This is a genomic window from Mucilaginibacter mali (genome assembly GCF_013283875.1).
GTDB classification, from domain to species: Bacteria; Bacteroidota; Bacteroidia; order Sphingobacteriales; family Sphingobacteriaceae; genus Mucilaginibacter; species Mucilaginibacter mali.
Window position 1 is genome coordinate 4,317,619 of record NZ_CP054139.1, and the last position, 461,373, is coordinate 4,778,991.

The following is a 461,373-nucleotide window of genomic DNA, read 5'->3' on the forward strand; positions in this document are numbered from 1 at the left end:
CGAATGCTGGATCACTTCGCCATCTTCGATACCCATGCGCACCATCAGGCTGGCGATACGCTCCGAGCCGAATAAACGCATCAGGTTATCCTCTAACGATACGAAAAATTGTGAAGAACCCGGATCGCCCTGGCGGCCTGAACGACCACGCAACTGGCGATCGACACGGCGGCTTTCGTGGCGCTCGGTACCTACAATGGCTAAACCACCGGCCTCTTTTACGCCTGGGCCTAATTTAATATCCGTACCACGACCAGCCATGTTGGTGGCGATGGTTACGGTGCCTGCCTTACCAGCTTCAGCAACTATCTCCGCCTCCTTTTGGTGCATTTTGGCGTTCAGTACATTATGCTTGATGCCACGCAGCTTAAGCATGCGGCTCAATAATTCAGATATATCAACCGATGTAGTACCAACCAGTACCGGGCGGCCTTCCTGGGTTAGTTTAGTAATTTCATCCGCAACGGCGTTGAATTTTTCGCGCACGGTGCGGTATACCAGATCCTGGCGGTCATCGCGTTGAATATTGCTGTTGGTTGGGATCTCTACCACGTCCAGCTTATAAATTTCCCAAAACTCACCTGCTTCGGTTACGGCAGTACCCGTCATACCGCAAAGCTTGTGGTACATACGGAAGTAGTTTTGCAGGGTGATGGTAGCGAAGGTTTGGGTAGCATCCTCTACCTTTACATTCTCTTTAGCTTCGATAGCCTGGTGCAAGCCATCGCTGTAGCGGCGGCCATCCAGTACACGGCCGGTTTGCTCGTCTACAATTTTAACCTTGCCTTCATCAAGAATATATTCGGTATCCTTTTCAAACAAAGTATAGGCTTTCAGTAACTGGTTAACCGAGTGGATCCGCTCTGATTTGATAGAGAAATCGCGCATCAACTCATCCTTCTTAGCTACCTTTTCATCAGCAGTCAGGGTCGATTTTTCGATCTCGGCAATTTCGGTACCTACATCAGGCATCACAAAAAAGTGCGGGTCCTCGCCCGATGTGGTGATCAGTTCGATACCTTTTTCAGTTAGTTCAACCTGGTTGTTCTTCTCGTCAATCACAAAGAACAGGTCGCTATCCACTTTAGGCATTTCCTTCCCCTGGTCCTGCATGTAGTGGTTCTCTGTTTTTTGCAGCACGGTACGGTTGCCGCCCTCGCTCAGGAACTTAATTAATGCTTTGCTTTTTGGCAAACCGCGGTGGGCGCGTAATAAAGCCAAACCGCCGGTATCGGCATCAGTTTTGCCATCGTTAATTTGCTTCTTGGCTTCGTTCAGTACGCCGTTAATGTAGTTCTTCTGGGCATTCACCAAACGCTCGATGCGTGGTTTCAACTCGTAAAATTCGTGCTCATCACCACGCGGGATAGGGCCTGATATAATTAATGGGGTACGGGCGTCGTCAATCAGTACCGAGTCAACCTCATCCACCATGGCGTAGTGCGATTTACGCTGAACCAGTTCTTCGGGACTGCGTGTCATATTGTCACGCAGGTAATCGAAACCAAATTCATTATTGGTACCGAAGGTGATATCGGCCAGGTAGGCGTTGCGGCGTTCCTCGCTATTGGGTTCGTGTTTATCTATACAATCAACCGAAAGGCCGTGGAATTCGTACAGCGGCCCCATCCACTCCGAGTCACGACGGGCCAGGTAATCATTCACCGTTACAATATGCACACCCTGACCAGCTAAGGCGTTCAGGTAAGCAGGCAGCGTAGCTACCAGTGTTTTACCTTCACCTGTGGCCATCTCGGCAATTTTACCCTGGTGCAAAACGGTACCGCCTATCAGCTGCACATCGTAGTGTACCATATCCCAGGTTACCTCGTTACCGGCAGCCATCCATTTATTATGGTGGGTGGCTTTGTCGCCGTTGATAACAACGTTTGTCTTTTTGGCAGCCAGGTCGCGGTCAAATTGGGTAGCGGTAACCTCTATGGTAGCATTTTCTTTAAAGCGCTTAGCCGTTTCCTTAACCACGGCAAAGCCTTGCGGCAGGATATCCATCAGGATAACTTCCAGCGCCTTGTTGCGGTCTTTTTCCAGTTTATCCTGCTCGGTATACAGGGCAACTTTCTCATCAACCGGCATATCCAATTCGTTGGCTATGCGGTCTTTTATAGCCTGTAACTCGCTGTCTATCTGTGCAAGCCCGTTTTTGATGGTTTCTTTAAAGTTGATGGTTTGCTGACGCAACTCGTCGTTGCTCAGGTTCTCCAGCTTGGCGTAGGCGGCCTTTATTTTTTCAACTATCGGCTGTATAGCTTTAACGTCCCTGTCTGATTTGCTTCCAAAAAGCTTGCTTATAAAATTTAGCATGATCGTTATCTCTCGGTAATATAATGCTGTTATGCCTTCAACAATTGCGCCATTGCAATTTAAAAGTCATAATGGCAGGCGAAGTTAAGGTTTTATGGGGAAAAGGTGAAAGGTAAAAGGCGAAAGGATAAAGGTTTGGACGCATTAATGGCAATTTAACCATAAAGGGCACAGAGATATCTTATGCTGAAGATAAGGGTAACAGGGATACTAAGGTATAGTGTTTCCCCCTTTTGTAAACTTTAGTTCTTTGTTGTTGAACTCTCAGATATTTAAATTGCCGCCATATTTGAAACATGAAAAACATCGACCTGCAATTAACCGCTAATGAAAAGGCCATTCTGCGTACGAAGGGTATCACCCGGAAAGTATTATTGGGTTATGCTACGGATGAGATAATAACCGCGCTGGAAGCGCATGGCAACCGGGCCCGGCAATTGCAAGCTCTGATAGAATTTCAACGCATTCCATCTATCGGCATTATGTTCGCCCGGGATTTGATGCGGGCAGGGTATTACAGCCTTGATTCCCTGAAGCACCGCCCCGGCGCCGAGTTATTTGATGAGTTTGAAAAAATGAATGGCTACCATACCGACCCCTGCGTAGAAGACCAGTTTAGGCTGGTGGTGCATTACGCCAACAATCCTGGCAGCAATAAAAAGTGGTGGGATTTTACTGAGGAGCGGAAAGCGTATAGGGAGTTACACCCGTATAAATTATCGTAATTTAAGGTGTCTTATAACAACGAACGATATAAAATATATTCTTCCTGTATCATTCCACCTGTAACAAACTTATCTAATGAGGCAGAATAATTACTCACTGAAAAATCTAATGCACCACCAACCGAATCGAAAGAATTACTAAAATATAGTTCATCCGGATCTAACGATGAAAACTCGTAAATGTCAATAAAATCGTCGTCTCCATCGTCATAACACTCAATATAATTTACGCTATACGTCTGATCCCTTTCTTTATAGATTCGAAGCCATTTTAAGATAGTGTAGTCTTCTTTGCTTTCATGAGACAACCATTGTTCAACTGGTTTACCCAACGATATATTTGTTCTAAGCTGCTCTATTGTTAAATATTTTGCCATTGATGCGCTCTGTGTCCTCTGTGAAAAACCTTTGTGCCCTTTGTGGTTAAATTGCCCCTCAACTACACCTACTTATCATCCAGATCATCTTCTCCCCCATCATCCCCTTCCCCAAAGTCATCCTCATCAAAATCATCAAAAAAGCGGTCCTCATCAAACATCAGTTCTTCCATTTTTTCCTGTTCGGGGGTACTGGTATCAAAGCGGATGGCCCAGTTATCGGGGATATCGTAAGTTTTATCAAAACCCCGGATCCAGGCCACAAACTCAACGCGAAATTCTTCTACCTTATCGCGCATTAGTTGCACGTAGTCTTCCTCGTTTATTTTTACCATGCTGGCAAAGGATACGGCATTGAACATATCCTGCACGGCCAGTTTAATTAGCACGGCATTTTGCATTCGCAGCGAATACAACCCGCCACCTTCTGCACCGGCAATTTTGGCCTGTATCAGCGCGGCGTTGCTGCACATTTGCACCTGTAGCGATTCTTTCATATCGTCTTCCTTCAGGGCTTCGGATATGATATCCACCAGGTCAAACAATTCCTGCGATTTCTGATATACAGGCAGCGATTCGTATTTGCGTAAACTTCGGGACATGTTTTTGAATGTGCAAATGTGCGTATATGCAAATGTGCAAATTATTCCATTTCAAAACATATTCACATCCGCACATTTGCATATACGCACATTAATCCTGCATCTGCACATTCGCACACTTGCACATCTGCACATTCGCACTATCTTTGCCCTCACTATGAATATCCTGATCCTCGGTTCGGGCGGAAGGGAAAGCGCCTTCGCCTGGAAAATCGCCCAAAGCCCCAAATGCAGCCAGTTGTTTATTGCGCCCGGTAATGCCGGCACATCGCAATATGGCACTACCATTAATGTTAAGGTGACCGATTTTGCGGGGATCAAGCAAATATGCCTTGATCATGCTATCGACCTGGTGCTGGTTGGCCCCGAAGAGCCGCTGGTAAAAGGCGTGCACGATTATTTTTTGGCCGATGATGCCATTAAACATATCCCCGTAGTTGGTCCGCAGGCCGAGGGCGCGCAGTTAGAGGGCAGTAAGGATTTCAGCAAGCAGTTTATGCAGCGCCATAATATCCCTACCGCAGCATCGCAAACATTTACTAAAGACACACTGAATGAAGGCATTGCTTACCTGGCCACCGCCGGTTTACCCATCGTGTTAAAAGCCGATGGTTTAGCCGCCGGAAAAGGTGTACTGATCTGCAGCACTCTTGAAGAAGCCGAGCACGAACTGAAAGAAATGCTGACCGAAGCCAAATTTGGCGATGCCAGCAGCAAGGTGGTGATTGAGCAATTTTTACAGGGTATCGAACTTTCGGTATTTGTGATGACCGACGGCAACAGTTATAAGATATTACCTGAAGCAAAGGATTATAAACGCATTGGCGAAGGCGATACCGGCCTGAACACCGGTGGCATGGGTTCGGTTTCTCCCGTTCCGTTTGCGGATGCTGATTTTATAAAAAAGGTAGAAGACCGCATTGTGATCCCAACCGTTGAAGGTTTGAAGAAAGAAGGCATCCCTTACAAAGGCTTCATCTTCATCGGCCTGATGAATTGTGCTGGCGATCCATACACCATTGAATACAACGCCCGCATGGGCGACCCCGAGACCGAAAGCGTAATGATGCGTATCGATAGCGACTTTGTAGACTTGCTGCAAGGCGTAGCCGAAGGTAACCTGCACGAAAAGGCGTTCAGTATATCGCCAAAAACTGCGGCTACCGTAGTTTGTGTGGCCGGCGGCTACCCTGGCGATTATATGAAGGGCCAGGTAATTACCGGGCTTGACAACATGCGCGGTTCGCAGGTTTTCCAGGCGGGGACTGCGTTGCAGGGTGAAGATGTGGTTACCTCGGGCGGGCGTGTGTTGATGGTAACCTCGTTGCAGGATACCATGTTTGAAGCGCTGCAACAGGCTACAGCCGATGCCAGCCGCATTTATTACGATGGCAAAACATTCAGAAAAGATATTGGGTTTGATTTGATATAAGCCCCCTAACCCCCTGAAGCGGGAATAAAAAATAAAACGATGGAACATAAAGCCAAATCACTTCGACCATTCATCGGTAGTAAGGATTTTGAAACATCCCGCAGGTTTTACCGCGACCTTGGTTTTGAGGAAGTAGTGCTGGCCCATAATTTATCGGTGTTTAAAACGGGCAACCAGGCGTTTTACCTGCAGGATTATTACGCGAAGGATTGGGTGGATAATACCATGCTGTTTTTAGAGGTAGATGATGTGGACCGTTACTGGAAGGAACTGCTGGCTCTTGATCTGCCTGCCAAATATCCGGGTGCAAGGGTAAGTCCGCCGCGGGTTGAAGCGTGGGGGAAGGAATGTTTTCTGCACGATCCGGCGGGAATACTTTGGCATATCGGGGAGTTTTTTGGGTAGGTCGTTCGGGCATTCGTTACGCTGTCATTGAGTCATTTGGGTTAATGGTAATGCATAGCTGGTAGGCTCACCCGGTCGTTGCTTCGCCCGACCACCCTCTCTGCTGCGCAAAGAGGGAATAACGATCTATAAGAACTTCCTGCCCTCTTTCCGCGCAGCGAAGAGAGGGCCGACCAGCGAAGCGTCGTAGGGGTGAGTATACACATTTGCACATCCTCCTCCCATCTCCCCAAAAAAATCCCTATTTTTGCATTTTTAAATAATACGCTTAATACTATCATATGAGTATTGCCCTATCCGAACAGGAAATTTTCCGCCGCAAATCGTTACAGGATCTGCGCGACTTAGGCATTAACCCTTACCCGGCCGAAGCTTATAAAGTCACCGCGCATGCGAAAGATATTACCGAAAACTTTAACAGCCAGCCCGATAACTATAAAGAAGTAACCATTGCCGGTCGGATCATGACCCGCCGCATTATGGGCAGCGCGTCGTTCTTCGAGTTGCAGGACAGCACCGGCCGTATACAGGTATATATCAAACGTGATGATATTTGCCCCGATGAGGATAAAACCCTGTACAATACCGTATTTAAAAAACTATTGGATATCGGCGATTACGTAGGCGTACGCGGGTTCGCGTTCATTACGCAAACCGGTGAACTATCGGTACATACACAGGAACTAACCATCCTTTCAAAATCGCTTAAACCACTTCCGGTGGTAAAACGCGATGACGCGGGCAATATCTTCGACGGGTTTACCGATCCGGAAATGCGTTACCGTCAGCGTTATGTTGACCTAACCGTTAACCCCGATTTTAAAAATATCTTCATCGCCCGTTCTAAAGTGATCAGCACTATGCGCGGTTATTTTAATGATCAGGGTTGGATGGAAGTCGAAACGCCGATACTGCAAGCCGTTCACGGCGGTGCGGCTGCCCGCCCGTTCATGACGCATCACAACACGCTGGATATGCCTTTATACCTGCGCATAGCTAACGAGTTGTACCTGAAAAGATTGATCGTAGCCGGCTTTGACGGCGTATATGAGTTTGGTAAAATGTTCCGTAACGAGGGCATGGACCGCACCCACAACCCCGAGTTCACCGCAATGGAGATCTATGTAGCCTATAAAGATTATATCTGGATGATGGCCATGGTTGAGGAATGTTTGGCCAAAGTGGCGATGGCTGTGCATGGCAAAACCTTAATTAAAGTAGGCAGCAACGAAATTGAATTTGGCGGCGAATACGAAAAGCTATCGATGTACGATTCTATTTTGAAATACACCGGCATCGACGTTTCGGCTATGGACGAGGCCGCCCTGCGCCAAACCTGCCGCGACCTGGCTATCGAGGTGGACAGCACCATGGGCAAAGGCAAACTGGTTGACGAAATCTTCTCGGCAAAAGTTGAAGCTAACCTGATCCAGCCGACCTATATTACCGATTACCCTATCGAAATGACCCCGCTGGCTAAAAAGCACCGCAGCAAAGATGGTTTGGTTGAGCGTTTCGAACTATTTGTTAACGGTAAAGAGATAGCCAACGCGTACTCGGAGTTGAACGACCCTATCGATCAGCGCGAGCGTTTTGAAGATCAGCTGTTACTGGCCGGCAGGGGTGATGAAGAAGCTATGGCGATGGACGACGACTTTTTACGCGCGCTGGAATACGGTATGCCGCCAACATCGGGCCTGGGTATCGGTATCGACCGCCTGGTGATGCTAATGACCAACCAAAGCACCATTCAGGAAGTATTGTTCTTCCCGCAGATGCGCCCCGAAAAGAAGGCTAAAGTGGCTACTGCCGATGACTTTATAGCCGCCGGTGTACCTGCTGAATGGGTACCTGTGCTTAATAAAATGGGCTTCAATACCGTTGAAGAACTGAAAGCCGGTAACCCGAATAAAGTATTTAACGATTTGGGCGGTATGCGCAAAAAACTGAAACTGGATATACCTATGCCGACTAAGGACGAGGTGATGAAGTGGTTTGAGTAGACCCCTCCCAACCCTCCCCGAAGGGGAGGACTTAAGAAATATTGTCATTGCGAGCGATAGCGTGGACAACCGACCAACGGGAGTTCATTAATACCTTAAAGAAACAATTAAGTACATTAATAATCCCATAGGACATGCAACAAGGACCTGCCTATGAGATTGCCGCGTCGCCCCAAGGCACAGCCCCCCGCCGCTCCTTGCAATGACATTGGGGTCACACCATCAACACCATCAAAGCATCCAAAACCCTGCCCTCAACCAGCAGGGTTTTTGCTTTTAGCTGCAATTGCAATTCGCGGGTATGGCTATCGCCAATGGTAGCATCCAGTATTTCTTTTATTTCGGGGGTTTGGGCAAATGTGTTAACAGCCTCGTCATCGGGCAAAGCGGTCAGGTTGCCCAGTTGGCCAAGGTCGTTGCCGGTTAATACCGATGAATTACGGATGTTATAAGGCAGTGCATCGATCCCGATACCTATATGTCGGTTAGGTTTTTCTACCATAAACAGGTTATCAGGCGTAACGCGGCAGTACCAATCGCCGCCCAGGCGGGCCACATGATCCATTTTGGTTTGATCGATCTTACCATCGGCGCCCAAAACGGCTTCGTTAATATGCATCAGTTTGATCTCGGCAAGGATCAAATTTCCGGCGCCGGGGCCATCGCCCAAAGCGATGATGTCGTTCACCACACATTCAAACTGCACGAATGATTCGGCTACACGCGGCGGCTTCACCAGTTCAGATGGCACCCGTGTAAAGCCTGCCTTTTCAAACTCGCAGACACCTTTGGCATACTCCACACTGCTTAACGATGTTTGCTGCACCATGTGATAGTTCACGATGTTAATGACGCACTCCTTTACCTCTAACAAATTTTCGAGGCTGTGCTTGGTAGTATTATCGCGAACCCTGCGCGCCGGCGAGAAAATACACACCGGCGGATTAGTGCTGAACATATTAAAAAAACTGAACGGGCTGAGATTGGTTTTACCCTCGCTATCGATGGTGCTTACCAGTGCAATTGGTCGCGGGGCTATGGCATATTGCAGGTAATTCTGCAATTCCATAGGGGTTAGGTCGGCTACATTCAGGCTTAACATATTGGCGATAAAGGTATAAATTTAACGGTAATAGTATCATAGCCACATTAGGGCGTAACATTTTTTAAAGCCTGCGTAAAAATAAACTTAACATAAAATTAACATAAACATGATAGCTTTGTTACAAGTCATAAATCATCCGCATGCAACAACGCCTCTACCGCTCGGCATTCCCAAATGCAAACGATCTGTTCTATAACCATTTTAACCATGTGGCAGAAAATGCCGTGGAAATGGCTAAACTACTTCACGAGGCTATCACCTCCGACGATGAACAGAAGCCGCAATATAACGCCATCAACCGCCTGCGGGCCAAAAGCCAGGAGTTGACACACCGTGCATCAAGCGATTCGGGCAAGTCGTTTATCTCTCCGTTCGACAGGGGCGATATGTACAGCCTGGTGAGGGCAATAGATACCGTAGCTGGCTTTATCAATATATCATCGCGCCGTATTAATCTTTACCAGCCGGCCAGCATCACTCCCCCGCTTAAAGAATTAGCCGGCTTGATTGTTGAATGCTGCGTGGAACTGGAGAAATGTGTACACGCGATAAGCGATATTAAGAACACAAAAGCCATTACCGACTGCATTAACAGTGTAAAGGCGTTGGAACACTATGCCGATAAGGTATACAACAAAGCCGTGGCCGACTTACTGACCGGCGAACCAAACGCTATCGAACTGATCAAATACAACGAAATTTTGCACGCGCTGGAAACCACTACCGATAAATGCGAGCAGGTAACTACGGTGATAGAAAGCATTGTGGTAAAGAATAGCTAATATACAAATGTGCGTATTAGCAGATGTGCAAATGATTTGATTTTGAAAAATAGCTGCATATTTGTGTATCTGCACATCTGCTATGCGTCTAAAAAAAACATCACTTTTATTCCTGCTTGCCGGGCTATTCCTGCAATTAACGGTTTTCGCCCAGGTAAGTCCTAAATATCAGTTAAAGGCCCAAAACTATGTATTGGCTAAAAACTATTACCTGCTTAACCTGGTACAACTTTCGCCGCAGGTAAAACGCCTGCTGATCAATGACCCCGAATTAACTAAAGTAGCTTCGGATAAAGTTGAAGCGATAAAAGCATCGCTCGATTGCAAGGATGCCGCCTGCTACACCAGCCAGCTAAAATTCACCAATGAAGAGATAAAGATAGTTGGTAACAGGCTGGCACAACTATATAAATCCAACAATGCGCTGGGCCTGCTGGTAAAAAACGACCTGATCCCATCGGGCGCTTATATCCTTAACAAAAACCTGTCGCCGCAGCAACAATTGGTAAAAGCCTGGGAGCAGGATGCAGAGGGCGTTAACTACGCCATCAGCGTTTATGCCGATGGGAAAAAGCCCCTTTATGCCGATATCGATTCCATCAGCTTTAATGTAAAGGCAAAGGCGTATCCGGCAGTTTTGTTCGATGCGGCCTCGGTAGCGCTGAGCGAGTGCAAAGGCAGCAAACTTTTTTTTGAACCGGTGCTTACCTACGCCCTGCAAGCTATGGAAATAAACGGCCGCCACGATGCCGCCAACTTCGAACCACTTAGTGCCGGATTGAACAAGGTTGCGTTGCAAAATATTAAACAAACCAACTGGAGTAAATACAAATACTCGGCTATATTGATATTAGGTGCAGGCCCGGGCGATCTGCTGACTTCCATCAGCGCTACCGGAATGCTGCGTTGCCGTATGGGTGCCGCGCGGTATTTCGCCGGCCTTGCCCCTTTCATCATCGTTTCGGGCGGGATGGCGCATCCCTATAAAACTAAATACTGCGAAGCGGTGGAAATGAAAAAGTTTTTGGTTGAGAACCTGCACGTACCTGCTAAGGCTGTAATTGTTGAAACCCAGGCCCGCCATACCACCACCAACGTACGTAACGCTGTCCGGTTAATTTATCATTACGGGATGCCGTTTAACAAGGCATTCGCCACGGTAAGCAGCAAAAGCCATGTAGAATCAGTTGCTGCCAGCATGGCCGAACGTTGCATTAAGGAGTTGAAATATGTACCTTATAAAGTAGGCAATCGTATAGATGATAACGCGCTTGAATTATACCCTCTGGTTGATGCCCTGCAAATTAACCCGATAGAGCCGCTGGATCCGCGGTAGTTGACTCCCTTTATTAACCAATTTGTCATTTCGAACGAACTATGTGGTGGGAGGTGTGGTTGCGTAAGGAGAGATCTTATACATGCGACCGGCTGCGCATATAAGATTTCTCACCCTTGCCTCACTTTTGCCCCTCCCACTAAGGGTTCGAAATGACAAATCATATTTAAAAAGAGGGACCAACACGATAACCTCAAGAGGGGAAATAAAAAATCCGCCTAATTATAAAACGTCCACGATACGCCAAGCTTTAGCGCCCTGTCCTGCATGGGGTAGCGCACCACGGTATAAAAACCATTGCTTTGCAGGCCCTGGTTGGCATAATCGTACTGGATGAACAGGTTGGTGCGCTGCAAGGTAGCCTTTAAGTATACGCTGGCGTATGGATACGAATTATAGGTAACATTGGCCCCGTTATAAAACTGCCCGATACCAATGGCATAAGATGGCGCAACATAAGGTGTATTATAACGTACGCTAAGGCCGCCCACCATGTCGATAGCATCAAATAAACGCTTACCATAGTACAGATTGCTGTACAGGTAAACCTCGGGCGTGCGCAGGGTAGATTGATAATCGGTTTTTTGATATACCAGGTAATTATCAAAATGGATGCGGCGCCAGGTGAGTTTCTTTTCAACGCTTAGTTTCAACAGGTTGATGGGTGCTGTAATTTGCTGTGGCGTGGCATCAATACCCCCGGGCTGCGCGCCAAAGTAGATATAATCGTTTATCATGAAGTACTCGGCCTTCAGATCAAGCTGCAGGGCATCGTTAATATAGTTGAACGATACGTTCTCTGTCTTCTGGTTCTTCAGATCGGGGTGGAAGATGTAATGATTGGAGATCCAGCTGGATGCTACCAGTGGCGGCGCGTTGTTTTGCGCATAGGCGCCTAATATAATACGCCCAGTTTTGTTGTTCCCGGCCAGGGTAAACTTTACATCGTACAAATAGTCGCCAAAGTTGCGCCCCTGCGCCACCTGGTGAAAATCGGCATCAAGCAATACCCGGTTGCTAAATTTATAGCCCAGTTTAGCCCTTAAGGTGATGTTTTGAAAAGTGGCAGCCTGCTTCTGCGTTTCCTGGCTTAACTTACCAAATACGGTCAGCACCGAATCGCTTACGTATTGCTTGTAATTATACAGATCATGGATCAGACCAAGGTCGAGCTTTAACTCGTTCTTCACAAAGCTTACCGATTTTGGCCGCAGGTAAAAACTATACGAAAACTCGTTATGGATATCCTGAACATAGAGCGAATCGTTAGATAGCACCGAGTTGAAATAATAATCGGGGAAAACTTTGTAGGTATCGGCCCCGCTTTGGAAATAGCCATACGTTTGCTTGTTATACATAAACGTATGCATTACCCGTTGTGTAGGCTGTATATTGGCCAGTTCGTTACCCCGGGCGGCGCTATCAATATGGCCGATATAGTAAAACTGCTTCAAATAAAAGCCATTGTTGGTGATACGGGCTTTTGCATTTGGCAATCGTACAGCCTCGGTGGTTTTATCAAACGATCCTTTTGTGAATACGCTATCGTTCAATATACCGCCGCTTTCGGGCGCTTTTAGATTATTGAAAAAGATATTGGTAAGCAAATTATACCGCTTCCCCTTCGATTCGTACCAACTGAAGATGGCCGCGTTCAGCTCGCTTACATTCTGCCGGTTATAATACCCGGTCGAACCGATGATGTCGAACTTAGCGCCAATATTTAGTTGCGGGTTGATATTTTCGCTCACCACTGCCTTAAATACCTGTTCCTTTCTGCCCGCCGTGTATAGCTGCAGGTTACTGTAGGGTACCCTTGCCCGGTAATAGGTCATATCCTGCGGGTACATCATGTAAGCATCCAGGTAATGCAGACCTACATCAAAACCCACCTTTTTTTGCGGCTCAAAAAGCAGCGGGCGCGATGCTAAACCTAAACTACCCAGGCCAATGGTAGGGTGTTTGGGCTGATAAAGCGGACTGTAGTTCTCAAAATTAACAATGCCTGTATCCAACTGCAATACCTGGGTGCTGTCGCTCAGCAGGCGCTCGTTGGTTATGCGGATAAATTTGGCCGAAAACACCACCGAATCGTGCTTGTTCTCTTCCTTTTTACGCAGGCTGTCCATCATTTCGGCCTCGGTCATGGGTTTAACCTGGCGCCGGGTGGTGGTATCGGGAAACATGGAGCTTTGCTGTTGCTGCTGCGTTTGGTTGGGATTGGTAAACTGCGCGAACGCGGGCTTCACAAAAAAGCACACCATCAGCAATAACAGGTATTTAATTTTTTTGAACATTAAAGGCCGGCAATCAGTTCTTTTAAAATCAATGTCATATTTGGTTCGGCATCCTGGGCCACCTTTATAATTTCCTCAACCGATACCGGTTTCAGCGTATCAGGGAAACCTTCGTCGGTTAATACCGATATGGCAAATACTGGCAATCCCATGTGGTTAGCTACAATTACTTCGGGTACGGTGCTCATGCCTACCGCGTCGCCACCAATAATGCGCAAAAACTTGTACTCGGCACGGGTTTCCAGGTTAGGGCCGCTCACGGCTACATAAACGCCCTTGTGGCAGGTAATATTATTGGCTGCTGCAATATCCAGCGCTTTATCAATCAGTTCAAGGCGGTAAGGTTCGCTCATATCGGGGAAACGCGGGCCTAACTCCTCCTCGTTGCGGCCAACCAAAGGGTTATGCGGTTGCAGGTTAATATGGTCTGATATTACCATCAGATCGCCTTTTTTAAAGGTTTTATTGAGCGCGCCGCTTGCGTTTGATACCAGCAGGGTTTTAATGCCCAACATTTTCATCACCCGCACCGGGAAAGTGATCTGCTGCATGTTATAGCCTTCGTAATAGTGCAGGCGGCCCTGCATGGCCACCACCTTTTTACCGGCCAGCGTGCCAAATATCAGCTTACCCGAGTGGAACTCTAAGGTAGAGATGGGAAAATCAGGAATGTTCGAATACATCAGTTGCTTTTCAACTGTAATTTCGTTTACCAAACCGCCAAGGCCGGTACCTAATATAATGCCTACTTCGGGCTCAAAATCGCCAATGCGGTTTTTAATGTAAGCCGCGGTGTGCTGTATGCTTTCTAACATAATCGTTAATTAGTGTATCAAATTGTTGTTTGCCATTATTTAAAAATTCCGTGCCGATGGGCAGGGTATAAAATGGCAATTGCCGCGTTAAAGGGAGCAGTTCCTGTTCTCCTAAACGCTGCATATCTTTTTCTGTTGTGATAATTATTTTTTTATCTGATGGGCATGTCTCAACATCAGCAGCAAGTTTAGCAATATTTTTTAAGCTAAAGCGATGATGATCGGGGTAATTGTGATGGATGACCTGGGCGCCCCATTGTTTAATGTAGTTGAGCATGGGTTGGGGCTTAGCAATACCGGTCAATAAAAACACGGTGGTATTATCATCAACCTGTACATCAGCAGCCTTACCATCCTTATCCTGCAAGGGCAAATAATTTATCGTGGTGAAAAATAGTTGCTGATGTGCGTAAGGTTTTACAATTCCCTTTAAACGCTTTCGCTCATCAACGGAAATATCCGCAGGGCATTTACTGATGACGATCACATCCGCCCGCTTTCGCCCGCCAAAAAATTCGCGGCGGTTACCGGCCGGCAGCATCAGGTTAAGACCCTGTAGTTGCTGATAATCGAATAATAAAATGCTGAAGCCCGGTTTAATGGCGCGGTGCTGATAGGCATCATCTAAAATAATTACATCGTTACCTGCAAGCAGTTGCTGCGCGCCAGCCACTCTATTTTCGCATACGGTTACATTTACATCCGGGAATTTATGCTTAAACTGCGCTGGTTCATCACCAATTTCGGCTGCTGTAGATGTTATATCCGCTTTTATAAAACCGGTGGTTTGGCGCCCATAACCCCTACTTAAGCTAGCCAGTTGATATTGGTTTTTGAGCAGCCGGATGAGGTATTCGGTCATAGGCGTTTTGCCCGAACCGCCCACATCTAAATTACCGACGGAAATAATGGGGATACCGAAGCCCGTGCTTTTAAAAACGCCCGCATCATAACACCAGTTGCGGATGGCGGTAACCAGGCCGTACAGTAGCGAAAAGGGTAATAAAAGCAGGCGTAAATACTTCATTTTGGCGGGTAAAGATACGAAACTACGGTCAACAGCGGTTTAGTCATCGTATAATCTCGCATAACCCGCTACAGCTACACTACCAAAACTCCACCCACCGCCTGCCATTTTTTTGAACACATCTTTTTAATCTGATATAGGCTTTCGCTGTTACACAGGATATTTGCTCACCGTATTCAGGTCGATAACCCGGATTTGGCTTGGGCATGCGTAAAAACCTGAGAAAAATATCGATAATAACTGTTATAAATGGTGGCGAAAGCTTGTCAGTATCCCTAAAAACCACGGCAGTGGTGAGAAAGCGAAAATCTGAACAAACACATGCATTGCATTATAAATCAGCATGTTGCGTGTTCAATTTTTGTTCAAAAAAAGCACTTTTTTGTTCAATTATTTCTTCGCGTGAAACAGATATGCCTTTCCCGAACTATGAACTTGCAATTTCAAAAGATGCGCCCTTACGATAGTACACGAAAAAGCGTCTTAATACCTGATCTTCAGTTTCAGCAAAATAAAATGCAGCAGCCAGATAGGGCCGATCAGAAGGAACTTGACGTCATCTAAAAACGAGGGCTTCTTCCCCTCTATTTTATGCCCGATAAACTGCCCGATCCACGATAGCACAAACACCACCAGGCACGATTGCCATAGCGCCGGTCCGCCGGTGGTATGCCATTGCTCCAGCACTGTGATGCCGTAGCAAAAGCCCATTACAATAATGAGCATCAGATACGATAGCACAGGCGACAATTTATAGTAATAAAATATAGCAAAGGCGATAAGGAACGATGCCCAGTTGAACATCCCATTATACTTACCCAAAAAACCGATATGCGGAAACGGGATAGCCCACACCAGGCCCAGCAGGCTGAATACAATCAGCGGCACGCAGATCCAGTGGATCAGTTCGTTGGTCGAGTTCTGATGGCTTTCGGCATATTTATCGAAATAAATATCAACTTGCTTTTTAGGTTCGGATGGTGCTTTCTTCTCTTTCATCGCGGAGGAATTGGAATGTGTAAAGTTGGCGTTTTTTTGGGGTTGCGGCAAGTAGAGCCACATATTATATCTATTGTCATTGCTGTAAGTAATATAATCCCGGCGGCCTCTAATGGTTTTTATGACATGCCGATGAAAGCCCCCTCTAAATCTCCCCCAAAGGGGGAGACTTTGGAACCCTCTCCTTTGGAGAGGGCAGGGTGAGGCTTCAGCGGTAAAACAAACATGTCATTGAGGAGCGACAGCGACGTGGCAATCCCATAGGCAGGTCCACGTTGCATGTCCTATGGGATTGCCGCGCTATCGCTCGCAATGACAGAGGGGCGTAAAACTGAGAGCGCCCACCTTACGGCCGGGCGCTCTCAGTTTATAAAAAAATCAGTGAAATCCTCCTAAAATCGATGAAATCACCAAAATATTTTAGATGTGGATAGGACGTTTATCCGTCGCCGCCAAGCAAGCCTCACGCATGGCCTCGGTATAGGTTGGGTGGGCGTGGCTGGCGCGGGTAACATCCTCGGCACTGGCGCGGAACTCCATGGCGATCACACCTTCGGCAATCATATCAGCCGCGCGCGGACCGATCATGTGTACGCCCAGTATCTCGTCGGTAGCGGCATCGGCCAGTACTTTTACAAAGCCATCCAGATCGCCGCTGGCACGCGCACGGCCGCTGGCCTTGAATGGGAACTGGCCTGTTTTATAAGCCACACCGGCAGCTTTCAACTGTTCTTCGGTTTGGCCAACGCTGGCAACTTCAGGCCAGGTATAAACTACGCCCGGTATCAGGTTGTAGTTGATGTGTGGTTTCTGGCCGGCTAATTGCTCGGCAACCAGCGTACCCTCATCTTCGGCTTTGTGGGCCAGCATGGCGCCGGTAATCACGTCGCCAATGGCGTAAACACCTTTAACGCTGGTTTCCAGGTGTTCGTTCACCGGGATCTTACGGCCACGTTCTTCAACGGTGATGCCAATATTCTCTAAACCTAAACCATCGGTATAAGCAACACGGCCAACGGCTACCAGGCAGTAATCGCCCTTCAGTTCGCCTTTTTCGCCTTTAGGGGTATCAAAGGTAACCGTCACCTCTTTACCCTTTACGGCAGCGCCGGTAACCTTGTGGCCCAGGTAAAAATCCATGCCCAGTTTAGTTAATACCTTTTGCAGTTCTTTACCCAATGCCTTATCCATAGTTGGGATAATGCCATCCATGTATTCAATAACCGATACTTTGGCGCCCAAACGGGCATAAACCGAACCCAGTTCCAGGCCGATAACGCCACCGCCTATCAGTACCAAATGTTTAGGCACTTCGCTCAGTGTTAAAGCTTCGGTTGAAGTAATGATGCGTTTCTTATCGATCTTCAAAAATGGCAGGCTTGATGGTTTTGAACCGGTAGCGATGATCACGTTGGTGGCGGTGATCTCGGCTACAGTGCCATCAGCTTTGGTTACCTTAATGGTATTTTTATCTTTAAACGAACCTACACCGGTGTGTACCTCAATTTTATTTTTCTTCATCAGGTAGGTGATACCGCTGGTATTGGCATCAACCACTTCCTGCTTGCGTTTGATCATGCGGCCAAAATCGAATTTCAGGTCTTTTAACTGGATACCGTGATCGGTAAAAGCATGCGCGGCGTTATGGTAATGTTCAGACGAATCTAACAGCGCCTTGCTGGGGATACAGCCCACGTTAAGGCAGGTGCCGCCCAGGGTGTTATATTTTTCAACAATAGCGGTTTTTAAACCTAACTGGGCGCAACGTATAGCAGCCACGTAGCCACCCGGACCAGAACCTATAACGATAACATCATATTGCATAGCAGAAAGTATTTTTAATTGGGCAAAGGTAACATTCTAATAAATAAAGCGGTACACCATATCATGGTTTAACGGTAAAATTTCTATTTTAGATGAGTCACAATTAGATACCTACGCATCATGACAACCAATAACACCCTGGCCCAACCGTGGAGCATCAGCCAAAAAATACTGTTCCGGTTCGCATTCTTGTTTTTCGCGCTGTTCATATTTTTCTTCCCCAATGCCGGTGCGCCCGGTTTGAACCAATTGTACGACCTTTACATTATCCCCATGCACAACCTGATGGTTTGGATGGCCGCGCATGTGTTCCATTTGACCAGGCCCCTAACCGTATTCACCAACGGCAGCGGCGATACCACTTACGATTGGTTAGTGCTATTCATGGTAGCCATCTGCTCGGTAATTGGCGCGGCTATATGGACGGCATTGAGCAAAGGGCAAATGAGTTACGACCGGTTATACTACTGGATGATCATCGTATTGCGCTATTATGTAGGCATCACTATGCTGGCCTATGGGTCGGTAAAAGTGGTTCAATTACAGTTTCCTGCCCCTACACCGTGGCGACTGATAGAACCTTATGGCAATTCATCGCCGTTTACACTGGCCTGGACCTTTATGGGATACTCGCGCGGGTATAATTATTTTACAGGTATAGCCGAAGTTAGTTGCGGTATATTGCTGCTGTTTAAACGTACATCATTGTTTGGCGCGGTTATCGCCTTTACTGTGGCGGCAAACATTACAGCCATTAACTTCTGTTTTGATGTGCCGGTAAAAATTGTTGCCAGCGCGCTGCTGTTAATGGTAACCGTTATCCTACTGAAAGATATGCAGCGCTTTATCGACTTTTTCTTCCTTAATAAAACCACCGGCCCGGCAAACCTTACCCCACGCCGCTTTCAAAAAAAATGGAAGAACATTACCCTGATCGTAGTTAAATACGTACTGATCGTATATGTAACATTATCCAATGTAGACAATATGATCAGCGGCTATCATAATTACGGAATGGGTGTAAAACACCCGGTACTTTACGGCGTGTTCAATACCAAAAGTTTTGTGCTCAACAAAGATACCATCGCGCCGCTCACTACCGATACTACCCGCTGGCGGCTTTTGCAGATCACCAGCTTTGGCAGGGCGGCTGTTGTAATGATGAACGACAGCGCCAAAAACTACAGCTACAAAGCCGATACCGCCAAAAAAACGATCACCCTGGGCGATATGAAGGACACGACCTGCAAATACGTTTTTAATTACACTTTAAGCAAGGATAGCGTGTTGCGGATGGATGGCATTGGCCCGGCCGGACAACTAAGCGCCGAATTTAAGCGCTTTAATGAGCAGAAATCTGTACTGATTAAACGCGGGTTTCATTTTGTGAACGAGTATCCGTTTGCGAAATAGGGCAAATACCGAAGGCTAAAAAAGCTGAATTAACATCATTTTTAGCAATTTTAACTGATTTGTTTTTCATTCGTGTTCCGTTATATTTGGTTATGATCAGACAATTAAACGCAGCAGACGCCGCGGCATATCGCGCGCTTCGGTTAACAGCTTTACAAACGGAACCCGACGCGTTCTGCTCAGATTACGAGATTGAAAATAAAAAGCCCGAACTGTTTCTTGAAAAATGCCTGAGAGAAAATTCGGAGGTGCCGTTTGCTTACGGCGCTTTTGAAGATGACCACCTGGTAGGCATTGCCGGCTTTGCAGGCGATGAGTTGATACAGCTTTACGTAGCCCCCGATCATCGCCGCCGCGGCTTAGCCCGCGAACTTGCTTTGGCCGTAGCTTCGCACGCTTTTAGGGAAGTAAAGTTGCTGCTGTATATTAATGTGGCCGTGGTACTGCACGATAAAAATGCGCAGAAGTTTTACGAAACCATTGGCTTTGAAACCACCCGTATGGATAATTACAAGCACAATGGTTATGGCATACAATTGTTAGCGCTTAGCAGAAGCAGGCATAGGTAAGAGGCGGTCGGGTACAACTATTTATTGTAAGTGTTGGTTTGGGATGATATACCTTGTGTGTAAACTCATCTTCGCATCCCCACCCTCAACATTGTTACATCAAATAAATTTCAATACCTTAACTTCGTAGTACCAAAAACTTTAACTGATCTGATCATGAAAAAAATTTCTACCCTGTTAATGGGTTTGCTGCTTTGTTGCGGAGCGGTAATGGCCCAGGGCTTTAACAACGCGCAGGCCCAGGCCGATGCGCAGTACATTAAAGACCATTATACCAAGATGGAGAAGCTGATCCCCATGCGCGACGGAAAAAAGCTGTTCACCTCCATTTATGTCCCTAAAGATCAAAGCCAGAAATACGGCATCGTAATGACCCGTACGCCCTATACCGTTTCGCCTTATGGCGAGGCTATGCGCGGCACATTGGGTCAAAACATGCTGTTCGCCCGCGAGGGTTATATTTTTGTTTACCAGGATGTGCGCGGCCGCTACATGAGCGAAGGCGACTTTGTAAACATCCGTCCGCAACTTGGCCCTAACCATGGCCCTAAGGATATTGACGAAAGCACCGACACCTACGATACCATCGACTGGCTGGTGAAAAACGTACCGGGCAACAACGGCAGGGTGGGTATACTGGGTATTTCGTACCCTGGCTTCTACTCTACCGCATCGCTGCCAAACGCGCACCCGGCACTGAAGGCTGTATCGCCGCAAGCACCGGTTACCGAGTGGTTCAAGGGTGATGATTTTCACCACAAAGGCGTGTTCTTTGAGATGGATGCCTTCGCGTTTTTGACCGGTTTCGGTGTTCCTCGTCCTAAGCCAATTTTACCACAGGATATCAAAAACCAGATCCGCACCAACGTAAAGGATAACTACAAATTCTATTTAGAGCAGGGCGCCTTGCCTAACCTGAAAAAGAACTTCCTGGGCGACTCGGTTAAGTTTTGGGATGATATGATGAACCACCCCAACTACGATGAGTTTTGGAAAGCCCGCAACATATTGCCACACTTAACCAATATTAAGCCAGCGGTAATGACCGTAGGCGGTTTCTTTGATGCCGAGGATGCTTACGGCGCACAACAGGTGTATAAAACCATCGAAAAGCAAAACCCGCAAACTGTTAAAAACATGCTGGTATTAGGCCCATGGTTCCACGGCGGCTGGGAGCGCGGCGATGGCGATATTTTTGGCGATATCAACTTCGGCCAAAAAACCAGCGAGTACTTCCGTGCCAATATCGAGTTGCCCTTTTTTAACTATTACCTGAAAGATAAAGGCACCATGGACCTGCCCGAAGCCAACATCTTCATCACCGGCAGCAACGAGTGGAAGAAGTTTGCCAAATGGCCACCGCAAAACACGGTTGAAAAAACCATATACCTGCAGCCAAACGGCAAACTGAGCTTCAGCAAACCAAATGTAGTTAACAGCTTCGATCAGTATATGATCGATCCATCTGCGCCAACTCCTTACCAGGATGGCATACAGGCCCGCCGCACCCGCGAGTACATGATAGACGATCAGCGCTTCGCCTCGCGCCGCCCGGATGTACGTACTTTCCAAAGCGATGTATTGACAGACGATATCACGCTTACTGGTCCGGTTATGGCCGACCTGTTCGCATCTACCACAGGTACCGATGCCGACTTTGTAGTTAAACTGATAGACGTTTACCCTGACGACGCGCCAAACCCATCGCCAAACCCAAAAGGGGTGATCATGGCCGGTTACCAGATGCTGGTGCGCGGCGAGATCTTCCGCGGCAAATTCCGCAACTCTTTCGAGAAGCCGGAGCCGTTTGTACCGGGTAAAGTAACCGAAGTAAAATACGACCTGCCCGATGTTGGCCACACTTTCAAGAAAGGCCATCGTATGATGATCCAGGTGCAGCACTACTGGTTCCCGCTGGGCGACCGTAACCCGAATAAGTTTGTAGATATCAACAAGGCTAAAGATTCGGATTTCCAATCGGCTACCATGCGTTTGTATCATGATAGAACCGCGCCATCGAATGTGAAGGTGACGGTGCTGGAGAATTAAAGAAACACAACCCGTCATGCCGAACTTGTTTCGGCATCCCATCTGACTGGTCATCGGGCTGCATAGTTCACCTTGCATGTGGGATGCCAAAACAAGTTCGGCATGACAATAAGATATTTTTACCGCGATGTAATCGCCCCGATAAATCAACAATGAAAAAAACAACGTTACTCCTTAGCCTGCTATGCACACTGGCTATTTCGGCCACAAAAGCCCAGCTACTTACCCCCCGCGATAAATTTACCCGGGCCGACAGTTTGCATGGCAACCAGAACGCGCCATTGCGCACCTGTTACGATATTAATTACTATCACCTGGATGTGAAGTTTGATATCGATAAGAAATTTATCAGCGGCAGCAACCTGTTTAAGTTTACCGCCACGCGCGATTTTAATAAACTACAGTTCGATCTGTTCGCTAACCTCACTATCGAGAAGGTGGTTTATAAAGGTAAGGAGCTGACTTACAAACGCGAGTTTAATGCCGTGTTCCTTGATTTTCCTGCAACCATAAAAGCCGGCAGTAAGGATGAGTTTACCGTTTACTATTCGGGTAACCCAACCATTGCTAAAAATGCCCCATGGGATGGCGGCGTAGTGTTCACTACCGATTCGCTGAAAAAACCATGGGTAGCCACCGCCTGCGAGGGTGTTGGCGCAAGCATCTGGTGGCCTAATAAAGATCAGCTGACCGACGAGGTGGATAGTATCCTGATCAGTATCAGCTGCCCTACCGGCTTAAAGGATGTATCAAACGGCCGTCTGCGCAAAGTAACCGACCTGAAGAACGGCTATACCCGCTTCGATTGGTTTGTATCAAACCCCATCAACAATTACGATGTGGAAGCTAACATTGCCGATTACGCACACTATAGCGAAACCTACGCCGGCGAAAAAGGCAAGCTGACGATGGATTTCTGGCCACTATCATACAATTTGGATAAAGCCAAAAAACAATGGGGCGCCAATGTAACACCGATGCTTAAAGCTTTCGAATATTGGTTTGGCCCGTATCCGTTTTATGAGGATGGTTACAAACTGGTAGAAACTCCGCACCTGGGTATGGAGCACCAAAGCGGTGTGGCCTATGGTAACAAATATCGCAATGGCTACCTGGGCCGCGACCTTTCGGGTACCGGCAAGGGCCTTACCTGGGATTTTATAGTAGTGCACGAAAGCGGGCACGAATGGTTTGGCAACAACATTACCGATAAGGATAATGCCGATATGTGGGTACACGAGGGTTTCACCAATTACTCGGAATCGCTATTTATTGAGCACTCAACCGGCAGTAAGGAAGCCGGACAGGAGTATGTGCATGGCACCCGCCGCGCCATTGCCAACGACAGGCCGATCATTGGTTTTTACGGTGTAAATAAAGAGGGCAGTGGCGACATGTACTACAAAGGCGGCAACCTGCTGAACATGGTGCGCACCATTATTAACGATGATGCCAAATGGCGCGAAATATTGCGCGGCCTGAACAAAACCTTCTACCATCAAACCGTAACTACCGAGCAGGTGGTTGGCTATATTAACGAGCAGGCTAAAATGAACCTGACCTCAATTTTCGACCAGTACCTGCGCTATAAAAACATCCCTACACTGGAGTTTAGGGTAGAGAACGGCCGTGCCGTGGCCCGCTGGATAGCCGATGTAAATGGCTTTAACATGCCGGTGCGCGTACGCGTTAAGGGCGGCGAGTATAAGTTCATTACCCCCTCAACCCGCTTTGCACCTGTCGATCTGCCTGGGGTAACAAGGGATAATATCGAGGTAGATACTTTTAACTATTATATCGGGGTGTTGGTTGATTAAGCCCGCCCCAACACCGTCATCCTGAGCGATAGCGAAGGATCCCCGAATTGCAGAACGGTCATGCATAGTTTGGGATCCTTCGCTATCGCTCAGGATGACGTAATTGTTGCATTACCCCAGCTTCGCCCTTATCCCCTTCGGCAATTTCGCCTTCACTAACTCATACGCTTGCCTGATATAATGCTCCCATTCATCCTGCGTAAAGCGGTCAGCGGCGCTGATGTGCACCCATTTGTAGCGGCCGACATAAGCCGCCACACTGATATCGCGCGATGTGCTCAATTCCTCAAACTCATCATCCCTTACCTTTAACGTTACCCCGAACGGGCCGTTAAGCCCGGTAACGCAAAACATTTTTTCGCCGATGCAAAAGCACAGGTCTTGCTCCCATTTTACATCTTCGGTAGCTGATGGCAGCGACAGGCAAAAGGCGCGGAGTTGTTCGATATTCATGATAAATTTGTCTTGAGTTTTATACTAAATATCATTTCGAACGAGCGGGGCTGACCTGTGTGTTAGCGCGAGGAGAAATCTTATACAACATGTATTATCAATGTGCTTAAACTAAACGTATAAGATTTCTCCTCATCCCCCTACACATTCCCTGCACTGATTCGTCGAAATGACAATTTGTTGAACATCTTTAACGACTTACACCCCCACCAAATCATCCGGAAAGGTCAGCTCAAAAGTACTGCCCACATTTTCCTCGGAGGTGATATTGATATGCACGTGGTGAAAGTCGGCGATGGATTTCACTATCGGCAAACCCAGCCCAAAACTATCCTGCGCCATAGATTGGCGGAATTTTTTAAAGCGGTTAAAAATATGCGGCAGCTGTTCGGGGCTTATCCCTATACCTGTATCAGCCACCCTTAACATAAAGCCACCCTTAACCGGCTGCCCGCTGATAGTAATGGTGCCGCCCTCCTTGTTGTACTTAATGGCATTATTCACCAGGTTAAAAAACAGGTTAAACAGCAGGAACTTGTTTACGCTCTTCAACCTTACATTAGCCGGCAGCTGTATCTCGCAAGTGATATCTTTTTGCTGCAGGCGGATGGAGATCTCATCGTAAACATCCTGCAAAAGTTCATCGGCGCCAATTGTATCCTCCTTTAAAAACTGCTCGTTCTCTATTTGCGATATCAGCAGCAACGTTTTGGTAATGGTTTTCAAACGGTTCAGGATGCGTTGCATCTCCAGCAGACTGATCTTCAATTCATCCGACACATCCTCCTGCTCAAAAAGGTTTTCTATCTTCGATTGCAGGATGGATATCGGCGTCATCAACTCATGCGATGCATTCGAGATAAACTCCCGCTCCTTTTGAAACGTGCGCTCAATGGTTTCTATCATTTCGTGGATACTCATGTCCAGGTACTCAAAGTCGGTAGTACTGGTCTGTACCTTTTTATAGGCTGCAAAATTGGGGAACTTCTGTCCCCGCAGCTTGGTTTTAATAATCAGGCTCAGCGGGCGCAATACATAGTTAGAGTAAAACAGGTCGGCCAGGATGGTGAGGATCACCATGCTCAGCAGCACCTCAAACGCTATATTTTGCAGGGGCGTGCTTGTTTCGCCAATGGTATTTACGCTTTTGGCTACCTCCAGCAGGTAATTAACTTTATCAATTTTAAAGGTATGGCTTAAAATGCGGTAGCGGATGGTATCGCCCTCAACTGCCCGGCGTTCGTTACGGATGGTATCCAGCAATTCGTTGGGCGGGGCAAACTCAATACTCACATACTCTTCCTTTAGCGGGGTGTAGCTGGCATAAGCTTCGTTATCTTCAATAAAAAACTTGATGCCCTTGTTGTGCACCACCTGCAGCACTTTGTCCTTTTGCTTGCGCAGGCGGGTATCGGTATAATTTTGGTTAATGGTTTTGATAAGCGAAGGCAGCAGCGCCACAAAAAGCAGCACAATTACCAGTTTGGATACGGTATTGAATAAAGTAAGCTTAGTTTGAAGTTTCAATACTTACAGCGTTATCCTGTAGCCCAAACCGCGCACGGTTTCCAGCCAGTCAGGCGATTCGTATACGTTTAATTTCTTGCGAATGTTCTTAATATGCGCATCGATATAGTTACTGTCATAATCATCATTAACCACACTGCCCCAAATATGTTCGCTTAATTGCGGGCGGGTAAGTGTACGGTTTTTGTGCAGGATGAGGTAAGCGATCAGATCGAACTCCTTTTTGGTGATGGCACTGATCATGACGCCATTATGTGAAATGGTACGGTCGGTTAGGTCGATGCTGAAGCTGCCCAATTTTACCGTATTGTTTTTAATGCCAAATTTGCGGCGCATAATAGCCTGCATGCGGCTTTGCAGTTCAAGCAGCGAGAATGGCTTGGGCAGGTAATCGTCAGCCCCCATATCCAGGCCTTTGATCCGGTCGTACACCTCGGCACGGGCGGTAAGGATCAGGCAGGCGGCCTCGGCATTGCTTTGTTTGGCTTCCTTTAGCAGGTCAAGTCCATCGTAGTCGGGCAAACCAAGATCTATCAGTATAAAATCGTATTTATTTACCGCTATCTTTTCCGATGCGGTTGTACCGTTAAAGCAGGTTTCGCACAGGTAATTATTCCCTGTCAGGAAAATTTCCAGTTCGCTGGCCAGTGCCTTTTCGTCTTCAACAATTAAAACATTCATAATGCTTTATTAATAAAAAAGGTAATAAAAGGTTAGGTAAAAAAACACTTCCTTATGATTTTTCAGCTGCCCCTCCACGTTTACCGGGATGGAGTAGCGTGTATTAGCCTCGATGGTATAATGCGGCCTGTTGTAAGCAATAGGCAGTTTAAAACTATAGTTCATCGGCTTAAACTGGCGGTTATAATGCGCGGTGCGCAAATCGTCGGTATCGTGCCCGAAGCCGATCTCGGGATCCGGGTCGCTACGCTCATTGTTCGAAAACTTCTCCACAAAATTTTGTGTGCCCCATATCATACTGATGCCCGGCGTAAACGACAGGTAGTCCTTATCATCAAAAATACCAAACTTGGTTTCGATATACTTATTAATGGATGGCGTCACAAAAATATCGTTGGCCTTACCCCATAGGTAATCGAAACTTACGCTGGTTTTAAAAAGCTTCCAGTCGTAGGTGTTCTTCATGTTCAGGTCATTGGTCGATAGCGATTTGATGATCTGCGTATTGCGGTTGAAAAAGAAGTGGGTGTAGCTGGTGGTACCGCTTAGTTTAGGGGTGATATGATACAGGTAGCCCACGCCAGCGTCAACCTCATCGATAGTAGGGTATGATCCCGATACCTTCCAAAGCGTGCCATAAGCAAATAAGCCCGATTTAAAGTTATACACCGCATCGGCTGTATAGTAGCGGTAGCGTTTGGGGCTGGTTCGGCCAAAAAAGCTGGCATCACTACCACCAGTGATCCCCAATGAAAGCGATTGCTTATGGATAATAGTATCTGTATCGGCACGGCCGGGGCCATATCCGTCGTTAATAACGTACAGCCTTTTAGTTGCCGCCCCGGCATTAAAGCAAAGTATAGTTAAGGTAAGGGCACAAATGTATCTCATTGGTTGCGGCTTTTATTATTCATCCTTAATTATCTATTCTGCGGGGTATTTCTGGCGGGCGTTCCATACCATCCGGACGGCGCTGTCTTTTGGGTTTATCCTTTTTAGCGTCGGCTCCTTCATCAACCTTTTCAGGTTTTGGCTGCTTCTTAGCTTTGGCCACCTCCTTCACCTTAGTATCTGGCTTGGCGGATGATTTTAGTGTTTTAACGGTATCTGCAACCATGCTCACCATAGGCCCGGTGAGCATGCCCTGCGGCAAGGCAATGCCATGCTGATTACCCTTTTGCCTTATATCGGCAAGTAATAAACATGGCACGGATACCAATAAAAAAACAATATACAAAAACCGTCTTACCATATAAAATCAGGTCCCCACAAATTCATGCTCAAATTAATACAAATACTAATTGCCTGAGTAGCTTTTTTTTCGATCTTTTATCCCAACCCTTCCGCAAAGCCTGTAAGCCAAAACCGTTTTTTAATTAAAACAGCGCCTTAAAACAGGCGCTGTTTTATTATAATTAACAGGGAGAGAGGGAATCTTCACCGGCCCGCATTACGGGCCTGCTATGTTAATTGGTTAATTAAGGGCATTCATAAATTTAGATGTAAACATCTGGTTGTATTCGTCAACAAACACACAGGCCAGTTGCTGCAGGCGGTTCACCAGTTCGGTACCTACCTTTATACCCAGCATAATTACCGGCGTGGTCATGGCGCCGGCCAGTTCGGCGCTGGTGCTCATTACGCATACACTTTTCGCATCAACGGCGGTATCCTCATCGCGCTTTACCGATGTAGCCACGGCCATATTGCTGATGTTAAAATCGGCATAAGGTTTCATATTTTGCTCCGGATCGGCATCGCCGATGGTCCACTGGCGGCCATCAGGTTGCAGGCCCCAGGTAATCAGGTCGCCGGCGGCATTAATTACGCCACTGCTTACACCTTCCATTTGCAAAATATACTTAGCGCGATCAGCCGCGTAGCCTTTAGCAATGCCGCCAAAGTAAATGCGCATGCTTTTTTCCGTTAAAAAAATAGTGTTTTCGGCAGCGTTCAGTTCTACTTTCAGGTAGCTTAAATTGGTGCCGTAGGTGATATCAAATGCGCCCTGGGTAAGTTCGGCTATTTTAAGCGACCGGTCTATCAGCTTATATAATTCGCCGCTTACCTTTACCGGGGCAATGCCGGCGTTATGGTTGATCAGGTTGGCCTGGCTATCCTTACTTAAGGTGGTCAGGAGTTTATCTACACGTTTTATCTCGGCAATGGCGCTGTTTACACGTTCCTGCGCCCAAACCGCATCGGTTGCCACCACACTGATCTCAAAAGGGGTACCCATCAAACTCACGTTCTTTTTATGAACGAAGCTGCTAACAATACTTTTAACGACTTGCATATCAAAAATTCAAATTAATACCTACAACCCTGTTACCCCTTTGCCAATGCCACAACAAGGTGTAGCATTAACAATATCTAAAGTAGGCGTGTATTATGAAATTGAGATGAAAACCAAAGGATTATGAATTTTTAACATCAATTTAACATTTGAATATTCATAGCGCAAATATTAAAGCATGCAATAAAGCCGTAATAGAATTAATATATTATTTTCTAACAGCACGTTTATACTTCTATAAATGTTTCACTATCTAAATTGAATATTGACCGAAGATGGGGTAGTTGATCGTGAAACGCGTAAAATATCTCTAATTCAACCGGAGTAATAAATTGCTTGATATGTATTATTTCAAACTCTCTGTCAAATTCATAAACTCTTAAATTGTTAAGATTATAAAAGTTTATGGTAAAATACTGATAATTCCCAACCTTATGATATTTTATAAAAAACAGCAATTTATCGTCTTCTTTATAAACAAAATTTTCCAGTACACAATCGCCCAGAATAGTTACATTATTAACAGTCACAATCCCGGTGAATGGGCCCCCCATACGAAGTCTTTCTTCCGGATCAGTTATACTGAGTTCTAAACCGGCAATTGAAATTTTGTACATCTATATCTAAGATATAAAAAAGCCCGGCTTGCAAACGCAGCCGGGCCTGATATATGTTTTAGTTTTTGGTTTCTTTTTAAACTTTACTGATCTTCAGCGTCATGCCGGGTTGCAGGCTGTTCTTCTTCAGGCCGTTCAACTCTTTTATGCTGTCTACGCTGGCTTCAAATTTTTCGGCGAGGCCGCTTAGGGTATCGCCTTTTTTAACGGTGTAGGTAAGGTATTTTTTGGTGGGCTTAGCCGGGGCGTCATCGTTGCCGGTATTTTCACTCAGGCGCAGTTTTTTACCAATAACAGCCTTGTTGCTGTGCAGGTTATTCCAGGCTTTCAAGTCCTGTACCTCTACGCCTGCGTCGTCGGCAATATCGGCCAGGGTTTCTCCCTTTTTAATGATATGATAAGCTGGGCGCTTCGCGGCAATGCGGGCAGGCTTCTCGGTATCGGTGTTAAGTACCGGTGGCAGGGCTATCGGCGCATCGCTGTTCAAGGCATCGTATAAAGCGCTGAACTTACCCGGATGCACCTGCGGGATGATCAGCCTGCGCGGCGCTGTGGCCGAAGCGCTGATGACACCACGCTTGTACGATGGGTTCAGCAGGAAGATATCCCTGGAATCCACCTCCAGCAGTCGGGCGATATTGCTTAATGATACCGCACGGTTAATGATCACCGTATCTGTTTTACCAATAATATTCCCCTGCGGGATGATGGCGTGCTTGCTGAAATAATTCATTACATACGATACCGCTATATAAGCCGGTACATAACCACGGGTTTCGGCGGGTAGATACTGGCGGATAGCCCAAAAATCGGTAGCGCCGGCTTTATCAATAGCCCGCTCCACACTGCTTGTACCACAATTATAGGATGCAATAGCCAAAAGCCAATCACCAAACTCAAGATATGCTTCTTTTAAATAAGCCGCAGCCGCGTAGCTGGCTTTAATGGGGTCGCAACGCTCATCAACATCGCTGTTAATATTTAAACCGTAGGCTTTGCCTGTATTAGCCATAAACTGCCACGGCCCTGTAGCACCTACGCGCGAAACGGCGGTAGGGTTCAGCGCCGACTCTACTATCGACAGGAATTTAATTTCTTCGGGGATACCGGCTTCGCGGAAGGCCTTTTCGTAAATTGGGAAATAATATTTAGCCAGACCCAGCATGCGGCCAATGTCGCTTTTTCGGCCGGGAGCGGTGTAAATATCTATATAGCTTTGTACAAATTCATTATAATTCAGGGGCACCTCATGCTGTATCGAATCTAAGCGGCGTTTAAACATGGCCTGGTATGGGCTGTAAACCACAGGGGCTACAACGGGCATAAACAAGGTGTCGCGCTTTTTGGGCAGATTGTCAGAGTCGGCTTTTAGTGTCAGATTTTTACCTGATGCCAGGGCGAGGTGTGATAATGTAAGGCAGATTACAAACGTAAATAGTCTCTTCATTACTTAGGGTTTATATCAACTCAAACTGTAACTCGGCTTTTTAGGAAAACGCTAAGTTATTAATTTTGAGTTAAATTCAAAAAATATTCCGAAAATTCCAGCAGTTCCTTCTCCGCGTACTGTTTTGTTAACAGCTGTAACCCTAACGGTAAACCTTTTGAATTATTGCCCGCCGGCAAAGAAATTGCAGGAACACCCGACAACGAAGCCTGCACCGTAAAGATATCGTGCAGGTAACTTACCACCGGGTCCTTCTCCTCCAGCCCTATTTCAAAAGCAGGTTCGGGCGCGGTGGGCACCATAATAAAATCGTATTCGCTTAATATTTCAGCTGTTTTTTGCTGAATAAGGCGGCGCACCTTTTGGGCCTTGGCATAATAAGCATCGTAATAGCCGGCGCTCAGCACAAAGGTGCCCAGCATAATGCGGCGCTTCACCTCCTTGCCAAACCCCTCCGAGCGGGAGCGCTTATAGGTGCTGGTCAAATCGGTAGCATTGGGGCTGCGGTAACCGTAGTGCACGCCATCATACCGCGCCAAATTGCTCGATGCCTCGGCAGTGGCCAGCACGTAATAGGTGGGTACCAGGTAATCCAGGTATTCAAAACCTACCGGCTCAACGGTGTGGCCTTCGGCTTTTAGTTTTTCAATATTGGCGGTCAGCATGGCTTTGACTTCGGCATCTGTGCCATCGCTTTCCAATGCTTCCTTTAAATAGGCTATTTTTTTTGTGCCCGATGCCGGCTTCACCTCACCCTGTGCCGTGTAAGGGGTTTGTATGGTGGTACTATCGTAATCATCCGGACCGGCCATTACGTCAAGCAATAGCGCCGCATCCGCAACGGATTTAGTGATTGGCCCCACCTGGTCGAACGATGAAGCGTACGCGATGATACCATGCCTTGATATGCGCCCGTAAGTTGGCTTTAAGCCTACCGCCCCGCAAAAGGCCGCGGGCTGCCTTACCGAACCACCGGTATCGGTACCGATGGCCGCATGGCATAAACCAGCCTGCACCGCCACCGCCGAGCCGCCCGATGAGCCGCCTGAAACGCGGTTATTATCAGCATAATTCCGTACAGGGCCAAAATATGAATTTTCGTTAGCCCCACCCATGGCAAACTCATCGCAATTGCAGCGGCCAATGATGATGGCATCTTCGGCCAGCATGCGCTCTACAATGGTTGAGGAGAAGATGGAGGTAAAGCCATCCAGTATTTTTGACGAGGCTGATACCTTATGCCCCTTGTAACAGATATTATCTTTTATGGCGATCACCATACCGGCCAGCTTACCGGCACTACCCGCCTTGATGCGCGCATCAAGTTCTTTAGCCTTTGCCAAAGCCTCATCGCCAAACACCTCGTTAAAGGCATTCAGGTGTTTATTTTCTTCAATGCGCCGTAAATAGCCTGCAACTAACGCTTCAACGGTAGTAAGGCCGCCTTGTATATCAGCCCTAATCTCGACTAAAGTGGTATAGTTTTTTGACATGGGCGCTAAAATAAAAAAACTTATCGGTTGACGAATTAAAATATCGACAGAATAAGTTTAAAAAGTGCTTTGCTTTAATGAGGATCGCCGGCAACTAAAAGCCAGAACGTCATGCCGAACTTGTTTCGGCACCCCACTTGCATAGTTACACTTTACTTGCCGGACCTGTGTGATGGGGTGCTGAAACAAGTTCAGCATGACATGTTTGTTTTTCCGCTGAAGCCTCGCCCTGCCCTCTCCAGAGGAAAGGGTTCCAAAGTCTCCCCCTTGGGGGGAGATTTAGAGGGGGCTTTCATCGGCATGTCATAAAACCCATTAGAGGCCGCCGGGATTATATTACTCAGCATGACATCCTATTTGGTTTGATCTACACAGCATATTCTTAGAGAGACCGTGCGGGAATTAAACGCAAAAAGAGAAATCCTACACGTGCAACTAATCACATCGTATAAGATCTCTCTATCGTTCGAAAGGGCAAACAATGCCGTTCCGATTATATCAGTAGCGAAATTATTTCTTCTCGTCGGCTGATGGTTCGCCGTTTTGAGCGTCTTTAAATTCCTTAACGCCTTTGCCAAGGCCCTTCATTAATTCAGGAATTTTCTTTCCTCCAAATAGTATTAAAACAACAACGATGATCAGAATAATTTCTGGTGCGCCTAAACCCATGATTTCTATTTTTTAATGTATTGTGTATATTCTCTTGTTTATTAATGGTCTGTTTTAACCGGCTCATCGGCCTTGGTTAAGTTAATACCCGAACCGCTTTTAGGTTCTTCGGTATGCTCCGCTGTTTGATAACCGCCCACCGGGGTTGTACCGGCAACAGGCGTAGTATCTATCAGTGGTTTGGTCTCGTCGGCCGCCGGTTCGTGATGAGCTACCTGCGCCTCATCGTGATGTACCTCCTCATCATGATGCGCCACTTCCTCTTCGGGCTGTGTTGTTTTTTTCTCTTCGTAGCTATTGATCTGATTATTGATCTCGCGCTTTACGCCTTCTGAAGCATCCTTAAAATCGCGGATGCCTTTACCCAGGCCACGGGCAATACCCGGAAGCTTCTCGCCTCCAAACAATAGCAGCGCTACAAACATAATCAATATCAACTCCGGTGTGCCAATGTTCAGGAATAAAAGAACTGAGCTAAACATAATTATCAATTTAATTTACAAATATATACAATTTAAAAGGCACAAGGCCAAAAAATTAATTAGGGGTTAGCCATGCCGCCGGATTTACCGCGTCGGACCCCTTCCACAATTCAAAGTGAGCAATAGACATGCCCGAATCGCTATCGGTGGCTACCGTGCCCAGTATTTGCTTGGTGCTTACCTTTTGCCCCTTGCTAACAGCTACGGTACGTAAATTACTGTAAACAGTAAAGTACTCGCCATGCTTAACCAGCACAAAATAGGTGCCACCAATGTTGGTAACGCCGTTTACTTCGCCGTTAAATACCGCCCTTACGCTGGCGCCCTCGTTGGTGCGGATATCCACCCCTTTATTATCGTTACGGATCCCGCCGGATGTGTACATGCCGAAACCCTGCGTAATACCGCCGTTAGTTACCGGCCATGGCAGGCGGCCCTTGTTGCCCAAAAAATCGTTAGACAGTTTGGCGGCTTCGGGCGTCGCGTTCAGGATCTCGCTGGTGGTCGATGTTTTGGTGATCCGCTTCACTGTCGATGGTTCCACTGCGCGGCCCTCGGCTTTTGCCTTTGCAGCCTCGGCAGCTTCACGCTTGCGGGCTTCCTCCTCGGCCTTGCGCCGGGCTTCCTCTACTTCGCGACGAATGGCGGCGTTAATAGCCCTGTTCATGTCGCTTATTTTATTTTGCTTATCGCGTTGCTGTTGCTTTAGTTGTCCCTGCTGGCGCGATAATTCGGATAATACATCGTCTTCGTCCTTTTTGGCCTTGCCCAAATTGGCTTTTTCTTTTTCCTGGTCGGCTAACAGGTCGTTTTTGTTCTTCTTGGTTTTATCCAGTTCGTCTATCTTGTTATGCAGTTCGTTCTGCGTGCCGCGTATACTTTCGGCCTGCCTTTCGCGGTACGAACCAAATTGCTGCAGGTACTTCATCCGCTTGTAGGCCTGGTTAAAATCTTCCGAAGCGAATACAAACATCAGCTGATTGTAAGAGCTACGATTGTGATAGGCAAACAACACCATCGCCGCATACTCCTTCTTCAACTGATCTAACTGCCCCTGTAGGGTATGCACGGTATTATTGCTCTCCTGGATCTGGTTGTTCAGCAACCCGATCTCGGAGTTGATGGTAGCTATCTTCGATGTCCGCAAACTGATCTGCGCCTTTAGCAGGTTCAGTTGCTTCAGGTTCATCTTCTTATTGTTCTGGTTGGCCTCCAGTTCGTGGTTTAGCTGATCCAGCTCTTCGTTCAATTTATCGCGGCGGCGCTTTAGTTCGGCGCTGCTTTGCCCAAACGCGTGGGCGGCTGACAAAAACAGGGCGGCAAAAAAAACTATCTTATAAAATTTCATCGATCAAGTTTATCAGTTAGCAGGCGTATACCTGTCGGGTATGCTGAACGGGTACTCCAATGTTTTATCAAACTCGGCACTGTTATAGTGCAGGTTGATATTTATTTTTTTATTCCCCGCCGAAGATACGATATCTATTTGCGATGGCATAACCCGGTTATCGGCCTGTATAAACTGGCTGTTGCTTACCTGTAGTGTAAGTGCCGCTAACTGGTTGCTTAAATTGGTTTGGCTCACCTTCATATCCGGACCGATGATGAGTTTATACATCAAATCCTGCAAGTGGCCGGCTAAAATGGTATTGCCATTATCAGTGCCTGTATCGGCATTATCGTTCAGCAATTCGGGCATGGCATTACCCAACAACAGCGCCTGCAAGCTTTTAAAGGTTACCTGATTGCCGGCATACTGGTAAACGTAGCTAAACGGCTTTTTCAAGTACACACCCTGTAGTTTGTTAATCACAACGATGCTATCGGGGGTGATCTGCGCCCGGGCCACTTCCAAACCCAGCAGGGCTGTTATGGATACCCAGATCTTCTGATCGCGCTGTATGCGGATGTTCAGCGTAACATCGTTCCCGCTGCCATCAATATCCAGTTTGGTTTTTGCCTTGCCGCTAAAGGTATTAAAAGCCAACTGTTTTTCCCTTATGGCCGCCACCTGCTTATTTGCCGATGGCGCAGCCTGCGCGGGCGATGAGATGACCGGCTGGCCTGCCGCTGGTGTACGGTTTACCACCAATTGCTTATGCGCCTTGCAGCCTGCTAAAGTGGCCGCTAAACCAATTACAATTATTATCCTGCTATTCAATGTACTTCCTCTCGTTAATCTTGCGCTCTAACACAGGCGATGCACCGCCATACTCCTTGGCCTTCTTCCAGTTGGCTACCGCGGCATTGGTATCGCCCAGGTAAAACATAATGTCGCCATAATGCTCTTCCTTTACCGCGCTATGGTCCTTATCGCTCACCAAAGCCTTTTCTATCCAAACACGGGCCTCGGCATAGTTTTTTTGCCTGAACAGGATCCAGGCATAAGTATCCTGGAACGAAGCCGTGTTGGGCTGTATGTCGTTAGAATGCTTCGACATGCGTGCCGCTTTTTCCAACTGATCGCCCCGTACCGATAGGTAGTAGGCATAGTTGTTTAGCGTATAAGCATTGTCGGGGTTGTAGGTAAGCGAACGGTCGTAAGCCTCGTCAGACTTCACGTTGTCCTTTTGCTCGTGGTATACATCGCCCAGCGCCGAAAAACATTGCGAAAGTAATTCCTTATCCTGAAGTTCTAATGAAGTTGTGTTTTTCAGGTAGCTGAGCGATTTGGTATAATTCTTTTTTTGCAGATAGGCCACGCCCACCAAATAATTCATCCAGGCCTGGTTAGGGAACAGCGAGAGGGCGTTCTGGCCGTCCTTAATAGCGCCATCGATATCGTTATCGCCCAGATCCAGGCGCACCAATTGCTCGTGCACAGCATAAACCTGTTCATCCAGTTCAATAGAGCGTTTATACGCTGGTTTGGCTTCCTTAAACTTAGCGCTCTGCATCAGCATATCGCCATAAAGGGCAAAAGCCTTCGCGTTTGTTGGGTGGGCGGTGGTCAATATCCGACTTAGTTCCAGCGCGCTGGCCTTGGCATTGGGTTCAGGAAATTTGGGGATATACCCCATAATTATCCTGATCTTTTGGTCGATATCCAGGTCGGGGACGGCGAAGGCCAGTTCCAGTTCGCTAAAGCAGGCTTCGGCATCTTTTTTCTCGCGATAGATATCGGCCAGGGCCAAATGCACCAGTCCGTTATTCGGATCCAACCTGGCGGCCTTTTGCAAAACCGGCAGGGCTTTGGCATTTTGCCCGTTTGAGTTATAAATTTCGGCCAACAACAGGTAATAACGCACCTGCCCGGGGTTGGCGGCCATCATGCTCTCCAGTTCGGCGGCGGCCTGGTCTACCTTGTTTTGCTTCAGGTATATTTTTTGGCGCTGGGCCACAATATCGTCGGTAAGGCCTGTAATTCCCTCTATCTGTTTATAAACCGCCAGCGCTTCGTCATACCGCTTTTGCAGGTAGTAGGCATTAGCTTTATCAAAATAATAGTCGGGTTTATCAGGCGCCAGCCTTATCAGTTGGTTAAACACATTCTCCAGCTTGGCCAGGTCGTTGGTTTTCTCGTAGCAATCGGCCAGCGATATCCAGTACCACTCGTTATTGGCGTTTATAGTAACGGCACGCTCCAGTAGCTGGCGTGCGCCATCGTTATCCTTTTGCAGCTTCTTCATGCCGGCCAGCTCGTACATGGCGGCATCGTTGTTGGCATCGGTTTGCAGTACACGGTTAAACAGGTCGGCCGCCAGCGGGAAGTTCTCGATGGTCTTCTCGTGCAGGGCCGAAAAAAAATACTGCTTCACCATCACGCTGTCGATAGAGGTCATGGGCTTGCCCGGCGCACGTTCTGTGGATGCGCCCGGCTTCTTCACCTGTGCCAACACACAAGCCGGAGCCGCCATCATACCTAATATCAACAATCGTTTCAGCATTTTATGTCTTATCGTCTTGATCCTATATTCCTGATTTTAACCTAATCTCCAATCACTAAACACCTGTATGTCCATAACCGCCGGCGCCCCTAACTGTTTCGCTTAGCACCTCAACCGGTTCCCAATTAATACGCTCGTAACGGGCAATTACCATTTGGGCGATGCGGTCGCCGGGAGCAATATCAAAATCCTTGTCGCCCAGGTTGATCAGCAACGCGCCGATCTCGCCCCGGTAATCGGCATCGATGGTACCCGGCGCATTCACAATGCTGATGCCATGCTTATAAGCCAGGCCGCTGCGCGGACGGATCTGCGCTTCGAAGCCCTCAGGCAGTTCGATGTATAGTCCCGTCGGGACCAGCTTACGCTCCATGGGTTTCAGCTGGATGGCAGTCTCGATATCGGCACGCAGGTCCATACCGGCCGAGTGCAGCGTACCGTACTCAGGCAGGTCGTTCTTTGATTTATTGATGATGCGTACCGTGGTCATTTTTTAATAAAGATAGCTTTTAGTTCCTTGCCTTCCATCAGCAACGCGCCACCTGCAAACAGCAACAGCAGGGCGTTACCTACAAATATATTACGTTTAAATACATAGAATGATAAATAAACGAGTAATATTGATATTATGATATACGAAAGATTCTTTTTTAAGTTATAAGGGATAGGGTAATTTTTTTGCCCCCAGATGTAGGAAAGGATCATCATGACCGTATAGGCCGTGAACGACACCCAGGCCGATGCCATGTAGCTGTATTTAGGGATAAAGATCACATTCAATAAAATGGTGATGATGGCACCTATGCCTGATATATAAAGGCCGTATTTTGTTTGATCGGACAGTTTATACCAGACCGAAAGGTTCATGTAAATACCCAGGCTAACATAGCCAAAAACAAGAGGCGGCACTGCGGTCAATCCAACCCAAAGTTTTTCGTCCCTTACAAAATATTTCAGCAGTTGTATATTGGCTACAAGAGCGACAAATATAATGGCCACCACAATCACAAAGTAATCCATAATGCGCGCGTAGGTGGTACCAGCATTTTTATTTTTGGCATGATTAAAAAAGAATGGCTCGGCACCCAGCCTGAACGCCTGTACAAATATGCTGAGGAACAGCGCTATTTTGGCACAACCGCCATAAATAGCTACCTGCTGTACACTAATGCTATCCGGCAGCATCTGACTAAGCAACAGCTTATCCAGGTTTTCGTTAACCAAAAAGGATAGGTTGGCTATCAGCACCGGCCAGCTGTAAGCAAACATATGCCATAACATCTTCTTATCAAGACTGGCCGTTAGCTTAAATAATTCGGGCAGCAGAAGCAATAGGGTAATTACACTGGCAATTAGGTTCGACAAAAAAACGTACCCCACCCAGCCCTTTACAAACCAAGGCGTAATTAAGCTTGTTCCGGGCAAATGATGCGCTACCCAAAACGGCAGGCCCCAAATAAAGGTAAGGTTAAGGGCAATGAAGATGATTACGTTTACAAACTTGATTAGGCCGTACCTGCCCGGCCTGCCATCGGCACGCAGCTTAGCAAAGGGCATTACGCACCATGCATCAATAACCAATATGGCCACAAAATATTTAATATAGCGCTCAAACTCAGACGCGGGTATTTTGCCGGCCTGTATCCATACCGCTATATGATGCGTAAACGGCAGGGTTAGCAATAAAAACAAAATGGACACCCCAAATATGGCAGAAAACGAGTTATTGTAAACCTCCTGCTTTTTATCGGCATGTTTATTCAGGTACCGGAAATAGGTGGTTTCCATACCAAATGCCATTACTGCATTCAGGATGGAAACATAGCTGAACATAATGGTAAGGATACCATACGAACCTCCCTGCTTGTAGGCTTCGGTATAAATTGGCGTAAGGAAAAAACTAAGCATCCTCGACGCGATGGTACTTAATCCATAAACAGCCGTTTGTCCGGCAAATTTTTTAGCTGTAGACAATTGGTGGTATTTTTAAATATAAAAAAGCCCTCTCCTTTGGGGAGGGTTTGGGTGGGGTATTAAAACAAACCCCGTTTTAACACTTCAAAATTACGATAGTTTTTCAATTCGCCCTCATGCTGTTGCAGCGATGTTACTTCGGCGCCCTCGGGGCCTTCATGGCAAAAATCAAGGAACAGGTCCAGCAGTGCCTCGTCAGCCTCGGCTTCGATGCTTACGCTGCCATCCTTTTCGTTCTTCACCGTTCCGCGCACCCCCAACTGATCGGCCGTGGCCTTGGTGGCATACCTGAAGCCTACGCCTTGTACCTTGCCCTGTACGTTAATATCCAAATGTTTTATCATGACCCCTCCTAACCTCCCCGAGGGGGAGGAATTGTTATTTTTTTAAGTTCCCTCTCCTGGGAGGGGTGCGATGGACTGTGCGGTTGCAGGGAGGGGTTTAGCCACGATGCATATCGAATAAACCCCTCCCTACACCCTCCCTGTGGGCAAAGTCATTAAGTTAAGCTTTTAAGCCCCACCTAAACGGCGAAGCCCTCATGAAATAATCCTCCCCAAAGGGGAGGACTTTAAGAATTTTGCGCTTGTGCAGCCTAAGTCTCCCCTACCGGGGGAGATTTAGAGGGGGCTTTATTCGGCTATCATCATTAACTTAAGGACATTGCCCTATGGGAGGGAATCGCACACGGCTCCCGCTTTTAATTAATAAAGGGCACAGTTGCCGGATACTCCAACCTCTGTGCCCTCTGTGAAAAATCTTTGTGTCCTCTGTGGTTAAATTATTTTATTGATTTCACCGATTTTAGGATAGATTACACCGATTACATCTTTATGGTTAATCTAAACTTAAGCCACCGGATGGTTCCAGCCAAATGCATCTTCGGCATTGCCGTAACGGATGGCATCCAGCGTTTTCAACACCTTTTGCGAAAACTCGCGGGTTGACGGGTCGCTCAGCGTGTAGTCAACGCCATCGTAATGGAACGCACCAACAGGAGCAATAGTAGCGGCGGTACCGGCACCAAAAGCATCGGTTAGCTTGCTGGTTTTTGCACCCTCAACAATTTCAGCTATGGATACACGACGCTCTTCAACCTCCACACCCCAGTGGCGGGCCAGGGCCAGCACGGTATCGCGGGTAACACCATCAAGGATGGTATCGCGGGTTGATGGGGTGATCAGTTTGCCATCCAGCACAAACATTACGTTGGCAGCGCCCATTTCTTCGGCATACAGGTGTTCTTTGGCGTCGGTCCAGATGATCTGGTCGAAGCCCTCTTCGGCGGCTTTTTTAAACGGCAGCATGCTACCTCCATAGTTACCGGCTGCTTTGGCATAACCAAAACCACCTTCGGCAGCGCGGGTATAATGTGTTTCGAATTTCACACGCAGTGGCTTGGTGAAATACGGACCAACCGGGCAGGTTAGCACCACAAATTTATATGTTTTTGACGGGCTTACACCTAAAAACGGATCAGCAGCGAACATCACCGGGCGGATATACAACGAGTGGCCCGGACTTGTCGGGATCCAGTCGCGTTCCATATCAACCAGCGCATCGATGCTGCTGATGAACATTTCAACAGGCAACTCCGGCATGCAAAGGCGTTCGGCCGATTTGTTAAACCTCGCGCCATTCTTTTCGGGTCGGAAAACGGTCACTTTGCCATCGGCATGTTTATAAGCTTTCAGGCCTTCAAAAAAGGCTTGCCCGTAATGCAGCGACGAAATAGCCGGGCTAAGGCCAATTTCGCCATAAGGGACGATCTCAAAATTCTTCCATTCGCCATCGGCATAATCGGCCACCAGCATGTGGTCGGTAAAAATGCGGCCGAATGGTAAGTTACTAAAGTCGGTCTGCGCCAAACGCGAATTTTGCGTTTTGGTTATCTTAATGTCCAGTGTATCGGTCATGGCAGTAGATATATTAATTGGAAATGGCGCAAGGTAGGAAATTTGGGGGATAGTTCATAGTTGATGGTTCATAGAACCTTGTAAAAGATGCTTTTGGCACAGGGGGTTAAGGAAAATTTATTGTGGATATTGCATTGGGTTAACATAGTCCTTGTATTAAAATAACCACATTGCCTATTGTTGTCCTGTTTGTCTTGTTGTGAGGAGACCAGGACAAACAAGACAACAATAGGACAGGCTTTTTACTTGTCGCCCGGTCAAGCGTCCACGCTTGACTGAAAAATTGAGTGAGCGTCCACGCTCGCGTTTTTAAATTAAGCGTGGACGCTCAATTAGGAATTGCAGCAAGCGCAGACGCTTGCCGCGGCGTAGTGAAAAGATGTTTGGCTATGATCTATGAACCATCAACTATGAACCACTCAACGCCAGTTCCACCCAGGCCTTGCCCCATTCCTCCAACTCCTGCGCGCTCCACAATTGCGGGTAAAAAATGCGCTTCTGGAAACGCGGAGGCAGATATTTTTGCCAGTTGGTGCCGCCTGTGGCCTTAATTTCTTCAGGCTCGCGGTTAAGGTAACGCACAGCCGATTTATAATGCGACAGCGGCCAGTTTACGTTCACGTTCACATCCAGGTGGCGCAGTTCCTGCTCCAGTTGCGGCGTGGCTTGTCCGGCTGCTTTTAGCTTAGTATACAGGGCACCAAAATTGGTGGTAGCGGTAGCCTGCGCCAACTCCGTGAAAGTTTTGGTATACTTTTTTTCGAACTGCTTCAGCGTAAGCGTTTTCTTGCCGGTAGAAAGTTCAGTAGCGCCAAATTTCCAGTAGATGTACTCAAACTGCTCGGCTATGGATGCGGTGTTTAACTCCTCGCGCTTATCCTTAGCTACCAGGTTAATAAAATCGGTAGCATAGATCTCTATCATGCGGTACTGCCCCGATTGGAAACCGCTGGCCGGTAGCAGCGACATGCGGAACTTCAGGAACTGGTCTTTCTCCATCCCATCCACCATGATCTCGAACGAATGGGTCAAAGCCTCAAAGTAGCGGTTGATACGTTTCAATCTTGCCGTAAAAAACTCGGCGGCCAAAGGTTGGGCTTCGGCAATTTGTTTGCACTCGTGCAGGGCCAGTTTAAAGTACAGTTCGGTGATCTGGTGATACATGATAAATATCTCCTCATCAGGGAACGGCGTTTTTGGGCTTTGCAGGCTCAGCAGCGTATCCAGGTGAATGTAATCCCAGTAGGTCAGGAAATCGGCATACAGTAAACCATCCAGGTACGATGACATATCCTGGCCCATGGCTTCGTATTTTTCCTGAAGATCGGCTATTCGTTTTTCTATTTCAGGGTTAATTGGCATGGTGTAAAGGTAGAGAATTTCGGGAAGTCCGAAAGACTGGAAGTCCGAAAGTCGGGAAGTAAGCATGTGAGGTATTGTAGTTCTGTTCGCCGTTAGACTCACCCGCCCGTTGCTTCGCTCGGGCAGCCTCTCTCCGCTTCGCGGAAAGAGGGAAGAAGTTGTATCGGGAAGCAATATGAAATATCCTATTTCCCCTCTTTCCGCGCAGCGGAGAGAGGGTGATCAGGTGTAGCCACGACCGGGTGAGTCTATGCGCTCACCCAGCAAAACTAAACTTCCCCATCAGCACCGCGGGATTCCCGCCAATATGCATCGGCTCGCCAACCAATGCTTCATTGCCCAATAAGGCAAACAGTATCGCTTCCTTAGCATCGGGGTTAACGCCCAAATAATTAGTATCGCTAATCATAGCCGGAGCCAGTTCGGCAGTCAATCCGTCAACCACAAACTTATTTTTAGCGCCACCGCCGCTTATCAGTATGCGTTTAACCGATTGCATCCCATTATCCTGAATAAAACCGGAAATACTTTTTACCGTAAATGCGCTTAATGTAGCTACAATATCCCGCAGAGATAAACCGGTAGTATTTGATACTTGCTGCGCCTTCTCTACATAAGCTATACTAAACAATTCCGGTCCGGTTGTTTTTGGTGCAGGCGCTTTAAAATAAGGGTTATCCAGTAAAGCATCCAGCAGCGCTTCGCTTACTTTACCAGAGAGGGCTATTCGCGAATCCTCGTCATAAGGCATATCAAAATACTTGCGGCAGGCGGCGTCTATCAGCGTATTGCCAGGGCCGGTATCGCAACAAATAATTTCGGCACCGTTGCCATTACCGGGCAGCCAGGTAAGGTTGGCAATGCCGCCAATGTTCAATAAAATACGGTCTTCGCCGGTTTGGCTACCCATGATCACATCGCCGTATAGTGCTAAGGGTGCGCCCTCGCCACCGGCGGCTATATGTTTCTGGCGCATATCACTAATGGTGAGGATGCCGGTCTTTACGGCAATATGGTCGCCATCGCCAATTTGCAGGGTGGCGTTAGGATAGGCGGCTTGCCCGTGCAGGCGTTTGGGCGCATGGTATATGGTTTGCCCGTGGCTGGCTATCATATCAACATCGGCCGGTGATACGCCCCATTGTTTTAAAGCAGCTAATATTAATTCGGCGTGGAAGCTGCCTACATAGGCGTTCATCAGCGTCAGTTTTTCCAGGCCGATGATTTTTTTGGCGAACAATTGCTGTATCTCTGCTTTAAAATCGGCAGCATAAGGCGTAGTAGTAAACTCCAGCAGTTCGAACTTTGTAGCCATCCCATGCCCGCTAAAACGACACAGAGCGATATCCAAACCATCAAGCGAGGTACCCGACATAAGGCCGACCACCAGGCGCTGGGGTTTTTGCGCGATGTTAAACAGGTGTTGCAGGTTACGGTTCAAAACAGCCATTTTTTTGCTAAAGATACAATGTGGCAGGTTAAACTATAAAATTAACATGGTGGTTTGATAGCTAACTGATATATTTGCCGCTCCGTCATCTATTTATTACCAAATTCATCAGCCCCAACCCACATGGCCAGATTAAATTTATTAGAAGAGACGCGGTACGAGAAATTAGCAGTTACCGTATATCCCGATCAGCAAACCGCATCAAAACAGGTAGCAAAGCGTATTGCCGATGTGATCCGCAAAAAACAGGAATCGCACGAGAAAGCCGTATTAGGCCTTGCCACCGGCGTAACCCCAATTGGTGTTTACAACGAACTGGTGCGCATGCACAAAGAGGACGGATTAAGTTTTAAGAACGTGATCACCTTTAACCTTGACGAGTACTACCCCATGAAGCCCGACGCGGCCCAAAGCTACGTTACCTTTATGTACGAGAATTTATTCAGCCATATCGATATCGAAAAGCAGAACGTCCACATTCCCGATGGTACTTTAGCTATTGATGACGTGGCCGCCTGGTGTTTGGAATATGAAAAGCAGATAGAAGCTTTAGGGGGATTAGACCTGCAGATACTGGGTATCGGCCGTACCGGCCACATCGGTTTTAACGAACCTGGCTCGGCGCCCAACTCGGGTACAAGGCTGGTTACTTTAGATGACCTGACCCGCCTGGATGCCGCCCGCGATTTTGGTGGTAAGGCCAACGTGCCTGCCAAAGCCATTACTATGGGCGTAGGCACCATCTTCCGCGCCCGCGAAATTATCCTGATGGCCTGGAGCAAAAAGAAAGCCCCGATCATTAAAAAAGCCATCGAAGGCGATATCTCGGGCGATGTACCTGCCACCTACCTGCAATTATCGGATAACGTGGAGTTTGTGCTCGACCAGGATGCCGCCAGCGATCTGACCCGCTTTGATACCCCATGGCTGGTAAAGGATTGCGTGTGGAATAACACACTGAAGAAGAAGGCGGTGATATGGCTGGCTACCGAGCTAAAAAAACCGGTACTGAAACTAACGGAAGAAGATTATAACAGCCATGGGATGGCGCAACTGGCCACCGAACAAGGCCCGGTTTATAACATCAACATTGATATTTTTAACCAGATACAGCATACCATTACCGGCTGGCCGGGCGGCAAACCCGATTCGGACGATAGCCAGCGCCCCGAGCGCGCCAATCCGGCGAAGAAACGTTCCATCATCTTCTCGCCACACCCGGATGATGATGTGATATCGATGGGCGGCACCTTTATCCGTTTGGTTGATCAGGGGCACGATGTGCATGTAGCTTACCAAACATCGGGCAACACAGCCGTTTGGGACGATGATGTGCTGCGCTATATGGAATTCGCCATCGATTTTAATACCAGCATTAAGGCCGATCAAAAAGAAACCGACAGGCTGAAGGGCATATACGATGATATGCGCAAATTCATCGACACCAAACAGCCTAATCAGATCGATACGCCCGAGATACGCGATGTAAAAGGCTTTATCCGTAAAAGCGAAGCCATCAGCGGCGCGCGCTACGCCGGTTTGCAGGACGATCATATCCACTTTATGGCCCTGCCTTTTTACGAGACCGGCAAAACCAAAAAGAATTCGGTTGGCGAGGAGGATATTAAACTGACCATGGATCTGCTGCAGCAGGTAAAGCCCCAGCAAGTATTTGCCGCCGGCGATTTTGCCGATCCGCATGGTACGCACATCGTTTGTTTCAAGATCATTTTAGAAGCCCTAACCCGCCTGAAGAAAACCGAAGACTGGGTGAAGGATTGCTGGCTATGGTTGTACCGCGGCGCATGGCACGAATTCCCGACCTACGAAATTGAGATGGCCGTTCCGCTTTCGCCGCAGGAAGTAGTACGCAAGCGCAACGCGATATTCAAACACCAGTCGCAAAAAGACAGGCCGGTATTCCCGGGCGATGACGCGCGTGAGTTTTGGGTACGTGCCGAAGACCGAAACCGCGAAACCGCCAAACGCTACGATGACCTTGGCCTTGCCGAGTATGAAGCGATGGAGGCTTTTGTGAGGTATCATTATTAGAACTTAGCATAACCGCATAGACTCACCCCGACGGTGCTACGCTGGTCGGCCCTCTCTTCGCTGCGCGGAAAGAGGGCAAGAGCAGTATCGGATAAACCCATTCCCTCTTTTTCCAAAGGAAAGAGAGGGTAGTCGGGCGAAGCAACGACCGGGTGAGTTTAATGGGCGCGCACATCTTAAAGTATAACATAACAATGAACCTGCATCCCTGGATACAGCTTTTTACCGAGCAGATACAACAAACCACTTTTTGGGAATGGGCCGCAGTGATATTAAGTGTAGCCGAAGTGCTGCTGGCCAAAAAAAATAATATCCTGCTTTATCCCACCGGTATTGCAAGTACGTTGCTGGGTATTTATGTGCTGCTGATAGCCGGTTTGTATGCCGAATCGGCGTTGAATGGATACTACCTGGTGATGAGCATTTACGGTTGGTACCATTGGGTTAAGAAGCGCGATGAGCCACCGGTAAAGGTAAGCTGGTGCACCCGGCGCGAATGGGTGATCACCCTGCTCATCAGTTTTGCAGGCTGGGCGATCTTATACGTGTTGCTGAAAAACTTCACCACATCCAACGTCCCCCTTTGGGACTCGTGGGTATCGTCAACCGCCTGGGCGGGCATGTGGCTGCTGGCCCGTCGTAAAATAGAGAACTGGCTATTACTCAATTTATCAAACCTGTTTGCTATCCCGCTGTTGTTCTATAAAAAATTGCCCTTGTTTGGGCTGCTCACAATTTTCCTGTTTATCATCGCCATTGCCGGTTTTTACGAGTGGTGGCAGATCTGGAAAAAAGATAAGGCTGATAGAGAAGCCTCCCCCCTCGGGGGAGATTTAGAGGGGGTGAACCAATGAACGCTCCGCACCCGTCTACCTTTATTAATGCTAACGATGTAACCATGATCCGCGATAACGCCGCGGCTGCCGAAACTTTAGGTCATTTACACCCGGCACAACTGGAACTGGTTTATCGCCTGCAATGGTTTAAACTGTTGGTACCCGGAGCGTATGGCGGCCTGGAGCTCTCTCTGCCTAATTTAGTGCGCCTGCAGGAAGCCATCAGTTGGGCCGATGGCAGCGTAGGCTGGGTAATGACGCTTTGTTGTGGCGCGGGATGGTTCGGGGGCTTTATGCAGCCCAAGACCGCTAAAACTATTTTTGGCGATCCGCAGGTTTGCCTGGCCGGCAGCGGCGCGGTAACCGGCGATGCCGAACTGACCGAAAGCGGATATCATCTAACCGGCACATGGAACTACGCCAGCGGCGCCGATCATGCCACTTATTTTACCGCCAACTGCGCTATCAAAAAAAATGGCGAAGCTGTAATTGGCGATGATGGCCAGCCATTGGTACTGCCCTTTGTTATCCCCAAAAAAGATGTAGCCCTGTTACCTACCTGGAAATATGTAGGGATGGTAGCTACCGGCAGTCATTCGTTCCGGATAGATCAGGCTTTGCTGCCTGCCGATAACAGCTTCCGCATCGACCCTGCCCATGCAATGGTAGATGGCGCTTTATATCAATATCCCTTCCTGCAACTGGCCGAGGCTACGCTGGCGGTGAACCTATCGGGCATGGCTATTCATTTTACCGATCTGTGCCGCGATATTTTTGATAAGAAAGTTAAGCAGCCTAAAATAACACCAGCCCATGCGGCGCAGATGAATACCGAACTGGCATCGGGAGTAGCCGGTCTGCAATCGGCCCGTGAAGAATTATTCAGCGCCGTTGATGCATCGTGGGAACAACCCGGCGAAGCCCAGCTAAAAGCAGTAAGCAAAACCAGCCGGGCTTTAGCTATCCTATCGCGCAAGGTGGTTGATAACCTGTTTATTTATTGCGGATTGATGGCCGCTGCCCCCGATACCGAAATTAACCGCGTTTGGCGCGATATCCATACGGCGGGGCAACATGCTTTGCTGACGTTTGCGGAGTAGAAACTTTAACCACAGAGAGCACAGAGGTTTGCACAGAGAACACAGAGATTTTCTAACTGTATATAATCATTTTTAAGGCTTTGTTTAATAGGAAAATAGTTTGAACAAGCAAGGCTCCGTGTCCTCTGTGCAAACCTCTGTGCTCTCTGTGGTTAATACATTCATTACTCTCCCTCCATTACCACATATCACTAAATTGATAATACAATTGAATAAACCGCTACTCAGCATAATCGCTTTATCCCATTTTTTCATTTGTTTTGAATTTAGTTTACATCCCTACAGATCAAAATAATCAAATGGAAGAATTCTCTTTAAAAGATAAAGTAATTGTAGTTACCGGCGGTACCGGCATTTTGGGCGAAGCTTTTATCAACGGCATTGTTAAGGCTGGTGGCGCGGTTGGTATTTTGGGCCGTAACGCGCAAAAGGCGCAGGAGCGAGCCGATGCCATTAATGCAGCCGGTGGCAAAGCCATCGCTTTAGTTGCCGATGTATTGAACGAAGAACAGGTTATTGCCGCTAAAGATAAAATGCTGGCCGAATTTGGTCGCATTGATGGTTTGGTGAACGGCGCCGGTGGTAATATGCCGGGCGGTATCGTTCAGCCGGATGCGGATGTGTTTAAGCTGGACATGAACGGCCTGCGCCAGGTAATGGACCTTAACCTTTGGGGTACCCTGATCCCTACCCAGGTATTTGGCGAGGCGATGGTACAGAGCGGCAAAGGTAGTATTGTAAATATCTCCAGCATGGCATCGCAAAGGGTAATTACCAAAGTGCTGGGCTATACCATGGCCAAAACAGCTATCGATTCGTATACCAAATGGTTTTCGGTAGAGATGGCCAACCGCCACGGCGATAAGCTGCGCATGAACGCCATCGCTCCCGGCTTTTTCCTTACCGAGCAAAACCGTACCCTGCTTACCCAGCCCGATGGTAGCTATACCGATCGCGGCAACCTGGTGTTAAAACATACGCCATTTAAACGCTTCGGCGAGCCGGATGAACTGATCGGCGCGCTGCTGTGGCTATTAAGTGATGCCTCTAAGTTTGTAACCGGCACGGTTGTGAATGTTGATGGCGGCTTCGCCGTTTGCAGCGGCGTTTAACGCTTAATCGTCATTGGAGCGTAGCGAAGGATCCTCGATTTGCAGGCCAGTCATGCATAGCCGGGGATGCTTCACTCCGTTCAGCATGACGGATATTTTATACAAAAGGAGCGCTTTACATCAACTGATGTGAAGCGCTCCTTTTGTATTTTATCATTTTAAAACTTATTCTTCCACATCATACTCTCTACTGGCCGCGTGGTAGGGTTATTGTACTTGGCGTTGTCTTTAGTGTTGTACAGGGTTTCGATATCGCCGTCCACCACAAAATAGATCAGCTGGCCAATGGGCATGCCGGCATAAATGCGCACGGGCTGCGCGCAGGAGATCTCCAGAGTCCAGGTATTGCAAAAGCCTACATCACCTTTACCGGCTGTTGCGTGGATATCGATACCCAAACGCCCCGTGCTCGATTTACCCTCCAAAAAGGGGATATGCTTATGGGTTTCGGTATATTCAACAGTTACGCCAAGGTACAGGGTGCCGGGTTGCAGCACAAAACCTTCTTTGGGGATCTCGAAGGCATCAACCTCGTTATGCACCTTGGCATCCAGCACACGGTTACGGTAGGTGGCCAGGTGTTTGCCCAAATGTACATCGTACGAATTGCTGCCCAGGCACTCGCGTTTAAAAGGTTCAATAACGATAGTACCTTTGTCTATCTCTTCTAAAATGCGCTTGTCTGACAGTATCATATTCCTTTACTTGGGCCGACTAAATTAAAATTATTTGAAGTATTTTTGTGCTGCTTTTCTAATTAAAATTATGGCCGTAGCATACAGCAGGCAAATAGATGCCGATACCGAATTTGCCCTCTGGAAGATAGAGGAAAATACCGATGAGTTGTATGCGCGCCTGCAGTTAGATAACGACGAAAAAGCCTTTGTTGAACAGCTTCGGCACGGCAAGCGCTTCCTGCACTGGCTGGCCACAAGGGTGTTGCTGCGTACGATGCTGCGCACCGACGAATTTATCGACTGCAAGATAGACGCCCATGGCAAACCCTATCTGGTTAATTTGCCCTACCATATTTCGCTTAGTCACTCGTTTGATTATGCTGCGGTAATGATCAGCAAGCGCGGGCCGGTTGGTATCGATATTGAGCAGATGCAGCAAAAGGTAGAGCGCATTGCCCCCCGATTCCTGAATAAGACCGAACTGGCATCTATACCAAAGGATAAGAATTACGTGAATAGCTTGTATGCGTGCTGGTGCGCCAAGGAGGCCATTTATAAATGCAACGGTGAAAAGGAAGTGTCATTCAGGGATAACATCAGCCTGCAACCCTTTGCTTACGGACAGGAGGGCAACATACAAGCACAGTTAAGCAAGGGCGATAAGAATTTAAACTATACCGTGCAATATTTGCAATACCAGGATTATATGGTGGGTTACGTAAAGGGTGAATGAATAATATGAAGAACAAACAAGTATTTTTCCAGGATTGGGGTTTGATAGATTACCAGGACGGCTGGAACCGGCAGGAAGCCCTTTTTGCCGATACCGTGAAGCAAAAGATAGAGCTGCGCCAAAAGCAGGTAGCCATGGCTGATGCCAGCGCCGGCCATACTTACGAGCATTGTGTTGCCGAAGAAATCCCTAACTACCTTGTCTTCTGTGAGCATCCGCATGTATACACTTTAGGCAAAAGCGGTCGCCCCGAAAATTTATTGTTGGATGAGCAGGGCTTGAAGGAAAAAAAGGCCACCTATTACCATATTAACCGCGGCGGCGATATCACCTATCATGGTCCGGGGCAAATAGTCGGCTACCCGATACTGGATCTGGAGAATTTTTTTACCGATATACACCTGTACCTGCGCACGCTGGAGGAAGCTGTGATATTAACCCTTGCCGATTATGGTTTGCAAGCCGGCCGCTATCCGGGCTATACCGGTGTTTGGTTTGATGCCGATAATGCCCGTGCCCGCAAAATTTGCGCATTGGGTGTGCGTTGCAGTCGCTGGGTAACCATGCACGGCTTTGCCTTTAATGTTAATGCAGACCTCGACTACTTTAAAAACATCGTGCCCTGCGGCATCGACGATAAAGCGGTAACATCACTGCAGGCCGAACTGGGTCGCGAGGTTGATATGGAAGAAGTTAAACAAATCCTTAGGCACCATATTTCCGTACTTTTCGGTATGGAGATGGTAGAATGAAGACGTTAACACTATTTTTATTGGGGATAGGCAGCCTGTTTGCCTGTTCAAAAACGGTATCGCCTGTAACGGCCGATGCCACGGTAACCACAAGCACACCAAGCACTATGCCTGCCACCACACCAAAAGCTATCAGCTACCTTGCCCTGGGCGATTCGTACACCATCGGTCAATCGGTAGAACAAAAGGATTCGTTCCCTTACCAGTTGAGCACGCGCCTCAATATCCAGTCGCCAAGCATTATTGCCCAAACCGGGTGGACGGCCGATAACCTGATTGCCGCTATTGATGGTAGCAGCGTTAAAAGCAATACTTACGATATGGTAACCCTGCTCATTGGCGTGAACGACCAATACCAGGGCCTGAGCCAAACCAACTACCGCACCAAATTTGTGCAGTTATTAAATACCGCCATTGCCTTTGCCAAAGGCAACAAAGCCCATGTAATTGTAGTATCCATCCCCGATTACGGCGTTACCCCATTCGCCAACGGCGCCGGTGCTACCATCGGCCCGCTGATTGATCAGTTTAACGCTATTAATAAAGAAGAGACTGACAAACAGGGAATAAGCTATGTGAATATCACCCCCATATCTAAACAGGCAGCTACCGACAAATCGTTGATCGCAGTAGATGGCTTGCATCCATCAGGTAGTATGTATGCCCTTTGGGTGAATATGATTGCGCCGGTAGCGGTTAAGCAGTTGGAGTTATAGGGGCGCGATAATAACCCATTGTCATTGCGAGCGATAGCGCGGCAATCCCATAGGACAAGCAACGAGGACCTGCCTATGGGATTGCCACGTCGCTATCGCTCCTCGCAATGACAAGTTTTACTAAAAGCCTACCCCTTCGCCCCGGCCGCAATCTCCGTTATCGCCTTCACCAACTTATCCATATCGGCAATAGTAGTATACACATGCGGCGTAATGCGCACGCATTTAATATTCTCGATAACGATAGATGTGGTATGAATCTTATACTTGCCAAATAGCGCATTGTCAACCTCCTGTGGTGTCATGCCATCAATAGAAACCCCGCAAATTGCGCAGGAATATTCGGGTTTTAGCGAGGTGTGCAGGCGCACTTTGGGAACCTTTTGTACACGGCTGGCCCAGTAGTTCTTCAGGTAACGGATGCGTTCTTCCTTTCGTTTGCTGCCAATGGCATTATGGAAATTGACGGCTTCGCCAATACCCTGCTCTATCGGGAAACTTCGGGTACCGATGTTTTCGAACTTACGGATGTCGGCGCTTTGCGGGTTATCATCGCACAGCAAGGTCCACACCTTGGCTATCTTCTCCTTTTTTATCCACATCATCCCGCTGCCGATGGGCGCTGAAAGGAACTTATGCAAACTGGTGCCAAAGTAATCGCAATTGAGATCGGGGATCTTAAAATCAAGCAGACCGAACGAATGCGCGCCATCCACAATAACCTCTATGCCTCGAACATGCGCCATATCGCAGATCTTGCGCACCGGCATAATTTGCCCCACCCAGTTGATGACATGGGTAACGTGGATCAGTTTGGTTTTTGGGGTGATGGCATCGGCATAAGCCTTTACAATTTGCTCGTCGTTTTCTATAGGGAAATCGAAGCTTAATTGTTTGTATACAATGCCCTCGCGTGCCTGGCGTTGCAGGTAGGCTTGCCGCATGTGCGGGTAATCCTGCCGGGTGCCGATCACCTCGTCGCCCTTTTTCAGGTCGAGGCCGTAGATAATGGTATTTAACGCCTCGGTGGCGTTGCGGTTAACGGCAATCTCTTCGGGCGATGAACCGGCCAGCAGGGCCAGCTTTTCGCGCAGGGGTTCGCGGCCCTGATCGAGGATGCGCCACATGTAGTAGGATGGGCCCTGGTTTGATAGTTGATTGTAACGCTCAACCGCCTCCTGTACCACAATGGGCGATGGCGACACCCCGCCATTGTTCAATATCATGATATTAGTGCTGGCGCTGTAGGCCCGCTGAATAATGGCCCAATAATCCTCATCTTGTGCTATTTGTTGTGGCGTAAGATTGCTTATGCGGGCCTCGGCCTTGCGCCACTCTTCGGCATGCGCCTGGTTAAACAAACTGGTGGCCGAAAACGCGCCGGTAAGCACGGCGGCCTGTTTCAGGAACGATCGTCGGTTATTGGTCATAAACGAATTTAGGGGAATGTTTTGAGGGATGCAAGTGTTTTAGACTCACCCCGGCTACCACAACTGGCTTCAGTTTGTAACTGAAGCCTATGGATAAGAGAAAGTCTGCGACTTTCGTTATACAGCCAAGTTATAAACTTGCCCTCATCCGTAAGCTTCAGTTACAAACTGAAGCCTGTGCGGGGATCGGGTGAGTATAAACTTCTTTAATCAAAAACCGCGCAACCCGATGTGCCAAAATCACATTTATGTTAAATGGTTATTAAATGGCATAAATAACTAATAAATTAGGCTCAGGAATTAAAACTATAGCAACATGACCCTAAAACTTACTAAACAATTAATGCTGTGCGCCTTTGTGCTTTTAAGTGCGCTGAGCGTTTCGGCGCAGACCCAGCCGCGGCTGCAACCCGGCTATTTTTGGAAAAAACTTCCCAACGGACTGGAAGTTGTGGTGATAGAAAACCATAAAGTGCCCCTTGCAACCATTGAAATTGCCGTGAAGAACGGCGCCTATACCGAGGGCCCGGAATACAGCGGCCTCTCGCACCTGTTCGAGCACATGTTCTTTAAAGCTAATAAGGATTTCCCTACGCAGGAGAAGTTGCTGCACCGTATACAGGAACTTGGCGCTATTTTTAATGGCACTACCGATGTGGAGCGGGTGAACTATTTCTTCACTTTTAATGCAGATAGCTTAAAAGGTGGCCTTAACTTTCTAAACTCCTGTATCCGTTTCCCGATATACCGTGCTGAAGATATGGCTAAGGAACGCCCGGTGGTTGACGGCGAGTTTCAGCGCGCGGAGAGCGACCCGGGCTTTTTGTTAAGCTACGAAACCAGCAAATACCTGTGGGGCGACCAGATCACCCGTAAAAATGCCATCGGTATTCACGAGATCATCAACACGGCTACGCCCGAAAAGATGATGATCATTAAAGATAAATACTACTATCCAAACAACAGCCTGCTAACTATCTGCGGCGATGTGGAGCATGAAAAAGCCTTTAAACTGGCCGAATCTATCTTTGGCAGCTGGCAGAGCAGCGGTTTCGATCCGCATGTAAAATATCCTATCCCTCCATTCGAGCCGGTGAAGAAGAGCGTGGCCTTTGTAAAGGAATCATCCATAGCGCAAACGCCTTACATGAATTTTTCGTGGCAGGGGCCATCTTATGCCAAAGATTCGGCTGCTACTTTAGCTGCCGATGTGTTTAACCGTATAATGGCGCTTAACTCGTCAAAGTTCCGCCAGGCACTGGTTGATAAAAGATTGGCAGTGAGCGCTGGTGTAAGCTACGGCACTACCCACTATACCGGCGAGATCAGCATGTTTGTGGTACCAAACCCCGAAAAAATGAAGGAATGCTTTGATGAGGTGAACAATCAAATAGCCCAGTGGACCAGCGCCGATTATTTTACCGACGAACAACTAAGCGACGCCATTGCCGCCCTGGTGCGTGCCCAAAGCCGCGCTAAGGAAAAACCGTCGAGCCTGAACAGTCAGCTGAGTTATGCCTGGTGCAGCGAATCGTTTGCTTATGATACCGACCTGGCCGATAATTACAAAAAGGTAACCCGTGCCGATATTAAACGGTATGTGGATACCTACATAGCGGGCAAACCCCTGGTATCGGGCATTATCCTGAAGCCTGAAGTGAACAAGCAATATAATGTGGCATCGTTTTTTGTAGCCAAGTAAAACCTGATCAAAATTAAAAAAAATGAAGAAACGTATGTTCATGCTGTTAATAACAGCATCACTATTCAGCATAAACGAGGTTAACGCGCAACAACAGCAACCGTATGAAATGACCGTAAGCGGCGTAAAGGTAATTGTGCAGCCCAGCGGTAACGATATTGTAGAGATCCAAACTATCCTGAAGGGCGGCGTACAGAACTACCCGGCCAATAAGGCAGGTATAGAAGCTTTAGCAATGACCGGCCTGAGCGAATGCGGAACCCAGAAGCAGGATAAAAACAGCTTTAAAAATAAAATGGATAAGCTAAGCGCGCAGGTAGGCGCCGGCGCTGGTAAGGATTATGCCGTTATCCGGATGAACTGTATTAAAAGCGATTTTGAGAATGTGTGGCCGCTATACGTAGAGGCCATGACCATGCCTAAATACGATGAAAAAGAGTTTGCCCGTATCAAGCAAAACCAGCTGACCGGTATTAAAGCCCAGGAAGCGCAGCCGGATGCCGCTATTGATAACTTTGCCAATAAAATGGCTTTCGAGGGCCGCGATTACGCCGTTAACCCATCGGGCACTGCCGAATCGGTTACGCCGCTGACTGCTGCTGATGTGAAGGCTTACTATGCTAATTTGCTCACCAAATCGCGCATGTATATTATAGTTGTGGCCGATCTGGACCGCATGGATATCGAGAACAAGGTTAAGGGTTTATTGAGCGGCATTAAGCAAGGTTCGCCATTCACGCTGAAGAAATCGTTCTTCAGGGCTTATAAAAACACCTTTTCTACCGATACCCGCGAATTGGCTACCAACTATATTGAGGGGGTAAGCAGCGGCCCGCAACCAGGCGCGCCCGATTTTGACGCGTTCAACATCGCTATGCGTATTTTTTACGATCGCCATTTCCTTGATGTGCGTACCAACAACGGCTTATCTTATGCTCCGCAGGTGCGTTTTGCCGTGGGTGCTACCTCGGTTACCAAGATCAACGTATCAACCACCCAACCCGATAAATATATTGCCGTATTTGATAAACTGGTTGACAAAACCAAATCGGGCGGTTTTACCGAAGATGAGGTGAAGAATATGAAAGCCAGCTACCTGACCGGCGTATACTATCGTAACGAGACCAATACGGCCCAGGCATCGGCCCTGGCCAGCAACGAGTTGCTGTTTAACGATTGGAAACGTACCAATAACCTGGTAGATCATATCAAAAAGTTAACCCCGGCGCAAATCAGCGACGCGTTCCGTAAATACATTGGTAACATTATGTGGGTATACCAGGGCGATCCGAAAAAGGTAACGCCAACCCTGTTCACCAACGGTACCCTGCACAAAGGTGATAACCCTGTGATGCAGTAGTTTCAGTTTGGAGTCTTAAGATTTAAGTCAGAAGTCCCTGGGTTTTTAAAACTCAGGGGCTTTCTTTTTAATGATGTGTTGGTAACGAGAAACCTAATTCGGTGCCCTGGCCAAGCGTGCTTTTAGCCCAGATGTGCCCGCTATGTTTTTCAACCAGGTCCTTACAAAAGAATAGGCCCATACCTGTTCCAACCTCATTTTCGGTACCCGGGAAGCTGTTTACCTTGCTTTTAAAGAGGCTGCTTAGCTGCTCAGAACTCATACCGATGCCTTTATCCTTAATGGTTAAAACCGTAGTGCCATCATCATTCATCTGCCCGGCAATCTCTATAACCGTATCCCTGCCCGAAAACTTAACAGCATTGGTTAAAATATTATGGATAACAATACGGATGGAGTTCGGATCGGCATAAGCCATAACATCGGGAGCGATATTAACCCGCGTGCCGATGTTTTTTTGTTTTAACTGGTCGCCCATGTAAAGTAATTCGGTATTTACCACATCGGGCAAATTAAAAACTTTGATATTATCAGTGGATTGCGATACCTGGCTGTTTACCCAATGCAGCAGGGTATCCAAAAAATCCGAAGTATGATCGAGTTTGTTGACCACATGGGGCACCATTTCCACCAGTTCCTCATGCGTGATGGCATTATCACTCATCAACGCGAACAGTCCCCGTAAAGTGCTGATAGGCGCGCGCAGATCATGCGCTAAAAGCGCTATCAGGCGGTCTTTCAGCGTGTTTAATTCATTTAGGTTTTCGGCCTGTTTATCCAGATCGGTCTTTTGCAGCAGCACGGCCCGGTTACTTTCGGCCAGTAGTTTGTTTATACGCTGTTGCTTACGCCTGCCGCGGTAATAAATAACCACCATGATCAACAAAGCCGCTATAACAAGGGTGCCAATTAAGTTGGTTTGATTTTGTTCGGCTATTTGTTGTTTGTACAGGGCCTCCTTTTTGCGTTGCTGTATAGCGATACCGGCCTGCTTCTTTTTAAAATCAACCTCAAGATTGTAGGATATCAGTTCCTGTACATTTTCATCGTTTTTAAGGCTATCGCTTAGTTGATGATAGGATACCCTCTGATGGTAAGCTTCCTCAAACCGCCCCAGGCCGGCTAAGGCGATACTTAGTTGCAGCGCCGCTTCGGCCTTTAAATTTAACGTGCCGATGCTGTTAGCCACATTTTGGCAAAGCAGGGCATAAATATGCGCGTTCCCGAAATCTTTTTCCTGGTTGTAAACCTGCGCGAAACCCAGGTAGGCATTGGCTTTGTTATATTTTAATTTATGGCGCGATGCCAGCTGCAATGATTGCCTGAGGTAATAAAGCGCCGAATCGGGCTGCCGCTGGTGATATTTGTAAAGCCCCAGGTCGTAATACAAAAGGCTGATGCCCTCCTGGTCCTTCATCCGGTAAAAAATGGCGGCTGCCTTATCAAAATACAGCTTTGCCTTTTCGTAGTTCTTTTGTGCCATTAAGGCTTCCCCTATATTTAACCAGGCAGTGCTGATGCCTTGCGTATCGTTAAGGCGCAGCCAGATGTTTAAAGCGGTATTGGCGTAGCTTAAGGCTTTGGGATAAAGCTCCAGGTGTTGCATCACTACGCCAATGTTGCAATAATTGTCGGCGGCAGACAGTTCGTCTTTATGCTTAATAGAGATAGACAGCGCCTTAAAATAACAATCGAGGGCTTTGGAGTACTCGCCCATATTATCGTAAGTAACGCCGATGATATTATAGCATTCGGCCAGTTTACGCTCGCTGCCTGTTTGCTGGCGGATAGTAAGCGCCGAATCGTAATAGAGGATGGCCTGCTTATAATCGCCCAGGTAATCGCGTACGCTGCCCAGCCCTATGTAGGCTTCGCTACAGCCATACAGATCATGCGTTTGCCTGTACAGGCGCAGGGCCGTATTAAAATTGATGGCAGCGGTTTGATAATCACCCCGGAAACTGTATACATCGGCAATTTGCGAATAGCCATCGGCAAGCCCTTTTTTATAGCCCAGCTGTTTTGACAAACGGATAGCCAGGCCCGAATAATAGAAGGTGCTATCGGGCGATTCTTCGTAATAATCGTTGGCAATATGGTTTAGCCGGTTAATGATAACAGTATCTGCCTTTTGCGATGGGTTATTTAAAAAAGGGGCCACCAGCTTTTTTAAACTGTCGGTTGTATGGTCTGTTTGAAAAGCGAACAGGCTATAACAGATCAAATTGAAAAAAAGGAAAATAAGTAAAACAGGTTTCAATTTGATGGACTAAGTGATGGTTTAACTAAGGTATAATTTATCCGGTATACAAAAAAGTAATAATGAATATCTGTTTGTTTATACGCAGGTATATGCTAAATGGTTTGCCATGGGGGCCAAATACAGGCATTTTGGGTTATTGATCGCTTTGTGGAACCCCGGGCGCCAGTACCGCTTTTTTCCTGTTCTTATTGCCCCAGCGTTGGCCGATGCGGCGGGTAGGTTGGCTATCGCCTAATAGTTTGCCCCAGGGTTTCAGCTCGTCTATCCTGTCGAAGATGATCTTGAGTACCGCTACAAATGGTATCGACAAAAACATACCCGATACACCCCACAACTGGTTGCCCAGTAGCACTACCACAATAGATACCAGCGCATTGATCTGTACTTTTGATGATACGATGCGCGGCACCAAAATATTATTATCGATAAACTGGATAATGGCATAAGCTGCTATTACACCCAGTTGGGTAGTATAGCCATCCTTGGTTACGGTAGCCATCAGCACCGGCAGGGCTATGGCTATAATGCCACCCAGGTAGGGGATAAGGTTAAGGATAGCGCCGATACAACCGATGAGTATGCCATATTTGATGCCCAGCAGCAGCAAAGCCGCCGAGTTCATAGCCGCTACGATCAGCATTTCTATCAGCAGGCCCACAATATAGCTTTGTATGGCGCTTTTGGTTTCGCTTAATACCTCGCCTACTTTGCTCGAGTTTTCTTCGGCAAAAACCTCGTACAGGAAATTAAGGATCAGTGTTTTATAAAACAGCATCAAAAAGATATATACCGGCAACAGGAAGATAATACTGAGTGTGCCCAGTACCGTGCCTACGGTTTTGCCCACCAGCGCTTTGCTGCCGTTTAGCGCTTCTTTAATCATTTGGTCTTGTTTGGCAACTGCCAGGCCAAAAGTGCTCTGCACCCAATTTTTAAGGTCGGTAAACATGGCGGTAAGTTTATCCGTAAGCATAGGGGCCGATTGGCCAAACTGTATCATCTGTGTAGCCAGGAAGTAAAATACCGCGGCAGTAACAACAATAGCGATGAGCATGGAGATAATGATGGCGTAGATCTTTTTGATCTTCAGCTTCTCCAGCCGGCTGCACAACGGGTTAAGTAATATGGCTAAAAAAGCCGCAAAAGCCAGGGGGATCAACACGTCGGCCAGGGTTGAAAATATGAATACGATTAATATCAATCCTAAAAGCACAACCGTACTTTGGACGTAAAAGGGCTGGTCTTTAATTTTTACAGGCATAAGTTTTAGTTAAGGCTACACACAGAAAGAAATAAATTTAATAATTGTTTTGGCGGGGATGTTTTTTGGGCTTGGTGGCAATTTAACCACAAAGTGCACAGAGGGAGAAACACAGAGGGCACAAAGATCTGTCTGGATCCGAATTTATAGAATTTCATAAGTTCTGGTTCAGACACAAAAAAGCCCCGGCATAACCGGGGCTCACTCTATTTTTATATCATTTGCACATCTGCATATACGCACATTTGCACATTAACTCCCCCTTTAGGGGGGCGGGGGGCTAAAGCACATTCCTCCAGCTCACCAGATCGCCGATGATTCGATCCAGCTGATCGGCGGCTACGCGTTCCTGGGCCATACTATCGCGGTGGCGGATGGTTACGGTATTGTCTTCCAGCGTTTGGTGATCAACCGTGATGCAGAACGGTGTGCCGATAGCATCCTGACGGCGGTAGCGCTTGCCAATGGCGTCTTTCTCTTCGTATTGTATGTTGAAGTCAAGCTTCAGTTTATCCATTATCTCGCGGGCCTTTTCGGGCAGACCGTCTTTTTTGGTCAGCGGGAAGATGGCGGCTTTTACCGGGGCCAGGCAAGGGTGCAGGCGCAGCACGGTACGGCTGTCCTGTTTCTCGTCGGTGCTCAGATCTTCCTCTTCGTAAGCATTGATCATAGTCAGCAGGAACATGCGGTCCAAACCTATCGAAGTCTCGATCACGTAAGGCACGTAGTTACCATAAGGTTTGTTGGTGTCAGGATCAACCTCCGGGTCAAAGTATTGCATCTTTTTGCCCGAGAACTGCTGGTGCTGGCTCAGATCGTAATCGGTACGGCTGTGGATACCTTCCACTTCCTTAAAACCAAATGGGAACTCGAACTCGATATCGTAAGCGGCGTCCGCGTAAAAAGCCAGCTTGGTATGCTCGTGGTAGCGGTATTTGGCGGCATCGGTACCCAGGGCCAGGTGCCATTTAAGGCGGGTTTCTTTCCAGGTGTTAAACCATTCCTTTTGCGTGCCGGGGCGCACGAAAAACTGCATCTCCATTTGCTCAAACTCGCGCATGCGGATAATAAACTGGCGGGCAATCACTTCGTTACGGAAGGCTTTACCAATTTGGGCGATACCAAAAGGGATCTTCATACGGCCCGATTTCTGCACGTTCAAAAAGTTAACAAAGATACCCTGGGCCGTTTCCGGGCGCAGGTATATCGTATCCGACTCCTCGGCCACGGCACCAACCTGCGTGCTGAACATCAGGTTAAACTGGCGCACTTCGGTCCAGTTGCCGGTTTTGCTCAGCGGACATTTAATATCGTGCTCGATGATCAGTTCGCGCAGGCGGGGCAGGTTCTCAGCTTTAAGGGCATTGTCCATTTCGGTTTGCAGCAGCTCGGCCTGGTCGGTTTGACCAGCCTCATCGTAAGCGGCTATCTTATCTTCCAGCAGCTGATCGGCGCGGTAGCGTTTTTTGCTGTCTTTGTTATCGATCATCGGGTCGCTAAAGCCATCCACGTGGCCACTGGCTTTCCATATTTTGGGGTGCATAAATATGGCCGAATCTATCCCGACGATATTATCGTGCATTTGCACCATGGCCTTCCACCAGTAAGTTTTGATGTTGTTCTTTAGTTCGGCCCCATTTTGCCCGTAATCGTAAACGGCGCTCAGGCCGTCGTAAATTTCGCTCGATGGAAAAACAAAGCCATACTCCTTGGCATGGGCGATAACATTTTTAAACAGTTCGTCGGTATTTGTACTCATAACGTTGCAAAGATAGTTTTTAGTCCGGAAGTCCGAAAGACCGTAAGTGGTTAATGTCGATTATTTTAGTAGGATTTTTTAGAATGCGCGGATGAATGTCTGAAACAGAATTAAAGAATGAACAGAATTCTGGAAATTCTAAAATTCGGTGAATTCGGGTTCAGACAAAATGACCCAATGACAGCGAAGCGAATGACTAATGACCGAACCTCACGATCTGGAAAAACAAGATCATGCGGTAAAACTGTATGAACGAGAAAAAGCTGCCTGCTATCAGCAAGGCTACAACAATGCTCCAGATAAGATGTGGCTTGTAAAAGCGATTAATGGCAACAGCGGCGTATATACCAACACAAGCCGTGGTTAGCAAGCTGGAAATATTATCAAAATCGGCCGAGTAGCTTATGCGGGTAATGGCATAAAACGGTAGGGTAACAAAATAAAAACTGGCCAGCGCCAATAATAGTATAAAGGCGCAAAAGTGAGTGGCAAAGGTTAAATGTTCCACAAAATATTGCTTCTTCTTAAAAAAGAAAAGGGCAAATATTCCCCCGTATAAAGGGATAAACAGGAAGATCATTTCCTTTGACAATACTTTTATCTTCTCGTTAAAAAGCTGAGTGTATTCGGCTAAAGTGAGATGTTTTTCGGCAAGTAACCCGCCGATTATTTGTTTGGTGTTGTAATTGGTAAAAGGAGTGAAAGTAATATAGTTATAAAGGCTAAGGCTGTACATATTGTGAAAGGCCAATACAAAAAACAGCAAATTCACCACCAAAAAAAACTGGATGGGGCGCATAAAATACACTCGTCGCCCATGGGTGTATTCTAAACTTAGCTGGCCCGGTTTAGTAATAAGCATTTTTACCGTACGGAAAAACTTATTATCAAAGTGCATAAAGCCCTCAAACAATTCTTCGGCAAATTCTTTAAGCGATAATTGCTTCGGATCGAACGATTTTTCGCCGCAGCTTGGGCAAAATTTTTCGGGGTGGCTGTTACCACAGGTTTTACACTCCATTATTTAATGCTGATCAGTTTTAGTTGCTGCAATATAATTAATTGCGGTGAAAAATGCGATGATGGCAATTTAACCACAGAGGTCACAGAGGAAGAAACCACAGAGGACACGGAGCTTTTATAGTTCAATAAACTTGCTCTTTGTGTCAATTTGTGAAAGGTCTCTGTGTTCTCTGTGCAAACCTCCGTGTCCTCTGTGGTTAGATCTTCACAACACCTCTTAACTTTCTCACATCTCATATCTCATATCTCGCATCTAACATCTAAATTTGAGGCCATGAGCATCAGCGTACAGGGATTAACCAAAGTATACGGCAGCCAGAAGGCGGTTGATAACATCAGCTTTACGGCGCAGCCTGGCGTATTGGGCTTTTTGGGGCCTAACGGCGCGGGCAAATCCACCACCATGAAAATGCTGACGGGCTTTGTACCGCAAACGTCGGGTACGGCTACGGTTGCGGGGTTTGATATCAATACCCAGTCGCTGGAGGTGCGCAGCCGCATCGGGTACCTGCCCGAGAACAATCCGCTGTACCTGGATATGTACGTAAAGGAATCGCTGGCATTTATTGCCGGCATCCATGGCATGAAGGAACCTGCCCTACGCATTGCCGAAGTAATTGAACTGACCGGCCTGCAGCCCGAGCAGCATAAAAAGATAGGGCAGCTATCGCGCGGGTACCGCCAAAGGGTAGGCCTGGCGCAGGCCATCCTGCATAATCCCGAAGTACTGATACTGGATGAACCTACATCCGGTCTCGACCCGAACCAGTTGATCGGCATCCGCCAGCTGATCCGTGATTTGGGTAAAACTAAAACCATCATCCTGAGCACCCACATTATGCAGGAGGTAGAAGCGGTTTGTAACCAGGTGATCATTATTAACAAAGGCAAAATAGTAGCCGATGATACGCTTAAAGGATTAACCGATGTGCACAAGGGCCAATCGTTAGAGCAGATTTTTATCAGCCTTACTAATAATTAAGGGATAATAAAATGTTACTTTTAGGGTTGTATTTATTCACAACCGCCTACAATGAAAAAAAGCCTTACCCTGTTTTTATTACTGGCCGCATTGGCTATTACCGCTAACGCCCAAAAAAAGCCGGCTGGCAATTTTTTTAACCTTGCCATACAAGGCGCTATGCCTGTTAGTAACAACGAGTACAATTTTGGTATCGGTATATCCGGTCAGTTCGAGATCCCGGTATCAACAGATGTCCATTTTACAGCTGGGGCAGGATATATCAGTTTGCAAATAAAAGATAGTTTTAAAAAAATACTCTCCGCCGCGGGCGATAACTCCTCGTCGCATGGTTTTATCCCGGTGCAAATCGGTATCAAATATTTTTTATCACAGCAATTTTATGCCGCGGCACAAACCGGCGCGGTACTTGGCAGTAAAAGCGGTACGGGCACGGCCTTTATCTATAGCCCCGGCCTTGGCTGCGTGATACCTGTACAAAACGGCAATGCCTTTGATATTGGTGTACGGTACGAGGGCTGGGCTCAAAGCAATAGCCTTAACTTTATTGGGGTGCATGCCGCTTTTAAATTCGGTTTGTAATATTTTAATTGAAAGAAGACTTTTAAACGGAATAGGGTTTGGAGGCCACCTCTTGTTTATGCAATAAACTGTATTTTTAACCTCATCAATTATCAATACCCGTATATGAAAAAAATAATACTCTCGTTAATGCTGCTGGCGGGCGTTGGCCTAACGGTAAAAGCCCAGGAGTTCCCGCGTACCGCTTTCAGCATAGGCCCCGAACTGGGTTTCCCGTCTAATAGCGTTTACAATATTGGTTACGGCGCATCGGCTAAAATTGAATTTCCGGTTGTGGGCAAGCTTGGCCTTTCATTAACCGGCGGATATAGCCGTTTTCACTATAAAAGCTCGCTTACCGGTGCTTTCGGCGCGCAGGCGCCAAGTTCGTTTATCCCGCTAAAGGCAGGTGTGCGCTATGGCGTTAGCACTGGTCTTTACCTGGAGGCTGAGGGAGGTAATGTCATCGAAACCACCAGCAATTTCACCAACAATAGCCGCAATATGTTCGCGTTTTCTATTGGCCCGGGCTTCCTTTTCCGGATCAGCGAGAAACAAAATATCGATTTGGGTATCCGGTACGAGCAGTGGTCTAAAAACGTGCTGAAACAAACCGCGCTAAGGGTAGCCTACCGCATAGGCTGGTAGATATAAATATATTTAACCAGGCCATGTTGCATCAAATTTTAAAGCAAGCGCTATTTATATCCGGTATTACGCTGCCCTTGTGGCTCGTTTTCAGGATTGTAGTGAACAGCTATAAAAAGCGGCAGGGCACCGGGCTTTTGTGGGGACAGGAGTTAAAGCAATTTGTGCTTTACGTGTATATCATCTGCGTTTTAATGATCACCGTGATGCCCCTGCCAATGACCAGGCACCACGGGCCTAAGCGCGGCCATATCAATATTTTACCAATAGCAAATACGGCCAAACAATTTAACGCGGTGTTAGCCCGCGGCACCCACGGAATGATGGTACACGCGCTGGAGAACATTGTAGGGAACGTGATCTTATTTTTGCCCTTAGGCATTTGCCTGCCTATGTTGTGGCCGCAGTATTTTAACTTTAAAAGGGTTTTGCTTACCGCCTTCCTGTTCTCGCTGACTATCGAACTAACGCAACTGTTTTCGCGGCAATTTGGGATATACCGATCGGTTGATGTAGATGATGTGATATTAAATACCTGCGGCGCCATTTTAGGTTTTGCTACCATCGGGCGGCTGTTCAGGCAAAAGCGCGTGCTTAACCAAGTTTAGATAAATAACAGATAATGTCAGCCAAAGATCACATTCAGGCCGATCATTAGTTAGCAGGCATCCGGGCAATCATTTTTTGCGTTTGTAAGGATATACAGGTAAAAACGTCTAACAAAAAACACAATACATTTTATAAGGACTATATGAAGAAGAACATTTTTTATTTGATACTGCTGTTCACCATCAGTTGCGCCACAGTCTTCGCACAGGATCACGACATCAGCGGCAGCAAAAGTTTTAAGGAGATGAATAGCCATAAGGCCACGGCATCTAAAACAAAAAAGCTGGATACAGCTACCTTTGCCACCGGCTGCTTCTGGTGTACTGAAGCCAAGTTTCAGCAATTGAAGGGCGTTAAAACAGTAACCTCGGGCTTTACCGGCGGGCATGTTAAAAACCCTACCTACGAACAGGTTTGCACCGGCGAGACCGGCCATGCCGAAGCTTGTAACATTGTTTATGATCCGGCGGTGATCAGTTATGATGAACTGCTGGCCGCCTTTTTTACCGCGCACGACCCAACCCAGCTTAACCGCCAGGGCAATGATGAAGGCACGCAATACCGCTCGGATATATTTTACCACAATGCCGATCAGAAAAGCAAAGCTCAATATTATATTGCCAAGCTGAACGAAGAAAAGGTGTACAAGGATAAGATAGTTACCCGTGTTGATCCCTACACCGCGTTTTACAAAGCCGAGGGCTATCACCAGGATTATTTTAACCGCAACCCTAACCAGGCCTATTGTAAATATGTGATACAGCCCGCGCTGGAAAAATTTAAGGCCGTATTTAAAGACAAAATGAAAAAATGAAAAGGATAGTAGTTTTAATAGCATTGTTTTGCGCCGTGAGTGGCGCTTATGCGCAAAATATTAAAAACGATAAGGCGCACGCCAACAACCCTTATTACAGTAACACGGACACAAAAAAGCTGCACGTAAGTAATGCCGAGTGGAAGAAGATCCTCCCGCCCGCGTTGTATGCTACAGCCCGCGAAGCCGATACCGAGCGCCCCTTTACCGGTAAGTACTGGAACGCCAATGCAAAGGGTACCTACTATTGCGCGGTGTGCGGTAACCTTTTGTTCCGTAGCACGGCTAAGTTTGCCAGCGATTGCGGCTGGCCCAGCTTTTTTGAAACGCAAAATAAAAACGCGGTGATCTATCGCGAAGATCATTCGGTGGGAATGGATCGTACCGAGGTGCTTTGCGCCCGCTGCGAATCGCACCTGGGGCATATTTTTGACGACGGCCCGCCACCTACCGGCAAGCGCTTCTGCATGAACTCGGTTTCGCTTGATTTTTTGCCGGATGAGTTGAAGAAGAAGTAGTAACACGCACTTTCAATAGCTATATAAGGACTTACGAAGTTTTTAAAACTTCGTAAGTCTTTTTTGTTTATAACGATGTCATTGCGAGGAGCGGCGCGGGTATGTGAAGCGGGGCGACGCGGCAATCTCGTCGCTTTGCTCTGCTTACTACGAGATTGCCGCGCTATCGCTCGCAATGACAAGTTGTGTAATTATTCTGTTCAAGCACACTTTCATCACATTTTTCAACCCTTTAGTCACATTTATTTTCCTGCCGGCTACAGCTGCCGTATGCTTGTATCATAATTAAAAAACGAGATATGAAATACAGCAGAATAGAGTTTGGCATCGCTACCTTTTTGTTCGTAATGTTCCTTTTTGCCAGCATTGGCGGAGGCAGGTTTCCCGGGGGCTGGGGATTTGGCTATATGTTAATGACAACCTCGGCCTACGTGGGCTTCCTGTTACTTAATTATTATGTAGTGCCAACGTTTTGGTTCAAAAAGCGCTACTTCGAGGCAGTGGGCTTAACGCTGTCGGTATACACCATGGTCGGGTTGTGCAACACGGTGCTCTTTAGTTATACCCGCTCGTGGATGTACGATAGGGTCTCGCTTTTCCAGGCTAATCTTTCTTTTTTAAGTTATGGTTTTTCTGTAGCGGGCTTGTTTATGCTTATTTACGCTTTATATGTGCTCGTCAGGGAAATTATCTTTTACCAGTATAAACTGGCACAGGTAAAGCAAAGCCTGCCGTCGCGTATCACCCGCGAGATTGTACTCGTTTTTAGCATATGGTTGGCTATACTGTTACCTATGCTGGTGCTTCGGGGAACTGGGCTGATGCGTGATATTGGTCCTTTCTACTTTTTTACATTCCCTTATTGCTGCATCATTTATTTCCTCAATTTATACTGGCTTATCCCCGGTTATAAAAATAACCCAGAAAACACTGGCCTGAAATACTTCTTTAGTATACTGGGAATAGCAATAGCGGTGGGTCTTATACAAGTCGCCTTGCTATTGCAAATGCGTTACTCGTTAACAGGCATAATTATATTATTCTGGCTGATACCTACGGCTATCTCTGTTGCCGCATCATGGTGGATATACTGGCGCAACCAGGAAACGTTCAGGCAGTTAACTACATTGCAAACAGCTTTGGGCAATACCAGCGCCAACCTGCAATACCTGCGCTCGCAGATCAACCCGCACTTTTTGTTTAACGCGCTGAATACCCTTTATGGCACCGCCCTGATGGAAAAGGCTGATAAAACCGGCGAGGGCATCCAGAAGCTGGGCGATATGATGCGCTTTATGCTGCACGAAAATCACCAGGATAAAATTGCCCTTAATCGGGAGCTGGAGTACCTGCACAACTATATCGACCTGCAAAATATGCGGCTGGCGCTATCGCCCGATATGGAGATCGATATCCAGATAGATGAAATGGATGGTTATTACGAAATAGCCCCCATGCTGCTGATCCCTTTTATAGAGAACGCCTACAAACATGGCATTAGCCTGCAAAGCAAATCGTGGATAAACGCCAGCCTTTACAAGCAGGGTGATGTACTACACCTGGATGTGCACAACAGCATCCACCCTGTTTATATGAACGACCCCGAGCGCGATCAATCGGGCACCGGCTTAGCTAATGTGCGCCAACGGCTGGAACTCGTTTATCCCCGCCGGCACGAACTGGTGGTACGACAAAACGCCAAAGAGTTCTTCGTTCACCTATCCATCACTTTAAATACTATAAAACCATAATAAAATGAAAAATCTTTATGTAACCCTTTTATTGGCGCTGGTTTTTTCCGGCAGCCACGGGCAAAGCTTTACCCTTAAAGGCCACGTTACCATGGCCGATAGCCTCATTATTATATTCACCAATGGCATTGGTAAAATAGATACAATACAGCCTAAGGCGGGCTATTTTGAAGCGCACGGTACTATCGAACACCCTGATATGTACACCATGTTATTCCAAAACAAACACAACATGCGCCAGTATGTAAAAGAGGATATGTTTATAGAGGGCGGAAACATTACCGTTGAGTGCGATTTTAAAAAGAAGATGCTGAACTATAAATTGGAAAATGATAAAACCGATAAGGCATACATTGAATATTGGAAGCGTTTTAGTCCGCTGGTGCGGGTGGCGCGTATGACGATCGACTCATCGTACCTGCCCGGCAAAACAGCCGACGAAAAGAAGACTTACGCTGCCGTTTACAAGCGTGTTTGCGAAGTAGAAAATGATGTAGCCCGGCAATTTGTAAAAGAGAATACCAATAACATATTAGGTGCCTTTGTTTGCAGTAGCAGTTTGCGCAGCCTGCCGGTTGATGAACTGGAAGCCATTTATAACCGCTTCGATCCGCTGATGAAAAACACCCGGTTCCTTAAAGCTGTCGCCGATAAAATTAAAGGTACCCGCGCGGCTGTTACGGGTAACCAGGCCCCGCTGTTCACGCAAAACGGCGTTGATGGTAAGCCGCTTTCACTGGCCAATTATAAAGGTAAATATGTACTGGTTGATTTCTGGGCATCATGGTGCGGCCCCTGCCGTGCCGAGAACCCTAACCTGGTAGCTGCTTACGCGCAGTATAAAAATAAAAACTTCAGCATCCTTGGCGTATCGCTTGACGAGGATAAGAAGGCATGGATGAAAGCTATTAAAGATGATAAACTAACCTGGGACCATGTAAGCGACCTGAAGGGCTGGCAAAATGAGGCGGTAAAAATGTATGCCGTAGGCGCCGTACCCCAAAACTTTTTGATAGATCCACAAGGCAAGATCATCGCCCAAAACCTGCGCGGCGAAGAGTTAAAGGCCACTTTGGAGAAATTGGTAAAGTAACAGATCATAAATACGATGTCATTGCGAGGAGCAGTATGGGCTTTTTGTGTAGGGGGCGACGTGGCAATCTCGTCGTTCTGCCCTGCGGGCGACGGGATTGCCGCAATGACAAATTGACTATCATCACATGAAAAAAATAATCATCATCCTAACCATCATCATCACCGCGCTGCAAAGTTTCGCCCAGTTTAAAATAAGCGGGCGGGTAATGCATCCCACCAAAGGCGATAGCCTAACCCTGAACCTGCCATTTGTATACGGCTTTTACCACGAGGATAATATTAGTATCCCGGTAGATAAAAGCGGTCGCTTCAGCATCAACATCCCGGTAAAAGGGCAAAAATTTGGTACAATTAGCTGGCAGGGTGCAAGCAGCACAGTATTGCTTACCCCTGGGAGGCAGTTAACCTTATTGCTGGATACCGGAGGGAAATTCAAAACTTTTGGTGGGACGGCAGGCGGGGAGAACCGGCTGCTTAACGCGACCAAACTGGCCGAAGTTTCATTCATTACCAAGGGTTCACGACAAACCAGTCCGTATGCTAAGCTAAGCAATGTCGAAATAAAAGAGCAGGTGGTAAAACCATGGCTGGCCCTGCGCGATGAGCATTTGCAAATGGTGCAGGCAGCTAAACTATCGGCGCATGATAAAGCGTTGATCGCATCGGAAATAAAATACCACACCCTGGTTGAGCTGGATTACTTTGCCCGCGGCATTATGAACACGCCAAAGCAGCAGGTGGCCGATCTGTTGCTGGATATTTTTGATGGCGTTAAGCCCGAACCGGAAGTGTTCCCCGCGGGGCCGCAATATTACCTGTATGCCGGGGCTTATTTAAGCTATATGGAAACTAAGGTGTTCAGCCAGCATTCGCCAAATGATGAACAGGGTAAGCGGGCTTTTTTAGATCTGTACAAGATCAGCCTCGACAGCGCCACCGCGCTGGTGAAGCAGAACGGCAAGCCCTACATTAAATGGTATCTGCTGAAGGAATATTTTAGCCGCAAGGTGGCCGAACAGTATTTGGCGCAGGCCATCTACACCCAATGGCACGATAAGGACCTGAGCCATGTGGAACCCATGATGCGCGACATGCAGGCTTATTTTCCTGCCAGCAAATACCTGCCGGTATTACATAAAAAGGTAGATGCGCTTAACATCGCCCTAAAGCAAAACGAACTGAATAAGCAGATACAGGTATTTGCCGGCTATGAAAAGGTGAACTCTGTTTATGATGTGATCAGCACGTTGAAAGGTAAGGTGGTTTACCTTGATATTTGGGGTACCTGGTGCCCGGCCTGTAAGGATGACCTGAAGTATGTACCGAAGCTGAAGGCGCGTTTTAAGGATAAGAATGTGGTGTTTGTTTATTTAGATATGGACGATGACGTTAAGGATGCACAGTGGAAGACGTTTATTAAGGTAAATGGCCTTACCGGCATCCACCTGCGTAAGAATAAAGAGGACATCCAAAAGTTTTGGGACGAGTTGATCATTGATAAAAAGAAACAGAGTTTGTATCCCACCTGCTTTATCTTTGATAAAAATGGTAAGTTAGTGCAGCCCGAGGCATTGCGCCCGCCCGATGAGGCGGCCCTGTACGCCCAAATAGAAAAGTACCTGTAAGCCATGATAAAAGCCATAGCTGTTGACGATGAACCCTTAGCGCTGGAGGTGATCCGCTCGCATGCGGCGAGGGTGCCCTTTTTACAGGTAGACGCCTATTTTACCAACGCTTTCGAGGCCATCGACTACATGGCGAAGCATACCGCCGACCTATTGTTCCTGGACATCAAAATGCCCGATATCTCCGGCCTGGAACTGGCCGAGGGCCTGCAGCATAAGCCGCTTATCATCTTCACAACAGCCTATGCCGAGCATGCGGTAACCAGTTACGAGTTAAATGCCATCGACTATCTGCTAAAACCATTCTCGTACCCCCGGTTCCTGAAAGCCTGCCACAAGGCGCACGAGCAGTTACTGTTACGACAGGGAGGTAAGCTGCCGGTAGCTGATAGCATTTTTATTAAATCGGGCTATGAGCAAATTAAGATAGCCTTTGCCGATTTGCTTTACCTGGAGGGCGGCGGCAATTACATGAGTTTTATAATGACCGATGGGCGCAGCATCCTCTCGCGACTTACCATGGCCGATGCGCTGACTTTATTGCCTGCGGAGATCTTCGCGCGGGTGCACCGGTCGTATATTGTAAACAAAACCAAGATAGACCGCGTGGAGCGGCACCAGTTGCACATAGCAGGGCAGATGGTACCTATCGGCAGCGCTTTTGATAGTGGGGCGATATTGAAGTAGGTTGCCTTAGGCATTCCCAGTGCATGTGCCTTCACAAGCACCTTGCGGAGGGCGGCTTGTAAGGACACATGCCACAAAGATATCCGCTGTCGGTAGTCTCAGACTTCAGATATATATGTCCGTAGCCTGAGGCTACGGACAGTGGGGATAAAATCATGTAACACAATGTAACATAATTTTAATGAAAAAAATACTCAATTAATTGATTATCAATTTGTTAACTTTTAAAACGAGCAAAAACATGTTAACCTTTTTTTGCGCTTAATTTTATAGCTAATATTATTAATATCTTTAGGCATGAACCTTAAATGCCTTGTCGTTTTCTTTTCGCTTTTCAGCATAACGGCGCATGCGCAGCATTTACAAGGCAATGTTATTGATGGGCAAACCAACCAAACTATTCCCGGTGCTACAATCAGTATCGCAAGTAAAAATTTCTTTTACCCCGCAGATAACGATGGCAAGTTTGATATAAGCGACAGTCGTATACAATCTACCGATACCATCAGCATATCTTGTGTAGGCTATATCACGCAAAAAATGGTTGTGAGGGATTTTGGGCAGGAAACAGTAGTTAAGCTGCAGCCTTTTACAACCCAGCTTAAGGAAGTAAAAGTAGGCTATACAAAATCGCAAATTATAAACGTAGGCAGCAAGGTGAAATCATATTTCGGTACAGCTTCAATTTTGCCGGGTATGGAGATTGCCATGTTTATGCCGGGATCGGCAGGGGTAAAAGGCATCATACAAACCGCTGAATTTTACCTGCGTGAGGGGAATTTGTTTACTGGTGCTAAGGGAGATGTTACAGCGCCCTTCAGGGTGCGGTTATATAGTGTGGGGGCCGATGGTAAACCGGGTAAGGAATTGATCAGCGATGTGATCATTGTATCGGCTAAAAAGAAGAACGACTGGTTTGTGGTGGATATTTCCCGCTACCAGGTTGAAAATCCGGGTAGCGGGTTCTTTGTATCTTTTGGTTTGCTGGATGCCCGGTATTACCAGGTAAACAGCAAATACAGGGGCATATTTAGCAGTAGTGCGGATATTAAAACTCCACGGCTTAGTTTTACCGAAAAGGAGTTTAAAGAGGTGTTATCCTATCACGGCAGCAGCAACGGGTCATGGCATCCCACAAGTGCCAATTACCTGATCAGGGCTACCATAGCCGCCGATGCGTATTAGTTAATAGCAGTCAGGTCTACCGTAAATACCAGTACCGAATTGGCCGGGATAGAGCCGGTAACGTTGTTGGCATAACCCAGGCCCGATGGAATGATCAGCAGGATGCGGCCGCCAACGTTAATATGCGGGATACCCAGCGTCCAGCCGCGAATTACCGCGCCCAGGGATGTTTTAAAGCCGTTTGAGGCATCAAACTGGTTACCATTTAATAATTTACCTACATAGTTAACAGTAACGGTAGAGGTTGTGGTAGGATAATTGCCTGTGCCGGGAGTGATTACTTGGTAGTATAAGCCCGATGGGTCTTTTACCACGTTGGTAAGGCCGCCTGCTTTTACATAAGCCTGTATATCCGAATCATCTTTGGCGGCTTGTGCCGAGGCATCAAAATCGTCGCTTTTTTTGCATGATGACAGACCGGCTACCACCACTAAAAGAATCATTAAGTATTTTTTCATCAATGTATAAACTGTTATTTGGGATAAAAATTATATGTCCTTTTAACTAATCTCCAATCACTAATTCACTGTTCTTATCTTCAGCTCCGCCATTTGCGCTTCGGCAATGGTTGATGGCGAATCGATCATCACATCGCGGCCCGAGTTGTTTTTTGGGAAGGCGATCACATCGCGGATAGAATCCAACCCGGCGAAGATCGATGCAAGCCTGTCGAACCCGAAGGCGATACCACCATGCGGCGGCGCGCCAAATTCAAAGGCATCCATCAAAAAGCCAAATTGCTTTTGCGCCTCCTCTGGCGAGAAACCCAGGTGCTTAAACATCAGCGATTGCAGTTTGCGGTCGTGGATACGGATAGATCCGCCGCCAATTTCGGTACCGTTGATCACCAAATCGTAAGCGTTGGCACGCACAGCGCCCGGGTTGCTATCCAGCAGGTCGATATCTTCAGGCTTTGGCGATGTGAATGGGTGGTGCATGGCATGGTAGCGGCTGGTTTCTTCGTCCCACTCCAGCAGCGGGAAATCAACCACCCACAGCGGCGCGAATTTGTTTTTATCGCGCAGGCCAAGGCGACTGCCCATTTCCAAACGTAGTTCGTTCATTTGCTTGCGCACCTTATCGGTGCCGCCGGCCAACATCAGTATCAAATCGCCCGGCTCAGCGTTAAAGGCGGCTGCCCAGTTAGTTAGGTCATCCTCGCCATAAAACTTATCAACCGATGATTTCAACGTGCCATCGGGCTGGTAGCGGCAGTAGATCAAACCGGTAGCGCCAATTTGCGGGCGCTTCAGCCATTCGGTCAATTCGTCCAGTTGCTTGCGGGTATATTCGGCACAACCTTTGGCATTGATACCCAACACCAGTTCGGCATTGTCGAAAACGCCAAAGTTTTTGCCCTTCACCAGGCCGTTCATCTCTACAAATTCCATCCCAAAGCGCAGGTCGGGTTTATCCGATCCGTACAGGCGCATGGCATCAGCATAATCCATCCTTGGGAAATCATCCAGTTGGATGCCCTTAACATGGTTAAACAGGTGGCGGGTCATGCCCTCAAAAATATTCAGGATATCTTCCTGCTCAATGAATGACATCTCACAGTCTATCTGTGTAAACTCCGGCTGGCGGTCGGCGCGCAAATCCTCATCGCGGAAGCATTTAACGATCTGGAAGTAACGATCAAAACCGCTCACCATCAGCAATTGCTTAAAAGTTTGTGGCGATTGTGGCAGGGCGTAAAATTCGCCCGGATTCATGCGGCTTGGCACCACAAAGTCGCGCGCACCTTCCGGGGTCGATTTGATCAGCACCGGGGTCTCTACCTCAATAAAGTCAAGATCGCTCAGGTAGCGGCGCACCTCTTGCGCCATTTTATGGCGCAGCACCAGGTTGTTGCGTATCGGGTTACGGCGCAGGTCTAAGTAGCGGTATTTAGCGCGCAGTTCTTCACCGCCGTCGGTTTCGTCTTCTATCAAAAACGGCGGGATCTTCGATTCGTTCAGGATGTCGATATCTGTAACAGCGATCTCAATATCGCCGGTAGCCATTTTAGGGTTCTTGCTGGTACGCTCTAACACGGTACCACTTACGCGAATCACAAATTCGCGGCCCAGGCTGCGGCTTTTATCGCGCAGGGTAGCTTCGGTATCGGTATTTAAAACCAACTGGGTTAAACCATAACGGTCGCGCACGTCTATAAACGTGGTACCGCCCAAATCGCGCGATTTTTGCACCCATCCGCATAAAGTTACAGACTGGCCTAAGTTGCTGATATTTAATTGGCCGCAATTGTGTGTACGTAGCATAGCTATTTCAAGTAAAACGGCAAAAGTAGCTTTTTTGAACTTAAGTGCGAAAGGTTATTTAAGGTAAAAGGCAGGGGGTAAAGCTAAAAGGTGCCCGAAGTGTAGAATATCTATAGAATTTACAGACTTTGGCAGCTTCAGTGGGCGTAGTTTAGCTAAAGCCCAATTAGTTATCGATTTATTCCGTCCCTTAAAAGGAATGGCAATGAATTTGGTGAATGTGCTTCTTTCATTTTGCGGTTGGCTTTAGCCAACGGATAAGCATTGTATAATTAAGCGGCTTTGGCCCAAACATCATGCTAAATATCAGTCAAATGCTCGCCCACTTGCACCAAATACTCAATGTACATTGCTGTTCCCCGGTAATCAGCCCATCTTAGTTGTAACAAACCTTATAGCTATGGAAAAGAAAACACTGCTGCTTTTGGCTTTTTTACTCGCGCTGTTCCTTGCGCTGAAAAGCATGGCGCAAAAATTACCCAACCGGCAGGAAACAAGCCTGCCCGCACCTGCCGGCATTAAAATAGATGGCAACGCCACCGAATGGGCTGGCCAATACCAGGCTTACAACAAGGGCGCACAGATTTTTTATACCATAGCTAATGATAATGCCAACCTGTACCTGGTAATACACGCTGATAGGTCGCGCGTTATTGAGAAGATAATGGAGGGCGGGGTGAGTTTTACCATCAGCACATCGGGTAAATTAAACGGCGATAAAAACGCGGTTGTGTTGTTTCCCTGCCTGATGATAGGCGAATGTAAATCGATACTAAGCGCCGCCGGAAAAAAATTAAGTGCCGGGAGAGTCGCGTTGCCAACTGATGAGGTATATAATATCCCCAAAAATCCCGATTATGTTAAGCCTAATAAGGACCTGGCAGAAAAATCGAAGGTGATAAAAATAACAGGCTTTGCCGCAATTGCCGATACCATTACCGGCACCGCCGGACCTAAAAACGCCTATTACAGGGCATTGCCCTTAAGGGCGCATAATTTCAGGTACCTGCCGGTAGCTAATGCCGATAATATACAGGCGGCTACGCAGTTTGACGCTAAGGGCGAGTACACTTACGAACTTTCCATTCCGCTAAAGTTATTGAATATGAGTGCCGAAAAACAGGATAAGTTTAGTTACAACATCACACTTAATGCCCGTGGCGAAGACAGCAGGCCCGGCAACACCTGGTATTATTCGATGATAGATCGTGAATCGTTGAACATGGACCTGGAAAACCCTACCGACCTGTCGGGGACGTATGTTTTGACAAAACCATAATACTTATAAACCTAAACCTTATCATTGTTAAAACCTTAACCCGGCATATATGAGAAACATCGCCTTAATCCTATTAATTATTACCTGCACTATGTACCCTGGCAAGGCGCAAAAATTGCCCAATATTCAGGAAGCCAACTTACGCGCACCCATCGGTATAAAAATTGACGGCCGGGCAAAAGAATGGAAAGATAGTTTGCACGCGTACAACAAAGCAACGCAAGTGTACTATACCATAAGTAACGACGATGAAAATCTGTACCTGACTGTTAAGGCAGACAAGCCACGTGTCATTACCAAAATTATTGATGTGGGTATCACTTTTATTGTTAATAAAGGCGGCAAAAAGGGTAGTGAAGCTAAGGAAGATATGTCGGTTACCTACCCCATGCTCGATTTTGCGCCGGGCCAGCAAATATTATGGTACGCCGGCTCGCGGGTACGGTCGGAGGTGGCTGTGCCTGCTTTTTTGCAGGAGCATGATACTACCAGGTATTCAAACCAGCACGTCGATTCGCTGATTGCCATTGCTAATACTTTATTGGGTAATCATGCCAAAAATATTGATGTACGAGGGATGCCCGGTATAAAAGACACCCTGCTATCGGTTTATAACGAAGAGCGCATCCGTACCGTAGCCCGGTTCGGCAATGATGGTGTATACACTTACGAATTGGCCATCCCGCTGAAATATCTTGGGTTGGATGTAAATGTCCCGCAAAAATTCAGCTATAGTGTTCATCTTGAAAACAGGTTGACGCACCCTAAACGCGGAATGCGGTCTACCTATATTTATCCTAACGGCATAGTTACCGATATAGATCAGGACTTGGATTCGACCACCGATTTTTGGGCATATTATACACTTGCCGGCAAGTAGTTTATTAAATTCAGCACATCACAATTATGCGTAAGGTTATTTTACTTGTTGGTTTACTGGTGTTATATCTGCAAAGCCGGTCTCAAAATCCCGGCACAACATTCCCTGCCCAGCAGTACAGGCACAGCAGCAGGGCCGATTCGGCAATTGAAGCAAAAAAAAGCGCGCATGAAGCTGCATACAAAGCAATACACAGCGGGCAGCCTGTGCCTTTCGGTAATAAGATAGCGGTAGTTGGGGAGTATTATGCAGACCAGGCAAAAGAATGGAGTGCCGGCAACGTTTTTCAAATACAGGATAATAACTTTTATCTTTTCGATAAGTGGCTGGCTATACAAAACCCACGGACAAAGGATTCCCTTAGGAAATTAAGCCCCAATAATTACGCGTTGCGGCCCCTGCGCAGTAAGATATTATTGGGTGTAAAGCTAAACCCCATGCTTACCAATTATAACGGTGGCAGCGTTCAATCAATGAGTAAGGGGTTTCCTTACTTTACAATCCGCGACAGTTCGGCCGCTGTAGTTTATGCCATGGGGGTCAATCCGGGCAATGTTAAGCAATACCGTTATCACGCAGTGCTTAATGACAGTACCGAAATTGTCCCCTGGTCGGTGCCGCAGCTGGTAAAACCGGATGGGGCTACGCAGCAATACGGGTTTATAGGCCGCTTCGCGCAGCCCGGGAAACAAGTGATAGTTGAGGTGGTAAACACCAACGATTATAACGACCGCGCCGGAATACTGTTAGACTGGCATACTAACCACGATCCGGAGATCATCGATTTTTCAGGGCATGCGTATAATATGTCGTTCAGTTTGAATGATACCAAACGGGGATATTCAACCAAAATGGATAAGCACACCAATCTGCCGCTCGACCTGAAATTCCCGGCAAAAGCCATGGAAAGTTTCTCGTTCAGGTTTAAAGGGCACCTGGAGCAGCCGTATAATTTTATTTTACTACGGCTGGATAGTAATACGCATGAGGCCATTGTACCTGTAAAAATAGTAGGGAACGAATATGAATTCAGGAGCGATATATTTAAGGAACCCGGCCGGTACGAGATCTTGATAACGGTATCTCTGCATAACCCCTGGCTGGGTAGCGTACGTATACCCTTCACCGTATTGCCGCCTTTGCCCGAAGAACGGCAGTATACAGCTGCCCAGTTAAAAACCTACGCGTTTTGGGTAGTAGTTGCCGTGATCATTATTTTAGCGGGTGTTTATGTATACAGTAAGCAAAAAGTAAACAAGGCCAATCGACAAAAAGCCATGGCAGGGATGCGGCTAAATTCCATACAATCGCAACTGAACCCGCATTTTATGTTCAACGCGCTTACATCTATCCAAAACCTGGTGAACCAGCACGATATGGAAGGTGCAAACAATTATCTCAGTAAATTTGCAGGGCTTACCCGGCAGGTGCTCAACACCGGCGGGAAGGAGTTGATCAGCCTGGAAGATGAGTTGCATATTATTGAAGACTACCTTCAAATAGAGCAACTGCGTTTTGGTTTTGCGTATACAATTACAATTGGCAACGACATTAACCGCGCCAATACCGAAATACCGGCCATGTTGCTGCAGCCCTTTATTGAAAATGCCGCTAAGCATGGGGTAAGCGCGCTGAAAGCAAATGGTAAGATCAGCATCAGCATAAAAAAAGACTGGCAACACCTGCTGATCACTATTGCTGATAATGGCCCCGGTTTTGGCAATACCACCCATATCGGCAACGGCATAGGTTTGCAGCTTACCGATGAACGCATTGACCTGTTAAACCAGATATATAAAGACCAACCTATTGATTATAAAATTAGCAGTAAAGATAACGGCGCAACTATTACAATTACCTTAACAAATTGGGCTTGATATCGCTATTTTTAACCAATGGATATTACCTGTGTAATTATTGACGATGAGCCAAACAACATCAGTAACCTGCAAGCCATTTTACAGGCGCATTGCAATGGCATCAACGTAGCAGCCACCGCTATGGATGCCGATGAGGGTATAGCCGCTATTATTCGCCATCAACCTGGCTTGGTTTTTTTGGATATCCAGATGCCGGGCAAATCGGGCTTCGAGGTGTTAAAGACATTCCATCAGCCCGCGTTCGAGGTGATCTTCATCACCGCTTATGATCAGTATGGTATACAGGCCATCAAATTTTCGGCATTGGATTATTTGTTGAAGCCCATCAATATTACCGAACTGAAGTTGGCCATTGAAAAAGCCCGGCAACGCATCATAGCTAAAGATAAAGACCGCAAACTGGAAAACCTGTTGGCCTACATGCAACGGGGACAAAGGGAGGTACCCAAAATTGCCCTACCCACGCTGCAGGAGATCCGCTATGTTAAGGTTGATGAAATAACCCGCTGCGAGGCATCAGACAATTATACCACATTTTGTACCGCCGCGGGCGAACGCATACTGGTTTGCAAAACCCTGAAAGAATTTGCCGAACTGCTGCAGCCGCACGGATTTGTCCGCGCGCACCAATCGCACCTGGTAAACATGCAGTTTGTAAAAAGCCTTTTAAAGGAAGATGGCGGCACGTTGCTGATGAAGGATGGCGTTAAGGTACCCATATCCCGCCAAAACAGGGATATGGTGAAGGCGGCTTTGAGCGGGATGTTGTGAGAAAGTTGGAAAGTCCGGAAGTCGGGAAAGTCCGAAAGATATGGCGTATAGTTTTTGTCTTTCGGACTTTTCGGACTTTCCCGACTTCCGGACTAAAATAAAATTCCTACCTTTGCCCCTGTAATTCTCATAGGGGTGCCTTGCTTTGAGCAATCAAACTGAAAGACAGGCTGAGATCATACCCGTGAGCCCCCCAGCCCCCTAAAGGGGGAGTTAGGTAGTAAAAGTGACGTCCTTTACTATTTATACTCCCCCTTCAGGGGGGGCGGGGGGCTCTGCACCTGATCCGGATAATGCCGGCGTAGGGAAATAGGTAATAAGTTATTGTACCGTGTGCTGTACCCTGGCACAAGGTTATTTTAACAGTTTTTATTTTTTATCATTTTGAAAAAGTTATTAGTGGCGTTAACCGCCTTGCTGCTGCCTGTCCTGGCCGTAGCGCAGCTTTCCTTATCGGGAAAGATCACCGATCAGCAAACTGGCACTGCCTTGCCCGGTGCCACCATCAGCCTTAGTAACGGGCGCAATACCGTAACCAACACACAGGGCGCTTACCTGTTCAGCAATTTAAAAAGTGGCAGCTACACGCTTAACGTAAGCTATATTGGTTACAAACCTCAACAAGTTTCCATCTCACTTACTACCACTACCACACACGATATCAGCCTGAAAGCGGGCAGCACCATTACCGAAGAGGTGACCGTAACCGGTACCCGCGCATCGGACAAGTCGCCCACGGCATTTACCAACCTGAGTAAAAAAGATATCGAGAAGAATAATACCGGCCGTGGTTTCGAGTACCTGCTGGAGCAAACACCATCAACTGTGGTAACATCTAATGCGGGCGCTGGTGTGGGCTATACCAGTATCCGTATCCGCGGATCGGACCCGACCCGCATTAACGTAACCCTGAACGGCATCCCCATGAACGATGCGGAAGACCAGGGTGTTTACTTTGTGGATCTGCCCGACCTGGCCTCATCTACAGATAACATACAGGTGCAGCGTGGTGTAGGTACATCAACCAACGGCGCGGGTGCATTTGGGGCCAGCATCAATATCCAAACCACCACCCGCCGCGATTCGGCCTATGCCGAACTGAACAACTCGGCAGGATCGTACGGTACCATTAAGAACAGCGTTAGCGTAGGTACCGGCTTGCTGAACAATCATTTTACTTTTGATGGCCGCATTGCCCGCATCAACTCGGATGGGTATATCGACAGGGCTTTCTCTAAGCTGAAATCGTACTTTTTGAGTGGTGCTTATTATGGTAAAAGCAGTGTGTTGCGTTTGAATGTGTTCTCGGGCTACGAACAAACCTACCAGGCCTGGAATGGTGTACCCGAAGATATTTTGAACAATGGCAACCGCCGTTATAATGAGGTAGGTTACATTAATAGCAGTAACAGTTATTATAAGAATCAGACCGATAACTATACCCAAAACTATTACCAATTATTGTACGATCAGCAGCTGAGCACTAAATTGTCTTTCAGCGGGGCGTTGCATTATACGCAGGGTTCGGGTTATTACGAGGAGTATAAGAACGATCAGGATGTTACAGCTTACGGTCTGAAACCCGTAACTATTGGCGGGGTGCCCATCACCAATACCGACCTGGTTCGCCGCCTGTGGCTGGATAACGATTTTTATGGGATGACCTATAACTTCAACTACCAGGCATCAAATAAACTGAACCTGAAGCTGGGTGGTGCTTATAACGAATACAAAGGCCGCCACTATGATAACATTGAGTGGACGCAGCAAAGCACCAATATCCCTCCCGATTACGAATACTCGCGTAATGGCGCTAAAAAAACCGACTTTAATAGCTTCCTGCGTGCCGAGTTTCGCCCGGCGGATAACCTGTTGCTGTATGGCGATGTGCAGTACCGGCACATTTACTATTCGTTCCTGGGTTTCGACCGTAACCTGAACAATGTGCAGCAGCAGGCTACCATGAACTTTTTTAACCCGAAGGCGGGTATCACCTATACGCTGAACGGTAACAGCGATGTATACGCGTCGGTAGCGGTGGGTAACCACGAGCCAAACCGTAACGATTTTACTAATTCATCACCGGCCAGTCGCCCCAAAGCCGAGCACCTGACCGATTTTGAAGCCGGTTACCGCATCAAGGCTGATAATTTTACCGGGGGGATCAATGGCTTTTACATGCTATATAAAAATCAGCTGGTATTAACCGGTTCGTTAAATGATGTGGGCGAAGCTATCCGCACCAATATCGATAATAGCTACCGCGCGGGTGTGGAGCTAAGCGGCCGTTACCAATTTGTGCCCTCGCTGGTATGGTCGGTAAATGCTACCATTAGCACCAATAAGGTGAAAAACTTTAAGCAGTACCTGTACAATTACGATACCGATACCAACGATCTTACCCAGTACAACAAAACAGATATCGCTTACTCGCCAAACCTGACCGGGTCGAGCACCATCAGCTGGCAGCCGGTGAAGAATACAGATATCGCTTTCATTAGTAAATATGTTGGCCGCCAGTACCTGGATAACACATCTGCCAAAAGCCGATCGATCGATGCCTTTTTTGTGAACGATGTGCGCCTGAACTATAATTTCAGCTTTAAAGGAGTTAAAAATGTAGGCGTGGGCCTGCTGGTGAACAACGTATTCAGCAAAAAGTACGTGTCCGACGGGGCTACCTATCCGGATATTGAGGGAGGCAAGGTGGTTAACTATAACTACTTCTTCCCGCAGGCACCTGTTAACTTTTTGGCGAGTTTAAATGTGAGGTTTTAGTAACCCACCGGGTCATTACTATGACGCGAGTACCCACCCCGACTACGCTTCGCGTAAAGAGGGATTTGGGATATCCGAAATAGCATTTTCCCCTCTCTTGCCTTCGGCAAGAGAGGGTGGCCCAGCGAAGCGAGGACCGGGTGAGTCCCCTCGTGCCGCAGCCGCGATCGTATGAATGACCGTCCTCAAACCGCCAAACATCTTTCGGTCTTCCCCACTTGCAGACTTCCCGACTTTTCTACATCTTTGCAACACAAGGTGATGGTGTTCCACCTAATTGAACCGCTGCAAAGCTGATGACGCCTACCCAAATAAGTTTTATTTATTTGCTTGTAGGCTATGCTTAAAAAAATCTTTTCAAAATCTATTGTTCGTCCTGTATTGGTTGCTGTGCCTGTTGCTATCGTTATTGGCAGCATGGTAGCCCTGTTTTTATGGCTGCTAAACTGGGCTATACAATTCCGCTTTCATCATACCTGGTTGCTGTACTTGCTGCCACTGGCGGGTATTGGGATACACCTGCTGTATAAATGGTACGGCGCATCGGCCGAGAAGGGAAATAACCTGATCATCGACGAGATCCATCAGCCGGGCGCTGGGGTGCCTAAGCGCATGGCCCCACTTATTTTAGTTACTACGGTTATCACCCACTTGTTCGGCGGCTCGGCCGGGCGCGAGGGTACGGCGGTGCAAATTGGCGGTAGTTTGGCCAACCTCTTTGCAGGGATATTTAAGCTTGATGCTGCCGATAAGCAAATAATACTGACCGCAGGCATAGCTGCCGGGTTTGGAGCTGTGTTCGGCACGCCGTTAACGGGCACCATCTTCGCGCTGGAGGTACTGACTGTTGGTCGCCTAAAATACGATGCGCTACTGCCCTGCCTTGTGGCTGGCTTTGTGGGCGATTATACAGTGGCCGCCTGGGGTGTTGCGCACACGCCTTACCATATAGATGCGCTTACCGGCGGCAATCTGTTTTACGGTCATCATTTTTATTGGGATGTACTACTGTTGCTGAAAACTGCGGCGGCAGCAGCCCTGTTTGGTTTGGCCAGCTATACTTTTGCCAAAGTGGTGCATCTGATAAAAGACACTTTTAATAAATGGATCAAGATCAGTTGGCTAATCCCGGTTTGCGGTGGCTTGATCATCATCGGCCTTACCTTCCTTATCGGCAAGCCCGATTATTTAAGTCTGGGCGTAAGTCCCGAATATCCCGGCGCGGTTACTATTGTATCAGCCTTTCAGCAGGGCGGCGCCGATCTTTTCAGCTGGCTCTGGAAGCTGATCTATACGGCTGTTACTTTGGGTACCGGTTTTAAAGGTGGCGAGGTTACGCCCCTGTTTTACATTGGCGCCACTTTGGGCAATACACTGGCCGGCATCCTGAATGCCCCGGTAAGTCTGTTTGCGGGACTGGGCTTCATCGCCGTATTCTCGGGCGCTACCAAAACACCGTTGGCCTGCACCATTATGGGGATGGAGCTGTTTGGCGGCAGCTTTGTGTTGTATTATGCTGTGGCTTGTTTTGTGGCTTATTTGTGCAGTGGGAAGGTAGGGATCTATAGCGCGCAGCGGCGCGTTTAAGCCGAAAGACCAAAGCAGAAAGCGAAAAGCTTTTTTCCTGAATACCTTTAAGCTTTAAGCTTTCTAAAAACATATCCCCGCTTGTTTGTTTTATAATAAGAAACACTTTATCACCCTAAATTATCTACCCATATGAAAAAGATACTGATTGGCATTGATGACAGCAAATTTGCCGAACATGCCGTTGAATATGGCTTTAACCTGGCCCATCAATTAAATGCCGATATTGGCCTGGTGCATATTATGGAACCAATAACAGCCCCGATGCCTGTAGTCGATACAACTATGGGCATCCCTTTTGATAACGGTACAGACATGATAACGCCCGAACTTTACCACATGCAAGACGAGCGGGCTAAAAATATGATTGCCGATGCTGTGAAAAAGTATGGCCACGACAAAATGAGCATCTCTAACTTTACCGAGTATGGCGATACAGCCGACGGCATTATTAAATGCGCTAAAGATTTCGGCGCGGATATGATCGTTATCGGCACGCACAGCCGGACCGGGCTCGACCGTTTTTTAATGGGCAGTGTTGCCGAGCATGTGATCCGCCATTCCGAAATACCTGTTTTAGTAGTACCGATGAAGCACGAAGAATAATTACGATTTGATAATAAGGCACTTGCGGTAATTATAAAAATATCTGCACCCGCTGCCGAAGGAAATTTGATCTCACGGGCATCTAATGATCAAATTTCCTTAATTATGAAACCGTATAAACCCCTGATTGCTATTCTGATGCTCGGCGCCATCATTATGGCCTGCAAAAAAGACAAGCAAAGCGATACCACTACTTCCGGCTCGGCTAATGGCAGCGCTGCTACCAACGGCACTGTTGGCACCAATGTACCGGCTGTATATAAAAAGATATACGGCGCCACCGACATCTACATTGAGGGCGATTACGTGGTGATCAAAACCAATGGCTTTCCTGATCATAAATCGCCCTACTATAGCGGCACTGCCTGGGCGTCTACCAAATACGAGGCCTACAATGGTACCAACCCGCTTTGGGGCCAAAATCCCAACAAAATTGCCGAAGCCGACGCAACATTTAAGATCCCCCTTAACCCTAAGGCTGCTACTACACATGCCGCTACGCCACTGGGTGCTATGGGTGTGGCGGTAAACGGCGTGGATATTTTTAACCAATACGCGGCCATGTATAGTCCGCTTACTAACGAAGCCAACGGCTTCGATCAGTACGGCGGCCACCCGCAACAGCAGGGCGTTTATCATTACCATGTGGAGCCAACCTACATCACCGCTAATAAGGGTAAAGACGCGCTGGTGGGCTTCCTGCTGGACGGCTTCCCGGTTTATGGCCCCCTGGAGAATGGCAAAACCATCACCAATGCCGATTTGGACGCATATCATGGCCATACCGGCGTAACCGCCGATTATCCATCGGGCATTTATCACTATCATATCACCGCAGCAGACCCTTACATCAATGGAAACGGATATTATGGAACGCCGGGCACAGTTTCGCAATGATATTGGGTTGATCGTACTCGTGCTGGTATTGCTGAGTTCGATATGGATCAACCTGCAGGCAAAAAACGATAACCAGTTGTGGGTGGTGGTCGGCGATAAGCACCTAACGCAGCTACAAGGGGTATGCTACTATAAAAGCGTACCGCTAACCGGCTGCATTTACGAGCGTTACCCCAACGGCGATTTTGCCAAACAGATACCTTATGTAGATGGAAAGCAAAATGGCACCATGCGCTGGTGGTACCCCAACCAGGTGTTACAGCAGGAGCGCTATTTTGACAAGGGCCTGAAACAAGGCATCCACAAAAGCTGGTGGCCCGATGGTAAGCCCAGGTTTGAATATACTTTTAAGGATGACGAGTACAACGGCACCGTAAAAGAATGGTATGCCAGCGGACAACTCTGCCGGGTATTTCGCTATAAAATGGGGCACGAGGACGGCCTGCAGCAAATGTGGTGGGATAACGGCACCGTGCGCGCCAACTATGTGGTGAAAGACGGGCAGCAGTATGGTTTAATCGGCAGAAAGCTTTGCCGCAATTTAATACAGCAATGAAGTTTAACTATTGTGTAATTGTTTTATTGTTGATGCTATCGGGCTGTTACAGTAAAAAGGCGGATGATAACCTGCCCTTTTACAACACGCCCGATTTTACCCCTGTTTGGTTAAACAGAGGAGATAATGGTTATGACAAAGTGCATACCATCGCCCCGTTTAGCTTTACCAATCAGTTAGGTCAAAGCATCAGCAACAACCAACTTAAAGGCAAAATATACGTAGCCAATTTCTTCTTCGCATCCTGCGGCAGCATCTGCCCTAAAATGATGGATAACCTGGGCGATGTGCAACAGGCATTTCTGCACGATGATAAGGTGCGCATGGTATCGCACAGCGTAACCCCGGGCAGGGATAGCGTGCCCGTACTGTTTAAATATGCTGCCGAAAGGCAGATCAACAATAACAAATGGTGGCTGTTAACCGGTAATAAGGATGCGATATACAAGCTGGCCCGCCAATCGTACTTTGCCGATGACGAGACCGGCTACAGCAAAACCGCCAATGAATTTCTGCATACCGAAAATGTGCTGCTAATAGATGGCCATGGCCGTATCCGCGGAGTGTACAACGGCACACTGAAACTGGAGATGGTAAACCTGATCAAGCATATCAGGCAATTGGAATTGGAGGATTAGGCGATGATAGTATGGTGGCAATTTAACCACAAAGGGCGCAAAGGTTTTTCACAAAGTTCACAAAGGTTTTTACTTATAATTTGAAGTAAGAAAGACTTTGTGTGCTTGGTGTTAAAGATATTGCAAATTCTTGGTGCCCTTTGTGGTTAAATTGCCCCTCAGGATGAGTAGTTTTGCCCCATGGAAAACATCCTATCCAAAACATACAAGCACATCTTCTTCGATCTTGACCATACCATTTGGGATTTTGATAAAAACGCCGAGGAAACCCTGCACGAATTATTTGTGCTGCACCGGCTGAATGATATCGGCTTAACATCGGCCGATGTATTTATCGAAACTTATACCGCCAACAACCACAAACTTTGGCGCGAATATCATTTAGGGAACATCACCAAGGCTGCCCTGCGCGAAGCCCGCTTTAAACAAACCTTTTTAGATCTGGGCGTTCACCCCGATGTGATGCCGCATGGTTTTGAGGATGCCTACGTGCAGCTTTGCCCCACAAAAACCAACTTGTTCCCCCACGCGCACGAAACATTGGAATATTTGCAGGGGAAATACACACTGCACCTCATTTCCAACGGTTTCAAGGAATCGCAGGATATCAAGATCGGCAACACCGGGCTGGGCAAATACTTTACACACATTGTGGTATCCGAAACCATCGGTATTAACAAGCCTGATAAAGCCATTTTTCAACATGCTATTGATTTAGCTGGTGCAACCATTGCCGAAAGCATTATGATAGGCGACAGCCTGGAAGCCGATGTGCGCGGCGCGCTGAACTTTGGTATGGATGCCATTTACTTTAACCCCGCTGGACTTAAAAAGCCGGATGATGTGCAGTTGCAAATAAGTAGTTTAAAGGAGTTAACTTTGATGTTGTGATGATCGAAGTGCAATAATAGCACAGAAATATTGTTTAATTTTGTATTATGACACAACGGACATATCGCATATTACTTACCCCCGAAGACGAGGGTGGTTTTAGTGTTGCTGTACCTGCATTGCCTGGGTGCTTCACCCAGGGTGAAACTATTGACGAGGCTATAGCCATGGCTAAAGAGGCGATATCACTTTATGTAGAAAGTCTTGAAGCAGATGGCGAACCGGTGCCTGATGATAGCCGGAGCCTGGAGTACTCCTTGACGTTTGCTTCCTGAGCAATGAAGTCTTACACCCCAAAAGAAATCATAACCATTCTTTTGGCGCATGGGCTTGAACTCACGCGTGTAAATGGCAGCCATCATATTTATGTTAACCGTGCTAACGGTAAACGGACAGTTGTCCCTATGCACGCTAAAGATTTGAAAAAGGGAACGCTCCACGGCATTTTAAAACAAGCTGGTATAGACCTTAAAGACTAAACAGCCAATGGACAACATCTATATTTTTGAAACCCGCCAATTAGATTACCTCGACGCGTATGTGGCCAAGGCTAAAACGCTGCATTATAACCCTATTATTATTGGCGATGATGTCTTAAAGGGTGACGCACGCTTGGCTGAGTTTAAAAAATATTACCAGCATCTTAGTCCCAATCCATATAACTTCGAATTTAATTGCTTCGCGCGGTACTTCGCGCTGGCTAATGTGCTTACTAACGATGATAACTTTATCGCTTCCGATTCGGATATCTTTATCACCAACCGCAAGTTAAGTCTTACCGATCCGGCGCTTAAGTCGACCTTTGTGGGCAGCGATGCTTTTTACACCGGTTCATCCGACTGGCAGATCTCGCCGCACTTCTCGTTTTGGAACCGGGAACTGGTGAACAATTTTGTTGATTATTTGGTGGCTGCTTACACACGCAACCAGGACGACCAGTTTTTGGTGAAACACTACGAAGTGCAAAAAAGCCGCCTCGGCTATACCGCCATATCCGACATGACGCTGCTTTACCTGTGGGTAAACGATAACCAGATCCCGTTCATCAACTCCAACAGCATCACTAACGATTGGGGCATCGATCATAACATATCGGTACTGAACACCATCGAGGCGCGGTACCAGTCGGTACATAACCGTAAAAAGGTGGAGTTCGCGCCATCGGGCGATGTGTATTGCATACTGGAATCGGGGCAGCGGCAACATATGTCGTGCCTGCATTTCCAGGGGCCGTATAAGCCCATCCTGGCCGATCTGTACGCGGGTAATTATAAAAAGTTTGATGAGTTTTCGGCAAATGCCAACCTTACCCAAAAGGTGCATTATTTAGCCGGTGCCAATAAACATAAAAAATACCGCAAGCTGGCCGCCGAATATTCGGCGATAGAATCGGCAATGGATACTTACCGCAGCCAATTGGATGTGATCCCCGACGAACTGTTTGATGTAACCCCACCTAACGGCGGCTGGAGCTATGCCGAGGTTTATTCGCACATTATGCAGGCTACCCTTGGCTCAACCATAGCGGCCGAACGCTGCACACAAAGCAATTGCAAACCTACAACCAAAGGGGCCAACTGGCTGGGCAAGGCCGTGCTGTTTTTTGGCATGTTCCCACCGGTTAAAATTAAGGAACCTAAGGTATTGACCGAAAAAATGCGGGCGGCAAAGATCACCAAAGAGGAAGCCCGCAACCTCATCATTAAATGCCGCAAGCGAATAGATACCATAGCCGGCCTGATGCAAAATCCCGAAAATAATGGCCGCGTCGCCCATCCCCGCCTGGGCGTGCTCACGGCTAAGCAATGGTTTAAGTTTATCGGTATACATTTAAGGCATCACTTAAAGCAATTAAAACGTATTGATAAAATGTTGGGGCAATAATTGTTTAAAACAATTGTTAATATTATATGGTATATTTATATAAATAAACCTTTAATTATTAACGTATGAAAAAGTTTGCGATTGGTTTTATGATAGCCGGAGCGGTTATCATGATCATCGGGCTATTGATATGGCCTAACCTTAACCATGTAAACATGGTTGATTCAAACGCGTGGACCATCAATATCAACGGCATTAAATCGTTCAGATGGCCGGTGTTTATTGGCGGTATCATTTTTGTTATCGGCGCCATGGATACCACTACCTGGAACGTACCGCGCGGACGCAGGCTTGGTTAATATCTTAAAAAAAATAAAACTATAGCTGCGTTTAAAAACACAAAAAGCGGTATAAAAACCATACTGCCTGTTATTTTTTTGTGTCCTTTGCGCCAAAATTCTCATACATTTCGCAGCCGGTTTTTATCCTAAAGGAAATCGCAAACGTTTTTTATCACCTGTCTGTCAGTACGTTTAAAAATTTATTTTACACAAAATGCAACTTTTTATATTTAACTCAGTCTTAACACTATAATAATTTTGAAACCGGAATTTTGTTAAAATTTGTTAGTCATGCATTTTGATTATATGCTTGTAATGTGCCTGCTGCTATTTGTAGGTATATTCTATGTAAGTCCTTATGAGTTTAATACCATCGAGGAAGAAGACGACGAGTAGTCGGCTGCAAATTTCAATATTTTTAATATTCCGGTTTACCGAACCGGCCGGACAATTACCCCCTCAATTTTAATGGCGAAACGAGAAGTAGATATCGTCATCATATCTGATGTGCACCTGGGCACTTATGGCTGCCACCCCAAAGAACTGCTTAAATACCTGAAAAGCATTAAACCAAAGATCCTGGTACTTAACGGCGATATTATCGATATCTGGCAGTTCAGCAAATCGTACTGGCCCGAAACGCACATGAAGGTAGTGCGCCGCATCCTTAAATTTGTTACCGAGGGTGTGCCGGTGTATTACCTTACCGGCAATCACGATGAAATGCTGCGCAAGTTTGCCGATTTTAACCTGGGCACCTTCCAACTGCTTAACAAACTGGTGCTTAATGTAGATGGTAAAAAAGCCTGGATCTTCCATGGCGATGTGTTTGATGTTACCATGCAGCATTCTAAATGGCTGGCCAAGCTGGGCGCCATTGGTTACGATACGCTGATACTCATCAATAGCTTTACCAACTGGTTCCTAACCAAAATGGGGCGCCCTAAAATGAGTTTCTCGCAAAAGGTGAAGGCCAGGTTTAAGGATGCCGTAAAATTCATCAACCAGTTTGAACAAACAGCTGCCGACCTGGCGGTTAATAAAGGATATGACTACGTGATTTGCGGGCACATTCACCATGCCGAGATCCGCACCATACAATCAACCGAAAACACCGGATCGGTGCTTTACCTTAACTCCGGCGATTGGGTAGAAAGCCTGAGCGCACTGGAATATCATAACAAGGAGTGGAAGATATTTAACTATCGCCCCGACGATTTTAATACCGAAGCCGACGAAGACGACAAAACCGACGCCGAAGACCTGGACGCCAAGCTTGACGTAAACATTCTGCTGGAGCGTTTTAAGCAGGAGTCGCATTAGGTTTTTTAGTAAATTGCATTCATATCAAAAACCAATGCATCTCATCTTCCATATCACCCTGAAAACACCGCCGGCAGGTATTCTTTATGCTTTGCAAAAAGGATCGGGCAGTAGTTACCATGTAGAACAGGCGCAGCATTCATCCGGTGGCGATCTGCATTTTGAGGTACCGGTTGAAATAAAAGGCAATAAACCAGCTAACGAAGTACCCGATTTTAAAGGCCCCTATGTGCATGGCCCGCTCGGCGGTAGGTTTATTTATTTAGATATTGGCAATTACGCCGGCGAGGCAAGTTTTTTGGCATCCGGCCGGATAAAAGTGCCATTAACCGGCATTACCTGGGCTATGGTAGACGGGGCATCTGCCTTGGAAACCACGGTAGCCGGAACAGGAAAGAACGGTGGGCCGGCTTATGCTACCCCAAAGCCTTTTGCAGGCTGGAAGGTAAAAGCTTAACGATTGTTTATAAAACCCCATCGGGGTTAAATATCGGTAGAAGAAAAGATCATAAATTATTTTCCGTGCCGCAGGTACGGTATATCATATGGCCTGCCTACGGCATGCTATTACGTTTCTCATGGGATACTCTACCAATATATTGCTCCTAAAGGAGCACAATCCACCCCAAACTTTCCTATATTGGCTGCGCATATCAACCAATGAAAATTTTATTCGGCATACAGGGTACAGGGAACGGGCATATCAGCCGGGCGAGGGAAGTTGTACCCCTGTTGCAACAATATGGCGAGGTCGATCTGCTTATCAGTGGTACCGAGGCCGAGGTAAGCCTTTCGCAGCCGCTTAAATACCGGTACCATGGATTTAGCTTTGTTTTTGGCAGTAAGGGCGGGGTTGATAAATGGGCCACTTTTAAATTAATGAACCTGCCGCGCTTATGGCGCGATATGCACCACCTGCCGTTAAAGCAATACAATTTAATTGTTAACGATTTTGAACCAGTAAGTGCCTGGGCCTGTAAACTGCAAAAGGTGCCATCGGTATCGCTAAGTCATCAATGCTCGTTCGTATCGCCCAATACACCGCGGGTGGGCAACTCTTTTTTCTCCGAACTGATACTAAAATATTACTCGCCAACCACGCATCATATCGGCTTTCATTTCGATCGTTATGCCGATTTTATCCATACACCGGTTATCCGAAGCGAGATCCGCGCGCTGGAAACCAGTACCAAAGACCATTACACCGTTTACCTGCCCGCCTATGATGATAAGTTTTTGGCCGGATACCTGAAGCAAACCGATGTGGAATGGCATGTATTCAGCAAAAGGCATAAAACGCCTTACCGCGATGGCAATGTGCACATTATGCCGGTAAGTAATGAAGGTTTTAACCAAAGCATGGCCAACTGCACCGGCCTGCTTACCGGCGGTGGCTTCGAGGGCCCGGCCGAGGCGCTTTTTTTGGGCAAAAAGGTAATGATGATACCCATGAAGGGCCAGTACGAACAGCAGTGCAATGCCCTGGCCGCATCTAAGCTGGGCGTGCCCGTTGTGCACGAAATAGACGAACAGTTCGTTGGCGCGCTTGAAGCCTGGCTGAATACCAGGAACAACATCAAGGTAAACTTCCCTAACGAAACTGCCGATATTGTTGACCGCATGGTGAAGCAATACGCGCGGTAAGCGCTAAAAGAAAATTCCCTCCCCTCCTGGGAGCTAACGTGTACCAAATTTCAACCATTTGTCATTCGATAGAGCAGCGAGGGGAAAGCGAAGTGGGGCGAAAGAGAACTATCTCTTGACCGGAGGGAAAAAATCTTATACGCGCGATAAGCATATCGTATAAGATTTCTAATCACCCCCCCGGTCCTTTCCATGTTCGTCGAAATAACAAGCTTCTTTTTGTTCAATTCGTCTACTAATTCGCGCAACTCATCGCCAAATCTCTCCTTGTTAGCTACTATTCTCAAAATCAATCTACGATAATTTCGTAGATATACGAATACTTCGTAGATTAGCTTCTGTCAATAGATCATTAACAATTATCAACTAAAATTTATAATCATGAAACTACTTTCATCACCCCTCACTTTAACCGGCGCACTATTGCTACTTATGCATTTAAACAGCTTCGGCCAAAAGCTGCCATCCGAACAAAAAGAAGGCGTATACGCCCCCGCTAACATAAAAATAGACGGCAAGCCAATCGAATGGACCGGCAAATTCCAGGCAAAAAACAGCGCTACCCTTTTAACCTATGTAATGGCTAACGACGAGCAAAACCTGTATCTCACCATCCAGGCCGATCAGACGCCTGCCCTGGGTAAGATATTTTACGATGGGATAAGCCTGGTGATCAAAAGTCGCAAGGATAAAAAACTGAAACCGGTGAAAATGACGTATCCGCTGGTAAGCATCACCGAACGATCGAACATAGTGATCCCACTGCGCGATAAAAACAAAAATACCGATAGCGTAGTGGCAATGGTTAACGATCAATTGAGCCGTTCGGCCAAAAAAATATTGGTGGACGGTATTGCCGACATCACCGATCCCGACGTATCGGTTTATAACGAAGTTGGCCTGAAGGCGGCCGTGATGGTTGATAATACGCGCACCATGACCTTTGAATACCTGCTACCCCTAAAATACATCCAGCATCTGATGGATGAAAACGGGTCGTTCGATTACAGCATTGTGGTAAATGGTGCAAAGTTAAATCCCGGGGATATGGTGGTTGCCGGCTCATCGGTAAGCGGCGGCGGCGGCGGCGGTGGCGCGACATTTAGCAGTGGTGGTGGATCGCTGGGCGCGATGACTATCAGCGTATCGGCTGTCGGCGGCGATATTTTTAGTCCGACTGACTTGAAGGCTACTTATACACTGGCGAAGAAATAATTCAGTTCACCACCTGTTAAAATAAAATATCATGAACCTAAAACTCACACTACGCTATTGGCCGGCAATTTTATTGCCGGCCTTTGCAACCGCTGTTTCGGCACAAAAGCTGCCATCGGTACAAAAAGAAGCGGTTTACGCACCCGTAATAAAAACCGACGGCAAGGCGAACGAATGGAACAATAAATTCAGTGCTCATAACAATGCCACCGGGCTGTTTTATACCCTGGCCAACGACGATGAAAACCTTTACCTGCTAATGCGCACCGATCAGTACAGCTCCATTAAAAAAGCATTTTACGGCGGCATCACCTTATCTATAAAAAGCGCTGATAAAAAGCAGGAAGCGAAAATCACCTATCCGCTGGTAGCCATGACCGAGCATACCGAGATCGTATTACCCCTGCGTGATAAAGAAGCCCGGACCGATAGCCTTTTACCGATAGTGAACGAGTGGATAGGCAAAGCGGCTAAAAAGATAGCTATAGCCGGACTGGCAGGAATTACCGACCCCGACATATCGGTATATAACGACCTGGGCATAAAAGCCGCCGCGCTGATAGATGCCAACCGCGACGCGACCTTCGAGATCCAGATCCCGTTAAAATACATCAGGCACTTAATGGCCGGCGGTTCTTCTTTCGATTACGTTATCACCGTGAACGGGGCGCAGTTAAAACCAAATACTATCCTGATAGGCGGATCGAACATAGACGGCAACAGCCACGCCCCAAGCGCCGAACCGGTGAATGATATTTTTACGCCGACGTATTTGAAGGGTAGTTATACGCTGGCAAAGAAGTAGCGTCCTATTGGTTTCACTGGCTTCAGTTTGTAACTGAAGCCTGCGGATGGAATAAAGTCTGTGACTTTTCTAACGAGGCAAGTCACAGACTGGCCGGTATCCATAAGCTTCAGTTACAAACTGAAGCCAGTTGAGGGCCGATGTATTTGAAGAGTAGTTATACGCTGGCGAAGAAGTAGTGCTTTTAGAAGTAATCAACGTCATGCCGAACTTGTTTCGGCATCCCACTTGCATAGTTAAACGCTCCATGCCTGACCTGTGTGATGGGGTGCTGAAACAAGTTCAGCATGACGCCGGGTGAAATAACTCAATACTTATACCTATTCCCCCAAAGCTTCCGCATCTTCTCGCGCACTTCGTTCTCCTTTGAGTTAGCGCCGGGCTGGTAGATTTGTGTCCCTTTAATCGCATCGGGCAAAAAATCCAGATCGGTGAAATTACCCTCGTAGCTGTGAGCGTATTTATAATCCTTACCATAACCAATGTTCTTCATCAATTTAGTGGGGGCATTGCGCAGGTGCAGGGGTACCGGCAGATCGCCGGCTTGCTTTACCAAAGCCATAGCCGTGCCGATAGCCGTAGTGGCCGAATTACTTTTAGCCGATGTAGCCAAATAAATAGCCGTTTGCGACATGATCAGCTGCGACTCGGGCATACCGATCACCTGCACAGCGTTGAAGCAGCTTTGGGCCAGCAGCAACGCGTTGGGGTTGGCATTACCAATATCTTCCGAAGCCAGGATCAGCATACGGCGGCAAATAAACAGCGGGTCTTCTCCCCCGGCTATCATGCGTGCCAACCAATAAACGGCTCCGTTAGGGTCGCTGCCACGCATGGATTTGATGAAGGCCGAAATGATATCGTAATGTTGCTCGCCCGTTTTATCGTACAAGGCCATGTTCTGTTGTACATGCTCCAGCACCACTTCGTTAGTTAATGTGATATTTTTACCAGCGAAGGCATTAACTAACAGCTCGAAGATGTTCAGCAGCTTTCGGGCATCGCCACCAGAAAGGCGCAGCAGGGCTTCATGCTCCTTTATATTGATCTTCTTGCGCTTCAGTACCTCGTCCTCCTTCATAGCCTTGTCCAGCAGGCTCAGCAGATCGCTTTCTTCCAACGGTTTCAGTATATAAACCTGGCATCGCGACAGCAAAGCCGAGATGACTTCGAATGATGGGTTCTCGGTAGTAGCGCCGATCAGCGTAACAATGCCCCGCTCTACCGCGCCCAGCAGCGAATCTTGTTGCGATTTTGAGAAGCGGTGGATCTCGTCAATAAATAATATCGGTAATATCTCGCCTTGTTCTTTCAGCAAAGCCGCCTTTTCTATCACCTCGCGTACATCTTTAACGCCAGAATTAATGGCGCTTAATGAGAAGAACGGCCGGTAAAGGGATTGGGAGATAATATAAGCCAGTGTAGTTTTCCCCACACCCGGCGGCCCCCAAAATATCATTGATGGTAACGAGCCCGATTCGATAGCTTTGCGCAGTACCGCGCCCTTACCCACCAAATGCTGCTGGCCCACATAATCGTTCAGCGATGCGGGCCTCATGCGTTCGGCTAATGGGGGCAGGTTATTCATAAGCAGTAAAGTTGAAAAAAGAAATTGTCAATTCCTAAAAAAGTTAGCAATTTTAATAGAAATACTCTGATCAGACTAACAAGACGATACTGACTTTGTTTATAAGATGTATGAGTTAAGATATCATACCTTATTACGTTTCGGGTTCTGTCGGTTATCAATAAAAGCGATCAATTCTATCGTATGCTTTCGTGGTTTTACCCGGTAAACTAACGATACTTGTTTAATGATAACTCCAATATGGGTATGCTTAAGTCGCGCCGACTTACGGAACATTACCGGTTGGGTTTGTAATATAGTTAGATACTCATTTACTCTTGTAGTAAAATTAAATATCTCTCTTTCGGTCCAGTGTTTTTCAAGATAAGCTATTCTATCACCAAATGTTTTAACAGCTCTTCTTGTCCAGACTATTTCAGGCCCCATTTGCCAAAAAGTTTTACTACTTCTGCGTGGGGTACTGTTTCGCCGCGATCCGCTTCGGCTATGCCTTCCATCACATCCTGTTGTTGCTCGGCACTTAATTCATCAAACCAATCCGTCTTCCTGTTAAATAGCAGGGCTTTAACATCCATTATCAATCCCTCGTCATCGGTGTTGATAATAGCTTGTAAAAGATTCATTTTTTCTGCCTGGATATCCATCGCACTTAATTTAATGCTAAAATAATTATTTATTTTGTCAAATACGCTAACGCATGATCCAACAATTCAATTCCACCAATTTCTATTCCATTTGCGATGAACTGGCCGAACGCGATGCCGACCTGGCCCGCATTATCAAAAACCATGGTTACCCGCCCATGTGGAGCCGGCCCAACAGTTTCGAATCGCTGGTGCATATCATTTTGGAGCAGCAGGTATCGCTGGCATCGGCATTATCGGCCCTTAATAAACTGCGGGAACGGATACAGGAGATCACGCCCGCGCGGGTATTACTGTTGACTAATGAAGAACTAAAAGCCTGCTATTTTAGCCGCCAGAAAACTGCCTACGTGCGCTACCTGGCCGAAGCGATTTTGAGCGGGCAGATAGATCTGCAAAAATTTGAGACCATGCCCGATGATGCCATCCGCGCCGCCCTGGTAGCCCTGAAAGGCATTGGCAACTGGACGGTAGATGTTTACCTGATGTTCGTACTACAGCGCGCGGATATTTTCCCGGTGGGCGACCTGGCCGCGGTGAACGCTTTTAAAAGGCTGAAAGGTTTAGCGCCCGCTACCACACGCGAAGAGTTGGTTGATATAGCCACGCTATGGCAACCTTATCGTACCGTGGCTACCATGCTGCTGTGGCATTATTACTTATCGGCACCTAAAAAGTAGATACAATCGACATAAAAAAGCCCGCAGAACCTTAAATTTGTGGATATGGATACCTACCCGAAAGCATTGCTGTTCGATCTGAACGGCACCATGATCAACGATATGGATTTTCACAGCCGCGCCTGGCACCATTTGTTGAATAACGACCTTGGCGGCAATTTCAGTATGGCCGAAGTGAAGCAAAATATGTATGGCAAAAACCAGGAACTGCTGGTGCGCATGTTCGGCTCGGAGCGCTTCTCGCAGGAGGAGATGGACTCGATATCGGTAAAAAAGGAAGAAAAATACCAGTGCGAATTTTTACCGCATTTAACCTTGCTGCCCGGCTTACATGAACTTTTAGAACGTGCTTACCAGGCCGGCATCCCCATGGCCATTGGCTCGGCGGCTATTATGTTCAATATCGATTTTGTGCTGGATAATTTGAATATCCGCCATTATTTCAAGTCGATAGTAAGCGCTGATGATGTGATATTAAGCAAGCCCCATCCTGAAACCTATTTAAAAAACGCCTACGAGTTAAAAGTTAACCCGGCCGATTGCCTGGTATTTGAGGATGTACCCAAAGGTGCCGAAGCCGCCCGAAATGCCGGGATGAAATGTGTAATATTAACTACCACGCACCAGCAGCATGAGTTTGCGCATATGGATAATGTACTGCATTTCTCGGCTGATTTTAGAGGGGATTTTTTTGAGGGGTTGTTGAGATAACCTTATGCGTCATCGTGAGCGATAGCGAACGATCCCCGGCTTGCAGAGCGGCTTTGCAGGTGCCTCTGCTAATCAGGGATGCTTCGCTCGCGCTCAGCATGACGAAATAGGGAGAACATAAAAAAGGCCCGGCATGCCGGACCTTCTTACTTTGGATCTATAATTTAAGTTTATTACTTAAGCGTAGCTATTCAGCATTACCGGCATAACCAGCATCAGCACATCTTCGTTCTCATCGCCGCCTTGTGGTAACAGTAAGCCGGCGCGATTAGGGGTGCTCATGTGCAGGGCAACTTCTTCGCCGGCCAGGTTTTTTAACATCTCTATTAAAAAACGGGCGTTGAAGCCGATCTCCATATCATCACCTTCGTACTGGCAGTTCAGGCGTTCGTGTGCTTCGTTGCTGAAGTCGATATCTTCTGATGAGATATTCAACTCGCTGCCGTTTATCTTTAATCTTACCTGGTGCGTGGTTTTGTTGGCGTAAATAGCCACACGGCTTAGCGAACCAAGGAAAGCCTGGCGGTCGATAGTTAACCGGTTAGGATTATTTTGCGGGATAACCGCTTCATAATCAGGGTAACGCTCATCTATCAAACGGCACACTAAATTAATGTTACCAAATTTGAAGAACGCGCTGGTGTTGTTGTATTCAACCGATACATTCACATCGTCTGATGGCAAGGCCGATTTCAGCAGGTTCAGCGCCTTTTTAGGCAGGATGAACGATGTAGCGCTTTCGGCTTTAGCATCCTTACGGCGATAGCGCACCAGTTTATGCGCGTCGGTAGCTACAAAGGTGAACGATTGCGGGGTCAACTGGCAGAATACGCCAGTCATGGCCGGGCGCAATTCGTCGTTGCTCACTGCGAAGATGGTTTTGTTGATCGCCTCGGCCAGTACCGATGACGGCAGGTTAACCGACGAAGCGTTCTCTACTACCGGGATCTTCGGGAAATCGTCGCCGTTCTCGCCGCTCAGTTTGTATTTACCATCGCCGGCATTGATCTCGATAGCGAAAGTTTTATCATCAACCGAAAAAGCGATCGGCTGCTCGGGCAACGACTTTAAGGTATCCAGCAAAATGCGCGATGGAATGGCAATACGGCCATTTTCCTTAGCCTCGCTTAAGGTAAGCGATGTGGTCATGCTGGTTTGCAGATCGGTGGCCGATATGGTGAGGTTTCCCTCCTTGATCTCGAACAAAAAGTTTTCCAGAATCGGCAATACGGTACTATTGCTAAGCGCCCCGCTTACCGACTGTAGTTGCTTTAGTAACGTAGATGTCGAAACAATAAATCTCATAAACAGTAATTAGTCAAAATCAAAAATAGAAAAAATTAGTGCGCATACTTGCGCTTCCTAAAATAATGTTGAAAAATAGCAAATATTAACACCAACAGCAAAGGCCCCGCGGTATTTATCAATTGCCAGTATAATTTCTCGTTGCGAATGCGGGCGCGGTTAAGTAAACGTAATTGTATCTCCTTATCACGCAGCGCAATCAGGCGGGCATCTCCGGTCAGGTATTCGGCCAGGTTAAGCAGTAAGTTGCGGTTGCCGTAGTTCTTGTGGGTATAATGATCGTAACCAAGCGGATAGGGCGAGCCATCGGCAGCCACCTGGTTCTTAAAGATATCGCCATCGCTTATCACTACTATTTTGGCCGGCTTGCTTGCCGCCGCTTTATTAATATGCCCGCCAATACTATCGGGCACCGGGCGATTCAGGAATACCGACTTAAAACTGCCTTCCAGCAACACGCCCGTGATTTTAGGCGCGCTTTGAAAAGTTGCCGGATCGGGTTCCTGCTCCAGGGCCTGTAACGACATCATGTATGGCGTATTGATCCTTTTATTAAACGGCGATGAAGTTAACAGTACGGTAGTCTTTACATTTTTAATGCCCAGCGTATCAATAGTACTCGGGAACTCGCTGCGGATAGCCTCCAGGTTTTTCACCACCGGGTGTTTTGACATGGGCAGGAATAACGGGTAAAACAGCCAGTGCAGCATCTGGATCTGCGGCGCCCCACCAATGCCCCCTGTAGTAATGGGGATCTCGGCGCAGTTCATATCGGCTATCAGATCGTAATTGATGCGTACACCATAATTGAATAGCTGGTCATCCAAATTCAGTTTTTTGCCGAACACCATTTGCTGGTTATCCTTTATATGGCGCAGGCTATCCATCTCTGCGGTAACCTGGTCAATGCTCCACAACAGCTTACCGCCGCCCATCAGGTACTGGTCTATCTTAAATTTCTCCAATTCGGTAAAAGGCTCAACCGGTTTGGGGATTACCAGCAAGGCCAGTTTTTTCATACTGTCCAGCGGCAGTTGTTTCAAATCCACACGACCGAAGAGGAAGCCATCGGCCAGGTTCTTATGCGCATCGTACAATTGCAGGTCGGTCAACTCGCCATGGCCTTCGGTAAAACCTATACGTGGCCGACCGTTGGCAACGGCCTTTTTTATGGTAGAGGTAAAAGCATACTCCAGGTTTTGGATGGAGTTATTCAGCACCTCATCCTCATTGGCGCCCTCCCGGGTTTGCAGCAAGGATACCGGCACCTCAATATCGCCCGCCGTAACCATAGCGGCCGGGAAGATGATCTTTTGCATTTGCCCGTTATCGGTTTTTACGCTCAGGTTAGTGGCGTCAATGCCGCGCTCGCTCAAGGCTTTAATAATAGTATCCTGCTGATTTTCGGGTACATTCTTTAGCGGGTCGATGATATCAAACTGTAACTTGCCATGACTATAAGCCTGCAGATCGTTCAGCATATCGCGGGTGGCATATTGCAACCGCTTCATCCCGGCAGGGAAATTATCGCCTTTTAAGAATACGGTTACGCGAACTGGTTTCGGTAGGCTGTCCATCACATTCCGGCTGATCTGCGATATGGTGTAGCGCTTCTCCTTAGTAAAATCAAAACGGGTGAACGAAAATTTTGATAATATCAGCAGCACGATCACTCCGGCCAGGCAGGCACCGGCTGCTTTCATATTCATCGGCTTTTGCCTTTGGCGCATCAGCACAAATAAGGTCAGTGCAATAAATATGGCCGCCAGTATGATGAAGTAGGCCAAATCACGGGTATCCAAAACACCACGGCTTACCGATTGGTAATGTTCGGTGATGCCCAGGTATTGTATCGAATAATCCTGCAGGGATAGCAAGCCGCTCAGCGAATCGAACCCGCTGAAAATAAAGAAGCACAGGAAAACCGCCAGCGCGAAAGCGATGATCTGGTTTTTGGTGATAGCCGAAGCGAACAAGCCAATAGCCGCGAAGCCGCTGCCCAGCAAGAACAGGCCAATGTACGAACCAATGACACCACCGGTATCGATATTACCCTGCGGCGCGCCCAGCGTGCTCACCGTAAAATAATAAACAAGCGTGGGTAACAAAGCGCAAAGCAACAATAACACACTGGCCAGGTATTTTCCTAATACAATTTGCAGATCGGTTAACGGGCGGGTAACCAGTAACTCGAACGTCCCCTCCTTACGTTCTTCGGCCAGCGAGCGCATGGTGATGGCCGGGATAAGGAACATAAATAAAAACGGGGCGATATTAAAAAGGCTGTCAAGGCCGGCATAACCGTAATCCAGTATGCTGGTATCGGGGAAGACCCATAAAAACAGGCCCAGCACCAGCAAAAACAAGCCGATGGTAACGTAAGCCACCAGCGAGCTTAGATAGGAAACGATCTCTTTTTTAAAAATTTGATACACAGCAAAACAGGTATGGCGCCGAAATTACAAACAATATTGGGGATGTGGAAGTATGGGTGGGGATTATTGCCACATTCCAGTTTCATCCATAGGTCAGTGCTTTATGAGAATTCGTCTGCTCATAGCCGCAGGGGCTTAGTTACTTTTGGCTTGGCCCAAAAGTAACCAAAAACCCAAGTCATAAAAAAGCTTCAGCCCGCCCTGCGTGGGCAGCTTTACGCCGGAGGCGGCTGCCCACGGCATTCCCGCCAACGCTGGCCCGCTTTTATGACAGTCCCGCGCTCTTTTTAAAAGGCAAATCCGAGCGGAGCTTTGCTCCGCTCGGATTTGCCTTACTCTTCTTGCTCCCGACAGCGGTTTGCTTCCGGCAAGATCAGGCAAAACGATGGTGGCCTGTGTGCAGGAAAGGGGAAGCGGATTTGCCTGAAGCGGTGGCATAGCGGGTGCGCGAGCAGCGGCAAATTCTTGCGTACCGTGGTTTTGCCTGATGCGGGCAAAGGCCCTGTGCGGCAGAGGAAGCATTAGCGCTGTCTTGATTTTTGGTTACTTTTTATCAAGAAAAAGTAACTAAGCCCCTGCGGCTATGAGCAGACTACCATTAATCCAAGCACAAAACCATCCCAAAAGCACCAACTCCCCCATTTGTAGTACAAATATTAAGGTAAGCACCGCAAAATACCCGCATCATTAATCCCGCTAAAATTTATAAATTGCTTCCTGTTTTAACCTCGGTTAAAACAACAGCACAATCACACATATTAACCAATGGACCAATTAGCACCCAAACAACGCCTGCTATCGCTTGATGTGATGCGCGGCGCTACCGTAGCCGCCATGACCCTGGTAAACAACCCCGGCGACTGGGGACATATCTACGCCCCGCTTGAACACTCGGAATGGAACGGCTGCACCCCTACCGACCTCATTTTCCCTTTCTTTGTGTTTATGGTGGGCGTTTCGACGGTTTTTGCCATGGAAACCAAAAAGGCCGATCCGGCTAATCACGGCAAAATGATATTGGGGGCATTGCGCCGAATGGCGACCCTGATCCTGATCAGTTGGGCTATACAGTTGTTTTATCACCATACCCCATTTGTGCACAGCTTAACGCATTTGCGCTTTCCGGGCGTTTTGCAACGCATCGCGCTGGTGTTTTTTATTGGAAGTGTGCTGTATATTAAATGTACACAACGTACCCGCGACTGGGTGATGGCCGGCGCGTTAATTGGCTATTATATCATTATGTGCTTTATCCCCGTTCCGGATGGCAACCCCGCCAACCTGAACCCCGAAACCAATATGGGCGCCTGGCTGGATCGGTTGATCTTTACTACCGATCACCTTTGGAAATCATCAAAAACGTGGGACCCTGAAGGTTTGCTGGGTACCTTGCCTGCCTTGGGCACCGGCTTGTTCGGTATCCGTGTGGGCAGCTGGCTAAAACGCCCCGACCGCGAGAACAGCGTAAAGGTAACCTGGCTGTTTGTGTATGGCGTAGCCGCCGTGGTGATCTCGCTGATATGGGACCTGTTCTTCCCTATCAACAAAGCTTTGTGGACCAGCAGTTTTGTATTATACTGCGGCGGTCTGGCCACCATCGCGCTGGCCTTTACTTATTGGCTGATAGATGTACAGGGCCACCAAAAATATGCCTGGATATTGGTAGTGTTCGGCATGAACGCCATTGCCGCCTTTGTTTGGGGTGATATTTTGCAGGGCGTGGTCGATTTTATCCCGACCGGTACCGATATGAAGATGAGCACCTGGCTTTACCAGCATGGCGTAGCACCTTTCTTTACGCCATACAACGCATCGCTGGTGCGGGCTATTATTTATGTGTTTTTAACCTGGCTGCCGATGGTGTGGCTGTATAAAAAGAAGATATATATTAAGGTGTAATGAAGAAATAGGAGGTCATGCCGAACTTGTTTCGGCATCCCATTTGCATGGTTTAGATTTGCACACCCAACCTATATGATGGGGTGCTGAAACAAGTTCAGCATGACATGTTTGTTTTTCCGCTGAAGCCTCACCCTGCCCTCTCCAGAGGAGAGGGTTCCAAAGTCTCCCCCTTTGGGGGAGATTTAGAGGGGGCTTTCATCGGCATGTCATAAAAACCATTAGAGGTCGCCGGGATTATATTACTCAGCATGACAATATTTTAATGTGATTAACCCTTTTTAGTTCCGCAGCCATTAAACTTATAATGATATGATGAAGGTTGGATGCCGATTGATACTATTTACCGGAATACTGTTTTTGGGTTTGATAAATGCCAAAGCGCAAACCGGTCCGCCCACAGCCAGTGCTCTGAAAGCAGCCGAAGATATGCTGATCGCATCGGGAGTAAATGCGCAATTTGACAAAAGCATCCCCGGCATTATCGCTCAGTATAGCATACGGGTGCCTGAAGATAAACGCGCTGGTTTTACAAAAGCCATGACACCCTTTTTAACCAAATACTGTAGCTGGGATGCCCTGAAACATGATGTATGCGTAATGTATGCCCGTGAATTTACCGAAGCCGAACTAAAGCAAATGACCACCTTTTACAAAAGCCCAGTAGGATTAAAACTTCTGCAAAAGCAGCCCATCATTAACCAAATGGCCATGAGCATAGGCCAGCAAAGTGTGCTAAACCACGAGGCGGAGTTGAAGAAGCTGGTGGAGGATGCGGTGAAGTAGGTAGGCATCCTGCCATTGCGAGGCACGAAGACAACCGACCAACGGGAGCTCATTAATGCCTTTTAAAATAAACAGAATATTAATAATCTCTACGCATCTAAAGTAATTTGATAGTATGGAAAGACAAATCTTTGAGACGCAAAAACAGGCTTTAATAAAATTAATAGATGAATATCTAACTCAAAAGCACAGCATAGAACATAAAGCTGGCCTTTATCATATACTTGGAATAATTAATCAACACACATACGATAACCGGCTCCATTTAAAAGGAACTATCACTCACACGATTATTGACAGCCTTCAATTGGATTATTTGTTAGGAGAAAAGCTGATACGGTTTGATGAGAATATAAGCTAACTTATACAGATTGTAATTTGAAAGATTAAACGCCTCCTTATCATTTCAAGCGGCACGTCTGAATAAGGCGAATACAAATTTTGCACATGAACAAGCCCTACACCCGCCAGCAACTGATAGATGATTTTTATAATGATCTGCCTGTTAAATACACTCCGCTACCGCAGGTTTAGCGCAGCGTAACCTGTGGGTGTCATTTGTCGAAGTTTATAAACTTCCGCGATGGACAAGACACAAGTTAAGCAACTACTCAACCACCCCTTAAACTTGCGCCAGCTTATCAATTTAACTATCAAAAATGGACGCCATTGAATTATTAAGCAATGTATTAGAAGTTTTTAAGGCGAATCGCAACGCCACGGATACTTTAAAATATCTTTTAGAAAACAATATTCTGCATCCGTCATTTGAGCAACGATATGTTTTAAACAATGACGCTTGGCAATTTACAATAACAGGCAAGAATGAGATAAATACCGGTTTAGTAGAATTTTATTTAGAAGCATCAGATAGATGCCCATACCGGGCAGAAGTGCTTTTTGAAGATAAGTGGTATTTGAGATCATTTATGTTTCTATGTCCGGGTTGTTTCGGCGAAGACAGAACATGCGGGGTATGTGACGGTTCAGGCTGGGGAGTATTATAGCTATCTATAGTTGGTACACAATCAGCGAAATCAAAATAATCATCCTCAAAAATCAGCGGTCCAGACAACCGCGATAGGGATTGCAGGGGAAAGCCCACAGCCGTAGTGGAACAAGCGCGCAGGCCTGGCGAGGACTTGGACCGTAAAGCCCGGGCCGCAGGCATCGCCATCGTTTTCATTTTTAATTCCCGCCAATTTTTCGTATATTGTATCAACACCACGCGTGTACGATCAGCCGATTGTACGATCTTTGCAAAACCCGCTTTTTTGATGAATCCAGATCTCCAAATATAATTTGGCAAAACACCATCGTGGCAAACACCCAAAAACCAACAGTTCTTTGATATTTCGCAATCATAAACCACGCCTATAGGCGCATCAGGAAGGTTTTCCGTGCCCACGCCCATCTATTTTACGGGATAAAACCCGGTGAAAACACCAGCCCGTAATTTGATTTTGAAGAAAGTTTTTTATGGCAAGATTCTACACGTACCGGATGTAACAATGCCACAGGAAATAAATATCCCGGCAGTCCGTTGTAACTACCGCGTTACTTTTGCATCTTAGTAGTAAATCAGTAAAAAACATATATGAACTTTAACAGAAGAGTTTCTGTAGCCGTATTGACCCTGTTGATAGCGGCAAGCGGCGTTTTCGCGCAGGTTAAACGTAAACCGCCACAGCCCGCGCCCGACAGGCCGCTTACCGGTATCGACCAGTTGAAAAGCGATGTGCTGCCGGTTGATAAAAATGTGATCATTGGTAAGCTGCCCAACGGATTAACCTACTACATCCGCCGCAACGTAGAGCCTAAAAACCGCGCCGAACTTTACCTGGTAAACAAAGCCGGTTCGATACTGGAAACCGATGCCCAGCGCGGCCTGGCCCACTTTACCGAGCATATGGCATTTAACGGCACCCGCGATTTCCCCAAGAACGAACTGGTGAACTACCTGCAAAAATCGGGTGTGAAATTCGGTGCCGATCTGAATGCTTATACTTCGTTTGATGAAACCGTTTACCAGCTTCCCCTGCCAACCGACAGTGTAAAGACCTTTGAAAAAGGCTTCGATATTTTGGCCAACTGGGCCGGCATGGTAACCTTCGATACTAAAGAGATCAACAGCGAACGCGGCGTAGTGCTGGAAGAAGAGCGCCTGCGTGGCAAGAATGCGCAGGAACGTATGCAACAGCAGATATTGCCGGTATTGCTAAACAACTCGCGCTACGCGCAGCGCCTGCCAATTGGTAAAGAGGAGATCCTGAAAAACTTCAAACCCGAAACCATCAAAAGCTTCTACCACGATTGGTATCGCCCCGACCTGCAGGCTGTAATAGCCGTGGGCGACTTTGATCCGAAACGTGTGGAGCAACTGATAAAAGACCGCTTCTCGGGATTAAAGAACCCAACCGGCGAAAAGCCGCGTGCTAAATATACCGTACCTGCTACGCCGGGTACCGCTGTTAAGATAGCTACGGATAAGGAATATCCTTATACCATCGCGCAGATCGTGGTAAAACACCCGGAGACAAGCGTTCGCACCGAATCTGATTACATGCGCAGCATCCGCGTCGACCTGTTTAACCAAATGATCAACGCGCGCCTCGGCGAGTTGCTGCAGAAACCAGAGCCGCCATTCCTGTTCGCCCAGGCCAGCTATGCGGGCTTTTTAGGTAACCAGGATGCATTTACTACCGTGGCTGTAGCAAAATCAGCCGCTCAGCTACAGGGTGCCATTAAAGCTACGCTTGATGAGATAGAGCGCGCCCGCAAATTCGGCTTTACCGAAACCGAACTCGACCGTGCCAAGCAAAATGCCATGACCAGCATCGAGAATGCTTATAAGGAAAGGGACAAAACCAAATCGGCAAGCTTTGTACAGGAATACCAGCAAAACTTTTTGCAGGATGAGGCCATCCCAGGCATCGAGTTTGAGTATAATTTTCAAAAAGACCATATCGGTGATATTAAGCTGAGCGAGATCAACGCGCTGGCCAGCAGCTTCATCAGCAACCAAAACCGTGTGGTTATTGTGCAAGCTCCCGATAAGGAGAAAGCCCAGTTGCCAACCGAACAAACATTGCTTAGCTGGATAAACGCCACCGGCAAAAACATCACCGCTTATGTAGATAACGTGAGCAAAAAGCCGCTCCTTGAAAAAGAGCCAACAGCCGGCAAAATTACCGGCGAAACTAAAGACGCGGCCATCAGTACAACAGCCTTAACCTTAAGCAACGGCGTTAAGGTGATACTTAAACCCACCGATTTTAAAAACGATCAGATCCTGATCAATGCCTGGGCCTTCGGCGGCACTTCGCTGGCTGGTGATCAGGATTATGTATCGGCCAACATCTCATCGGGCATTGTAGGCAGCAGCGGTATTGCCGATATGACCCAGATACAGCTTGATAAGATGCTGAGCGGTAAAAACCTGTCGGTATCGCCATACATCAGCGAAACTACGCAGGGGGTATCGGCCAGCAGTTCGCCCAAAGATCTGGAGACGGCTATGCAGCTGATCTACCTGTACTTTACCCAGCCACGCAAGGATGCCGATATCTGGCAATCGCAAATAGCGCAAACCAGGGCCCTGCTGCCAAACCGCAGTCTGGACCCTGCGCAGGTTTACCAGGATACCGTAGCAGCTGTATTAGGCAACCACAACTATCGCCGCATGCCGCTTACTTTAGAGAAACTGAATATGGCCAGCCTTGACAAAGCCTTCGATTTTTACAAAGCCCGCTTTGCCGATGCCAGTGGTTTCACATTCACTTTTGTTGGCAATTTTGAGGTAGAAAAGATCAAGCCACTGCTGGAAAAATACCTGGGCGGCCTGCCATCAGCCGGACACAAGGAAAACTATAAAAACCTTGGCATCCATGCGCCTGCCGGTCAGTTGACTAAAAACGTATATAAAGGTATTGGCGATAAAAGCAATGTGCAATTAGTCTTCAGCGGTGATTTTGATTATACCGATGATAACAAACTGCAATTGGACGCGCTGGAAGAGATCATGAACATAAAGCTTACCGAGCGCCTTCGCGAAAAGGAAAGCGGTGTGTACTCGCCAGGGGTGCGTGCAGGTTACTCCAAACTGCCGATGAGCCGCTACAGTCTTACGGTTTATTTCACCTGTGCTCCGGCCAATGTAGATAAACTGATAGCCGCTACAATGGACGAAATAACCAAGATAAAGCAAAACGGCGCCGAAGCTACCGACATTGCCAAATACCAGGCCGAAGAAAAGCGCAGCACCGAAGTACAAATGCGCGAGAATGGCTTTTGGGCCGGCACCCTGATCCGTGCATCGCAAAACCAGGAAAACCCTGATAAGGTGTTGGAGCATACTGCCGATTTGAGTAAGATTACCGTACAAAGCACTAAAGATGCCGCCAACAAATATATCAGCGGCGTAAACCTGATCAGGCTGATATCATATCCTGAAAAGAAATAACAAACAGTTCTTTAAATTACTATAAAAAATGAACGCCCGCAGGTAAACCGCGGGCGTTCTTCGTTTTCCATGCTTGCTGGGTGTAGCAGGCATTTGATGGTTGGGATAAGGACTAAGTACCGCAAATAACTGCAATAATCACCTGAAAAAACACCGTGTTTTCACGGTATTTTAAAATAGTTATGCGCGATGGATCTTGCACAGTATTTCTACAGAATTGCCTTTGATATTTAAAACAAAAACACCTGATGAAAAACATCGTCAAGGGGATATTAGCTGCCGCTTTAATAAGCATTACCCCGATGCTTTCGCGCGCGCAAACTTATGTTTTAGATAAAAAAATACCACTCACCGGTGATGGCGGTTACGATTACCTAACCATCGATAAAGCCAACAACCGTCTGTATGTATCGCACGGTACCATGGTAAATGTGGTTGACCTGGCTACCGAAAAGCAAATAGGTGTAATAGACGGAATGAAAGGTGTGCATGGTATTGCCATTGTAAACAAATGGGGCAAAGGCTTTATCAGCGATGGCAGGGCCAATGCCATGGTGGCGTTCGACCTGAATACGTTAAAAACGCTGGCCACCATCCCGTTGGACGCGAAAGGCCCCGACGCTATCATTTACGACCCTTACTCAGACAAGGTTTTCAGTTTTAACGGCGAAAGCAATAACTCGTCGGTAGTTGACCCCAAAACCATGAAGCAGGTTGCTACCGTTGATCTGGGCGGCGCGCCAGAGTTTGCCGTACCCGATGGCAAAGGCAAAATGTACAACAACCTGGAAGATAAAAGCAGCATGAATATTATCGACACCAAAACCATGAAGGTAACTAAAACCTTCAGCCTGGCCCCATGCGGAGGCCCAACCGGTGTCGCGCTCGATTTGAAAAATAACCGCGCCTTTAGCGTTTGCCGCGAAAATAAAGGCATGAGCGTAGTAGATATCACCAGCGGAAAAGTGGTAGCCACAGTACCTATTGGCACAGGTGTAGACGCGGTTGCCTACGATGCGGAAACCAAACTGATCTTCTGCTCAAATGGCGATGGCACAACAACTATTATCAAACAGGCATCAGCCAATGATTATAGCGTTGTACAAACTTTAAACACACAAGTACGCGCCAAAACATTAACGCTGGATGCCGCTACCCATAAAATATACCTTAGCGTAGCCGATATGGAAAAAGGCACACGCAAAGCTATCCCCGGTACTTTTGCAGTATTGGTTTATAAAATGCAGTAAAAAACTTTCCCCTAATTAATAAAAGCGTGAAAGCGGCAGGCGAAAGCCTGTCGCTTTTTGTTTGAGCAAATCTTATTACTGATTACAAAAAACGATCAGTTGTTTCAGGTCTTCTGCTTTTTTAATATCAAGCCCCTTATCCTTTATAAAGGTATTGGCTGCAGCTTCGGTTACGGTAGGGAATACCTTTAGTATTTTCTTCAGATCCGAGGCGTTAGTAAAACTTTTACCCTTCTGCAACCAAAACATATCGTGAGGGTCTAATGTATAATCATCGCTAATGGTTAGTTCGTATTTTGAAGATTGATTAACCGCGCTGCGGAAGCCCTGGCTGGATGTAACCGTATTGTTTGATTGTTGCGCCAGGTCCGAATTTTTAACACGGCTCTTCATTTCGTTAGCGTGTTGCTGGTATAAAGCTACCTTTGTGTTGGTCAGTTTTTCATAAAACACATTATTAACCGGTATAAATTTCCTGCCCTGCAAAACCACGGTATCAATATTACCGGCGTCCAGCACAATTTTTTCGCTGCCCTGCAAAAAAAGCATTTCCTGCGATACGGTATTATAGTTAAGCATACCATCGGTAACTCCACCTCCTTTTTGCTGGACACTGCCCTGCACAAATTGCGGAAAAACATAAGGCGTGCCGCCGGGCTTAGACTGTGCCGATACCGAAGTTACAGCGGCAAATACAAGTAAAAAAAGTGGGGTGAGAAATCTTGACCTGATCATAGTTAATAATAGTTACTGTTTAGACAAATTTTTACTGCAATGGTTTATCCATCATTTACCTGCAATATAAACATTATTGGTTTTATCAACATCCGGCGTATAAGTGCTGCCTAAATTTAATTGTTTAACCGTTTTTCCGGCTTCAAAATTAAGGGTGATGGATGTATTCCCTTTTTCCCAGCAGGATATATCCTTATGGATAGTTTTTGTGCTGCCATCGGCATACGCTATCACCAGATCTACAGGTACTGGCTTTGTGCCGATGCTTTTGATCAGCACCTCGTATTTGTTACCCACGTTACTTACTTTGCCGATGGCCAGGTCGGGGACGCCGCTATCAAACCACCAGCGTTTCCAAAACCAGTTCATATTTCGACCGGCGCCAGCGTTCATACAATTAAAAAAATCGTAAGGCCCCGGGTGCTTGCCATGCCAGTTGGCAATATAATAATGCAGGGCTTTGGTAAACAGTTCATCGCCCAGCATATCTTTCACAAACAAGTAGCCCATGGCCGGCTTCGGGTACGAATCGGTAAAGCCCGATACACCGCTGATCTGCGTGGTCAGTGTAATGATCGGCTGGTCCTCTTCTGTTCCTGCCGAAGCTTCCACTCCCTCAACGCCATACGGATCTACAATTTTCGGATCGATCATGGGCGATATCAGCCACTCGCCAATGGTAGCCCAACCTTCATCCATCCAGCCGTACTTGGTTTCGTTAATCCCCATATAAAAGGGGAACATGGTGTGGAATATCTCGTGGTCGGTAAGTTCGATGGCATCGGCTACATTTTCAACCGGGTTATCGTTCACCATCATGGGGTATTCCATTTGGTCGAGGCCGTCAAAAACAGTTTCGTGCGGATAAGGATAAGGCCATTTCGGAAATTTATAGCTCATGGCCTCCACCGTTTTGCGGGCATAATTAACCACCGCGTAATAATCTTTATGCGCCGGGTTAAATACCGCGTCAACCCGTGTGCGCCGGCCTGTTTTAGGATCAACAACCAAACTTGCCGCCTTCCAGATATAATGATTGCTGGTGGCAAACACAAAATCAGTAACACTATCGGCCTCAAATTTCCAGGTGTGGGTACTGCCTGTGGTGGTAACGTTGCCTGCCTTAACGTCGGCTTCGGTAATGATATTGGTTACGCTGTCTGTTTTACCGGCCTCATCTATCAATCCAACAATTCTTTTAGTTAATACTTCGGCCGGATTTTGCAATGTACCGGTTGCCCAAACCACATAGTCGCCCGGCAGGGTTACCTCGGCGCTGAAGTGGCAAAAATCATTATAAAACTCCTGCGACCCTAAGTAAGGGTATTTATTCCAGCCATCAATATCATCATAAACGGCTATCCGCGGGAAAAAGTAAGCCACAAAAAACGACGACGGATCTACCTGCCCGGTGCGGATATGCGAAGTTTTGTTAAGCGTGTAGCTATAATTAACGCTGCAATGCACGGTGTTGCCGGGTAGTATCACATCTTCTAAACGGATAGGCATGTTAGTACCCATAATACGTACCTTTTTCATATCCATATCCTTGCTGCCAATGCTTAGTTTACTGATATCCACGCCATCGGTCAGGTCTTCAGGCACAATGTTACTATCGCGGGGTACGCCCTTTTTATACAGGTTAGGATACAGTTTAAACATCAGCTGGTTAAGCGTATCCGGGCTGTTGTTTACATAGTCGATATCAACTGTGCCTTTTATCAGTCGCGTTTTAGGGTCGAAGTTTACTTTGATACGATAGCTGGCCGTGTTTTGCCAATATTTTGGCCCGGGTTTGCCATTGTCGGCACGGGTGCCGTTATGATAGGCTTTGCTGATGTTTACCGCACGGGGCAATACCGTTTGTGCGAATGATGGGGCGCCGGCACAACAAAGCAAGGCAATAACAAAGGTCTGTTTTCGAAAATTTAACACCATAAGATCAGTATAGCCAATAAAAGTAATTAGTAAATAGGAATAATAGAATTATTTTTGCGTTTATTACCTGCATGGCCAACGATATTTAACATCGCGCCGAAGAATTGATAATGAGTTTAAAAAAGTATAGTTACCCGGTTATGATTTGCCTGATAGCGCTGGCAGCATGGGGATGCAATAAAAGTGGTGATGCCGCGCCGGTAATTGGCCCCCAATCCCGTTTAAATGTAATTAACGCGGTAACCGACATCCGCGCTATCGATTTCTATTTGAACGGCACCCGGCAAAACACCAATTCGGCCATTTACCTGTATAATTCATCGGGTTACCTGAACGTGCTAACCGGCGAGCAACAATACCAGTTTAAAAGCGATACCGACCGCACCGTACTGGCCGATATTAAGTTAAACCCTGCAAAAAAAGACTCAAGCTATACCCTGGTTGCAGCCGGGCAACAAAGCAATAACAGCTTTTCCACCATATTTTTAGGCGATGTTTTTGTAACCAACAGCAATGCCAAAAACGCGCTGGTAAGGTTTGTGCAGGCATCGCCCGGAACCCCAAGCTATGATATTTTTGTAGGCGATACGCTATCGTTTAAAAACAAAACATTTAAAGATTATACCGGTTTCCAGGGCGTAGGCGCCGGCAAAAAAAAGATAAAAGTGATGCTGGCGGGCACAACCACACCTATACTCACCGACTCGGTAATTGTGCAGGCCGGCAGCTACTATACACTGTTAACCAGGGGATCGCGTACCGGTAGCGGCAAAAATGCCTTTGGCGTAAGTATAACTTTAAGCAGATAAGCAATATGGGTATAAAAAACAACAACAGGGTATTATCGGCACTGGTTATATTGATGGCGGTGGTTATGGTAATCCCTATGCTTTCATCGTGCGGCAAAGAAAACGCGGCTTCGCTAACCGGGTTGAACACACAGCTAAACATTATAAATGTTGGGCCTGATACCTATCCTTTAGACCTGTTTATCGCCCTGCGACAGCAAAACACCAAACATTATACCTATGCTAACCCATCAGGGTATATTTACCTGGCTTCGTTAGCTACCCCGCTACAGATCAGGAACTATAAAAACGAAACAATTTTTTCAAAAGACACCGCACTTAGGGTTAATACCAGGTATTCGATATTTATTACGGGCCTGTTATCTGATAACACCCGCACCACCATTTTTGTAACCGATACCGATTCGGCGCCTGGCTTAGGCCGGGGTAAGCTGCGTTTTATCAATGCATCGGCCCGTACAGTAAATGTTGACATTTACGCCAACGGCACTTTAGCCTTTAAAAATCAGGGATTTAAGGCCGTTACCACCTACCAGGAACTGCCCGCCGGCATCTACGATTTGAAAGTATGCCAGGCCAATACCACCACTGTATTAACCGACCTGCCCAAAACTACCATACAGGATGGACGATTGTACACCCTGTATACAAAGGGAGTTGTGGGACGTACGGATAGTGCGGCTTTTGGCTCGGCGATGATAATTAACAGGTAATTTTAAGCTTAAAGGTAAAAGGCGAAAGGTAAAAGATTGTTGCGGCTTTCTGCCAAACCTTTTACCTTTCGCCTTTTACCTTTCATCTCGAAAAACTATCTTTACCATCAAAATATATTCCCCTTGGAGATCATTAAACACCTCATCGATTTTATCCTGCACATTGATAAGCATTTGGCGGATATCATCAGCCAGTATCATACGCTAACCTACCTGATACTGTTCATAATTATTTTTGCCGAAACCGGCTTTGTGGTTACCCCGTTCCTGCCCGGCGATTCCTTACTGTTCGCGGCTGGTGCATTGATCGCGGCCGGTAACACAGGTTTGAATATTTACCTGCTGGCGTTAATATTAATAGTAGCGGCCTTCGTGGGTAATACGGTTAACTATATGTTGGGCAGTTACCTTGGCCCAAAGGTATTTAAAGAAAATAACAAAGTATTAAAACTGGATTACTACCTGCAAACCAAAGCCTTTTTTGATAAACATGGCGGTAAAGCGGTTATCTTCAGCAGGTTTGTACCTATCATCCGCACCATCGCCCCATTTGTGGCTGGTGTGGGCCGTATGCCATTTTTACGCTATAGCATTTACAACATTGTTGGCGGCGCATCGTGGATCATTATATTCCTGTTTGCGGGTTACTGGTTGGGGACAGTACCTTTCTTTAAAGAGCATTTCTCGCTGGTGGGTATCGCTATCATCCTGGTATCGGTTATACCGGCATTTATAGCGGCGTTTAAAAGCAGGAAGAAGGTGGCGTAAACCCAATCGTCATTCTAAATCTATTCATTACGTCATGCTGCTTTCTATGACGAAAGCAGCATACGTTGTGTTCTACTCCCCAAATAACAACCGCCCCTTTTTACCCCGGTAACTAAACCAAACCGAATAGCTGATCGGTATCAGGAAATAGAAAAAGCCTGACAGGCCATTATAGCCTTGTGGCAACATCAGGGCAATCAATATAACTACAACACCAATCAGCGCGCTGATCAGGTTGATATAAGCGATGGTATTGGTCTCAAAAGCCTCTTTAGAGGTTAACTCCAAATGTTCGGATTGCTTGCGGGCATTTAAATACATCAGGAAGAACAACAGGTAAATAACGCTATAGCCAATACTGTAGATGATCATCAGCGTGCAGGTTTGGTCGGTACCTATCATTTTGATCTTTTCGCCGTTATGCGTATAGGTGCCGCCTGTAAACAGTAGTTGCGATAAAAACTTCATGGGATAAACGTAAATCAACACCACAAAAAGCAGGATCCCGTTTAGCGTAACCGTAACCGGATCATTTAAACCATAACGGCGGAAGAAAACGTTCTGACTATTCCATATCAGAAAAAGCATAGCAAAGCAGGCCGCAAAGCTGAGCCCGCCCTTTAGGGTTTCAAACAACTCGTTAAAAGTACGGGGCACCTCGATAGAAACGATGATGAGCGTAAGCGCGAAAGCGAAAACCGCGTCGCTAAAGGTTTCCAGCCTGTTGGGTTCGTGGCTGCGCCATTCAATGGGTTGCTTTTTGTGCGGGCCTGGCTTTTTACGTACCATATAATCAAATAGTTAATTAGTTAAAACTACTAATTTTCCATGACGATAGGTATGTGGTTTTTGCCAGCCAGATGTTTTTTTTAAGATGCGCCATTGCTGTACCGGTATAATGGCCGAATTTGAAAAGCCCATATCATCGGCAAATACATCCCAAAAGTATACCTTAAATGTTTTAGGATCTACACAAAACCGCCCGGTTGTACGGAACTGATCGAAGCTGCTGACGCCCATTGCTACAGAATAATATTTAAATGTACTATCCGGCTCACGCTCTATCATGAGCATTGGCTTCGAACGATGGTGGCTGCGCATAGAATCCTTTACTTCCCCAATAACGTTTACCTTGGCCAATACCACACTCTCCAGTTTTTCCTTTTGAGCTTTAGATAACAGCGGCTGACCGTATGTAGTTATAGCAAAAAGACACGTAAACAGAAAAACCAAAAAGGCAACACGCTTTATATCCATGGTTATTACCTATTGCATCAGCACCAACTTCCCGTTTTTATAAGTATGCATTTTCTGGTACCCGGGTGTGGATCGGTATTTACGCCATTGCTCTAAAGTTATAATAGAGTTTTTAGGATCCATACTATTGGCCATCATATCCCGGTAAAACACCTTATAGGTTTTAGGCTGAATAAGAAAGTGATGGCTTGGCCAAAATTTATCGCCGCTGCTTATGCCCACCTTTACCCAATAATAGGGCAGGTCTGTAGTAGGGCCCTTAAAAAAGTATACCAGGGGGTGCAGTTCCTTGTTATCCTTCAGGTATTTTTTCACTTCGGGTAAAGCGCTTACTATACCCCTTATCTTGTCTTCGCTATCCTGTTGACCGCCCACGCGGGGCGAATTACCCTTTGTAATGATAGCCGACAATATCAAAATAAAGATTACAGCAAAATGGGCGTATTTCCTGATCATAATTAGCGTTAATGGTTAGTCAAAACTAATAATTTCCCGCTTTTATATAAAGCCATTTCCTGCATCAACTGCTGTTTTTGTTCGGTGGTGAGCGGTTTATCTATCAATTTATTCAGATCAGGCTGACCGGCATCCACCCAGGCCGAATACCAAAAACTACCTGTCGATAATATCGCGGCCTGTATACGGCGGCGCACCATACCGTTCAGCATTTTGTGATAGGCAGCACTATACGCTTCCGAATAATCTTTAACCTTACGCTTGCCGCGCATGGTCATTTCATATTTTTTATCGGGCGGGAAGGCCGCGTTTAGTTTTCGCTCCAGTATAAGCACAGAATCGGTACAGCGGAATGATTCGCGGCAAATTTTAAAAGCTTCGGTCAGCGGGTTATCGATATACTTAGCCGGGCCCGCATACAGGTTATATTTATCGCTGAATAATTCGGGCAGGCGGCTTTCCCAAAGGGCATGCAGGCCGGTTTGATTGGTCAGTTGCCCATCGTAGTTAACAGTGAGATGCAGAGGCACATGCGCGTCGGCAATATAGTGGCCGATGTTAGCCGATGTCTTCAGGATGGCCGATGTATCGTGCGCTTTAAATGCTTTTACCAGCCAGTAATAATGATATTGAATAACCCATGGGACCGTGCCATATTTATCAAGGGTATCAACCGAGTACTTCTTCACCGCATCGTACCAGTTTTGCGGCAGGCGGGTAAATGGCTGCTTGCCGTAATGATCGGCATCAAGGAAATGGCGGGGCGCCTCCAGCGAATCTACATACCGGCGTTTATCGGGATCTACTGCGTGCTCGGTCAGGTAATCGATATTACTTTGATAAAAGCCCGTCATGCCTTTTGGTAACGTAAAAACAGCCAGCCTGTTAATACGGTGATGCGCGAAAAAGCCCCAGGATGAGCAGACCAGCAGCAGCGCTATGCAAATAAAAGTGATAAAAAATCTATTCATTTATAATAACCGAAAGTAGTTGTTTTTTAGTCATTTATAAAGTTAAAGGCTCAACTACAGGCCATGGCTCTTGCAGAAAAAAGCCCAATGACACAAACTAAAGGTTAAAAAATATCGTTAAGGTAAAAATTCATTTGCAAAACCATAGCAAACTATTGTTTAACTTAAATATCTTCTATGAAACAATTCTTCAATTCACTCACAAGCAAAACGTCTAAATTTTTATTGTTGGGTATAGCCGGCGCTATGCTTACAACATCGTGCAAAAAACATGACGATTACGATTTCGGTGCAACAGTTTCAGCAAATGTCAGGCTGGTAAACACCAGTACCGATGCCGGCCCGGCCAAATTATATATGAGCGATGTATTGCGCACCACAAGCGCTGTTAGTTTTGGTAATGCATCAGGCTATAACTTAACTTATACAGGGCAGGTTGATGTTGCCGTACAATCGGCAAGCGGAACTACTTTAGCAACAACTAATACCGGTATTGATGCCTCGGGTAATTACACGTTTTTCCTGGCGGGTACATCCGGTAATTATAGTGTGCTTACATCGCACGATGATACCACCGCTCCGTCATCCGGCAAGGCAAAGGTACGTTTTGTACAGGGTGCATCGGGCCTGGCATCGGCAAGTTTACTGGCAAACGGCGCTGCCATATTTACCGCCCAGGGCTTTAAAGCCGTTAGTGATTATATGGAAGTGAACGCGGGTACAGTTGTTTTTGCTACTACCAATGCCGGTAACGGCACGGTGCTGGCCTCAAGCGCTTCTACCACGTTGCAGGCAGGTAAAACTTATATTGTTTACACCAGTGGGGTTAGCGGCGCCGACGGCACAAACGCGCTCAGTGTAAAAGTGCTTGCCAATAATTAAAGCATAGGCTGCTATAACACAGATTATTGCTTTACATTTTTTTTAATTTTGAATTTGTTATTTAAATAAATCGCCTTATATTTGCAGTCCGAAAAATTAAGAAAGAATATTAGCTAACAATGGCAAATCATAAATCATCATTAAAAAGGATCAGAGCAAACGCTGCGAAGCGCTTACGCAACAGGTACCAGGCTAAAACCACCAGGAACGCGATCAAAAAATTAAGGGGTACTACTGACAAAGCAACTGCTGCGCCTCTTTTATCGAAAGTGATCTCGATGCTTGACCGTTTAGCTAAAAAGAACGTTATTCACAAGAACAAAGCTTCGAATAACAAATCAAAACTGACTAAATTTGTAAATAACCTTAAATAAGGTTTAGTTTACTGCAATCATATTAAAAGGGATGGTGCGTTTGCGCTATCCCTTTTTTGTTGGCGATTTTTCAACCACAGAGAACACGGAGGTTTCACAGAGGACACAGAGTTCTTATGCGATATCTTCAATACTACCTCTGTGTTCTCTGTGTTTCTTTCTCTGTGACCTCTGTGGTTAAATCTTCACTCCCGCTTTTTGTTTCCCGCGAAAATTAATACTTTAACCCTATGGAAGCATACGAGAACAAGATCAGTATTAAAGCCTGGGCCGAGGAAGACCGCCCGCGCGAAAAGCTGAACGCCCAGGGCCGCCGCGCTTTGAGCGATGCCGAACTGATAGCCATACTGATCGGCTCGGGCAGCCGTAACGAAACGGCGGTTGAACTAAGCAAGCGTATACTTCACCATTACGATAACGACCTGAATAAACTGGGCAAGGCCGGTATTGCCGAACTATCTAAATTTAAAGGCATTGGCGAGGCTAAGGCCATCTCCATCATCGCCGCGCTTGAACTGGGCCGCCGCCGGGGCGAGACCGAGACCAAAACACCCGATACCATTACCGGCAGTAAAAGTGCTTACCACGTGCTACGTCGCCATTTGGTCGATTTGTCGCACGAGGAATTCTGGATGCTGCTACTTAGTCGCTCCAACAAGGTAATCGCTAAGGAACTCATCAGCAAGGGCGGCCTCTCAGGCACTATTGCCGACCCGAAGATCATTTTCCATATCGCCCTGCAGCACCAGGCATCCAGCGTGATACTGGCGCATAACCATCCATCAAACAACCGCAAGCCCAGCCAGGAAGACATCAGCCTTACCCGCAAACTGCACCAGGCCGGCCAGATACTGGATATTAATGTGGTGGATCATTTGATCATTACCGATGATGGGTATTATAGCTTTGCGGATGAGGGGACACTTTAATGAATGTGCAAATGCGGGAATTTGCAGATATGCAAATGAGATAGTTTAATGAACTAAATTAGTCGCCTAATAGAATTTATATGAAAGGACCTGAATTTTTAAAATATATCAACCCGGTATTAACTATACTTCAATCAAATGGTGGCGCAGGTGATTCATCAGATGTTATTGAGCAAGTAATAGATAAACTCCAGATTACTGAAGCAGAGATGGAGGAAACCACATCCAACGGACAATCACGGGTAAGAAACCAAATTCAATGGGCTAGATTTTATTTATTCAAAGCTGGTCTGATAGACAACGCTCAACGAGGATTATGGCGACTTACAAACAAAGGGTTGGATAAGAAACTTAACAATGACGATGTTTATAAACTTTTTAAAGGTGTTCAAGATAGCGTAAAAAAAGCGTCCCCGGCAAAGCCACAAAAAGAGGAACCAAAGTTCGAGAATATTTCAACCGAAGATGAAGAGCACTCTTCAAGCTTAATCGCAATAATTCAAAACCTATCTTCCTCAGGCTTTGAAAAACTCTGTAAACGATTGTTAACGGAGATTGGCATAAACGAAATCACGATAACTGGTGGCTCGGGTGATCAGGGAATAGATGGGAAAGGTATCGTCAAACTAAATGATGTCGTAAGTTTAAATATCGTTTTCCAATGCAAACGTTATAAAGAAACGGTTTCGCCACATCATGTTCGTGATTTTAGGGGAGCAATGCAAGGACGAGGTGAAAAAGGGCTAATCACAACTACCGGTAGATTTACTAAAGAAGCGAGAAATGAGGCCAACAGAGATGGGGTTACCCCCATTGAGCTAATTGATGGGGATAGATTAGTCGACCTATTCGAAAAATATCGCTTGGGTCTTAAACCGGTGACTGTGTTTGAGATTGATCAAGAGTTCTTCAAGAGTTTTAATTAACAATCCCTTTACTCTCGGCTGTGACGAGCGCAACCGCGCAACCTTACTTTATATCTTTCGGACTTTCCGTCTTACCGACTTCCGGACTTTCTCAAAAATCCTATCTTTGCAGTTAAATGAAAATATCATATAACTGGCTTAAAGAATTTATTGCTACCGATAAAACCCCGGCCGAAATATCTACTATACTTACCGGCACCGGTTTAGAGGTGGAAAGCCTTGAAAAAGTGCAGGCTATTCCCGGCGGATTGGAAGGCCTGGTGATAGGCTATGTAAAGGAATGTACCGATCATCCCAACTCCGACCACCTGCACCTGACCAAGGTTGATGTGGGCGGCGCGGAAGACCTTTCTATCGTTTGCGGCGCGCATAACGTCGCGGCAGGGCAAAAGGTAGTGGTGGCTACCGTTGGCACTACCGTGCACCCTACCGCCGGCGAACCTTTTAAAATCAATAAGTCGAAGATACGCGGTGAGGTGTCCGAAGGGATGATCTGTGCCGAAGATGAGATAGGTCTGGGCACCGACCATGACGGCATTATGGTACTGGATGCGGATGCTGTAGTTGGCACCCCCGCTAAAGACTATTTTAAACTAAACGACGACTACATGTACGAGATAGGCCTTACGCCTAACCGTGCCGACGCGGCATCGCACCTGGGTACAGCCCGCGATGTAGCGGCCTTTTTAAAGATAGCTGTTACCCGACCGGATGTTTCGGCATTTAAGGTTGATAACCACGATCTGAACATTGCCGTTGAGGTACAAAATACCGCATCGGCGCCAAGATATTCGGGATTGACCATGACCGGCCTTGAAGTGAAGGAATCACCTCAATGGTTAAAAGAGCGCCTGGCCGTTATCGGTGTGCGCAGCATTAACAACGTGGTAGATGTAACCAACTATGTACTGCACGAGTTGGGCCAGCCCCTGCACGCTTTTGATGCCGATGCCATTGCCGGTGACAAAGTGATCGTAAAGAACTGCCCCGAAGGCACACCTTTCACTACGCTTGATGAGGTGGAACGCAAACTGCATGCCGACGACCTGATGATCAGCAATGCCGATGAACCAATGTGCATAGCGGGTGTTTTCGGCGGCACCAAATCGGGCGTTAAGGCATCAACCACCAGCATATTTTTAGAGAGCGCCTACTTCAATTCGGTAGCGGTGCGCAAAACTTCAAAAAGGTTCGGATTAAAAACAGATGCCTCTTTCCGTTTTGAGCGTGGCACCGACCCTGACATGACCGTGTTCGCCTTAAAACGTGCTGCCCTGTTAATTCAGCAGGTGGCAGGCGGCAAGGTATCGTCGGAGATATTCGACAACTACCCAGCACCCGTTGCTCCGTTCGAGGTGGAAGTATCGTATAAAAATATCCACCGCCTGATCGGTAAAGAGATCACGCACGATGAGATCCGCGGCATCATCACCGCTTTGGATATCCGGATAGTTAACGAGACCGAAGAAGGCCTGTCGCTTAAAGTACCTCCATACCGCGTGGATGTTACCCGCGATGTGGATGTGATTGAAGAGATACTGCGCATCTATGGTTATAACAATATCGAGATCCCTACACAGATCCGCGCATCGCTGAACAATGCCTCGCGCCCTGAAAAGGATACCGTGCAAAATGCCATATCCGAATGGTTAACGGCCAATGGTTTTAACGAGATCATGTCTAACTCGCTCACCAAGTCATCTTATTACGATAACCTGGATAACCTGGTGAAGATACTGAACCCGCTAAGCAGCGACCTTGATGTGATGCGCGGTACTATGCTGTACTCGGGCCTGGAAGCGGTGGCTTATAACGCCAACCGCCGTAACGGCAACCTGAAACTGTACGAGTTCGGTAAGACCTACCACGTAGCCGAGGACAAATACAAAGAAGACCAGCACTTCGCCATCTTCATGACCGGCAACAACCAGGCCGAGCAATGGAATCAGCAGGTGAAACCGGTATCGTTCTACAACCTTAAAGCTGTAGTTGATGGTTTGCTGGAACGTATGAACATAAAAGACTTTGTTACCGAAGAACCGACCTGTAGCAAACTGGCTTACGGCTTGCAATATACCCGCGGCAACAAGCGCCTGGTAAAATTTGGCGCGGTAAATGGCGCATCGCTAAAAAAGGCTGACGTTGACCAGTCGGTTTTCCATGCCGATTTTAATTTCGACTACATCCTGCAACTGGTGAAAAAGAATGTGATCACCAACCAGGATATCCCGAAATTCCCATCGGTGCGCCGCGACCTGTCGATGCTGGTAGATAAGGCCATCACCTTTAACCAACTGAAACAAATAGCCCAAAAAACCGAGCGCAAGCTGATAAAAGAGGTGAACGTTTTCGACGTATACGAAGGCGATAAATTACCGGCCGGCAAAAAATCGTACGCATTGAGTTTCATCATCCAGGACGACGAGAAAACCCTGACCGATAAAGCCATCGAAAGCTTAATGCAAAAATTAATTTATAATCTCAGTAACCAGGCAAATGCCGAGATCAGAAATAAATAACTAACTTTATATTAAAAACAGATCAAATTGGTATGCTCACGTTTAAAGAATTTTTAGAAAAGAAAAGCCATGATGAAAATCGTACCGATTGGACTTTGCGTAAGCAAAAATGGGTAAGTTCTGTTGATAGGTTATTTAACGATGTAAGCGACTGGCTTTCTCCATTTTTAAAAGAATCTTTACTGAAGATAGATCGTAAAAATATACATGTTTACGAATCATATATTGGTTCATATGATGTTCCACAATTAGATATTGTTATCGGGAACGATCTTATCTCTCTTGTACCTAAAGGAACACTAATTTTAGGCGCTCATGGCCGGGTAGATATACAGGGTCCAAAAGGAGATGCGATAATTTTGGAAAAAGACTGGAATGTTTGGGAAATCGCGAATAAAACTGACAAAACAAAATTTTACAGTTTTAATAAACTGGCATTTGAAGCTTTAGTACAGCATTTGATCAATGGCTAAACAATCCCTTACTGCCGATGTAAAATCATTAGACGAGGTAGAAAGTTGGTATCAGGATCAAACTGAAGCTAGTTTATTATATAGGCGACAAATTATTTCTCTTATTGTAAATCCTGCGGGCACAATTACAAATAACTTGAAATTTGCCGGGATGAGTATAGACGATGTTAATATTCATTTTAATAATAATGAACAAGAATTAGAGCATTTAACATGTCTGTACCTGATCGCTTCGGTTGAAGGTTTTGTCATGTCTGATTTTAAAAGGAGATATAAATCCCGTGAGAAAACAGATGTAGGCAGTGACTTCAGAAATTTGGTAAAGGCCAAAAGGAATTTAGGTGATAAGAAAATACGGGTTTCATTAGAAAAGGAAATTTTACAGATTTGGAAAGACAGAACTGCATACACCAGTTTCAGTGAGTTCATCGCTTTACTCAAATACCGGCACTGGCTTGCGCATGGGCGAAATTGGGTGCCTAAATTAGGCAGGACCTTTACTTTTGCTAACTCTTATAAGATCGCTGAGGAACTCATTGACAATATTGACAATTATTAATATTAATGACAACAGCCGAACAGTTAAATCAAGTCATAGATAAAACGGAGCGTTTGATTCAAATCTGCAATACTTTGCAGGAGGAGAATGATATGCTGAGGCTGGAAAATCAATCGCTGATGGTGGCGTTTAATGCCAGTAAGGATAAGAGCAAAGAGCTGGAAGAAAAGCTTCGTGTACTGAAGCTGGCGAAGTCGTTTTCGGAAACAAATGAAAAAAGCCTTGACATAAAGCAAAAAATTAACGAATTTGTCCGGGAAATTGATAAGTGCATTGTGTTGTTGAAAAAATAACGCATAAAGTGAACACGCTCAAATGGGAGAAATCTCTATAAAAATAAATATTGCTGACCGGGTTTACCCTTTAAAGGTGAACATGGAAGAGGAAGAAATTATACGCAGGGCAGCTAAATTAATAAACGACCGCATAAAAGAATATACAGAAAATTACGCGGTTAGGGACAAACAAGATCTGCTATCGATGTGTGTGCTGCATTACGCAACATCAACCATCAAGGCCGAAAAACGTGTAACGGTAGAAGATACTGCCGTAACTGAAAAAGTGTACCAGTTAGATAATTTACTGACCGATTTTTTCTCTAAGAAGTAATACATCGTTCTTTATATCAAGCTAAAAGCGTAAAGCTGAAAGCACAAAGCCATAAAAAGCTTTTTGCTTTGGCCTTTAAGCTTTCAGCTTAAACAGAGCAATTAAGATTTAACCGCAGTTAAATTTTTTAGGTTTCACTATTAAAAACTTAACGCTTCAATATCAGCGGACAAGTAATAGGTATGCGCCATTTCCAAGTATCTGGCGGCAACCAAAGTCCAATATCCTGAGAAAAGAAGTTTTTCAATAATGATGCTTAAAATTTAGTTGCGGTTTTTTTATTTATATACTATACATACTATTATTTACCAAACCAAATTATGACCACTATATTATATGTAATTATCGGCCTGCTGATGGGCGTCCCAACGGGGATCGTCATCGGGCGCTTCCTGCTCAGGAAGCTATTTAAAGACCAGGAAGTAGCCGCGCAAACCAAGGTGAAAAAAATACTGAAAGATGCTGAGAACGATGCCGAGATACTGAAAAAGAACCGCATGCTGGAAGCCAAAGAGAAATTTTTGCAGCTGAAAGCCGAGCATGAGCAGGAGATAAACGCGAAGAACAATACCATGAACCAGCGCGAGAATACACTGAAGCAGAAAGAGCAATCGGTTAACCAGCGCATGGAGAACTTTAACCGTAAAGAGAGCGAACTGGATAATGTGCGCAAAAACCTGGAAAAACAAACCGAAGCCGCCGTTAAAAAGCAGGAAGAAGTAGAAGCGCTAAAAAATCAACACGTACAGCAACTGGAAACCATTGCCGGTATATCTGCCGAAGAAGCCAAGAACCAGCTGGTAGATAACCTGCGCGAAGAGGCCCGCACCAAAGCCATGATGCAGATAAAAGACATTGTGGACGAGGCTAAAATGACCGCTACTAAAGAGGCTAAAAAAGTAGTTATCCAAACCATACAGCGTACCGCTACCGAAAGCGCTATCGAGAATACGGTATCGATCTTCAACATCGAAAATGATGAGATAAAAGGCCGTATCATCGGTCGCGAGGGGCGTAATATCCGCGCTTTGGAAGCCGCTACCGGTATCGAGATCATTGTGGATGACACCCCTGAGGCGATCATCCTTTCGGGCTTCGACCCGGTTAGGCGCGAGATTGCCCGCCTGGCTATGCACCGCCTGGTAACCGACGGCCGTATCCACCCGGCACGTATCGAAGAAATTGTTGCCAAAACCAAAAAGCAAATAGAGGAAGAGATTGTTGAGATAGGCGAACGTACTGTTATCGACCTGGGTATCCACGGCTTGCACCCCGAACTGATCAGGATGGTGGGGCGTATGCGTTACCGTTCATCGTACGGGCAAAATCTGCTGCAGCACTCGCGCGAGGTAGCCAACTTCTGCGCCACCATGGCTGCCGAACTGGGCTTGAACGTAAAGATGGCGAAACGCGCAGGCTTATTACACGATATTGGTAAAGTGCCTGATGATAACCCCGAGCTGCCGCACGCTATTTTGGGTATGCAACTGGCTGAAAAATATAAGGAACACCCCGAAGTGTGCAACGCCATTGGCGCCCACCACGATGAGATAGAAATGACCAGCATGATATCGCCTATCATCCAGGCTTGCGATGCGATTTCGGGCGCACGCCCGGGTGCACGCCGCGAGGTGGTAGAAAGCTATATCAAACGTTTGAAAGAACTGGAAGAACTGGCGATGAGCTACCCCGGTGTAGAAAAAACCTTCGCTATACAGGCTGGCCGCGAGCTGCGTGTAGTAGTAGAGAGCGAGAAGATAAGCGATGCCCAGTCTGAAGTACTGGCGGCTGATATCTCTAACCGCATCCAAACCGAAATGACTTACCCGGGCCAGATCAAAGTAACTGTGATCAGGGAAACCCGTTCGGTGGCTTACGCTAAGTAACACCCCTCCCATACCCTCCCCGACGGGGAGGGCTTAAAAGCCGGAATGTGTAAGCATCCCGGCTTTTTTATTCCGTAACGTCATTGCGAGGTACGAAGCAATCTCTACACACAACTTTCAGGTTTACAATGCCACTCTGCTTACGTTGAGATTGCTTCGTACCTCGCAATGACGTGATGGAGAATATGGTGGTTTCCGAAATATTTTCACGAAATTCGCCACCATGCTGCAAATCCAACAGAACGTATCCTTAAAAAACTTCAACTCTTTCGCTATCGAAGCATCGGCCCGCTATTTTGCCGAGATCAGTCACGAGGACGAGTTGGTGGAACTGTTTATGGATCCGCAATGGATGGCTATGCCGCGGCTAATAATGGGTGGCGGCAGCAATATGCTGTTGCTGAACAATTACGATGGCTTGGTGATCCGCATGAATATCCGCGGCATCGAACACCGCATTAGCCACAACGATGTTTTTGTAGAAGCCGGCGCCGGCGAGGTATGGAACGATTTGGTGAATTATGCCGTAACCCACGGTTATGCCGGGCTGGAAAACCTGAGCCTGATACCCGGTTCGGTAGGCGCGTCCCCAATCCAAAACATTGGCGCTTATGGTGTAGAGTTAAAAGATGTGTTTGAAAGCTGCCGTGCTTTTGAGCTAAGCACGGGCAAATTTAAAACATTCAACAAGGCCGATTGCGGCTTCGGTTATCGCGAAAGCGTTTTTAAAAGCGAATTGAAAGGACAGTATATTATTGTATCGGTAAAATTCCATTTGTCGCTTATCCCTAACGTTAACCTGCGTTACGGCGCTATCGAACAGGAACTGATTAACCGTGGCATTACCCAACCTACTATTAAAGATGTATCATCGGTAGTGTCGCACATCCGTGTATCTAAATTGCCTGATCCATCCACTATAGGCAACGCGGGCAGCTTCTTCAAAAACCCGGTGATAGCTGCTGATGTGTTTGCCGGCATCCAACAAAAATTCCCTGATGTGGTTAATTATCCCGCAGGCGATGGAATGGTAAAACTGGCCGCTGGCTGGCTGATAGAACAATGCGGCTGGAAGGGCAAAACAATTGGCCATACCGGTACATGGAAGAACCAGGCATTGGTTTTAGTGAACCATGGCGGCGCCACGGGTACAGAAATTTATGCACTGTCGTCGCAAATCATAGACAGTGTGTACACTAAATTTGGCGTTTCGCTGGAACGCGAAGTAAATATTATTAATTAAATTTTTTTATTTATAAGTCAACAACAACGGCTTATCCGCTTTGTTTTAATAGCGGCTGCACTCTTTTTCCACATCATTTCATCTGCATTTCATGTTCAAATAGCCTGTTTATTAGCCATTTAGAAACAACATGTAAAATTCTCCCCTGCATATTTTTGCGCATATAACGGCTGTATAAAAAGTCTTACACCCGGCCCTGATTACCATACGCTGACAAAACGGTATCATGTTTGCCTTAATGTTAACATCAAAACATCTAACTGGTATGACAAAGATCGAATTTAACACCTTGGTATTACGTCAGGCAAGTTCCCTACGTTCTTACGCCTTACATTTTACGCACGACGCGGATGACGCTAACGACCTTGTACAGGATACAATGTTAAAGGCGATAACTTACTATAACAAGTTTAAAGAAGGCACCAATCTTAAAGGCTGGTTGTACACCATTATGAAAAATACGTTCATAAACAACTACCGCCGCTTTGTAAAGATGAGCACCTTTGTAACCAAATCTGAAGAGATCTCATCGGCCAACCTGGTATTCAGCTCTACTAAAAACCAGGGCGAATCGAAATTTGTAATGGACGATATCAAACGCTCTTTAGATAAACTTCCCGAAGATTACTACGTGCCATTTACCATGTACTTCGAGGGCCATAAATACCACGAGATAGCCGACCATCTGTCTATCCCTATTGGCACCGTAAAAACACGCATCCACGTGGCCCGCAAAATTTTAAAGAAAAGCCTTAAAGCATACGATAACGGCATCAAAAAGCCGGTATATGCCGAAATGGATTAATTGACAATAATTAGCTCAATTATATAAAAACCGCCCGTGTGATAAGCATGGGCGGTTTTGTTTTATGGCAATTTAACCACAAAGGGCACAAAGAATTATAAAATAGAGATCAGCACAAAGGGCACAAAGTTTGCCTTTTATTTTAAGTTATAAAAGCTTTGTGGCCTTTGTGTTATCCCCCCTTCGTGACCTTTGTGGTTAAATTGCCAGCTTGTATAACTACAACTCCTGTATCGAAATATCCGCAAAACGCAAAGTTTCATCCCTGATGTATTCCGGGCTTTTCAAACTACGGTATATACCCCATTTAGGGCGGCAAAAGGAAGTGTTGTCCCGCCACAGGTCTATATCGGCATTGCTGTATTTCAGCAACTCCTTCCCATCACTTATTCTTTTTATACTGATGCTGTATGTTCCTTTTGTGGCGTAATGCAATTGCTCGGTTACCTCTACCCAGGTACCTCTAAACGGGGCCAGGTCAACCTCAGTTAGTTTCCCCTGCGATGTTGATTTAGATGAACCGGTATGGATCACCTCCATCTTATCCGGCTTACCGAAGCGTGGTGTAAGCGTAATGATCGGTGCGCCGGCATCACCATCTCCGGCTTTTATCTGATGAATGTGGGTAAAGGTAGGCTGCGCCTTAAAATTGCTGTCGATCCTGAACTTCCATTTATAAACTACGGTTTCGTTCAGTTCGCCTTTTAGCTTCGAAGCAGATGGGCCGTAGGTTTTAATTTCCAGCCGCTGCCGGTCGAAACTTTTGCAGCGGTCATTGTCCTCTTTAGCATGGATATTAAACACAAAAACATACTCGTTCAGTTGCTTATCAAACTCCTGCCCAATGTGTTTTACCGGGTGCGCGCAATCAGGCACTTCACAGGCATCGCCGCCAAGTGTTTTCGAGATCAGTGCGTAGGCATCGCTTTTGCCATCGGCTTTTAATAATGTTTGCGCATTAACGGTAATCGCGGCGCATAGTAGCAGGGGTATAATTACTATCTTTTTCATTTTATTTATTTACAAGGAAATATACAATTCGGCAGGCTGTGCCCTTAGATTTTTCATTGTGCTGATCGCTCACTTCCAACTTCAACACATGGTTGCCCGAGCTTAAGCCATCGCCTAAAATCAAATACCAGGGCAGGTGCAGGCTTTTGCTCCATTGGGTATACAGCTCCAGTTCAGGCTGAAGTTTCCCATCGATGCTGTATTTGATACGCCCTGCATCCGGGCCTGATATTATGCTGATGCCAACGGTACGGCCTGTAAAAGGTAGTTCTAATGATGAACCTGCCTGCGTAGCCGTTAACATGGGTACATTCACAAAACCATCGCGGGTATGGGTGCTATCTGTGGGTTTCCAGTTCTCGTTTAAGGTGAAGCCATTTAGTTTAATGGCTTGATGAATATCCAGGTAGGTGCCGTTAACATAATTAAAATCATCCGTGGCTTTAGGCAAGGGTGCGGCTACAAGTTTTGCCGGAGCGGATTTACTTAACTCATCCTGCAATAATTGCCTCATACTGCGCAGGTATATCCCCTGACCAAATGGCGATGGGTGCAGGTTTTTAAAATCATCCTTCCAGTTAAATTCACCAGCTGCGATGCGGTCGTTTACTTCCTTTGCCAGGTTAATAAATGGCAGGTGATATTTTTCGGCGAGGTCCTGGTGCACCTGTACTTCTGGTGGAATTTTACCGGCTTTGTAGTCATCTATCTTATCGGGATCAACAAAAGCCATCAGCACAATATTGGTGTTAGGGTTAGCCGTTAACGTATGCCTTACAATGCCCTCCAAAGCCCGCCGTTGGGTTTGCTCGTTAGTGCCGTTCACCCGGTCGTTCACGGCCGATTCGATAAACAGCAGGTCGATACGGCCTTTGCTCAGCACATCTTTATCCAGCCTGAAAGCATGCGGCAAACTACCCAATGATGGTATCCCCGCATTGATAAAGTTAAAATGCGTATCGGGGTATGTACTGCTAAGATATTTGCAAACCATATCGCGCCAACCCACCATGTTGGTTATCGATCCGCCGAAGAAAGCCACGGTGGCGTTCTTTTCGGTTTTGATGCGATAGTTGATATTAACGAGGTTGCCAAAATGAGAGATGTAAGCTTCGCTTTTCAGACTGTCGGTGAACTTGGCATAGGATGTGGCTGCAAAGCCTATCAGTATTAAAAGCGCTATTATTTTCTTCATTTTCTAAACAGCTTGTCATTTCGAACTAACCCGGGACGACCGTGAGCAGGAGCGAGGAGAAATCTTATACGATACACCTATCGCGCGTATAAGATTTCTCTTTCGCCCCACCCCGCATTTCACCCGCATGCGCTATCGAAATGACAAGATGGCGGCGGTTCGTTTATGATTACTTTGCCTTCCGCAAACTCACCATCACTACACCATGCTGCGCCACATCGGTTTTAAACTCTCCATCAAAAGTGCCCAGATCTTTTTGTCGCCACAGATCGCGAACAATATATTTACCGCTGATACCCAAATCTTTCCAGCTTAGTACCATGCTTTGCTTACCAATATCGCCGGTGTTGAACAGCCCAACAGCTTTCGAGCCATCACTCAGGTCTTTGGCCATAATGCCATTCTCGCCATCGCGATGTATCACGGTAGCTTGCTTACCCAGCGGATCCTGGTTAACGGCTATCACTTCATCATTAGTTAGCAGACTGATGGTAAAAGCATCCAGCTTAGTCAGATCGTTACCTAATAACAGTGGTACCGACATGAGGCACCATGCGCTCATGTGAGTGTATTGCTCGTCGGCGGTTAGTAAGGTTGGGTGATATTCCTTGCCCCAGCCTACAACACCCATCACCATCATATCGGGGTCGTTCCAGTGGCCCGGGCGGGCATAAGGTGCCCATTTATCCTGCGCCAGTACGCGTGGCTTCAGGCTTTTCCAGTTATCGCGGATATCGCCGCCGGTGCGCCAGGCGTTCGATACGGTAGACAGATCGGCGATTGACGCGAACGGCGTGCTGTTTGATAAGCTAAAAATGATATCGCGGCTACCATTGCGCAGTGCGTCGAACATTTTTTTGGTTTCGGGCATTTCGTTAGGGTTCCAGTCGTATTTAAGGTAATCCATGCCCCATTTGTCAAACTGCTTTACGTCCTGCTCCACAAAACTGTATTCGCCAATGGCGAAAGGCTTTATCTTTTTATTCCTTGGCGGGATAGTGCCTGTTACTTTGGCAAAGGTGCCCTCAGGATTATCGGCAGAGCCACCTATATGGTGCCCGTACGATTCTATCCACGGGGTTGAGTAAATACCGATATGCAAACCCATCTTGTGCACCTCATCGGCCAGCGCCTGCATGTTAGGGAATGTGGTAGAATCGGGCAATATCGCATGGAACTCGCCGCCGCGCTTACCCTGCCACACGTCATCGATATTCATATAACTCCAGCCGTGATTGATCAGGCCCGAACTTACCATGGCCTTGGCGTTAGCCAGCACCAGCGCCTGGGTGAGTTTGGTAGCGTAGATGTTCCAGCTGTTCCAGCCCATGGTTGGGGTAAGGGCAATTTCTTCGCCTACTACCAGTTTCAAGTCGCGGTTGGCTGTGCCCAATGCGTTCTTTGCCGTCAGGGCGATGATATAAGTACCTGCTTTACTCACCGAGCCGCTCAGCTGCCCGGTTGCAGCATCCAGTTTTAAACCTGCGGGTAAACCTTTAGCCGAAAAAGCCATCGGCCTTGTACCGGTAGCAGCCACCGTAAACACTACCGGGTGACCGGGCCTTACGCCGAATACCCTTGCCCCGTTAATTTGCGGTGTGGGTTTTTCCTTTGGGGTTAGGATGTATTTGGCAAGCGTATCCTGTGCCATCACCGTATTTCCCCCGGCAATCATCGCGCAGAGCACAAATCCTTGTATAATGTATTTGAGTTTCATTTCAGGTTAATGCTGATTAGTCTATCGATCCGGTTTTCATTTTACCATTGGCATCAGCCATTTGGCTATCTACCTTGCCTTTAAAGGTTACTTTAATTACCGAAGCGATAGCATCAGGAGCTTTAGCAGGTACGTTAATGGTTAAGGCATCAGCCGATGTTGTGGTTTTTAAAGCCGCGCCCCCATCCAGCATTTTAGCCGATATCACCTGGTTCTTCAGGCCGGGGATACTCAGTTTGCCATCTTTCGGCCAGTTAAATACCGAGAAGTACAGCGTGGTATTACCGCCGTCTTCCTTACGGGTGCAGCGGCCCCAATCCAACGGTTTCAGCGGACTGGATTTAGTAGCGTAAATAGCCTCGCTGTTTACCTTCATCCAGGCACCCATGGCCTTCAAACTTTCCACGCTTTCCTTTGGAAAATCGCCCATACCGTCCGGGCCAACATTTAACAGGTAATTGCCTCCCTTCGATGCGATATCGCACAGGTTATGGATCAGCGTTTCGGGCGTTTTCCATTTATGATCGTAACTTTTGTAGCCCCAGGTGCCGTTCATGGTCATGCAGGTTTCCCAATCCATGCCATCCAGTTCGGCCTGGGTAGGGATCTTTTGCTCGGGCGTTTTGGTATCGCCGGGGAAGTTAGGGCGTTTCAGCCTGTCGTTGGTAATAATGTTCGGTTGCAATTTCAGTACATCGTTCAGTTTGTTGGCATACTCGTCGGTCATGCCGGTTGGAGTATCCCACCATAAAACCGCTACTTCGCCGTAGTTGGTTAACAATTCTTTAACCTGTGGAACAGCCACCTGATCAATGTATTCGCCCATGGTTTTGGTAGTTTGATACGGGTCCCAATGGCCGTTATGCGCCGCGGTATAAGCGTCGATCTTAGCCGAATCGGGATTGGCCCAACCCTCGGATGTTACTTTTCGGGCAACCGCGCCGCCTGGGTTGTTCCAGTCCTGCGCCTGCGAGTAGTAGAAGCCCAGCTTGATGCCGTATTTTTTACAGGCAGCAGCTAATGGCTTCAGCACATCTTTACCATACGGTGTAGCATCGGCAATATTCCATTTGCTGGCATTGCTTTTAAACATGGCAAAGCCATCGTGGTGCTTGGCGGTAATAACAATGTACTTCATCCCCGCATCCTTTGCCATGCGCACCCATTCATCAGGGTTATAATTTACCGGGTTGAATTTTTTAGCTTCGGCCTGGTATTCGGCAACGGGTATTTTACCGCGGTTCATGATCCATTCGCCGCCGCGGCCCACTTCATGGCCATGGTACATGCCTGCCCACTGCGCGTAATCGCCCCAATGGATAAACATGCCGAAGCGTGCTTCGCGCCACCATTTCATCCGCTCATCGCGGGTAAGCGTTTTTTGTGCTGAAACTGTTTGCGCCAGGCAAGCCAGCGCTATAAATGCCATCAATAGCTTTTTCATATCTTAAATATTTGCTTGCAAATGCAACCCATTTGCCGGTTAATAATTGTGAATGTAAATAGGTAAATATTTAGCTGGTATTAATGCAACCGGTTGACTATTTATTAAGTTATTTTGGCCGTCAATACAGGCTATGATTACTTTTAATGTTTATCAGGCTTAATAGCGTAAATAATCTGCCCAACAGGTTCTATTTCTTCAGAAAGCTCCCTCAATATCCAATCAAAAACTGTACGTACCTGTACGGCAAGTGTACGCTACCGTACGGTATCCAATAGCCTGTAAAATTTATTTCGCTGATTATCAAACATATAAATAAGTGGTTTCAATTTTGGCATAGGGTATTCAAATCAGTATAAGAATATCATGACTACCGAAGATAAATTGAAAAAGATATGGGAAGGCTGCCTGAAGAACGAGCGCAAACAGGAAGAGTTGTTTTATAAAACCCTTGCCCCGCGCATGATGGCCGTTTGCATGCGCTATGCTCACGACCGCGACGAGGCTCAGGACATTTTACAGGAAGGCTTTATCAAAGCCTTTAAAAACCGGGGCAATTACCGTAGCGAGGGCAGCCTGGAGGGATGGTTGCGCCGCATTATGGTACATGCCGCTATTTCGCGCTACCGCAAGGCCAAGCCCATTGTTTTGTGCGAAGATATGAGCGCCGAAACATTAGGCAGTGTTTATTACCATGAAGATATGGAGGCTAAGGACCTGATGCGTATCATCCGCCAGTTACCGGATACCTACCGCGAGGTGTTTAATATGTATGCTATAGAGGGCTACTCGCACCAGGAAATTGGCAGCGCCCTGGGCATGACCGAACTATTATCGCGTACAACCCTGCACCGTGCCCGCACCGTATTAAAAACTAAGCTAAGTCGGTTAAAAACAGCGTCCGATTACCGCATGGCAGTATAAATTACCGGGGCCAGTTATACAATTGCCCCGGTGTAAGGCAAACTTGCATCCGCAGATCGTGCCTGTTTACATCATCGATATTTTTCACCGGCTTAAATAACGAGAGGCCGGTGAGTTGCACATCGGGCCTGCAAAGTTCTACAAACCTGTCGTAAAATCCTTTGCCGTAGCCAACGCGGTAGCCCCTGGTGTCAAAAATCAGCATGGGCAGCAATACCATATCTATTTCCGCGGCGGCTATTTCGTTTCCCGCCACAGGTTCGGTAATGCCGTATTTGTTAACCTCCAGTACAAGATCATCATCATCGGCATAACTGAACATCTGCAAAGTGCGGAAATCGGTTTTGGGGAAAACGATCTTTATATCCCGATGATTTTCCTTCAACCAATCCCTTATGAGATAGGTATCCGGTTCCCGATTTTGTACCATCGGCAAAAACAAGTGCGCACAGCGTATGGTCGACAGATCAAGCTGTTGAAATTGCGCAAGCAGCTTCAGGTTCAAACACTGGTACTCGTCGTCAGTAAGTTGCCTGCGTTTAGCGAGATATCCCTGCCGCAATTGCTGTTTATTCACGATGGACTAAGGTGAATCTACCAGCCAAAATCAACCGTCTTCACCAGGTCGGGGTGCAGGCTCAGGTAAACCGGACAGGTTAGGGCCGCGTGTTCCAATATCTTCTGTTCCTTTTCGGTATAAGTTTTCGGGAAGGTGAAGCTGATCTGGATCTCGGCAACACGGCGGGGGTTAGCGGCCATAATTTTGGTAATGGACGCCTTAGTGCCATCGATATCGATACCATGTGTACGGCTGGAAATACCCATAATGGTCATCATGCAGCTGCCCAGCGATGCCGACATCAGGTCGGTTGGCGAAAATGCGTCGCCCTTGCCCTGGTTATCCAGCGGCGCGTCGGTAATAATATGTGTGCCCGATTGTACGTGTACCGGCTCGGTACGCAGATCGCCCAGGTAGGTGGTTTCTATAGTAGCCATGTGTAATGTATTTTGATGTGTTCAAATCTAATAAAACATGGTGGCGAATTAACCACAAAGAACACAAAGAATTTGCGTTGTGATCAGCACAAAGAACAGAAAGTTCGTTTTCCTTATTACCAAAATGAATGGCTTTGTGAACTTTGTGGCTGATCTTCAGTTAAAAAGATCTTTGTGTTCTTTGTGGTTAAATCTTCCCGATTTTTTGTGGTTAAATTCTAACTTCGCATCTCTATAATACGAATACATGTCAGCACACCACCATAAAATAGCTTCCGAACTTTCTGTTACCGATAAACAGGTTACCGCCACCATCGCCTTGCTTGATGAGGGCGCTACCGTACCATTCATCAGCCGTTACCGTAAGGAATTGACGGGCAGTTTGGATGAGGTGCAGGTGGCCGCCATCCGCGACCGCGTGCAGCAACTGCGTGATTTGGATAAACGCCGCGAGGCCATCCTGAAATCGCTTACCGACATGGGTAAACTTACGCCCGAACTGGAAGAACAGATCAATGCCGCCGAAACCATGGTGCTGCTGGAAGACATTTACCTACCCTATCGCCCTAAACGCCAAACCCGCGCCACCAAGGCCCGCGAGAAAGGCCTGCAGCCTTTGGCCGATGTGATACTGACCCAAAACAAAATAGACCTTGAAGCCGAAGCCGATAAATACATAGATGCCGAAAAAGGTGTTAACAGCATGGAGGAAGCTTTGGCCGGCGCAAGGGATATCATTGCCGAAACGATTAGCGAGAATGCCGAAGTACGCACCAAAGTGCGCGCGCTGTTTGTAGAAAAGGGCACTTTTGAATCGAAGGTAGTACCAGGCAAGGAAGAGGCCGGTATCAAGTATAAAGATTACTTTGAGTGGTGCGAACCGGTAAAGACCGCTCCATCGCACCGGGTACTGGCCATGCGCCGTGGCGAGAAGGAAGAGATTTTATACCTCGACCTGCAACCGCCCGAAGATGAAGCCATAGCGGTATTAGACCGTGAATTTGTTACCGGCAACAACGCCTCGTCCGATCAGGTGCGTTTGGCTATTGCCGATGGTTACAAGCGCCTGCTAAAACCATCGATGGAGACCGAAGTGCGCCTGATGACCAAAAAGGCCGCCGATGAGGAGGCCATCCGCGTATTTGCCGAGAATGCCCGCCAACTATTACTGGCTGCACCACTTGGCCAAAAACGTGTAATGGCTATCGACCCCGGCTTCCGTACGGGCTGTAAAGTGGTTTGTTTGGATGAGCAGGGTAAACTGGAAGAGTACACCGCCATTTTCCCGCATACGGGTGCCGGTCAGGCTAAAGAGGCCGAAAAGACCGTGCCTTATTTGGTAGATAAATATAAAATTGAGGCCATAGCTATCGGCAATGGTACTGCCGGCCGCGAGACTGAGGCCTTTGTGCGCAACCTGCAGATCCCAGGCGTTACTATTGTAATGGTGAACGAAAGCGGCGCTTCTATCTACTCCGCATCGGAAGTGGCGCGCGAGGAGTTCCCGGATAAGGATGTAACTGTCAGGGGCGCTGTGTCTATCGGTCGCCGGTTGATGGATCCGCTGGCCGAATTGGTGAAGATCGACCCAAAATCTATTGGCGTTGGCCAGTACCAGCACGATGTAGATCAAACCAAATTGCAAACATCGCTGGATGATACCGTGATCAGTTGCGTGAACGCTGTGGGCGTAGAACTGAATACCGCCAGTAAGGAGATATTGGCCTACGTATCGGGCCTTGGCCCGCAGTTGGCGCAAAATATTGTGGCCTACCGCAATGAGAACGGCGCCTTTAAACGCCGCGAGCAATTGAAAAAAGTACCGCGTTTGGGCGACAAGGCATTTGAACAGGCGGCAGGGTTTCTGCGTATTCGTAATACCGATGATCCGCTGGAGGCGAGCGCCGTACACCCGGAGCGTTACGCGCTGGTACAGCAAATGGCAAAAGACAAAGGCTGCACCGTTGCCAGCCTGATGAGCGATGCCGCCCTGCGCAAAAGCATCCCGCTGCAAAAATATATTACCGATACCGTAGGCTTACCTACCCTTAATGATATTATGGCCGAGCTGGCCAAACCCGGCCGCGATCCGCGCGAGCAGTTCGAGATGTTCAGCTTTACCGAGGGGGTGAATGATATTAAAGACCTGAAGGCGGGCATGAAGCTGCCAGGCATTGTAACCAACATCACCGCCTTTGGGGCCTTTGTTGATATCGGCGTTCACCAGGATGGTTTGGTTCACCTGAGCCAGATCACCAACCGCTTTATCAAAGACCCGAACGAGGTGCTAAAGGTATCGCAACGCGTAGAGGTAACTGTTACCGGTGTTGACGAAGCCCGCAAGCGTATCTCGTTATCGATGAAGGAAAACGAACCAAAACCCGAGCGCAAGCCTAACGACCGCCGGCCGGATGATCGACGCCCTGCTCAACAACAGCATAACAAAGCAAACAATCAGCAACGCCCAAAACCAGCCGAAGAGACGGATATGGCGATAAAACTGGCAGCGCTGAGGAGTAAGTTTAAGTAGGGCCTTTGATGCGCAAAAAGGTTAACATAATGTAACATAATTCGATGTTACATTATGTATTAAATAATTGAAAATCAACTAATTAAAAATAAAAAGAACAATATTTGGCGCAAATTATGTTAACCTTTTTTTGAAAAACGCAAACACAATCATAACTAACTGAAAATAAAGACACTACATATAAACCACCGCATTATCTACAGTTTCGCCACCCACCACTTATAAAAATCCGGGAACTCCAGCATCCATTGGTGCTCATTGTGTTTTTCGCCTTTTAACACCACCGGCGGCGGCATATGGGCACGTTTAACGCCTTTCTTCATCAGCAAGGTATCCATTTGGGCCACATCATGGGCTTCATTGCCCTCCTGGTCGCCGCAAAACTGGTAGAACCTTGATTTGGCAGAAACACCCGTACTATCCACAAAATGATTGATCTGCGGATTGATCCACAACGCGGGCGAGAAGATCCCGGCCGTACCAAATACTTTAGGGTATTTAATAGTAGCGTACAGAGCGATCAACCCTCCCATTGAACTGCCCGCGATGGCGGTATTCGCGGCATCAGTTTTGGTGCGGTAATGCGCATCTATATAAGGCTTCAGCGTATTCACCATAAATTCAGTATAGGCAGGGCCATCGGCCGCGCCATAATTGCTTTTGTACGGGCTGTATTCGGCAATGCGCAATTGCGCGCCGTGGTTTATGCCTACAATAATACATTGCTTACTATCGGGCAGCGTTTTCAATACCGAATCCACACACCAGCTATTTTTGCGGCTGCCATCTTTATTGTAGATATTTTGCGCGTCCTGCATGTATATTACCGGGTACTTTTTACCGGTTTTGTAATAATCGGCAGGCAGGTAAATCTGGATATCGCGCTGGCGCTGTAGCTGGGAGATGCTTAGGTTGGTGGTGATATAGTGTGGCTGATCGGTTTCTTTTGGGGTGGTTTGCGCTTGTGCGGTTTGGATAAACAGGGCACAGGCGATTATTAATAGCAGAGTTTGTTTCATAATTGTTTATATGGTTCGGGAAATATAGGGAATGTTGATGAGAATAGTACCGCTACGTTATTACGAGGTACGAAGCAATGGCTAAGATGCCGCACACTCTCCAAATGGTAGTAGCCATTAAATAAAAAGCGTGTGGCATGTGCGATTCCCTCCCATGGGGAAATGTTATTACGTTAAGGATGATCAGCCGAATAAAGCCCCCTCTAAATCTCCCCCGATAGGGGAGACTTAGGCTGCACAAGCGTAAAATTCTTAAAGTCCTCCCCTTTGGGGAGGATTTAGGTGGGGCTTAAAAGCTTAACTTAATGACATTGCACATGGGGAGGGTGTAGGGAGGGGTTTATACAATATCCATCATGGCTAAACCCCTCCCCGCCACTACGCAGGCAACCGCACCCCTCCCATGGGAGGGAACAGTCACCGCTATCCGAAGTCTCCGACTTCGGATAACCTGCAATACTTTCTGTATAGCATAGAGATTACTTCGAACCTGGCAATGGATTAGTGTTATAAACGGAGAAAGGCGCTTTTAGCGCCTTTCTCCGTTTATCTATGTTGCTGATATATTTAAAACAATCCCTCAATAATCGCATCCGCTGTCAATCCCTCCGCCTCGGCGTGATAGCTGCGTACAATACGGTGGCGCAGGATGGGTTTGGCTACGGCCTTTACATCCTCAATATCGGGCGAGTATTTGCCGCTGATGACCGCGTGGCATTTGGCGCCCAGTACCAGGAATTGCGAGGCGCGCGGACCTGCACCCCAGTTCAGCATCTTTTTTACCTGCGCGGTGGCCATATCGCCTTGCGGGCGGGTTTTGGCTACCAGTTTAACAGCATATTCGAGTACGTTATCGGCAACGGGGATATTGCGTACTAATTGCTGGAAATAAATGATCTGTTCGGCGTTCAGTATTTTATTTACCTCCTGCTTCAGGGTGCTGGTGGTGTTTTTTACTACCTGCAATTCCTCGGCAAAGGTGGGGTAATCAAGCGATACATTGAACATAAAGCGATCCAGCTGCGCTTCGGGCAGCGGGTAGGTACCTTCCTGTTCAATAGGGTTTTGGGTAGCCAGTACAAAAAATGGCTGCGCCAGTTTATGGGTAACACCGGCGGCGGTAACCGCTTTTTCCTGCATGGCCTCTAATAAGGCGGCCTGTGTTTTTGGCGGCGTACGGTTGATCTCGTCGGCCAGGATAATGTTAGAGAATATTGGCCCGCGGATAAATTTAAAGTTGCGGTCTTCGCCTAAGATCTCTGAGCCGATAATGTCCGATGGCATCAGGTCGGGCGTAAACTGTATGCGGTTAAAATCCAGGTCCAGCACCTGCGATATGGTTTGCACCAACAAGGTTTTAGCCAGGCCGGGCACACCAACCAGCAAGCAATGCCCGTTACTGAAGATAGATATCAGCACCGATTTCACCACATCATCCTGGCCGATTATTACTTTACCAATCTCTGTCCTGATTTGTTGAAAAGCATTTTTTAAAGCATCGGCGGCTTCTACGTCTGAGCGGTGCTGCATATGGTATATCTATATTTTAAGGTTTTGCTTGTGCTGTTGCGTTTGCATTTACCCAACTGCTTAAAGCCGGGCAAGTCTGATATTCGGCATCTATACGGATAAAGGTTTCCTTACGTTTCTTTTCAAACCACTGGCTTACCGTACGGTTGATCTTATCTTCGTTAGCCACCTCTTTCAAACGCGGGAAATCCTGCGCCAGGTTGGCCTTATGCGCGTCGGTAACCGATTTAAGGTACAATACCCGGTAGCTTTTTTTACCATCCTGGCCGGTGTATAATACCGGTTTTGATATTTCGCCCACTTTCATGGTATCAACCACCGACGCGATCTGCGGATCCAGTTTATCGGTTGGGATGTAAGTGGTACGCGTTTGCACGTTTTCCAGGTTTATCATCATACCACCGTTAAACTTGGTCTCTTTATCGTCCGAGTAAAATGAGGCGGCGCTTGAAAAATCGATCTTTTTGTTGCCGGTAAGCAGGGTGTATATACTATCGGCTTTGGCTTTGTCGCGTTTAAGGGCATCTTCTGTAACCCCCGGCATAATGAGGATGTGGCGGGCGTGAACCTGTTCGCCGCGACGCTCGATCACCTGCAAAACGTGAAAACCAAAATCGGTTTCAAACACCGGCGATATCTCCCCTGCCTTTAATTTAAAAGCCATGGCGGTAAACTCCTTTACCATCTGCCCGCGGTCGAAAAAGCCCAGGTCGCCACCCTCTAAAGCCGACTGCACGTCCTGCGAATATGAGCGGGCCAGCAAACCAAAATCGGTACCGGCTTTGGCGCGGTTACGCAGGTCTTCGGCTTTGCGGCGATATTCTTCCTTTTCCTCTTTGCTTAGTACCGGGTTAAGCACAATTACGCCCACCTCAACCTCTTTGTTATAGGTTGGGATACTATCTTTAGGTATGGCGTCGAAATATTTTTTCACGTCCTGCGGGGTAACGTTTACCTTTTCGGTTATTTTTTGCTGCATGCGGCTAGCCACCAGCGATTCACGGATATCAGCCCTGATCTCATCCTTATACTGGATGGTAGAGCGGCCCAAAAACTGCTCAAGCTTGTCGCGGCCACCAGCACGTTGCTCCATGTAACGCATTTTACGGTCAACTTCGTTATCAACTTCTTCCTCCTTTACGGTAACGCTGTCGATAACCGCCTGCTGTGCCAGTAGCTTTTGGGTGATCTGCTGCTGCAGCAAGTTGCATTTAAGGGTCGGGGTAACCTGTATACCATTTAATTGGTATTGCGCGTAAAGCGATTCGATATCCGACTGTAAAATAATACTGCTGCCAACTACACCAACCACCTTATCCAGCACACGCTGTTGCGCGCCTGCAAACAATGTTGAAAATATTAAAAATAAAACGGCAATGCCAAACTTTCTCATGTATCTTTTTTATTATAAAACGCTTAAGCCCCGGCTTAAATTAAAAACCCCGAATTTCGGAAAATTATTTGACTATGAAGCTATAACAGAATTAAAACCTCATTATTATACTTAATAGTGCGAATATGCTGATAAAGCATCAAACCGTTTAGCTATTTTTGGTTAAAATTTGTTAAATATATGATAGCCGAAAACGCGCTTGCCTTATCGTACATTTTGCCTGCCGATGTATACCTGCTGGCTAACGAACGCGCGCTTGTTGCCGAATTATTGCCCGTGGAAACACCCGAAGCGGCGCCTGTTCCGGAGGTTAAGGAACCGGCCGTTACTTATACCGAACCTGCACACGAACCCATCAAACAGGAAGTTCCGGTTATTCCGGCAATCAATAGCCCGGTAGCTGCATCTGCTACCCCATCTGTTACTATTCCGGCTATCAGCACACCTGCCCCGGCGGCCGGGTGGCCTTATAATTATATCGGCTCCTATCAAAAAAACTTTTTGATACTGGTGAACTACCCCGGTACCGATATTATGGATACGGCCCATTTAAACGCACTCGAAAAAACCATCAGGCTAAAGGGCATGAGTTTGGATGATGCCGCCATTGTAAATATCAACCAATATCCCGGGCACGATATCCGGGCCATCGGCGGGCATTTTAAACCACAAAAATTGTTGTTTTTAGGCAAGGCTGCCGTACCAGGTGGCTTTAATCCACCGCCATTTAATCAACTGGCTAAAGTGGGTAAAAGCGATGCCCTGTACACCTACAGTTTTAACGAGATGATGGGCAATAAGGACTTGACCAAGGCTTTTTGGGAACAAATGAAAATGCTTTAAACCATGCCGCACCAGTTAGTATTTGCCACCAATAACCGCCACAAGGTTGATGAGGTATCGGCCAAAATTGGCGATAGCTTTAAACTGCTTACGCTTGATGATATTGGCTGCACTGCCGATATCGAGGAAACCGGGCTTACCTTTCGTGAGAACGCGTCGATAAAAAGCCGTTTTATTTTTGATAATTACCACCTGGATTGCTTTGGCGATGACAGCGGACTGGAGATTGACGCGCTTGGTGGCGAGCCGGGTGTTTTTTCGGCACGATACGCGGGCGCACATGGCGATCACCCGGCAAATATTGCTAAGGTGCTGCAAAAAATGGAAAAGCACACCTTGCGTACGGCCCGTTTCCGTACTGTGATATCGTTAATATGGGAGGGGGAAGAGCATTTTTTTGAGGGCACGGTTGAGGGTACCATCCGCCACGGGGCAAGTGGCACCGGCGGCTTTGGCTACGACCCGATATTTGAACCCGCCGGCCACCATATCACCTTTGCCGAGATGAGCATGGAACAGAAGAATAGTATGAGTCACCGCGCCCGGGCAATGGATGGGATGATCGCTTTTTTGAAGGAGACCTCTCCCAACCCTCTCCAAAGGAGAAGGCTTTAAAAACCTGAATGCTTATGAAAAAAATATTGGCTATCGTATTAGCCCTAAGTGTATTTACTGTTGTCCGAAACTATGCGCAGGTTAAACCCGTAGCGAAAATACCAGCACACATGGCAGGCAGCTTTACCGATGATTATGGTATACGGTATATTATTAGCGATACGCTATGGCTGCAATTACCACGTACCCGTTTTCACATTATCCGCTGGAATTTGGCACAGCAATACCTGATAGCCCGTAATGATGCGCATAACCCCGGCGAGGGCGGCCTGTACACCCGTATAGATTTTATGCGATTTACCGGAATGGAACCCTGGAACTGGGGCTACTGCCTTACCGCTTACAACGCCAAAAGCGATGCCGAAGCCGAAGCAACTGCCGCCGCCGACCGCGAGCATCCGAAGAAAGGTTGTAACGGGTTTCCGTTTTCGAGGATGATGGTGGTAAAATAAGAACGTCATGCTGAGCGATATAATCCCGGCGGCCTCTAATGGTTGTTATGACATGCCGATGAAAGCCCCCTCTAAATCTCCCCCAAAGAGGGAGACTTTGGAACCCTCTCCTCTGGAGAGGGCAGGGTGAGGCTTCAGCGGAAAAACAAAACGTCATGCTGAGCGATAGCGAAGCATCCCCGATAAGCAGGTCGTAACTGCATAGTTTGGGATGCTTCGCTATCGCTCAGCATGACGAATTTTTGTAATATTACAACCTAAACTGCATGCTTATCCTTGTCGCAAAATTGCTTGGTGGCGCGCCCAGTTCGTCCACGTGATCGCGGTGGGTAACGCGGTACAGGAAATCTACACGTAAAAACTTCAGGATATTTTCTACACCATAACCGGCCTCAACGTATGGGATACCATCCAGGCTGCGGGTTGGCCTGCGCAGGGTTGATGGACGGCCGCCATTATCGTTACGCAGGCTGCCATCAAGCACATTAAAATCGGCTACGGTGCGCACATTTAATTCCTTTATTAAAGGGATACTGTTGGTTATCAAGCCCTCCAGGTGTTGGGTGTAAGTTAATGATGCATAGCGATCGCTGGTGAACTCCAGAAAGCGCATGGTATTAAAGTTAAAACGGTGGTTTTCCAGCAGCGGCGAAGGCAGGCTGGACGGGATATAACCGCCGGTAACCGAGTATTCGCCCTTACCGAAAATACCCATATGTATTTTTTGGGTGATATTAGCCGCATACTTATTGTACTCAAAATCGCCGCCGAAGGCTTTTACACCATGGGTATACCTAAAGGTAATTACCGGGTTATCGGCACCGTTACCTAAAGTGATACGCTTGTTGATTTTGGACGATTGCAGCAGCCTGCGGCCCGGCGTCCATTGCAGTTCGCCAATTACTTCAGATACCTGGTAGTTTTGATAGCGCTGGTTGTTAGCCGGGCTAAAATATTCGAAATTATACAGCGGATCGAACGAGCGACGGTCGGCTGTGATGGTGGCGCGCCAGTTAGGGGCTACATCGGTTTGCACATAAGTACGCAGGTCGTTCTGCTCGAACGGGCCGCGGCGGGTGATCTTGCCGTTGCGGATAGAGGCACGGAATACGGTATTGGCCTTAGCAAAATTCTCGAACTGGTAACCGGTCTGGTTCAGGTCGTGCGTGTACGATACTCCAAACTGTGACCAGGGCTTGCGCGAAAAGATATAATCGACCGAACCATTATAATTCCAGCGATGATCGGTAAAGCCGTAGCTTGCATAGCCGCCCAGTACCAGTTTATCGCTAAAGTATTTATTGGTCATGCCGCCAAAGCGCAGTACGCTGCCCTGCACATCGTTATAGCTGTAAGTATAAGGGTATGGGCCAAGGCTTACCTTGCCCACCTTGTAATAACCGTTGATCAGCATGCCGGCAATATCGGCATAGGTTTTAACAATAGGCAGGTTTTTCACGGTGTCTATCATCTGGTAAACCTTCACATCGGCCGGGGTTAAAGCTTCGGGACGGTTTTTTGCCCAGTAACTGTCATCTTTGCGGGTAATGCTGTCGCTCATGGTAAGCGGCTCCTTAAAGTGGTCTTTAGGGAATGTTTGATCGATGCGGATATTCTTGTTAGCTACATAAAAATTACCAATAAAACCCGACCAGCTTTTGTTGATGTTAGAGATGTGCAATACAATACGCGTTTTCTCGGGTATCCAGGCTGTGGTACCGGCGGGCTGCACCATTTCTTCCTGGATCCTTATCTTATTCAAAAAGTCCAGGTTGGCATCGGGGGCTACCGATACGTCTATGCGGTATAAAGCATAGCTATCCTTGGTGATCCATATTACGCCCACAAATGCCAGGTCGTGATCGCGCTTGGGTTTAAACTCAATGCGATAAAGTTCGCGGCCGTCTAACTTATCGTTAGCTTCGGTTAGTTCGTAATTGTAAAATGTCTTCCAGCTATCGGTTATGGGCGATATAAAATCCTTACCGGCCAGGCGCACATAGTTTTTATAAAAGTTATATTGTTGGAAGCTGGTGCCGATGATCTGCGATATCAGCGTTTCGTCCTCTATCCCAACCCCGCTCACCTTGGTGCGCAATACATGCTCGGTTTTTTGCTCAGGGCTTTTTTGGAAGGAAAAGTCGGATACGGTTTCGGACATGAACACCGGCAGGATTGGTTTACCCTCGTCGCCGGCCATTTTTTGCAGGCTGTCCATCAACGGTAATATCTGCTTCATTACCTTGCGCTTCTTCATCTTCTCGCTGATGTTGGTAACGGCCAGTTCCAGGCGGTTATAGCTTTGGTACTGGTAGCTTTTCAGCTTATCAAGGTTGTTATCGTCCTTGTGCTTTACCACGTTATCTAAAATTGCCCAGGCCGGGTTTACGTAGCTTTTGGGGGTTACGGTAACCATGCTCAGCATCTGGTTATCGGCCTTCATCTGGAAATCAATAACGCCTGTATGTGTTTTTGGCAAAGGCTTTTTAGCCTGTACATAACCCACGTAGGTGGCGTAAATGCTATCGCCCGATGCCATTGGGGCAACCAGGTGGTAAAGGCCCGAAAAATCGGTAGTGGTGGCTTTGTTGGTATGATTGGGGAGTTTTACAAAAACCGTTACATAAGGCAGCGGTTCGCCGGTTTCGGCATCGGTGATCTTTCCTGAAAAATTTTTAAGTTCCTGGGCATTTGCCGTTCTGCATAGCATAAAAACAAGCGCCATGCAAAAAGCGGGGAAGTTCTTCCTCAAAACGTGCAGCACAAAATCAGTCTTGTTCCACATTATCTTATAGTTTACAGGGATTAGCGTTTAAAAACTTCCAAAACAAGGTTCAATATACGCTTTTTTAGCGATTTGCCATCGTTCTGTCAAATTCGTGTTACTTATAAGGCAAGTATTGTACCCGTTTTTAAGTGGTAAGTATTAAGTAAAATTTATAAGTTAATTTAAGATTTGTGGGTTAGACTTTTCGGCTAAAGACTTTGTACTTTAGGCTTATGAAGAAAACATACCTCATCAGCGGCGCCGGCAGCGGCATTGGCCAGGCCATCGCCATTAAACTGGCAGCGGACGGCCACAACTGCATTTTGCTGGGCCGTAACGAAAAAAACCTGCACCAAACATTTACCATGCTGCCCAACGGACAACGCATGGTACTTGCCGCCGATATAAGCGACAAGGAAAGCCTTGCCGACGCCGCATCGCAACTGGAAGATACGCCAATTAACGGATTGATAGCCAATGCCGGCATAGGCGGCGAAAACCAATGGGGCGACGCCGACCGCTGGGCCGATATTATCAACACCAACCTTACCGGCACCTACAATTTTGTAAATACCTTTTTGCCTAATTTACGCCTGGCCGATGCGGATAAGCATATTATAATTACCTCATCGGTATTGGCACGGCTGGGGGTGGCTAACTATTCGGCGTATTGCGCATCTAAAGCTGGTTTGCTGGGGTTAATGCGATCGTGGGCTATCCAATTTGCGCCTGAGCAGATACTGGCGAATGCCATTTGCCCGGGATGGGTTGATACCGACATGGCGCAATCGGGCCTGCAGGGTATTGCCGATGGTATAGGAATAAGTAAAGATGAATTTTACGATATCGCCATGCAAAGTGTCCCCCTGCGCCGCATGAGTAAACCCGGTGAAATTGCAGGATTAGTAGCGTATTTGTTAAGTCAGCGATCGATGACCGGACAAACTGTTGATATGAATTGCGGGGCGATAATGAATAGTTAATATACGCTTTATTAAATATAAAGCTAAGCACAATTCGCAAACTTATATAGCTTAACATCAGTACACACATCATCCGTTTAACTAACCCCTTGATTGTTTGCGGATAAGTCCCTAAGTTTGCGCCTCAATAAATAAATATGGCTAAGGCATCAGATATTAAAAACGGAAACATCCTGCGCTTTAACGGCGAGTTGGTGCAGGTGGAAGAATTTATACACCGTACCCCGGGCAACTTGCGTGCGTTTTACCAGGCGCGTATGCGTAACGTTAAAACCGGTAAGCTGGTTGAATACCGCTTCCGTGTTGACGAAGAGGTAAACATTGCCCGTGTTGAAACCAACGATTACCAATATCTGTACGACGAGGGCGACACGCTGGTAATTATGGATAACACCACTTACGAGCAGCATAACGTACCTAAGTTCTTATTCGGGAGCGGCATTAAATTCCTGAAAGAAGGGATGAACGTAATTGTTGCCTTTGAAAGCGAAGAGCCGATCATGGCATCGCTGCCAAACAGCGCCGAGCTGGAGATCACTTACACCGAGCCTGCTGTTAAAGGCGATACCTCAAGCGGCGCCATGAAAAAGGCAACCGTTGAAACCGGTGCCGAGATCAACGTTCCCTTGTTTATTAACCAGGGCGATAGGGTACGTGTGGATACCGCTACAGGTGCTTATATAGAGCGTGCTAAATAATAATTGCAAAACCGATCATAACAAAAACGGCTTCTCTTTTCAGAGAAGCCGTTTTTGTTAACCTCTAACCTCTACCTTTTTGCCTTTTAACCTTTCGCCTCAATAACCTATCTTAGGGCATCAAAGCTAATGGATAAGATCAGGCAAATATTGGGCAGTCCGGCCGCGGTTTACGGCTGGAGCATCGGTTTTTTTGTAGCCGTATTTTTTGCCCTGCCTTTTTTAAAGTATGTTATTGATGAAGCGCTGGTCATAAAACTTTCCCTATTATCGGTAAAATACTTCACCGCGCTTTTGCTCGTAGTCAGCCTGCTTACCTCTATTGTTTTCTTCGATTGGTTTAGTCGCTACTGGTATATTAACCTGCTGGTGTTCGCAGTCGCTGCCCTGGTATTGGTAAGGCTTTACATGCTGCCTTATAACATATATTATTAATGCCCGATCCATTTAAGTTTGATATGGAAAGTAAAATAAACCTGAACGATATAACTAAGGCCCGAAACAATTTCAAATTAGTGTTTTGAAATCGTTTCGGGCCGTGTAAATTATTGCGGGGATAAATTACATCCCCTTCTTTATAGCGCTTAGCGCCACATCTTCTATGCGGCCACGTATCTGCAAACTGCTTAGCTTATCAGTAACCTTGGGGTTTACCCGGTTTGAGAGGAAGATGTATACCATATTATTTTTAGGGTCGACCCAAAAACAGGTGCCGGTATAGCCGGTATGGCCAAAGGTTTCTGGACCGGCAAGTTCGCTGGGATAGTGTTTGCTCACTTCAGGGTCCCAGCGGTCGAAACCCAGGCCGCGGCGGCTCACGTCTGATTGTTTGGCGGTGAACAGGTCTACCGTTTCGGGTTTAATGTATTGTGTACCCCCATAAGTACCACGGTTCAGTATCATTTGGTAAAGAATGGCGAGGTCGTTAGCACTGGCGAACAGACCGGCGTGGCCCGATACGCCACCCATCATGCCCGCGCCCTGGTCGTGCACGTAGCCTATTAATAAGGTATGGCGGAAGGTTTCATCGTTCTCGGTAGGTACAATACGCTCCTTAGGGAAGCGTTGCAGCGGCAGGAAGCCGGCGGTTTGCATCCCCAGCGGGTTATAATAATTTTGCTGTACGTAAACATTAAGCGGGGTAGCGGTAATGGTTTCTACCACTTCCTTCATCATATACATGCTTACATCGCTATACACATATTTGCCCCGTGTTTTCATTGGTGATGTTAACATGCGCGGCCAAACTACGTTTTTAAAGTAATCTTTACGCAGGAACATGTTATCGACGATCTTGGTTGGGAACACTGCCGATGAATCACGGCTTACATCGGTTGAATTTAGTTTTTCCCAGGTAGCCACGTCGGGTATTAAACCGGCCTGGTGGGTAAGCAGTTCGCGCATGCGGATGTCGTTCTTATCGCTGGTACGGGCGGTAGCGATATAGCTGCCCAGGGTAGAATCTAAACCTAACTTTCCCTGATCGTACAGCTGCATCACCTCCATGGTAGTGGCCGATACCTTGGTTACCGATGCCAGGTCGAAGATATCGTTCAGCTTATCGGGCTGTGCCTTATCGTAGGTATGATAGCCGTAGGCTTTATTGAAGATCACTTTACCATCTTTGGCTATCAGCACCACACAGCCGGGTGTTGCGTGTTCGCGCATGGCTTCGGCGGCTACCTTGTCAATGCCGTTCAGGTTTTCGGTATTGATGTTTGCCGATTCGGGAACATTGTAACCCAAGCGGGTTTTACTGGTAATGGAACCGCTGTTGGCCGAAAACTGTGCCGAATAGGTTTTAGGCAGTTTTTGGGTGATGGCCACACCGCCAAACACCGCCTGCGCGCAAAAAGATGCCGATATCGGCGTTACTTTCTCCGACCAAATAATAGGTGCTGTAACATAGCCCAGTTTAGCCAGGTTTGTTCCGTTGCCAAATAATACGATCACCAGGCTTTTTAATTTTTGCGTATTGGTGATAAAACTCACCACCTGTGGGTTGTTCAGGTCGCTTTCACTTAATGATAAGATGATGGTATTGTACATCTTGATATCATCCGACAGGTTGGCCGAATTGCGGGCGCCGGTATACTCGCTGCCGTTAAAGCTGTCAACTTTAGTATACTTGTTCAGTAAGCTATCGAAGGGTGAAGCGAAGGGATACAGGAAGTGTACGCTGGCTACCTTGGCCTTATCCAGATCTTTCAGCGGCAGCAGAAATTGCTTATCGTTTAGCAGCGAAGTACTGGAGGCTACCTGCTGCTCATCTTTAACATATTTTAGGTTTTGCTGATGTGGTGATTGGGCGCACGCGCAATTAAACATTACAATTACCGAACCCACGATGGGGATAATAACACCCCATTTATTTTTTCTCATACACTTGCTCTCCGTTTATATAAGTATTCAGCACTTTCACCTTTGGTATATCAGCGCCTTTTATTTTCATAATATCCTGGTCCAGTATCACAAAGTCGGCGTATTTGCCGGGTTCGATACTGCCTTTTTCGGCTTCCTCAAAGTTTGATTTGGCCGCCCAGATGGTCATGCCCTTCAATGTTTCCTGGCGCGAAAGCGCGTTGTTCATCTGGAAACCATTAGCCGGACTACCTTGCAGATCCTTGCGAACCACTGCTGCATAAAACGTATACAGCGGGTTAATGTTTTCCACCGGGAAATCGGTACCAAGTGGTATCCAGCCGTTGGTGTTCAGCAGGGTTTTATAGGCGTAAGCGGTTTTAAGGCGCTCGTGGCCTAATCGTTGCACAGCCCAACTCATATCCGATGTGGCATGGGTAGGTTGTACCGATGGGATCACGTTATAATCAGCAAAGTAATGCACATCCTCGTTAGCTACGATCTGCGAGTGCTCAATACGCCAGCGGCGATCATTATGGCCTTTCAGCACATTGGCATATATTTTAAGGATGGCGCGGTTGGCCGAATCGCCGATGGCATGGGTACACATCTGGAAACCCTTATCGGCAATTTTCTGTGCTACCTCGGCAAAGTGTTGCTGACTGCTCAGCAAAAATCCCCGCCATTTTTTCTGGTCGCTGTAATCCTGCAACAAACAAGCCCCGCGCGAGCCTAAGGCGCCATCGGCATAAACTTTAAAGGCGCGTACATCCAACCCCGGGGTTTTAAATACGCCGCGTTTAAACAGGTAATCGTAATTTTCGGGCCTGTCCGATAACATTACATAGATGCGCATCTTCAGTAAGCCTTTATGTTGTAGCTGGGCAATGGTGTTTACCATGGGGTAGTCCAGCCCGCAATCATCAACCGTGGTTAAGCCTACTGCAAAGCAATTGGCTTGTGCCGCAATAAAGGCGTCCTGGGTAAATTGCTCGGTTGGTTCCGGTATTTTGCGTTTTACAATGCCAACCGCGTTGTCAACCAAAATACCGGTTAGCTTACCTTTAATAGTTTCAATTTCGCCACCGGTAATGGTTTGGCCGGGCTTGATGCCCGAAATATTTAAAGCAGCCTGGTTAACAATAGCGGCATGGCCATCAATCCGGGTCAGTATTACGGGGCGTACGGGGAACAGTGAATCCAGCTTGGCCTTATCAGGGAACTTCTTCACCTTCCAATCGTTCTGGTCCCAGCCGCGACCGATGATCCAGCCATCCGGGTTGTGACGGGCGTATTCTTTAACGGTATCTACAATGGCGTTCCAGCTGGTGGTGCCTACCAGGTCGGCGGCTTTCAGGTTCAGTCCATAATTATAAAAATGCGTATGTGCGTCTATAAAACCAGGGTATACCGCCTTGCCTTTAGCATCGATAGTATTTTTGGCGTAGTAGATCTTTTCCAAACTATCAGCCTTGCCTACCGCCAAAATTTTACCACCTTTCACCACAAAGGCATCGGCCATGGCAAATTTGGCGTTAACGGTATAAACAACGCCGTTTTTTACCAGCAAGTCGGCATTATACTCTTTTTGCTGGCAGGACGTTATGGCGGCAATCAGCAATAGTGGCAGCAGTTTTCTCATATATAAACAGATGTAGCGCAAAGATGCGTGTTAATTATTTGTAAATGCTATATACAATTAAGTAAACGTAAAGTTATTTGTTCGGTTATAATGACGGGCGTTTTTTTGATTTATTTCTGCAATGTTACGAACAAGTGTTAATATGTACCCGTTTAGGTTTTGATATGACAAGTACAACAAGTGGCACAAGTTATGATGTACCGGTTTACGAACTATCAACCAGCCGTAATTTATGGTTCAAATAATTTAATTTAGCATCGAAATAGAAGGGAATTTTATACATGAGTGATATTATACAGCTTTTACCGGATGCCGTTGCTAACCAGATAGCAGCCGGTGAAGTTGTGCAGCGCCCCGCGTCGGCAGTGAAGGAATTGATAGAGAACGCCATAGATGCCGGGGCCGATAAGATACAATTGATACTAAAGGATGCAGGCAAGGCCCTTATACAGGTGATAGACAATGGCTGCGGCATGAGCATTACCGATGCCCGCATGTGTTTTGAACGCCATGCCACCTCAAAAATACGCAAGGCCGACGATCTGTTCGCTATCCGTACCATGGGTTTTAGGGGCGAGGCTATGGCCAGTATCGCCGCCATCGCGCAGGTAGAGTTGAAGACCCGCCGTCATGACGACGAGTTGGGTACCATGATATTGATAGAGGGGTCGGAGGTAATTAAGCAGGAGCCATGCTCGTGCAACGCAGGCACTTCCATCAGTATTAAAAACCTGTTTTATAATACGCCTGCCCGCCGCAACTTTCTGAAAAGCAACCCGGTGGAAACGAGGCACATTATCGACGAGTTTCAACGTGTGGCGTTGGCGCATCCTAATGTGTTTTTCAGTATGCACCACGATGGGCAGGAGGTTTACCACCTGCCGGCCTCGCCGCTGAAGCAGCGCATTATCCACCTGTTGGGTAATAACTATAACCAACGCCTGGTACCGGTAGAAGAGGATACCACTATTATTAAACTGCATGGTTATGTAGGCAAGCCAGAGTTTGCCCGCAAAACCCGGGGTGAGCAGTTCTTTTTTGTGAACAACCGCTTTATTAAGGATGCCTATCTTAACCACGCGGTAGTAACGGCGTTTGAAGAACTACTGCCCGAGGAAAGCTACCCGCTGTACGTGCTGTTTATCGATATCGACCCATCGCGCATTGATATCAACGTGCATCCCACCAAAACCGAAATTAAATACCAGGACGATAAGGCCATTTATGCCATTATCCGCTCGGCGGTGAAGCGGGCTTTGGGTAAGTACAACATTACGCCGAGTTTGGATTTTGATATCGACAACAATATCCAGCACATGATAACCCCCATGCCGTTGGAGGATATCGTAGCGCCAAGCATCAGTTTTAACCCTGATTTTAACCCTTTTGTAAAAGAAAGTAAGGGCAGCATTACACCGGCGCCAAGTTATAGCGGTGGTAGCGGCAGCTATCAAAAAGCCAGCATCCCGGCTAACTGGGATACGCTTTACGAGATCAGCAAGCGCGAAGCGCATGTGCAGCACGCGCTGGAGATAGATACCGAACAACAAATTACAGTTGAAGATCAGCCGGTAAGCAAATCGAGCGAACGGAATTTGTTCCAGGTGCATAACCGGTTTATCCTGTCGCAAATTAAATCGGGCTTTATGCTCATTAGCCAGCAGGCCGCGCATGAACGTATTTTATACGAGCGCTTTTTGCATCAGTTGGAAAACCACTCGGGTGTGAGCCAGCAAAGCCTGTTCCCGCAAACGGTAACACTGAACAGCAGCGATTTTGAACTGCTGAAGGAATTGATGAACGATATCCGCGCGCTGGGTTTTGATATCCGCGAGTTTGGCCCGAATACGGTGGTGGTAGATGGTATCCCTGCCGATTTGAACAATACCAGCGAACATGCATTGCTGGAACATTTGCTGGAGGGCTTTAAAAACAACCTGGCCATTTTAAAGTTAGATAAGCGCGATAACCTGGCCCGCGCCCTGGCCCGCAACGCAGCCATAAAAACGGGTACCTGTTTATCTTTAGAAGAAATGAATGTGCTGATCGATCAGCTTTTTGCCTGCCAAATGCCTAACTTGGCACTGAACGGCAAACCGGTCATCAGTACCTTTAATATGAATGAATTGTTAGAACGATTTGAAAAATGATAGATTGTCATCCTTCGCTATCGCTCAGGATGACGATTAACTCTTAAAAATAATATTTACAGCTTCAAAGAAGCATTTTAAACTATGTTACAAAATCCCTTTGCTAATTTAACACCCGTAGTTAAAAACCTGCTGTTATTAAATGTGGTGTTTTATATTGCCGCTTATGTTTTTGGTCATGCCGGTATATTTGATATGGATGGCGCGCTGGCGGCCTATTATCCCGGTTCGCCAAAATTCAGAATGTGGCAGATCATTACTTATATGTTTATGCATGCCCCCCCGGGCAACGGGATTGGGTTGGCGCATATCTTCTTTAACATGTTTGCCTTGGTCTCATTCGGCCCAATAATAGAGCAAACCATTGGCGATAAAAGGTTCTTCCTCTATTACTTTATCTGCGGGTTAGGCGCGCTGGCATGCCAAATAGCGGTGCAAGCATTTGAAATATATTCGGTTACCGGGCATCTATTCGTCCCTGGGGTTACTTTAGAAAATATGGCAACTTATGCTCCTTACCTGGGTTACTCCGAGGCTGGCATTATGAAATTGGCAGGAGTATATAACGTTGGCCTTGTTGGGGCATCAGGAGCAATTTTTGGCGTGCTGGTAGCTTTTGGAATGCTTTATCCTGATCTGGAACTGATGGTGATCCCTATCCCGGTACCGGTAAAGGCGAAATACCTTATCCCTGTTTATATCGTTATCGAATTATATTTAGGCTTTAAACAATTTGCCGGCGACTCGGTAGCGCATACGGCCCACTTAGGCGGCGCGCTGATTGGTTTTATCCTGATAAAAACATGGGGCTACAGCCGCCGCGACCGTTATTATTAATTTGGATGATTATCTTTGAGGTATCAGCTATCCTATGAATAACCTGTGGAACGAGATCCGTTTTAAGATGCTGCATTCGGGCAGTAAGATCGGTTTGCTGATAGGCATAAACGTGCTTGTTTTTTTGCTGATCAATATCCCCGGCACCATCGAGCAACTGTTCTTTAAAACCACCAACATCATCGATCTGTCGTTCAAATACCTGAAGCTTCCGGCCAGTCTGCCCGAATTGGCTAAACATTTCTGGACCCCCATTACCTACATGTTTATGCACGCGGGCGTGCTGCATATCCTGTATAATATGGTATGGCTGTATTGGATGGGGCAGATATTTGAAGAATACCTGGGCAACAAGCGCATTTTAGTATTGTATTTTTTAGGCGGGCTGGTAGGCGCCGCGTTTTTTGTAGCGGGGATGAACCTGATCCCTTTATTCCGTGAGCAGGGCATGACCGGTATTTCGGTAGTAGGCGCATCGGCCGGTGTAATGGCTGTTGTTGTGGCTACCGCTACGCTATTGCCCGATTACCAGCTATACCTGATGTTTATAGGCCCGGTACGCCTGAAGTGGCTGGCGATAGCTTTTGTGATCATGGATTTTTTAGGCACGGCTGGCCCTAATTCGGGCGGAGAAATGGCCCACCTGGGTGGCGCGCTGATAGGCTTTTTATATATTAAACAATTACAAAGAGGTAACGATTGGAACAAACCTTTAAACAAACTGTTCAACCCCAAACCCAAACTTACCGTAGTTAAAGGCGGTGCCGGTAAAACTATCCAGCCCAGCCAGGCCGAAATTGACCGGATATTGGATAAAATTTCCGTAAGCGGAAAGGATAGCTTAAGCAAGCAGGAAAAAGAAACCCTATTACGTGCCAGTAAAAATGACAATTAAGAAGAAAGAGCTCACTTTTTTTGATCGGCTGGTGCTGTGGTTTAATTTTGCTATGGTGATTGCCATGCTTATTTGTTACCTGGCGCCTATTACCGACCCTCGTAAATTTTGGCCCGTCGCGTTTTTTGGACTGGCTTATCCCCCGTTGTTATTGGCTAACGCATTATTGATAGTTTATTGGCTATTCCGAAAAAAAGCATGGGCATTCTTGTCATTGGTATGCATTCTTGCCGGGTGGAATATGCTGAATAATAATATCGGGTTTCGGCTGCCGACCACAAAAGTACACTCTGATAGTACGACCTTTCGTTTAATGAATTACAATGTGCACAATTTCAGGAGAGACATAACTAAAGAGGATATACCTACCCGACGCGAGATCATGCAGATCATAACGCATGAACAACCTGATATCATTGGATTTGAAGAATTTCTTTCCAGGAAACGAACCTGGTTCACTATGGTCGATTCGGTACAGAAGGCGTTAAATACTAACCAGTATTATTTTCAGCCCTTTTTATACACCACAATGGGAATGGCCATTTTTTCTAAATACCCCATTGTTAATAAAGGTATAATATGGATAAACGGCCCCGGAAACCTTAATCAATGCCTCTATATTGATGTAAAAAAGAACAACCGGATATTCAGGGTATACACCATTCATTTGCAATCTATACGCTTTAACCAGGACGATCGTAAGTATATTGATGGGGTAAAAGAAGGGAAGACCGTCATGCAAGGTTCGCAACGCATAGGTAGCAAACTGAAACAAGCTTTTTTAAAACGAAGCGACCAGGTCGATATGATTAAACAGCACATGGCAGCCTGTCCATACCCATATATTATAATGGGCGATTTTAATGACACACCATCGTCATATGCAGTTAATCAAATGTCGAAAGGTTTAAAGAATGCTTTTCGCGAAAAAGGCTCGGGCCTGGGGCGTACTTACAACGGCGATGTGCCTAACTACCAAATCGATTATATTTTGGTGTCTAAACAGTTTAATGTGCTTACCTATGGGGTCATCCGAAAAAAGCTTTCCGATCATTACCCGGTTTACAGCGATCTGCAATTAAAATAAACATAGCGTCATGAAAATAGCCTTAGCTTCGCCACCCTTTCCAAAATCAATAAACGATGGTTTGCAATGGGTGCAAAAGCTGGCAAGTGAAGCAGCCGATGCTGGCGCAAAAATAATTTGCTTCCCCGAATCGTACCTGCCCGGATATCCGGCCATTGAATATATCGTTGAAAAGCACAGCGAAGAGCAACTGCAGGATGCCCTAAATAAGGTGTGCGGTATAGCTGCCGAAAATAGCATTGCTATCGTTATCCCCATGGATTGGTATCATGGTGGAAAGTTTTTAAATGTGGCCCAGGTAGTATCGGCAAAAGGTGAAGTGTTGGGCTATCAAAGCAAAAATCAGTTAGACCCAACCGAGGACAATATTTGGGAGCCGGGAACTGATCGCCATTTGTTTGAAGTTGACGGATTGAAATTCGGCATTACCATTTGCCACGAGGGATTCCGCTATCCTGAGTCGGTACGCTGGGCTGCCCGTAACGGCGCGCATATGGTATTCCATCCACACCTGGCCGGCAGCGATGTGCAGGGTAATATCCCAACCGCATGGGGCAGTATAGACAACCCATATTACGAAAAAGCCATGATCATGCGGGCAGCCGAGAATACTATTTACTTTGCCAGCCTGAATTACGCCATGAAATACCCGGAATCTGCCACCTCATTAATTGGGCCTGATGGTAAATGCATCGCCCATCAGCCATATACCGAAATTGGGGTTTTAGTAGTTGATATCGAGCTGGATAAAGCGACAGGTTTACTGGCCAGGCGATTTAAGCCGGGACTGTATGCATGATGGCGATTTAACCACAAAGAGCGCAAAGGTTTTCACAAAGTACACAAAAGGTTTTAAGCCAAAGTTTTTGCAAAGCCTGGTGTTCTTTGTGGCTTATTCATACGGCCAATCTTAGTGTTCTTTGTGGTTAAATTGCCACCACGCAAAATCTACAATCAGCAAACAATAGAATTTAAAATTGGCACACCTTTGGCTGCTACTTTATTATGGCAAATAAAAAAACATTGATCTTAGGCGCTACGCCCGATAGTAGCCGTTACGCTTACCTGGCCGCTAATCGGTTGGCTAAGGCCGGTCATGATATTATAAATGTAGGCATTAAAAAAGGAGATGTCGCCGGCGTGCCTATCGAACCTGCCGAAGATATCCATACCGATGTAGATACCATCACTTTATATATAGGCCCGCAAAACCAACCGCCTTTATATGATTATATATTGAATACTCATCCAAAACGCATCATTTTTAATCCGGGTACCGAAAATAGTGAACTACGACGGATGGCTAACGAGAAGGGCATCGAAACAGAGTATGCCTGTACGCTGGTGATGTTGAGTATAGGGGCGTATTAAAACACCGCGTCATCATGAGCGATAGCGAAGGAGCCCCGATGAGCAGAGCGGTAATATATAACCGGGGATGTTTCGCTATCGCTACCCATGACATGTTTGTTTTTCTGCTGAAGCCTCACCCTGCCCTCTCCAGAGGAGAGGGTTCCAAAGTCTCCCCCTTTGGGGGAGATTTAGAGGGGGCTTTCATCGGCATGTCATAAAAACCATTAGAAGCCGCCGGGATTATATTACTCAACATGACGGCTTATTTCGTTGTATAATTTCAGGCGTTTAGAGACTTACGAAGTTTTAAAAACTTCGTAAGTCTGGCTTTAATAAATATAAGGGTATTGCTACTTATTCTGCGGAAACACCCTTACCACTTTAACAAATCGCTTTTTATATCCCGCAGTTAACGCGGATACCGTAACCCCCATATCGTGCCCCGATGTGGCGTGGATAAACTGTAACGAATCGGCAAAACCGCTGGTGATGATACCCATGTGGCCAACGGTTCGCGTAAGGGTATCTGTCCCGGTAAATAAGATCAGGTCGCCGGGACGGGCAATTTCCATGGGTACCTGATACTGTACATCAGTAAAATCAACCGAAGTGCGCGGTACTGCTATCCCAAAATGGTTAAATACATAAGTGATAAATCCCGAGCAATCGAACCCCTGCTGCGGATCGGACGAGGCATATTTATAAGGCACGCCAATAGCCGTTTGCGCAAAATTGACCACCTGCTGTGGCGTGGTGTTGCCCGTGCGGATAACATTCATGCTGTCGGTGCCGTCGGTAGGGGCAAGTATAACGGTTTTGCGGCCGGCGGCGTCCCTCACGGTATCCTTTGGCTGCCGCTCAAATTCAAACGAGCCGGGATGATCGCATCCTGACAGTATAATACAACCTATTATTATTAGTGCAAACCGCATGTTTATATAACAAACAAGCGCGGTTGTGTTTGTATAATTTGTATAACATAAGTACAAATTGTCGTTTCGGCCATCGGGAGAAATCTTATACGCGCGACAAGCATAGTGGTATAAGATCTCTTCTAGAACCAAGGCGCTTTCCCTCGCTGGTCCGTCTGGATAACAATGTTTGATCAGGTAGCGGGCCTACTTATAATCCGTTATACGCAATTGTTCCTTGCAAAAGCTATACTCGTGCTCCTGGTTAGAGCAGATGATGGTGAGGCGCCCCTGCGCGTATTGCTGCACCAGGCTCAGGTACCAGTCGATGCCCTGGGTATCCAGGTTTGATGTCGGTTCATCCAGCATCAGCAGGGGGGTATCGGCACAAAAGGCCAGGGCCAGTTTAAGCCGCTGCTTCATACCCGATGAAAAGTATTTGATGAGTTTGTGTTTAGATGATTGCATCCCCAGCAAGTCGATGACCGCGCTACGGTTTAGTCCCGGGTGATAATTTTTAAACTTAAAATGAAAGTCTATCATTTCGGCCAGGGAAAACTCCTCTATCACCTCCAGGTAAGGCGCGGCTAAACTAAGATGCTTAAAAACATGCTCCGCTTCCAGCAACTGGCCACCAAGTGTATAAGTAATAGTTCCTTCGGATGGCGTAAGGCTGCCGTTTAAGATCTGTAGCAAGGTAGATTTCCCCGAGCCGTTAGGCCCCAAAACGGCATAGCTTCCCCCCTGCTGAAAAGTATATTCCACCCCCCTGAAGATCCACTCGCGGTTAAAGCGGCGGCCAATTTTATCGAGAGAGATGGTTATGGAAGTGTACATGGTTCATGGTTCATAGTTCATGGCTTTTTGTTACTGATGATCATGCTACCATGAACTATGAACCATAAACTATGAACTTTTCTTATTAATGGTTCCCAAACCCTTTCATGATACCGCGTTGCGAGCCTTGTATAAAGTTAAGGATCTCGTCGCGTTCCTGTGTTGGGCGAAAATCGGCTTCGATGATATCAAGCGCCTTGGTGGTATTGTTGTTACGCACAAACAGCGTGCGGTAAATATCCTGTATCTCGTTGATCTTGTCTTCGCTAAAACCACGACGGCGCAGGCCAACCGAGTTGATGCCGGCGTACGAAAGTGGTTCGCGGGCGGCCTTCACATAAGGCGGCACATCCTTGCGCACCAGCGAACCGCCGGTAACAAAGGCATGCGAACCCACCTTTACAAACTGGTGTATAGCCACCATACCCGCCAGTACCACATAATCGCCCACGGTAATGTGGCCGGCCAGGGTGGTATTATTACTGAAGATGCAATTATCGCCTACCAAACAATCGTGCGCTACGTGGCAGTAAGCCATAATAAGGCAGTTACTGCCAATCTCGGTCTTAAAGCGGTCGTTAGTACCACGGTTAATGGTTACGCATTCGCGGATGGTGGTATTATCGCCAATCACCACATGGGTATTCTCGCCCTTATATTTCAGATCCTGCGGGATGGCCGAAATAACCGCCCCCGGGAAAATGCGGCAATTTTTACCAATGCGCGCGCCATCCATAATCGTAACGTTAGATCCTATCCAGGTGCCCTCGCCTATTTCCACATCCTTGTGGATGGTAACAAACGGGTCTATCACTACATTTTCGGCTATGCGGGCCTGCGGGTGTATATATGCTAAAGGCTGGATCATTCTTCGGTGGTTTTATTGGTTTTCTTAACAATTTGCGCCATCAGTTCGGCTTCAACAACAACGCGCGAGCCTACCATGCCTACGCCTTTCATCTGGGCTATACCCCGCCTTATCGGCGCTATCAGGTTACAATGGAAGATCACGGTATCGCCCGGTTGCACTTTATCTTTAAAACGGGCATTCTCTATTTTCAGGAACAAGGTGATATAATTTTCCGGATCGGGAACAGTGTTTAACACCAGGATACCGCCGGTTTGGGCCATCGCTTCTATCTGCAATACGCCCGGGAACAAAGGCGAACCAGGGAAGTGGCCCATAAACAGGTCCTCGTTCATGGTAACGTTCTTTAAACCTACTACGTGGCTTTTAGAAAGTTCCAGGATCTTATCGATCATCAGGAATGGCTGCCTGTGCGGCAATATTTCCATGATCTGCACGGTATCATATACCGGCTTCATATTCGGGTCGTACACCTTCAGGTGCTTGCGGCCGCGTTCTTTCTTGATCAGCGCTTTTATCTTTTTAGCGAAGGCAACGTTAGCGGCATGGCCCGGACGGGCAGCCATAATATGGCCTTTCAGCGGCACGCCAACCAGCGCCAGGTCGCCAATCATATCCAACAGTTTATGACGGGCCGGCTCGTTTTGGTGGCGCAGTTCAATATTATTCAGGATACCTTGCGGAGCAACGCTGATATCTTTACGGTTAAACAGTTTGGCCAGATGATCTAATTCCTCCTGGTCAACATCCTTATCAACCACAACAATGGCATTATTAAGGTCGCCGCCTTTTATCAGGTCGTGCTTCAGCAGCATTTCCAGTTCGTGCAAAAAACAGAAGGTACGGCAACTCGCTATCTCTTTTTTAAACTCGCCGATGGTTGATATACTGGCGTGCTGGCTACCCAACACGGCCGAGTTATAGTCAACCATACAGGTAAAGCGGTAATCATCAAGCGGCATGGCTACCATTTCTACCTTACGGTCGGCTTCCGAGTAATGGATGTTATAGGGAATGTGGTAATATTCACGATCAGCTTCCTGGTCAACAGCGCCGGCTTCGGTCAGCGCGTCAACAAACAGGATCGAACTGCCGTCCATGATCGGGGTTTCCGGTCCGTCGATATCTATCAGCACGTTATCTATCTCCATACCCACCAGTGATGCCAGCACGTGTTCAACAGTGCTTACGCTGGCGCCATTTTGCGATATGGTGGTGCCGCGCGATGTATCGGTAACGTTATCGGCATCAGCGTCAATAACCGGCTGCCCCTCAACATCCACACGCCTGAATTTGTAGCCGTGGTTCTCGGGCGCGGGGTTAAAAGTCATGGTCACCTTCTCGCCGGTGTGCAAACCCGTTCCGGATACGGATACCGGGTTTTTGATAGTTCTTTGTTTTACGTTCATAAATTATACTTTCACCTCTCCCCAACCCTCTCCAAAGGGGGGGGTAGAAGTTTTTGTTTTATTTAAGCCCTCCCCCTCGGGGAGGGTTTGGGAGGGGTCCGGGGTCTAATTCCCCTGGTTCTTATTCAGTTCAGCAATTATTTTCTCTAATTCCTGTATTCTTTTCTCCAGTTCGGGCAGGCGCTGAAACACTACCTGGCTCCGCATATGGTCTTTATATGGCGCGGCGGGCGAACCCATCCACGGTTTATTTTCTTCTTTAATTACACGGCTCACACCTGATTGCGCCTGCACCTGTGTGCCGTTGGCAATGGTGATATGCCCTACCACGCCAACCTGTCCGCCCAATACCACCCGTTCGCCAATTTTGGTACTGCCCGATATACCGGTTTGCGCTGCCACTACCGTGTTGGCACCAACCTCTACATTGTGCGCAATCTGCACCAAATTATCCAGCTTAACGCCTTTGCGTATTACTGTCGATCCCATGGTGGCCCTGTCAACCGTCGTGTTCGACCCGATCTCCACATCGTCCTCAATCACAACGTTGCCTATCTGGGCAATTTTGTTGTAGCTGCCATCCGCATTAGGCGCAAAACCAAAACCATCGGCACCAATTATCGTACCCGAATGGATAATGACGTTGTTACCCAGCACACAATCAAAGTATACGGTAACACCGGGAAAAAGTGTTACATTATTTCCCAGGGTAACATTATCGGCTATAAAAGTATTGGGGTAAATTTTGCAATTATCGCCCACGGTAACCCCCGGACCAACGTATGCGAACGCGCCCACATAAGCATTCCCGCCAATTTTAGCGGTTGGATGGATGAACGATGGTTGTTCGATACCAGTTTTATTCAGCTTAAGCGCGTTATACTTTTCAAGCAGCACCGCGAATGAACTGTAGGCGTTCTCTACCCGTACCAGCGTAGCGCTTACGGGCGATGCCAGCACCTGGTCTTTATTTACGATCACCACCGAAGCGCCGGTAGTGTATAAAAAACTCTCGTATTTAGGGTTAGCCAAAAAAGAAAGCGCGCCTTCGGTGGCTTCTTCAATTTTTGCCAGCCGGTTTACTGTTGCCGAGGCATCACCTTCAACAGTACCGTTAAGCAGAAAACTTATATCGCGGGCAGTAAATTGCATCCGGCAAATTTAGTTGTTAAATGGTTAATGGGCAAATTACAAAAATCGGCCCAAATATGGTTATAAAAGGTCTTTGCTATAGCAAAATATGTATTTTTTTACAGTTTTAGCCAACGCGCCCAAGGTAGAGTCATCACTGGCCGTAGTGATATCCCTCACCGAACCATCCTTCATCAGGATGCGGATATTGCCATCGCCAACACGGTAAGCATTGTTGCTGATAGTATCGGTAAACACAAAATAACTTGCCTCGGCTTCGCTGATGTTGAACTTTTTTACGGCTTTCTTCAGCAGTTCGTCAACCTTTTGCTGCGATGTGGCTTTACTGCCCATATCGGTATGGTAAAGCTTACGGCCTATCAGGTTTTGGCAAAGTGTAGAAAGTACCAGGTCTTCGCACTTTTGCCACACCTTAATGGCCGACATGATATCGCTGTCATCTAGCGCAGAAAAGATATCCAGGTTCTTTTCATCGCGCACAAAAGCTTCCTTGTTGATGGTGTTTACCAAAAAATGGTTTAACGCCGGCGTAGCGAAAAGTGGTTTGCCGTTCAGCGCCAACTCGCGGGCGCGCTTCAGTATCTTACCCAAAAGCTGTTCGGCCGCTATAACGGTTTTATGCAGGTAAACCTGCCAGTACATCAGGCGGCGGCTGATCAGGAAGTTCTCTATCGAATAGATGCCTTTCTCTTCCACCACAATATGGTCGTCTACCACGTTCAGCATTTTGATGATCCGTTCGGAACTGATCACGCCTTCGGATACCCCGGTAAAAAAGCTGTCGCGGTTCAGGTAATCCATCCGGTCCATATCCAGCTGGCTGGACACCAACTGGTGCAGGAATTTCTTATGATAGGTATCATTAAAAATATCCATGGCCATTTGCAGCTTGCCGTCCAGATCGCGGTTGATGCAATCCATCATGGCGGTAGAGATATCCTCGTGCGAGATCCCCTGCACAATACTTTCCTCCAGCGCGTGCGAAAACGGGCCGTGGCCGATATCGTGCAGCAAAATGGCAATGGTTACGGCTTCCTGCTCTTCACCGGTAATATCCTGCCCCTTGTTACACAGCGTCTCAATGGCGGTGCTCATGAGGTGCATAGCGCCAAGGGCATGATGAAAACGGGTATGCAGCGCACCGGGATATACCAGGTGGGTCATGCCCAGTTGTTTGATATAACGCAGGCGTTGGAAGTACGGGTGCTCGATCAGGTCGAAAACCAGTTCGGATGGTATACTGATAAACCCGTAAACCGGGTCGTTGATGATCTTCTTTTTATTCAAAGCGGCAATATTGGATGCAAAAGTGCCAAATAAAGCTGAGTTTGGGGTAAAAGCAAGGGTAAAAATTTGAGAGTAATCAACCAAATCGGACTAAGCATTTTCAACCGACGGTCATATTTGTTAATTTTTGTTAATTACCTTTATAAAGCCATAACAAAAGGCGTGCTTTGGGGTTATACCTGAACCAAAATTTTTTGACTTTTAAATACAACATGGATACGAATATACTTTGGGCCGACGACGAAATTGATTTGCTGAAACCCCATATACTTTTTTTGAACGAAAAAGGCTACAAGGTGACTACCGCCACCAACGGCCACGACGCATTAGACGCCTTTAAAAATGGTTACTACGACCTTGTTTTTCTGGACGAGAACATGCCCGGCCTTACCGGCCTGGAAACCCTGTCGGAAATTAAGAATATCAACAGCGATGTACCAGTGGTAATGATCACCAAAAGCGAGGAGGAATACCTGATGGAGGATGCCATCGGATCGAAAATTGCCGATTATCTCATTAAACCGGTTAACCCGCGCCAGGTGCTGATGACCATTAAAAAGCTGACCGAAAATAAGAAGCTGGTGGGCGCTAAAACCACCATGGCCTATCAGCAGGACTTTCGTACGCTGGGCATGACGCTGAACGATAACCTCAGCTTCCAGGAATGGGTTGATGTATACAAAAAACTGATCTACTGGGAACTGGAACTGGAAAGCCTGGAAGATGCCGGCATGCACGAGATCCTTACCCTGCAAAAAGCAGAGGCCAACGTACAGTTTTGCAAGTTTGTGGAGAAGAACTACCTCAACTGGCTGAAGAACCCCGATTCGGCGCCGACCTTTTCGCACCAGCTGTTTAAAAAGAAGGTGTTCCCTAAGATTGATGACAGCGGCCCGGTATTTTTTATCCTGATAGATAACCTGCGGTACGATCAGTTTAAACTCATCAACCCGCTTATTTCCGAGTACTTCCGCATGGAGGAGGAGGATACCTATTATAGTATTCTGCCGACTGCTACCCAATATGCCCGCAACGCCATTTTTGCCGGCCTGATGCCGCTGGAAATGGAAAAACGCTTCCCAGGCATGTGGCAAAACGACGAGGACGAAGGTGGCAAAAATCTGCACGAAGAAGCCTTCCTGGGCGACCAGATCAAGCGGGTAATGCGCAAGGATTGCAAATTCTCTTACACCAAGATCCTGAACATAGACGAGGGCCGCGCGCTGAACGAATCGGTAAACAACCTGATGCGTAACGAACTGAACGTGGTAGTATACAACTTTGTAGATATGCTGAGCCATGCCCGCACCGATATGCAGATGATCCGCGAACTGGCCAGCGATGACGCCGCCTACCGTTCGTTAACCCTATCCTGGTTCGAGCATTCACCTCTGTTCGAGTTATTGAAATTCCTGGCCAGTAAACAGGTAAAAGTGATCATCAGTACCGACCACGGCACCATCAAGGTAAAAAACCCAAGCAAGATCATCGGCGACCGTAATACCAATACCAACCTGCGTTACAAGCAAGGCAAAAACCTCAACTTTAACGCTAAGGATGTTTTCCACGTAAAAAATCCGCACGATGCCATGCTGCCCAAACTGCATGTAAGCAGCAGCTTTGTTTTTGCCAAGGTTGATAATTATTTTGTTTACCCTAACAACTACAACCAGTTTGTTAACTTCTATAACGAAACCTTTCAGCATGGAGGGATTTCGCTTGAAGAGATGATCATCCCGGTGATCACTTACGGGCCTAAATAGTACCTTGATTTAAGGATTTAGGGATCATAAGGATTTTTGTGCCACTGTTGTCATTTTTTACGGGATAGGTTTCGTTTAAATAAATTTCAGTAAATTTGGGTATGGTAATAGAGATCAAAAAAGGCGATTCCCCTGAAAAGATCGACAAGGAGTTAAAAAAAATACTTGACAAAGCTGCTGCGGAAAAAAAACAGCACCTCGAAAAGTTTTTTGGCATTTTAAAACTCGATGAAGATCCGGTAACGTTGCAAAGAAGATGGCGCGATGAGTGGTAACGATATTTTAATTGATACTAATATCTTGTTATACTTTTTGAACGGCGATAAAGATGTAAAAAAGTTCTTCATTGATTACAATCCCATAATTTCCTTTATCACCGAGTTAGAAGTGTTGTCATCCCCCGAACTCACAGACGATGATAAAGCTAATATCGGGCATTTGTTAAACGGCCTGACTATACTTACTTATAACGACAAACACAAACAGGCCGTTTTAAATATAAGGGCAGCTAAAAGGCTAAAATTACCGGATGCTATTATTGCCGCCACAGCCATAACCGCCGGTATACCTTTGGTTACTGCCGATGAGTCGTTTAAGAATACCAAGTCTCTTCATACTATTTTTTATCGTCCTGTAATTAATGAATAGCTTTTTATTTCAACTCGATCAGATCAATACCATTGCTTCGCAGATCCTGGCTGAAGCCGCCAACCAAACGATCTTTCTTTTTTATGGCGAGATGGGCGCGGGTAAAACCACCCTTATTAAAGCCATGGCCGAGGCTTTAGGTATCGAAGGCCAGGCCAGCAGCCCTACCTTTGCCATAGTGAACGAATATGCGGGCAAATCAGGCCCTGTCTACCACTTCGATTTTTACCGCCTCAAGAACCAAACCGAGGCCCTGGATATGGGCTACGAAGAATATTTCTACTCGGGTAATTATTGCTTTATCGAGTGGCCCGAGCGCATACCCGACCTGCTGCCGCTCAATTATATAGAAATACATATCAGTGCCAATGCCGATAGTTCGCGGCAAATAACTTTAGTAAAAATTTAACGTAATAATACCTATTTTTACATAGATTAAACCAACGCTAAGAATGGGTTCAGGCAAATACAGCGGATTTTCTGACGTGGCCAAACAGGCTATGATGCAGCCCCAGGAATCGATGCTGGAAGTGAAAAACAGGAAGAATAAACTGTATATCGGCATCCCGAAGGAAACCTCATTCCAGGAGAACCGGGTACCTTTAACGCCGCTGTCTGTTGCCCTGCTTATCCATAACGGGCACGAGGTGATCCTGGAAAGCAATGCCGGTAAAGCCGCCAATTTTTCGGACAAGGACTATAGCGAGCAGGGTGCCCGCATTGTTTACGATCATAAAGCGGTTTACGAGGCTTCGGACATTATTATGAAAGTGGCCCCGCCTACCATGGCCGAGATCGGGCTGATGAAATCGCACCAGATACTGATCTCTACCCTGCAATTAGCCACACTTACCGCCGAATGTGTAAACGCCATGATGAGTAAAAAGATCACGGCGCTTAGCTACGAGCATTTGCAGGATGAGGGTGGTTCGCTTACCGTTATCCGCGCCATGAGCGAGATCGTAGGCGCTACATCCATACTCATCGCCGCCGAATACCTAAGCAATGTGTTTGATGGCAAGGGCCTGATGCTGGGCGGTATCACCGGCGTACCCCCTACCGAAATTGTGATACTGGGCGCCGGCACCGTTGGCGAATATGCCGCCCGCACCGCCATATCATTAGGCGCTCAGGTAAAGGTGTTCGATCCGTCCATCTATAAACTCCGCCGCCTGCAAAATAATATCGGCAGCCGCGTATTTACATCGGTAGTGCAGCCTATCGTATTAGAGAAAGCCATTACCACCTGCGATGTAGCCATCGGCGCCATGCGCGCCAAGGATGGCCGCAGCCCCTGCATCGTATCCGAAGAGACCGTAAGCCGAATGAAGCCAAACTCAGTAATTATTGATGTAAGTATCGACCAGGGCGGCTGCTTCGAAACATCCGAAGTAACCAACCATACCCACCCGGTTTTCCGCAAGTACGATGTGATCCATTATTGCGTGCCTAACATCGCGTCGCGCGTGGCCCGTACCGCTACTTACGCGCTCACTAACATCTTCACGCCCATTTTGCTGGACATTGGCGAGCAGGGCGGCATTAAAAATGTAATATGGCACAACGCCGGCATCCGCAACGCGGTGTATTTATATCAGGGCCAGCTCACCAACAAATACATTGGCGAACGCTTTAACATCCCCTGCAAAGACCTTGACCTGTTAGTGGTATCGCATCAATAGATCTCAACATGCGCGGTTTAATTCTTATTTTATTAACAAGCGTTCTTTGCTTCAACGTACCGGCGCAGCACAAGCCGCATATATTAAGTGTGCAGGATTATACCCGGCAAATAAAAACCGCGCCCGATAAGCGCCTGGTAGAGATCGGTAAGGTAGTCCCCGGCATTAAGCTGGATATTAAATACGCCACCACCGATAATTTTATGCACCGGGTGATGTATGCCCAAGCCCGCGCCTTTGCCCGCGCCCCGGTAGCCGAAGCGCTGAAACAGGTACAGGCCGATCTGAAGGCCAAAGGTTTGGGGTTGAAAATTTACGATGCCTACCGCCCTTACGCGGTTACCGTAGATTTTTATAAGATGACGCCCGACACCAATTTTGTAGCCGACCCGCGCTACGGATCGAAACATAACCGCGGCTGCGCGATAGACCTCAGCATCATCAATTTAAAAACCGGCAGGGAATTAAATATGCCCACCCCATTCGACAGCTTCAGCCGCAAAGCAGCATCTGATTACGCCGGCCTCCCCCCCGAACAGTTACAAAATCGCGAATTATTAAAAGCGGTGATGGAAGCCCACGGCTTCAAAGCCCTTCGCACCGAGTGGTGGCATTTTGATTTCACCGGCTGGCAGGGGTACGAGTTGCTGGATGTGCCGTTTGGGATGTTGTAGCGAACGCCGGTGATTGGTGAGGCTTTGTAAACGAACGTCAACCCTTCACGGCGCCGGTAGCCCCGTTTTCTGTCCAAGTTTTGCCCCCGGCCCGCAGCTCACCGCATGCAAAAGCTTTCCCGCCAATCGGGTTTAGGGGTGTGAGGATACTACAGCAATGATACATATTGTATGTTGACTAATGCATACAATATGTATACAATTGTTGTGTGATAAATCAGTTTCTTTTAAAAGAGTTTGGTACACGTGTTAAAACGCTAAGGGCTAATAAAAAACTTAGCCAGGAAGCACTTTCCCGCAATACCGGCTTTCATCGCACTTATATTGGGATGATTGAGCGTGGGGAGCGAAATATTTCACTTATAAACATTGCTGTATTCGCCAAGGCTTTTGAGATTTCAATATCCCAACTACTGGATTTTGCATCACAACAGGACAGTCGTCCTTTATCGGATTATGAAACTAAATCGGGTAATTAATGTCAAGGGCGCACTCATTTTTAATTACTGTTTCCAATAACCTCACCGAAAAGGAGGGCATCAACTATTTGATAGAACACCATACCGGCTTCTTTAAAATAGATCGCTCATTTAAAAAGGAATTACTTGACGCATTAGCGTTAAACCACAAGTTTTTAAATGCATTTGATATGATTTATATTCCGGAATATGTTGGGAAAGTTATTGGGGACGGATTTATCGAGGCTAATCTGGAAAGCATAATTTTAATTGAATTAAAAACCACAAAGAAATACCTCCCTAATAACCCAAAAGGGTTTTTCTTTGGTGCAACAGAGAACGAGTTTAAGTTTGGCGAGTTATTAGGTGAGAAGTTTAGGTTTTGCTTTGTTTGTCTTAATGAGCAATCATTATCGTATTCCTTAATGTCGGTACCTGAATTAGAACAAATAATCAGAACCAGGCGAATACAATTTCAAATCAACCTATAACGGTGTCTATTAACCAGTAAAAATCTTTATACTTCTCTAAAAATTCGATTTTGGAATAACCCATTCCTTTCTTCAAGAAAAATTTGTCTTCCATATTAAATAAGTAAATCTCGTCGCCTTTTGTGTATAAAGCTTTTGTCGATTTTAATAATCCATTTTTTAGAGTTATTTCCAACCCGGCAGGTTTAACCCTTTCCAATTCAGACAGTAAACTTTCGGTACCTATAAACATAATTGATACATATTGTATGCAAATATACCATGTCTGCTTTACATTAGATATATTATAATATTCGCAATCTTTCATGGTGAGCCTGTCGAACCATGGCGCACGAGCCAATTACTGCACAACCCCTCAACCTAAACTCCGATTGCAGCGGAAAACCCGCAGCCTGTGCAGGCCCCGCGGGCGGGCCAGGCGAGGATTTGTAGCGTAAAGCGGGGCTACCGGCCGCCCAATGTTGCTACCGTTCATTTTCAAAACAAAGCCTTAACCGCTCTAATCAACCATTTGCATATCCACCAAATTTTTGCTATATTGTATCAGCCGGGACAGCAGTTGCTGCCTGTTCAAAGCCCATTATTATACTATCCTGCAAACGAAATTTTCGTATAATGGCCAAAATCTAACAAAGTTAAGTTGTTTTTAATCTCAATTTCTGGCTAAAATACTACAGTTTATACCCGCTCTTTGACATCCTGATTAGTTAAATACCCTATTTGTATGCTTGTTATCTGATGCTTTATAGGAAAGCAGACAGTTATGGTGAGGAATCAAGCATTTATATTTTAAAACTTCAGCGAAAAGTTTTTTATGACAAGATGCTACACTCTAAAGCAAAGAATGCAAACAAAAGAGAATTGCATTAAGAATGTGGAACGAAAACAGGAAAACCAAACCCTATAAAAACAGTAAAGCCACCTGATGGGCAGGCGGCCTTTACTAACCAATTATAAACCTAAATTATGAGAAGAGCTGTTGGGGAAGGGTTCGAACCTTCACAGAGTGGTTAGCCCGCTTCGGGTTTTCCATGATCTCCGCCACCGGGACAAGGAGGTGTGTCTGCCAAAAATTTCACCACCCAACAGTGTGTTTTGCTTAAAGAACGCGCTCCCTTTTTATCGTTTGCTTGATACAAATTTAGGGTGGTTTGCTATTTCTTGCAAATATTTCAACAAAATAATTTTATTTTTATTCAAATTTTAATTAAACTTGTATTTCAATAGCGATATCAAAATTTATGCCTCACAAGAAACCTCAAAATTTAGAAATTGATAATCTGGATATACAGATTTTATCGATCCTGATGAAAAACGCGACCACTCCGTACACCGAAATTGCCAAGGAGTTGATCGTTTCGGGCGGAACCATACACGTGCGCATGAAGAAGCTGGAGGAGATGGGTGTAATAAAAGGGGCCAGCCTTGAAGTGAACCCACAAAAGCTGGGTTACGATATTACCGCGTTCCTGGGTATCTTCCTGGAGAAAGGATCGCAGTATAACGAAGCCGTTAAACAGCTGGCCGCTGTGCCCGAGATAGTTGAATTGCACTACACTACCGGTAGCTACAGCATTTTTGCCAAAATAGTATGCCACGATACCAACCACCTGCGCGAAGTACTGAACGAGCAGATACAAAGCGTAAAGGGCATTCAGCGTACCGAAACCTTTATCTCGCTGGAAGAAAGCATCAGGAGACAGATCAGCCTGGACTAAACGTTTACTAAGCTATTTTTAGGGATGCAGTAACTGGTCTAACCGTTCGGCGGTGAGGCTGAGCCCGTCGGCGATTACGTTGGCGCGGCTGTAAAAGGGTTCGCGTTCGGCCAGCTTTTCATCAATAAAGGCAACCAGTTCATCGCCGTGCTTATGGCGCAGGATGGGGCGGTCGTCTTTATTGTTTTCCAGTCGCCCGGCAAGGGTTTTGGCGTTAAGTTTAATGTAAACCACCTTGCCGTGGGCTTTCATCCAGTCCATGTTATCAAAAAAGCAAGGCAGCCCGCCCCCGGTAGATACCACCGCTTTATCGGGGTAAACGGTATCTTTCAGTACCGACGATTCCAGCTCACGAAAAGCGGCCTCGCCATGGTCGGCAAAGTATTGGGTGATAGTTTTGCCAGCCTGCGCCTCCAGTACATGGTCCAGATCGATAAAAGCATAGCCCAGCCGCGAGGCCAGTTTTTTACCCATAGTAGTTTTGCCGCAGCCCATATAGCCAACAAGGAAGATACGCGAGATATTATCAGAAGTGTTGCTCATTTAATTTATCAGGCCAGTTTCACCCTTGGGTCTATCCACACATAAACAAAATCTACCAGGATATTGATCACCACAAATATAAAGGCGATGAACAGGATGGCGCCCATAATCACCGGGAAATCGGAATTCTCCAGCGCATCTACCGTGGTTTTGCCTAATCCGTTGTAGCCGAATACATATTCTACAAAAAAAGAACCCGCCAGCAGCGATGCAAACCAGTTGGCAATAGCGGTTATCACGGGGTTAAGCGCGTTCTTTAAAGCGTGGCGATAGATAATAGCGTTGCGGCCTAATCCTTTGGCGCGGGCGGTGCGAATATAATCCTGCCCCAAAACATCCAGCATGGCATTACGGGTTAGCTGCACAATAATGGCCAGCGGGCGTAGCCCCAGCGTAAGTACCGGCAACACCAGGTTACGCAGGTTCAATACTTCGCCGCGAAAAGGGTCGTAATTATACAAACTGCCCGACATGTTTAAGCCGGTGTATTTACTTAGCACAAAGCCAAAGATCCAGGCGATGATGATCCCCGCGAAGAAAGACGGCGCCGAGATCCCCAAAATACTCAGACTGATAGAAAACTTATCTATCCACGAGTTTTGATGCACGGCGCTCATCACGCCCATAAACACACCTATAATAATAGCAAACAGCATAGATGCCGTTGCCAGGATCAGCGTATTGGGGATCACATCTATCAGCAATTGGGCAACATCCTTATGGGTTTGGTAGCTGCGGCGCAGGTAAGGCCATTTTAAGGCCAGCACCTCCGTTTTTGATACCGGGAAAAGCCTGGCGTAATGATACCGCTGCTGCTCTTCGGGGGTATTGGCGTGTATGCCAATGGCCGAAAGATCGTTAATATAATAAGCAAACTGCACCGGCAGCGACTTATCCAACCCAAACTCCTTACGTACGGCCTGCAGCGATTGCACATCGGCACGTTGCCCCATGGTCATGCGGGCGGGATCTACCGGTAAAATATTGAACAGGAAAAACACCACTACCACAATCCCCAGCATCACAGCCAGGGCATAACCAATTTTGCGGAGCAGGTAGGCTATCATTTTTGGAAATAGGTTTTTACCAGTACATCATAACTGGGCATATTGTGGTAATGCCATTTGTTAATGACAACGCCATTCTTCATCAGCAATACGCCGGGGTTTGATCGTACCATGGTTTTCAGCGGCACACCATCAGCATAAAATATCTCCGATACCAGCTTATGTGCCCTGGCAAATGCGGCCGCATCGGTAGGCGAGTTTGAAGTAAGCAGGACAGTGCGGGTGTTGAAGTTTTGGTGAAGGTTAATGGCCAGCGCGTTCAGCCGGTTAATGGCATCCTCGTCGGTATGGTTAAGATTGTAAGCTACGATGACCAGGTTATAGAAGGGGTTGCCCATCAATTCCTGCGTGTAGTTATTGCCCTGCGCATCGTTGATGACCAGGTCGCGAATTTTTGGGGTGAAACCCACTTTTACCAGTTTGCTTTCAGGCTGCCCGACGATCTCCCAATTGTTATCCTTCCAGATATTGGTTTTCAGGTATTCGGTATTGTTCATCACCTTGGTTTGGCCGGTAGCTTTATTTTTAAGGTGATAGGTGATCTCGTACTCATCGGGTTGTGCTCCGGGCGGGGTCTTCATCTCATCGGGGATATTGGCGCCTACTTTATACGGCAGGAAATCCAGCACGGGCAAAAAGTTATAAGTATAGATACCTATGCCGAACGAGAACAGCACCGCTATAATAAATGCCCTTTGCGCCGCCACAGGTTTCAATACAGGTTTAAGTGCATATCGGGTCACGAACAGCACCAACACCAGCGCCAGCAGCACCATATCTTTACTGAACGATTGCCATGGCGTAAGCGGGATGGCATCGCCAAAGCAGCCGCAGGTTTGCACCACTTTAAAAAAGGCCGAGTAAAAGGTAAGGAAGCCGAAGAAGATGATGAGCAGCAGCAATCCCCAGGTAACGGTTACTGCCCGCCAGCCGATCAGCAGCGCGAAGCCTAATATCATTTCCAGCGCGCATAAAAATATGGCGAAGCCCAAAGCATAATTGCTAAGGAACAGCATATGGAACACCTCGAAATACTCTTCCAGCTTGTACGAAAAGCCCAGTGGATCGTTGGCCTTTATCAGGCCCGAGAAGATGAACAGCAGGCCTACCGCTACGCGGCAAAACCAAACCAGGGCTGGCGGGAATATCGTATTTTGTTTTTTCATATGTATGGTATTCTTTCCTTTCATTAGTTCCCTCCCTTGGGAGGGCTGCGTTGCTCGTGTTGTGGCAGGGAGGGGTTTATACGTTGTGGCAAAACCCCTCCTTACACCCTCCCTGTGGGAGGGAATCGCGCAAGCCCGGCGCTTTTAACTCAATTTTATCAACGCAAAAACCGCGTAGTTCAGCATATCCTGGTAGTTGGCCTTTACGCCTTCCGATGCCAGGGTCTCGCCCTTATTATCTTCAATTTGTTTAACGCGCAGCAGCTTCATCAGTATCAGGTCGGTTAACGAACTGATACGCATATCGCGCCAGGCCTCGCCATAATCATGGTTTTTGGCGAACATCAGTTCTTTGGTCTCCAGTACTTTGGCATCAAAATGCTTTTCTACATGCTCGGGCGTAAGCTCATAAGGTGTTTCGGGCGTACTTTCCAGTTGCATCATGGCTATCACGCAGTAATTAATAATACCGATGTATTCGCCAATAACATCATCGCCCACTTTCGATACTTTCTTCTCTTCCAGCGTACGGATGCGCTGGGCTTTAATAAAGATCTGATCGGTGATCGATTCCGGACGTAAGATGCGCCAGGCCGTGCCATAGTCGCGGGTCTTTTTCATAAAAAGCCCTTTACATGTTGCTATTACCGCGTCGTATTCTGCTGATGTGTTTTTCAAATTTTGTTGAAATGTTATAATGTTGCAAAGTTGGAATGTTGCTGATCAAGCATGATGTAAAGCGGATGGATATGCACTAACTTTACAACCTTAAAACTGTCCAACATTACAACAACTGTCCAGTGGCTAAAGATACATTTTTTCAGAAAAAGCTAAACATTAACGCGGGAGGTAAACTCATCGATATGTCTACACCCAAAGTGATGGGTATTATCAACCTCACACCCGATTCATTCTATGCCGGCAGCCGCAAACCCGCCGTTGAAGAAGCCCTGCAACAAGCCGAAAAAATGCTGAACGATGGCGCCACGTTCCTGGACCTGGGCGCCTACTCATCACGCCCGGGTGCCGAAGATATTTCTGTTCAGGAAGAGGCCGATCGTCTGCTGCCTGTTGTTGAAGCCATTGTTGCAAAGTATAGTAATGCCATTTTATCTATCGATACCTTTCGATCCTCCGTTGCCGAAGCCGCTATTAAAGCCGGCGCGCATATCATTAACGATATTTCAGGCGGGCAGTTAGATGATGTGATGTTCGAGACCGTAGCGCGCCTACAGGTTCCTTATATATTAATGCATATGAAAGGTACGCCGCAAACCATGGTGCAACTGGCTCAGTACGATGATGTTTTTAACGATGTACTGGCCTACTTTGCCCAACGCTATGAAAAATTAAGGGCGATGGGTGTACATGATGTCATCATCGACCCGGGCTTCGGTTTTGCTAAAACGCACGAACATGGCTACGAACTGATGAGCAAGATGCAAGGCTTTGATATGCTGCAATTGCCGGTACTGGTGGGCGTGTCCCGCAAGCGAATGGTTTATGGAATTACAGGTGGTACCGCAGCCGACGCCTTGAACGGAACTACCGCTTTAAATACCATCGCCCTTACCAAAGGCGCTAACATTTTACGGGTACATGATGTAAAGGAAGCGGTGGAAGCGGTGAAGATTTGGGAGATGTGTAAAAGTTGATCTGTGTGTCAGCTGTAGCGATGGGTTTGAAACCCATCGCTACGGTGTAAACCTATCGCCAATTCAGGCATTTACGTTTTTCGTGATTGGACTTTTGACGCTGCGGAAATGGATGATTAACCGTGAATAATCAGTATGGCGTAGACTCACCCCGACTGCGCTACGCTGGTCGACCCTCTCTTCGCTTCGCGGAAAGAGGGCGGGAATAGTATCGAAACCACTGTTCCCCTCTTTCCGCGAAGCGGAGAGAGGGTGGTCGGGCGAAGCAACGACCGGGTGAGTAAAAGCGTGTGCAAGGCTCGAAAAGCCTATTCCAAATCCTTCTTCAACTCCCCTTTCAATTCCGGGTTTTGCGCCGGCAGCTTCTTCACTACGTGCTCAATTTCGGTTTGCTGTACGTGTACGGCATACTCGGCAGGCTGTATCACGCTGCCGCTGGCTTCGGCGTATACCTGGGTAAACTCCGCGCCAATAAACAGGATAGCCGCCGTGTAGTAGATCCACACCAATATAATGATAATAGAACCCGCCGCCCCATAGGCCGAACCCTGTGCTGTAAACTCGATATAAAGACCGATCAGGTATTTACCAATCATAAACAGGATAGCTGTAAAAATGGCGCCTGAACGTACATCCTTCCATTTGATCTCGGCATCGGGCAGAAATTTGAAAATGATAGCGAACAGTGTTGATATTACGATAAAAGCCAATGCCATATTGATACCGTTAAACACCCATACGGTTAATACCGGCAAAAAATGCTCCAGCCGGTTACTAATGGCCAGCACTAATAAGTTAAGGATCAGCGACACCAATAACAAAAAGCCCAGTGAGATGATCAGCGAGAACGACAGGAAGCGGTTTTGCAGCATCTTTACCCAGCCCCGTTTTGGCTTGGCCTTTACCCGCCAGATAATATTAAGCGAATCCTGGATCTCTAAAAACATGCTGGTTGCACCTATTACCAATGTAATTGCGCCCGCCACAACCGCGATACCCGATTTACCCGAGAGGCTAAGCTTGATAATAACATCCTGTATCTGTTTAGCGGCGCCATCACCCACAAATGATACCAGTTCGGGGTATACCTTATTGCTGAACGCATCGTGCCCGAATACTAAACTTACAATGGATACGACAAGAATAAGGAGGGGCGCCAGCGAAAATACGGTATAATACGCAAGGGATGCACTTAGCTTTAGGCCGTTATCGGCTATGAAGCCGTTAAAGGTTGCTATTAACACTTTCCATATTTTTTTGAGGAACTCGCGGTTGAAAATTTTCATATCAACAAATTCAATATTAGGATATTATCTTTACTTTTAATCGTTCCGTACTTTTTGCTATGAAAAGAAACACCGTAAAGGCTATCCTGTTTAAGTTGTTTTTTATTTGCTTAGCGTTAAGCAATTTTAATGCCCTTGCACAAAAAACAACCATCTATATTGTGCGCCATGCCGAAAAAGCGGCTAATCCGGCGGATGACCCGGACCTGACCTCTGCCGGGCAAAAGCGCGCAAAGGATTTGATAAAAGCACTTAAGCGCGAAAAGATAGCAGGTATTTACGTTACTAATTATAAACGCGTAACCCAAACCGCTAAGCCCACCGCTGATAAATTTACACTTATGCCCGAAAAATATGACCCAACTGATTTGAAGGCGTTTGCAAAAAAGGTATATCAATATTATAGCGGGCATAGTGTCCTGATTGTGGGGCATTCAAACACGGTTATCCCTACACTGGTTGCGCTTGGCGGGCCACAGCCCTTTAACACTTTAACCGACGACGATTACGACATGCTGTTTAAGCTGACAATAAAAGACGGTAAACCCGAACTGGAAATAAGTTATTACGGTGAGCCCCATCACACCACCATGATACCCGAGCAATACCTGGGCTACACTACCGAGCATTTTGTGAAGCCACCGGTAAGATTTTAGGGAGATCGTTTATCAATTTTCGGCAACAAGCGGCTTCAGGTCTAAAACAAGTAGTTGCGGTCTATCAACAGTATTGCCACTGTCATCCTCATTTAATATTATTGCAAGCATTATGAAAAAATTCAATACCCACATGCTAACCTTGCTTTTGTGTATCCCTGTATTCGTTTTCGCGCAAAAACGTTTACCGGCCGATGAAGCGCTGAAGCTTTTTAAACCCACCATCCCTGCTATAGAAAAGCAGACCAAGGGGATTGTTCAGGAGCCTAACGTTTTTATAGGCGATATCAATGGCGATAAAAAACCCGATTGCATTGTAAGTTATGTAGTTACCCCAAAAGAGGGCGGCAACGCCATTATGCAGCATACCAGCGTGATCTACCTGAACACCGGCAACGGCATGCGCAACGCCGGCAGCTTCCCCGATCTGAAGTTTTGCTACGGCATCAGCGCTATTAAGGATGGACTGATCATGATAGATAAGATAAAATGCGCCCCGCCTTATATGGAGGTTACAGGCCGCGGTAAGCTGGCTTACCGTGATGGGAAGATTGTGGAAGTGAAGAAATAAGCAACCGCACAATTTACTCACCCCGACTACGCTTCGCTGGTCGGCCCTCTCTTCGCTGCGCGGAAAGAGGGCAGGAGCAAATATTGGCAAATTTTATATCCCTCTTTGCGCGTAACGAAGAGAGGATGATTGAGCGAAGTAACGACCGGGTGAGTAAACTCTCCGGGCACATAAACAAAACGCCCCCGCTTAACACGGGGGCATTTTTTATACAAAACGTTTGCGGCCTGTTATAACCTGTTAAAATATTTTAAAGCCCACACTCACAGCCCACAGGCTTGGTCGCTGACCGTAACTGTCGTTTATTTTGGTCAGGTTACCTTCGTAGCGTACGTCGGCAGTTATCGCGCCAATATCAACACCGGCGCCGGCCTGGTAACCTAAGGTGCTTTTTTTATAGTTGCCAAAATCTACATAGGCGCTATTAAACTGGGCGGTAAAGTTTTGACTTTTATCAAGGTTGTAGCTGTAAATAGGCCCGGCCATTACGCGCAGGTTCACCTTATCGTTACCAACAATGCGGCCACCTAATAACAGCGGAACGTTAAGCGTAGTAAACTTCACATCGCCGCTCACATTGTTGTTGTTCGATTCGAATTTACCGCCGCGGCTGCCCAGATAAAGCTCGGGCTGCAGGTAAACGCCACCACCAAAACGGGCAAACAAACCGGCCTGGTAACCAGTCTTGGTCGATTCGTTCAGGTTATCGGTATTGATCTTCGAAAAATTCACCCCGCCTTTTATCCCGAGGTTAAACTGTGCTTTAGCACCAATGGCCACCGCCATCAGCATTGCTATACTTAATACATACTTTTTCATAATTCAGAGATGTTTTTTGGATACTAAAACTAATTAGTGTCCATTTTATTGTATCGGGGATATTACAATAGTCTTGCCAATTTTGAAATGAGATGCTTGGTGGTGATTTAACCACAAAGGGCGCAAAGGTTTTTCACAAAGATTACAAAGGCTTGTGTAAACTAATAAGGGGGGGGATTTTCCCTTTGTGTGCTTTGTGTCTCACCCGTTTGCTTATCTTGGTGTACTTTGTGGTTAAATAACGACCTAAGGCCTAACTGCTAATCACTAAAATTTATATTTTTGCACAAAATAATTATCCATGGCAGAGATCAGCATCAGCAATAAAGACTGGCCGCGCGTTAAAATAAAGCTGCAGCGCAAATACAACCACCTTACCGACGAGCAGCTACAATATACCGAGGGCCAGGAAGAAGGCCTGATCAGCAAGCTGGAAGGTCTGGTGAACCGCAACCGCGCCTACGTGGTATTCACGCTGAAAAAAGCGTTGGTTAATATTGATAATAATCGTTTGTAATATTGTGCTTTGTGGTAATTTAACCACAAAGGGGGCAAAGATCTTTCACAAAGATTACAAAGAAATATAAAGACAGTTTTAATAACTGTGCTTTTACATTTTGACTTTATTACCCCAAGGCTTGTGTCCTCACAGGCCTTTTTCAGTTTTCAAGTATATCTATTTATAAAGCCACAAAAGCCTTTGTGGTTAAATTGCCACCAACCCTATCTCCCACACAATTGTAAGTTTTAGGCGATATCACAAAAACTTATTGCTTTTTTGTAACTTTATATTTGCGATAAAGCATCATTGCATATGAAGAACATAGCGAAGGTAAAAGGCAGCTATAAAGCGGCGGGATTTTCGGCAGGTGTAATTGGGTTGGCCCTGCTGGTGTTTAGTTTTCAAGACGACCTTTTCCAGGTATCCAAAAATCTGGATGTGTTTGCCTCGCTGTATAAGGAGGTGAATATTAATTATGTTGATGATATCAACTCGGCCAAAATGCTAAAAAATGGCGTGGATGCCATGCTGGACAATTTGGATCCTTACACCGAGTTCGTCCCCGAATCGGAAATTGAAGATTATAAGCTAAAATATGTAAGCACGCAGTACGGTGGCATCGGCTCGGGTATTTTTATACGCGATGGCAAGATCCTCGTGTCCGATGTATTTGAGGGCTTCCCGGCCCAAAAAGCTGACGTGCGCCCCGGCGACGAGTTGCTGAAGATCAACGACGTTGACCTAAAAGGCAAAAACAACGACCAGGTGAGCCTGCTGCTAAAAGGCGCAAAAGGCGCGGCCATTAAACTGCTCATTAAACGTGATGGGGCGGCACAGCCCATGGAAAAAAACCTGGTGCGCGAAGAGATCAAGCAGCCTAACGTAACCTATTACGGCATGGTTGATGGCAATATGGGTTACATTAAGCTGGATAAATTCCTCGAAAACTCTGCCGATGAGGTCACCAGCGCGCTGGTGGCTTTGAAAAAGAATAACCCAAGTGGTATTATATTGGATCTGCGATCGAACGGTGGCGGGATTTTGCAGGAGGCGGTGAAGATCGTAAACCTGTTTGTACCCAAGGATGTGGAAGTGGTATCGCAAAAAGGCAAGGTAAAGGAGAAGAATTACGTATACCGCACTGCTACTGACGCCATGGAACCTAACCTGCCATTAACTGTACTGGTGAACGGGCATTCGGCTTCGGCATCTGAAATTGTAGCCGGTTCGCTGCAGGATCTCGATCGCGCTGTAATTATCGGTCAGCGCAGCTACGGCAAGGGCCTGGTGCAGCAAACTTTTAACCTGCCTTATAATAGTTTGGTGAAGATCACCATCGCTAAATACTTTATTCCATCCGGTCGCTGCGTGCAGGAGGTGGATTATGCCCACCGTAAGGACGATGGCAGCCTGAGCAAAATTGCCGATTCGCTGATGCGCGAGTTTAAAACCAAGGATGGCCGCTCGGTTTACGACGGCAGCGGCGTTTACCCCGATTTGTTTATCAAGCAGGAAACCTTTGCCAACGTTACCCAAACGCTGGTAAGCAAAATGTTGATATTTGATTACGCCAACAAATACCGCAACGCCCACCCGCAAATTGCCGATGTAAAAACCTTTAAACTGGGCGATGCCGACTATGCCGATTTTGTAAAATACCTGGGCGATAAAAACTATACATATACCACCACTACCGAAAAGGTATTATCAGCCTTGAAAACTGAGGCCACCAAAGAAAAAGGCTTTACCGAGATACAAGCCGAATATGATGCCCTGAAGGCCAAAATGATGGCCAGCAAAAAGAACGATCTGCAGCAACATAAGGAAGAAATTCGCCAGGTGCTGGAGAACGAAATTGCCTCGCGCTATTATTTTGAAAAAGGGCGCTACCAGATAAACTTTAAATACGATAAGGAACTGGCCACCGCCGTAAAAACCATGCAGGATAAAAACCAGCTGGCAGCCATACTAAAAGGCGAAGGCAACTATAAGGTGATCGGCAAGCCGACGCTGGCTATGGTAGGAAAAAAGGATAGTAACGATAATTAGTCTTTGAATTTCGGAATTCGGATTTTCAATTTCGAATATTAAAGCAAAAGGGATAATTGTACAAGTACAATTATCCCTTTTGCTTTAATTATAACCTGTCATTGCGAGCGATAGCGCGGCAATCTCGTAGTGTGCACAGCGAATAAGATAGCTACGAGATTGCCGCGTCGCCCCATTCCACAGGCTTCCCCGCTGCTCCTCGCAATGACAAGCTGTAGTTGAATTAGCTTACTTTACACCAACACCGCCCCGCCATCAACCACCACACACTGCCCGGTGCTGAAGGTTTGCCGCATCAGGTAGAGGTAGGTTTGCGCTATTTCATCAACCATGCCCACATGTTTTACCGGCAGGCTTTGCGCTACAGATTGATACATCGCTTCACGGTCAGCTTCGGGAATGCTATCCCATAGCGGACTGCGCACAAAGCCGGGCGATACCAGGTTTATACGAACCGGGGCCAACTCAACAGCCATAGCGCGGGTGAAGCCCTCCATTGCTGCACATATACTGGCACCCATTCCCCAACCAGCCTGCGGCCGCAAACTGGCAACACCGCTGGTTAACACGATGGACCCTCCGGGGTTGATACTTGGCGCGGCATATTTTACCGTGCTCACGGCGCCCCAATAGCGGATGTTAAAGTATTGACGTGCATCATCGATATTGGTATCGCTGATATTGCCCAGTTTGATATTCTCACCGGCGGTGTATACCAGGTGATCGATAGCGCCCACTTTAGTTATAACAGCTTTGATGGCCTCCTCAACCGAAAGATCGGCTGCGTAACCCACGCTGTTTGCGGGTAATTGCTGAAGTGCTTCGTTAACACGTTGTTGATTGCCGGATACGATGATCACCTGCGCGCCCTCTGCCGCGGCGGCTTTGGCTGTCGCCAGGCCAATACCCGAACTGCCGCCCATTATCAATACCCGTTTACCTGTTAAAAACCCGGCTGATGTTGCCGATACTATTTGTTTTTCCATACGTTGATTATTTTGACGCTACAAAATTCATCAACATTAAACAGGCGGCAATTACCAAATGGTAAAAACGGATGGTTAGTGCAGATTTTTGCGGATGCGGCTAAGCGATTGCGGCGTAATACCCAGGTACGATGCCATATCACTTACCGACACGCGCATGGCCACATCAGGCTGCTGGTTGAGGAATAGTTTGTATTGTTCAGTAGCATCCAAACCTACGTAGGCATTGCGGGTGCTTATTTTATCCAGCAAACCCTGGTGGGTAATTTGGGTGATGAGTTCCTGCAGGTAAGGTATCTGCCCGTAAAGTTCCATTAGTTTGTGGTAACTGATAGCCAATACTTCGGCATTGGTGGCGGCCTGGATCATTTCGGTAGCGGGCACCTGATTGTTAAAGCTGTTCAAAATGCTGCAAAATCGGCCCTCACTTACAAAAAAGTAAGTAAACTGCCGGCCATCCTCCATCGGTTTAATGATGCGCAGCACCCCATCGCAAACAAAAAACAGTTCCCGGCACACGCTATCGCCATTGAAAAGAGTATCACCCTCTTTAAACTGCTTTTGCTTAAACTCGCCCAGGATCAGTCGCGCTTCGGCCCCGGGGATGGTTTTATGCTTTTGAAGGAAGTTGATCAGCAGGTTGTTCATTGGCGCAATTTAATAAATATGTGTGGGTGCTTTGCATACGTAGTCTACTCACCCGACAGCGCTTCGCCGGTCGGCCCTCTCTCCGCTGCACGAAAAGAGGGCAGGAATTGTATCGGGTATGCAATATCGAAAATCCATTCCCCTCTTTCGCCACAGGCGAGAGAGGGTGGTCCAGCGAAGCGAGGACCGGGTGAGTCTACGCCCCTTTGCACGATCGCCGTAATACCCAACAAATGTTTAAACAACAATTGTAACCAAACCTATACAATAATATTTTAAACTTTTTGACGGGCGGTTTGTCCTATATTCCAAATAACTAAAACTATGAAAAAGCTCATCTTCGCAAGCGCTTTAGTATTAAGCAGCTTGATGTTTAAAACCGCCGATGCCCAGTTAAAAATAAACTTTAATTTAAACATTGGCAGTCAGCCCGATTGGGGCCCAACCGGTTACGACCATGTAGAATATTACTATATGCCCGATATCGATGCGTACTACTACGTTCCGGGGCACCAATACATCTATTTGCAAAACAACGCCTGGGTGCGTACTACTACCCTGCCTGCGCGTTACCGTAACTACGATGTTTACCACGGCTACAAGGTTGTAATTAACCAACCCGATCCATGGCGCAACAATACCGCCATCCGTGCTAAATATGCAAGGTATAAAGGCGTGCGTACCCAAACCGTTATTCGCGACAGCCGCGATAAAAAGTACAAAGACCACTGGCATGGTGATGCCAACGGTGGCCACTACGATAACGGCCGCGGGCACGATGACCACGGTCGCGGTAACGACCACGGCCGCCCGGACCGAGGCCATGGCCACAACTAAAATTTGTTAATGTGTTAAGTTTTGATAAAAGGCAGGCCGCGAAAGCAGTCTGTTTTTTTGTGGGCTTTGCATAGCGGGTATACTCACCCCGGTTATGCTAAGCCGGTCGGCTCTCTTTGCTGCGCGTAACAGCGGGCAGGAGTTGTGATGTATCTGCATGAGGCTGTATCATAAATCATGGTATGGCCTCTTTTTTATTTGTGCATAATTTATTGGAATAAAGAGGGGTATTTAGTTGATATAATAATCTGATTTTCATATATTTATGTATCGAAAGTAGCGTAGTATGTCCTCTAAAAGACCTGTATTCAAGCCCTACCAGCAACGGCAGTTGATGGCTATTCCTCCAACACTTGACGAATTAGTTCCGGCATCGCACCCGGTGCGTGTAGTTAACGATGTGATCGACAGGCTCTATCTGGAACCATTGCTGAAAGCTTATCATATCCGCGGGAGTTCAAGCTATCACCCGCAAATGTTGTTAAAGGTGCTGGTATATGGGTATGTAACCAACACCTACTCCAGCCGAAAGCTGGCAGCAGCCTGCCGGGAAAGCGTTTACCTGATGTGGCTGAGTTCGATGAACTATCCTGATCATAATACGATCAACCGTTTCCGGGGCGTACGTTTGAAGCATGCGCTGCGTGATGTGTTCGAAGATGTGGTGAAACTTTTGGCAGAGGAAGGCCTGCTCAGTATTGAAGAAGTGAATACGGACGGGACAAAGATAGAGGCGAATGCAAACCGGTATACCTTTGTCTGGAAGAAAGCGATTCAGACCAATAAGGAAAAGATGAAAAAGCAGCTGTCAGAGATATGGGACTATGCCCAAAGCGTAGCAAAAGAAGAAGACAGGCTGCCTGATCCGCCTGACTTTACTGTTATTGACAGTGAAAAGGTCAATGCCGCAGTAGATAAACTCAATGAGAAGCTTTCCTCGCGTGAGGATGTTTCCAAACAGGTCAAAAGCAAGCTGCGGTATATCAGCAAACATTACCCGCAGGCCATTGCCCGCTATGAGCAGCAGGAAGCTCTGCTGGGTGAACGCAACAGCTATTCCAAGACCGATACGGATGCCACATTCATGCGGATGAAGGAAGACCACATGAAAAACGGCCAGTTAAAACCGGGGTATAATGTTCAGATATCCACATCCAACCAGTTCATTGTCAATTACACCATTCACTCCAACACCACAGACACCAATACATTAAGTGCTCATTTAGCGCAGCATGAAGTCAGCTTTGGCAAAGCACCGCAAGTGCTTACAGCCGATGCCGGATATGGCTCCGAGGAGAACTACACGCGGTTGGAACAAAAAGGAACAATCGCCTTTGTAAAGTATGGGATGTTCGATAAGGAACAAAATGAGAATCACAACAACAAGCACCCTTTTGCAGCAAATAAGCTTTTTTACAACCAGGAGAAAGATTGTTACATCTGCCCGATGGGCCAGCAAATGAATTTCATCGGAACAAGTAAAAGAAAAACAAGCACGGAGTTTGAACAAACGGTAAAAAGATACCAGGCAGTTAACTGCGCTAACTGTCCGCTGAACGGTATTTGCCATAAATCAAAAGGGAATCGGATCATTGAAATCAATGAAAACCTGAACCGCCTGAAACAAAAGGCGCACGAGCTGTTAAACAGTGAAGAAGGCATACAACGGCGAAAGAAACGCTGCTTTGATGTAGAACCTGTATTTGGTAATATTAAGCAGAACCATGGCTTTAAACGGTTTATGCTCCGCGGCAAGGAAAAAGTAGAAATAGAATGGGGTTTAGTTGCAATCGCACAAAATCTAAGGAAAAAAGCGGCTTAAATGAGTCGTTTTACCACTCAGGTTCGCCCAAGAAAGCTACCCCCTCCCCCTCAAAAAATTCTATAGAAACTCAATACCAAATTCAGCTATTAGGCTAAAAAAATAAAGACCGCATCATTTGATTTATGATACGGCCTCACTTTAATATCCCTCTTTCGCCAAAGGTGAGAGAGGGTGGTATAGCGAAGCGTAGACCGGGTGAGTCCACGCCACAACAGCTCAACATAAACCCGGGCGAAACGGAAACCCCACAGCGAAACGGTAGCCCTTGCACCAGGAGCGAGGTTTGTAGCGTAGCACGGGAACAACCACTTAACAGTAGCACCGGCATTGCTTTTCAAAAAGAATAAACAGAAATTTTAGGGCTGTTTTACAGGCGGTGTAACATCGTTTAATTTGGGTTGGGATACCACACCTAATTCCTTATAGCTTTTGTACGATTTACGGATATACTCGATCACCTCATAATCGCCCCATTTCAGCAGGTCTTCGTGCGATGGGGTGTAAGCTTCCATAAAGCGGGGGATCTCTTCGTCGGACATATTGGTTACCCGCTTTACGATCATCTTATTGTATTTACGGCTGTCCTGCGCCGCTTCAAGATCTTTTTTAGACATGGCCGCGAAGTGGCGGGCATCTTTAGCATCCTTACCAAATACCGAATACAAGGCATTAAGCGGCGAAGTTACCGCCGACAAGGCCGATGGCTTACCACCAGCGTAAACGCCTTTTTTACGGTAATCATCTATATAGCTGTTTACCTCCTGCTGCTTGGTTTGGCCCACAATATCCACCTGCTTAAGCATGATAGCCTTTTGAATGAAGACAACCATGTCTGATGTATTATTCACCAATACCTTCAGCGGTGTATATTCGGTTTTGGCAAATTCAAGCGTATCGCCAATGGCGGCTTTGATGGTAAAGCTGCCCAACTCGTCGGTTACGATAACGGCGTTGGTGTTTTTGTTGGTTACCAGCCCCTGCGCCACACGCACGGTAGTGCCCCTGGTACATACAAAGCCGGCAATATTATGCTCGATACGGGTTTGCGCCCGCAAGCCGATGGCAAAGCAACTGGCCACTATTAGCAGCAGCCATTTTTTATGAGTTAAAAGCATTCTTGTTATTCCCATGTAAAAGTAAACATTACCAGCATTTTAAAATGCTAAAAAATGTTAAAGTATATGTGCCTCTGTTAAAGGCGCTAAGCGCCAAGCCAAAATTATTTCCTATCTTTGCGCATGATAAAATCCATGACAGGGTATGGAATTGCCAGTTTTGACGCGGGCACAACAAAGTATACCGTCGAGATCAAATCCCTGAACAGCAAATTTCTTGAGCTATCGCTGCGCATCCCCAAAAACTTTTCGGATAAGGAATTTCAGCTTCGCACCGAGTGTAACAAGCAGATAGAGCGCGGCAAGGTAAGCCTTTCCATCAACGTTGAAAAAACCGATGCTACCGTTAAGGCGGCCGGTATTAACACGCAATTGCTGAAACAATACTTCGATCAGCTAAAGGCGGTTAGTATTGATTTAAACGAGCCGACCGGCAATTTATTACAATTGGCGCTGGGTTTGCCCGATGTGGTTAGGTTTGATGAAGACAGCGTATCGGAAGAGGAATGGAAGATAGTAGAGAAGACTTTTCAGCAAGCGTTGAAAAACTTTCAGCAGTTCCGCGCCGATGAGGGCAGCGTGCTGGAGCAGGATGCCAAACACCGCATCGGCCTGATCATGAATAACCTGGCGGCCGTTGCCGTTGAAGAACCAAAGCGTGTACCGGTGATCCGCGAACGCCTGAACAACTTTTTGGCAGAAGCCGCCGGCCGAGAGAATGTAGACCAGAACCGCCTGGAGCAGGAACTGATCTATTACATTGATAAGCTGGATATTACCGAAGAGAAAACAAGATTAAGCACCCATTGTAATTATTTTTTAGAGACGCTGCAAAGCGCCGATGCCAATGGCAAAAAGCTGGGCTTTATATCGCAGGAGATAGGTCGCGAGATCAATACCATCGGCTCTAAAGCCAACGATGCCGGCATACAAAAGCTGGTAGTGGGCATGAAGGAAGAATTGGAGAAAATAAAGGAACAACTGCTTAACGTTTTATAAATGCGTTCATAGTTGATGGTTCATAGTTTATGGTAGGATACCAGAAGCTATGGCCCAACAAAATGCTATGAACCATGAACAATGAACTATGAACCCAGACGGTAAACTCATTATATTTTCGGCGCCATCGGGGGCAGGCAAAACCACTATTGTGCGGCACCTGCTGGGTAAATTCCCCGAGCTGGAGTTTTCTATATCGGCCACCACGCGCGAACCACGCGGCACCGAGGTTGACCAAAAGGATTACTACTTCATCAGCAAAGAAGAATTTCTGCACCGCATTGCCAAAAAGCAGTTTGTGGAGTTTGAGGAAGTTTACTCAGGCACCTTTTACGGCACCCTGCGCGAAGAGATCGAGCGTATTTGGGCCAAAGGCAAAACCGTGATATTTGATATAGATGTAGAAGGCGGCATGCACCTGAAGCGTAAATACGATGGACAAGCTATGGCCATATTCGTTCAGCCACCGTCGCTTGAGGTGTTGAAGCAACGCCTGTCTGGCCGTGGTACCGATAGTCCTGAGAAATTGCAGGAGCGTTTTGATAAAGCGGAGAAGGAACTGAACTACGCGCCGCAATTTGATATTATCTTAAAAAATCACGATCTTCAGACAGCGTGCCAGGAAGCTGAGGATCTGGTAAAACAATTTTTAGCCCCCTAACCCCCTAAGGGGGGACAGGATTTCAAAGCTCCCCCTTTAGGGGGCCCGGGGGGCTTGAGGTCGTTGCAGATGAAAATAGGTTTATTTTTCGGTTCGTTTAATCCCATCCATATTGGCCATTTAATTATAGCCAACTATATGGCCAATCATACCGAGCTCGACAAGGTATGGCTGGTGGTATCGCCGCAAAATCCTTTTAAAAAATATGGCGACCTGGTAAACACCTACGATCGCCTGGAGATGGCCAAACTGGCTACCGATAATTCTAATAACATTAAGGTAAGTGATGTAGAGCTGAAACTGCCGCAGCCATCGTACACCATTGATACCCTTGCCCACCTGAAGGAAAAATACCCTGAGCACGAATTCGCCATTATTATGGGATCCGACAATTTGGCCAGCCTGCACAAGTGGAAGAATTATAAACTCATTCTGCGCGATTACCGCATTTATGTATACCCCCGCCCCGGCTATGAAAATGCCGAACTGGCATCGCATCCATCGGTAACCATCACTATGACGCCGTTGATGGAGCTATCGGCCACCTTTATCCGTAAATCACTGGCCGAGGGGAAGAATATACAGTACTTTGTTCCTGACCCAGTGCTGGAGTTTATAGATAGCAAGAGCTTGTATAAGCATTGATATTTTGCTAACTTTATAAAAAGGAGAAAAGGGAATGATCACTAAGGACACATTACACCAATTAATAGATCACATGCCGGAGGATTTTTCGCCATCTGATGTTATTGAGGAGATCAAATTACTGCAAAAGTTAGAGATATCCGAACAACAAATAGCCGATGGTGAAGGTGAAGATTGGGAGGATATAAAAAAGGAAATGGACCTGTGGTGAAAATTATCTTTTCAAAGATTGCCAAGAGGGATCTAAAGCATATCTACAATTATATCAAACAAGATTCTGTAAGATATGCTATCCTTGAAAAGGAAAAGCTCAAAACAGCTATCGATAAACTATATTTTCAACCTGATTTAGGCAAGGTCTTCCCTAAGTTTAATGATGAACGGTATCGGGAATTAATTCATAGTCATTATAGCATAATTTATAAAATCGAGTCTTCAAAACAAATACTAATACTTAGTATCCATCACCACGCCCGTTTGTTATCGAATAATCCAGCCTTTTCGGATGACGATGAATAACTTTCTTTGTGATCTTTGTGATTCTCTCTTTGTGCCCTTTGTGGTTAAATAACCATATGCTACCTTTGCTCCGTGAGCGAGAAAACCATCCTTAAACTGCAACTCCCTACCGACCCGCAATGGGTAAAAAACGTGGTAGAAGGCAATATTGAAGAGATATTGACCGACCATGCTTACTGCGAGCAGAAGGCGGCCAGCAATGCCATTACCCTCATTATCCAAAACCCTGAAATGAATGACCTGGTGCAGGAAATGGCCCTGCTGGTTCAGGAAGAGATGGACCACTTTAAACGTGTACACGATATCATCCTTCAGCGTGGCTATGTTTTGGGTAAAGAACGTAAAGACGATTATGTTGGCGAACTGGTGAAGTTTATGAAAAAGGGCGGTTCACGCAGCCAGCAAAGGGTAGACAGGTTACTGTTCTCGGCCATGATAGAGGCCCGCAGCTGTGAGCGTTTTAAGGTATTGTCCGAAAACATCAACGATGCGCAACTATCCGATTTTTACTACGAACTGATGGTGAGCGAAGCTACCCATTATGCCACCTTTATACGCCTGGCCCGCAAATATGCCGATGGCATTGATGTGGATACCCGCTGGGCCGAATACCTGGCCTACGAAGCCGAAGTGATCAAGAATTACGGTAAGCGGGAAACGATACACGGGTAGGACGGCGAAAAGCTGAAAGGTTAAGGCAAAAAGCTTTTGGCCTTGTGCTTTCTGCTTTCCGCTTGCTATATTTACCCCTATGAAAAAGCTATTACTATTCTGCATTCCGCTGGCTTTGCTTTTCGCTTGCGATAAAGCCCATAAAACCGAATTAATTAACGATGGCGGCAGCGACAGCCTGGTGATCACCAGCGTGCGCGATACATTCAACAAATTTAAGAGCAGCTATTACGTAAACGTAATGCTGAAGAATACCGCTAAAACCAAGGCCGAAGGCTTTGTGGTAACTGCCAAATACATGGATCAGACCGACGGTATCGTTGCCGAATCATCAGGCGGCGCGGGCAAGACCCTTGCCCCCGGCGATAGCTTGCTGATCGAGAATTCGTACAGCTTTTCTTCGATGAAGGAACTGCCTTATAAGGTTAAGGTATCGGCTAAGAAGATGTTTTAAATTATATAGTCCGAAAGTCAGTAAAGACCGGTAGTCCGAAAGAGCAGCTTCAAAAGATCAAAAGCGCATTGGTCCCCAATGCGCTTTTATTGTATGCATACTTTTATCTTTCGGACTACCGGTCTTTACTGACTTTCGGACTTTCTATACACCACCCTCAACATACTCGGCAGCACAATAAGCAACAACGGCAAAGCCACAATAAACCCGCCTATAACCGCTATGGCTAATGGCTGGTGCAATTGCGCGCCGGCACCTATGCCTAAAGCCAGCGGCATCAGGGCTATAATGGCGCCTAAGGCGGTCATCAGTTTTGGGCGAAGGCGGGTGGAGATGGAATAGATAATGGCTTCATCCACACTTTGCTTTGCAGCACTTTCCTTAAACTGCAGGAAGGTGAAGATGGCGTTCTCGCCAATGATACCTACAATCATAATTAAGCCGGTGTAGCTGCCTACATTTAATGGCGTTTTGGTGAGGTATAAGGCAAGCATGCTGCCTGCTACACCCAGTACGGATATGGCCAGTATCAGCAGCGCTATCCTGAACTGTTTGAACAGGAATAGTATCACCCCAAATACCAGCAAACTGGCGGTAATCAGTATCAGTAATAACTCTTTGAACGATTGCTGTTGCTCGGCATAAGCGCCGCCATATTCTACATGATAGCCCGATGGCAGGCTAACCTTTTCGGCAATGCCTTTTTTAATGGCGGGCATTACACTGCCCAAGTCGGCGCCCTCCAGGCGGGCAGTGATAACACCCATAGATTGCAGGTCCTGCCGGTTAATTTCTGCATCACCGGGGTGCAGTTCTACTGTGGCCAACTGATCTATGGGCAGCAGGTTGCCGTTGGGTAAAAACACGTTCAGGTTTTTAATGCCGGCAATATTCAGCGAACGGTTGCCCGGATATACCATGCGGATGGGAGCTAATTGCTGGCTTTCGTAAATATTGCCTGCCAAATTACCCTCTAAGGCGGTTTGCGCCTGGTATTGCAGGCTGGCAGGGTTCAATCCATACTGCGCCAGTTGACTATACCGCGGCACAATACTTACCGACGGACCAGCAATAGTAATACCATCGAAAACATCGGCAGTACCCTTTACACCACCTACTACGGCAGCTATTTGTTTAGATAGTTCCTGTAATTTTTGCTGATCGGTACCAAATACTTTTACCTCTATCGGTTGGGTCGAACTCATCAGGTCGCCCAGCATATCGCCTATCACCTGGCCAAAATCAACCCGCAGGGCAGGCTGGCTTTCGGCTATCCTGGTGCGCAAATCGGCCGATACTTCTTCGGTGCTTTTATCGCGTTCTTTTTTTAGTTGAATAAGGTAATCGCCGGTATTAGGTTCGGTGATAAAGAAGCCCATTTGCGTACCTGTACGGCGTGAATAAGCGGCTACTTCGGGCTGTTTAGCCAGTATCTTCTCCACCTCTCGCAGCATACGGTCGGTCTCCTCCAACGATGTACCGGGTGGCGATGTATAATCCAAAACAATAGCGCCCTCGTCCATTTCGGGCAGGAACCCTGTTTCTAATTTACCAGGAACAACCACCAGCACAGCTATCAGGGCTACCGCTATAGCCACACCAACATAAGGGTGCAGGATAAAAAACGACACCCATTTCTGCCTTTTTACCTCGTGCGCTTCTTCTTCCTTTTTCACAAGGCCAAGCTTATCCCTGCTCAATAACAGGTACACCACCGGCAAACCTATCCATGTAACAAAGAACGAACAGGTAAGGGTAATGATCATGGTATTGGTCAGCACCTTAAAATAGGCCCCCGCCACACCCGTCATCAGCAGGAAGGGGATAAATATCACAATGGTACTGATGGACGAACCCACCATGGCCGGGAACAGGTAATCGATAGCTTTGCGCAGCAGGTGGCGGGTCAGCTCGTTAGGGTGCTCCTCGTGTGTGCGGTGTATCTGCTCTACCACTACAATAGCATCATCGATGATCAAACCAATGGCCGCCGCAATGGCGCCCAGCGTCATGATATTGATGGTGTAACCGATACTGTAAAGTACAATCAGCGTCAATCCTAAAGTAATAGGGATAGTGATCAGGATGGTAGCGCTTGCCTTTACCGACCGCAGGAAGATAATTGCCACAATAATAGCCAGCACCAAACCTATCCATAAACTATCACTCACGCTTTTTACCGATTCGTTTACAAAGTCGGCCTGTATATAATAGGGTTTAATGCTCACATCAGCCGGTAATATCTTTTTAAGCGCGGCTACCTTTACGGCCATATCGTTTGATAGGTCGATAAGGTTGGCATCCGGTTGTTTAATTACGGCTATCAGCACCCCATCGTGCCCGTTGGCGTTTATTTTGGTGTACTCTATGCCCTCGCTGATCTTTACTTCGGCAATATCTTTAAGCCGGGTAATGCGTTTGCGGTTATCTGTAATCACCAGGTTTTCCAGTTGATCTTTGGCGCTTAGTGTCGCATCGGTAACGGTGAGGTACAGCATCTTATAATCGGCCAGGTAACCGCCCGATTTGATAAAGTTAGTTTGCGCTAAGGCCGTGTTGATATTATCGGGCGTGAGCGATAAGGCGCTCATCTTAGCCCTGTCCAGCACCAGCCAATACTCTTTGGTTTTACCGCCGATCACCCGTATCTCTGATACGCCCGCCACCTGCGATAAGAAAGGCTTTACCGTAAAGGTAGCCAGCATCTTTAGTTCAATAGGCGAACGGTTGTGGCTTTCCAGCGTGTAGCCACTAACAGGCAGTATCGATGGGTTCATCTTCTCTACCGCTATGTTCACATCGGCAGGCAGATCGTTCTTTATCTTATCTATCTGGGCCTGTATGCGCTGCTGACTCAGGTCTATGTCGGCGCTCCATTTCATAAAGGCCGATATTTCGCAACTGCCGCGACTGGTGGTACTGCGCACTACTTCCAGGTCGGGCACCTGCTTTACGGCATTCTCCAGCGGCTTGGTAACCGTGATCATCATCTTGTTCACAGGTTGCAGGCCTTCATCGGCAATGATCTTTATTTTGGGGAAGGTAATATCCGGAAACAGCGATGTTTGCAGTTTGGTATAAACAAACACGCCGCCCATCAATATCAGCGCCAATACCAGGCTAATGGGCTTTTTGTGCGATATAAAGTAGTCTTTTACAGGCGTGCTCATGGTTTTACTATTTTAACCTTAGCGGTATCGCTTAAACCATAATTACCCGTCACCACAATGCGGTCGGCGGCTGTAAACTGGGGCGATAATATCTCTACCCGATCGCTGGTTTCGATGCCTTTGGTTACCGGCACTTTTACAGCCAGGGTATCTTTTATCAGCTTCATCACCCAAAATTCGGTTTGGGTCTCGTTGGCCAGTACGGCTTGTTTAGGCAGCGAAACGGTGTTTTGCTTAGCGGTTTTCACCAGCTTTGCTCTTGCTGTCAGGTTTTCGGGGATGGGGTGGCTGCTGTTTACTTTCAGCACTACGCCCTGTGTTTGCGACAGGGTATCTACCGCCGGCATCAACGAGGCTACGTGTCCGGTCAGTTTTTCGCCGTCGGGCAGGGTGAGCGGGATATCCTGTCCCAATTTCACCAGCGCGCGATATTCGTATGGAACTTGAAGTACGAATGCGAAGCTCGACTCATCGCTGATGATGGCCAACTGTTCGCCATCCTGCACATAATCGCCCACCTGGTGGTTAAGTTGGGTGATGTAGCCATGCTGCGATGCTTTGATCTTGTTAACCCCCGAAAATTTGAAGGTGGTATCCAGTATATTGATGCTATTGCCAATGCTTTGCGCCTCTTTGGTTTTGATGGTGAACAGGGTAGTTCCCTTGCTTACCATTTGGCCCGGCTTGGCATTAGCTACTTCGATATAGCCGTTGGCATTGGCCTTCACATAGTTTTTTTGCTGAAAGACCGATGTGGCGTTCATCTCTACGTAATCGGTCATGGCATTTTGATCGATAGTGGTTATGGTAACCGGTGTTTGCGATTTTACATCCACTTCTTCATCAGCCGCTGGCTTATCGGCGCTGGAACAGGCGGATAGGAAGAGGGCTGCGGCGAGGAGGAGCAAGGTGGATAGACTTAACCGTCCGTGGCTACGCCCGGACACCCTCTCTTCGCCTGCGGCGGAAAAGGGGGATGCATTGTTAGCGATGGGTTTAAAACCCATCGCTATGTGGGTAGCACTGCTTCCGCCCTCTTTACACGCAGCGAAGAGAGGGCCGGCCAGCGAAGCGTTGCCGGGGTGAGTATATGCGGGATATGTAAAAAACTTCTTCATGCTATTTGTTCCAGTAATTTAACTGATTGATGAGCTGTAGTTTGCTGATATTGGTTTGCGTAAGCAGGTTCCTTACCGACATGTAGTTGTTGATGGCGATGATCAGGTCGGCCATGCGGACGTCGCCGGTCTGCATCAGTTGGGTATCCACCTTGATCAGGCTTTCCGAATATTTGAACTGGTCTTTTATCTGCTGCTCCAACTGGGCGTTATCGTTTATCTGCTGGTTCAACTGCGCTATTTGCTGGCGGTATTGGGTATTAAAAAATGTCTTATAGTTTTGGCGGGTATCCTCTTCAAGTGTTATCTTTTTTTGCTGTAGTTTGCGCTGACCACCATCGTATATCGGGATAGATATGCTGAAGCCAACGCTGGTACCAAAGTTTTTATAAGGTTGGTATGAAAAATCGGAATTGTAACCACCATCGGCAAAAACGTTGATCTTGGGTTTATAACTCTGATCTATCAAACTGCGGTTGTTGGCCAGGCGCATACTGTCTGTACGAAACTGCTGGAAATAGATGCTGTTGCGGGTATCCATAGGGAAACTGCGCTTTAAGTCCGGATCTTTTATTTCCAGCACGGCGGTATCTACAATTCCCGAAAGATAATTGAGCGTGGTCAGGTCGTTTTTATATTGCAGGCGCGACTGGGACAGCGTTAACTGCTGCTGTTTCAGGGTTACCAGGAAAGTGAGGTAATCGCTTTGGCGGTATACGTTGCCGCGGGTTAGTTTTTTTAACAGGTCTTCCTCTTTGGTCAGCAGGTCTACCACCTCTTTATTAAACTGGTATTGCTGCAGGCTGCCATAGGCCGTAATGTATTGGGTGGTGACGGCCTTTTTAAGATCCTGCTCGGATATTTTAATGGCATTCCCCAGCGAATCTTTCGATAGTTTCAAAGCCGATAACTGGGCGGCCAAATAATTTTTGTTGATGATCTGCTGATTAACCCCTACCAGCGCATTCAAAGTTTGCCCGTTGGTAATGGCCGATTCATACCCAAAACCACCGATGACCGGGGCATATGTACCGGTGCTGCTACCTATTACCTGTGGCTTTAGCCCAGCCCGTAACCGCAGGCTATCCAATTTGCCCGACGCGATCTGGTTGTTCAGGTCCTTAAGCAGGGGGCTGCTTTTTAAGGCGGCATTAAGGTAATGATCCAAGTCTTGTGCCCGGGTAGTAAAGGCAAAGGCGCAAATAATAATGCCGAGGATATATTTCATCCGGATGTTGGGGGTATTTATTGTGTTAAATTTATAAATAATATACTTAGGTTTTTAACCACAGAGGGCACAGAGAGAAAAATCACGGAGAACACAGAGGTATAGTTTATATTGAATATGATCTCTGTGTCCTCTGTGGTTAAAAAACCTAATCTTTTACTTCCTTAATAAAACTGCCTTTGGCATCAAATATCATATCCTTGCCGTTCACCTGGGCTTCGTAGTTCACTTCGCCGCCGGCTTTGGTAATTTTTGCTGCTTCCTTAATTTTTGCCCCTTTGCGGTTAGCGCTTACATAGCTTAATACACTGGTTGGCAATTCCGACACTTTTATCCCCATTTCCGATTCGGTCATGGTGCCATTGGCATCGTAAAGGGCCGACATTTCGTGGCCACCCATGGTATAGCCAGCTTCAAATTTGCCGTCTTCTTTCTCCCATTTTACGTTTGTTACGCCGGGGTTAGTTTTGGCAAACGCAGCCTTAACCGCAGCCGGAACTTTAGCCGCAGTGATTTTTTGCGCATAAGCGCCTGATGATACCGCGCCGGTTAGCACGGCCATCAACATTAATTTTTTCAGGTTTTTCATAATTTATTTGTTTTTATGAAAGCAAGATAGATGGGGATTTTGGAGATATTTTGTTGGAGATGATTTTTAACCACAGAGAACACAGCGGTTTCACAAAGGGCACGGAGGTTCTGATTAATAATTTCTTTTCTAAGCTTTGCCTCCGTGTCCTCTGTGGTTTTTTCTATCTGTGCCCTTTGTGGTTAAAAAACTCAAAACACCACTGTAAAATAATGAAACGGCGCACGGTAACGGTAATCCAGCATCCAATCGTAATTGCCGCATATTTGGGTGGAGATGGTAAGACCCAGCCCTGTCCCTTCAGAATTGGCCGATTTACTGAAGCGCTTAAAGATATCCTGGGTCGACATATCCCGGTCCTCGCCTGTGTTTTTTATCACCAGTTTATCTTTGGTTAGCGTGATATCAATTTGCCCCTGCGGCACATTATGTTTTATGGCATTAACCAGCAGGTTATTCACCAGTATTTCAACCAGGTAGCGGCTGGCCTGTACTTCTTTTTCTTCAGCAAAAACAGATACATTGATCTCCTTATCGGCATACAATTCCTGCAATTGCGCTACCTTTTCTTCCAGCAACCATTTTAGGTTTACAGGCTCATAGCCCGATATTACCTGGTTCTCTATCCGTGCCAGCAACAACATACTTTGGTTAAGACGGGTAAGGCGCGAAACCGAAGTGTACAGATCATTCAGCAGCATGCTTTGACGTTCGTTAAAGTTTTCGGTCTGTACAAGGGTATCCAGTTTGGAGTTGATGATAGCAATGGGGGTCAGCAATTCGTGCGAAGCATTTTCGGTAAACGCCTTCAGTTCGCCATAATCCTTTTTTACCCGGGTAGCCATACTGGTGATGGCATCGTTCAACTCGTTAAACTCGTCAATATTGGTGCGCTGGGGGGCTATATCGTTCTTTTCGGCCACATTAAAAGCTTTCACCTGTTGTAATATGCCATAAAAAGGCTGCCATATACGGCCCAGTACCAGGCGGTTAACCATAAGCAGCACAAACAACAGCAATAAAACAACCACTATAGTGATGCTAAAAATAACCCGGATCAGGTCATCCGTTTCAACCGAAGACTGCACCACTACAATTTTGTAAAGCACGCCATTAACATTAACGCTGCTTATCAGGCCACGCCCCTGCTCGTTTTCCCTTTCCTTAGGATTATAATAACTGGTATTGATGTATTCGCGCTTAACAGGCCCGCTAACCTTCGCAAAGCTGATCTGTTGGTCTTTAGATTCGAAAACCTGGGGCAGGCGATGGTTAGCGCGCACATACTCAAATATCTCCGATTCTTCTACCACCAGGTCCTTATCTGCCACGCCTATTAATATCCGGCTGATAGCCCAATAATAAACCATGCTGGTGAGCAGCATTACCACAATGGTAGATAACAGGTTAACGCGATAGTATCGGGTAAATAGCTTCATTGGTCGGTAAACTTGTAGCCCATGCCGTACGATGCCTGTATGTAATCGTTACTGCCGGCCTCTACCAGTTTTTTGCGGATATTTTTGATATGCGAATATATGAAATCAAAGTTGTTGGCCGCGTCGATACTGTCGCCCCACAAATGTTCGGCAATAGCGTTTTTTGTGATCACTTTGCCTTTATTGGCTATAAAGTACAACAGCAATTCGTACTCTCGCTTGGTAAATTTCACTTGTTGGTTATTCACCGATACGGATTTTGATTGCAGATCTAAAGCGATCTCGTTAAACACTACGATGTGGTTACCATCAAATGAACGCCGGCGTACGATGGCCGTTACACGCGCCCGCAATTCAGAAAGATGGAATGGTTTGGACAGGTAATCGTCGGCACCCAGATCAAGCCCCTGCAAGCGGTCATCCAGCGCATTGCGCGCCGATATGATCAGCACCGCATCTGGGTGGCGGTTCTGTTTCAGCGCTTTCAGGATATCCAGTCCGTTACCATTGGGCAGGGTAATATCCAGGATAATGCAATCGTAACGGTACAGATTGATCTTTTGCAGGGCCGAGGTATAATCGCCCACGGTTTCGCATACGTTGCCCGCCTCGGTAAAATAATCGCGGATGCTATCCCGAAGGCCGGGTTCGTCTTCAACTACCAATAACTTCACAAGGTAAATTTAGTTGAAAAATCTGTAGGAAATCTGTGGTGTAGCTGGCAATTTAACCACAAAGTACACAAAGGGAGGAGCCACAAAGTTCACAAAGATTTTGTTTTTACAGCGATATGCTTTTAAATCTTCGTGTACTTTGTGCTTGATCGTATTGAATATCTTTGTGCCCTTTGTGGTTAAATCTCAAAAAATCCCAGCACGCCAAAAACCAAATCCCCCCATCCCATATTTATACAAAATCGGTTAACACATTTGCTTAAACATTTTACTATGTGGTGGATATACGCATTACTATCGGCCGCCTTTGCGGCGCTGACGGCCATTTTTGCCAAGGTGGGCATCAAGGGGGTGGATACTAACCTGGCTACGGCCATCCGCACGGTGGTGATACTGGTGCTGGCCTGGGCTATTGTATTGGTTAGGGGTAATTACAGCATCGGCAGCCTCACTAAAACCAACTGGATCTTCCTGATATTGTCGGGTGTGGCCACAGGTTTGTCGTGGATATTCTACTTTAAGGCCCTGCAACTGGGCAAGGTAGAGCAGGTAGCCCCGCTGGATAAGCTGAGCGTGCCGCTGGCCATTATCTTAGCTACCATTTTTTTAGGCGAAAAGTTAACTTTAAAAGATTCCATCGGCGCATTTCTCATCATATCGGGTACATTTGTGTTGATATTAAAATTTTAAATGACCACAACGCCGTTCGAAAAAACCACCTTAGCTAAATTATTCAACAAGGTTTGGCTGTTCCTGGTGCCGTACCTGCTTATTCTTACCGGCTGCCTGATCATTAAAAGCCTCTACACACGCGAGCAGATCTATTTTTACATCAACGGACTGCATACCAACTGGGGCGATGTGGTGTTCCCATTCTTCACCATGCTGGGCGACGGGTTGGCACTGATCACATTGGCGGCCATCATCGCGTTGTTCAGCTACCGGCGGGCCTTCCTGCTCATTTCGGGATACCTGTTTACCGCCCTCTTCGCGCAGGTGCTGAAGTTTATGTTCGATATGCCGCGCCCTTACCTGTATTTTAAGGATATGCACAGCAAAATGCACTTTGTTAAGGGGATAGATATGCTCAGCTACCACAGCTTCCCATCAGGCCATACGGTAACGGCATTTTCGGCCTGCCTAACGCTGGCCTACCTGTTCCGCAATAAGTTTTTAGATGTGCTGATGTTGGCGCTGGCTTGCTGCATTGGCTACTCGCGCATGTACCTTAGTCAACACTTTTTCGAGGATGTTACCGCCGGATCGGCCGTGGGCGTATTTGTTACCTTGTTTTGGCTATACTGGCTGGATAATAAGCACATCTTCCATACTGAAAGGTGGCGTGGTGGGTTGATACGAAGGTTTGGGAATTAGTACTTGCATAGGTATTGCCTTGCATAGCGGCTGACTCACCCGTCCGTGGCTCCGCCCGGACACCCTCTCTTGCCTTTGGCAAAAGAGGGATGGGGGTTATACGATACTCTTTCTTCTCTCTTTCCGCAAAGCGGAGAGAGGGTGGTCGAGTGAAGCCACGACCGGGTGAGTAATTGCCTTGGTTAGTTTAAATATCACATTCAGATAGCCTCTCCCTACCGCATAATAATCAACCCGCCATGCCCGTTCTGCTCTTTACTTGCGCCAACCTTTGTTATCTTATAGATCAGCTTCATGTAGAAGTAGCGGCCCAGGGTATTTGTCTCGTTGTTAGTGATCACACCCGTGCTGCTGATGGAGCGCTGGATCCCCGAGTTTTGATTCAACAGGTCGAACGCGTTAAACTGTAGGGTGAGGTTCTGATTTTTCAGGAAATAATGCTCTACACCCGCGTTCCACAAATAGTACGATGTATTGGCGCTGGCCGGTTGGCCCCGGTACAGGTTCTGGTTAATATCGCTGAAGATGCGCCAGGTTTTGGTGGGTAGCACACTCGCGCTGGCATTGTTGTTATAGCTAAAATAGTTACGATCCGCAGCGTGCTGATACGAGTTGCTGGCCGTATTATAGTTGCCGCTAAAGCGCAGGCTTAGCTGTACATTATCCCTATCGAACGACGGACCGAAGTTTACGCCCGGCGAGTAGCGGGTTACCGCGTTACGGTTGCCATTAATAAAATTAATATTGCGATTAGCCGATGAGTAGCTGCCCACGTTAAACTTCAGACCCTTAATTTTTGTAGGCTGACCAATGTTAAAGCCCAGACCAGCGTTAAAGTTACCGTCAACATTTATCGGTTTCGAGGTGGTGATCCCGTTGCCATCAACCGTGCTTGATGTAGAGAAGCCATTCCAGGTAGTACTGTAATTACTGTAGATGTTGATGTAATTATTGGTCTTAAAATCAAAATAATTATAATTCAGGTTAAAATTCAGCGATCGCGACATCGTTAGATCGGCGTTACCCTGGCGGATGTACAGCGGGTTTGTATTGTTAAACACCGTTTGCAGATCGGTAGCCGACGGTAGCGATACATTGGTATTTATGCTAAAGTTAAGATTACGGCCATTTTTTTGGCGATAGTTGAAGCTGGCATTAGGTACCAGGGCCCAGGCATCGCGACTAACATCGTTACGGATATTATTGGCAAACGATATGCCGTGAAGGCCCAATTCGGCCACGGCCATATTAACCGAAGCGGTGTACGACTCGCCCGATTTGCTAATGCCCGCCGTAGTGGTATAACGGTGGTTGGTATTATCTGAATTGCCGGAATATTGCGGGTTAAACACTTCATAGTTACCGGTTACAGCATTATAATCAACCGTGTACTGATTGGCGTTTTGCTTGCGCAAGTCGGCGGTTTGGCTGATATTAAGATTGATCTTCTTCTTTTTATTCAATGACCTAACGAACGACGCAGTACTGGTTAAAAAGCTGGCATTATTATCCTGCGATGCCTGCTGGTTGGTATTGGTGCTGGGCTGGCTGCTTACATAATAGCGGGTGGTGGCCTGGTTCAGGTAGTCGGCATTATTGGCCGAGTAGTTACCCGTAGTATAAAAATTAACCGAGCCATTACCGTTATGGAAGCGGTGGTTAAAGGTAAACTGCCCCCCTACTGCCGGGCTATGCGTGGTTTGATCCAACAACTGGCGGATGCTATTCACACTATCGGCTGTTTGTTTAGTGGTGCCCGATGCCGACAGCGAGTAATTCTTTTTATAGGTGAACGAGAAGTTGGGCTTAAAATTCAGGTTGTTCAGGCTGTCTATTTTGTACTCCAGGTTAACCGAGTAGCGGTAGCTGTTGCTCACATTATTACCACTGCTCAGCTGATTGGTGAACAGATTATTGGGCACATCCTGCAGATCGGACGCCTGGGTGATATTGTTTTTAGATATCACCGTGATAAAACTGGTGTTAAACTTAATTTGCCCCTTTTTGCCCCATTCGTCGCTATAGTTTACACCCGCGGTGTGGTTAGTGATCAGGCCACCGTTCACGCCCGAGAACGCCCCGTTGATATTAGCACGGCCATTATTGCTGATATTGATGGAAACCCCACCATCGGCCGAACCAAACGCGCTGAAGGCGTTACCACCCGCAAAATTGTTGATATCCTCGAACGCGAAGCCGCTCTCGTTCATATTATTACTCAGCGACAGGATAGAGAATTGCTTTTTATTATCGAAGCGGTTCATGTTAAACTGTCCCAAATAACGGTTGTCATTGCCACCGGCAACCGACATGTTACCGAACCAACCCTTTTTCTTATCGGCTTTTAAGGTAACGTTCATTACCTTGTTACGGTCGCCATCGTCAATACCGGTGTTTTTGGCTTTATCTGTCTTATCGTCGATGATCTGTACCTTATCTATCGCGTCGGCAGGCAGATTTTTGGTTACAGCTTTGGGGTCGTTACCAAAGAATTCCTTACCATCCACCAATACCTTGCTTACCTCCTTGCCCTGGGCGGTAATCTTGCCGTCCTTATCCACATCAACACCGGGGATCTTTTTAAATAACTGTTCAACGTTATCGTTCTTCTGCGTTTTGTACGATCCGGCATTGAATTCAATGGTATCCTTTTTTATCGTCACAGGGGCCTTTTCGCCGGTTACGTTTACCTCCTTCAAATTTTTAGAGGCCAGTTCCATAGGCAGGGTGCCCAAATCCACAAACGGTTTTTGCGCGGTAATTTCAAAATGCTCTACCCGGTTTTTTAACCCAAATTGCGATACGATCATACGGTAGTTGCCGTTTGCCAGTCCGGGTATTTCCAGCAAGCCATCTTTGCCGGTCATAGTGCTTTTTACAACCGACGAGTCGGCCCCGTTAAGGATAACCGAGGCGGTAGCGAATTCAACGGGTTGATTTTTGTCGTCGACTATTTTCGCTTTAACCAGCCTTTTCTGGGCCTGGGCAAACGAACTAAGCGCGACGCACATCGTAAACAGTAGAAATAAAGGAGCGTAAAAATGTTTCTTCATAAAATTGCGATAACGTAATAATAGGGTTGACGCCAAAATAACTAAATGATTAGTTTTATCAATATGCGTTAACATACTTTAACATCCGGTTATTGGACCAACGCCTAAAGAGACGTTGCCGGGAATGAAGTGTTACAGGTTGTGCCTATAAATTTAGTTTATCGTTAAAAATGTTACAGAGAGGAATGATGTAACTCTTTTGAGAAGGCTTTCGGCTAAAGCCATTTCGTTTGTTGAGATGCTCCGTACCATAAATTGGTCGGCAATGAATTCAGAAAGGTTTTCGGAAAAGCAGATCGAAAACTTCATTGCCGTTGGCTTTAGCCAACGGATATATATCAAGCCAGGGGAACTTTAGCTTCAAATAATTAAGCTAAACCCGCAACCTTGCTTTGCTCTATTTTCAGCATACCAAAATGCGGGCAGCCGCATCCCTTTTTAAAGATGCCGCAACCACCCAGGCCCAGGCAGGCCGCTGCAATAATCAAGTATTTAATCCTTCGCATTTGCTGATGCATATAACGTTACCAATATAGCAAATATTGCCATGCCGGCGCCAACCGCGTCGCAGAAAAGGTCATCCCATTCGCCACTGCGCCAGGTGAATACATATCGCTGCAACAGTTCGATAATGCCGCCGTATAGTACTACTATAAAAAACGCCCTGATACCGGCCATCAAAGTAAAATGCCGCACGCCGTATTGCCTGATAAAACCGCTGCCTAAAAACACGGCCTGCACAAAAAACAGCCCGCAGTGGGTTACCTTATCAAAACCCGGGAAAAACAGGTGCGACTTCCCTACTGAACCGAACTGGATATTACAGATGATAAAAATAAATAAGGCCCACCATAAAGCGGGCCTTTGATATTTTAAAACTTGTTTCATTAGTGCAATTATGCGCCTACAATTTCCTGGTAAGCGTCGGCGGTTAATAAACCGTCAACATCGGCAACGTTAGCAAGGCTAATTTTTACCATCCAGCCATCGCCATAAGGATCTGTATTTACCAGTTCGGGCTGGCTATCCAGCATTTTATTTACCTCCAGCACTTTGCCGGCAACAGGCATAAACAGGTCAGATACGGTTTTAACTGCTTCAACAGTACCAAAAACATCCTCGGCGGCAACATCCTGCCCTACCGAAGTAATATCAACGTAAACAATATCGCCCAATTCGCGCTGTGCGAATTCGGTAATGCCAATAATGGCCTCGTTGCCTTCAACGCGTATCCACTCGTGGTCTTTAGTGTACTTCAGTTCTGCTGGAAAGTTCATGTTTGTCTTTAGTTTTTTGTCCGCTCAAAAATAGAAAAATTGTCTGAACCATGATTAACAGATGAATAAGATTTGCAGGATTTTTATATCTTGTAAATTAGGAGGCGATATATAAGCATGATAATCCTAAAATCTGTTTAATCGTGGTTCAGAACCATGATTAAACAGATTAGTTTGATTACAAGATTTTTAATAACATATGGATCATGGCAAATCCTAAAATCCTTTAATCATGGCCCTTTTTTTATCATCAATGTCCAATTCCGTAAAACCCGTTTGTTATTGGGGTGTAGTTCACATAAATAAATAACATTAAAAACTAACAAAATGGATGAGTACCTTTTAATTATGCGCCATGAAGACGGCACCAGGATCGCATCGCCCGAGCAGATGCAGGCATGGATGAAGCAAACCATGGATTGGATAGGCGGCATTGCCGCGCAAAATAAATTTGTAAACGGCACCGGTTTACCGATGGATGGCGCTAAAATAGTGCACCACGGCGGCCTGGTTACCAATGGCCCATTCGGGGATATTAAAGAAACCATCGGCGGTTTTATAACCGTGCGGGCCGATAGTTACGAAGAAGCCGCCGAACTGGCCAAGGGCTGCCCGGTGCTGCAAGGCGAAGGCAATACCGTGGAGGTGCGCAAGGTGGCTAAGAATGACGGAACGCATTAATGAGTAGAATTTAAACACAGCGATGAAGCCTCACCCTAAATCCCTCTCCAAAGGAGAGGGACTTGAAAATCCTGCCTCCCTCTCCAAAGGAGAGGGCCGGGGTGAGGCCAACCAGCAAACCCTCATCCCCCACTTATTCCGCACCGAGTTTGGTAAAATTACAGCGGTGCTATGCAAGTTGTTTGGGTTTGCGCATGTGGAGGTTGCCGAAGATATCGCCGGCGAAGCCTTCCTTTCGGCTATGGAAAGCTGGCCTTATAAGGGTATCCCCGAAAACCCCACGGCCTGGTTGTATGCCGTGGCGAAGAACAAGGCGAAGAATCACCTCCATCGCCATCAATTATTTACCGATAAGGTGATGCCGAATATAGACACTACGGATACTGTATCGTTGGAGATCGACCTGTCGGATACCCATATTGCCGATAGCCAGTTGCAGATGCTGTTTGCGATCTGCCATCCGGCCATCGCGGCAGAAGCGCAGATTGGCCTGGCCCTGCGGATACTTTGCGGCTTTGGGATAGATGAGATCGCCAACGCCTTTTTATCTAACAAGGAAACGATAAATAAGCGACTATTTCGTGCGAAAGAGAAGTTGCGCAGTGAACAGGTGGCGATAATGTTTCCGCCACCGGCAGAAATTGATAAGCGGCTGGAAACGGTGCTGACCACGCTCTACCTGCTTTACAACGAAGGCTATTATTCTGAAAGCAAGGACAGTGTTTTGCGGGAAGATCTTTGCGTGGAAGCTATGCGCCTAACCACTTTACTGATGGGAAACATCCGGACAAATCAGCCCAACGTGAATGCGTTATATGCATTAATGTGTTTTCACTCCTCACGCTTCGCGGCACGCAAGGGTTTGGAGGGAGAACTGGTGCTTTATGATGACCAAGACGAAACACTGTGGAATCAGGGATTGATAACCAGGGGTGCTTTCCATCTGCACCAGGCATCGCAGGGTGAGCATCTTTCCAAATATCATTTAGAGGCCGGCATTGCCTACTGGCATACCCAAAAGACCGATGCGCCGGAGAAATGGGAGAACATCCTGCAATTATATAACCGTTTGCTGCAAATAGCCTATTCGCCGGTGGCAGCGCTTAACCGTACTTATGCGCTGGCCAAGGTAAAGGGCAACGCGGCTGCCATCACCGAAGCGGAGAAACTGGGATTAACCGGTAATCATTTTTATTATACCCTGCTGGGCGAGTTATACCGGGATATCGATATAACTATCGCCAAAAAACATTTTGAAACCGCGCTTACCCTAAGTAAAACCCTGGCCGACAGGCAAACCATCCAAAAAAAACTGGACGCTTTTGATGCATTTTGATAAAAATTAAATCCATTGCCGATGCGATTTTATCAACATCATCGTTTTATTAAGATCAATTATTAAATTTGGTCTCAATCTAATTTCATGGACACAGCCTCTTCAGCCAACGATAACGTTTTGGGTGTTTATATCAGCGGGTACCACATTACCACACTGATCGTAAACCTGCGCACACGCGGTGTGCTCAGCACATCGCACCAGCGTAAAGCCATCAACTCCAGGGGCACCGCCGATGAAATTATTGATGCCTGCGCCGCGGCGATCAGCCATGCGCTTACTACCAACAATACCAGCATTACCAAAATTGGAGTGGCTATGCCCGGTCCGTTCGATTATGAGCAGGGTATCTCCTACATCCATAACAACAAAAAACACGAAGCCCTTTACGGTCTTAATGTAAAGCAAATGCTGGCCGATAAGCTTGATTTCCCTATCGAAAACATTTGTATGCTGAACGATGCGGCCAGCTTTTTAAAAGGCGAGGTATTTGCCGGCGCGGCCCGCGGACATAATCACGTTTTTGGCCTGATATTAGGCACCGGCCTGGGTACCGCTAAATTTAATGATGGCCACGCCGATGATGCCAACCTGTGGGATTCGCCGTTTTTGGATAGTATAGCCGAGGATTATTTGTCCGAACGCTGGTTCCTGAAACGCTATTACGAACTATCGGGCATTAACGTGGTTGATGTGAAGGAGCTGGCTACCTTCTACAATTCGTCGAACACGGTAAAGCAGGTGTTTAAAGAGTTTGCCAATAACCTGGCCCTTTTCACCGCTAATTTTGTGCGCGGCGGCGATACCGAAAGCATTGTACTGAGCGGAGATATCTCAACCAAAGCTTCTGATTGCTTCCTATCGGTTTATAAAACCCAACTGAGCAAATTAGGTATCGAGTTGCCCGTTCACGTATCAAAACTCAATGCCGACGCGGTGCTGATCGGGGTAGCCTCTTGCTGGTTGCAATAAGGTTTGGTTGCCGTCCCGATTTGTCTTTTAATTAAACATCTCCCCACATTTGGCGTTATTTAATGGAGATCTTTCCCGTACTTAATTATTTATAATGCATAAAACGCTACTATTTTTATTTGCCGCATCACTTTTTACTATTAACACCCGGGCGCAAACCAACACAGATACGGTATTGAAAAAGTCGCCGGTACGTACATTAACAGACCAGCAATACAACGCTTATTTAAAGGGCGCAGATGTTGGTAACAAGGCCTACATTGCCGAATTGTACCATTACCCCCTGCCCGATAAGCTGTTGCAGTATAAAAAAGAGTTGGATTTGAGTCCATCGCAAATTGCGGCAATTACCGCTATCGTGAAGCAATTGCAAATGAAGCGGTTGGAGATAGGTGCATCGGTGATCCGTAACGAGCGGGTGTTGGATAGCCTTTTCCGCACCAATAAGGCCGACGAAGGCAGCATTATATTTTTTGGTAACCGTTACGGTTTATACGAAGGCGAGTACCGCACGGCCGTTTTAACTGCCTGCTTCAAGACCCAGAAAGCGCTAACCGACCGGCAGATAAAGAAGTTTGAAGCATTGCTGAAGCATAATTGATAATTTGCCGATGGTTTTATGTAATTTAGCAGCCCGTTTAGATCATTATTCTAATGAAGATATCGTTTGATTTTGAAAAACCGCTGGCCGATCTGCAATCGCAGATTGATAAGGTGAAGCAGGTTGAAGATAAAACACAGGTGGATATGTCTGCCACGCTAACCGAATTACAGGACAAGCTGGAAGCCGCCCAAAAACAAGTATACGCCAACCTTAACGGCTGGCAAAGGGTGCAAATATCCCGCCACCCCGAACGCCCTTACACCCTGCAATACCTGGAGTTGATGTGCGATGATTTTATCGAGATGCACGGCGACCGTACCGTAGGTGATGACAAGGCTATTGTAGGCGGCTTCGGCTCGCTTAATGGGCAAACGGTGATGTTCATCGGTCACCAAAAGGGCCGCAACACCAAAGAGCGCCAGTACCGCAACTTCGGTATGGCCAATCCTGAAGGTTACCGCAAAGCCCTGCGCCTGATGAAACTGGCCGAAAAATTCAATAAACCGATTGTTACCCTGATAGATACCCCGGGCGCGTTCCCTGGTCTTGAGGCCGAAGAACGCGGACAGGGCGAAGCCATTGCCCGCAATTTGCTGGAAATGTCTGTACTGAAGGTACCGGTGATCTGCGTGATCATTGGCGAAGGCGCATCGGGTGGAGCCTTAGGTATTGGTATCGGCGATAAGGTACTGATGCTGGAGAACTCCTGGTATTCGGTTATCTCGCCTGAGAACTGCTCTACCATCCTTTGGAAAACCTGGGATTATAAAGAGCGCGCTGCCGAAGCGCTGAAATTATCATCAACCGAAATGTTGAAGAACAAACTGATAGACGGTGTGATCAAAGAACCCCTTGGTGGTGCCCACCAGGATCCGGTAGCAATGGCAACAGCCCTGAAAAAGCACTTATTAAAAGATTTGAAAGCGCTGCACGAAATTGATATCAACACACTGGTGAGCGAGCGGATCGAGAAATTTTGCTCAATGGGTGTGGTGAATGAGAATGAGGCGTAACACACACTAAACCGTCATTCTGAGCGGGAGCGAAGAATCCCAAACAATACAGAGCCTCTTTGCTTGCCGGGGATTCTTCGCTCCCGCTCAGAATGACGGCATACATATAAAGAGGCAAAGGCCCCGGTAAACCGGGGCCTTTGCCTCTTTATACCCTCCCTAAAAACTTTTCTCCCCAATAACAACTTATTCAAATAATGTCGATATTTATATAACGGATGTCGCAGGTTTTCAGGCTGTTCATCTCAATTATAAATTTGGTATACTATAAGCGTTTAAATTTATTTAGGCGGATAATGCACCCTGATCGTTATCCCCCGCCTGAATAAACCGCATCGCTAAATCAAAAACACGTAAACCATGAAAAAAACAATTTTACTTTTTGTGATCATCCTGCTCAGTGGCAGTGTATTTGCGCAAAGCAATGGGGCATCCCCCGCTAAACAAAAGCCAAACCCAGTATTAGATTCGTTATTAGAGAAAATGCAGACCATGGAAATCGCGCAAAAACGGACCGTCAAAAAAAGCCCGGTATCGGTGGTCCTGAAAACGGATACGGTGGTATACCGCATCGATCAAACCATGATCGGCTACCAAAGGATAGACCAGTTACTGAAAGGTATATCATCCTTCGCGATAGATTCAAGCGGTGCGGTAAGTTATCTGGGGCAACCTGTAAAAAAGATAGCGATAAATGGCAGGCCTTACGCGGGATTAGATCTTGCCAAATTTATCAAAAGGCTACCGGCTAATTTGTTGGATAACATGGAGTTGATAGATGATTATGGCGATGCTGCATGGAATTCTTTTGTGCATTCCGGCCCCGATAAATTGCTAAACCTAAATATCAAACGCAGCGTGATGGAAGATCTGGAATATTACCTGTCCAACCGCCCGTCCCGCCCGCTTTATTCCCGCGGGCAATATGACAATCCTGATCTGTACGGCAATATCTATGTAGATGAACATAATCCCTTAGACCGCCGCACTAACCGTGCCATAGCCAGTATGCTGGCCCTAAGCGACCAAATGCACGAGGTAGATCAATACGGCGATCAGATACCACACTTCCTCATCCCTACACCCTACCCGGTTAAGGATGTAATGCTGAAGCGGGATAGCCAGGCTGATAAAGATCGTGTGCCAAAGGCACTCAGGCTAAACCCATAAAACAAAAACGCCCCGAAATTCGGGGCGTTTTTGTTTTATGCACGTCTTAAGACTTTGTACTTATTTAAACCAGTAAACGAACCGGCTCTTCCAGTAACGATTTCAGCGTTTGCAGGAATGCGGCACCCAGTGCGCCGTCAACCACGCGGTGGTCGCAGCTTAGGGTTACTTTCATGATGTTGCCCGGTACTACCGCGCCATTCTTCACTACCGGTACGGCCTGTATACCGCTAACGGCCAGGATACAAGCGTTAGGTGTATTGATGATGGCGGTAAACTCGTCTACACCAAACATGCCCAGGTTAGAGATGGTAAAGGTAGAACCTTCCATTTCGGCTGGTTGTAGTTTTTTAGATTTTGCTTTACCGGCAAACTCTTTCACCTCGGTTGAGATATGGCTTAGCGATTTACCATCGGCAAATTTAATTACCGGTACCAGCAGTCCTTCGTCAACCGCAACGGCTACACCAATGTGTACGTGCTCGTTAGTGCGGATCTTATCACCCAGGAACGAAGAATTAATAGCCGGGTGCGATTTCAATGCCACCGCGCAGGCTTTAACTACCAAATCGTTAAATGATATTTTAACAGGGGCATACTCGTTCATTTTAGCACGTGCCGCGATAGCCGAATCCATATCGATAGACATGGTTACGTAGAAATGCGGAGCGGTAAATAAACTTTCAGACAGGCGGCGGCTGATGGCTTTACGCATTTGCGTAACCGGCCTTTCGCTAAATTTCTCTTCGCCGGTATAAGTTGGCAGGGTGATAGCCGGTTTAGCCGGAGCACCAGCAGCAGGTGCAGCTTCGGCCTTAGCTTCCTGTACTTGTTGAGTTGATGGGGTAAAGCCTTCAACATCTTTCTTTACAATGCGGCCGCCATCGGCGCTGCCTTTAACATCGTTAAGGTTAATGCCTTTGTCCTTAGCCATTTTACGGGCTAAAGGAGAAGCTTTTACGCGGCTGTCATCTTCTTGCGAAGAAGTTGCAGTAGCAGTTGCAGCAGCAGGAGTGCTACTGCTGCTATTTTCTGCCACTTTCTCTTCGGCAGCAGGAGCGGCTTCAGCAGCACCACCGTTATCGTTCAATAACGGGGTAATGTCGGTACCTTCTTTACCAACAATGGCAATGATACCATTAACAGGGGCAGCTTCGCCCTCTTTAACGCCTATGTATAATAAAGTACCGGCTTCGTAACCTACTACTTCCATGGTCGCCTTATCGGTAGCTACATCGGCCAGCGAGTCATCGGCTTTTACTTTATCACCAACTTTAAAATTCCATTTTTCAATAGTACCCTCGGTCATGGTATCGCTCAGCAAAGGCATACGGATAACCGTAGCCGGGATGCTGCTTAAATCAACCTTAGGTGTAGCAGCCGGAGCCGGTGTAGCGGCAGGCGCGCTATCTTTAGTTGCAGTGGCAGGCTCAGCTTTCGGGGTGCTACTGCTACTATCTACTGCTGCTTTTTCGGCAGGCGCGCTGGCGCTTTCCAGCAGGGCTTTGTAATCTTCGCCTTCTTTACCCAAAACAGCAATCACGCTATCAACAGGTACGGCGCCACCTTCCTGCACCCCGATGTAAAGCAGGGTACCATCCTGGTACGATTCAAAATCCATTGTGGCTTTATCAGTTTCAATTTCGGCCAGTACATCGCCCGATTTTACTTTGTCGCCCACTTTTTTATGCCATTTAGCAATAACACCCTCGGTCATGGTGTCGCTCATTTTAGGCATTTTAACTACTTCAGCCATATATTTTTGATGAATAGTTGATGTATATTGTATATGATAAGATAAAAAACGGTTAGTCGCGAATGTAAGGATAATCCTGCTGAACGTATACATCGGTATACAGCTCAGAAGCTTCAGGCCATGGCGATTCTTCGGCAAACTGCACCGATTCGTCAACAATAGCTTTTATTTTAGCATCCATTTCCTCAAACCATTTCTCGTCTGCATAACCTTCTTTTTCGATGGTTTGTTTTACGATCTCGATAGGGTCTTTCGCTTTGTAGCTTTCCACTTCCTCTTTAGTACGGTATTTCTGCGGATCCGACATGGAGTGGCCTTTGTAGCGGTAAGTACGCATCTCCAGGAAGGTTGGGCCTTCACCGGCACGGGCGCGGGCAACAGCTTCGTCCATCGCATTGTGCACAGCTACCGGGTCCATACCATCAACCGGCGACGATGGGATACCGTAAGGTAAACCTAATTTGTAGATATCGGTTTGGGCGGTAGTACGCTCAACCGAGGTACCCATGGCGTAACCATTGTTCTCGCAAATAAAGATACAAGGCAGTTTCCACAGGGCAGCCATGTTAAAGGTTTCGGTAAGCGCGCCCTGGCGTACGGCACCGTCGCCCATGTAGGCTACGTTTACAAAATCGGTACCTTTATATTTTTCGGCAAAAGCGATGCCAGCACCCAGCGGCACCTGGCCGCCCACTATACCGTGGCCACCGTAAAAATGGTTCTCTTTATCAAACATGTGCATCGAACCGCCTTTACCTTTAGAGCAGCCGGTAGCTTTACCATACATTTCGGCCATAACGGCTTTTGGTGCGGTACCCATGGCTATAGCGTGCGCGTGGTCGCGGTAAGCGGTGATCATGCTGTCGCCTTTTTTCAGTACAGACATGGCACCGGCTAAAACGGCTTCCTGGCCAATGTACAGGTGGCAGAAACCCCTGATCTTTTGCTGACCGTATAATTGTCCTGTTTTTTCTTCGAACCTGCGCATCAGCAACATCTGCTCATACCACATCAGGTAAGTGTCTTTTGTAATAGCTATCGAACTCATTTGTCTTTTAAACGATCAAATACTTTTTTTGAGAGAAAGCGCAAATCTAATTATATCCTGCCATATATCGAAACTGCAATCATATTGTTATAAAGAAAAATTCGGCATAGCTTTTTACTTATTTATGGTATAAAATTGCGCTTACTATCGATTGCAGAATATCATTTGGCAAGCTTAGGCTTAGTGTGTTACATACAGGGGTGGTTTGGTTTAGCTGCCTAATAATCTTTCTGCATAAAATTTAAAAAAATCTATTGACAGCTCTCTATATATTATCGCTAAAAAAATACACCCTCTAATAAAAGCACCGAAATCCCTCTTAGTTAGCATTATATACCATGATTAATGCTTACGTAACGCCTTTATTTGCTTTTCAAGAATTTTGATACGCTTTTCGTGTTGCTGCTCTTTTTTATCCTTTTCAATAAGGTACAACGTCAGTTCCTCTACCTTCTTTAAAAGTTTCGTATTCATTTCGCCAAGGTCTATACCGTTTTTAGCCATATCGGCAGCTGTTGGTATTTCGGGCAGATGATGGTTTTTATCAACAAAAGTTTTTATATCGGAAAGCGTGGGTAGTTTGTAGCTTGGTTCGAAAACATAATCAGGGCCGGGAACACCCAGGTCTACCTTTACCTCCTGACTATGGATCTTACCGTATACAGTTAGCTTTTCATCGGGGGCGGTGGTGCCAATACCAACTTTGCCGCCAAGCGCATGATAACCAGATACCAAAACAACATCGCCATTAGGTTTAAAGCTCATAGGCGCATAATAGCCGCCTCCTTTCAAAACGCCATAAAACTCGACAGAACTCCCCCCTGTGGCGTTAGAAAAGTAACCGTCCTGGCGGTGGCTGATCACCCATTCGGTTGGAGTGCCATTAGCAAGTCCGCCGGTGCCGGTTACAGATAACTGAATATCTGTATACGCGCTACCATCGCCGTTGCCTGAAAGAGTGATGCCCCTGCGGGTAGTCCCTGCATCAATATGCAGCAGGTCGTTGGGTGCATTGGTACCAATCCCTAAATTACCCCCATCCTTAATGGTGAGATAAGGAGACGAGCCGCGTCCAAACTGGATGTCTTTAAAAATATTTGTTCCGGTAACATGTCCGTCATAATCGGTACCAAAGCGTATCGTATTATCATTAGGATAAGAAAGCCTTAAATAACCATTGCTCGACCCGAAATTTGCAGGGGCAAAAATATACTCGCCTACTAAAGCATTGCCCGCATCAACCATGGCTGATGGCCTCGCTACATTTATTGCCGGTGTATTTAGCCCGCCAACTGTAATGGTACTGGTTGTTGTGGCACCGCTACTAGTAACGGTTTGTAATGTTTGCGCATAAGAAGCAGTAATAAGGCCAACTGATAGCGTTAATAATGCAATTAATGGTTTCATTTTTATAATATTTAGTGTTGTTACTTTTCCTTCTTTTCTGCTATCATCATTTCTAATTTTTTATTTAGCAGATCAATCTGCTTTTGCTGATCCTGTTTAGCCTTGTCTTGTTCAATAAGATACAGCGTCAGTTCCTCTACTTTCTTTAAAAGCTTCGTATTCATTTCGCCAAGATCGATGCCATTCCTGGCCATCTCGGCGGCCGTCGGTATTTCCGGGAGGTGATGGTTCTTGTCAACGAAAGTTTTGATCTCTGTTAGCGAGGGCAACTTATATGTCGGCTCGAACACGTAGTCGGGGCCGGGTACGCTGAGGTCAACCTTTACCTCCTGGCTGTGAATTTTGCCATAAACAGTAAGCTTTTCGTCGGGACTGGTAGTGCCGATGCCCACGCTACCGCCGCCGCTTTGTAAGATAAGATTATTCCATGCACCGCCTCCGTTACTAAGAGAACTCACTGCGCCGTAGGTATTGCCTGTAGAACTTCCGGTAGACAAATTGAGCATGCTTCCCGTAGAGCCAACTACCCAATCAGTTGTAGTATTTGATATGCCAGTTGTCGCGCCACTTACCTGTAACTTATAAGTAGGGCTTGTTGTGCCGATACCGACATTCCCAGCTCCAGAGATCCTCATTACCGACTGATTGAGTCCGCCATTGTATGTGGAAAAATCTAAACCAACTATGCCACCTGCTTCATTAAAACTTCTGATCCGGCCGGCCTCGGTTGTGCCCGACATAAAAGACAGGTAGCCACCACTGCCGGCTGCAACGCCATAATTTGTTTGCAGCCTCAGTATTTGATTTCCGCTTGCTGAGGCGCTTGCATTATTAAGTACCTCTAATGGTGCCCCCGGTAAATTTGTCCCTACGCCAATATATCCGCTACTGTTTACATAAAAACTATTTGAAGGTGCTGTGTTCTCGATAGTAAAAGGTGAAGCGACAATGCTGTTCCCAGCATCGTTTAACAACTGAAGTGAAAACTTATTACTTAAGTTTCCAAATCGTAAAAAGCGCTGCCCGGCTGTGTTTTGATTAGCGACAACATTAAACCACGCTTCCTGATAACCATTAGCTGTAAAATAGGCCCCGCCGTTGGCTCCAGAAACGGCATTGCCTTTCATTTGCATAATTGAACGGCCGGAACCATCTATATTGATGGTAATACCGGAAGTATTGTTATCAAGCGCCCGCAAAAGATTGGTAGTTGTTGAAGCAATGTCTAATTTAAAAGAAGTAGATGTAGTGCCAATCCCTAGCCCGGACCCTGTCAAAGTCATTGTTTCACTGCCATTGTTTATAAATTTCATTGTCGAGAAACCATCAGAAGCTAATCCTGTTGCCTGTGTATTATCCGACCGAAACCACATCAGCCTGTTTCCGGGATCATTGTGCGTGATCCGGATACTTCCAAAACTAACCTCTAATTTTTCGGATGGGCTGGTGGTATTGATCCCAACATTTCCGCTTGATGGGAAGGTATTTGTTTGCGCGGCTACAATAAATGGCCCTAATGCAAACAGCGCGCATATTGGTAATGTCTTTTTCATGATAAAAGGTGTTTTAGTGTTTTCTGTATAGTTTACGCTTTAATTGATCTATCTGGTGTTGCTGCCCATTGATAGCTTTGTTTTGCCTGATGAGGTACAAGGTCAGCTCCTCTACCTTTTTCATTAATAGTTTATTCATCGCGGCTAAATCCAAACCATTCTTTACCATTTCCGCTTCGGACGGAATTTCGAGCAAATGATGGTTTTGGTTGATATAGGCTTCAACCGCCGGGAGTGCGGGCAATTTATAGGCCGGCTTAAGCACATAATCATACCACCCATCTAAATCAACCTTAACCTCTTTGGTATGAATAGTGCCGTTTACCGATAGCTTCCCGTCAACAAGAACATTATCCGGCTGGCCAACAGTAGTTATTTGCGAAGTTGTGGCTGTGGGCATCTCGCCCGACGCATATATCCAGCCCGAATAAGCAGCGGTGTATGATGGCGAAATATCCGTTGCTGTAATATTATAACTGGCCCAGTAAACCGAATTGTTAGATATTTCTATACGGATGTAATCAGTCCCGCTTTTGGTATACTTTCCCAGCCGTATCCGGGATGGTTTTTGATAACCCAGGTCGCTTTGGTACTGCGTCCAATAAAAATTGCCGGCATAATAGTACCAGCCTAAGGTTATCTTAAGGGCTTTATTTGCTGCCGCATAAGTATAGCCGGTAATTTGTAGTTGTGGGGCATAACTATCCGACGCGGGTATATTAGTATCTATATAAAAGTAAGCGGGTGAAATATCCAGCGGCATTATTTTTAGCACGTTAAAAAACCCATTGGTTTGGGCATAAGCGCTTTTTATACCGGTAAACATGAGGGAGAGGGCAACAATTGCCACAGAATTTTTTTTCATATTGATATGGTTTAGGTTTGCTGATTAGTTTTGCTAATCATTTTTAATTTTTTGTTTCCAACAGCTGCATTAAAAAATCAACACGTTAAAAACGGGTTAATTAATTGTGATTCATACAGGAAGGCGGAAGGCTTTGTAGCACACTGATTGATTATGGTGCTGGCAGTTGAAACAAACGGCGTAGCGAACCGGCACGGGTACTTGTCTTCATTGTGATAGATTTAAGTGAAACGAATTGCAAAGGCATTTCGTTATGGCTAAACTAAGCGGTCTGTATTAATTATGCAACAGCTTAGTTAAATATTTAATATGATAACTCCAATTAGCCGGGCATATCCACTTAACTGCACAAAAGCCTTTTGGGCTACAGTTCAAAGACCTACCGACTATTCGTCGGGATTAGAAGATTTCGAACTTCCGACCTCCCCGTTACCCATTGGGACGCAATAGCACAAAAAAGCCCTCAGACTTTCGTCCAAAGGCTTTACCGACTATTCGTCGGGATGAGAAGATTCGAACTTCCGACCTCCAGCACCCCATGCTGGCGCGATACCGGGCTACGCTACATCCCGTTTGTTGGTGTATTTTACATTAATGCTTGATCTACAGCGTATAGAGTCCTCTATTGGCTGATTAAACGATTGTATTGATTAACGTAGTTTTGTAACGGTAGTACACATAGTAGTACACAATTACGATGCAAATATAAAAAGTTGACCTCTATGTCAAAATCTAAAGTGCAATGTTCTTAACCTGTGGATTGTTTGTGCATGATTATTAATGATTTAAAAGTGAATAAATGAATTATGGTGCTTTACAGGCGTAAGGATCGACTAAATGCAAGGAGGAACGGAATAAATAGATCGAGCAAGGACACGGGAGTGTTTATGCCGGAAATTCCTTGCCTTGTGTCGTATCCTGGTGCCTAACTTTGCTGATAATTCATTGTTTCACACTCTCCATGCTTATAATTTCTAATTCAAGAAATCATGGATTCTTTACTTTATACATGTAATGAAAAACTTGAATTAGAAAAACATATAAACTCAATTCAAAAAAGTCGAATTCCTTTACTTTATATACAGGCACTCAAAATATTGAATTGGTGAGTGATGTTTAAGTGCCATCTGTCCTGACTTTTTAAAAGGTAAGATCGCTTAATACTGTTTCCATAAAAACTGTAAAACTTGTAAGTATAAAGGCAATTACAAACTTTTAGATTTTATTGGAAGTGGTCTTTTGGCCGCATATCTAACTTGGCTATTTAAAAGGTTACCTTTTAAAGCAGATGTTTAAGTTGCCACATAGTTTATAATATACAAAACACAAAAAAGCCCGTAACCGGAAAGGCTACGGGCCGTGTATTATCTGCTTAGTTTACCACAAGCGGAGACATTTGCGATAGCGAAGAGATATTATTTTTGACTGATAACTATAAATTTAACCACAATATCATTTGGCATTTTATTAGCGTCGTCAACCCTGCCATCCGCCAATTCGGGATATTTATCAACATTCATAAAATAAAAAATGTTCCTATCTGTTCTGTCATTAAAAGAAAGATAGCCATCTGGGTTACTACTGGGTTTAATATTAATGTTTGGCCTGAGCCTCTTTAACGTTGTACCGATACCGATACCAGTATTGACTTGAATGTTTTTGTCAAAAATTGTGATTCTGGTAATTTTTATTTTGTCAGACCAATTAGTCTCTGCTAAAAATGCCAGTTGATTATTTTTATAGTAAGCTTTTCCATTCCATTCAATGTCATCATCACCAAATAAAATAGTATCTCTACAAACATAACATGGAAAAATTGGCAGTTCTTTTAACGGCCTACCTATGATTTGTTTTTTTAAATCTTCTACAGAGTAATGGCAAAAACTCATCCTGGTTTTATGTATAGAATTGGACTTAACGATACCATTGTGTGAGGTATTGTTACACCCTAATAATAACGGCATTAAACCCAATAAAAAATTAATTAATTTATTTTTCATGGTTTTAATTTAGGTACTAAAATATCCTTCATCATTTTTTCAAATTGAGCAGAATCATCTTTCATTTTTTGTCGTGTTTTTTCAAGTTGAAACAAAAATAATTCTGTAGGATCAGCGGGAACAAATTCTTTAAAACCATTGTCAATATATCCTGGCAGACTTTTATAATCTCCCCCATAATCTACGAAAAATTGTTCATTTGTTAGTGTGCCATAATTTCTGTTTTCAGGATTTATCATTTCACCCTTTTTATTTTTTCCGTCTACATGAAGATGGGCAAATTTAGCTCCTGTATCCCCTGTTTTACCTAACTCCTGTCCTTCATATACAGGAGTTCCTTCTTTTAAATCTTTGTTAATATAACTTAAATGAAGAAAACGAATTTTATCGCCATTTCCATATTTAATTTCAATAAACTTAGCCCCTTTTGCTCCACCACGTTTTATAGCTCCTATTGATGAGACAACTCCGTTACCAAGTGAATAAAATGGGGTACCGATGCTTGCCCTATAATCAATTCCCACATGCGGGCTTGTTCCAATATTTCTTATTTCAAGAAACGTAGAAGTTCTCACCAGTGTGTTTTTTAGATTCCAACCACCATTTGTAACATCTTTTTTATTAACAATTGCGTAACCTTTTAAAGGCCAAGGAATCATGCCATCAATATCAATTTTTCCAAGCGGATCGTCATAACAATATGCATAAGGGGACCATCTTTTTCCTTCTTCTGCCAACGGATCCACGCTCGTCCACCGCCCAATCACCGGATCATAGAACCTCGCCCCATAATCGTATTGGTTCAGGCCATCCTGCAACTCCTTATTATTGTAAAGATACTTATTTGGCGGACTTGTAGTAGTGGGTTGCGAGGCCACGAGGCCAAACGGGTAGTAATCGTTCACCTGGGTCGGCGCTGTGCCGCCATGGCTGCTGTCGAAACTTACCCGGCTGTTGCCCAAATGGTCGGTCAGGGTGTATTCGTAATTAGGCGAACTGGTTGGGTTCAGCACGCGCCCTTCTTCGGTGGCCACAAAGTCTATGACGCTGCCGGTATATTGTATGCCGCTTATATATTCGGTAACGGTGCCGTTGCTAATCTTTCTTAGCTTTTTCCCGGTGGCATCGTAGGTGTAACTGAGGTTCAGGCCGCCGATATTGCGGGGCAGGTTAAACAGGTTATAGTCGATGCCATGGCCCTGACCGTCCGATGGGGCGTTGCCATTGGCGTCGTAAGTCCCATAACTGCGGAACTGCGTGGTGCCGTTCTTTATCGAGGTTAGCTGGTTGCCACTGTATCCATCGTAACTTAGCGTGGCCGCGTTAGCGCCGCCCGACCGGTTCAAACTAAGCAAGTTGCCGGCCTTATCGTAACTGATCCCGGTTTCAGCGTAACCGGTATTGCTGTTACCCTGGGTAAGCCGGTTAAGCGCATCGTATTGGTAGGTATAGTTCTTGCCCAGGCTACCGGGCGTCCCCCAGTACTGGTCGGCTATGTTACCGTTCCATTGCGGAGTGCTGCCATCGTCGTAGTTCAGCTGCGTGGCAAACAGGGGGGCGCTGCTGGTCTTTAGCCAGCCTCTCTCGTTATAGGTATAGGTAACGTTTTGCAAAAAGCTGCCGCCACTTGCGCTGTGCAGGCTTTTGGTATATAGCTGCCCCACCTCGTTAAAGGTATTTTTACTGAGTGTTACATCTGGGCCGTTGTTTATCTTTTCGTGGGTTTCGGTCTTGCGGCCCATATGGTCATAAACATAGCTGTTGGCTATGGTTAGTGAGATTGCCCCGTCAGCGGCGGCGGTATGGTGCTGCCTTGTAGTGCTGGCTACGCCGTTGTCGAAGTTATAGCTGGTGGCCAGCTCGTCGAAGTTCTGGGTGTTAAAAGCGCCACCCAGGTAATGCTGCTGGTAGGTCTTTACATTGCGGCCCTCGTCATCATAATAATGAACCATCCAAAGCATGTCGCTGCTAATACTGCCATCCGCATTCAGGACGGCCGTCCGGCTGGCGGTAGTGAGTCCCCGGGTCATAGCGCTATAGCTTGTAGCCGTGTAGGCTGCCGGCAAATTTGGGATATTGTAATCATCATAATAGCTGATCATCAGTGTGCTGCTCAAGGTCTGCGGGTAACTGCCGATCACGTAGCCTGTAGGGTAGCTGCTGGTATTGGCCGTATTGTCTTTCGCATCGAACTGCGCCGCACTGTAAATGCTGGCCTGCAGGGTGCTTTGGGCGATGGCACTGCCGGCGTTCCACAGCCCTGTGATAATGGTGCGGCCGAGGGCATCGTATTTGGTCACCGTCCACTGGTTACTGCCGCGCTGTTTGCCGTCCTGGGTCAGCACAAGCTGGTCCAATTGGTTATAAACTATATACTCCCAGTCTTTGCCGGGCAGCCGTTTTTGCACCAGGCGGTTGCGCTCGTCGTAATTATACTGGTAACACAGGTTGTTCAGGGTGGTTTGGCTGGCAGCGCTGCTTAGTCCGTTATCGGGATCGGCCAGCGGTGGGAGCACAAAGGCCAACTGGCCCAGGTCATCGTACACATAATAGGTACTCAGCGCCTCATCCTGGCCGCTGGTATTATTATGATTGAAGGTTCGCTTCAGTACCACGTGCCCTTCCTTATCCTTATACTCTTCTACCGTTCCGGCTTTGCCGCTGCCGCTGTAGTTTTCATCGTGGGTAATGGAGACATATAGCTGGCTGGTGGCATAGCTGCCGCCATCGGACAAACTGCGGGTACCATTGGCATCAATACTGACTGTATACCGTTTGGCCGGATAGCCCGCACCGGTACTAAAATTGATGGTGTTGGCATCGTTGCTGGTATAAGCAACCCCGCTGGTATGCTGGCCTAACTGCCAGGCATCGCCGGGTGCGCCTTGCTGCACTACGCGGTTCAGGGGAGATGGTTCAAAGCCGGTAATGGCAAAGGGCGTAGCCATGTCCTTATAGTTTTGCCCGGATGTTCCGTAAAAGGTTTTCTGCCCGCTGTTGCTGTAGCCGCTGGTGCCATTCAGCGCATCGCTGCGGTAGCTGCCCGGATTGCCGGAAGCCGTCGTATAGGGCAGATACTTGGTGGCCTCGCGCCCAAAAGCATCATAAGCCTGCGCCATAATGACATCTTTTGAGCCATCGGGGTTGCCCTTAACCTGTACGGTTTGCATGGGGCGGCCCAACCCATCAATATATTGTACGGTCTGCATGGCCTGGCAGGTGGTTAAGCTGCTGAGCGAACTGCTGGTGGTAAAACCGGCTATGCGTGGAACAACCGTACTGATATAGTTCTGTGTACTGCTTAGCGAAACTGACAGTGGCACGCAGGGCGAAACGAAGATGCGCAGCGAGTTGCCCGAACTGGCCGTAAAGCTGAAGTTGGTGAGCGTGATGCCGCCGCTGTTATAATAGGAACCCGCTGCGGGCGTGCCCGTCATGGTGCCTGTGGGTACGTAGGTTTGTGCATTTACGCCATTCGCAAAAAGCAGCAAAAAGCACAGGCCAAGTAGTGCGCACGAGGCTATTTGCCCACTGCATCGTATATTTCTGAAACACTTTTTCATTTTGATTGGTTTAGGTGCTGCTTACTGGTTTTGATAGTGATAGTCGGTATGTTTAATAATGTTGCCGTATTGGTCCTTAATGTTCACCAGTCGCTGGAAACTGTCATACTCATAAAAAGTCGTTTGGCCTTTGGTATCGGTGGCCGAAGTCATGCCCACCAGTGGTTGATAGGTATAAGTGGCAATTTGAGCGTTTGGAATTGCGGACAGTAATGGCGCGATAAAGTTCTGAATATCAGTCTTGCTGGGCGATGATAGTGCTGAAAACGTATTAATAGCGGATTCGGTCAATATGGTTTTTACTGTAGCAAAATCAGTGTTTTTGATCTCCGCAATAGGGAATTGGTTTTTATAACTCCATAAATAAACGGTCTTGCTGCCATTTTCTTTTGCTTGGGAAACCAGGTTGCCTTTTGTGTTGTAATCATAATAATGGAACCGTGTTTCTATCGGATCAGAGACCCTTAGCTGTGATTCTACCGTTTGAGGTACAAAAATCCCTGTATATGGCTGGAAGTAATTGAATCGAAGCAAGCCCGTTTGCAAGTTGGCGGATCCTATTGTGCTAACTTGCTCAATGACAGGGTTCAATATAAAGTTGTTGACCATCGCCTGGTAAACCCCAGCAGGATCGTGACCACTACTAACCATATAGGTAGGGCGGTTTATTCTGTTAATGATCTTTTCGTTTTTGCTATTATAGGTTTCTTCTTCAGATAGCAATTTATCTGCCGTATTATAGCGATAAGTGGTAGCAATCGTTGTTGCTGGAATACCGGACACATAGCTGATCACCTGATGATCGTTTAACTTCTGCCAGGTACTGTATACTTCGTGACTTGTTAAAATATAATTATGAATATTTGATTCCGGATTTGAGAAAACGTCACCAGGTTCAAAATTCAAACGGTAGGCGGAATAGTTGAAAAATACAGGTCTATCCGAATCCTTAACGTAATTCCAATCTTCCTCTTTAATTATATTGAACTGAGCATTAGCCTGGTTGCCATAATAACGCTTTAACTCTAGTCCATTTGACCAGCCAAAATTTGACAGGGGATAGTATGGCAATGGTAGCGCAGGAAAATAATCTCCCAAAACCCTGCCGCCCCTCGTATTAGGCGAAATGTCAAATTGACTTGCGGTGAAGGAGGTTTGTTCTTCATCTAAAAATTCAGTAACACAAGAATAACTGTATGAAGTGCCATCAAAAACGTCCATATCATGATCGGCCTTAGATTTGATCAAATGCATCACGCCTAAAGGGGTCATACTTGAGCCGCTGCCGCTACTTGGACGTTCATATAATATAAAAGTACCATATCCATTGCCCTGAACATCCAAGTTTAGGGATGTTTCATCTGTATAAGACAATACCCCATCTGTTTTTGTGAATTTTTTATAATTATACTTCCTAACCACCGGTTTAATATCAAGACCCGATGAAACAACCTTTTGTAGCCTGTAACCATAGTAAGGGTCTTCTACGCGTATCGCTTGCTTATCAACACCATTTTTTAAGCTATAATGAATATAAGTATTAGCTCCATGCAACTTAAAAATAAGGGAATACAAGTTATTAGCCTGCAATTGAAACCCATCGATAGTGGTATCACGACTTTGTAATATTTGAAGATCGAACGTACCTATCAATGTATGATTGGTATCATTCCAAAGTTCTGTTGTTACGTAATAAAGGTCCCTGGTCTCTTCAGTTGGTAACGTCGAACCATAATAATCTGCACTCGCCCTTATCTTTATCTTTTGGTCGAAAGCAGGTGTAAATTGATCCGTGCCTTGAGTAATATCGCCCGCATGGCTGTAAGCACCAATAAATTCGTCCATGTTTTCATAGGTAACGTTATACTTGGTTACTGTTTGCGAGTTTTGCTCATAAGATATATCGTCGGTTCCGCCGGTCGGATACTTGATCTGTGTAAGGAGTCCCGCCATACCGATCAAAGAAGGCGTTCTATTCCCTAAGTCGGGGGTAAAAGGCATGTGTTCGGTTGGTAAAGAAAGCACGCCTGCTATGTAAGCGTTCGCTTGAATTTCAGGGATCGTACTGTTGTTGGAATACCCATTGTAATACCCTTCGATATCCTGTGAGAAAGAGAAACGATGTGGCAATGACGAAGCATTGTTGTAGGCGAACGCATATTTTTGCATAACATTCTCCAGACCATCGTCAAATTCAAGTTTACTTAAAAAGTACCTTGTTTTTAAAGCGGTTATTTCTTCTGGTGCGCCATTAAGCTCTTGCGCTAATGTCGTTTCCAAGGTAGATGACGATAAGATATTGTCATAGACGAACCGGGCCTGGCGAACTAACCCATTGTTTTCATTAAGTAATCTGATTTTACTAAGCAACCTGTCACCGGGTAGGTCGGTACGCGTGATATAATCAAATGCTAATGTGAACGCTGAACCGGATACGGACGTTAGATATTTGGTATTAGTGATCTTCCTTCTTACACAAGCGGTATGGCTATAGGTTGGTGTAGGGTCAAGAAACCAATTTAGAAAATCGGTTCTGAAGGCATAGCTTTCATTGTAGTCGTAAACATAGCTGTAACTCAACGATCCGTAATTAAAGATGAGTTCGTCATTGTTAGGGGATACGATCTTGCTTAAAAACCAAGCGGTGGGTGTTGAAGGATAAAAGGGATTGTCTTGGTCGCAAGAGTTTTCCGGGTCAAATTGTGTATACTCGATGTCTGAATTTATTCCGAAAAAAAACTTGGTTCCATCGTCTTTAGTAAAACAGAACTTATAAGGCACAGTACTTAATACGTCTATACGAATTTGCTTTTTATGGTCCAGTAATACCGCCTGGCCATTTTTGATGATGAATTTTCCGCTTTCACCAAAAATGCTGTAGCTAAAAATGTCATACTCACCGTCAGTTTGCGTACCCAACTGTATTGCACGAATGGTGTCAAGCGTTTGCTGAGAATAATTGTTTAATTGATAAGGCCCATCGCCTACACGGTTTATCGCCCGTTCATCAGGAAGTGATCTTACTGTTCGGTAAACCATAGCGGTTACATTATCTCCCCACCCTATTCCTACCTTGCTTCCATAGTCATTGACCTTGACACCCGTTGAGAGATAGTTTATAGACGGGTTGTAAGTGATCTGACCTTCTTTTAGTTCGAATAGCCCTATGCTTTTGGAGACGGCCCCGGAGTTTTTTTTCAGGTCAATTCCGCCATAATTACCCAAAGAGGTTACCGTGGGAGACGGTGTAAAGCTTCGTTCCACGTCTTTTATATTATATGCCTGCGAAAAAACGTTTTTAGAGAAAAATAATAGCAATAAAGTTGTTACTATAAGATAGTTTTTCATATTCATTGTCCTCAACTAAGGTTGGTTAGGTTAATGGTTATGGTTAGTTTTTTTTAGTTCGTCTAGCTCGTTTTTAAGTTGGATCAGATACAGCGTCAGTTCCTCCACTTTTTTCATCAGCAACCTGTTCATTTCGCCCACGTTCAGCCCGTTTTTTACCATCTCTTCTTCCGCTGGGATTTCAGGCAGGTGATGGTTCTGATCAATATAGGTTTTCACCGCCGAAAGCGCCGGTAATTTATAGGCTGGTTTTAACACGTAGTCGCTCCAACCGGTCAGGTCGACCAGTACTTCTTTGGAGTGGATGGTGCCATTTACGGAAAGGAGTTGGTCGGGATTATCTGTACCAATACCCACCTTGCCGCCTGCGGGGTTTATCGCGATGTTCGTCCAGGCGTTTAATGCATTGTTGTGGCTCCCGATAGTAGCTACCCCGTTGAGCAAACCCATAACAACCCTGTTTCCGGCGGTCCCGCCAAAATTACCCGCTATCCAGTCGGTTGAACCGGAACCTGAATTATCTGAATTAACATGAAGTTTGCCACCCGGCGTTGACGTGCCGATACCTACACTGCCAGTACTGGTAATGTGCATCCGCTCGGCCATTGAAGAACCGTTGACACGGGTAAAGAATGCCAGGTATGCCGAATAATCATTACTTGTAGCATTCTCCTTGCCACCTTTGATACCTGCCCAGTCGGTTACAGAACCGGTTGAGGTGCGCCAGCCGCCAAGTGTAATGTAGCCGCCGTTATTCTGCGCCTGGGGCGAATTGTCAATAAGCCGGAACGACCCCTGGTTGCCATCGATGGGAGCACCATGCACCTCAAACTTTGCTAACGGAGTTGAGGTGCCGATGCCCACACTACCGGATGGCTTAATAATAAAGCGCATCGCGCTATGAACGTTATCATACAGAAACAGCGACGATCCTATATCGGTCAAGCCACTGCCATATACGCCCAAAGAATAGTTGCCGGCAGCGTCGGAGTTTTTTACCTGTAGCCCTAATACGCCGTCGCTTGTGCTGCCGCCCTGAACACTTACGCCATCGTACGCGTTGGTAGTAACCACATTTAGTTTACTTGCCGGGCTTGTTGTGCCGATGCCAACTGCGCCACTGCCCGGAAAAGTATTGGTTTGCGCATTTGCGCTAAATGAAATTGCTGAAATTATGGCAATGATTGCCAGTGTGTTTTTTTTCATATTGATAGGATTAAAGTGATTTTCGGTGCATATGTGATGTCATTTTCGTTTCAACTGGTCGATCTGCTTTTGCTGTTCTTCGTCTTTTTTGTCCTTTTCGATCAGGTACAGTGTCAGTTCTTCTACCTTTTTCAATAGTCTGATGTTCATGTCGCCCAGATCGATGCCGTTCTTGGCCATTTCGGCGGCAGTAGGTATTTCCGGCAGGTGATGGTTCTTGTCGACAAAGGTCTTGATCTCTGCAAGTGCCGACAGTTTATACGTTGGCTCAAACACATAATCCGGGCCAGGGACGCTTAGGTCAACCTTTCCTTCCTGGGAATGTATCTTGCCATATACGGTTAATTTTTCATCAGGCGTAGTCGTTCCGATGCCAACGTTGCCACCAGTTATAAAGCTACCCCTGTTTGATTGGAAAAAGTTAGTGAGGTCCCCGAGGTATTGTACTGGGCCAAACGGAATCCCCCGGATGCATGGAAACGACAGAATTCTGTGCGGAAAAATCTATTCCAGTGTCGTTTCTCGTTCCATAGGCGTACCCTGTAACGTTCAAGGCGTTTCCAGTGCCTGCATTTGCAACATCCAATTTGTAGGAAGGGCTTGTGGTTCCGATGCCTACCTTGCCGGAGTTGCTGTTATATATGTTTGTTCCACTTGTGGTCCATTGTGCGTTTGAAACAAAGGGAAGTGCGAAAAGCAGGGCAATAATTGCCAGTGAGATTTTTTTCATAGGTGATAAGATCTAGTTGATGTATACGATATCCACGAACCAGGTGTTCGGGATAACACGATGGGAATTTAAATATTTTTTAATTAATAACAAAAGTGCTCGTGCTTTTTTAATACGGAACTTTTAGACATGATAAATAGCCAAAAAGTATATGGCTAACTTGTAAAGGCTGTTGTAAATATCTGTACTTAATTGACGAAAAATGGTGCCACAAGTGTGTCAGTACTTTACTAGTTCAACCGCTCGGCCGAGCCTTTTAAAACCAACGACAGCGAAGCCAAAGTTGGTTGCGAGTTAAGGAAATGGTCTCGGCAGAGAAAGCGTGCAGCGCGACTGTCGGGTATCTGCGACAAACAACTGGCGCTGTGCTTGAGCAATGCGGGTAGCATTGCACTATTCAAGCACTGCTGCTACAGTTGCCATGGAATTTAGAATTACAACTGATAGCGGTAGTACACATTGCAGTAAAATATTGGAAACCATTAGGGAAACCTCCAGCAATGATAGCCGTTAGGCTATCGTTACGAAGCGAAGCGGAGTACCCCATGCTGGCGCGATACCGGGCTACGCTACATCCCGAAGCGGGCAGCAACCATAATAATTTTTAGTATTTGTGCCAATTTGATCGTAAAAGAAATATACACCAAAAAAATTCCCGCCAGGCATTGCGCCGGCGGGAATCCACATATAAAAAGCTATTATAGTTTTCCTTTCAAATTTTAATAGCAGGCTATTATTTTACTACGCCCGGAGTGGTGTATGGCAGGTTCTGAGGATCAAGAACAGCCCAGCCCGAAGCCCAGTTGGTAGTACCGAAAGCGCCACGGTAAGTTACTTTCTCAAAGAAAGCATCCGCAAATTTAGCGTTGGTAAAGTCAGCACCCGAAGCAGCGGCCGAACCGGCTTTTACAGTAAAGTCTGGTGTACCAGCGTTAGCGTTACCGGCTGCTTTAAAGTCTAAACCGTATTTCAGCGGATCGTTAAATACATCAGTAGCCGATTTAGTTGCGTCGATAGTGTTATCAGCCGTTAACTGCGCCTGGATGGTAGTAGTACCTGAGAAGATAGCGGCTAATACACCGGCAGTACCTTTTAACTGGTTGCTTTTTACGTTATCACCAAAGATCAGGTTGTTTTTGATAACCGAACGACCAGCAATATAGTTGCCCGAAGTCGCACCTGCGGTAGCCACGGTACCGTCATCAATATAAACACCTTCGGTATAGTTGGTTAATACCGAGTTACCAATGCTGATGGCCGAGTTACGGCGGATCTGTGCGGCATGCTGGAAGTTAGCGTTGATGTTGCTGGTATTGTTGCCAGTGTAGTTAGCAGCCAGCATTGGGCCAATGATAGTCATGTTAGAGAATACAGCGCTGGTTTGCGGCGTATTGTTTGAACCCGAAGCATCGTTATCAGACTCGAAGCCGTTTGAACCCGAGAAGTCGGCGATAACCTGGGCGCGTTGCGCTAAACCAAACTGGATTTTACCAGAGAAACCGAAGTCGGTATCAAAGTCGTCATCAACCGCGCCGATAGATAATAAGTGTTTTGCAGTTACGGTACCGCCAAACCACTCGTACGAGTCGTCGCCCGAACGGTAAACTTCGATATAATCTAAAGTAGTACCTGAACCTACGCCGCCCATAGTTAAGCCGTTGATCTCGTTATCCGGCGAAAAAGGGATACCGGCGTACTCGATACGTACATATTTCAGCGTACCAGAGTTATCGGCAGCATCGGTGCCACCGTACTGAATGTAAGTAGCAGCAGCGCCACCGCCGGTTGGTACTAAACCACCTTCGATAGTAGCAGTACCACCAGTTGGGTTGATAGGTGCTTTACCCAGCAGGATAATGCCACCCCAGTCGCCGCTTGAACGGCCGCCGGCTGCAACTGCCGATGTAAATACAATTGGCTTATCGGCAGTACCGGTAGCGTTAATTTTAGCGCCGCGGGTAACAACCAAAGTACCTTTAGTAGCTTTATCGCCTTTAATAATAGTACCTGGCTCTATAGTTAAGGTAGCGCCGTTGGTTACGTAAACAAAACCGCTCAGGAAATAGATCTTGTCGGCAGTCCAGGTAGTATTGCTCGAGATGTCGCCGGTTACGGTCACAACGTTACCGGTAGTAGTGATCGGCGGGGTAGTACCGTCATCTGTACTGCTTTTTGTACAAGCCGAGAACAAGGCTGCGGCAAGCATCAATATTAATGCACTTTTTTTCATAGTTGTTAATTTGCTGTGTGTTTTTATGATTTTTCCTTTAGTTTTTATTTAAAAGTTGTGGGTGTACGATAGCGTATAGTTCACGCCGGTACGATAATAGCTGATGGTGCCCTGGCGCGACGCCGACGAACCGATAACATACTGCTGGGTATCGCCTTTGTAAAAGAAGTTGGTCGGCTGGTTCAGGATGTCGTTGGCGCTTAGTTTAAACTCTCCCTTGTTTTTAAATACCTTGTAGCCTAACTGCGCGTCAATCACATCCCTCGGCCTTTCGTAAATAGCCGGGAACTGATTACCGCGGGCCTTAAATATGCGCTCGCCAACACGGTTATAAAGCAGATTGATGTTCAGCTTGTTGTTGTAGGCGCTCTGCATCAGGCCAACGTTTATCACGTACGGGGCCTGGCCTACCATCGGGCGTTTGTTGTTATTTTCTGATACGGTGAAGCGGCTATCGGTAGTTTCAGATTTGATGAGTGCTACGTTGGTATAAAAAGTAGTGTTCACCATTGATGGGGTGATGAAGTCCAGCTTCTTGCGGATCTCGAACTCTACCCCATAGTTAATGGCCTTTTGCGCGTTGAAGAAGTTATAGTCGGGCGTAGAGTTTACGTCGTAAATACCGGTTTCGATAGGGTCCTGGAAATCTTTGTAGAAGGCCGATACCGAGATGATCTGCCCGGCCGATGGGTAAACCTCGTAACGCAGGTCCAGATTGTTGATGTGCGCGGTCTTCAGGTTGCGGTTACCGGTAACGGTACCCAGCAATTCAAAATCATAGTAACCAAATGGAGCCAGCTCCCTCAACTCCGGGCGGCCGATAGTGCGCGAGTACGAGAAGCGCAGGTTGGCCTTTGGCGTAAGCGCGTAGGTTAAGTTGGCCGATGGCAGGATGTCCAGGTTATCCATGTTCACCTCGGGGGTGGTGGCATCCTTATCGTTCAGCACCAGGTTAAACTTCTCTACACGTGCACCCCATACCAGCCTGAATTTATCGCCAAATTTATTATCCAGCATGGCATAGGCCGAGTTGGTGAAGGTATGCGCGTTGTATGGGTCGGATTTGGTAACGATATCCTTTAAGCTATAAACATTCTGACCAACAATACCACGACTGAAGATCTGGTTCAGCGGCAGGGCCTTTACCGCCTCCGGATCGAAGTTGAAGCCTGGGCCGCTGTTCAGCGACTCTACAATAAACCTTGGTTCGAAGCTACGGTTGCGGTATTGCGATGAAGCACCGGCTTTCAGTACCGATTTCTGCTTGAACATATTCAGCGGCAGGCTGTAATCTACCTGGCCGGCATAAACATCCTCGTTCAGGTCACTGAAAAAGCGGGCGTTCTGCTTACCAGACGCGTCAACGTCAGCTTTGTATACACCGCTGATCAGGGCGTAGTTAGTTTTACGCTGATCGGGTTGGTTATTGGTGATGCCACTGTAGCTGGCTACCCAGGTAAATTTGGAGTTGTTCTCAAAACCATGGTCGCCCTGCAGGGTACCTTTATACAGGCCTTTCTGCACCATGTCAAAGGCGGTGAAGCGGTTATCAGGGTTACCGGTTTGGCCATTATAGCCGGTTCGGTACAGGAACTGGTCGTCCAGTATGCGGTTGTAGATATTTTTGAACGTGATCTTGTTTTTGCCGTAGCTATAAGCAAAGTTGGCCAAAGCGCCCAAATTGGTCGAGAACTTGTATTTGTTATCGGTAAAGTGGAACTCGTAATAGTTCAGGCCGATATCGGGCGTGGTCTGCAGCGCGTTGCGATAAGTTAAAGCTACAATGGCGCCAAAGCGATTGCCACTTTTAAAATCCTTAACACGGCCAAAGGTTACCTGGTAGTTTTGGTTAAGAAATGCGCTGGTGTTGTAGATATTGAAGTTTGGGTTCAATTTTAACAATGCAGTGGTTTGTTGCTGCTGTGTTAACGAGCCCGCGGTGATGGCATTACTTGACGGGAAGCCCGACGGTAAAGCATGCGAACCATTGTCAAAACCAAAATAGTCTGATAGGTTGCGGTAACCGCTCTTAAAGTTTTTAAACGTGGTATTGGTATTATAACCATAAGCCGCACTCACAGTCAGGAAGTTATTATCGGGTATATCCTTGGTAAATATCTGGATGGCGCCGCCCGCGAAATCGCCGGGCAGGTTTGGCGTAGCCGTTTTGCTGATCACCAGGTTATCAACTAAATTGGCCGGTACAATATCAAACGAGAAAGCTTTACGGTTTGGCTCGGTGCTGGGCAGCGATGTACCATCAAGCGAGGCATTATTATAACGGTCGCTCAAACCACGTACCACTACAAACTTATTATCCTGCACGGTAGCACCGCTCACCCTGCGCAATACATCTGATGTACTTTTATCAGGCGAGCGCTTAATGGTTTCAGAGGTGATACCATCGGTAATACCGGCATTGTTTTTTTGCGCGGCATACAGCGCGTTAACCGATTCCTGGCGGAATGTGCCTTTAATAACAACGGTATTCAGGGTTTTGGCACTCACCGCGTCCATTATTACGTTTAAAGTGGTAACAGCTCCTGCTTTAACCTCTACATCGCTTATCTGCTTGCTGGCATAACCAATGTATTTAATGGTAAGCGTGTATTTGCCCGGAACAACGCCGTTAACCAGGTAAACACCATCAATATTGGTAGCAGCGCCTTTGGTGGTCCCGTCTATCAGTACAGTTGCGCCTATCAGCGCCTCGCTATTTTTACCGTCGGATATTTTACCGGTTATTTTACCCGGCAATTGTGCAAACGCACTTACGCTTGCCAATATTAACAATGCGATAACGGAGAGAGAAGTAAATTTTCGAAACATAAACTTAATTGATGGTTCAAAACTACCCCCGCACTATTAAGTCAAGGTTAACGTCATGTTATCAAATCGAATATCTTAGATAATAGATTTAAACTTCATTTTACATTTAGATAAAATGAAGTTTTGATGAAGATTATCTGAGCACCTCCTGTCACATAGTATATCTTCGATATTAGATATATCTTTGGTGCAATAAGCAAGATGGCCAGCAATAAAAAAGCCGAGTTTACCCCTAACGATCAGCATATCTCCAATATGGCTAAGGCTATGTCGCACCCCGGGCGCATTGCTATTATGCGCATAGTTAAGCAATACCCTAAAATAACTACCGGCGAAATTGTAGAGATCCTTCCACTGGCGCAGGCCACCGTATCGCACCATTTAAAAGAATTGCAAACCGCCGGACTGATCACCATGACCGCCGATGGCAAGCGTTCGCTCTTTGAGATCAACCGCAAAAATTGGGATAGCTATACCACATCCTTCAACCAACTACTGGAGCAGATCAATAACCTGCAATAGATAGTCATTAAATCGAATGTTTTCGATAATAATCAGTTAATCCTAAGTTTACATTAAGTAAATGCCATAGGTATACCTTAGTGGGATCATATCTATGGGTTCTTTTAAACGAAACTATGATGAGGGCGATATCGCCCTGTCTGCCTTTGCACTTGCCCTGGCTTTACCTGTGCGGATCTTTATCATCCGTACCATTATCAACCGGGAAAATTCAGCGGTTAAGGATGACTTTGCAAACCCCTTATTTAATGCAGAAACTATTGCCAAGCACCTGCAGCAATTAAAGGCCCTTAAAATTTTAACATCACTTGCGGTAAGCAAAACGGTGCGGTATAGCGTTAACACGGTGTACTTTAAGGCGATGTCGCAAAACTTCAATTCGTTTATGCAGCCTTTGGATGACAGCCACGCTAAGCCCGACACGATTACCGGGCCGACCAAAACCGAAGAGCACACCATGAGTTTTGGCGATTACCTGAAGATGCAACGCCAATCGTACCAGTTAACACAGGCCGAAATGGCCGAACGTCTGGATATGGACCGTTCAGTACTCAGCAAAGCCGAAACCGGCCGGACAGTATTCCCAGAGGATAAGCTATTGGTATTGAGCCAAAAGATCCACGAGGATATCGGCAGTATTAAAAAGATCTATTACAGCGATCACCTGGCAAAACTGATCCGAAAAGGTAATTTAGATGAGTCCATCCTGCAAATTGCCCGCATTAAATCGGGTGGCTCCAAATAACACACCCAACCCGAAAAAAAAACCAAAGGTTAATTATTCTACATCACGGGTTAAAAAATCCCCACATTGCGTAAGGATATCCCGTGTATAATTAATTATTCCTCAACAATTACTTCATTTTAGCTTAGAAAGTCCGGCTTTATTTAACTGGCACGGGTATTGAATTATATTTAATGCCCTACCAAAAGGGCTGTTTTTCATAGGTAGATGTATTTGGCCGGTAAACGCTGCGAGAGCTGTTCCGGCCTTTTTTGTTTTGGGGCTTTGTGTCAATTTAACCACAAAGGGCGCAAAGTTTTTTTCACAAAGAACACAAAGGCTTATATAGCTTCATATTAAATAAACTACTTCTTTGTGAACTTTGTGGTTTTCCTCTTTGTGGCCTTTGTGGTTAAATTGCCCGCTTGCTATCAGCATTTTTAACTCCTATCTTTCGAACAATTAACTGATACAGATGAAAAAATATTTGATTGCTGCGCTTTCGCTGCTTTGCTCTGCCACACTGATGGCCCAAAACCTGGCCAAATTGCAACAAAACTTTGTCGATCTGCGCTTTGGGATGTTTATCCATTTTAATATCCCTACCTATATGAACCAGGACTGGCCCGATCCGGAAACTCCTGCCAGCCTGTTCACCCCGGTTAAACTGAATTGCGACCAATGGGCTAAAGCCGCCAAATCGGCTAATATGAGTTATGGCTGCCTCACCACCAAGCACCACAGCGGTTTTTGTATATGGGATACCAAAACCACCGATTATAACGTAATGAACAGTCCGTTGAAGCGGGATGTAGTTAAGGAATATACCAACGCCTTTCGCGCCAATGGTTTAAAAGTGATGTTGTATTATTCGATATTGGATACGCACCACAAGCTGCGCCCGCACCACATCACCCAAAAGCATATTGAAATGGTAAAGGCGCAGATCACCGAGTTGCTCACCAAATACGGCAAGATCGAAGCCCTGATCATCGACGGCTGGGATGCGCCATGGTCGCGCATCTCGTATGATGATATCCCCTTTGAAGACATTTACCTGCTGGTGAAGAAGCTGCAACCCGATTGCCTGTTAATGGACCTGAACGGCGCCAAGTATCCCGCCGAGGGCCTTTATTATACCGATATTAAAACTTACGAAATGGGCGCCGGTCAGCGGATCTCTAAGGAGAGCAACAAAATGCCGGCATTGGCTTGCCTGCCCATTAACAGCGCCTGGTTCTGGAAAACCGATTTCCCGGAAAAGCCGGTGAAAGATCCCGTAAAGCTGGTGAATGAAACGCTGATCCCCCTTAACAATGCCAGCTGCAACTTTATCCTTAACGTAGCTCCCAACCGTGATGGCTTGATAGACGACAATGTCCTCGCTGCCCTGAAGCAGATCGGCAGCGTTTGGAAGAATGAAGGGCCTGTAAATAAACTACCTGCGCTGGAGGCGCCCATCATCTCCACTAACATCGCTAAAAACCAACCCTCCAACTCAAGTTGGAGCGATGATATGGACATTATGGATTTTGCTAACGATGATGACTTCAAAACCTCGTGGACTTCCAACTCAACCGTTAAAACCCCGTGGTACGAGATTGACTTCGGACACGAAAAAGCGTTTAACGCAATCAGCATCGCCGAGCAAAAAGCCAACATCAAAATATATAAACTACAATACTACCAAAGCGGCGAGTGGAAAACCATTTTCAGCGGCGAGAATACCAACAAGATAAAGATACACCGCTTCAACCGCGTATGGGGTAGCAAAGTGCGCATGCAGATAGAAACTTATGATCATCAGCCATCCATTGCCGAATTTGGGGTATATGATGAAAGGCGTTGATTTCAGTACAGTGGCAATTTAACCACAAAAGGGTTTGGAAGTGATTTTTTACCACAGAGAACACAAAGGGAGAAGCACGGAGGACACAGAGGCTTATTTTATTTGATTTTTCTTCGTATCCTTTGTGAAAGAACTTTGTGCTCTTTGTGGTTAAATTGCCACCCAAATCTCCTCTAACGATATTGTTACGAACCACTTTTCCCCGTGCATGTTTAATTATTAACTTTGCGGTATCGCTACTGTTACTAACGTTGAAGAAAACTAAATTAAATATCGTTTTCGCCTGGTCGTTACTGCTGCTTTTTGTGGCGGGGCAATATCTTGTGTTCTCTCACACACACAAGCAGGGCAGTTTAGTAACAGTAACCAAAGACCACGCTCCTACTTTTAAAGAGCGATGCGATGTGTGCGACGTTATGCACCACACCCACATGGTACTTACTCACCATGTGTATTTCACCCCAATGGTGGCCACGCTTTGTCACTATCAGTTTAAACCATCGGGTGTTCAGCTTATCCAATTAGTGCTGGCTTCGGGCCGTGCACCGCCTATGGCATAATTAATATCTCCAATTTTTATTGAATCTTTTTTATGCCGGTGCTTTTAGCATGGGTTAACTTATTTATCCGTTACTATGAAATTAAAAATATTCGGCTTTTTGCTGATGCAGTTTATATTTATTATCGCCGCTAAGGCAAACGTAATTAGCATCACCGGTAAGGTAATTGATGCTACCAACAAAATGACGCTTCCGGGGGCCACCATCTCCATCCCCGACTTGAAACTGACCGCCGCTACCGACAACAACGGTAACTTCAGCTTTAAATCGCTGCCATCAAAAGGTAAGCTGATCATGCAGGTGCAGTACATCGGCTATAAAACCCTAACGCAGGTAGTGGATATGGCTTCTACCATGCCAATCGTATTCGAGTTGCAGCCTACCAGTATCGAAACCAAGGAAGTGGTAATTACCGGTACGCCAACAAGCGCTAACAACAAGCGCAACAGTACATCGGCATCTACGCTTAACCGCGACGAACTACTCCGCCCATCTACCAACCTGATAGACGCGGTAGCCAAGCAGGTGCCTGGCTTCTCACAGATCACTACCGGTCCGTCTATATCAAAACCTGTTATCCGTGGGTTAAGCGCTAACCGTGTGGTTACACTTGATGACGGCGTGAAGCAACAAGGCCAGCAATTTGGCGATGAACACGGCATCGAGATCGATCAGTTTAAGATAGAGCGGGTAGAAGTATTAAAAGGTGCAGCTTCATTGATGTACGGCTCGGACGCCTTGGGTGGTGTGCTTAATCTGCTGGAACCCTTGACTACGCCCGACGGCGAAGTTCGTGGCGAGGTGGTATCCAACTATTCAACTAACAATGGTTTAACCAGCAATTCGGTAATGATGACCGGTAACGAGAATGGCTTTGTATGGCGCGGACGCGGATCGTACAAAAACGCTTATTCGTTCAATACGCCAACTGGCTACTTCCCTAATTCGGGTTTTAATGAGACCGATCTGAACGGCATGCTGGGCGTAAACAAAAGCTGGGGTTACTCGCATTTAAACCTGAGCTACTTTAAAAACAACATCGGTTTTTACGATCCGCAATTTAACGCCGCAGGCAATTACGTAAATGATGATGGCCTTGCCTTTACCGATAAGGATTACCACAGCCGCACTATCGACTTCCCTCGCCAGGATATCCGCCATTATAAAATAGCGCTGGATAATAATTTTATCCTGAGCTCCGGTTCGTTAAAAGTAAACCTGGGTTACCAGAAAAACCAGCGTCGCGAGTTGGATAATCCAACCCCGGCCCTGTTCTTTGATTTGAACACCTACTCAGGCGATGCGAAATATTATGTAAACGCCGCCAACGGCTGGGAGCCGGTATTCGGCATCAGTGCCGACGCGGGCCACAGTGTTAACAAAGGCACCGAATTTTTAGTTCCGGCTTATGATACCTACGGTATTGGCGTGTTTGGGTACATCAAAAAGAACTGGGATAAAAGCACTTTCAATTTTGGTTTGCGTTATGATTACCGTGACAATAAAGGCAAGGGCCTTACCGAAGATGACGGCACCGTACGTTTCAACCCTTTCAATAACTCAGCATCAAACGTAAGCACCGCCCTGGGTTATACCTACGAGTTTAACGATCAGCTAAGCTTTAAAGCCAACGGCGGTACTGCTTTTCGCGCGCCAAACGTTGCCGAACTTGGTTCTAACGGCGTACACGAAGGCACTTTCCGCTACGAGGTGGGTAACCCTAATTTAAGTCCGGAACGCAGCTATCAGACCGACGCCGCCCTACAGTTTGATAACAATACGGTATCTGCCAGCTTAGGTATCTACAATAATTATATCCACAATTTTATTTATGCAGCTAACACCAAGGGCGATAATATAACCATAACCGACGATAACGGCGATCCGCAACTATACCCGGTTTATCGCTATACCCAGGTTAATGCCAACCTTTATGGTGTAGAAGCCAGCCTTACGCTGCACCCGGTGCACTTTATACACCTGGATAATACTTTTGGTTATACCCATGCGCAAAACACTACGCTGGATAGGCCGCTTTCGTTTATCCCGGCTGCCAATATGCACAATACCTTAAGGTTTGAGCCTAACATTGGTAAGTTAAAGGATAGCTATATCTCTATAGGGTTAGACAACTACTTCGCGCAAAACCGCTTTGATGCCGCCTTTGAAACACCGACAAGCGCTTATACTTTAATTAACGCATCGGTTGGCACCACGGTAGCGCTGGGCAAGCAAAAAATAAAAGTTTATATAGCCGGTAATAACCTGGCTGATAAGAAATACTACGATGCCCTGAGCCGCCTGAAACCCGGCCGCCTTGACCAAACCGACCCTACCCTTGGCGTTTATAACCCGGGACGTAGCATTACGTTTGGCATTAGCGTGCCGTTTATATTGGCGAAGGCTAATTAAAAACGCCTAACATTGGTCGTCATCCTGAACGCAGTGAAGGATCTCCGATAAGCAGAGCAGATATACAAGGCGGGGATCCTTCACTATAGCTCTGGATGACGAAGTATCTTTAACAGAAAAGGCCTGAACTTAAGTTCAGGCCTTTTCTGTTAAAATAAAATTTAATAGATTGTATGCCATAAATGAAAAGGCTGCATTACATATTCATTGCTATGATATTTGCTTTTGGCTGCACCGAGTTTGACCATAAAGTACATAACATTATTACTAAACAATCTGTTTTAGTCCCCTCTAAACATCAAAATAAAATAAGCGAAGGCCTTGTTGACGGATGTTATGGTATAGTAGCTATCAACGAAAAACAGTCGTTTAAAGACACCTTCTCATTTAACCTGTACAACATCGATAAAACACTTTGGAAAAGAATTATCTTTTCGGCCGATTCAAATTCCGTTCCCCATGTTGTTCCATATGCACTTAAATGCGAAAATTTTGTGATGATGTTCAGATGCACGGCGGTTGGCGATGGGTTTTATAAAGTGATCACAGATGAAAACAAGAAAACGGAAAAGCTGATATCTGTCCGGGAAAAGTTTTTAGTGTTCGAAAAATGGCCGCAGCATATCCTTAAACATGCTTTTGCTGTCGATTTCTCGACCAGCTATAACCCGCTCAGGTCTGATACTACCGGTGGGGCAAAGCGTTTGCGCTTTAATAACAATCAGAACTTTCATCCTGTTGAGATAAAGGGTTATTGGTTGAAAGTAAAGGATGATAACGAAAAAGGTGGATGGGTGAGATGGAGAAACGAAAAAGGCGAATTACTGGTAACGGTTTTTTACCTGTGTTAAAATTAATGTAAGATTATATTCTCTTACCTAAGTACATTAGATATTAATAATCTCCTTCTTTTTCAAACTGCGCATGCGCTTCGGCACAAACTCCAGTATCTCGTTTTTCAAGGCTTCTATCATGCGGCGCTTTAAAAAGTTGCGCTGTATCACCAGGCTTACTTCGCGTGCCGGCTCGGGCGATTTAAAGTAGCGCACCTTATCCAGTTGCTTGTCCGATAGTTCGGACAGGGCCAGTTCGGGTAAAATAGTGGCGCCGTTGTTTTGGTCTACCATGCGCTTCAGGGTTTCCACACTGCCGGTATTGTATTCAAAATGCAGAAAACTTTGGGTGGTTTTGCGGCGCTGGCAAATATTAAGTACCTGCTCGCGCATGCAATGCCCCTCATTCAATACCCATATTTCTTCGGGATCGATATCTTCGGATGTGATATTCTTCTTTTTAAACAGCTTACTGCTTTTTGAGGTGTAAGCCACAAAGTTCTCGTAAAAAACGGGGATCTCCGTTAGGTTGGCTTCATGCAACGGGGTCGACAGGATGCCGCAATCTATCAGGCCTAACTTCAACTGCTGGATGATCTGCTCGGTGGTTTGCTCCCATACCATCAGCTTTACCTGCGGGTATTTGTCAATAAATTTGGTGATGATGCGTGGCAGCAGGTAAGGTGATACCGTTGGGATGATACCGATCTTTAATTCGCCTGAGAGTTCCTTTTGGCGATCACTTACAATCTCTTTTATCTTTTGGCTTTCGGCCAGCAAGATGCGGGCCTGGGCTATGATCTCGATACCAACTTCGGTAGGCACAACCGGCTGTCGGCTGCGGTCGAATATCTTTACACCCAGGGTATCCTCCAGCTTTTGCAATTGCATGCTTAGCGTAGGCTGGGTAACAAAGCATTTTTCGGCAGCTAAAACAAAGTTGCGGTAGGTATCAACCGCTACGGCGTATTCCAGTTGTACAAGAGTCATGTTATATTTATATAAATGAAAACTATACAAATATATAATTATTATTGATTTTTACTATATCGAATTTATAACCATCCCTAAACGCAAAAATATCCCACATGTGCAGGGCATTTTGCATGATACTATCCGGAACTTACCCATCCAACAGTTGCTGTAACTTATCGATATATAAACCCACATGATAACCATCAACCAAACCGTGGTGAACATGAATATGCACAGGCATAGATTTAATCCCATTTGCTTCGGTTAGCTTGCCCACTGTTATTTTAGGGCAGCTATCGCCCGATTTGTTATTATGCGCCTGCGATATGTTATTAAAGCTAACCCAGGGGAGCGCTGAGAAGTGTATCACATCAGTTAGCGGGCCTGTTGTAAAGATGCCCGTTGTATTTTTAACGCGTTCAATTTCAGCAATAACCACCTGGTGAAAATCATGAATATCCTCCTCGTACCTGATATACGATAGTCCGAAGGTTTTATCATCGCGCAAAATAGTGGTCGAGGCATCAACCCTGCCGCTGATATAAACATCCTCGCCGTCAATACCGTACTTAAAACTCTCAACCGCGTTAACGGCAGCTAATATTTTGTGCAGATAATAGCTGTAAAATGATACGTCCAGGTCTTTCGCATTTTGATAGGCGCGCGTACAATCCACATCAACGGTCACTCCAAAATAAGGCTGATCGAAGGAATTAAAAAACCGGAAGTGCTCCTTCCGGTTCCAGCTGTCAACGTCCAGCTTTTGTTTCATATTAATATTATTCTACTGTTACAGATTTTGCCAGGTTACGCGGCTGGTCTACATTACAACCACGCATTACAGCTATATAGTACGATAACAATTGCAGCGGAATGGTAGCCAGCAGCGGCACAAAGGCTTCGCCGGTTTGTGGTATCTCTATCACGTATTCGGCCATATCCCTAACAGTGGTGTCCCCTTCGGTTACAATGGCAATTACACGACCGCCGCGGGCTTTTACTTCCTGTATGTTACTCACCACTTTCTCATACGATGAATGTTTGGTAGCGATAAACACTACCGGCATATCAGCGTCGATCAGCGCGATAGGGCCATGTTTCATTTCGGCAGCAGGATAGCCCTCGGCGTGTATGTAGGAGATCTCCTTCAGCTTTAAGGCTCCCTCAAGCGCAACCGGGAATGAACTGCCACGCCCCAGGAACAGGCAGTTGTTAGAATCTTTAAACTTCTCGGCAATCGCTTTGATCTGCCCGCTCGATTTTAAGGCCTTTTCTACCAGCTGCGGTATCTCATCCAGCTGAGTCAGGTATTCAACCATTTTTCCCTGGGTAATTTTACCACGTTGCTGGGCGATATAGAACGCCATTAGCGTTAACACAGTTACCTGGGCAGTAAACGCCTTGGTTGAGGCTACACCAATCTCCGGACCTGCGTGTGTATAAACCCCGGCATGTGTAGTACGCGGAATAGATGCGCCAACCACATTACAGATCCCGAAAATGGTAGCACCTTTCTCCTTAGCCAGTTCAATAGCGGCCATCGTATCTGCCGTTTCGCCCGATTGTGAAATAGCTATCACCAGGTCTTTTTCGGAAATGATAGGATTACGATACCTGAACTCAGAAGCATACTCCACTTCAACCGGTACACGGGCATATTCCTCTATCAGGTATTCGCCCACTAAACCCGCATGCCACGATGTACCGCAGGCTACGATGATAATACGATCGATATTTTTTAGCTTCTCGGTATATTCCTTTATACCACCCAACTGCACGATGCCATTATCAGGATAAATACGGCCGCGCATACAATCGCGGATAGAGCGTGGCTGCTCGTATATCTCCTTTAACATAAAGTGGTCGTAGCCACCTTTCTCCAGCATCTCTAACTGCAGATCAAGCTTTTGAATGTATGGCGTCTGAACGGTATTGTCAATATTCTTGATCAGCAGGTCTTCGCGACGGATGTAGGCGATCTCATTGTCATTCAGGTAGATCACATTCTTGGTGTACTCCACAATAGGCGTAGCATCCGAAGCGATGAAGTATTCATCCTTACCCACCCCAATCACCAGCGGGCTTCCTTTGCGGGCAGCTATCAGCAAATCGGGATCATCCTGGCTCATAATTACGATAGCGTATGCGCCTATTACCCTGTTTAAAGCTATACGTACAGCTTCCTGCACATCAAGGCCGGTTTCGTTTTGAATATCCTCAACCAGGTGAACCAGCACTTCGGTATCGGTATCGCTTTTAAAAACATGGCCCTTCGCCAATAAAGCTTCTTTAATTACCGAATAGTTTTCGATAATACCGTTATGGATGATGGTCAGCTTCCTGTCGCCAGATGAATGGGGGTGCGAGTTACGGTCGCTCGGGGCGCCGTGTGTAGCCCAGCGGGTGTGGCCCATGCCAACAGCACCTTTAAGGCTAACATCTTTTACAAAGTTTTCCAGGTCGCTTACCTTACCGGCTTTTTTATAAACCTTTAGCTCTTTATCTAACAAAGCAATACCGGCGCTATCATAGCCACGGTATTCTAAACGTTGTAAACCTTTTATAATGATGGGATAAGCATCCCTATAGCCTATGTAACCTACAATTCCGCACATAAATAATTAAGTGTTTAAATAAACAATTAAATGCTTAACAAAAAAGCATACAAATTATTTTGCTAAAGTATATAAATAATAAATCCCCTTGCGGGGATTTTAAATTATTTGATAACCTTAGTATAAATTATATTCAACTTCACCCGGTATGGGTAATCTGCAGACGATTTATTGGATATTGTACCTGCTCCGATGACGCGCCCGGCAGTGGACGGTGTAGCCAGGTAATCAACAGTGGTTGTGTTGGTAAAATCTACCGCGCCAAGATAAGTTCCGTAATCTTTAGTCTTACCATTCATCAAATCCTGTATGTAGCCGGTTATAACAAAGTGATAATCGTTTGAGGCAGTATAATATCCACCAAAAACATCAACACCCAGGTAACGTTTGTCGGCTGGTGAAGCGTCCTGCACCAATGTGCGTTGCCTGGCAATATCAAGTTGATATAAAGATAATTTACTTTGTGGCGTAAAAGGTATAGTGCTGCCAATTGTTGGCGTAACAACCAGTTCGGCCCGGTTAATTACAATATCGCTGCCCGCACTGGTAATAACGCTCTTAAGATCGGGGAAACTGATCTTTGTGCGCAAACCCAGCAATCCCTGCACATAAAACGCGCTGTTTGATGTGGCCTGGTTATTAATCACGGCTTGCACAGAAGCTGTATAAGTGTGCTTAATTTCGGCAGCGCGCTGGGCAAGCGGCATCGAAACAACTGTAGTATCAAGGGTGCCGCCGTTATCCGTACGATAATAAACATCTATGCGGCTCGAGTCGATGGCCATCATAAAATTACCACCTGCACCCTGCTGAGCTTTATCCATAGTGATATACAAGCCTTTCACAGCGTTCTGAAAAGCTGTATTTGATGCCAACTGCACACTGGATGCGCCAAAAAGCGAAGTTTGGATAAACGAATTGCTAATAGGCACACGTAATTGCGCTGGAACCAGTTTCATTGTATCCTTAGCGCCGGCAACAATATCGGTTATTTTAAATTTGGTATGCGTGCGCGAGTTAAATGCTTTTGTACCCAGCAATACGCTATTGTCATAACTCCAGCTACGGGTGTTATAATAGATATCTGTGGCTGATGGCTTTTCGGTAAGCTGATATATGTTTACCTTGTATTTTGAGTTCAACGAGTCGCCGTAAAAGCCATCAGCGTAACGCAATACCAATACAGCAGAGTCGATAGTTATAGTACCCGACGGAACGGTATAGGCCGAATAAGACGGCAGCGCTAAGCTTGCCGCAATGTTAGATTCGGTAGTCCCTATCTGCGGGTCGTTAAAGTAGCCCAGCGGAGTTTTACCCAACCCGCTGGTAACGGTAGTATCCTCCGGAACGGTGTTTACAACAATATTATCATAAACCAGCAGTGAACCATTTAAGGCATTATCAGGCGTAAGGCCAATGCCATCCTGGTTTTTACATCCACTTAAAATAAAAAGACTTATTAACAGGGTCAATAAGTCTAATCGGAAAAATTTCATACGCGCGTTAAAAACTTATGCAACATGCACCAATTCCTCATTGGTGATTTCGTCGTAAAAATTGTAATAATTTTCGAAATCTGCGGTCTCTTCAAATTCTAAAACCGATTTATGGCTGTTTTTAACATTATTTAACGTTTCCGCATCAATATCTGCACTGCCCAAAACCACACCATCCGAATATTTTACGGCACCGGCATCAAGCGCGGCGTTAGTACCCGGCTTAAACACTTCGGTATGCTCTTCGTTCATGTCGGCCATAATGGCTTTATGCGCGAAATCAGCATTTAAAGCGCCGCTAAATTCCTTGTCGTAGATAGAATAGATCACCTTCGAATGCTTAAAGGTAGGATCGTCTTTATAGGTGGTTTTCAAATAAACCGGCACCAGGGAGCTCATCCAGCCGTGGCAATGTACAATATCCGGCGACCAGCCTAATTTTTTCACCGTTTCAATAGCCCCCTTGCAGAAGAAGATCATGCGCTCATCGTTATCGGCATAAAATTTACCATCCTTATCGGCAAATACGTGCTTGCGCTGAAAGTACTCATCGTTATCAAGGAAATAAACCTGCATACGGGCCGATGGAATAGAGGCCACTTTAATGATCAGCGGATTATCATTATCATTGATAATAATATTCATCCCTGATAAACGGATAACTTCGTGTAAACGGTTGCGCCTTTCGTTAATATTGCCGAAACGGGGCATTAGTATACGGATCTCAAAACCCTTATCCTGCATAGCCTGGGGCAGCTGGCGGGTTATTTCAGAAATTTTTGTGAGATCGAGAAAAGGTGACATTTCATGAGTTATAAACAGAAGCTTAGATTTACCCATCTTTTATCAGTGTTTTAAATTATGTGAGAACTCAAAAAAAATTTGAGTCTGCAAATATAAGCATTATAATAATAATTGACAAAGTTTGTGCATTAAGTTTTGGTTTATTTGTTCTAATTACACAACTTTGCCCACTTTTTTAAATCTGGACCCATTTGAAGGTTTTTAAACGTATAAAAGAATTGCAGGCGCACCTGCAACAGCTGCGGGCAAATGATAAAACCATTGGCTTGGTGCCAACTATGGGCGCTTTACACCAGGGGCACCTGTCGCTTGTAGGGCAGGCGCGTGATAACGCCGATGTGGTGATCAGTACCATTTTTGTAAACCCAACCCAGTTTAACGACCCTAAAGACCTGGAGCGCTACCCCCGCCCTATTGAGCAGGATATGCACAAACTGGAGCAAATTGGCTGCGATATTTTGTTTAACCCCGAGGTAAGCGAGATGTATGCCGGCAATGAGCAATGGCATTTGGAGATAGGCGAACTGGAGCATTTGTTGGAAGGCAAATTCCGTCCCGGGCATTACCAGGGGGTAACACAGGTGGTATTTAAGCTGTTTGATATTGTAAAGCCCGATGTGGCCCTGTTTGGCCAAAAGGATTACCAGCAGTTTAAAGTAATAGCCCGCATGGTCGATCTGCTGAAACTACCAATCAGGCTGGTAATGTGCCCCATCCTGCGCGATGATGACGGACTAGCTATGAGCTCGCGCAATATTCATCTATCCGCTACCGAAAGGCAAAACGCACTGATCCTCTCAAAAGCACTGTTTTGGTTAAAGGATAATTTTAAATCAAACAACATTACTCAACTGCAAGAGCAGGCAGCCAATATCATCAGGCAGCAGGACGGCGTCGACCTGGAATATTTGGAAATAGCCGATGGTGAAACGCTGCACACGGCCAATCAAAACTCGGTATCGTTTGTTGCTTTAGTAGCCGCCCGCGTGGGCAAAACCAGACTGATTGACAATGTGTTATTGAACGATTAGATCTTGTTTATCTCATGCAACTGTCAACTAATCTCTAATTAACTAATCTCTAATTAACTAATTCACTACCTTTGCGCTATGATTATTGAAGTGCTAAAATCTAAGCTTCACCGGGTTAAAGTAACGCAAGCCGAGTTGAACTATGTAGGCAGTATCACTATTGACGAGGACCTGATTGAGGCCGCCAATATTATCCCCAACGAGAAAGTACAGATCGTTAACAATAACAACGGCGCCCGCTTTGAAACCTATGTAATAAAAGGCGAGCGAGGCAGCGGTACCGTTTGCCTTAACGGCGCTACCGCACGCTTAGCCCAGGTAGGCGATGTGGTGATCATCATGTCGTACGCCTATATGGAAATGGATGAAGCACGTGCCTATCAGCCGATATTGATCTTCCCTGATAACGATAATAAGCTGATCAAATAGATCGGCGGACCACTCAAAACTTCCTTAATTAGCATCCTGTCTATTGGGATAGGCCGCTATACTTAGCACCACATGCAGGTTAACGCCTTTGGCAATGTTTTGGCGCAATTTATATACCAGTTTAACCTGCAGGCTTGGTTCGCGCACCAGTTCATCTAAAAAGTGGGCGTTATCAATATCCAGCACCAGGCTGTTGCCAATAGTGGGGTTGATATTCTTGCGCGATGCTACCATCGTTGCGCCCTTACCATCTGTTTTAGAAATATATACCTGTACCGATTCCATTTGCCCGATATTAAAATCCGTAGGGTCGATAGCCTGTAATTTGGCCGATACGATACGCACGGCGTTGATGTTATCGGCATCGTGCTTCATAAATGCCTGGTCGGCACTGCTGGCCGTACTCACTGCTGTATATTGCTTGCCAGCCATACCGTTGCCCGGTATTTCTACATTGGCCGTGTATGGGAACGATGATTTTACGATAGATTGCATTGTTCCGCAGGCGGAAAGCGCGATACCAACCAGCAACAGGTACAGTGTTTTCATAATAGTACTATAGTTTCGGTGCGTATAAGGCAAGTTAACCAATTTTTTAAAAATAGCCTATCATAAAACGAATTAAAATTTAGCATTGGTTAACATGATCGATCTGCCTGCAACATCACAATTATTTTACCCCAAAGTTTTGCCGTAAATTGCCTTACATTTTAACACCGATGGACACCTCGCCACTTTTTCAAACACTTAACAGCATCACCATTTTATCGCAGCCATTAAAAGATGCTATTGCCGGTATGCTGGTAGAGGGGCAGGTAAAAAAGAAGCAGCAGATATTAAAAAGCGGGCAGGTATCGCAACGCATCTGTTTTATAAAGCAGGGTTTTGTACGTGCCTATTACGATAAAGGCGACAGCACTTTTACTAATTGGTTTATGGATACTGGCGATATCATCATATCGGTTTACAGCTTCTTTTCGCGTAAACCATCGTTTGAAAATATCGAAGCTTTGGAAGATTGCACACTGCAATCCATCACCTGGGACCAGTTGCAATATCTGTACAAAACCTTCCCTGAGTTTAACATCACCGGCCGCGTGATTACCGAGCAATACTATATTCGCAGCGAGGAACGGGCTATTGATTTGCAGACACTCACCGCCACACAACGTTATGAAAAGTTGCTGGCGCAATATCCCGGCATCTTGCAAAAAGCTACACTGGGGCAAATTGCCACTTACTTAAGCATTAAGCAGGAGACTTTAAGCAGGATAAGAGCGCGATAGCGACAGCGGCAATACCCTCACGTCATTGCGGGGCAGTACACTTTTTGACTTAAGTCAAAACTTTTCACCCCATATCCACCCCACCTTTGGTTTATCAAAAATCAATGTCATGCTTATCGTCATTCTCACCTGCTTCGCTTTTTGTTTCATTATCGAAAAAAGCATCCCCGGCTGGCGCCTGCCCGAAGTGCCTACCTGGATCATCCGCGTGCTGGCTATTAATTTTATTCAACTGCTGGTGGTGGTGGCTGCCGGCTTTACCTGGGAAAAATGGCTTTCAACCTATTCGTTGTTTCATCTGTCGGCACATGTACCAGCATGGGCTGGCGGAATGATCGCCTACTTCGGTGCCACCTTTATATTTTACTGGTGGCACCGCTGGAGGCACGAAAGCGATTTTTTATGGACGCGCTTCCACCAGATCCATCACAGCGCCCAGCGTATCGAGGTGATCACGTCGTTCTACAAACACCCGTTGGAGATGACGGTAAACTCCATTATCGGCAGTTTGCTGGTTTACACATTGCTGGGTTTAAACCCCGAAGCAGGCGCTATTTACACGCTGTGCACTGCCCTGGGCGAGTTTTTCTATCATACCAATGTAAAAACGCCGCAGTGGGTGGGCTACATTTTTCAGCGCCCCGAGATGCACCGCATACACCACGAATACGAAAAACATAGCAATAATTACGGCGATATTGTTTGGTGGGATATGTTATTTGGCACTTACAGCAATCCAAAGAATTTTACAACATCCTGCGGTTTCGATACCGAAAAGGAGCTACGGCTGAAGGATATGCTTAAATTTAAAGATGTTCACAAATGCTGAAAACGATTTTAAAATAATACGTCGAAAACCGGGCATAAATCCTATCTTTGCACCCCGACGCTGAGGTCGGGTTTGCTCGTCCACGGCGCATAGAAATTATAGTTCATAGTTGATGGATCATAGTTCATAGTATTCTACCCAAACAGGCCTTTTATAGCTCAACCGGTATAAGCCATGAACCATGAACCATGAACCATAACCTCAAAACACTATGCCCAAAAATAATTCCATCAAATCAGTATTGATCATCGGTTCAGGCCCTATTATTATAGGCCAGGCCTGCGAGTTTGATTATGCGGGTTCGCAAGCCGCGCTATCGTTAAAAGACGAGGGTATCACCGTATCCATCATTAACAGCAACCCGGCAACCATCATGACCGATAAGGTTATTGCCGACCACGTGTACCTGCTGCCCCTTACCTGCGACAGTTTAGAGCAGATACTGCAGGAGCAAAAAATCGACGCTGTATTGCCTACCATGGGTGGCCAAACTGCGTTGAACCTGTGTATTGAAGCATCGGAACGTGGCATTTGGGAAAAATATGGCGTAGCCGTTGTTGGTGTGGATGTAGCCGCGATTGAAAAGACCGAAAACCGCGAGGCTTTCCGCCAGCTGATGGTTGATATTGGTGTAGGCGTGGCTAAATCTAAAATAGCCAACTCTTTCCTTGAAGGGAAGGAGGCCGCGCAGGATATCGGTTTCCCGCTGGTTATACGCCCAAGCTATACACTGGGTGGTAAAGGAGCCGGCTTCGTACATAAAAAAGAAGAATTTGACCAGGCCCTGAGCCGCGGCTTACAGGCATCGCCAACGCACGAAGTGTTGGTAGAGCAAGCCGTACTGGGCTGGAAGGAATATGAGTTAGAGTTGCTGCGCGATAATAACGACAATGTAATTATCATCTGCTCTATCGAGAACTTTGACCCAATGGGTATCCACACCGGCGATTCGATCACTGTAGCCCCGGCCATGACCCTGAGCGACCGCTGCTACCAGGAAATGCGTAACCAGGCCATCAAGATGATGCGCGCCATCGGTAACTTCGCAGGTGGTTGTAACGTACAGTTCTCGGTTAACCCGGCCGATGAAAGCATCATCGCTATCGAGATCAACCCGCGTGTATCGCGCTCATCCGCACTGGCATCAAAAGCTACCGGTTACCCTATTGCCAAAATTGCCGCTAAGCTGGCCATCGGTTACAACCTGGATGAAATAGAAAACCAGATCACCAAAACCACATCGGCTTATTTTGAGCCTACGCTGGATTATGTGATCGTGAAGATCCCACGCTGGAACTTCGATAAATTTAAAGGCGCCAACCGCGAGCTGGGCCTGCAAATGAAATCGGTAGGTGAGGTAATGGGCATCGGCCGCAGTTTTATAGAAGCGTTGCAGAAAGCCTGCCAGTCGTTAGAGATCGGTCGCGCCGGCTTAGGCGCCGATGGTCGCCAAAGCCGCAACCTGGACGAGATCATGCACAGCCTGGAGCACCCAAGCTGGGACAGGCTGTTCCACGTTTACGATGCCATGAGCCTGGGTGTGCCTGTCGAATCTATCCGCAAGGCCACCAAAATAGACCGCTGGTTCCTGAACCAGATCCAGGATATCGTTAACATGGAAACCGAGTTGCGCCGCTATTCGCTGAATAATATTCCTGAGGAGTTTTTATTCACGCTGAAGCAAAAAGGTTTCTCGGATGTGCAGATCGCCTACATTTTAGGCAACTCTACCACCGAAGAAGATGTTTACCAGCGCCGCAAAGCATTGGGTATGCACCGCGTTTACAAAATGGTGGATACCTGCGCGGCTGAATTCCAGGCCAAAACGCCGTACTTCTACTCTACCTACGAGGGCGAGAACGAATCGATAGTATCAGATAAAAAGAAGATCATCGTATTAGGCTCGGGCCCTAACCGTATAGGCCAGGGTATCGAATTTGATTACAGCTGCGTGCACGGTTTGCTGGCCGCTAAAGAAACCGGCTTCGAGGCGATCATGATCAACTGTAACCCGGAGACGGTTTCTACCGACTTTAACATGGCCGATAAACTATACTTCGAGCCGGTGTTTTGGGAACATGTGCGCGAGATCATCGAACTGGAAAAACCGGAAGGTGTTATCGTTCAGTTAGGTGGCCAAACCGCGCTAAAAATGGCCGAGAAGCTGCACCAGCACGGCATTAAGATCATCGGTACCAGCTATAATGATATGGATATTGCCGAAGACCGCGGCCGCTTCAGCGATTTGCTGAAGGACCTGGATATCCCTTATCCGAAATATGGTGTGGCCGAAAGCGCTGAAGAGGCGCTGGAAGTTGCGCACGAAGTTGGCTACCCGGTTCTTGTTCGCCCAAGCTACGTATTAGGCGGCCAGGGCATGAGCATTGTGATAAACGATGAAGACCTGGAAAAAGCGGTTGTAAACCTGCTGAAAAACCTGCCGGGTAACCGCGTACTGATCGATCACTTCCTTGACCGTGCTGCCGAAGCCGAGTCGGATTCGATAAACGATGGCGATGATGTACACATCATTGGTTTGATGGAACACATTGAACCGGCCGGTATCCACTCGGGCGATTCGAGCGCGGTATTGCCACCGTTCGATCTGTCGGAATCGGTGATCAAACAAATGGAAGAACATACGAAAAAGATTGCCCAGGCCCTAAATGTGCGCGGCTTGCTGAACATCCAGTTCGCTATCAAAGACGATAAGGTTTATGTGATCGAGGCTAACCCGCGTGCTTCACGTACCGTGCCTTTCATTGCTAAAGCTTATGATGTGCCATACATCAACATCGCTGCCAAAGTAATGCTGGGCACCCATAAACTAAAAGACTTTAACATCGAACGCAAACTGAAGGGCTACGCTATTAAAGAGCCGGTGTTCTCGTTCGATAAGTTCCCTGAAGTAGAAAAAGAATTAGGCCCTGAAATGAAATCGACCGGCGAAGCTATCCGCTTCATCCCGAATCTGCAGGACGCTTACTTCAGGCACTTGTATAAGGAGAAATCAAGGTATTTATCTAAATAAGGTAAAAGCTTAAAGGTAAAAGGCGAAGGGTTTTAGGATTCTTCGCCTTTTTTTGTTTCTAAAGTTCCCTCCCTAAAAAGTGATTTTAACACATTGGTTTTAACATAGTTTAACTACTCTTAACCATTGTTTAACAGAAATCTTGTAACCATTGGCCTACTTTCGGTGTCTTATAAGCAATACTACTATTAACCGAAAAATGAAGCCGATATTCACCATTATATTATCCTGTTTCACCTTATTTGCTATTGCCCAGGCTCCGGTAAAAAAACTTGAGGCTGTAAAAACCACTACTCCGCCCAAAATAGATGGCTTGCTTGATGACGAAGCCTGGAAGAACGTCCCCATCGCTACTGATTTTATTGAGAACAATCCCGTAGCCGGTCGCCACGAAAAACCGGAGGAGCGTACCGAGGTAAAAATCGTTTATGATAACAACGCAATTTACGTGGCCGCCCGCATGTACGAAACATCCGAAAAAAGGGTAGCACGCGAGTTGACCACGCGCGATAAAATCGCCAACGATGACTTTGTGGGTATCATCTTCGATACCTACCTTGACGGACTGAACGGTACCGGTTTTTATACTACTGCCGCGGGCGTGCAATACGATGCCAAATACAGCAACGGCGGTAACGAGGACGACACCTGGAACGGCGTTTGGGAAAGCAAGGTAACGGTTGACGATAAAGGCTGGTCTGCCGAGTTTAAGATACCTTACTCTGCCTTGCGCTTCTCAAAAAAAGATGTGCAGACATGGGGTTTGAACATGGTGCGCCGCCGCCAGTGCACCCAGGCCCAGATGTTTTGGAACGAGCTTGACCCTAAAAAGAATGGGCTGATGAACCAGGAGGGGCAGTTAACCAATCTGAAAGATATCACACCGCCGCTGCGCCTGGGTTTTTATCCTTACTTCTCCACCTATCTTAACCATTACCCTTACAATACTGCCGACGTTAAAAACACTACAGGATCAGTTAACGGCGGGATGGATGTGAAGTACGGCATCAACGCCAGCTTTACGCTGGATATGACGCTGATCCCCGACTTCGGGCAGGTGCAATCGGATAATAAGGTTTTGAACCTGACGCCTTTCGAAGTAAAATATACCGAGAACCGCCCCTTTTTTACCGAGGGTACCGAACTATTTAACAAGGGTAACCTGTTTTACAGTCGCCGTGTAGGCGGGCAGCCGATTGATTATGGCAATGCCTATAATAACCTGAAACCAGGCGAGGAGGTGATCCGTAATCCTACCGAAACGCGCCTGTTAAACGCCACCAAGCTGTCCGGTCGATTATCGAATGGTTTGGGTATCGGCGTGTTCAATGCCATCACCAATTCGGCTAATGCTATTGTGGAAGATGCCAACGGCAACCGCCGCGAGGTAGAAACATCGCCGTTGACCAATTACAATATCCTGGTGCTCGATCAAAACCTGAAGAATAATTCGGCTATTACCCTCATTAATACCAATGTGAACCGATTCGGCAAGGATTACAACTCGGATGTAGGTGGTTTGGTGTTTAACCTGAAGAACAAAGCCAACTCTTACGGTGTGAGCGGTTATGGCTTAATGAGTAACCTGTTTTATACCGACCATACCAAAACCGGTTACAGTTATGAAGTATCTGCCGGGAAAACACAGGGCAATTTCACGGCCCAGGTTACCGAGGACCTGGTGAATGATAATTATGATTCAAACGATCTGGGCATCCTGTTCAACAACAATTATTTCGATCATAACATCAATCTGCAATACGCCAATTATAAGCCCAAAGGCAACCTGTTCACCAATTGGGGCCTTTATTCAAACATCTATTACTCGCGCATGTACAAGCCGTCGGCCTTCCAAAAACTGGAGTTGAATTTGGGTAGCTTCTTCCGCTTTAAAAATACCTGGCAGGGTAACATCAACCTGAACAATAACCGAGAGGGTAACGACTTCTACGAACCGCGGGTGGCAGGCCGGGTGTTCCGCCGCCCTGAAGAGAATAATCTTAATTTCAATATCAACACCAGTCGCTCGAACCGGCTTAATGGCTACATATTCGTCGCACTTCGCAATCGGAATAGATTTGCCGGCAAGGGCTACGATGCCGAAGTAGGATACAACCTGCGCGTCACCAACAATTTTGGTATAGGCGGCGACATTTCGTATACGCCCCGCAGCAACTATGTGGGTTTTTCTACCATGGATACCGTGAGCAATAACCCCATTTTTGCCCGCAGGGATATGCAAACGGTCGAGAATATTTTTAACGTAAAATACACGTTCAATAACGTGGCCGGCTTATCGTTCAGGCTGCGCCACTACTGGTCTAAGCTGAACAATAAAGAGTTTTACGACCTGGCGCAGGATGGCGAGCTGACACATCTTACCTCAACCAATTTCGATCACGCGGTAGATCAAAACTACAACGTGTGGAATATCGATATGATATACGAGTGGCAGTTTGCCCCGGGCAGTACGCTTAGCCTGGCCTGGAAAAGCTCGGCGCTTACCAGTTCTAATATTGCCAAATACGGCTACCTAAATAATTTTGATAATACCTTCAACCAGCCGAAGAATAATAACTACTCGGTTAAAATCTTGTATTATATCGATTATCAGAATTTGAAAAAGAAGCGGGTCTGAGACCTCTCCCAGGCCCTCTCAGAAGGAGCTACTTTGTGGACACAAGTATGCTATAAAGTCGGAGTTTTGCAGGATGGACGAACCTATCAATACAAACCCGGATTTTAAAGGGGCCTTTGGCGATAAACGGATAGAAAAACGTGCAGTTGTAGCTTTGAGGAAGTTAAGGGCCTGGCCAAGTTCTATAACGTCTATGAAGGTTGGCTCCTTTATCAGGATAATAGTTAAAGGATGTGTCCACACAGTAGCCTCCCCTTCGGGGAGGGCAGGGAAGGGTGCATAAAAAATGTAAAGCCCCTGATGGGCAGGGGCATTTACGAACCAATTATAAACCTAATATGAGAGAGGGTACAAAATTATTGGAGGCGTGAGAACGGGATCGAACCGTTGTAAAGCGTTTTGCAGACGCCTGCCTCACCACTCGGCCACTCCGCCTTGTTATTCATTCGCTTCAAATTTGGGCTGATATGGTTTTTTGATAAAAATTTTCACTGTCTTTTTTCCATTGGGTGTTAGCCTTATCGTCGGTATAAAGCATATGCCCGGCATAGTAATGGTGCACCTGCAGGCGGTTGTTAAACACGCCACTTGCATTGATCGCCGCTACGGCCGTATCTACCGTTGCGGGCGGTGTTGCAAGGTCGTAAGTCCCGCTCACTACCTGCACCCTTAAACGAGGATGCTTGCTCAGCGTATTCTTTAACAAAGGCACCACGTTTAAATAGCCGTTGCTTGTTGCCGGCCCGTAGTTCCAACCGGGTGTAGCTATGGTAGCCAGGTAGGGCAGGCGATTATTATACGCCAGGTTTTGCGCGATGTACTGCTGAAATGATTGCGGAAATGTTTTGCGCAACAGCGCTTCACTTGGGTCGGCGGCGTTAGTATTACCGCTTATTCTGCTATCATACGTCCCGGTTTGCAGATGAGCATTCTTCAGCAACAGATGCGTAAAACGGGTATCGGTAAGCCGTCCGTTCAGGGCTTGTAATGTGGCTTTATCAATCCCGGTATAATAACTCAGGGAGTCCAGTACTTCGGCGCTGTTTTTACCATTCTTTAAAAATTGACTATAGGCGCTAAATGCGAAGCGGGATACTTTGGCGTTCAGCAGCGCGGCATTTAGCGCCTGCAATTGCGGCGCAAGTTGATGGTGATATTGCGCTGCAGCGGCATAAGCTGGCAGGTAATAAGGATACGCATCATCATTACCTTTATTAAAGGTGATCAGCCGGTAATCAAGCGCCGGGGAAATTAAGGTTAGTCCTGATAGCGAGGTATGCAGGGTATCCTGCAGGTATGCTGCCAGTCCCACCGCCCGGGCGGCGCCATAGCTTTCCCCGGCTAAAAATACAGGCGCGTTTTGGCGGTTATTTTCGGAAAGATACTGCTGAATAAACCTGCCGATGGCACGGATATCTTCGTGATAGCCATAAAATCGGCGCGCATCGGTACCATCATCGGGGCGGCTGTAGCCTGTGCCCGCCGGGTCGATAAATACCAGGTCGGTAAAGCCCAGCCAGGTATCGCGGTTATCCGTATACCCTGCCTTACCCGGCACCGCCCGCACCGGCCCGAACGAGCCCATATGCAGCCAGATAGACGATGACCCCGGCCCGCCGTTAAAAACAAAAGTTACCGGGCGCTTACCCTGCACGGCCGTGTAAGCGGTGTAAAATAACTTCGCTGAGTGATGGTTGCTGTCGTTTACAGATACATAACCGGCAGTAGCTTTGTACCGTAGCTGCTTCCCGTTTATCTTTAAATTATGCCACGATGTTGTTGTGTGGAAAGCGTCCTCACCCGCCAATTGGCAGAGTGATGCCCGGCGTGGTGCAGTGCCCCACGAACTGAAAAACAATACAGTTGCAGCAGCTGCCAGCAGCGCAAAGCAATTTATACGGGACGTAGTTGTATTAAAAAATGTGTGCATGGATGGCGATCAAAATTTGTTTTAACGATGTGTTTGTTTTGTGGCAGCAGGCGCCTTAAATCTGTATTAACAACAGCAACACATGACCTCGCGGGTGCGGGGCATTCGCATTAAAAACATGTATTTGATACCTTGTAAATTCATATTATGATGCAAACATAAATGCTTGTTTTATTAAATCCAAGAAAAATCTATAAATTCTATAGACTTAATATAAATTATGATAAATACACTAAGAACCATTTACCATTGCAATCTGCTAAACAAGCAGATGATCGCTAAAACAAACCGGTCATTTTTGCGTTCATCAACAAGTATCAACTCATTTAACCTTTCAATAACATGAAGATCGCCAGGATATTAATTATCGCGATGCTGATGGCTACAGTAACTGTATCGGTAAATGCCGGCACGGTAACAGCGCCAGCGTCGGTAGTATGGCAGGTAAAATTACCGCCACCACCACCCCATCCCGGAAAACCGCCGGTTGTAGTTAATCACCGCACAGTGACTGTACGCAAGCCACCGGCACATCCACGCCCGAAGCGATTGCATATCAAGTTGCCCCACGTGAAACTGCCGCCACCACCGCCGCATCCACCCTTGTAACTTGTCATTGCGAGCGATAGCGTGACAATCCCGTAGCTTGGTATACATACTACGAGATTGCCACGTCGCTACGCTCCTCGCAATGACGATTAGTAATAAATCAAAAGCGCCCCGGAAAATACGGGGCGCTTTTGATTTATCATTTGCATATCCTATATCTGCATATTCCTAAACCCCCTTTAGGGGGCCTGGGGGCAATGTCCTTAACTTAACGTGAGTTCGATATAAGAGGCGGGATTTATTTAATGATATATCTATCTGATAATCAAATAAGTAAGCATATTTTGTTATATTTAAGTGTCGAATTTAAAGAAACAATCTATGCTTACTCTTGATAAAATTACCGAAATTTTCTTTCTGGCCGATGAATATTGCCATTATTTTAATCAACACATTGATGATTGTATGATTAAGCTTGATAGCGATACAACATTAAAGACCCGTAACAAACCTTGCGGACTTTCTCAGAGTGAAGTAATAACCATCCTGATCTGTTTCCATCTATCCGATTACAGAACGTTAAAACACTTCTATTTGGACTATGTCTGCGTTCATCTATGCCGGGAGTTCCCACACCTGGTTTCTTATAACCGTTTTGTGGAATTACAGCAGAAATACGCCTTGCCCATGTTGATGTTTGTCAGCGCCCATAGCCTTGGCAACTGCACAGGTATTTCTTTTATAGATTCTACAAGATTAGAGGTTTGTGCGAAAGAGCGGATACATCAGAATAAAGTTTTCAGCGGGGCCGCTTCACGCGGCTACTCTACGATGGGCTGGTTTTATGGATTTAAATTACACTTAGTAATCAATGACATGGGTGAAATAATTGCATTCCAACTCACCCAGGGCAGCGTATCCGACAATAATACCGACCTGCTGCTTACACTTTGCAAGAAACTATTTGGCAAGTTATATGGTGATAAGGGATATTTGGTAAAACAGTCTGTTTTCGAGCATCTTTTTCATAGTGGTGTGCAACTCATTACTAAGATCAAACGCAATATGAAAAACAAATTGATGAGCATCTCTGATAAAATCATGCTTAGAAAACGGAGCGTGGTCGAATGCGTAAATGATGCTTTGAAAAATATTTGTCAGATAGAACATTCCAGGCACCGGTCTATATCAGGCTTTATTATTAACCTATACAGCGGAATTGCCGCTTACAGTTTCCTCCCTAAGAAACCATCCATCAAAACTCATTTTGAATTTGATCATTCAAAATCACTGCAACTTTCGCTCTAATGCTTATATCGAACTCACGTTAACTTAAGGATGATCAGCCGAATAAAGCCCCCTCTAAATCTCCCCCGGTAGGGGAGACTTAGGCTGCACAAGCGTAAATTTCTTAAAATCCTCCCCTTTGGGGAGGACTTAGGCGGGGCTTAAAAGCTTAACTTAATGACATTGGGCCTGGGGTCTTATTTTGACGATGCCGGCGTATTAATGGTCATCGATTTGGTATCCTTACGCTCACCCTTCATTTTCGATGCGATCACCAGGGCGTCATAAGCGTTTACGATGCCGCCTGTACGGCTCAAGGTAGAGAAGTCAACCTTTTCGGTTTTGCTGCCCGGGCGGTATACCATAAAGCCGGTCAGCGGTTTGGCCGATTGCATAATGGCCTGCTTAATTTGCTTTGAGCTTAGTGTTGGGTAATGCTCCAATATCAGCGCGGCGATACCTGCGGTAATTGGCGAAGCGAAGCTGGTACCATCCTCTGTATTCACTTCGGCATCCATGGTAACCGATGTTACCTTTACGCCCGGTGCGAAAACGTCTACATTTTTTTTGCCGTAGTTGCTAAAATCGGCAGCCAGTTTATCGTTTTTACGCGGACCAGAGGCACCTACGTTGATCACGTTATCCGCATCGGTAGATGAGCCATCCTCAAACTGGTCGTTCGGGTAATCGGCTTTGGCATCTACATCCTGGTTATCGTTACCGGCGGCCGATACTAAAAGCACGTCGTGTTCGGCAGCATATTTAAAGGCGGCATCAACCCACTCCTTATGCGGCGAGATCTTTTTACCAAAGCTCATGTTAATGATCTGCGCGCCATTATCAACCGCGTAGCGGATGGCGTTGGCAATATCTTTATCGTACTCATCGCCATTTGGCACAGCCTTGATGGCCATAATGCGCACATTATCGGCAATGCCATCCATGCCGTAACCGTTACCACGGATAGCGCCAATAAAGCCGGCCACCATGGTGCCGTGCATGGCATCATCAAACTTCAGCAGGTTGCTGCCATATTTTTTATCGGTGAAGTCATCAGGATTATCGCCAACAATGCGCTTGCGGGCATCCAGATCGGGCGATACGTCGTTGTTCAGTTTGGCCAGGTAATCGCTTAGTTCCTTAATTACTTTCGCACTGTTTGAAGTAGCGCCGCCCTCCTGCTCAAAGAATGAGGTCCACACGTTTTTGCTTTCCCTAACCGTATCGTTAGCAGTTTTAAGCGTTTGCAGATCTTTCAGGTTAAACGAGCCATTGGCCGGCAGTTTCATTTCGCGCTTAATAAAGCCGCTGGTCACCATCAGCACATTCATCATGGGCGATAACTGCTGCAATTCTTCCGATGATTTGGCAATGGTCGAATCGTGTGTGGCTTTCACTTTCAGCCAGTATTTGTACTCTTTCGAATCATTAGCGGTGCTGTTCTGATATTTATCCTTCAGCTTGGCATATTCGCGCACCTCTTCGGTAGTTTCGGTAAAATCGCACTTGCCGCCGGGGCCGCCTAAAAAGTTCCAGCCGTGTATATCGTCGATATAACCGTTGTGGTCATCGTCAATTCCGTTGCCCGGGATTTCCTTAGTATTGGTCCACAAGATGCTTTTCAGGTCCTTTTGCAGGGTATCTACACCACTGTCGATGGTGGCTACAATCACAGTCTTGCTTTTTTTGCCTTTTACAAACTCGTAGGCTTTGGCCAGGCTAACGCCGTAATAGCCGTTGGCGGTAAGGTCCATGGCGTGCCAGTCTTTAGGTGGAGGCGGGGTTTTAACTACCGGGATTTCCTGCGCGTAGGCGCTAATGTTTATGGTTAATGCCGCAAGCAGCGCGCCGGCGGTTAGGGGTTTTAATAAATTCATTTATGTGTGTTTATCCAGTTATTAATAGTGTAAAACCTAAAACGATAAAGTTAGGTGATATTGTATAAACCTGCATCACCCTGATGAGGGGAAATTTGCATTGACGCTCCGCGCGCTCCTAAACGGTTCCCGATACCCTCTTTGCGAAGCAGAGAGGGTGGTCCAGCGTAGCGTAGGCCGGGTGAGTTAACTAGCCGGCTCTGCTTGCCCGTTTTACTCACCCCGACGTTGCTTCGCTCGTCGGCCCTCTCTTCGCTACGCGCAAAGGGGGCAGGAGCAGTATTAGAGAAGCTCATTCCCTCTTTGCGAAGCAGAGAGGGTGGTCGGGCGCAGCGCAGACCGGGTGAGTCAACTCGCCGCCCTTACAAATCAAACTTTATCCCCTGCGCCAGCGGCAGCGTGGTGCTATAATTAATCGTATTCGTTTGCCTGCGCATATAAGCCTTCCACGCATCCGAACCCGATTCCCGGCCGCCGCCGGTTTCCTTTTCACCGCCGAAGGCCCCGCCAATTTCGGCGCCAGATGTACCGATGTTCACGTTGGCAATACCGCAATCAGAACCCGCGGCCGACAGGAATTGCTCGGCCTGGCGTAAATTATTGGTCATGATGGCCGATGACAAACCCTGCGGAACACCGTTTTGCAGGCTGATGGCTTCGTCCAAAGTTTTATATTTAATGAGGTACAGTATCGGCGCAAAGGTTTCGTGCTGAACGATCTCAAAATGGTTCTCAACCTCGGCAATGCAGGGTTTTACGTAGCAGCCCGATTCGTAACCGTCTCCTGATAATTGTCCGCCCTCAACCACAAAATTGCCGCCCTGCTGCTTGCATTGCTCAATAGATTGCAGGTATAGTTTAACCGCGTCGGTATCAATCAACGGGCCCATGTGCATATGCTCATCAAGCGGGTTGCCAATGCGGATTTGCCCGTAGGCTTTTACCAGTTTTTGCTTAAAGCTTTCGTAAACACTTTCGTGGATAATTAACCGGCGGGTTGTGGTGCAACGTTGACCGGCTGTACCCACCGCGCCAAATACCGCGCCGATCAGGGCCATATCCAGGTCGGCGTCTTCGGTGATAATGATGGCATTGTTGCCCCCCAATTCTAATAAACTCCTGCCTAACCTGCCTGCAACCGCGGTGGCTACCGCTTTACCCATACGGGTAGAGCCAGTGGCCGATACCAGTGGCACACGGGCATCGTTAGCCATCAGTTCGCCTACTTCGCGGTCGCCAATGATTAAGTTCGATACACCATCGGGGATATTATTGGCTTTGAAAACTTCCTGTACAATATGCTGGCAGGCAATCGCCGTCAACGGTGTTTTTTCAGATGGTTTCCAGATGCATACGTTACCGCATATCCAGGCCAGGGCCGCGTTCCAGCTCCATACCGCTACCGGGAAGTTAAAGGCAGATATAATGCCCACCACGCCCAGCGGATGATATTGCTCATACATACGGTGTTGCGGCCGTTCCGAATGCATGGTTAAGCCGTATAATTGGCGGCTTTGGCCAACGGCAAAATCGCAGATATCTATCATTTCCTGCACCTCGCCCCAGCCTTCCTGCAGGCTTTTGCCCATCTCGTACGATACCAGGCGGCCCAGGTCGTCCTTATATTTACGCAGGGCATCGCCCACCTGTCGAACGATCTCGCCACGCTTTGGTGCAGGCACGCTTCGCCATTGGGCAAAGGCTTGTTGGGCGGTTTTAACTACGTGGTCATAATCGGCGGCGGTAGCCATTTTTACCGATGCGATCAGCCTGCCATCAACCGGCGAGTTAATTTTTCTCACGGTAGTGTCATTACTGCTGCCCCAGGCGCTGCCGATACTAAAAGCGTCGTTCAAATCGTTTATCTTTAAGCGATCCAGAATGGAGGTGATATGGATGTTCATCATCGTAAATTTTTCAAAGGTATCAATCTTACCCGCAAAATAACGCCCGTTTGCTAACTGATCCGTCAATTTACTTTCACATTTATTATCAATTAGTTAAATAGGCCCACTGTCTAAAACGTTGGTATGTTGAAAACTATTTCATCCAATTGGCGCTTTTATAGAGTAATTTGAACACAGTTAGCCAATAGAGCCGCCTAAACCTCTGGTCGTTTTTTATATCAAATAAGCTGAATGGAAGAAGAATTTGAATTTGATTTTAACGAGGATCCGAAGTTCTCTGTCGAACGTTACGAGGAGATGATCCGTAATCATGATCAGTATTTCTTTGATGCGCAGGCGTTTGAGAACATCACTGATTACTACATCGAGAAAAACGACCCGGCCCGTGCCCTGCAGGTGGTAGAATTTGCCCGCAACCAGCACCCCTTTGCCGCCGTCTTCCTGATCAAACAAGCGCAATTACTGGTAGTGAGCAACCGCATAGGCGAAGCGCTTGAATGCCTTGACAAAGCCGAGATGCTGGAGGCCAGCGATGCTGATATCTATATCATCCGCGGTAACCTGTACGAAAATTTAGAGCGTTACAGCGAAGCTTTGGAGAACTACGAAAAGGCGCTTGACCTTGCCGAAGAAACCGACGATATTTTACTGCATATAGCCTACGTTTACCAAAACATGGGCGATTATGATACTGCTATCACCTACCTGAAACTGTGTTTGGAACAAAACATGGAGAACCAGGATGCCCTTTACGAACTGGCTTTTTGCTACGATGTAATGGATAATCAGGAAGAAAGTGTACAGTTTTATCAGCAATACATCGATAACGAGCCTTACAGCTACGCCGCATGGTATAACCTGGGCAACGCCTTTACCAAACTTAACCTGTTTGAAAAAGCGATTGATGCCTACGATTACGCCATCCTGATAAAAGACAGCTTTGCATCGGCCTACTTTAATAAAGGCAACGCGCTGGTGAACCTGGAAAAATTTCAGGAAGCTATTGATGTGTATCGCCAAACCTTTGAGTACGAGCAACCCAATGCCGATACTTATTGCGCCATTGGCGAATGCTACGAAAAGCTGGAGCAGATGGATGAGGCCCGCGCCTTTTATAAAAAGGCCGTGAAAATGGATAACAAGCTGGCCGATGCCTGGTTTGGTATAGGTGTAACGCTTGATTTTGAGGAGCGCTACTTCGAGGCCCTGCACTTTTATAAAAAAGCTTTAGACCTTGACATTGCCAACGCCGATTACTGGTTTGCCATTGCCGATGCCGAATATAAGCTGGGACACCTGCCCGAAGCCGAATCGGCTTATGAGAAGGTGGTGGAGCTGAACCCGCTTGATGTGGATGCCTGGCTGGATTATTCGTCGATACTATACGAGTTGAACCGTTTAAGCGACGCGATAGAAGTGATTGCCGATGCCATAAAGAACAACCCCGAAGCAGCTGAACTATACTACCGTATGGTAGCCTACCTGTTTGCCAAAGGCGAATACAACGAGGCACTCAGTCAGCTGGAAATGGCCCTGGCAAGCGACCCGGAGAAACATTATATTTTGTTTGAATATTTACCGCAACTGCAAAAAAACAAGGTGATACTGGATATTATAAACCGGTACGCCAATAAATAAAGATCCTACCAATTATAAATCTGCACCAGGCCCCTGCGAGAGGGGCTTTGGTGTTTTTATATAGACTTATGTAATTGAAGGTTAAAAATCGGCGGCCTTTAAATAATAATCGTTATTCTGAGGTTTTAAATTCATAGTCTCTACGGGTATAATGGCAATAATAAATGTCATGCTGAGCTTGTTTCAGTACCCCATTACTCAGGCCTGATATGCAAAGATTGATTATGCAAATGGGATCCCGAAACAAGTTCGGCATGACAAATCAACCGTAACTAAAACCCAACACCAAAGCAGGATCGGGAATATTCATCATCAGCTTTTCCATTTCGCTATAACGGCCAACACCGGGATAATCGCCGGCCTTACCCTCCATATCAAACATCAGCTGAAAGTGTAAATGCGGCGGCCAGCTACCGTTCTCGTTAGCTTCGCCAAATGCGCCTATTTGTTGGTTCAGGGCAATGGGCTTGCCAGGGTACAACCCCGCCAGGCTTTCGCGGTTCAGATGGCCGTACAGGCTGTACAATGTCAATCCATTTAAATCGTGCTCAAGGATGATGGTCGGGCCGTAATCGCCAAAGTTATTGTTATCGTTAAAGCTATGCACGGTGCCGGCAAAGGGCGCGTAAACCGGGGTGCCTGCCTTTGCCCAGATATCAACGCCAAGGTGCAGGCGGCGGGGTTCTTCGGCGGTATCAAACAGTGCGCTGCGGGCATACAGGGTGCGGTGTTCCATATAGCCGCCAATGCCATATTTATAATTTTCGCCGGCCAGTTTTGCATCAACCCAGGCGCTGAATTTAGCCGTATCGGCTACGTCATCTGGCGATAGTTCGGTGTTTGTGGCGGTAAAATCGAATGTGTATAGTTTATCTGCAGCGGGGTTGTAATCCACTACCTTGCCGGTGGCTTCGGGATGAGATAGGATGTATTTTGAGAGGTGACGGTGTTTGTCCATGGTAATGATAATCTGTCATGCCGAACTTGTTTCGGCATCCCATCTGATTGGCGACGATATACGCTTACCTTGTATGTGGGGTGCCGAAACAAGCTCGGCATGACAAGCTATTTTATAGCGATGGGGTTTTAAACCCATCGCTATGGTTAATTGCAACTTGATTTTACTCCGCCTCTTTCTGCCGCTCCTCTTTGCTGATGCTATCAAATATCCGGTCCATACGTTCCACATACTCGTTGGTATCGTCTACAAAAAACTCCAGCTGGGGGATCACCCTTACCTGGTCTTTAATGCGGGCGCCCAGTTTATAGCGGATCTCGTTAGCGTGCGAGCGGATGGTTTGCAGCGCCAGTTGCGTGTTGGAATTGTTAAAGAAGCTTAAAAATATGCGGGCCAGGGCCAGGTCGGGCGTTACGCGCACTTTGGTGATGGTTACCATGGTGTTGGGTAAATAACCTGATCCCTCGCGCTGGAATATAGCGGCCAGGTCCTGCTGTATTACCCCGGCGAATTTTTGCTGACGTTTTGATTCCATTGTTTTAAGCTTAAAGGTGAAGGCAGAAAGCAGAAAGCTTTTAGCTGCACCGTTGGTTGATGTTTATATACACGCCGTTTCCGGCTTTTAGCTTTAACCTTTCGGCTTTCAGCTTAATTACACATGTCCTTAGGGATATCCCTGGTCATTTTTACCACTTTGGTTACCACCATGGTGCTGTCAAACTCAGAGGCAGCGCCGTCCGCGCCCGATTTTACCTTGCGGCCCTCTACTTCAACATAAACTGGCTCATAAGGTTTTTCGAAATTCATTTGCGAGTAGCCCAACTCCAGTTTAGCCGAACTATCGGCCGCCCAAAACTCCTGACCGGTTTTGCAATCCTTAAACGATTTTACTTCGGGGCCAAAGCTATACAAGCCACGGTAAACCACGGGTTCGGGAGTGGATGTTGTTAAGGCTGGTTTATGTTGCGGGTTATTACAGCCAAAAACGGCAATCATTAAAAATACTGCGCAAAGTGAGAGTTTCGTTTTCATACCGTAGTAATTATAGTTCCTGCTTTATCTCGTCGAGCCGTTTAACGCTAAGCCTTGCGCTGATGCCCGAGGCAATAACGGCAATAACGCTGACGGTTAAAAATACAATTATAAAATCAATAAACATCAGGGCCACCGGGTAAGCATCCATTACGGTTAGTTTGCTGCCCATTTTTACAAAACCGTAATGCTGCTGCAACAGGCAAAATGCGCCACCTACTATCATCCCGGCCACGCAGCCCGTCATGGATATCATCATCCCCTCGAAGAAAAAGATACCCTGTATCAGCTTTTTGCCGGCGCCCAGGCTGGTTAAAATGGCAATGTCCTTTTGCTTATCCATCACCAGCATGGTGAGTGAGCCAACAATATTAAAGATAGCGATAATTACCACAAAAGTTAATATCATGTAGATAGACCAGCGCTCGATATTAAGGGTTTTGTACAGGGTGGCGTTTTGGGCATGGCGGTTTTTGATGACGTACTTGCCGCCGGTCTTTTTGCCTATTTCCTGCTCCATCGCGCCCAAATTGGTGCCTTTTTTAAAGTTAAGGTTGATGGCCGATACCTCAACCGGCTGATCGAGCAACCCCCGCATAAAGCTGATGGGCGTTACCACGATATCGTCAAAATCCTGCTGAACGGAGAACACGCCCGATACGGGAACGCTACGCACCGAGAACTCGCTCATGGCACTGGCCGAAACCGGGGCGTTGCGCCGGGGGGTATAGATCTGCAATTGGTTTTCGAACTCGCTTTTTATGCTTACCGCCAAACTGTTCTGCACTGTTGCGCCTATTACGGCATAATCCTTATCGGCCGTATGCAGCGTGAACGAGCCATCCTGCACGGTGCTGTCCAATAGTTTATTCTTCAAAAAATCGTCGCTAACACCCTGTACCGTGCCGATGAATTTTTTGTTATCGTACATGATCAATGCTTTTTCCTGCAGCACCTCGGTGTACGAGAAAACGTGCGCATCCTTTTTTAAGCCGGTAAAATATGGCGTATTGGGATTGAATGTTTTGCCCTCGCGCGGCTCTATCCGCAATTCGGGGGTGAAGTTGCTGTATAGCGAAAGAATCAGTTGCTCCAACCCGTTAAAAGCCGAAAGTATGATGACCAGCGCCGCGCTCCCCACAAACACCCCCAGCATAGATATACCCGAAATGATATTGATAGCGTGCATTTTTTTGCGCGAGAACAGGTACCGTTTAGCTATGTAGAGTGAGGTGTTCAATATTGCAAAGATAGGAAAGCCCGCGGCCTGCAAAAGTGTTTGGGGGAATAATTGCGGACCAAACAACGAGGCCGTCTCATAAGTCAATTATGAGGCGGTTTTTTCGTTGATGCCGATTTAGATGAGTTATTAGGAAAGCGGGACTGTATCAGCCTGCTTTCGATTTTTTTGAGTTGGTTCAGGTGTTTTTATCGGATAAAAAGCCTTTTTTATCAGGCTTTCCACTTTCTGAGGTTATGTGCGATGGATAATAACCCTATTTCGACCTCGGTTTTGGACATTCCCTTCAGCAGGAATCGCCTGAAGCCGTGATTATGCTTCAGGTTGGCGAACACCGGTTCGACATCTGCGGGCCGTCGCTTTCGGTATTTGATGCCCTGTTCGGTATTCAATCTTTCTTTCGCTATCTGCTTGTGTATTCTAAGGCTGTGGTTGATCTCCACCACGCGGTTACCGGCTGCTTGGTGACAAACGCCCCGCATGGGGCAGTTTTCACAATTCTGCGCCTGATAGCGGCTGATCAGTTGCACATAGCCGGATGTGGTGACCCGCTGCCCGGTGCCGATATGCTGCATGTGTTGTCCCATCGGACATACCAGGTAATCTTCCTGTTCATTATAGTGCAAACTGTCATTACCGAATGCTTTGATGCCTTTATTTTGTTCCTGGTCGAACGTGTTGTATTTGATATAAGCTTCAATGCCTTTTTGCTGTAATACGCCATAGTTCTCGTCCGAACCGTAGCCCGCATCGGCCACTACCGCTTTTGGAAGTGCATGATATAAAGTTTCGTATTGTTCGATGTGTGATGGAAGGGTCTGGTAATCGGTTGTGGTTTGGTGCAGGCTATAGTTCAAGATGAACTGCTCCTGGGTGGAGATCTGCAGATTGTATCCGGGTTTAAGCTGCCCGTTCAGCATAGGGTCTTCTTTCATCCGCATGAAGGTGGCACCCGGGTCGGTCTTCGAAAAGCTGTTGCGACCGCCTAACAGCTTTTCCTGCTCGTCATACCGGGCCAGGTTCTCCGGCCAGTGCTTTTTGGCATAGTTCAGCTTCTGCCTTACTTTCTTATCGACATCTTCCTTATCGTCCAGGGCGGCGTTGATCTTTGAGATCGTTTCTTTTACTTTTTCCGGGTTGATCTCGCTGTATTCCAGCGGTGCGGTGTCTTTAAGTTCTTCGGCAGCGATGGTTTGCGCATAACTCCACAGTTCATCCAATTGGGCTTTCATCTTCTCCTTGCTGTTCTTAATGCTTTTGCCCCATACAAAAGTGTACTTGTTCGCTACCGATTCGATCTTGGTACCATCGGTAAAAACAGCTTCTTTCAGCGAGACGATACCTTCCTGCTGTAATAACAATACGATCTGTGAGAAGATCTCCTTTAAAACACCCGACAGCTTCTCGCTCCGGAAACGGTTGATGGTATTGTGATCAGGCTTTTTCATGCCTAAAAGCCACATGAAATGTACATTCTGCGCGGCCTGGTCTTCCAACTTCCGTGAAGAATACGTGTTGGTCAGATAACCGTAGATCAGCAGCTTGAGCATCAGCCGCGGATGAAAGCTGGATGCCCCGCCGCCTTTATACTTGCGGTTAATCGGTTTAACATCTACCTGATCGACCACCTTCGATACAATACGTACCGGATGACCCTGCGGTACCAGTTCCTCCAGTTTATACGGTAAAAAGGTTAACTGGTCAGGATCATATTCCTTAAAGACTACTTTTCCTCCCATGCCTTTAAGTTACTGAAAATTACGCTCAAAAACAAAGAGGCTGCCTCGCTTTTGAGACAGCCTCATAATCTTCATGCTTCCGGATCGGTTTGGGACTCTACGTCAAAAACGGATTATTCCTTTTCTCGTACCCGATGGTGGTTTGCGGGCCGTGGCCGGGCCAAACGGTGCAATCTTCAGGCAGGGTGAACAGCTTTTCTCGGATATTGCGGAGCAGGGTATAATGATCGCCACCCGGCAGATCGGTGCGGCCAATACTTAATCGGAACAGCACATCGCCGCCAACCAGGAAATTCTTCTTCCGCTCGTAAAAGCACAGGTGCGCGGGCGAATGGCCCGGCGCGAAGATCAGTTCTAAAGTCGTCTGACCGAAAGTTACCGTACCTGTTTCGGGCAGGAAAACATCGGGCAGGGGTGATACCTCATAATGCAGGCCCATTTCGGCGGTCCATGCCGGGGCTTCCAGCAGTACTTCCAGTTCGCCTTTATGAAATTGTGGCTTCAGGCCATAGTTATCAAATATAAATTTATTACCGAACACATGATCGTAATGGCAATGGGTATTTAGCAGCAGTGTGGGCTTCAAATCGTTATTGTTAATGAAGCTAACAATGGCGTTCTGATCAAAGGCGGTATACATGCCTGGGTCGATAATGGCGCATTCGCCGCTGTTATCGTATACGATATAAGTGTTTTCGCCGATGAGGCTGTTGGTAAATGTTTTGATGAATGCCATGGGGGCAAAGATAGGGGAATGTGCAGATATGCGGATGTGCAAATATGCAAATGGGTAATACTCACCCGGTCTACGCTCCGCAGGACCACCCTCTCTTGCCTTTGGCAAAAGAGGGAACAAGCAATTCCGGACAACCATTCCCTCTTTGCGCGCAGCGCAGAGAGGGTGCCCGGCGAAGCAACGGGCGGGTGAGTCTACGCCGCTTTGCTATAAAGCACAAACGGCCGCCCGCCGGGCAGCTGTTTGTGCTTTATAGTGTGGAAATATTAGTTCCCTATCTCTTTAACCGCGGCATCAGCAGCAGCTACCGACGCGTTATCGCCCATTTTAGCGCGGGCATCTTTAACGCTGTTTATGGCTGCTATCAGTACCGGGCCGGCTCCATTAGCTTTATATTGCAGGCCTATGTTTTTCAGAATAGTGATACCTTGCTGAACATAGGTTGAGTTATCTATACGGCTAAGGTATGGCGCCATTTTGCGGAATACCGAAACAGCTATTTGCGGGTTGGCATCTATTTTAGCTTTAATAAACGGCCATTGTGCCGATGTGCCGTTATCAAGATAAACGTTCATAATGTTTACCGCCAATGCGCCTTCGGCTTCTTTTTCAAGGCTTTTGGCTAAGGTAGAAGCCTCGGCCGGGTCAAGCAGGGTAATGGCGTTAAATGCCGCGGCCTCAACAGCCAGCGATGGATTGTTCAGGGCGGATTTAAACAAATTCATATTACCCGACGCCTTTAACTTACCCAAAGCGGTAATTGCGGCGGCACGCACCAGCGTATTCGGGTCGGTTTGGGCCAGGCTGGCCAGGATAGGCTGGGCAGGGTTACGAATATCATCGTTGGTCATCGTCAGCCCGTTGATGACACGCAGTTGTATGCCAAAGTATTTATCTTTCAAAGCGGCTATCAGCACTTTTTGCGCTCCTTTATCGGCTTGTTTGGCCAATGCGGCGGTTACGGCCTCGTTACGGTCTAAGTATAACGGCGCGTTGAAGTACTGGAACACAAACTCATCAAGCGTTTTATTATCGGTTTTAGCCCAAAGGGTTTTCTTTTCGCCGTCCACGTTCACCAGGTCGGGCTTGCCGGCCAGCTGGTAACTTACCGAATCGACCGCGTTGCGCATCCAGTAGCTGTGGCGTACTTTTTTGCCGCCCTGGTAAATATCAATAGCCATTGGCAAAATAAAGGTTTGGCCGGCCTGGCTTTGTTTCAGGTAAACGGTTTGGGTCTTGGTAGCCGCATCCCATTTGTAGCTGATATTCATCACCGGATGACCAGCCCCATAATACCATTGATTAAAAAACCAGTTTAGGTCCTTGCCACTCACTTCTTCTAAGGCCAGGCGCAATTGCTGGGCTTCGCCATTTTTAAAGGCATTGGTTTTCAGGTATAAGCCTAAGCCTTTGTAAAACGCGTCGCGGCCAAGGAAGGTGCGTAGCATGTTAAGGATGGTACCGCCTTTTTGGTAGGTAACCGCATCAAAAACATCTTCCTTATCGTTATAAAAGAAGCGTACAAGGTTTTTCTTGTCGTTGGCACCGCCGCGCATGTAGTTTACGGCATCGGTGTATGAATGCGCATCGCCGGCATCCTGGCCGTATTTATGTTCGGCCCAAAGGGTTTCGCTAAAATCGGCGAAAGATTCGTTAACGGTCAGGTTGCTCCAGCTTTCGGCAGTTACATAATCGCCAAACCATTGGTGAAATAACTCGTGGGCGATGGTGCTTTGGCCCTGGCTATAGTAAGCGTCAAGTAGTTCGCGTTTGGTGGCCTGCACGTATTCGCCGTGCAGGGTAGCGCTGGTGTTTTCCATCGCGCCGCTCACATAATCGCGCACAACGATCTGCGCGTATTTATCCCAGGGATAATCAACACCCAAAGTTTTCGAATAAAAGTCGATCAACTCCGGGGTCTGGCCGAAGATATCTTTCGCATACGGCGCGTACTTAGGTTCCAGGTAATAATCAACCGGTTTGTTTTTCCATTTATCGTGATAAACCTTAAAATCGCCCACGGCCATCATAAACAGGTATGGCGAGTGCGGCAGGTCCTGCTTCCAGGTATCGGTGCGGGTACCATCGGCATTGGCTTTTTGCGATACCAGTTTACCGTTTGATAGCGTAACGTATTTTGATAATACCGTCATGCTGATCTCTTCGGTAGTTTTCTGGTTCGGCTTATCGATAGTAGGGAACCAGCACGATGAGCTTTCGGTTTCGCCCTGTGTCCATATCTGCGTAGGCTTGTTTTTTTCGGTACCGTCGGGGTTAATGAAGTACAGGCCCTTGGCATCGTTAATGGCCGCGCTGCCTTTTACTTTCAGTTCGTTCGGTTTCGATGTATAATCAATATACAGCGTATAATTTTCGCCGTTGGTATAGGTTTTATCCAGTTTGATGTTGAGCTGCAGGCTATCCTCGTAAGTATATTTAAGGGGGATGTTTTTGCCGGCTTTCACTACAAACAGGCCTTTAATATCCATGCCTTTGGCATCCAAACGCAGCGAATCGGTTGGGTAGAAATGCGGCTTCAGGGTTACCCACTCTTTGCCATACATATAGCGTTTTTTGTAATCGAAACGCACATCCAGTTTGGTGTGGATCAAATCGTTGATCTTTGGAGTGGTTTCGCGGTAAACGGTGCTGGTGGCCTGTGGCGTTGTTGGGGCCTGTGCCAAAGCCGCGGTACCGATGGCGCTTACACATGCGCCCGATATCAGCAGTGCTGAAATTGATCTGAATTTTATCATTGTTTAGTTTTGTGTGCTGTAAATTTTCCCTTCTTTCATAATAAATGCTATATCGCGCATGGCTTTAATGTCCTGTAACGGATCGCCGCTTACGGCTACCACATCGGCTATTTTGCCTTTGCTGATGCTGCCTGTTTTGGCGCTGATACCCAACAGATCGGCGGCGCTGGTGGTGGCAGCCTTTATGGCTTCTATTGGCGGCATACCGGCTTCTACCATATACTGAAATTCGATGGCGTTCTTTCCGTGGGCATAAACGCCGGCATCGGTACCAAAAGCTATCTTCACACCTGCCTTATAGGCCCTGGCAAAGGTAGCCTGTATCTGCGGACCAACCTCCTGCGCCTTGCGTGCGATCACCGGCGGGAAAAAGCCGGCTATCTTTGATGAATCGGCCACCGATTTGCCAGCTATGATAGTAGGTACATAATAAGTGCCGTATTGTTTGGCCAGTTTGATATCTTCATCATCCATAAAGGTACCATGCTCAATAGAGGTTACCCCGCCAAGTATGGCCCGGCGGATGCCCTCGGCGCCGTGGGCGTGGCAGGCTACCTTCAGGCCGTAATCCTTAGCGGTTTCTACCACCGCTTTAATCTCTTCGATACTGAACTGCGCACCCGAGCCGTCTTCGCTCAAGTCGAGCACGCCCCCGGTCGACGCGATCTTGATCACATCCGACCCGCGCTTAAACTGCAGGCGCACGGCTTTTATCAACTCGTCCTTACCATCGGCAACGCCATCATCCGGGCCGGGCCTGTGGCTGAAAACATCATCACGAAAGCCTACCGAGCCGTCCATATGCCCCCCGCTGGCCGAAATGGCCCTGCCTGCCGTAATAATACGCGGCCCGTCAACCAATCCTTTTTGGACGGCTTTACGCAGACTGATGTTCACACCCGAGCCGCCCAGATCGCGCACGGTGGTGAAGCCGGCCATTAAAGTTTTTTTTGCAAAGATGGCCGCATTATAAGCAATATCGGCATCGGTAAGGGTGAAGCCCTCGGTTGTGGAGTTTTTGTTGAACTGGCTTTCCAAATGCACATGGCAATCAATCAGTCCCGGCATTACGGTTTTATTGTGCAGGTCTACTACCTTATCGGCGCTACCGCCCGTGGTATAGCCTTTCTGGATATCGGTAATTAGTTTGCCCTCCACCACAATGGTCATTTGCGTTTGGGCAGTATTGCCGATCCCGTCAATCAATTTTCCGCACTGGATATAGGTTTTTTGGGCGAAGCAGGTGCCCGCCAGCAGCATAAGCGCCGTTGTGTAAAGGTTCCTCATCTTACCGATCAGTTAAATTGGTGATACGAAGTTACCTTTTTTTGCCTGAAAGCCTAAATCGGGATATGCGAATATCACTTTTTGTGTTTGATGCTAATTTAGATAGTTGTTGTGGCAATTTAACCACAAAGGGCACGAAGAAAAGAAACACTAAGGGCACTAAGGAGTTTTGTGATGATGATTAGCCACAGATGAGCACTTAAGACACTAAGGCTTATTTGATTTTCCTTCGTGATCTTTGTGAAAACCTTCGTGCCCTTTGTGGTTAAATTGCCACCTCCAAAAAGCAAAACGCCCCTGCACAAAATGCACCGGGGCGTTTCATTATCATTGCAAGAGACCAATTTCTAATCAACCAATCTCTAAAAACTAAATTAGCAATACTGCTCAAACGCGTCGATCAGGTTATCGGCTATCATTTGGGCGGGGCGGCCTTCAATCTGGTAACGCTCAATGATGTGCACCAGTTTGCCATCTTTAAACAGCGCCATTGATGGCGAAGACGGTGGGTAAGGCAGCATATAGTTGCGGGCTTTGTCAACCGCTTCTTTTTCCATACCGGCAAATACGGTTACCAGTTTATCAGGATGTTTGGCATTGGCGGCAGCCATGCGGGCAGCAGGGCGGGCATTGGCAGCGGCACAACCGCAAACCGAGTTCACCATTACAAAAACGGTTCCTTCGCTTTCGATAGCGGCGGTTACAGCATCAGCATCTTTTAATTCGGTGAAACCTACTCGGGTTAGTTCCTCGCGCATGGGGGCAACTAAATATTCTGGGTACATCATGTTCTTGTTCGATTTTTATACCTGCAAAAATATCAAAAACATCAGCAATAATTTTTTTTCGTTATAAATAATAACATTGTACTGACTTTCGTTTAAATTTGAATTTTAGTGACTTGCGCGTAGCGCAAGTTCGCAACGTGTTGTACCCTATTTAATGGATTATTGATGAACTTAAAGCGAAAGTATTTGAGCCGGAATTTTTTTACAAAAAACCCGAAACAGGACACAACCGAAACCATCACAGTAAAAAACAAGAATTTTAAACGCCTTAAAACCCTTACGGCAGCAGCATTGCTGGCTGTTGTGGCTTTGTTTTGCACGGTCATCAACCTGTCGCGCAAAAGCGATGAGCAGGCTGCGGAACGTGCGAAGCTGGTAACACAGATCAACGATCTGCACCGTAAACTGGGCGAGGAAACGCAGGCTTTAGACTCGGTAAGCACCCAGCAACAAACCAGCGACGAGAAGGCCATGAGCTACATCGGCAGCATCGAACAAAAGTTGACCAAAATTAACGATTACCTGAGCAAACGCGGCCTGCACGGCTTTAGCTTTAAGCGTATTGCCCCGGCAAAAAAGGCCGATAGCAAAGGCAAAACCGAAGCCATTTATTCTGATTACGATAATTACCTAACCCGTTTGGTAAACAATGTGGCTTATATGCCCATGGGCTATCCGCGGGTAAGCGCGTTTACCTCGTTCTTCGGGTATCGCGGCAACCCTTTCGATTTTGGTAACAGCGAGTTTCACCCCGGTATCGATTTCCGTGGCAAAACCGGCGACCCGGTAAAATGTACCGCCAACGGCACGGTAGAATTTGCCGGCCCGGCCGGTGGTTATGGCAACTGTGTGCGTATTAAACATATCAATAATTTGGTAACCGTATACGGGCACCTATCGCGCATATCAGTACGTACAGGTCAAAAAGTAAGTGTAGGCGATGTGATCGGCAAAGTAGGTTCAACCGGCCGCTCAACCGGTGCGCACCTGCACTACGAGGTACGCCGCAACGGCAAGGCGGTTAACCCGAAGGAGTATCTGAGTTTGAATTGAGTTAGTAGCAGTAAATAGTGGCAGTAGCAGTTTTTAATTGTGTACTGCTGCTATTTACTGCTACTGCCACTTTTACACCGCATCCATTTTATTCATATAAACTTAATATTGTATTTTGTAGGGTATTGCTTATCTTGCAACTCCTATTCACAATTTCAATGAGCGCTAAACCATCGGATGTAAGTACGGTAATTATTGTAAATAAAAACCAGCAGGGCACAAAAACACTGCAAATAAAAACCAAACACATCAGCCGTTTCAGGCAATATGTACTGGGGGTATTGGGGGTAATCGTATGTCTTTCGGGCACTATTGTTTACCTGCATAAGCAAAATGCTAAGCAGGAATTGGAAAAACAGCAACTAATGGCCCAGATCGTCAGTTTAAAAGGCCAGATCCCTGTTGCCAAAGCCGATGATGATAAAACCAGCGCCCAATCATACATACAGGCTATCGAGGATAAGCTTCAAAAAATTAACGGCTACCTGCGCAAGCGCGGCGTGCCGGGCTTTACTAATAAAAGCGTGGGCGGCAGCGGCAATAAAGACGCCGTTAAACTTACCGATAAGGAAAAGTACTCAATGTACGATGAATACCTGTCCCGCCTGGCCAAAACCGTAGCCTATACACCGCTGGGTTATCCGCGCGTAAGTTCGTTCACCTCGTTTTTTGGTTATCGTAATGATCCATTCGAGAACGGTAGCGCCGAGTTTCACCCCGGTATTGATTTTAAAGGACAAAAAGGCGATGCCGTAAAATGCACCGCTAATGGCACGGTTGTATATGCAGGCTGGTTTGGTGGCTACGGTAACTGCGTGCGGATACAGCATATCAACAGTTTGGAAACCCTGTATGGCCACCTGTCGCGTATTGATGTTAAGGTGGGGCAAAAGGTAGAGATGGGCGATGTGGTTGGCCGTGTGGGCTCAACCGGGCATTCAACAGGTACCCACTTACATTACGAGGTACGTAAAAACGGGGTGCCTATCAATCCTGTAAAATATTTAAGCATCAATAACTAATTATTCCGATACTTTCGTTTTCTGTATGGCCATTTTTAAAAAGACCGCGAAAATAGATTTAGATCAGCAAACCATCAGCAGCTTGCTTAGCGAGGGCTGCGTTATTGAGGGCAACCTGAAAGCCCCGTCGTTTGTGCGTATTGACGGCCAGGTTATTGGCGATGTAACTATTGAACAGGGCCTGATACTGGGCGAAAAAGGCCATATTAAAGGCCATGTAAGCGCTCGCCAAATGGTGGTGCACGGCTTAATTGAGGGCAACATCACCGCCGAAATATTAGAGATGCGCGGCACCGGGAAAATTACCGGCAATATTAAAACCACCAGTATACAGGTTGATGCAGGCGCTGTTTACAACGGCAACCTGAGTATGGCTTAGTTGCCTGCCTTAAGTCATCCCGAACTTGTTTTGGGATCCCATTTGCATAGCTGAACTTTTGCATACAGCACCTTAGTGATGGGACGCTGAAACAAGTTCAGCATGACATGTATGTTTTTCCGCTTAAGCCTCACCCTGCCCTCTCCAGAGGAGAGGGTTCCAAAGTCTCCTCCTCTGGGGGAGATTTAGAGGGGGCTTTCATCGGCATGTCATACAAACCATTAGAGGCCGCCGGGATTATATTACTCAGCATGACAATATATCTTCCACTAACCCCTACTCCTGCAAGCTGTTAAGCATTATTTCGTTTTCATCAGGTTATTGCTTAATTTTGCACTCTCAAATATCAAATACTATGTCATCAGTAGAAACCGCTTACACTAAATATTGGGTAAAAGACTTTTCGCTGGCCGATTGGGGCCGCAAGGAAATTGAACTGGCCGAAGCAGAAATGCCGGGCTTAATGGCATTGCGTGCCGAGTATGGCCCATCGCAGCCACTCGCTGGTGCCCGTATAGCAGGCTGCCTGCACATGACCATCCAAACCGCCGTTTTAATTGAAACGCTGGTAGCACTAGGGGCCGAGGTTACCTGGTCATCTTGCAATATCTTCTCAACTCAGGATCATGCCGCTGCCGCTATTGCTGCTGCCGGTATATCTGTTTATGCTAAAAAAGGCATGAATGCCGAAGAGTTTGACTGGTGCATCGAACAAACCCTGTTCTTTGGCGAAGACCGCAAACCATTGAACATGATCCTTGACGATGGCGGCGACCTGACCAACATGGTATTTGATAAATACCCTGAGCTGATAGCCGGCGTTAAAGGTTTATCGGAAGAAACCACTACCGGTGTACACCGTTTATACGAGCGCATGAAGAACGGCACCCTGCCAATCCCTGCTATCAACATTAACGATTCGGTTACCAAATCTAAATTCGATAACAAATACGGCTGCCGCGAATCGCTGGTTGATGCTATCCGCCGCGCTACCGACGTAATGATGGCCGGTAAAGTTGGCGTTGTTTGCGGTTATGGCGACGTAGGTAAAGGTTCGGCCGATTCGCTGCGTAATGCCGGCGTTCGGGTGATCGTTACCGAGATCGACCCGATCTGCGCACTGCAGGCCGCTATGGAGGGTTACGAAGTGAAAAAACTAAGTACCGCCATTGCCGAAGCTGATATCGTTGTTACCGCTACCGGCAACAAGAACATCGTTCGCGAAGAGCATTTCCGTGGTTTAAAGGATAAAGCTATTGTTTGTAACATCGGTCACTTTGATAATGAAATTGACATGGCCTGGTTAAACGGCGCTTATGGCAATACCAAAGTTGAAATTAAACCACAGGTTGATAAATACACCATCGACGGTAAAGACGTGATCGTACTGGCTGAAGGCCGTTTGGTGAACCTGGGTTGCGCTACCGGCCACCCAAGCTTTGTAATGAGCAACTCGTTCACTAACCAAACCCTGGCCCAGTTAGAGCTTTGGTTACACACCGATAAATACGAGAATAAAGTTTACGTATTACCAAAACACCTTGACGAAAAAGTTGCCCGCCTGCACTTAGCCAAAATTGGCGTAGAGCTGGAAGTGCTTGACCAGGACCAGGCCGATTACATTGGCGTAACGGTTGACGGTCCGTTCAAGGCTGATTACTACCGCTATTAATAGCTAAAAAGCTTTTAAATATAAAGGACATGGTTTTAGGGCTATGTCCTTTTTTGTGCCTAATAATATTCAATTTGCCGTTTCATTGTGCGCACGGCCACACCGTTACGCATGGCGTCCTCCTGTAGCCAGTTGCCATGGCTATCGATAATTGGGTAACGGAACACCCGGGTATGCACATCGCCATTTAAATTATCATAAGCGCCAAACCCGCCAATGTAATAGTTGTTAGAGTCGGTTTGGGTGAGCAGGTTGTTGTTATCATCGTAAGTGTTGAGTTGGCGGCTGTAAACCGCGTTTAATTCGTTATACCGGATTTGGCTAAGGCGGTTGCCCTTTTTATCGTAAGTATACACCTGGCGGTAATCCATAACGCCATTGCTGTTGTTCCAAATTTCTTCGATTGAGTGATGGGCGTTGTCGAAATGGTAGATCACCTTTTTAAAGGGCTTCCCGGCGGCATCGTAAGCATACATCGTATCCCGGTCGCCGGCTTTGCTGTAAATAATGCGCAGCATTACGCGTGCGCCGAATAAGATCTCCTCTACCAAATTATCTTGCGCGTTACGACTATAAACCGACCGGCTGATCTCCCTGCCCGATTGATAGGCCGTTACCAACTGCCGGCCATCGGTATTGTAGGTATTGGTAATAACTTCCACACTGCCATTGCGCTTATATACATAAGATGCTATTTGCTTCACCTGGCGGTTATAGGCGATGGCGCTTTTATATTGCCAGTCGCTGTCTATGCCGGCGCCCGTTTTAGGGGCATCATAAGTATAGGTGGTGATAAACTTTACAGGGCCTTTCATATCCTGGCGATTGATTTGGCCATGGCGTTCTATCCGCACGGCAAGGCTTAGGCTGATCGCGGTAGCGGCGACTGCTATAAAAAATAAAGGTTTCATGCTGATACGGTGTTTTGCAGAGGATGCAAAAGACAGGCGGATTCCATAAATATCTTGACACTTTATATTTTATTAGGAAACTTTTCTTCTACTTTTCCGCTTTCTCCTTCACATACTCTCCATGCTTCCAGCTATAAGTGCCCGGTTCAGATGTGGTCATTTGCGGTACCAGTTCGCCATTGCTTTTTAATTCGATAAGGATACCCTGCACGCCTACTTTGTAAATGAGGTTTTTGGTAGCTTCGAAATTGCCGGAGATCTGCAGCGTTTCAAATGTATTGTATCGCCCATACCCGCCGGCAACAGTGCAGCAGGTGGTGTTAAATGTTAAGTCTTCCATTTTTAACCGTGCCGGCGATGGTTTGCGCGACAAGGTAAAATCGGCAATATGAACAACGCCCTGCGAGTCGGCGGCGGTATGTGCCGTCAGCGTCAACGGCAATTCGAAGCCATCCATCTTAAAATTAAACTCCTTTATCACCGGCCGCCGGATCATTGTCCAACCGGGATGTTTAGCCTTAATATCTTCGCTTAACAGAATGCCGCCCTGGTCGATACGGAAATATTGCCAGCCGATCAATGTTAGGGTGATCAAAATAAGAGCGGGGAGAAAAAGGCGTTTCATGGTTTAATTGCGCGTTAGGTTGAGCAGCCCTTGAAGATACGGATAATTATTATATTAGCTTATCAAACCAATCCCTGCCATGATCAAAAAACCTTTACTAATTGCGGTGCTGCTGTTAGCGGCTACTTGTTTTTATACCTGCAAAGGCCCCGAAGGGCAACAGGCATCTTCGGGCATATCCTTAGCCGATTATTTTAAAGATACCTCAGCGGGCAGACGTACCGGCGGGGTGCAGATCGTGCAGATCAATACACCTAAAGGGAAGTTCAACATCTGGACCAAACGTATCGGCAATAACCCTAAAATAAAACTGCTGTTACTGAACGGTGGCCCCGGCGCCACGCACGAGTACTTTGAGTGCATGGAAAGCTTCCTGCCGGCCGGGGGTATCGAATTAATTTATTACGATCAGTTGGGCTGCGGTAATTCGGATAACCCTAAGGATACCGCTATGTGGAGCTTGCCACGCTATGTGGAAGAGGTGGAGCAGGTGCGCCAGGCGCTAAAGCTGGATAGTACTAACTTTTACCTGCTCGGGCACTCATGGGGTGGCCTGCTGGCGATGGAATACGCGCTTAAATATCAGCAGCATCTGAAAGGCCTCATCATATCGAACATGATGGCCAGCGCGCCCGATTATGGTAAATATGCCGAAGATGTTTTAGCGAAGCAGATGGATCCAAAGATATTAGCCCGCATCCGTGGTATCGAAGCTAAGGGCAATTTCAGCGACCCTGAATATATGAACCTGCTGATGCCTAATTTTTACGATAAACACTTCTGCCGCTTACCATTCCCCGATCCGGTGAACCGTGCTATGAGCAAACTCAACGAATCGTTATACATTACCATGCAGGGGCCAAGTGAGTTTGGCGTATCAGGCAAACTGGTAAAATGGGACCGCAAAGCCGATCTGCCAAAAATAACCGTGCCTGCATTAAGCATCGGCGCGAAAGACGATACCATGGACCCCAAGCACATGGAGTGGATGGCCACGCAATTTAAAAACGGCAGCTACCTGTATTGCCCCAACGGCACCCACATGGCCATGTACGATGACCAACAGGTTTATATGACAGGGCTGATCAAATTTATTAAAGGGGTAGACGCGGGAGAGAAGAAGGTGAAGCTGTAGTACCTCTCCCCGGCTCTCTCCAAGGGGGCTACTGTGTGGACACAAGTATGCTATAAAAGCCGAAGTTTTGCAGGATGGACGAACCCATCAATACAAACCCAGATTTTAAAGGGGCCTTTGGCGATATACGGATAGAAAAACGTGCAGCTGTAGCTTTGAGGAAGTTAACCACTGGCCGTAACAGCAGTTTAAGGCAGACTACGGAAAGCGACGCTAAGCAAAAGAGTTTTACCGGTTGTTCAATAACGAAAATTTCAGCGAATCTTCCATAGAGAAAAGCATTGTGGAGCACTGCCGGTCATTAAGTTCACTTAACATCGGCCTGATCACGCTGTATAAATCGGCTTACGATATTGTATCATCAAAGCAAATTGTTTACGAGGGCGATGCCAAAAAGTACGATAACTTTAAGGATAAAAACGTATCCTATTGCTTCGACCTGCTGGTGAAGCCTGAACAAAAGGACAGCCTGTACATCATTATGCAGCAAAAGCTACAGCAATCGCTACCGGTAAAAGCCCGCATTGAGATGCGCGATACCGATGTATATGTGTTAAAGCTAAAAGAAGATGGCAAGATTACGCTCCCTTCATCAAAACTTACTGCACTAACTTATGGCTTCAGCGGCACCGGCTTCGAAGGGCAGGGCGCTACCCTGGCCGACTTTGCAAACGTTTACCTGAGTAACGAATTTCCGCTGCCCGTGCTTGATGAAACCGGACTGACCGGCAGGCACGATATTAAAACCAATGTGGAGATGCGCACTAAGGAAGGTATCCTGAAATCTATAGATGATATTGGGTTTAAAGTGGAGAAGACGCGGCGTAAGGTGCGGATTATGGTATTGTATACGGAAAGTGGGCCGAAGATATAAGGCATAGGAAATAAAGAGCAGATTGTCATTTCGAACACTTGGTGGGTGGGGAATGGCGAGGAAAGGGTGAGAAATCTTATACGTGCGATAGGTAAGCAGTATAAGATTTCTCCTCATCCCCAGCGCACATTCCTCCGCTGATTCGTTCGAAATGACATGTTGGAATGATGGTTAACACCATCACGGGAACTTATAAATAATACCCAACGCCAAACCCTCGGTGCCCTGGGGTTTGGTTGATGTATCGTTATCAAACAAGGCTGTGGCGGTGATATTCACATTGATCAGGCGGTTCACCTTGGCTATCAGTATGGCATCCAAACGGTGGTCGATGTTGATCAGTCCACGGCCGTAGGGGATAAAACCTGCGTAACGGGCGCTTAGGTTAAGGTTAGGCATAATATCCTTAGCATAGGTTGCTACCACCTGAAACGCCAGCTCGTTTTTAAAAGTGTTTCCGGGCTTAACACCGTAGTTTGATGATATGGCGTGGTAAATAGTAGTATCCAGCACAAATGTTTGGCGGGCGGTACCAGTACCTATACGCAAGTCGAAAGCTTTATTGGGCTTATACTCCAAACCCACCGATTCGGTAACATAACCAGGCGACATCAGGCTTGATATCAGTATCGGGTTACCGTTTGCAGGATATTGGTAACCCTTGTCAAATTGCGATTCGAAGGTTAACGAGCCGAAGAAGAACCAGCTTTTAGACAATTGCGTGGCCACCTTGTTATCAAAGAAAAGGCGGTCGTTGGTTTTACGTGCTATCTGCCCTTTGTTGGTTACACGTCCATAAAGGGCTATCAATTCACCGGTATAATCAAAGGGGGCTTTGCTGTATTCGGTTTTGTAATCAAAATTGGTGCCTATGGCCAGCGAGCTTACACCACCGGCCGCCCAGTTGCTGCTAAAGGCCGATTGGTTAAGGTTGATGCCAAAAGTGATCCATTTGCGCCAGTAGTTTACCTTGTAATCCATCAGCGATACGGGCACCTTCTCCTCGCGAATGATCATGGGCCTTACCCGTATGGGGATGGCATTACGGCGTGGATTAATACGATAATTATTAAGCTGGGCGGTATCAATTTTCAGGCTGTCGGCCCGTTTAAGGCTGTCCGTTTTTTGGGCGAAAGCAGGTGCTACAATACATAAGCAGACAACAAGAAATAACCCGGATACTGTTTTTAACATAGCGCGACAAAGAAAAGCAAAAAACCTTTTGCAGAAAAGTTTATGTTTTAAACACTTGCCTTAGAACGGCGTTTGCCCTGATATATTTTAGTTAGATGCGAAATGCCATCATCATTTGCATATCTGCACATCCACGCGTTTGCACATTCACTCCCCCTTTAGGGGCCGGGAGACTCTAAATCCCCAACGCTTCACAAGCCTTTTCAGCCGATAGCTTTTCGGCGTTCTTTTTACTGAACTCCTTACCAAGGCCCATTACCTCGCCATCGATAATGGCGTGTACGCTGAAGAGTTTATTGCTCTCGCCTTCCTGGTTCTCTACCAAATCAAAGCTTACATCCTTGCCGTGGCGCTGGCACCACTCAATCAGCTTACTTTTAAAGTTTGTTTCGGTTTGCTCCAGCTTGTGGATATCAATGTGCGATTTAATAATATGGTTGATCAAAAAATCTTTTGTAAACTCGTAGCCCTTATCCAGGTATACGGCGCCAATTAAAGCCTCAAAAGCATCGCCCAGCAGCGAACCCTGGCGGGTATTGCTCACCATGCGGTTATCATATTCTATCAATTGCTCGAAACCCATTTTGCGGGCCAGCGCGTTAAGGTTAACGCGGCTTACAATTTTGGAGCGTAGTTCGGTAAGGAAGCCTTCATCTTTATAAGGATAAAGCTTGAACAGCACCTCTGCCACTACGCTGCCCAGAACGGCATCGCCCAAAAACTCCAGGCGCTCATTGCTGTTCTTTACGCCTTTTTTTACGTTGGTGGCAATTGATTTATGGCGGAATGCCATACGGTATAAAGACAAATTGCCCGGTATAAAACCGAGCAAATTCTTTAATTTTTTAACATATTTCCTGTCGGAAGAAAGATACAGCTTATAAAACCCGAATACTGGCATTTAACAGGCTTTAGTCCTCGTATTTTTTGAAGATAACGGAAGCATTGTGCCCGCCAAACCCAAACCCATTACTCTGTGCTGCCCTTACTACCCGCTTTTGTGCTTTGTTAAAGGTAAAATTAATACGTGGGTCAAACGCCGGATCATCCGTAAAGTGGTTGATGGTAGGCGGAACGATATCGTGCTTAACAGCCATAATAGCCGCTATAGCTTCAACCGCGCCAGCCGCACCAAGCAGGTGACCAGTCATTGATTTGGTAGAGCTTACGTTAATGCGATAGATCTCCTCGCCATAAGCATCCATAATGGCTTTTACTTCCTGCGGGTCGCCTATCGGGGTTGATGTACCGTGTACGTTCACATAGTCGATATCAGCAGGTGTCATGCCGGCATCTTCCAATGCTGCCTTCATTACCAGTGCCGCGCCCAAACCCTCGGGATGAGGGGCCGTCATGTGGTAGGCATCGGCACTCATGCCGCCGCCCATCATTTCGGCATAGATCTTGGCTCCGCGCGCTTTGGCGTGCTCCAGTTCTTCCAGTATAATGGTTCCCGCGCCCTCGCCGGCTACAAAGCCGTCGCGGTCAAGGTCGAAAGGCCTCGACGCGGTTGCAGGATCATCGTTACGGGTTGAAAGGGCATGCATGGCGTTAAAACCACCTATACCAGCTTCGTTAATAATGGCCTCGCTACCACCGCTGATAAACATATTGGCTTTACCCAAACGGATGTAGTTGAAAGCATCTATCAGCGAATTGTTTGATGACGCGCAGGCCGATACCGTAGTAAAGTTAGGGCCGCGCAGGCCATATTTAATAGAGATATGCCCGGGGGCAATATCGGCTATCATTTTGGGGATAAAGAAAGGGTTAAAACGCGGGGTTCCGTCGCCTTTTGCAAAAGCAATAACTTCGTCTAAAAAGGTTTTTAAACCGCCTATGCCCGAACCCCATATCACACCTATGCGGCTGGTGTCCAGCTTATCAAAATCTAAGCCGGCATCATTTACCGCTTCCTCGGTAGAATATAGCGCGTACTGAACGAATGGGTCCAGTTTACGCGCATCCTTCCTGCCCAAGAAAGCGTCCGCGTCAAAGCCTTTCACTTCGCAGGCGAACTGCGTTTTGAACTTCGACGTATCGAAACTTTTTATCAAAGCTGCGCCGCTTACTCCATTGATCAACCCGTTCCAGTAATCCTGAACGTTATTGCCAATAGGAGTAAGAGCACCAAGCCCGGTTACAACAACTCTTTTAAACTCCATTTAATAAGGAAAAGTGGGAGCAGATATTATTTAACGTTTTTTTCAAGGTAAGCGATGGCCTGGCCAACAGTACCGATGGTTTCTGCCTGATCGTCAGGAATAGCCACGTTAAATTCTTTTTCAAACTCCATGATCAGTTCCACGGTGTCTAAAGAGTCTGCACCTAAGTCGTTGGTGAAACTTGCTTCAGGTGTAACTTCACTTTCGTCAACACCTAATTTTTCTACGATAATAGCTTTAACTCTTGAAGCGATATCAGACATAGTCTTTTGTTTTTAATGATTAAATAAATTCTGTGCAAAGAAAAATAAATTAAATCAAATATCAAACCTAAAATCTCTGCATTAAATACAACAATATTTTATGGCTTGTGTTTGTGTTATTAAGTTTGCAAACTTAATGATATTGTTTTGAATAAAAAGGTTTTAAAGTTCGAGATCGACCTTGATTTTGTACTGATCGCTATCACATCGGCTCAAAAAGACTATCGCCTGTGCTATCTTGTAAACAAGTATTTACATTTCAACTTTGCGCGCGTGGCCGACCTGGAGGTGAATATCTACCCTACTTCGGCCGATGCCGTGCCTTTTTCTATGTACGAATACTTTTGGGAAGCCAGCGAAACATCGTTTTACCTGATCGCTAACCGCGGAATTGATGGCCTGCTGATACCCGAAATGCGCGAGGCCGACTATTTTTTAATGATCAAAAACTATATTGATGACGAGGACCTTAATAATTTAATATTAGGTTTAAATAAGATACCCGAAATTGTGGCCGCAATAAAGATTGATCCGAAAAAGATAAAATCACGAGAAAATCTGTTATTTTAGCGCAATTTTTACAAGGTGTGAAAAATACACTATATTGCGGCTGCTTAGCCCAATTAAACCGCTTAACGAAATGAAATTATCTTACAACAGAACTAAAATAGTTGCCACCATGGGTCCGGCGTCTGCCAAAAAAGACGTTTTGATGTCCATGATAAAGGCTGGTGTTAACGTTTGCCGGCTGAATTTTTCGCACGGCCGGCCTGAAGACCACCAGAAAACTATCGACATTATCCGCGAGATAAACGATAAATATAAAGTAAACGTAGGCATCCTGGCCGACTTACAGGGCCCTAAGATCCGTATTGGTTTGGTAAAAGATGGCGGTATCCACCTGGCCAACGGAAAGCGTATTAACATGACCACTACCGAATGTATTGGCGACGATAACCAGATCTATATTACTTACGATACCTTCCCGCAGGATGTAAAAGCCGGCGAAATTATCTTGCTGGATGACGGCAAGATCCAGATGAAAGTGATAGAGACCAACAAAAAAGACCTGGTAGTTTGCGAAGTGGTACACGGCGGTATCTTAACATCGCGTAAAGGTGTTAACCTGCCAAACACTAAAGTATCTATCCCAAGCTTAACCGAGGAAGATCTGGTGAACCTTGATTTCGCTTTGGCTAACGATGTGGAATGGATCGGTTTATCTTTTGTGCGTACCGCCGAGGATATTGTTGAACTAAAACGCATCATCAGCCGTAGCGGCAAGGCATCACGCGTGATAGCCAAGATAGAAAAGCCCGAGGCTATTGATAATATCGACAGCATTATTGAAGCTACCGACGGTGTGATGGTAGCCCGTGGCGACCTGGGTGTGGAAATGCCTTTGGAAGAAGTGCCATTGCTGCAAAAAATGATTGCCCGCAAATGCCGTGCGGCATCTAAACCGGTAATTATTGCTACGCAGATGCTGGAAAGCATGATCACTACCCCGCGCCCAACCCGTGCCGAGGTGAACGACGTAGCCAACTCGGTACTTGACGGCGCCGACGCAGTGATGCTGAGCGGCGAAACATCAGTTGGCGAGTTCCCGCTGATCGTTATCGAAACTATGGCCAAGATCGTTCGTAATGTGGAAGAGCAGGGTTACCCCTTCAACTCAATTAAAGCGCCTTATGATAAAGTTGCAGCCGCCAATAAACTCAGCAACGCGGTTTGCGAATCGGCGGTGCATATGGCTGGGCAAACCGATGCCGTGGGTATTGTATCCATGACTTTCTCGGGCTATACCGCCTTTGAAATTTCGAGCTACCGCCCTAAGGCCAATACCTACATCTTTACATCGAACAGGAACCTGCTGAACGCTTTAAGCCTGGTTTGGGGGGTAAAGGCTTTCTATTACGATAAAACCGAGAGCACCGATAAAACCATCAGCGATGTAAACAACATCCTGAAAAAGGAAAACCTGGTTGAGGTTGGCGACGTGGTAATTAATACAGCCGCCGTACCAATTGCTAAGCAAGGCAAAACCAATATGCTGAAGGTTGCCGTAATTGATTAATTCGGTGCTCAGTGGTTAGTTAATCAGAGATTAGTGACCTGCATAAATGAATAAAGGGGAGCATTTTGCTCCCCTTTATTCGTTTAATAATTATTACCGCGACGATACTTTATTAACGGCGCATGCATTAACCGGCGCTTCGCCATACGGATACTGCGCAGCCAGGTTAAATATTTCGGTATTAAACTGGCTGAACGTCTCCTCCCACTTCTTAGCCTCCTCGGGACTGTAGGCATATAAGCCCTGCAGGTTTTGGATGCCGCGGCCATTTTCCTCCACTATCTTTTGCATTACTTCGGGCACTTCATCGGTATTGGACAGACCGGGAAATGTCTTTTTAAAGATCTCGATCTGATCACCAACGCCGGTAAAATCCATCCGGCGGAAGATGCCCATCAGCGTGATCCATGAGCCGACATCGTAACGGAATACTTTATCGGCATCGTCCATGCTTGCCCGTCCCTCGTCCATCAGGTGGAAGATCTCGCGGTAAACGGCATACATCAGCCTGTTGGTGATAAAGCCTTTGATATCCTTACGTAATAAGGTAGGTTCCTTACCCCAATGGTGCGCCAGCCGGAACACCCAGTTAGCCTTAGCCTCATCGGTATCTGCGCCGCAGGTGATCTCCATAAAGCGGGTAGCAAAGGCCGGCTCGGCATAGTGCACGCCTAAAAAGCGCCCTGGTATGGCAACCAGTTGCTGCAGGGTGCTGATGGGTATTGCCGAAGTATTGCTGGCAATAATGGCATCGTGCCCCACCACATCGGTAATGGCATGGTAAACGGTGGTTTTGATATCAATGTCCTCGATCACGCACTCCAAAACCAAATGGCAATTGGCCAGCGTGCTGTAATCCATGCTGATCTCCAGCCGGCTGGTATAGTAAGCGATATCATATTTCAGCAGATCGGCCTGGGCGCAAATATCCAACAGGCCGGCAATGCGGGCTTCGGCCTGTTCAAAATCTTCAGGTATTGGCGCTATGGCTTTTACTTGGTGCCCGGATACCAGCAGCGATACAATAATGCTGCTGCCCATCAGCCCGATGCCCACTACGCCCACTTCAATATCAGCCGGAACTATCTGTTCTTCTGTCATGCTGCCTGGCATATCATAAGGTTTATGTTGATGGGTTATTTTAGTTTCCAATGGGTGCTCATCAGGCAGGCCGGTTCGCCAATTTTGGGGGCCTGGTAATAAACGGTGAGGATAGAACCGTCATCCAGTTGCGTGCTCGACGGGTAACCCAGATCCTGGCTATCGGCAAGGCATAGGGTTATTTCATCCTGGTACTCCCAGGTTTTGCCTTCATCCTTACTGATGCAGGCACGCTCACCAAAGGGCGCCCGGCGTACGCCGTATACCACCAGCAGCCAGCCATTCTTCAGTTGCTTTAAATGCGGCGGATATCCCCAAATACCGGTACTCTTCATCTGCGACCAGGTTTTGCCACCGTCGGTACTTTCAGATTGCAGCAGGAAGCATTTTTCGCGGTCCTTAGGTTCGTTGCGGATCATGGCGATCAATTTGCCCGACTTTAGTTCAACCACATGCGGCTCGACAAAGGAATAGTCGCCACCATCGGGCTTCTTAATTTCGCTGATCACCTTCCAGCTACGGCCGTCATCTGTTGAGCTTTCAACGATGATGCCGGGGTTGCTGCCCTCGCGGGTGCTTACATAAATCAGGTTGCCATTTTTAAGGGCGATCGGGCCGTGCGGAGCGGTACCGGTTGTACGGCTCATGGGCTTTAACCAGGTTTTGCCACCATCTTCCGATCGGCGTGTCCAGTTGCCCAGTAATTCCTTTTTGGTTTCAGCGGGGATCTTTTCGCCGATGCGGGCGTATTTGGCATAGGTTGCCCCACGCTTAGGGTCTTCAAAGGCCAGCGAGGTAAACCAGCTGAGCACCAGCGTACCCTTTTTAGTTTGGGTGATACCGGCATCACGGTCATCAAGCGCGGTATTGTTAATGATAGATGGAGCCGACCAGGTCTTGCCGTTATCATCCGATGTAATGACCTGCGTTTTGCCGTAGGGGCACACGTGCGAATCGCGATCGCCGGAGAATACCACCATCAGGCGGCCTGTATCTGTTTTTATCACCGTAGGCCAGCCTAAGTAGCGGTTGGGTTCCATTACGGCTTGCTTCGCTACCGCGTGGCCATTGGTATCTAAACTATAAGCTGTGCCGGCACCGGGAAAACGCCCGGATTCAACGCAGATAATTTTATTCTCCAGCACCTCGGCTATCTTGTTTACCGGCAATGGATCCTGCCGGTTTAGCAGGTCTGTTGCTTTTGGCTGAACCGGATGGTTATCCTCCAAACCCGAAGCCTTTATAGTTTTTGGTGCAAGCCCAATGGTTGTAGCCAAGCCGGCCAGGGTAATAAACCTGCGCCTGTTCATGTCTGATCCCTCGTTTCTATTCCGCATGAAAATATTGTTTTATCCTTATAAAATTTTTGAACGCAGCAATGAACGGCCCCGGCTTCCCGGGGCCTGTTCTACAAACTACTATTATAAAACCAATTTGATTACCAGCCGGGGTTTTCCTTTATCTTCGGCTCGGTAGTAAGTATGGTTGTACCTATTGGCCACAACAGCAAATAGGTTGAACTGCTTTTACCCTGTAATGATGGTACGATGTTAAATGCCTGTCCAAAGCGCAGCAAATCCCACCAGCGTTTACCTTCGGTGGCCAGCTCCAGCAGGCGCTCCTTTAAAATGGCATCGTTATTAGTGGCCTGGGTACCGTTCACAAAAACATGGTTAGCGTAATTAGCGCCATAAGCACGCTGCCTTACCAGTATCATTTCGGGCGAGGGATCCTGCCCTAAAGCGTTTTTGATCTCGGCTTTCATCAGCAGCAGGTCGGCATAGCGGTAGATCACCACATCGGTATAAAAATATCGGGTACCGGCATTTACAAAGCCCGAACCCTTGGTTACGATGGATGTGATATACTTGTTGCTGGTATCATAGATCTCGTAAAAGGTAGCGTTGCGACGGGTGTCATCGGTAGTAAACTGATCGCGTACCAGTTTTGATACCTGCGCGGTGTTTACGCCCGTATTACCCACACCCACCTGGCCAACCACAGCCAAAGTAGCGGCCGATACGTTGGTAAGGTTGTTGATATACATGGTTTGCCAGTAGTTATTCACACCCTCGTTCAGCTGAAAGCGCGATACCATCATATCCTCCTTGTTACCCTTATTGGTATAGCTGAAGATATCGGCATAGTTAGTCAACAGCGACACATCCGATGTTTGGGCTTCATTTACTGCGGCAAGCGCTACGGTCAGGTCGGCAGTTCCGCCGTTCAGCATTTTGGCTGTCCACAGGTATACATCGGCCTTTAAAGCATCGGCAGATGCCTTGGTCCAGGTGTTGCGGCCTGTTTCATAATTCATGTTAGGGTAAAGCGACAGGGCCTTATCCAGATCGCTTTTTATCTGTGCGAACACCTCCGCTACCGAAGAACGCTCCTTATTGATAGTCCCCGCGTCGTACGATTCGATAGGTTCGGTACGGATAGGCACGCCACCCCAGGCCCTTACTAAAGTGAAATAACAAAACGCGCGCATAGTATAAGCCTGCGCCAGGTAGCTGTTTTTGGTATCGTTGCTTGGAAAAGTGATATCCGGTACGTATTTAAGGATCAGGTTGGCATCGTTTGCCGGGGCATACAGGTTTTTCCAAAAGTTAACCTGGTTATCTGCATTGGGCTGCGAAGATGTAAGCGTGTTATTCCAAAACTTATCAAAGCCCTGTGTACCCGCAACGGCATTGGTCAATACTTCGCTGCGGCCTTCACCCAGCCAAAACAAATCGTTTGAGGCTTCGGTCCTGAAATCAACATACATGCCCCGCACCGCGCCCGCGGCATCATCTGGCGATTTAAAGAATGATGAAGTGGTAATAACGCTCACCGGCGTGGTCTCTATAAACTTCTTGCACGAACTTGAAGCAGCAAGGCACAAGACTAAAACTATATATTTAAATTTTTTCATGATGAATTGTCCCTTTCCGATTAAAATGTAACATTAAGGCTTAGCGTATAAGTGCGCGATACCGGGTAACGGCCGCCGGCGTCGCCGCCGGTATCAATACCACCTCCCTCAGGCGAGGCCCCACTGTAACCGGTAAAGTAGTGCAGGTTATTAGCGCTGAAGCCAATGCGGGCGCCCTGCATCTTTATCCGATGTGCAAATTCGACCGGAAGCGCGTAATTTAAAGATATGGCACGCAAGCACAGGTAATCAGCCTTTTCAATAGATACGGTACTGGTACGGTAGTTACCGGTTTGGCTTTGATACATGTAGCGCGGGTACGTAGCGTCAACATCGCCTACCTTTTTCCATACATGCGCGGCCAGGTCGGCTGTCGGCAAGGCATCGCCCTGTAACTGCCCGTTGGCAATGTAGGCAGGGTAATTCAGTAACGAAGCGCCTGTGGTAAAATCAGTGCGGATGCCCAGCGTAAACTGTTTGTAGGTAAAGTAATTGTTAAAGCCTCCGGTCCACGTAGGGAATTGGTTACCCGCTATCACCTGGTCTTTATTCTCTAATATACCGTTGCCATCCAAATCGGCCCAGATGGCATCGCCGGCCAGTTTTTTCTTGCTGTTATCATTTGGTGCTTTGGCGGCATCGGCATCAGTTTGGTAAATGCCCAGGTATTTAAAGCCGGTCATCACACCAATGGTTCCGCCTTCCTGCAAACCACCAAGCCATACGTATTGGCCGGTAGCGGTGTCATAAGCTTCTACACCGCCCTGCCTGTTTTTGTCGATCCCGTTAAACGGCAGTTTCAAAATGGTGCGTTTGGTATAGCCCGCGTTGGCCGAAAGCATCCATTTAAAGGCCGATTTACGTGGCAGCATATCTACGTTCACCTCCATCTCCACACCACGGGTTTGCAAACTGCCAAAGTTGGTGGTGATGGTTGATACACCTGTAGATTGTGGCAGGGCCACGCTGGTCAGCAGGTCATCGGTACGGCGGTTATAGAAATCCAGGATCATACTTACCTTATGATCGAACAAGCCGATATCGGCACCCAGATCCAGTGTTTTTGATTGCTCCCACTTCAGGTTTGAGTTAGGGATGATACTTGGCCTAACAGGGGCGCCGCCGCCATACAGATCGGTAGTAACAAAACTACCCTCGGGCTGAAAATCGGATAAACCGCTGATGTTACCGTTTACACCGTAGCTGCCGCGTAGTTTAAACTGGGTTTTCTCCAGGAAACTATTCGACCAGAATTTTTCCCTGTCCATATTCCAGCCCACAGATACACCCGGGAAAAATCCGAATTTTTGTGAGCCAAGGTTAGATGCGCCATCGTACCTGCCGTTAACGGTTAACAGGTATTTAGCATCGTAATCATAGTTTACACGGAAGAAGCCGCCATCCAATTGCAGGGTATTATTTTGCCCGTTAACAACCGTTGGCGTAGCCGAACCGTTAAGTGTAGGGATCAGATCGGTAGCGGCATTTTGACCGGTAGCATTAAAGGTGCGGCTGTTACGGAAATAATGCGAGTAGCCTAACTTACCCTCTATATTATGTTTTGTGAAGAAAGTATGCGTATAAGTTAAGGTCGCATCACCCTGTTCCTGCCGGGTTACGTTATCTGTTTGGGTAGCCGTGCGCGAGGTAACCAGCGTAGCCAAACCGCTAAGGTATGCCGCCGGCTGAAAGGTATACGCGTACGATCCTTCGCGCAGCATAGATACATATGGCTCAAAAACCAGGTCTTTGGTGATGTTCCATTTAAAACCAACGTTCATGGCCACATCTTCCAGTCCGTTATCGCCCTGCGGCGCGTAAGGTCCTTTATAAAAGTAATCGGGGTTACCGATGGAGTTATTCTGACCACCCGGCGCTATCGTTCCATCCTCGAACGTGTATTTAGCCGTACCAGGTAACGAAGCTGAACGGTAGAATACGTTGGCCAGGCTGGGTACCTGGTTTTGGGTGCGGTTTGAGTAAAGCAACTGTCCGTAAGCATTAACATTATCTGCTACTTTATAGCTGCCGTTAAAATTAAAACTTAAGCGTTTCCAGTTGGTTACCTCGGCCGTACCCTGCGAGTTTGTATACCCCAGGCCGGTATAAAAGGTAGCTTTATCTGTACCACCGTTAGCACTGATATAATGATCGCCGGTGAACGCGTTGCGGTAAATTAGATTTTGGAAATTTGTTTCCCTGTAAATAATGGTTTTGGTCGGATCGATAGGGTCGGGCATGTTAGACCACCCTTCGTTCAGTTTATAAGCGTTTGCCGAGGTAAGGTACTGCGTGGTAAAACCCGTGTTTTTAAGCAGGTTGTTACCGGTACCGGCTGCTGTTGCCGCGGTAAGGTTACCTATTTGGGTTGGGCTGTAAGCGCTTGCCCATACATAGCCCTGGCGTTGCAAGGCAATATAATCGGCCGCGCCGGCATATTGCACCAATTTCATTGGTTTACCAACCGAGCCGTTAAAATTATAGTTGATGGCTGTTTTGTTGGGCTTGCCATGTTTAGTGGCGATCAATATTACGCCGTTAGAGCCGCGGGCACCATAAATAGCTGTCGCGGCAGCATCTTTAAGAACTTGTATCGATTCCACGTCGTTGGCGTTGATATCAGCTAAAGCATTCGGCCTCACAATACCATCCATAATATAAAGCGGCGATGCGCCCAGCGGGTTGTTGATAGACGTACCGCCGCGTAATATAATACGTGGAGCGGCACCTGGCTGGCCCGAAAGGTTTTGCACCTGCAAACCCGCGATATTACCCTCAAGCGCGTTGCCGATATTGGTGTACGGCACATCGGTTAGCACCCGGGCATCCAGTTTAGCAACAGATGTGCTCAACTTTTCGCGCGATTGCGAGCCATAGCCCACTACGATTACCTCGTTAAGCTTGGAGGTATTATCGGTTAAGGTGATGGTGAAATAGCTTTTATTGGTAATATCCACTTCCTGCGAATTATAACCCACCATCGAAACCACCACTACACGGTTACCTTCGGGAACCGATAGGCTGAACTTGCCATTAACATCCGTGGTCGTACCGATGGTTTTTCCCTTTACCGATACGCTTACACCCGGGAGCGTGTTGCCGCTCTCATCTTTTACAACACCAGTAATAACTTTGGGTGGGATTACAGAAACTGTTGCCGACCTGGCAGCAAATGTTTCTGCGGACAGAAAACATAAAAGCAACAATAAAATACTAATGCATTTTTTGTTTACGCCGTTTAATTGAGTAAAACTTTTTTTCATTAATTATAGGTTTGGTTAATAGAGATAACTATTTGATAAACAATTGGTTATCAAATTTAAAAAATAGACGAAAGGATAACTACTACTATTATTTACAAATACTGTACTATTTTACAGCGACTGGTATTTTTTTACATGCAATCCTATTCTATCAGCAGGGTTAGGCCCCCCTTCAGGGTGGTGTTGGCCGCCACCTTTATCCGGTCGTTGGTAAAAGGGGCCGCATAAAACCGTTCCGAGCCGTTATTATAGTAGTCGGCAATCAGCCAGTTGATCTGCTTATCCTGCAGCCAGCTGCGCGATGCCTGTTTATTATTGCTGATAATGGTAACCTTATTGCCCTTCGCATCCTGTAGCGAACTGCTGCTGATATCACGCTTGGTGGCGCGAAAATCGTTACTGCCCATTTCGTTGGCATCATCCTTCCAATCAACGGCAGGACTAACCCGCCATGGTTCCACACCGTTGGTGCGTTTGGCATTCAGCATAGCGGTGCCGCTGGCGCGCGATTGGTCATTTTCAGCATAGGTGCTAAACTCGCCCTGCCTTTGCCAGTTTACTTTATTAAAACTTGGGGGCAATTGCATCACCATGCCATATTGATAAGGGCTGATATCGGCTTTGGAATAAGTAACCTCGTATCGTACATCCAGCTTGCCATCGGGTGCGAATGTATAGGTGATCTTGCCCTTGCAATCGGTATAATTAATATCGACAGCAAACTGCACCGCATTGCTTTGCTTCGAAACTGCCACTTTTGATGCGAACAGCAGGTTGACCGGATACACCTTGATGGGATAGATCTCGTTTTGATAAGTAACGCCGCCGGGTTTGCCACCGTCATCATTACTCATCGGCACCATACACCAGGCCGGGCCTTGCGTTAATATTTCCTCACCGCCCTTTTTAGCCGAGTTAATAAGCCCCGTGCGCTTATTAATAATATAGCTTACGTTTTTGCGCGAAACAAGCCAGGTGTTATCCTGTTCGGCAACCGTCCAGTTTGCGCTAACAGATTTGGCGATCGGTTGCTGATGTGGTAGCTCATAGTTTTCTTCATCGGCAATAAAACCACGTGGGTCAACAAAAGTAACATGCACCTTTTGGGCACCGTTTAACGGGATGCTGATCTGCCCCTTTCCATGCGGCCCGATATTACTGCTTAACCGGATAGCCTTACCGTTGACATTAGCCATGATATTTATATCCTTTAATGATGTAAAATCGTACCGGTTCTCTAAGCTGATCAGCATATTTTGCTGTCCGGCTGCCGGCCAGGTAACGTTGGTGATGCGAATGGGCGAGTAGGCTTTTTTAGTTCCCCAATACTCCGGCTTTAAGCGACGCCAGCCATCGATGATCCCCCATGGGCCGTAGCCTACAATGCGCCCATCGCCCAAATGAAAGGTATCATCAATGCCCGCCCAAATGGCCCCGCCAAGCGAACCGGGGTGATAGTAGATGGAATCATACATTTGCTGCAAGGGCTTGCCATAGGTGCTGTGGATACCGGGATCGGATAGTAACTCGCGGCGGTTATAGCAGGAGATGTGGGCGTATTCGCCAAACAATACGGGGCGCTTCATGGTATCGGCCATGGCCGTTTCGTGCGTGCCGGGATAGTGGTAAACGGCTATATCGGCCGTGCTGTGCTGGTTGTTGGCGGTCCCCCAGCATTGATCGTGAAAGGTGGTGGGCCGCGATGGGTCGAGCGCCTTTACCACCTGCTGTGCCTTTTCAAAAAAGGGGCTCCAGCCCGATTCGTTAGCCAGCGACCACATGATGATGCTGGGGTGATTGCGACCTGCTTGTACGTTCTCTACATTGGCGACGATCAGGTATGGCAGGTAGCGCGGATCGGTCACATCCCAATCCTTCCAGATGGGGGCCGTACCTTTGGTTACCCAGCACAACGAGGCTTCGCTTTCCACAAACAGGCCCAGTTCATCGGCCGCATCTAAAAACTCTTCGGATGGCGGGTAATGCGATGTACGGATATAATTACAATTGGCATCGCGGAACAGGATAGCATCCTTACGATCTAACCCGGCGCTCACACTACGGCCGGTAAGCGGATGCACCGAGTGGCGGTTAACGCCGCGCAGCTTCACCACTTTACCGTTCACATATAACAGGTTGCCCTTCACCTCCACCTGCCTGAAGCCGACACGCTGCGTTACGCTTTCGGTTGGCTTACCATTAATAACTAATGTGTTTTTAAGATGATAGAGATAGGGATGCTCTGGATTCCATTGCTGCGGCTGATCAATGGCCAAACTGGTATTAAATCCCACTGAAGCATTGGCGCCTTTTATTGGCGCAACGGCCGATAGCTTATGCAGCACCACATTTCCACCGGCATCAGTTAAGGTATAATCCATTTGCGCGGTGACTGCTTCTCCATTTTCGTTAGTTACAAGCGTCGATGCATTCAGCGTAGCTTTTTTAAATTCGCTATCAAAAGTAGTAGTGATATTGTGCAATGAAATATTTTGCCCGGGCAACACAAACAGCCTTACATTGCGCAGGATCCCTCCAACCGTATGCGCCGCGTATTGCGATGTGCGGCCCAGCCGGTCGCTGATGGTATTGGCCTGCACATCCACTTCCAATATATTATTGGCAGGTTTTAGCTGCTTAGTGATATCTATTTCAAAAGCAGCGAAGCTACCCTCGTGCTCGCCAGCCTTTACGCCGTTTACCTTTACCACCGCGTACGAACTTACGCCATCGAAACGCAGCTTAATACAGTTGCCGTTCCATCCTGCAGGTATGTTGAACTTACGGGTATAAACCGCTGTTTCGCCCTCGTTAACGGTAAAGCCTTGCATCGCCCATTCACCGGGCACGTTAATAGTTGAGGGCTTGCCGCCCATCAGCCTGAAACCCCACTTACCGTTTAAGGATAATTGCGCTTGCGCTACCCCCGCAACAGACGATGGCCGCGGCGATAAGCGCGGGATCGCAAAGCCCGCGATATACTGTTGCCCTGCCGCTATTTGAATGATAGCGAAGAGTAAGAAAATAATGCCGATGGGTAGTTTTTTAAGCATAAGCAAGATGCGCACTACATTATTTTATATTCTTCAAAAGCGGCTTTGGCGGCCATACCTTCCTGCAAACGTTTTAATACTATGCGTTCGCCGCGGGCCTTTTCAATGGCACGCTGAAAAACTTCGGTCTCGATAGCCTGCGGCACTACGCAAACGCCATCGATATCGCCCACCAAAATATCGCCGGGGTTAACGGTTACACCTTTTATATTGATAGGCACCCTGTAGTCGATCACCTTACCACGCGGGGCCTGGTCCTGCGCGTAACACCCGTAGGAAAATACAGGGAAACCCACCGCGCGGATGCCATGAGTATCGCGCGAGTAGCCATCAACAATCGCCCCTGCCGCACCTAAATATTTGGCGCGGACGCTCATCAACTCGCCCCAGAGGGCGTAGGTTGGCGATGAGCCGGTGCATACGTATACTTCGTTCTTCTTCAGGTCGTCCAAAGCCTCCAGCATCAGCCCGAATGATTTATTCAATAGTGGGTTATGAACGCTCCCCTGGCTAACAATGTCGGCCTCCACTACGGTCATAGCTCGGCCGACGATAAAATCGCCCTCGCTAAGTGGTCTCAGCTGTGGCGGCAAAAACTGGTTCATATAGCCCAGCACATCCATAATATCGCCCACTACCGATGTATAAAGCTCGGTGCGGATAATATGAAACAGTTCATCGTCGTTAAGCCAGGTTTGCGGCTGGTTTGCGCTCATAAATATTTGTTTTGGTTAGATGGATAAATGTATGCCGGCCCGGAGGGAAATTGTAAAAGCGCTTTATCCTGTTGTAAAACTATTTTAACATCGTTTTAAAAACAGCGTCCTTATCAGGATAATTTACTTTAACAATTACGTTAACGCAGGCCGTCAACACTACGTTTATACGTAATATTAAGGCATCTGCCTGGCATAAACTACAAGCGTAGTACAGAAATAAAGGAAAATACCAACAATGCAGATAAAAGTATCACTCATAATATCGTCCGCCGCTTTAGGTTTGAACTGCCATAATATCGCGGCAGCAAATTATCTTTATCATATGCGCAAAAACGGGTTTATACAAATATTAACAAGCTTTATACTACTATTGGGCATCTGCCACCAACTGCAGGCACAATCGCCGGGCGAAGCCATCGTACCTACCGATAACCCCAAAGGCTGGCTGATCAAAACCAAAACATCGGCCTACCAGTTAACCGTTACCGCTACCGGCGCGCTGAAACCCGGCTATTACGGCAGCAAGACGCAGGCTGGGCTGGGTAAGAAAAACCCGGCATGGACCGAAGCCATAGACGAAGTACCAGTGCGCGGTGGCCTGCCTTTTAAAACCCCGGCCCTTGAAGTTGTTTTTGCTGATAACGCCCGCGATGCCGAACTGGAATATGTAAGCGGCGAGGTAACCAATGTGGATGGCCGTCCCACACTGAAGATCGTCCAAAAGGATAAAATATATCCGCTACAGGTAACCTCCTACATTAGGATATTAGCCGAGTACGATGTGCTGGAGAAGTGGATGAGCGTAAAAAATACCGGCGCTAAGGGCAATATCACCGTCGAGAACCTGGCCTCGGGCAATATCGTTTTACCTGCCGATGAATACACACTAACCCATCTTTCGGGAAAGGACCTGTTTGAATTTCAATTGCAGGAAGTACCGCTGTCACCTGGACTAAAAGCCATACAAAACCGCGGCTTTAAATCGAATATGAACCCACCCTGGTTCCAGGTGAGGCCGCAGAGTTCGGCTAAGGAAACTGCCGGGCCAACGTGGTTTGGTTCGCTGCATTACAGCGGCAACTGGCAGATCGCGTTCGATAAAGCCTTCGAGGGGCCGTTGCAGATAGTTGGCGGTATGTATTTCTGGGATACGGCATGGCAGCTGAAACCCGGCACATCGCTGGAAAGTCCTAAGCTGACAGTCGGCTATACCGATGGCGGCGCTACCGTAGCTACACAAAACATGGCCGCATATGTACGTAACGAAGTACTTCCCGCCGCCCATCGTAACGATCTGCGCCCGGTGATCTATAACACCTGGGAGGCCACCTATTACAGCATCACCGAGCAAAAGGCAATGGAACTGCTGCAAATTGCCAAAGACCTTGGTGTAGAACTTTTCACCATCGACGATGGCTGGTTTAGGGGACGTACCGATGGCCGTTCGCAAAGCGGTTTGGGCAATTGGGATGTGGATAAGAATAAATTCCCGAATGGGCTTTCACCCGTGATTAAAGCTACGCACGATGCCGGTATGAAATTCGGCCTGTGGATAGAACCCGAGAACGTAAACCCCAACAGCGATTTGGTGAAGCAGCACCCCAACTGGATCTTCCAGTATCCGGGCCGCAAGGGTAACGAGTTTAGGAAGATCCTAAACCTGGCCAACGAGGATGTGTACCAGCACCTGCTGAAAACCTTTACCACGTTGCTCTCGGAAAACGAAATCGATTTTATTAAATGGGACCAAAACAACGCCCTGTCCGAACCCGGCTGGCCGGATGCGCCTGTAGCTATGCAGCGTGAGGTGCGCATCAGGCATATTGCCAATGTGTACCGGTTGGTGGAGCAATTAAGGAAGCGCTTCCCCAAGGTATTATTTGAAAGCTGCTCCAGCGGCGGTGGCCGGGTTGACCTGGGCATGCTATCGCGCATGGACCAAACCTGGCTAAGCGACAATACCGATCCGCTGGACAGGCTGTATATTCAGTATGGATACCTGCACGCCATGCCTGCCAACAGCATGGTATCGTGGGTAACCAGCACCAATCGCCATCAGCCTATCCCTGTCGATTACCGCTTTGATGTATCCATGACCGGCGTATTGGGTATCGGCAACGATATCAGCAAATGGACACCCGCCGAACGCGAGGTAGCCAAGAGCAAGATAGCGCTTTATAAAACCATCCGACCTGTTGTTCAGCAGGGCGTTTTGTATCCTTTGGTTTCACCATACGAGCACAACCGATGTGCCCTGCAATATAACAGTACCGATAATAAACGCTCGGTATTGTTTTGCTACAATCTTGGGGGATATTTGGCCGGCAGTCAGTTTATAGACCGCGGCAGCAAAACCTTAAAGCTACAGGGGTTAAATCCGCAGCAAAAATACAACCTAAAACGCGCCGGCGATGATAAGGATAAAGGCACCGCTTACACCGGTAGTGAACTGATGGATATCGGTATTGCATGGCCGCTTAAGGATGCTAACAAGAGCCAAATATTTGTGATTGATGCGTTGTAATAAAAGTGTTTGCGTTGTTATAGATTAATCAACCAGCTTCTCCGCCAGCCACAAAAACTCGTGCACAAAAGTATCTATACTGGCCTGAAAAGATTCATCAAGCAAATTACCATCAGCATCAAACTTTTTATCTACAAAAGGGGTAACCAGCATATTTGGCGACGCGATGCCGAACAAACCGCCCATCAACAGCAATAATTGTTGAGCGGCACGCATACCGCCCAGTGCCCCTACCGACGCGGTTACCAGTCCGAATGGCTTATGCATCCGCTTAGGGAAATGATCGAACAGGTTCTTCATCGCCGGCGAGTAACTGCCATTATATTCGGGGGTTACGATGATATAGGCATCGGCGGCAAACATACGTGCGGCCAGTTCACGGTGCTGCTCCGGGGCTTGCCCGGGCGATGAGAATACGGTTTGCACCATCGGCAGTTCATGCTCGCGCATGTCTATCAGGCCAATGCTGTGTTCGGTTTTATCAATAAAAAATTGTTGTAAGTATAAGGCAAGTCGGTGGGTTACGCTTGCATGGCGGGGGCTGCCCGATATAATTTCTATACGCATTTGTTAATTTTTGCGCAAAGGTAGCTATGTGTGTTTAAACATGCAGTGCGGCTGGTAGAATTTTACCTGCTGGCGACGGATATTGACTTCTTGTCATTCCGATAGAGCAGTGCTGGGCTATGAGAGGGGGCGAAAGAGGAATCTTATACGTGCGATAAGTATATCGTATAAGATCTCTCCTCACTCCAACGCTCCACCTCCGCCCGTTCGTTCGAGATGACAAGGGGGTCATATTTAGCCGGGGATTGTTCGCTATCGCTCACGATGACGAGGTGGATAAAGGTGTATCGCCTAATTCACCAGCAACTTATATCCCTTACCATGTACGTTGATGATCTCCACACTCGGGTCATCCTTCAGGTACTTACGGATCTTGCTCAGGAAAACATCCATGCTGCGGCCGTTAAAGTAGTTATCATCATGCCAGATGTTCAGCAGGGCTTCCTCGCGGGTTAGCACCTCGTTTTTGCGCAGGCAAAGCAGGCGCAGCAGTTCGGCCTCTTTAGTTGATAGCTTTTGCTGGCTGCCATCGTTATTGATCATTTGCGAGGTAAAATCGAAAATATACTTACCAATGTTAAAGTTGGTTTGCTTTTCCTCTTCCTTTTTTTCGCTGGTGCCTACGCGCTTCAGCAGGGCGGTGATGCGCAGCAGCAACTCTTCAATACGGAATGGCTTGGTGATATAATCATCGCCGCCCAGGTTAAATGCCTGCGTTTTGTCTTCTATCATCCCCTTGGCGGTAGCGAAGATGATGGGCACATTGGCGTTCATTTTACGGATCTCCTTACCCAGGGTAAAGCCGTCCTTTTTAGGCATCATCACATCAAGGATCAGCAGGTCGTAATCCTGTTTGGTAAACTCGCGCAAGCCCTCGTCGCCATCCTTACACAAAACCACATCAAACTTGCCTTTTAACTGCAGGTAGTCCTGTAATAACATCCCCAGGTTGGGGTCATCTTCAACAAGTAATATTTTTTTCATGCTTTGTGTATTATACCAGCGGGAACTTCAACTCAAATTCCGAGCCTTTATCTTTTTCAGACCGCACGCCAATGGTGCCCTCTAAACGTTTAACTATTGTGTTTACATAGCTAAGGCCCAGGCCAAAGCCCTTAACATCGTGCAGGTTACCGGTGGGGATACGGTAAAACTGCTCAAATATGCGCGCCTGCTCTTCGCGGCTCATGCCTATACCCTTATCAGCAATTGTAAATACCAAATTGTTTTTAACCGTATTGGTGCTGATGATGATCTCGGGTTCGCCCTTGCTGTACTTCAGCGCGTTATCTACCAGGTTATACAGCACGTTGCTAAAGTGCAGCTCATCGGCATTAATGGTAGCATACTCGGCATCCAGGTGCATGGTAACGTTGGCGTTATACTTTTGCAGCTTCAGGGCCATGCTGTCTACCACGGCGGTAATGGTATCGTTAACCTCAATGGGTTTAATATCCAGTTTAAAGTCGTTCTTTTCAATACGGGCTATATTCAGCACGCGCTCTATGTGGCTGCCCAGGCGGGCGTTCTCTTCGTAAATAATGTTGGCCAGGCGGGCAATGCGGCCCTTATCGGCGGTAACCTCCTCATCCTTTAAGGCCTCGCTGGCTATCATAATGGTCGATACCGGGGTCTTAAACTCGTGGGTCATGTTGTTGATGAAGTCGGTCTTCATTTCCGAGATCTTCTTTTGCTTCAATATTGAGAAGATGGTGTAACCGAAGCAGAAGATCAGGATCAGCAGCAAACCGCCCGAAGTAGCCATGCTGAAAGCCATTTTGTTTAATATCAGCGTACTTTTTTCGGGAAACATCACGCGCAACAGGCCCGGGTCGTTGATCAATACATCCTTGGTGAAAATGGTGGTTTTATAAGGCACGTTGGCCGCATTGAATACCGGAGCCGAGCCGCTTACATCGTTAGCCTTCGAAAAGATGAGCGAATCGTTATTGGCGGTGCTTACCTCGTAGCTGAAAGGCAGATAGATGCCCTTGTTATGCAGTTCAAGGCGTAGCAGCGAGTCGATGAGCAATGGATCAAGCCTGCTGGTTAGCGGGCGGTTCATTTTCTGGTATTCATCGGCAATGTTAGAGAAAACAGCATGGTTGTTTCCCGATTGTACCGCCTCCAGCGAATCATCGGCCAGTAACTTCTTCACTGCGCGCAATTGCCTTACCTTCTGCTTGCGTTCCTGCTCGGCCTTCCATAGTGGGTTTTCCTGCACGTGGCTTACCACTTGCGTGCCAAACTGCGGGTCCTGGTAGTTGTAACGGAGGGTATCGTATTGTTGTAGCTTGCCATGCTTTATCAGCAAGGCCCGCGGGGTATTTACAATTTCGTTTATGCGTTGCTGGTGGGTAACGCCATTATCATCGGTAAATGATGAGATGCGAATGCGGAAGGTTAAGGCACCCTGTTCATCGTCTTCGGCCAGTTCGTTGGTCAGGCGGGTTTTAACGGCTTTCAAACTATCGCGAATAATTACCTTCCGGTTTACAAAATGCGGGGTTTTGCTATCGCCGCGATCGGTGTTGTAAGTATAGGTGGCGTTATCTGCCTGATCAGTTTTTTGCTGGTTATCAAAGCGGCGGGCCTTTTCGTTCAGGAAGTTAACGGCATCCTGGGTAGATACTTTAGATACCACGTTATTCAGTGCGTCGCCCACCATGCCGTCAAACAACTGCGATTGGGTATCGTACGTTTGCACCAGGAAGTACAATTGCATGGCCATAACGCCCAGCAGGGCGAAACCCATTAAACCAATTATTAAACCGATGCTTTTCTTTTTCATTTTATTGTAACAACAAAATTAGCTGTAATTGAAGCGATGTGAATATCCTTTAACAATTTTTAACAATTGCGGCGCGGCATTTTAATATCTTGGCGGTTAAATGTTTATTAGCTTTGCTTAACTAAATAATATCCCAATGAAGAAATTTTTAGCAAAGCCCGGCTTCGAAGCCATGTTTTATGCCGGCTTGTTATTACTCATTGTGCTGCCGGCAATGGTATTTGCGCAGAGTAATAATAAATCGGTAAATATCACGGTGGTTAATAAAGATACGCTGATAAACGGAAAAAGGATAAACGACCTGAAGCCAGATGAAAAGAAGGAGGCTAAAGAAGCATTAGCTACTTTAGGCGCCCAACGCATGAACCGCACCGATTTTGTATACAGCCTCCGCGGGGTTTTGCATGGCGACAGTATCCGTGTAAATTCTCCGTCTGCACGTTACCGGGTAAACGGCGTCCGGCTAAATCCTGCAACCATAAAGATCGACAGTAATCACAAGATGACCTATTTTTTCAGGGATAGCGCTAATAAGGATTACGGTGTTTACAGCTCAGACCGTATGCCTAATGCCCGCCCGGATATGAGCCGTTACCGCATGCCCAACGTACATGTTGATACGAAAGACTACCGCATGCCGGTTGTGCGCCCGGGCGAAAGAGGTGTAGTGAGCCTTAATTTTAACAGCATCGACAAAAACGGCATACCTACCCGCAGTAACTTCCGCATATCCTCCGCCATGCCCGAAATGGTGAAGAAACTGACCGGTACCGAGGTTGCCGACTTGCTTGTTACAGATATCGCACTCGTCCCCGAGTTTTCGGCTGGTAAAACCTTTTTGATATTTACGCTGCCTTATAATACCCAGGCCGATGTAAGCTTTACCGACAGCGATGGCAAAACCCTGTGGAACGAAAAAAGCACCGGTAACAAATTCAACAAAAGCTTTCCCCTGCCAATGAATGGTGTTTACTACCTGGTGGTAAAGCAAGGTGGTAAGTCTGCTGTTAGGAAGGTGGTGAAGGAGTAATTGTTAGTTGACCTTCGCAGCGCCGGGGACTCACCCGGTCTGCGCTATGCTGGACCACCCTCTCTTGCCTTTGGCAAAAGAGGGAACAAGGACATTCGACATTTCATCTTCCCTCTTTGTGCGTAGCGCAGAAAGGGTGCCCGGGCGAAGCAACGGGCGGGTGAGTAAGACGATAGCGGAGCCGATTCACATAAAAAAGAGCACACCTGCAAAACACGTGTGCTCTTTTTTATGTGAATTTCCTAAAGCCCTCCCCCCCGGGGAGGGTTGGGAGGGGTGTCAATTAAAACGGCAGATCGTCATCATCCGGCGCCGAGCTGATATCAACCGGCGGGGCGTACTCAGGTGTGCTTGCTGCGCCGGCACCGCTCAATACGTTCAGTTTCCACAATTGCAGGGTGTTAAAATAAACCACTTTACCTGTTTTATCGGTCCATTTGCGGCCCTTCAGGTTAAAGAATACTTCTACATCGTCGCCAACCTTAACAGCGTCGATTAAAGCGGTGCGGTCTTGTATGGCTTCAAATTTCAGGTATTCAGGATATTGCGGGTTCTCGATATATTCAATAATAAGTTCTCTCTTTTTTAATGAATCGGTAACTTGTTGGGTAGCCGACACTTCGTATACTTTGCCTTTTATCTCCATTGTGGTTTTAATTAAAATGTAAAGTTAATAGATACGATGTAAAAAACACCTCATATATTATGTGTATTTTTGCAGATTGATATGCAAGTTTTCCACAACGAAAGTAAAATAGTAATTACCTGCAACAAAAGGCTGTCGCCTTACCTGCAGCAGGAGGTTGAAGAATTAGGCTTCACGCCAACCCGCGTTTTCCAAACCGGCGTTGAGCTGAAGGGCACTATAAACGATACCATTCCGCTCAACCTGAATTTAAGAACAGGCAGCCAGGTTTTGTACCTGCTGAAAAGCTTCCACGCGGCAAATCCCAAGGAATTGTACGACCAGTTGGTGGAGATCCCCTGGGAAGAACTGATAGACTTTACCGGCTATTTCTCGGTAACATCAAACGTAAATAACGAACATATCCTTACCCCGCTGTTTGCCAACGTAAAGGTTAAGGATGCCATTGTTGACCGTATAAAGGATAAAAAAGGCCTGCGCCCAAACTCGGGGCCCGAACTGAATAAAACCGTTGTGCACCTGTACTGGCAGGATGATAAGGCAGATATATTTTTAGATACCAGCGGCGAAACCCTGGCCAAGCATAGCTACCGCAAGATCCCGGGCAAGGCCCCCATGCTGGAAGCGCTGGCCGCATCGACCATTATTGCTACTAACTGGGACAGGCAAAGCAGCTTCATCAACCCCATGTGTGGTTCGGGTACGCTGGCTATCGAGGCGGCCTTACTGGCTACCGATAAACGCCCGGGGCTGTTCCGCATGAACTATGGCTTTATGCATATTATGGGGTATGATGAGAACGTGTTTTTTGTGGAACGCCGTAAGCTAAAGGATAAGGCGAAAAAGGAAACCGGCTTCCGCATCATCGCTACCGACCTCTCGGCCGACGCGGTTGACATCGCCCAAAAAAATGCAAAAACCGCCGGTGTAGAACATTTAATTGATTTTGCTGTTTGTGATTTTGCAGAGACGGAAGTGCCCGAACAACCGGGCATTGTAATGTTTAACCCCGAATATGGCGAACGCTTAGGCACGCATACCAAGCTGGAGATGACTTACAAACGCGTTGGCGACTATCTGAAACAGAAATGTAAAGGCTACCGGGGCTATATTTTTACCGGTAATGCCGATCTGGCTAAAAAGATAGGCCTGCGCGCGTCGCGCAAAATTGAGTTTTACAATGGCAAGCTGGATTGCCGCCTGTTTGAGTACGAATTGTACGACGGCAGCAAGCGCGAACCAAAGCAAGAAGAGTAAAAAATGAAAAAACTGATCTTAATGCTGATGGCTACCTTGTCGTTCAGCTACGCGATGGCCCAGGCCGAAATGGATTTCCCATTCCAGGGGGGTAATAAGGTAATGACCGATTATTTTACCGCCAATGTTATCCCCACGGCGGCTATTAAATACCGTGCGGCCAGCGGAACGGTAGTGATGAAATTCACCGCAGATGAAAAAGGCAGCATTATAAAAATGGTGGTTTATTATGCCGATGATGCCAGCCTGGCCGAGCCGATAATTAAAGCATTGAAAGGTACCAACGGCAAATGGATCATCCCCGATAAGCAAAAAACCTACGATTTTTTGATCCCTTTTTCTATCAGTATCGATGCGCCAACGACAAAAGCGTCGAAGGCGATGCTGCAGTTTTATAATAGCCGCAGCCCCATTATCGCTACAGACCAAATTCCGCTCAACCTGGTTTCGCTGTTACCAACTATACAAATAAAATACGCCTATGAAGCCCCCGCTCCTGTGCGGACAAAAGGCAACTAAGCATTTATTCAAGCACCTTAAATAGCCCGGTTTGATTAATTTATTTTAGTTGAACATGCTATATTCTGGCATTTAATTTCCAAAAACGAGACTGCCGTTAATATTTTTTCCAAAAAACAATTATTTTTTAATTAGCGGAAAACCAGGCGCTTTTTTATTTCGTAGGTAGCGGTTATAATGCTTTGCTTATGAAAGACATGCTGGAAAACAAGATCAGGGCGGTTGCCACCAATATCCGTAAGATCAGGGAATCGAAAGATTTTACCCAGGATTATTTAGCGGTCAAATTGGCTATTTCGCAAAACGCCTATAGCAAAATTGAATTGGGTTATACCAAGATCACCGTAGAGCGACTCTTCCAAATAGCGCAAATACTGGAAGTAAGCCCTATAAGCCTGATCGATTTCGATAAAGAAAAACCGGTTTTAGCTAACGCCGGTTAGTACAGCCCAAGTTACTTGCGGTTTATTAACTATTCTCCCCAAAACCGCCCCGCATAGGTTAAGCACATCCGCTTTATCCTGTTATAGCAATTGCATTTTGTTAAAAAATAGCTACAGGGTTTAAATTGTTATCCCGCTATACTTTTAATTACTTTGCGCCATGATGCAGCCCGAAGATATTATCCAGCAAACAGCGCAATACGTAAAGCAAACCCTGCAAAACGCCGAAGGCGGCCACGACTGGTGGCACATTCATCGTGTATGGACAAACGCCAAACGCATCCTGCAAACCGAACAAGCCGACCGGCTTATTGTTGAACTGGCCGCCCTGCTGCACGATATTGCCGACAGCAAATTTCATGGCGGCGATGAAGAGATCGGCCCGCGCACCGCTACCGCTTATCTTCAAAGTATTAATGTTGATGCCCATGTGGTTGAACATGTAGAAATGATCATCCGCCATATGTCGTTCAAGGCCGGGTTTGACGGCCTGGTTTTTTACTCAACCGAAATGGGCATTGTTCAGGATGCCGACCGGCTGGATGCCATTGGTGCTATTGGCATCGCGCGTGCATTTACCTACGGCGGATTTAAAGGCCGCGAGATCTATAACCCCGAGATAGAGCCAAACCTGAACATGAGCAAGGAGGAATATAAAAATACCGCCGCGCCCTCCATCAACCATTTTTATGAGAAACTTTTGCTGCTTAAGGATAAGATGAACACTGCCACCGGCAAGCAAATGGCCCAACAGCGGCATCAGTTTATGGAGCAATATCTACAGCAGTTTTATATCGAAGTAAAATAAATTTAGATAAGTCTAAAAATATTATTAGGTTTGCTTAAATAATTAACCACAGAGAACGCAGAGGAAGAAACACAGAGAGCACAGAGTAGTGCTAAACTACTAAAGAGAGACAGCTTTAAACGCTGTGTCCTCCGTGCAAACTCTCTTTGTTCTCTGTGGTTAAATCTTAAAACATCCTAATAATTATGAATAAACTATTACTAATCACCACAGCTTTAATAGGCACTTGCGGCGTTGCACAGGCGCAGGATACCGTGAAGCAGCAGCGTTTTAACCTGCACTTTCAGCAAACCATCATCACCCAAAACAAGCCATCGTTCAGCGCTAAGTACAGCGGCGATAACAGCTTACAAACTGTAGGCGAAACTCAAACATCCCTAACCACATCTTTTTATGGCGGTGCGCGCTTGTGGAAAGGCGCGCAGGTTTACTTCAACCCCGAAATGTCGGGCGGGGCTGGTTTAAGCAAAACGCTTGGCGTAGCCGGCTTCCCTAATGGAGAAACTTTTCGTGTAGGTGGCGACGCGCCAAAAATTTACATCGCCCGTTTATTCTACACTCAAAACTTTGAATGGGGCAAGGATAAGGATGTTGTTGACGATGAGGCCAACCAATTGGCCGGCACTTTAAGCAAGCGCCACTTCAGCTTTACCATCGGCAAGTTTGGCATGGCCGATTATTTTGATGCCAACGGTTACAGTCACGATCCGCGTACACAATTCATGAACTGGTCGCTGATGAGCAACGGCGCCTGGGATTACCCGGCCAATACACGCGGCTACGTGATGGGCTTGTATACCGAATTTGCCCAGCCATCGTGGTCCTTGCGCTTCGCCTTTACCATGGTAACCACCGAAGCCAATGGCGCTACCTGGGACGCAAAAATTGGCAAAGCCAACTCGCAAACCTTAGAGTTTGAGAAACGCTACAGCGTAAACGGCCTGCCTGGCGCGTTCCGCATATTGGGTTTTAATAACAACGGTAAAATGGGCAGCTATGCCGATGCGCTGAAACGTAACCCGGTAAACCCCGAAGTAGATACCCTGCTTACCTATGGCCACCGCAAGTTTGGCTTCGGTATAAATGCCGAGCAGCAGTTAACCAGCGATTTGGGCGCATTCGCCAAACTAAGCTATAACGATGGCAAAACCCAAACCTGGTTCTTTACCGAGATAGACCGCTCGTTTAGCCTGGGCGCTGTACTAAAAGGCACCTCGTGGAAGCGCGCCGACGACGAACTGGGCCTGGCTTTTGTGGCTAATGGTATCTCTAAACCACACCGCGATTATTTGGCCGCCGGTGGTTACGGTTTCATTATTGGCGATGGCAAGCTGAATTACAGCAGCGAGCTGGTGGCCGAAATGTATTATAAGATCCATGCCTCAAAAGCTATCGCTTTAAGCCCCGGCTACCAGTTTATCGCCAACCCGGCTTATAATAAAGACCGCGGACCCGTAAACGTATTCTCGGTAAGGATGCACGTAGAGTTTTGATATCAATATTCGCCCACAAACAAAAGCCTTGCAAATTGCAGGGCTTTTGTCGTTTTTATGCCATTTAGGTGGTAAAATGTTTGGCCTGCGTCAAATGTAAAAGCCGGGTATAGGACTGTTTTTAGCCACTTTTTACATTTATGGCATCTACTTATTAAGGTGCTGTAAAATGGCGAAGAAAGCTTTTTCCGTATTGGCACTGGGTCTGCTCTACCTGGTATCGTTATTGCCCTTTTGGCTGCTGTATATTATTGCCGATGGGATCTTTGTGATATTGTATTATGTTGTGCGCTACCGGCGCAAGGTGATCGACAATAACCTCGAAAATTCGTTCCCCGAAAAAACGAAGACTGAACGGGATACCATCCGCAAACAATACACGCGCTACCTGGCCAGCATGATGGTGGAAACCATTAAGCTGCTCACCATATCTCAAAAGGAAGTTACCAAAAGGGTAAAGGTGCCCAATCCCGAACTGATCACTGAGGCATTTGCTAAAGGACAAAGCGTTATCGGCATATTGGGGCACTATGGCAATTGGGAAATGAACGCGCTGAGGTTTAGCCAGCTTTATAACGAGCGGCGTATTATTGTGTACAAGCCCCTAAGCAACAAGCTTTTTAATAATATCTTCCTCAAAATGCGATCGAAGTTTGGGGCTACGCTGGTGAGCATGAAGGATACCATGCGCAAGCTGGTTACTTATAAAAACGAGCGCACGGTAACCGTTCTGGTGGGCGACCAAACCCCGGCCCGCCCCGATGTGAAGTATTTCACCAATTTCCTTAATCAGCAAACGGCCGTATTTTTAGGTGCCGAAAAACTGGCCAAGCTCACCAACAGCGTAGTGGTATTTTGCGATATCAGGGTGATCAAACGCGGCTACTACCAGTGCACCTTTGTGCCGTTGTTTGCAAACCCCAAACAAACCACCGGCCATGAGATCACCAACGCCCACGTGCAATACCTGGAACAGGTGATCCGCCAGCAGCCGCAATACTGGTTATGGTCGCACCGCAGGTGGAAGTTTGCGCCGGGAGATATTGTAAATGCAGCGTCGCTTTAAGACGCATATTTCCTTACCCGTCATTGCGATATACGAAGCGATGACGTAGTGGTGTATCAGGCTCAACTCCAATCAAAATCCACCTCGCGGTTATTCAATTTCCACTTCGCAGGAGCAGGGTTGGTCATCCAGTCTAACGGCTCTCCAATTGGTTGTGGTTTGGCCGCCCTGGTAAAGCAATCCTTTATAAATGCCTTTTTATCCGCGTTCAATATATCCGGCTGGGCAGATATGAACAGCGGCGCGCTGCTTTCGGCCAATAGCTGCATCCATTGCTTGTTGCGTTCCCATGATATATCGGCGGTGAGGCCAACACAATCGCCATCAACAGCGTAAAAATTATTGTGCTGCACCATGCGGAAGCCCATGGTGTTTACGCCCATTTTGCGGGTACGGTTCCATTCCTTTCCGCTGGTATCGTCGCCAATGCGGTTCAGTTCAAACTGCCCTGCCGATAGGTGGCTTATGGTATTACAGCCGATAATGTAAATACCCTTGCCCGCCGCCTCGCGTATCGATCCATACAGGTGGTTGATGATCTCGGCATTGGTTTTGGTTTTATTGTTAAAGCTCCAGTTGGGCGTGGTCAAGTCCTTTTTCATGCTGATGCCCCAGCGGCCAAAAATATCGTAGGTGGTATAATCGTGCTTTACCATCTCTATCTCCCAGGCTTTGTAAAAGCTGAAGTAGTTTTTGATCCGTTCGATATTTTCGGGGATGGTAGGATCAAGCACCGGGGCTTTAGGATCATCGCGCCCAGGGATCTTCGGCGCCAGCAGACTGGTTTTTTCATCATGCCGGGCGCATAGGGGCCGGATCCACAGGCCGGGGCGCATGCCCAGCTTTTTTATCTCTACCGACATGGCATGCATGTCTTTAAACTTATCGTTCGGTTTACTGTAATCCTCGTTCCAGCCGCCATCGCCGGGTAATAGTGGCGAGTATTCGGCCCAGCCTGCATCAATTACCGAGAAGGGGCGGTTATTGGTATCCGTAGCCAGTTCGGCCATTATCGCTGTCGTTTCGCGGATGAGTTTGGGGTTGTTATTACCGTAGGCATAATACCAGTCGTTAATACCATAAACCGGCAGTTTGGGCAGTCGCGGCTTATCGCACATCATTTTGCAGAAGCGACGGGCGGTTGCAAAGGCATTTTCCGATGCCGTCCCCTCCATCGTTACAATATCGGCCGCGTGCAGCTTGCGCCCGCCCAGTTGAACGCCGTTACCGCCTGAACGGGTATCCAAAATCAGCTCCAGGCTATCCGGGCCGGCTGTCCACCAGCAAATGGTATTGCAGCCGGTTTTCACGCCAAAGCAGGCAGTATGGCTGCCATCGTTTATTAAAACATACCACGGGTTTTTCGCAACGCCGTCCAGATTTTTCCAGGCCATATCGCCGTAGGTGCGCTCAAAGTGATCGCCCATTGTTTTGGCCGATGTTGCCGTATCATGCTTCCATTTTAGCCTGATGGCGCCCAATGCCGTCTCCGCCGATTGGATAGATACAGCGGTAGCATTACCACCGCCAGACAGGCTTACCGATATATCTTTATACACAAAGCTATTATTGCCCGATGCTTTAAGCTGCACCCAATCGCCGCCCGCCTGCGCCCAAACATCGTTGGGCTGACCGATAAGGGCAGCATTGCCGTTAGCATAAGTAACCCGCCTGAATAATACGGTCGCGGCCGCCGCGGCAGATAGTTTTACAAAGTTTCGCCTGTCCATAGGTATATTGATTATGGGTGGTTAAGTTAAGCATTATTACAAACAGGCTACCTGCAAATGTGTGCTTCCACTTGGTTTTATAGCTAATTTTTGCTATATTGTAGTCAGCCCGCCCGTGCCATATCAGCCCAATGTACGATCTTTGCTTAGCGGCTTTTTTAGGGAACCCTAAATTCCAAAATTAAATTTTGCAAAACAGATCATCCGCAAACAGCAAAAACACCCTGTTCTTTGATAGCTACAACAGCAAAAATTACTTCATGTTGCCTGGAAAAGGTTTTTACATCACTATAAATAAAAAAAGCATCCGGTTACACCAAAACGCGCCCTGCTTTAAAACTTAATTCCTGAAGATTTTTTTATGATAAGATTCTACAGACGATTAAAAAAGATCACTTCAACCACACCAGCCATCCGAAATAAACGACCATGCAAATGGCGCTCAAAAAATTCATACGCATGGCATTGGCAAAGCTGGCATTACGCCGCGATTGGATGACCCGGATAAACCAGTAGAGAAAAAACAGCGCTATCGGCGCGGTACATTTTAAAAACAGCTCGAAATATTGGGGGGTGTGAGTAGGTAACCAGTATTGATAGATAAGCCACAGGCCGGTAACAAAAAGCGCCCCCGAGAACAGGAAGGTACCTTTATAACCCAGCAAAATGCTTAGCGTGCGGTCGCCGCGGCTGCGGTCTTCCTTATGTTGATAAATTTGCGTAAGCGGGTACGATGCGCCGATGAGGCACGAGCATATGGCGCCGGCTATCAGCAAATGCTGGTTCCAGCCAACCCAAAGGTTATCGCCGGTAAGGCCAAAATGGGTGCTCCAGTAAATAAAGCCGCCCTGGAAAAAGAACACAACCAAAAAGCTGATGAACGGGTATTTTTTTAACCGGGTAGATGGGTGGCTGTATAGCTTAGACATAATGCCGTAGATGAGCACCGCGAAGGCGAAGAGCCAATCGACATAAGTGCCCAAAATAAAGGCGACCATCTCCATAAAAAGCGAGAAGTAATACAGGCTGTGATCTACCTTTGGGGGATGCTTCAGCAGGGCGATGCTTTCCTCATCGCGATCGAAGTAACTGTTATAGCCGTTGCTGGCCGGAAACGCCAGGAAATGCCAGATAAAAAAAATCAGCAGGGCTTTACTTATTTGGATATCATGAGTCTGACTGATAGCGAACAGGTACACCGGGAATAAAAACAACGAAAACACAAAACGCAGGTGGGCAATAGCCGAGCGGGTAGGTATCAGTTGTTTTATTTTCATCGCACTAATGTAAAATACTTAACTAATAATATTAACGTTTTAGATTTTTTATTAATATCACCCCTCATGAAGAAGTTTATCCTATTGGCTATTGCAGCAGCTTTTGCAAACCTTGCCCCCGCGCAAACCAAACATAAGGTTACCGCGTCTACCATTACCTTTAAGATCAAAAATATGGGCATCAATACCGGCGGCAATATCAGCGGCTTGGTAGCCGATATCAATTTTAGCAAAGACAGGCCCGAAGCCAGCAGCATCGAGGCTTCTGTTGATGCCGGCACACTGAATACCGACAACGATATGCGCGACAAGCATATTAAGAGCGAAGATTACTTCGACGCGGCCAAATACCCTAAGATCACCATGAAATCAACCTCGATAAAACATCGCAGCGGAAACAACTTTGTGGGCACTTTCAACGTAACTATTAAAGATAAAACAAAATCGATAGATGTGCCTTTTACTTATGTGGTTAACGGTAACACCGCCGAGTTTAAGGGCAGCCTTAAAATTCAGCGTACCGATTTTGGCATCGGCAGCAGCGGCCTGGTTTTAGCCAACGAAGCCACTATAGATATAGACGTACAAACAACACCCAGTTAATACATGAGCACCTGCATCAGCGCCATAGGTATAGCCAACCCGGCACACCGGTTTAAGCAAAGTAAAATATACCAGTTTATGGCCGATGCATCGGGCCTGGATGAGAATAACCGGGGCAGGTTAAAAGGCATTTATGATAACTCGGGGATCGGGTACCGCTACTCTGTCATCCCCGATTACGGCGCTGATAGCCCGGAAGATCACAGCTTCTTCCCCAAATCGGCCGACCTGGAGCCATTTGTATCCACCCAGCAGCGGATGGCTATTTATCAGCAGGAAGCCGTTAAGATAGCCGCTGATGCCGCGCGAAATTGCTTAAAAGGTTTTCCGGATGATATCACGCAGCAGATCACCCACTTGATTACGGTTAGCTGCACCGGCATGTATGCCCCCGGGCTGGATATCGACCTGGTGGAACATCTGGGTTTAAAAACCAATACCCAGCGCACCTGCATTACTTTTATGGGTTGCTACGGCGCCATTAACGGATTAAAAACGGCCGATTACATTTGCCGCGCTGACCCAAAGGCCAAAGTACTGGTGGTAAGCGTTGAGCTTTGCACCCTCCATTTTCAAAAAGAAAATACGCTTGATAACTGGGTGGCTAATTCCATCTTCAGCGATGGGGCCGCGGCCGTTTTGTTAGAAGGAACAGAACATCGCCTGAAACCCGGTCCTTGTCTTGAGCTGAAACATTTTTACGCCGAATTTATGCCCAATGCCCGTAACGATATGGGCTGGTACGTAGGCAATACCGGTTTTGAGATGCGGCTAAGCAGTAAGGTATCTAAGCTGATCAAAAACAATTTGGGTGGCGTATTCGAACGCCTGAAGAAAAGCATCAACCCCGGCGGCCATGTGCATTTTGATGCCTACGCCATGCACCCCGGCGGCCGGAAGATCCTGGAATCGATAGAAGAGGCGCTGGACCTGCCAGAAGAAAGCAATACATTCTCGTACGAGGTGCTGCAAAAGTACGGCAATATGTCGTCGGCTACGGTGTTGTTTGTACTGCACAGGGTTTTGCAAAACACCGTTAAAAGTAATCAACAGATCCTAAGCTTTGCCTTTGGCCCGGGTTTAACGGCCGAGGGCATGGTGATGGCCTCGCACGCGGCATGACGGCGGATGTGCTTATCATTGGTGGTGGTTTGGCCGGTTTGTGCAATGCCATCCAGCTTAACCGGGCCGGCTTGCAGGTAACGGTAATCGAAAAAAAACATTACCCCTTCCATCGCGTTTGCGGCGAGTATATCAGTAACGAGGTATTACCTTTTTTGAGGAAATTGGGCATCGATATCGACAGTCTGAACCCAGCGCGTATTAACAGGTTAGAAATTACCTCGGCAGGTGGCAAGCGCTTCGGCTGCGGGTTAGATCTGGGGGGATTTGGTGTTAGTCGCTATACTTTAGATAACCATCTGTACCGGCAAGCCCAACTGGCCGGCGTAAAATTTATGCTGGATACCCGGGTAGCGGATGTGCGCTTTACCGATGATCATTTCGAGGTAGTGATTCCCGGGCAAACGCTGATAGCCCGGCTGGTGATTGGATCTTACGGCAAGCGTTCCAATCTCGATCAAAAACTGAAGCGGCCATTTTTTTACAAACGCAGCCCCTATCTGGCGGTGAAGTTCCACATCAAAGCCGATCTGCCTGATGACCTGATCCAACTGAATAATTACAAAGATGGCTACTGCGGCGTAAGCAAGGTTGACGGCGACCGCTATTGCATGTGCTATCTTGCCAAAAGCGATGACCTGCGCAAATATGGGTCGCTGCCCGCGCTGGAGGAAAACGTGATCCGCAAAAACCCTTATCTAAATGAAATATTCAGTAATGCCGAATTTCTGCTGGATAAACCGGAAGTCATCAACGAGATCTCGTTCGAGAAAAAAGCGCCGGTTGAGCAGCACATCCTGATGAGCGGAGATACCGCCGGCATGATAGCCCCGCTTTGCGGCAACGGCATGGCGATGGCCATCCATTCAAGCAAGTTACTTTCGGAAAGTATCATTAAATATTATCAGTCTGAAAAATTTACCGCAGCGCAACGGGTGCAACTGGAGCAGGCCTACACCCATGCCTGGAATAAGGAGTTTGCCAGCCGCCTATGGGCCGGCCGGCAAATGCAGCGCCTGTTCGGACGTGATAGTGTTACGGGCCTGACCATCGATATGCTGAACACGATGCCCGCGGTAGCTAATTTACTTATCCGCACCTCCCACGGCAAACCATTTGCCTGATTTTCGCTTTAATATAAAAGCATGGTCTATTTAAAAACACGTTCAGGCAAAGCGGAAGTGATGGACGATCTTGATCTCCCATCAGCCGAGATAGACCCGGTGCTGGCCGGCCTTGCTAAAATGAACCGTTGGTTTGGCGCGCACAAAACCGTCATAAAAACCTTGCAAAAATTTCCAGATTTAGCCTATAATCACGTCAGCGACTGGGGTTGCGGCGGCGGCGATATGCTGGTTGCCTTACGCAAATGGTCGGATAGGCACCATTTATCTTTATACCTTACCGGGGTAGACGCGGCCAAATCCGCCGTACGATATGCTAAAAGGCATTCGCTGGGCTGTCGCATTAATTATATACAGGCCAGCGTATTGAGTGATGATTTGCACGCCAGGCAGTTCGATATCGTGACATCAGGCTTATTCAGCCATCACTTTGCCGACCGGGAATGGGTGCTACTCATCCGCAAAATGTACACTTGCTCGCGCCGGGGCGTTATCCTAACCGACCTGCACCGGCACTGGCTACTGTATTATGCCGTAACGGCCATTACACGGCTCATCACCAAAAATAAAATGGCGCGGGTAGATGGCCCCTTATCGGTAAAGCGGAGTTTTAAAAGGAAGGAAATTGTTAGCTTATTAAAGGCAGCGCAAATTGATAACTATAATTTAACATGGGTTTGGCCCTTCAGATGGTTGTTAATTATTCGTAAACACTAAATTAGCGTTATGAAACTGCGCGTGCTCATCTTTTTAACTGCTTTTTCGGTAGCCATTACGGTATCGTCGGTTAATTTTTACTTTCAGCATAGGTGGTACGATGTAACTATCACTTTTTTTGTATCGTTCTCCATCAGCTTTATTGTTTTTTATTATCTGATAGAAAAATACGTTTACTCGAAGATCAAACTCATCTATAAACTCATCCACAACTTAAAGCTGGGCCGCGATCTGCGCGATGCGCTGGGCGAACAGCATATCATCAGCGCCGACCCGATAAACGATGTGGAGCAAGAGGTAAAGGAGTGGGCCCGCCAAAAAAAATCGGAAATAGACGAATTGCGCAAACAGGAAAAGTTTCGCAGGGAGTTTTTAACCAATATCTCGCACGAGTTTAAAACACCGCTGTTTGCGATACAGGGTTATATCGAAGCGATACAGGATGACGAGTTTGAAGACCTGGATATGGCAGCCCAGTTTTTAGAGAAAGCCGCAAAAAACGTAGACCGGCTAAGCTACCTGATCAAGGATCTGGACGAGATATCCAAGCTGGAATCAGGCGAGATACCGATCAACTATACCAGGTTTAAGATAAACGACCTGATCAAAGAAGTACTCGATTCACTGGAAATGAAGGCAAAACAGCACGATATTAAGTTTATTTATAAACAGAAGTACGACGAGAACGTAATGGTTAATGCCGACAGGGATAAAATTCACCAGGTAATTATAAACCTGGTCGACAATTCGCTTAAGTATGGCAAAACCGGCGGCAGCACATCGGTAAGCCTGTTTAACCTGCACGACCAGGTACTGATAGAGATTACCGACGATGGCATCGGGATAGAAGAAAAGTATTTACCACGCCTGTTCGAACGTTTTTTCCGTACCGAGCAAAGCCGTTCGCGCCAGGTTGGCGGCTCTGGTTTGGGTTTAGCTATTGTTAAGCACATTATCGAGGCTCACCAGCAAACTATCAACGTGCGCAGTACTGCGGGTTTGGGTTCTACTTTTGGCTTTACGCTGCAAAAAGCCAAGCAATCACCATTTCCGGCCATCCCCGGTATTAAATAGTTAACATTAATTTAACATTGCTTCCGTAACTTTGTCCCACAATTCAATAAAATGTCATTAAACAGTATCTTCCAATACTTTGTCCCAAAAGATAAAAAAGTATTTTTCCCTTTGTTTGAACAAGCCGCGCACAACGTAGTAGCCATGGCTACTATACTGGTAGAAGCCGTAAATACCAACGATAATGCTGCCCGCGAGGACATGTTTAAACAAATAGACACCCTTGAGAATAAGGGCGACGAGTTAACCCACCAGATCTATCTTGAACTGGGTAAAAACTTTATCACTCCGTTCGACCGTGAAGATATTCACTCGCTGGCTACGGCTATTGATGACGTGGCCGATTATATCCAGGGCTCAGCGAACCGTATGCTGCTGTATAATATTGATGAGTATACCGAATCGATAAAAAAACTATCTGAGCTGATATTGCAGGGTGGCGTTGAACTGGAAAAAGCCGTGCGCGAATTAAAGGACCTGAAAAACGTACGTAACATTGCCGATAGCTGTATCCGTATTAACAGTGTGGAAAACCAGGCCGATTACGTGTTCGACCGCGCTGTTGCCGATTTGTTTTTATACGAGAAGGATGCCCTGCGCCTGATCAAATACAAGGAAATACTTGCCGCATTGGAAACGGCTACCGATATGTGCGAGGACGCTGCCAATGTAATGGAATCAATTTTAGTTAAAAACGCCTAATTATACCTGATAAACAAATTACATGGTAACCACGCTACTTGTTGTTGTTGTAATACTTGCAGTTGTCTTCGATTTCATCAACGGCTTTCACGATGCGGCTAACTCTATTGCCACCGTGGTATCAACCAAGGTATTAACCCCCTTCCAGGCGGTGCTTTGGGCTGCGGCCTTTAACTTTCTGGCCTACTTTTTAATAAAGGACCATAAGGTAGCCAACACCATTGCCAAAACCGTGCACGAGCATTTTATTACCATGCACGTAATACTGGCCGGTCTTGTTGCCGCCATCACCTGGAACCTTATCACCTGGTGGTTCGGTATCCCCTCAAGCTCATCGCATACCCTTATCGGCGGTTTTGCCGGCGCGGGTATGACTAACGCCCTGTATATGGGCTCGGCCGCTATTACCGCGGTAAATATCAAATCGATACTTACCATAGCCGCCTACATATTTTTGGCGCCTTTTATTGGTTTGCTTATCGCCTATATCATTACCATTATTATCCTGCATATCTGCAAAAATGCGAGGCCGTCCGTTGCCGAGCGCTGGTTTAAAGTTTTACAACTGATATCATCGGGCGCGCTAAGCTTTGCCCATGGCGGTAACGATGCGCAAAAGGTAATGGGTATTATCTACGTAGCCATGTTTACATCGGGAATTATCCAAAACGGCGCGCCAATGCCCGAGTGGATCCCGCTGCTGTGCTATTCGGCTATCGCTTTAGGTACTATGTCGGGCGGTTGGAAGATCGTAAAGACCATGGGTACCAAAATTACCAAAGTAACCCCGCTTGAAGGTGTTAGCGCCGAAACCGCGGGCGCCATCACCCTGTTTATTACCGAGCGTTTTGGTATCCCGGTTTCAACCACGCACACCATCACCGGCTCTATTATTGGTGTAGGCTTAACCAAGCGTGTATCGGCTGTGCGCTGGGGTGTTACCATTAACCTGGTTTGGGCCTGGATCATCACTATCCCAATTTCGGCCCTGCTGGCTGCTGCGGTATTTACCCTGATGCATTTTATAGGATAATACACCCATAAAGATATTTGTAAAAGGGGCTGGCATTTTGTTAGCCCCTTTTGTTTAATTTTAGGGCATGAAAAAAGCCACATTGTTTTTGGCGTTGATATTCGCGGTATTGAGTAATACCTACGCCCAATCTAAACTAATCCCCTCAAACCTTGATATTGGCAATGCACTGAAGCAGGCGCTGGAGCAAGGCACCGGCAAAAGCAGCGACAAACTATCGACCGTTGATGGATTTTTTAAAGATGCCGAGGTAAAGATCCTTTTCCCGCCCGAAGCGCAGAAGGCCGAAAAAACCTTACGCTCATTAGGCTTAAACCAACTTTGCGATAACGTGATCCTATCGCTTAACCGTGCTGCCGAAAGCGCCGCTAAAGAGGCTAAGCCTATTTTTATTGACGCCATCAAACAAATGACCCTACAGGATGTAAGCAACATTCTGTTAGGCAAGCAGGATGCCGCTACAGAATATTTTAAGCGCACCACCACCGTGCAACTATCGGCCAAATTTAAGCCGGTTGTGCAAGTAAACCTGGACCAGGCCGGTGCTACCAAATACTACACCGCGGCAGCTACCAGCTTTAATAAAGTGCCCTTTGTAAAAAAGATCAACCCTGATATCAGCGATTATGTTACGCAGAAAGCCATCGACGGTTTGTTTCTGCAAATAGCTAAAGAGGAGTTAAACATCCGCCAAAACTTATCGGCACGTACTACGCCGTTAATGAAGACGGTATTCTCGTTCGCGGAGAAGTTTAAGAAGCAATAGGGGGAGAATAGCTCGCCGGGCGATCTTACTCACCCGGTTGTTGCTTCGCTCGACCACCCTCTCTTTCCTTTGGAAAAAGAGGGGATGGGTTTGTCAGATACTACTCCTGCCCTCTTTTCGCGCAGCGAAGAGAGGGTCGACCAGCGCAGCATAGTCGGGGTGAGTAGCTTTACGCTCAAGCCATTCGTGTCTAAGAATTAAAATGATACAGAAAAACCACCTCGCCCGTATAAGCGGGTTTTTTCTCGCCATCTATCTCCATAGTTACGCCGATGGTGGCTTTGGTGATGCCGCGTAGATTAACAATAGCGTTCAGTTTGGCTATCAGCCTTACCTTGCTGTTAACCGGCACCGCCTGCGCAAAGCGGATATTCTCGATACTGTAATTGATCTGCATTTTCAGGTTGCGCACATCGGCAATCTGGTTCCAGAAATAGGGCAGCAGCGATACGGTAAGGTATCCATGCGCTATCGTAGCCTTGAACGGGCTTTCGGTAGCGGCCCGTTCGGGGTCGGTATGTATCCATTGATGATCTATGGTAGCCTCAGCAAATTGCTGAATTTGCTGTTGGGTGATGGTATGCCATGGCGATGTGCCCAGCACCTGGCCTAAATGCGCTTCAAACTCGGCGTAGTTGTGTATAACGATCATAAGGGTATAACAGTAAAAGGGTATAATTGTGCCGCAAAGTAAGGATTTTGTTAGGTGATATGAAATGAGTATGTTTAATCGGATACGGAAGTGTGCCTTACGGTAGTTTATCGCTAATTAAATGCGATAATAAACTCTATCCCGGTAATTACAAGTATTGAAAAGATAACGCCCCCGAAAAAAATAATAGCTTTTTTCAGCGACATGCTATCCCTGGTCTTTCTCCATAAAAAAAAATTCAAAGAAGCATATACCATACATATGATAATTGTTATGGCTTTTAAAAGAGTTAGTATTATATAGATGATATTTTTACTCATTCAACCTCAATTTAACCGTCTTGCGCTCGTTTGTAACGAGCGCTTAAAATGGTTAAGCGTCTGCGACGCGCGATGCATATCTCACTCCAGCGTAAACGCCACCGGCAAATTCATCACCACAGCCACATTACTACCCTTATATTGCCCGGCTACCCAATCTTCAGGAATCAGTTTCACTACCCGCAGGGCTTCCTCATCGCAGCCGTAACCAAGCGAACCCACCACCCGGTAATCATGAACGTGGCCTTTTTCATCGATAGTGAAGCCGATGACTACACGGCCGCTTACGCGTTTTTTAACAGCTTCGGCGGGGTAACGCAGGTTGTACAATAGCGAGCGGAACAGGATATCGCTACCCAGGTAGATGGGCGGGCGCTCCATCAGGGTGGCAATGGTATCACGGCCCTTCAGTACGCGGTAAACATGCACGCTATCATCGTGTGTAGGCTGGTGAAAGGTAAGCTGGTTGTTGTCGAAATCGAACTTGTTCATCAGCTTCCACAGTTTGCCGTAATACTTCCATTCGCCGGTTTTGCGGCCATTGGTGTACTGGCCCTCCGCAATTACGTAATCCTTAAGGTTATACTCGTGCCAGGTGCCATCCTTCAGGTTGTTTTTATAAAAACCGGTGGTTAATATTTTGCCCGACGAGCGCACCGACAGGCTATACTTCCCCTGTTTAACGTTGGGGTTAGCCTTCAGTACTTCGTACTTTTCGCGGTAGTTCAGGCTATCCTTAGTAACACTTTTGGTTTGCGCGAAGCCTGCCAATGCCAGCAGCAGGGCGCAAAATATCAACGGGTGCTTTTTCATGGTTTAATATTGGGAATATGAAGATACAAAAATCTGAACATTGCTGATAAAACAAACGCCGTAGACTCACCCGGTCGGGCGAAGCGCAGACCGGGTGAGTAACATCGCTGCAATGCAATAATGCATATCAACTCAATTGCGCCCCTTGTATTAAATCGCCATCCGCAAACATCCCGCAACATTAACCATTGGTAAATATATCGCAACCGCAACGTCATCTGTTAACTAATAAAACATCCATTTTTTATTTCCTGATCACGATATTTGGTTCTTACACTATCGCTTAAAAAAGCAACACTAAGCAGATACTTATTTTAGAATTAAGTAAAAAACACAGCTTACCATATCTATAATTAATGAGTGCCCCGACGGAAACTGTAACCGCGCATATCCCGCCTGCCGCCACTGCCCACACCGCGACGGTTTGCGGGGCTAATTGCCCCGTGGCCCCGGTAAAACAGGCTGATATGGGCACTCAGATAGCCGACTTTTTTACGGGCTTATTCGATACCAAAAACTGGCCGCCACGCTGGCATTGCGGCTCCTGGTCCGATTTTCATGGATGGCTCTATATCGTGTCCGACCTGCTGATCTGGGCGGCATATTTCGCCATCCCCATTTTGCTGGCCCGCATTGTTACCAAGCGTAAAGATCTTCCCTTCCCCAGGATCATCTGGCTGTTTGTGGCCTTTATTATCCTGTGCGGATCGACCCATCTAATTGATGCCATTATTTTTTGGTGGCCGGCCTACCGCCTTAGCGCGCTGGTAAGGTTTGCTACGGCGGTTGTTTCGGTATTTACGCTGTATGCCACGTATAAAATTATGCCGCTGGTGCTGTCGCTGCGCTCGGTTGAGGAACTGGAGCGCGAGATAGCCGAGCGCAAGCAGGTAGAAGCCAAGCTGGCCGAAAATGAATTTTTGCTGAGCGAGGCCGGCCGAATTGGCCGTATGGGCGGCTGGGAGTTTGACGTGATCAATCAAAAGTCAACCTGGTCGCCAACGGTGTACGATATTTATGGTGTGCCGCATGATTATGATATGGATGCGGCCGAACCATTCTCGTACTACACTCCGGCATCGGCCGGGTTATTAAAGGATGCCTTAGCCGAGGCTTATGAAAACGGCGCCGGTTGGGACCTGGAACTGCAAATGACCACCGCGCAGGGCCAAAACATCTGGGTGCGCTCATGCGGCGAGTGTTTTTATGATGAAGCCGGTAAGCTGAGTAAGCTGCGCGGGCTTTTTATGGATATTAACCGGTATAAGATTAACGAACTGGCGCTGAATACATCGCATGAGTTGCTGTTCCGCAGCCACCAGCAACTGAAAACGTTTACGCATATCCTGTCGCACAATATCCGCAACCATGCCAGCAATATCTCGTTGCTGAACAGCCTGGTAAATGTAGAGGCCATGGACGAGGACAACCGTGAATTGTTCGACAAGATCAGCAAGGTGTCGCACGGCTTAAACGAAACACTGAACGACCTGTCGGTGGCCATTAAGATCCGCGAAGATAAGATGGAGTCGGAAACGCTGTCGTTCCGCGATATTACGGCTAACGTGTTCGAGATACTGGAGTCGGAGATCTTGATGAACGCCGCGAAGGTGAAGTTTAACTTTAGCGTGAAGACCATCGAGTACCCGAAACTATACCTGGAAAGTATTGTGATGAACCTGTTATCAAACGCCATAAAATACAGGAAGCCGGATGTAGCCCCCGAGGTATTATTAAAAACCTATACCAACGAGAGCGGCCGTACGGTTTTAGAATGCCGCGACAACGGACAGGGCATTAACCTGAAACTACATGGCGACCGCCTGTTTGGCCTGTACAAAACCTTTCACGAGCATAAGGAGGCCCACGGTGTGGGGCTGTTCCTGGTAAAAACCCAGGTCGAATCGCAAGGGGGGGGCATTGTGGTAGAAAGCGAACCGGGCAAGGGCACTACCTTTAAAATTGTATTTTAACTGTTACATTTATAATAATTGGTGTAAAAGCTACACCAAAAATTAACTTTGTTTACCATGAAAAAATTTGACATCGCCTGTGTGATAGACGATGATGATATCTACACCTTTACCGTGAAGCGCATCATTGCCAATTCTCAAATTGCCGACAAGACCTTGTTTTTCCCTAACGGGAAACTGGCGATAGATTTTTTTAACGAATACGTACATCAAACCGATAGCCTGCCCGATCTGATCTTACTGGATATCAACATGCCCGTGCTTGATGGCTGGCAGTTTATGGATGAGTTTGTAAAGATCCATCCGCTGATAGCCAAAAAGGTGACCATATATATTGTTAGCTCATCTATAGATGAGGCCGATTTTGCCAAGGCCCGCTCTTACGAACAGATCTCGGATTTTATTGTGAAGCCCATCAATGTAGCCAAGTTGCAAAAAATGGTAGAGGTGCTTAACGCCGAAGCATAAAGATCGTCAACTTAGTAATCAAGGAGGGGCTTTGTTTGGGCAGGAAACCCCTCCCTGCACGCTTCCCTTTGGGCAATGTCATTAAGTTAAGGATGATCAGCCGAATAAAACCCCCTCTAAATCTCCCCCGGTAGGGGAGACTTAGGCTGCACAAGCGTAAAATTCTTAAAGTCCTCCCCTTTGGGGAGGATTTAGGTGGGGCTTAAACCCGTCGCTACAATGGGGCCTGCATTTTATTTACCGCATTCTTTTAAACAAAAGCCGCTCATTGTATCTTTAACTTTGTATGCTGCCACTGTTAACTGCCAAAGATATCCGCAAGGCCGATGCCTATACCATTAAGCACGAACCAATTTCATCTATCGATTTGATGGAGCGGGCGGCTAAGGCTTTTGTGGGCTGGTTCATTAATCACTTCCCCGATAAAAAACAGGCAATTACCGTTTACTGCGGCACCGGTAACAATGGCGGCGATGGGTTGGCCATCGCGCGGATGCTTAATGAACATCATTACAAAAAGATCTGTGTGGTAGTGGCCCGGTTCGGTAAAAAGTCCACGGCCGATTTTGATGGAAATTTTGAGCGGTTAATTACGGCGGGGATACCATATACCGGGATAAACCCGGGCGATAAGCTACCCGATGATAAAGGTCAAATCATTATTGACGCGCTGCTGGGTAGCGGGTTGAATAAACCACTTGCCGGTGATTACGCCCGATTAGTAAATCATCTGAACGATTTAAACAAAACCGTAGTAGCGGTAGATGTCCCCACCGGCCTGTTTACCGACGGCGACATGCCCGCTGATGCACTGGTGCTGAAAGCCGGCCTGGTGATCACCTTTCAGCAACCCAAACTCAGCTTCCTGCTACCCGAATCGGGCCCGCATATTAATTGCTGGGAAGCGGTAAATATCGGCCTGAGCGGCGAGTTTATCCAATCGTTAAACTCGCCATACCAGTTTATCGAAGAAAAGGATATCCGCCAGCTATTGCGCCCACGGCCGCGATTTAGCAATAAAGGTACCTTCGGCCATGCGCTGATCATTGCCGGTCAGCCCGAAACAATGGGGGCTGCTTTGCTCAGCGCATCCGGATGCGCGCATGCCGGGGCCGGCTTAACAACCGCATGCATACCTCAGAGTGGTTTGGTGGCCCTTAATACTTCGCAGCCCGAAGTGATGGCCATTATGCGCGATGGGAAGAAAACGCCGGAGATGGCCTGGGATAAATTTAGCGCTATTGGTATTGGCCCGGGTTTAGGCAAGGATAAACAAGCCCTGCAATTGCTGGGCAATACCTTAAAGAACTATCAAAAGCCTATGGTGATAGATGCGGATGCCCTAAACCTGTTATCCGCAAACCCTAAGCTTTGGAAAAAGATACCGGCCGGCAGCATCCTCACCCCACACATGAAGGAGTTTGACCGCCTGTTTGGCGGGCACATCAGTTGGTGGAGCCGCATCCAAACCGCCATTGTCAGGGCGGCGGAATACAACATCAATATCCTGCTTAAAAACAACTATACCATCATCGCTACGCCTGGTGGCAGGGTTTACTTTAACCCCACCGGTAACCCCGCCATGGCCACCGGCGGCATGGGCGATGTGTTGACGGGCATCCTCGCTTCGCTGCTGGCACAACAACACCCGCCTGAACAGGCCTGCATCATCGGTGCCTATATCCACGGCAAAGCCGGGGATGAATTGGCATTGCCCAGCCGAATGACGGTGGTGATGCCGGGTAAACTGGCGCAGCAACTGCCGGTTACCATTGCGCGGCTGACTCTATAATCAGCATATTTTTAATAAATATTATAAATTAGTTGGATGAATAGCGCTATCCTTAAAACTTCGCTGAAAATTGGTTTGTTGACCGCTTTGGCTGTTTTGCTGTATGAAGCATCGAATGTGCTGCTGTTCTATAAATTTATCAGGCTCGACTATTATATCGCCATCATCGCTTTGGCTGCTTTGGTAACGGGCGTTGTCATTGCCCGCAGACAGGCCCCCACGATAACCAATCAACCGGATACCGACCCTTTCGGCCAGCTTACCAATAAGGAGATGCAGATATTTTTGCTGATGGCCGATGGCAAAACCAATAAGGAAATAGCCGCCGCGAACTTTGTAGAGATCAGCACCATTAAAACGCACATCAACCATATTTACGCCAAATTGCAGGTAAGTAGCCGTAAACAAGCGCTGGCACTTTATCAAAACCAGGGCGCATCAGCAAAATCAACCCTTTATCCACCCCCGGTAGCATAATTTTTTAGCTGTTAAAACCCAAACTTTACCCCCATGAACAATAAGTACCCTATTAAACAAGCGCTGGTGACGGGTATCGTTATCGGCGTATTTTCTATCACGGCATTCAGCATTGTTGATGGCCTTAACCATAGCAAAGGCTGGGGCTATAACCCGGCCAGCATTCGCGGTATTATCGGCCTGGTTGTTTTGGTGATATTGGGCGCAGGCATATACTCGGCCATGCAGGCTGTAAAACGCGGCAATAACGGAACATTAACCTATAAACAGGCTTTCTTGTCGGGTTTGTTTACGGGTATAGTAACCGGCGTCATCACCGCAATTTGCGGTGCGGTTTATTGCACACTCATCAACCCCGGCTATGCCGCCTACATGGTGGCCGAAGGCAAAAAGGCGCTGGAAGCACAAGGGGCCTTAACTGATAATGCCGTAACGGCCCTGCAACAGCAATTCAGCACCGGCGGACAGGTAGTGCAGGCGCTCATCGGTCAAACGGTTTGCGGCGCTGTTATCTCGGCTATTATGAGCATATTTACACGCACAAAAAAATAATACCCCATGCTTAAAAAAGGAGAACATATTGAAGGTACCCCTGCAGAACTACAGGTCCTGTTAGACCAGGATGCCGAAGCGAACACGTTTTTCGAAAGCCTGTCCAAATCGTACCGACAGGGCTATTGCGATTGGGTAGGCTCGGCCAAGCAGGAGGATACCCGCAAGGTACGCGCCGGCAAGGCGTTGATTATGCTGCAAAATAAGCAGAAGACGTTGAAGACCTGACCGCTGATTTTAAGGTGATTTTTTGATTTCGCTGATACTTTAATCAGTAATAATAATTTTTTCCCCCGAGGCCTGTGTCATCACAAGCCTTTTGCATTTCCGCGTTAGGGATTGCAGTGGAAAGCCCACAGCCGCTAAAGGGAAGCGGGTTGGCCACGGCGAGGACTTGGAACGGATAGCCCGGCCGCAGGCAACGCCCTAAATATCCGGAACCGGCCAGTTGAAATAATCGCTGTAGCCTATTGGATACCAAATACCCCTTGCTGCTGGCGGAGCCCCTATATTAAGTAAAACATGCCCTGCTTCTAAAGTTGAAACATCCACATTTTCTATTAGCTTTTTTAATTGGTGCAACAAGTTTGCCTGAAAATACCTTTTGTTGTAACAGGTGGATAGCATCGTCAAAATTGTATGCAGTTAGGCCACATCCCATCGCCAGTCCTATCGGCAATTCGCTGTAGGTTTTGTATTCAAACTCAAACCAGTACCTTGTCAGTTCCATCACCTTGCTGCAATTTCCTATTCAATTTGTACAACCAATATAACAAAACTATACCTTTGATTATATTTTGATATACAGAACTATGAAAGAAATATCGGTACAGGACCTGAAACAGAAATTAGATAGCGGCGAAGACTTCCAGCTGGTGGATGTGCGCGAAGATTTTGAGTACGAAATGTCGAACCTGGGCGGCACGCTGATCCCGCTGGGCGGCATATTGATCGAGACCGAAAAGATAGCTACAGACAAACCCGTAGTGGTAATGTGCCGCAGCGGCAAGCGCAGCGCAGTGGCCATTATGCAGTTAGAATCGCAGGGCTTTGTCAATTTATATAACCTGCAGGGTGGCATTACCGCCTGGGCGCAGGAAATTGACCCGTCATTACAAGTTTATTAAGCCATGGCACTTAAATTGTTTTTAAATGTGCTGTACACCATCGGCATATTTGTGTGCGCGGCTATTGTTTACTGGGCATTCCCGTTGCAACGGTACGAGTTTGTGATAGGTGGCGTGTTTGTTGCCGGCCTGTTCATTATTTTGAAGATAAAGCTGCTAAAGGAGTTGAGAACGCCTAAAAAGTAACCTCGAAATCAACCTGTATGCGACCCAGTTGCTTTAGATCTGTTTCCAAGTATCAAAGGGGAGAAGACGGCAAGCGCACTTCTATAATATTGTTGGATAAACAGATTTAAAGTCAATGGCCAAGCAAAGCGAAGATTTTGTACCACAAGCTATCAATTATGTAAAAAGCATAAGTAAGGAAAGGGTAGTTTATCTTAAACATGATTGGACTAACTATTTTGAGTGGGGCTTTGCTGTGATTTTTACCGCTATAATTATCGATGCTGCTATTGAATCATTTTCAGTAGTAGGATATCCTTTTGTTGCCTTCTCAGCTATTTTCAGTTTATTATTATTAACTAATTTATATTATCAAAACAAATTAGTTAAAGTAGATGGCGTTGGTTTATTGTGGAATAAGGAGGATGGGATGAAAACACTACGTGAGTTTTATGATGATTTGACTTTTGATGCCAGCGTTGAAAATATAATAAGAGACATTAAATTAAACGAAGGATTTAAAAATGGCCGGGATATCGTTGTTTTATTAGATGATAAAACTGTCTATTTTCATAAGTCTACTTTCGGAAGAGGTAATTCCCCATCCTCTTTTTTTGGTATAATCAATTATCTCAAATGCAAAAAAATCGCTGAGCGCTTCCAAGACATCCAACAAAATTACAAACAAGAATTACCCTCATGAGCACCCTCACCCCATTCCACATAGCCATACCTGCTTACGACCTGGAAGCCTCGCGCCGTTTTTACCGCGAGGTGCTGGGTTGCAGCGAGGGCCGCAGCGATACGCACTGGACCGACTTTAACCTGTACGGCCATCAACTGGTGATCCACTACAAACCCAGGCCCGAAAACGAACCCGTGCACCACCACAACCCGGTTGACGGCCATGATGTGCCCATCCCCCATTACGGCGTGGTGTTAACCTGGGAAGTATGGCACGAGCTGGAAGCCAAACTACGGTCGCTTGATATTAAATTTGTGATAGAACCCGGCATTCGCTTTAAAGGCAAGCCGGGCGAACAGGCCACCATGTTCTTCTTCGATCCATCGGGCAACGCGCTGGAATTTAAGGCGTTTAGGGATATAGGGCAGTTGTTTGCGGTATAAACCCTGTCTCTTTTAAAGTTCCCTCCCTTGGGAGGGAATTATTAGCAGATATCCCCACACAAATAGTATTAACCCTACTTAAACCCTCTGCTATTTCATAGCTTTGAGTAATAAGCTTTACCCATAGCTATGAAAAAACTGTCTTGCAAAATATTAGCGTTACTCATCACCTTAACCATCCCTGCACTCACTCACGCCCAATCCCCGGTGCAAATGGTGTACAAAACCATCGATACCACTAAACTCACCCTCAATATCTACTATCCGCCAAACTATAAAAAGGGAGAAGTAAGGCCAGCTATTGTGCTGTTCTTCGGCGGCGGATGGATAAACGGAACCGTGAAGCAGATGGAACCACAGGCCAAACACTTTACCGAAACCGATGGCATGATCGCCATCACCGCCGATTATCGGGTGGCCAGCCGACAAAAGACTACACCATTTGATGCTGTACGCGATGCCAAATCGGCCATCAGGTTTGTGCGCAGTAGAGCTGCCGAATTAGGCATCGACCCTATGCATTTAGCAGCCGGAGGTGGCTCGACAGGGGGGCATATCGCCGCCGCGGCCGATCTGACCGAACTGGAGGAACCGAACGAAGATAAAACCGTAAGCGCCCGCCCCGATGCGCTGGTGCTATTTAACCCGGTGTTTAACAACGGCCCCGATAATTACGGCTACGAGCGCATTGGCAACCGCTACCTGGAGATCTCGCCCTTCCATAACATTAAAAAAGGAGCTGCCCCCACCATCGCTTTCTTCGGTACAAAGGATAAATACGTACCCGTTGGTACCGCCGAAATGTATAAACAGGTAATGGAAGCCAACGGCAGCCGCTGCGACTTGTTTTTTTATGAAGACCAAAATCACGGCTTTTTTAACTACAAAGCCGGTACCGATAACAAATACTTTAACCTCACGATGCAGGAGGCGGATAAGTTTCTGAAATCATTAGGGTACGTAATGAAGCCTTAATCGCGCAATACATTTTCGCGCACCAAAAACAGGGGTAGCGATCCCTGGTTCAGTACGCGGTTGTGAAAGTCGCGGATATTAAACTTACCGCCTTGCTTTTGCTGTAACTCCTGCTTCCATTGCATAATTTGCACCGCGCCATATTTGTAGGTGATGCATTGCGCGGGCCAGCGCTTTACTCTGGCTATCTCGCGCATGGCAATATCATCCTGGTTTTTGATATTCTTCTTCCAGAAGGCAAGGGCCTGCTCGTCGGTCCAGCCGTAGTAGTTGAGGCCGATATCCATAGGCACCCGCACCGAACGCACGATATCCCACTCCCATTTACCCAGTTCGGCATAAGGAGTTTGATACACGCCAAGATCTTTGCCCAATTCTTCAGCGTAGGCACCCCAGCCCTCAGCAAAGCCGATATAATCGAACAGGGCCTGTATCTTCGATTTCTTTACCGCGGCATCTATCCGGGTTTGGTAATGATGCCCGGGCACGGCTTCGTGAATAAACAGCCAGTCGAACTGCCGGCGGTTATACGGTTTATCGAACAGGTTATAATAAAAGGTATTGCTGTTATAATAGCCCGGCGTTTGGGCCAGCGCCTCTGCCGAGCCGCGCTCAATTTTTAGGGCGGGGATCTGGTGAGGCGTAAACACCTTATCCATATTACCGTTGATGATGCGCTCCACCCGCTCAAACGAGTCCTGCACGGCTTTGGCATCGGTAATAAAAAAGCCCGGGCTGTTCAGGTATTTGTAAAAAGCATCCTCGCCCATTCCGCTTTGCTTTTGGATGGCTTGGATATGCTGCTGTACCCGTTTCACTTCGGCCAGGCCAAACTGATAGATCTGGTCGGGCGTAATATCGGCGCTTAGCCATCGGCGTAATAAGTAAGTGTACCAGGCTTTACCGTTGGGGACGCTTAGGATACCCTTGTCTGATATTTCGGCAGGTTTATTGGCTGCCCATTGTTTTTCTAAAGACAATCGCTCCAGGTTCATCCCGGTTTCAAAGGCGATAAGCTGGTAATCCAGTTTTTGGCCCGGGGATAATTGGTTTACATTGTACGCTTTTAGGCCGGTTTTGATACCCTCGAAAAAGGTGATCTGCTTTTGAATATTGGCTGCCGGTTGTATCTTTTTGAAACCTTCCACATAACTCAGCTCCAGTTGCGGCAGGCGGAGTGCCTGGTAACCATCGGCAAATTTATCGGCAAACTGGCTAAATGTGGCTTGCTGTGCCATGCCAGCGAAAGGCAGCAGGCAGATAGCTACGATGTAGAAAAAGGTCTTCATATCTTTTTAGAATAGATGCAGCCAAGCTTGTTACGATGACTTAAAGATACGAAGCCGAAATATGCGAAAATCACCCTTTTGGGGTGATTTTCGCTAAACTTTATCGGTTCACCATATTCATACCTGCCGCGGTATAACGGGGGCCGGTATTAGGATATTTTTTCAGCAGGTTATCCAGGTCGTTCAAATCGGTTTCCGTTAATACCACATTTACCGATTGCGCATTTTCCATCAGGTATTTGCGCTTTTTGGTGCCGGGGATAGGGATAATCCCATCGCCCTGTGCCAATACCCAGGCCAGCGCTAACTGTGCCGGTGTGCAACCCTTATCGTGCGCCAGGGCGGCAAAAGCTGCTGCCAATTTGGTATTGTTTTCATAATAATCGCCGCTGAAGCGGGGGATGGTATGCCTGAAGTCGTTCGACTTTAAAGTGTTCGGATCATCAGGCAAAGTGGCGCTAAATAAACCACGCGACAGCGGACTAAATGGCACAAAGCCAATACCCAGCTCCTTACAGGTGGGGATGATCTCTGCTTCCGGGTCGCGCGTTAGCAATGAATATTCGCTTTGCAAAGCGGCAATTGGGTGTACTTTAACCGCCTTGTGAAGGGTCGCTGCCGATGCTTCGGATAAACCAAGGTAGCGTACCTTGCCTTCTTTAACCAATTGGGCCATGGCGCCTACCATTTCTTCAACGGGCACGTTCGGATCGATACGATGGGCGTAATACAGGTCTATCACGTCTACGTTCAGGCGCTTCAGGCTGCCCTCTACCGCTTTGCGCATGTAAGCCGGCGAAGCATCAAACCCACGTGGCGTGGTTGCCGTTTCGGGCACAAAGCCAAATTTGGTGGCGATAAAGATCTTATCGCGGTTTGGCGCCAATACCCTGGCTATCAACTCTTCGTTAATATACGGGCCATAAATATCGGCCGTATCCCAAAAGTTAATACCCAGTTCAATAGCCAGGTTCAGAACCTCTATCGATTCGGCATCATCCGGCACGCCATAGCCGTGCGACATGCCCATGCAGCCTAAGCCAATGGCCGATAATTTTTCACCGGTGTTTCCTAATTCTCTGTATTTCATTGGTAGTTCATGGTTGATGGTTCATAGATCATAGTTATCTGCATTAAGAATAACGCACGCTCCGGCTATGATCCATGAACTATTAACCATGAACCCGCGTAGCGGTTTTACTCTACAATAGCAAATTGCGATAAACTGACAAACTGCTGTATACGGCCGGCAACTTCTTCTTTGCTCAGGTTCTTCAGTTTTTCGGTGCCAAACTTCTCCACGCAGAACGAGGCCAGCGCCGAGCCATAAATAATGGCATTCTTCATGTTATTAAAGTTGATGGTGCCCACCTTTGCCAGGTAACCAATAAAGCCCCCAGCGAAGGTATCGCCTGCGCCGGTCGGGTCGAACACATCGGCCAGTGGAAGGGCCGGTGCCGAGAAGATCAGGTCTTCGCTGAACAGCAGCGCGCCGTGCTCGCCTTTTTTAATGATGAGGTATTTAGGGCCCATCGTCAATATTTTACGCGCAGCCTTAACCAACGAATACTCTCCTGATAGCTGGCGTGCTTCGGCATCGTTAATGGTTAGTACGTCAACCAGTTTAATGGTTTCCAATAAGTCGTCCATGGCAATGTCCATCCAAAAGTTCATGGTGTCCATTACAATTAGCTTAGGGCGATTTTTAAGGCGTTTGATAACGGTTTGCTGTATCTGCGGGGTCAGGTTGCCCAGCATCAGGTATTCGCAATCCTGGTAGCTATCGGGGATGATCGGGTCGAAATCGGCCAGTACGTTCAGTTCGGTTACCAGCGTATCGCGGCTATTCATATCGTTATGGTACTTGCCGCTCCAAAAAAACGATTTCTCGCCTTTTTTCACCTGTAAGCCCTCGGTATCGATATTGTGCTTGTTAAAATCGGCGATCTCCTCCTGCGGAAAATCATCGCCAACAACAGCCACAATTTTTGTCTTATCGTAAAAGTACGATGCAGCCAAACCGGCGTAAGTAGCGGCGCCGCCAACAATTTTATCTGTTTTACCAAAGGGGGTCTCGATAGCGTCAAATGCCACAGTACCAATCACTAACAAACTCATGTAAAATATTTTTAAATTTTTTTGATGCAAATATTGTGAAATTACATCAATAATCATACTTTTGCACTCTCCAAACCGGAAAATACTCCTGAGTAGCTCAGCCGGTTAGAGCATCTGACTGTTAATCAGAGGGTCGCTGGTTCGAGCCCAGCCTCAGGAGCAGGAAATCAAAGGGTTGCACAAACAAAAAAGTGTAACCCTTTTTTATTTCATAACACTTTCAATGCACGACTATTTCTTTTTATAACTGAAAAGCACGCAGCCCCCCGGAGCAACCAAATAAAAAAGAGGCCGTATCATAAATCAAATGATGCGGTCTTTATTTTTTTAGCCTAATAGCTGAATTTGGTATTGAGTTTCTATGGAATTTTTTGAGGGGGAGGGGGTAGCTTTCTTGGGCGAACCTGAGTGGTAAAACGACTCATTTAAGCCGCTTTTTTCCTTAGATTTTGTGCGATTGCAACTAAACCCCATTCTATTTCTACTTTTTCCTTGCCGCGGAGCATAAACCGTTTAAAGCCATGGTTCTGCTTAATATTACCAAATACAGGTTCTACATCAAAGCAGCGTTTCTTTCGCCGTTGTATGCCTTCTTCACTGTTTAACAGCTCGTGCGCCTTTTGTTTCAGGCGGTTCAGGTTTTCATTGATTTCAATGATCCGATTCCCTTTTGATTTATGGCAAATACCGTTCAGCGGACAGTTAGCGCAGTTAACTGCCTGGTATCTTTTTACCGTTTGTTCAAACTCCGTGCTTGTTTTTCTTTTACTTGTTCCGATGAAATTCATTTGCTGGCCCATCGGGCAGATGTAACAATCTTTCTCCTGGTTGTAAAAAAGCTTATTTGCTGCAAAAGGGTGCTTGTTGTTGTGATTCTCATTTTGTTCCTTATCGAACATCCCATACTTTACAAAGGCGATTGTTCCTTTTTGTTCCAACCGCGTGTAGTTCTCCTCGGAGCCATATCCGGCATCGGCTGTAAGCACTTGCGGTGCTTTGCCAAAGCTGACTTCATGCTGCGCTAAATGAGCACTTAATGTATTGGTGTCTGTGGTGTTGGAGTGAATGGTGTAATTGACAATGAACTGGTTGGATGTGGATATCTGAACATTATACCCCGGTTTTAACTGGCCGTTTTTCATGTGGTCTTCCTTCATCCGCATGAATGTGGCATCCGTATCGGTCTTGGAATAGCTGTTGCGTTCACCCAGCAGAGCTTCCTGCTGCTCATAGCGGGCAATGGCCTGCGGGTAATGTTTGCTGATATACCGCAGCTTGCTTTTGACCTGTTTGGAAACATCCTCACGCGAGGAAAGCTTCTCATTGAGTTTATCTACTGCGGCATTGACCTTTTCACTGTCAATAACAGTAAAGTCAGGCGGATCAGGCAGCCTGTCTTCTTCTTTTGCTACGCTTTGGGCATAGTCCCATATCTCTGACAGCTGCTTTTTCATCTTTTCCTTATTGGTCTGAATCGCTTTCTTCCAGACAAAGGTATACCGGTTTGCATTCGCCTCTATCTTTGTCCCGTCCGTATTCACTTCTTCAATACTGAGCAGGCCTTCCTCTGCCAAAAGTTTCACCACATCTTCGAACACATCACGCAGCGCATGCTTCAAACGTACGCCCCGGAAACGGTTGATCGTATTATGATCAGGATAGTTCATCGAACTCAGCCACATCAGGTAAACGCTTTCCCGGCAGGCTGCTGCCAGCTTTCGGCTGGAGTAGGTGTTGGTTACATACCCATATACCAGCACCTTTAACAACATTTGCGGGTGATAGCTTGAACTCCCGCGGATATGATAAGCTTTCAGCAATGGTTCCAGATAGAGCCTGTCGATCACATCGTTAACTACACGCACCGGGTGCGATGCCGGAACTAATTCGTCAAGTGTTGGAGGAATAGCCATCAACTGCCGTTGCTGGTAGGGCTTGAATACAGGTCTTTTAGAGGACATACTACGCTACTTTCGATACATAAATATATGAAAATCAGATTATTATATCAAATAAATACCCCTCTTTATTCCAATAAATTATGCACAAATAAAAAAGAGGCCATACCATGATTTATGATACAGCCTCTTTTTATGTTTCGGGATATTTTATAATCCGCTGTCTTTTTTCACTTCTACGGCATCTTGTACCGCTTGCGGCAAGGCTGATAACAGGTTATAACCAGTAGCTTGCTCAATAGAGCGAACGGTTACGATGTACTTGGTCCAGTCCTTATCAATGCTGTTGATGTTTGGCGTGTTCACGGCAATTATACGGGTGCTGGCGCTAACACGGGCCACATCGCCATCACCGGTTGGGATGATCACCGCTACCTTCCATACGTTTGATGGTACGGTAACATGGCCACTATTAATGGTATTGGCCGCGCCGTTGCTGCCGGTACCGCCGGTGCCATAGCTGCCCATAATAATATAAACCTCGTTACCCTGTAAAGTTTGCAGGCGCAAGTACGATTCCAGGTTGTTCCAGGTTTGCTGGTTATTTTGCGGGGCCTGCGGGATCATATTCGTCATCAGGAAGGTTGCGCCGTTAGCTGCCACCGAGCTGGTCCTGTCGGCCGACGGGCAGTTGTGGCCTCTATCAAAGCCCGAACCTGAGTAGCTGTTGCTTTGCACCGCGTAATCACCGGCAGGCAGGCCGCTCCAGGCCGCAAAATTATCCAGTCGGCCGGTAGCGTTGGTGGTATTGCTTGCGTCAAGGTGCCAGCTTACCCAGTTTGGTTCGCCGCGTGTAGCGTTGTATGATTCTACGTAGTAGCCCTGATCTATTAAATAGTTATCGCCGGTTACTACGGTAGTCGTCGCGTTTGATGGGTTGCCGAACAGCATATTACTGTTATCGCCGCTTGTTGGCGGGGCATCAGTGCCAATTACCACAGGGCGTGCGCCGGCCGGGGTTGATGTACCGCTGCCGGTATCGCCATCGCCGCCGGTATCTGGCGTGCCTACAATAAAGCCCGGGTCGCCGGTACCTTTAAACACTACGTCATCAATGTTAATGCGGGTAGTACCGGTTTTAGTGATCTTGAAGCGCACCTTGGTAGTTACCGTAACTTTAAACGAGTCGGTAACCAGCGTGGTCGACGTTTCGTTGATGGTGCTGCCTAACTGTGTATAGGTGGTACCACCGTCGGTCGACATTTGCAGTTGCCAGGTAGAGGTAGCGTCGGTGCCGTATTTAGCGTGGCTGATCTTGATGAGTGTAAGACCGCTGATATCAAAATTCATACCGATGCTGCCGGTACGCAGGCGCACCGATTTAGCGCCATCCTTAACATCGGGGGCGGTATTGCCTACCAGGGCATCGTTAAAATCCCACAGACCGGTAGCCAGGTTAATGTTACCATCGGCATAGGCCGCTTTAACGCCACTTTCAAAATCTTCGGTAATAACGTAAGCTTTTGGCTGGGCAGGTGGGGTAACCGGGGTAGTTTTAGTAGTGTCGGTTGGGTTAGTTATGCCATTATCGCTTTTGCGGCAACTCGCGGCAAGTAAAGCAATAAGGGCAGCGGGGTAAATGAGTAATTTGTTGATCTTCATATGTTCGTATTTCTGAGGGTACAAATTTGCAGATTGTTTATTAACTTATCGTTAATCGAAACAATGTTTTTAGAAAAAATCAGCTACATACAAGAAATGGAATTGTTTTAATGGGCGTGATTTTTTAGAAAATTGAAAATCAGCGGGTTTATGGTGATGTTGTCTGAATAAGAGTTTTTCTGGATTAAAGGATTTACAGGATCCTGCAAATTCTAAAATTTTGTAAATTCTGATCTATATTTGCAGCGTCCGGGATAAAAACCCGGCCCCACAGCATGATCAAGGAAACTGAAATAGTGTGCGCCCCCGAGGTGCACGATAACCAGGCCGCCATTACCAAACAGGCATCGCTGCAGATCAATATCCCCGTAAACCGTATAAAAGGCATTAAGGTACTGAAGCGATCGATAGACGCGCGGGGCCGCAAGGTAATTTACCGTATGCAGGTGCGGGTATTTGTTGATGAACAGCCCCAGCCTGAGCATTACACCGTTAACTACCCCAATATAAAGGAGGCAAAGCCGGTGATCATCGTAGGTGCCGGACCGGCGGGTTTATTTGCCGCCCTGCAATGTATAGAACAAGGCTTTAAACCGATCGTTATCGAGCGTGGTAAAGACGTAAAGCAGCGCCGCCGCGACCTGGCCGATATCAATAAACAAGGCGTGGTAAACCCCGAATCGAACTATTGTTTTGGCGAGGGTGGCGCGGGGACTTATTCGGATGGAAAGCTGTACACCCGGTCGACCAAGCGCGGCGATGTGAACGCTGTTTTAAAAGCCTTTGTAGCACATGGCGCGCCCGAAGATATTTTGGTGGATGCCCGCCCGCATATCGGCACCAACAAGCTGCCGCAGATCATCACCGCCATGCGCGAAACCATTTTGAATGCGGGTGGCGAGGTACTGTTCGATACCAAAGTAATAGCTTTAATTATTGAGTTCGATCAGATAAAAGGCGTAAAAACATCCGCAGGAGAAACACTAAAAGCCAACGCCGTGATACTCGCTACCGGCCACTCCGCCCGTGATATGTTTGAGATGCTGCACAGCCAAAATATCCTGATAGAAGCCAAGCCATTCGCTTTGGGTGTACGTATTGAGCATCCGCAGGAGATCATCGACCGCGCCCAATACCATTGCGATGTGCGCGGCGAATACCTGCCCCCATCCTACTATAGCCTGGTAGAACAGGTTGATGAGCGCGGCGTGTTCTCGTTCTGCATGTGCCCGGGCGGTATCATCGCCCCCTGCGCTACCGAACCTAACGAAATTGTAGTAAACGGCTGGAGCCCCAGCAAGCGTAATAACCCCTACGCCAATTCGGGCACGGTGGTACAAATTAATTTAGAGGATATTCCCGGCGATAATGCCGATCCGTTTAAGCTGCTCAATTTTCAGAAGCAGGTAGAGCAAGCCGCATTCGCAGCAGGCGGCGGCCTGCTGGTAGCCCCGGCCCAGCGCATGGTTGATTTTGTGGAGGGACGCCTATCGGCCGATCTGCCAAAAAATTCGTACCTGCCCGGCACTAAAAGCGTGGCTTTAAAGGATGTGTTGCCCCAACTGGTGCACAACCGCCTGCGCAAGGCGTTGCCTGTATTCGGCAAAAAGATGAAGGGTTATTATACCAACGAGGCGATATTGGTCGGTGTAGAATCGCGCACTTCATCGCCCGTAAAAATACCCCGCGACCGGGAAACCCTGCAGCATCCGCAGATTACCGGCTTGTTCCCTTGTGGCGAAGGGGCGGGTTATGCAGGCGGGATTATCTCGGCTGCCATTGATGGGATAAATTGCGCGGTGGCAGCGATGAAACTTTTGGGGTGATGGAGTGTTTGATTTTAATGCTAATGAGCGCGGGATTGTGCGATTCCCTCCCACCGGGAGGGTGTAGGGAGGGGTTTATACGTTATTACATTGCGACGAAACCCCTCCCTGCCACCACACAGCCAGCCGCACCCCTCCCCAAGGAGGGAATTATCTATTAAGATAAACATAAGACTTATGAAAACAGCAGATAAACTCATACAAGAATTTGAAAAAGTATTTTCCGGCCAGCCCTGGTACGGTCCATCAATATACGAGATACTGGACCGCGTAACATTCGATTCTGCTTACGAAAAACCATCGCCGGCTGCGCATAACGCGGCCGAGATCATCCTGCATATGCTTAGCTGGACCGAAGAGGTAATGGACCGCCTGAACGGCATGACGGCAGGCACCCCATCCAGCGGCGACTGGCCCGAACCCGGCGCGCCCGACGAACAGAAGTGGAAGCTTTGGATCAGCGACCTGAAATTGGCCAACGCCAACCTGATCCGCACCATCCGTGATCTGCCCGAAGAACAATGGGATGAACTCATAGATGACCGCCGCGGCGAGGAACCCGTTACCACCCACGCCGAACTGGTTTACAGCTTCATCCAGCACCAGATCTATCACGCCGGGCAAATAGCCATCCTGGTAAAGATTGTTAATGGCTGAGCATGCTGGCAATTTAACCACAAAGGGCACGAAGATTTTCACAAAGGACACAAAGCCTTTATTTCTTAAATTAGGTTATAAAATCTTTGTGAACTTTGTGCCGACAAATTTGCTATTTCTTTGTGGCCTTTGTGGTTAAATTGCCTCCAAATCCAGAGATCTATCAAATAAAGTAACCTATGAAAAATACCCCAAACACCGCTCTCTTAGTAATGGATATGCAGATAGGCATCGTTAGTCGCCTGGCCGATCCGAAGCCTGTATTGGCCAATGTAACCAAAGCCATTGCTCATGCCCGCAAAGCCGGCGTCCCCGTTATTTACGTTACCTTAAAATTCAGGCCGGGCATGCCCGAAGTAAGCAGCAACAACACGGTTTTTGCATCGTTTAAAGCGCAAGGCGCGCCGATGGATACCGAAGCTTTCGCACAGGTGCACCCCGATCTGGCCCCGCAGGATGGCGACATCATCATCAAAAAGCTTCGCTACAGCGCGTTCCCGGGGAATGATCTGGATATGATCCTGCGCGCGCAGCAAATCACCCATCTGGTGCTTACCGGCATTTCCACCAGCGGCGTGGTGTTATCCACTTTACGCGAAGCTGCCGATAAGGATTACCAGCTAACCGTACTTTCTGATGGCTGCGCCGACCATGATGAGGAGGTGCACCGGGTGCTGAACACTAAGGTGTTTCCGCGGCAGGCGCAGGTGATGAGTGTGGAGGAGTGGGTGGGGTAGCTCCAGCTTCGTCATTGAGGTACGAACGAAGCAATGACATTCATTTTGTCCTCAATCCCCCACCATTATCACATGCCCATCGCAATCGCTTATTAAAAACTCGCGGCCATAGCTGCGGTGGATGATATCCTGTATGATGTTGGCGCCGGCGGCTTTTACCTCGGCGTAAAACAATTCTATTTCGGGCACCCAGATCACAAAGTCGGTTACTTCGCTGCCGGGTACCTTGTTGGTGTGTACGGCCGCATTGCCGTTTATTTTGCCGAAGTGGATCTGGAAGCCGTCGCGCTCCACCATGGCATATACGGGTGGATCGAGGAAGTAACCGATCAGGCGGAAGCCTAATACATTGATATAGTATTCGGCGGTTTTAACCACATCGGGTACGCGCAGTTGCGGGGCTATGCCTATAAGTTGTGCTTTGGTGGACATGGGGTTAATAATTGAGCGGTTTTCTGCTGGTATGCCTGATGCGTAATATCTTTATTTCAGATTTTTTTATTCGATATGATACCCGGTATTCATTAAATTCAAATGCACGAAAACTGCCGTCATTGCCATTTTTATATTTATCGATAGGATATATATTATAGTTCTCCGGTAAATTTTCTATCCTTGATACGATGCCATCCTCTACTTCTATGGCATAGTCAATAAATCCTTGTCCCGATATAAAATCCAGCGCCTTTTCTAACTGAGATAACGCCGCCTTAGACCAATTAACCCTCACCGGAGCGTTTTCTTCTGTTTGCGAGATAATTCTTCACCTCATCGTGTGTCAAATACTCGCCTGCATCCATCTGCGCTTCCGCTTCGTCTAAATCTTTATTATACTGCCTTAAAAAATCAGGTTCAGCTAATTCGTTAACGTTAGTTGATTTATAATTATAATGCCCGTTTTTAAGAAAGTCTAAAAGCGCTTTTTCTTCGTGCTCGTTATATGTAAACACCTGTATGGTCATATACAAATTTAACTATTAATAATATCAATTACAATCCGTTCCGTTGCTCCACTTTATCACCCCACTGCCATAATCCATCTCCTGACAAATCATCCACAACCACCTGTTTACATTTGTGTTGATATAGCTAATATATGAGCACAAAAAACATCCGCCTCAGCGTGTTAGATCAATCGCCTGTACGCAAGGGCGCTACCGCCGTACAGGCCGTTAACGAAACTATCCGGCTGGCTAAGCTTACCGAACAACTGGGCTACCACCGCTACTGGGTGGCCGAACACCATAATACCGGCATCCTGGCTGGCTCAGCCCCCGAAGTATTGCTGGCCCACCTGGCCGCACATACAAAAACCATGCGTATCGGCTCGGGCGGCATTATGCTGCCCAACCACAGCGCGCTTAAAGTGGCCGAGAACTTCCGCATGCTGGAGGCCCTGGCTCCCGGTCGCATAGATCTGGGCATGGGCCGCGCGCCGGGCACCGACCGCATTACCGCCTCGATGCTGAACCCAGGTAACCAATTCCGCGAGCAGGATTTTATTGAGCAACTGATGGACCTGCAACATTACCTGCACGATACCGCCGATCCCGGCACCATTCAGCAGAAGATCCGCGCCATCCCGCAGGTGGATACTGTGCCTGCACAATGGCTGCTGAGCAGCAGCGGGCAAAGTGGCCTGTTTGCCGCGCACTTTGGCATGGGTTTTTCGTACGCGCATTTTATTAACCCGGTGGGCGGTCCGCAGGCCGTGAAGATCTACCGCGAAAGGTTCCAGCCCTCGCAGGACCTGGCGCAGCCCGAGGTGAACATGGCCATCTTTGTATTCTGCTCCGAAGACCCGGAGAAGGTGGCGCAGCACAAGGCTGTGATGGATGCCCGCTTCCTGCAGTTTGAAAAAGGCGTGATCACACCCTTAAGCTATGCCGATGTTAAGGATGCCGTTTACACCGATGCCGAGCAGGACCGCCTGCGTTATAACCGCCAGCGCGTAGTAGCCGGCAACCCCGAAATGGTGAAGACACGCCTAAGCCAATTGGCCGAAAGCTACGATACAGACGAAATAATGGCCGTAACCATCTGCGAGGATTTTAACGACCGGCTGAAGAGTTACGAATTACTGGCCGGTTTATTCGGGCTTGAACCTCGTTTATAGGGTCGATCCTTATTGCTGTCGCCAACGTCTCCGTGGTTGTAGCAAAGCGAACTCGCCAAACTATTTTAGCAGATGGCAATCACCTTGTTATACTTTTAGGGTACATTGTCCGTTCCTAAGGCGAGGGATTTCTTTTTGCGAAGAATAAAAGCCCCGCAACCACTAACCCAAATCTGACACATGAACACAACCCAAACCGTATTAGCCGTTTTACTTTTAGGAGCCTGTCTGCAGGTTGATGCCCAGAAATTACCCGGTGTGCAACAAAAGAGCGTTTATGCGCCGTCGGATATTAAAATTGACGGGAAAAACACGGAATGGAACGATAAGTTCCAGGCGTACAATAAGGTAACGCAATTATACTACACCTTGTCTAACGATAATACCAGTCTTTATCTTACCATTTATACACCTGATATCTTCACTATTGAAAAAGTGTTTGCCGGCGGCATTTCCTTCTCGGTGAAGGAAAAAAGCAGCAAATCCGATCCGATAGTTATTACCTACCCTACGGTTGGCCGCTCCATGGGTACGGATATGATCAGGAATATAAAGGAGATAGACGATAATAAATACGATAAAGATTTTGTAAACAGTAAATTCAGTGTTGCCTCATTAGGGATCTTTCTGAAAAAGCCAGGCTCGCTTATTGATACCATACTATCGTTTAACAACAATTTGGGAATAAGGGTAGCGGGTTTATTTAACGAACACAAGGCGCTTACCTGCGAGTTAAAAGTCCCCCTTGCCGCTTTAGGGCAAAATATCAATATAGATGCCATTGCTTATGAAGTGCGGCTACCCGGGGCAAAGGTGCCGGCCGGAGCAGGGAACAGACAACTTGTTGCCGGGATAAACTTAGGTGGTGGCTCAGCACCTCCTCCGCCCAGCGACGCGGCTTTATTAGAGATGTTTAGTCCAACTTATTTTTCGGGTACTTATATTATGGCCAGGAAATAGTAAACGGGGGCATTTGTGGTAGCGGAGAGCGTGCGGGAGCTATTCACCACGTCATTGCGAGGTACGGAGCAATCTCTACGCAGGCAGGTCTGTACATAAAATTAACGCCAGTCTGCTCTTAGCCGCAGGGGCCAAGTTCCTTTTGTCTTGATACAAAAGGAACCAAAAAATCAAGTCAAAAAAATGCTTCTGCCCGCCCTGCATTGGCAAACATCGCCGGAGGCGGTTGCCAATGACATTCCCGCCAACGCTGGCCCGCTTTTTTGACAGGCCTGCGCTTTTAACAGGGCTTGGCCGGAACGGCCTTGGGATTACAGTTTCCTTATCGCTACCGCATACGTCCGCTTGTGGGCCGCTGGAGATAGGCATATTAAGCCTTTGCTATGGCTTTCAAGTTGTTTATAATCTCATTAATTTCCTCTTTGCTAATACTTTCAATAGACTGATTTTCCAATTCATGTATTATACGGTTTGATTCTGTTTTGGAAATGTTCTTAATCTCTCTAATTATAGATATAGCATTGGAATGCTGATCCTTATGCTGTAGTTTAGAGATTATATCCTTCACTAGCTTGGCTATGTGACTTTTAGAACCCGTTTCAGCTATCACTTTTAGGAAATCAATATTATTTGAAAAGTCAAAAATTCTTTCACCATCCAAAACCTTATCTATTGCCAATGATTGCAACTTTTTACTAAGTTTAAGTATACTCGCTTTGTTTTTTGCTGAAATAAGCGCGGATAAACTGTCCTTTGTTTTATCATTAGAACTAATAGTTTCTAAAAAATTAATCATTGCTTCTTTATGACCATCATTATTTTCAATTAAATTTAAGATCTCAATAAGTTTTCCATCTTTTTGTTCATCTGTCACACTATTCGCCGTCTCTGTAAATACCGCTTCTAGAAGTTTAAAACTATTGTCGGTGTAGCTAGAATCTTTAATAATTACACCAAATAAAGGCTTTATATCATGCTTTGAGTTAATTAGCTCAATTAGCTTATTATTAAGTTGCTCTTGATATATCATAACAGCAACCACTTGGTTTAAAAAAGGGAGAATATCAATTTGCCCCAATGAAAGCCTATATATGTTAAAATAAAATCTTAACAAAAGGTCTATATCGCTTTGAGCCGATATTGTTTCAGAAACATAATTATGCATTGTATCATATTGCCGATGATTGGGATAAGTAGGATTATGTATAGCTCTACTCGAACTGATAAGATTTGAAATTGACCGCAGTTCATTAGATGAAGATAGATCAGTATTTAAGACCGAAAGAAGGCTATTAATATTTTCAATAACTGTTGTAATTTCCGGTACATCTTTATTGGTAAAATCAGGATAAAGCTGGTTTACTTGATTTAGAGCCGACTTTGTAATTTTTTCCGATGGCTGATGGTGTTCTAATATGAATTTGAGATCGCTAAAATAGGTATCCTCATTACTTAGCGTTGTTAAATTTTGTATTATAAATTCATATAAATTATCGTTGACTAATGATGCGATTTTTTCAGATGACCAATTTCTATCTAAATACCCAGGCGAAATTTCATAAGCTTTCTTAAAGTTATCGGCTAATCTCATTAATGTCTTTTCATCCTGATATATTTTTATCGCGGACTCAAGTGCATCCAACCACTTTTGCAATGGCTTCTCTATTTCAAATTTGCCATCTAACATTAATAAAAAATTCCCCGTTATATATGAACGCCCTTGTTCTTGAATGTTAACAGCGTATGTTAAAATATCGCTTAAATCTTTCTTGAGTTCAAAAATTTCATTTAAAGATGACTTGATAATCTCTTCAATACGCATATTAATAGTTCTGCTTAATAACTTCTCACTCTCAAGAAACATTAATATATCTAAGCTATTTATGAACACGTTACCTATTAAATTCCTCTCCTTATAAGTATCTAATTGTTGAATTAGATAATCAGTTACGATTGAAAGTTTTTCGGTATCCCCATTAATAAATTTATTTATTTCGTCTATTTCAAGATTATTAATGTAGCCTTCTATCTCGCTTGGTAATGCATTAAAAACAATAGAGTTGGATAGAATTTGGCTAATGATTTTAATATCTACTGTTTCGGAAATCACACTCGTTTTTCTAAGGAAATTCCCTAAACTTTTATTCCATATACCTGGGTGTAGGTTATTAAAAATTCCTTCGTCCATATTTATCAAATATGGATTTTTAGATAATAAAGTATAATATCTCGGAAATTCCTCTCTTGCAATTAGAAGTTTGCAGATTAAAGTTTCATATTGTTTCGTAAAGGTATCATCGGGGTAACATTCTAGTTCCGCTGACAAATTGTTAAACATTTGGATAATTCTCCGAGGATTTGAAGCATATTCCTTTGATACTAAATCCAATGTATAATCGGAAAAATTTAGTGCGAATTTTTTGTTTACTTCTTTTGCAAATACATAGATTTCTGCTGTCTGATATGGTTTTATTTTTAGTGTTGTATTGAAAAACTTCCTTAAAAACTCATCCGCTTCACGGTCGTCTGCTTTGAAAGCTTCACGTAAATGCCTCTTAAGTGAAGTTTCATCTACCGGTAAAATGAACAATACTTTTCCGTTACTTTCAAGGAAGCCCTTAATTGTACTAAGGAGTTCGGTCGCATAGTGCTTTTCGCATCGATCTATATTGTCAATAACAATAACAAGTTTATCTATATCGGTGGTGCTCTTTTCAACAATATAGTCGAACGCTCTTGAAAATTGTTCTGGAGAAAACATCAAGGGGCGCTCTTCATTATATTTTGTATGTATTAACGATTGGACAAAACTTAGAGCTTTTGTTAATAGATCTTTATCGATTATTTTCTTTAGAGAAAGAAATACTGCAGAACTAAATATATATAAAGTTAATAATGAGACCAATGATAATACGTTAGCCTTGACCCATGGTACTGCGATATAACAAACTATTAAAATAATTGGAATGGTTACACCTATTACCTTAAGCCATCTAGGTATCGTTATCTTAAATTCTTCTATTTGTTGTACGTGATTGGCGTACAGGTTATACTCTCTTTTATTAAGTTCTACATTTAACTCCTTTGAAAGAGAAATTATAAAACTTCTTCGAAAAGCGTCTTCGGAATATTTCCAAGCATCGAATAGTGCAAATTTGGTTTTGAAGGTTTGGCTTCCTTCCAAGCTCTCTTTAGTTGTTTTTATTATGGAAGACTTTCCACTTCCCCACTCGCCAAAAAGGCCAATAGTAAACGGGCTACCTTTAGGGGTATTTATAATCATTTTACTTAAAGTATCTGCGTATACTTTTGTATTTAAAAAATCAGTGCTTTTAAGTAATTGTATTTCTTGGTCGACTATAAAATTTCTTTTCATTCCGGATAGGTTAGGTAAATTGTACTGCTATTAATTTGATAGACTTCTACAAAGCTAACAAACTATAAAGTATGTATTTAATGATATTTAACTCAATATCTCTTTAAACAAATTTAATAAAGAGCAAATCCCCTCTTTAACATAGGATATGATTGTCTTGCGTACTTTCCACCACATCTCGCGTTAGGGATGGCAGCGGATACCGGCCCCGAGCCTAAGGCCTGCAGGCGTATGAGCGTACAGCCCGGCCGCAGGCAACGCCATAATGCCTGAACCGGGATTTAACGGATTCAGCAGATTACAGAATTTTTGTAATCGTGATAATTTTATTAATCGGTTTAATCCTTGTTCAGACAATTCTGGCTTAAACCCTTTCCTGCTATCGCTCCTTCGACAAGCTCAGGATGACAACCGCACCCCTCTAGGGGAGGGAACTATAATTCATAGGCCGATATGCCTAAAACCATCTCCTTGCCATGCTACCACCCCCAGCCACTACCCTCAACCCCATCCTGTTCCCTTACCGACAGTGCAACCAAACCCCATTTTGTTTGCTGCAGGGACGTTTTGTCGTGTAACAAATCTACGACAATAGGCGGCGGGCAGCCCGTGCAACGCTATTTTCAATAATTTAGTACAAAAAACCCTTAACAAAATGAAGAAACTATTACTTTTTTGTTTTGCCTTGTTAGTGGTGCAGTTATCGCGTGCGCAGCAAACCTACCCGGTTAACGGCGCATGGGATATCCGCCCCGGGCAATACGCGTTCACCAACGCCACTATTGTGGTGAGCGCCGACCAAACCATAACCGGCGGTACCCTGCTGGTGAAAGACAGAGTGATTGAAGCGGTTGGCGCCGGCGTGGCCGTTCCCAAAGGCTATATCACGGTCGATCTGAAAGGAAAATTCATCTATCCATCACTGGTTGATGCTTATACCACCTACGGTACCCCCGAGGCTGCACGCGCGCAATTTGGCGCAGGCGGTGCCGGTGGCTTTGCCGCGGGTATCCGTACATCGGTAATGACCAGCAGCAAACCCGGCGCTTATGGCTGGAACGAGGCCATTAAACCCGAAATGAACGTTAAAGCCGTTTTCCATGCCGACGGTACCAAAGCCGGCGACCTGAAACGCTACGGCTTCGGCGCCGTGCAATCGATCATTCGCGATGGTATTGCCCGCGGTACTTCGGCCGCCGTTACGCTGGGCGACGAGCGCGACAACTTTGTGATGCTGAATGATAATGCTGCCGCGCACTACTCGTTTAGCAAAGGCACTGCCGCCACCAACTATCCATCGTCACTGATGGGCAGTGTGGCCCTGCTGCGTCAAACCTATTATGATGCAACCTGGTACAAAACACAAAAAGAAGAATACAATATCTCTTTAGACGAGTTTAACAAAACCCAAAGCCTGCCGCAAATTTTTGAGGTGAGCGACCCGGCCAGCGTGTTACGTGCCGCTAAAATCGGCAAGGAGTTCGGTAAGCAATACATCTACAAAACAGAGGGTAAGGAATACCAGCGCATCGATGCCATGAAGGCCCTGAACAGCACCTTCATCATCCCGCTTACTTTCCCTTCACCTTATGATATTGAAGACCCTATCGATGCCCGCAGCATCAGCTTCGAGCAATTGAAAGATTGGGAGTTAGCACCAACCAATCCTGCCGCTATGGAAAAGGCCGGTATTAAATTTGCCATTACGTCGTTCGGTGCCTCAAGCGCCCGCGATTTTTGGGGCAACCTGCGCAAAGCGATGGATTTTGGCCTGACCGAAAAAACCGCTTTAAACGCGTTAACTACCGTCCCTGCCGAAATGCTGGGTATCGGCGATAGGGTAGGGACACTGGCCAAAGGTAAACTGGCCAACTTTATTATCACATCGGCCAACCTGTTTAAGGCTGACAACGTGATCTACGAAAACTGGGTGGAAGGCCGCCAGTTTGTGGTGAGCAAAATTGATGCTTCGGCCGATATCCATGGTAAATATTCGGTAGCCGGCGATGGTTTTGCCAGCACTACCTTAACCATTGCAGGTACTGGTACCAGCTATAATGCTACTATCGACCGTGCCGGTGCCGACAGCGCCCGTGCTACAGGTACATTTACCCGTGCCGGCGATATCGTTAGCCTTTATTTCGATTTCCGCAGCAAGCCCAGCGGAACTATCCGCATGTCGGGTTATATTTCTTCGCTAAATCCTGTGGTATTGAAAGGTACCGCTATTATGCCTGATGGTACCAGCAGCAACTGGACTGCTACTTATACCGGTGCTGCCCCTGCTGGTGGTGCCGGCGGTCGTGGTGGATTTGGTGGTGGCGGTTTTGCCGGTGGTGGTCGCCCGGGTGGCGCGCCTGGTGCTGGCGGTGCGGCCGACGCGGCTAAAACCGATACCAAAGTAGGCCCGGTAATTTATCCGTTTGTAGCTTATGGTAACGCCGAAGTTCCAAAGGCCGAAACTACCCTGTTTAAAAACGGTACTGTTTGGACCAACGAAAAAGAAGGGATCCTGAAGAATACCGACGTACTGATCGAGAACGGCAAGATCAAAGCCATCGGCAAAAACCTTACTGCCCCTGCAGGCGCTAAAGTGGTTGACGCTACCAATAAGCACATTACTGCCGGTATTATCGACGAACACTCGCATATTGCCGCAACAGGCGGTATTAACGAGGGCGCCCAGGCTGTTTCTGCCGAAGTGCGGATCCAGGACGTATTAGATTCAGAAGATATCAATATCTACCGCCAGCTGGCTGGTGGTGTTACCACTTCGCACATCCTGCATGGTTCGGCAAACCCAATCGGCGGCCAAACCCAGTTGATGAAACACCGCTGGGGTGTACTGCCATCAGAAATGATGTTCGAGGGCGCCGACGGCTTTATCAAATTTGCCTTAGGTGAAAACGTTAAGGGCAGTAACAACAATGGTATCAATACCAACCCGCGCTTCCCGCAAACACGTATGGGTGTAGAGGAGGTTTATATCGATGAGTTTACCCGCGCCAAAGAATACCTGGCTGCTAAAGCCGTTAAAGGCGCAAATGTACGCCGCGACCTGGAGCTGGATGCTATCGGCGAGATCCTGAACAACAAGCGCTTCATCACCTGCCACTCTTATGTGCAGTCGGAAATCAACATGCTGATGCATGTTTCAGATTCGATGGGCTTCCATATCAATACCTTTACCCACATTTTAGAGGGTTACAAAGTGGCCGATAAAATGAAAGCGCACGGTATTGCCGGTTCTACCTTTAGCGACTGGTGGGCTTACAAAAACGAGGTGGCCGAAGCCATCCCATACAACGGTAAGCTAATGCACGAGGTTGGTTTGGTAACAGGATTCAACTCGGATGATGAGGAGATGGCCCGCCGCCTGAACCAGGAAGCCGGTAAAGCCGTAACCTACGGTAAAATGAGTGAAGAGGATGCGCTGAAGCTGGTTACCCTTAACCCTGCCAAAATGCTGCATATCGACAATAAAGTAGGTAGCTTAAAAGTAGGTAAGGATGCCGACGTGGTTGTATGGTCAAGCGATCCGCTATCTATCTATGCCGTTTGCGAAAAAACTTATGTTGATGGTATCCCATACTGGGATCTTTCTAAAGATGCCGAGAACCAAAAAGCCATGAAAGCCGAAAGCGGCCGCCTGATCCAAAAAATGATCGAAGCTAAAAGCGGTGGCGCTGCTACACAAGCACGTGGTGCAGGTAATGCCGGCCGTCGCCCACGTTACGAGTGCGAAACTTTAGAGGAAGACCAGTTTGTGGTAGCCGACGATGCTTACGTGCAGGACGCTAAGGAGCGCGCGGCACAGCACGCGGCACAACGTAACCAAAACAAATAATCCTTATTTGAAATGATCATCATGAAAAGAACCATATTAAGTTTAGGGGGATTATTGCTTGGCACAGCCCTCACTTACGCGCAGGCCACCATATCGCCTGCAAAACCGCAAGGCAAGCCCATTGTTATCACCGGCGCCACCATCCACGTGGGTAACGGCAAGGTGATCAGCAGCGGCTACATTGCCTTTGATAAAGGAAAAATTACCGCCATTGGCGAAGGCTCGGCCCCATCAATCTCGGGCGCCGATGTTATCGACGCTAAAGGCAAACAGGTTTACCCCGGCTTTATTTGCCCGGTAACTACCTTGGGCTTGGTAGAAATTGAAGAAGGTGCCCGCGGTACCGTAGACGAATCGGAAACCGGCGACCTGAACCCGCACGTGCGCTCGCTGGTAGCGTTCAACACCGATTCTAAAGTTATCCCAACCGTACGTTCAAACGGTATCCTGCTGGCACAGCCAACCCCAACCGGTGGGCAGATCAGCGGCGAATCGTCGGTTGTGCAACTGGATGCCTGGAACTGGGAAGACGCGGCCTATAAAAAGGATATCGCCATCCACATGACCTGGCCAAGCAGCGGCGGCAGGCGTGGTGGTTTTGGCGGTGGCCGCCGTGGCGCTGCCCCAACAGCCGGTCCGCAGGAAACCCCTGCCGAGCGTGCACAACGCGCTTTAGATGCCATTACCAACCTGTTTAACCAGGCCAAAGCTTATGCCGAGATAGCTAAGCCCGAGGTAACCAATATCCGCTTCGCGGCTATGAAAGGTTTGTTCGACGGCAGCAAAAAACTATTCGTAAACGCCGACGGCGCTAAAGAGATCGTTCAGGCGGTAAACTTTGCCAAAGAGTTTAAACTGCAACTGGTAATTGTTGGCGGCAAACAATCGTACCTGGTGGCCGATGTTTTAAAAGACAACAATGTTCCGGTAATCATCCGCGAAACCCAAACCGTACCCGAGCGCGACGAGGACGATGTTTACCTGCCATACAAATTGCCGCACCTGTTGCAGGATGCCGGTGTGATGTATGGCTTAACCGGTATTGCCTTTTGGCGCCAGCGTAACCTGCCGTTTGAGGCTGGCCAGGCCGTAAGCTATGGCTTAAGCAAAGAGCAGGCCTTATCAATGATCACCCTGAACAACGCCAAGATCCTGGGTATTGACAAAACCACCGGCTCGTTAGAGACCGGCAAGGATGCCAACCTGTTCATTTCAGGCGGCGATGCATTGGATATGATCACCCTTGACGTACAGAAAGCCTTTATACAGGGCCGCGACATTAACCTTGATAACCTGCATAAACAGCTTTACCGCAAGTTTGCAGGCAAATACGGTTTAGAGCCGAAACTATAAGATTAATTATTTGTGATTTTTTGAAAAGCGCCCTGGAAACGGGCGCTTTTTTTGTTTGAGATGGTTGATGGGCCATTCGCTTTCTGCAGCCATGTGCACTCCAAGCTTCACACTAAAAAAGAGATTGTCATTTCGAACCCTTGGCGGGAGGGAAATAGTGAGGCAAGGGTGAGAAATCTTATACGTGCGACAAACATATCGTATAAGATTTCTCCTCACACCAACACACTACCCTCCACGTGTTCGTCGAAATGACAAGGTGTTTAATCACCGGCTACATCCGCTATTAATTATTTGTACTTTTAGCATAAACAAAACACCCCACCACAATGAAAAAAGTTACCGGCATTGGCGGCATATTTTTTAAATGCGCCGACCCTAAGCAAATGAAAGAATGGTATGCCAAAAACCTGGGCTTCCCCGTTACCGATTATGGCACCATGTTTAAAACCCGCGATATAGATAACCCCGATAAGGAAGAATACACCCTTTGGAGTCCTTTTAAACAGGAGACCAATTACTTCGAGCCATCTACAAGGGATTTCATGATCAACTACCGGGTAGAGAACATTGAAGTGCTGGTAGAAGAACTGAAAACCGCCGGGGTAACCGTTTTAGACGAAATTGCCACTTACGATTACGGCAAATTTGTGCACATCCTCGATCCGGAGGGTAACAAACTGGAGTTATTTGAACCTGCCGCAGAGTAGTTTCTGTAAAACATATAAAAAAACAGCCGGGCCTTAATAAATGGCCCGGCTGTTTTGTATAGGAGCTGCGCTACCTCAAATAGCTTTCGATTTATTCATCAATATCAGCGCTACCGCCAGCGATTCCAGTATACCCACCAGCAGGGCGCCAAACATGCGGCCCGAAAAGTCGACAAAGTTATCGCCCGCGGCCACATAATTGAGGTAAAGTATAGCGCCGAAGACGGCCACCACGCCGCCAACTACCAGTGTTTTAAAACATTGTATCAATCCCTCTAAAAAGCTGATGACACCGCCCATTTCGTTATATTTATAAGCGCGCACGCCAAAGTACAGGCCCACAAAGGGTATCAGTACCGATAAATATTCGTACGGCGCAATCTGGTTCGCGCCGGTAGTATTATATCCCATCCAGTGCATGGCGAACAGCCATAAACCGCTTAATATGCCTATCACAAGGCCGGTAATAAATGCATTTCTCATCGCTATAATGTTTGGTTAAAATTAGGTTGCTGCACTAACCATTGGGTCAGTATATCATAAAGCGCGATAAGCGCCCGTTTGTTTTTATGTATACGCTGTTTTTTGGTAGAAAGGTTGCGTATCTTCTTTGCAATTTGTCATTTCGAACCCTTGGCGTGTGGCAAGGGCGGGGCAAGGGTGAGAAATCTTATACGTGCGATTGGCTGCACGTATAGGAGATTTCTCCTCACCCCAACCCACGGGCTTCCCGGGGTTCGTTCGAAATGACAAGCTGTTAATGCATACATATCCACACCTGCATTGTTAACAATTTTTTAACACCAAAAGCTTTTTATTGAAATAAATTCTGTTTACGTTTGAATTTTTTGTTGATGTAGCTTCTAATAATTTTTTACCTGAAGCACATGTTACGCGTAGACAGCAGCAAACCTTGCCAAATTATTTATGCCGTTGCCCGGCACGAATACCTGTCGTACGTGATTGAGCCTCACATTGTTCAGCTAAATCCCAACGGCGAATTTTCTCTTACCCACCAGCGTTTATTCAGTAATACGGCTAAGGAGTTTATCCAGTTTTTGGATGATACCGATCTTAAACTAATTAAGATACTGGAAGACCTGGAGCAGGGCAACATCATTAAAAAATACTACAAAAAGCCGGTGCGCCCGTTCGAGTTTTTCGGCAAGATATTTAACGATCAGTTGTTCGATACCATCCGCCCAAAAATGGAGAAGAAGATGGCCGAAGCGCTGAACCTGCTACCCGGTAAGGAAATTTACCAGATGAGCAAGGAGGGCTACCCGGCCGGCAAACAGCTGCAAATAGCTACCGAAGCGGCCACCGTATTGTTCCATTTCCGGCGCGATGCAGAGGAGATCCGTTACTTCCCCACCATTAAATACCAGGGCCTGCGCATCGAATTCATGTTCAAGAACGCTGAGATCATTTGCAATCACCCCGCCTGGATGATGCTGGATGATACCCTGTACTATTTTGATAAAGAGATAGAGGGCAAAAAGCTGGTGCCGTTTTTAAACAAGCGCTACATCGCCGTTCCGCGTGCGTCGGAGGCATCGTACTTCGAGCGCTTTGTGGCCCCGCTGATCGAGAAGCATTCGGTTTATGCCGAAGGCTTTACCATTAATACCGAAAAGTATGATGCGGTACCCATCCTGAAACCCATCTACGTGCCGGGCGGCACATCGCAAATACACCTTTGCTTTAGGTATGCCGGTTATATTTTTCCTTATGGCGATGGCCGGCATGTATCGGTGCGGATGGATAAGAATGGCGATGAGTATATCTTCCACCGTATTAAACGTTCGGTAGCCTGGGAAAAAGGTAAGCTGCATGAACTGGAAAGCCTGGGCCTGAAAACGGTATCATCACTATTTCAAAACTTAGAGGTTGATAATACTGATGCAGATGCCGATCAGTCATTCTCGGTTTTTGAATGGCTGAACCAACACCACGACCAGTTGCAAAGCAGTGGCTACGAGATAGACCAGCCCGACGGGCAAAAGCGCTACCTGTTTGGCAGCAGCAAAATAGACCTTGAGATTACCGAGCGTAACGACTGGTTTGATATTTACGCGGTAGTGCATTTCGGGCCGTATAAAATTCCGTTTATGGAATTGCGCAACCATATCCTTAATCATAAAAAGGAGTTTGTACTGCCATCGGGCGAGATTGCAGTGATCCCCGAAAAATGGTTCTCGCAATATGGCAACCTGCTGCATTTTACCGAAGGCACGCAGGATTTGAAGCTGCGTAAGCATCACCTTGGCCTTATTACCGAGTTGGCCGAGGGCGAAATGGCCGGCGTAACCATGAACCGCAAGCTGCAAAAACTGAACGATTTTGAAGAGGTGAGCAATGTGCCCATGCCCGTTAACTTTTCGGGAAGCTTGCGGCCATACCAGCAGGCGGGTTATAACTGGTTCCATTTTTTAAAGGAATACCATTTTGGCGGCTGCCTGGCCGATGATATGGGTTTGGGTAAAACCATACAAACACTTGCCCTGCTGCAAAAAAATAAAGAAGATACGGAAGCAGCGGGCGGAAAAACCACCTCGTTGCTGATCATGCCCACATCGCTCATCTATAACTGGATGAACGAGGCCAAAAAGTTCACCCCGCAGTTAAAGATGATGGTGCACACCGGTGCGTTCCGCTATAAAACGCCCGAAGTTTTTGGCAATTACGATGTGGTGGTAACCACCTATGGCATCAGCCGCATTGATATCGAAATGTTCAAAGCTTTCTTTTTTGATTACGTGATCCTTGACGAAAGCCAGAATATTAAGAACCCATCCAGCAAATCGTACCAGGCGGTTAAGCAGTTAAAATCGCGCTTTAAGCTGATATTGAGCGGCACGCCGGTAGAAAATTCGGTGAACGACCTGTGGACGCAAATGTCGTTCATTAACCCGGGCCTGCTGGGCAGTCAGCAGTTTTTCCTTAACGAATTTGTAACGCCGATAGAGAAGAAAAAGGACGAGGAAAAGGCGCGCAAGTTGCAAGCCATCATCAAACCTTTTGTACTGCGCCGTACCAAGGAGCAGGTAGCTACCGAATTGCCGCCAAAGACCGAACACCTGTTCTACTGCCAGATGAGCGACGAACAGGCGTCGGTATACGAAAAGGTAAAATCAGAATATCGTAACGAATTACTGAAAAGCCTGGAGGATGGCACCTTCGCTCAAACACAAATGCAGGTATTGCAGGGGCTGATCAAGCTAAGGCAAATAGCCAATCACCCCAGTATGATTGATGAGGAATACGAAGGCGACAGCGGCAAATTTGAGAACGTTACCCACACCCTTACCAACGTGCTGGATGGCGGCCATAAGGTGCTCATCTTCTCGCAATTTGTAAAGCAGTTGCAGATCTACCGCCGCTATTTCGACGAGGAGAAGATCGCTTATACCTATCTTGATGGCAGCACCCAAAACCGTGGCGAAATAGTAAAGCGTTTCCAGGAGGATGAAAAGACGAAGGTATTCCTCATCAGCATAAAGGCAGGTGGCGTGGGCCTTAACCTTACCGAGGCGGATTATGTTTTCATCCTTGACCCATGGTGGAACCCGGCGGTAGAGCAGCAGGCTATAGACCGTACGCACCGCATTGGGCAAACCAAAAATGTGTTTATCTATAAGTTCATCACCAAGGATACGGTAGAGGAAAAGATCCTGGCCCTGCAGCAGCGCAAACTAAGCGTTGCCCGTGCGCTCATCACCACCGAAGAAAGTTTTATCAAGACGCTTACGGCCGAAGATATCAGGGATATATTGGCATAGGTGGAGTTGCCACCGTGTTACAAATTGTCATCTCGATAAGCAGGGGTTGGGAATGGGTCGTAGGGCGAAGAGAGATCTTGTACATGGGACAGGTTGCGTGTTTAAGATCCCTCCTCACTCCCGCGCACAGCACAGCCCCGGTTCGTCGAGATGACAAATGGGCAATATGCCATTCTTTGATCAGGGCGATACTTTTTGCACATCAGTTATAAAAGTAGCATTAGATGGACCGGGACCGAGAAAAGTGCATAAGGGTGTCGCGCACGATTTGCCCGGGCTAATATTATCTTTCGAGGTATTAAAACTAATGGTATCGCCCTGCTGTATGCCCTTCTGCACCACGTAGCAATAATTATCTACCCTGATCGCATTATTGTAAGTAGTACTGCCCGAAACCCAGGTAGCTCCGCCGCCTGTGCCGGTGGCACCCGCAATATCAACAACAATTGTTCCGCAGGCCATTACTACTACCTTGCCGGTAAATTGCCCTGTAGTGTTGCTGCCTCCTTTTTTGCAGGCCGGTGCCGATAATGCTATAAATAGCAACGTTGTGATAAATAAGCGTAAATACATATTTAAAGATATTGATTATAAGTATTACGCCAATAAAAAGGAAAACGCTACAACCCCCGGAACACATAAAAAAAGAGCGGTGCTGTTAAAAAGCACCGCTCTTTTTATTGCAAGTATGGTCAACTCATCTCTAATCAACCAATCACTAAGCTTTCTAAACTTAAGCTTCCTCAACCTCCATGGCCATCTGCTCATCAACCAGGATACGGCCGCAGTGCTCGCAAACGATGATCTTTTTGCGCTGACGGATATCAGACTGACGCTGGGGCGGGATCTGGTTAAAGCAACCCGAGCAAGAATCACGACGGATGGTTACTACAGCTAAACCGTTTTTAGCGTTAGAGCGCAGGCGCTCGTAAGCAAATAACAGGCGGTCTTCAATGTTAGCCTTAGCGGTATCAACCTGCCCCAATAACTCTTCTTCTTCCTTTTGAGTTTCGGCGGTAATGGTGCCTAATTCCTCTTTTTTAATATCAAGGTCTTTTTTGCGCTCTTCCAGGTCGGCCAGGGCTTTTTCATAAACCTGGTTTTTGCTGGTGATCTCGAAGCCAAACTCGCGGATTTTTTTCTCGCTCACCTGTATATCTAAGCCTTGTATCTCAATCTCTTTAGAGATAGCTTCGTATTCGCGGTTGTTTTTAACTTCGTTTAGCTGGGTCTCGTATTTTTTGATATTGGTTTGCGCGTCGCGGATGGTGTTTTTGCGCGTAACGATCTCGTCTTCCAGATCGTCCAACTCGTATTTTATTTTTTGGATACGGGTTTCTAAACCGGCCACATCATCTTCAAGGTCGGCAACTTCCATTGGCAGCTCACCACGCACCTGGCGGATCTTGTCTATTTTTGAGTGGATAGTTTGTAACTCGTATAAAGCCTTAAGCTTTTGTTCAACGGTTTGTTCCATTAAATATAGTATTTTACTGGGTTCGTATTAATTTCAGTTAAACGGACGGCAAAGTTAGTGAATTTTTTTTGAATTATTTCACACAATAAATCTTGCGTAAATTGCTCACTTTCAAAATGTCCCACATCGGCAATCAGCAGCTTTCCCTCGGCATCAAAAAACTCGTGGTATTTGTAGTCGGCTGTGATAAAAACATCGGCCCCGGCGGCGATGGCCTGCTTCAGTAAAAAGCCACCCGCCCCACCACAAACCGCTACTTTTTTCACGGGTTTTCCGGTAAACGCGGTATGCCGGATCACGCTGGCGTTCATCTTCCATTTTACATGCTGTAAAAAACCGCGCTCGTCCGTTGCATGTTCAACTTCGCCTATCATGCCTGCGCCTACTTCCTGGTGCTGGTTGGTGACCGGGTATAAGTCATATGCTACCTCCTCGTACGGATGTGCCAAAAACAGTGCCATCAGTATTTTACTTTCCAAATTGGCAGGGTAAATGGTCTCTATGCGGGTCTCGGGCTCGGTATGGCGTTCGCCGGGCTGGCCAACGTAAGGGTCGGTATGCTCGTTACCCTTAAATGTGCCGTTACCCTGCCCATTGAAGCTACAATCGCTATAATTACCAATGTGGCCCGCGCCGGCTTTAAACAGCGCCCCCCTTACCTGCCCGGCCTGGGCATGCGGCACAAAGGTCACCAGCTTTTTCAGCAGGCCACCTTTTGGCGCAAGGATATGACAATTCTTCAGGCCCAGCACCTCGCAAATGCGGGCGTTAACACCGGCCTTGATATGATCCAAATTGGTATGGATGGCATAAATGGCAATGTTATGTTTGATGGCTTTTTCCACTACCCGTTCTACATAAGTCTTCCCGTTAAACTTCTTCAATCCCTTAAAAACAATGGGGTGGTGCGAAATAATTACCTGGCAGTGGTGGGCAATGGCTTCATCAACCACGGCTTCGGTACAATCCAGCGATACCAGCGCCTGCTGCACCTCCATATCCGGGCGACCGACGATCAGTCCCGAGTTATCGTAATCCTCCTGGTAAGCCAACGGGGCCAGGCTTTCCAGGTAATTGGTTAGTTCGGATAGTTTCATAAATCTAAAGGTAAAATATATTTGTTATGGTGGCAATTTAACCACAAAGGACACTAAGGGAGAACCACAAAGGACACAAAGGCATAATTTGATAGCACTGATCATCTTTATATAAAAGATCACAAAGCCTTAGTGCTCTTTGTGTTTGCCATTACACCGATTCTTAGCGCCCTTTGTGGTTAAATTACCACTAAACCCCACACATTATGACTTTCCCTAAACAAAACAATCTTTATATTTGTAAGGTAAACTAACAAGTTTACTTAATTAAAAAATGAACGATCAAACCACCCGTCAACTGGCCAGCAACCTGCGTAATATCACTACCCGGTTAACCAAAAAACTGCGCAAGCAGTCGGCTACGGGCGAAAAGCTCTCGTTAACGGAGCGATCGACCATCGCCCTGCTCGATCAGTACCAACAATTAATGCCTACCGAGTTGGCCGCGATGGAGCATATCACTACGCAATCTATGTCGCAGGTGCTGAACCATTTGCTGGAGCTGGGACTGATCATCCGCACCGCGTCTGAAACAGATAAGCGCAAGGTGCTGATATCCTTATCGCCACTGGGTGTGGAAACCCTGAACCGGGTGCGGAACGAACGTGAGGAGTGGCTGAACAAAGCGCTAAACCAAGTTTGCACACCAGAAGAGCAAGAGTTACTGCAACAGGCGCTGGTGCTGCTTGGCAAACTGGTGGATGAGGCGTAAAGGCGGATGGGTCTGCGCATTCTATTACAGGTTTGCAAATAATCGTCCACCAAAAAGCAATACGTCATGCCGAACTTGTTTCGGCATCCCACTTGCAAGGTGAAGCTTGATATACCGGACCTGTGTGATGGGGTACTGAAACAAGTTCAGCATGACATGCTTGTTTTTCCGCTGAAGCCTCACCCTGCCCTCTCCAGAGGAGAGGGTTCCAAAGTCTCCCCCTTTGGGGGAGATTTAGAGGGGGCTTTCATCGGCATGTCATAAAAACCATTGGAGGCCGCCGGGATTATACTACTCAGCATGACACCCTGTTTAAAGGGGCGAACATAATTGAAAATGCCCTCTCTTGTGGAGAGGGCCGGGAGAGTGAGAGATATGAATATCAATACTTTTAAAGCTTTTAAAAGCTACAACTACCGCTTATATTTTTTCGGTCAGTCGGTTTCGCTGATCGGTACCTGGATGCAGAAGACCGCCGTAAGCTGGGTGGTGTACGAACTGACGCATTCTAAATTTATGCTGGGGATGACCTTATTTGCCAGTATGTTCCCATCGTTTTTGTTCTCGTTTTTAGGCGGCGTAGCGGCCGACAGGTATAACCGTTTCCGTTTACTGGTAGCCACGCAGGTAGCATCAATGTTGCAAGCCGTTATATTGACCGTGCTTGTATTTACCCGGCATTATAATGTTTGGGAGATCATTATTTTAAGTGTGATACTGGGTATCATTAACGCCTTTGATGTGCCGGCCCGCCAATCGCTGGTTTATGAAATGGTGGACGATAAGGCAGATCTGCCGAATGCCCTGGCGCTTAACTCATCCATGGTTAATTTGTCGAGATTGATCGGCCCGGGCATCGCGGGGCTGATCATCGAGAAACTGGGTGATGATGTTTGCTTTGGGCTGAACGCGGTAAGCTTTGTGGCGGTTATCGGTTCGCTGATGATGATGCGGTTACCCAAATACGAGGCCAGGCCGCACCCTAAAAATGTATTCGGCGAGTTAAAGGAGGGCTTCGATTATCTGAAGGCTACGCCATCTATATCGTTTGTAATGCTTATGCTGGCGGCCATCAGCTTATTTGTATTGCCCTACAGCACGCTGATCCCGGTTTATGCCAAGGATATTTTTAAGGGCACAGCCTCAACCTTTGGGGTGATAGACAGCGTGATCGGCCTGGGCGCGTTTTCGGGCGCCATCTTCCTCGCTTCGTTAAAGCCGGGGCGCGATCTGAAAAAAATACTCGCCATTAACACCTTAATCTTTGGTGCGGGCTTAGTGCTGTTCGCTCACGAGACCAATTATCCGCTGGCACTGGTGTTTGCCACCATCGGTGGCTTCGGGATGATGTCGCAGATCACCATCAGCAATACGCTTATCCAAACCTCCGTTGCGCCCGAAATGCGCGGCCGGGTGATCAGTTTTTACGCCATGGCATTCTTTGGGATGCAGCCGCTGGGCGGCTTGATCATCGGTAGTCTTTCGCAATGGATAGGTGTGCAGAACACCATCCTGGCCGAGGGCTGCTTTGCCCTGCTGATCGGCCTATTACACTGGCGCTTTTTGAAAAAGCAGAAAGTGCAGAAAAGGGGGCAGCAAACGCTGGAGCAACAACAGGTGGATGGGCATACTACCGTACCATCGGTAGGGCGGGGGGTGCCCCAGAGTGTTTAGGGGTTTTTATGTACTGGCTTCAGTCTGCGGCTGAAGCCAGTAATTATGCTTCGCTTTAATGCAAAACCCAAGGGAAAGTACCGATAATATCCATTATAAATGGTGGCGAAAACTTGTCAGCACCCTCAAAAACCGGGGTAGTAGTGAACAAATGATTTTCTGAACAAACACCTATATAAAGCTGGAAATCAAGATGTTGTGTGTTCATTTTTTGTTCAAAAAACGAGGGTTTTTGTTCATTTTTTCTTGAAACCGATAACTTGTCCCGCGAGATAGGAGTTTTTCAGCTTTAAAAACGTACTATACAATAATCTCCACGGAGAGGTTTAGCTCATCATTCAACAGTTCCTTCCTTCGCGGCAGCGCTAAGCTAAAGTATTACCTCGTTCCCGCCCACCTAAACTTACCCACCTTGTTATTCAATATATCAGCGGTAAAGATATTCCCCTTTCGGTCAATCGCCACATCATGATACCAGGTAACAGGCTGCCGCCCGTCCGGGCCAATTGATGCAAACACCCGGGCTACGGTATCGCACAGGATTACCGACGAACCATGATGCTTTAGACTAAGCCACGATGTCGGGTCATCAACAAATATCAATTGCCTGGCAACCCGGCTATAGGTTATTCCGCATATCCTGCCGAAGCCCTTATTCGCAATTTGCTTCAGGAATTTGCCATTAGGGCCAAAAACCTCGATTCGGTTATTCTCCCGGTCGGCCACGTAAACATTTCCGGCCCCGTCAAGGGTGATACCGTGCGGAATGTTGAACTGCCCATTGCTGCTACCTTTAGTACCCCATTGCAGTAAGTATTTTCCAGCACTCGAAAATTTCACCACCCGGCTATTTCCGTATCCATCGCTTACATAAAAAGAACCATCGGGCGCTACGGCTACATCGGTTGGCTGATCGAAGTGGCGGGCATCATTGCCGGGTATACCTGCCACACCCAGCCGCATCAGCAGTTTACCATCATGCGTAAATTTAAACACCTGGTGCAGGCCAACATCAGTAAGCCAAACGTTATCGGCGCTATCGACAGTCAATCCATGCGGCATTACGAATAAGTGATCGCCCCAACTACTGATAAGCTTCCCCGTCTTATTATCAAGCAATAAAACCGTTTTCTGCGCGATGGGCGTAGTTGGCTTAGCGCCGATCAGCGGCCAAACGCGGCTGCCGCGCCTAAATACAAATATGTTTTGCGATGTATCAACCCCAATACCGGCCGGGTTGCCCAAGTGCAGGGTATCAGGCAAAGCGGGCCAGTTTTTCACTTGTTGGTAGGGCGCTTTGTTAAACAAAGGCCTGGGCCGCTTGCACGAAGACAGTAAACATGAACAGGCAAGCAAACACACTACAGCTTTAAAATACATGCTATAAAAATAAGAAAACCGCAGGCGGTACTAAAACCTGCGGTGTTTACAAATGAATGATGATGAGGTATTAATAGCCCATGCCCATTTTAACCATCTGCATGCTTTCGAAGGCCATTTTCTTGTTGTACTCAAGGGCAAGGTCTTTATGGTTCACCAGGTCTACAATGGTACCGATAAGGCAGAACCCGCCGGTGAAAAGGTATAACAGCCCCATACCTACCTGCCCTAACACAAAGCGTTGCACACCGGCTACTACTACAAAGCCAAGCAGGGTAAACAGCAGGATATCCTGCGGGCTTTTGCGCTTGCCCGAATAGATGTTGTAGAAATACTTTTGCTGATTTTCATCTAAACCGGCAGTTGCTTGCTGCAAATAGCCTAACTCTTCGTGGGTAATACCGGGAAGCATCATGTAGGCATTATTGAAATTTTCCATTTTATTGATTGTTTTGGTGGTTGCTTGTGATTTATTTACGATGTAAAACTAAGGTAGTATTAAAAAATCACCTACACAATATTGGCAAACACTGGCTACATGTCGGCAAATGGGGTGTTTTTAGCGGTTAAATGGCGGGTAACCCATTTGTCATGCCGAACTTGTTTCGGCACCTGATTAGTCGCCGGCAGGCATTGCATATAAGGTACAGAAACAAGTCCGGCATGACGTTTTATCTATACTTTTCCCTATCTTCACTCATCAAATTCCATCATCATGAAAATTAAAGGCATACTGTTGCTGCTTATTGCCGCCGCTACGGCTATTCATTTTACACTGGCTCCGCCTCCCGGCACGGTAACCATTACCGGCAGCATCATCCACATTAATAATAAAATGCAGGTGGCCGATATGTCTGAAATGAAAAGCCTGGTACTGCCTAATGATGCCCGCACTTTTATTCCGGATAGCGCGGGGAATTTTACGGTATCCTTTAAGCTGGATAAGCCCAATTATTTTAGGATTGGCCGCAACATCCTGTACCTTTCGCCCGGCGATAACCTGAAGGTAGCGCTGGATTATAACGCGCCCGAAAAAGCGGTGATCACCGGCCCGGGCGCCGAAGCCAATAATTATTTAAGAGGCACACCCTTCCCGCATGGCGGCTCGTTCCTTAACGCGGGGAGCCGTATTAAAAAAACCACGCAGTTAACCATCGATACCATTTTGGCTATCGGTCGCGCACGTGAGCAGGAGCTGGCTAAAGTGCAGAATATCTCACCCAAATTCAGGGAATACGAACAGGCCCGTATCAAAGCCGATATAGTGAACAGCATTGGCAGCATGGCTGTTTATTATCCCATGATGCGCAAAATGAACCGCGATTCTGTCCCGGCATTCCAGGCTGCATTTAAAAAACAAACAGAGCCGATGATGGCGCAATACGGCAAAGGCTTCATCAACCCCGATTACCTGAAACTGGAAGTTTACGCCAGCGTGGTTGAGGATGTGATGGATAAAAACGATAATTCGGCCGCGGCTGCACAGATAAAGGATTGGCTAAAGGCATCGGAAGTAGCTTACCAGATCCAGCATATGGGTAGCAAGGCAGAAGTGATCGCCAAAAAAGCCCAGGTTGATGCTATCGCCAGTCCGGTTTATCGCTCGGCTGTGCAGGATACCTATAGCAACCTGATAAAATTTGGCAACGGCGATAAAGCGATTGATTTTACCGCCATGACCGCCGACGGCAAAAAGATAAAGCTGAGCGATATGCAGGGCAAGATCATTTTCGTAGACATTTGGGCCACCTGGTGCGGCCCCTGCATTGCCGAACTGCCTTACCTTGAAAAACTGAAAGAGAAATACAAAGACAATAAAGACCTGGTTTTTGTATCACTATCTATCGACGATAATCGCGCCGCCTGGAAAGAGAAACTTAAAAGTATGAACGCCGACGGTGTACAATGCATTACCGACCGCAGCAGTTTGAATGATTACTCGGTAATTGATATCCCACGCACCATCGTGATCAACAAGGATTTTAAGATAACCGCCATGAAGGGCAACCTGCCATCGGCCAAGCAAACCGGTAAGTTGCTGGATGATATGCTGGCAGGTGTGGTGAAATAGATCGCCCTGGCGGCGCTTTCCTTCGAACTGCACATGATAGGTCGAACAAAAGCGTCATGCCGAACTTGTTTCGGGATCTCATTTGCAAAGATTAAGCATGACGGGCTTGTATGATAGGATGCTGAAACAAGTTCGGCATGACATTATATTATTTAGCCTTACCCCTTTACTACCTCATGCTTCTTCACATAATCCGGGTCGATATCTACGCCGAGGCCCGGGCCTTGCGGTATCTGCACTACACCGTTCTCGCTTTTTAGCGATGATGTTTTGCACTCGAAAGGCAAGTCCTTGCTCAGGTCCTTAAACTCGTGGAAGCGGCCCGCGTTGGGGATTGCCGAAATGAAATGCGCCAGGTATACATAACCAAATCCATCGCCGGTGGTGTGCGGGGTGCATACCTTACCTGTAACCTGCGCCATGCGTGCCACCTTCATCGACCGGATCATGCCGCCGAAGTAAAACTGGTCTTGCTGTACTACCTTCAGCGCGTTGGTAGCTATCAGCCAGCGGAAGTTGTGGATACTGGGTTCCTGCTCGCCACCGGCAACGGGGATGTTCAGCGCAGCGGCAACCTGCCGGGTTTCCTCGTACCAATCAAACGGAACAGGCTCCTCGTAAAAATCGTACTTGTACTCCTCCATGATCTTGCCGATGGCGATGGCCTCCTTCACATCGTACGATCCGTTGGCATCGGCTGATATGACCATATCATCGCCAAAGGTTTTGCGCACCATAGGAATTAAGCGTGCAGAGCGGTTGGCCGGATATTCGGGGTGGCTCATGCGGCCACCCAGCTTAAATTTAATAGCCTTCGCCTTCGATTCGGACAGTTGCTTTTGCAGATGCTCTATAGTGAGTTCGGGTGTAATATCGCGCTCGCTATTGGCCTGGTAAACATTTATCTGTTTATGATGGATATCGCCGATCAATTGCCCGATGGATTTGTTAGCAATGCGCCCCATCATATCCAGTATGGCAAACTCCAGCGTGGCCAGCGGGTTCCAAAGGGCAATGCCCTGTAGTTTGTAATTGCTGTCGTACACGTAAACCTCGTTCAGCAAAGCTTCCAGGTTGCGGGCATCCTTGCCAATAAAGTAAGGCTGCACCCTATTCACAAAAACAGGGTACAGGTACTTCATCTGCAAGCTATTCCCTACCGACATGCCCACAGCCCCATCCTTTGAGCGTACCCGGCACAGGAATGTGTTTTTATACCGCAGCAGTTCGATGGTTTCGATAATTACCGGATCCTTAAACAACTCCTTTTTAAACACGGGCCGGTTCATCGCCTCATCCAGTTTGGTATAATCGGGCTCACCGATGATAGGATAATCAGCAGCCTGCGATGAAAAAGGCAGTGCAGCAGCCATGCCGCCCAAAGCAGCCGTAGCCAAAAATTTACGCCGGTTAGTATGCATACAAATGTTGTTTAACGGCCTGCGGACGGGGAGCCGGCAAGCCATGGTTTATCTTTTGGTTTGTAGCACCTAATATATCGAAAGCGGTTTGATTAAACTGTACTGTGGTGTACTGGTGTGCCTTTATATTTTACTTATAAAACGGTGGCTTCACCACTTTTGCTTTTATCTTATTATCGCGTATCAGGATGTAGATCTCGGTATCTTCCTTGGCAAACTCGTTCTTTACGTAACCCATGCCAATTGCCTTTTGCAGCGATGGTGATTGTGTACCCGATGTTACCCGGCCAATGTTATTACCGTCGGCATCCACAATTACGTAATCATGACGGGGGATGCCGCGGTCTATCATTTCAAAACCTACCAGCTTTTGCTTAACACCTTCGGTTTTTTGTTGCTGTAGATTGGTACTGTTCACAAAATCCTTGCTGAACTTGGTTACCCAACCCAAGCCGGCTTCCAGCGGCGATGTATTATCGTCGATATCGTTACCGTACAGGCAGAAACCCATCTCCAGGCGCAGGGTATCGCGTGCGCCTAAACCAATTGGTTTAATGCCAAAAGCTTCGCCGGCGGCAAATACCGCATTCCACAGCTTTTCGGCGTGTTCGTTATCTACATAAAGCTCAAAACCACCGGCACCGGTATAGCCTGTAGCCGATATCACCACATTATCGATCCCGGCGAATTTGCCTTTCTTGAAAGTGTAGTACTCCATCGAACCCAAGTCCGTATCGGTTAAACTTTGCAGCGCCTCGGCAGCTTTAGGACCTTGAACGGCCAACAGCGAGGTACGGTCGGAGATATCCTTCATATCCACGCCCATGGTATTGTGCTTACTGATCCAGTTCCAATCCTTCTCAATGTTCGACGCGTTGACTACCAGCATATAGGTTTTATCATCTATGCGATATACCAGCAGGTCGTCAACAATACCGCCATCTTCGTTAGGCAGGCACGAGTATTGCACCTTGCCGTCATAAAGCTTCGAAGCATCGTTGCTGGTTACACGTTGGATCAGGTCGATAGCTTTTTCGCCTTTCAGTATAAATTCGCCCATGTGGCTTACATCGAAAACGCCAACGCCTTTGCGTACGGTTTCGTGTTCGGCGTTGATGCCGGCGTACTGCACAGGCATGTTGTAACCTGCAAAAGGCACCATTTTGGCGCCCAGGGAAATATGCTTATCTGTTAAAGCGGTATTTTTCATGCAAAATTAAATTTGGTGCAATATTAAATAAAATTAACCATATCAGTCCCCTATCACTTTTTTGTAAAACATTACCAGCCGGGTGCTGATAGCGTGGATATCGTGCTGACTTTCTATCATGCGGCGGGCATTCAGGCCTATGGTACGGCAAAACTCCTCGTCGGATACGCAACGTTTTATCGCCTTAAAAAACTCCTCGCGGGTATCGGCAATCAATATATTGGCGCCATCATGATATTGGATGCCCTCGGCGCCAAGACTGGTGGAGATGATACACTTTTGCATGGCCATCCCCTCTACTATCTTCACCCGCATACCGCCACCTGATAACAGCGGCACGATCATGATGGCCTTACTGTTCACAAATTCCAGCGCGTCGTCAACCTCGCCCTGGATGTAAATTTTGCCCATCACCTCGTATTCGTCAAACTGCTCGGGGATATCGTTGCCGGCCACATAAAAGCGGGTGCGTAGTTCGCCATTTACCAGGTGATTATGAAAATTCTCTAAAAACCATTCTATCCCCTCGCGGTTGGGCATCCAGCTTAGCGAGCCTAAAAAGAACAGGCTGGGGAACTCGGTCTTCTGTGGCTCGGGACGGTATTTATCCATGTCTATCCCTACTGGGATCACTTCGATATACTGTTTCGCGCCATAATCCTCCATGGTTTTTTTATCCTGCCCGGTAAACACCGCGATGGCGTCGAAGCTGTTCAATATCTCCAGCTCATATTTTTTTATCCGGTTGGATATCATATTCAGGAAGAACCGTTTGATAGGGTCCTGCTTTTGCATGGCCAGGCGGTGCCATACCTGGTGCTCGATATTATGCGCGCGATAAACCAACTTAGCCTTGGTGTTTTTGCGTACGCTCTCCAGGTAGGGCGCTACAAATAAACCTTCAAACTGAATGATATCATAGGCCGTATTCCGCACCTCGCGTACCAGCAGGCGCTCGAAGGCCGCATCATGATAACGGTCGATAGCCGAGTGCTTGTTAAACAAGCGGTTAATGGCATCGCGGAATGATGTAGTGGTATCTATATTGTACGACCGGTAGTTGATCCGGGTCAGCAGCTCGTCCTGCTCCACCTCCTTATCGGTTTTTTTTTGATCGTTAAGCGAAACCAGTGATACCTCGTGCCCCTTGTCAACTAAGCCGCGTATCGTATTGCCTACCACAATGGGGTAGCCGCCGTTTTGAGGGAACGGGATGCGGTGGGTTAGTATCAATATTTTCACAAAAGAGCAGGAATGCGTTGGTTACAAACAAAAATAGCATCCTGCGGGCCGGAAACCAATTATATTTCAAAAATACTTAGCTGTGGGTCGGTAATGCGAAAGGTGCGGCGATGGTATGGCGTATAGCCCAGCTCTAAAACTTTGTTGCGGTGTTTAATGGTGGGGTAACCCTTATTGCTGTGCCAGTCGTACTCCGGATGTTCTTCGGCAATTTGCTTCATGTAGTCATCGCGGTAGGTTTTGGCCAGTATGGATGCCGCCGCTATGCTGAAGTATTTGCCGTCGCCCTCCACAATGCAGGCATGTGGTGTGGTTTGATATTTATTAAAGCGGTTACCGTCGATGATCAAAAACTCGGGCCGCAGGTTCAGCATGTCCAACGCCCTATGCATGGCCAGGAACGACGCATTAAGGATGTTGATCTTGTCTATCTCCAAATTATCAACCGATGCCACAGCCCAGGCCACCGCTTTGGCCTCTATTTCGGGGCGCAGCTGGTAACGGTCGGCTTCCGTCAGCTTTTTCGAATCGTTGAGTAAAGCGTGCTCAAAATCGTGCGAAAGGATCACAGCCGCGGCAAATACCGGCCCGGCCAGGCAACCTCGCCCGGCTTCATCGCAGCCGGCCTCAAGTAAGTCATGTTGATAACGGGGGAGTAGCATTTACGCAAAAATACTGCTGTTAATGTGCTGGTCAAAATAATTTGTGATATGTTATAGTGTGTTACACTTATTCATTTAATTTTAGGACAATGAAACCGGAGATAAAATATATTGAATTGAAGTCAGGATACAATGATGATGGCCCGGCATGGATAGGAAAAGTAGAGTTCTCAAAAACCGGCAGAACTATCTATTTTAATGGCCATGCTTTTAAAGGAAATGGACATGGGGATTGCTATGATGTACTAAGTGGGGAACGATATTGGATAAGCGGGTTAAAAAAAGATAGTACCAACAGGCATTGGGCAGGAAAAGGTAAAATCATGATAGATCGGTCTGTCATAAACGAATACCTGAAATATAAAGAATGGAACAGCCTTGATCCGAAATGCTTTGATATTGTTGATATAAAACCTACTGATAAGCAATATTTCACCAAAATCGAGAACGATATCTTAGAATGATATGCATCAAAATATCTTCAGCGTCAGTACCGTAATATCATCAATAGGCTTGCCTTTTACCACCAAATTCAGGTGATCCATCAGCATTTGGTTAAACCGGTCGGGCGAGTGGTGGCCGTTGGCGATGACAAACTCGGTCAGCTTTTCCTCGTTCCATTGCTTGCTTTGCTCCACCTCGTAATCCATCAGGCCATCGGTATAATTGATAATTAGCGAACCTGGCTCTACATCCACCTCGCCCTGATTAATAAATGGCAGTTCTTCAAAGGCGCCTATCATGGTGGTACCCAGTTTTAGCGACATGGCCTCGCCATCGGCATAAAGGATAGAACGGTTATGGCCGGCATTAATATAATTCATCTTTCGGGTTTGCTGGTTATACTTGGCCAGGAACAGGGTGATAAACTTCTCGCCCCGGGTATTCTTGATCACGATATCGTTCAGCCGCTCGATAATGCTGGTCAGGTCATCATCAACCATGGCCCAGGCACGCAAACTGGCCTGAAAGTTGGCCATCAGCAGCGCTGCCGAGATACCTTTGCCCGATACATCGGCAATACACCAGATCAGTTCATGATCGTTCAGCCGCATAAAATCGTAATAATCGCCGCCGATATTTTGGTGAGGCAGGTATTTAGCGCCGATCTCTACGGCCGTATCGCGGTGCAGCTTTACAGGGATCAGCATATTCTGCACTTCCGATGCCAATTCCATTTCGCGTTGAAAACGCTCGGCTTGCAGGCGCTGGCGAAACAGCTTCTTATTTTGCAGGGCTACAATAATGGCGTTTACCAACGTTTGGATAAAGGCCAGGTCGTTCTCCATCATCTCGGCGGTAGAATCGAAATCGCCGATGAGCATATAGGCCAGCGGCTTGGTTTTATCGTAAAACGGGATGTAGTAAGTATAATCCTTCAGCAGGCCCTGGTTATGTTCGGCAAGCGATGTGGGTTGGCGGAATTTTTTAAGGCTGACACAGGCTTTCAGCAGTACGGGCAGCGTTTCGAAATGGCCTCCGTATTTGGAGATGCAGATAAAGCTGCCCTCTTTTTCTATCAGCAGGCGAAAGCGGCCTACGTTCAGTAAGCCCTGCAGGATAGACTCCATCATTTGGATGAGCACCGGCGTGGGCGAATTTTTATTAACTGCCCTGGTGATCTCCAACAAAGAGTTCAACTCCGATTGCCGCTTGAGCAGCAACCCGATTAATTCATCTTCACCCTGATTTTGACCGGTATAATGCATTTAGGCGCTTTTCTTCGAAAAAAGCTTTTACTAAATTAATAATTAATTTCTACAATCGCGCACTTTGGGATTTAATATCGAACGCGTCCCGAAGCCCAACGGTAACCAGGTTAAAGGCGTAAACCATCAGCATAATGGCCAATCCCGGCGCAAGGGCCAGGTAGGCCAGGTCCATGATAATATAGCCGTAATGCTCGCGGATCATGCTGCCCCAGGTAGGCATTGGCGGCTGCGCGCCAAAACCAAGGAAACTTAGGCCTGCCTCCAGCAATATAGCCGATGCGAAGTTGGATGATGCTAACACCAGTATCGGCCCTGTGATGTTAGGCAGGATATGCCGGGTAATAATGCGATAATTGTTAAAGCCCATGGCCCGGGCAGCTTCGATATATTCCACCTGCTTCAGCGCCATTACCTGTCCGCGCACTAATCTTGCAACCTCTACCCACATACTTAAACCCACTGCTATAAAGATCTGCCAAAGCCCCTTACCCAACGCAAACGACAGGGCAATTACCAGCAACAATGCCGGCAGCGACCACAGGATATTCATCACCCAACTCAGCACCGCGTCTATCTTACCGCCATAATAGCCTGCCGATGCACCTACCGAGATGCCGATAATTAAACTAATGATCACCGCCATCAAACCTACCGATAGCGATACCCGGGCACCCAGTATCAACCTGCTTAACAGGTCGCGGCCGTACAGATCTGTACCCAGCAGGTAGGTTTTATGTACGATGTTATCTTCAAAAAAACTTTTATACAGCTTATTGTAGGTTTGCTGATTATTGGCCATTACCAACACTTGCCGGCCGGGTAGTTTTATACTTACCTGCCCTTTGCTATAAATTGGTTTTTGCCCATAATACACTTCAAATACGTTGTAGGCATGGCGTTCGGGCTTGTCTTCGGCACCAATATACTCGCCAACTATTACCGAATCTTTGCTGAAATTGCAAAAAGTGATTGGCAGGATAGTATAATAATTGGGCTGTCCCGACCATAGCTTTTGGAAAATGTTAACCGTATCTATCGGGTTGCTTTTGCGGATGCGCAATAACATGAACTTGCTGCCCGGGGTTTTCAGGCTCATCTGCAAAACCATGTCGTTAGCCTGCGGGGTGCTATCCGGCATAACGAGATACCCCAATATAGCGATAATTACCGAGATTATGATGAAAAAAAATCCACCCATGGCCAGCTTATTACGCCTGAACGAGCGCAACGCGCGTTGGGTGGGGGTTAGTTCGGCCATTAGCTAAGTGGAAAGTATTAAGTTAAAAGTAAAAAGTCCGTTGGCTAATATACGTATTAGCATTACCCCCGACTATCACACCGAAAAAAATTGAGTAATTAAGCTTTTAATTTCCCACCGGCATCTCGTTCAACTCACTTGGCGTCATTTTTTTGTATCCCGGCGGCGCGACGAAAATCCCGGCGGGCACCGGTTCGTAACGGATCTCCTTGAACGATGTTTCGGTCACCATACCATTTTGATTGATGCTGAAACGCAGCGGAGTACCAAACTCGGGCTTGAACATAGCCGTAAGGTAATTGGGGGGCACCTCAATATCATGGGTAAACCAGGCGCTGGTAGTATCGCCGCTGAATTTGTTTTTCATGATATACTGCTGAGCGGCATAACCGGCTATCTTTAAATCGGTGCGGCCCCTGGTAAACTCGTAAAGCGACATGTCGGGTAGTTCCTTTTTCTGCTCCTCTAAACTATACTGCACCTGGAAGCGCTTCATACCCGACTTCAGCAGGCAAAGCAAATACCCGGTTGGGTGGTAGGTGATCATCGTGGTCGATTCTTCGTCGGTGCCCTGTACGCTGGCTACCGAATCGCCTTTAAAGTAAGCGTGCGCGTGCTTAGGCAGGTAGGCGGCAAAGCTGGTCAGACTGTCGGGTAACTGGTACGATAGCTGGTAGGTAATTACGCCCTCCTTCTTTTTATCGCTGCAGGCGCTTAACATAACGGCGCAAACGGCCATCAACAAAAAAACTTTTTTCATGGTGATGCAAAAGTACGGTTTTGATGGGGTTAATGGTAATCGGGTAACGCATAGAAAGCGTTGGTCGGTGCGATTCGCCTCTTTTGAGAGACTATTATGTTGGCTCCTCTTTTTGTAAGTATAATTTTGTCATTTCTCTTTCGCGCCATCGCTCTTCCCCCATAGTTCGTCGAAATAACAAGTTGGTAAGATGCATATGCACGATTATCAATCCGCAACGCCAAACACTTATCCCTTTACGTTGTAATATAACCGCATAGCACAATCTCAGTTATTATAATATTTCGCATCTTGCAGTAATGGCGATCAAAAAACTCCCTTTAGGCAAACAACTGGCTTACGCGTCGGGGATGATCGGCTGGAGTATCATGACCAATATTGTTTTGGTGATGCTCACCTACTTTTACCTGCCGCCAAACAATTCGGGGCTTACGCCCTTGCTGCCGCAGTTGCTGCTGTTCGGGCTGATCAATGTACTTTCACTTATCCAGGTTTCGGGGCGCTTTGTAGATGCTTTGTTCGATCCCTTTATCGCCTCGCTGAGCGACAAAAGCGAGAACAAGGCCGGTCGCCGCATCCCGTTTATGAAATGGGCCATCCTGCCCTCGGTAGTTTTTTGCTGCCTGATTTTTTGCCCGGTTACCAAAGGCGAAAGCGTTTACAATGCCATGGGGCTAACCATCGCGCTGCTGCTCTTTTTCATGAGCCTTACCAGTTATATCATCCCCTACAATGCACTGCTTCCCGAGCTCACCAGTACATCGGTAGAAAAGGTGAAGCTGTCATCGTACCAACAGGTGGGTTTTGTTTTAGGGATGATCATTGCCGGACTGGTGAACAACTATGCCAGCTTTGTGCAAAACACCTTCCATTTTGCCGATGCTGATCTGGCCGTACAATACACCATTTGGGGCCTTTGCTGTTTTGCCGGGTTGATGATGCTGATCCCGGTGCTAACCATTAACGAAAGGCAGTATTCTGACAGCAAACCATCGCACCTGCCCCTGCTGCCTGCAATTAAAAAAACATTCAGCAACCGTAATTTCAAGTATTACCTCATATCCGATTTTTCCTACTACATGGCGCTCAGCATTATATCCAGCGGGTTGATGTATTTTGTTACCGTGCTCCTTAAACTGCACGAAACGCAGGGCGGCATTATGATGGGGGTAATGGTGCTAACCTCGCTGCTTTTTTACCCACTCATTATCTATCTTTCTAAAACAATCGGTAAGAAACCCATCGTAATGTTCTCGTTCGGCTTGTTGAGCTTGATCTTCGCGACGATATTCTTCTTAGGTAAATTCCCGGTATCGGCCAAGGTGCAATTATACGCACTGGCTTTGGCAGCATCATTTCCGCTAGCATCGCTGGGGATACTCCCCAACGCCATCCTTGCCGAAATTGCCGAACGCGAAGCCAAACTAACCGGCGAAAACCGCGAGGGCATGTTTTTCGCCGTAAAATACCTGTTTGTAAAACTGGGGCAAACACTTGGGATAGCGCTGTTTACCTTCCTCACCATTTACGGTAAAGACCCGGGGAATGATTACGGCTTGCGGATGAACGGCATCTGCGGTTTTGTGCTGTGCTTTTTGGCTTTGCTGATATTTGGGCGTTTTAAGGAGAGACGGGTGAGGGGATAATAGTGGCAATTTAACCACAAAGGACGCAAAGAAATAACAAGCCTATTAACACAAAGATCACAAAGCCTTAGGTTAGCCATAAAAGCTTATTTCTTTCTTTGTGAACTTTGTGAAAAAAACTTTGTGTCCTTTGTGGTTAAATAACCTCCAACGCCATCCCCAACACCTACCGCTCAATATTATTCGGCCTTGCATACGTCAGCTGCATTACATTGATGTTGCGCATGGCAAAGGCGGCTTCGCAATAGCAAAGGTAATAGTTCCACTTACGGATGAAGCGCTCGTCGAAACCCAGCGATCGCACGGTTGGCAGGTTGGCGTTGAAGCGGTCGTACCATAGCTTCAGGGTGCGGGCATAATCAAGGCCAATATCCTTCAGATCAACCATGGTCATATCGCCGCTGCGGTTGATGGCGGCGTTGATAGCCGCTACCGATGGCAGCAGCGAACCCGGGAAAATGTGCTTCTGGATCCAATCGACACCCTTGCGCAGGTTTTCGTACCGGCAATCTGGACTGGTAATTACCTGCAAAGCCAGGATGCCGTTTTTCTTCAGCAATTCGTGGCAGCGGCGAAAGTATTGGTCCAGGTAATCGTGCCCGACGGCTTCCAGCATCTCTACCGAAACGATCTTATCAAATTGGCCCTCCATGTGCCGATAATCCTTCATTAATATCTGTACACGGTCGCTTAAGCCGGCAGCTTCCACCCGTTCACGGGCCAGTTTCAATTGTTCTTCGGATATGGTAAGCGATGTTACCTTGCAGCCATAAGTTTTTGCCATGTAGATGGCATTGCCACCCCATCCGCTGCCAATCTCCAAAACATGGTCGGCAGGTTTTAAATGCAGCTGACGGCAAAGGCGTTCGTACTTGGCATATTGGGCCTCTTCCAGCGTAAGGCCATCCTTATAAAAGTAGGCGCTGGAATAGGTCATGGTTGGGTCCAGGAAGCTGGCGAAGAAATCGTTGTTCAGATCGTAATGCTCGGATATGTTTTTGCGCGATCCGTCAAGCGTATTAGCACGCTTACTATGGTATAACTTATTGAACCACTTCAGCAGGTTAAGGCCCAGCGCCTGCGCCTTACTGCCCGATACGCCCGGGGCGTTATCTAAATTCAGCAGCACCCATTTGATGACGTTGGTAATGTTATCGGTTTCCCAAAGGCCATCTACATACGCCTCGCCAAAGCCAATATCGCCATACAGTATTACACGCTTATAAAACTCGTTATCGGTAATGCTGATGCGGGCCGAAATGTTGCCCTCGCCGGTCCCCAGGGTAAAAGCCGCACCGTCTGCCAGGGTAAGATGAAGCGTGCCTTTGCTCATGCGGGCCAGGGCCTTCAATACAACATCCTGGTAGAGGCTGCTTTTTTTAACGAGGGTAAGTGTGTCGGACATGGCTAATTGGTAAACTTAATTTAACATATGTACGAGGATTGTTTGCGATAAAGTTTTCAGGTTGTACGTTTTAGTTACTACCATACGGGCGATAAACATCGCGCTGTAATTGTTTGTTTGCCTCCTTTTTATGGAAGGGCAGTTTTTTAAGCCAAAGTTTCAGCGCCTGCCAATGGATCAGTCCGATGACCTGTAGGGTGATAAGCGGAAAGCTGAAGAAGTATTGTAACAGCTTGCCATCGGTTAGTGGTACGCGGTTGCCATTCAGCGTGCTGATAAAAAAGCGGGTACCGTCATTTTTAAAATCATCAATACGGATATTCAGTTTCTCGCCCGGGATCTCCAGGTTAAAATCGAAATTGGTATCCATATCAATAAATGGCGATACGTAAAAATATTTGGTGGTATTGAGGTGGAAGTGATCACCGTTACGGGTATCGCCGCCCAGGAAATAAGGCTTCATCTCGCGGAAGGTATTGCACACTTCCACAATGGAGCAAACCACCTCATCCTGCTCGTTATAGCAAAAGTAAAACGATACCGGGTTAAACTGGTAGCCCAGGGTACACAAATTGGTGAGTAGCATAATGCGGCCATTGCCGATATCTACGCCGTTATGCTTTAGATAATCATTAATATGCTGCCTTACATTTTTAGAGGCATCGGGATTTTCCTTAGGCAGTTGCAGGTGGTCCTTATCCCGAAAGTTGAACAGGTTGAATTTGTTACGGCTCACCCAGCGCAGGCGATGACTAAGGGTATCTATCTCGTCCAGATCGAGATAAAACATAAACACGTTGTAGTGGAAGCTGTGTTTTTTAGGCTCCAGCCGGTGGTGCATTACCCGCGCCTTGTATAAGCATGAATTGATAGCCGATGCTGCCATAATACAAGATACGGAAATACCGGGGGTTTGGATGGGAGGAGCATCCCTTATAACCACTTGTCATTTCGAACGAACCGCAGGGGTTATGTGCGGGGGGGTGAGGAGAAATCTTATACGGCACGCTTATCGCATGTATAAGATTTCTCTTTCGCCCCATTCTCACTCATCCCCCCATGCTCTATCGAAATGACAAACTGTAGTTAAAGCTTGCTTATTTCTTCACCAGCTTAATCTGGTACAGGTGCGGCCATTTTTTGCCGGTAACAAACAGGCGCTTGCCTTGCGCGTCCCAGGCTATACCGTTAAATACCTTATCCTCGCTGTTAAAATCTGCGGGGCGGTCATTTAGCGGCCACAGGCTGGTCATATCGGCGTGTTGAAGCACGGCACCTGTTTTAGGGTCTATCACCAGGATATCGTTTGTGGTGTAAACGTTGGCGTACAGCTTGCCGTCTATCATCTCCAGTTCGTTTACCTGCGTTTTTTGCTCCTTGTTATCGCAAACATCAATATAGCCCTGCGCCTTATAGGTATCCTTATTCAGGTACCAAATGCGGTTGGTGCTGTCGTCAAGATACAGCTGTTTACCATCAAAGCACATGCCCCAGCCCTCTTTACCCACATTATTGGTGAAGGTATTCAGTAGTTTAAAGGTGTTTTTATCGTAAACGTAACCTATCTTTTCGGTATAGGTCATCATAATCAGTTTATCGCCAACAATGGAGATACCCTCGTTAAACACTTTGGGGTCGCCGTTTACCAGCTTTATTACTTTTCCGGTGTTCAGGTCAACCTTACGCAGGCTGCTTTGGCCAGCGCCTTCGCCAACGCGACCACCATCGCTTTCGTATAACACACCATCCTGATACAGCAGGCCTTCGGTATAGCTGGCGGTATCATGAGGGAACACCTTCTCTACCACAAAGCTTAGCTCTTCGGGCGCCTTGGCGGCGTATACCAAAAAGTTGGTAGCCACATCAATGCTTTTGCCGCCCTGGTACATTTTGGCTGTAACCGAACGCGATCCCATCTTCATGCTGTCGGTCTTCAGTATAAATGCAGCCGAATCCTTTACCGCGCCAACTCTAACAGAATCTAACAGGAACACTACCGAATCGGGCTTCATATCGCCGGGATAGTGCAGCTTCAGTTCCACCGGCTGACCAGCGTTGTAGCTTTTGCCCGTTTCCGGACTAACAGTTATGCCCTGGCCGCCTTTATCATTGTCTCTACAGCTATAGGCGAGGATGGCGATAAGGGAGAGGGATAGTATGGTTAGTTTTTTCATTTTTGTTTTGATGGTGATGATTTAACCACAAAGGACACTAAGAGTTTTCACAAAGCGCGCAAAGGGGGACGCTTCAAATATAATTGTATTATGGGATATACAAAATAAGTAGATTGTCATTATGCCCTACATCCCTCGTCATGCTGAGTTTTCTAATACCGACGGTCTATAAGGCTGTAATGACATTAAAAGATATTGTCATTGCGAGCGATAGCGCGGCAATCCCATAGGATGATCGGTTGTGCTTTTATTAATGTTGGTCTGCTCATAGCCGCAGGGGCCTACTACTTTTTTCTTGAAAAAAAAGTAGCAAAAATTCAAGACAGCAAAAATGCTTCCTTTTCCGCACAGGCCTTTGCCCAGCAAATCGTGCAGAATCACGGGCTGAACCTTGATGCCCCGCTTCGCACCCGCAAGTCCACGCTTCAGCACCAAGCTAATGCCCCTTCCGCCCACAGGCCACCATGTTCTGCCCGCTTTCACCCGGAAGCTCTTTTGCTGTCGGAAAAACAAACATGTCATGGGTAACGATAGCGAAGGATCCCAAACTATGCCTGCTCGTTCTGCTAATCGGGGATGCTTCGCTATCGCTCAGCATGACGGTATGAATAATGGTGGTTAAATCTCTCCCATCCCCGGCCAAAAGGCATCCTCAATATGATTGAGCCGATGACTGCCATCCGCGCGGAACAGGATAGCTACGATATCAAAACGGGCATCGTGCTGGTGGTTCATGATATAAATGTATTCATCGGCAGCCTGGGCCATTAGCTTTTGCTTGCGGGCATTTACAAAATCCTCGGGTTCGCCAAAACCGGTGCCGGTGCGGGTTTTTACTTCGATGAAGATCAACGTACGGTCTTTATAAGCGATCAGGTCAACCTCAGCCTTGCCGTGTGTCCAGTTTTCGTCTAGTATCTCGTAGCCATTGTTTTCAAGGTAGGCTTTCGCCAGTTCTTCGCCCCGGCGACCGAGTTCGTTATGGGTAGCCATTATTTGGAAATGACGGTGCCGAAGAAATCGGTGATCTTCTTCTCTACTTTTTTCATGAACGCGTACTGGCTCATCAGTATCTCCTGATTGGTCGGGTCTTCGCAGGTTTGCAGGTCGGTCAGCAATTTGTTCAATATTTTGCCCACCTTTTGCTTCTTCAGGTGGAAAATACCGCCCAACACCGCGCCGCGCAGGTTATCCTCTTCGCTCGGGGTGAAGATCTTGTGCATATCCAGCCAGTTTTCGCTCAGGCTATAGCGGGTAGCCAGCATGCTGACGGTGATATCAACCACGTCTTTATCGGGATAATGGATAAAATACTGCTCATCGGGCAGCCGGCCGTTATCTACCTCCTCGCGATAAACATCTACAAATTTTTTGCACACCGGCTGATCGAACTCTACATCATTCAGCTCGGCAATCATAAATGGGCCGATATAGGTATTGGTAATGCCGTCCCAATCAATCATGCGGTTGCCGTAAAGCAACAACAGACGGATGATCTCCTTTTCCTGCGGCTCGCCATCGGCTTCAGCCGGTTTCTGCTCGGGCTCGGTTGCAATGGGCGCATCATCAAAAGGCGTTAGTTCAGGCTGATGCTGGCTATCTTTTTTATGCTTCGCCTGCCGCATTTTGTTCAGTTCGGTCAGCAGGGCGCGCTCGTCTATCTGCATCAGGCTGCTACACTCTTTAATAAAGATGGATGCCTTGATGGAATCGGGGATCTTAGCGATACTTTCCACCACCTCGCGGATAACACCGGCCTTTAGTATCGGGTCCTTTCCGGCCTCTTTCAGCAGGATGCTGGTTTTATACAGGATGAAATCCTTGCGGTTATCATCAATATATTTTTTAAAAGCGCTACTGCCCAGCAGGCGTACATAAGTATCGGGGTCGTGCCCATCAGGGAATAATACCACCTTTACGTTCAGGCCTTCTTCCAGTATCAGGTCCAACCCGCGCAGCGATGCTTTGATGCCCGCCGCGTCGCCATCGTACAAAATGGTGATGTTCTTGGTGAGGCGACCGATCAGCCTGATCTGCTCTACCGTCAACGATGTGCCTGATGATGCCACCACATTCTCAATCCCGGCCTGGAATACCGATATCACGTCGGCATAGCCCTCTACCAGGTAGCAGTTATCCTCGTCGCGAATGGCTTTTTTGGCCAGGTTAAGGCCGTACAGTACGTTAGATTTATGGTAGATCTCGCTCTCGGGCGAGTTCACATATTTGGGTACGTTCTTATCCGTTTTCAGGGTACGGCCACCGAAGGCGATCAGCCGGCCCGTCATGCTGTGGATGGGGAACATCACCCGGCCGCGGTAACGGTCGTACAGGCTGCCGTTATCACGTTTTACAGACAGGCCGCTCTCTACCATGTACTGTTCCTGATAGCCGTCTTTAATGGCCTGGGCTGAGAAAGCTTCCCATTGATCGGGCGAGTAGCCTAACTCAAATTTGCGAATGGTCTCGTTAGTGAAACCGCGCTCACGGAAGTAGCTCAGGCCAATGCTTTGCCCCTCGTCGGTATCCCACAAGCTATCCTGGAAAAACTTACCGGCATAGGCCGATACGATCATCAGACTTTCGCGGTGGTTCTCTTCTTCCTTATCTTCGGGTTTGGTTTCGGTTTCCTCTACTTCTATCCCGTATTTTTTAGCCAGCCACTTCAGCGCTTCGGGGTAGCTGAACTTTTCCAGCTCCATTAGGAAGGTAACGGCCGAGCCACCTTTGCCCGACGAAAAATCCTTAAAAATACCCTTGGCCGGCGATACCGTAAACGATGGCGTACGCTCGTTAGCGAAAGGCGACAGGCCGATATAATTAGCCCCGCGCTTTTTTAACTGCACAAATTCGCCTATAACCTCCACAATATCTGTGGCTTCCATTATGCGGTCTACGGTGGCTCTGGTAATCATGTGTTAACTGCAAATGTAGGCTAAATTAACAATGGGTTATTCTATTGGGCAGAACATAATTTATCAACGCTAATTCACAATTAATGGCGTTTTATAAACTATTGGCTTTTATTTGTTAAATTTGTTTATGGTACGTACAATCCTGAAAACCGAACGTAATAGCATTACTTTACAGTTGCCTGATGATCTTGTGGGCAAAACGGTGGAGGTAATTGCCTTTGAGGTTGATGATATTATTCCCGAACCAACCAGTAAATTAAAGCCATCGCAATTGCGTGGCTTCTTATCCAAGGATATCGCCGAAAAAATGCAGGAGCAGATTAAAAAAGACCGTGATGCATGGAATTCCTGATTGATAGCAATGTGTTGATAGATTACGTTGCCGAACGGTTTAAGGGATTTTCTTAAACCTATTTTTCTTCTTTATTAAATGCTTTGCTTAGCTTAAGCAGTTTATCTAACATATTTTCAGAATCCGATTTCTCTATTTTCATCTTTTCAATCTCAATTGTGGTCTCACTTTTTTTGATTGTCGAATTCCTATCAGTTTTATACAAACTTTCAATAGTCTTGTTAATAGTTTCTTTATTACCAAATACCACAGCCATTTTTAGAGCAATTAACTTTGATTCGATATTTGTTCTCTCATTATTAAAATACTTAATCTCGTCTGTATTTCTTTTATATAAATTGAGAAAGAAAAAAGAAAATATTTCAATAAAAAGTACTATTGATAATCTCGGGATCATGTGTATAAAAAATCTTATTCCAGAATTTGTTGTTTCGTCAAACAAATAGGCGGGAGCTTCGTCTCCGTAAATCACAAGTATTAACATCGTAATCGCCAACACTGTCAATGCAAGTCCTATCATTAAGTTAGTAGTCCCGCTTCGAGAAATTTTATTAATCTGTTGAGAAATACTCATTTGCAACTCATAAGTATGTTCTTCAATCAATTGTAATTTAATTTCATCTTCTGATAATTCATCATCGTCAAAATCATCTAAATCAATTGGCGCAAAGGGTTCGGGATCGGGATTTTCAAGCACTTCTTTTACCAGTGCTTTTATTTGCTCCTTAGCTTTTGCCGTTATATCAATTCCTGATGCTTTACTTTTTTCATCCTCTTTTGAATTTTTCGTACCTTCTTCTACATATTTTGCAATCTTGGGGAATAAAATACCCCCTAATAATGCACCAAAAAAAACTATACCTACTATTAAATATTTGGCAGTATCACTTGTGTCATTTAATGTTTTTTCATTAAAAAAAGAATTGAGTATAGTTAGTACGACTCCTAACAAAGAAATAATAATAATTACATAGTTATCTAAATGTTTTATTTGAAATTTCATGGTGATAAAGGCTTTTAGCACCTAAATATAAAACATAATTATCATTTTCATCGCTTTCTCCCTCTCAAATTATCCTACTAAAACAGTAGATATTAATGGGATATGTTTTAATTTTTTCGCATCTTTGGTGTTCAAAAATTATTAGTTTATTATTATTTAAAACAAAAATGAAAGTCGCAGTAGTAGGTGCTACCGGATTGGTAGGCACTAAAATGTTGCAGGTTCTGGCAGAACGCAACTTCCCCGTAACAGAATTGATCCTCGTTGCATCCGAAAAAAGTATTGGTAAAGAAGTTACTTTTAAGGGTAAGCAATACAAGATAGTTTCTGCCGCGGATGCGATAAAACAGAAGCCCGATGTGGCCATCTTCTCGGCCGGGGGCAACACTTCGTTAGAGCAGGCTCCGTTATTTGCCGAGGCCGGCATCACCGTTATCGATAACTCATCGGCCTGGCGTATGGACCCTACCAAAAAACTGATTGTGCCCGAAGTTAATGCCGATGTATTAACTGCCGAAGATAAGATCATCGCCAACCCTAACTGCTCTACCATCCAGATGGTAGTGGCCCTGAAACCCCTGCACGATAAATACCAGATCAAGCGCGTGGTGGTATCTACCTATCAATCGGTAACAGGTACCGGCGTTAAAGCGGTTGAGCAATTAATGAACGAACGCAAAGGCGTGGATGGCGCTATGGCTTATCCATACAAAATAGATCTGAACGTATTACCTCACATCGACGTGTTTACCGAGAACGGTTATACCAAAGAGGAGATGAAGATGATCAAAGAGACCAAAAAAATTATGGGCGACGACAGCATCCGTGTTACGGCTACTACCGTGCGGATCCCGGTAATGGGCGGTCACTCTGAATCGCTGAATGTGGAGTTCGCCAACGATTTTGACCTGGCTGAAGTTCGCGAGTTATTAAGCAATGCCCCCGGCGTTGTAGTGACCGACGACGTTGCCAACCTGAAATACCCGATGCCGCTTGACGCGCACGATAAGGACGATGTTTTTGTCGGCCGTATCCGCCGCGATGAAAGCCAGCCGAACACGCTGAACTGCTGGGTAGTGTCTGATAACCTGCGCAAAGGCGCGGCTACTAATGCTGTACAGATCGCGGAATACCTGGCATCTAAGAATTTGATCGGGCAGGCTGTGGAGGCGTAACCCTCCTAACCCCCTAAAGGGGGAATAGAATTGAAATTTTGATAGGGATAGCCGGTTGGTTATCCCTATTTTTATTTGATTATGGTTCGGAATAATTAATATTCCTGTATAAGTACATCTGTAGGGATGCTTAATACCTCATGTAATTTACGGATCATACCGATACTTAATTTTCTTTTTTTGTTCAATATTTCGCTAACACGACTTTTTAAACCAATTACATTTGCCAGGTCGTTTTGGTTATAATTAAGCTGTTCCATCCGAAACTTAATCGCCTCGATCGGATCGGGGTAATCGATCGGGAACGTGATGCTTTCGTAATTGTCTATTAAAACTCCCAACACTTCCAGTTCATCACCTTCTTTTGTTCCCGGTAATGCATCAAATATAACCTCAAGCCTGCCCAAGGCCTGTTGATAGTCTTCGGCTGTTTTTATCAATTTAATTTCCATATCGTTATATTTTATTCGCGTCTATTTTATCATATTCAGCGTGCGTACCGATAAATCTTATCCATATCATTTGATAAACATAATTGATACGAACAATTAACCGGTAATTGTTCCCTTTGATATTAAAAACAACCCGATTATCTTGTAATATACTCGCGCTTGGATATTCCTCTTTAATTTCATTTGAGTTTTTCCACGTGGCTTTACTTGCTTCCTGATACCATGCTTTTAATTGTTGCTCGCAATCCGCATGTTCTTCCCAAAACTCACGCAAAGTGCCTCTTGTTATAACTCTCATATATATTAACAAATATAATAAAAAAGTTCCCATATTGGGAAATATACGGTAATTATCTTTAATTCTTTACTATTCATATCTATCCCGTAACATTGCACTATGGATATCATTGTTACCCCTGTAGCCTACGTAAAAAACTCCCGCACCGAGCCTGTGGACGATAACTGGGAACCCATCACTGCCGAGATCGTCCTGGCCGACCATATCCCTACCGAGGCGCTGGAAAGTATATCCGATTTTTCGCACCTGGAAATTATCTATCATTTCGACCAGGTTACCGGCGATGATATTGTTTTTGCCGGCCGGCCACGTGGTAACCCTAAATATCCTTATACCGGCATTTTCGGGCAGCGGAAAAAGGACAGGCCAAATACTATTGGACTTTGCACTGTTGAGCTTTTGGAACATAAAGATCGCACGCTGATAGTAAAATATCTTGATGCGATAGACGGCACCCCCGTGCTGGATATCAAACCGGTATTTAAAGAGTTTCAGCCCAAAGGCCAAATTAAGCAACCCGCCTGGGTTGCCGACCTGATGCGCAATTACTGGTAGGGTCTTAAGTCCTGAGATATTAGTCTTAAGTCATCCTATTAATTAAACTTAAGATTGTCGACTGAGGCCTTACTATTCCTGGCTTTCCAAAAGGGCAACTATTTATTCACTTTATTCGTATTAAGTATATCAGGCTGCTTTATAACTTTTTTTTATAATGTTTGCCTATATTTGATAACCTGAAGGTATGATATCATTCGCGCATCGCGTTTTTATGGAAGTAGCCGCCAACATGAGCTTTAGTAAAGCGGCACAAGTACTGTTTGTAACCCAACCAGCCATCAGCAAGCACATTAAGGGGCTGGAAGATCAATATAAAGTAGCCTTTTTCGAACGTAAGGGTAACAGCATTATGCTTACCGAGCCCGGCAAAAAACTAAACGAATACCTGCTGCAGGCTACCGAGATAGAACGCAAGATAGAATACGACCTGTCCATACTCAGCAACGTAAGCAATGCCGCCGGGCATCTGCGCCTGGGCGCCAGTACCACTATAGCGCTATATATCCTGCCATCCATTCTTTCGGGATTTCAAAAAGAGTATGCCAATGTGGATGTGCAACTGGTAAACCGAAACTCGGAATATATCCTGAACGCCCTGTTGAACCACGAGGTAGATATCGGCATTATCGAAGTTGATAATAAACTCACCACGGTAAGTTACCGGCCCTTTATGAGCGACGAGGTGATCCCTGTATGTTCAGCTAAAAGTCCGCTGGCCGGTAAATCGCTTACCTTAAAGCAACTTACCAAAACGCCGGTAGCCCTGCGCGAGCGTGGGTCGGGCACGCTAAATGCTTTGCTTAAATCATTGGCTACACATCATATTAAACCCGCTGATTTATCCGTAAAGATCCGCCTGGGCGGTACCGAGGCATTGAAAAACTTTTTGTTGGCTGATGACTGCCTTGGCTTTATGCCACGCCCATCTATTGTACGCCAACTGGCCGAGGGTGACCTGGTAGAAGTACCCGTAGAAGGCCTTAAGATCACCCGCGATTTCTTCTTCATCCGCCGCAAAGGCACCGAAGATTATGGCCTTACCAGTAATTTTATTTCGCACGCGCTGAGGTACGTGTAAAAAAACTTTGTCATTGCGAGCGATAGCGCGGCAATCTCGTCGTTTGCTGGGACAGTAAGTAATTAATGCCGGTCTGCTCTTAGCCGCAGGGGCCATTTACTTTCCCTTGATGGAAAGTAACCAAAGATCAAGACAGCAAAAATGCCTCCTTTGCCGCACATGGCCTATGCCCTGCAAAACGAGCAGAACCACGGCTACGCTTATTTGCCCCGCTATCGCACACGCTTACCCACGCTTCTGCAAAACGCTGATGCCTTTCCTCCGCACGTGCCACCATCGTTCTGCCCGCTTTCGCCCGGAAGCTGTTTTGTTGTCGAAAAAACAAAAAAAGGCCCTTAACCATTACGGCTAAGGACCTCCCATTTATTAAACTAAAATCGCGTATAAGGTTTAGTTCTCTTAAACGCTTCGATCACTATTGTACAATGTGATCAAGTGCGGGGATATTAGTTTCAGAACCCGCGTAACCTTTATTTTGATTAATATGCCCGTTAATATTCAGGTTGATCTCGCTTTGTGGTATTGGCCACAATACGTGATAAGGCGAAATAGTAAACGTATTACCCGAGTTGGTTACTACACCACGGTTATAAAAATCATTCTTTTCGATAACACGGTCGTAAAAGAAGTTGCTGGTAGAGAACGTAACCGTGTTGTAAACCTTACCGGTGTACGATGGGATGCCGGTTTGCGCATAAATGAACGCTATACGGGCAAGCTCGGCATGGCGTGGCTCTTCAAAGAATAGCTCGCGTGCACGCTCGTCAAGTACAGTGCTCATGGTTACTTTACTGGCATCGGTTAATAATTGTGCCTGAGCACGGGCGCGTACCACGTTCAGGTCGGCCATGGCTTGCGCGGCTTGCCCCTTCCACATGTAAGCTTCGGCACGCAGCAGGTAAGTTTCAGCTACACGGAACACATACCAGTCGGTATTGGTACCGCGCGGCGGGCTCCACCATTTGTCCGATGTCGCGTTTAGGATATCAACACCACCCGGGTTAATGAATATTTTGTAGTGCGGCCAGCCAAACCATGCGCGGATGGTATCACGCGGGCCATTCAGGAACACGCTGGCAACAGTAGCGGCAGTGTATTGCTGCAGTTTTTTACCATACCAGGTAGGGTCGGAAGTTTTAATGGCCGAGTTGTTATAAACAAGGTCGGTCATGTTTACCCAGTTACCCGGCGCGTGGCGCAAGTCGGTGGCATCAGTCCAAATGTATTGGGTGCTGTATGGGGTACCACGTACACGGCCAATACCACGTCCGTAGTAATAAGTTAATGGGAACTCGGCGGTAACCGCGTCTACAACACCCGGTTTTTTGTTGGTTGGGGTAAGGATAGTACCATTATGCCACATCGGCACGCAGTTACGCATCACCTGCGAACCGTTAGCGGTAGCGCCTTCCAGTGTTTCACGGTCAATTACGTTGTATAAAGCCTCTGTATTGCTGCCCAGCGATTTATTTTCGGGCCTGTGCAAATCCCAGATCACGTTGTGGGCGGCATTGCTTGCCACAATACCAAAACGGTTGGTCATCAGCTTATAAGTACCACCGTTAATAATTGCCGATGCTGAAGTGATGGCATCATCAAACAAACCTAATGCCAGGTTAATTTTGGTCAGCAGGTGATAAGCGGCACCTTTAGTTACCTCGCCTTTATCTACGTTATCGGTAAGGTTGGCGGTGGCAAATTCCAGGTCGGTTTTCATTTGTTTTAAGATAACCGCGCGTTGGGTTGAAAAATAACCCACATTAACCGATTGCTCTTCGCTTAACACGCAAGGTACATCGCCAAACTCGTTACATAAGCGGTAGTAACGCAACGCACGGTGAAAATAAGCCGCGCTAAGTATAGCGTTACGTGCTGCCGTTGTAGGCCATTTTACATTATCAATACGGCTGATAACGGTATTGGCATAATGTATACCATTCCACCAAATTTCCCAGTAGCGGCCTATCTTGTTATAGTCGTCGCTGTTTAAGTTGGCAGTTGGGGTGATACGCACGTTCAGATCCTGCGCGGGCGTGGTTTTATCGGTAGTACCTTCAACGGCTACGTCCGAGAAGATATCCTCGGTAAGCATCGGCGCCGAATCGCCAAAAAACTCGATACGCTCGTTTTGGTTCATATATTCCACCGCCGATTTAAATGCCGCCGGAGTAGTAAGCGTTACGTCAGGCGTAAACTTCGATGGTGCTTCGGGCACCAGGTCGCTCCTTTTTGTACAACCATCGGTAATAATAACAGCCGCTAATGTTAGCACTGCTATGATACTTTTGTTTATCTTTTTCATATTCACAATTCTTTAATTCGGTTAAAAAGTCACGTTTATACCAGCCGTTACGATACGTGGTGTAGGGCCCGAGTTTTGCGGATCCCAGAACTCCCAGCCTGTTAAAACGTAAGCATTGTTTGAGTTAACAAACACTCTTGCACTTTGCATACCTAAGCGCTGTACCAATTTCTTATCTAAAGTATAAGCCAGTGATACCGTATTAACCCTTACAAATGACGACTTGCGGAACACGTTGATAGTGGTACCACTTGAACCAGAGTTAAGACGGGCGTAATCGTTGATCGGGTTATCGGCAGTCCAGTAAGGCAGGATGTACGAACTTTGACGTGCGAAACCTACACTCCCGGGGTTGTTTTTAGCCTCGTTAAATGTAGATAGCTGTCCCATAGCCGATACCAGCAGGAATGAAAAATCAAAGTTTTTCAGGAAATTGAAATCGTTACGTAGCGACCAGTTGAACTGCGGCGTACGCGAGCCCAGGAACTGCTTATCAGCATCGGTAAATTTATAATCGCCGTCCACATCCTGTAACTTAAAGTCGCCCGGGCGTAAACCAGCACCTACGTATTTAGCCATTTCGGCAGTTTCATTAGCCTGCCATACGCCCAGTATGCGATAATCCCATACAGAGCTGATATCATGACCAATGAACCATCCATTGCCGGTATCATCGTTTTCTTTAGTAACAGTATTCCCACTTGCATCGGTAGTAGTAGCCGGGCCATACAGGTGAACGATCTTGTTACGGTTAACAAAGAAAGTTGCGCTTGATGTCCAGTTGAAATTACGGCTGTTGATGTTTTTGGTATTAACAGATACCTCGAAGCCTTTATTATTAACCTCGCCAATATTGGTTAACGAACCGGCGCCGGCGCCAAAGCCCTGTATAGTCAATAACGTACGGTTAACGATCAGGTCGGTAGTTTTACGGTTGTAAACATCAAAGCTACCGTTAATACGGTCGTGCAGGATAGACCAGTCTAAACCAAGGTTGATACCTGTGGTGCGCTCCCATTTAAGGTTAGGGTTTTGCAGCGAGCTGGCATATAACGATACGTTGTTGGTTACCGTACCCGATGAGCTTACGGTTGGATATTTGGCAGTGCTGATCAGGGCCAGGGCCAGCGATGGATCGGCAGTACCTGTTGCCAGGCGGTTACCGTTAACACCGTAGCTTACGCGCAATTTGGCATAGTTTAACCAGTCGAAAGTTTTGGTCTTCATAAACTTCTCGTCGCTTAGTACCCAGGCTACAGCTCCCGTAGGATAGGTAGAGCGTGGGAACTGTAAGCCAAATGGCGAAAAGCCATCGCGACGTACCGAAGCGGTCAGCATGTAACGGCCCATCAAAGTATAGTTTAAACGGCCCATTATCGCATCGGCATTGTAAACGCGGTCGTCGCTGCTTTCCACAGGCAATATACCCGCGCCAATGCTGTGGTACCCTAACACATCGCTTGGGGTAAGGCCCGAGTTAGATGTATTGGTATACCAGGTTTGGTATTTTTCTTTTTCCAATAATGCGGTTATATCAATATTGTGTATACCGCCAAAGGTTTTGTTCCAGGTTAATAAGTTATCCAGAATGTACTTATACCTGTTTTCCATACTGCGCGAAGCTTCACCACCGGCTAACTCATTAGGGTTGGCAACAGGGATAAAGTTAAAGTTACGGTACGATTCGATATCGGGTGCGAAGTTCAATTGGTACTGGATCCCGAGAGGCAACCTTAATTTAGCATAAAGGTTGGCAAACAAAGTATTTTGTATGGCTACGGTTTGGTTATAATAGGTAGCCAGGAAAGGGTTACGCTGGTTCAAACCGCTGTCATCGGTATCAATACGGCGCAGTGTAACGCCATCGGCCAGGTAAAAATCACCATAAGGCGATGAGTTGATGATCTGGGTCCAGTCGGCCTGGTTACCACCTTCATCCCTGCTGGCAAACTGCGTGCTCATGCCCACGGTCAGGAATTTTGCGGCTTTACCTTCCAGGTTAACACGGGCGCGATAGTTTTTATATTCGCCACCCTGTATCAGGTTTTGGTTTTTGGTATAATTGCCCGACAGATAGTAGCTGGTATTATCGTTACGACCTGATAAGCTGGCGGTATAATCCTGGCGTAAACCGGTACGGAAAACCAGTTTTGCCCAGTCGGTGGTTTTACCGGCATTGTAGTTAGCTATCTCGTTATTTTGCAAGCCTAAACGCTGTAACCAAACAGTAGTAGGGTCGCCGGTTGATGTACCCATGAATTGCGCCAGGGTAACACCATCGGGCAGGGCGTTAGGGTTGCTATAATAGTAATAAGGGTTGTTAACGTTTGATGCGCGTGCACCATCGGCCCGCCAGGCCAAAAAGCCTTCCGGTCCATAAAACTTCTGGTTCTTTTCTAATTGCTCAAAACCCACGTTCATGTTCAGGTTAATTTGCGGCGCGCCCAGCTTACCTTTTTTGGTAGTGATGGCCACCACACCCGCAGCCGAAGCCGAACCGTATACAGCCAGCGCACTCGCGTCGCGCAGTACGTCTACACGTTCAATATCGTTAGGGTTAATGTCGGCCATTTGTCCCTGGTAAACCACACCATCTAATACGATCAATGGCGATGAACTGGCTGTTAAGGTAGCTTTACCGCGTATCTGCAAATCGCCGGTGCCGCCACCTTTTGGCGATACGTTCAGCGCTACGGTGATACCGGCTACGTTACCTTTGATCAGGTCGGCAATGCTGGCGGGGTTTTCCACCTCCAGCTTTTCGGCCTTTACGCTGGTAATGGCGCCGGTAACATCTTTTTGCGCGCGGGTACCATAGCCAATAACCACCACATCCGATAATTGCTTACTGTCATCAGCCAGTACCGCGTTGATGGTGGTGCGGTTGCCTACCCGTTCTTCGATACTGGTATAACCTACGCTTGAAAACACCAGGGTGTTATTTGCTGCTGCCGATATGGTATAGTTACCATTAATATCGCTGGCGGCTGCTTTACCCGTTTCCTTAACCTTTACGGTTGCCCCGGGGATGGGCTGGTTTTTACTGTCCTTCACGGTACCCTTCACGTTTATTTGCGCAAAGGAGTACATGCAGGCAGTGAGTAAAACAGTAATAAGGAGAGTAATTTGTTTTTTCATAATTTAATTTTTGGTTGGTAATTAATTAAGATCAGGATCATGCGATCTGAAAATTGGCATACCGTGGGTACCGGACCTGGTCCATCGCCCGCGTTTGCAGGATAACCTGCAGGTTACGGAAAGGGGCTTTTCATGAAGTGCTTAAAGTGTTTTTGTTGTTTTTTAGTAATAACTGGTGAGGTAAATTTAAAGGCTTTTGAAGCTAAAAAACAAGAAAAAAATTCACATAAATAACTGATAATTAGACATTTATAAAATTTTTGATACGCTTGATGCGCATTGGCTAAATTTTTAAAAAATTGCCTGCACGGCTCAAAAATGCCATTTTATGCATATAAGCCTTAATTGGGCTGATACGCTTACCGCACAATAAAAAAAGCCCCTTGCAGGGCTTAAAAAAGGCTGAAAAGCGGGCCTTTTCATGCCATAAAAGGTTAATAAATTGCCAATAAAAATGAGCCGGGGAGTGCGAAAAATGCGTAAAATAGCGAGAATGAGAGAAAGTGTTATTATTACACTTCAATAACCAGGCGGCTCCAACCCTGCGTACTTCCCTTTCTACCCTCTTTTTTACGCTCGTTCATGGCCTTTTTTACCCGGATGGAATAGGACCAACAGGTGCTTTGCCTGATGTCCAGCTTTTCAGATAACTGGTGCGATGAGATGGTACCCTTGCTGGTATACATCAGGTACACCAGGTAAAAGGCTTTATTAATAGGTATGCGATTATTGTGAAAAATGGTTTTTTGCAGCGCAGATTCTTCATAAGTGCATTTGGTGCAGCGGCGGCTGTAAGGCATCCTGCCACCGCAATAATTGGTATTTGCGCAGCGTGCGCAGGTGTAGCCATTGCTCCACTTCAATTCCGACAGAAACTTGTAACAGGTTTCCTGATCCGGGTATTTGGCGCTGAATTCTTCAAAGCTTAATTCCTTTGATAGGGCCCTGTCGTCGGTAACCTTTTCAATATTAGTTTTCAGCTGAATATTATCTTTTTGAAGCAACAGGTTCATCCGGTGTATCTCTTCGGCCTGTTCTTCCAGCTTCTCGTTTTTGGCCAGTAATTCCTCGTTCTGCTCCTCAATAATATGCGCCTGCTTCATCAGTTCTTCCGATTTTTGGATCACTTCAGAAGTTCGTATTCGCACCTGGTGCTCCAGTTCCCGGTTAATGGAATCCTTCAGTTCAACGTTTATTTCCATTTGCCTGATGGTCTCTTCCTGCGCAGCATCCTTATCCTTACGCAGCAATCGCACCTGGTCGCCAATAGAAAAGGACAGGAATACCATCTCCAAAATAAAAGACAGACTTAAGCTGTAGTGCCCCAGCACCCGGTTTACCACGCCGATATTAAGGCCAAGCACCGTAGCCAGTTTTATGATCAGGCCCAGGAACAGGAAGGTATAGCCCAGCACAAAAAAACGGGCAGGCTTAAAGCCCCTGCTCCAAACGGTAATACCGGTAAAAAAGCAGATGGCCAGCGTTATCGAATCGACGAATTTATAAATGAACAGCCCCCTGTTAAAGAAAAAGCAATAAACAAAATAAACGGTACGTATAATTAATACAACGTTGATGAGCTTATACAAAAGCGGCGCCCGCATTTTTACCTGCAGCAGCTCCTTGGTAAACTCGAGCGCAAACGCACTGAGAAAGAACAGGGCCACCCCATAAGCGTATTCGTTCCAGTTTGACCAGGTTGGCCAAATGTATTGGAAGGCGATACCGTCCACGCTCATCTCGTAAAAGCCTACACTTAATATGTACATTACATAATAAAGGTATTGCAGCCGCTTCACCGCTATAAACATCAGCAGGTTGTGGAAGCAAAAGATGAGGATCATTCCGTAGAACAACCCATAGGTGATATACTCGGTAAGGGCGTAATGAATAAAGTAATCGACCGTACGGTATACGATGATCACGTTCACCTGTTCTTTAGAATGTACCCTGAAGTAATAGGTATACTCGCCCGGCCGGCGATCGTAAATGGTAAACTCAAAGTTTTTATGGCGATATAAACGGTCGATAAATTTATACCGGGCGCCGGCTTTGGTGGCCACGTATTTGCCGTTAGTATCCGGGATGTAGGCGATGATATCATCGGTAGTCTGGTCGAAAAACTCGATGAGGTTGGTTTTGTGAATAAGGGTGCTATCAAACCGCACCTTCACCTTATACCAATACCACGATTTGAGGTTATAATTCTGCGGATAGTAGCCCGGATTATTGGCGAATTTATTTTGGAAGCCGGGCGACAGGACCTGGTCGAGTGTAAAAGTGCCCTTTTTATCCTCCAGCAATTTGATCTCCTGCTGCCCAAACAAATGCTCGAACACGCTGCTATCTACCTGTAACACCTTTTGCGCCAGCAGTAGTTTTACCGGCAAAAGCATCAACACAAAAATTACAACAAGTTTTTTAAGTACACTTCCTGTCATTTTATTAAAAAGGGGTTAATAATCGCCACTAAACTAACCATTCCTGTCAAATTTTTCGCATGAGATTAAAGCGTATCAACTTTTGTGCATAAAAGCGCTCCTGCTCTTGTTTTTTACAGCTATCCCGATAATTATTTATATAAATGCACTTGTGTTTATTCCGTATTACGCACAATCATAACACATTAATTATCAATAATATATACAAAATTTCATTTGTGGGTTAGCATATTTTTTCGATAGTTTTGGCTTACATAACCAAAGTTACAGGTGAGGGTAACACAATCTTCACTCATTTAACCAGTTTATTAAACCAGGTAGGCCTGTTTGTTATACGGATGCACAAGCACACCCGGCCTGGAAATTGTGCAATTTTTAAACCGATTATTTTTATACCAAGCTATATATACATGAAGAGCCACACGCTTAAACCACTTCTGCTATCTGCCCTGTTGCTGCCAGCCATCTACGCCGGCGCGCAAACGCCTTTTAATGCCAAAAGTGTTGAGGTATACACCACTGCCCAAAACACCGATTACCGCATTACCAAAACCGAGACCATCAATTTTGAAAGCAAACCGCAACCGCTGGAAACAGAGCTATCGGTATTTGTAGACCCGGCACGTAAATTCCAAACCATGGTAGGTATTGGCGGCGCTTTGACCGATGCATCGGCCGAGACCTTTTATAAACTGCCCAAGAATAAGCAGAAAGAATTAATGACCGCCTACTACGACCCCAAGAATGGCATTGGTTATACCCTGGGCCGCACCAATATACAAAGCTGCGATTTTAGCAGCGATAGCTATGCTTACGTTGCCGATAACGATGCCTCGCTGAAAAGCTTCAACATCAGCCACGACCTGAAATACCGTGTGCCTTTTATTAAAGAAGCCATTAAGGCGGCGGGCGGCAAGCTGACCATGTTCGCCAGCCCATGGAGCCCACCCGCCTGGATGAAAAGCAATAACGATATGCTGCACGGCGGTAAACTGAAAGAGGCATACGCGCAGGCCTGGGCCAATATGTTCGTAAAGTTCATCGGTGCTTACAAAAAGCAGGGCATCCCGATCTGGGGCGTTACCGTGCAGAACGAGCCGATGGCTACGCAAAAATGGGAATCGTGCATATTTACGGCCGATGAGGAGCGCCTGTTTGTGAAGAACCACCTGGGGCCAACCTTCCATACACAAGGTTTGGCCAACACCAAAATTATTGCCTGGGACCATAACCGCGACATGGTTTACCAGCGCGCCAGCAATATGCTGGAAGACCCGGAAGCCGCTAAATATATTTGGGGCATTGGCTACCACTGGTACGAAACCTGGACCGGCAGCACCATGCGTTTTGATAACGTTAAACGTGTTAACGAGGCCTTCCCCAATAAGCACCTGATCTTTACGGAGGGCTGTGTAGAAAAATTCAATATAGACAAGGTGAACGATTGGGCGCTGGGCGAAAAGTACGGTTACTCGCTCATCAACGACTTTAACGCAGGCACCTGCGGCTGGACCGACTGGAACATCCTGCTTGATGAAAAGGGCGGCCCTAACCATGTGGGTAACTTCTGCTTTGCGCCGGTTATTGGCGATACGCAGACCGGCAAGCTGATCTATACCAATGCTTATTATTACCTGGGCCAGTTCTCTAAATTTGTTAAGCCCGGCTCGCGCCGCATAGCGGCTGCTTCAAGCAGGGATAAGCTGAGCAGCACCGCTTTTATTAATGCCGATGGCAAACTGGTAGTTGTGGTAATGAACAGCACCGACGATAAAGTGCCTTACTTTTTATGGATAAAAGGCAAGGCCGCCAAACTGACCAGTCTGCCACATTCCATAGCTACCCTTATCGTATCGTAATGATGAAAGCCCGTATCATTCTTGCATCGCTTTTACTGGCCGGACTAAATAGCCTGGCGCAAAAAAGCCCGGTTACGCTGTGGTTGACCAATGCCGATAAGTCGGCGATGTTTCAGCAGCAAAAGCAAACGCTGAAGTTCGAACTGAAGGACGCAAACGACCATCCATCCATCACTGTGGATGACGGCACCACCTATCAACCCATCGATGGTTTTGGCTTCGCCTTGACGGGTGGTAGTGCTATGCACATCATCCGCATGAGCAAACCGGCACGGGCGGCGCTGTTAAAAGAATTATTCGCTTATGATGATAACAACATTGGTGTAAGCTACCTGCGCTTAAGTATCGGCGCGTCGGATCTGAACGAGAAAGTTTTTTCGTACGATGATATGCCCGCGGGAGAGACCGACCCCAAACTGGCCCATTTTGACCTGGGGCCTGATAAAGCCGATGTGATACCGGTGCTGAAAGAGATACTGGCTATCAACCCTAAAATAAAGATACTGGGTTCGCCATGGTCGGCACCTGCGTGGATGAAAACCAATGGCGATACGCGTGGCGGCGCGCTAAAGCCCGAATATTATCAGGCCTATGCCGATTACCTGGTGAAGTATATTAAAGCCTATAAAACCTTAGGTATTACCATAGATGCCATCACCGTACAGAACGAACCGCTGAACCCCAAGAATAACCCCAGCATGATGATGCAGGCGCACGAACAGGCCGACTTCATCAAAAACAATTTAGGCCCGGCGTTCCAGTCGGCAGGGATAAAAAGCCGCATTATTCTGTACGATCATAACTGCGACCGCCCCGATTATGCCGATTCGATACTGACCGATAAAGCTGCCGCTAAATATGTGGATGGCTCGGGCTTTCACCTATATGGCGGAAAGATAGAAGTGATGACTGACCTGCACAACAAGTACCCCGAGAAGAACCTCTACTTCACCGAGCAGATGGTGATAGAGAAGGACGGCAGCCCATCAACCAAAGTGGCCGACCCGGTAAGGCGTTTATTTATTGGCGCTACCCGCAACTGGAGCCGCAATGTATTGGAATGGAACCTGGCCGCCGATATCAACAACCAACCCCATACCGACCGTGGCGGCTGCCCCATGTGCCAGGGCACGGTAACCATTGATAAAGACAGCTATACCCGCAACATCGCTTATTATGCCATGGCACACGCATCAAAATTTGTAAGGCCGGGGTCGATGCGTATCGCATCTAACAATATCGATAACCTGCCTAACGTGGCCTTCATTACGCCGCAGGGTAAAAAGGTGCTAATTGTGACCAATAGCGGCAAAACCGAGCAAAACTTTAACATTTACAGCAAAGGTAAAATGGTGACCACACAGCTTAAAGCAGGCGCGGTGGGTACTTATACCTGGCAATAACCTTACATCAACCTACAACATTATGCGCTTCAAATTATTTATTGGTCTTGTGATAAGTCTGGCTGTTAGCCGTTACGCGGGTGCGCAGGGCTTTTTAAAGGCACAGGGCAAATTAATTGTTAACGACAAGGGGCAGAAGGTCATATTGCGCGGCATGGGCCTTGGCGGCGATATGCTGCAGGAAGGCTACATGTTTAAAGTGGCCATGCTGAACCAGCAATATAAGATCCGCGCGGGTATTGAAGACCTGGTCGGCCCCGAAAAAACGGCAGAGTTTTATAATACCTGGCTGGCCAATAATACCCGCAAAATAGATGTGGATAGTATGGCGCGCTGGGGTTTCAACTCCATCCGCCTGCCCATGCACTTTAACCTCTATACGCTGCCGGTGGCCGATGAACCCGTAGCCGGTAAGAACACCTGGCTAAAAAAAGGTTTCGAAATGACCGATAGCCTGCTAAAATGGTGCAAGGCTAACCACATGTACCTGATCCTTGACTTGCACGCTACTCCCGGCGGCCAGGGTAACGATTTGCCCATAGCCGACCGTCACCCCGATCAGCCTACGCTTTGGGAAAGCCGCGCCAACCAGGAAAAAATGATAGCCCTGTGGGCAAAGCTGGCCGAGCGTTATAAAGACGAACCCAACATTGGCGGTTACGATATCATTAACGAACCCAATATGGGCTTTGACGACCCAAAGGATGTGCGCGGTACTAACGAGAAAACCAACGCCCCGTTAAAAAAGCTGATGATGGAAATTACCGCCGCCATCCGCACGGTAGATAAAAAGCATATTGTTATTATTGAAGGTAACGGCTTCGGCAACAATTATAACGGCGTGCTGCCTGCCTGGGATAATAATATGGTGCTCAGTTTCCATAAATACGGCAACTTTAATACCGAAAAGCAGATAGCCAACTTTATGTCCCTGCGCGATAAATATAATGTGCCGCTATGGCTGGGCGAATCGGGCGAGAACTCCAACACCTGGTATACCGAATGCATCGGTATGGTAGAGCGTAACGATATCGGCTGGAGCTGGTGGCCATTGAAAAAAATGGGCGGCAACAACCCGTTGGAAATAAAAGTACCCGACGGTTACCAAAAACTGCTTGACTACTGGAGCAAAAAGGGCCCCAAACCATCCGCTGCCGAAGCACAGGTAGTGCTTGACCAATGGCTGCAAAACCTGAAGCTGGAGAACAACATCATCCACCGCGATGTGATAGATGCCATGTTCAGGCAGGTACGCACAGCAGATACCAAACCATACAAGGCTAATATCATTACCAATAACACCACTATCCTTGCCGCCGATTACGACCTTGGCCGCCAGCGCTCGGCCTATTACGATACCGATACAGCCAGTTACCATTACACACCCGGCGTAAACACGGCCGGTAACCGTGGTTACGCCTACCGTAATGATGGGGTAGATATCCGCAGCGACAAAGATGGCCCATACATCAGCAATATAGAGGATGGCGAATGGCTGCAATATACCCTCCATGTGAAAGCCAAAGGCGTTTACACCCTGCGTTTGGCCGTTAGCAGCAATGTGGCCGACGGTAAGCTATCGATTAAGAACGGAGATAAAGCTTTAGGTGAGAACCTTGTGCCAAACACCGGCGGCACCCAAAACTGGCAAACGTTGGAATTGAAAGGGATCAGCCTAAATGCCGGCACAAACAAGTTGCGGGTTTACGCAGATAAAGGTGGCTGGTTGTTCAGGAATATGGAGTTTGTGAAGTGATTAAATTGATTTCACACTAACAAATCTGTGAAATCCTTTTAAAGTCAGTGTAATCACCCAACAATAACACAAAGCCCCCGGTTTTTGCCGGGGGCTTTCTCATATCCTTTTCAATCGGGGCGTTTGTTAGAATATCAGCAGATCTTTGAATTTACAGTGTGGCGCTCTTCTCTACAAGTACGTTGCGCGCTTTCATAGATGTGGTAGTGGTTGGGCCGGGCGAACCGGATGCGCCTTCCATTTGGTAATCGATAATAATATTCATGGGCTTACCCACAAAGTTTGCACCGGTTTGCGTGCTTTTCAGCACCCCGTCAATCCAATATTCGATGCTTACATCGGTGGCGTTTGTCTTGGTCATATAAACCGAATAAGTATGCCAGCTCGATGGGCTTGATATCGCCGTCCCTACGCTCGACCAGCCGCCGCTGGCGTTTTTATAGGTGTTGGTCCAGCAGGTGCTGCTGCCTTTAAACTCCATAAAGTCGCTTTCGGGCGGCCAGCTGCTGGCTCCGGTTGCCCAAAACGCGGGCCAGGTACCGGTTGCGGATGGATTTTGGAACTCGCCCTTAAAATGCCACTTGGGCCACGATGCATCAACCGTAGCGATAGCCTTGGCGTATACCGTACCCGAATAATAATGGATAGTCAGGTAAGGGTCTTTACTGCTGTTGCCTACGCCGCTGGTGGGTGTACTGCTCAGGGTAAGCACCCCGCCCGAAACGGAGATGTTTTGTGTGCGCATGCGGGCAGAACCATTATGGTCCGATCCCCAGGGATAAAGGTTGTTCCAATAAGTGCTGAATGAGCTGAACGAGGTAGTTGGGATTACATTCACCCAGCTCACCGCGTCGGTTTTCAGGTTGGCCGCGCCGTCGGTTACAGGTTCGGTACTTATTGTTTGTTCTTTTTTGCATGCGGCAAGGCAGGCAAGCAGGCCTAAGCCAGCCATAATAAAGGTTAATTTTTTCATAAAAGATTTCTTAAAAATTTAATTGATTAATTATTTGATATTCTTTTATTAATTGGCAGAACAAATAACGGTGGGTAACGAAATGCACGGTGGGGGCAAATCCGCAATTTTAGAGGGGTGTATTTTCGCGCAGCCATATGTTAATCGGGCATAGCAAACTGCCTTAAACAGAGATATGAATTGGCAATTTGCTTCCTAACTTTATCAACCATCGCCAATAATTATGAAAATAAAACTGATACCATACAGCGCCATTGCCCTGCTAACTGCCGCGACCGCACAAGCGCAAACCAGCAAGCCTGCCGACAGCGCCGAATACAACCTTTCTGTTCCCGCCGCCAAAACGCTGAACAGCTCGCTGCCCAACGCCAGTTTCGGGCCCTGGATCAATTACCGCACCCGCAATATCCCTCAGTTGATCAACTATAAGCCAGCGGCAATAGCCACCGATGCTTTTGGTGGCCGCATGGATAAAAAAGGCGCAAAGACGGGCTTTTATCACACGCAAAAAATAGACGGCCGCTGGTGGCTGGTAAACCCCGACGGGCATTTGTTTATCCACGAAGGTGTTTGTTCGGTAACGCCCGGGGCAAGCGAGCGCAATAAGGAGGCATTGAAAAAGAAATTCGGCGATAATGCCGGCTGGGCCAAAAGCATGGTGCAATCCTTAACCGAATATGGCTTTAATGGAGCGGGCGCATGGTCGGCGGTTGATGAGATCCGCAAGGCCAACCAGCAGGCGGCGAAGCCTTTAGCTTATAACGTCATCATTAATTTCATGAGCACCTACGGCGAAAAGCGGGGCGGCACCCACCGTGTACCCGGCCACCAGGGCTATCCCGGCAATGCCATCTTTGTGTTCGATCCCGGTTTTATAACCTGGTGCGATGAAAGGGCGAAGGACCTTGTAGTTTATAAAGACGATAAAAACCTGCTGGGTTATTTCTCTGATAACGAGATGCCTTTATCGCGCAGTAATTTGGCGGGTTATCTCTCATTAGATCATACCGAGCCGGGTTATATCGCGGCGGCCAAATGGGCTGTCGAAAACAACGTAGATACCACTAAGCTAACCGAGAAGAACAAGATCGATTTCCTCTCGTTTGTGAGTGATACCTATTTTCGCATTGTATCGTCGGCTATCCGTAAGTACGATGCTAACCACATGTATATCGGCTGCCGCTTTTATGGCGCGCAGCGCTTTTACCCCGAAGTAATTAAAGCCGCGGGCAAGTATGTGGATGTATTATCCATCAATTATTACAGCTATTGGACACCTATTTTAAAAGATATGCAAAACTGGGAGCAATGGAGCGGCAAGCCCTTCATCGCTTCCGAATGGTATGTAAAAGGCGATGATGCAGGCCTGGCTAACCATTCGGGTGCAGGCTGGCTGGTAAAAACCCAGGCCGACAGGGGCGCCTTTTACCAAAACTTTATCCTCAGCCTGTTAGAATCGAAGATGTGTGTAGGCTGGCACTGGTTTAAATACCAGGATAACGACCCGCAGCAAAAAGGCGCCGAACTTTCCAATATCGATGCCAATAAGGGTATTGTTGATGTTAATTACGATTACTATAAGCCGCTGATGGATAAGATGAAGGAATTGAACAAGCAGGTGTATTCGCTGACGGATTTTTTTGACGGGAGGAGGTAACCTCACGCCTCCCTATCAGAAAGGGAGGATCATAAAAATTCTTTTAAAACAAATCGGAATGGCTACCTGCCCTAACTAATATAATTTCGTTTTCAACGGTAATTTCAAGCCATATAATTAACAGGTCGCCTTTAACATGGCACTCCCAGTTATCATTATAATTACCAGATAATTTGTGTGCCCGATACTTTTGTGGAAGCCCCTCCGCGCCTTTCACCGCGAGTTCATTTTTAAGAAAATCAAGAATAAGCGCTAAATCCTTTGCTGATCTCTTTTTAATCAATTTCAGATCTTTTTCAAACCTGTTTGTAAAACTTAAGATATACATATAGAATTAAAGACTTTGAAAGAATGCATCAAGGTCTTCTATCTTTTGAGTTTTTCCTGCGCGGGCTTCGGTAATAGCTTTTTTAGTGATGTTATTAGGTTCAGCTTCACTTTCCATAACATTAACGATCTTGCCATTTAATCTTTGGGTAAGTTGTTCAAACAGGTCACGGTCTTTGTCCGGTATCTCTATGGTTAATGTTGTCATTTTAAAAGGGCTTTATCCGTGTGGTATTATACAAATTTACGTGATTTTTCTTAAAGGTGAAAGCATTGCTATGCCAGCTATTTTGCTATATTTAAAGCACATACAGCACACCCCATCATGAGCGTTAAATATTGTGTCCCTGTTATCCCCAGCGCTAACCTTCAGCGCAGCCTGCGTTTTTGGGTAGATGGTTTAGGCCTAAGCATCGACCGTGAAATGCGGCAGGACGGCAAATTGATTGGTTGCATGGTGCATAACACAGGGGTATACTTTTGGCTCAACCAGCGCGATGGCGGGCCAATACCCGATGGACACGAAGGCATCCGCCTTTACTGGACACCGGAAGATCTTGTTGCTACCCGCGAACACCTGAAGCAGCTGGGCTTCGAAGTTTCGGAAATTACAGACCGCGACTATGGCCAAACCGAATTTTTCCTTACCGATGATGACGGCTACTCTCATTGCTTCGGGGTGGCTACAAAGGCATAAGACGCTTCGCGCGAACCCATCTTTGGTTTTTTCGTACCTTTGTGCATCAGGGGCTAAATTGCCCCGTGCAAATTATATGTCATCAGCACCGCAAACGCCAACTACCGAAAAGGATAACCTGCACCCCCGCAACGCGCACCGGCAGGGTTATGATTTTAAGCTGCTGATCAAAGCCGTACCTGCCTTACGTCCGTTTGTTAAGGCTAACCAACACGAGGTGGAATCCATCAACTTCAGCGATGCGGAAGCGGTTAAACTGTTGAATAAAGCTTTGCTGAAAACCAACTACGGGGTAAACGACTGGGATATCCCCGATGGCTATCTTTGTCCGCCCATACCCGGCCGGGCCGATTATATTCACTACATCGCTGATCTGCTGGCCGAAGCCGATAAGGGCAACATCCCCGAAGGAAAAAAGATAAAGATACTGGACATCGGCACCGGCGCCAACTGCATTTACCCCGCCATTGGCAGCAGTGTTTACGGCTGGCAATTTGTAGCTACCGATATCGACCCGATAGCCATTACATCGGCCAAGCGCATCCTGGCGGCCAACCCTGCTTTAAAGCAAAACATTATACTAAGGCAACAAACCAACAAGCATAATATTTTTAAAGGCATTATGCTGCACGATGAGGGTTTCGACGCCACCATCTGCAACCCGCCTTTTCATGCATCGGCACAGGAGGCGCAACTGGCGAGCATTAACAAGTGGAATAAGCTGCAACTAAAGGGTAAAACATCGCTCAACTTCGGCGGGCAGAAAAAGGAGCTCTGGTATCCCGGCGGCGAAGCGGCGTTTATTAAACTGATGATAGAACAAAGCGCGCTGGCGCCCAAAAACTGCATGTGGTACACTACGCTGGTATCCAAAAAAGATACACTGCCCGGTGTTTACAGATTACTGGAAAGGATAAAGGCGACCGAGGTGCGCACCATCAACATGTCGCAGGGGCAAAAGCAGAGCCGCATTGTAGCCTGGACGTTTTTGAATGAAGTTGAGCGGGCGGATTGGGTGAAGACATGGTGGAAATAGGACCGCTGATTTTTAATGATTTTTTGATTTCGTTGATTTGTTTAATTTCACAGACCTGAGGAGGATTTCACAGATTTTTTGGATATTGATCGGTGAAATCATTTCTAAAATCGGCGAAATCACAATAAAACAATATGACAGTAGCAGAAGCACTTACCGCGCTTGAAGCAAAGGGAAACGAGAAGCGCCGCCAGCATAATACAAAAAACGGCGCGGGCAATAACCAGTTTGGCGTAAACATGGGCGATATCCGCGCGCTGGCGCTAAAGATAAAAACCGACCATGAACTGGCTAAGGCCCTGTGGGCAACCGGCAATGTGGATGCCCGCTTTTTGGCTACGCAGGTAATGAACCCTAAATTGTTATCAGTTGCGGATATTGAGGATATGCTGCGCGCTGAGCAGTTTACGCAGATAGTAGACTGGCTGTATACCAACATCATTAAAGAACGCTCCGATAAAGAGCAGCTGCGCCAGCAATGGATGCAATCTGATGATGTGATGCTGGCCCGCCTGGGTTGGAGTTTAACCAGTGGCCGCATTACCCGCAGTCCGGAGGGCATAGATATCCCTGCGCTGCTTGATCGTTTAGAAAAGGAAATGCCTGCCGCCGCTCCCGGGGTGCAATGGACCATGAACACCGCCCTGGCGCAGATCGGCATTAACCATCCTGAATACCGTGACCGTGCGCTGGCCATTGGTGAGCGTTTGGGTATTTATCGTGATTATCCTGTATCTAAAGGATGTACATCGCCGTTCGCGCCAATATGGATCAACGAGATGGTGAAGCGGCAGGGATAGCAACAATATCGTTACCCATCGCTAAAACTATAAATTTCGTTAACAATCCAATTTTTGTACAGCATTGCCTGTCATTTTTGTGGCATGCAATTAAAGTTTACAAAATATATCATCGCCATCTGCTGTGTGGCGCTCTTCCAATTGGCTTCGCAAGCGCAAAACGCGCCAAAATATAAAGGCCGTGTCAGCGGCCGCGTAACCGATTCCATCACCAAAACCCCGGTCGATTTTGCAACTATCAGCATTTATAAAATGGGCGCTACAGCCCCGTTCAATGGCATCAGCGCCGATGCTAAGGGCAACTACACCATCACCAATATCCCGGCAGGTACATATAAAGTAACGGTTGAGTTTTTAGGCTATAAACGCAAAACCATACAGCCGGTAACCATTACCGATGCCGCTCCAAATGTATCCTTAGGCAATGTACTGCTGGCAGGCAGCCAAACCACCTTAAATACGGTTAATGTAGTTGGCCAGGCACCGGTGATAGAAAACAAGATAGATAAACTGGTATACAATGCCACCAACGATTTGACCGCGCAAGGTGGCGTAGCGCTGGATGTGTTGAAAAAAGTACCGATGGTTACGGTAGATATCGACGGTAATGTGGAATTGCAGGGTAGCCCCAGCATCCGTTTCCTGATCAACGGGAAGCCATCCAGCATATTCGGCGCCAGTTTGGCCGATGCGCTGCAGTCTATCCCCGCCAGTCAGATCAAAAACATCGAGGTAATTACCAGTCCGGGCGCTAAGTACGATGCATCGGGTACCGGGGGCATCATCAACATTGTGTTAAAAAGCAGCAAGGTACAGGGTTTCAATGGCAGCATGAATCTATCGGCCGGGACAAGGTTAGAGAACGGTTCGCTCAACCTTAACGCCCGCCGTGGCAACGCGGGCATTAACGCCTATATCAGCGGCAATGAGCAGTTGAACACGGTAGGCAAAAGCAGTTCGCTGCGTACATCATACAACAACAGCCGCGATACGCTGACCCAGTTTTTGCAGGATGGCAGCAGCGGTTTTAAGCGCAGCGGTTATCAAACCGGGATCAGCTTTAACTGGTCTATCAGCAAAAAAGATGAGCTGACGGCAGCGGTAAGCCATAACGAATCGAACAATCTTAATAACGGGCTCACTAGCCAGGACCAAAGCACACGCGGCCTTTCGGGCAACCTGATAGCCGACCTGATGAACCTGCGCACATCCAACAGTAACGGGCACGAGCGATCGACCGATATGAGCCTGGAATACAAAAAAACATTTAAAAAAGAGGGACAGGAACTGAGCTTTCAGTACGATGCCAGTTTCGGCAACAATACAGCCGATGCCTTTCAACGCCAGGACTACCTGACGGGTGGTAAACCATCAACCGGCACCAACAGCAGCAACCCTGGCAAGGAGAACGAGATCAATCTTTCGCTTGATTACGCCCACCCGGTAACTGATGATATTATGATTGAAGGCGGCCTTAAAACCGTTATCGAAAGCCTGAGCAGCAATACCGTTACCGATACCCTGCTGGCCAATGGCGGCTATGCCCGCAACGCTAACCAAACTTATGGATTCAACTATCACCGCAATATTTACGCGGCCTACCTGTCGGCATCGGCGGGGTTTTTTAACAATTTTATAGAGGCTAAAGCGGGCCTGCGTTACGAGCGCACTAATACCCGTATCGATTTCCCCGGCGCGGTGATCCCTGGTTACAATATCTTTGCCCCCTCGTTTGTATTGCAGCACAAGCTGGATAAAACGCAATCGATAAAAGCGGCCTACAGCTTCCGTATCGAGCGGCCCGATTATGGCGAAGTAAACCCTTTTTATAATATCAGCGACCCACGCAATATCAGTACCGGTAACCCTAACTTACGCCCCGAGCTGGGCCATAATTACGAATTGGGTTATAGCAAAAGCTTCGCCAAAGGTGGCAACATTTATGCCGGTGCGGTATACCGCTACAATACCGACGATATACAGGGCTACACCACCTTTTTCCCTGTTTTAAATATCAACGGCACCCAATATACTAATGTGTCGCTTAGTCAGCGTACCAATATCGGTTCGCAAACATCCATCGGTATAAACATTTTCGGTTCGGTGCCGGTAACCTCAAAACTAAACCTGCGCACCAATATTCAGGCGGGCAGCCGCAGTAACAGCAACCCCGGCAATGCCACGGTAACCGCGTTCAGCTACCGTGTAAACCTTAATGCCAGCTACGAGTTTAGCAACAATTTTGTAGCCGAAGTTTTTGGCAACTACAATGCCCGGCAAAAAACCATACAGGGCACGCGCCCCGGCTTTGGCTTCTATAACATCGCGTTGCGCAGGCAATTCATGAATAAGAAAGCCAGTCTGGGGTTAACAGCCGCCAACCCTTTCAGTCAGTACGTTAACCAAACGGCTACCGCTTTCGGACCAAACTTCAACCAAAGCAGCCTGCGGCAGGTACCCTACCGTTCGTTTGGTATCAGTTTGAGCTATAAATTTGGTAAGCTGGAATTTAAAAAGGAAAAAGACGACAATAATGGCGGGCCGCAACAAGTGTTGCCTGATCAGGGGAATTAATATGTATTGTAGCGATGGGTTTGAAACCCATCGCTACAATACAAGAATACCTTTCCACCTCCAAAATCCCCGCCTAATTACTATCATTGCATATTAATACTTGCCATGATGGACATAAAAGTTATCGCTTTTGATGCCGACGACACCCTTTGGGTAAACGAGCCTTACTTCAGGCGCACCGAGGAAGCTTTTTGCGAACTAATGGGCGGATACCTCTCACAACACGATATCGAGCGCGAACTGCTGAAGATAGAGATCGGCAATTTGCCGCTTTACGGTTATGGCGTTAAGGGCTTTATCCTCTCGATGATAGAAGCGGCCATGACCATATCCGACAAAACCATCAGCATTGATATTGTTGAACGCATTATTAATTTGGGCAAAGCTGTTTTAGACGAGCCTATTGAACTGCTGGATGGTGTGGAAGAAGTGCTGACCGCCCTGAAAGGCAAATACCGTTTAGTGGTAGCCACCAAAGGCGACCTGCTCGACCAGGAGCGCAAGTTACGTAAATCGGGCCTGGGGCATTATTTTCACCATATCGAGATCATGTCGGAAAAGGATGATGCCAACTACCTGAAACTGCTGCGCCATTTGGATATCCAACCGCAGGAATTGCTGATGGTGGGTAATTCGCTAAAATCGGATGTGTTGCCGGTGCTGAATATCGGCGGCCATGCGGTACACGTACCCTACCACATTACCTGGGCGCACGAACAGATAGATAATACGATAGAAAACGACCGCTTTAGGAGCGTGGAGAATATTAAGCAGGTGCTGGAGATCCTATAGAAACAAAGCCGGGAAAGGCTTGTTGTTTTTGCTGATATTTGCACTACAAAACCGCTACAACCAATTTAACATTCATCTGCAAGGGTAAAATGCCCTATTTTTACTGATATGAAGAAACTAACCCTGCTGCTTTGCGGCTGCTTTTTGTACGTAACAGGCTTTGGTCAATCTAATCCTGAGATAGCCATCATTCCCAAACCAGTAACGCTGGTAAAACACACCGGCACCTATACGCTGCATAAGAGTGTCAATATAGCGGTAGTTGGCGCGGGTACTAAACCCGTTACCGATTTTTTGGTAAGCAAGTTTAACGCCGTTGGCATACTGGGCCTCCCTACACAGGTATCGGCTATCCCGGCTGCTATAAAATTGGTTATCAATAATAAACCTGATGCTGCAATTGGCGATGAAGGCTATAACTTGTCCGTTACCACCAAGGGCGTGGTGATAAAAGCCAATAAATCTGCCGGATTATTCTACGGCGTGCAAACCATGCTGCAATTGTTGCCCAAGGAAATTGAAAGCGTGGATAAACCCACCGGCATCACCTGGAAAATGCCGTGCGTACAAATTACCGATTATCCCCGCTTTGCATGGCGCGGGCTGATGTTTGATGTGGCCCGCCACTTCTTCACCAAGGCCGAGGTGAAGCGTTATATTGATAACATGGTGCGCTATAAGTTTAACCTGTTGCACCTGCACTTAACCGATGATGAGGGCTGGCGCATCGAGATCAAAAGCCTGCCGCGCTTAACCCAGGTGGGGGCCTGGAACGTAAAGCGCGTAGGCGATTTCGGCTCTTTTATGCCAACCACGCCTGATGAGCCGCGTAATTACGGCGGTTTCTTTACACAGGATGATATCCGCGAGATAGTAGCTTATGCTAAAAGCCGTTTTGTGGACATTATGCCCGAGATTGATGTGCCGGGGCATAGTTTGGCGGCTGTGGTAGCCTATCCCGAATTATCTGCCACGCCGGGTGCCGACCAGTACAAGGTACGCTCGGGCGAGAAGATCATGAACTGGGCCAGCACCGGCAATACCGCGCTGGTGGATAATACGCTTAACCCGGCTAACGAGAAAACTTATGAGTTTTTAGATAAGGTGGTTACCGAGATAGCTGCCTTGTTCCCGTTCCCTTACATTCACATGGGTGGCGATGAGTGCGCCAAAAACTTCTGGGCGCAAAGCGCAGAGGTGAAAGCCCTGATGGTAAAAGACACGCTAAAGGATTACAAAGAGGTGCAGGCTTATTTCGAAAAGCGTTTGGAGAAGATAGTGGAATCCAAAGGCAAAAAATTTATGGGTTGGGACGAGATCACCGAGGGCGGCCTTGGCCCTAACGCGGCGGTAATGAGCTGGCGCGGTACCAAATGGGGTATCGAATCGGCAGCGCAGGGCCACGAAGTGGTAATGAGCCCGACTGAATGGTGCTACCTGGATTATATGCAATCGGACCGGGTGACCGAGCCACATGTATACGCCAGCCTGCGCCTGAGCAAAGCCTACCAGTTTGAGCCGGCTCCCGAGGGCATTAACGTAGCCATGGTAAAAGGCGGCCAGGGCAACCTGTGGACCGAACAGGTATACAACTTTCGCCAGGCCGAGTATATGACCTGGCCGCGCGGCATGGCCATTGCCGAAAGCGTTTGGAGCGCCAAAGGCACCAAAAACTGGCTGGAGTTTTTTGGCCGGGTAGAGAAGCATTTCCCAAGATTGGATGAGGCTGAGATCAAATACTCGCCTGCTGTTTACGACCCCAATTTCGGGCCATCTATAGCTCCCGGAAACGAACTTAGGGTTGAATTAACCACCGAGATACCGGGGCTGGATATTTATTACAGCTTTGATAATTCGCTGCCCGACAGGTTTTATCCTAAATACACCGCACCGCTGATAGCACCTAAAGATGCCAAGCAATTAAGGGTGATCACCTATCGCGGCAAGCAGCCTATAGGCCGCATGATCACTATGCCGATAGATGAATTGAACACCCGCATAAAACGCGTACCAACCGCGCCGCCGATAACTACTAATCCACCGGCACAACCTAACCCAACGCCGGTAGCGCCAAAGCCGGGGCAGGTACCTGTGAAGTAGTATAAAAAACAAAAGCAATGGATATTCATTGCTTTTGTTTTTAGGCCCTTCCAACCTTTAGTGTACAAATTTGTAAATAGTATTTGTTATTTTTGTTATATATGACAACGTTAACAATTGATGTTTTAGATGAGAAGGCACTAAATCTGTTAAAAGATTTAGAGCTGCTTAAAATAATCCGTGTCAGAAAAGATAAAAACAGGGATGATGCTATTGCCCCTGATATGGTAACTAAATACAAAGGCGCGATGACCGCGCAACCATTAAACGAGGTTGATAAGCAATTGGACGAACTGCGCAACGAATGGGAGTAAAATATCTTTGGGATACAAATCCGGCTATTTATTATCTGCAAAAACAATTTCCGGCCGCTTCTGAGGTTATTATGGATAATATCATAACCGAAGCAACGCCTGCAATATCAGCGATAACAGAAATAGAATTACTTTGCTGGAAGGCTGCCACAGAAAATGATATCAACGTTTTGAAAAGCTTTATTAAAGATTCTGTTGTATTTGGGCTGGAAGAATTGATTAAGGAAAAAACCGTTGAGATAAGAAAAACTTATTCTATTAAATTGCCAGACGCTATTATTGCCGCTACAGCGTTAGCATACGATCTTACACTAATAACCAGGAATACAAAGGATTTTGCTAAAATACCTCAGCTGAAATTGATAGATCCGTATCAGGTTTAACAATTAGATAAAAGAAAAGCGATGGTTTTGCCATCGCTTTTCTTTTGAATACGCATACTATTAAAATATCGCCTCTGCAATGCGCTTGGTTGGCCCGGCGTTGCTCATGGTATAAAAATGCAGTACCGGTACGCCGAATTTGATTAACTCTTTACACTGATTGATAGTCCACTCGATACCCAATTCCTTTACCTCTTTTTCCGATTTACAGGCTGCTACGGCATCGCATAGATCTTCTGGCATATCAATATGAAAAGTTTTAGCCAAACCTGCCAGTTGTTTGGTATTGGCCAGTGGTTTCAGCCCCGGAATAATAGGTACGCTGATACCGTTGGCACGGCAGTTATTCACAAAATCGAAGTATTTCTGATTATCGAAGAACATTTGGGTAACGATGAACTCCGCACCCATATCTATCTTTTGCTTCAGATATTTAAAATCGGTTTTCATATTCGGCGCCTCGAAGTGTTTTTCAGGGTAGCCGGCAATACCTACGCAAAAGTTGGTCTTTAGGTTATCCTCGTTATACTCGTGCAGATAAACGCCGTTGTTCATATCCACCACCTGTTGCAACAGGTCGGTCGCGTAATTGTGCCCATTAGGGGTAGGGATAAACGAGGCATCGCCACGACGGGCATCGCCACGTAAAACCAATACGTTATCAATACCCAAAAACTGTAAGTCGAACAAGCCGTTCTCTGTCTCATCCTTAGTAAAACCACCACACAGCAAATGCGGAACCGTATCTACATGGTACTTGTTCATAATAGCCGCGCAAATAGCAATGGTACCCGGGCGCTTGCGGTAGCTTAGTTTTTCCAGCAGGCCGTTCTCGTGTTCTTTATACAGGTAATCCTCGCGCAGGGTGGTTACGTCGATGAATGGTGGCTTGAACTCCATCAGCGGGTCTATGGCATCGTAAATACCCTGTATGCTTTGCCCCTTCAAAGGCGGTATCAATTCGAAAGAGAAAAGTGTTTTGCCCTTGGCGTTTTGTATATGTTCGGTGATCTTCATACCCCCTAACCCCCTAAAGGGGGAATTTTGGTTTTAGCCCTCAGCCCCCTAAAGGGGGACGAGGATGTGATTATTAGTTAAATTACAAATGTTTGGTAGCTCCGTGCTCCCCCTTTAGGGGGTTGGGGGGCTTAGTAGTTAAGGTTCGGCCCCAGCCAGCGTTCCACATCTTCCAGCGGCATTTGCTTGCGGGTGGCATAATCGGCTACCTGGTCTTTGCTGATCTTACCCAAACCAAAATACCTGGCCTGCGGATGCGCGAAGTAGAAGCCGCTTACCGATGCGGCCGGCATCATGGCCAGGCTTTCGGTCAGGTGCATTTTGGCGGCATCTTCAGCTTTTAGGATCTCGAACAGGGTCGTCTTTTCGGTATGATCCGGGCAGGCCGGGTAACCCGGTGCCGGGCGGATACCCTGGTATTGTTCTTTTATCAGTTCCACATTATCCAACGTTTCATCTTTGGCGTAACCCCAATAGTCCTTACGTACCAGTTCATGCATTTTTTCGGCAAAGGCTTCGGCCAGGCGGTCGGCAAGGGCTTTGGCCATAATGCCGTTGTAATCGTCGTGATCGCGCTCAAATTCGGCTACCAGTTCATCGCAGCCTAAACCTGCCGTTACGGCGAAGCCACCCCAATAGTCGGGCACGCCACTTTCTTTAGGGGCAATAAAATCCGACAGAGCGTAATATGGTTCGCCCTTTACTTTTTCGTTTTGCTGGCGCAGGGTGTGGATGGTAGTGAACACTTCCGAACGACTATCATCAGTATATAGTTCAATATCATCGCCCACGCTGTTGGCCGGCCAGAAGCCGATAACGCCGTTAGCCTGCAACAGTTTTCCCTTCACTATCTTATCCATCAGCACCTGCGCGTCGTCGAACAGTTTTTTAGCTTCGGTACCCACGTATTGATCGTTAAAGATCTTCGGGTAGCTGCCGCGCAATTCCCAGGTATGGAAGAACGGTGTCCAGTCGATATAAGGCAGCAATTCTTCCAGCGGGAAAGCCTCGATGGTTTTGGTGCCGATGAACGTTGGCTTAGGGGCCACATCCCCATCCAGACTGATCTGGAATTTACCGGCGCGGGCTTCCTCAATGCTCATAAAGCGCTTATCCGATTTTTTATTCAGGTGCGCGATGCGGGCTTTCTCATATTCGGCTTTTATGCCGGCTACATATTCGTCCTTATCTTTACCCAGCAGGCTGCTGCAAACCGTTACACTGCGCGATGCATCCAGCACGTGGATGGCAGCACCTGAGTAATTTGGCGCAACCTTTACAGCGGCATGTATGCGTGAGGTAGTAGCCCCGCCAATAATAAGCGGAATTGTAAACCCTTCGCGCTCCATCTCTTTGGCAAAGTGAACCATCTCATCAAGCGATGGGGTGATCAGTCCACTTAAACCAATAATATCAACCTGTTGCTTTTTAGCTTCTTCAATAATTTTTTGCGCAGGCACCATCACCCCAAGGTCTATCACCTCGAAGTTGTTACAGGCCAGTACCACACCTACTATATTCTTGCCAATATCGTGCACATCTCCTTTTACGGTGGCCATTAATACCTTACCGGCATTGGCGCGACTGCCCGAACTATCCTCGCCCGCATCTATCACACGCTGTTTTTCCAATTCGATGAACGGCAACAGGTAAGCCACAGCTTTTTTCATTACACGGGCCGATTTTACCACCTGCGGCAAGAACATCTTACCGGCACCGAACAGGTCACCTACGATATTCATGCCATCCATTAGCGGGCCTTCAATAACTTCCAGCGGCTTGCTGTAGGCCTGGCGGGCTTCTTCCACGTCATCATCCAAATATTCGATAATGCCTTTTACCAGCGCGTGAGACAGGCGCTCCTGCACGGTGCCTTTACGCCATTCCTCATCACGAATAATCTCTTTGCCCTTACTTTTTACCGTGTCGGCAAATGTAACCAGGCGCTCGGTAGCATCTTCGCGGCGGTTAAGCAGCACATCCTCTACCAGTTCCAGCAGGTCTTTGGGTATCTCTTCGTAAACTTCAAGCATGCCGGCGTTAACAATGCCCATATCCATGCCCGCTTTAATGGCATGGTAAAGGAAAGCCGAGTGCATGGCCTCGCGCACCACGTTATTACCGCGGAACGAGAACGAGATATTACTTACACCGCCGCTTACTTTGGCATGCGGCAAGTTCTCTTTTATCCATTTGGTAGCCTTAATAAAATCTACCGCGTAGTTATTATGCTCTTCCAAACCGGTGGCCACGGTCAGGATATTCGGATCGAAGATGATATCCTGCGGCGGGAAGCCTACTTCATCAACCAATATATCATAACTGCGCTTACATATCTCTATACGGCGTTCAAAGCTATCGGCCTGGCCTTGTTCATCAAAGGCCATTACCACGGTGGCCGCGCCGTAGCTTAATATCTTGCGGGCGTATTCTTTAAATTTATCCTCGCCCTCTTTCAGCGAGATGGAGTTCACGATACCTTTCCCCTGCAAGCATTTCAAACCCGCTTCTATCACCGTCCATTTTGATGAATCGACCATGATAGGCAACTTGGCGATATCCGGCTCGGATGCCAGCAGGTTCAGGAACTTGGTCATGGTCGCTTCCGAATCGATCATGCCTTCGTCCATATTCACGTCTATCACCTGCGCGCCGCCTTCTACCTGCTGGCGGGCAACGGTTAAGGCGCCCTCGTAATCCTCGGCCAGTATCAGCTTACTGAATTTTGGCGACCCGGTGATATTGGTACGCTCACCCACGTTCACAAAATTGGTTTCGGGCGTAATGGTAACGGCTTCCAGACCGCTCAGGCGCATGTAGGGCGCTATCTCAGGGCGCTTGCGGGGTTTTACATTGGCGGCTTTTTCGGCAATGGCACGGATATGGTCGGGCGTGGTACCGCAGCAACCGCCTACGATATTCACCATCCCGTTCAGCATAAAATCTTCTACCAGGTGCGCGGTCTCGTGCGGAACTTCGTCGTACTGGCCAAACTCGTTTGGCAAACCGGCATTAGGGTAGGCCGATACAAAAACATCGGCTTTGTGTGCCAGCTCTTCCAGGTGAGGGCGCATTTCTTTAGCACCCAGCGCACAGTTCAAACCTACCGAAAGCAGGTTGGCATGCTGTACCGAATCCCAAAAAGCCTCGACCGTCTGGCCTGATAAGGTACGGCCAGATGCATCGGTAATGGTACCCGATATCATCAATGGCAAGCCCGACCCCTCTCTAAATCTCTCCCCGGAAGGGAGAGACTTCCTTAATTCCGGGTTAGCTCTTAATTCATCAAAATAACGTTTGGCAGCAAACAGGGCAGCCTTTGCGTTAAGGGTATCAAAAATAGTTTCGATCAGTAAAAGGTCCGATCCGCCATCCACCAATCCGCGGATCTGGTCGTAATAGGCATCGGCTAAAATATCAAAGTTAACGGCACGATAGCCTGGGTCGTTAACATCGGGCGATAGCGACGCGGTACGGTTCGTTGGCCCAACAGCACCAGCCACAAAGCGCGGCTTTTCGGGCGTAAGTTGATTGTATTCGTCCACCACTTCGCGGGCAATGCGGGCACCCTCGTAGCTCATCTCGTAAGCCAGTTCTTCCATGTGGTAGTCGGCCAGCGAAATTACCTGCGTGCTGAATGTGTTGGTCTCGATGATATCGGCACCGGCATCAAGGTATTCTTTATGGATGGCTTTGATCACATCCGGGCGCGTCAGGTTCAGCAGGTCGTTATTGCCTTTTAAATCAGACTTATGGTCGCGGAAGCGCTCCCCACGGAAGTCTTCTTCCGTAAGGTTGTACCGCTGTATCATGGTACCCATGGCCCCGTCTATCACCAGGATGCGTTTCTCTAATTCTTTTCTAATATCCATTGTTGAGATATGAGATGCGAGATTTGAGATGTGAGACATTTCACACCCAGATGCAGCATCTTAACAGTTACGGAGATATCAGATATATGGGAACAGACACCCAAAATGGTCTCAAATCTCATATCTAATATCTCACATCTATAAAGCGGCTTATATCGAAAAGTCGGGTAGTACTTTGACCTTCGCTTATCTTTCCCGCAGCCTTAAGGGGCTTGAGTAGAATTTAGCACCTTGTTAGCACAGGTTGCTAAGACATCGCAGGGTCTAATCCCTCCGTCTTTCTCTATAAGCAGTGCAAAATTGCGCAATAAACTTATCAATTGCAAATGGAATTAGCAGGGGTATTACTAAGCTGATACTACTATGATAAATTAATTGCAGATATTTGAACTATTGAAACTCATTCGCTCAAATATCGAACTCCTGTTTTGGGTAGCCGCACTCATCGCTCTCGGCTTTAGCGACCCAACGCAAACTCATTTTGTGCTGTGTCCACTGCGATTAATGGGCTTTACCTGGTGCCCCGGCTGTGGGATCGGCCACGCGATAGCTTATCTTTTTCATGGCAATATTGCCGCATCGTGGCATGCGCATTGGTTGGGGATACCAGCTTTGGCGGTATTGCTTTACCGGATAGTTACTTTATCGGTTACCCGGTACAAAGAGTATACATAACCCAATCCTTTTCAGTAAACCAGCGACTGGAATTTCTTATTATCCCTTAAAAATCCAAACGCCGGCTCCGTCCGCAATGGTTGTTTGGAGAAGTTATGGCTGATAGCTTGCTTGAGGTAATAAAGCGTACCGCTTTCGTCTTTATCGGCGGCAACCAGTAAGGCATGGCGATAGTATACCAGAGGGTTTTCGGGTTCGAAGACTTCAGATACTGTCAGCAACTCAGCCGCAGTATCATACCGTTTCGCGCTGTAATAATTGCCAAAGCTTTCGGCGGCGTTAGCTATGATGAACGCTTTTTGTCGGGCCACATAATTGCTATCGGCCGGTAGGTGTGATAGCAGCATTTTGTTAAGCGATGCTAACTCGTTTTTCCACCAGCCTTTGGTTTTTATGGCGGTGGTATTCGCGGTGATGATCTGCTGAAAAGCTTCGGCAATCTTTTGCTGACAGGCATTTTCCTTGATCATCAATTGCTTTTCCTGTGCCAGCTCATCCCGGTAGCCGGCAGATGTTTCCAGTGCTTTCAGCTTTTCAGCATAATCTGCATCTTGTTTTATGCTGAGATACTGCCGGTACAAGTTTGCCTTAGTAGCTACCGAAATGTTTTGCCCGATAAGGCCATCTATCAAGGCCCTGTATTGTACGATCTTATCTTCATTGCTTTGTTTTTGATGTTGGAGGAGCGACCATAACAACGCGCTCATAAAAACATCAACCGGCGGCCAGCGGTGAGGGCCAGCGAACATTTGCAAAGCACTAACACTCCCGCTTGATTGCAAGGTTTGCACAACCTGCTGCAACTCTACATAGTTAAAATCCTGGTTACCTGCGATGGCAGCCAGAGTCCATGGCAATTTTGCTTTGGGGATGGGCTCGCTGAAACCCGCACTACAGGCAATTATACCTGTTATACCGCCGGATTGCAGCCCTATGGTAGTTGCCACCCTTGCCCCACCCGAGAAACCGGCAAGGTAAACCTGCCGCTCGTCGATACTGTATTTCTTAAATGCGTCGGTAAACATCGCGGTGGCCGCGTTTAGCGATTCGCCCATCGGGCCATTGCGGCTATTGTTGGATGCGATGAGGATAAAGCCATATTCGGTTGCCGCTTTTCGGTATAAACCAACCACCATTTTACCCCGCGCAGCCGGATCGAACAGGAAAATTACCGGATATTTTTGCTGTTTTTGATAATTTTTTGGCAATAGCAGGCTGTATGATCGTATAGTATCCGCATCGCATCTGATGGTTTGGATGCTATCTGTCTGTGCAAGTGAAATACTTGCTTGCAGTATGATGAACAGAAAAAACAGGTACCTCATTGCGTTAATAGTTAACGAGGTAAAGTAGGGAGTTTTTAGGTTTTGGGATAAGCGGGAATCAACTTCCTTGCAAGCAGATTAATAATGATATCTGCATTGAAGTATTATTATTGAGTCGGCATCAATCTTGTAAACTACACGGTGTTCGAGATTGATCCTGCGTGACCACCATCCAGCAAGGTTATGCCTTAGTGGCTCCGGTTTGCCACTGCCTTCAAATGGTGTTCGTTCAATTTCCTTAATTAGCGAGTTTATTTTTTTAAGAATAGATTTATCCGTGGATTGCCAATACAAATAATCCTCCCAACCCTGATCGAGAAATATAATTTTCATTCTTCGGCAAGGCTTCTTTCTGTACCTAAACCTTTTTCGTAGTCTTCTATCCCCTTCAGTAAACGGGCGGCATTGGCAGGGCTTTTTAATAGGTAAAAAGTTTCCTCCATACTTTCGTAGTCGGCTTTTGAAAGCACAACTACATCTTCGCCATTTGCGCTTGTAACATATAGAGGGGTATGGCTTTTACGTACTTTATCTAAATACGATTTTAACTGTTGCCTGAATGAAGTATATGTAGTAGTTAGCATTTATTTTTTTATAAAGATATAATAACAAACAAACATGTACAAGTTTCTGTACATGTTTGTTTGTTAAAACCGCCCCAAATAAGTAACCTTATAATTTGCAGCCACATGATATCGCCAACCATAACTATTGATACATCCCGCCGGGCAATCGCCCGATTTCATGGCGAAACCAATATCTACCCCCGATGGCATGATGGTATAGGTAATATCGTTCCCATCACCGATAGCGCCGTCCTGTTCGGCACTAATAATATAGGGAAAGCTTTTAAAGGCGGTCAACAGCGGCGGGATGTTATATTTGGCATTGGTTGTAATGGCCACAAAACCGAAAGAGGGGGTATATAGCGATCTATAAAAAGTAAAGCCATATTTGCTCATCAGGTTATTAAAACCGGCATCTGTTGGGGTATAACTTAATACTTTTTGTCCTTCTGTGCTATTTTTATCTACTTGCAAGCTAATGCCGCTTAAACTGATGTGCGGGTAAACATGCATCTTCATGGCGCTGTCGCTTTGCGGCGTTTTCAGATTGTACACTGCCTGCAGGTTAGCCAGTATCTTATTCAGTTCGCCCTGGTTAAATTGAGGTTTATCCTTATCGGTACTTACACTGCCATTTTGCAGCAGCCTGAAAAGCAGTTGTTGGGCATCAGCGGTATAATTATCGGCAATCACCGGGTCGATATATATTTCCGCACCAGGATCTTTCTTTTTACAGGCAACAAACAGCAGGCATATCAGCGCAAACAGTATCGGTCTTTTCATACTCAAGGTTTTATATCCTTACGCAACCAATCAAACAAACGCTACAGCATCCTATCGTTTCAGGTAATGCAAGGCCATACAGCCTTGTTGAATGATCTTCGTATCCACCAATTCCATTTTTATATTTTCGTTCAAGTTGATACCATCGCCCCAGCGCGGCCCGGAGCCAACAACGGCAGGGTGGATCACCAAATAAAGTTCATCGATCAACCCGGCCTGCATTAATTGCGAGCGTACGCTCATGCCGCCGATGGATATTTTTCCTCCCGGCATTTCTTTCAGCCGGCGGATCTCTTCTTCCAGGTTGCCGCGGATGATGCGGGGGCCGCCCTCAACCTCTTCCATGGTACGGGAAATAACGATGCTGGGGATACTGGTTAGCGTCCTGGCAAATGCTTGCTCATTAGCTGTTCCTTTATTTGCTTTAGCTACCTCGCGCCAGTAGGGGTTCACGATCTCGTACATCTTGCGGCCGCTAACGCCTTGATCTACATCTTTCATCAGGTTGGTGAAGTATTCCAGTATCTCTTCGCCGCCGCTTAGTTTAGTATGGTCGTAGCAGCCATCTATGCTGATGTTGAAGGCGCAAATAACTTTTCTCATGTTTACGGGCTTTTAGTTTTGGTGATATAGTTCAAAAATAAATGCTTGTAATTTAATATGATGAGGGTAATTGCGACAAAGAGGGGGTGTTTATGGCAAAGGTATCGTTCGGAACCAGCCTACAGCACATGATCAACTACGAGATTGCCACGTCGCGCCATTTCACATATCCCCCCGCTTGCTCCTCGCAATGACAAGTCGGGGTTTAGCAAGATGGTATTTACAACCCCATCTCCTTCTTCAAAAACTTACCCGTAAAGCTTTCCTTCACCTTACACAAACCTTCCGGTGTACCGCTGAACAGGATATTACCCCCGCCCGATCCGCCTTCGGGGCCAAGATCTATTACGTGGTCGGCTACTTTTATTACGTCAAGGTTATGCTCTATCACCAGCACGGTATTGCCTTTATCTACCAATTGGTTCAGCACACCCAGCAGTACGTTAATATCTTCAAAATGCAGGCCCGTGGTCGGCTCATCTAAAATGTAGAAAGTGTTGCCGGTATCTTTTTTAGATAGCTCGGTAGATAGTTTCACCCGCTGCGCCTCGCCGCCTGATAGCGTGGTTGATGCCTGGCCCAGGCGGATATAGCCCAAACCAACATCCAGCAGGGTTTTCACTTTGCGGTAGATGGAGGGGATATGCTCGAAGAAAGCAGTCGCATCCTCAATACTCAGGTCAAGCACATCGCTGATGGATTTGCCCCGGTAGCGCACTTCCAGCGTTTCGCGGTTGTAACGACGGCCGCCGCATTCTTCGCAGGGTACCTGTACATCGGGCAGGAAATTCATTTCTATTACTTTCATGCCTGCGCCCTGGCAGGTTTCGCAACGGCCACCTTTCACGTTAAAGCTGAAACGGCCTGGTTTATAGCCACGGATCTTCGATTCGGGCAGGGCCACAAACAGGTTACGGATATCCGAAAACACCCCGGTATAAGTAGCCGGGTTCGATCTCGGTGTACGGCCAATCGGTGTTTGGTCTATCTCAATTACCTTATCTATATTTTCCAGCCCTTCCACCTTTTCGTAAGGCAATGGCGTTTTTTTAGCACGGAAGAAGTGGTGATTAAGTATCGGGTATAATGTTTCGGTGATCAGGCTTGATTTGCCGCTACCCGATACGCCAGTAATGCCAATCAATTTCCCTAAAGGAAACTCGACACTCACCTTTTTAAGGTTATGGCCGGTGGCTTTTTTAAGCGATACTTTTTTGCCGTTGCCTTCGCGGCGTTTTTTAGGCACGGCTATCTCGCGCTCGCCGTTCAGGTAGCTGGTGGTAAGCGTGTGCATCTTCATCAATTCGGCGGGGGTGCCTTCGGCTACTACCTCGCCGCCGTGTACGCCGGCTGCCGGGCCCATATCTATCACGTGGTCAGCTTCAAGGATCATGTCCTTATCGTGCTCAACCACTAAAACGGTATTGCCCAGGTCGCGCAGGTTTTTCAGCGCTTTTATCAGGCGGTCGTTATCGCGCTGGTGCAGGCCGATGCTGGGCTCATCCAGGATGTACATCACGTTCATCAACTGCGAACCGATCTGCGTAGCCAAACGGATGCGCTGCGCCTCGCCACCCGAAAGGGTGCGGGTGGTGCGGTCTAAGGTTAAATAGCTTAAACCCACATCCAGCAGAAAGACAATACGCGCACGGATCTCCTTCAATATCTCGCGGGCTATGGTATTCTGGCGTTCGCTCAGGCGGTCTTCAAGGCCATCAAACCATTGCTGCAATTCGTTAATATCCATGCAGGCCAGCTCGAAGATATTCTTGTTATCTATCTTAAAGTTCAGCGACTCTTTTTTCAGGCGTGCGCCTTCACAAGTGGGGCAGGTTTTCAGCACACGGTAGTTCTCCATGTCTTCCATACCCTCATCGCCGCGGCGTTCCTGCTGTTCTTCCAGCATGCGGATAATGCCATCGAAGGTGATCTGGTAGTTCTGTACGTTCCACTTGTTATACTCCACCGCCACGGTAATCATGTCGGTGGTACCATTCAGGATGATCTCCAGCGTTTCTTCCGGCAATTTGTTGATGGGGGTGCTCAGCGCGAAGTCATACTTCTTACCCAGCGCCTTCAGCACCTGGAAGATCCAGGTATCGCGGTACTCGCCAATGGGGGCCAAACCACCGTTCATAATGCTCAACTTAGGGTCAGGGATCACCGAATTACGATCAACCTCGAAGATATATCCCAGGCCGCCGCACTTGTCGCAAGCGCCATAAGGCGAGTTGAACGAGAACGTATTGGGCTGCGGCTCATCGTACGAGATCCCCGAAACCGGGTCCATCAAATACTTGCTGTAGTACGATACATTGTTATCCTTATCGGCAATACGGATAATGCCTTTTGATATTTTCAGCGCGGCCTGTACCGATGTATATAGGCGTTTGCTATCATCCTCACTCACAATCAGGCGGTCGACAACGATATCTATATCGTGGATCTTATAACGGTCTACCTGCATTTTGGGGGTGATATCGGCAATGGCGCCGTCCAGCCAAACTTTCAGATAGCCTTGCTTGCGGATCTGTTCGAACAGTTCGCGGTAGTGGCCTTTGCGGCCTTTTACTACCGGGGCCAGGATATTTACCGGTTGTCCGTCAAATTTTTCCAGCAGGGCACGCATGATCTGGTCTTCGCTCATACGCTCCATCTTCTCGCCGGTCACATAACTGTATGCATCGCCCGCGCGGGCGAAGAGCAGGCGCATAAAATCGTATATCTCGGTAATTGTACCTACCGTAGAGCGGGGGTTTTTGCTGGTAGTTTTTTGCTCAATGGCAATCACCGGGCTAAGGCCCGAAACCTTGTCTACATCCGGGCGCTCCATGCCGCCCATAAACTGGCGGGAGTAGGCCGAAAACGTCTCCATATAACGGCGCTGCCCCTCGGCATAAATGGTATCAAAAGCCAGCGACGACTTTCCGCTCCCGCTTAGCCCGGTAATAACCGTTAGCTGGTTACGCGGAAAGGAAACATCGATATTTTTTAAATTATGCACCCTCGCGCCAAAAACTTCAACTTCGCTTTGTTCGCCCAGGTCTATAATGGGTTGTGTACTCATTTATTAGTGGTTTGTTAAAGGGGCCAGGGGAGGTTAAAGATGGGAACAGTTACCCTAATAACTATTTTAACCCATTTAACCACCCCAGACTTTATTTAACCAACATATTGGCTAAATGCTTTAGCAAAGATACAGAAAAAGCGGGGAGATTTTGTGTAAGTATGTCAGGCTTAGGTTAATATTTTGGACCGCTGATCTTGACCGCTGATTTTCGCTGACATTTTTGATTCCCATGATTCTTAAGGCATCCTGTTATCCTGCAAATCTGTTTAATCCTGGTTCAGATAATCAGCGAAATCAAAAATGTCAGCGAAAATCAGCGGTCCCTATTCAGCGTAATTAACCATCAAGCTCTCTATTTAGTCGCACATACCGTAAATCCAACTGAATATTTGGCTAATTAAATGCATTAATGCTATCTTAATAATTTGTCAATTAGGTTGCCAATTTATAATGATGAACCTGTTGAAGACTGCCTTCGCGTTTTTACTTTTTTGTGCGATATCTTTTTGTGCTTCTGCGCAGGAGGAACAGCGTTGGGACAAAACCGTATCGGGCAAGGAACATCCCAACATTCAATGGTTTAAAGATGCCAAGTTCGGCATGTTCATCCATTGGGGGCTATTCTCGCAAACGGGCGGCACCTGGAACGGCAAGAACTATTACGGCATATCCGAATGGATGATGAACCGCGGCAAGATCCCCGCCGCCGATTATGCTACCATCGCCAAAAAATTTAACCCCACCAAATTTAACGCTAAGGAATGGGCACAGGTGGCTAAGGATGCCGGCATGAAATATATGGTGGTTACCGCCAAACACCACGAAGGTTTTGCCATGTACGATAGCAAGGCCAGCGACTTTAACATTGTAAAAGCAACGCCCTACGGCAAAGACCCGATGAAACCCTTAAGCGAAGCCGTTCGCGCCGCAGGCTTGAAATTTGGGTTCTACTACTCGCAATATCTCGACTGGCACGAACCTAACGGCGGCGGCAACAAATGGGATTTTGACGATGCAAAGAAGGACACCAAAAGCTACTATCGCACAAAATCTATCCCGCAGATAAAAGAATTGCTGAGCAATTACGGTCCGCTGGGCGTGATCTGGTTTGATATGCCGGGCGGGCTGACCAAAGAAGAAACCCAAAGCCTGATAGACGATGCCCGCCGCATACAGCCGGGATGTCTGATCAGCAGCCGGGTTGGCAACGGATTGGGCGATTTTAAAGATTATGGAGATGGCGAAGTACCCGCCACTCCGGTATCGGGGGCATGGGAAGCGCTGTTTACCCATAACGACTCGTGGGGATACAGCAAATACGATTATAATTTTAAAACACCGAAAGAGCTGATCCGCCTGCTGGCAACCGTAGCATCAAAAGGAGGCAACCTGATATTGAACGTTGGCCCCGATAGTACCGGCCGCATGCCCGAATATTCGATAAAATACCTGCGCGAGGTTGGTCAGTGGTTAAAGGTAAATGGCGATGCGATATATGGTACAACCGCCGGATTGATAGCCCCCCAGCCATGGGGCGTTAGTACCACCAAACAGGGCAAACTTTACCTGCATATTTTCGACAGGCCGAAGAACGGAATGTTGCTGGTGCCTGGCTTAAACGCCTCGGTCAAAAAAGCATATACCCTTGCAGGCCGGCAGCCATTGGTTTACACCAAACAAGGCAGCGATATTTATATAAAATTACCGTCACTTACCGATAGCCGGAATACGGTAGTGATACTGGATGTTTCTCCGGCGAGCGCAGCATCAGATACCAAACCCATCACCGTATCATCACAATTTGATAGCAACCCGCTGGATGCCATCAACGCTAAATTATCAGGAAAAACCGAAGCGAAATCCATTACCTACAGCTATTACTTTGGCGATTGGAAGCATACCACCTGTCTTGTTAACATGGCTACCCCGCAAGATGCGGCCACCTTTAACCTACGCGTTACAGAACCCGGCGATTATAAAATAACGCTGGAATACGCCTGCGACGATCAGCAAAGCAAACAAGAAGGCATCCTGAACATCAACGGGAAAGATTATCCTTTTGAAACCCTGACCGCCAATAATTACGACAGCCACAAACCGCTGATGTTCCTGAAACAAACAGTAGCTATTGTGAGCATCGGCAAGGCCGGCAATTATAGCCTTAACATAAAACCCATGCGCAATGGCAAGGAACTGTTTAAACTGAAAACCATTTGGATGGATCCGGTACACTAAATTAAATACACCCTATTGAAACCAATGATAATGAGAAAAAACATACGCACAACTGCAGCCCTGATCGGCCTAACGGCACTGGCCGCAACGGCTTTTAAAACCGGCAACCGCGACCCGTGGCAATCGAAATTCGTTACCCAAAATGCCGATGGCTCGCTTACCTATCACCCGGATGCCAAAGGCAATACCATCCCCGATTTTAGCCGCGTGGGCTACCACGAGCAGGATGCGCCCATCCCCGATGTGCCGGTTGTAAAAACCATCGAAGCCCCCAAAAGCGGCGATGCCAAGCAACTGATACAGGATGCCATTAACGAGGTATTAAAAATGCCTGAGAATGCTAACGGTATCCGCGGCGCCATCCTGTTTAAAAAAGGTGTTTATAAAATTCCCGACAGTATATCCATTCATGGCAGCGGCATTGTGCTGCGCGGCGAGGGCGAAGGTAAGGACGGTACCGTGCTGGTCGCATCGGGCAAGGGGCAGCGCAGCCTGATCAACGTAGTGGGCAAAAAGGGCATTAAACCTGATGGCGAAAAAATTAAGATCACCGACGATTTTGTGCCTACCGGTGCAAAATCGTTCAATGTGGCATCAACAGTTGGTTTAAAGGTTGGCGACCGCATTATCCTGTACCGCCCCAGTACCGAAAACTGGATCCACGACCTGAAGATGGACCAGATAGAAGAACGCAAGACCGGTGGCACCAAGCAATGGAAAGCCGGCGAGTACGACCTGCATTTCGAGCGCAACATCAGCAAAATAGAAGGCAATAAAATTTTTATGGATAACCCCGTGGTGATGGAGATGGAAACCAAATACGGCGGCGGCGGCATCTACAAATACAGTACACCGGGCCGTATCAAAGAGGTGGGTGTAGAGAATATGCGCATCGAATCGGAGTACGCCAATGATACCGACGAGGACCATGGCTGGATCGCCATCGGTTATTCCAACATCGAGAACGGCTGGGTGCGCCACGTTACCTCGTACTACTTCGGCTATGCCTGTGTAAGCACCGAAGGCGGCTCGCGCAATATTACGGTTACCGATTGCAAGTGTTTGGATGCCAAATCGCAGATCACCGGTGGTCGCCGCTACTCGTTTAATAATGTTGGTCAGTTAAACCTGTTTATGAATAACCACGCCGAAGACGGCCGTCACGATTTTGTAACCGGCGCACGCGTTTGCGGTCCGAACGTATTTTATAACTCCTCCGCCAAAAACGAACATGCCGATATCGGCCCGCATCATCGCTGGGCTGTGGGTACGCTGTACGATAATATATCGTCGGACGGCGAGATCAACGTGCAAGACCGCCAATGGATGGGCAGCGGGCATGGCTGGTCGGGCGTTACACAGGTATTGTGGAACTGTACCGCCAAGGCTGCCGCCGTGCAAAAGCCATGGGTAAGCGGTACCAATTATAACATCGGCTTTAAAGGTAAACATGCCGAAGGCAGCTTTAAAGGCCGTATGGATGGCGAATGGGAAGGTATGAATAAAGATGGCCTGGCGCCGGCATCGTTATATATGGCACAGTTTAAGGCGAGACATTTGAAGTGAAATTAACCCGTCATTCTGAGCGATAGCGAAGAATCCCCGGCATAAAGAGCAGCTCTGCTAATCGGGGATCGTTCGCTATCGCTCACGATGACGAAACTTTATAGTAAAACCAAAAAATGAAAAAAACAATTACCCTCATCGCCCTTGCCTGCACTACCATTGCTTACGGGCAGCAAAACGCGGCAAGTACAGAAGAAGTTATGCGCCGCGTGGCGGATAACATTATCCAAAAAACCAGCTACAAATTTGTAGACAGTAAAACCAAACAACAGTACGAAAGTACCAAAGGCCTTGCCCCAAGTGTTGATGTTAAAGCCGAAAGCACCTATAACAAATGGGCCTACGTAAACGGCGTACTGGCTACCGGTATGATGGAAATGGCCGGCGTGCTGAACGACAAAAAGTACTCTGACTATACCCTGCACAATTACAGCTTTATTTTTGATAACCTGCCCTATTTCGAGGCTATTTATAAAACCAAGCAAAAGCCGGAGTATAACGCCGTATTCGCTATCGGTAATTTGGATGCCTGCGGGGCCATGTCGGCAGGCTTGATGGATGCCAATGTGCTGGCCAAACGTAAAGATTACAGCGCTTACCTTGATCGTGCGGCCGATTATATCCTGCATAAGCAACTGCGCCTGCCCGATGGTACTTTATCGCGCCCGCAGCCGCGCTACATGACCATCTGGGCTGATGACACTTATATGAGCGTACCCTTTCTGGCCCGCATGGGTAAGCTAACCGGCGACAGCAAATATTTTGACGATGCTATTAAGCAGATAGAAAACTTTAACAAATACCTGTACGATGCGCCAAGCAGCCTTTACTGGCATAACTACTATAGCGATGTGGAAATGAATGGCGTTGGCCACTGGGGCCGCAGCAATGGATGGATAGCCGTAGCGCAGGTAGAACTGTTAAAAAACCTGCCCGCCAATCACCCAAAACGCGCTGAGCTGATCCGCCTGTTACTGCGCCAGATTGTTGGTTACGCCCGCTACCAGGATCAAACCGGTTTGTGGCACCAATTGCTGGATAAGCCAGATTCTTATTTAGAAACATCGGTAACGGCGATGTATACTTACGCTGTGGCGGCCGCGGTAAACGAGGGCTGGATCAACGAGAAATACATATCTATCGCCCGCGAAGGTTGGAAGGGTTTATTAACCAAGATCACGCCTGATGGTCAATTGCAGGATGTATGCATCGGTACCAATATGGATGAGGCGATTAAGTTTTACTACACCCGTCCTACGGCATTGAACGATACGCACGGTTTGGGAGCGCTGCTATTAGCTGGTTCGGAACTGGTGAAGTTTGACAGGAAAGCGGCGGCTGGTAAGTGATCAGTTAATTAGTGATTAGAGATTAGTGTGAAGCAAAACAGGCACTAATCTCTAATTAACTGATCACCAATCTCTACTTAAGACGCCTGCATAAACTCCTTCTGATAGATCAGCGGACTTTTTCCCGTTATCTGCTTAAAATACTTATGGAAGCTGGCGAAATTATTAAAGCCGCTCTCGTAACAAAGCTGTTTAATGCTTAGTTTGTTGTCGATCAAAAGCTTGCAGGCATGCCCTACCTTTATCTCAATTAAAAACTGCGAATAGGTTTTGCGTGTGCGCGATTTAAAGTAGCGGCAAAACGAGTTGGGACTGATCATGGCCACACCGGCAATTTCTTCCAGATGGATCTTATTTTTAAAGTTAGCCAGCGAGTATTCGTAAATGGCGTTAATCCGGTCGTTCTCCGATTCTTCAAAATTATGGCGGAAGCCAATGGACGACAACATGATCACCTGGTTGCAACCTGCTATGGCGTCCAGCGCTTCCATCAGCAGGATAATGCGTTCGGTACCCTCGGCTTTTAGCATACGTTCCAGTAATTCGGCCACTACCTTTTTAGTTTTGCCTACTATCTGTACGCCCCGTTTAGATTTCTCGAGGATGGTACGCATGCCCTTGTTTTCGGGCAGCTGTAAAAATTGCGTGCCCCAGAAGTTCTCGTTAAAGTGGGCTACGCGCACATCGGCGGTAAGGCTGGTGTCCTCGGTAAAATAGCCGTCGTCAAAGCGCCAGTAATGCGGCAGTTGCGAACCCACCAACACAATATCACCCGCGCGAAATTGTTTAATGCTATCACCAATGAACTGTGTGCCCGTCCCCTTTTTAAAGTGGATCAGTTCTACCTCGGGATGATAATGCCAGCGGTTATTAATATAAGGCACCAGGTCCTGCCGCACGCTAAAGGAGTGCGCCGGGCCGGTAGATACTTTAAGCAACTGTGGTTTCATTAAGCTTTATTTACAATCGGTAGCGTAAATATAATAATTTATATGCCAAAATAACTTATAACAATGTTAATACAAATAATTTTTAAAAACGGCAGCCTGTTTTCTTTGTAATACTGATCATAAACACTTGTTATAAACCATTCTTAAAGTATTTGTATTGTAAATACGGCTTGTTTAATTGTTAAGCAGGTGTGTATGGGTCGGTTATTTATTTAAAAACTATTACAGAAATCTATACCTGTCAAATGTCCGGCACAACAAATACCTTTTTACAAATACACCCTAACGATAATGTACTGGTAGCATTAAAAGATCTGCTGAAAGATACCCCTATCAGTTTTAACGGTCACCTGTTTAATTTAACTACCGATGTGCAGGCCAAGCACAAATTTGCAACCGGTACCATGCCCGCGGGCAGCCCGGTTTATATGTACGGCGTGCTGGTGGGCAAAACCACGCAACTGGTAATGCAGGGCGAAGCTTTGTCGGTAAAAAACCTGGAGCATGCTTCCGGTGGGTTCCATTTAGATGAGCGCCGCCTGGATTGGGCCAAACCCGATACAAGCAATTGGCAGAGTAAAACCTTTATGGGCTATCATCGTGCCGATGGTTCGGTGGGCACGGCCAACTACTGGCTGGTGATCCCGCTTGTTTTTTGCGAAAACCGCAACGTTGACGTAATGAAGCAAGCTTTTGTTGAAAAGCTGGGCTATAAAAAGGAAAAAGCTTACGAGCAGGATGTGGAGCAACTGATAGATCTGTACAAAAGCGGCCGTACGGTTGAAGAGATCCTGAATGCCGATATCACCGATACCCCCGAGGGCAAAAATGGCAAACGCCTGTTCCCTAATATCGATGGTATAAAATTCCTGAACCACCAGTTAGGTTGCGGCGGTACCCGCAGCGATTCGGACGCGCTTTGTGGCTTATTGGCCGGGTATATCACCCATCCCAACGTGGCGGGCGCTACCGTTTTAAGCCTTGGCTGCCAGCATGCGCAGGCCAGCATCCTTACTGCCGAGATCAAAAAACGCGATGCAAATTTCAAAAAGCCGCTCATTATCCTGGAACAACAAAAGGAAGGCACCGAAACAGCCCTGATGCAAAAGGCCATCAAACGCACCTTTGCCGCACTGATAGAAGCTAATAAAACCGAACGCCAGCCAGCTCCCCTATCCAAACTATGTATCGGTTTGGAGTGTGGTGGCTCTGATGGATTTTCGGGCATCTCGGCCAACCCGGCAGTCGGTTACGTATCCGATCTTCTGGTAGCCATGGGCGGCTCGGTGATCCTGGCCGAATTTCCCGAACTGTGCGGGGTTGAGCAGGAACTGAGCGACCGCTGTGTAGATGAACCTACCGCTAAGCGTTTTATAGAACTGATGCAAACCTATAACGCGCGCGCCGAGGAATCCGGCTCGGGCTTTTATGCCAACCCATCACCCGGCAATATCCGCGATGGGTTGATCACCGATGCTATTAAATCAGCCGGCGCGGCAAAAAAGGGCGGCAACTCGCCGGTAACGGCTGTGTTGGATTACCCGGAGAAAGTAACCCAGCCTGGCCTTAACCTGCTTTGTACCCCCGGCAGCGATGTAGAAAGCACCACAGCCGAGGTAGCATCGGGCGCCAACATTGTGCTGTTCACCACTGGTTTGGGTACGCCAACCGGCAACCCTGTAACGCCGGTCATTAAGCTATCTACTAATACCCGCATATTCGACCGTATGCCCGATATTATCGATATCAACTGCGGCACCATCATCGAAGGCACCGAAACCATCCCCCAAAACGCCGACCGTATACTGGATTACATTATAGATGTGGCCAGCGGCAACGCGCAGCCTAAGGCAGTGCAGTTGGGGCAGGATGATTTTATTCCGTGGAAGCGGGGGGTATCGTTGTAATTTAAGGGCACGAATTATTATCGAGTGGCAAATGATTTATCGAATTACACGAATTGAACCTCTCCGTTCTTAATTCGTGTAATTCGATAAATTGTCTGGGATATCAAATGCATTCGTGCTTCATTGGTTTATCATCTACCAACCTTTTCACAAACATCCCCGTAATATCCATTAAATTTGATTGTTCTTAAAAAACTCAAAGCTAATGGACAGCACCGATAACTACCTCGACAGTACCAAAAAACTATTCCGCTACTATAAATCCCTGGGCGATGCGGTCATCAGCCGGGTTGATGAGCAGGGGCTACACTGGCAGTATAACGATGATTCCAATAGCATTGCCGTTATCATCAAGCACATTGCCGGTAATTCGCTATCCCGCTGGACGGATTTTTTAAACTCGGACGGGGAAAAACAATGGCGCGACCGCGATGAGGAGTTTGAGGATACGGCCATGAACAAGCAGCAAATCCTCGACCTGTGGGAACGCGGCTGGCAATGCCTGTTCGATGCTATCGACCCATTGGTTGGCACCGACCTGGGCCGTATCGTTTATATCCGTAACGAGGGGCACACGGTACTGGAAGCCATCAACCGCCAATTGGCGCACTTGCCCTATCATGTGGGCCAGATGGTGTTCGCTGCTAAAATGATATCAGATACCGAATGGCAATCGCTAACCATCCCAAAAGGAAAATCCAATGCTTATAACAAGGATAAATTTTCGGCCGATAAGAAGCCGGGCTTTTTTACGGATGGGATTAAGAAGTAGCAAGGCTTTTTATTCATTGCCGCCCTGTTTATGGGACGGTCTACGGGCTATCATGATCTGGCTTTAGCCAAACCCAAGTTGTTTAATTCGGCTAAAGCCACCATGTTGCAAGCTCCAATCCGTTGACTAAAGTCAACGGCAATGAAAAACCGGCATAATAACTTCTATGTGATTAAGTAATGAGACATTCGTATCTATATTTCCTTTGACATCCCTTTTTTAAACCGTTTCTTTGTTTTTGTTATTATTACAGCATGAAACAATACGGGCTTATCGGCTATCCGCTCACGCATTCTTTTTCAGCCAAATACTTTACCGAAAAATTTAAAACGGAAAACATTGAGGACCATGTTTACGAACTTTTTGAACTGAAGAACCTGGATAATTTTCCCGATCTGCTGCGCGCTAACACCAAACTTTGCGGTTTGAATGTAACCGTTCCCCACAAAATAGGCGTGGTACGTTATATGGATTGGATAAGCGACGAGGCAAAGGAGGTGGGCGCGGTAAACTGTATCCGCATCTCGGCCGAAAGCCCTGTGCTGGCGGCATTCAGTGGCGAAGTGGGTATACAGGACCATGATTTTAAACTGGAGGGTTTTAATACCGATGTTTACGGCTTCGAGCATTCTTTGAAACCATTATTGCACCATCACCATAAACGCGCTTTATTGTTAGGCAATGGCGGCGCGGCGCGCGCGGTAAAATGCGTGCTTGATAAACTGGAGATCCCCTATCAACTGGTTACCCGCAAGCGCGAGCGCGACAGCATGCTGTATAGCGAACTCACCAAAAAAATGATGGAAGACCATACGCTCATCATTAACACTACCCCGCTGGGTACATCGCCAAACATTCACGAATGCCCGCCTATCCCCTACGAATACATTACCGAACACCATTTACTATACGACCTGATCTATAACCCCGAGCAAACGTTGTTCCTGAAACAGGGGCACGAACGCGGCGCGGCCACCAAAAACGGTTTCGAAATGTTGGTGCTACAGGCCGAGAAATCGTGGGAGATCTGGAAATCAAACGAGGTGGTACAATGAGGTTAACCCTGCTGCTCCTATTAGCCGGATTATTAGCTGCCTGCGGCGGACACGATTACGCACCAAAACCCCGCGGTTACTTCCGCATTCCGTTCCCTAAAAGGGAGTACCAGGAATATACCGGCGGCTGCCCTATCATCTTTCAATACCCCAAATACGCGGTTATAGAACCCGATCGCAAAGCACCCGACAAACCCTGCTGGTTTAACGTCCAATTCCCGCAGTTTAACGGCACGCTGCACCTTACCTACGAGCATATCGAATCGAAAAAAATGTTTGATATGTTAACCGAAGATGCTTACAAACTGGCATCAAAACATACGGTGAAGGCCACCTCTATCGATCAGAGCACCATCAACTCTCCATTTTACAAAGTGTACGGCGTATATTATACCATCGAGGGTAACGTTGCTTCATCGGCCCAGTTTTTTTTAACAGACAGCGCTAAAAATTACATTCGCGGTGCCTTATATTTTAACGTTGAACCCCGTATGGATTCGATACAACCCGTGTTAGATTTTGTGAAAAAAGATGTGAATGTGATGATCAAAAGCTTCCGCTGGAAGTGATGAGTGTGCAAATGCACATGAATGTGCAGATATGCAAATGTGCGTATGTGCAAATGAAGAACCATACAAGCATCTGCACATTTGCATATACGCACATTTGCACATTAAATAATTAGCAATAAAGTTACAATGACAGTGTGGCAAAAGCACGTTTAAACGTTGATTTTTGCGGGATGAATTTTAAGCACTTTTTAAACCTTGTCACGGTTTTACTATTGTTTTGCGCCGCATCTGTTTTTGCACAGCAGGGCGCCGCGGTTAAGGGTTCGGTCACGGGTAAGTTAATTGATGCCGGCACCAACCAGCCGCTTGAATTTGCAACCGTAACCTTATTAAAAAAAGCCGATAACCTGCCCGCCAAAAGCATCCAAACCGATTTGCAGGGCAATTTTAAACTCGATAATCTTCCCGATGGCCTATACCTGCTGCGCACCACTTATGTGGGGTATGCTACTTATACTAAAGATAGCATCAACATCAGTCCGCGTAAACGCGTTTACGTATTAAACACCATTAAGCTTGGCCAAACCAAAGGTGTACTGAAGGAAGTAGCCATTAAAGCCCAGCGCAGCCAGATACAACTGGGTGTAGACCGGAAAGTTTTCAGTGTAGATCAAAGCCTGGTGAGCCAGGGCGGTTCCGCTACCGACTTGCTGAACAACGTACCATCGGTACAGGTGGATGTGGATGGCAACCTTAACCTGCGCGGTACCAGCAATGTGCGGGTGCTCATCAACGGTAAGCCATCGGCGTTAACCGGCAGCAGCATGGCCGATATTTTGCAATCTATCCCCGCCAGCGCTATCGAGAATATAGAGGTGATCACCAACCCGTCATCAAAATACGATGCCGAAGGACAATCGGGTATCATCAACATCGTACTGAAAAAGAATGCCCGTTTAGGCATGAATGGCTCGGTAAGCGGATCGGTTGGTAACCAGAAATCGGTTAACGGCAGTGCCAACATTGCCTATCAAACACAAAAAATAAACCTGTATGCTAACTACAGCTACCGCAAGGCGCAGCGTACCGGCAATGGCTTTACCAACAGAACAACTACCGGCCCGGGCATTGGCACCACTTTCCAAAACCAAATTGCCGACCAAAGCTTCGATTTTAACTCGAACAATATCCGCGCGGGTATCGATATCAACCTCGATCCTAAAACCACGCTGAGTTTTTCGGGCAATGCTAACCTGCGTAACCGTAACCGCTTCCAGTTTGGCGATACCCGTATCATCGATGGCCCTACCGGCGCGCTGAAGCAACTGACCAGCCAGGATGCAAGCTCGTTCACCCATGGTAACCGCAACCTGGATTACAATGCCGATTTTGACCGCAAATACAAAAAAGGCGAACTAACCGCAAACGTGGGTTATTCTACAGGCCACGAAGACGCCGATGATTATCAAACCATCGCTTACAACGTTTATCAGCCAACACCATCAAACCGCCTGCGCAAGCAAATTAATGTAAACGGCGAGCAGGGCTATAATGTTAACCTGCAAACCGATTATACCCAACCATTAAGCAATAACAACAAAATTGAACTGGGTTACCGCAGCACATTTGCCCAAAACGATAGCCACAATGATGTGGACAGCCTGTTGGGTACCAGCTATGTACCTGATGGCCGCCTGACCAACCACTTTTTATACAAGGAACAGGTGCACGCCGTATATGGCAATTATCAGCAGCAATTTGGCCAGTTTGGCGTACAAGTTGGTTTACGTGCCGAGAGCGCCCATATCCGTACCCTGTTGCGTGAAGGTAATGTTGCCAACGGGCAAGACTACTTTAGGGTGTACCCAAGTATTTTCCTGAGCGATAAATTGTCGGAAAACCAAACTTTACAGATCAGCTATACACGTCGGGTAAGTCGCCCGCGAGACAGGCAGATCTCGCCGTTTTTAGATACCAGCGACCCGTATAACTACCAGCAGGGTACGCCTACGCTGAAACCGGAGGACACCCACTCGTTCGAGTTAAGCTACATCAACTACTGGAAGTCGGTTACACTTACCTCATCGCTTTATACCCGCATCACTAACGATAATATCCAGCGGGTGCGCACGCCGTATAACAATTCTACTACCGTTGTGGTACTGCATTCAGAGAATATCACCAGTTCGCAAAACAGTGGTTTTGAGTTGATCGGCAAGGTAAATGCCACGCAAAATTTAGATATCACCGCCAACGTTAACGCCTACTACAGCTACCTGCAGGCCGCGCCACAGTTTGGCCTTAACAGCACATCGGGCTTTGCCTGGAACGGTAACCTGACCGCCAACATTAAGCCTGCAAAAAAACTGGGTGTACAATTACGCGGCGATTACAACGCACCGCAGGTGATCAGCCAGGGTAAACAGCGTGCCATGTATGGTTTAGATGGCGGCCTGAAATACGATATCACTAAAGCGCTTAACCTGAGCGCCAACGTACGCGATATCTTCAACAGCCGCAAATTCGGGTCGAACATTGATTATATGGCGGGTACAGCTTCCATACATTCCGAATCGGTGCGCCGCTTCCAAACCCGCACCATGCAGGTTACCTTATCTTACCGCTTTGGTTCGGCGCCTGATGATGGTAACAAGAAGAAAGGCAAAAAGGATAAAAAGGACGGTAATAACGGCGATGATATGGGCGGCAACCCTGATGAGGGTGGCAATGGCGGCGGAAAGCTGTAGTCCGAAGACTCCCCCCGACAGCGCTTCGCTGGTCGGCCCTCTCTGCGCGGAAAGAGGGCAGGAACTGTATCGGATAACCATAGTCCCTCTTTCCGCGCAGCGGAGAGAGGGTGGTCGGGCGAAGCAACGACCGGGTGAGTCCAATACAGAGCAAAGGCCCTTGCGGAATCCGCAAGGGCCTTTGCTCTGTATGTTCTATCCAATATTAAAACTTGTGCACGCTGCCACTGCCCGAGGTATGGCTTGATACCTGGGTTGCGCCGCCGGTATAACGGATATCGCCTGAACCGCTTACACGGGCATCTACCTTTTGCGAGGCATTTACGCTGGCGTCGCCAGAGCCGCTGATGCGTACCATCGTATTTACAGTAACCAGGTCGCGGCCGCTAAAATCACCCGAACCATTGGTGCTGATGGTAGAAGTTTCGGCGTTGCCTGATAATTTGATATCGCCCGAACCGCTGATGCTGCTCTCCAGGCTTTTCACGTTCACCTTACCCAATACATCGCCAGAACCACTGATGCTTAAGCTCAGTTTTGGCGCGTTGATACCTTCCTTAAAAAATACATCGCCAGAACCCGACAGGCTAATATCGTGCACTTCTTTTACGGTAACGTAGATCACAATTTTTTTGTGGTTGTTGCTGCTAAAAAGGTTGCGCCAGTTAAAGTTATCGTCCTTATTGCGCACCTTTAATACATCACCCTTAACTTCGGTAATGATCTTGCTCATTACATCGGCAGGCGCTTCCACCTTAACCGATTCAGACGGCCCCTGGGTAACATATACATCAAACGAACCCATTACGCTGATAGCGTGGAAACCCGAAAGATGACGGTCTTCCGTATCGGCGAAAGCGCTGTTGAAACCCGCCAGCAGCAACGCGGTAAATAAGATCTTAGTCAGTGTTTTCATGGTTAATTTAAGTTTTGTTGTGATGATAAGACGCAAGGAAAACGCGAATGGTTACAAAACTTATAAAAATAATTGGAGGGGGCTTTTAGTTCCCTCCCCCTGGGAGGGGTGCGATAGGTTGTGTGATAGCAGGGAGGGGTTTAGCCACTATGTGATATCGTATAAACCCCTCCCTACACCCTTCCGGTGGGAGGGAATCGCACAAGCCCTTGATTTTTAGAATTTTCATCACCGCTATTCGTGTCTCACGAACAGCCATGGCCATTATAATTGCCTGTGGAGACACCATAGCCGTTAACTTAAGTTCTTAAAGACCTCATAGACAATTTCAAAAGCTGCCTTTTTTCCTTTTTTCGGTTCGATCAACAGACTTTTTATAATTGGAAAAAGGAACCTTTCCCACCAATCTTTTAATGGTAATTCACCGGCAACCACACTTCTGATGACTTGGCTATTAAGGCGGGCATGTTTAAAGAATTTCCAAATGGAAAGGGCGTAGGCCGGCTGGTTTTTCCGAATGACGGAATCGACAAAGCGGAATATCTTCCAGTTGATAAATATCCAGATAAATTTGGCGACCAGTTGACACTCCAGCCTTTCAGTCCTGGCAGCCCTTACCTTATGGATGGCAAGCAGCGATTTCCAGGTCTTGAACACGAGTTCGATCTGCCATCTTAAACGATATAGTTGAATGACTTCCGCGGCTTTAAGGGTGGTTATCGGCGTATTTGTAATAAATATGCTGAACCGGCAACGAGACTTATATTCATCGGAAAGAGCGACCTTCTGGCTTTTGGCTCTTTGTTGAGCTATCCGTATCCGTTCGGCCCATACCTGTTCCGGTACGGGAACAGCGATCAGGCGGCAGTTGAAGCCATCCTCCCCGGTTCCGATAGTAACCATTGTTTCGAACTGCAATTTCCCGCTGCGATTCATTTTTTGGTGGAGCGCCGCCCAATCGACAGGCTTGCCCGAACCATGCTGCAGGGGTTTCCATTGCGGATGTAAGCGATTGAGGAAAAAGGCTTGTTCACTCACCACTTTTCTGAGGTATGATGGAGTAACAAAGCCCAGGTCGCGGATATGCAACTCCCCCCTGCCAATACGGTGCAGTGTTTTTTTGGAATGACTTTGGTCATTTTCGGTAGCCCTGGTCAATTCCAGGTTTTCCCAATCCCCGTTTTTGATATCAAAAGCATATTGGATATTCATAATGGATGATACATTGCCGAAGTTTGTAAAACCGGGATAGTCATCCTTGCATTGTGCCGGCAGAGAAAACTTGCAGGAGTCGGCGATCACTACCCGTGAAAACGGCTGCCAGTCGTCCGTCCCTTTGATATTCAGCCTGGATGAGAGTTGTTCGGCCAGCACAAGCTTGAGGAAGTTCAGGCTCTTTGAATTGAACCGCTTATGTAATGCGACTTTGCTAAGAGCGGTTTGGTGCTGCCGGGCCAGGTCGTTGCAGCAGTCCTGCAAACTGAGTTGCCCATGATCAAGACCACTGAACATCAATGTATCGATAAACTCGTCGGGTTTAAGCTTGGACCTCCGTTGCAGAAATCCGCTTTGCCGCGCAAACACATCAAGTTTGTCGCGATCAAGCGTATTAGTAATACTGTCCTGTAAGGGCGTGATAATGCCATCAACAAATGCGTCGCGGCTGAAGATAAAAGGAGCTTTTCCCGAAGAAAATGACACCTTTTTTCAAAAAAAAGTTATCTTTATGTAAGAAAAGGGCGGTAATTGCCTCGAAAACAAACCGCCCTTTTTAATAAAAAATAATCAAACAAATATGGGAAAATCTAATAGGTTTCGCCCACCGGCGGAGCCATCTCACGCCACTATCTCAAAAAAAATCTTTCTGAAAATCCTTAAGTTAACGGCTATGGTGGAGACACAGGCAATGGGAACCAGTTTTTAAATACCCCAATCTTCGTACCCGTAACCCGGCCGGTTCTTCCAATTGTATTTAATATCTGAAACCAGCCAATGCTGCCCCACATATTCCGCTACCATCACAATTTTTCGGGCTTTTATTTCATCGTCGTCGTTGATGTTTTCAATAGCGGTAATTTCCTGCCTGTTGTTTTCAAGATGCTTTACCCGGACAGACAAATTTCCCTCGCCACAATTCCTTAAAGTAGTATCGTACACGCAAATCAAATCGGCAGCCGTTTTTATATCTGCCTTATATTTTATTTGCTCGTTAAATTTTTGCGGATCGATGTTGTGGAATTTCTCTTTACAGGATGTAATAAAAAACCCGACTGTTAACAGGCAAAGGATATATCGGTACCGTAAACACATATACTAATATAAGCATTTAAGCTTACTGTATATCCACCGCCCCCGCAACTTCCTGTAGCAAACTAACCGCATCGGTAATGCTATACACGTTCTCAATACTTAAACGCAGGCTGCCCTTTATCTCCTTAAGATTTGCCCTGCGATGATTGAATTGCAGATAGGTAAGTACGTTATTGAACGCGGCAGTTTCAAAATAGGGCGATTGCTGGTTACTGATGAAGTAACCACGCAGCACATTCTTCTTCAGCGATATCTTTTCAAAGCCGATCACCTTGCCCAGCCATTGCAGGCGCATGGTATTCAGCAGGTCGGTTACCTGTAGCGGGATAGGGCCGAAGCGGTCTTTCAGCTGCTGTTCAAAGGCGCGCAGTTCGGCTTCGTTTTCCAGCTTGGATAGTTCGGTGTAAAGGTTATAGCGTTCGCCGATATTGGTTACATATTCATCGGGGATGAGGATCTCCAGGTCGGTATCTATCTGCGTAAAGGTGATATATGGCCGCGGTTTATCCTCAGGGAATACATCTTTAAACTCGTCGTCTTTCAGCTCCTGTATGGCCTCGTCCAAAATCTTGTGATACATCTCAAAACCTATTTCGGCAATAAAGCCGCTTTGCTCGGCACCCAGCAGGTTACCGCTGCCGCGGATGTCCAGGTCGCGCATGGCCACATTGAAGCCGCTGCCCAAATCGCTGAACTCTTCGATGGCGCTCAATCGCTTGCGGGCTTCGGATGTTAAGGTAGATAAGGGCGGGCTCAGCAAATAGCAAAACGCCTTTTTATTGCTTCGCCCAACACGACCACGCATCTGGTGCAGATCGCTCAGGCCGAACATGTGGGCGTAGTTAATGATGATGGTATTGGCATTAGGGATATCTAAACCGGCCTCGATAATGGTGGTGGCCACCAGCACATCGTATTCGTGGTTCACAAATTTCAGCATTACATCTTCCAGGTCGTCGCCTTCTAACTGCCCGTGGGCGATACCGATACGGGCCTTAGGTACCAATTTATGGATCAGCCCGCCCAATTGCGGCAGATCGGCAACCCGGTTATGGATAAAGAACACCTGGCCACCGCGATCCAGTTCGTATTCAACCGATTCCTTGATCAGCTTATCATTAAACACATGCAACTCGGTAACCACCGGCTGGCGGTTAGGCGGCGGGGTGCTGATGATGGAAAGGTCGCGCGCGCCCATCAGCGAGAAGTGCAGCGTGCGGGGTATCGGCGTGGCGGTCAGCGTAAGCGTATCCACGTTGGCGCGCATCTGTTTCAGCTTCTCTTTGGTGCCTACGCCAAACTTCTGCTCCTCGTCTATGATCATCAGGCCCAGGTCCTTAAACTTCACATCCTTGCTCACCAGGCGGTGTGTGCCGATGATGATATCTACCTTACCCTCTTTCAACTTTTCCAACGTTTCCTTGATCTGCTTGGTCGATTTAAAGCGGTTCACATAATCAATATTCACTGGGAAACCCTTCAGGCGGTCGGTAAAGGTTTTGTGGTGCTGGGCGGCCAGGATGGTGGTTGGCACCAGTACGGCCACCTGCTTACTATCGGCAGCAGCTTTGAAAGCCGCGCGGATGGCCACTTCGGTTTTACCAAAACCCACATCGCCGCAAATGAGCCTGTCCATCGGGTGCGGCGATTCCATATCCTTTTTAAAATCGGCCGTGGCCTTTTCCTGGTCGGGGGTATCCTCGTATATGAATGATGCTTCCAGCTCGGTTTGCAGGTAACTATCGGGCGAGAAGGCATTACCGCTTTGGGCCTTACGCAGGGCGTACAGCTTTATGAGGTCGCGGGCAATGTCCTTAACTTTTTTTTTTGTGGTTTTCTTCAACCGCTCCCAGGTATCGGTACCCAGCTTATTCATTTTGGGTACGGTACCCTCTTTACCGCTGTACTTACTGATGCGGTTCAGCGAGTTGATATTGACATACAGCAGGTCGTTATCGGCATATACCAGGCGGATCATCTCCTGCATTTTGCCGCTCACCTCAACCTTTTCCAAACCGGCGTATTTGCCAATGCCGTGGTCTATGTGGGTAACATAATCACCCGGCTTCAGATCGCGCAATTCCTTCAGGGTGATAGCCTGGCTGCGCTGGTAGCCCTTCTTCAGCTTATATTTATAGTAGCGATCAAAGATCTGGTGATCGGTATAGCAGGCTATCTTTTGTTCCAGATCCACAAAGCCCTCGCGTATGGAGATATTGAGCGGGATGAATTTAGCCGTTTTATCTAAGTCATCAAGGATGGCGTACAAACGCTCCACCTGCCTTGCCGAATCGGTGAGGATATAATTAGTGATGCCGTCGGCTTCGTTGTTTTTAAAATTATGGATCAGCAGCATAAAGTCCTTATTAAAGGATGGCTGCGGGCGGATATCGAAGCTTAAGGTTGTGCCAGCGTTATAAAAGAACTGCTTACCAAACTCGATGATGGCAAAATCGTGCAGTTGATCGGCGATCAGTTTCTCATCGGTGAAGTTGAACTTGGGGTCTATCCATTCCGGGTTCTGATTCTTTTCATCGGCCGAGAGCGCCTTCCACAGGTTATTGGCTTTTTTGTGGCCGTCCTGTATAATATCAAAGGTAAACTGTACATCCTTTATCCAAACCTGGGTGGCCGGGTCGATAAATTCAAGCAGGGAGATGTTATGTTCGGTCAGAAACTTCGACTGCACATTTGGTACAATGGTGATGCTCTTCACCTGCTCTACCGATAGCTGGCTTTCTATTTCGAAGGTGCGGATAGATTCGATCAGGTCGCCGAAGAACTCCACGCGGTAAGGCAACTCGTGCGAGAACGAGAAGATATCAACGATACCGCCTCGAACGGAAAACTGCCCCGGCTCGTACACAAAATCAACCCTATCGAAATCGTATTCCACCAAAAACTCGTTGATGAAATCGATGCTAAGTTTGTTGTTAACGGCAATCTCCAGCGTGTTTTTTTGCAGGGCGTTGCGGTCTATCACCTTTTCGGCCAGGGCCTCGGGGTAGGTCACAATGAGTTTGCCGAAATCTGTAGCGTGGGTTAACTCGTTCAGCACTTCGGCGCGGGCCAAAACGTTGCTGCTATCGGGCTGGGTAAATTCAAAAGGTTTACGGTACGATGAGGGGAACAGCAATACTTCCTTGCCGGTCAGGCTTTCCAGATCGGCCTGGAAAAAGCCGGCCTCTTCACGGTCGGGCAGGATGTAGAGCTGGGGCTTATGCTGCAAAAAATACAATGCTACCGCCACGGTCGCATCGCTCGATCCAACCAAACCACGTACCTGCACCCTCGGGCTTTTAGCGGCATTCAGCGCGGTGGCCAGCTGCCTCACCCGTTCGTCAGTTTTATACTGCTCTAAAATATCACGGATATTCAAACCGCTGCAAATATACATTTTTGGACCGCTGATTTTCGTTGATTAGTTTGATTTCGCTGGTTATCCCTACGCTACAATGTTGTTAGCGCTTTAAAAGTACCGTCAATCACCCCGGCCATGCGGCTAATATCCAGCGTTGCCATCGTATCAGTAGACTGATGATAGTTTGGATTGCGGTAAAACGATGTGTCGGTGATCATCAGGGCGCTGAAGCCGAATTTCCAGTAGTTCGGATGGTCGGAAAAATCGATACCGGGCAGAGCTGCCGGGGCCGAGAATGTTTTGGTGCGGATAGCTTTTGCCGACTGGAAGCTTCGGCAAAAGCATCGTGCAAATTTACCGGCCCCGAACTTTTTCACCAGCGTGATATAATTACCCCCGTTGCCATAAAAAGCCGAGAGTAAGCCAATGGGGTAGCGTTGCGATTTTGGCCCATCCTTAAAATAGCCAATCATTTCAAGCGATATCATACCATAGGTGTTCGGAAGGTTAAAAAGAGTAGGTGAAACGTTTCATCAATGGGACTATTGTGGGACACATCTTTTCTATGCCCCGGAGGGGCTGCCTGTTTGTAGCATAAGTTTTTTAACTTACAGATGCCCACAGCGTGGGCTACCCGTTATCAGCTTCTTTATTGTTAAGATAAAAGCGTCCAATGCATACCTAATTATGGGTAGCCCACGCTGTGGGCATTTTCTATTGTTGGTTTTCGTTTTCTACAAACAGGTAGTCCCTCAGGGGCATAGGGTCCTGCAATTTTAAAAAACTAACACGATAGCCAGTGCTACCGCGGGTTTAGTGCTTTTTAAAACAAAAATTACTTCAACTTCACCTGCACCACATTAACCGAATAAGCATCAAAAGCACAGCTATACGTTTTGTTAACGGCCACCAGCGGCTTGGTTACAGGCGCTATTTTAGTTGGCTGATCGATGGTGTTGGTATCTTCCGGGCCATCGCCTTTTAAAACGGTGATGGTACCGTTTCTTTCTATCCCGGTGATGCCCTTAAAGTCCAGCGTTACCACCTGCGCTCTGGCCGAAGCGTTTACCACCTTAATGTACAGCGTATTGGTTTTGGTATCGCGGGTAGCTACATAAAACATGGCCGGGATAGGTTTGGGGATTATGCCTGCTGTACTATCGCGTTTGGTGGCGGGGCGGGTTTGTGTAGGGATGTTCTCGCCGGTTATGGCTACCACCTTATCGCCCACATTGGTGCTGAACATTTTTTGGGCATAGTACGATGGCGAACCATAACTGTTTAGCGCGTCGTAACCCACCAGGTCCGATTTCCATTGCATAGCCCCTGGGTTTATGTTCACAAACAGCGGCGCGTAGCACGACATGATCACATGGTCTGAATTGCGCTCCATACCGCTCATCCAGGCGGCATCACCCAGGGCGGCGTTCATATTGGGTGTCGGCGCGCCCTCGCGGGTTGCCCATTCGCCTACAAATATCTTGGGGCTGTTGCGGTCGTAGTTATCGTAGTGGTTAGCATCCTCTTCCATTTGCCAGGCGTTACGGTAATAATGCTCATCGAAAGCGAACGGCACCCGGCTTTTTATAGGCGTGCGCGAACCTAAGCCATCCTTGCCACCTACGGTAGATATTAACTGCAAGTTAGGATATTTGGCTTTAATGGCATCATAAAACTGGGTGAAGCGGCCATCGTAACTATGCGATTTATCGAAGCCATCCTCGTTACCAATTTCTACATAGCGCAGTTTAAACGGCGCGGGGTGACCGTCCTTAGCGCGTTGCGCCCCCCATTTGGTATTTACATCGCCGGTTACGTATTCTATTTCTTCCAGCGCTTCATCAACAAAAGGCTTCAGGAAGGGGCCGGCAGGCATGTAATCGGTTTTAAGGGTATAGCCGGCGTAAACCGCCAGCAGGGGTTCCATGTGCAGGTCTTCGCACCATTCTAAAAACTCCAGCAGGCCCATCCCGTCTGATGCGCGGTAGCTCCAGCAGCCGGGGTGCCCGGGTCTGTCTTCCAGCGGACCTAAGGTTGTCTTCCAGGGGAAGCGGGTGGCAAACAGGTCGCCCTCTAAAAAGTTACCGCCGGGGAAACGCAGAAAGGCCGGCTTCATATCGGCCATAATTTGCATAATATCGGCACGGTTACCATTGGGCCTGTTATTATAAGTTGGCGGGAACAGCGATACCAGGTTGAACCAATAAGTGCCCGCACGATTAGTGGTGATGACAAAGCGGGCCTGCGTGGTCGGCTTTACACCGGCAGCGGTGGTGAGGGTTGCTTCGTATTTCTTCCAGGAGCCCCGGGTCAGGGCAACATTAGCTGTAGCATAAGTGGTAGCGCCGTCGTTGCTCTCAACCGTTACCGTCAGCGGACCGGCAGCCTCATCGGTAGCCTTTGCCCAAAATGATGCCTTGTAGGTAGTTTGCGGTTTTACGGGGATGCCCCAGTAACCCTCGTTGGCAATGCCGGTGCGCCCGACGCTGCCATCAACCGTAAGTTTTAGGGAGGTTGTAAGCGCGGTGTTGATGGCCTGCTTTTCATCAAGCGCGATGCTACCCTTACCGCCGCCGCTTTGCACTACGCTCCATTTGGCGGGGCCTTTGGGGTCATCCTTAAAAATGCGGTTCTGTATCAACTCGGCATACAGGCCACCATCGTACGAGTGATTGATCTCTTCGGTCATCAGCCCGTACAACATGGGGCTAACTGTTACACCCGGCTTGCTGAGGTCTAAGGTAAGTTTGGGATTTTGCGATTGCGACATGGCGTTCGCGGCAAGGCACAGCAATAATGCCGGGGTAAGTAGCTTCTTCATGGGATGGTTTATTGGTTAATAATTGTCTGTTTGACAATTATTGTATCGGATACTAATTTAGGAAAATTTTGAATAAACAAATATCCGGGCTGCGGAAAGGCATCCTGCACCATCATGATAATCAACCCCATACCACCCTTATCCCATCCATAACCGAACAAACACTGTTCGATTACGATACGCTTCGTACACCAAAATATCAACATAAAAAATTGATTTACAAATAATTACATCAATGGCATAGATTTTAACCGAATCGTGGCGTAATTACATCGCCATGCTTAAAAACTATATCAAAACTGCCTGGCGCAGTTTAAAGAACAACCGGGTATTTTCATCCATCAATATTTTTGGCTTATCGGTAGGTTTGGCCTGCTGCATGCTGATCACCGCCTACGTGCACAGCGAACTTAACTATGACCGCTACGCCAATCAGTCGGACAATATTTACCGCGTGGCCTTGCGCGGGATCGAGAATAACGGCATTACCGAATACCCGATGGTTGACGTTGCTGTAGGGAAGGGCATTAAAGACCAATACCCGGAGGTGATAGACGAAACGCGGCTAAGCGGTCGCGGGCCGGTGTTTGTAAAGTATGGTCAAAAGCAATTTAAGGAAGAGCATATCCAACTCATCGACGCCAATTTTCTGTCGATGTTTTCCATCCCGCTGATTGATGGCGACAGCAAAACCTATATGGACCAGCCGCGCAGCATGGTAATTACCAGCACCTTCGCCAAAAAATATTTCGGCACCGAGCGCGCCATCGGCAAGCCGCTTACCGTGGGGAACGATCTGTATACCGTTACCGGCGTGATAGATAAGGTGCCTGATAACTCGCACTTCCATGCCGACGCGTTTTTAAACATGGCCCCTTTTGTAGATAACCGGGTGCAAACCTGGAGCAATGTGGGCTACTTCACCTACATCAAACTAAGGCCGAATGCCAACGCTAAAAAACTGGAAGCCGCGTTCCCTCAACTGGTGCAAAAATTTGTAGTGCCCGAAATAGCGCACGATCTGGGTATCAGCATGACCGAAGCCAACAAATCGGTAAACAGCTTTATCTTCTTCCTGCAGCCGCTTACAGATATTCACCTGCACTCCAACACCAAGTACGAGCTGGAGGCCAATGGCGACATCCACTACGTATACATTTTCGGCGCGTTGGCCCTGTTTATATTGCTGCTGGCTTGTATTAACTTCACCAACTTATCCATCGCCAGTTCGGCCAAACGATCTAAGGAAGTCGGTATCCGCAAGGTGCTGGGTTCCGAAAAAGGCCGCCTGATCAGGCAGTTCCTCACCGAATCCATCATGCTTACCTCGGCCGCCATGCTGCTTGCCCTACTGATCGTTTATTTGTTACTACCATTGTTCAATAACCTGGCCTTAAAACATATCGGGTTCATGTCTTTTTTAAACCCAGTAGCCATTACAGCCGGGTTTATGCTTACGTTTTTGGTGGGCATTGTGGCTGGTATTTATCCTGCATTTGTACTCTCTGGACTCAATATCATCAGCGTGTTAAAAGGCGGCGCGGCGGGTAGTAAACCGGCTAACAAAAACTATCTGCGCAGTGGACTGATCGTGTTCCAGTTCTTCATCTCCACCCTGCTTATTATTGCCACCTTTGTGGTTTACCAGCAGCTAAATTATATGCAAAACAAAAAGCTGGGGTACGATAAGGACCAGGTGTTGGTATTGAACGACACCTATACGCTCGGCACAAATATCGACGCGTTCAGGCAGCAGTTGCTGCGTAACCCGCAGATCGTTAACGCCACCATATCCAGCAGCGTGCCGGGTAAAAACGGCGGTGTGGACGGTACCGAGATCCAATCGATGGAGATTGACAAGAACGGGAACCACGCCGGCATCCATACCAATATCTTTCATGTGGATGATACCTACCTGCCTACCCTGGGTATAAAAATGAGCAAGGGGCGCAACTTTTATCCCTCGTTCCCCGGCGATTCGATGTCAGTTATCGTCAACGAAACATTAGTGAAAGATATCGGCTGGGGCGATTCCGACCCGGTAGGGAAAACGATACTGCGGTCGGCAAAGGCAAAATACAAAGTGGTTGGTGTGATGCAGGATTTCCACTACGCATCTGCCAGGCAAAAAATAGCTCCGCTGATGCTGTTATCGGGCCATAGTACCAACAGCATGTTGCTGCGGATAAAAACCGCCAACGTAAAAGCCCTGCTGGGCGATATCAAATCGCAATACGAAAACTTCAAGCCCGACGCGCCGTTCAGCTACACATTCCTTAACGAGCAGTTCGCTTCGCTTTATGCATCAGAACAGCAAACCGGCAAAATATTTACGGTATTCGCGGTGATTGCGCTCATTATCGCCAGCCTGGGTTTGTTCGGCTTAGCTGCCTACATGATCCGCCTAAGGGTAAAGGAGATCGGCATCCGCAAGGTATTAGGCGCCTCAACCGGCAGCATTACCGCCATGCTATCGCAAGAGTTTCTACGCCTTATCGTCATCGCCTCGCTCATCGCGTTCCCGGTGGCCTGGTACAGCATGAACAAGTGGCTGCAGGACTTTGCCTACCGCATCGATATCCAATGGTGGGTGTTTTTAGCGGCGGGCAGCATCGCCGTGCTGGTGGCAGCGCTAACTATCGGGTATCAATCCATCAAGGCTGCGTTGGCTAACCCGGTAAAGAGTTTGAAAACGGAGTAAACGCGAGTGTTCTTTTTCTTGATAAAAAGAACCAAAAATCAAGACAGCGCTAATGCTTCCTCTGCCGCACAGGGCCTTTGCCCGCATCATTCAAAACCACGGTACGCAAGAATTTGCCGCTGCTCGCGCACCCGCAAGGCCACCGCTTCAGGCAAATCCGCTTCCCCTTTCCGGCACACGAGGCCACCATCGTTTTGCCTGATCTTGCCGGAAGCAAACCGCTGTCGGATTTGCCTTCCCTAAAAGAGCGCGGGGCTGTCATAAAAGCGGGCCAGTGTTGGGGGGAATGCCGTGGGCAGCCGCCTCCGGCGGATAGCTGCCCACGCAGGGCGGGCGGAAGCTTTTTTATGACTTGGGTTTTGGTTACTTTTGGGCCAAGCCAAACGGCGTAGCCCTCTTGAGTGCTTTAAAAAACAAAAACACCACGAAAAAACTAACTAAGCCCCTGCGGCTATGAGCAGACTACCGTTAATAACAGCACAAACCAATAATATGGAACACCAATGACCACCCCTTTTTTGTTCCAAAAATAAAAACCCGTATTTTTGCCGGATGAAATTACCTATCATCGCATACGGAGACCCGGTTTTACGCAGAAAGGCTACCAATATTATTCCCGAAGAATATCCCCATATTAAGCAATTTACCGAGGATATGTTCGAAACCATGTATGCTGCCCGCGGCGTGGGTTTGGCGGCCCCGCAGGTTGGCCACTCGATGCGCCTGTTTGTGGTTGATGCTACGCCATTTGCCGATGAAGAACCCGAACTGGAGAATTTCAAAAAGGTATTCATCAACGCCTGTATTGAAGAAGAAACGGGCGAAGAATGGGCCTTTAACGAGGGCTGCCTGAGCATCCCCGATATCCGCGAGGATGTATACCGTAAGCCGGTTGTGCGCCTATCCTACTACGACGAGAACTGGAAGCATCACGAAGAAGTTTTTAAAGGCCTGGCCGCCCGCGTTATCCAGCACGAGTATGACCATATTGAGGGTAAGTTATTTACCGATAAATTAAGTCCGCTACGCAAGCGCCTGATAGAGAAAAAGCTGAACGAGATATCGCGCGGCATTGTAGATGTGGATTATAAAATGAAATTCCCGGCGGTTAAAAAGGGGAGATAAGCCCTATTTCCTGTCGATATGTAAAAGCTCATGGTTAAACGCCCTGAGCTTTTTTTGTTGCCAATTAAATTAAATACTATATTTGTAAGCAATTCCTGATTTGTTAACCTTTTAAATATCAAGGAATCATGACAGCGCAAATCTACATATCGCCCCTTTCGCTCATTGCCTAAACAGGCAGGCATTAACTGTACATCTTACTAAAAATATCAATATGGTAGTTTTTGCGCACTGTATGATTATTTCGCCTGCCGCAAACCTTCCGGCTTTTTCCTGAGCGTACTAAAAGGGTATATCCTTATTCGAGGACGAAACGGAATCACCATCAATTTTAATAACAATTAAATGTTGTTCCATGGATCAGCATGAATTGTTGTGCCGTATTAAAGCGGCTTATCAGATCAATACAATTTTAAAAACATACCCAGGCATAGCCCCAAACAGGTATACCTGGAATTAGAAACATAACCCAAATGGGCAATTTAAGAACAAAAGACTTAAGTAAAATAGGTTACCATAACGATCAGCTGCGAAGCCTGGTTATCGGCATAGCCTCAAAAAACTTTAAACACCACAGCAAGCAGCAACTGCTGGATCTGCTGGTGAATATCAAAAACAACCCCGAAGCATTTTTGGGTGATGAGCAAACCGGCAGGATAGCCGAAAAACTAATGGGCAAAACCGAAGAGCATCTTTTTAAGGTTTACGACCTAAAGGACGAACCGGCACCCTGTAAAATTTATGGCGGCAAGGGAGTAGAAACATCTGCCAAAAAACAAATGGAACTGGCAACGCAATTACCCGTTAGCGTGCAGGGCGCTTTAATGCCCGATGCGCATATGGGTTTCGGCTTGCCGATTGGTGGCGTGCTGGCTACGCGTAACGCGGTGATCCCTTATGCCGTGGGTATGGATATCGGCTGCCGCATGGCGCTTTCTATTATTGATGAAAGCGATGGCTTTATTAAGCGCTTTGAGTATCAAATTAAGCAGGCTTTAAAAAGCCACACCCATTTTGGCATGGAAGGCGGCCTTGATACCCGGCAGGAGCATGAAGTGCTGGACAGTGACGTATTTAACCAGATTGGTTTTTTGAGGCCCCTGCGCAGCAAAGCAGTAAGGCAATTAGGCACATCTGGCGGGGGCAACCACTTTGTGGAGTTTGGCGAGATAGAGATGCACGCCGGTAACGCGCTGGGATTAGCGCCTAAAAAATACGTGGCGTTATTAACGCACTCGGGAAGCAGGGGTTTAGGATCGGCCATTGCGCGGCATTACACCCAGGTAGCCATGAATACCTGCAAACTGCCGCGCCATGCGCAGCAACTGGCCTGGCTTGATATGAACAGCGAAAGCGGGCAGGAATACTGGCTAACCATGACACTGGCCGGCGATTACGCCAAAGCCTGTCACGACCGGATCCATGCCAACCTGCTGAAGGCGCTGGGATTAAAAGCTATCCACATTGTAGAAAACCACCACAATTTTGCCTGGAAGGATACCCTGGCCGATGGGCAGGAAGTGATTGTTCACCGCAAGGGCGCCACGTCGGCACACGCGGGCGAGTGGGGCATCATCCCCGGCAGCATGATTACCCCGGCCTACCTGGTGACCGGCAAAGGCGTTGGCGATTCGCTATATTCTGCATCGCACGGTGCGGGCAGGGCCATGAGCCGGCAAAGGGCTAAGGACAGCATGACCGTTTCGGCCATGAAAAAGTTGTTGACTAACGCCGGTGTAAGCCTGATTGGTGGCACGGTTGAAGAGAATCCGCTGGCTTATAAGGATATCGATGCGGTTATTGCCGCGCAACAGGCGCTGGTTAATATCGAGGGTAAATTTTTACCACGGATCGTCCGCATGAACAAGGAGTAATGTGATGAAAAAGATAATTATACAGATCACATCAGGCAAAGGCCCGGCAGAATGTTGCCGGGTTGTTGCCTGCCTGCAAAGCCTCATCATCAAACAGGCGAAGCAATTAGGCATCCAACTAAGCGTATTGGAAAGCAAACCCGGCGATATCAACGGCACGCTGCTTTCATCGGCATTGATGTGCGAGACCGAACAGCCCGAAGCCTTTATTAAGGAATGGACCGGTACCGTACAATGGATAGCGCAAAGCCCGTATCGCAAATATCATAAACGTAAAAACTGGTTTGTGGGCGTAGCTGCCTTTGATGTGCAACAACTGATGCAATGGGACCCGAACGCCGTAAAGCTGGAAACCTGTCGTTCATCAGGCCCGGGCGGACAGAACGTAAATAAGGTAGAAACGGCCGTACGGGGTACCCACCTCCCGTCGGGCTTGCAGGTTTTGGCTATGGATAGCCGATCGCAACTGGAGAATAAAAAGCTTTGCCTTGAGCGGTTGCAAACTAAAGTAATGCTTTGGCAAACCGAGCAACTGATGGAGCAGCAGCAAAACCGCTGGATGGAACATCACAATTTGCAACGCGGCAACCCGGTAAAAACCATCCGTACGCCATTGATTTAGCGCATAAACATAAGGCCCAATTATGTATGATCTCTATAATTGGGCCTTTTATAAATTAAGCTGTGACTCCTTTTTCACAGCCGCCATCGCTTCTATCTTCAAAATATCGTCCGACATTTCCTGCGCGCGATTCAACCAGGTGTTTTGTTTGGCTATGTCCTGGCGGGCTTGCCGTTTCGCGGGTGAGTCGGCAGCTATCTCATCCTTTACGTGCTGCAGGAAATCTTCTTTAGTTTCAACTATGCTTACCACTTCCCTAAAATCGCTCATATCGCCAAAATCGGTGCTTACCACCGGTAAGCCCGAAGCCAGGTATTCGTTGATCTTCATAGGATAGATACAACTGGTAAAGGTATCGTTCACAAAAGGGATCACCCCCAACGAAAATGTCTTCAGGTAAGCCGGCAATTCGGCCGGGGTTTTAGGGCCCTCCACGCTTACGTTCGGGTATTTCTTCAATACGGCTAAACCACGCTGGCTTAATACACGGCCTACAAACACAAAGCGCGCATCGGGCATATTTATAAACAGGTGTTCCATAACACTGTAGTCAATCCTGTCATCTACCGATCCTATATAACCAATCACCTGCTGCCCCGTAACGCCCTGGTGAAAGCCGAGACTAAACAGATCGTAATTGGCGGCATTATTTACAATAAAGCAGTTGGGGCAAAAGGGGCTTTTCATTTTAAACAGGGTTTTCGATGTAACTATTATCCCATCTATCATTGGCATAAAGGCCTTTTCAAGCCAGATACCATGCTTACGCAGCCATGCATCGCTGCTGTTTATATCATCATAGCAATGGTACACTAACGATTTTTCGCCGTATTTCCGGCCGTTCATCAGGCCCATGCCGGGGTTATAGGCCACCACATGTACCAAATCGTGGTTCATGTTCAATTTGCGCAACGCGCTTTTTACACTACGGCGCACTTGCCAGGCATTAAACCTTAATCCTAATTTATATAACACCGGTGGTAAAAAATTAATAGTTAAACCTATGGGTGGCGTAAGCAGGTAGGCTTTGCTATCGCCAACGGTATTAATTATTTCCAGCCGGTTTTTAAAGCCCAGCGCCTTTTTAATATCAATGTTTTTTTTACCACGTAAGGTTGCCAACACCTCTGAAAGCGTATTGGGGCTGTTTACAAAGAGCAATTTATTCTGTTGAGATAATACCCGCATGATCTCGACCGAAGCCTTGATATAATTACCACCCCACTCGGTACTACTCTGGCAAATAATGTTTCGGTTAATCAGCATTTGTTTAAATTAATTGGTGTTGATATAAAATTATCAAATAAAAACCAATATACGTTGAAACGGGCATTTGCGCGGGGTATTGTTAACGGATTGTGCGCCAGGGTTAATAATGTAATTACTAAACGTTAAAAATTGATTGCCGGTTGCCTGCATAACCATAATCACTCCAGAATAGACAAGCCCGATTTCCTATCGATAAATTCGATATGATATTTGCTATTTTTAGAATTTAACTATATTATATTTGATCTATCTAATTAAAAACAACCCGGATTATGGAAAACAACACCCTTCATTTTTCTAATGAGCACCATCCTAAGGCAGAGAGTAAATGCCCGTTCCTTAACGGCCAGCTGAAGCAAACCGCCGGCGGCGGCACACGTAACCGCGATTGGTGGCCAAACCAGTTGAACCTGTCGGTACTGCGTCAAAACTCTAACCTGTCCGACCCGATGGATAAGGATTTTAATTATGCCGAAGCCTTTAAATCTTTAGATCTGAACGCTGTTAAAAAAGACATTGTTGATGTACTGACCACATCGCAAAGCTGGTGGCCTGCCGATTACGGCCACTACGGTCCGTTTATGATCCGTATGGCCTGGCACAGCGCGGGTACGTACCGTATTTCTGATGGTCGGGGTGGCGGCGGTCGCGGCCTGCAGCGCTTTGCACCGCTTGATAGCTGGCCTGATAACGCTAACCTTGATAAAGCCCGCCGCCTGCTTTGGCCGGTGAAACAAAAATACGGCAAAAACCTTTCCTGGGCCGATTTGATGATCCTGGCCGGCAACTGCGCGCTGGAATCGATGGGTTTTAAAACCTTCGGCTTTGGCGGTGGCCGTGCCGATGTTTGGGAAGCATCTGAAGATACCTATTGGGGCGCTGAAAAGGAATGGCTGGGCGATAAACGCTATGAAGGCGACCGCCAACTGGAAAACCCGCTGGCGGCTGTACAAATGGGCCTGATATACGTTAATCCCGAGGGCCCTAACGGCAACCCCGATCCGGCGGCATCTGCCCGCGATATCCGCGAAACTTTCGGTCGGATGGCCATGAACGATGAGGAAACCGTTGCCCTGATAGCCGGCGGCCACACCTTTGGTAAAACCCACGGTGCTGCCGATGCCGGCCAATACGTTGGCAAGGAACCCGCCGGTGCCGGCCTGGTGGAAATGGGCATGGGCTGGAAAAACACCTATGGCAGCGGCAACGCGGGCCATACCATCACCAGCGGACTGGAGGGTGCATGGACAACCACCCCTGCCAAATGGAGCCACGATTTTTTTAAGCACCTGTTTGAATATGAATGGGAATTAACCAAAAGCCCGGCCGGCGCGTTCCAGTGGAAACCAGTAGGCGGCGCTGGTGCCAATACCGTACCCGATGCCCACGACGGCGAAAAAAGCCATGCCCCAACCATGCTGACCAGCGATCTGGCCTTAAAAGTTGACCCTGCTTATGCGGAAGTTTCCAAACGCTTTTATGAAAACCCCGATCAGTTTGCTGATGCCTTTGCGCGTGCCTGGTTTAAACTGACGCACCGTGACATGGGTCCGCGTTCGCGTTATCTTGGCGCTGAGGTACCTGCCGAAGTATTGATCTGGCAGGACCCTATCCCGGCAAACACCAACCCGCAGTTAAGCGACGAGGACATCGCCACCCTAAAAAACCATTTGCTTAACTCGGGCTTATCCGTATCTCAACTGGTTAGCACCGCCTGGGCATCTGCATCAACCTTCCGCGGTTCGGATAAGCGCGGTGGCGCCAACGGCGCCCGTATCCGCTTAGCCCCGCAAAATACCTGGGAGGTGAATGATCCAGCGCAACTGGCAACCGTTTTAGAAAAGCTGGAAGGCGTACAAAAATCGTTTGGCAAAGCGGTATCGCTGGCGGATGTGATTGTTTTGGGCGGTATTGCCGGTGTTGAACAGGCAGCCAAAAACGCGGGCCACACCATCAGCATACCATTCTCGCAGGGCCGCGGCGATGCTACACAAGAGCAAACAGATGTAGAATCATTCGACGCGCTGGAGCCTGTTGCTGATGGTTTCCGCAATTATATACAACCACGCTATGCCGATAAGGCCGAAGCATTTTTGGTGGATAAAGCCCAATTGCTAACCCTCACCGCGCCCGAAATGACTGTTCTTGTTGGCGGCATGCGCGCACTGGCTACCAACTTCGATCACTCGAGCCACGGTGTTTTAACCCATACGGTGGGTACATTAAGCAACGACTTTTTTGTGAACATACTGGATATGGGCACCGCCTGGAGCAGCACGTCTGATGCACAAGATATGTTTGAAGGCCGCGACCGCGCCACCAACGCCCTGAAATGGACCGCCACCCGCGCCGACCTGGCATTCGGATCGAACGCTGAATTACGCGCATTGGCAGAAG

The 461,373-nt window shown here is 47.0% G+C and carries 404 protein-coding genes, 4 tRNA genes and 2 riboswitches (2 of these 410 cut by a window edge); of the genes, 218 read left to right on the forward strand and 190 right to left on the reverse strand.

The window, feature by feature from the left end; all coding sequences use genetic code 11:
- Nucleotides 1-2,322 carry the 5' portion of a preprotein translocase subunit SecA gene (secA, locus tag HQ865_RS18115; protein WP_173416257.1) on the reverse strand. 993 nt of this gene lie to the left of the window's left edge, so only the first 2,322 of its 3,315 coding nucleotides appear in the window; its start codon is at nt 2,320-2,322; its stop codon lies beyond the left edge, outside the window.
- Nucleotides 2,323-2,618: 296 nt separating this feature from the next.
- Here secA and HQ865_RS18120 point away from each other — a divergent pair, with 296 nt between their 5' ends.
- Nucleotides 2,619-3,047, forward strand: a complete 429-nt coding sequence (locus HQ865_RS18120) for a helix-hairpin-helix domain-containing protein (RefSeq protein WP_173416258.1) — start codon at nt 2,619-2,621, stop codon at nt 3,045-3,047.
- Between the two features lie 11 nt (nt 3,048-3,058).
- Here HQ865_RS18120 and HQ865_RS18125 read toward each other — a convergent pair whose 3' ends face one another.
- A complete protein-coding gene (locus HQ865_RS18125; RefSeq protein ID WP_173416259.1) occupies nt 3,059-3,424 on the reverse strand; it encodes a hypothetical protein in 366 nt (121 codons plus the stop codon).
- 68 nt (nt 3,425-3,492) lie between these two features.
- The gene (locus tag HQ865_RS18130; RefSeq protein WP_173416260.1) at nt 3,493-4,026 is read right to left on the reverse strand and encodes a hypothetical protein; all 534 of its coding nucleotides are present in this window, start codon (nt 4,024-4,026) and stop codon (nt 3,493-3,495) included.
- 157 nt (nt 4,027-4,183) lie between these two features.
- Between HQ865_RS18130 and purD the strand changes: the two genes are divergently transcribed.
- The 3 genes from purD (at nt 4,184) to lysS (ending at nt 7,866) form a co-directional block, all read left to right on the forward strand.
- Nucleotides 4,184-5,458 (forward strand): phosphoribosylamine--glycine ligase, encoded by a 1,275-nt coding sequence (gene purD, locus HQ865_RS18135; RefSeq protein WP_173416261.1) that lies wholly within the window; start codon nt 4,184-4,186, stop codon nt 5,456-5,458.
- 39 nt (nt 5,459-5,497) lie between these two features.
- A complete protein-coding gene (locus HQ865_RS18140; RefSeq protein ID WP_173416262.1) occupies nt 5,498-5,863 on the forward strand; it encodes a VOC family protein in 366 nt (121 codons plus the stop codon).
- A gap of 281 nt (nt 5,864-6,144) precedes the next feature.
- Nucleotides 6,145-7,866, forward strand: a complete 1,722-nt coding sequence (gene lysS / locus HQ865_RS18145) for a lysine--tRNA ligase (RefSeq protein ID WP_173416263.1) — start codon at nt 6,145-6,147, stop codon at nt 7,864-7,866.
- 214 nt (nt 7,867-8,080) lie between these two features.
- On the opposite strand, the gene HQ865_RS18150 is transcribed toward lysS, so the two are convergent.
- Nucleotides 8,081-8,968, reverse strand: a complete 888-nt coding sequence (locus HQ865_RS18150; RefSeq protein ID WP_173416264.1) for a flavin reductase family protein — start codon at nt 8,966-8,968, stop codon at nt 8,081-8,083.
- A 143-nt stretch (nt 8,969-9,111) separates the two neighbouring features.
- Between HQ865_RS18150 and HQ865_RS18155 the strand changes: the two genes are divergently transcribed.
- On the forward strand, nt 9,112-9,753 hold the full coding sequence (locus HQ865_RS18155; RefSeq protein ID WP_173416265.1) for a DUF47 domain-containing protein: 642 nt from the start codon (nt 9,112-9,114) through the stop codon (nt 9,751-9,753).
- Between the two features lie 82 nt (nt 9,754-9,835).
- Nucleotides 9,836-11,089: a YdcF family protein gene (locus HQ865_RS18160; protein ID WP_202020401.1), complete on the forward strand. Its 1,254-nt coding sequence runs from the start codon at nt 9,836-9,838 to the stop codon at nt 11,087-11,089.
- Between the two features lie 218 nt (nt 11,090-11,307).
- Here the strand turns inward: HQ865_RS18160 and HQ865_RS18165 are convergent, their stop codons facing one another.
- Genes HQ865_RS18165 through lpxK form a run of 3 tightly spaced genes read right to left on the reverse strand, consistent with a single transcriptional unit; the run spans nt 11,308 to nt 15,228 of the window.
- Complete coding sequence (locus tag HQ865_RS18165) at nt 11,308-13,386, reverse strand: putative porin (protein WP_173416266.1); 2,079 nt, start codon at nt 13,384-13,386, stop codon at nt 11,308-11,310.
- A complete protein-coding gene (locus tag HQ865_RS18170; protein WP_173416267.1) occupies nt 13,386-14,201 on the reverse strand; it encodes a purine-nucleoside phosphorylase in 816 nt (271 codons plus the stop codon). The genes HQ865_RS18165 and HQ865_RS18170 overlap by 1 nt, the downstream gene beginning before the upstream one ends.
- Nucleotides 14,164-15,228 (reverse strand): tetraacyldisaccharide 4'-kinase, encoded by a 1,065-nt coding sequence (gene lpxK, locus HQ865_RS18175; protein WP_173416268.1) that lies wholly within the window; start codon nt 15,226-15,228, stop codon nt 14,164-14,166. The genes HQ865_RS18170 and lpxK overlap by 38 nt, the downstream gene beginning before the upstream one ends.
- 206 nt (nt 15,229-15,434) lie before the next feature.
- Between lpxK and HQ865_RS18180 the strand changes: the two genes are divergently transcribed.
- Complete coding sequence (locus HQ865_RS18180; RefSeq protein ID WP_173416269.1) at nt 15,435-15,695, forward strand: hypothetical protein; 261 nt, start codon at nt 15,435-15,437, stop codon at nt 15,693-15,695.
- A gap of 16 nt (nt 15,696-15,711) precedes the next feature.
- Here HQ865_RS18180 and HQ865_RS18185 read toward each other — a convergent pair whose 3' ends face one another.
- The gene (locus HQ865_RS18185; RefSeq protein WP_173416270.1) at nt 15,712-16,227 is read right to left on the reverse strand and encodes an Mpo1 family 2-hydroxy fatty acid dioxygenase; all 516 of its coding nucleotides are present in this window, start codon (nt 16,225-16,227) and stop codon (nt 15,712-15,714) included.
- Nucleotides 16,228-16,647: 420 nt separating this feature from the next.
- A complete protein-coding gene (lpdA, locus tag HQ865_RS18190) occupies nt 16,648-18,051 on the reverse strand; it encodes a dihydrolipoyl dehydrogenase (protein ID WP_173416271.1) in 1,404 nt (467 codons plus the stop codon).
- A 120-nt stretch (nt 18,052-18,171) separates the two neighbouring features.
- Here lpdA and HQ865_RS18195 point away from each other — a divergent pair, with 120 nt between their 5' ends.
- The 4 genes from HQ865_RS18195 (at nt 18,172) to HQ865_RS18210 (ending at nt 23,899) form a co-directional block, all read left to right on the forward strand.
- A complete protein-coding gene (locus tag HQ865_RS18195) occupies nt 18,172-19,464 on the forward strand; it encodes a hypothetical protein (RefSeq protein WP_173416272.1) in 1,293 nt (430 codons plus the stop codon).
- A 92-nt stretch (nt 19,465-19,556) separates the two neighbouring features.
- Complete coding sequence (locus HQ865_RS18200) at nt 19,557-20,033, forward strand: GNAT family N-acetyltransferase (RefSeq protein WP_173416273.1); 477 nt, start codon at nt 19,557-19,559, stop codon at nt 20,031-20,033.
- A 156-nt stretch (nt 20,034-20,189) separates the two neighbouring features.
- Nucleotides 20,190-22,082 carry a CocE/NonD family hydrolase gene (locus tag HQ865_RS18205; protein ID WP_173416274.1) on the forward strand — a complete coding sequence of 631 codons (1,893 nt, stop codon included), beginning with the start codon at nt 20,190-20,192 and terminating at the stop codon, nt 22,080-22,082.
- Between the two features lie 152 nt (nt 22,083-22,234).
- The gene (locus HQ865_RS18210; protein WP_173416275.1) at nt 22,235-23,899 is read left to right on the forward strand and encodes a M1 family metallopeptidase; all 1,665 of its coding nucleotides are present in this window, start codon (nt 22,235-22,237) and stop codon (nt 23,897-23,899) included.
- 111 nt (nt 23,900-24,010) lie between these two features.
- Here the strand turns inward: HQ865_RS18210 and HQ865_RS18215 are convergent, their stop codons facing one another.
- From HQ865_RS18215 to HQ865_RS18310, 20 genes are all read right to left on the reverse strand, one after another.
- Nucleotides 24,011-24,352: an MmcQ/YjbR family DNA-binding protein gene (locus HQ865_RS18215; protein ID WP_173416276.1), complete on the reverse strand. Its 342-nt coding sequence runs from the start codon at nt 24,350-24,352 to the stop codon at nt 24,011-24,013.
- Nucleotides 24,353-24,550: 198 nt separating this feature from the next.
- Nucleotides 24,551-25,879: a sensor histidine kinase gene (locus HQ865_RS18220; RefSeq protein WP_173416277.1), complete on the reverse strand. Its 1,329-nt coding sequence runs from the start codon at nt 25,877-25,879 to the stop codon at nt 24,551-24,553.
- Nucleotides 25,880-25,882: 3 nt separating this feature from the next.
- Entirely contained in the window at nt 25,883-26,560 is a 678-nt protein-coding gene (locus HQ865_RS18225; RefSeq protein WP_173416278.1) for a response regulator transcription factor, read from the reverse strand.
- A 9-nt stretch (nt 26,561-26,569) separates the two neighbouring features.
- Complete coding sequence (locus HQ865_RS18230) at nt 26,570-27,451, reverse strand: hypothetical protein (protein WP_173416279.1); 882 nt, start codon at nt 27,449-27,451, stop codon at nt 26,570-26,572.
- A gap of 25 nt (nt 27,452-27,476) precedes the next feature.
- Entirely contained in the window at nt 27,477-27,812 is a 336-nt protein-coding gene (locus HQ865_RS18235) for a hypothetical protein (protein WP_173416280.1), read from the reverse strand.
- Nucleotides 27,813-28,034: 222 nt separating this feature from the next.
- Entirely contained in the window at nt 28,035-28,856 is an 822-nt protein-coding gene (locus tag HQ865_RS18240) for an FAD:protein FMN transferase (RefSeq protein WP_173416281.1), read from the reverse strand.
- A 227-nt stretch (nt 28,857-29,083) separates the two neighbouring features.
- Nucleotides 29,084-29,473, reverse strand: a complete 390-nt coding sequence (locus HQ865_RS18245; RefSeq protein ID WP_173416282.1) for a hypothetical protein — start codon at nt 29,471-29,473, stop codon at nt 29,084-29,086.
- A gap of 76 nt (nt 29,474-29,549) precedes the next feature.
- Nucleotides 29,550-30,920, reverse strand: a complete 1,371-nt coding sequence (locus HQ865_RS18250; protein WP_173416283.1) for a lytic transglycosylase domain-containing protein — start codon at nt 30,918-30,920, stop codon at nt 29,550-29,552.
- A gap of 59 nt (nt 30,921-30,979) precedes the next feature.
- A complete protein-coding gene (gatA, locus tag HQ865_RS18255) occupies nt 30,980-32,413 on the reverse strand; it encodes an Asp-tRNA(Asn)/Glu-tRNA(Gln) amidotransferase subunit GatA (RefSeq protein WP_173416284.1) in 1,434 nt (477 codons plus the stop codon).
- Between the two features lie 510 nt (nt 32,414-32,923).
- Nucleotides 32,924-33,082 (reverse strand): twin-arginine translocase TatA/TatE family subunit, encoded by a 159-nt coding sequence (gene tatA, locus HQ865_RS18260; RefSeq protein WP_173416285.1) that lies wholly within the window; start codon nt 33,080-33,082, stop codon nt 32,924-32,926.
- 41 nt (nt 33,083-33,123) lie between these two features.
- A complete protein-coding gene (locus HQ865_RS18265) occupies nt 33,124-33,564 on the reverse strand; it encodes a Sec-independent protein translocase subunit TatA/TatB (protein ID WP_173416286.1) in 441 nt (146 codons plus the stop codon).
- Between the two features lie 55 nt (nt 33,565-33,619).
- Nucleotides 33,620-34,912, reverse strand: coding sequence for a murein hydrolase activator EnvC family protein (locus tag HQ865_RS18270; RefSeq protein ID WP_173416287.1), 1,293 nt, complete (start codon nt 34,910-34,912; stop codon nt 33,620-33,622).
- 12 nt (nt 34,913-34,924) lie between these two features.
- Nucleotides 34,925-35,725, reverse strand: coding sequence for a DUF4292 domain-containing protein (locus HQ865_RS18275; protein WP_173416288.1), 801 nt, complete (start codon nt 35,723-35,725; stop codon nt 34,925-34,927).
- Nucleotides 35,718-37,451, reverse strand: a complete 1,734-nt coding sequence (locus tag HQ865_RS18280) for a tetratricopeptide repeat protein (protein ID WP_173416289.1) — start codon at nt 37,449-37,451, stop codon at nt 35,718-35,720. Before HQ865_RS18280 ends, HQ865_RS18275 begins: the two co-directional genes overlap by 8 nt.
- Nucleotides 37,452-37,506: 55 nt before the next feature.
- Nucleotides 37,507-37,941 carry a dUTP diphosphatase gene (dut, locus tag HQ865_RS18285; RefSeq protein WP_173416290.1) on the reverse strand — a complete coding sequence of 145 codons (435 nt, stop codon included), beginning with the start codon at nt 37,939-37,941 and terminating at the stop codon, nt 37,507-37,509.
- Complete coding sequence (locus HQ865_RS18290) at nt 37,938-39,425, reverse strand: lipopolysaccharide biosynthesis protein (protein WP_173416291.1); 1,488 nt, start codon at nt 39,423-39,425, stop codon at nt 37,938-37,940. Before HQ865_RS18290 ends, dut begins: the two co-directional genes overlap by 4 nt.
- A 59-nt stretch (nt 39,426-39,484) precedes the next feature.
- The gene (locus HQ865_RS18295) at nt 39,485-39,769 is read right to left on the reverse strand and encodes an acylphosphatase (RefSeq protein ID WP_317170038.1); all 285 of its coding nucleotides are present in this window, start codon (nt 39,767-39,769) and stop codon (nt 39,485-39,487) included.
- A 504-nt stretch (nt 39,770-40,273) separates the two neighbouring features.
- Complete coding sequence (locus tag HQ865_RS18300; protein ID WP_173416292.1) at nt 40,274-41,341, reverse strand: branched-chain amino acid aminotransferase; 1,068 nt, start codon at nt 41,339-41,341, stop codon at nt 40,274-40,276.
- A 408-nt stretch (nt 41,342-41,749) separates the two neighbouring features.
- Nucleotides 41,750-42,703: a tryptophan 2,3-dioxygenase family protein gene (locus tag HQ865_RS18305; RefSeq protein ID WP_173416293.1), complete on the reverse strand. Its 954-nt coding sequence runs from the start codon at nt 42,701-42,703 to the stop codon at nt 41,750-41,752.
- Nucleotides 42,704-42,959: 256 nt separating this feature from the next.
- The gene (locus HQ865_RS18310) at nt 42,960-44,153 is read right to left on the reverse strand and encodes an anhydro-N-acetylmuramic acid kinase (protein ID WP_237073489.1); all 1,194 of its coding nucleotides are present in this window, start codon (nt 44,151-44,153) and stop codon (nt 42,960-42,962) included.
- Between the two features lie 123 nt (nt 44,154-44,276).
- Here HQ865_RS18310 and nagB point away from each other — a divergent pair, with 123 nt between their 5' ends.
- The 4 genes from nagB to HQ865_RS18330 all read left to right on the forward strand — a co-directional run bounded on the left by nagB (nt 44,277) and on the right by HQ865_RS18330 (nt 49,253).
- On the forward strand, nt 44,277-46,205 hold the full coding sequence (nagB, locus tag HQ865_RS18315) for a glucosamine-6-phosphate deaminase (RefSeq protein ID WP_173416294.1): 1,929 nt from the start codon (nt 44,277-44,279) through the stop codon (nt 46,203-46,205).
- Nucleotides 46,206-46,399: 194 nt separating this feature from the next.
- The gene (gene pnuC / locus HQ865_RS18320) at nt 46,400-47,059 is read left to right on the forward strand and encodes a nicotinamide riboside transporter PnuC (protein WP_173416295.1); all 660 of its coding nucleotides are present in this window, start codon (nt 46,400-46,402) and stop codon (nt 47,057-47,059) included.
- Nucleotides 47,056-48,141, forward strand: coding sequence for an acyl-CoA dehydrogenase family protein (locus HQ865_RS18325; RefSeq protein WP_173416296.1), 1,086 nt, complete (start codon nt 47,056-47,058; stop codon nt 48,139-48,141). The genes pnuC and HQ865_RS18325 overlap by 4 nt, the downstream gene beginning before the upstream one ends.
- Before the next feature lie 299 nt (nt 48,142-48,440).
- Nucleotides 48,441-49,253 carry an SDR family oxidoreductase gene (locus HQ865_RS18330; protein WP_173416297.1) on the forward strand — a complete coding sequence of 271 codons (813 nt, stop codon included), beginning with the start codon at nt 48,441-48,443 and terminating at the stop codon, nt 49,251-49,253.
- 158 nt (nt 49,254-49,411) lie between these two features.
- Here the strand turns inward: HQ865_RS18330 and dcd are convergent, their stop codons facing one another.
- Nucleotides 49,412-49,948 carry a dCTP deaminase gene (gene dcd / locus HQ865_RS18335; protein WP_173416298.1) on the reverse strand — a complete coding sequence of 179 codons (537 nt, stop codon included), beginning with the start codon at nt 49,946-49,948 and terminating at the stop codon, nt 49,412-49,414.
- 70 nt (nt 49,949-50,018) lie between these two features.
- Here dcd and HQ865_RS18340 point away from each other — a divergent pair, with 70 nt between their 5' ends.
- From HQ865_RS18340 to HQ865_RS18350, 3 genes are read left to right on the forward strand one after another with little or no spacing between them, the layout of a single operon-like run.
- Complete coding sequence (locus HQ865_RS18340; protein ID WP_173416299.1) at nt 50,019-50,663, forward strand: 4'-phosphopantetheinyl transferase family protein; 645 nt, start codon at nt 50,019-50,021, stop codon at nt 50,661-50,663.
- A 5-nt stretch (nt 50,664-50,668) separates the two neighbouring features.
- A complete protein-coding gene (gene lipB / locus HQ865_RS18345) occupies nt 50,669-51,415 on the forward strand; it encodes a lipoyl(octanoyl) transferase LipB (RefSeq protein ID WP_173416300.1) in 747 nt (248 codons plus the stop codon).
- The gene (locus HQ865_RS18350) at nt 51,412-52,131 is read left to right on the forward strand and encodes an SGNH/GDSL hydrolase family protein (RefSeq protein WP_173416301.1); all 720 of its coding nucleotides are present in this window, start codon (nt 51,412-51,414) and stop codon (nt 52,129-52,131) included. Before lipB ends, HQ865_RS18350 begins: the two co-directional genes overlap by 4 nt.
- Nucleotides 52,132-52,259: 128 nt before the next feature.
- Here the strand turns inward: HQ865_RS18350 and HQ865_RS18355 are convergent, their stop codons facing one another.
- Nucleotides 52,260-53,561: an aminotransferase class V-fold PLP-dependent enzyme gene (locus tag HQ865_RS18355; protein ID WP_173416302.1), complete on the reverse strand. Its 1,302-nt coding sequence runs from the start codon at nt 53,559-53,561 to the stop codon at nt 52,260-52,262.
- A gap of 316 nt (nt 53,562-53,877) precedes the next feature.
- Between HQ865_RS18355 and HQ865_RS18360 the strand changes: the two genes are divergently transcribed.
- The gene (locus tag HQ865_RS18360) at nt 53,878-55,263 is read left to right on the forward strand and encodes a M16 family metallopeptidase (protein WP_173416303.1); all 1,386 of its coding nucleotides are present in this window, start codon (nt 53,878-53,880) and stop codon (nt 55,261-55,263) included.
- A 22-nt stretch (nt 55,264-55,285) separates the two neighbouring features.
- The gene (locus HQ865_RS18365) at nt 55,286-56,623 is read left to right on the forward strand and encodes a M16 family metallopeptidase (RefSeq protein WP_173416304.1); all 1,338 of its coding nucleotides are present in this window, start codon (nt 55,286-55,288) and stop codon (nt 56,621-56,623) included.
- 67 nt (nt 56,624-56,690) lie between these two features.
- Here HQ865_RS18365 and HQ865_RS18370 read toward each other — a convergent pair whose 3' ends face one another.
- From HQ865_RS18370 to HQ865_RS18385, 4 genes are all read right to left on the reverse strand, one after another.
- Nucleotides 56,691-58,883, reverse strand: a complete 2,193-nt coding sequence (locus HQ865_RS18370) for a tetratricopeptide repeat-containing sensor histidine kinase (protein WP_173416305.1) — start codon at nt 58,881-58,883, stop codon at nt 56,691-56,693.
- Between the two features lie 136 nt (nt 58,884-59,019).
- Nucleotides 59,020-60,147, reverse strand: a complete 1,128-nt coding sequence (locus HQ865_RS18375; protein WP_173416306.1) for an AI-2E family transporter — start codon at nt 60,145-60,147, stop codon at nt 59,020-59,022.
- A gap of 280 nt (nt 60,148-60,427) precedes the next feature.
- Nucleotides 60,428-61,906 (reverse strand): glycine--tRNA ligase, encoded by a 1,479-nt coding sequence (locus HQ865_RS18380; RefSeq protein WP_173416307.1) that lies wholly within the window; start codon nt 61,904-61,906, stop codon nt 60,428-60,430.
- Nucleotides 61,907-62,102: 196 nt separating this feature from the next.
- Nucleotides 62,103-62,927, reverse strand: coding sequence for a DUF3667 domain-containing protein (locus HQ865_RS18385; RefSeq protein ID WP_173416308.1), 825 nt, complete (start codon nt 62,925-62,927; stop codon nt 62,103-62,105).
- Nucleotides 62,928-63,203: 276 nt separating this feature from the next.
- Here HQ865_RS18385 and HQ865_RS18390 point away from each other — a divergent pair, with 276 nt between their 5' ends.
- The 11 genes from HQ865_RS18390 to HQ865_RS18440 all read left to right on the forward strand — a co-directional run bounded on the left by HQ865_RS18390 (nt 63,204) and on the right by HQ865_RS18440 (nt 73,404).
- A complete protein-coding gene (locus HQ865_RS18390) occupies nt 63,204-63,911 on the forward strand; it encodes an ATP-binding cassette domain-containing protein (protein WP_173416309.1) in 708 nt (235 codons plus the stop codon).
- 51 nt (nt 63,912-63,962) lie between these two features.
- Nucleotides 63,963-64,493 (forward strand): hypothetical protein, encoded by a 531-nt coding sequence (locus tag HQ865_RS18395; protein WP_173416310.1) that lies wholly within the window; start codon nt 63,963-63,965, stop codon nt 64,491-64,493.
- A gap of 105 nt (nt 64,494-64,598) precedes the next feature.
- Nucleotides 64,599-65,120, forward strand: coding sequence for an outer membrane beta-barrel protein (locus HQ865_RS18400; protein ID WP_173416311.1), 522 nt, complete (start codon nt 64,599-64,601; stop codon nt 65,118-65,120).
- A gap of 23 nt (nt 65,121-65,143) precedes the next feature.
- On the forward strand, nt 65,144-65,728 hold the full coding sequence (locus tag HQ865_RS18405) for a VanZ family protein (RefSeq protein ID WP_173416312.1): 585 nt from the start codon (nt 65,144-65,146) through the stop codon (nt 65,726-65,728).
- A gap of 143 nt (nt 65,729-65,871) precedes the next feature.
- Nucleotides 65,872-66,543 carry a peptide-methionine (S)-S-oxide reductase MsrA gene (gene msrA / locus HQ865_RS18410; protein WP_173416313.1) on the forward strand — a complete coding sequence of 224 codons (672 nt, stop codon included), beginning with the start codon at nt 65,872-65,874 and terminating at the stop codon, nt 66,541-66,543.
- Nucleotides 66,540-67,061, forward strand: a complete 522-nt coding sequence (msrB, locus tag HQ865_RS18415) for a peptide-methionine (R)-S-oxide reductase MsrB (protein WP_173416314.1) — start codon at nt 66,540-66,542, stop codon at nt 67,059-67,061. Before msrA ends, msrB begins: the two co-directional genes overlap by 4 nt.
- 299 nt (nt 67,062-67,360) lie before the next feature.
- Nucleotides 67,361-68,812: a sensor histidine kinase gene (locus HQ865_RS18420; RefSeq protein ID WP_202020402.1), complete on the forward strand. Its 1,452-nt coding sequence runs from the start codon at nt 67,361-67,363 to the stop codon at nt 68,810-68,812.
- A 4-nt stretch (nt 68,813-68,816) separates the two neighbouring features.
- Nucleotides 68,817-69,905, forward strand: a complete 1,089-nt coding sequence (locus HQ865_RS18425) for a TlpA disulfide reductase family protein (protein ID WP_237073490.1) — start codon at nt 68,817-68,819, stop codon at nt 69,903-69,905.
- Nucleotides 69,906-70,032: 127 nt separating this feature from the next.
- Nucleotides 70,033-71,532, forward strand: coding sequence for a TlpA family protein disulfide reductase (locus tag HQ865_RS18430; RefSeq protein WP_173416315.1), 1,500 nt, complete (start codon nt 70,033-70,035; stop codon nt 71,530-71,532).
- Nucleotides 71,533-71,535: 3 nt separating this feature from the next.
- A complete protein-coding gene (locus tag HQ865_RS18435; protein ID WP_173416316.1) occupies nt 71,536-72,219 on the forward strand; it encodes a LytR/AlgR family response regulator transcription factor in 684 nt (227 codons plus the stop codon).
- 297 nt (nt 72,220-72,516) lie between these two features.
- Nucleotides 72,517-73,404: a carboxypeptidase-like regulatory domain-containing protein gene (locus HQ865_RS18440; protein WP_173416317.1), complete on the forward strand. Its 888-nt coding sequence runs from the start codon at nt 72,517-72,519 to the stop codon at nt 73,402-73,404.
- Here HQ865_RS18440 and HQ865_RS18445 read toward each other — a convergent pair.
- Nucleotides 73,401-73,862 carry an FKBP-type peptidyl-prolyl cis-trans isomerase gene (locus HQ865_RS18445; protein ID WP_173416318.1) on the reverse strand — a complete coding sequence of 154 codons (462 nt, stop codon included), beginning with the start codon at nt 73,860-73,862 and terminating at the stop codon, nt 73,401-73,403. The two genes, HQ865_RS18440 and HQ865_RS18445, sit on opposite strands and share 4 nt — an antisense overlap.
- Before the next feature lie 60 nt (nt 73,863-73,922).
- Entirely contained in the window at nt 73,923-75,668 is a 1,746-nt protein-coding gene (gene aspS, locus HQ865_RS18450; RefSeq protein ID WP_173416319.1) for an aspartate--tRNA ligase, read from the reverse strand.
- A 400-nt stretch (nt 75,669-76,068) separates the two neighbouring features.
- Between aspS and HQ865_RS18455 the strand changes: the two genes are divergently transcribed.
- From HQ865_RS18455 to HQ865_RS18550, 20 genes are all read left to right on the forward strand, one after another.
- Entirely contained in the window at nt 76,069-76,947 is an 879-nt protein-coding gene (locus tag HQ865_RS18455; RefSeq protein WP_173416320.1) for a hypothetical protein, read from the forward strand.
- Nucleotides 76,948-77,038: 91 nt separating this feature from the next.
- Complete coding sequence (locus tag HQ865_RS18460; RefSeq protein WP_173416321.1) at nt 77,039-77,827, forward strand: hypothetical protein; 789 nt, start codon at nt 77,039-77,041, stop codon at nt 77,825-77,827.
- 26 nt (nt 77,828-77,853) lie between these two features.
- Complete coding sequence (locus HQ865_RS18465) at nt 77,854-79,704, forward strand: sensor histidine kinase (RefSeq protein ID WP_173416322.1); 1,851 nt, start codon at nt 77,854-77,856, stop codon at nt 79,702-79,704.
- Between the two features lie 18 nt (nt 79,705-79,722).
- Nucleotides 79,723-80,478, forward strand: a complete 756-nt coding sequence (locus HQ865_RS18470) for a LytR/AlgR family response regulator transcription factor (protein ID WP_173416323.1) — start codon at nt 79,723-79,725, stop codon at nt 80,476-80,478.
- Nucleotides 80,479-80,862: 384 nt separating this feature from the next.
- Entirely contained in the window at nt 80,863-83,256 is a 2,394-nt protein-coding gene (locus HQ865_RS18475) for a TonB-dependent receptor (RefSeq protein ID WP_237073491.1), read from the forward strand.
- 248 nt (nt 83,257-83,504) lie between these two features.
- Nucleotides 83,505-83,569, forward strand: a riboswitch (Fluoride riboswitch).
- Nucleotides 83,570-83,595: 26 nt separating this feature from the next.
- Entirely contained in the window at nt 83,596-84,843 is a 1,248-nt protein-coding gene (locus HQ865_RS18480; RefSeq protein ID WP_173416324.1) for a voltage-gated chloride channel family protein, read from the forward strand.
- Between the two features lie 132 nt (nt 84,844-84,975).
- Entirely contained in the window at nt 84,976-85,449 is a 474-nt protein-coding gene (locus HQ865_RS18485; protein ID WP_173416325.1) for a universal stress protein, read from the forward strand.
- Between the two features lie 105 nt (nt 85,450-85,554).
- Nucleotides 85,555-86,346 carry a YHYH protein gene (locus HQ865_RS18490; protein ID WP_173416326.1) on the forward strand — a complete coding sequence of 264 codons (792 nt, stop codon included), beginning with the start codon at nt 85,555-85,557 and terminating at the stop codon, nt 86,344-86,346.
- Nucleotides 86,303-86,902 carry a toxin-antitoxin system YwqK family antitoxin gene (locus tag HQ865_RS18495; protein ID WP_173416327.1) on the forward strand — a complete coding sequence of 200 codons (600 nt, stop codon included), beginning with the start codon at nt 86,303-86,305 and terminating at the stop codon, nt 86,900-86,902. The genes HQ865_RS18490 and HQ865_RS18495 overlap by 44 nt, the downstream gene beginning before the upstream one ends.
- Nucleotides 86,899-87,540 (forward strand): SCO family protein, encoded by a 642-nt coding sequence (locus tag HQ865_RS18500; RefSeq protein WP_173416328.1) that lies wholly within the window; start codon nt 86,899-86,901, stop codon nt 87,538-87,540. The genes HQ865_RS18495 and HQ865_RS18500 overlap by 4 nt, the downstream gene beginning before the upstream one ends.
- Before the next feature lie 180 nt (nt 87,541-87,720).
- Nucleotides 87,721-88,431, forward strand: coding sequence for a YjjG family noncanonical pyrimidine nucleotidase (locus HQ865_RS18505; protein WP_173416329.1), 711 nt, complete (start codon nt 87,721-87,723; stop codon nt 88,429-88,431).
- A 47-nt stretch (nt 88,432-88,478) separates the two neighbouring features.
- Nucleotides 88,479-88,706: a type II toxin-antitoxin system HicB family antitoxin gene (locus tag HQ865_RS18510; RefSeq protein ID WP_173416330.1), complete on the forward strand. Its 228-nt coding sequence runs from the start codon at nt 88,479-88,481 to the stop codon at nt 88,704-88,706.
- Between the two features lie 3 nt (nt 88,707-88,709).
- Nucleotides 88,710-88,910, forward strand: a complete 201-nt coding sequence (locus tag HQ865_RS18515) for a type II toxin-antitoxin system HicA family toxin (RefSeq protein ID WP_173416331.1) — start codon at nt 88,710-88,712, stop codon at nt 88,908-88,910.
- A 7-nt stretch (nt 88,911-88,917) separates the two neighbouring features.
- The gene (locus tag HQ865_RS18520; RefSeq protein ID WP_173416332.1) at nt 88,918-90,315 is read left to right on the forward strand and encodes a DinB family protein; all 1,398 of its coding nucleotides are present in this window, start codon (nt 88,918-88,920) and stop codon (nt 90,313-90,315) included.
- Nucleotides 90,316-90,380: 65 nt separating this feature from the next.
- Nucleotides 90,381-90,614 (forward strand): hypothetical protein, encoded by a 234-nt coding sequence (locus HQ865_RS18525; RefSeq protein ID WP_173416333.1) that lies wholly within the window; start codon nt 90,381-90,383, stop codon nt 90,612-90,614.
- A gap of 450 nt (nt 90,615-91,064) precedes the next feature.
- The gene (locus tag HQ865_RS18530) at nt 91,065-91,919 is read left to right on the forward strand and encodes a UDP-2,3-diacylglucosamine diphosphatase (RefSeq protein WP_173416334.1); all 855 of its coding nucleotides are present in this window, start codon (nt 91,065-91,067) and stop codon (nt 91,917-91,919) included.
- 34 nt (nt 91,920-91,953) lie between these two features.
- Nucleotides 91,954-92,376: a DUF5990 family protein gene (locus HQ865_RS18535; RefSeq protein WP_173416335.1), complete on the forward strand. Its 423-nt coding sequence runs from the start codon at nt 91,954-91,956 to the stop codon at nt 92,374-92,376.
- A 203-nt stretch (nt 92,377-92,579) separates the two neighbouring features.
- Nucleotides 92,580-93,563, forward strand: coding sequence for a glycosyltransferase family protein (locus HQ865_RS18540; protein ID WP_173416336.1), 984 nt, complete (start codon nt 92,580-92,582; stop codon nt 93,561-93,563).
- A gap of 381 nt (nt 93,564-93,944) precedes the next feature.
- Nucleotides 93,945-94,778: a hypothetical protein gene (locus tag HQ865_RS18545; RefSeq protein ID WP_173416337.1), complete on the forward strand. Its 834-nt coding sequence runs from the start codon at nt 93,945-93,947 to the stop codon at nt 94,776-94,778.
- Between the two features lie 31 nt (nt 94,779-94,809).
- On the forward strand, nt 94,810-95,583 hold the full coding sequence (locus HQ865_RS18550) for a hypothetical protein (RefSeq protein WP_173416338.1): 774 nt from the start codon (nt 94,810-94,812) through the stop codon (nt 95,581-95,583).
- Between the two features lie 307 nt (nt 95,584-95,890).
- On the opposite strand, the gene HQ865_RS18555 is transcribed toward HQ865_RS18550, so the two are convergent.
- Entirely contained in the window at nt 95,891-97,171 is a 1,281-nt protein-coding gene (locus tag HQ865_RS18555) for a replication-associated recombination protein A (RefSeq protein ID WP_173416339.1), read from the reverse strand.
- Between the two features lie 410 nt (nt 97,172-97,581).
- Nucleotides 97,582-97,794: a hypothetical protein gene (locus HQ865_RS18560; RefSeq protein WP_173416340.1), complete on the reverse strand. Its 213-nt coding sequence runs from the start codon at nt 97,792-97,794 to the stop codon at nt 97,582-97,584.
- Nucleotides 97,795-97,868: 74 nt separating this feature from the next.
- Between HQ865_RS18560 and HQ865_RS18565 the strand changes: the two genes are divergently transcribed.
- Together HQ865_RS18565 and HQ865_RS18570 are read left to right on the forward strand one after the other, a co-directional pair.
- A complete protein-coding gene (locus HQ865_RS18565) occupies nt 97,869-98,495 on the forward strand; it encodes a DNA-3-methyladenine glycosylase family protein (protein WP_173416341.1) in 627 nt (208 codons plus the stop codon).
- A 45-nt stretch (nt 98,496-98,540) separates the two neighbouring features.
- Entirely contained in the window at nt 98,541-99,206 is a 666-nt protein-coding gene (locus HQ865_RS18570) for an HAD family hydrolase (RefSeq protein ID WP_173416342.1), read from the forward strand.
- 177 nt (nt 99,207-99,383) lie between these two features.
- On the opposite strand, the gene dnaN is transcribed toward HQ865_RS18570, so the two are convergent.
- Both dnaN and gldG read right to left on the reverse strand, forming a co-directional pair.
- Complete coding sequence (dnaN, locus tag HQ865_RS18575) at nt 99,384-100,511, reverse strand: DNA polymerase III subunit beta (protein ID WP_173416343.1); 1,128 nt, start codon at nt 100,509-100,511, stop codon at nt 99,384-99,386.
- Nucleotides 100,512-100,546: 35 nt separating this feature from the next.
- The gene (gene gldG / locus HQ865_RS18580; RefSeq protein ID WP_173416344.1) at nt 100,547-102,946 is read right to left on the reverse strand and encodes a gliding motility-associated ABC transporter substrate-binding protein GldG; all 2,400 of its coding nucleotides are present in this window, start codon (nt 102,944-102,946) and stop codon (nt 100,547-100,549) included.
- A 765-nt stretch (nt 102,947-103,711) separates the two neighbouring features.
- Here gldG and HQ865_RS18585 point away from each other — a divergent pair.
- The 6 genes from HQ865_RS18585 to HQ865_RS18610 all read left to right on the forward strand — a co-directional run bounded on the left by HQ865_RS18585 (nt 103,712) and on the right by HQ865_RS18610 (nt 111,343).
- Nucleotides 103,712-104,845 carry an acyltransferase family protein gene (locus tag HQ865_RS18585; RefSeq protein WP_173416345.1) on the forward strand — a complete coding sequence of 378 codons (1,134 nt, stop codon included), beginning with the start codon at nt 103,712-103,714 and terminating at the stop codon, nt 104,843-104,845.
- Nucleotides 104,846-105,157: 312 nt separating this feature from the next.
- Nucleotides 105,158-105,631 (forward strand): DUF2059 domain-containing protein, encoded by a 474-nt coding sequence (locus HQ865_RS18590; protein ID WP_173416346.1) that lies wholly within the window; start codon nt 105,158-105,160, stop codon nt 105,629-105,631.
- Between the two features lie 115 nt (nt 105,632-105,746).
- Nucleotides 105,747-105,992 carry a hypothetical protein gene (locus tag HQ865_RS18595; protein ID WP_173416347.1) on the forward strand — a complete coding sequence of 82 codons (246 nt, stop codon included), beginning with the start codon at nt 105,747-105,749 and terminating at the stop codon, nt 105,990-105,992.
- A 298-nt stretch (nt 105,993-106,290) separates the two neighbouring features.
- Complete coding sequence (locus HQ865_RS18600) at nt 106,291-106,638, forward strand: hypothetical protein (RefSeq protein ID WP_173416348.1); 348 nt, start codon at nt 106,291-106,293, stop codon at nt 106,636-106,638.
- A 590-nt stretch (nt 106,639-107,228) separates the two neighbouring features.
- Nucleotides 107,229-110,093 (forward strand): M16 family metallopeptidase, encoded by a 2,865-nt coding sequence (locus HQ865_RS18605; RefSeq protein WP_173416349.1) that lies wholly within the window; start codon nt 107,229-107,231, stop codon nt 110,091-110,093.
- Nucleotides 110,094-110,341: 248 nt separating this feature from the next.
- Nucleotides 110,342-111,343: a YncE family protein gene (locus HQ865_RS18610; protein WP_173416350.1), complete on the forward strand. Its 1,002-nt coding sequence runs from the start codon at nt 110,342-110,344 to the stop codon at nt 111,341-111,343.
- Nucleotides 111,344-111,418: 75 nt separating this feature from the next.
- On the opposite strand, the gene HQ865_RS18615 is transcribed toward HQ865_RS18610, so the two are convergent.
- Nucleotides 111,419-112,078, reverse strand: a complete 660-nt coding sequence (locus tag HQ865_RS18615; RefSeq protein WP_173416351.1) for a hypothetical protein — start codon at nt 112,076-112,078, stop codon at nt 111,419-111,421.
- A 51-nt stretch (nt 112,079-112,129) separates the two neighbouring features.
- Nucleotides 112,130-114,016, reverse strand: coding sequence for a M1 family metallopeptidase (locus HQ865_RS18620; protein ID WP_173416352.1), 1,887 nt, complete (start codon nt 114,014-114,016; stop codon nt 112,130-112,132).
- Nucleotides 114,017-114,126: 110 nt separating this feature from the next.
- Between HQ865_RS18620 and HQ865_RS18625 the strand changes: the two genes are divergently transcribed.
- From HQ865_RS18625 to HQ865_RS18635, 3 genes are all read left to right on the forward strand, one after another.
- Nucleotides 114,127-114,825, forward strand: a complete 699-nt coding sequence (locus HQ865_RS18625) for a DUF4397 domain-containing protein (protein WP_173416353.1) — start codon at nt 114,127-114,129, stop codon at nt 114,823-114,825.
- A gap of 5 nt (nt 114,826-114,830) precedes the next feature.
- Nucleotides 114,831-115,538 (forward strand): DUF4397 domain-containing protein, encoded by a 708-nt coding sequence (locus tag HQ865_RS18630; protein ID WP_173416354.1) that lies wholly within the window; start codon nt 114,831-114,833, stop codon nt 115,536-115,538.
- 123 nt (nt 115,539-115,661) lie between these two features.
- Nucleotides 115,662-116,306 carry a DedA family protein gene (locus HQ865_RS18635; protein ID WP_173416355.1) on the forward strand — a complete coding sequence of 215 codons (645 nt, stop codon included), beginning with the start codon at nt 115,662-115,664 and terminating at the stop codon, nt 116,304-116,306.
- 72 nt (nt 116,307-116,378) lie between these two features.
- Here HQ865_RS18635 and HQ865_RS18640 read toward each other — a convergent pair whose 3' ends face one another.
- Genes HQ865_RS18640 through HQ865_RS18655 form a run of 4 tightly spaced genes read right to left on the reverse strand, consistent with a single transcriptional unit; the run spans nt 116,379 to nt 118,990 of the window.
- Nucleotides 116,379-117,095: a TMEM175 family protein gene (locus HQ865_RS18640; protein WP_173416356.1), complete on the reverse strand. Its 717-nt coding sequence runs from the start codon at nt 117,093-117,095 to the stop codon at nt 116,379-116,381.
- A 12-nt stretch (nt 117,096-117,107) separates the two neighbouring features.
- Nucleotides 117,108-117,563, reverse strand: a complete 456-nt coding sequence (locus HQ865_RS18645; RefSeq protein WP_173416357.1) for a hypothetical protein — start codon at nt 117,561-117,563, stop codon at nt 117,108-117,110.
- A 9-nt stretch (nt 117,564-117,572) separates the two neighbouring features.
- Nucleotides 117,573-118,019 carry a hypothetical protein gene (locus tag HQ865_RS18650; protein ID WP_173416358.1) on the reverse strand — a complete coding sequence of 149 codons (447 nt, stop codon included), beginning with the start codon at nt 118,017-118,019 and terminating at the stop codon, nt 117,573-117,575.
- Between the two features lie 8 nt (nt 118,020-118,027).
- Entirely contained in the window at nt 118,028-118,990 is a 963-nt protein-coding gene (locus HQ865_RS18655) for a zinc dependent phospholipase C family protein (protein ID WP_173416359.1), read from the reverse strand.
- Between the two features lie 177 nt (nt 118,991-119,167).
- Between HQ865_RS18655 and HQ865_RS18660 the strand changes: the two genes are divergently transcribed.
- The 12 genes from HQ865_RS18660 to HQ865_RS18715 all read left to right on the forward strand — a co-directional run bounded on the left by HQ865_RS18660 (nt 119,168) and on the right by HQ865_RS18715 (nt 130,195).
- Nucleotides 119,168-119,872 (forward strand): DUF4397 domain-containing protein, encoded by a 705-nt coding sequence (locus HQ865_RS18660; RefSeq protein WP_173416360.1) that lies wholly within the window; start codon nt 119,168-119,170, stop codon nt 119,870-119,872.
- Nucleotides 119,873-119,991: 119 nt separating this feature from the next.
- Nucleotides 119,992-120,246, forward strand: coding sequence for a 30S ribosomal protein S20 (gene rpsT / locus HQ865_RS18665; protein WP_173416361.1), 255 nt, complete (start codon nt 119,992-119,994; stop codon nt 120,244-120,246).
- A 230-nt stretch (nt 120,247-120,476) separates the two neighbouring features.
- Nucleotides 120,477-121,175, forward strand: coding sequence for a RadC family protein (gene radC, locus HQ865_RS18670; RefSeq protein WP_173416362.1), 699 nt, complete (start codon nt 120,477-120,479; stop codon nt 121,173-121,175).
- 80 nt (nt 121,176-121,255) lie between these two features.
- Entirely contained in the window at nt 121,256-122,101 is an 846-nt protein-coding gene (locus HQ865_RS18675) for a restriction endonuclease (RefSeq protein ID WP_173416363.1), read from the forward strand.
- Between the two features lie 116 nt (nt 122,102-122,217).
- Entirely contained in the window at nt 122,218-124,620 is a 2,403-nt protein-coding gene (gene pheT, locus HQ865_RS18680) for a phenylalanine--tRNA ligase subunit beta (protein ID WP_173416364.1), read from the forward strand.
- 32 nt (nt 124,621-124,652) lie between these two features.
- Nucleotides 124,653-125,093 carry a hypothetical protein gene (locus HQ865_RS18685; RefSeq protein WP_173416365.1) on the forward strand — a complete coding sequence of 147 codons (441 nt, stop codon included), beginning with the start codon at nt 124,653-124,655 and terminating at the stop codon, nt 125,091-125,093.
- The gene (locus HQ865_RS18690) at nt 125,086-125,652 is read left to right on the forward strand and encodes a hypothetical protein (RefSeq protein ID WP_173416366.1); all 567 of its coding nucleotides are present in this window, start codon (nt 125,086-125,088) and stop codon (nt 125,650-125,652) included. The genes HQ865_RS18685 and HQ865_RS18690 overlap by 8 nt, the downstream gene beginning before the upstream one ends.
- Nucleotides 125,653-125,657: 5 nt before the next feature.
- The gene (locus HQ865_RS18695; protein ID WP_173416367.1) at nt 125,658-125,945 is read left to right on the forward strand and encodes a hypothetical protein; all 288 of its coding nucleotides are present in this window, start codon (nt 125,658-125,660) and stop codon (nt 125,943-125,945) included.
- A gap of 22 nt (nt 125,946-125,967) precedes the next feature.
- Entirely contained in the window at nt 125,968-126,261 is a 294-nt protein-coding gene (locus HQ865_RS18700; protein ID WP_173416368.1) for a cell division protein ZapA, read from the forward strand.
- A gap of 320 nt (nt 126,262-126,581) precedes the next feature.
- Nucleotides 126,582-128,147, forward strand: coding sequence for a ribonuclease Y (gene rny, locus HQ865_RS18705; RefSeq protein WP_173416369.1), 1,566 nt, complete (start codon nt 126,582-126,584; stop codon nt 128,145-128,147).
- Between the two features lie 223 nt (nt 128,148-128,370).
- The gene (murB, locus tag HQ865_RS18710) at nt 128,371-129,390 is read left to right on the forward strand and encodes a UDP-N-acetylmuramate dehydrogenase (protein ID WP_173416370.1); all 1,020 of its coding nucleotides are present in this window, start codon (nt 128,371-128,373) and stop codon (nt 129,388-129,390) included.
- A gap of 265 nt (nt 129,391-129,655) precedes the next feature.
- Nucleotides 129,656-130,195: an RNA polymerase sigma factor gene (locus HQ865_RS18715; protein ID WP_173416371.1), complete on the forward strand. Its 540-nt coding sequence runs from the start codon at nt 129,656-129,658 to the stop codon at nt 130,193-130,195.
- Between the two features lie 219 nt (nt 130,196-130,414).
- Here the strand turns inward: HQ865_RS18715 and HQ865_RS18720 are convergent, their stop codons facing one another.
- From HQ865_RS18720 to HQ865_RS18735, 4 genes are all read right to left on the reverse strand, one after another.
- Nucleotides 130,415-131,206 (reverse strand): heparin lyase I family protein, encoded by a 792-nt coding sequence (locus HQ865_RS18720; protein ID WP_173416372.1) that lies wholly within the window; start codon nt 131,204-131,206, stop codon nt 130,415-130,417.
- A 1-nt stretch (nt 131,207) separates the two neighbouring features.
- On the reverse strand, nt 131,208-132,401 hold the full coding sequence (locus HQ865_RS18725) for an SGNH/GDSL hydrolase family protein (RefSeq protein WP_173416373.1): 1,194 nt from the start codon (nt 132,399-132,401) through the stop codon (nt 131,208-131,210).
- Nucleotides 132,402-132,570: 169 nt separating this feature from the next.
- Nucleotides 132,571-134,118, reverse strand: a complete 1,548-nt coding sequence (locus HQ865_RS18730; RefSeq protein ID WP_173416374.1) for a putative Ig domain-containing protein — start codon at nt 134,116-134,118, stop codon at nt 132,571-132,573.
- A gap of 16 nt (nt 134,119-134,134) precedes the next feature.
- Nucleotides 134,135-135,562, reverse strand: coding sequence for an alpha-L-fucosidase (locus HQ865_RS18735; protein ID WP_173416375.1), 1,428 nt, complete (start codon nt 135,560-135,562; stop codon nt 134,135-134,137).
- A 366-nt stretch (nt 135,563-135,928) separates the two neighbouring features.
- Here HQ865_RS18735 and HQ865_RS18740 point away from each other — a divergent pair, with 366 nt between their 5' ends.
- Entirely contained in the window at nt 135,929-136,486 is a 558-nt protein-coding gene (locus tag HQ865_RS18740) for an RNA polymerase sigma factor (RefSeq protein ID WP_173416376.1), read from the forward strand.
- A 1-nt stretch (nt 136,487) separates the two neighbouring features.
- On the opposite strand, the gene HQ865_RS18745 is transcribed toward HQ865_RS18740, so the two are convergent.
- The gene (locus tag HQ865_RS18745) at nt 136,488-137,063 is read right to left on the reverse strand and encodes a 5-formyltetrahydrofolate cyclo-ligase (RefSeq protein WP_173416377.1); all 576 of its coding nucleotides are present in this window, start codon (nt 137,061-137,063) and stop codon (nt 136,488-136,490) included.
- Nucleotides 137,064-137,080: 17 nt separating this feature from the next.
- Complete coding sequence (locus tag HQ865_RS18750) at nt 137,081-137,482, reverse strand: OsmC family protein (protein WP_173416378.1); 402 nt, start codon at nt 137,480-137,482, stop codon at nt 137,081-137,083.
- A 247-nt stretch (nt 137,483-137,729) separates the two neighbouring features.
- Between HQ865_RS18750 and HQ865_RS18755 the strand changes: the two genes are divergently transcribed.
- Entirely contained in the window at nt 137,730-140,012 is a 2,283-nt protein-coding gene (locus tag HQ865_RS18755) for a Tex family protein (RefSeq protein WP_173416379.1), read from the forward strand.
- A 197-nt stretch (nt 140,013-140,209) separates the two neighbouring features.
- Here the strand turns inward: HQ865_RS18755 and HQ865_RS18760 are convergent, their stop codons facing one another.
- The 3 genes from HQ865_RS18760 to HQ865_RS18770 all read right to left on the reverse strand — a co-directional run bounded on the left by HQ865_RS18760 (nt 140,210) and on the right by HQ865_RS18770 (nt 143,954).
- On the reverse strand, nt 140,210-141,031 hold the full coding sequence (locus HQ865_RS18760; RefSeq protein WP_173416380.1) for an alpha/beta hydrolase: 822 nt from the start codon (nt 141,029-141,031) through the stop codon (nt 140,210-140,212).
- 567 nt (nt 141,032-141,598) lie between these two features.
- Nucleotides 141,599-142,561: an AAA family ATPase gene (locus HQ865_RS18765; RefSeq protein WP_173416381.1), complete on the reverse strand. Its 963-nt coding sequence runs from the start codon at nt 142,559-142,561 to the stop codon at nt 141,599-141,601.
- Nucleotides 142,562-142,577: 16 nt separating this feature from the next.
- Nucleotides 142,578-143,954: a peptidylprolyl isomerase gene (locus tag HQ865_RS18770; RefSeq protein WP_173416382.1), complete on the reverse strand. Its 1,377-nt coding sequence runs from the start codon at nt 143,952-143,954 to the stop codon at nt 142,578-142,580.
- Between the two features lie 180 nt (nt 143,955-144,134).
- On the opposite strand from HQ865_RS18770, the gene HQ865_RS18775 reads away from it, so the two are divergent.
- Genes HQ865_RS18775 through HQ865_RS18785 form a run of 3 tightly spaced genes read left to right on the forward strand, consistent with a single transcriptional unit; the run spans nt 144,135 to nt 145,864 of the window.
- Nucleotides 144,135-144,797: a hypothetical protein gene (locus HQ865_RS18775; protein ID WP_173416383.1), complete on the forward strand. Its 663-nt coding sequence runs from the start codon at nt 144,135-144,137 to the stop codon at nt 144,795-144,797.
- A 3-nt stretch (nt 144,798-144,800) separates the two neighbouring features.
- Nucleotides 144,801-145,412: an RdgB/HAM1 family non-canonical purine NTP pyrophosphatase gene (rdgB, locus tag HQ865_RS18780; protein WP_173416384.1), complete on the forward strand. Its 612-nt coding sequence runs from the start codon at nt 144,801-144,803 to the stop codon at nt 145,410-145,412.
- A gap of 14 nt (nt 145,413-145,426) precedes the next feature.
- Nucleotides 145,427-145,864: a hypothetical protein gene (locus HQ865_RS18785; protein WP_173416385.1), complete on the forward strand. Its 438-nt coding sequence runs from the start codon at nt 145,427-145,429 to the stop codon at nt 145,862-145,864.
- Nucleotides 145,865-146,114: 250 nt separating this feature from the next.
- On the opposite strand, the gene HQ865_RS18790 is transcribed toward HQ865_RS18785, so the two are convergent.
- Nucleotides 146,115-148,649 carry a DUF5686 and carboxypeptidase-like regulatory domain-containing protein gene (locus HQ865_RS18790; protein WP_173416386.1) on the reverse strand — a complete coding sequence of 845 codons (2,535 nt, stop codon included), beginning with the start codon at nt 148,647-148,649 and terminating at the stop codon, nt 146,115-146,117.
- A 215-nt stretch (nt 148,650-148,864) separates the two neighbouring features.
- Here HQ865_RS18790 and HQ865_RS18795 point away from each other — a divergent pair, with 215 nt between their 5' ends.
- The 3 genes from HQ865_RS18795 (at nt 148,865) to HQ865_RS18805 (ending at nt 150,747) form a co-directional block, all read left to right on the forward strand.
- The gene (locus HQ865_RS18795) at nt 148,865-149,614 is read left to right on the forward strand and encodes an SDR family NAD(P)-dependent oxidoreductase (RefSeq protein ID WP_173416387.1); all 750 of its coding nucleotides are present in this window, start codon (nt 148,865-148,867) and stop codon (nt 149,612-149,614) included.
- A 137-nt stretch (nt 149,615-149,751) separates the two neighbouring features.
- Entirely contained in the window at nt 149,752-150,312 is a 561-nt protein-coding gene (efp, locus tag HQ865_RS18800) for an elongation factor P (protein WP_173416388.1), read from the forward strand.
- A gap of 129 nt (nt 150,313-150,441) precedes the next feature.
- Nucleotides 150,442-150,747, forward strand: a complete 306-nt coding sequence (locus HQ865_RS18805) for a hypothetical protein (RefSeq protein WP_173416389.1) — start codon at nt 150,442-150,444, stop codon at nt 150,745-150,747.
- Nucleotides 150,748-150,873: 126 nt separating this feature from the next.
- On the opposite strand, the gene HQ865_RS18810 is transcribed toward HQ865_RS18805, so the two are convergent.
- Together HQ865_RS18810 and HQ865_RS18815 are read right to left on the reverse strand one after the other, a co-directional pair.
- Nucleotides 150,874-152,694, reverse strand: coding sequence for a serine hydrolase domain-containing protein (locus HQ865_RS18810; protein WP_173416390.1), 1,821 nt, complete (start codon nt 152,692-152,694; stop codon nt 150,874-150,876).
- Nucleotides 152,681-154,315, reverse strand: a complete 1,635-nt coding sequence (locus tag HQ865_RS18815; protein WP_173416391.1) for an amidohydrolase — start codon at nt 154,313-154,315, stop codon at nt 152,681-152,683. The genes HQ865_RS18810 and HQ865_RS18815 overlap by 14 nt, the downstream gene beginning before the upstream one ends.
- A gap of 281 nt (nt 154,316-154,596) precedes the next feature.
- Between HQ865_RS18815 and mutL the strand changes: the two genes are divergently transcribed.
- The 6 genes from mutL to HQ865_RS18845 all read left to right on the forward strand — a co-directional run bounded on the left by mutL (nt 154,597) and on the right by HQ865_RS18845 (nt 160,655).
- The gene (gene mutL, locus HQ865_RS18820) at nt 154,597-156,465 is read left to right on the forward strand and encodes a DNA mismatch repair endonuclease MutL (protein WP_173416392.1); all 1,869 of its coding nucleotides are present in this window, start codon (nt 154,597-154,599) and stop codon (nt 156,463-156,465) included.
- 84 nt (nt 156,466-156,549) lie between these two features.
- Nucleotides 156,550-157,302: a rhomboid family intramembrane serine protease gene (locus tag HQ865_RS18825; protein ID WP_173416393.1), complete on the forward strand. Its 753-nt coding sequence runs from the start codon at nt 156,550-156,552 to the stop codon at nt 157,300-157,302.
- 34 nt (nt 157,303-157,336) lie between these two features.
- Nucleotides 157,337-158,197 carry a rhomboid family protein gene (locus HQ865_RS18830; protein ID WP_173416394.1) on the forward strand — a complete coding sequence of 287 codons (861 nt, stop codon included), beginning with the start codon at nt 157,337-157,339 and terminating at the stop codon, nt 158,195-158,197.
- A gap of 313 nt (nt 158,198-158,510) precedes the next feature.
- Nucleotides 158,511-159,284, forward strand: a complete 774-nt coding sequence (locus HQ865_RS18835) for an endonuclease/exonuclease/phosphatase family protein (RefSeq protein ID WP_173416395.1) — start codon at nt 158,511-158,513, stop codon at nt 159,282-159,284.
- A gap of 10 nt (nt 159,285-159,294) precedes the next feature.
- Complete coding sequence (locus tag HQ865_RS18840; RefSeq protein WP_173416396.1) at nt 159,295-160,083, forward strand: carbon-nitrogen hydrolase family protein; 789 nt, start codon at nt 159,295-159,297, stop codon at nt 160,081-160,083.
- 206 nt (nt 160,084-160,289) lie between these two features.
- A complete protein-coding gene (locus tag HQ865_RS18845) occupies nt 160,290-160,655 on the forward strand; it encodes a CoA-binding protein (protein ID WP_173416397.1) in 366 nt (121 codons plus the stop codon).
- Nucleotides 160,656-160,987: 332 nt separating this feature from the next.
- Here HQ865_RS18845 and HQ865_RS18850 read toward each other — a convergent pair whose 3' ends face one another.
- The 6 genes from HQ865_RS18850 to HQ865_RS18875 form a co-directional block, all read right to left on the reverse strand.
- Nucleotides 160,988-161,569, reverse strand: coding sequence for a C40 family peptidase (locus HQ865_RS18850; protein WP_173416398.1), 582 nt, complete (start codon nt 161,567-161,569; stop codon nt 160,988-160,990).
- A 186-nt stretch (nt 161,570-161,755) separates the two neighbouring features.
- Nucleotides 161,756-162,385, reverse strand: coding sequence for an ABC transporter ATP-binding protein (locus HQ865_RS18855; RefSeq protein ID WP_317170039.1), 630 nt, complete (start codon nt 162,383-162,385; stop codon nt 161,756-161,758).
- An 85-nt stretch (nt 162,386-162,470) separates the two neighbouring features.
- On the reverse strand, nt 162,471-163,253 hold the full coding sequence (lpxA, locus tag HQ865_RS18860; RefSeq protein ID WP_173416399.1) for an acyl-ACP--UDP-N-acetylglucosamine O-acyltransferase: 783 nt from the start codon (nt 163,251-163,253) through the stop codon (nt 162,471-162,473).
- On the reverse strand, nt 163,250-164,662 hold the full coding sequence (locus HQ865_RS18865) for a bifunctional UDP-3-O-[3-hydroxymyristoyl] N-acetylglucosamine deacetylase/3-hydroxyacyl-ACP dehydratase (protein WP_173416400.1): 1,413 nt from the start codon (nt 164,660-164,662) through the stop codon (nt 163,250-163,252). Before HQ865_RS18865 ends, lpxA begins: the two co-directional genes overlap by 4 nt.
- 105 nt (nt 164,663-164,767) lie before the next feature.
- Nucleotides 164,768-165,814 carry a UDP-3-O-(3-hydroxymyristoyl)glucosamine N-acyltransferase gene (lpxD, locus tag HQ865_RS18870; RefSeq protein WP_173416401.1) on the reverse strand — a complete coding sequence of 349 codons (1,047 nt, stop codon included), beginning with the start codon at nt 165,812-165,814 and terminating at the stop codon, nt 164,768-164,770.
- A gap of 60 nt (nt 165,815-165,874) precedes the next feature.
- On the reverse strand, nt 165,875-167,101 hold the full coding sequence (locus HQ865_RS18875; protein ID WP_173416402.1) for an HD domain-containing protein: 1,227 nt from the start codon (nt 167,099-167,101) through the stop codon (nt 165,875-165,877).
- A gap of 212 nt (nt 167,102-167,313) precedes the next feature.
- Here HQ865_RS18875 and porX point away from each other — a divergent pair, with 212 nt between their 5' ends.
- From porX to HQ865_RS18915, 8 genes are all read left to right on the forward strand, one after another.
- On the forward strand, nt 167,314-168,864 hold the full coding sequence (gene porX / locus HQ865_RS18880) for a T9SS response regulator signal transducer PorX (protein WP_173416403.1): 1,551 nt from the start codon (nt 167,314-167,316) through the stop codon (nt 168,862-168,864).
- 101 nt (nt 168,865-168,965) lie between these two features.
- Nucleotides 168,966-169,139 carry a hypothetical protein gene (locus tag HQ865_RS18885; RefSeq protein WP_173416404.1) on the forward strand — a complete coding sequence of 58 codons (174 nt, stop codon included), beginning with the start codon at nt 168,966-168,968 and terminating at the stop codon, nt 169,137-169,139.
- The gene (locus HQ865_RS18890; protein ID WP_173416405.1) at nt 169,129-169,512 is read left to right on the forward strand and encodes a PIN domain-containing protein; all 384 of its coding nucleotides are present in this window, start codon (nt 169,129-169,131) and stop codon (nt 169,510-169,512) included. Before HQ865_RS18885 ends, HQ865_RS18890 begins: the two co-directional genes overlap by 11 nt.
- The gene (gene tsaE / locus HQ865_RS18895; protein ID WP_173416406.1) at nt 169,505-169,921 is read left to right on the forward strand and encodes a tRNA (adenosine(37)-N6)-threonylcarbamoyltransferase complex ATPase subunit type 1 TsaE; all 417 of its coding nucleotides are present in this window, start codon (nt 169,505-169,507) and stop codon (nt 169,919-169,921) included. Before HQ865_RS18890 ends, tsaE begins: the two co-directional genes overlap by 8 nt.
- 43 nt (nt 169,922-169,964) lie before the next feature.
- Nucleotides 169,965-171,194: an alanine dehydrogenase gene (locus tag HQ865_RS18900; protein WP_173416407.1), complete on the forward strand. Its 1,230-nt coding sequence runs from the start codon at nt 169,965-169,967 to the stop codon at nt 171,192-171,194.
- Nucleotides 171,195-171,202: 8 nt separating this feature from the next.
- Nucleotides 171,203-171,868 carry a M15 family metallopeptidase gene (locus HQ865_RS18905; RefSeq protein ID WP_173416408.1) on the forward strand — a complete coding sequence of 222 codons (666 nt, stop codon included), beginning with the start codon at nt 171,203-171,205 and terminating at the stop codon, nt 171,866-171,868.
- Nucleotides 171,869-172,077: 209 nt separating this feature from the next.
- Nucleotides 172,078-172,347: a helix-turn-helix domain-containing protein gene (locus HQ865_RS18910; protein ID WP_173416409.1), complete on the forward strand. Its 270-nt coding sequence runs from the start codon at nt 172,078-172,080 to the stop codon at nt 172,345-172,347.
- Nucleotides 172,347-172,817 (forward strand): hypothetical protein, encoded by a 471-nt coding sequence (locus tag HQ865_RS18915; RefSeq protein ID WP_173416410.1) that lies wholly within the window; start codon nt 172,347-172,349, stop codon nt 172,815-172,817. The genes HQ865_RS18910 and HQ865_RS18915 overlap by 1 nt, the downstream gene beginning before the upstream one ends.
- A gap of 976 nt (nt 172,818-173,793) precedes the next feature.
- Here the strand turns inward: HQ865_RS18915 and HQ865_RS18920 are convergent.
- Nucleotides 173,794-173,905 (reverse strand) — tRNA-Asp (locus tag HQ865_RS18920).
- Nucleotides 173,906-174,058: 153 nt separating this feature from the next.
- Here HQ865_RS18920 and HQ865_RS18925 point away from each other — a divergent pair.
- Complete coding sequence (locus tag HQ865_RS18925; protein ID WP_173416411.1) at nt 174,059-174,535, forward strand: Lrp/AsnC ligand binding domain-containing protein; 477 nt, start codon at nt 174,059-174,061, stop codon at nt 174,533-174,535.
- Nucleotides 174,536-174,553: 18 nt separating this feature from the next.
- Here the strand turns inward: HQ865_RS18925 and HQ865_RS18930 are convergent, their stop codons facing one another.
- The 4 genes from HQ865_RS18930 to HQ865_RS18945 all read right to left on the reverse strand — a co-directional run bounded on the left by HQ865_RS18930 (nt 174,554) and on the right by HQ865_RS18945 (nt 177,932).
- Complete coding sequence (locus HQ865_RS18930; RefSeq protein WP_173416412.1) at nt 174,554-175,078, reverse strand: shikimate kinase; 525 nt, start codon at nt 175,076-175,078, stop codon at nt 174,554-174,556.
- 8 nt (nt 175,079-175,086) lie between these two features.
- A complete protein-coding gene (locus tag HQ865_RS18935; RefSeq protein WP_173416413.1) occupies nt 175,087-176,145 on the reverse strand; it encodes an ABC transporter permease in 1,059 nt (352 codons plus the stop codon).
- A complete protein-coding gene (locus HQ865_RS18940; protein ID WP_173416414.1) occupies nt 176,142-177,311 on the reverse strand; it encodes a BT_3928 family protein in 1,170 nt (389 codons plus the stop codon). Before HQ865_RS18940 ends, HQ865_RS18935 begins: the two co-directional genes overlap by 4 nt.
- Nucleotides 177,312-177,455: 144 nt before the next feature.
- Nucleotides 177,456-177,932 (reverse strand): DUF1599 domain-containing protein, encoded by a 477-nt coding sequence (locus tag HQ865_RS18945; protein ID WP_173416415.1) that lies wholly within the window; start codon nt 177,930-177,932, stop codon nt 177,456-177,458.
- A 179-nt stretch (nt 177,933-178,111) separates the two neighbouring features.
- Between HQ865_RS18945 and folP the strand changes: the two genes are divergently transcribed.
- Nucleotides 178,112-178,966, forward strand: coding sequence for a dihydropteroate synthase (gene folP / locus HQ865_RS18950; protein ID WP_237073492.1), 855 nt, complete (start codon nt 178,112-178,114; stop codon nt 178,964-178,966).
- Nucleotides 178,967-179,274: 308 nt separating this feature from the next.
- On the opposite strand, the gene HQ865_RS18955 is transcribed toward folP, so the two are convergent.
- Nucleotides 179,275-180,252, reverse strand: coding sequence for a YihY/virulence factor BrkB family protein (locus HQ865_RS18955; protein WP_173416416.1), 978 nt, complete (start codon nt 180,250-180,252; stop codon nt 179,275-179,277).
- Between the two features lie 59 nt (nt 180,253-180,311).
- Here HQ865_RS18955 and HQ865_RS18960 point away from each other — a divergent pair, with 59 nt between their 5' ends.
- Nucleotides 180,312-180,908, forward strand: a complete 597-nt coding sequence (locus HQ865_RS18960; RefSeq protein WP_173416417.1) for a phosphoglycerate mutase family protein — start codon at nt 180,312-180,314, stop codon at nt 180,906-180,908.
- Nucleotides 180,909-181,020: 112 nt separating this feature from the next.
- Nucleotides 181,021-181,479 (forward strand): hypothetical protein, encoded by a 459-nt coding sequence (locus HQ865_RS18965; RefSeq protein ID WP_173416418.1) that lies wholly within the window; start codon nt 181,021-181,023, stop codon nt 181,477-181,479.
- A gap of 240 nt (nt 181,480-181,719) precedes the next feature.
- On the opposite strand, the gene HQ865_RS18970 is transcribed toward HQ865_RS18965, so the two are convergent.
- A complete protein-coding gene (locus HQ865_RS18970; RefSeq protein ID WP_173416419.1) occupies nt 181,720-182,298 on the reverse strand; it encodes a porin family protein in 579 nt (192 codons plus the stop codon).
- A 301-nt stretch (nt 182,299-182,599) separates the two neighbouring features.
- Between HQ865_RS18970 and HQ865_RS18975 the strand changes: the two genes are divergently transcribed.
- Together HQ865_RS18975 and HQ865_RS18980 are read left to right on the forward strand one after the other, a co-directional pair.
- Nucleotides 182,600-182,815 (forward strand): hypothetical protein, encoded by a 216-nt coding sequence (locus HQ865_RS18975; RefSeq protein ID WP_173416420.1) that lies wholly within the window; start codon nt 182,600-182,602, stop codon nt 182,813-182,815.
- A gap of 297 nt (nt 182,816-183,112) precedes the next feature.
- Complete coding sequence (locus tag HQ865_RS18980; RefSeq protein ID WP_173416421.1) at nt 183,113-184,849, forward strand: S41 family peptidase; 1,737 nt, start codon at nt 183,113-183,115, stop codon at nt 184,847-184,849.
- A gap of 233 nt (nt 184,850-185,082) precedes the next feature.
- Here HQ865_RS18980 and HQ865_RS18985 read toward each other — a convergent pair whose 3' ends face one another.
- Nucleotides 185,083-185,835 carry an SDR family oxidoreductase gene (locus tag HQ865_RS18985; protein ID WP_173416422.1) on the reverse strand — a complete coding sequence of 251 codons (753 nt, stop codon included), beginning with the start codon at nt 185,833-185,835 and terminating at the stop codon, nt 185,083-185,085.
- Between the two features lie 75 nt (nt 185,836-185,910).
- The gene (locus HQ865_RS18990; protein ID WP_173416423.1) at nt 185,911-186,483 is read right to left on the reverse strand and encodes a Crp/Fnr family transcriptional regulator; all 573 of its coding nucleotides are present in this window, start codon (nt 186,481-186,483) and stop codon (nt 185,911-185,913) included.
- A gap of 324 nt (nt 186,484-186,807) precedes the next feature.
- Between HQ865_RS18990 and HQ865_RS18995 the strand changes: the two genes are divergently transcribed.
- On the forward strand, nt 186,808-187,320 hold the full coding sequence (locus HQ865_RS18995) for a hypothetical protein (RefSeq protein WP_173416424.1): 513 nt from the start codon (nt 186,808-186,810) through the stop codon (nt 187,318-187,320).
- Nucleotides 187,321-187,606: 286 nt separating this feature from the next.
- Nucleotides 187,607-189,142: an IS1182 family transposase gene (locus HQ865_RS19000; protein ID WP_173412997.1), complete on the forward strand. Its 1,536-nt coding sequence runs from the start codon at nt 187,607-187,609 to the stop codon at nt 189,140-189,142.
- Nucleotides 189,143-189,501: 359 nt separating this feature from the next.
- Here the strand turns inward: HQ865_RS19000 and HQ865_RS19005 are convergent, their stop codons facing one another.
- Nucleotides 189,502-190,275, reverse strand: a complete 774-nt coding sequence (locus HQ865_RS19005) for a hypothetical protein (protein WP_173416425.1) — start codon at nt 190,273-190,275, stop codon at nt 189,502-189,504.
- A 108-nt stretch (nt 190,276-190,383) separates the two neighbouring features.
- Between HQ865_RS19005 and HQ865_RS19010 the strand changes: the two genes are divergently transcribed.
- The 7 genes from HQ865_RS19010 to HQ865_RS19040 all read left to right on the forward strand — a co-directional run bounded on the left by HQ865_RS19010 (nt 190,384) and on the right by HQ865_RS19040 (nt 194,210).
- Entirely contained in the window at nt 190,384-191,259 is an 876-nt protein-coding gene (locus HQ865_RS19010) for a YicC/YloC family endoribonuclease (RefSeq protein WP_237073493.1), read from the forward strand.
- An 88-nt stretch (nt 191,260-191,347) separates the two neighbouring features.
- Complete coding sequence (gene gmk / locus HQ865_RS19015; RefSeq protein WP_173416426.1) at nt 191,348-191,920, forward strand: guanylate kinase; 573 nt, start codon at nt 191,348-191,350, stop codon at nt 191,918-191,920.
- Between the two features lie 69 nt (nt 191,921-191,989).
- Nucleotides 191,990-192,565, forward strand: coding sequence for a nicotinate (nicotinamide) nucleotide adenylyltransferase (nadD, locus tag HQ865_RS19020; protein WP_173416427.1), 576 nt, complete (start codon nt 191,990-191,992; stop codon nt 192,563-192,565).
- 34 nt (nt 192,566-192,599) lie between these two features.
- Nucleotides 192,600-192,776 carry a hypothetical protein gene (locus tag HQ865_RS19025; protein ID WP_173416428.1) on the forward strand — a complete coding sequence of 59 codons (177 nt, stop codon included), beginning with the start codon at nt 192,600-192,602 and terminating at the stop codon, nt 192,774-192,776.
- Nucleotides 192,773-193,084 (forward strand): type II toxin-antitoxin system RelE/ParE family toxin, encoded by a 312-nt coding sequence (locus HQ865_RS26140; RefSeq protein WP_394353379.1) that lies wholly within the window; start codon nt 192,773-192,775, stop codon nt 193,082-193,084. Before HQ865_RS19025 ends, HQ865_RS26140 begins: the two co-directional genes overlap by 4 nt.
- A gap of 72 nt (nt 193,085-193,156) precedes the next feature.
- On the forward strand, nt 193,157-193,756 hold the full coding sequence (gene miaE / locus HQ865_RS19035; protein WP_237073494.1) for a tRNA-(ms[2]io[6]A)-hydroxylase: 600 nt from the start codon (nt 193,157-193,159) through the stop codon (nt 193,754-193,756).
- A 79-nt stretch (nt 193,757-193,835) separates the two neighbouring features.
- Nucleotides 193,836-194,210, forward strand: coding sequence for a hypothetical protein (locus HQ865_RS19040; RefSeq protein ID WP_173416430.1), 375 nt, complete (start codon nt 193,836-193,838; stop codon nt 194,208-194,210).
- A 125-nt stretch (nt 194,211-194,335) separates the two neighbouring features.
- On the opposite strand, the gene HQ865_RS19045 is transcribed toward HQ865_RS19040, so the two are convergent.
- The 6 genes from HQ865_RS19045 to HQ865_RS19070 form a co-directional block, all read right to left on the reverse strand.
- Nucleotides 194,336-197,380: an efflux RND transporter permease subunit gene (locus HQ865_RS19045; protein WP_173416431.1), complete on the reverse strand. Its 3,045-nt coding sequence runs from the start codon at nt 197,378-197,380 to the stop codon at nt 194,336-194,338.
- Nucleotides 197,377-198,498 (reverse strand): efflux RND transporter periplasmic adaptor subunit, encoded by a 1,122-nt coding sequence (locus HQ865_RS19050; protein WP_202020404.1) that lies wholly within the window; start codon nt 198,496-198,498, stop codon nt 197,377-197,379. Before HQ865_RS19050 ends, HQ865_RS19045 begins: the two co-directional genes overlap by 4 nt.
- Before the next feature lies 1 nt (nt 198,499).
- Complete coding sequence (locus tag HQ865_RS19055; RefSeq protein WP_173416432.1) at nt 198,500-199,726, reverse strand: TolC family protein; 1,227 nt, start codon at nt 199,724-199,726, stop codon at nt 198,500-198,502.
- Between the two features lie 148 nt (nt 199,727-199,874).
- On the reverse strand, nt 199,875-200,315 hold the full coding sequence (locus HQ865_RS19060) for a PepSY-like domain-containing protein (RefSeq protein ID WP_173416433.1): 441 nt from the start codon (nt 200,313-200,315) through the stop codon (nt 199,875-199,877).
- Between the two features lie 191 nt (nt 200,316-200,506).
- Nucleotides 200,507-201,754, reverse strand: coding sequence for a sensor histidine kinase (locus HQ865_RS19065; protein WP_173416434.1), 1,248 nt, complete (start codon nt 201,752-201,754; stop codon nt 200,507-200,509).
- Nucleotides 201,751-202,428, reverse strand: a complete 678-nt coding sequence (locus HQ865_RS19070; protein WP_173416435.1) for a response regulator transcription factor — start codon at nt 202,426-202,428, stop codon at nt 201,751-201,753. The genes HQ865_RS19065 and HQ865_RS19070 overlap by 4 nt, the downstream gene beginning before the upstream one ends.
- Nucleotides 202,429-202,701: 273 nt before the next feature.
- Between HQ865_RS19070 and HQ865_RS19075 the strand changes: the two genes are divergently transcribed.
- Nucleotides 202,702-203,118 carry an EamA family transporter gene (locus tag HQ865_RS19075; protein ID WP_173416436.1) on the forward strand — a complete coding sequence of 139 codons (417 nt, stop codon included), beginning with the start codon at nt 202,702-202,704 and terminating at the stop codon, nt 203,116-203,118.
- The gene (locus HQ865_RS19080; protein ID WP_173416437.1) at nt 203,119-203,802 is read left to right on the forward strand and encodes a phosphatase PAP2 family protein; all 684 of its coding nucleotides are present in this window, start codon (nt 203,119-203,121) and stop codon (nt 203,800-203,802) included.
- A gap of 215 nt (nt 203,803-204,017) precedes the next feature.
- On the opposite strand, the gene HQ865_RS19085 is transcribed toward HQ865_RS19080, so the two are convergent.
- The 3 genes from HQ865_RS19085 to gcvH form a co-directional block, all read right to left on the reverse strand.
- A complete protein-coding gene (locus tag HQ865_RS19085; RefSeq protein WP_173416438.1) occupies nt 204,018-206,855 on the reverse strand; it encodes a TonB-dependent receptor in 2,838 nt (945 codons plus the stop codon).
- Between the two features lie 492 nt (nt 206,856-207,347).
- A complete protein-coding gene (locus HQ865_RS19090; protein WP_173416439.1) occupies nt 207,348-207,743 on the reverse strand; it encodes a VanZ family protein in 396 nt (131 codons plus the stop codon).
- An 8-nt stretch (nt 207,744-207,751) separates the two neighbouring features.
- Nucleotides 207,752-208,132, reverse strand: a complete 381-nt coding sequence (gene gcvH, locus HQ865_RS19095; protein WP_173416440.1) for a glycine cleavage system protein GcvH — start codon at nt 208,130-208,132, stop codon at nt 207,752-207,754.
- A gap of 327 nt (nt 208,133-208,459) precedes the next feature.
- Here gcvH and HQ865_RS19100 point away from each other — a divergent pair, with 327 nt between their 5' ends.
- The 6 genes from HQ865_RS19100 (at nt 208,460) to HQ865_RS19125 (ending at nt 213,908) form a co-directional block, all read left to right on the forward strand.
- Complete coding sequence (locus tag HQ865_RS19100; protein WP_173416441.1) at nt 208,460-208,813, forward strand: YciI family protein; 354 nt, start codon at nt 208,460-208,462, stop codon at nt 208,811-208,813.
- A 22-nt stretch (nt 208,814-208,835) separates the two neighbouring features.
- The gene (locus HQ865_RS19105; RefSeq protein ID WP_173416442.1) at nt 208,836-210,149 is read left to right on the forward strand and encodes an RNA polymerase sigma factor; all 1,314 of its coding nucleotides are present in this window, start codon (nt 208,836-208,838) and stop codon (nt 210,147-210,149) included.
- An 87-nt stretch (nt 210,150-210,236) separates the two neighbouring features.
- A complete protein-coding gene (locus tag HQ865_RS19110; RefSeq protein WP_173416443.1) occupies nt 210,237-211,121 on the forward strand; it encodes an ROK family protein in 885 nt (294 codons plus the stop codon).
- A gap of 94 nt (nt 211,122-211,215) precedes the next feature.
- The gene (locus HQ865_RS19115; RefSeq protein ID WP_173416444.1) at nt 211,216-211,722 is read left to right on the forward strand and encodes a hypothetical protein; all 507 of its coding nucleotides are present in this window, start codon (nt 211,216-211,218) and stop codon (nt 211,720-211,722) included.
- A 53-nt stretch (nt 211,723-211,775) separates the two neighbouring features.
- A complete protein-coding gene (locus HQ865_RS19120; protein WP_173416445.1) occupies nt 211,776-212,738 on the forward strand; it encodes an acetyl-CoA carboxylase carboxyltransferase subunit alpha in 963 nt (320 codons plus the stop codon).
- A gap of 360 nt (nt 212,739-213,098) precedes the next feature.
- Nucleotides 213,099-213,908 (forward strand): hypothetical protein, encoded by an 810-nt coding sequence (locus HQ865_RS19125; protein ID WP_173416446.1) that lies wholly within the window; start codon nt 213,099-213,101, stop codon nt 213,906-213,908.
- A 64-nt stretch (nt 213,909-213,972) separates the two neighbouring features.
- Here the strand turns inward: HQ865_RS19125 and HQ865_RS19130 are convergent, their stop codons facing one another.
- The 14 genes from HQ865_RS19130 to HQ865_RS19195 form a co-directional block, all read right to left on the reverse strand.
- Nucleotides 213,973-215,664: a pyruvate dehydrogenase complex dihydrolipoamide acetyltransferase gene (locus HQ865_RS19130; RefSeq protein WP_173416447.1), complete on the reverse strand. Its 1,692-nt coding sequence runs from the start codon at nt 215,662-215,664 to the stop codon at nt 213,973-213,975.
- 52 nt (nt 215,665-215,716) lie between these two features.
- Nucleotides 215,717-216,712 carry a pyruvate dehydrogenase (acetyl-transferring) E1 component subunit alpha gene (gene pdhA, locus HQ865_RS19135; RefSeq protein ID WP_173416448.1) on the reverse strand — a complete coding sequence of 332 codons (996 nt, stop codon included), beginning with the start codon at nt 216,710-216,712 and terminating at the stop codon, nt 215,717-215,719.
- Between the two features lie 342 nt (nt 216,713-217,054).
- Nucleotides 217,055-218,119 carry a hypothetical protein gene (locus tag HQ865_RS19140; RefSeq protein WP_173416449.1) on the reverse strand — a complete coding sequence of 355 codons (1,065 nt, stop codon included), beginning with the start codon at nt 218,117-218,119 and terminating at the stop codon, nt 217,055-217,057.
- Between the two features lie 20 nt (nt 218,120-218,139).
- The gene (locus HQ865_RS19145) at nt 218,140-219,672 is read right to left on the reverse strand and encodes an autotransporter outer membrane beta-barrel domain-containing protein (RefSeq protein WP_173416450.1); all 1,533 of its coding nucleotides are present in this window, start codon (nt 219,670-219,672) and stop codon (nt 218,140-218,142) included.
- 13 nt (nt 219,673-219,685) lie between these two features.
- A complete protein-coding gene (locus HQ865_RS19150; RefSeq protein WP_173416451.1) occupies nt 219,686-220,537 on the reverse strand; it encodes a hypothetical protein in 852 nt (283 codons plus the stop codon).
- A gap of 498 nt (nt 220,538-221,035) precedes the next feature.
- Nucleotides 221,036-221,109, reverse strand: a tRNA-Pro gene (locus tag HQ865_RS19155).
- A gap of 843 nt (nt 221,110-221,952) precedes the next feature.
- Complete coding sequence (locus HQ865_RS19160) at nt 221,953-222,537, reverse strand: hypothetical protein (protein ID WP_173416452.1); 585 nt, start codon at nt 222,535-222,537, stop codon at nt 221,953-221,955.
- Nucleotides 222,534-226,100 carry a DUF6443 domain-containing protein gene (locus tag HQ865_RS19165; protein ID WP_173416453.1) on the reverse strand — a complete coding sequence of 1,189 codons (3,567 nt, stop codon included), beginning with the start codon at nt 226,098-226,100 and terminating at the stop codon, nt 222,534-222,536. Before HQ865_RS19165 ends, HQ865_RS19160 begins: the two co-directional genes overlap by 4 nt.
- A gap of 21 nt (nt 226,101-226,121) precedes the next feature.
- Nucleotides 226,122-229,448: a hypothetical protein gene (locus tag HQ865_RS19170; RefSeq protein ID WP_173416454.1), complete on the reverse strand. Its 3,327-nt coding sequence runs from the start codon at nt 229,446-229,448 to the stop codon at nt 226,122-226,124.
- Nucleotides 229,449-229,478: 30 nt separating this feature from the next.
- Nucleotides 229,479-230,654 carry an autotransporter outer membrane beta-barrel domain-containing protein gene (locus HQ865_RS19175; protein WP_173416455.1) on the reverse strand — a complete coding sequence of 392 codons (1,176 nt, stop codon included), beginning with the start codon at nt 230,652-230,654 and terminating at the stop codon, nt 229,479-229,481.
- Between the two features lie 39 nt (nt 230,655-230,693).
- Nucleotides 230,694-230,930, reverse strand: a complete 237-nt coding sequence (locus HQ865_RS19180; protein ID WP_173416456.1) for a hypothetical protein — start codon at nt 230,928-230,930, stop codon at nt 230,694-230,696.
- A gap of 145 nt (nt 230,931-231,075) precedes the next feature.
- Nucleotides 231,076-231,384 carry a hypothetical protein gene (locus HQ865_RS19185; RefSeq protein ID WP_173416457.1) on the reverse strand — a complete coding sequence of 103 codons (309 nt, stop codon included), beginning with the start codon at nt 231,382-231,384 and terminating at the stop codon, nt 231,076-231,078.
- A 733-nt stretch (nt 231,385-232,117) separates the two neighbouring features.
- Nucleotides 232,118-233,614: a hypothetical protein gene (locus tag HQ865_RS19190; protein ID WP_173416458.1), complete on the reverse strand. Its 1,497-nt coding sequence runs from the start codon at nt 233,612-233,614 to the stop codon at nt 232,118-232,120.
- 48 nt (nt 233,615-233,662) lie between these two features.
- Nucleotides 233,663-236,443, reverse strand: coding sequence for a TonB-dependent receptor (locus HQ865_RS19195; RefSeq protein ID WP_173416459.1), 2,781 nt, complete (start codon nt 236,441-236,443; stop codon nt 233,663-233,665).
- A gap of 201 nt (nt 236,444-236,644) precedes the next feature.
- Here HQ865_RS19195 and HQ865_RS19200 point away from each other — a divergent pair, with 201 nt between their 5' ends.
- From HQ865_RS19200 to HQ865_RS19225, 6 genes are all read left to right on the forward strand, one after another.
- Nucleotides 236,645-236,965: an ArsR/SmtB family transcription factor gene (locus HQ865_RS19200; RefSeq protein ID WP_173416460.1), complete on the forward strand. Its 321-nt coding sequence runs from the start codon at nt 236,645-236,647 to the stop codon at nt 236,963-236,965.
- Between the two features lie 94 nt (nt 236,966-237,059).
- Entirely contained in the window at nt 237,060-237,710 is a 651-nt protein-coding gene (locus HQ865_RS19205) for a helix-turn-helix domain-containing protein (RefSeq protein WP_173416461.1), read from the forward strand.
- Between the two features lie 454 nt (nt 237,711-238,164).
- Nucleotides 238,165-239,538, forward strand: coding sequence for an alpha-L-fucosidase (locus HQ865_RS19210; RefSeq protein ID WP_173416462.1), 1,374 nt, complete (start codon nt 238,165-238,167; stop codon nt 239,536-239,538).
- A 251-nt stretch (nt 239,539-239,789) separates the two neighbouring features.
- The gene (locus HQ865_RS19215; RefSeq protein ID WP_173416463.1) at nt 239,790-240,098 is read left to right on the forward strand and encodes a hypothetical protein; all 309 of its coding nucleotides are present in this window, start codon (nt 239,790-239,792) and stop codon (nt 240,096-240,098) included.
- 75 nt (nt 240,099-240,173) lie between these two features.
- On the forward strand, nt 240,174-242,510 hold the full coding sequence (locus HQ865_RS19220; protein WP_173416464.1) for a TonB-dependent receptor: 2,337 nt from the start codon (nt 240,174-240,176) through the stop codon (nt 242,508-242,510).
- A gap of 212 nt (nt 242,511-242,722) precedes the next feature.
- Nucleotides 242,723-243,361: a hypothetical protein gene (locus tag HQ865_RS19225; RefSeq protein WP_173416465.1), complete on the forward strand. Its 639-nt coding sequence runs from the start codon at nt 242,723-242,725 to the stop codon at nt 243,359-243,361.
- 36 nt (nt 243,362-243,397) lie between these two features.
- Here the strand turns inward: HQ865_RS19225 and HQ865_RS19230 are convergent, their stop codons facing one another.
- The 5 genes from HQ865_RS19230 to HQ865_RS19250 form a co-directional block, all read right to left on the reverse strand.
- On the reverse strand, nt 243,398-244,333 hold the full coding sequence (locus tag HQ865_RS19230) for a hydrogen peroxide-inducible genes activator (protein ID WP_173416466.1): 936 nt from the start codon (nt 244,331-244,333) through the stop codon (nt 243,398-243,400).
- A 133-nt stretch (nt 244,334-244,466) separates the two neighbouring features.
- On the reverse strand, nt 244,467-245,090 hold the full coding sequence (locus tag HQ865_RS19235) for a chloramphenicol acetyltransferase (protein ID WP_173416467.1): 624 nt from the start codon (nt 245,088-245,090) through the stop codon (nt 244,467-244,469).
- A gap of 7 nt (nt 245,091-245,097) precedes the next feature.
- The gene (gene glmS / locus HQ865_RS19240; protein ID WP_173416468.1) at nt 245,098-246,933 is read right to left on the reverse strand and encodes a glutamine--fructose-6-phosphate transaminase (isomerizing); all 1,836 of its coding nucleotides are present in this window, start codon (nt 246,931-246,933) and stop codon (nt 245,098-245,100) included.
- A gap of 104 nt (nt 246,934-247,037) precedes the next feature.
- Nucleotides 247,038-248,429 carry a DUF4270 family protein gene (locus HQ865_RS19245; protein WP_173416469.1) on the reverse strand — a complete coding sequence of 464 codons (1,392 nt, stop codon included), beginning with the start codon at nt 248,427-248,429 and terminating at the stop codon, nt 247,038-247,040.
- Between the two features lie 15 nt (nt 248,430-248,444).
- On the reverse strand, nt 248,445-249,269 hold the full coding sequence (locus tag HQ865_RS19250) for a glycogen/starch synthase (protein WP_173416470.1): 825 nt from the start codon (nt 249,267-249,269) through the stop codon (nt 248,445-248,447).
- A gap of 155 nt (nt 249,270-249,424) precedes the next feature.
- On the opposite strand from HQ865_RS19250, the gene panC reads away from it, so the two are divergent.
- Together panC and panD are read left to right on the forward strand one after the other, a co-directional pair.
- The gene (gene panC, locus HQ865_RS19255) at nt 249,425-250,264 is read left to right on the forward strand and encodes a pantoate--beta-alanine ligase (RefSeq protein WP_173416471.1); all 840 of its coding nucleotides are present in this window, start codon (nt 249,425-249,427) and stop codon (nt 250,262-250,264) included.
- 78 nt (nt 250,265-250,342) lie between these two features.
- Nucleotides 250,343-250,693 (forward strand): aspartate 1-decarboxylase, encoded by a 351-nt coding sequence (panD, locus tag HQ865_RS19260; protein WP_173416472.1) that lies wholly within the window; start codon nt 250,343-250,345, stop codon nt 250,691-250,693.
- 24 nt (nt 250,694-250,717) lie between these two features.
- Here the strand turns inward: panD and HQ865_RS19265 are convergent, their stop codons facing one another.
- Nucleotides 250,718-251,242, reverse strand: a complete 525-nt coding sequence (locus HQ865_RS19265; RefSeq protein ID WP_173416473.1) for a hypothetical protein — start codon at nt 251,240-251,242, stop codon at nt 250,718-250,720.
- A 170-nt stretch (nt 251,243-251,412) separates the two neighbouring features.
- On the opposite strand from HQ865_RS19265, the gene HQ865_RS19270 reads away from it, so the two are divergent.
- From HQ865_RS19270 to HQ865_RS19290, 5 genes are all read left to right on the forward strand, one after another.
- Nucleotides 251,413-251,979, forward strand: a complete 567-nt coding sequence (locus HQ865_RS19270) for a Crp/Fnr family transcriptional regulator (protein WP_173416474.1) — start codon at nt 251,413-251,415, stop codon at nt 251,977-251,979.
- 109 nt (nt 251,980-252,088) lie between these two features.
- Entirely contained in the window at nt 252,089-252,808 is a 720-nt protein-coding gene (locus HQ865_RS19275; protein ID WP_173416475.1) for a sterol desaturase family protein, read from the forward strand.
- 211 nt (nt 252,809-253,019) lie between these two features.
- Nucleotides 253,020-255,839 carry a carbamoyl-phosphate synthase large subunit gene (gene carB, locus HQ865_RS19280; RefSeq protein ID WP_173416476.1) on the forward strand — a complete coding sequence of 940 codons (2,820 nt, stop codon included), beginning with the start codon at nt 253,020-253,022 and terminating at the stop codon, nt 255,837-255,839.
- Nucleotides 255,840-256,038: 199 nt separating this feature from the next.
- The gene (locus HQ865_RS19285; RefSeq protein WP_173416477.1) at nt 256,039-258,477 is read left to right on the forward strand and encodes a DUF5916 domain-containing protein; all 2,439 of its coding nucleotides are present in this window, start codon (nt 256,039-256,041) and stop codon (nt 258,475-258,477) included.
- Nucleotides 258,478-258,550: 73 nt separating this feature from the next.
- Entirely contained in the window at nt 258,551-258,760 is a 210-nt protein-coding gene (locus HQ865_RS19290) for a hypothetical protein (RefSeq protein ID WP_173416478.1), read from the forward strand.
- Between the two features lie 77 nt (nt 258,761-258,837).
- On the opposite strand, the gene HQ865_RS19295 is transcribed toward HQ865_RS19290, so the two are convergent.
- Nucleotides 258,838-258,912: transfer RNA gene (locus HQ865_RS19295), tRNA-Cys, on the reverse strand.
- Between the two features lie 16 nt (nt 258,913-258,928).
- Nucleotides 258,929-260,407, reverse strand: a complete 1,479-nt coding sequence (locus HQ865_RS19300) for a S10 family serine carboxypeptidase-like protein (RefSeq protein WP_173416479.1) — start codon at nt 260,405-260,407, stop codon at nt 258,929-258,931.
- 342 nt (nt 260,408-260,749) lie between these two features.
- Here HQ865_RS19300 and HQ865_RS19305 point away from each other — a divergent pair, with 342 nt between their 5' ends.
- Nucleotides 260,750-261,016, forward strand: a complete 267-nt coding sequence (locus tag HQ865_RS19305) for a hypothetical protein (RefSeq protein ID WP_173416480.1) — start codon at nt 260,750-260,752, stop codon at nt 261,014-261,016.
- A 321-nt stretch (nt 261,017-261,337) separates the two neighbouring features.
- Nucleotides 261,338-262,264 carry an IS982 family transposase gene (locus HQ865_RS19310; RefSeq protein WP_173414168.1) on the forward strand — a complete coding sequence of 309 codons (927 nt, stop codon included), beginning with the start codon at nt 261,338-261,340 and terminating at the stop codon, nt 262,262-262,264.
- A 176-nt stretch (nt 262,265-262,440) separates the two neighbouring features.
- On the opposite strand, the gene HQ865_RS19315 is transcribed toward HQ865_RS19310, so the two are convergent.
- Both HQ865_RS19315 and amaB read right to left on the reverse strand, forming a co-directional pair.
- Nucleotides 262,441-264,120: a S8 family serine peptidase gene (locus tag HQ865_RS19315; protein WP_173416481.1), complete on the reverse strand. Its 1,680-nt coding sequence runs from the start codon at nt 264,118-264,120 to the stop codon at nt 262,441-262,443.
- 362 nt (nt 264,121-264,482) lie between these two features.
- A complete protein-coding gene (gene amaB, locus HQ865_RS19320) occupies nt 264,483-266,024 on the reverse strand; it encodes an L-piperidine-6-carboxylate dehydrogenase (RefSeq protein ID WP_173417852.1) in 1,542 nt (513 codons plus the stop codon).
- 234 nt (nt 266,025-266,258) lie between these two features.
- Between amaB and HQ865_RS19325 the strand changes: the two genes are divergently transcribed.
- Nucleotides 266,259-267,665, forward strand: a complete 1,407-nt coding sequence (locus HQ865_RS19325; protein ID WP_173416482.1) for a tetratricopeptide repeat protein — start codon at nt 266,259-266,261, stop codon at nt 267,663-267,665.
- A 262-nt stretch (nt 267,666-267,927) separates the two neighbouring features.
- Here HQ865_RS19325 and HQ865_RS19330 read toward each other — a convergent pair whose 3' ends face one another.
- The 9 genes from HQ865_RS19330 to HQ865_RS19370 all read right to left on the reverse strand — a co-directional run bounded on the left by HQ865_RS19330 (nt 267,928) and on the right by HQ865_RS19370 (nt 278,198).
- Nucleotides 267,928-268,623 carry a peptidoglycan DD-metalloendopeptidase family protein gene (locus HQ865_RS19330; RefSeq protein WP_173416483.1) on the reverse strand — a complete coding sequence of 232 codons (696 nt, stop codon included), beginning with the start codon at nt 268,621-268,623 and terminating at the stop codon, nt 267,928-267,930.
- Nucleotides 268,624-268,786: 163 nt separating this feature from the next.
- Nucleotides 268,787-269,158 (reverse strand): 30S ribosome-binding factor RbfA, encoded by a 372-nt coding sequence (gene rbfA / locus HQ865_RS19335; protein WP_173416484.1) that lies wholly within the window; start codon nt 269,156-269,158, stop codon nt 268,787-268,789.
- A 113-nt stretch (nt 269,159-269,271) separates the two neighbouring features.
- Nucleotides 269,272-269,655, reverse strand: a complete 384-nt coding sequence (locus HQ865_RS19340; RefSeq protein ID WP_237073495.1) for a hypothetical protein — start codon at nt 269,653-269,655, stop codon at nt 269,272-269,274.
- A gap of 10 nt (nt 269,656-269,665) precedes the next feature.
- A complete protein-coding gene (locus HQ865_RS19345; RefSeq protein ID WP_173416485.1) occupies nt 269,666-270,895 on the reverse strand; it encodes an ABC transporter permease in 1,230 nt (409 codons plus the stop codon).
- Between the two features lie 212 nt (nt 270,896-271,107).
- Nucleotides 271,108-272,634 carry an IS1182 family transposase gene (locus HQ865_RS19350; protein ID WP_173414705.1) on the reverse strand — a complete coding sequence of 509 codons (1,527 nt, stop codon included), beginning with the start codon at nt 272,632-272,634 and terminating at the stop codon, nt 271,108-271,110.
- Between the two features lie 97 nt (nt 272,635-272,731).
- Nucleotides 272,732-273,370, reverse strand: coding sequence for an MBL fold metallo-hydrolase (locus HQ865_RS19355; protein WP_173416486.1), 639 nt, complete (start codon nt 273,368-273,370; stop codon nt 272,732-272,734).
- Nucleotides 273,371-273,636: 266 nt separating this feature from the next.
- Nucleotides 273,637-276,126 (reverse strand): M1 family metallopeptidase, encoded by a 2,490-nt coding sequence (locus HQ865_RS19360; RefSeq protein ID WP_173416487.1) that lies wholly within the window; start codon nt 276,124-276,126, stop codon nt 273,637-273,639.
- 3 nt (nt 276,127-276,129) lie between these two features.
- On the reverse strand, nt 276,130-277,413 hold the full coding sequence (locus HQ865_RS19365; RefSeq protein WP_173416488.1) for a metal-dependent hydrolase family protein: 1,284 nt from the start codon (nt 277,411-277,413) through the stop codon (nt 276,130-276,132).
- A 374-nt stretch (nt 277,414-277,787) separates the two neighbouring features.
- Nucleotides 277,788-278,198 carry a BrxA/BrxB family bacilliredoxin gene (locus tag HQ865_RS19370; RefSeq protein ID WP_173417854.1) on the reverse strand — a complete coding sequence of 137 codons (411 nt, stop codon included), beginning with the start codon at nt 278,196-278,198 and terminating at the stop codon, nt 277,788-277,790.
- Nucleotides 278,199-278,387: 189 nt separating this feature from the next.
- On the opposite strand from HQ865_RS19370, the gene HQ865_RS19375 reads away from it, so the two are divergent.
- The 4 genes from HQ865_RS19375 (at nt 278,388) to ahcY (ending at nt 282,327) form a co-directional block, all read left to right on the forward strand.
- The gene (locus HQ865_RS19375; RefSeq protein WP_202020405.1) at nt 278,388-279,254 is read left to right on the forward strand and encodes a M23 family metallopeptidase; all 867 of its coding nucleotides are present in this window, start codon (nt 278,388-278,390) and stop codon (nt 279,252-279,254) included.
- Between the two features lie 158 nt (nt 279,255-279,412).
- Nucleotides 279,413-280,276 carry a peptidoglycan DD-metalloendopeptidase family protein gene (locus HQ865_RS19380; protein WP_173416489.1) on the forward strand — a complete coding sequence of 288 codons (864 nt, stop codon included), beginning with the start codon at nt 279,413-279,415 and terminating at the stop codon, nt 280,274-280,276.
- Between the two features lie 25 nt (nt 280,277-280,301).
- Nucleotides 280,302-280,655: a bactofilin family protein gene (locus tag HQ865_RS19385; protein ID WP_173416490.1), complete on the forward strand. Its 354-nt coding sequence runs from the start codon at nt 280,302-280,304 to the stop codon at nt 280,653-280,655.
- A 355-nt stretch (nt 280,656-281,010) separates the two neighbouring features.
- Entirely contained in the window at nt 281,011-282,327 is a 1,317-nt protein-coding gene (ahcY, locus tag HQ865_RS19390) for an adenosylhomocysteinase (RefSeq protein ID WP_173416491.1), read from the forward strand.
- Between the two features lie 59 nt (nt 282,328-282,386).
- Here the strand turns inward: ahcY and HQ865_RS19395 are convergent, their stop codons facing one another.
- A complete protein-coding gene (locus tag HQ865_RS19395) occupies nt 282,387-283,238 on the reverse strand; it encodes a hypothetical protein (RefSeq protein WP_173416492.1) in 852 nt (283 codons plus the stop codon).
- Between the two features lie 88 nt (nt 283,239-283,326).
- The gene (locus HQ865_RS19400; protein ID WP_173416493.1) at nt 283,327-283,863 is read right to left on the reverse strand and encodes a hypothetical protein; all 537 of its coding nucleotides are present in this window, start codon (nt 283,861-283,863) and stop codon (nt 283,327-283,329) included.
- A gap of 79 nt (nt 283,864-283,942) precedes the next feature.
- On the opposite strand from HQ865_RS19400, the gene HQ865_RS19405 reads away from it, so the two are divergent.
- Nucleotides 283,943-284,998, forward strand: a complete 1,056-nt coding sequence (locus HQ865_RS19405; protein ID WP_173416494.1) for a proline iminopeptidase-family hydrolase — start codon at nt 283,943-283,945, stop codon at nt 284,996-284,998.
- A gap of 235 nt (nt 284,999-285,233) precedes the next feature.
- The gene (locus tag HQ865_RS19410) at nt 285,234-285,872 is read left to right on the forward strand and encodes a DUF3738 domain-containing protein (RefSeq protein WP_173416495.1); all 639 of its coding nucleotides are present in this window, start codon (nt 285,234-285,236) and stop codon (nt 285,870-285,872) included.
- Between the two features lie 180 nt (nt 285,873-286,052).
- On the opposite strand, the gene HQ865_RS19415 is transcribed toward HQ865_RS19410, so the two are convergent.
- From HQ865_RS19415 to HQ865_RS19430, 4 genes are all read right to left on the reverse strand, one after another.
- Nucleotides 286,053-287,066, reverse strand: a complete 1,014-nt coding sequence (locus tag HQ865_RS19415; RefSeq protein ID WP_173416496.1) for a DUF3078 domain-containing protein — start codon at nt 287,064-287,066, stop codon at nt 286,053-286,055.
- Nucleotides 287,067-287,241: 175 nt separating this feature from the next.
- Nucleotides 287,242-287,967: a ribonuclease III gene (gene rnc / locus HQ865_RS19420; RefSeq protein WP_173416497.1), complete on the reverse strand. Its 726-nt coding sequence runs from the start codon at nt 287,965-287,967 to the stop codon at nt 287,242-287,244.
- A 10-nt stretch (nt 287,968-287,977) separates the two neighbouring features.
- On the reverse strand, nt 287,978-289,231 hold the full coding sequence (gene fabF / locus HQ865_RS19425) for a beta-ketoacyl-ACP synthase II (protein ID WP_173416498.1): 1,254 nt from the start codon (nt 289,229-289,231) through the stop codon (nt 287,978-287,980).
- A 26-nt stretch (nt 289,232-289,257) separates the two neighbouring features.
- Nucleotides 289,258-289,494 carry an acyl carrier protein gene (locus HQ865_RS19430; RefSeq protein WP_008508386.1) on the reverse strand — a complete coding sequence of 79 codons (237 nt, stop codon included), beginning with the start codon at nt 289,492-289,494 and terminating at the stop codon, nt 289,258-289,260.
- Nucleotides 289,495-289,641: 147 nt separating this feature from the next.
- On the opposite strand from HQ865_RS19430, the gene HQ865_RS19435 reads away from it, so the two are divergent.
- The gene (locus HQ865_RS19435; RefSeq protein ID WP_173416499.1) at nt 289,642-290,064 is read left to right on the forward strand and encodes an IPExxxVDY family protein; all 423 of its coding nucleotides are present in this window, start codon (nt 289,642-289,644) and stop codon (nt 290,062-290,064) included.
- A 70-nt stretch (nt 290,065-290,134) separates the two neighbouring features.
- A complete protein-coding gene (gene pyk / locus HQ865_RS19440; RefSeq protein WP_173416500.1) occupies nt 290,135-291,571 on the forward strand; it encodes a pyruvate kinase in 1,437 nt (478 codons plus the stop codon).
- Between the two features lie 93 nt (nt 291,572-291,664).
- Here the strand turns inward: pyk and HQ865_RS19445 are convergent, their stop codons facing one another.
- The 6 genes from HQ865_RS19445 to HQ865_RS19470 all read right to left on the reverse strand — a co-directional run bounded on the left by HQ865_RS19445 (nt 291,665) and on the right by HQ865_RS19470 (nt 302,621).
- Nucleotides 291,665-292,684 carry a 3-hydroxyacyl-CoA dehydrogenase family protein gene (locus tag HQ865_RS19445; RefSeq protein ID WP_202020406.1) on the reverse strand — a complete coding sequence of 340 codons (1,020 nt, stop codon included), beginning with the start codon at nt 292,682-292,684 and terminating at the stop codon, nt 291,665-291,667.
- Nucleotides 292,685-292,707: 23 nt separating this feature from the next.
- Nucleotides 292,708-294,009, reverse strand: coding sequence for a sialidase family protein (locus HQ865_RS19450; protein ID WP_202020407.1), 1,302 nt, complete (start codon nt 294,007-294,009; stop codon nt 292,708-292,710).
- 101 nt (nt 294,010-294,110) lie between these two features.
- Nucleotides 294,111-295,589: a RagB/SusD family nutrient uptake outer membrane protein gene (locus HQ865_RS19455; RefSeq protein ID WP_173416501.1), complete on the reverse strand. Its 1,479-nt coding sequence runs from the start codon at nt 295,587-295,589 to the stop codon at nt 294,111-294,113.
- Nucleotides 295,590-295,609: 20 nt separating this feature from the next.
- Nucleotides 295,610-298,852: a SusC/RagA family TonB-linked outer membrane protein gene (locus HQ865_RS19460; protein ID WP_202020408.1), complete on the reverse strand. Its 3,243-nt coding sequence runs from the start codon at nt 298,850-298,852 to the stop codon at nt 295,610-295,612.
- 143 nt (nt 298,853-298,995) lie between these two features.
- A complete protein-coding gene (locus HQ865_RS19465) occupies nt 298,996-301,905 on the reverse strand; it encodes a glycoside hydrolase family 2 TIM barrel-domain containing protein (RefSeq protein WP_173416502.1) in 2,910 nt (969 codons plus the stop codon).
- A 14-nt stretch (nt 301,906-301,919) separates the two neighbouring features.
- On the reverse strand, nt 301,920-302,621 hold the full coding sequence (locus HQ865_RS19470; protein ID WP_173416503.1) for an RraA family protein: 702 nt from the start codon (nt 302,619-302,621) through the stop codon (nt 301,920-301,922).
- 325 nt (nt 302,622-302,946) lie between these two features.
- Here HQ865_RS19470 and HQ865_RS19475 point away from each other — a divergent pair, with 325 nt between their 5' ends.
- Nucleotides 302,947-305,148, forward strand: coding sequence for an alpha-galactosidase (locus HQ865_RS19475; RefSeq protein WP_173416504.1), 2,202 nt, complete (start codon nt 302,947-302,949; stop codon nt 305,146-305,148).
- A 24-nt stretch (nt 305,149-305,172) separates the two neighbouring features.
- Here HQ865_RS19475 and HQ865_RS19480 read toward each other — a convergent pair whose 3' ends face one another.
- From HQ865_RS19480 to HQ865_RS19490, 3 genes are all read right to left on the reverse strand, one after another.
- The gene (locus tag HQ865_RS19480) at nt 305,173-305,715 is read right to left on the reverse strand and encodes an NADPH-dependent FMN reductase (protein ID WP_173416505.1); all 543 of its coding nucleotides are present in this window, start codon (nt 305,713-305,715) and stop codon (nt 305,173-305,175) included.
- A gap of 291 nt (nt 305,716-306,006) precedes the next feature.
- A complete protein-coding gene (locus HQ865_RS19485; RefSeq protein ID WP_173416506.1) occupies nt 306,007-306,699 on the reverse strand; it encodes a response regulator transcription factor in 693 nt (230 codons plus the stop codon).
- Between the two features lie 10 nt (nt 306,700-306,709).
- On the reverse strand, nt 306,710-308,506 hold the full coding sequence (locus HQ865_RS19490) for a sensor histidine kinase (RefSeq protein ID WP_173416507.1): 1,797 nt from the start codon (nt 308,504-308,506) through the stop codon (nt 306,710-306,712).
- 136 nt (nt 308,507-308,642) lie between these two features.
- On the opposite strand from HQ865_RS19490, the gene HQ865_RS19495 reads away from it, so the two are divergent.
- Nucleotides 308,643-309,536, forward strand: coding sequence for a T9SS type A sorting domain-containing protein (locus tag HQ865_RS19495; protein WP_173416508.1), 894 nt, complete (start codon nt 308,643-308,645; stop codon nt 309,534-309,536).
- Nucleotides 309,537-309,819: 283 nt separating this feature from the next.
- Here HQ865_RS19495 and HQ865_RS19500 read toward each other — a convergent pair whose 3' ends face one another.
- Nucleotides 309,820-310,182 carry a DUF3127 domain-containing protein gene (locus tag HQ865_RS19500; protein ID WP_173416509.1) on the reverse strand — a complete coding sequence of 121 codons (363 nt, stop codon included), beginning with the start codon at nt 310,180-310,182 and terminating at the stop codon, nt 309,820-309,822.
- A gap of 81 nt (nt 310,183-310,263) precedes the next feature.
- Between HQ865_RS19500 and HQ865_RS19505 the strand changes: the two genes are divergently transcribed.
- From HQ865_RS19505 to HQ865_RS19530, 6 genes are all read left to right on the forward strand, one after another.
- On the forward strand, nt 310,264-311,439 hold the full coding sequence (locus HQ865_RS19505) for a THUMP domain-containing class I SAM-dependent RNA methyltransferase (RefSeq protein WP_173416510.1): 1,176 nt from the start codon (nt 310,264-310,266) through the stop codon (nt 311,437-311,439).
- Nucleotides 311,440-311,442: 3 nt separating this feature from the next.
- A complete protein-coding gene (locus tag HQ865_RS19510; RefSeq protein ID WP_173416511.1) occupies nt 311,443-311,958 on the forward strand; it encodes a hypothetical protein in 516 nt (171 codons plus the stop codon).
- A 188-nt stretch (nt 311,959-312,146) separates the two neighbouring features.
- Nucleotides 312,147-312,401 (forward strand): helix-turn-helix domain-containing protein, encoded by a 255-nt coding sequence (locus HQ865_RS19515; RefSeq protein WP_173416512.1) that lies wholly within the window; start codon nt 312,147-312,149, stop codon nt 312,399-312,401.
- Between the two features lie 160 nt (nt 312,402-312,561).
- Nucleotides 312,562-313,209, forward strand: a complete 648-nt coding sequence (locus tag HQ865_RS19520) for an HD domain-containing protein (protein ID WP_173416513.1) — start codon at nt 312,562-312,564, stop codon at nt 313,207-313,209.
- Nucleotides 313,210-313,394: 185 nt separating this feature from the next.
- Nucleotides 313,395-314,702: a carbohydrate porin gene (locus HQ865_RS19525; RefSeq protein WP_173416514.1), complete on the forward strand. Its 1,308-nt coding sequence runs from the start codon at nt 313,395-313,397 to the stop codon at nt 314,700-314,702.
- 169 nt (nt 314,703-314,871) lie between these two features.
- Nucleotides 314,872-315,768: a lysophospholipid acyltransferase family protein gene (locus HQ865_RS19530; RefSeq protein WP_173416515.1), complete on the forward strand. Its 897-nt coding sequence runs from the start codon at nt 314,872-314,874 to the stop codon at nt 315,766-315,768.
- 62 nt (nt 315,769-315,830) lie between these two features.
- On the opposite strand, the gene HQ865_RS19535 is transcribed toward HQ865_RS19530, so the two are convergent.
- Together HQ865_RS19535 and HQ865_RS19540 are read right to left on the reverse strand one after the other, a co-directional pair.
- Nucleotides 315,831-317,498, reverse strand: coding sequence for an alpha-amylase family protein (locus tag HQ865_RS19535; protein WP_173416516.1), 1,668 nt, complete (start codon nt 317,496-317,498; stop codon nt 315,831-315,833).
- 392 nt (nt 317,499-317,890) lie between these two features.
- Entirely contained in the window at nt 317,891-318,775 is an 885-nt protein-coding gene (locus HQ865_RS19540; RefSeq protein WP_173416517.1) for a UbiA family prenyltransferase, read from the reverse strand.
- 66 nt (nt 318,776-318,841) lie between these two features.
- Between HQ865_RS19540 and HQ865_RS19545 the strand changes: the two genes are divergently transcribed.
- The 8 genes from HQ865_RS19545 (at nt 318,842) to HQ865_RS19580 (ending at nt 325,916) form a co-directional block, all read left to right on the forward strand.
- Nucleotides 318,842-319,378 carry a YceI family protein gene (locus HQ865_RS19545; protein ID WP_173416518.1) on the forward strand — a complete coding sequence of 179 codons (537 nt, stop codon included), beginning with the start codon at nt 318,842-318,844 and terminating at the stop codon, nt 319,376-319,378.
- Nucleotides 319,379-319,381: 3 nt separating this feature from the next.
- Complete coding sequence (locus HQ865_RS19550; RefSeq protein ID WP_173416519.1) at nt 319,382-320,500, forward strand: type III polyketide synthase; 1,119 nt, start codon at nt 319,382-319,384, stop codon at nt 320,498-320,500.
- A complete protein-coding gene (locus HQ865_RS19555) occupies nt 320,497-321,624 on the forward strand; it encodes an NAD(P)/FAD-dependent oxidoreductase (protein ID WP_173416520.1) in 1,128 nt (375 codons plus the stop codon). The genes HQ865_RS19550 and HQ865_RS19555 overlap by 4 nt, the downstream gene beginning before the upstream one ends.
- A gap of 21 nt (nt 321,625-321,645) precedes the next feature.
- Nucleotides 321,646-322,341, forward strand: coding sequence for a methyltransferase domain-containing protein (locus tag HQ865_RS19560; RefSeq protein WP_173416521.1), 696 nt, complete (start codon nt 321,646-321,648; stop codon nt 322,339-322,341).
- A 9-nt stretch (nt 322,342-322,350) separates the two neighbouring features.
- On the forward strand, nt 322,351-323,415 hold the full coding sequence (locus HQ865_RS19565) for a sensor histidine kinase (RefSeq protein ID WP_173416522.1): 1,065 nt from the start codon (nt 322,351-322,353) through the stop codon (nt 323,413-323,415).
- 51 nt (nt 323,416-323,466) lie between these two features.
- Nucleotides 323,467-324,117 carry a DUF47 domain-containing protein gene (locus tag HQ865_RS19570; protein WP_173416523.1) on the forward strand — a complete coding sequence of 217 codons (651 nt, stop codon included), beginning with the start codon at nt 323,467-323,469 and terminating at the stop codon, nt 324,115-324,117.
- Nucleotides 324,118-324,139: 22 nt separating this feature from the next.
- Nucleotides 324,140-325,150 carry an inorganic phosphate transporter gene (locus tag HQ865_RS19575; protein WP_173416524.1) on the forward strand — a complete coding sequence of 337 codons (1,011 nt, stop codon included), beginning with the start codon at nt 324,140-324,142 and terminating at the stop codon, nt 325,148-325,150.
- 67 nt (nt 325,151-325,217) lie between these two features.
- Nucleotides 325,218-325,916, forward strand: a complete 699-nt coding sequence (locus HQ865_RS19580) for a DUF4197 domain-containing protein (RefSeq protein WP_173416525.1) — start codon at nt 325,218-325,220, stop codon at nt 325,914-325,916.
- Between the two features lie 190 nt (nt 325,917-326,106).
- On the opposite strand, the gene HQ865_RS19585 is transcribed toward HQ865_RS19580, so the two are convergent.
- Entirely contained in the window at nt 326,107-326,568 is a 462-nt protein-coding gene (locus HQ865_RS19585; protein ID WP_173416526.1) for a MaoC family dehydratase, read from the reverse strand.
- 401 nt (nt 326,569-326,969) lie between these two features.
- Nucleotides 326,970-327,701 carry an energy transducer TonB gene (locus HQ865_RS19590; RefSeq protein ID WP_173416527.1) on the reverse strand — a complete coding sequence of 244 codons (732 nt, stop codon included), beginning with the start codon at nt 327,699-327,701 and terminating at the stop codon, nt 326,970-326,972.
- Nucleotides 327,702-328,057: 356 nt separating this feature from the next.
- On the opposite strand from HQ865_RS19590, the gene HQ865_RS19595 reads away from it, so the two are divergent.
- The 6 genes from HQ865_RS19595 to HQ865_RS19620 all read left to right on the forward strand — a co-directional run bounded on the left by HQ865_RS19595 (nt 328,058) and on the right by HQ865_RS19620 (nt 333,191).
- Nucleotides 328,058-329,674: a sensor histidine kinase gene (locus HQ865_RS19595; protein ID WP_173416528.1), complete on the forward strand. Its 1,617-nt coding sequence runs from the start codon at nt 328,058-328,060 to the stop codon at nt 329,672-329,674.
- Between the two features lie 57 nt (nt 329,675-329,731).
- On the forward strand, nt 329,732-330,142 hold the full coding sequence (locus HQ865_RS19600) for a response regulator (protein ID WP_173416529.1): 411 nt from the start codon (nt 329,732-329,734) through the stop codon (nt 330,140-330,142).
- Nucleotides 330,143-330,428: 286 nt separating this feature from the next.
- Entirely contained in the window at nt 330,429-331,934 is a 1,506-nt protein-coding gene (locus tag HQ865_RS19605) for an NAD(P)H-hydrate dehydratase (protein ID WP_173416530.1), read from the forward strand.
- A gap of 36 nt (nt 331,935-331,970) precedes the next feature.
- Complete coding sequence (locus HQ865_RS19610) at nt 331,971-332,411, forward strand: response regulator transcription factor (RefSeq protein WP_173416531.1); 441 nt, start codon at nt 331,971-331,973, stop codon at nt 332,409-332,411.
- A gap of 33 nt (nt 332,412-332,444) precedes the next feature.
- A complete protein-coding gene (locus tag HQ865_RS19615) occupies nt 332,445-332,963 on the forward strand; it encodes a DUF4199 domain-containing protein (protein ID WP_173416532.1) in 519 nt (172 codons plus the stop codon).
- A 6-nt stretch (nt 332,964-332,969) separates the two neighbouring features.
- Nucleotides 332,970-333,191, forward strand: a complete 222-nt coding sequence (locus HQ865_RS19620) for a YdeI/OmpD-associated family protein (RefSeq protein WP_173416533.1) — start codon at nt 332,970-332,972, stop codon at nt 333,189-333,191.
- Between the two features lie 283 nt (nt 333,192-333,474).
- Here HQ865_RS19620 and HQ865_RS19625 read toward each other — a convergent pair whose 3' ends face one another.
- A complete protein-coding gene (locus tag HQ865_RS19625) occupies nt 333,475-333,693 on the reverse strand; it encodes a hypothetical protein (RefSeq protein ID WP_173416534.1) in 219 nt (72 codons plus the stop codon).
- Between the two features lie 82 nt (nt 333,694-333,775).
- Between HQ865_RS19625 and HQ865_RS19630 the strand changes: the two genes are divergently transcribed.
- The 5 genes from HQ865_RS19630 to HQ865_RS19650 all read left to right on the forward strand — a co-directional run bounded on the left by HQ865_RS19630 (nt 333,776) and on the right by HQ865_RS19650 (nt 336,358).
- Nucleotides 333,776-334,090, forward strand: coding sequence for a rhodanese-like domain-containing protein (locus tag HQ865_RS19630; RefSeq protein ID WP_173416535.1), 315 nt, complete (start codon nt 333,776-333,778; stop codon nt 334,088-334,090).
- A gap of 3 nt (nt 334,091-334,093) precedes the next feature.
- Nucleotides 334,094-334,276 (forward strand): DUF6358 family protein, encoded by a 183-nt coding sequence (locus HQ865_RS19635; RefSeq protein WP_173416536.1) that lies wholly within the window; start codon nt 334,094-334,096, stop codon nt 334,274-334,276.
- Between the two features lie 115 nt (nt 334,277-334,391).
- Entirely contained in the window at nt 334,392-334,958 is a 567-nt protein-coding gene (locus HQ865_RS19640) for a hypothetical protein (protein WP_173416537.1), read from the forward strand.
- Nucleotides 334,955-335,383 carry a VOC family protein gene (locus HQ865_RS19645; protein ID WP_173416538.1) on the forward strand — a complete coding sequence of 143 codons (429 nt, stop codon included), beginning with the start codon at nt 334,955-334,957 and terminating at the stop codon, nt 335,381-335,383. The genes HQ865_RS19640 and HQ865_RS19645 overlap by 4 nt, the downstream gene beginning before the upstream one ends.
- A gap of 129 nt (nt 335,384-335,512) precedes the next feature.
- Nucleotides 335,513-336,358: an alpha/beta hydrolase gene (locus HQ865_RS19650; RefSeq protein WP_173416539.1), complete on the forward strand. Its 846-nt coding sequence runs from the start codon at nt 335,513-335,515 to the stop codon at nt 336,356-336,358.
- On the opposite strand, the gene HQ865_RS19655 is transcribed toward HQ865_RS19650, so the two are convergent.
- The 3 genes from HQ865_RS19655 to HQ865_RS19665 form a co-directional block, all read right to left on the reverse strand.
- Nucleotides 336,355-337,647 (reverse strand): DUF885 domain-containing protein, encoded by a 1,293-nt coding sequence (locus HQ865_RS19655; RefSeq protein ID WP_173416540.1) that lies wholly within the window; start codon nt 337,645-337,647, stop codon nt 336,355-336,357. The two genes, HQ865_RS19650 and HQ865_RS19655, sit on opposite strands and share 4 nt — an antisense overlap.
- A 100-nt stretch (nt 337,648-337,747) precedes the next feature.
- Complete coding sequence (locus HQ865_RS19660) at nt 337,748-338,737, reverse strand: aldo/keto reductase (protein ID WP_173416541.1); 990 nt, start codon at nt 338,735-338,737, stop codon at nt 337,748-337,750.
- 107 nt (nt 338,738-338,844) lie between these two features.
- The gene (locus HQ865_RS19665) at nt 338,845-339,765 is read right to left on the reverse strand and encodes a PfkB family carbohydrate kinase (RefSeq protein WP_173416542.1); all 921 of its coding nucleotides are present in this window, start codon (nt 339,763-339,765) and stop codon (nt 338,845-338,847) included.
- An 86-nt stretch (nt 339,766-339,851) separates the two neighbouring features.
- Between HQ865_RS19665 and HQ865_RS19670 the strand changes: the two genes are divergently transcribed.
- Nucleotides 339,852-339,925: transfer RNA gene (locus HQ865_RS19670), tRNA-Asn, on the forward strand.
- A 265-nt stretch (nt 339,926-340,190) separates the two neighbouring features.
- Here the strand turns inward: HQ865_RS19670 and HQ865_RS19675 are convergent.
- Both HQ865_RS19675 and HQ865_RS19680 read right to left on the reverse strand, forming a co-directional pair.
- Nucleotides 340,191-341,726, reverse strand: coding sequence for an IS1182 family transposase (locus tag HQ865_RS19675; protein ID WP_173412997.1), 1,536 nt, complete (start codon nt 341,724-341,726; stop codon nt 340,191-340,193).
- 147 nt (nt 341,727-341,873) lie between these two features.
- Nucleotides 341,874-343,325 (reverse strand): DNA/RNA non-specific endonuclease, encoded by a 1,452-nt coding sequence (locus HQ865_RS19680; RefSeq protein ID WP_173416543.1) that lies wholly within the window; start codon nt 343,323-343,325, stop codon nt 341,874-341,876.
- 275 nt (nt 343,326-343,600) lie between these two features.
- On the opposite strand from HQ865_RS19680, the gene HQ865_RS19685 reads away from it, so the two are divergent.
- From HQ865_RS19685 to HQ865_RS19695, 3 genes are all read left to right on the forward strand, one after another.
- Nucleotides 343,601-345,151 carry an NAD(P)/FAD-dependent oxidoreductase gene (locus HQ865_RS19685; protein WP_173416544.1) on the forward strand — a complete coding sequence of 517 codons (1,551 nt, stop codon included), beginning with the start codon at nt 343,601-343,603 and terminating at the stop codon, nt 345,149-345,151.
- A 177-nt stretch (nt 345,152-345,328) separates the two neighbouring features.
- The gene (locus HQ865_RS19690) at nt 345,329-345,808 is read left to right on the forward strand and encodes a DinB family protein (protein WP_173416545.1); all 480 of its coding nucleotides are present in this window, start codon (nt 345,329-345,331) and stop codon (nt 345,806-345,808) included.
- Nucleotides 345,809-345,987: 179 nt separating this feature from the next.
- On the forward strand, nt 345,988-346,545 hold the full coding sequence (locus HQ865_RS19695; protein ID WP_173416546.1) for a cysteine hydrolase family protein: 558 nt from the start codon (nt 345,988-345,990) through the stop codon (nt 346,543-346,545).
- Nucleotides 346,546-346,596: 51 nt separating this feature from the next.
- Here the strand turns inward: HQ865_RS19695 and HQ865_RS19700 are convergent, their stop codons facing one another.
- The 3 genes from HQ865_RS19700 to HQ865_RS19710 are packed head-to-tail and all read right to left on the reverse strand — an operon-like array spanning nt 346,597 to nt 347,507.
- A complete protein-coding gene (locus tag HQ865_RS19700) occupies nt 346,597-346,977 on the reverse strand; it encodes a VOC family protein (protein ID WP_173416547.1) in 381 nt (126 codons plus the stop codon).
- 4 nt (nt 346,978-346,981) lie between these two features.
- Nucleotides 346,982-347,275, reverse strand: coding sequence for a type II toxin-antitoxin system RelE/ParE family toxin (locus HQ865_RS26145; RefSeq protein ID WP_173416548.1), 294 nt, complete (start codon nt 347,273-347,275; stop codon nt 346,982-346,984).
- Nucleotides 347,265-347,507, reverse strand: a complete 243-nt coding sequence (locus HQ865_RS19710) for a hypothetical protein (protein WP_173416549.1) — start codon at nt 347,505-347,507, stop codon at nt 347,265-347,267. Before HQ865_RS19710 ends, HQ865_RS26145 begins: the two co-directional genes overlap by 11 nt.
- Before the next feature lie 134 nt (nt 347,508-347,641).
- On the opposite strand from HQ865_RS19710, the gene HQ865_RS19715 reads away from it, so the two are divergent.
- Nucleotides 347,642-348,661: an LLM class flavin-dependent oxidoreductase gene (locus HQ865_RS19715; protein ID WP_173416550.1), complete on the forward strand. Its 1,020-nt coding sequence runs from the start codon at nt 347,642-347,644 to the stop codon at nt 348,659-348,661.
- A gap of 180 nt (nt 348,662-348,841) precedes the next feature.
- A complete protein-coding gene (locus tag HQ865_RS19720; RefSeq protein ID WP_173416551.1) occupies nt 348,842-349,621 on the forward strand; it encodes a hypothetical protein in 780 nt (259 codons plus the stop codon).
- A gap of 370 nt (nt 349,622-349,991) precedes the next feature.
- Here the strand turns inward: HQ865_RS19720 and HQ865_RS19725 are convergent, their stop codons facing one another.
- Nucleotides 349,992-352,997, reverse strand: coding sequence for a KAP family P-loop NTPase fold protein (locus HQ865_RS19725; protein ID WP_173416552.1), 3,006 nt, complete (start codon nt 352,995-352,997; stop codon nt 349,992-349,994).
- Between the two features lie 655 nt (nt 352,998-353,652).
- Between HQ865_RS19725 and HQ865_RS19730 the strand changes: the two genes are divergently transcribed.
- The 3 genes from HQ865_RS19730 (at nt 353,653) to HQ865_RS19740 (ending at nt 358,907) form a co-directional block, all read left to right on the forward strand.
- Complete coding sequence (locus HQ865_RS19730; protein ID WP_173416553.1) at nt 353,653-356,844, forward strand: amidohydrolase family protein; 3,192 nt, start codon at nt 353,653-353,655, stop codon at nt 356,842-356,844.
- A gap of 21 nt (nt 356,845-356,865) precedes the next feature.
- Entirely contained in the window at nt 356,866-358,197 is a 1,332-nt protein-coding gene (locus tag HQ865_RS19735; RefSeq protein ID WP_173416554.1) for an amidohydrolase family protein, read from the forward strand.
- 329 nt (nt 358,198-358,526) lie between these two features.
- Nucleotides 358,527-358,907, forward strand: a complete 381-nt coding sequence (locus HQ865_RS19740; RefSeq protein ID WP_173416555.1) for a VOC family protein — start codon at nt 358,527-358,529, stop codon at nt 358,905-358,907.
- A gap of 75 nt (nt 358,908-358,982) precedes the next feature.
- Here the strand turns inward: HQ865_RS19740 and HQ865_RS19745 are convergent, their stop codons facing one another.
- A complete protein-coding gene (locus tag HQ865_RS19745) occupies nt 358,983-359,390 on the reverse strand; it encodes a DUF4199 domain-containing protein (protein WP_173416556.1) in 408 nt (135 codons plus the stop codon).
- Between the two features lie 404 nt (nt 359,391-359,794).
- Here HQ865_RS19745 and HQ865_RS19750 point away from each other — a divergent pair, with 404 nt between their 5' ends.
- Nucleotides 359,795-362,689, forward strand: coding sequence for a DEAD/DEAH box helicase (locus tag HQ865_RS19750; RefSeq protein WP_173416557.1), 2,895 nt, complete (start codon nt 359,795-359,797; stop codon nt 362,687-362,689).
- A gap of 180 nt (nt 362,690-362,869) precedes the next feature.
- On the opposite strand, the gene HQ865_RS19755 is transcribed toward HQ865_RS19750, so the two are convergent.
- The 3 genes from HQ865_RS19755 to HQ865_RS19765 form a co-directional block, all read right to left on the reverse strand.
- On the reverse strand, nt 362,870-363,262 hold the full coding sequence (locus tag HQ865_RS19755; protein WP_173416558.1) for a hypothetical protein: 393 nt from the start codon (nt 363,260-363,262) through the stop codon (nt 362,870-362,872).
- A 160-nt stretch (nt 363,263-363,422) separates the two neighbouring features.
- On the reverse strand, nt 363,423-364,166 hold the full coding sequence (locus HQ865_RS19760) for a zinc ribbon domain-containing protein (protein WP_173416559.1): 744 nt from the start codon (nt 364,164-364,166) through the stop codon (nt 363,423-363,425).
- Nucleotides 364,166-365,263, reverse strand: coding sequence for a Nif3-like dinuclear metal center hexameric protein (locus HQ865_RS19765; RefSeq protein ID WP_173416560.1), 1,098 nt, complete (start codon nt 365,261-365,263; stop codon nt 364,166-364,168). The genes HQ865_RS19760 and HQ865_RS19765 overlap by 1 nt, the downstream gene beginning before the upstream one ends.
- A 274-nt stretch (nt 365,264-365,537) precedes the next feature.
- Here HQ865_RS19765 and HQ865_RS19770 point away from each other — a divergent pair, with 274 nt between their 5' ends.
- Complete coding sequence (locus HQ865_RS19770) at nt 365,538-365,975, forward strand: MarR family winged helix-turn-helix transcriptional regulator (protein ID WP_173416561.1); 438 nt, start codon at nt 365,538-365,540, stop codon at nt 365,973-365,975.
- Nucleotides 365,976-366,350: 375 nt separating this feature from the next.
- Complete coding sequence (locus HQ865_RS19775) at nt 366,351-367,649, forward strand: MFS transporter (protein ID WP_173416562.1); 1,299 nt, start codon at nt 366,351-366,353, stop codon at nt 367,647-367,649.
- Nucleotides 367,650-368,027: 378 nt separating this feature from the next.
- On the opposite strand, the gene HQ865_RS19780 is transcribed toward HQ865_RS19775, so the two are convergent.
- Both HQ865_RS19780 and HQ865_RS19785 read right to left on the reverse strand, forming a co-directional pair.
- Entirely contained in the window at nt 368,028-368,930 is a 903-nt protein-coding gene (locus tag HQ865_RS19780) for a peptidyl-alpha-hydroxyglycine alpha-amidating lyase family protein (RefSeq protein ID WP_173416563.1), read from the reverse strand.
- Nucleotides 368,931-369,099: 169 nt separating this feature from the next.
- Entirely contained in the window at nt 369,100-369,468 is a 369-nt protein-coding gene (locus tag HQ865_RS19785; protein ID WP_173416564.1) for a TM2 domain-containing protein, read from the reverse strand.
- 276 nt (nt 369,469-369,744) lie between these two features.
- Here HQ865_RS19785 and HQ865_RS19790 point away from each other — a divergent pair, with 276 nt between their 5' ends.
- Complete coding sequence (locus HQ865_RS19790) at nt 369,745-371,100, forward strand: TlpA family protein disulfide reductase (protein WP_173416565.1); 1,356 nt, start codon at nt 369,745-369,747, stop codon at nt 371,098-371,100.
- 158 nt (nt 371,101-371,258) lie between these two features.
- Here the strand turns inward: HQ865_RS19790 and HQ865_RS19795 are convergent, their stop codons facing one another.
- The 4 genes from HQ865_RS19795 to HQ865_RS19810 all read right to left on the reverse strand — a co-directional run bounded on the left by HQ865_RS19795 (nt 371,259) and on the right by HQ865_RS19810 (nt 375,635).
- On the reverse strand, nt 371,259-372,521 hold the full coding sequence (locus HQ865_RS19795; RefSeq protein WP_173416566.1) for a mandelate racemase/muconate lactonizing enzyme family protein: 1,263 nt from the start codon (nt 372,519-372,521) through the stop codon (nt 371,259-371,261).
- A gap of 130 nt (nt 372,522-372,651) precedes the next feature.
- A complete protein-coding gene (gene gcvT, locus HQ865_RS19800) occupies nt 372,652-373,731 on the reverse strand; it encodes a glycine cleavage system aminomethyltransferase GcvT (RefSeq protein ID WP_173416567.1) in 1,080 nt (359 codons plus the stop codon).
- Nucleotides 373,732-373,773: 42 nt separating this feature from the next.
- The gene (locus HQ865_RS19805) at nt 373,774-374,973 is read right to left on the reverse strand and encodes a glycosyltransferase family 4 protein (RefSeq protein WP_173416568.1); all 1,200 of its coding nucleotides are present in this window, start codon (nt 374,971-374,973) and stop codon (nt 373,774-373,776) included.
- A 59-nt stretch (nt 374,974-375,032) separates the two neighbouring features.
- Nucleotides 375,033-375,635, reverse strand: a complete 603-nt coding sequence (locus tag HQ865_RS19810) for a ribonuclease HII (protein WP_173416569.1) — start codon at nt 375,633-375,635, stop codon at nt 375,033-375,035.
- Between the two features lie 89 nt (nt 375,636-375,724).
- On the opposite strand from HQ865_RS19810, the gene HQ865_RS19815 reads away from it, so the two are divergent.
- Nucleotides 375,725-376,099, forward strand: a complete 375-nt coding sequence (locus HQ865_RS19815) for a hypothetical protein (protein WP_173416570.1) — start codon at nt 375,725-375,727, stop codon at nt 376,097-376,099.
- Nucleotides 376,100-376,105: 6 nt separating this feature from the next.
- On the opposite strand, the gene HQ865_RS19820 is transcribed toward HQ865_RS19815, so the two are convergent.
- The 3 genes from HQ865_RS19820 to HQ865_RS19830 all read right to left on the reverse strand — a co-directional run bounded on the left by HQ865_RS19820 (nt 376,106) and on the right by HQ865_RS19830 (nt 379,365).
- A complete protein-coding gene (locus HQ865_RS19820; protein ID WP_173416571.1) occupies nt 376,106-377,344 on the reverse strand; it encodes a PP2C family protein-serine/threonine phosphatase in 1,239 nt (412 codons plus the stop codon).
- 49 nt (nt 377,345-377,393) lie between these two features.
- The gene (locus HQ865_RS19825; RefSeq protein ID WP_173416572.1) at nt 377,394-378,605 is read right to left on the reverse strand and encodes an ABC transporter permease; all 1,212 of its coding nucleotides are present in this window, start codon (nt 378,603-378,605) and stop codon (nt 377,394-377,396) included.
- 106 nt (nt 378,606-378,711) lie between these two features.
- Complete coding sequence (locus tag HQ865_RS19830) at nt 378,712-379,365, reverse strand: hypothetical protein (RefSeq protein ID WP_173416573.1); 654 nt, start codon at nt 379,363-379,365, stop codon at nt 378,712-378,714.
- Between the two features lie 299 nt (nt 379,366-379,664).
- Between HQ865_RS19830 and HQ865_RS19835 the strand changes: the two genes are divergently transcribed.
- Nucleotides 379,665-381,011 (forward strand): MFS transporter, encoded by a 1,347-nt coding sequence (locus tag HQ865_RS19835; RefSeq protein WP_173416574.1) that lies wholly within the window; start codon nt 379,665-379,667, stop codon nt 381,009-381,011.
- Between the two features lie 166 nt (nt 381,012-381,177).
- Here the strand turns inward: HQ865_RS19835 and HQ865_RS19840 are convergent, their stop codons facing one another.
- The 3 genes from HQ865_RS19840 to HQ865_RS19850 form a co-directional block, all read right to left on the reverse strand.
- Nucleotides 381,178-382,416, reverse strand: a complete 1,239-nt coding sequence (locus HQ865_RS19840; protein ID WP_173416575.1) for an SAM-dependent methyltransferase — start codon at nt 382,414-382,416, stop codon at nt 381,178-381,180.
- A gap of 70 nt (nt 382,417-382,486) precedes the next feature.
- Nucleotides 382,487-383,302, reverse strand: coding sequence for a DUF1365 domain-containing protein (locus HQ865_RS19845; protein ID WP_173416576.1), 816 nt, complete (start codon nt 383,300-383,302; stop codon nt 382,487-382,489).
- Nucleotides 383,303-383,513: 211 nt separating this feature from the next.
- Nucleotides 383,514-384,590, reverse strand: a complete 1,077-nt coding sequence (locus tag HQ865_RS19850) for a glutaminyl-peptide cyclotransferase (RefSeq protein WP_173416577.1) — start codon at nt 384,588-384,590, stop codon at nt 383,514-383,516.
- A gap of 231 nt (nt 384,591-384,821) precedes the next feature.
- On the opposite strand from HQ865_RS19850, the gene HQ865_RS19855 reads away from it, so the two are divergent.
- A complete protein-coding gene (locus HQ865_RS19855) occupies nt 384,822-385,118 on the forward strand; it encodes a hypothetical protein (RefSeq protein WP_173416578.1) in 297 nt (98 codons plus the stop codon).
- 90 nt (nt 385,119-385,208) lie between these two features.
- Here HQ865_RS19855 and HQ865_RS19860 read toward each other — a convergent pair whose 3' ends face one another.
- Nucleotides 385,209-385,583: a YraN family protein gene (locus tag HQ865_RS19860; protein ID WP_173416579.1), complete on the reverse strand. Its 375-nt coding sequence runs from the start codon at nt 385,581-385,583 to the stop codon at nt 385,209-385,211.
- Complete coding sequence (dnaG, locus tag HQ865_RS19865) at nt 385,583-387,505, reverse strand: DNA primase (RefSeq protein ID WP_173416580.1); 1,923 nt, start codon at nt 387,503-387,505, stop codon at nt 385,583-385,585. Before dnaG ends, HQ865_RS19860 begins: the two co-directional genes overlap by 1 nt.
- A 127-nt stretch (nt 387,506-387,632) precedes the next feature.
- Between dnaG and HQ865_RS19870 the strand changes: the two genes are divergently transcribed.
- Nucleotides 387,633-387,857, forward strand: coding sequence for a hypothetical protein (locus tag HQ865_RS19870; protein ID WP_173416581.1), 225 nt, complete (start codon nt 387,633-387,635; stop codon nt 387,855-387,857).
- Nucleotides 387,858-387,915: 58 nt separating this feature from the next.
- Here HQ865_RS19870 and HQ865_RS19875 read toward each other — a convergent pair whose 3' ends face one another.
- Nucleotides 387,916-388,860, reverse strand: coding sequence for a hypothetical protein (locus HQ865_RS19875; RefSeq protein ID WP_173416582.1), 945 nt, complete (start codon nt 388,858-388,860; stop codon nt 387,916-387,918).
- A gap of 167 nt (nt 388,861-389,027) precedes the next feature.
- On the opposite strand from HQ865_RS19875, the gene HQ865_RS19880 reads away from it, so the two are divergent.
- A complete protein-coding gene (locus HQ865_RS19880) occupies nt 389,028-390,035 on the forward strand; it encodes an aspartate-semialdehyde dehydrogenase (RefSeq protein WP_173416583.1) in 1,008 nt (335 codons plus the stop codon).
- Between the two features lie 95 nt (nt 390,036-390,130).
- Here the strand turns inward: HQ865_RS19880 and HQ865_RS19885 are convergent, their stop codons facing one another.
- A complete protein-coding gene (locus HQ865_RS19885) occupies nt 390,131-390,487 on the reverse strand; it encodes a helix-turn-helix domain-containing protein (protein ID WP_173416584.1) in 357 nt (118 codons plus the stop codon).
- 4 nt (nt 390,488-390,491) lie between these two features.
- Nucleotides 390,492-390,785 (reverse strand): type II toxin-antitoxin system HigB family toxin, encoded by a 294-nt coding sequence (locus HQ865_RS19890; protein ID WP_173416585.1) that lies wholly within the window; start codon nt 390,783-390,785, stop codon nt 390,492-390,494.
- A gap of 99 nt (nt 390,786-390,884) precedes the next feature.
- On the opposite strand from HQ865_RS19890, the gene HQ865_RS19895 reads away from it, so the two are divergent.
- The 3 genes from HQ865_RS19895 to HQ865_RS19905 all read left to right on the forward strand — a co-directional run bounded on the left by HQ865_RS19895 (nt 390,885) and on the right by HQ865_RS19905 (nt 392,760).
- Nucleotides 390,885-391,340 carry an SAM-dependent methyltransferase gene (locus tag HQ865_RS19895; protein WP_173416586.1) on the forward strand — a complete coding sequence of 152 codons (456 nt, stop codon included), beginning with the start codon at nt 390,885-390,887 and terminating at the stop codon, nt 391,338-391,340.
- A 187-nt stretch (nt 391,341-391,527) separates the two neighbouring features.
- Nucleotides 391,528-392,421, forward strand: a complete 894-nt coding sequence (locus HQ865_RS19900) for a LysR family transcriptional regulator (RefSeq protein ID WP_173416587.1) — start codon at nt 391,528-391,530, stop codon at nt 392,419-392,421.
- A gap of 141 nt (nt 392,422-392,562) precedes the next feature.
- Nucleotides 392,563-392,760, forward strand: coding sequence for a hypothetical protein (locus HQ865_RS19905; protein ID WP_173416588.1), 198 nt, complete (start codon nt 392,563-392,565; stop codon nt 392,758-392,760).
- A 76-nt stretch (nt 392,761-392,836) separates the two neighbouring features.
- Here HQ865_RS19905 and HQ865_RS19910 read toward each other — a convergent pair whose 3' ends face one another.
- The 3 genes from HQ865_RS19910 to HQ865_RS19920 form a co-directional block, all read right to left on the reverse strand.
- The gene (locus tag HQ865_RS19910) at nt 392,837-394,723 is read right to left on the reverse strand and encodes a RagB/SusD family nutrient uptake outer membrane protein (RefSeq protein ID WP_173416589.1); all 1,887 of its coding nucleotides are present in this window, start codon (nt 394,721-394,723) and stop codon (nt 392,837-392,839) included.
- A 21-nt stretch (nt 394,724-394,744) separates the two neighbouring features.
- Nucleotides 394,745-397,861 carry a SusC/RagA family TonB-linked outer membrane protein gene (locus HQ865_RS19915; protein ID WP_173416590.1) on the reverse strand — a complete coding sequence of 1,039 codons (3,117 nt, stop codon included), beginning with the start codon at nt 397,859-397,861 and terminating at the stop codon, nt 394,745-394,747.
- A gap of 512 nt (nt 397,862-398,373) precedes the next feature.
- Complete coding sequence (locus tag HQ865_RS19920; RefSeq protein ID WP_237073496.1) at nt 398,374-400,302, reverse strand: 7TM diverse intracellular signaling domain-containing protein; 1,929 nt, start codon at nt 400,300-400,302, stop codon at nt 398,374-398,376.
- 410 nt (nt 400,303-400,712) lie between these two features.
- Between HQ865_RS19920 and HQ865_RS19925 the strand changes: the two genes are divergently transcribed.
- Genes HQ865_RS19925 through HQ865_RS19935 form a run of 3 tightly spaced genes read left to right on the forward strand, consistent with a single transcriptional unit; the run spans nt 400,713 to nt 405,320 of the window.
- A complete protein-coding gene (locus tag HQ865_RS19925) occupies nt 400,713-402,161 on the forward strand; it encodes a glycoside hydrolase family 30 protein (RefSeq protein WP_173416591.1) in 1,449 nt (482 codons plus the stop codon).
- A complete protein-coding gene (locus HQ865_RS19930) occupies nt 402,092-403,564 on the forward strand; it encodes a glycoside hydrolase family 30 protein (RefSeq protein ID WP_237073497.1) in 1,473 nt (490 codons plus the stop codon). Before HQ865_RS19925 ends, HQ865_RS19930 begins: the two co-directional genes overlap by 70 nt.
- A gap of 22 nt (nt 403,565-403,586) precedes the next feature.
- Entirely contained in the window at nt 403,587-405,320 is a 1,734-nt protein-coding gene (locus tag HQ865_RS19935) for a cellulase family glycosylhydrolase (RefSeq protein WP_173416592.1), read from the forward strand.
- A gap of 151 nt (nt 405,321-405,471) precedes the next feature.
- On the opposite strand, the gene HQ865_RS19940 is transcribed toward HQ865_RS19935, so the two are convergent.
- Complete coding sequence (locus HQ865_RS19940; protein WP_173416593.1) at nt 405,472-406,293, reverse strand: glycoside hydrolase family 16 protein; 822 nt, start codon at nt 406,291-406,293, stop codon at nt 405,472-405,474.
- A 223-nt stretch (nt 406,294-406,516) separates the two neighbouring features.
- Between HQ865_RS19940 and HQ865_RS19945 the strand changes: the two genes are divergently transcribed.
- Nucleotides 406,517-407,950: an agarase gene (locus HQ865_RS19945; protein ID WP_173416594.1), complete on the forward strand. Its 1,434-nt coding sequence runs from the start codon at nt 406,517-406,519 to the stop codon at nt 407,948-407,950.
- A 43-nt stretch (nt 407,951-407,993) separates the two neighbouring features.
- On the opposite strand, the gene HQ865_RS19950 is transcribed toward HQ865_RS19945, so the two are convergent.
- Nucleotides 407,994-408,278: a type II toxin-antitoxin system RelE/ParE family toxin gene (locus HQ865_RS19950; RefSeq protein ID WP_173416595.1), complete on the reverse strand. Its 285-nt coding sequence runs from the start codon at nt 408,276-408,278 to the stop codon at nt 407,994-407,996.
- A gap of 6 nt (nt 408,279-408,284) precedes the next feature.
- A complete protein-coding gene (locus tag HQ865_RS19955; protein WP_173416596.1) occupies nt 408,285-408,485 on the reverse strand; it encodes a hypothetical protein in 201 nt (66 codons plus the stop codon).
- Nucleotides 408,486-408,602: 117 nt separating this feature from the next.
- On the opposite strand from HQ865_RS19955, the gene HQ865_RS19960 reads away from it, so the two are divergent.
- The 8 genes from HQ865_RS19960 (at nt 408,603) to HQ865_RS19995 (ending at nt 416,973) form a co-directional block, all read left to right on the forward strand.
- The gene (locus HQ865_RS19960) at nt 408,603-408,974 is read left to right on the forward strand and encodes a VOC family protein (RefSeq protein WP_173416597.1); all 372 of its coding nucleotides are present in this window, start codon (nt 408,603-408,605) and stop codon (nt 408,972-408,974) included.
- Nucleotides 408,975-409,050: 76 nt separating this feature from the next.
- Nucleotides 409,051-410,010, forward strand: a complete 960-nt coding sequence (gene rlmF, locus HQ865_RS19965) for a 23S rRNA (adenine(1618)-N(6))-methyltransferase RlmF (RefSeq protein WP_173416598.1) — start codon at nt 409,051-409,053, stop codon at nt 410,008-410,010.
- Between the two features lie 134 nt (nt 410,011-410,144).
- A complete protein-coding gene (locus HQ865_RS19970; RefSeq protein WP_173416599.1) occupies nt 410,145-410,810 on the forward strand; it encodes a DNA alkylation repair protein in 666 nt (221 codons plus the stop codon).
- An 84-nt stretch (nt 410,811-410,894) separates the two neighbouring features.
- Nucleotides 410,895-413,384 (forward strand): outer membrane beta-barrel family protein, encoded by a 2,490-nt coding sequence (locus HQ865_RS19975; RefSeq protein WP_173416600.1) that lies wholly within the window; start codon nt 410,895-410,897, stop codon nt 413,382-413,384.
- 105 nt (nt 413,385-413,489) lie between these two features.
- A complete protein-coding gene (locus HQ865_RS19980; protein ID WP_237073498.1) occupies nt 413,490-414,176 on the forward strand; it encodes an HAD family hydrolase in 687 nt (228 codons plus the stop codon).
- Nucleotides 414,177-414,284: 108 nt separating this feature from the next.
- Nucleotides 414,285-416,276: a beta-N-acetylhexosaminidase gene (locus HQ865_RS19985; protein ID WP_173416601.1), complete on the forward strand. Its 1,992-nt coding sequence runs from the start codon at nt 414,285-414,287 to the stop codon at nt 416,274-416,276.
- 101 nt (nt 416,277-416,377) lie between these two features.
- On the forward strand, nt 416,378-416,590 hold the full coding sequence (locus HQ865_RS19990; RefSeq protein WP_173416602.1) for a hypothetical protein: 213 nt from the start codon (nt 416,378-416,380) through the stop codon (nt 416,588-416,590).
- Nucleotides 416,581-416,973, forward strand: a complete 393-nt coding sequence (locus HQ865_RS19995) for a type II toxin-antitoxin system VapC family toxin (RefSeq protein ID WP_173416603.1) — start codon at nt 416,581-416,583, stop codon at nt 416,971-416,973. The genes HQ865_RS19990 and HQ865_RS19995 overlap by 10 nt, the downstream gene beginning before the upstream one ends.
- Before the next feature lie 60 nt (nt 416,974-417,033).
- Here HQ865_RS19995 and HQ865_RS20000 read toward each other — a convergent pair whose 3' ends face one another.
- Nucleotides 417,034-417,990 carry a methylenetetrahydrofolate reductase gene (locus HQ865_RS20000; protein ID WP_173416604.1) on the reverse strand — a complete coding sequence of 319 codons (957 nt, stop codon included), beginning with the start codon at nt 417,988-417,990 and terminating at the stop codon, nt 417,034-417,036.
- A gap of 131 nt (nt 417,991-418,121) precedes the next feature.
- Complete coding sequence (metH, locus tag HQ865_RS20005; RefSeq protein WP_173416605.1) at nt 418,122-421,862, reverse strand: methionine synthase; 3,741 nt, start codon at nt 421,860-421,862, stop codon at nt 418,122-418,124.
- Nucleotides 421,863-422,045: 183 nt separating this feature from the next.
- Nucleotides 422,046-422,154, reverse strand: a riboswitch (SAM riboswitch).
- An 83-nt stretch (nt 422,155-422,237) separates the two neighbouring features.
- Here metH and HQ865_RS20010 point away from each other — a divergent pair.
- Complete coding sequence (locus HQ865_RS20010; protein WP_237073499.1) at nt 422,238-422,537, forward strand: DUF2752 domain-containing protein; 300 nt, start codon at nt 422,238-422,240, stop codon at nt 422,535-422,537.
- 11 nt (nt 422,538-422,548) lie between these two features.
- Here the strand turns inward: HQ865_RS20010 and HQ865_RS20015 are convergent, their stop codons facing one another.
- The 6 genes from HQ865_RS20015 to uvrA all read right to left on the reverse strand — a co-directional run bounded on the left by HQ865_RS20015 (nt 422,549) and on the right by uvrA (nt 428,881).
- On the reverse strand, nt 422,549-423,862 hold the full coding sequence (locus HQ865_RS20015) for a hypothetical protein (protein ID WP_173416606.1): 1,314 nt from the start codon (nt 423,860-423,862) through the stop codon (nt 422,549-422,551).
- A 78-nt stretch (nt 423,863-423,940) separates the two neighbouring features.
- Entirely contained in the window at nt 423,941-424,195 is a 255-nt protein-coding gene (locus HQ865_RS20020; protein ID WP_173416607.1) for a Txe/YoeB family addiction module toxin, read from the reverse strand.
- Complete coding sequence (locus HQ865_RS20025; protein WP_173416608.1) at nt 424,192-424,446, reverse strand: type II toxin-antitoxin system Phd/YefM family antitoxin; 255 nt, start codon at nt 424,444-424,446, stop codon at nt 424,192-424,194. The genes HQ865_RS20020 and HQ865_RS20025 overlap by 4 nt, the downstream gene beginning before the upstream one ends.
- 63 nt (nt 424,447-424,509) lie before the next feature.
- Entirely contained in the window at nt 424,510-425,211 is a 702-nt protein-coding gene (locus HQ865_RS20030; protein WP_173416609.1) for a hypothetical protein, read from the reverse strand.
- Between the two features lie 51 nt (nt 425,212-425,262).
- Complete coding sequence (locus HQ865_RS20035; RefSeq protein WP_173416610.1) at nt 425,263-425,814, reverse strand: dihydrofolate reductase family protein; 552 nt, start codon at nt 425,812-425,814, stop codon at nt 425,263-425,265.
- A gap of 220 nt (nt 425,815-426,034) precedes the next feature.
- On the reverse strand, nt 426,035-428,881 hold the full coding sequence (uvrA, locus tag HQ865_RS20040) for an excinuclease ABC subunit UvrA (protein ID WP_173416611.1): 2,847 nt from the start codon (nt 428,879-428,881) through the stop codon (nt 426,035-426,037).
- 453 nt (nt 428,882-429,334) lie between these two features.
- On the opposite strand from uvrA, the gene HQ865_RS20045 reads away from it, so the two are divergent.
- From HQ865_RS20045 to HQ865_RS20055, 3 genes are all read left to right on the forward strand, one after another.
- Complete coding sequence (locus HQ865_RS20045) at nt 429,335-431,119, forward strand: alpha-L-fucosidase (RefSeq protein ID WP_237073500.1); 1,785 nt, start codon at nt 429,335-429,337, stop codon at nt 431,117-431,119.
- Between the two features lie 30 nt (nt 431,120-431,149).
- Nucleotides 431,150-432,685, forward strand: coding sequence for a hypothetical protein (locus tag HQ865_RS20050; RefSeq protein WP_173416612.1), 1,536 nt, complete (start codon nt 431,150-431,152; stop codon nt 432,683-432,685).
- A 116-nt stretch (nt 432,686-432,801) separates the two neighbouring features.
- Nucleotides 432,802-434,034 carry a glycoside hydrolase family 88/105 protein gene (locus HQ865_RS20055; RefSeq protein WP_173416613.1) on the forward strand — a complete coding sequence of 411 codons (1,233 nt, stop codon included), beginning with the start codon at nt 432,802-432,804 and terminating at the stop codon, nt 434,032-434,034.
- Between the two features lie 77 nt (nt 434,035-434,111).
- On the opposite strand, the gene HQ865_RS20060 is transcribed toward HQ865_RS20055, so the two are convergent.
- Nucleotides 434,112-434,984 (reverse strand): AraC family transcriptional regulator, encoded by an 873-nt coding sequence (locus HQ865_RS20060; protein WP_173416614.1) that lies wholly within the window; start codon nt 434,982-434,984, stop codon nt 434,112-434,114.
- A 245-nt stretch (nt 434,985-435,229) separates the two neighbouring features.
- Here HQ865_RS20060 and HQ865_RS20065 point away from each other — a divergent pair, with 245 nt between their 5' ends.
- The 5 genes from HQ865_RS20065 to HQ865_RS20085 all read left to right on the forward strand — a co-directional run bounded on the left by HQ865_RS20065 (nt 435,230) and on the right by HQ865_RS20085 (nt 441,977).
- Nucleotides 435,230-436,891 (forward strand): UxaA family hydrolase, encoded by a 1,662-nt coding sequence (locus HQ865_RS20065; RefSeq protein WP_173416615.1) that lies wholly within the window; start codon nt 435,230-435,232, stop codon nt 436,889-436,891.
- 205 nt (nt 436,892-437,096) lie between these two features.
- Nucleotides 437,097-437,663, forward strand: a complete 567-nt coding sequence (locus tag HQ865_RS20070) for a DUF1572 family protein (RefSeq protein WP_173416616.1) — start codon at nt 437,097-437,099, stop codon at nt 437,661-437,663.
- A gap of 254 nt (nt 437,664-437,917) precedes the next feature.
- The gene (locus tag HQ865_RS20075) at nt 437,918-438,718 is read left to right on the forward strand and encodes a shikimate dehydrogenase family protein (RefSeq protein WP_173416617.1); all 801 of its coding nucleotides are present in this window, start codon (nt 437,918-437,920) and stop codon (nt 438,716-438,718) included.
- Nucleotides 438,715-439,287, forward strand: a complete 573-nt coding sequence (gene gldD, locus HQ865_RS20080; protein ID WP_173416618.1) for a gliding motility lipoprotein GldD — start codon at nt 438,715-438,717, stop codon at nt 439,285-439,287. Before HQ865_RS20075 ends, gldD begins: the two co-directional genes overlap by 4 nt.
- Before the next feature lie 173 nt (nt 439,288-439,460).
- Entirely contained in the window at nt 439,461-441,977 is a 2,517-nt protein-coding gene (locus tag HQ865_RS20085) for an outer membrane beta-barrel family protein (RefSeq protein ID WP_173416619.1), read from the forward strand.
- 205 nt (nt 441,978-442,182) lie between these two features.
- Here the strand turns inward: HQ865_RS20085 and HQ865_RS20090 are convergent, their stop codons facing one another.
- The 6 genes from HQ865_RS20090 to HQ865_RS20115 form a co-directional block, all read right to left on the reverse strand.
- Nucleotides 442,183-442,893 carry a head GIN domain-containing protein gene (locus HQ865_RS20090; RefSeq protein ID WP_173416620.1) on the reverse strand — a complete coding sequence of 237 codons (711 nt, stop codon included), beginning with the start codon at nt 442,891-442,893 and terminating at the stop codon, nt 442,183-442,185.
- A 294-nt stretch (nt 442,894-443,187) separates the two neighbouring features.
- Entirely contained in the window at nt 443,188-444,594 is a 1,407-nt protein-coding gene (locus tag HQ865_RS20095) for an IS4 family transposase (protein ID WP_173416621.1), read from the reverse strand.
- A 219-nt stretch (nt 444,595-444,813) separates the two neighbouring features.
- On the reverse strand, nt 444,814-445,203 hold the full coding sequence (locus HQ865_RS20100; protein ID WP_173416622.1) for a hypothetical protein: 390 nt from the start codon (nt 445,201-445,203) through the stop codon (nt 444,814-444,816).
- A gap of 22 nt (nt 445,204-445,225) precedes the next feature.
- Complete coding sequence (gene mfd, locus HQ865_RS20105) at nt 445,226-448,582, reverse strand: transcription-repair coupling factor (protein ID WP_173417864.1); 3,357 nt, start codon at nt 448,580-448,582, stop codon at nt 445,226-445,228.
- 71 nt (nt 448,583-448,653) lie between these two features.
- Entirely contained in the window at nt 448,654-449,052 is a 399-nt protein-coding gene (locus tag HQ865_RS20110; protein ID WP_173416623.1) for a zinc-binding metallopeptidase family protein, read from the reverse strand.
- 347 nt (nt 449,053-449,399) lie between these two features.
- Nucleotides 449,400-451,385, reverse strand: a complete 1,986-nt coding sequence (locus HQ865_RS20115; RefSeq protein ID WP_173416624.1) for an alpha-L-arabinofuranosidase C-terminal domain-containing protein — start codon at nt 451,383-451,385, stop codon at nt 449,400-449,402.
- A 68-nt stretch (nt 451,386-451,453) separates the two neighbouring features.
- Between HQ865_RS20115 and HQ865_RS20120 the strand changes: the two genes are divergently transcribed.
- The 5 genes from HQ865_RS20120 (at nt 451,454) to prfH (ending at nt 457,707) form a co-directional block, all read left to right on the forward strand.
- Nucleotides 451,454-451,612 (forward strand): hypothetical protein, encoded by a 159-nt coding sequence (locus tag HQ865_RS20120; RefSeq protein WP_173416625.1) that lies wholly within the window; start codon nt 451,454-451,456, stop codon nt 451,610-451,612.
- A gap of 50 nt (nt 451,613-451,662) precedes the next feature.
- Entirely contained in the window at nt 451,663-454,086 is a 2,424-nt protein-coding gene (locus HQ865_RS20125; RefSeq protein ID WP_173416626.1) for an ABC transporter permease, read from the forward strand.
- 552 nt (nt 454,087-454,638) lie between these two features.
- Nucleotides 454,639-455,211, forward strand: a complete 573-nt coding sequence (gene def, locus HQ865_RS20130) for a peptide deformylase (protein WP_173416627.1) — start codon at nt 454,639-454,641, stop codon at nt 455,209-455,211.
- A 473-nt stretch (nt 455,212-455,684) separates the two neighbouring features.
- Nucleotides 455,685-457,085 (forward strand): RtcB family protein, encoded by a 1,401-nt coding sequence (locus tag HQ865_RS20135; RefSeq protein WP_173416628.1) that lies wholly within the window; start codon nt 455,685-455,687, stop codon nt 457,083-457,085.
- A gap of 4 nt (nt 457,086-457,089) precedes the next feature.
- Nucleotides 457,090-457,707: a peptide chain release factor H gene (gene prfH / locus HQ865_RS20140; RefSeq protein ID WP_173416629.1), complete on the forward strand. Its 618-nt coding sequence runs from the start codon at nt 457,090-457,092 to the stop codon at nt 457,705-457,707.
- A 48-nt stretch (nt 457,708-457,755) separates the two neighbouring features.
- Here the strand turns inward: prfH and HQ865_RS20145 are convergent, their stop codons facing one another.
- Nucleotides 457,756-458,973 carry a glycosyltransferase gene (locus HQ865_RS20145; protein WP_173416630.1) on the reverse strand — a complete coding sequence of 406 codons (1,218 nt, stop codon included), beginning with the start codon at nt 458,971-458,973 and terminating at the stop codon, nt 457,756-457,758.
- Between the two features lie 275 nt (nt 458,974-459,248).
- On the opposite strand from HQ865_RS20145, the gene katG reads away from it, so the two are divergent.
- A protein-coding gene (gene katG, locus HQ865_RS20150; protein ID WP_173416631.1) for a catalase/peroxidase HPI crosses the window boundary here: on the forward strand, nt 459,249-461,373 show its 5' portion. It continues 95 nt past the right edge of the window; 2,125 of the gene's 2,220 nt are visible here — the first part of the coding sequence; it begins with the start codon at nt 459,249-459,251; the stop codon falls past the right edge of the window.

Bases quoted from the DNA above. Each gene is read 5' to 3' on its own strand.
- HQ865_RS18120 (WP_173416258.1), top strand. From the start codon at position 2,619: ATGAAAAACATCGACCTGCAATTAACCGCTAATGAAAAGGCCATTCTG.
- HQ865_RS18125 (WP_173416259.1), bottom strand. From the start codon at position 3,424: ATGGCAAAATATTTAACAATAGAGCAGCTTAGAACAAATATATCGTTG.
- HQ865_RS18130 (WP_173416260.1), bottom strand. From the start codon at position 4,026: ATGTCCCGAAGTTTACGCAAATACGAATCGCTGCCTGTATATCAGAAA.
- purD (WP_173416261.1), top strand. From the start codon at position 4,184: ATGAATATCCTGATCCTCGGTTCGGGCGGAAGGGAAAGCGCCTTCGCC.
- HQ865_RS18140 (WP_173416262.1), top strand. From the start codon at position 5,498: ATGGAACATAAAGCCAAATCACTTCGACCATTCATCGGTAGTAAGGAT.
- lysS (WP_173416263.1), top strand. From the start codon at position 6,145: ATGAGTATTGCCCTATCCGAACAGGAAATTTTCCGCCGCAAATCGTTA.
- HQ865_RS18150 (WP_173416264.1), bottom strand. From the start codon at position 8,968: ATGTTAAGCCTGAATGTAGCCGACCTAACCCCTATGGAATTGCAGAAT.
- HQ865_RS18155 (WP_173416265.1), top strand. From the start codon at position 9,112: ATGCAACAACGCCTCTACCGCTCGGCATTCCCAAATGCAAACGATCTG.
- HQ865_RS18160 (WP_202020401.1), top strand. From the start codon at position 9,836: ATGCGTCTAAAAAAAACATCACTTTTATTCCTGCTTGCCGGGCTATTC.
- HQ865_RS18165 (WP_173416266.1), bottom strand. From the start codon at position 13,386: ATGTTCAAAAAAATTAAATACCTGTTATTGCTGATGGTGTGCTTTTTT.
- HQ865_RS18170 (WP_173416267.1), bottom strand. From the start codon at position 14,201: ATGTTAGAAAGCATACAGCACACCGCGGCTTACATTAAAAACCGCATT.
- lpxK (WP_173416268.1), bottom strand. From the start codon at position 15,228: ATGAAGTATTTACGCCTGCTTTTATTACCCTTTTCGCTACTGTACGGC.
- HQ865_RS18180 (WP_173416269.1), top strand. From the start codon at position 15,435: ATGCGTAAAAACCTGAGAAAAATATCGATAATAACTGTTATAAATGGT.
- HQ865_RS18185 (WP_173416270.1), bottom strand. From the start codon at position 16,227: ATGAAAGAGAAGAAAGCACCATCCGAACCTAAAAAGCAAGTTGATATT.
- lpdA (WP_173416271.1), bottom strand. From the start codon at position 18,051: ATGCAATATGATGTTATCGTTATAGGTTCTGGTCCGGGTGGCTACGTG.
- HQ865_RS18195 (WP_173416272.1), top strand. From the start codon at position 18,172: ATGACAACCAATAACACCCTGGCCCAACCGTGGAGCATCAGCCAAAAA.
- HQ865_RS18200 (WP_173416273.1), top strand. From the start codon at position 19,557: ATGATCAGACAATTAAACGCAGCAGACGCCGCGGCATATCGCGCGCTT.
- HQ865_RS18205 (WP_173416274.1), top strand. From the start codon at position 20,190: ATGAAAAAAATTTCTACCCTGTTAATGGGTTTGCTGCTTTGTTGCGGA.
- HQ865_RS18210 (WP_173416275.1), top strand. From the start codon at position 22,235: ATGAAAAAAACAACGTTACTCCTTAGCCTGCTATGCACACTGGCTATT.
- HQ865_RS18215 (WP_173416276.1), bottom strand. From the start codon at position 24,352: ATGAATATCGAACAACTCCGCGCCTTTTGCCTGTCGCTGCCATCAGCT.
- HQ865_RS18225 (WP_173416278.1), bottom strand. From the start codon at position 26,560: ATGAATGTTTTAATTGTTGAAGACGAAAAGGCACTGGCCAGCGAACTG.
- HQ865_RS18230 (WP_173416279.1), bottom strand. From the start codon at position 27,451: ATGAGATACATTTGTGCCCTTACCTTAACTATACTTTGCTTTAATGCC.
- HQ865_RS18235 (WP_173416280.1), bottom strand. From the start codon at position 27,812: ATGGTAAGACGGTTTTTGTATATTGTTTTTTTATTGGTATCCGTGCCA.
- HQ865_RS18240 (WP_173416281.1), bottom strand. From the start codon at position 28,856: ATGCAAGTCGTTAAAAGTATTGTTAGCAGCTTCGTTCATAAAAAGAAC.
- HQ865_RS18245 (WP_173416282.1), bottom strand. From the start codon at position 29,473: ATGTACAAAATTTCAATTGCCGGTTTAGAACTCAGTATAACTGATCCG.
- HQ865_RS18250 (WP_173416283.1), bottom strand. From the start codon at position 30,920: ATGAAGAGACTATTTACGTTTGTAATCTGCCTTACATTATCACACCTC.
- gatA (WP_173416284.1), bottom strand. From the start codon at position 32,413: ATGTCAAAAAACTATACCACTTTAGTCGAGATTAGGGCTGATATACAA.
- tatA (WP_173416285.1), bottom strand. From the start codon at position 33,082: ATGGGTTTAGGCGCACCAGAAATTATTCTGATCATCGTTGTTGTTTTA.
- HQ865_RS18265 (WP_173416286.1), bottom strand. From the start codon at position 33,564: ATGTTTAGCTCAGTTCTTTTATTCCTGAACATTGGCACACCGGAGTTG.
- HQ865_RS18270 (WP_173416287.1), bottom strand. From the start codon at position 34,912: ATGAAATTTTATAAGATAGTTTTTTTTGCCGCCCTGTTTTTGTCAGCC.
- HQ865_RS18280 (WP_173416289.1), bottom strand. From the start codon at position 37,451: ATGCTGAAACGATTGTTGATATTAGGTATGATGGCGGCTCCGGCTTGT.
- dut (WP_173416290.1), bottom strand. From the start codon at position 37,941: ATGACCACGGTACGCATCATCAATAAATCAAAGAACGACCTGCCTGAG.
- HQ865_RS18295 (WP_317170038.1), bottom strand. From the start codon at position 39,769: ATGATAAAACATTTGGATATTAACGTACAGGGCAAGGTACAAGGCGTA.
- HQ865_RS18300 (WP_173416292.1), bottom strand. From the start codon at position 41,341: ATGACCGATACACTGGACATTAAGATAACCAAAACGCAAAATTCGCGT.
- HQ865_RS18305 (WP_173416293.1), bottom strand. From the start codon at position 42,703: ATGCCAATTAACCCTGAAATAGAAAAACGAATAGCCGATCTTCAGGAA.
- HQ865_RS18310 (WP_237073489.1), bottom strand. From the start codon at position 44,153: ATGGCTGTTTTGAACCGTAACCTGCAACACCTGTTTAACATCGCGCAA.
- nagB (WP_173416294.1), top strand. From the start codon at position 44,277: ATGGCCAGATTAAATTTATTAGAAGAGACGCGGTACGAGAAATTAGCA.
- pnuC (WP_173416295.1), top strand. From the start codon at position 46,400: ATGAACCTGCATCCCTGGATACAGCTTTTTACCGAGCAGATACAACAA.
- HQ865_RS18325 (WP_173416296.1), top strand. From the start codon at position 47,056: ATGAACGCTCCGCACCCGTCTACCTTTATTAATGCTAACGATGTAACC.
- HQ865_RS18330 (WP_173416297.1), top strand. From the start codon at position 48,441: ATGGAAGAATTCTCTTTAAAAGATAAAGTAATTGTAGTTACCGGCGGT.
- dcd (WP_173416298.1), bottom strand. From the start codon at position 49,948: ATGATACTGTCAGACAAGCGCATTTTAGAAGAGATAGACAAAGGTACT.
- HQ865_RS18340 (WP_173416299.1), top strand. From the start codon at position 50,019: ATGGCCGTAGCATACAGCAGGCAAATAGATGCCGATACCGAATTTGCC.
- lipB (WP_173416300.1), top strand. From the start codon at position 50,669: ATGAAGAACAAACAAGTATTTTTCCAGGATTGGGGTTTGATAGATTAC.
- HQ865_RS18350 (WP_173416301.1), top strand. From the start codon at position 51,412: ATGAAGACGTTAACACTATTTTTATTGGGGATAGGCAGCCTGTTTGCC.
- HQ865_RS18355 (WP_173416302.1), bottom strand. From the start codon at position 53,561: ATGACCAATAACCGACGATCGTTCCTGAAACAGGCCGCCGTGCTTACC.
- HQ865_RS18360 (WP_173416303.1), top strand. From the start codon at position 53,878: ATGACCCTAAAACTTACTAAACAATTAATGCTGTGCGCCTTTGTGCTT.
- HQ865_RS18365 (WP_173416304.1), top strand. From the start codon at position 55,286: ATGAAGAAACGTATGTTCATGCTGTTAATAACAGCATCACTATTCAGC.
- HQ865_RS18375 (WP_173416306.1), bottom strand. From the start codon at position 60,147: ATGCCTGTAAAAATTAAAGACCAGCCCTTTTACGTCCAAAGTACGGTT.
- HQ865_RS18380 (WP_173416307.1), bottom strand. From the start codon at position 61,906: ATGAGTACAAATACCGACGAACTGTTTAAAAATGTTATCGCCCATGCC.
- HQ865_RS18385 (WP_173416308.1), bottom strand. From the start codon at position 62,927: ATGGAGTGTAAAACCTGTGGTAACAGCCACCCCGAAAAATTTTGCCCA.
- HQ865_RS18390 (WP_173416309.1), top strand. From the start codon at position 63,204: ATGAGCATCAGCGTACAGGGATTAACCAAAGTATACGGCAGCCAGAAG.
- HQ865_RS18395 (WP_173416310.1), top strand. From the start codon at position 63,963: ATGAAAAAAAGCCTTACCCTGTTTTTATTACTGGCCGCATTGGCTATT.
- HQ865_RS18400 (WP_173416311.1), top strand. From the start codon at position 64,599: ATGAAAAAAATAATACTCTCGTTAATGCTGCTGGCGGGCGTTGGCCTA.
- HQ865_RS18405 (WP_173416312.1), top strand. From the start codon at position 65,144: ATGTTGCATCAAATTTTAAAGCAAGCGCTATTTATATCCGGTATTACG.
- msrA (WP_173416313.1), top strand. From the start codon at position 65,872: ATGAAGAAGAACATTTTTTATTTGATACTGCTGTTCACCATCAGTTGC.
- msrB (WP_173416314.1), top strand. From the start codon at position 66,540: ATGAAAAGGATAGTAGTTTTAATAGCATTGTTTTGCGCCGTGAGTGGC.
- HQ865_RS18420 (WP_202020402.1), top strand. From the start codon at position 67,361: ATGAAATACAGCAGAATAGAGTTTGGCATCGCTACCTTTTTGTTCGTA.
- HQ865_RS18425 (WP_237073490.1), top strand. From the start codon at position 68,817: ATGAAAAATCTTTATGTAACCCTTTTATTGGCGCTGGTTTTTTCCGGC.
- HQ865_RS18430 (WP_173416315.1), top strand. From the start codon at position 70,033: ATGAAAAAAATAATCATCATCCTAACCATCATCATCACCGCGCTGCAA.
- HQ865_RS18435 (WP_173416316.1), top strand. From the start codon at position 71,536: ATGATAAAAGCCATAGCTGTTGACGATGAACCCTTAGCGCTGGAGGTG.
- HQ865_RS18440 (WP_173416317.1), top strand. From the start codon at position 72,517: ATGAACCTTAAATGCCTTGTCGTTTTCTTTTCGCTTTTCAGCATAACG.
- HQ865_RS18445 (WP_173416318.1), bottom strand. From the start codon at position 73,862: ATGAAAAAATACTTAATGATTCTTTTAGTGGTGGTAGCCGGTCTGTCA.
- aspS (WP_173416319.1), bottom strand. From the start codon at position 75,668: ATGCTACGTACACACAATTGCGGCCAATTAAATATCAGCAACTTAGGC.
- HQ865_RS18455 (WP_173416320.1), top strand. From the start codon at position 76,069: ATGGAAAAGAAAACACTGCTGCTTTTGGCTTTTTTACTCGCGCTGTTC.
- HQ865_RS18460 (WP_173416321.1), top strand. From the start codon at position 77,039: ATGTACCCTGGCAAGGCGCAAAAATTGCCCAATATTCAGGAAGCCAAC.
- HQ865_RS18465 (WP_173416322.1), top strand. From the start codon at position 77,854: ATGCGTAAGGTTATTTTACTTGTTGGTTTACTGGTGTTATATCTGCAA.
- HQ865_RS18470 (WP_173416323.1), top strand. From the start codon at position 79,723: ATGGATATTACCTGTGTAATTATTGACGATGAGCCAAACAACATCAGT.
- HQ865_RS18480 (WP_173416324.1), top strand. From the start codon at position 83,596: ATGCTTAAAAAAATCTTTTCAAAATCTATTGTTCGTCCTGTATTGGTT.
- HQ865_RS18485 (WP_173416325.1), top strand. From the start codon at position 84,976: ATGAAAAAGATACTGATTGGCATTGATGACAGCAAATTTGCCGAACAT.
- HQ865_RS18490 (WP_173416326.1), top strand. From the start codon at position 85,555: ATGAAACCGTATAAACCCCTGATTGCTATTCTGATGCTCGGCGCCATC.
- HQ865_RS18495 (WP_173416327.1), top strand. From the start codon at position 86,303: ATGGAAACGGATATTATGGAACGCCGGGCACAGTTTCGCAATGATATT.
- HQ865_RS18500 (WP_173416328.1), top strand. From the start codon at position 86,899: ATGAAGTTTAACTATTGTGTAATTGTTTTATTGTTGATGCTATCGGGC.
- HQ865_RS18505 (WP_173416329.1), top strand. From the start codon at position 87,721: ATGGAAAACATCCTATCCAAAACATACAAGCACATCTTCTTCGATCTT.
- HQ865_RS18510 (WP_173416330.1), top strand. From the start codon at position 88,479: ATGACACAACGGACATATCGCATATTACTTACCCCCGAAGACGAGGGT.
- HQ865_RS18515 (WP_173416331.1), top strand. From the start codon at position 88,710: ATGAAGTCTTACACCCCAAAAGAAATCATAACCATTCTTTTGGCGCAT.
- HQ865_RS18520 (WP_173416332.1), top strand. From the start codon at position 88,918: ATGGACAACATCTATATTTTTGAAACCCGCCAATTAGATTACCTCGAC.
- HQ865_RS18525 (WP_173416333.1), top strand. From the start codon at position 90,381: ATGAAAAAGTTTGCGATTGGTTTTATGATAGCCGGAGCGGTTATCATG.
- HQ865_RS18530 (WP_173416334.1), top strand. From the start codon at position 91,065: ATGGCGAAACGAGAAGTAGATATCGTCATCATATCTGATGTGCACCTG.
- HQ865_RS18535 (WP_173416335.1), top strand. From the start codon at position 91,954: ATGCATCTCATCTTCCATATCACCCTGAAAACACCGCCGGCAGGTATT.
- HQ865_RS18540 (WP_173416336.1), top strand. From the start codon at position 92,580: ATGAAAATTTTATTCGGCATACAGGGTACAGGGAACGGGCATATCAGC.
- HQ865_RS18545 (WP_173416337.1), top strand. From the start codon at position 93,945: ATGAAACTACTTTCATCACCCCTCACTTTAACCGGCGCACTATTGCTA.
- HQ865_RS18550 (WP_173416338.1), top strand. From the start codon at position 94,810: ATGAACCTAAAACTCACACTACGCTATTGGCCGGCAATTTTATTGCCG.
- HQ865_RS18555 (WP_173416339.1), bottom strand. From the start codon at position 97,171: ATGAATAACCTGCCCCCATTAGCCGAACGCATGAGGCCCGCATCGCTG.
- HQ865_RS18560 (WP_173416340.1), bottom strand. From the start codon at position 97,794: ATGAATCTTTTACAAGCTATTATCAACACCGATGACGAGGGATTGATA.
- HQ865_RS18565 (WP_173416341.1), top strand. From the start codon at position 97,869: ATGATCCAACAATTCAATTCCACCAATTTCTATTCCATTTGCGATGAA.
- HQ865_RS18570 (WP_173416342.1), top strand. From the start codon at position 98,541: ATGGATACCTACCCGAAAGCATTGCTGTTCGATCTGAACGGCACCATG.
- dnaN (WP_173416343.1), bottom strand. From the start codon at position 100,511: ATGAGATTTATTGTTTCGACATCTACGTTACTAAAGCAACTACAGTCG.
- HQ865_RS18585 (WP_173416345.1), top strand. From the start codon at position 103,712: ATGGACCAATTAGCACCCAAACAACGCCTGCTATCGCTTGATGTGATG.
- HQ865_RS18590 (WP_173416346.1), top strand. From the start codon at position 105,158: ATGATGAAGGTTGGATGCCGATTGATACTATTTACCGGAATACTGTTT.
- HQ865_RS18595 (WP_173416347.1), top strand. From the start codon at position 105,747: ATGGAAAGACAAATCTTTGAGACGCAAAAACAGGCTTTAATAAAATTA.
- HQ865_RS18600 (WP_173416348.1), top strand. From the start codon at position 106,291: ATGGACGCCATTGAATTATTAAGCAATGTATTAGAAGTTTTTAAGGCG.
- HQ865_RS18605 (WP_173416349.1), top strand. From the start codon at position 107,229: ATGAACTTTAACAGAAGAGTTTCTGTAGCCGTATTGACCCTGTTGATA.
- HQ865_RS18610 (WP_173416350.1), top strand. From the start codon at position 110,342: ATGAAAAACATCGTCAAGGGGATATTAGCTGCCGCTTTAATAAGCATT.
- HQ865_RS18615 (WP_173416351.1), bottom strand. From the start codon at position 112,078: ATGATCAGGTCAAGATTTCTCACCCCACTTTTTTTACTTGTATTTGCC.
- HQ865_RS18620 (WP_173416352.1), bottom strand. From the start codon at position 114,016: ATGGTGTTAAATTTTCGAAAACAGACCTTTGTTATTGCCTTGCTTTGT.
- HQ865_RS18625 (WP_173416353.1), top strand. From the start codon at position 114,127: ATGAGTTTAAAAAAGTATAGTTACCCGGTTATGATTTGCCTGATAGCG.
- HQ865_RS18630 (WP_173416354.1), top strand. From the start codon at position 114,831: ATGGGTATAAAAAACAACAACAGGGTATTATCGGCACTGGTTATATTG.
- HQ865_RS18640 (WP_173416356.1), bottom strand. From the start codon at position 117,095: ATGGTACGTAAAAAGCCAGGCCCGCACAAAAAGCAACCCATTGAATGG.
- HQ865_RS18645 (WP_173416357.1), bottom strand. From the start codon at position 117,563: ATGGATATAAAGCGTGTTGCCTTTTTGGTTTTTCTGTTTACGTGTCTT.
- HQ865_RS18650 (WP_173416358.1), bottom strand. From the start codon at position 118,019: ATGATCAGGAAATACGCCCATTTTGCTGTAATCTTTATTTTGATATTG.
- HQ865_RS18655 (WP_173416359.1), bottom strand. From the start codon at position 118,990: ATGAATAGATTTTTTATCACTTTTATTTGCATAGCGCTGCTGCTGGTC.
- HQ865_RS18660 (WP_173416360.1), top strand. From the start codon at position 119,168: ATGAAACAATTCTTCAATTCACTCACAAGCAAAACGTCTAAATTTTTA.
- rpsT (WP_173416361.1), top strand. From the start codon at position 119,992: ATGGCAAATCATAAATCATCATTAAAAAGGATCAGAGCAAACGCTGCG.
- radC (WP_173416362.1), top strand. From the start codon at position 120,477: ATGGAAGCATACGAGAACAAGATCAGTATTAAAGCCTGGGCCGAGGAA.
- HQ865_RS18675 (WP_173416363.1), top strand. From the start codon at position 121,256: ATGAAAGGACCTGAATTTTTAAAATATATCAACCCGGTATTAACTATA.
- pheT (WP_173416364.1), top strand. From the start codon at position 122,218: ATGAAAATATCATATAACTGGCTTAAAGAATTTATTGCTACCGATAAA.
- HQ865_RS18685 (WP_173416365.1), top strand. From the start codon at position 124,653: ATGCTCACGTTTAAAGAATTTTTAGAAAAGAAAAGCCATGATGAAAAT.
- HQ865_RS18690 (WP_173416366.1), top strand. From the start codon at position 125,086: ATGGCTAAACAATCCCTTACTGCCGATGTAAAATCATTAGACGAGGTA.
- HQ865_RS18695 (WP_173416367.1), top strand. From the start codon at position 125,658: ATGACAACAGCCGAACAGTTAAATCAAGTCATAGATAAAACGGAGCGT.
- HQ865_RS18700 (WP_173416368.1), top strand. From the start codon at position 125,968: ATGGGAGAAATCTCTATAAAAATAAATATTGCTGACCGGGTTTACCCT.
- rny (WP_173416369.1), top strand. From the start codon at position 126,582: ATGACCACTATATTATATGTAATTATCGGCCTGCTGATGGGCGTCCCA.
- murB (WP_173416370.1), top strand. From the start codon at position 128,371: ATGCTGCAAATCCAACAGAACGTATCCTTAAAAAACTTCAACTCTTTC.
- HQ865_RS18715 (WP_173416371.1), top strand. From the start codon at position 129,656: ATGACAAAGATCGAATTTAACACCTTGGTATTACGTCAGGCAAGTTCC.
- HQ865_RS18720 (WP_173416372.1), bottom strand. From the start codon at position 131,206: ATGAAAAAGATAGTAATTATACCCCTGCTACTATGCGCCGCGATTACC.
- HQ865_RS18725 (WP_173416373.1), bottom strand. From the start codon at position 132,401: ATGAAGAAAATAATAGCGCTTTTAATACTGATAGGCTTTGCAGCCACA.
- HQ865_RS18730 (WP_173416374.1), bottom strand. From the start codon at position 134,118: ATGAAACTCAAATACATTATACAAGGATTTGTGCTCTGCGCGATGATT.
- HQ865_RS18735 (WP_173416375.1), bottom strand. From the start codon at position 135,562: ATGAAAAAGCTATTGATGGCATTTATAGCGCTGGCTTGCCTGGCGCAA.
- HQ865_RS18740 (WP_173416376.1), top strand. From the start codon at position 135,929: ATGACTACCGAAGATAAATTGAAAAAGATATGGGAAGGCTGCCTGAAG.
- HQ865_RS18750 (WP_173416378.1), bottom strand. From the start codon at position 137,482: ATGGCTACTATAGAAACCACCTACCTGGGCGATCTGCGTACCGAGCCG.
- HQ865_RS18755 (WP_173416379.1), top strand. From the start codon at position 137,730: ATGTCAGCACACCACCATAAAATAGCTTCCGAACTTTCTGTTACCGAT.
- HQ865_RS18760 (WP_173416380.1), bottom strand. From the start codon at position 141,031: ATGAAACAAACTCTGCTATTAATAATCGCCTGTGCCCTGTTTATCCAA.
- HQ865_RS18765 (WP_173416381.1), bottom strand. From the start codon at position 142,561: ATGCAGCACCGCTCAGACGTAGAAGCCGCCGATGCTTTAAAAAATGCT.
- HQ865_RS18770 (WP_173416382.1), bottom strand. From the start codon at position 143,954: ATGAGAAAGTTTGGCATTGCCGTTTTATTTTTAATATTTTCAACATTG.
- HQ865_RS18775 (WP_173416383.1), top strand. From the start codon at position 144,135: ATGATAGCCGAAAACGCGCTTGCCTTATCGTACATTTTGCCTGCCGAT.
- rdgB (WP_173416384.1), top strand. From the start codon at position 144,801: ATGCCGCACCAGTTAGTATTTGCCACCAATAACCGCCACAAGGTTGAT.
- HQ865_RS18785 (WP_173416385.1), top strand. From the start codon at position 145,427: ATGAAAAAAATATTGGCTATCGTATTAGCCCTAAGTGTATTTACTGTT.
- HQ865_RS18790 (WP_173416386.1), bottom strand. From the start codon at position 148,649: ATGTGGAACAAGACTGATTTTGTGCTGCACGTTTTGAGGAAGAACTTC.
- HQ865_RS18795 (WP_173416387.1), top strand. From the start codon at position 148,865: ATGAAGAAAACATACCTCATCAGCGGCGCCGGCAGCGGCATTGGCCAG.
- efp (WP_173416388.1), top strand. From the start codon at position 149,752: ATGGCTAAGGCATCAGATATTAAAAACGGAAACATCCTGCGCTTTAAC.
- HQ865_RS18805 (WP_173416389.1), top strand. From the start codon at position 150,442: ATGGATAAGATCAGGCAAATATTGGGCAGTCCGGCCGCGGTTTACGGC.
- HQ865_RS18810 (WP_173416390.1), bottom strand. From the start codon at position 152,694: ATGAGAAAAAATAAATGGGGTGTTATTATCCCCATCGTGGGTTCGGTA.
- HQ865_RS18815 (WP_173416391.1), bottom strand. From the start codon at position 154,315: ATGAGAAAACTGCTGCCACTATTGCTGATTGCCGCCATAACGTCCTGC.
- mutL (WP_173416392.1), top strand. From the start codon at position 154,597: ATGAGTGATATTATACAGCTTTTACCGGATGCCGTTGCTAACCAGATA.
- HQ865_RS18825 (WP_173416393.1), top strand. From the start codon at position 156,550: ATGTTACAAAATCCCTTTGCTAATTTAACACCCGTAGTTAAAAACCTG.
- HQ865_RS18830 (WP_173416394.1), top strand. From the start codon at position 157,337: ATGAATAACCTGTGGAACGAGATCCGTTTTAAGATGCTGCATTCGGGC.
- HQ865_RS18835 (WP_173416395.1), top strand. From the start codon at position 158,511: ATGAATTACAATGTGCACAATTTCAGGAGAGACATAACTAAAGAGGAT.
- HQ865_RS18840 (WP_173416396.1), top strand. From the start codon at position 159,295: ATGAAAATAGCCTTAGCTTCGCCACCCTTTCCAAAATCAATAAACGAT.
- HQ865_RS18845 (WP_173416397.1), top strand. From the start codon at position 160,290: ATGGCAAATAAAAAAACATTGATCTTAGGCGCTACGCCCGATAGTAGC.
- HQ865_RS18850 (WP_173416398.1), bottom strand. From the start codon at position 161,569: ATGCGGTTTGCACTAATAATAATAGGTTGTATTATACTGTCAGGATGC.
- HQ865_RS18855 (WP_317170039.1), bottom strand. From the start codon at position 162,385: ATGTACACTTCCATAACCATCTCTCTCGATAAAATTGGCCGCCGCTTT.
- lpxA (WP_173416399.1), bottom strand. From the start codon at position 163,253: ATGATCCAGCCTTTAGCATATATACACCCGCAGGCCCGCATAGCCGAA.
- HQ865_RS18865 (WP_173416400.1), bottom strand. From the start codon at position 164,662: ATGAACGTAAAACAAAGAACTATCAAAAACCCGGTATCCGTATCCGGA.
- lpxD (WP_173416401.1), bottom strand. From the start codon at position 165,814: ATGCAATTTACTGCCCGCGATATAAGTTTTCTGCTTAACGGTACTGTT.
- porX (WP_173416403.1), top strand. From the start codon at position 167,314: ATGGATACGAATATACTTTGGGCCGACGACGAAATTGATTTGCTGAAA.
- HQ865_RS18885 (WP_173416404.1), top strand. From the start codon at position 168,966: ATGGTAATAGAGATCAAAAAAGGCGATTCCCCTGAAAAGATCGACAAG.
- HQ865_RS18890 (WP_173416405.1), top strand. From the start codon at position 169,129: ATGAGTGGTAACGATATTTTAATTGATACTAATATCTTGTTATACTTT.
- tsaE (WP_173416406.1), top strand. From the start codon at position 169,505: ATGAATAGCTTTTTATTTCAACTCGATCAGATCAATACCATTGCTTCG.
- HQ865_RS18900 (WP_173416407.1), top strand. From the start codon at position 169,965: ATGGGTTCAGGCAAATACAGCGGATTTTCTGACGTGGCCAAACAGGCT.
- HQ865_RS18905 (WP_173416408.1), top strand. From the start codon at position 171,203: ATGCGCGGTTTAATTCTTATTTTATTAACAAGCGTTCTTTGCTTCAAC.
- HQ865_RS18915 (WP_173416410.1), top strand. From the start codon at position 172,347: ATGTCAAGGGCGCACTCATTTTTAATTACTGTTTCCAATAACCTCACC.
- HQ865_RS18925 (WP_173416411.1), top strand. From the start codon at position 174,059: ATGCCTCACAAGAAACCTCAAAATTTAGAAATTGATAATCTGGATATA.
- HQ865_RS18930 (WP_173416412.1), bottom strand. From the start codon at position 175,078: ATGAGCAACACTTCTGATAATATCTCGCGTATCTTCCTTGTTGGCTAT.
- HQ865_RS18935 (WP_173416413.1), bottom strand. From the start codon at position 176,145: ATGATAGCCTACCTGCTCCGCAAAATTGGTTATGCCCTGGCTGTGATG.
- HQ865_RS18940 (WP_173416414.1), bottom strand. From the start codon at position 177,311: ATGAAAAAACAAAATACGATATTCCCGCCAGCCCTGGTTTGGTTTTGC.
- HQ865_RS18945 (WP_173416415.1), bottom strand. From the start codon at position 177,932: ATGAAAAAGACCCGCGACTATGGCACGGCCTGGCGCATCTTACGTCCG.
- HQ865_RS18955 (WP_173416416.1), bottom strand. From the start codon at position 180,252: ATGAAAATTTTCAACCGCGAGTTCCTCAAAAAAATATGGAAAGTGTTA.
- HQ865_RS18960 (WP_173416417.1), top strand. From the start codon at position 180,312: ATGAAAAGAAACACCGTAAAGGCTATCCTGTTTAAGTTGTTTTTTATT.
- HQ865_RS18965 (WP_173416418.1), top strand. From the start codon at position 181,021: ATGAAAAAATTCAATACCCACATGCTAACCTTGCTTTTGTGTATCCCT.
- HQ865_RS18970 (WP_173416419.1), bottom strand. From the start codon at position 182,298: ATGAAAAAGTATGTATTAAGTATAGCAATGCTGATGGCGGTGGCCATT.
- HQ865_RS18975 (WP_173416420.1), top strand. From the start codon at position 182,600: ATGGCAGAGATCAGCATCAGCAATAAAGACTGGCCGCGCGTTAAAATA.
- HQ865_RS18980 (WP_173416421.1), top strand. From the start codon at position 183,113: ATGAAGAACATAGCGAAGGTAAAAGGCAGCTATAAAGCGGCGGGATTT.
- HQ865_RS18985 (WP_173416422.1), bottom strand. From the start codon at position 185,835: ATGGAAAAACAAATAGTATCGGCAACATCAGCCGGGTTTTTAACAGGT.
- HQ865_RS18990 (WP_173416423.1), bottom strand. From the start codon at position 186,483: ATGAACAACCTGCTGATCAACTTCCTTCAAAAGCATAAAACCATCCCC.
- HQ865_RS18995 (WP_173416424.1), top strand. From the start codon at position 186,808: ATGAAAAAGCTCATCTTCGCAAGCGCTTTAGTATTAAGCAGCTTGATG.
- HQ865_RS19000 (WP_173412997.1), top strand. From the start codon at position 187,607: ATGTCCTCTAAAAGACCTGTATTCAAGCCCTACCAGCAACGGCAGTTG.
- HQ865_RS19005 (WP_173416425.1), bottom strand. From the start codon at position 190,275: ATGGGAATAACAAGAATGCTTTTAACTCATAAAAAATGGCTGCTGCTA.
- HQ865_RS19010 (WP_237073493.1), top strand. From the start codon at position 190,384: ATGATAAAATCCATGACAGGGTATGGAATTGCCAGTTTTGACGCGGGC.
- gmk (WP_173416426.1), top strand. From the start codon at position 191,348: ATGAACCCAGACGGTAAACTCATTATATTTTCGGCGCCATCGGGGGCA.
- nadD (WP_173416427.1), top strand. From the start codon at position 191,990: ATGAAAATAGGTTTATTTTTCGGTTCGTTTAATCCCATCCATATTGGC.
- HQ865_RS19025 (WP_173416428.1), top strand. From the start codon at position 192,600: ATGATCACTAAGGACACATTACACCAATTAATAGATCACATGCCGGAG.
- HQ865_RS19040 (WP_173416430.1), top strand. From the start codon at position 193,836: ATGAAAAAGCTATTACTATTCTGCATTCCGCTGGCTTTGCTTTTCGCT.
- HQ865_RS19045 (WP_173416431.1), bottom strand. From the start codon at position 197,380: ATGAGCACGCCTGTAAAAGACTACTTTATATCGCACAAAAAGCCCATT.
- HQ865_RS19050 (WP_202020404.1), bottom strand. From the start codon at position 198,498: ATGAAGAAGTTTTTTACATATCCCGCATATACTCACCCCGGCAACGCT.
- HQ865_RS19055 (WP_173416432.1), bottom strand. From the start codon at position 199,726: ATGAAATATATCCTCGGCATTATTATTTGCGCCTTTGCCTTTACTACC.
- HQ865_RS19060 (WP_173416433.1), bottom strand. From the start codon at position 200,315: ATGAAAAACCTGAAAAAATTAATGTTGATGGCCGTGCTAACCGGCGCG.
- HQ865_RS19065 (WP_173416434.1), bottom strand. From the start codon at position 201,754: ATGAAGCTATTTACCCGATACTATCGCGTTAACCTGTTATCTACCATT.
- HQ865_RS19075 (WP_173416436.1), top strand. From the start codon at position 202,702: ATGTGGTGGATATACGCATTACTATCGGCCGCCTTTGCGGCGCTGACG.
- HQ865_RS19080 (WP_173416437.1), top strand. From the start codon at position 203,119: ATGACCACAACGCCGTTCGAAAAAACCACCTTAGCTAAATTATTCAAC.
- HQ865_RS19085 (WP_173416438.1), bottom strand. From the start codon at position 206,855: ATGAAGAAACATTTTTACGCTCCTTTATTTCTACTGTTTACGATGTGC.
- HQ865_RS19090 (WP_173416439.1), bottom strand. From the start codon at position 207,743: ATGAAACAAGTTTTAAAATATCAAAGGCCCGCTTTATGGTGGGCCTTA.
- gcvH (WP_173416440.1), bottom strand. From the start codon at position 208,132: ATGAACTTTCCAGCAGAACTGAAGTACACTAAAGACCACGAGTGGATA.
- HQ865_RS19100 (WP_173416441.1), top strand. From the start codon at position 208,460: ATGGATGAGTACCTTTTAATTATGCGCCATGAAGACGGCACCAGGATC.
- HQ865_RS19105 (WP_173416442.1), top strand. From the start codon at position 208,836: ATGAAGCCTCACCCTAAATCCCTCTCCAAAGGAGAGGGACTTGAAAAT.
- HQ865_RS19110 (WP_173416443.1), top strand. From the start codon at position 210,237: ATGGACACAGCCTCTTCAGCCAACGATAACGTTTTGGGTGTTTATATC.
- HQ865_RS19115 (WP_173416444.1), top strand. From the start codon at position 211,216: ATGCATAAAACGCTACTATTTTTATTTGCCGCATCACTTTTTACTATT.
- HQ865_RS19120 (WP_173416445.1), top strand. From the start codon at position 211,776: ATGAAGATATCGTTTGATTTTGAAAAACCGCTGGCCGATCTGCAATCG.
- HQ865_RS19125 (WP_173416446.1), top strand. From the start codon at position 213,099: ATGAAAAAAACAATTTTACTTTTTGTGATCATCCTGCTCAGTGGCAGT.
- HQ865_RS19130 (WP_173416447.1), bottom strand. From the start codon at position 215,664: ATGGCTGAAGTAGTTAAAATGCCTAAAATGAGCGACACCATGACCGAG.
- pdhA (WP_173416448.1), bottom strand. From the start codon at position 216,712: ATGAGTTCGATAGCTATTACAAAAGACACTTACCTGATGTGGTATGAG.
- HQ865_RS19140 (WP_173416449.1), bottom strand. From the start codon at position 218,119: ATGAAACCATTAATTGCATTATTAACGCTATCAGTTGGCCTTATTACT.
- HQ865_RS19145 (WP_173416450.1), bottom strand. From the start codon at position 219,672: ATGAAAAAGACATTACCAATATGCGCGCTGTTTGCATTAGGGCCATTT.
- HQ865_RS19150 (WP_173416451.1), bottom strand. From the start codon at position 220,537: ATGAAAAAAAATTCTGTGGCAATTGTTGCCCTCTCCCTCATGTTTACC.
- HQ865_RS19160 (WP_173416452.1), bottom strand. From the start codon at position 222,537: ATGAAAAATAAATTAATTAATTTTTTATTGGGTTTAATGCCGTTATTA.
- HQ865_RS19165 (WP_173416453.1), bottom strand. From the start codon at position 226,100: ATGAAAAAGTGTTTCAGAAATATACGATGCAGTGGGCAAATAGCCTCG.
- HQ865_RS19170 (WP_173416454.1), bottom strand. From the start codon at position 229,448: ATGAAAAACTATCTTATAGTAACAACTTTATTGCTATTATTTTTCTCT.
- HQ865_RS19175 (WP_173416455.1), bottom strand. From the start codon at position 230,654: ATGAAAAAAAACACACTGGCAATCATTGCCATAATTTCAGCAATTTCA.
- HQ865_RS19185 (WP_173416457.1), bottom strand. From the start codon at position 231,384: ATGAAAAAAATCTCACTGGCAATTATTGCCCTGCTTTTCGCACTTCCC.
- HQ865_RS19190 (WP_173416458.1), bottom strand. From the start codon at position 233,614: ATGAAAAAAAGTGCATTAATATTGATGCTTGCCGCAGCCTTGTTCTCG.
- HQ865_RS19195 (WP_173416459.1), bottom strand. From the start codon at position 236,443: ATGTTTCGAAAATTTACTTCTCTCTCCGTTATCGCATTGTTAATATTG.
- HQ865_RS19200 (WP_173416460.1), top strand. From the start codon at position 236,645: ATGGCCAGCAATAAAAAAGCCGAGTTTACCCCTAACGATCAGCATATC.
- HQ865_RS19205 (WP_173416461.1), top strand. From the start codon at position 237,060: ATGGGTTCTTTTAAACGAAACTATGATGAGGGCGATATCGCCCTGTCT.
- HQ865_RS19210 (WP_173416462.1), top strand. From the start codon at position 238,165: ATGAAAAAATATTTGATTGCTGCGCTTTCGCTGCTTTGCTCTGCCACA.
- HQ865_RS19220 (WP_173416464.1), top strand. From the start codon at position 240,174: ATGAAATTAAAAATATTCGGCTTTTTGCTGATGCAGTTTATATTTATT.
- HQ865_RS19225 (WP_173416465.1), top strand. From the start codon at position 242,723: ATGATATTTGCTTTTGGCTGCACCGAGTTTGACCATAAAGTACATAAC.
- HQ865_RS19230 (WP_173416466.1), bottom strand. From the start codon at position 244,333: ATGACTCTTGTACAACTGGAATACGCCGTAGCGGTTGATACCTACCGC.
- HQ865_RS19235 (WP_173416467.1), bottom strand. From the start codon at position 245,090: ATGAAACAAAAGCTGGACGTTGACAGCTGGAACCGGAAGGAGCACTTC.
- glmS (WP_173416468.1), bottom strand. From the start codon at position 246,933: ATGTGCGGAATTGTAGGTTACATAGGCTATAGGGATGCTTATCCCATC.
- HQ865_RS19245 (WP_173416469.1), bottom strand. From the start codon at position 248,429: ATGAAATTTTTCCGATTAGACTTATTGACCCTGTTAATAAGTCTTTTT.
- HQ865_RS19250 (WP_173416470.1), bottom strand. From the start codon at position 249,269: ATGGGTAAATCTAAGCTTCTGTTTATAACTCATGAAATGTCACCTTTT.
- panD (WP_173416472.1), top strand. From the start codon at position 250,343: ATGATTATTGAAGTGCTAAAATCTAAGCTTCACCGGGTTAAAGTAACG.
- HQ865_RS19265 (WP_173416473.1), bottom strand. From the start codon at position 251,242: ATGAAAACACTGTACCTGTTGCTGGTTGGTATCGCGCTTTCCGCCTGC.
- HQ865_RS19270 (WP_173416474.1), top strand. From the start codon at position 251,413: ATGGACACCTCGCCACTTTTTCAAACACTTAACAGCATCACCATTTTA.
- HQ865_RS19275 (WP_173416475.1), top strand. From the start codon at position 252,089: ATGCTTATCGTCATTCTCACCTGCTTCGCTTTTTGTTTCATTATCGAA.
- carB (WP_173416476.1), top strand. From the start codon at position 253,020: ATGCCCAAAAATAATTCCATCAAATCAGTATTGATCATCGGTTCAGGC.
- HQ865_RS19285 (WP_173416477.1), top strand. From the start codon at position 256,039: ATGAAGCCGATATTCACCATTATATTATCCTGTTTCACCTTATTTGCT.
- HQ865_RS19290 (WP_173416478.1), top strand. From the start codon at position 258,551: ATGGACGAACCTATCAATACAAACCCGGATTTTAAAGGGGCCTTTGGC.
- HQ865_RS19300 (WP_173416479.1), bottom strand. From the start codon at position 260,407: ATGCACACATTTTTTAATACAACTACGTCCCGTATAAATTGCTTTGCG.
- HQ865_RS19305 (WP_173416480.1), top strand. From the start codon at position 260,750: ATGAAGATCGCCAGGATATTAATTATCGCGATGCTGATGGCTACAGTA.
- HQ865_RS19310 (WP_173414168.1), top strand. From the start codon at position 261,338: ATGCTTACTCTTGATAAAATTACCGAAATTTTCTTTCTGGCCGATGAA.
- HQ865_RS19315 (WP_173416481.1), bottom strand. From the start codon at position 264,120: ATGAATTTATTAAAACCCCTAACCGCCGGCGCGCTGCTTGCGGCATTA.
- amaB (WP_173417852.1), bottom strand. From the start codon at position 266,024: ATGAACATCCATATCACCTCCATTCTGGATCGCTTAAAGATAAACGAT.
- HQ865_RS19325 (WP_173416482.1), top strand. From the start codon at position 266,259: ATGGAAGAAGAATTTGAATTTGATTTTAACGAGGATCCGAAGTTCTCT.
- HQ865_RS19330 (WP_173416483.1), bottom strand. From the start codon at position 268,623: ATGGACAAACACCGTCACCTCTCAAAATACATCCTATCTCATCCCGAA.
- rbfA (WP_173416484.1), bottom strand. From the start codon at position 269,158: ATGGAATCAAAACGTCAGCAAAAATTCGCCGGGGTAATACAGCAGGAC.
- HQ865_RS19340 (WP_237073495.1), bottom strand. From the start codon at position 269,655: ATGAAAACGAAACTCTCACTTTGCGCAGTATTTTTAATGATTGCCGTT.
- HQ865_RS19350 (WP_173414705.1), bottom strand. From the start codon at position 272,634: ATGGGAGGAAAAGTAGTCTTTAAGGAATATGATCCTGACCAGTTAACC.
- HQ865_RS19355 (WP_173416486.1), bottom strand. From the start codon at position 273,370: ATGGCATTCATCAAAACATTTACCAACAGCCTCATCGGCGAAAACACT.
- HQ865_RS19360 (WP_173416487.1), bottom strand. From the start codon at position 276,126: ATGATAAAATTCAGATCAATTTCAGCACTGCTGATATCGGGCGCATGT.
- HQ865_RS19365 (WP_173416488.1), bottom strand. From the start codon at position 277,413: ATGAGGAACCTTTACACAACGGCGCTTATGCTGCTGGCGGGCACCTGC.
- HQ865_RS19370 (WP_173417854.1), bottom strand. From the start codon at position 278,198: ATGTACCCAGAATATTTAGTTGCCCCCATGCGCGAGGAACTAACCCGA.
- HQ865_RS19380 (WP_173416489.1), top strand. From the start codon at position 279,413: ATGAGCGCTAAACCATCGGATGTAAGTACGGTAATTATTGTAAATAAA.
- HQ865_RS19385 (WP_173416490.1), top strand. From the start codon at position 280,302: ATGGCCATTTTTAAAAAGACCGCGAAAATAGATTTAGATCAGCAAACC.
- ahcY (WP_173416491.1), top strand. From the start codon at position 281,011: ATGTCATCAGTAGAAACCGCTTACACTAAATATTGGGTAAAAGACTTT.
- HQ865_RS19395 (WP_173416492.1), bottom strand. From the start codon at position 283,238: ATGAAACCTTTATTTTTTATAGCAGTCGCCGCTACCGCGATCAGCCTA.
- HQ865_RS19400 (WP_173416493.1), bottom strand. From the start codon at position 283,863: ATGAAACGCCTTTTTCTCCCCGCTCTTATTTTGATCACCCTAACATTG.
- HQ865_RS19405 (WP_173416494.1), top strand. From the start codon at position 283,943: ATGATCAAAAAACCTTTACTAATTGCGGTGCTGCTGTTAGCGGCTACT.
- HQ865_RS19415 (WP_173416496.1), bottom strand. From the start codon at position 287,066: ATGTTAAAAACAGTATCCGGGTTATTTCTTGTTGTCTGCTTATGTATT.
- rnc (WP_173416497.1), bottom strand. From the start codon at position 287,967: ATGCCAGTATTCGGGTTTTATAAGCTGTATCTTTCTTCCGACAGGAAA.
- fabF (WP_173416498.1), bottom strand. From the start codon at position 289,231: ATGGAGTTTAAAAGAGTTGTTGTAACCGGGCTTGGTGCTCTTACTCCT.
- HQ865_RS19430 (WP_008508386.1), bottom strand. From the start codon at position 289,494: ATGTCTGATATCGCTTCAAGAGTTAAAGCTATTATCGTAGAAAAATTA.
- pyk (WP_173416500.1), top strand. From the start codon at position 290,135: ATGAAATTATCTTACAACAGAACTAAAATAGTTGCCACCATGGGTCCG.
- HQ865_RS19445 (WP_202020406.1), bottom strand. From the start codon at position 292,684: ATGCCAGGCAGCATGACAGAAGAACAGATAGTTCCGGCTGATATTGAA.
- HQ865_RS19450 (WP_202020407.1), bottom strand. From the start codon at position 294,009: ATGCGGAATAGAAACGAGGGATCAGACATGAACAGGCGCAGGTTTATT.
- HQ865_RS19455 (WP_173416501.1), bottom strand. From the start codon at position 295,589: ATGAAAAAATTTAAATATATAGTTTTAGTCTTGTGCCTTGCTGCTTCA.
- HQ865_RS19460 (WP_202020408.1), bottom strand. From the start codon at position 298,852: ATGAAAAAAAGTTTTACTCAATTAAACGGCGTAAACAAAAAATGCATT.
- HQ865_RS19465 (WP_173416502.1), bottom strand. From the start codon at position 301,905: ATGCTTAAAAAACTACCCATCGGCATTATTTTCTTACTCTTCGCTATC.
- HQ865_RS19470 (WP_173416503.1), bottom strand. From the start codon at position 302,621: ATGAGCGCAAACCAGCCGCAAACCTGGCTTAACGACGATGAACTGTTT.
- HQ865_RS19475 (WP_173416504.1), top strand. From the start codon at position 302,947: ATGCGCAAAAACGGGTTTATACAAATATTAACAAGCTTTATACTACTA.
- HQ865_RS19480 (WP_173416505.1), bottom strand. From the start codon at position 305,715: ATGCGTATAGAAATTATATCGGGCAGCCCCCGCCATGCAAGCGTAACC.
- HQ865_RS19485 (WP_173416506.1), bottom strand. From the start codon at position 306,699: ATGAAAAAAATATTACTTGTTGAAGATGACCCCAACCTGGGGATGTTA.
- HQ865_RS19490 (WP_173416507.1), bottom strand. From the start codon at position 308,506: ATGAAAAAGAAAAGCATCGGTTTAATAATTGGTTTAATGGGTTTCGCC.
- HQ865_RS19495 (WP_173416508.1), top strand. From the start codon at position 308,643: ATGAAGAAATTTTTAGCAAAGCCCGGCTTCGAAGCCATGTTTTATGCC.
- HQ865_RS19500 (WP_173416509.1), bottom strand. From the start codon at position 310,182: ATGGAGATAAAAGGCAAAGTATACGAAGTGTCGGCTACCCAACAAGTT.
- HQ865_RS19505 (WP_173416510.1), top strand. From the start codon at position 310,264: ATGCAAGTTTTCCACAACGAAAGTAAAATAGTAATTACCTGCAACAAA.
- HQ865_RS19510 (WP_173416511.1), top strand. From the start codon at position 311,443: ATGAAAAAACTGATCTTAATGCTGATGGCTACCTTGTCGTTCAGCTAC.
- HQ865_RS19515 (WP_173416512.1), top strand. From the start codon at position 312,147: ATGAAAGACATGCTGGAAAACAAGATCAGGGCGGTTGCCACCAATATC.
- HQ865_RS19520 (WP_173416513.1), top strand. From the start codon at position 312,562: ATGATGCAGCCCGAAGATATTATCCAGCAAACAGCGCAATACGTAAAG.
- HQ865_RS19525 (WP_173416514.1), top strand. From the start codon at position 313,395: ATGAATAAACTATTACTAATCACCACAGCTTTAATAGGCACTTGCGGC.
- HQ865_RS19530 (WP_173416515.1), top strand. From the start codon at position 314,872: ATGGCGAAGAAAGCTTTTTCCGTATTGGCACTGGGTCTGCTCTACCTG.
- HQ865_RS19535 (WP_173416516.1), bottom strand. From the start codon at position 317,498: ATGGACAGGCGAAACTTTGTAAAACTATCTGCCGCGGCGGCCGCGACC.
- HQ865_RS19540 (WP_173416517.1), bottom strand. From the start codon at position 318,775: ATGAAAATAAAACAACTGATACCTACCCGCTCGGCTATTGCCCACCTG.
- HQ865_RS19545 (WP_173416518.1), top strand. From the start codon at position 318,842: ATGAAGAAGTTTATCCTATTGGCTATTGCAGCAGCTTTTGCAAACCTT.
- HQ865_RS19550 (WP_173416519.1), top strand. From the start codon at position 319,382: ATGAGCACCTGCATCAGCGCCATAGGTATAGCCAACCCGGCACACCGG.
- HQ865_RS19555 (WP_173416520.1), top strand. From the start codon at position 320,497: ATGACGGCGGATGTGCTTATCATTGGTGGTGGTTTGGCCGGTTTGTGC.
- HQ865_RS19560 (WP_173416521.1), top strand. From the start codon at position 321,646: ATGGTCTATTTAAAAACACGTTCAGGCAAAGCGGAAGTGATGGACGAT.
- HQ865_RS19565 (WP_173416522.1), top strand. From the start codon at position 322,351: ATGAAACTGCGCGTGCTCATCTTTTTAACTGCTTTTTCGGTAGCCATT.
- HQ865_RS19570 (WP_173416523.1), top strand. From the start codon at position 323,467: ATGTCATTAAACAGTATCTTCCAATACTTTGTCCCAAAAGATAAAAAA.
- HQ865_RS19575 (WP_173416524.1), top strand. From the start codon at position 324,140: ATGGTAACCACGCTACTTGTTGTTGTTGTAATACTTGCAGTTGTCTTC.
- HQ865_RS19580 (WP_173416525.1), top strand. From the start codon at position 325,218: ATGAAAAAAGCCACATTGTTTTTGGCGTTGATATTCGCGGTATTGAGT.
- HQ865_RS19585 (WP_173416526.1), bottom strand. From the start codon at position 326,568: ATGATCGTTATACACAACTACGCCGAGTTTGAAGCGCATTTAGGCCAG.
- HQ865_RS19590 (WP_173416527.1), bottom strand. From the start codon at position 327,701: ATGAAAAAGCACCCGTTGATATTTTGCGCCCTGCTGCTGGCATTGGCA.
- HQ865_RS19595 (WP_173416528.1), top strand. From the start codon at position 328,058: ATGAGTGCCCCGACGGAAACTGTAACCGCGCATATCCCGCCTGCCGCC.
- HQ865_RS19600 (WP_173416529.1), top strand. From the start codon at position 329,732: ATGAAAAAATTTGACATCGCCTGTGTGATAGACGATGATGATATCTAC.
- HQ865_RS19605 (WP_173416530.1), top strand. From the start codon at position 330,429: ATGCTGCCACTGTTAACTGCCAAAGATATCCGCAAGGCCGATGCCTAT.
- HQ865_RS19610 (WP_173416531.1), top strand. From the start codon at position 331,971: ATGAATAGCGCTATCCTTAAAACTTCGCTGAAAATTGGTTTGTTGACC.
- HQ865_RS19615 (WP_173416532.1), top strand. From the start codon at position 332,445: ATGAACAATAAGTACCCTATTAAACAAGCGCTGGTGACGGGTATCGTT.
- HQ865_RS19620 (WP_173416533.1), top strand. From the start codon at position 332,970: ATGCTTAAAAAAGGAGAACATATTGAAGGTACCCCTGCAGAACTACAG.
- HQ865_RS19625 (WP_173416534.1), bottom strand. From the start codon at position 333,693: ATGGAACTGACAAGGTACTGGTTTGAGTTTGAATACAAAACCTACAGC.
- HQ865_RS19630 (WP_173416535.1), top strand. From the start codon at position 333,776: ATGAAAGAAATATCGGTACAGGACCTGAAACAGAAATTAGATAGCGGC.
- HQ865_RS19635 (WP_173416536.1), top strand. From the start codon at position 334,094: ATGGCACTTAAATTGTTTTTAAATGTGCTGTACACCATCGGCATATTT.
- HQ865_RS19640 (WP_173416537.1), top strand. From the start codon at position 334,392: ATGGCCAAGCAAAGCGAAGATTTTGTACCACAAGCTATCAATTATGTA.
- HQ865_RS19645 (WP_173416538.1), top strand. From the start codon at position 334,955: ATGAGCACCCTCACCCCATTCCACATAGCCATACCTGCTTACGACCTG.
- HQ865_RS19650 (WP_173416539.1), top strand. From the start codon at position 335,513: ATGAAAAAACTGTCTTGCAAAATATTAGCGTTACTCATCACCTTAACC.
- HQ865_RS19655 (WP_173416540.1), bottom strand. From the start codon at position 337,647: ATGAAGACCTTTTTCTACATCGTAGCTATCTGCCTGCTGCCTTTCGCT.
- HQ865_RS19660 (WP_173416541.1), bottom strand. From the start codon at position 338,737: ATGAAATACAGAGAATTAGGAAACACCGGTGAAAAATTATCGGCCATT.
- HQ865_RS19665 (WP_173416542.1), bottom strand. From the start codon at position 339,765: ATGAGTTTGTTAGTGATTGGTACTGTGGCATTTGACGCTATCGAGACC.
- HQ865_RS19675 (WP_173412997.1), bottom strand. From the start codon at position 341,726: ATGTCCTCTAAAAGACCTGTATTCAAGCCCTACCAGCAACGGCAGTTG.
- HQ865_RS19680 (WP_173416543.1), bottom strand. From the start codon at position 343,325: ATGAAGATCAACAAATTACTCATTTACCCCGCTGCCCTTATTGCTTTA.
- HQ865_RS19685 (WP_173416544.1), top strand. From the start codon at position 343,601: ATGATCAAGGAAACTGAAATAGTGTGCGCCCCCGAGGTGCACGATAAC.
- HQ865_RS19690 (WP_173416545.1), top strand. From the start codon at position 345,329: ATGAAAACAGCAGATAAACTCATACAAGAATTTGAAAAAGTATTTTCC.
- HQ865_RS19695 (WP_173416546.1), top strand. From the start codon at position 345,988: ATGAAAAATACCCCAAACACCGCTCTCTTAGTAATGGATATGCAGATA.
- HQ865_RS19700 (WP_173416547.1), bottom strand. From the start codon at position 346,977: ATGTCCACCAAAGCACAACTTATAGGCATAGCCCCGCAACTGCGCGTA.
- HQ865_RS19710 (WP_173416549.1), bottom strand. From the start codon at position 347,507: ATGACCATACAGGTGTTTACATATAACGAGCACGAAGAAAAAGCGCTT.
- HQ865_RS19715 (WP_173416550.1), top strand. From the start codon at position 347,642: ATGAGCACAAAAAACATCCGCCTCAGCGTGTTAGATCAATCGCCTGTA.
- HQ865_RS19720 (WP_173416551.1), top strand. From the start codon at position 348,842: ATGAACACAACCCAAACCGTATTAGCCGTTTTACTTTTAGGAGCCTGT.
- HQ865_RS19725 (WP_173416552.1), bottom strand. From the start codon at position 352,997: ATGAAAAGAAATTTTATAGTCGACCAAGAAATACAATTACTTAAAAGC.
- HQ865_RS19730 (WP_173416553.1), top strand. From the start codon at position 353,653: ATGAAGAAACTATTACTTTTTTGTTTTGCCTTGTTAGTGGTGCAGTTA.
- HQ865_RS19735 (WP_173416554.1), top strand. From the start codon at position 356,866: ATGAAAAGAACCATATTAAGTTTAGGGGGATTATTGCTTGGCACAGCC.
- HQ865_RS19740 (WP_173416555.1), top strand. From the start codon at position 358,527: ATGAAAAAAGTTACCGGCATTGGCGGCATATTTTTTAAATGCGCCGAC.
- HQ865_RS19745 (WP_173416556.1), bottom strand. From the start codon at position 359,390: ATGAGAAATGCATTTATTACCGGCCTTGTGATAGGCATATTAAGCGGT.
- HQ865_RS19750 (WP_173416557.1), top strand. From the start codon at position 359,795: ATGTTACGCGTAGACAGCAGCAAACCTTGCCAAATTATTTATGCCGTT.
- HQ865_RS19755 (WP_173416558.1), bottom strand. From the start codon at position 363,262: ATGTATTTACGCTTATTTATCACAACGTTGCTATTTATAGCATTATCG.
- HQ865_RS19760 (WP_173416559.1), bottom strand. From the start codon at position 364,166: ATGGAACAAACCGTTGAACAAAAGCTTAAGGCTTTATACGAGTTACAA.
- HQ865_RS19765 (WP_173416560.1), bottom strand. From the start codon at position 365,263: ATGAAACTATCCGAACTAACCAATTACCTGGAAAGCCTGGCCCCGTTG.
- HQ865_RS19770 (WP_173416561.1), top strand. From the start codon at position 365,538: ATGAACGATCAAACCACCCGTCAACTGGCCAGCAACCTGCGTAATATC.
- HQ865_RS19775 (WP_173416562.1), top strand. From the start codon at position 366,351: ATGAATATCAATACTTTTAAAGCTTTTAAAAGCTACAACTACCGCTTA.
- HQ865_RS19785 (WP_173416564.1), bottom strand. From the start codon at position 369,468: ATGGAAAATTTCAATAATGCCTACATGATGCTTCCCGGTATTACCCAC.
- HQ865_RS19790 (WP_173416565.1), top strand. From the start codon at position 369,745: ATGAAAATTAAAGGCATACTGTTGCTGCTTATTGCCGCCGCTACGGCT.
- HQ865_RS19795 (WP_173416566.1), bottom strand. From the start codon at position 372,521: ATGCATACTAACCGGCGTAAATTTTTGGCTACGGCTGCTTTGGGCGGC.
- gcvT (WP_173416567.1), bottom strand. From the start codon at position 373,731: ATGAAAAATACCGCTTTAACAGATAAGCATATTTCCCTGGGCGCCAAA.
- HQ865_RS19810 (WP_173416569.1), bottom strand. From the start codon at position 375,635: ATGCTACTCCCCCGTTATCAACATGACTTACTTGAGGCCGGCTGCGAT.
- HQ865_RS19815 (WP_173416570.1), top strand. From the start codon at position 375,725: ATGAAACCGGAGATAAAATATATTGAATTGAAGTCAGGATACAATGAT.
- HQ865_RS19820 (WP_173416571.1), bottom strand. From the start codon at position 377,344: ATGCATTATACCGGTCAAAATCAGGGTGAAGATGAATTAATCGGGTTG.
- HQ865_RS19825 (WP_173416572.1), bottom strand. From the start codon at position 378,605: ATGGCCGAACTAACCCCCACCCAACGCGCGTTGCGCTCGTTCAGGCGT.
- HQ865_RS19830 (WP_173416573.1), bottom strand. From the start codon at position 379,365: ATGAAAAAAGTTTTTTTGTTGATGGCCGTTTGCGCCGTTATGTTAAGC.
- HQ865_RS19835 (WP_173416574.1), top strand. From the start codon at position 379,665: ATGGCGATCAAAAAACTCCCTTTAGGCAAACAACTGGCTTACGCGTCG.
- HQ865_RS19840 (WP_173416575.1), bottom strand. From the start codon at position 382,416: ATGTCCGACACACTTACCCTCGTTAAAAAAAGCAGCCTCTACCAGGAT.
- HQ865_RS19845 (WP_173416576.1), bottom strand. From the start codon at position 383,302: ATGGCAGCATCGGCTATCAATTCATGCTTATACAAGGCGCGGGTAATG.
- HQ865_RS19850 (WP_173416577.1), bottom strand. From the start codon at position 384,590: ATGAAAAAACTAACCATACTATCCCTCTCCCTTATCGCCATCCTCGCC.
- HQ865_RS19855 (WP_173416578.1), top strand. From the start codon at position 384,822: ATGATCGGTTGTGCTTTTATTAATGTTGGTCTGCTCATAGCCGCAGGG.
- HQ865_RS19860 (WP_173416579.1), bottom strand. From the start codon at position 385,583: ATGGCTACCCATAACGAACTCGGTCGCCGGGGCGAAGAACTGGCGAAA.
- dnaG (WP_173416580.1), bottom strand. From the start codon at position 387,505: ATGATTACCAGAGCCACCGTAGACCGCATAATGGAAGCCACAGATATT.
- HQ865_RS19870 (WP_173416581.1), top strand. From the start codon at position 387,633: ATGGTACGTACAATCCTGAAAACCGAACGTAATAGCATTACTTTACAG.
- HQ865_RS19875 (WP_173416582.1), bottom strand. From the start codon at position 388,860: ATGAAATTTCAAATAAAACATTTAGATAACTATGTAATTATTATTATT.
- HQ865_RS19880 (WP_173416583.1), top strand. From the start codon at position 389,028: ATGAAAGTCGCAGTAGTAGGTGCTACCGGATTGGTAGGCACTAAAATG.
- HQ865_RS19885 (WP_173416584.1), bottom strand. From the start codon at position 390,487: ATGGAAATTAAATTGATAAAAACAGCCGAAGACTATCAACAGGCCTTG.
- HQ865_RS19890 (WP_173416585.1), bottom strand. From the start codon at position 390,785: ATGAGAGTTATAACAAGAGGCACTTTGCGTGAGTTTTGGGAAGAACAT.
- HQ865_RS19895 (WP_173416586.1), top strand. From the start codon at position 390,885: ATGGATATCATTGTTACCCCTGTAGCCTACGTAAAAAACTCCCGCACC.
- HQ865_RS19900 (WP_173416587.1), top strand. From the start codon at position 391,528: ATGATATCATTCGCGCATCGCGTTTTTATGGAAGTAGCCGCCAACATG.
- HQ865_RS19905 (WP_173416588.1), top strand. From the start codon at position 392,563: ATGCCTCCTTTGCCGCACATGGCCTATGCCCTGCAAAACGAGCAGAAC.
- HQ865_RS19910 (WP_173416589.1), bottom strand. From the start codon at position 394,723: ATGAAAAAGATAAACAAAAGTATCATAGCAGTGCTAACATTAGCGGCT.
- HQ865_RS19915 (WP_173416590.1), bottom strand. From the start codon at position 397,861: ATGAAAAAACAAATTACTCTCCTTATTACTGTTTTACTCACTGCCTGC.
- HQ865_RS19920 (WP_237073496.1), bottom strand. From the start codon at position 400,302: ATGACAGGAAGTGTACTTAAAAAACTTGTTGTAATTTTTGTGTTGATG.
- HQ865_RS19925 (WP_173416591.1), top strand. From the start codon at position 400,713: ATGAAGAGCCACACGCTTAAACCACTTCTGCTATCTGCCCTGTTGCTG.
- HQ865_RS19930 (WP_237073497.1), top strand. From the start codon at position 402,092: ATGGATAAAAGGCAAGGCCGCCAAACTGACCAGTCTGCCACATTCCAT.
- HQ865_RS19935 (WP_173416592.1), top strand. From the start codon at position 403,587: ATGCGCTTCAAATTATTTATTGGTCTTGTGATAAGTCTGGCTGTTAGC.
- HQ865_RS19940 (WP_173416593.1), bottom strand. From the start codon at position 406,293: ATGAAAAAATTAACCTTTATTATGGCTGGCTTAGGCCTGCTTGCCTGC.
- HQ865_RS19945 (WP_173416594.1), top strand. From the start codon at position 406,517: ATGAAAATAAAACTGATACCATACAGCGCCATTGCCCTGCTAACTGCC.
- HQ865_RS19950 (WP_173416595.1), bottom strand. From the start codon at position 408,278: ATGTATATCTTAAGTTTTACAAACAGGTTTGAAAAAGATCTGAAATTG.
- HQ865_RS19955 (WP_173416596.1), bottom strand. From the start codon at position 408,485: ATGACAACATTAACCATAGAGATACCGGACAAAGACCGTGACCTGTTT.
- HQ865_RS19960 (WP_173416597.1), top strand. From the start codon at position 408,603: ATGAGCGTTAAATATTGTGTCCCTGTTATCCCCAGCGCTAACCTTCAG.
- rlmF (WP_173416598.1), top strand. From the start codon at position 409,051: ATGTCATCAGCACCGCAAACGCCAACTACCGAAAAGGATAACCTGCAC.
- HQ865_RS19970 (WP_173416599.1), top strand. From the start codon at position 410,145: ATGACAGTAGCAGAAGCACTTACCGCGCTTGAAGCAAAGGGAAACGAG.
- HQ865_RS19975 (WP_173416600.1), top strand. From the start codon at position 410,895: ATGCAATTAAAGTTTACAAAATATATCATCGCCATCTGCTGTGTGGCG.
- HQ865_RS19980 (WP_237073498.1), top strand. From the start codon at position 413,490: ATGATGGACATAAAAGTTATCGCTTTTGATGCCGACGACACCCTTTGG.
- HQ865_RS19985 (WP_173416601.1), top strand. From the start codon at position 414,285: ATGAAGAAACTAACCCTGCTGCTTTGCGGCTGCTTTTTGTACGTAACA.
- HQ865_RS19990 (WP_173416602.1), top strand. From the start codon at position 416,378: ATGACAACGTTAACAATTGATGTTTTAGATGAGAAGGCACTAAATCTG.
- HQ865_RS19995 (WP_173416603.1), top strand. From the start codon at position 416,581: ATGGGAGTAAAATATCTTTGGGATACAAATCCGGCTATTTATTATCTG.
- HQ865_RS20000 (WP_173416604.1), bottom strand. From the start codon at position 417,990: ATGAAGATCACCGAACATATACAAAACGCCAAGGGCAAAACACTTTTC.
- metH (WP_173416605.1), bottom strand. From the start codon at position 421,862: ATGGATATTAGAAAAGAATTAGAGAAACGCATCCTGGTGATAGACGGG.
- HQ865_RS20015 (WP_173416606.1), bottom strand. From the start codon at position 423,862: ATGAGGTACCTGTTTTTTCTGTTCATCATACTGCAAGCAAGTATTTCA.
- HQ865_RS20020 (WP_173416607.1), bottom strand. From the start codon at position 424,195: ATGAAAATTATATTTCTCGATCAGGGTTGGGAGGATTATTTGTATTGG.
- HQ865_RS20025 (WP_173416608.1), bottom strand. From the start codon at position 424,446: ATGCTAACTACTACATATACTTCATTCAGGCAACAGTTAAAATCGTAT.
- HQ865_RS20030 (WP_173416609.1), bottom strand. From the start codon at position 425,211: ATGAAAAGACCGATACTGTTTGCGCTGATATGCCTGCTGTTTGTTGCC.
- HQ865_RS20035 (WP_173416610.1), bottom strand. From the start codon at position 425,814: ATGAGAAAAGTTATTTGCGCCTTCAACATCAGCATAGATGGCTGCTAC.
- uvrA (WP_173416611.1), bottom strand. From the start codon at position 428,881: ATGAGTACACAACCCATTATAGACCTGGGCGAACAAAGCGAAGTTGAA.
- HQ865_RS20045 (WP_237073500.1), top strand. From the start codon at position 429,335: ATGATGAACCTGTTGAAGACTGCCTTCGCGTTTTTACTTTTTTGTGCG.
- HQ865_RS20050 (WP_173416612.1), top strand. From the start codon at position 431,150: ATGAGAAAAAACATACGCACAACTGCAGCCCTGATCGGCCTAACGGCA.
- HQ865_RS20055 (WP_173416613.1), top strand. From the start codon at position 432,802: ATGAAAAAAACAATTACCCTCATCGCCCTTGCCTGCACTACCATTGCT.
- HQ865_RS20060 (WP_173416614.1), bottom strand. From the start codon at position 434,984: ATGAAACCACAGTTGCTTAAAGTATCTACCGGCCCGGCGCACTCCTTT.
- HQ865_RS20065 (WP_173416615.1), top strand. From the start codon at position 435,230: ATGTCCGGCACAACAAATACCTTTTTACAAATACACCCTAACGATAAT.
- HQ865_RS20070 (WP_173416616.1), top strand. From the start codon at position 437,097: ATGGACAGCACCGATAACTACCTCGACAGTACCAAAAAACTATTCCGC.
- HQ865_RS20075 (WP_173416617.1), top strand. From the start codon at position 437,918: ATGAAACAATACGGGCTTATCGGCTATCCGCTCACGCATTCTTTTTCA.
- gldD (WP_173416618.1), top strand. From the start codon at position 438,715: ATGAGGTTAACCCTGCTGCTCCTATTAGCCGGATTATTAGCTGCCTGC.
- HQ865_RS20085 (WP_173416619.1), top strand. From the start codon at position 439,461: ATGAATTTTAAGCACTTTTTAAACCTTGTCACGGTTTTACTATTGTTT.
- HQ865_RS20090 (WP_173416620.1), bottom strand. From the start codon at position 442,893: ATGAAAACACTGACTAAGATCTTATTTACCGCGTTGCTGCTGGCGGGT.
- HQ865_RS20100 (WP_173416622.1), bottom strand. From the start codon at position 445,203: ATGTGTTTACGGTACCGATATATCCTTTGCCTGTTAACAGTCGGGTTT.
- HQ865_RS20110 (WP_173416623.1), bottom strand. From the start codon at position 449,052: ATGATATCGCTTGAAATGATTGGCTATTTTAAGGATGGGCCAAAATCG.
- HQ865_RS20115 (WP_173416624.1), bottom strand. From the start codon at position 451,385: ATGAAGAAGCTACTTACCCCGGCATTATTGCTGTGCCTTGCCGCGAAC.
- HQ865_RS20125 (WP_173416626.1), top strand. From the start codon at position 451,663: ATGCTTAAAAACTATATCAAAACTGCCTGGCGCAGTTTAAAGAACAAC.
- def (WP_173416627.1), top strand. From the start codon at position 454,639: ATGAAATTACCTATCATCGCATACGGAGACCCGGTTTTACGCAGAAAG.
- HQ865_RS20135 (WP_173416628.1), top strand. From the start codon at position 455,685: ATGGGCAATTTAAGAACAAAAGACTTAAGTAAAATAGGTTACCATAAC.
- prfH (WP_173416629.1), top strand. From the start codon at position 457,090: ATGAAAAAGATAATTATACAGATCACATCAGGCAAAGGCCCGGCAGAA.
- HQ865_RS20145 (WP_173416630.1), bottom strand. From the start codon at position 458,973: ATGCTGATTAACCGAAACATTATTTGCCAGAGTAGTACCGAGTGGGGT.